The 439605-nt window shown below is 68.6% G+C and carries 488 protein-coding genes, 3 tRNA genes and 1 other RNA gene (2 of these 492 only partly in view); 238 read left to right on the top strand and 254 right to left on the bottom strand.

The genetic code is table 11. The features are described from left to right. Both LT972_RS11390 and LT972_RS11385 read left to right on the top strand, forming a co-directional pair. On the top strand, nt 1-1577 hold the 3' portion of the coding sequence (locus LT972_RS11390) for a hydroxysqualene dehydroxylase (RefSeq protein ID WP_269780530.1). Its footprint begins 49 nt before the window's first position; the window shows 1577 of its 1626 coding nt (coding positions 50-1626); its start codon lies off the left edge, out of view; the stop codon is at nt 1575-1577. Nucleotides 1578-1698: 121 nt separating this feature from the next. After that, complete coding sequence (locus LT972_RS11385) at nt 1699-2484, top strand: DUF7388 family protein (RefSeq protein ID WP_390226305.1); 786 nt, start codon at nt 1699-1701, stop codon at nt 2482-2484. Here the strand turns inward: LT972_RS11385 and LT972_RS11380 are convergent, their stop codons facing one another. Further along, nucleotides 2485-2658: a hypothetical protein gene (locus LT972_RS11380; protein WP_232570488.1), complete on the bottom strand. Its 174-nt coding sequence runs from the start codon at nt 2656-2658 to the stop codon at nt 2485-2487. It abuts the gene before it with no gap. Nucleotides 2659-2778: 120 nt separating this feature from the next. Here LT972_RS11380 and LT972_RS11375 point away from each other — a divergent pair, with 120 nt between their 5' ends. Further along, a complete protein-coding gene (locus LT972_RS11375) occupies nt 2779-3897 on the top strand; it encodes an NAD(P)/FAD-dependent oxidoreductase (RefSeq protein WP_232570486.1) in 1119 nt (372 codons plus the stop codon). On the opposite strand, the gene LT972_RS11370 is transcribed toward LT972_RS11375, so the two are convergent. Beyond that, complete coding sequence (locus LT972_RS11370) at nt 3898-4368, bottom strand: Hsp20/alpha crystallin family protein (RefSeq protein ID WP_232570484.1); 471 nt, start codon at nt 4366-4368, stop codon at nt 3898-3900. Further along, on the bottom strand, nt 4365-4523 hold the full coding sequence (locus LT972_RS11365; RefSeq protein WP_232570482.1) for a DUF7559 family protein: 159 nt from the start codon (nt 4521-4523) through the stop codon (nt 4365-4367). The genes LT972_RS11370 and LT972_RS11365 overlap by 4 nt, the downstream gene beginning before the upstream one ends. A gap of 120 nt (nt 4524-4643) precedes the next feature. On the opposite strand from LT972_RS11365, the gene LT972_RS11360 reads away from it, so the two are divergent. Continuing rightward, on the top strand, nt 4644-5852 hold the full coding sequence (locus LT972_RS11360) for a glycosyltransferase family 87 protein (protein WP_232570480.1): 1209 nt from the start codon (nt 4644-4646) through the stop codon (nt 5850-5852). Nucleotides 5853-5856: 4 nt separating this feature from the next. Here the strand turns inward: LT972_RS11360 and LT972_RS11355 are convergent, their stop codons facing one another. Then, a complete protein-coding gene (locus LT972_RS11355; RefSeq protein WP_232570478.1) occupies nt 5857-6513 on the bottom strand; it encodes a hypothetical protein in 657 nt (218 codons plus the stop codon). Nucleotides 6514-6648: 135 nt separating this feature from the next. On the opposite strand from LT972_RS11355, the gene LT972_RS11350 reads away from it, so the two are divergent. Continuing rightward, nucleotides 6649-8346, top strand: a complete 1698-nt coding sequence (locus tag LT972_RS11350; protein ID WP_232570476.1) for a radical SAM protein — start codon at nt 6649-6651, stop codon at nt 8344-8346. Between the two features lie 3 nt (nt 8347-8349). Here the strand turns inward: LT972_RS11350 and LT972_RS11345 are convergent, their stop codons facing one another. The 4 genes from LT972_RS11345 to LT972_RS11330 all read right to left on the bottom strand — a co-directional run bounded on the left by LT972_RS11345 (nt 8350) and on the right by LT972_RS11330 (nt 10886). Continuing rightward, nucleotides 8350-8760, bottom strand: a complete 411-nt coding sequence (locus tag LT972_RS11345) for a TRAM domain-containing protein (RefSeq protein WP_232570474.1) — start codon at nt 8758-8760, stop codon at nt 8350-8352. An 80-nt stretch (nt 8761-8840) separates the two neighbouring features. Beyond that, a complete protein-coding gene (locus LT972_RS11340; protein ID WP_232570472.1) occupies nt 8841-9545 on the bottom strand; it encodes a YkgJ family cysteine cluster protein in 705 nt (234 codons plus the stop codon). Nucleotides 9546-9815: 270 nt separating this feature from the next. Beyond that, complete coding sequence (locus LT972_RS11335; RefSeq protein ID WP_232570470.1) at nt 9816-10583, bottom strand: MBL fold metallo-hydrolase; 768 nt, start codon at nt 10581-10583, stop codon at nt 9816-9818. Between the two features lie 36 nt (nt 10584-10619). Further along, the gene (locus tag LT972_RS11330; protein ID WP_232570468.1) at nt 10620-10886 is read right to left on the bottom strand and encodes a MarR family transcriptional regulator; all 267 of its coding nucleotides are present in this window, start codon (nt 10884-10886) and stop codon (nt 10620-10622) included. 125 nt (nt 10887-11011) lie between these two features. Here LT972_RS11330 and LT972_RS11325 point away from each other — a divergent pair, with 125 nt between their 5' ends. Then, nucleotides 11012-11407 (top strand): PPOX class F420-dependent oxidoreductase, encoded by a 396-nt coding sequence (locus LT972_RS11325; RefSeq protein ID WP_232570466.1) that lies wholly within the window; start codon nt 11012-11014, stop codon nt 11405-11407. Here LT972_RS11325 and LT972_RS14890 read toward each other — a convergent pair whose 3' ends face one another. Next, the gene (locus LT972_RS14890; RefSeq protein WP_269780529.1) at nt 11408-11542 is read right to left on the bottom strand and encodes a hypothetical protein; all 135 of its coding nucleotides are present in this window, start codon (nt 11540-11542) and stop codon (nt 11408-11410) included. An 88-nt stretch (nt 11543-11630) separates the two neighbouring features. Between LT972_RS14890 and LT972_RS11320 the strand changes: the two genes are divergently transcribed. Both LT972_RS11320 and LT972_RS11315 read left to right on the top strand, forming a co-directional pair. Then, the gene (locus LT972_RS11320) at nt 11631-12335 is read left to right on the top strand and encodes a class I SAM-dependent methyltransferase (protein WP_232570464.1); all 705 of its coding nucleotides are present in this window, start codon (nt 11631-11633) and stop codon (nt 12333-12335) included. Between the two features lie 89 nt (nt 12336-12424). Then, nucleotides 12425-13345, top strand: a complete 921-nt coding sequence (locus LT972_RS11315) for a glycosyltransferase family 2 protein (RefSeq protein ID WP_232570462.1) — start codon at nt 12425-12427, stop codon at nt 13343-13345. A 17-nt stretch (nt 13346-13362) separates the two neighbouring features. Here LT972_RS11315 and LT972_RS11310 read toward each other — a convergent pair whose 3' ends face one another. Beyond that, nucleotides 13363-14181, bottom strand: coding sequence for an amidohydrolase family protein (locus tag LT972_RS11310; RefSeq protein ID WP_232570460.1), 819 nt, complete (start codon nt 14179-14181; stop codon nt 13363-13365). Between the two features lie 110 nt (nt 14182-14291). On the opposite strand from LT972_RS11310, the gene thsA reads away from it, so the two are divergent. Both thsA and LT972_RS11300 read left to right on the top strand, forming a co-directional pair. Continuing rightward, entirely contained in the window at nt 14292-15866 is a 1575-nt protein-coding gene (gene thsA / locus LT972_RS11305) for a thermosome subunit alpha (RefSeq protein WP_232570459.1), read from the top strand. Between the two features lie 60 nt (nt 15867-15926). Continuing rightward, nucleotides 15927-17273: an APC family permease gene (locus LT972_RS11300; protein ID WP_232570454.1), complete on the top strand. Its 1347-nt coding sequence runs from the start codon at nt 15927-15929 to the stop codon at nt 17271-17273. Here the strand turns inward: LT972_RS11300 and LT972_RS11295 are convergent. The 3 genes from LT972_RS11295 to LT972_RS11285 all read right to left on the bottom strand — a co-directional run bounded on the left by LT972_RS11295 (nt 17257) and on the right by LT972_RS11285 (nt 19287). Beyond that, on the bottom strand, nt 17257-17883 hold the full coding sequence (locus tag LT972_RS11295) for a trimeric intracellular cation channel family protein (RefSeq protein ID WP_232570452.1): 627 nt from the start codon (nt 17881-17883) through the stop codon (nt 17257-17259). The genes LT972_RS11300 and LT972_RS11295 overlap by 17 nt on opposite strands. 25 nt (nt 17884-17908) lie before the next feature. Continuing rightward, a complete protein-coding gene (locus tag LT972_RS11290) occupies nt 17909-18664 on the bottom strand; it encodes an SAM hydrolase/SAM-dependent halogenase family protein (RefSeq protein ID WP_232570450.1) in 756 nt (251 codons plus the stop codon). An 89-nt stretch (nt 18665-18753) separates the two neighbouring features. Then, nucleotides 18754-19287 carry a nicotinamide-nucleotide adenylyltransferase gene (locus LT972_RS11285; protein ID WP_232570448.1) on the bottom strand — a complete coding sequence of 178 codons (534 nt, stop codon included), beginning with the start codon at nt 19285-19287 and terminating at the stop codon, nt 18754-18756. Nucleotides 19288-19466: 179 nt separating this feature from the next. On the opposite strand from LT972_RS11285, the gene lonB reads away from it, so the two are divergent. The 3 genes from lonB (at nt 19467) to LT972_RS11270 (ending at nt 23610) form a co-directional block, all read left to right on the top strand. Then, nucleotides 19467-21542 (top strand): ATP-dependent protease LonB, encoded by a 2076-nt coding sequence (lonB, locus tag LT972_RS11280; RefSeq protein WP_232570446.1) that lies wholly within the window; start codon nt 19467-19469, stop codon nt 21540-21542. Nucleotides 21543-21666: 124 nt separating this feature from the next. Then, on the top strand, nt 21667-22899 hold the full coding sequence (locus LT972_RS11275; protein ID WP_232570445.1) for an MFS transporter: 1233 nt from the start codon (nt 21667-21669) through the stop codon (nt 22897-22899). A gap of 39 nt (nt 22900-22938) precedes the next feature. Then, a complete protein-coding gene (locus LT972_RS11270; RefSeq protein ID WP_232570443.1) occupies nt 22939-23610 on the top strand; it encodes a CPBP family intramembrane glutamic endopeptidase in 672 nt (223 codons plus the stop codon). Here LT972_RS11270 and LT972_RS11265 read toward each other — a convergent pair whose 3' ends face one another. Next, nucleotides 23611-24066 (bottom strand): MGMT family protein, encoded by a 456-nt coding sequence (locus LT972_RS11265; RefSeq protein ID WP_232570441.1) that lies wholly within the window; start codon nt 24064-24066, stop codon nt 23611-23613. An 84-nt stretch (nt 24067-24150) separates the two neighbouring features. Here LT972_RS11265 and trpC point away from each other — a divergent pair, with 84 nt between their 5' ends. From trpC to LT972_RS11245, 4 genes are read left to right on the top strand one after another with little or no spacing between them, the layout of a single operon-like run. Continuing rightward, entirely contained in the window at nt 24151-24915 is a 765-nt protein-coding gene (gene trpC, locus LT972_RS11260) for an indole-3-glycerol phosphate synthase (RefSeq protein WP_232570440.1), read from the top strand. Continuing rightward, on the top strand, nt 24912-26189 hold the full coding sequence (gene trpB, locus LT972_RS11255; protein ID WP_232570438.1) for a tryptophan synthase subunit beta: 1278 nt from the start codon (nt 24912-24914) through the stop codon (nt 26187-26189). The genes trpC and trpB overlap by 4 nt, the downstream gene beginning before the upstream one ends. After that, nucleotides 26186-27016: a tryptophan synthase subunit alpha gene (gene trpA, locus LT972_RS11250; protein ID WP_232570436.1), complete on the top strand. Its 831-nt coding sequence runs from the start codon at nt 26186-26188 to the stop codon at nt 27014-27016. The genes trpB and trpA overlap by 4 nt, the downstream gene beginning before the upstream one ends. Before the next feature lie 24 nt (nt 27017-27040). Further along, on the top strand, nt 27041-27838 hold the full coding sequence (locus LT972_RS11245; RefSeq protein ID WP_232570434.1) for a 2-amino-3,7-dideoxy-D-threo-hept-6-ulosonate synthase: 798 nt from the start codon (nt 27041-27043) through the stop codon (nt 27836-27838). Between the two features lie 30 nt (nt 27839-27868). On the opposite strand, the gene LT972_RS11240 is transcribed toward LT972_RS11245, so the two are convergent. Next, nucleotides 27869-28171 (bottom strand): hypothetical protein, encoded by a 303-nt coding sequence (locus LT972_RS11240; protein WP_232570433.1) that lies wholly within the window; start codon nt 28169-28171, stop codon nt 27869-27871. 139 nt (nt 28172-28310) lie between these two features. Between LT972_RS11240 and LT972_RS11235 the strand changes: the two genes are divergently transcribed. Then, nucleotides 28311-29477: a 3-dehydroquinate synthase II gene (locus tag LT972_RS11235; RefSeq protein WP_232570431.1), complete on the top strand. Its 1167-nt coding sequence runs from the start codon at nt 28311-28313 to the stop codon at nt 29475-29477. On the opposite strand, the gene LT972_RS11230 is transcribed toward LT972_RS11235, so the two are convergent. The 3 genes from LT972_RS11230 to LT972_RS11220 form a co-directional block, all read right to left on the bottom strand. Further along, nucleotides 29478-29933, bottom strand: a complete 456-nt coding sequence (locus LT972_RS11230; protein WP_232570429.1) for a zinc ribbon domain-containing protein — start codon at nt 29931-29933, stop codon at nt 29478-29480. 51 nt (nt 29934-29984) lie between these two features. Further along, nucleotides 29985-30716 (bottom strand): type I 3-dehydroquinate dehydratase, encoded by a 732-nt coding sequence (locus tag LT972_RS11225; RefSeq protein WP_232570427.1) that lies wholly within the window; start codon nt 30714-30716, stop codon nt 29985-29987. 456 nt (nt 30717-31172) lie between these two features. Then, the gene (locus LT972_RS11220) at nt 31173-32126 is read right to left on the bottom strand and encodes a transcription initiation factor IIB (RefSeq protein ID WP_232570425.1); all 954 of its coding nucleotides are present in this window, start codon (nt 32124-32126) and stop codon (nt 31173-31175) included. 139 nt (nt 32127-32265) lie between these two features. Between LT972_RS11220 and LT972_RS11215 the strand changes: the two genes are divergently transcribed. Continuing rightward, nucleotides 32266-32976: a helical backbone metal receptor gene (locus LT972_RS11215; RefSeq protein ID WP_232570424.1), complete on the top strand. Its 711-nt coding sequence runs from the start codon at nt 32266-32268 to the stop codon at nt 32974-32976. Between the two features lie 25 nt (nt 32977-33001). Next, on the top strand, nt 33002-33565 hold the full coding sequence (locus tag LT972_RS11210; RefSeq protein ID WP_232570422.1) for a DUF84 family protein: 564 nt from the start codon (nt 33002-33004) through the stop codon (nt 33563-33565). Here LT972_RS11210 and LT972_RS11205 read toward each other — a convergent pair. Next, complete coding sequence (locus LT972_RS11205; RefSeq protein ID WP_232570420.1) at nt 33547-33807, bottom strand: hypothetical protein; 261 nt, start codon at nt 33805-33807, stop codon at nt 33547-33549. The two genes, LT972_RS11210 and LT972_RS11205, sit on opposite strands and share 19 nt — an antisense overlap. A gap of 58 nt (nt 33808-33865) precedes the next feature. Further along, nucleotides 33866-35701, bottom strand: a complete 1836-nt coding sequence (locus tag LT972_RS11200) for a flippase-like domain-containing protein (protein WP_232570418.1) — start codon at nt 35699-35701, stop codon at nt 33866-33868. Between the two features lie 237 nt (nt 35702-35938). Here LT972_RS11200 and LT972_RS11195 point away from each other — a divergent pair, with 237 nt between their 5' ends. Then, the gene (locus tag LT972_RS11195) at nt 35939-36178 is read left to right on the top strand and encodes a DUF7123 family protein (protein ID WP_232570416.1); all 240 of its coding nucleotides are present in this window, start codon (nt 35939-35941) and stop codon (nt 36176-36178) included. A gap of 129 nt (nt 36179-36307) precedes the next feature. Here the strand turns inward: LT972_RS11195 and LT972_RS11190 are convergent, their stop codons facing one another. The 5 genes from LT972_RS11190 to pyk form a co-directional block, all read right to left on the bottom strand. Then, nucleotides 36308-36922, bottom strand: a complete 615-nt coding sequence (locus LT972_RS11190; RefSeq protein WP_232570415.1) for a winged helix-turn-helix transcriptional regulator — start codon at nt 36920-36922, stop codon at nt 36308-36310. 76 nt (nt 36923-36998) lie between these two features. Beyond that, on the bottom strand, nt 36999-38117 hold the full coding sequence (locus LT972_RS11185; protein ID WP_232570413.1) for an SPFH domain-containing protein: 1119 nt from the start codon (nt 38115-38117) through the stop codon (nt 36999-37001). A gap of 38 nt (nt 38118-38155) precedes the next feature. Continuing rightward, nucleotides 38156-38680 (bottom strand): NfeD family protein, encoded by a 525-nt coding sequence (locus LT972_RS11180; protein WP_232570411.1) that lies wholly within the window; start codon nt 38678-38680, stop codon nt 38156-38158. A gap of 32 nt (nt 38681-38712) precedes the next feature. Further along, nucleotides 38713-38907, bottom strand: coding sequence for a DUF7312 domain-containing protein (locus LT972_RS11175; RefSeq protein WP_232570409.1), 195 nt, complete (start codon nt 38905-38907; stop codon nt 38713-38715). 38 nt (nt 38908-38945) lie between these two features. Beyond that, nucleotides 38946-40679 carry a pyruvate kinase gene (pyk, locus tag LT972_RS11170; protein WP_232570407.1) on the bottom strand — a complete coding sequence of 578 codons (1734 nt, stop codon included), beginning with the start codon at nt 40677-40679 and terminating at the stop codon, nt 38946-38948. 105 nt (nt 40680-40784) lie between these two features. Here pyk and LT972_RS11165 point away from each other — a divergent pair, with 105 nt between their 5' ends. Further along, nucleotides 40785-41072 carry a GYD domain-containing protein gene (locus LT972_RS11165; RefSeq protein WP_232570406.1) on the top strand — a complete coding sequence of 96 codons (288 nt, stop codon included), beginning with the start codon at nt 40785-40787 and terminating at the stop codon, nt 41070-41072. A 305-nt stretch (nt 41073-41377) separates the two neighbouring features. Here LT972_RS11165 and metG read toward each other — a convergent pair whose 3' ends face one another. From metG to ppsA, 7 genes are all read right to left on the bottom strand, one after another. Further along, on the bottom strand, nt 41378-43429 hold the full coding sequence (gene metG / locus LT972_RS11160) for a methionine--tRNA ligase (protein WP_232570404.1): 2052 nt from the start codon (nt 43427-43429) through the stop codon (nt 41378-41380). 146 nt (nt 43430-43575) lie between these two features. Then, on the bottom strand, nt 43576-44259 hold the full coding sequence (locus LT972_RS11155; protein WP_232570395.1) for a LiaF transmembrane domain-containing protein: 684 nt from the start codon (nt 44257-44259) through the stop codon (nt 43576-43578). 65 nt (nt 44260-44324) lie between these two features. Further along, on the bottom strand, nt 44325-44897 hold the full coding sequence (locus LT972_RS11150) for a VTT domain-containing protein (protein ID WP_232570393.1): 573 nt from the start codon (nt 44895-44897) through the stop codon (nt 44325-44327). A gap of 61 nt (nt 44898-44958) precedes the next feature. After that, nucleotides 44959-46023, bottom strand: a complete 1065-nt coding sequence (mfnA, locus tag LT972_RS11145; RefSeq protein ID WP_232570391.1) for a tyrosine decarboxylase MfnA — start codon at nt 46021-46023, stop codon at nt 44959-44961. 51 nt (nt 46024-46074) lie between these two features. Next, on the bottom strand, nt 46075-47169 hold the full coding sequence (locus tag LT972_RS11140) for a hypothetical protein (protein WP_232570389.1): 1095 nt from the start codon (nt 47167-47169) through the stop codon (nt 46075-46077). A gap of 54 nt (nt 47170-47223) precedes the next feature. Further along, nucleotides 47224-48513 carry a M48 family metallopeptidase gene (locus LT972_RS11135; protein WP_232570388.1) on the bottom strand — a complete coding sequence of 430 codons (1290 nt, stop codon included), beginning with the start codon at nt 48511-48513 and terminating at the stop codon, nt 47224-47226. Between the two features lie 97 nt (nt 48514-48610). Then, nucleotides 48611-50866 carry a pyruvate, water dikinase gene (ppsA, locus tag LT972_RS11130; RefSeq protein WP_232570387.1) on the bottom strand — a complete coding sequence of 752 codons (2256 nt, stop codon included), beginning with the start codon at nt 50864-50866 and terminating at the stop codon, nt 48611-48613. A 132-nt stretch (nt 50867-50998) separates the two neighbouring features. On the opposite strand from ppsA, the gene LT972_RS11125 reads away from it, so the two are divergent. Further along, nucleotides 50999-51409, top strand: a complete 411-nt coding sequence (locus LT972_RS11125; RefSeq protein ID WP_232570385.1) for a hypothetical protein — start codon at nt 50999-51001, stop codon at nt 51407-51409. Here LT972_RS11125 and LT972_RS11120 read toward each other — a convergent pair. The 4 genes from LT972_RS11120 to LT972_RS11105 all read right to left on the bottom strand — a co-directional run bounded on the left by LT972_RS11120 (nt 51406) and on the right by LT972_RS11105 (nt 55000). Then, nucleotides 51406-52314, bottom strand: a complete 909-nt coding sequence (locus tag LT972_RS11120; protein WP_232570383.1) for a PhzF family phenazine biosynthesis protein — start codon at nt 52312-52314, stop codon at nt 51406-51408. The two genes, LT972_RS11125 and LT972_RS11120, sit on opposite strands and share 4 nt — an antisense overlap. Nucleotides 52315-52383: 69 nt before the next feature. After that, nucleotides 52384-52671 (bottom strand): amphi-Trp domain-containing protein, encoded by a 288-nt coding sequence (locus LT972_RS11115; RefSeq protein WP_232570381.1) that lies wholly within the window; start codon nt 52669-52671, stop codon nt 52384-52386. 53 nt (nt 52672-52724) lie between these two features. Beyond that, nucleotides 52725-53597 (bottom strand): universal stress protein, encoded by an 873-nt coding sequence (locus LT972_RS11110; protein ID WP_232570379.1) that lies wholly within the window; start codon nt 53595-53597, stop codon nt 52725-52727. Nucleotides 53598-53638: 41 nt separating this feature from the next. Further along, nucleotides 53639-55000 (bottom strand): alpha/beta hydrolase, encoded by a 1362-nt coding sequence (locus LT972_RS11105; RefSeq protein WP_232570377.1) that lies wholly within the window; start codon nt 54998-55000, stop codon nt 53639-53641. Nucleotides 55001-55105: 105 nt separating this feature from the next. On the opposite strand from LT972_RS11105, the gene LT972_RS11100 reads away from it, so the two are divergent. The 3 genes from LT972_RS11100 (at nt 55106) to LT972_RS11090 (ending at nt 57525) form a co-directional block, all read left to right on the top strand. Continuing rightward, nucleotides 55106-55807, top strand: a complete 702-nt coding sequence (locus LT972_RS11100; protein ID WP_232570375.1) for a phosphoribosyltransferase — start codon at nt 55106-55108, stop codon at nt 55805-55807. A 66-nt stretch (nt 55808-55873) separates the two neighbouring features. After that, entirely contained in the window at nt 55874-56728 is an 855-nt protein-coding gene (gene mtnP, locus LT972_RS11095) for an S-methyl-5'-thioadenosine phosphorylase (protein WP_232570373.1), read from the top strand. Nucleotides 56729-56814: 86 nt separating this feature from the next. Next, nucleotides 56815-57525: a DUF7504 family protein gene (locus tag LT972_RS11090; RefSeq protein ID WP_232570371.1), complete on the top strand. Its 711-nt coding sequence runs from the start codon at nt 56815-56817 to the stop codon at nt 57523-57525. Between the two features lie 62 nt (nt 57526-57587). Here LT972_RS11090 and LT972_RS11085 read toward each other — a convergent pair whose 3' ends face one another. From LT972_RS11085 to LT972_RS11075, 3 genes are read right to left on the bottom strand one after another with little or no spacing between them, the layout of a single operon-like run. Beyond that, nucleotides 57588-58676 (bottom strand): segregation and condensation protein A, encoded by a 1089-nt coding sequence (locus LT972_RS11085; protein ID WP_232570369.1) that lies wholly within the window; start codon nt 58674-58676, stop codon nt 57588-57590. Beyond that, nucleotides 58669-62241 (bottom strand): chromosome segregation protein SMC, encoded by a 3573-nt coding sequence (gene smc / locus LT972_RS11080; RefSeq protein ID WP_232570367.1) that lies wholly within the window; start codon nt 62239-62241, stop codon nt 58669-58671. Before smc ends, LT972_RS11085 begins: the two co-directional genes overlap by 8 nt. Before the next feature lie 18 nt (nt 62242-62259). Beyond that, complete coding sequence (locus LT972_RS11075; RefSeq protein ID WP_232570365.1) at nt 62260-62544, bottom strand: DUF7518 family protein; 285 nt, start codon at nt 62542-62544, stop codon at nt 62260-62262. A gap of 131 nt (nt 62545-62675) precedes the next feature. On the opposite strand from LT972_RS11075, the gene gatB reads away from it, so the two are divergent. Then, a complete protein-coding gene (gene gatB / locus LT972_RS11070; protein ID WP_232570363.1) occupies nt 62676-64154 on the top strand; it encodes an Asp-tRNA(Asn)/Glu-tRNA(Gln) amidotransferase subunit GatB in 1479 nt (492 codons plus the stop codon). A 71-nt stretch (nt 64155-64225) separates the two neighbouring features. Next, entirely contained in the window at nt 64226-64639 is a 414-nt protein-coding gene (locus LT972_RS11065) for a GNAT family N-acetyltransferase (protein WP_232570361.1), read from the top strand. 26 nt (nt 64640-64665) lie between these two features. On the opposite strand, the gene LT972_RS11060 is transcribed toward LT972_RS11065, so the two are convergent. After that, a complete protein-coding gene (locus tag LT972_RS11060; RefSeq protein WP_232570359.1) occupies nt 64666-65049 on the bottom strand; it encodes a hypothetical protein in 384 nt (127 codons plus the stop codon). A gap of 183 nt (nt 65050-65232) precedes the next feature. On the opposite strand from LT972_RS11060, the gene LT972_RS11055 reads away from it, so the two are divergent. Next, the gene (locus tag LT972_RS11055; protein ID WP_232570357.1) at nt 65233-67722 is read left to right on the top strand and encodes a DNA topoisomerase I; all 2490 of its coding nucleotides are present in this window, start codon (nt 65233-65235) and stop codon (nt 67720-67722) included. A gap of 1 nt (nt 67723) precedes the next feature. Here the strand turns inward: LT972_RS11055 and LT972_RS11050 are convergent, their stop codons facing one another. Next, complete coding sequence (locus tag LT972_RS11050) at nt 67724-67864, bottom strand: hypothetical protein (RefSeq protein WP_232570356.1); 141 nt, start codon at nt 67862-67864, stop codon at nt 67724-67726. Between the two features lie 288 nt (nt 67865-68152). Here LT972_RS11050 and nreA point away from each other — a divergent pair, with 288 nt between their 5' ends. The 3 genes from nreA to LT972_RS11035 are packed head-to-tail and all read left to right on the top strand — an operon-like array spanning nt 68153 to nt 70475. After that, nucleotides 68153-69418 (top strand): DNA repair protein NreA, encoded by a 1266-nt coding sequence (nreA, locus tag LT972_RS11045; protein WP_232570354.1) that lies wholly within the window; start codon nt 68153-68155, stop codon nt 69416-69418. Nucleotides 69419-69449: 31 nt separating this feature from the next. Then, the gene (locus LT972_RS11040) at nt 69450-69665 is read left to right on the top strand and encodes a hypothetical protein (RefSeq protein WP_232570352.1); all 216 of its coding nucleotides are present in this window, start codon (nt 69450-69452) and stop codon (nt 69663-69665) included. A 42-nt stretch (nt 69666-69707) separates the two neighbouring features. Beyond that, on the top strand, nt 69708-70475 hold the full coding sequence (locus LT972_RS11035) for a CPBP family intramembrane glutamic endopeptidase (protein WP_232570350.1): 768 nt from the start codon (nt 69708-69710) through the stop codon (nt 70473-70475). On the opposite strand, the gene LT972_RS11030 is transcribed toward LT972_RS11035, so the two are convergent. The 4 genes from LT972_RS11030 to LT972_RS11015 form a co-directional block, all read right to left on the bottom strand. Then, nucleotides 70472-70909 (bottom strand): DUF302 domain-containing protein, encoded by a 438-nt coding sequence (locus LT972_RS11030; protein ID WP_232570348.1) that lies wholly within the window; start codon nt 70907-70909, stop codon nt 70472-70474. The genes LT972_RS11035 and LT972_RS11030 overlap by 4 nt on opposite strands. Before the next feature lie 46 nt (nt 70910-70955). Next, complete coding sequence (locus tag LT972_RS11025; RefSeq protein ID WP_232570346.1) at nt 70956-72719, bottom strand: methyl-accepting chemotaxis protein; 1764 nt, start codon at nt 72717-72719, stop codon at nt 70956-70958. 75 nt (nt 72720-72794) lie between these two features. Further along, nucleotides 72795-73082, bottom strand: a complete 288-nt coding sequence (locus LT972_RS11020) for a DUF5789 family protein (RefSeq protein WP_232570339.1) — start codon at nt 73080-73082, stop codon at nt 72795-72797. A 69-nt stretch (nt 73083-73151) separates the two neighbouring features. After that, nucleotides 73152-74132 (bottom strand): DUF4352 domain-containing protein, encoded by a 981-nt coding sequence (locus LT972_RS11015; RefSeq protein WP_232570336.1) that lies wholly within the window; start codon nt 74130-74132, stop codon nt 73152-73154. Nucleotides 74133-74308: 176 nt separating this feature from the next. Between LT972_RS11015 and LT972_RS11010 the strand changes: the two genes are divergently transcribed. Continuing rightward, entirely contained in the window at nt 74309-75226 is a 918-nt protein-coding gene (locus tag LT972_RS11010; protein ID WP_232570335.1) for a DUF7139 domain-containing protein, read from the top strand. Here LT972_RS11010 and LT972_RS11005 read toward each other — a convergent pair. From LT972_RS11005 to LT972_RS10995, 3 genes are read right to left on the bottom strand one after another with little or no spacing between them, the layout of a single operon-like run. Continuing rightward, nucleotides 75223-75660 (bottom strand): Mut7-C RNAse domain-containing protein, encoded by a 438-nt coding sequence (locus LT972_RS11005; protein WP_232570333.1) that lies wholly within the window; start codon nt 75658-75660, stop codon nt 75223-75225. The two genes, LT972_RS11010 and LT972_RS11005, sit on opposite strands and share 4 nt — an antisense overlap. Beyond that, nucleotides 75660-77408, bottom strand: a complete 1749-nt coding sequence (gene polX, locus LT972_RS11000; RefSeq protein WP_232570331.1) for a DNA polymerase/3'-5' exonuclease PolX — start codon at nt 77406-77408, stop codon at nt 75660-75662. The genes LT972_RS11005 and polX overlap by 1 nt, the downstream gene beginning before the upstream one ends. After that, entirely contained in the window at nt 77405-77839 is a 435-nt protein-coding gene (locus tag LT972_RS10995) for a DUF5788 family protein (RefSeq protein ID WP_232570330.1), read from the bottom strand. Before LT972_RS10995 ends, polX begins: the two co-directional genes overlap by 4 nt. A 91-nt stretch (nt 77840-77930) precedes the next feature. Here LT972_RS10995 and LT972_RS10990 point away from each other — a divergent pair, with 91 nt between their 5' ends. The 3 genes from LT972_RS10990 to LT972_RS10980 all read left to right on the top strand — a co-directional run bounded on the left by LT972_RS10990 (nt 77931) and on the right by LT972_RS10980 (nt 80762). Further along, nucleotides 77931-78890, top strand: coding sequence for a rhomboid family intramembrane serine protease (locus LT972_RS10990; protein ID WP_232570329.1), 960 nt, complete (start codon nt 77931-77933; stop codon nt 78888-78890). Then, nucleotides 78891-79667, top strand: a complete 777-nt coding sequence (locus tag LT972_RS10985; protein ID WP_232570328.1) for an endonuclease V — start codon at nt 78891-78893, stop codon at nt 79665-79667. Nucleotides 79668-79943: 276 nt separating this feature from the next. Beyond that, nucleotides 79944-80762: an SDR family oxidoreductase gene (locus tag LT972_RS10980; protein ID WP_232570327.1), complete on the top strand. Its 819-nt coding sequence runs from the start codon at nt 79944-79946 to the stop codon at nt 80760-80762. On the opposite strand, the gene LT972_RS10975 is transcribed toward LT972_RS10980, so the two are convergent. Together LT972_RS10975 and LT972_RS10970 are read right to left on the bottom strand one after the other, a co-directional pair. Beyond that, nucleotides 80763-81791, bottom strand: a complete 1029-nt coding sequence (locus tag LT972_RS10975; RefSeq protein ID WP_232570326.1) for an ArsA family ATPase — start codon at nt 81789-81791, stop codon at nt 80763-80765. Nucleotides 81792-81834: 43 nt separating this feature from the next. Continuing rightward, nucleotides 81835-82935, bottom strand: coding sequence for a pyridoxal phosphate-dependent aminotransferase (locus tag LT972_RS10970; protein WP_232570325.1), 1101 nt, complete (start codon nt 82933-82935; stop codon nt 81835-81837). 95 nt (nt 82936-83030) lie between these two features. On the opposite strand from LT972_RS10970, the gene LT972_RS10965 reads away from it, so the two are divergent. The 3 genes from LT972_RS10965 (at nt 83031) to LT972_RS10955 (ending at nt 84485) form a co-directional block, all read left to right on the top strand. Then, nucleotides 83031-83378 carry a nuclear transport factor 2 family protein gene (locus LT972_RS10965; RefSeq protein ID WP_232570324.1) on the top strand — a complete coding sequence of 116 codons (348 nt, stop codon included), beginning with the start codon at nt 83031-83033 and terminating at the stop codon, nt 83376-83378. A gap of 86 nt (nt 83379-83464) precedes the next feature. Continuing rightward, entirely contained in the window at nt 83465-83980 is a 516-nt protein-coding gene (locus LT972_RS10960; protein WP_232570317.1) for a CinA family protein, read from the top strand. Nucleotides 83981-84002: 22 nt separating this feature from the next. Next, nucleotides 84003-84485, top strand: coding sequence for a metal-dependent hydrolase (locus LT972_RS10955; protein WP_232570315.1), 483 nt, complete (start codon nt 84003-84005; stop codon nt 84483-84485). Nucleotides 84486-84534: 49 nt separating this feature from the next. Here the strand turns inward: LT972_RS10955 and LT972_RS10950 are convergent, their stop codons facing one another. Then, entirely contained in the window at nt 84535-85290 is a 756-nt protein-coding gene (locus LT972_RS10950; RefSeq protein ID WP_232570313.1) for a PHP domain-containing protein, read from the bottom strand. Nucleotides 85291-85402: 112 nt separating this feature from the next. Here LT972_RS10950 and LT972_RS10945 point away from each other — a divergent pair, with 112 nt between their 5' ends. From LT972_RS10945 to LT972_RS10935, 3 genes are all read left to right on the top strand, one after another. Beyond that, nucleotides 85403-86563 carry an acyl-CoA dehydrogenase family protein gene (locus LT972_RS10945; RefSeq protein WP_390226307.1) on the top strand — a complete coding sequence of 387 codons (1161 nt, stop codon included), beginning with the start codon at nt 85403-85405 and terminating at the stop codon, nt 86561-86563. A gap of 260 nt (nt 86564-86823) precedes the next feature. After that, on the top strand, nt 86824-87165 hold the full coding sequence (locus tag LT972_RS10940) for a DUF7565 family protein (protein ID WP_232570311.1): 342 nt from the start codon (nt 86824-86826) through the stop codon (nt 87163-87165). Between the two features lie 66 nt (nt 87166-87231). Continuing rightward, nucleotides 87232-87969 (top strand): fumarylacetoacetate hydrolase family protein, encoded by a 738-nt coding sequence (locus tag LT972_RS10935; RefSeq protein WP_232570310.1) that lies wholly within the window; start codon nt 87232-87234, stop codon nt 87967-87969. Nucleotides 87970-88044: 75 nt separating this feature from the next. Here LT972_RS10935 and LT972_RS10930 read toward each other — a convergent pair whose 3' ends face one another. The 7 genes from LT972_RS10930 to LT972_RS10900 form a co-directional block, all read right to left on the bottom strand. Next, nucleotides 88045-88482, bottom strand: coding sequence for a transcription elongation factor Spt5 (locus LT972_RS10930; RefSeq protein ID WP_232570308.1), 438 nt, complete (start codon nt 88480-88482; stop codon nt 88045-88047). Nucleotide 88483: 1 nt separating this feature from the next. Next, the gene (locus tag LT972_RS10925; protein WP_232570306.1) at nt 88484-88657 is read right to left on the bottom strand and encodes a protein translocase SEC61 complex subunit gamma; all 174 of its coding nucleotides are present in this window, start codon (nt 88655-88657) and stop codon (nt 88484-88486) included. 63 nt (nt 88658-88720) lie between these two features. Further along, on the bottom strand, nt 88721-89314 hold the full coding sequence (locus tag LT972_RS10920) for a class I SAM-dependent methyltransferase (protein WP_232570305.1): 594 nt from the start codon (nt 89312-89314) through the stop codon (nt 88721-88723). Between the two features lie 55 nt (nt 89315-89369). Then, complete coding sequence (ftsZ, locus tag LT972_RS10915) at nt 89370-90530, bottom strand: cell division protein FtsZ (RefSeq protein ID WP_232570303.1); 1161 nt, start codon at nt 90528-90530, stop codon at nt 89370-89372. Nucleotides 90531-90557: 27 nt separating this feature from the next. Next, complete coding sequence (locus LT972_RS10910) at nt 90558-91916, bottom strand: D-aminoacyl-tRNA deacylase (RefSeq protein WP_232570301.1); 1359 nt, start codon at nt 91914-91916, stop codon at nt 90558-90560. A 37-nt stretch (nt 91917-91953) separates the two neighbouring features. Further along, nucleotides 91954-93306 carry a sodium:calcium antiporter gene (locus tag LT972_RS10905; RefSeq protein ID WP_232570299.1) on the bottom strand — a complete coding sequence of 451 codons (1353 nt, stop codon included), beginning with the start codon at nt 93304-93306 and terminating at the stop codon, nt 91954-91956. Between the two features lie 46 nt (nt 93307-93352). Further along, nucleotides 93353-94312, bottom strand: a complete 960-nt coding sequence (locus LT972_RS10900) for a calcium/sodium antiporter (RefSeq protein ID WP_232570297.1) — start codon at nt 94310-94312, stop codon at nt 93353-93355. Between the two features lie 79 nt (nt 94313-94391). Here LT972_RS10900 and LT972_RS10895 point away from each other — a divergent pair, with 79 nt between their 5' ends. The 6 genes from LT972_RS10895 (at nt 94392) to LT972_RS10870 (ending at nt 99145) form a co-directional block, all read left to right on the top strand. Next, complete coding sequence (locus LT972_RS10895; RefSeq protein WP_232570296.1) at nt 94392-95189, top strand: shikimate dehydrogenase; 798 nt, start codon at nt 94392-94394, stop codon at nt 95187-95189. 26 nt (nt 95190-95215) lie between these two features. Beyond that, on the top strand, nt 95216-95749 hold the full coding sequence (locus LT972_RS10890) for a helix-hairpin-helix domain-containing protein (protein ID WP_232570294.1): 534 nt from the start codon (nt 95216-95218) through the stop codon (nt 95747-95749). Nucleotides 95750-95764: 15 nt separating this feature from the next. Beyond that, entirely contained in the window at nt 95765-97240 is a 1476-nt protein-coding gene (gene pabB / locus LT972_RS10885; protein ID WP_232570292.1) for an aminodeoxychorismate synthase, component I, read from the top strand. Further along, nucleotides 97237-97809, top strand: a complete 573-nt coding sequence (locus LT972_RS10880) for an anthranilate synthase component II (RefSeq protein WP_232570291.1) — start codon at nt 97237-97239, stop codon at nt 97807-97809. The genes pabB and LT972_RS10880 overlap by 4 nt, the downstream gene beginning before the upstream one ends. Continuing rightward, entirely contained in the window at nt 97794-98648 is an 855-nt protein-coding gene (locus LT972_RS10875) for an aminotransferase class IV (protein WP_232570289.1), read from the top strand. The genes LT972_RS10880 and LT972_RS10875 overlap by 16 nt, the downstream gene beginning before the upstream one ends. A gap of 77 nt (nt 98649-98725) precedes the next feature. Next, nucleotides 98726-99145, top strand: coding sequence for a Rieske (2Fe-2S) protein (locus tag LT972_RS10870; protein WP_232570287.1), 420 nt, complete (start codon nt 98726-98728; stop codon nt 99143-99145). A gap of 13 nt (nt 99146-99158) precedes the next feature. On the opposite strand, the gene LT972_RS10865 is transcribed toward LT972_RS10870, so the two are convergent. Then, nucleotides 99159-99449: a transcriptional regulator gene (locus LT972_RS10865; RefSeq protein WP_232570285.1), complete on the bottom strand. Its 291-nt coding sequence runs from the start codon at nt 99447-99449 to the stop codon at nt 99159-99161. 59 nt (nt 99450-99508) lie between these two features. Between LT972_RS10865 and LT972_RS10860 the strand changes: the two genes are divergently transcribed. Continuing rightward, nucleotides 99509-100477 (top strand): sugar phosphate nucleotidyltransferase, encoded by a 969-nt coding sequence (locus LT972_RS10860; protein ID WP_232570283.1) that lies wholly within the window; start codon nt 99509-99511, stop codon nt 100475-100477. A gap of 226 nt (nt 100478-100703) precedes the next feature. Here the strand turns inward: LT972_RS10860 and LT972_RS10855 are convergent, their stop codons facing one another. From LT972_RS10855 to LT972_RS10845, 3 genes are all read right to left on the bottom strand, one after another. Then, nucleotides 100704-101426, bottom strand: a complete 723-nt coding sequence (locus tag LT972_RS10855; protein WP_232570281.1) for a diphthine--ammonia ligase — start codon at nt 101424-101426, stop codon at nt 100704-100706. A gap of 30 nt (nt 101427-101456) precedes the next feature. Further along, nucleotides 101457-102608 carry a DUF373 family protein gene (locus LT972_RS10850; protein WP_232570280.1) on the bottom strand — a complete coding sequence of 384 codons (1152 nt, stop codon included), beginning with the start codon at nt 102606-102608 and terminating at the stop codon, nt 101457-101459. Nucleotides 102609-102751: 143 nt separating this feature from the next. Then, entirely contained in the window at nt 102752-103654 is a 903-nt protein-coding gene (locus LT972_RS10845; protein ID WP_232570278.1) for a coiled-coil protein, read from the bottom strand. Nucleotides 103655-103957: 303 nt separating this feature from the next. Here LT972_RS10845 and LT972_RS10840 point away from each other — a divergent pair, with 303 nt between their 5' ends. Both LT972_RS10840 and LT972_RS10835 read left to right on the top strand, forming a co-directional pair. Next, nucleotides 103958-104371 (top strand): DUF371 domain-containing protein, encoded by a 414-nt coding sequence (locus LT972_RS10840; protein ID WP_232570276.1) that lies wholly within the window; start codon nt 103958-103960, stop codon nt 104369-104371. 31 nt (nt 104372-104402) lie between these two features. Further along, on the top strand, nt 104403-105206 hold the full coding sequence (locus LT972_RS10835) for an endonuclease III domain-containing protein (protein WP_232570274.1): 804 nt from the start codon (nt 104403-104405) through the stop codon (nt 105204-105206). Here the strand turns inward: LT972_RS10835 and LT972_RS10830 are convergent. The 3 genes from LT972_RS10830 to LT972_RS10820 form a co-directional block, all read right to left on the bottom strand. Then, nucleotides 105203-105568 carry a hypothetical protein gene (locus tag LT972_RS10830; protein WP_232570273.1) on the bottom strand — a complete coding sequence of 122 codons (366 nt, stop codon included), beginning with the start codon at nt 105566-105568 and terminating at the stop codon, nt 105203-105205. The genes LT972_RS10835 and LT972_RS10830 overlap by 4 nt on opposite strands. A gap of 62 nt (nt 105569-105630) precedes the next feature. Beyond that, on the bottom strand, nt 105631-106071 hold the full coding sequence (locus LT972_RS10825) for a DUF7332 family protein (RefSeq protein ID WP_232570271.1): 441 nt from the start codon (nt 106069-106071) through the stop codon (nt 105631-105633). A 67-nt stretch (nt 106072-106138) separates the two neighbouring features. Next, nucleotides 106139-108064: a beta-CASP ribonuclease aCPSF1 gene (locus tag LT972_RS10820; protein ID WP_232570269.1), complete on the bottom strand. Its 1926-nt coding sequence runs from the start codon at nt 108062-108064 to the stop codon at nt 106139-106141. A 265-nt stretch (nt 108065-108329) separates the two neighbouring features. Here LT972_RS10820 and LT972_RS10815 point away from each other — a divergent pair, with 265 nt between their 5' ends. Together LT972_RS10815 and LT972_RS10810 are read left to right on the top strand one after the other, a co-directional pair. Next, nucleotides 108330-108812: a hypothetical protein gene (locus LT972_RS10815; protein WP_232570267.1), complete on the top strand. Its 483-nt coding sequence runs from the start codon at nt 108330-108332 to the stop codon at nt 108810-108812. 58 nt (nt 108813-108870) lie between these two features. Beyond that, nucleotides 108871-109353, top strand: coding sequence for a cupin domain-containing protein (locus LT972_RS10810; RefSeq protein WP_232570265.1), 483 nt, complete (start codon nt 108871-108873; stop codon nt 109351-109353). 63 nt (nt 109354-109416) lie between these two features. On the opposite strand, the gene LT972_RS10805 is transcribed toward LT972_RS10810, so the two are convergent. Further along, nucleotides 109417-109569, bottom strand: a complete 153-nt coding sequence (locus LT972_RS10805; RefSeq protein ID WP_232570263.1) for a hypothetical protein — start codon at nt 109567-109569, stop codon at nt 109417-109419. 76 nt (nt 109570-109645) lie between these two features. Between LT972_RS10805 and LT972_RS10800 the strand changes: the two genes are divergently transcribed. Next, nucleotides 109646-110143, top strand: a complete 498-nt coding sequence (locus LT972_RS10800) for an 8-oxo-dGTP diphosphatase (protein WP_232570262.1) — start codon at nt 109646-109648, stop codon at nt 110141-110143. On the opposite strand, the gene LT972_RS10795 is transcribed toward LT972_RS10800, so the two are convergent. Next, nucleotides 110107-110688: a DUF5789 family protein gene (locus tag LT972_RS10795; protein ID WP_232570261.1), complete on the bottom strand. Its 582-nt coding sequence runs from the start codon at nt 110686-110688 to the stop codon at nt 110107-110109. The genes LT972_RS10800 and LT972_RS10795 overlap by 37 nt on opposite strands. A gap of 160 nt (nt 110689-110848) precedes the next feature. Between LT972_RS10795 and proS the strand changes: the two genes are divergently transcribed. The 6 genes from proS (at nt 110849) to LT972_RS10765 (ending at nt 120150) form a co-directional block, all read left to right on the top strand. Continuing rightward, nucleotides 110849-112354 (top strand): proline--tRNA ligase, encoded by a 1506-nt coding sequence (gene proS / locus LT972_RS10790; protein WP_232570259.1) that lies wholly within the window; start codon nt 110849-110851, stop codon nt 112352-112354. An 84-nt stretch (nt 112355-112438) separates the two neighbouring features. Next, a complete protein-coding gene (gene gltB / locus LT972_RS10785) occupies nt 112439-116902 on the top strand; it encodes a glutamate synthase large subunit (protein ID WP_232570258.1) in 4464 nt (1487 codons plus the stop codon). A gap of 68 nt (nt 116903-116970) precedes the next feature. Then, the gene (locus LT972_RS10780) at nt 116971-117471 is read left to right on the top strand and encodes a hypothetical protein (RefSeq protein WP_232570256.1); all 501 of its coding nucleotides are present in this window, start codon (nt 116971-116973) and stop codon (nt 117469-117471) included. 53 nt (nt 117472-117524) lie between these two features. Beyond that, nucleotides 117525-118514, top strand: a complete 990-nt coding sequence (locus LT972_RS10775) for an NAD-dependent epimerase/dehydratase family protein (protein WP_232570254.1) — start codon at nt 117525-117527, stop codon at nt 118512-118514. A gap of 75 nt (nt 118515-118589) precedes the next feature. Beyond that, on the top strand, nt 118590-119060 hold the full coding sequence (locus tag LT972_RS10770; protein WP_232570252.1) for a GNAT family N-acetyltransferase: 471 nt from the start codon (nt 118590-118592) through the stop codon (nt 119058-119060). A gap of 31 nt (nt 119061-119091) precedes the next feature. Then, nucleotides 119092-120150, top strand: coding sequence for an NAD(P)-dependent glycerol-1-phosphate dehydrogenase (locus LT972_RS10765; protein ID WP_232570251.1), 1059 nt, complete (start codon nt 119092-119094; stop codon nt 120148-120150). On the opposite strand, the gene LT972_RS10760 is transcribed toward LT972_RS10765, so the two are convergent. Genes LT972_RS10760 through LT972_RS10750 form a run of 3 tightly spaced genes read right to left on the bottom strand, consistent with a single transcriptional unit; the run spans nt 120143 to nt 124084 of the window. Continuing rightward, nucleotides 120143-121162, bottom strand: a complete 1020-nt coding sequence (locus LT972_RS10760) for a lysylphosphatidylglycerol synthase transmembrane domain-containing protein (RefSeq protein WP_232570249.1) — start codon at nt 121160-121162, stop codon at nt 120143-120145. The genes LT972_RS10765 and LT972_RS10760 overlap by 8 nt on opposite strands. A 21-nt stretch (nt 121163-121183) precedes the next feature. Further along, nucleotides 121184-122251 (bottom strand): M48 family metalloprotease, encoded by a 1068-nt coding sequence (locus tag LT972_RS10755; RefSeq protein ID WP_232570247.1) that lies wholly within the window; start codon nt 122249-122251, stop codon nt 121184-121186. A 39-nt stretch (nt 122252-122290) separates the two neighbouring features. After that, nucleotides 122291-124084 carry a S9 family peptidase gene (locus LT972_RS10750; protein ID WP_232570246.1) on the bottom strand — a complete coding sequence of 598 codons (1794 nt, stop codon included), beginning with the start codon at nt 124082-124084 and terminating at the stop codon, nt 122291-122293. 90 nt (nt 124085-124174) lie between these two features. Here LT972_RS10750 and LT972_RS10745 point away from each other — a divergent pair, with 90 nt between their 5' ends. The 3 genes from LT972_RS10745 to LT972_RS10735 all read left to right on the top strand — a co-directional run bounded on the left by LT972_RS10745 (nt 124175) and on the right by LT972_RS10735 (nt 126320). Beyond that, the gene (locus LT972_RS10745) at nt 124175-125125 is read left to right on the top strand and encodes an acetamidase/formamidase family protein (protein WP_232570244.1); all 951 of its coding nucleotides are present in this window, start codon (nt 124175-124177) and stop codon (nt 125123-125125) included. A gap of 72 nt (nt 125126-125197) precedes the next feature. Next, entirely contained in the window at nt 125198-125770 is a 573-nt protein-coding gene (locus tag LT972_RS10740; RefSeq protein WP_232570243.1) for a flavin reductase family protein, read from the top strand. Between the two features lie 226 nt (nt 125771-125996). After that, on the top strand, nt 125997-126320 hold the full coding sequence (locus LT972_RS10735; RefSeq protein ID WP_232570241.1) for a hypothetical protein: 324 nt from the start codon (nt 125997-125999) through the stop codon (nt 126318-126320). 99 nt (nt 126321-126419) lie between these two features. Here the strand turns inward: LT972_RS10735 and LT972_RS10730 are convergent, their stop codons facing one another. Beyond that, nucleotides 126420-127043 carry a rubrerythrin family protein gene (locus LT972_RS10730; protein WP_232570239.1) on the bottom strand — a complete coding sequence of 208 codons (624 nt, stop codon included), beginning with the start codon at nt 127041-127043 and terminating at the stop codon, nt 126420-126422. A 60-nt stretch (nt 127044-127103) separates the two neighbouring features. Here LT972_RS10730 and LT972_RS10725 point away from each other — a divergent pair, with 60 nt between their 5' ends. After that, nucleotides 127104-128228: an MBL fold metallo-hydrolase gene (locus LT972_RS10725; protein WP_232570237.1), complete on the top strand. Its 1125-nt coding sequence runs from the start codon at nt 127104-127106 to the stop codon at nt 128226-128228. Here the strand turns inward: LT972_RS10725 and LT972_RS10720 are convergent, their stop codons facing one another. After that, complete coding sequence (locus tag LT972_RS10720) at nt 128229-128558, bottom strand: 2Fe-2S iron-sulfur cluster-binding protein (RefSeq protein ID WP_232570236.1); 330 nt, start codon at nt 128556-128558, stop codon at nt 128229-128231. Between the two features lie 144 nt (nt 128559-128702). Between LT972_RS10720 and LT972_RS10715 the strand changes: the two genes are divergently transcribed. Further along, nucleotides 128703-130073: a geranylgeranyl reductase family protein gene (locus LT972_RS10715; RefSeq protein ID WP_232570234.1), complete on the top strand. Its 1371-nt coding sequence runs from the start codon at nt 128703-128705 to the stop codon at nt 130071-130073. Here LT972_RS10715 and LT972_RS10710 read toward each other — a convergent pair. Both LT972_RS10710 and LT972_RS10705 read right to left on the bottom strand, forming a co-directional pair. Further along, the gene (locus LT972_RS10710; protein WP_332839496.1) at nt 130070-130642 is read right to left on the bottom strand and encodes a plastocyanin/azurin family copper-binding protein; all 573 of its coding nucleotides are present in this window, start codon (nt 130640-130642) and stop codon (nt 130070-130072) included. The two genes, LT972_RS10715 and LT972_RS10710, sit on opposite strands and share 4 nt — an antisense overlap. 43 nt (nt 130643-130685) lie before the next feature. Continuing rightward, the gene (locus LT972_RS10705) at nt 130686-131957 is read right to left on the bottom strand and encodes an amidohydrolase (protein ID WP_232570232.1); all 1272 of its coding nucleotides are present in this window, start codon (nt 131955-131957) and stop codon (nt 130686-130688) included. A gap of 99 nt (nt 131958-132056) precedes the next feature. Here LT972_RS10705 and LT972_RS10700 point away from each other — a divergent pair, with 99 nt between their 5' ends. Further along, nucleotides 132057-133640: a Na+/H+ antiporter NhaC family protein gene (locus LT972_RS10700; RefSeq protein WP_232570230.1), complete on the top strand. Its 1584-nt coding sequence runs from the start codon at nt 132057-132059 to the stop codon at nt 133638-133640. Further along, entirely contained in the window at nt 133637-133903 is a 267-nt protein-coding gene (locus tag LT972_RS10695) for a DUF7513 family protein (RefSeq protein ID WP_232570228.1), read from the top strand. The genes LT972_RS10700 and LT972_RS10695 overlap by 4 nt, the downstream gene beginning before the upstream one ends. Before the next feature lie 43 nt (nt 133904-133946). Here LT972_RS10695 and LT972_RS10690 read toward each other — a convergent pair whose 3' ends face one another. Beyond that, nucleotides 133947-134279: an uS10/mL48 family ribosomal protein gene (locus LT972_RS10690; RefSeq protein ID WP_232570227.1), complete on the bottom strand. Its 333-nt coding sequence runs from the start codon at nt 134277-134279 to the stop codon at nt 133947-133949. 123 nt (nt 134280-134402) lie between these two features. Here LT972_RS10690 and LT972_RS10685 point away from each other — a divergent pair, with 123 nt between their 5' ends. Both LT972_RS10685 and LT972_RS10680 read left to right on the top strand, forming a co-directional pair. Continuing rightward, nucleotides 134403-134831, top strand: a complete 429-nt coding sequence (locus LT972_RS10685; protein WP_232570225.1) for a bis(5'-nucleosyl)-tetraphosphatase — start codon at nt 134403-134405, stop codon at nt 134829-134831. Nucleotides 134832-134909: 78 nt separating this feature from the next. Further along, entirely contained in the window at nt 134910-135920 is a 1011-nt protein-coding gene (locus tag LT972_RS10680; protein WP_232570224.1) for a DUF5787 family protein, read from the top strand. Here the strand turns inward: LT972_RS10680 and LT972_RS10675 are convergent, their stop codons facing one another. Continuing rightward, entirely contained in the window at nt 135921-136412 is a 492-nt protein-coding gene (locus LT972_RS10675; RefSeq protein ID WP_232570222.1) for a DUF5797 family protein, read from the bottom strand. It lies immediately after the preceding gene. 87 nt (nt 136413-136499) lie between these two features. Between LT972_RS10675 and LT972_RS10670 the strand changes: the two genes are divergently transcribed. Further along, nucleotides 136500-137270 carry an enoyl-CoA hydratase/isomerase family protein gene (locus tag LT972_RS10670; RefSeq protein WP_232570220.1) on the top strand — a complete coding sequence of 257 codons (771 nt, stop codon included), beginning with the start codon at nt 136500-136502 and terminating at the stop codon, nt 137268-137270. Here LT972_RS10670 and LT972_RS10665 read toward each other — a convergent pair whose 3' ends face one another. After that, nucleotides 137271-138536, bottom strand: a complete 1266-nt coding sequence (locus LT972_RS10665) for an MFS transporter (RefSeq protein ID WP_232570218.1) — start codon at nt 138534-138536, stop codon at nt 137271-137273. A gap of 94 nt (nt 138537-138630) precedes the next feature. Between LT972_RS10665 and LT972_RS10660 the strand changes: the two genes are divergently transcribed. Beyond that, nucleotides 138631-138888: a DUF5789 family protein gene (locus LT972_RS10660; RefSeq protein WP_232570216.1), complete on the top strand. Its 258-nt coding sequence runs from the start codon at nt 138631-138633 to the stop codon at nt 138886-138888. Between the two features lie 39 nt (nt 138889-138927). Further along, nucleotides 138928-139242, top strand: a complete 315-nt coding sequence (locus LT972_RS10655) for a transcription factor S (protein ID WP_232570215.1) — start codon at nt 138928-138930, stop codon at nt 139240-139242. A 280-nt stretch (nt 139243-139522) separates the two neighbouring features. Here LT972_RS10655 and LT972_RS10650 read toward each other — a convergent pair whose 3' ends face one another. From LT972_RS10650 to LT972_RS10640, 3 genes are all read right to left on the bottom strand, one after another. Next, nucleotides 139523-140242 carry a methyltransferase domain-containing protein gene (locus tag LT972_RS10650; RefSeq protein ID WP_390226308.1) on the bottom strand — a complete coding sequence of 240 codons (720 nt, stop codon included), beginning with the start codon at nt 140240-140242 and terminating at the stop codon, nt 139523-139525. Then, nucleotides 140239-140619: a nascent polypeptide-associated complex protein gene (locus tag LT972_RS10645; RefSeq protein WP_232570211.1), complete on the bottom strand. Its 381-nt coding sequence runs from the start codon at nt 140617-140619 to the stop codon at nt 140239-140241. Before LT972_RS10645 ends, LT972_RS10650 begins: the two co-directional genes overlap by 4 nt. Nucleotides 140620-140725: 106 nt before the next feature. Beyond that, nucleotides 140726-141199, bottom strand: a complete 474-nt coding sequence (locus LT972_RS10640; RefSeq protein WP_232570209.1) for a PUA domain-containing protein — start codon at nt 141197-141199, stop codon at nt 140726-140728. Nucleotides 141200-141303: 104 nt separating this feature from the next. Here LT972_RS10640 and LT972_RS10635 point away from each other — a divergent pair, with 104 nt between their 5' ends. Then, nucleotides 141304-141492 (top strand): hypothetical protein, encoded by a 189-nt coding sequence (locus LT972_RS10635; protein ID WP_232570207.1) that lies wholly within the window; start codon nt 141304-141306, stop codon nt 141490-141492. Here the strand turns inward: LT972_RS10635 and LT972_RS10630 are convergent. Then, the gene (locus LT972_RS10630; protein ID WP_232570205.1) at nt 141489-141986 is read right to left on the bottom strand and encodes a LabA-like NYN domain-containing protein; all 498 of its coding nucleotides are present in this window, start codon (nt 141984-141986) and stop codon (nt 141489-141491) included. The genes LT972_RS10635 and LT972_RS10630 overlap by 4 nt on opposite strands. 46 nt (nt 141987-142032) lie before the next feature. Next, nucleotides 142033-142674 (bottom strand): metallophosphoesterase family protein, encoded by a 642-nt coding sequence (locus LT972_RS10625; RefSeq protein ID WP_232570203.1) that lies wholly within the window; start codon nt 142672-142674, stop codon nt 142033-142035. Between the two features lie 286 nt (nt 142675-142960). Here LT972_RS10625 and dapA point away from each other — a divergent pair, with 286 nt between their 5' ends. From dapA to LT972_RS10590, 7 genes are read left to right on the top strand one after another with little or no spacing between them, the layout of a single operon-like run. After that, complete coding sequence (gene dapA, locus LT972_RS10620) at nt 142961-143866, top strand: 4-hydroxy-tetrahydrodipicolinate synthase (protein WP_232570202.1); 906 nt, start codon at nt 142961-142963, stop codon at nt 143864-143866. Further along, nucleotides 143863-144603 (top strand): 4-hydroxy-tetrahydrodipicolinate reductase, encoded by a 741-nt coding sequence (dapB, locus tag LT972_RS10615; RefSeq protein WP_232570200.1) that lies wholly within the window; start codon nt 143863-143865, stop codon nt 144601-144603. Before dapA ends, dapB begins: the two co-directional genes overlap by 4 nt. After that, nucleotides 144600-145433, top strand: coding sequence for a 2,3,4,5-tetrahydropyridine-2,6-dicarboxylate N-succinyltransferase (locus tag LT972_RS10610; protein ID WP_232570198.1), 834 nt, complete (start codon nt 144600-144602; stop codon nt 145431-145433). Before dapB ends, LT972_RS10610 begins: the two co-directional genes overlap by 4 nt. Beyond that, nucleotides 145430-146656: a diaminopimelate decarboxylase gene (gene lysA / locus LT972_RS10605; protein ID WP_232570197.1), complete on the top strand. Its 1227-nt coding sequence runs from the start codon at nt 145430-145432 to the stop codon at nt 146654-146656. The genes LT972_RS10610 and lysA overlap by 4 nt, the downstream gene beginning before the upstream one ends. Next, entirely contained in the window at nt 146653-147471 is an 819-nt protein-coding gene (gene dapF / locus LT972_RS10600) for a diaminopimelate epimerase (protein WP_232570195.1), read from the top strand. Before lysA ends, dapF begins: the two co-directional genes overlap by 4 nt. Further along, nucleotides 147464-148531, top strand: coding sequence for a M20/M25/M40 family metallo-hydrolase (locus tag LT972_RS10595; RefSeq protein ID WP_232570193.1), 1068 nt, complete (start codon nt 147464-147466; stop codon nt 148529-148531). The genes dapF and LT972_RS10595 overlap by 8 nt, the downstream gene beginning before the upstream one ends. Nucleotides 148532-148563: 32 nt before the next feature. Then, a complete protein-coding gene (locus LT972_RS10590) occupies nt 148564-149094 on the top strand; it encodes a VIT1/CCC1 transporter family protein (protein ID WP_232570191.1) in 531 nt (176 codons plus the stop codon). Here LT972_RS10590 and LT972_RS10585 read toward each other — a convergent pair. Genes LT972_RS10585 through purB form a run of 3 tightly spaced genes read right to left on the bottom strand, consistent with a single transcriptional unit; the run spans nt 149091 to nt 152182 of the window. Further along, a complete protein-coding gene (locus tag LT972_RS10585) occupies nt 149091-150527 on the bottom strand; it encodes an SLC13 family permease (RefSeq protein WP_232570189.1) in 1437 nt (478 codons plus the stop codon). The two genes, LT972_RS10590 and LT972_RS10585, sit on opposite strands and share 4 nt — an antisense overlap. A gap of 30 nt (nt 150528-150557) precedes the next feature. Next, the gene (locus tag LT972_RS10580; protein ID WP_232570187.1) at nt 150558-150761 is read right to left on the bottom strand and encodes a zinc ribbon domain-containing protein; all 204 of its coding nucleotides are present in this window, start codon (nt 150759-150761) and stop codon (nt 150558-150560) included. A gap of 44 nt (nt 150762-150805) precedes the next feature. After that, entirely contained in the window at nt 150806-152182 is a 1377-nt protein-coding gene (gene purB, locus LT972_RS10575; protein ID WP_232570178.1) for an adenylosuccinate lyase, read from the bottom strand. Nucleotides 152183-152351: 169 nt separating this feature from the next. Here purB and purH point away from each other — a divergent pair, with 169 nt between their 5' ends. Further along, nucleotides 152352-153962: a bifunctional phosphoribosylaminoimidazolecarboxamide formyltransferase/IMP cyclohydrolase gene (gene purH, locus LT972_RS10570; protein ID WP_232570177.1), complete on the top strand. Its 1611-nt coding sequence runs from the start codon at nt 152352-152354 to the stop codon at nt 153960-153962. Between the two features lie 269 nt (nt 153963-154231). Here the strand turns inward: purH and LT972_RS10565 are convergent, their stop codons facing one another. Next, nucleotides 154232-155065 (bottom strand): hypothetical protein, encoded by an 834-nt coding sequence (locus LT972_RS10565; RefSeq protein WP_232570175.1) that lies wholly within the window; start codon nt 155063-155065, stop codon nt 154232-154234. Between the two features lie 171 nt (nt 155066-155236). Here LT972_RS10565 and folP point away from each other — a divergent pair, with 171 nt between their 5' ends. Then, nucleotides 155237-157669: a dihydropteroate synthase gene (folP, locus tag LT972_RS10560; protein ID WP_232570173.1), complete on the top strand. Its 2433-nt coding sequence runs from the start codon at nt 155237-155239 to the stop codon at nt 157667-157669. Beyond that, the gene (locus LT972_RS10555; protein WP_232570171.1) at nt 157659-158276 is read left to right on the top strand and encodes a class I SAM-dependent methyltransferase; all 618 of its coding nucleotides are present in this window, start codon (nt 157659-157661) and stop codon (nt 158274-158276) included. Before folP ends, LT972_RS10555 begins: the two co-directional genes overlap by 11 nt. Here the strand turns inward: LT972_RS10555 and LT972_RS10550 are convergent, their stop codons facing one another. From LT972_RS10550 to LT972_RS10540, 3 genes are read right to left on the bottom strand one after another with little or no spacing between them, the layout of a single operon-like run. Further along, nucleotides 158277-159344, bottom strand: a complete 1068-nt coding sequence (locus LT972_RS10550) for a glycosyltransferase family 4 protein (RefSeq protein WP_232570169.1) — start codon at nt 159342-159344, stop codon at nt 158277-158279. A 60-nt stretch (nt 159345-159404) separates the two neighbouring features. Further along, nucleotides 159405-160643: a mandelate racemase/muconate lactonizing enzyme family protein gene (locus LT972_RS10545; RefSeq protein WP_232570168.1), complete on the bottom strand. Its 1239-nt coding sequence runs from the start codon at nt 160641-160643 to the stop codon at nt 159405-159407. A 37-nt stretch (nt 160644-160680) separates the two neighbouring features. Next, on the bottom strand, nt 160681-161595 hold the full coding sequence (locus tag LT972_RS10540) for a dihydrodipicolinate synthase family protein (protein ID WP_232570166.1): 915 nt from the start codon (nt 161593-161595) through the stop codon (nt 160681-160683). 102 nt (nt 161596-161697) lie between these two features. Between LT972_RS10540 and LT972_RS10535 the strand changes: the two genes are divergently transcribed. Continuing rightward, the gene (locus tag LT972_RS10535; RefSeq protein ID WP_232570164.1) at nt 161698-161964 is read left to right on the top strand and encodes a MoaD/ThiS family protein; all 267 of its coding nucleotides are present in this window, start codon (nt 161698-161700) and stop codon (nt 161962-161964) included. Nucleotides 161965-161980: 16 nt separating this feature from the next. Here LT972_RS10535 and LT972_RS10530 read toward each other — a convergent pair whose 3' ends face one another. Beyond that, nucleotides 161981-163186 (bottom strand): HAD family hydrolase, encoded by a 1206-nt coding sequence (locus tag LT972_RS10530; RefSeq protein ID WP_232570163.1) that lies wholly within the window; start codon nt 163184-163186, stop codon nt 161981-161983. A 148-nt stretch (nt 163187-163334) separates the two neighbouring features. Between LT972_RS10530 and LT972_RS10525 the strand changes: the two genes are divergently transcribed. From LT972_RS10525 to LT972_RS10515, 3 genes are read left to right on the top strand one after another with little or no spacing between them, the layout of a single operon-like run. Then, complete coding sequence (locus tag LT972_RS10525; protein WP_232570161.1) at nt 163335-164396, top strand: glucose 1-dehydrogenase; 1062 nt, start codon at nt 163335-163337, stop codon at nt 164394-164396. Next, nucleotides 164393-165028, top strand: coding sequence for a transcriptional regulator GfcR (gene gfcR, locus LT972_RS10520; RefSeq protein WP_232570159.1), 636 nt, complete (start codon nt 164393-164395; stop codon nt 165026-165028). The genes LT972_RS10525 and gfcR overlap by 4 nt, the downstream gene beginning before the upstream one ends. Nucleotides 165029-165067: 39 nt before the next feature. Further along, nucleotides 165068-165481 (top strand): glutaredoxin family protein, encoded by a 414-nt coding sequence (locus tag LT972_RS10515; RefSeq protein ID WP_232570157.1) that lies wholly within the window; start codon nt 165068-165070, stop codon nt 165479-165481. A gap of 239 nt (nt 165482-165720) precedes the next feature. Here LT972_RS10515 and phoU read toward each other — a convergent pair whose 3' ends face one another. The 5 genes from phoU to LT972_RS10490 all read right to left on the bottom strand — a co-directional run bounded on the left by phoU (nt 165721) and on the right by LT972_RS10490 (nt 170964). Next, the gene (phoU, locus tag LT972_RS10510; protein ID WP_232570155.1) at nt 165721-166401 is read right to left on the bottom strand and encodes a phosphate signaling complex protein PhoU; all 681 of its coding nucleotides are present in this window, start codon (nt 166399-166401) and stop codon (nt 165721-165723) included. 6 nt (nt 166402-166407) lie between these two features. Beyond that, nucleotides 166408-167268 (bottom strand): phosphate ABC transporter ATP-binding protein PstB, encoded by an 861-nt coding sequence (gene pstB, locus LT972_RS10505; protein ID WP_232570153.1) that lies wholly within the window; start codon nt 167266-167268, stop codon nt 166408-166410. Between the two features lie 2 nt (nt 167269-167270). Continuing rightward, the gene (pstA, locus tag LT972_RS10500) at nt 167271-168920 is read right to left on the bottom strand and encodes a phosphate ABC transporter permease PstA (protein ID WP_232570151.1); all 1650 of its coding nucleotides are present in this window, start codon (nt 168918-168920) and stop codon (nt 167271-167273) included. 19 nt (nt 168921-168939) lie between these two features. Beyond that, nucleotides 168940-169878: a phosphate ABC transporter permease subunit PstC gene (pstC, locus tag LT972_RS10495; protein ID WP_232570149.1), complete on the bottom strand. Its 939-nt coding sequence runs from the start codon at nt 169876-169878 to the stop codon at nt 168940-168942. Nucleotides 169879-169956: 78 nt separating this feature from the next. Beyond that, nucleotides 169957-170964 (bottom strand): PstS family phosphate ABC transporter substrate-binding protein, encoded by a 1008-nt coding sequence (locus LT972_RS10490; RefSeq protein WP_232570147.1) that lies wholly within the window; start codon nt 170962-170964, stop codon nt 169957-169959. Between the two features lie 226 nt (nt 170965-171190). Between LT972_RS10490 and LT972_RS10485 the strand changes: the two genes are divergently transcribed. Together LT972_RS10485 and LT972_RS10480 are read left to right on the top strand one after the other, a co-directional pair. After that, on the top strand, nt 171191-172195 hold the full coding sequence (locus tag LT972_RS10485; RefSeq protein WP_232570144.1) for a phosphate signaling complex PhoU family protein: 1005 nt from the start codon (nt 171191-171193) through the stop codon (nt 172193-172195). A 45-nt stretch (nt 172196-172240) separates the two neighbouring features. After that, nucleotides 172241-173212 (top strand): phosphoadenosine phosphosulfate reductase family protein, encoded by a 972-nt coding sequence (locus LT972_RS10480; protein ID WP_232570143.1) that lies wholly within the window; start codon nt 172241-172243, stop codon nt 173210-173212. Between the two features lie 253 nt (nt 173213-173465). Here LT972_RS10480 and LT972_RS10475 read toward each other — a convergent pair whose 3' ends face one another. The 9 genes from LT972_RS10475 to LT972_RS10435 form a co-directional block, all read right to left on the bottom strand. After that, nucleotides 173466-174293, bottom strand: coding sequence for an aldo/keto reductase (locus tag LT972_RS10475; protein ID WP_232570141.1), 828 nt, complete (start codon nt 174291-174293; stop codon nt 173466-173468). A 60-nt stretch (nt 174294-174353) separates the two neighbouring features. Then, nucleotides 174354-175586, bottom strand: coding sequence for a digeranylgeranylglycerophospholipid reductase (locus LT972_RS10470; protein ID WP_232570139.1), 1233 nt, complete (start codon nt 175584-175586; stop codon nt 174354-174356). 198 nt (nt 175587-175784) lie between these two features. Further along, nucleotides 175785-177467, bottom strand: coding sequence for a hypothetical protein (locus tag LT972_RS10465; RefSeq protein ID WP_232570138.1), 1683 nt, complete (start codon nt 177465-177467; stop codon nt 175785-175787). Continuing rightward, nucleotides 177439-178194, bottom strand: a complete 756-nt coding sequence (locus LT972_RS10460; protein WP_232570137.1) for an ABC transporter ATP-binding protein — start codon at nt 178192-178194, stop codon at nt 177439-177441. Before LT972_RS10460 ends, LT972_RS10465 begins: the two co-directional genes overlap by 29 nt. Beyond that, the gene (locus LT972_RS10455) at nt 178191-178442 is read right to left on the bottom strand and encodes a hypothetical protein (RefSeq protein WP_232570136.1); all 252 of its coding nucleotides are present in this window, start codon (nt 178440-178442) and stop codon (nt 178191-178193) included. Before LT972_RS10455 ends, LT972_RS10460 begins: the two co-directional genes overlap by 4 nt. Nucleotides 178443-178616: 174 nt before the next feature. Beyond that, nucleotides 178617-178826 (bottom strand): helix-turn-helix transcriptional regulator, encoded by a 210-nt coding sequence (locus LT972_RS10450; protein WP_232570135.1) that lies wholly within the window; start codon nt 178824-178826, stop codon nt 178617-178619. Next, the gene (locus tag LT972_RS10445) at nt 178823-179236 is read right to left on the bottom strand and encodes a DUF2178 domain-containing protein (RefSeq protein ID WP_232570134.1); all 414 of its coding nucleotides are present in this window, start codon (nt 179234-179236) and stop codon (nt 178823-178825) included. Before LT972_RS10445 ends, LT972_RS10450 begins: the two co-directional genes overlap by 4 nt. A gap of 238 nt (nt 179237-179474) precedes the next feature. Next, nucleotides 179475-180344 (bottom strand): 2-oxoacid:ferredoxin oxidoreductase subunit beta, encoded by an 870-nt coding sequence (locus LT972_RS10440; protein ID WP_232570133.1) that lies wholly within the window; start codon nt 180342-180344, stop codon nt 179475-179477. Continuing rightward, entirely contained in the window at nt 180341-182086 is a 1746-nt protein-coding gene (locus LT972_RS10435) for a 2-oxoacid:acceptor oxidoreductase subunit alpha (protein ID WP_232570132.1), read from the bottom strand. Before LT972_RS10435 ends, LT972_RS10440 begins: the two co-directional genes overlap by 4 nt. Nucleotides 182087-182315: 229 nt before the next feature. Between LT972_RS10435 and LT972_RS10430 the strand changes: the two genes are divergently transcribed. Continuing rightward, nucleotides 182316-182957 carry an FAD-dependent oxidoreductase gene (locus tag LT972_RS10430; protein WP_232570131.1) on the top strand — a complete coding sequence of 214 codons (642 nt, stop codon included), beginning with the start codon at nt 182316-182318 and terminating at the stop codon, nt 182955-182957. Between the two features lie 72 nt (nt 182958-183029). After that, entirely contained in the window at nt 183030-183548 is a 519-nt protein-coding gene (locus tag LT972_RS10425) for an NUDIX hydrolase (RefSeq protein ID WP_232570130.1), read from the top strand. Here the strand turns inward: LT972_RS10425 and mce are convergent. From mce to LT972_RS10390, 7 genes are all read right to left on the bottom strand, one after another. After that, nucleotides 183545-183934: a methylmalonyl-CoA epimerase gene (gene mce / locus LT972_RS10420; protein ID WP_232570129.1), complete on the bottom strand. Its 390-nt coding sequence runs from the start codon at nt 183932-183934 to the stop codon at nt 183545-183547. The genes LT972_RS10425 and mce overlap by 4 nt on opposite strands. 52 nt (nt 183935-183986) lie before the next feature. Further along, complete coding sequence (locus tag LT972_RS10415; protein WP_232570128.1) at nt 183987-184928, bottom strand: oxidoreductase; 942 nt, start codon at nt 184926-184928, stop codon at nt 183987-183989. A 61-nt stretch (nt 184929-184989) separates the two neighbouring features. After that, entirely contained in the window at nt 184990-186672 is a 1683-nt protein-coding gene (locus LT972_RS10410; RefSeq protein WP_232570127.1) for an acyl-CoA mutase large subunit family protein, read from the bottom strand. Between the two features lie 48 nt (nt 186673-186720). Then, complete coding sequence (locus LT972_RS10405) at nt 186721-187779, bottom strand: S66 family peptidase (protein ID WP_232570126.1); 1059 nt, start codon at nt 187777-187779, stop codon at nt 186721-186723. A gap of 53 nt (nt 187780-187832) precedes the next feature. Then, a complete protein-coding gene (locus LT972_RS10400) occupies nt 187833-188024 on the bottom strand; it encodes a hypothetical protein (RefSeq protein WP_232570125.1) in 192 nt (63 codons plus the stop codon). A gap of 51 nt (nt 188025-188075) precedes the next feature. After that, nucleotides 188076-188654 carry a GNAT family N-acetyltransferase gene (locus tag LT972_RS10395; RefSeq protein WP_232570124.1) on the bottom strand — a complete coding sequence of 193 codons (579 nt, stop codon included), beginning with the start codon at nt 188652-188654 and terminating at the stop codon, nt 188076-188078. Nucleotides 188655-188718: 64 nt separating this feature from the next. Next, nucleotides 188719-189906 (bottom strand): LolA family protein, encoded by a 1188-nt coding sequence (locus LT972_RS10390; RefSeq protein WP_232570123.1) that lies wholly within the window; start codon nt 189904-189906, stop codon nt 188719-188721. A gap of 104 nt (nt 189907-190010) precedes the next feature. On the opposite strand from LT972_RS10390, the gene LT972_RS10385 reads away from it, so the two are divergent. Further along, entirely contained in the window at nt 190011-191990 is a 1980-nt protein-coding gene (locus LT972_RS10385) for an AMP-binding protein (protein WP_232570122.1), read from the top strand. 7 nt (nt 191991-191997) lie between these two features. Here LT972_RS10385 and LT972_RS10380 read toward each other — a convergent pair whose 3' ends face one another. The 8 genes from LT972_RS10380 to dnaK all read right to left on the bottom strand — a co-directional run bounded on the left by LT972_RS10380 (nt 191998) and on the right by dnaK (nt 198667). Continuing rightward, a complete protein-coding gene (locus tag LT972_RS10380; RefSeq protein WP_232570121.1) occupies nt 191998-192369 on the bottom strand; it encodes an NUDIX hydrolase in 372 nt (123 codons plus the stop codon). A 34-nt stretch (nt 192370-192403) separates the two neighbouring features. Next, nucleotides 192404-192970: a GNAT family N-acetyltransferase gene (locus LT972_RS10375; protein ID WP_232570120.1), complete on the bottom strand. Its 567-nt coding sequence runs from the start codon at nt 192968-192970 to the stop codon at nt 192404-192406. A 1-nt stretch (nt 192971) separates the two neighbouring features. Beyond that, nucleotides 192972-193526: a GNAT family N-acetyltransferase gene (locus tag LT972_RS10370; RefSeq protein ID WP_232570119.1), complete on the bottom strand. Its 555-nt coding sequence runs from the start codon at nt 193524-193526 to the stop codon at nt 192972-192974. Beyond that, complete coding sequence (locus LT972_RS10365) at nt 193526-194092, bottom strand: GNAT family N-acetyltransferase (RefSeq protein ID WP_232570118.1); 567 nt, start codon at nt 194090-194092, stop codon at nt 193526-193528. Before LT972_RS10365 ends, LT972_RS10370 begins: the two co-directional genes overlap by 1 nt. Beyond that, entirely contained in the window at nt 194092-194634 is a 543-nt protein-coding gene (locus LT972_RS10360; RefSeq protein WP_232570117.1) for a GNAT family N-acetyltransferase, read from the bottom strand. The genes LT972_RS10365 and LT972_RS10360 overlap by 1 nt, the downstream gene beginning before the upstream one ends. A gap of 53 nt (nt 194635-194687) precedes the next feature. Then, nucleotides 194688-195374 (bottom strand): class I adenylate-forming enzyme family protein, encoded by a 687-nt coding sequence (locus LT972_RS10355; RefSeq protein WP_232570116.1) that lies wholly within the window; start codon nt 195372-195374, stop codon nt 194688-194690. Between the two features lie 215 nt (nt 195375-195589). After that, a complete protein-coding gene (gene dnaJ / locus LT972_RS10350) occupies nt 195590-196738 on the bottom strand; it encodes a molecular chaperone DnaJ (protein ID WP_232570115.1) in 1149 nt (382 codons plus the stop codon). Between the two features lie 27 nt (nt 196739-196765). Then, nucleotides 196766-198667, bottom strand: a complete 1902-nt coding sequence (gene dnaK / locus LT972_RS10345) for a molecular chaperone DnaK (RefSeq protein ID WP_232570114.1) — start codon at nt 198665-198667, stop codon at nt 196766-196768. Nucleotides 198668-198901: 234 nt separating this feature from the next. On the opposite strand from dnaK, the gene LT972_RS10340 reads away from it, so the two are divergent. After that, nucleotides 198902-199384: a plastocyanin/azurin family copper-binding protein gene (locus tag LT972_RS10340; protein WP_232570113.1), complete on the top strand. Its 483-nt coding sequence runs from the start codon at nt 198902-198904 to the stop codon at nt 199382-199384. A gap of 73 nt (nt 199385-199457) precedes the next feature. Further along, complete coding sequence (locus LT972_RS10335; protein ID WP_232570112.1) at nt 199458-200897, top strand: sulfite oxidase; 1440 nt, start codon at nt 199458-199460, stop codon at nt 200895-200897. 3 nt (nt 200898-200900) lie between these two features. Here the strand turns inward: LT972_RS10335 and LT972_RS10330 are convergent, their stop codons facing one another. Both LT972_RS10330 and LT972_RS10325 read right to left on the bottom strand, forming a co-directional pair. Further along, nucleotides 200901-201431, bottom strand: a complete 531-nt coding sequence (locus LT972_RS10330; protein ID WP_232570111.1) for an FKBP-type peptidyl-prolyl cis-trans isomerase — start codon at nt 201429-201431, stop codon at nt 200901-200903. Between the two features lie 71 nt (nt 201432-201502). Then, nucleotides 201503-202117: a nucleotide exchange factor GrpE gene (locus LT972_RS10325; protein WP_232570110.1), complete on the bottom strand. Its 615-nt coding sequence runs from the start codon at nt 202115-202117 to the stop codon at nt 201503-201505. A gap of 173 nt (nt 202118-202290) precedes the next feature. Between LT972_RS10325 and LT972_RS10320 the strand changes: the two genes are divergently transcribed. The 3 genes from LT972_RS10320 to LT972_RS10310 are packed head-to-tail and all read left to right on the top strand — an operon-like array spanning nt 202291 to nt 204056. Next, complete coding sequence (locus LT972_RS10320) at nt 202291-202464, top strand: hypothetical protein (protein ID WP_232570109.1); 174 nt, start codon at nt 202291-202293, stop codon at nt 202462-202464. Between the two features lie 42 nt (nt 202465-202506). Further along, a complete protein-coding gene (locus LT972_RS10315; protein ID WP_232570108.1) occupies nt 202507-202683 on the top strand; it encodes a hypothetical protein in 177 nt (58 codons plus the stop codon). Continuing rightward, nucleotides 202683-204056 carry a DEAD/DEAH box helicase gene (locus LT972_RS10310; RefSeq protein ID WP_390226309.1) on the top strand — a complete coding sequence of 458 codons (1374 nt, stop codon included), beginning with the start codon at nt 202683-202685 and terminating at the stop codon, nt 204054-204056. The genes LT972_RS10315 and LT972_RS10310 overlap by 1 nt, the downstream gene beginning before the upstream one ends. On the opposite strand, the gene LT972_RS10305 is transcribed toward LT972_RS10310, so the two are convergent. After that, nucleotides 204053-204400: a hypothetical protein gene (locus LT972_RS10305; protein ID WP_232570106.1), complete on the bottom strand. Its 348-nt coding sequence runs from the start codon at nt 204398-204400 to the stop codon at nt 204053-204055. The genes LT972_RS10310 and LT972_RS10305 overlap by 4 nt on opposite strands. Nucleotides 204401-204468: 68 nt before the next feature. Between LT972_RS10305 and LT972_RS10300 the strand changes: the two genes are divergently transcribed. Then, entirely contained in the window at nt 204469-205974 is a 1506-nt protein-coding gene (locus tag LT972_RS10300) for a DUF790 family protein (RefSeq protein ID WP_232570105.1), read from the top strand. Here the strand turns inward: LT972_RS10300 and LT972_RS10295 are convergent. Then, nucleotides 205971-206477: a DUF7122 family protein gene (locus LT972_RS10295; RefSeq protein ID WP_232570104.1), complete on the bottom strand. Its 507-nt coding sequence runs from the start codon at nt 206475-206477 to the stop codon at nt 205971-205973. The two genes, LT972_RS10300 and LT972_RS10295, sit on opposite strands and share 4 nt — an antisense overlap. Beyond that, nucleotides 206474-207385, bottom strand: a complete 912-nt coding sequence (locus LT972_RS10290) for an RsmB/NOP family class I SAM-dependent RNA methyltransferase (protein ID WP_232570103.1) — start codon at nt 207383-207385, stop codon at nt 206474-206476. The genes LT972_RS10295 and LT972_RS10290 overlap by 4 nt, the downstream gene beginning before the upstream one ends. A gap of 82 nt (nt 207386-207467) precedes the next feature. Here LT972_RS10290 and LT972_RS10285 point away from each other — a divergent pair, with 82 nt between their 5' ends. From LT972_RS10285 to LT972_RS10250, 8 genes are all read left to right on the top strand, one after another. Next, on the top strand, nt 207468-208214 hold the full coding sequence (locus LT972_RS10285) for a proteasome assembly chaperone family protein (protein WP_232570102.1): 747 nt from the start codon (nt 207468-207470) through the stop codon (nt 208212-208214). 393 nt (nt 208215-208607) lie between these two features. Continuing rightward, nucleotides 208608-208943: a DsrE family protein gene (locus LT972_RS10280; protein WP_232570101.1), complete on the top strand. Its 336-nt coding sequence runs from the start codon at nt 208608-208610 to the stop codon at nt 208941-208943. Nucleotides 208944-209028: 85 nt separating this feature from the next. Beyond that, nucleotides 209029-210150, top strand: a complete 1122-nt coding sequence (locus LT972_RS10275) for a pyridoxal phosphate-dependent aminotransferase (RefSeq protein ID WP_232570100.1) — start codon at nt 209029-209031, stop codon at nt 210148-210150. Nucleotides 210151-210195: 45 nt separating this feature from the next. Continuing rightward, nucleotides 210196-211452 carry a TIGR00341 family protein gene (locus tag LT972_RS10270; RefSeq protein ID WP_232570099.1) on the top strand — a complete coding sequence of 419 codons (1257 nt, stop codon included), beginning with the start codon at nt 210196-210198 and terminating at the stop codon, nt 211450-211452. Between the two features lie 32 nt (nt 211453-211484). Then, complete coding sequence (locus LT972_RS10265; protein WP_232570098.1) at nt 211485-212336, top strand: UbiA family prenyltransferase; 852 nt, start codon at nt 211485-211487, stop codon at nt 212334-212336. Nucleotides 212337-212367: 31 nt separating this feature from the next. Continuing rightward, the gene (locus LT972_RS10260; RefSeq protein WP_232570097.1) at nt 212368-212757 is read left to right on the top strand and encodes a hypothetical protein; all 390 of its coding nucleotides are present in this window, start codon (nt 212368-212370) and stop codon (nt 212755-212757) included. Between the two features lie 38 nt (nt 212758-212795). Further along, nucleotides 212796-213578, top strand: coding sequence for a class I SAM-dependent methyltransferase (locus LT972_RS10255; RefSeq protein WP_232570096.1), 783 nt, complete (start codon nt 212796-212798; stop codon nt 213576-213578). Nucleotides 213579-213632: 54 nt separating this feature from the next. Beyond that, entirely contained in the window at nt 213633-214178 is a 546-nt protein-coding gene (locus LT972_RS10250; RefSeq protein WP_232570095.1) for a RidA family protein, read from the top strand. Here LT972_RS10250 and LT972_RS10245 read toward each other — a convergent pair whose 3' ends face one another. Continuing rightward, nucleotides 214179-215360 (bottom strand): redox-regulated ATPase YchF, encoded by a 1182-nt coding sequence (locus tag LT972_RS10245; RefSeq protein WP_232570094.1) that lies wholly within the window; start codon nt 215358-215360, stop codon nt 214179-214181. A gap of 100 nt (nt 215361-215460) precedes the next feature. Here LT972_RS10245 and LT972_RS10240 point away from each other — a divergent pair, with 100 nt between their 5' ends. Then, entirely contained in the window at nt 215461-216519 is a 1059-nt protein-coding gene (locus LT972_RS10240) for a CNNM domain-containing protein (RefSeq protein WP_232570093.1), read from the top strand. Between the two features lie 9 nt (nt 216520-216528). Here LT972_RS10240 and LT972_RS10235 read toward each other — a convergent pair whose 3' ends face one another. Further along, nucleotides 216529-217395, bottom strand: a complete 867-nt coding sequence (locus LT972_RS10235; protein WP_232570092.1) for a polymer-forming cytoskeletal protein — start codon at nt 217393-217395, stop codon at nt 216529-216531. A gap of 75 nt (nt 217396-217470) precedes the next feature. Between LT972_RS10235 and LT972_RS10230 the strand changes: the two genes are divergently transcribed. The 3 genes from LT972_RS10230 (at nt 217471) to LT972_RS10220 (ending at nt 220962) form a co-directional block, all read left to right on the top strand. Next, nucleotides 217471-217668, top strand: coding sequence for a DUF5800 family protein (locus tag LT972_RS10230; protein WP_232570091.1), 198 nt, complete (start codon nt 217471-217473; stop codon nt 217666-217668). Between the two features lie 43 nt (nt 217669-217711). Next, a complete protein-coding gene (locus tag LT972_RS10225; RefSeq protein ID WP_232570090.1) occupies nt 217712-217849 on the top strand; it encodes a hypothetical protein in 138 nt (45 codons plus the stop codon). A 101-nt stretch (nt 217850-217950) separates the two neighbouring features. After that, nucleotides 217951-220962: an FAD-binding and (Fe-S)-binding domain-containing protein gene (locus LT972_RS10220; RefSeq protein WP_232570089.1), complete on the top strand. Its 3012-nt coding sequence runs from the start codon at nt 217951-217953 to the stop codon at nt 220960-220962. Here LT972_RS10220 and pan1 read toward each other — a convergent pair. Further along, nucleotides 220959-222176: a proteasome-activating nucleotidase Pan1 gene (gene pan1 / locus LT972_RS10215; protein WP_232570088.1), complete on the bottom strand. Its 1218-nt coding sequence runs from the start codon at nt 222174-222176 to the stop codon at nt 220959-220961. The two genes, LT972_RS10220 and pan1, sit on opposite strands and share 4 nt — an antisense overlap. A gap of 123 nt (nt 222177-222299) precedes the next feature. Between pan1 and LT972_RS10210 the strand changes: the two genes are divergently transcribed. The 3 genes from LT972_RS10210 to rad50 all read left to right on the top strand — a co-directional run bounded on the left by LT972_RS10210 (nt 222300) and on the right by rad50 (nt 226495). Further along, nucleotides 222300-222542 (top strand): MarR family transcriptional regulator, encoded by a 243-nt coding sequence (locus LT972_RS10210; protein ID WP_232570087.1) that lies wholly within the window; start codon nt 222300-222302, stop codon nt 222540-222542. Nucleotides 222543-222656: 114 nt separating this feature from the next. After that, a complete protein-coding gene (gene mre11 / locus LT972_RS10205) occupies nt 222657-223835 on the top strand; it encodes a DNA double-strand break repair protein Mre11 (RefSeq protein WP_232570086.1) in 1179 nt (392 codons plus the stop codon). Beyond that, nucleotides 223832-226495: a DNA double-strand break repair ATPase Rad50 gene (gene rad50 / locus LT972_RS10200; RefSeq protein WP_232570085.1), complete on the top strand. Its 2664-nt coding sequence runs from the start codon at nt 223832-223834 to the stop codon at nt 226493-226495. Before mre11 ends, rad50 begins: the two co-directional genes overlap by 4 nt. A gap of 1 nt (nt 226496) precedes the next feature. Here the strand turns inward: rad50 and LT972_RS10195 are convergent, their stop codons facing one another. From LT972_RS10195 to LT972_RS10185, 3 genes are read right to left on the bottom strand one after another with little or no spacing between them, the layout of a single operon-like run. Further along, nucleotides 226497-226919 carry a DUF7346 family protein gene (locus LT972_RS10195; RefSeq protein ID WP_232570084.1) on the bottom strand — a complete coding sequence of 141 codons (423 nt, stop codon included), beginning with the start codon at nt 226917-226919 and terminating at the stop codon, nt 226497-226499. 25 nt (nt 226920-226944) lie between these two features. Beyond that, complete coding sequence (locus LT972_RS10190) at nt 226945-227226, bottom strand: DUF7322 domain-containing protein (RefSeq protein WP_232570083.1); 282 nt, start codon at nt 227224-227226, stop codon at nt 226945-226947. A gap of 39 nt (nt 227227-227265) precedes the next feature. Continuing rightward, entirely contained in the window at nt 227266-227460 is a 195-nt protein-coding gene (locus LT972_RS10185; RefSeq protein WP_232570081.1) for a DUF7331 family protein, read from the bottom strand. A gap of 106 nt (nt 227461-227566) precedes the next feature. On the opposite strand from LT972_RS10185, the gene LT972_RS10180 reads away from it, so the two are divergent. From LT972_RS10180 to LT972_RS10145, 8 genes are all read left to right on the top strand, one after another. Further along, on the top strand, nt 227567-230278 hold the full coding sequence (locus LT972_RS10180; RefSeq protein ID WP_232570079.1) for a DNA-directed DNA polymerase: 2712 nt from the start codon (nt 227567-227569) through the stop codon (nt 230276-230278). 42 nt (nt 230279-230320) lie between these two features. After that, on the top strand, nt 230321-230911 hold the full coding sequence (locus LT972_RS10175; RefSeq protein WP_232570077.1) for a DJ-1/PfpI family protein: 591 nt from the start codon (nt 230321-230323) through the stop codon (nt 230909-230911). Between the two features lie 104 nt (nt 230912-231015). After that, nucleotides 231016-231924 carry an ABC transporter ATP-binding protein gene (locus LT972_RS10170; protein WP_232570075.1) on the top strand — a complete coding sequence of 303 codons (909 nt, stop codon included), beginning with the start codon at nt 231016-231018 and terminating at the stop codon, nt 231922-231924. Nucleotides 231925-231933: 9 nt separating this feature from the next. Next, nucleotides 231934-233361 carry a Fe-S cluster assembly protein SufB gene (gene sufB / locus LT972_RS10165; RefSeq protein WP_232570066.1) on the top strand — a complete coding sequence of 476 codons (1428 nt, stop codon included), beginning with the start codon at nt 231934-231936 and terminating at the stop codon, nt 233359-233361. 1 nt (nt 233362) lies between these two features. After that, nucleotides 233363-234577, top strand: a complete 1215-nt coding sequence (sufD, locus tag LT972_RS10160; protein ID WP_232570064.1) for a Fe-S cluster assembly protein SufD — start codon at nt 233363-233365, stop codon at nt 234575-234577. A gap of 89 nt (nt 234578-234666) precedes the next feature. Beyond that, nucleotides 234667-235161: a ferritin-like domain-containing protein gene (locus LT972_RS10155; protein WP_232570062.1), complete on the top strand. Its 495-nt coding sequence runs from the start codon at nt 234667-234669 to the stop codon at nt 235159-235161. Between the two features lie 76 nt (nt 235162-235237). Then, nucleotides 235238-235672 (top strand): metal-dependent transcriptional regulator, encoded by a 435-nt coding sequence (locus tag LT972_RS10150; protein WP_232570060.1) that lies wholly within the window; start codon nt 235238-235240, stop codon nt 235670-235672. Nucleotides 235673-235719: 47 nt separating this feature from the next. Beyond that, nucleotides 235720-235792 (top strand) — tRNA-Gln (locus tag LT972_RS10145). 82 nt (nt 235793-235874) lie between these two features. On the opposite strand, the gene LT972_RS10140 is transcribed toward LT972_RS10145, so the two are convergent. Beyond that, nucleotides 235875-236246, bottom strand: coding sequence for an SHOCT domain-containing protein (locus LT972_RS10140; RefSeq protein ID WP_232570058.1), 372 nt, complete (start codon nt 236244-236246; stop codon nt 235875-235877). Between the two features lie 117 nt (nt 236247-236363). Here LT972_RS10140 and LT972_RS10135 point away from each other — a divergent pair, with 117 nt between their 5' ends. Both LT972_RS10135 and LT972_RS10130 read left to right on the top strand, forming a co-directional pair. Further along, on the top strand, nt 236364-238229 hold the full coding sequence (locus tag LT972_RS10135; protein WP_232570056.1) for a hybrid sensor histidine kinase/response regulator: 1866 nt from the start codon (nt 236364-236366) through the stop codon (nt 238227-238229). Between the two features lie 34 nt (nt 238230-238263). After that, nucleotides 238264-238458 carry a cold-shock protein gene (locus tag LT972_RS10130; protein WP_232570054.1) on the top strand — a complete coding sequence of 65 codons (195 nt, stop codon included), beginning with the start codon at nt 238264-238266 and terminating at the stop codon, nt 238456-238458. A gap of 27 nt (nt 238459-238485) precedes the next feature. Here LT972_RS10130 and LT972_RS10125 read toward each other — a convergent pair whose 3' ends face one another. Then, nucleotides 238486-238641, bottom strand: a complete 156-nt coding sequence (locus LT972_RS10125) for a DUF7563 family protein (protein WP_232570052.1) — start codon at nt 238639-238641, stop codon at nt 238486-238488. Nucleotides 238642-238758: 117 nt separating this feature from the next. On the opposite strand from LT972_RS10125, the gene LT972_RS10120 reads away from it, so the two are divergent. Together LT972_RS10120 and LT972_RS10115 are read left to right on the top strand one after the other, a co-directional pair. Then, nucleotides 238759-239064, top strand: a complete 306-nt coding sequence (locus LT972_RS10120) for a hypothetical protein (protein ID WP_232570050.1) — start codon at nt 238759-238761, stop codon at nt 239062-239064. Between the two features lie 58 nt (nt 239065-239122). Beyond that, the gene (locus tag LT972_RS10115; RefSeq protein ID WP_232572608.1) at nt 239123-239782 is read left to right on the top strand and encodes an AIM24 family protein; all 660 of its coding nucleotides are present in this window, start codon (nt 239123-239125) and stop codon (nt 239780-239782) included. A gap of 27 nt (nt 239783-239809) precedes the next feature. On the opposite strand, the gene LT972_RS10110 is transcribed toward LT972_RS10115, so the two are convergent. After that, on the bottom strand, nt 239810-240523 hold the full coding sequence (locus LT972_RS10110; protein WP_232570049.1) for an alanyl-tRNA editing protein: 714 nt from the start codon (nt 240521-240523) through the stop codon (nt 239810-239812). 117 nt (nt 240524-240640) lie between these two features. Here LT972_RS10110 and LT972_RS10105 point away from each other — a divergent pair, with 117 nt between their 5' ends. Beyond that, on the top strand, nt 240641-241315 hold the full coding sequence (locus tag LT972_RS10105; protein WP_232570047.1) for an HD domain-containing protein: 675 nt from the start codon (nt 240641-240643) through the stop codon (nt 241313-241315). Here LT972_RS10105 and LT972_RS10100 read toward each other — a convergent pair. Genes LT972_RS10100 through LT972_RS10080 form a run of 5 tightly spaced genes read right to left on the bottom strand, consistent with a single transcriptional unit; the run spans nt 241312 to nt 244814 of the window. After that, on the bottom strand, nt 241312-241944 hold the full coding sequence (locus LT972_RS10100; protein WP_232570045.1) for a LysE family translocator: 633 nt from the start codon (nt 241942-241944) through the stop codon (nt 241312-241314). The genes LT972_RS10105 and LT972_RS10100 overlap by 4 nt on opposite strands. Nucleotides 241945-241981: 37 nt before the next feature. Next, complete coding sequence (locus LT972_RS10095) at nt 241982-242713, bottom strand: TMEM165/GDT1 family protein (RefSeq protein WP_232570043.1); 732 nt, start codon at nt 242711-242713, stop codon at nt 241982-241984. Next, nucleotides 242710-243387, bottom strand: a complete 678-nt coding sequence (locus LT972_RS10090; protein WP_232570042.1) for a metal-dependent transcriptional regulator — start codon at nt 243385-243387, stop codon at nt 242710-242712. The genes LT972_RS10095 and LT972_RS10090 overlap by 4 nt, the downstream gene beginning before the upstream one ends. 46 nt (nt 243388-243433) lie before the next feature. Next, the gene (locus LT972_RS10085) at nt 243434-243619 is read right to left on the bottom strand and encodes a hypothetical protein (RefSeq protein ID WP_232570040.1); all 186 of its coding nucleotides are present in this window, start codon (nt 243617-243619) and stop codon (nt 243434-243436) included. A gap of 1 nt (nt 243620) precedes the next feature. After that, entirely contained in the window at nt 243621-244814 is a 1194-nt protein-coding gene (locus tag LT972_RS10080) for a threonine synthase (RefSeq protein WP_232570039.1), read from the bottom strand. A 90-nt stretch (nt 244815-244904) separates the two neighbouring features. Here LT972_RS10080 and LT972_RS10075 point away from each other — a divergent pair, with 90 nt between their 5' ends. After that, nucleotides 244905-246167, top strand: coding sequence for an NAD(P)/FAD-dependent oxidoreductase (locus tag LT972_RS10075; protein ID WP_232570037.1), 1263 nt, complete (start codon nt 244905-244907; stop codon nt 246165-246167). Here LT972_RS10075 and LT972_RS10070 read toward each other — a convergent pair. Further along, nucleotides 246164-246859: a metallophosphoesterase gene (locus tag LT972_RS10070; protein WP_232570035.1), complete on the bottom strand. Its 696-nt coding sequence runs from the start codon at nt 246857-246859 to the stop codon at nt 246164-246166. The genes LT972_RS10075 and LT972_RS10070 overlap by 4 nt on opposite strands. Before the next feature lie 79 nt (nt 246860-246938). Between LT972_RS10070 and LT972_RS10065 the strand changes: the two genes are divergently transcribed. Next, nucleotides 246939-247721, top strand: coding sequence for a DUF7839 domain-containing protein (locus LT972_RS10065; protein ID WP_232570033.1), 783 nt, complete (start codon nt 246939-246941; stop codon nt 247719-247721). Here LT972_RS10065 and LT972_RS10060 read toward each other — a convergent pair. The 6 genes from LT972_RS10060 to LT972_RS10035 form a co-directional block, all read right to left on the bottom strand. Further along, nucleotides 247705-248307 (bottom strand): J domain-containing protein, encoded by a 603-nt coding sequence (locus LT972_RS10060; protein WP_232570031.1) that lies wholly within the window; start codon nt 248305-248307, stop codon nt 247705-247707. The two genes, LT972_RS10065 and LT972_RS10060, sit on opposite strands and share 17 nt — an antisense overlap. 62 nt (nt 248308-248369) lie before the next feature. Continuing rightward, nucleotides 248370-249125, bottom strand: a complete 756-nt coding sequence (locus tag LT972_RS10055) for a proteasome assembly chaperone family protein (RefSeq protein WP_232570029.1) — start codon at nt 249123-249125, stop codon at nt 248370-248372. A 4-nt stretch (nt 249126-249129) separates the two neighbouring features. Beyond that, the gene (locus tag LT972_RS10050; RefSeq protein WP_232570027.1) at nt 249130-249312 is read right to left on the bottom strand and encodes an RNA-protein complex protein Nop10; all 183 of its coding nucleotides are present in this window, start codon (nt 249310-249312) and stop codon (nt 249130-249132) included. Then, nucleotides 249309-250109 carry a translation initiation factor IF-2 subunit alpha gene (locus tag LT972_RS10045; RefSeq protein ID WP_232570025.1) on the bottom strand — a complete coding sequence of 267 codons (801 nt, stop codon included), beginning with the start codon at nt 250107-250109 and terminating at the stop codon, nt 249309-249311. The genes LT972_RS10050 and LT972_RS10045 overlap by 4 nt, the downstream gene beginning before the upstream one ends. Beyond that, nucleotides 250106-250279 carry a 30S ribosomal protein S27e gene (locus LT972_RS10040; RefSeq protein WP_232570024.1) on the bottom strand — a complete coding sequence of 58 codons (174 nt, stop codon included), beginning with the start codon at nt 250277-250279 and terminating at the stop codon, nt 250106-250108. Before LT972_RS10040 ends, LT972_RS10045 begins: the two co-directional genes overlap by 4 nt. Before the next feature lie 2 nt (nt 250280-250281). After that, a complete protein-coding gene (locus tag LT972_RS10035; RefSeq protein WP_232570023.1) occupies nt 250282-250563 on the bottom strand; it encodes a 50S ribosomal protein L44e in 282 nt (93 codons plus the stop codon). Nucleotides 250564-250683: 120 nt separating this feature from the next. Here LT972_RS10035 and LT972_RS10030 point away from each other — a divergent pair, with 120 nt between their 5' ends. Continuing rightward, nucleotides 250684-250950, top strand: a complete 267-nt coding sequence (locus tag LT972_RS10030; protein WP_232570022.1) for an HAH_0734 family protein — start codon at nt 250684-250686, stop codon at nt 250948-250950. Here LT972_RS10030 and LT972_RS10025 read toward each other — a convergent pair. From LT972_RS10025 to LT972_RS09950, 16 genes are all read right to left on the bottom strand, one after another. Beyond that, entirely contained in the window at nt 250947-253331 is a 2385-nt protein-coding gene (locus tag LT972_RS10025) for a DUF2298 domain-containing protein (RefSeq protein WP_232570021.1), read from the bottom strand. The genes LT972_RS10030 and LT972_RS10025 overlap by 4 nt on opposite strands. A 115-nt stretch (nt 253332-253446) precedes the next feature. Then, nucleotides 253447-254724: an RNA-guided endonuclease InsQ/TnpB family protein gene (locus tag LT972_RS10020; RefSeq protein ID WP_232570020.1), complete on the bottom strand. Its 1278-nt coding sequence runs from the start codon at nt 254722-254724 to the stop codon at nt 253447-253449. Between the two features lie 138 nt (nt 254725-254862). Further along, nucleotides 254863-254937, bottom strand: a tRNA-Met gene (locus LT972_RS10015). Between the two features lie 69 nt (nt 254938-255006). Next, the gene (locus LT972_RS10010; RefSeq protein ID WP_232570019.1) at nt 255007-255687 is read right to left on the bottom strand and encodes a type 1 glutamine amidotransferase domain-containing protein; all 681 of its coding nucleotides are present in this window, start codon (nt 255685-255687) and stop codon (nt 255007-255009) included. A 60-nt stretch (nt 255688-255747) separates the two neighbouring features. Then, complete coding sequence (gene hpt / locus LT972_RS10005; protein ID WP_232570018.1) at nt 255748-256314, bottom strand: hypoxanthine/guanine phosphoribosyltransferase; 567 nt, start codon at nt 256312-256314, stop codon at nt 255748-255750. A 72-nt stretch (nt 256315-256386) separates the two neighbouring features. Further along, the gene (locus LT972_RS10000; RefSeq protein WP_232570017.1) at nt 256387-258159 is read right to left on the bottom strand and encodes a Na(+)/H(+) antiporter subunit D; all 1773 of its coding nucleotides are present in this window, start codon (nt 258157-258159) and stop codon (nt 256387-256389) included. Then, nucleotides 258159-259820 carry a proton-conducting transporter transmembrane domain-containing protein gene (locus LT972_RS09995; RefSeq protein ID WP_232570015.1) on the bottom strand — a complete coding sequence of 554 codons (1662 nt, stop codon included), beginning with the start codon at nt 259818-259820 and terminating at the stop codon, nt 258159-258161. Before LT972_RS09995 ends, LT972_RS10000 begins: the two co-directional genes overlap by 1 nt. After that, the gene (locus tag LT972_RS09990; protein WP_232570013.1) at nt 259817-261334 is read right to left on the bottom strand and encodes a monovalent cation/H+ antiporter subunit D family protein; all 1518 of its coding nucleotides are present in this window, start codon (nt 261332-261334) and stop codon (nt 259817-259819) included. Before LT972_RS09990 ends, LT972_RS09995 begins: the two co-directional genes overlap by 4 nt. Beyond that, nucleotides 261327-261683 (bottom strand): cation:proton antiporter subunit C, encoded by a 357-nt coding sequence (locus tag LT972_RS09985; protein WP_232570011.1) that lies wholly within the window; start codon nt 261681-261683, stop codon nt 261327-261329. The genes LT972_RS09990 and LT972_RS09985 overlap by 8 nt, the downstream gene beginning before the upstream one ends. Beyond that, the gene (locus LT972_RS09980; RefSeq protein WP_269780528.1) at nt 261680-262171 is read right to left on the bottom strand and encodes an MnhB domain-containing protein; all 492 of its coding nucleotides are present in this window, start codon (nt 262169-262171) and stop codon (nt 261680-261682) included. Before LT972_RS09980 ends, LT972_RS09985 begins: the two co-directional genes overlap by 4 nt. Next, nucleotides 262168-262698 (bottom strand): DUF4040 domain-containing protein, encoded by a 531-nt coding sequence (locus LT972_RS09975; protein WP_232570009.1) that lies wholly within the window; start codon nt 262696-262698, stop codon nt 262168-262170. The genes LT972_RS09980 and LT972_RS09975 overlap by 4 nt, the downstream gene beginning before the upstream one ends. After that, nucleotides 262695-263015, bottom strand: coding sequence for a monovalent cation/H(+) antiporter subunit G (gene mnhG, locus LT972_RS09970; protein ID WP_232570008.1), 321 nt, complete (start codon nt 263013-263015; stop codon nt 262695-262697). The genes LT972_RS09975 and mnhG overlap by 4 nt, the downstream gene beginning before the upstream one ends. Next, complete coding sequence (locus tag LT972_RS09965) at nt 263012-263287, bottom strand: cation:proton antiporter (protein ID WP_232570006.1); 276 nt, start codon at nt 263285-263287, stop codon at nt 263012-263014. The genes mnhG and LT972_RS09965 overlap by 4 nt, the downstream gene beginning before the upstream one ends. Next, nucleotides 263284-264351, bottom strand: a complete 1068-nt coding sequence (locus LT972_RS09960; protein WP_232570004.1) for a monovalent cation/H+ antiporter subunit E — start codon at nt 264349-264351, stop codon at nt 263284-263286. The genes LT972_RS09965 and LT972_RS09960 overlap by 4 nt, the downstream gene beginning before the upstream one ends. A gap of 180 nt (nt 264352-264531) precedes the next feature. Next, entirely contained in the window at nt 264532-265683 is a 1152-nt protein-coding gene (gene coaBC, locus LT972_RS09955; protein WP_232570002.1) for a bifunctional phosphopantothenoylcysteine decarboxylase/phosphopantothenate--cysteine ligase CoaBC, read from the bottom strand. Nucleotides 265684-265747: 64 nt separating this feature from the next. Then, a complete protein-coding gene (locus LT972_RS09950; RefSeq protein ID WP_232570000.1) occupies nt 265748-266470 on the bottom strand; it encodes an NAD(P)/FAD-dependent oxidoreductase in 723 nt (240 codons plus the stop codon). A 100-nt stretch (nt 266471-266570) separates the two neighbouring features. Here LT972_RS09950 and LT972_RS09945 point away from each other — a divergent pair, with 100 nt between their 5' ends. After that, a complete protein-coding gene (locus LT972_RS09945) occupies nt 266571-267062 on the top strand; it encodes an SRPBCC family protein (RefSeq protein WP_232569999.1) in 492 nt (163 codons plus the stop codon). A gap of 2 nt (nt 267063-267064) precedes the next feature. On the opposite strand, the gene LT972_RS09940 is transcribed toward LT972_RS09945, so the two are convergent. Both LT972_RS09940 and LT972_RS09935 read right to left on the bottom strand, forming a co-directional pair. Further along, nucleotides 267065-267622 (bottom strand): plastocyanin/azurin family copper-binding protein, encoded by a 558-nt coding sequence (locus tag LT972_RS09940; RefSeq protein ID WP_232569998.1) that lies wholly within the window; start codon nt 267620-267622, stop codon nt 267065-267067. 76 nt (nt 267623-267698) lie between these two features. Next, nucleotides 267699-268751: a M42 family metallopeptidase gene (locus LT972_RS09935; RefSeq protein ID WP_232569996.1), complete on the bottom strand. Its 1053-nt coding sequence runs from the start codon at nt 268749-268751 to the stop codon at nt 267699-267701. A gap of 133 nt (nt 268752-268884) precedes the next feature. Between LT972_RS09935 and LT972_RS09930 the strand changes: the two genes are divergently transcribed. The 4 genes from LT972_RS09930 to LT972_RS09915 all read left to right on the top strand — a co-directional run bounded on the left by LT972_RS09930 (nt 268885) and on the right by LT972_RS09915 (nt 271782). Next, complete coding sequence (locus LT972_RS09930) at nt 268885-269142, top strand: MTH865 family protein (protein WP_232569994.1); 258 nt, start codon at nt 268885-268887, stop codon at nt 269140-269142. A gap of 64 nt (nt 269143-269206) precedes the next feature. After that, entirely contained in the window at nt 269207-270508 is a 1302-nt protein-coding gene (locus tag LT972_RS09925) for a M28 family peptidase (RefSeq protein ID WP_232569992.1), read from the top strand. Nucleotides 270509-270589: 81 nt separating this feature from the next. After that, nucleotides 270590-271297 carry an NAD(+)/NADH kinase gene (locus tag LT972_RS09920; RefSeq protein ID WP_232569990.1) on the top strand — a complete coding sequence of 236 codons (708 nt, stop codon included), beginning with the start codon at nt 270590-270592 and terminating at the stop codon, nt 271295-271297. 44 nt (nt 271298-271341) lie between these two features. Beyond that, nucleotides 271342-271782 carry a DUF7313 family protein gene (locus tag LT972_RS09915; RefSeq protein ID WP_232569988.1) on the top strand — a complete coding sequence of 147 codons (441 nt, stop codon included), beginning with the start codon at nt 271342-271344 and terminating at the stop codon, nt 271780-271782. A gap of 364 nt (nt 271783-272146) precedes the next feature. On the opposite strand, the gene LT972_RS09910 is transcribed toward LT972_RS09915, so the two are convergent. The 10 genes from LT972_RS09910 to LT972_RS09865 form a co-directional block, all read right to left on the bottom strand. Further along, a complete protein-coding gene (locus tag LT972_RS09910) occupies nt 272147-272407 on the bottom strand; it encodes a DUF7314 family protein (RefSeq protein ID WP_232569987.1) in 261 nt (86 codons plus the stop codon). Next, a complete protein-coding gene (locus LT972_RS09905; RefSeq protein ID WP_232569985.1) occupies nt 272400-272693 on the bottom strand; it encodes a DUF7315 family membrane protein in 294 nt (97 codons plus the stop codon). Before LT972_RS09905 ends, LT972_RS09910 begins: the two co-directional genes overlap by 8 nt. Nucleotides 272694-272791: 98 nt before the next feature. Next, entirely contained in the window at nt 272792-273556 is a 765-nt protein-coding gene (locus tag LT972_RS09900) for a cytochrome b family protein (protein WP_232569984.1), read from the bottom strand. Between the two features lie 2 nt (nt 273557-273558). Then, nucleotides 273559-274374: a cytochrome b gene (locus LT972_RS09895; protein ID WP_232569982.1), complete on the bottom strand. Its 816-nt coding sequence runs from the start codon at nt 274372-274374 to the stop codon at nt 273559-273561. 4 nt (nt 274375-274378) lie between these two features. Next, on the bottom strand, nt 274379-275221 hold the full coding sequence (locus tag LT972_RS09890; RefSeq protein ID WP_232569981.1) for a Rieske 2Fe-2S domain-containing protein: 843 nt from the start codon (nt 275219-275221) through the stop codon (nt 274379-274381). Between the two features lie 3 nt (nt 275222-275224). Next, nucleotides 275225-275611, bottom strand: a complete 387-nt coding sequence (locus tag LT972_RS09885) for a DUF7318 family protein (RefSeq protein WP_232569979.1) — start codon at nt 275609-275611, stop codon at nt 275225-275227. Next, nucleotides 275612-276280: a plastocyanin/azurin family copper-binding protein gene (locus LT972_RS09880; protein WP_232569977.1), complete on the bottom strand. Its 669-nt coding sequence runs from the start codon at nt 276278-276280 to the stop codon at nt 275612-275614. Nucleotides 276281-276385: 105 nt separating this feature from the next. Further along, complete coding sequence (locus tag LT972_RS09875) at nt 276386-277225, bottom strand: DUF7319 domain-containing protein (protein WP_232569975.1); 840 nt, start codon at nt 277223-277225, stop codon at nt 276386-276388. Between the two features lie 40 nt (nt 277226-277265). Beyond that, nucleotides 277266-277697, bottom strand: a complete 432-nt coding sequence (locus LT972_RS09870) for a hypothetical protein (RefSeq protein WP_232569972.1) — start codon at nt 277695-277697, stop codon at nt 277266-277268. Nucleotides 277698-277755: 58 nt separating this feature from the next. Then, on the bottom strand, nt 277756-278295 hold the full coding sequence (locus LT972_RS09865) for an NUDIX hydrolase (protein ID WP_232569970.1): 540 nt from the start codon (nt 278293-278295) through the stop codon (nt 277756-277758). Nucleotides 278296-278424: 129 nt separating this feature from the next. Between LT972_RS09865 and LT972_RS09860 the strand changes: the two genes are divergently transcribed. Then, entirely contained in the window at nt 278425-278913 is a 489-nt protein-coding gene (locus LT972_RS09860) for a DUF7321 family protein (protein WP_232569968.1), read from the top strand. On the opposite strand, the gene LT972_RS09855 is transcribed toward LT972_RS09860, so the two are convergent. Next, the gene (locus LT972_RS09855; RefSeq protein ID WP_232569966.1) at nt 278910-279584 is read right to left on the bottom strand and encodes an ArsR/SmtB family transcription factor; all 675 of its coding nucleotides are present in this window, start codon (nt 279582-279584) and stop codon (nt 278910-278912) included. The genes LT972_RS09860 and LT972_RS09855 overlap by 4 nt on opposite strands. A 136-nt stretch (nt 279585-279720) precedes the next feature. Continuing rightward, nucleotides 279721-280404, bottom strand: a complete 684-nt coding sequence (gene nth / locus LT972_RS09850; protein WP_232569960.1) for an endonuclease III — start codon at nt 280402-280404, stop codon at nt 279721-279723. Between the two features lie 243 nt (nt 280405-280647). Here nth and mvaD point away from each other — a divergent pair, with 243 nt between their 5' ends. Together mvaD and LT972_RS09840 are read left to right on the top strand one after the other, a co-directional pair. Further along, nucleotides 280648-281622 (top strand): phosphomevalonate decarboxylase MvaD, encoded by a 975-nt coding sequence (mvaD, locus tag LT972_RS09845; RefSeq protein WP_232569958.1) that lies wholly within the window; start codon nt 280648-280650, stop codon nt 281620-281622. Nucleotides 281623-281670: 48 nt separating this feature from the next. Next, entirely contained in the window at nt 281671-282825 is a 1155-nt protein-coding gene (locus LT972_RS09840) for an NAD(P)/FAD-dependent oxidoreductase (protein WP_232569948.1), read from the top strand. An 18-nt stretch (nt 282826-282843) separates the two neighbouring features. On the opposite strand, the gene LT972_RS09835 is transcribed toward LT972_RS09840, so the two are convergent. Further along, on the bottom strand, nt 282844-284235 hold the full coding sequence (locus LT972_RS09835; RefSeq protein ID WP_232569947.1) for a phosphoribosylamine--glycine ligase: 1392 nt from the start codon (nt 284233-284235) through the stop codon (nt 282844-282846). 123 nt (nt 284236-284358) lie between these two features. On the opposite strand from LT972_RS09835, the gene LT972_RS09830 reads away from it, so the two are divergent. From LT972_RS09830 to LT972_RS09815, 4 genes are all read left to right on the top strand, one after another. Beyond that, complete coding sequence (locus LT972_RS09830) at nt 284359-285678, top strand: ABC transporter substrate-binding protein (RefSeq protein ID WP_232569945.1); 1320 nt, start codon at nt 284359-284361, stop codon at nt 285676-285678. A 126-nt stretch (nt 285679-285804) separates the two neighbouring features. Continuing rightward, the gene (locus LT972_RS09825) at nt 285805-286449 is read left to right on the top strand and encodes a hypothetical protein (protein ID WP_232569943.1); all 645 of its coding nucleotides are present in this window, start codon (nt 285805-285807) and stop codon (nt 286447-286449) included. Continuing rightward, on the top strand, nt 286446-287405 hold the full coding sequence (locus LT972_RS09820) for a S49 family peptidase (RefSeq protein WP_232569941.1): 960 nt from the start codon (nt 286446-286448) through the stop codon (nt 287403-287405). Before LT972_RS09825 ends, LT972_RS09820 begins: the two co-directional genes overlap by 4 nt. Next, complete coding sequence (locus LT972_RS09815; protein ID WP_232569939.1) at nt 287402-288430, top strand: GldG family protein; 1029 nt, start codon at nt 287402-287404, stop codon at nt 288428-288430. Before LT972_RS09820 ends, LT972_RS09815 begins: the two co-directional genes overlap by 4 nt. Before the next feature lie 47 nt (nt 288431-288477). Here LT972_RS09815 and LT972_RS09810 read toward each other — a convergent pair whose 3' ends face one another. The 8 genes from LT972_RS09810 to LT972_RS09775 form a co-directional block, all read right to left on the bottom strand. Further along, nucleotides 288478-289227, bottom strand: a complete 750-nt coding sequence (locus LT972_RS09810; RefSeq protein ID WP_232569938.1) for an ABC transporter ATP-binding protein — start codon at nt 289225-289227, stop codon at nt 288478-288480. Beyond that, nucleotides 289224-290123 (bottom strand): ABC transporter ATP-binding protein, encoded by a 900-nt coding sequence (locus LT972_RS09805; RefSeq protein WP_232569936.1) that lies wholly within the window; start codon nt 290121-290123, stop codon nt 289224-289226. The genes LT972_RS09810 and LT972_RS09805 overlap by 4 nt, the downstream gene beginning before the upstream one ends. Then, nucleotides 290116-291462 carry a branched-chain amino acid ABC transporter permease gene (locus LT972_RS09800; protein WP_232569934.1) on the bottom strand — a complete coding sequence of 449 codons (1347 nt, stop codon included), beginning with the start codon at nt 291460-291462 and terminating at the stop codon, nt 290116-290118. Before LT972_RS09800 ends, LT972_RS09805 begins: the two co-directional genes overlap by 8 nt. Next, nucleotides 291459-292724 carry a branched-chain amino acid ABC transporter permease gene (locus tag LT972_RS09795; protein WP_232569933.1) on the bottom strand — a complete coding sequence of 422 codons (1266 nt, stop codon included), beginning with the start codon at nt 292722-292724 and terminating at the stop codon, nt 291459-291461. Before LT972_RS09795 ends, LT972_RS09800 begins: the two co-directional genes overlap by 4 nt. Nucleotides 292725-292848: 124 nt before the next feature. Continuing rightward, nucleotides 292849-293262 carry a DoxX family protein gene (locus tag LT972_RS09790; protein WP_232569931.1) on the bottom strand — a complete coding sequence of 138 codons (414 nt, stop codon included), beginning with the start codon at nt 293260-293262 and terminating at the stop codon, nt 292849-292851. A gap of 182 nt (nt 293263-293444) precedes the next feature. Further along, nucleotides 293445-294107 (bottom strand): alpha/beta hydrolase, encoded by a 663-nt coding sequence (locus LT972_RS09785; RefSeq protein WP_232569929.1) that lies wholly within the window; start codon nt 294105-294107, stop codon nt 293445-293447. Next, nucleotides 294100-295050, bottom strand: coding sequence for a VOC family protein (locus tag LT972_RS09780; protein WP_232569927.1), 951 nt, complete (start codon nt 295048-295050; stop codon nt 294100-294102). Before LT972_RS09780 ends, LT972_RS09785 begins: the two co-directional genes overlap by 8 nt. A 9-nt stretch (nt 295051-295059) precedes the next feature. Further along, the gene (locus LT972_RS09775; RefSeq protein ID WP_232569925.1) at nt 295060-295674 is read right to left on the bottom strand and encodes a VOC family protein; all 615 of its coding nucleotides are present in this window, start codon (nt 295672-295674) and stop codon (nt 295060-295062) included. Nucleotides 295675-295782: 108 nt separating this feature from the next. Here LT972_RS09775 and LT972_RS09770 point away from each other — a divergent pair, with 108 nt between their 5' ends. Both LT972_RS09770 and LT972_RS09765 read left to right on the top strand, forming a co-directional pair. Next, nucleotides 295783-296538, top strand: coding sequence for a DUF2797 domain-containing protein (locus LT972_RS09770; RefSeq protein WP_232569923.1), 756 nt, complete (start codon nt 295783-295785; stop codon nt 296536-296538). Between the two features lie 235 nt (nt 296539-296773). Next, on the top strand, nt 296774-297166 hold the full coding sequence (locus LT972_RS09765) for a hypothetical protein (RefSeq protein ID WP_232569922.1): 393 nt from the start codon (nt 296774-296776) through the stop codon (nt 297164-297166). Here LT972_RS09765 and LT972_RS09760 read toward each other — a convergent pair. Beyond that, nucleotides 297163-298269: a glycosyltransferase gene (locus tag LT972_RS09760; protein WP_232569920.1), complete on the bottom strand. Its 1107-nt coding sequence runs from the start codon at nt 298267-298269 to the stop codon at nt 297163-297165. The two genes, LT972_RS09765 and LT972_RS09760, sit on opposite strands and share 4 nt — an antisense overlap. Before the next feature lies 1 nt (nt 298270). After that, nucleotides 298271-299320, bottom strand: coding sequence for a glycosyltransferase family 4 protein (locus tag LT972_RS09755; RefSeq protein ID WP_232569918.1), 1050 nt, complete (start codon nt 299318-299320; stop codon nt 298271-298273). A gap of 71 nt (nt 299321-299391) precedes the next feature. On the opposite strand from LT972_RS09755, the gene LT972_RS09750 reads away from it, so the two are divergent. The 3 genes from LT972_RS09750 to LT972_RS09740 all read left to right on the top strand — a co-directional run bounded on the left by LT972_RS09750 (nt 299392) and on the right by LT972_RS09740 (nt 300845). Beyond that, complete coding sequence (locus LT972_RS09750; RefSeq protein WP_232569916.1) at nt 299392-299667, top strand: ribonuclease P protein component 4; 276 nt, start codon at nt 299392-299394, stop codon at nt 299665-299667. A 63-nt stretch (nt 299668-299730) separates the two neighbouring features. Further along, nucleotides 299731-299973, top strand: a complete 243-nt coding sequence (locus LT972_RS09745) for a YhbY family RNA-binding protein (RefSeq protein WP_232569914.1) — start codon at nt 299731-299733, stop codon at nt 299971-299973. Continuing rightward, on the top strand, nt 299973-300845 hold the full coding sequence (locus tag LT972_RS09740) for a mechanosensitive ion channel family protein (RefSeq protein ID WP_232569913.1): 873 nt from the start codon (nt 299973-299975) through the stop codon (nt 300843-300845). The genes LT972_RS09745 and LT972_RS09740 overlap by 1 nt, the downstream gene beginning before the upstream one ends. A gap of 1 nt (nt 300846) precedes the next feature. Here LT972_RS09740 and LT972_RS09735 read toward each other — a convergent pair whose 3' ends face one another. After that, nucleotides 300847-301296, bottom strand: a complete 450-nt coding sequence (locus LT972_RS09735) for a universal stress protein (RefSeq protein ID WP_232569911.1) — start codon at nt 301294-301296, stop codon at nt 300847-300849. Between the two features lie 199 nt (nt 301297-301495). After that, nucleotides 301496-301807: signal recognition particle sRNA (ffs, locus tag LT972_RS09730), an RNA gene on the bottom strand. Nucleotides 301808-301911: 104 nt separating this feature from the next. On the opposite strand from ffs, the gene LT972_RS09725 reads away from it, so the two are divergent. The 3 genes from LT972_RS09725 to LT972_RS09715 are packed head-to-tail and all read left to right on the top strand — an operon-like array spanning nt 301912 to nt 304240. After that, nucleotides 301912-302931 carry a nucleotidyl transferase family protein gene (locus LT972_RS09725; RefSeq protein ID WP_232569909.1) on the top strand — a complete coding sequence of 340 codons (1020 nt, stop codon included), beginning with the start codon at nt 301912-301914 and terminating at the stop codon, nt 302929-302931. Nucleotides 302932-302968: 37 nt separating this feature from the next. Beyond that, nucleotides 302969-303232 (top strand): DUF5798 family protein, encoded by a 264-nt coding sequence (locus LT972_RS09720; protein WP_232569907.1) that lies wholly within the window; start codon nt 302969-302971, stop codon nt 303230-303232. 27 nt (nt 303233-303259) lie between these two features. Beyond that, complete coding sequence (locus tag LT972_RS09715) at nt 303260-304240, top strand: PLP-dependent cysteine synthase family protein (protein ID WP_232569906.1); 981 nt, start codon at nt 303260-303262, stop codon at nt 304238-304240. Here LT972_RS09715 and LT972_RS09710 read toward each other — a convergent pair. The 3 genes from LT972_RS09710 to LT972_RS09700 all read right to left on the bottom strand — a co-directional run bounded on the left by LT972_RS09710 (nt 304237) and on the right by LT972_RS09700 (nt 306283). Beyond that, complete coding sequence (locus LT972_RS09710) at nt 304237-304647, bottom strand: CoA-binding protein (protein WP_232569905.1); 411 nt, start codon at nt 304645-304647, stop codon at nt 304237-304239. The genes LT972_RS09715 and LT972_RS09710 overlap by 4 nt on opposite strands. 31 nt (nt 304648-304678) lie before the next feature. Then, the gene (locus tag LT972_RS09705) at nt 304679-305326 is read right to left on the bottom strand and encodes an RAD55 family ATPase (RefSeq protein WP_232569904.1); all 648 of its coding nucleotides are present in this window, start codon (nt 305324-305326) and stop codon (nt 304679-304681) included. Between the two features lie 117 nt (nt 305327-305443). After that, on the bottom strand, nt 305444-306283 hold the full coding sequence (locus LT972_RS09700) for a geranylgeranylglycerol-phosphate geranylgeranyltransferase (protein WP_232569903.1): 840 nt from the start codon (nt 306281-306283) through the stop codon (nt 305444-305446). A 90-nt stretch (nt 306284-306373) separates the two neighbouring features. Between LT972_RS09700 and LT972_RS09695 the strand changes: the two genes are divergently transcribed. From LT972_RS09695 to LT972_RS09620, 16 genes are all read left to right on the top strand, one after another. Next, complete coding sequence (locus tag LT972_RS09695; protein ID WP_232569902.1) at nt 306374-308119, top strand: multicopper oxidase domain-containing protein; 1746 nt, start codon at nt 306374-306376, stop codon at nt 308117-308119. Further along, the gene (locus LT972_RS09690; RefSeq protein ID WP_232569901.1) at nt 308116-308403 is read left to right on the top strand and encodes a hypothetical protein; all 288 of its coding nucleotides are present in this window, start codon (nt 308116-308118) and stop codon (nt 308401-308403) included. Before LT972_RS09695 ends, LT972_RS09690 begins: the two co-directional genes overlap by 4 nt. Next, nucleotides 308400-309086 carry a cupredoxin domain-containing protein gene (locus tag LT972_RS09685; RefSeq protein ID WP_232569900.1) on the top strand — a complete coding sequence of 229 codons (687 nt, stop codon included), beginning with the start codon at nt 308400-308402 and terminating at the stop codon, nt 309084-309086. The genes LT972_RS09690 and LT972_RS09685 overlap by 4 nt, the downstream gene beginning before the upstream one ends. Before the next feature lie 51 nt (nt 309087-309137). Then, a tRNA-Arg gene (locus LT972_RS09680) sits at nt 309138-309212 on the top strand. Nucleotides 309213-309396: 184 nt separating this feature from the next. After that, nucleotides 309397-309609 carry a hypothetical protein gene (locus LT972_RS09675; RefSeq protein WP_232569899.1) on the top strand — a complete coding sequence of 71 codons (213 nt, stop codon included), beginning with the start codon at nt 309397-309399 and terminating at the stop codon, nt 309607-309609. Continuing rightward, nucleotides 309602-309877 carry a hypothetical protein gene (locus LT972_RS09670; protein WP_232569898.1) on the top strand — a complete coding sequence of 92 codons (276 nt, stop codon included), beginning with the start codon at nt 309602-309604 and terminating at the stop codon, nt 309875-309877. Before LT972_RS09675 ends, LT972_RS09670 begins: the two co-directional genes overlap by 8 nt. Continuing rightward, nucleotides 309874-310347, top strand: coding sequence for a hypothetical protein (locus LT972_RS09665; RefSeq protein ID WP_232569897.1), 474 nt, complete (start codon nt 309874-309876; stop codon nt 310345-310347). The genes LT972_RS09670 and LT972_RS09665 overlap by 4 nt, the downstream gene beginning before the upstream one ends. Further along, on the top strand, nt 310344-310616 hold the full coding sequence (locus LT972_RS09660; RefSeq protein ID WP_232569895.1) for a hypothetical protein: 273 nt from the start codon (nt 310344-310346) through the stop codon (nt 310614-310616). The genes LT972_RS09665 and LT972_RS09660 overlap by 4 nt, the downstream gene beginning before the upstream one ends. Then, nucleotides 310613-311860: a hypothetical protein gene (locus tag LT972_RS09655; protein WP_232569893.1), complete on the top strand. Its 1248-nt coding sequence runs from the start codon at nt 310613-310615 to the stop codon at nt 311858-311860. The genes LT972_RS09660 and LT972_RS09655 overlap by 4 nt, the downstream gene beginning before the upstream one ends. A 451-nt stretch (nt 311861-312311) precedes the next feature. Beyond that, a complete protein-coding gene (locus LT972_RS09650; protein WP_232569891.1) occupies nt 312312-312725 on the top strand; it encodes a hypothetical protein in 414 nt (137 codons plus the stop codon). 96 nt (nt 312726-312821) lie between these two features. Then, nucleotides 312822-314294, top strand: a complete 1473-nt coding sequence (locus tag LT972_RS09645; RefSeq protein WP_232569890.1) for a hypothetical protein — start codon at nt 312822-312824, stop codon at nt 314292-314294. 19 nt (nt 314295-314313) lie between these two features. Further along, entirely contained in the window at nt 314314-314850 is a 537-nt protein-coding gene (locus LT972_RS09640) for a hypothetical protein (RefSeq protein WP_232569888.1), read from the top strand. Continuing rightward, complete coding sequence (locus LT972_RS09635; RefSeq protein WP_232569886.1) at nt 314847-315674, top strand: hypothetical protein; 828 nt, start codon at nt 314847-314849, stop codon at nt 315672-315674. Before LT972_RS09640 ends, LT972_RS09635 begins: the two co-directional genes overlap by 4 nt. After that, nucleotides 315671-316855, top strand: a complete 1185-nt coding sequence (locus LT972_RS09630) for a hypothetical protein (protein ID WP_232569884.1) — start codon at nt 315671-315673, stop codon at nt 316853-316855. Before LT972_RS09635 ends, LT972_RS09630 begins: the two co-directional genes overlap by 4 nt. 187 nt (nt 316856-317042) lie before the next feature. Continuing rightward, nucleotides 317043-317423 carry a hypothetical protein gene (locus LT972_RS09625; RefSeq protein WP_232569883.1) on the top strand — a complete coding sequence of 127 codons (381 nt, stop codon included), beginning with the start codon at nt 317043-317045 and terminating at the stop codon, nt 317421-317423. 61 nt (nt 317424-317484) lie between these two features. Then, the gene (locus tag LT972_RS09620; RefSeq protein ID WP_232569881.1) at nt 317485-317886 is read left to right on the top strand and encodes a hypothetical protein; all 402 of its coding nucleotides are present in this window, start codon (nt 317485-317487) and stop codon (nt 317884-317886) included. Nucleotides 317887-317907: 21 nt separating this feature from the next. Here LT972_RS09620 and LT972_RS09615 read toward each other — a convergent pair whose 3' ends face one another. Then, complete coding sequence (locus LT972_RS09615) at nt 317908-318153, bottom strand: DUF7692 domain-containing protein (protein WP_232569879.1); 246 nt, start codon at nt 318151-318153, stop codon at nt 317908-317910. 267 nt (nt 318154-318420) lie between these two features. Between LT972_RS09615 and LT972_RS09610 the strand changes: the two genes are divergently transcribed. From LT972_RS09610 to LT972_RS09600, 3 genes are all read left to right on the top strand, one after another. Beyond that, nucleotides 318421-319659: a hypothetical protein gene (locus LT972_RS09610; RefSeq protein ID WP_232569878.1), complete on the top strand. Its 1239-nt coding sequence runs from the start codon at nt 318421-318423 to the stop codon at nt 319657-319659. A 130-nt stretch (nt 319660-319789) separates the two neighbouring features. Continuing rightward, nucleotides 319790-320467 carry a hypothetical protein gene (locus LT972_RS09605; protein WP_232569876.1) on the top strand — a complete coding sequence of 226 codons (678 nt, stop codon included), beginning with the start codon at nt 319790-319792 and terminating at the stop codon, nt 320465-320467. 127 nt (nt 320468-320594) lie between these two features. Continuing rightward, entirely contained in the window at nt 320595-320960 is a 366-nt protein-coding gene (locus LT972_RS09600) for a hypothetical protein (RefSeq protein WP_232569874.1), read from the top strand. Nucleotides 320961-321003: 43 nt separating this feature from the next. Here LT972_RS09600 and LT972_RS09595 read toward each other — a convergent pair whose 3' ends face one another. Together LT972_RS09595 and LT972_RS14955 are read right to left on the bottom strand one after the other, a co-directional pair. Beyond that, a complete protein-coding gene (locus LT972_RS09595) occupies nt 321004-321588 on the bottom strand; it encodes a coiled-coil domain-containing protein (RefSeq protein WP_232569872.1) in 585 nt (194 codons plus the stop codon). A gap of 95 nt (nt 321589-321683) precedes the next feature. Further along, complete coding sequence (locus tag LT972_RS14955) at nt 321684-321926, bottom strand: winged-helix domain-containing protein (RefSeq protein WP_456298742.1); 243 nt, start codon at nt 321924-321926, stop codon at nt 321684-321686. A 203-nt stretch (nt 321927-322129) separates the two neighbouring features. Here LT972_RS14955 and LT972_RS09585 point away from each other — a divergent pair, with 203 nt between their 5' ends. Then, on the top strand, nt 322130-322318 hold the full coding sequence (locus tag LT972_RS09585; protein ID WP_232569870.1) for a hypothetical protein: 189 nt from the start codon (nt 322130-322132) through the stop codon (nt 322316-322318). After that, nucleotides 322315-323352 carry a site-specific integrase gene (locus tag LT972_RS09580; protein ID WP_232569868.1) on the top strand — a complete coding sequence of 346 codons (1038 nt, stop codon included), beginning with the start codon at nt 322315-322317 and terminating at the stop codon, nt 323350-323352. The genes LT972_RS09585 and LT972_RS09580 overlap by 4 nt, the downstream gene beginning before the upstream one ends. A gap of 201 nt (nt 323353-323553) precedes the next feature. On the opposite strand, the gene trxA is transcribed toward LT972_RS09580, so the two are convergent. From trxA to LT972_RS09540, 8 genes are all read right to left on the bottom strand, one after another. Continuing rightward, the gene (gene trxA / locus LT972_RS09575) at nt 323554-323898 is read right to left on the bottom strand and encodes a thioredoxin (protein WP_232569866.1); all 345 of its coding nucleotides are present in this window, start codon (nt 323896-323898) and stop codon (nt 323554-323556) included. Between the two features lie 205 nt (nt 323899-324103). Beyond that, nucleotides 324104-324508 carry a helix-turn-helix domain-containing protein gene (locus LT972_RS09570; RefSeq protein ID WP_232569865.1) on the bottom strand — a complete coding sequence of 135 codons (405 nt, stop codon included), beginning with the start codon at nt 324506-324508 and terminating at the stop codon, nt 324104-324106. 88 nt (nt 324509-324596) lie between these two features. Further along, nucleotides 324597-325625 (bottom strand): sulfite exporter TauE/SafE family protein, encoded by a 1029-nt coding sequence (locus tag LT972_RS09565; protein WP_232569863.1) that lies wholly within the window; start codon nt 325623-325625, stop codon nt 324597-324599. Between the two features lie 2 nt (nt 325626-325627). Further along, nucleotides 325628-325777 carry a DUF7512 family protein gene (locus LT972_RS09560; RefSeq protein WP_232569861.1) on the bottom strand — a complete coding sequence of 50 codons (150 nt, stop codon included), beginning with the start codon at nt 325775-325777 and terminating at the stop codon, nt 325628-325630. Nucleotides 325778-326008: 231 nt separating this feature from the next. Beyond that, nucleotides 326009-327184 carry an inorganic phosphate transporter gene (locus tag LT972_RS09555; RefSeq protein WP_232569860.1) on the bottom strand — a complete coding sequence of 392 codons (1176 nt, stop codon included), beginning with the start codon at nt 327182-327184 and terminating at the stop codon, nt 326009-326011. 61 nt (nt 327185-327245) lie between these two features. Further along, nucleotides 327246-328439 (bottom strand): MBL fold metallo-hydrolase, encoded by a 1194-nt coding sequence (locus LT972_RS09550; protein ID WP_232569859.1) that lies wholly within the window; start codon nt 328437-328439, stop codon nt 327246-327248. A 229-nt stretch (nt 328440-328668) separates the two neighbouring features. Continuing rightward, the gene (locus LT972_RS09545) at nt 328669-329076 is read right to left on the bottom strand and encodes a hypothetical protein (protein WP_232569858.1); all 408 of its coding nucleotides are present in this window, start codon (nt 329074-329076) and stop codon (nt 328669-328671) included. Continuing rightward, complete coding sequence (locus LT972_RS09540; protein WP_232569857.1) at nt 329073-329480, bottom strand: hypothetical protein; 408 nt, start codon at nt 329478-329480, stop codon at nt 329073-329075. Before LT972_RS09540 ends, LT972_RS09545 begins: the two co-directional genes overlap by 4 nt. 209 nt (nt 329481-329689) lie before the next feature. Between LT972_RS09540 and LT972_RS09535 the strand changes: the two genes are divergently transcribed. The 3 genes from LT972_RS09535 to LT972_RS09525 all read left to right on the top strand — a co-directional run bounded on the left by LT972_RS09535 (nt 329690) and on the right by LT972_RS09525 (nt 331639). Beyond that, a complete protein-coding gene (locus tag LT972_RS09535; RefSeq protein WP_232569856.1) occupies nt 329690-330133 on the top strand; it encodes a DUF302 domain-containing protein in 444 nt (147 codons plus the stop codon). Between the two features lie 76 nt (nt 330134-330209). Then, a complete protein-coding gene (locus tag LT972_RS09530; protein ID WP_232569855.1) occupies nt 330210-331187 on the top strand; it encodes a lamin tail domain-containing protein in 978 nt (325 codons plus the stop codon). A gap of 68 nt (nt 331188-331255) precedes the next feature. Then, the gene (locus LT972_RS09525) at nt 331256-331639 is read left to right on the top strand and encodes a DUF7344 domain-containing protein (RefSeq protein ID WP_232569854.1); all 384 of its coding nucleotides are present in this window, start codon (nt 331256-331258) and stop codon (nt 331637-331639) included. A 48-nt stretch (nt 331640-331687) separates the two neighbouring features. Here LT972_RS09525 and LT972_RS09520 read toward each other — a convergent pair whose 3' ends face one another. Beyond that, on the bottom strand, nt 331688-332260 hold the full coding sequence (locus LT972_RS09520; protein ID WP_232569853.1) for a peroxidase-related enzyme: 573 nt from the start codon (nt 332258-332260) through the stop codon (nt 331688-331690). A 38-nt stretch (nt 332261-332298) separates the two neighbouring features. Further along, a complete protein-coding gene (locus tag LT972_RS09515) occupies nt 332299-333321 on the bottom strand; it encodes an NAD(P)/FAD-dependent oxidoreductase (RefSeq protein ID WP_232569852.1) in 1023 nt (340 codons plus the stop codon). Between the two features lie 96 nt (nt 333322-333417). Here LT972_RS09515 and LT972_RS09510 point away from each other — a divergent pair, with 96 nt between their 5' ends. Both LT972_RS09510 and LT972_RS09505 read left to right on the top strand, forming a co-directional pair. Next, a complete protein-coding gene (locus LT972_RS09510) occupies nt 333418-335199 on the top strand; it encodes an acyl-CoA carboxylase subunit beta (protein WP_232569851.1) in 1782 nt (593 codons plus the stop codon). Nucleotides 335200-335322: 123 nt separating this feature from the next. After that, entirely contained in the window at nt 335323-336528 is a 1206-nt protein-coding gene (locus tag LT972_RS09505; protein WP_232569850.1) for a DUF418 domain-containing protein, read from the top strand. A gap of 4 nt (nt 336529-336532) precedes the next feature. On the opposite strand, the gene LT972_RS09500 is transcribed toward LT972_RS09505, so the two are convergent. The 3 genes from LT972_RS09500 to LT972_RS09490 form a co-directional block, all read right to left on the bottom strand. After that, nucleotides 336533-336964 carry a DoxX family membrane protein gene (locus tag LT972_RS09500; protein WP_232569849.1) on the bottom strand — a complete coding sequence of 144 codons (432 nt, stop codon included), beginning with the start codon at nt 336962-336964 and terminating at the stop codon, nt 336533-336535. A 42-nt stretch (nt 336965-337006) separates the two neighbouring features. Further along, nucleotides 337007-338770 (bottom strand): M3 family oligoendopeptidase, encoded by a 1764-nt coding sequence (locus LT972_RS09495; RefSeq protein WP_232569847.1) that lies wholly within the window; start codon nt 338768-338770, stop codon nt 337007-337009. A gap of 141 nt (nt 338771-338911) precedes the next feature. Next, nucleotides 338912-339391, bottom strand: a complete 480-nt coding sequence (locus tag LT972_RS09490) for a MaoC family dehydratase (RefSeq protein WP_232569845.1) — start codon at nt 339389-339391, stop codon at nt 338912-338914. 278 nt (nt 339392-339669) lie between these two features. Here LT972_RS09490 and LT972_RS09485 point away from each other — a divergent pair, with 278 nt between their 5' ends. Further along, the gene (locus tag LT972_RS09485; RefSeq protein WP_232569843.1) at nt 339670-340515 is read left to right on the top strand and encodes an HpcH/HpaI aldolase/citrate lyase family protein; all 846 of its coding nucleotides are present in this window, start codon (nt 339670-339672) and stop codon (nt 340513-340515) included. Nucleotides 340516-340586: 71 nt separating this feature from the next. Beyond that, the gene (locus LT972_RS09480) at nt 340587-341840 is read left to right on the top strand and encodes a Glu/Leu/Phe/Val family dehydrogenase (protein WP_232569841.1); all 1254 of its coding nucleotides are present in this window, start codon (nt 340587-340589) and stop codon (nt 341838-341840) included. 1 nt (nt 341841) lies between these two features. Here the strand turns inward: LT972_RS09480 and LT972_RS09475 are convergent, their stop codons facing one another. The 4 genes from LT972_RS09475 to ribH are packed head-to-tail and all read right to left on the bottom strand — an operon-like array spanning nt 341842 to nt 345148. Beyond that, nucleotides 341842-342318 carry a cation:proton antiporter regulatory subunit gene (locus LT972_RS09475; protein WP_232569839.1) on the bottom strand — a complete coding sequence of 159 codons (477 nt, stop codon included), beginning with the start codon at nt 342316-342318 and terminating at the stop codon, nt 341842-341844. A 50-nt stretch (nt 342319-342368) separates the two neighbouring features. Beyond that, a complete protein-coding gene (locus tag LT972_RS09470; protein ID WP_232569837.1) occupies nt 342369-343562 on the bottom strand; it encodes a cation:proton antiporter in 1194 nt (397 codons plus the stop codon). Nucleotides 343563-343607: 45 nt separating this feature from the next. Next, nucleotides 343608-344750, bottom strand: coding sequence for a pyridoxal phosphate-dependent aminotransferase (locus LT972_RS09465; protein WP_232569835.1), 1143 nt, complete (start codon nt 344748-344750; stop codon nt 343608-343610). Further along, nucleotides 344747-345148, bottom strand: a complete 402-nt coding sequence (gene ribH / locus LT972_RS09460; protein ID WP_232569833.1) for a 6,7-dimethyl-8-ribityllumazine synthase — start codon at nt 345146-345148, stop codon at nt 344747-344749. The genes LT972_RS09465 and ribH overlap by 4 nt, the downstream gene beginning before the upstream one ends. A 117-nt stretch (nt 345149-345265) precedes the next feature. Here ribH and LT972_RS09455 point away from each other — a divergent pair, with 117 nt between their 5' ends. From LT972_RS09455 to LT972_RS09380, 16 genes are all read left to right on the top strand, one after another. Beyond that, nucleotides 345266-346981 carry a flippase activity-associated protein Agl23 gene (locus LT972_RS09455; RefSeq protein ID WP_232569831.1) on the top strand — a complete coding sequence of 572 codons (1716 nt, stop codon included), beginning with the start codon at nt 345266-345268 and terminating at the stop codon, nt 346979-346981. Between the two features lie 54 nt (nt 346982-347035). Further along, nucleotides 347036-348193: a 5-(carboxyamino)imidazole ribonucleotide synthase gene (locus LT972_RS09450; RefSeq protein WP_269780554.1), complete on the top strand. Its 1158-nt coding sequence runs from the start codon at nt 347036-347038 to the stop codon at nt 348191-348193. 32 nt (nt 348194-348225) lie between these two features. Then, nucleotides 348226-348855: a 5-(carboxyamino)imidazole ribonucleotide mutase gene (gene purE, locus LT972_RS09445; RefSeq protein WP_232569827.1), complete on the top strand. Its 630-nt coding sequence runs from the start codon at nt 348226-348228 to the stop codon at nt 348853-348855. A 133-nt stretch (nt 348856-348988) separates the two neighbouring features. Further along, nucleotides 348989-349402, top strand: a complete 414-nt coding sequence (locus LT972_RS09440; protein WP_232569825.1) for an NADH-quinone oxidoreductase subunit A — start codon at nt 348989-348991, stop codon at nt 349400-349402. Next, nucleotides 349392-350099: an NADH-quinone oxidoreductase subunit B gene (locus LT972_RS09435; protein ID WP_232569823.1), complete on the top strand. Its 708-nt coding sequence runs from the start codon at nt 349392-349394 to the stop codon at nt 350097-350099. Before LT972_RS09440 ends, LT972_RS09435 begins: the two co-directional genes overlap by 11 nt. Further along, complete coding sequence (locus LT972_RS09430) at nt 350096-351775, top strand: NADH-quinone oxidoreductase subunit D (protein WP_232569821.1); 1680 nt, start codon at nt 350096-350098, stop codon at nt 351773-351775. The genes LT972_RS09435 and LT972_RS09430 overlap by 4 nt, the downstream gene beginning before the upstream one ends. Continuing rightward, nucleotides 351776-352828, top strand: coding sequence for a complex I subunit 1/NuoH family protein (locus LT972_RS09425; protein ID WP_232569819.1), 1053 nt, complete (start codon nt 351776-351778; stop codon nt 352826-352828). Then, nucleotides 352825-353286, top strand: a complete 462-nt coding sequence (locus tag LT972_RS09420; protein WP_232569817.1) for a NuoI/complex I 23 kDa subunit family protein — start codon at nt 352825-352827, stop codon at nt 353284-353286. Before LT972_RS09425 ends, LT972_RS09420 begins: the two co-directional genes overlap by 4 nt. A gap of 59 nt (nt 353287-353345) precedes the next feature. Further along, on the top strand, nt 353346-353615 hold the full coding sequence (locus LT972_RS09415) for an NADH-quinone oxidoreductase subunit J (RefSeq protein ID WP_232569815.1): 270 nt from the start codon (nt 353346-353348) through the stop codon (nt 353613-353615). Continuing rightward, complete coding sequence (locus tag LT972_RS09410; protein WP_232569814.1) at nt 353612-353923, top strand: proton-conducting membrane transporter; 312 nt, start codon at nt 353612-353614, stop codon at nt 353921-353923. Before LT972_RS09415 ends, LT972_RS09410 begins: the two co-directional genes overlap by 4 nt. Next, complete coding sequence (gene nuoK, locus LT972_RS09405) at nt 353923-354228, top strand: NADH-quinone oxidoreductase subunit NuoK (protein ID WP_232569812.1); 306 nt, start codon at nt 353923-353925, stop codon at nt 354226-354228. The genes LT972_RS09410 and nuoK overlap by 1 nt, the downstream gene beginning before the upstream one ends. A gap of 1 nt (nt 354229) precedes the next feature. Continuing rightward, a complete protein-coding gene (gene nuoL, locus LT972_RS09400) occupies nt 354230-356305 on the top strand; it encodes an NADH-quinone oxidoreductase subunit L (RefSeq protein WP_232569810.1) in 2076 nt (691 codons plus the stop codon). Continuing rightward, nucleotides 356306-357859, top strand: a complete 1554-nt coding sequence (locus tag LT972_RS09395; RefSeq protein WP_232569808.1) for a complex I subunit 4 family protein — start codon at nt 356306-356308, stop codon at nt 357857-357859. After that, nucleotides 357856-359349, top strand: coding sequence for an NADH-quinone oxidoreductase subunit N (locus LT972_RS09390; protein ID WP_232569806.1), 1494 nt, complete (start codon nt 357856-357858; stop codon nt 359347-359349). The genes LT972_RS09395 and LT972_RS09390 overlap by 4 nt, the downstream gene beginning before the upstream one ends. A 59-nt stretch (nt 359350-359408) precedes the next feature. Further along, nucleotides 359409-360818 (top strand): DHH family phosphoesterase, encoded by a 1410-nt coding sequence (locus LT972_RS09385; protein ID WP_232569804.1) that lies wholly within the window; start codon nt 359409-359411, stop codon nt 360816-360818. A 32-nt stretch (nt 360819-360850) separates the two neighbouring features. After that, the gene (locus tag LT972_RS09380; RefSeq protein ID WP_232569802.1) at nt 360851-361672 is read left to right on the top strand and encodes a CBS pair associated ParBc domain-containing protein; all 822 of its coding nucleotides are present in this window, start codon (nt 360851-360853) and stop codon (nt 361670-361672) included. An 18-nt stretch (nt 361673-361690) separates the two neighbouring features. Here LT972_RS09380 and LT972_RS09375 read toward each other — a convergent pair whose 3' ends face one another. Further along, nucleotides 361691-362539: a winged helix-turn-helix domain-containing protein gene (locus LT972_RS09375; RefSeq protein ID WP_232569792.1), complete on the bottom strand. Its 849-nt coding sequence runs from the start codon at nt 362537-362539 to the stop codon at nt 361691-361693. A 133-nt stretch (nt 362540-362672) separates the two neighbouring features. Here LT972_RS09375 and LT972_RS09370 point away from each other — a divergent pair, with 133 nt between their 5' ends. From LT972_RS09370 to LT972_RS09360, 3 genes are all read left to right on the top strand, one after another. Next, nucleotides 362673-363692 carry an ABC transporter ATP-binding protein gene (locus LT972_RS09370; RefSeq protein ID WP_232569790.1) on the top strand — a complete coding sequence of 340 codons (1020 nt, stop codon included), beginning with the start codon at nt 362673-362675 and terminating at the stop codon, nt 363690-363692. Continuing rightward, on the top strand, nt 363689-364501 hold the full coding sequence (locus tag LT972_RS09365) for an ABC transporter permease (RefSeq protein WP_232569788.1): 813 nt from the start codon (nt 363689-363691) through the stop codon (nt 364499-364501). Before LT972_RS09370 ends, LT972_RS09365 begins: the two co-directional genes overlap by 4 nt. Before the next feature lie 78 nt (nt 364502-364579). Next, a complete protein-coding gene (locus LT972_RS09360; protein WP_232569779.1) occupies nt 364580-366283 on the top strand; it encodes an acyl-CoA mutase large subunit family protein in 1704 nt (567 codons plus the stop codon). Nucleotides 366284-366311: 28 nt separating this feature from the next. Here the strand turns inward: LT972_RS09360 and LT972_RS09355 are convergent, their stop codons facing one another. Beyond that, nucleotides 366312-366833 carry a hypothetical protein gene (locus LT972_RS09355; protein ID WP_232569777.1) on the bottom strand — a complete coding sequence of 174 codons (522 nt, stop codon included), beginning with the start codon at nt 366831-366833 and terminating at the stop codon, nt 366312-366314. A gap of 129 nt (nt 366834-366962) precedes the next feature. On the opposite strand from LT972_RS09355, the gene acs reads away from it, so the two are divergent. Beyond that, nucleotides 366963-368945, top strand: coding sequence for an acetate--CoA ligase (gene acs, locus LT972_RS09350; protein ID WP_232569775.1), 1983 nt, complete (start codon nt 366963-366965; stop codon nt 368943-368945). On the opposite strand, the gene LT972_RS09345 is transcribed toward acs, so the two are convergent. The 8 genes from LT972_RS09345 to LT972_RS09310 form a co-directional block, all read right to left on the bottom strand. Next, the gene (locus LT972_RS09345) at nt 368942-369196 is read right to left on the bottom strand and encodes a DUF7576 family protein (RefSeq protein ID WP_232569773.1); all 255 of its coding nucleotides are present in this window, start codon (nt 369194-369196) and stop codon (nt 368942-368944) included. The two genes, acs and LT972_RS09345, sit on opposite strands and share 4 nt — an antisense overlap. Before the next feature lie 76 nt (nt 369197-369272). Then, nucleotides 369273-370016 (bottom strand): GNAT family N-acetyltransferase, encoded by a 744-nt coding sequence (locus LT972_RS09340; RefSeq protein WP_232569771.1) that lies wholly within the window; start codon nt 370014-370016, stop codon nt 369273-369275. Between the two features lie 47 nt (nt 370017-370063). Further along, a complete protein-coding gene (locus tag LT972_RS09335) occupies nt 370064-370357 on the bottom strand; it encodes a DUF7520 family protein (RefSeq protein ID WP_232569769.1) in 294 nt (97 codons plus the stop codon). A 193-nt stretch (nt 370358-370550) separates the two neighbouring features. Next, the gene (gene ctaD, locus LT972_RS09330) at nt 370551-372290 is read right to left on the bottom strand and encodes a cytochrome c oxidase subunit I (protein ID WP_232569767.1); all 1740 of its coding nucleotides are present in this window, start codon (nt 372288-372290) and stop codon (nt 370551-370553) included. 126 nt (nt 372291-372416) lie between these two features. Then, on the bottom strand, nt 372417-372746 hold the full coding sequence (locus tag LT972_RS09325; RefSeq protein WP_232569765.1) for a DUF6684 family protein: 330 nt from the start codon (nt 372744-372746) through the stop codon (nt 372417-372419). Between the two features lie 41 nt (nt 372747-372787). Next, nucleotides 372788-373150: a DUF7541 family protein gene (locus LT972_RS09320; protein WP_232569764.1), complete on the bottom strand. Its 363-nt coding sequence runs from the start codon at nt 373148-373150 to the stop codon at nt 372788-372790. Nucleotides 373151-373193: 43 nt separating this feature from the next. Beyond that, on the bottom strand, nt 373194-373448 hold the full coding sequence (locus LT972_RS09315; protein WP_232569762.1) for a C2H2-type zinc finger protein: 255 nt from the start codon (nt 373446-373448) through the stop codon (nt 373194-373196). Next, entirely contained in the window at nt 373445-374827 is a 1383-nt protein-coding gene (locus tag LT972_RS09310) for a hypothetical protein (protein ID WP_232569760.1), read from the bottom strand. Before LT972_RS09310 ends, LT972_RS09315 begins: the two co-directional genes overlap by 4 nt. 99 nt (nt 374828-374926) lie before the next feature. On the opposite strand from LT972_RS09310, the gene LT972_RS09305 reads away from it, so the two are divergent. Both LT972_RS09305 and LT972_RS09300 read left to right on the top strand, forming a co-directional pair. Continuing rightward, nucleotides 374927-375784 (top strand): cytochrome c oxidase subunit 3, encoded by an 858-nt coding sequence (locus tag LT972_RS09305; RefSeq protein ID WP_232569759.1) that lies wholly within the window; start codon nt 374927-374929, stop codon nt 375782-375784. Nucleotides 375785-375821: 37 nt separating this feature from the next. Next, nucleotides 375822-376658: a biotin--[acetyl-CoA-carboxylase] ligase gene (locus LT972_RS09300; RefSeq protein ID WP_232569757.1), complete on the top strand. Its 837-nt coding sequence runs from the start codon at nt 375822-375824 to the stop codon at nt 376656-376658. Here the strand turns inward: LT972_RS09300 and coxB are convergent. Next, complete coding sequence (coxB, locus tag LT972_RS09295) at nt 376655-377416, bottom strand: cytochrome c oxidase subunit II (protein WP_232569755.1); 762 nt, start codon at nt 377414-377416, stop codon at nt 376655-376657. The genes LT972_RS09300 and coxB overlap by 4 nt on opposite strands. Nucleotides 377417-377574: 158 nt before the next feature. On the opposite strand from coxB, the gene cyoE reads away from it, so the two are divergent. The 4 genes from cyoE to LT972_RS09275 are packed head-to-tail and all read left to right on the top strand — an operon-like array spanning nt 377575 to nt 381265. Continuing rightward, nucleotides 377575-378900 carry a heme o synthase gene (cyoE, locus tag LT972_RS09290; RefSeq protein ID WP_232572666.1) on the top strand — a complete coding sequence of 442 codons (1326 nt, stop codon included), beginning with the start codon at nt 377575-377577 and terminating at the stop codon, nt 378898-378900. Between the two features lies 1 nt (nt 378901). Beyond that, complete coding sequence (locus LT972_RS09285; protein WP_232569753.1) at nt 378902-379552, top strand: DUF7546 family protein; 651 nt, start codon at nt 378902-378904, stop codon at nt 379550-379552. A 58-nt stretch (nt 379553-379610) separates the two neighbouring features. After that, nucleotides 379611-380525 carry an ABC transporter ATP-binding protein gene (locus LT972_RS09280; RefSeq protein ID WP_232569751.1) on the top strand — a complete coding sequence of 305 codons (915 nt, stop codon included), beginning with the start codon at nt 379611-379613 and terminating at the stop codon, nt 380523-380525. Continuing rightward, the gene (locus LT972_RS09275) at nt 380522-381265 is read left to right on the top strand and encodes an ABC transporter permease (protein ID WP_232569750.1); all 744 of its coding nucleotides are present in this window, start codon (nt 380522-380524) and stop codon (nt 381263-381265) included. Before LT972_RS09280 ends, LT972_RS09275 begins: the two co-directional genes overlap by 4 nt. A gap of 1 nt (nt 381266) precedes the next feature. On the opposite strand, the gene LT972_RS09270 is transcribed toward LT972_RS09275, so the two are convergent. Both LT972_RS09270 and LT972_RS09265 read right to left on the bottom strand, forming a co-directional pair. Next, nucleotides 381267-381725, bottom strand: coding sequence for a hypothetical protein (locus tag LT972_RS09270; protein WP_232569748.1), 459 nt, complete (start codon nt 381723-381725; stop codon nt 381267-381269). A gap of 46 nt (nt 381726-381771) precedes the next feature. Continuing rightward, nucleotides 381772-382380: a DUF420 domain-containing protein gene (locus tag LT972_RS09265; protein WP_232569746.1), complete on the bottom strand. Its 609-nt coding sequence runs from the start codon at nt 382378-382380 to the stop codon at nt 381772-381774. A 119-nt stretch (nt 382381-382499) separates the two neighbouring features. Here LT972_RS09265 and LT972_RS09260 point away from each other — a divergent pair, with 119 nt between their 5' ends. Genes LT972_RS09260 through LT972_RS09250 form a run of 3 tightly spaced genes read left to right on the top strand, consistent with a single transcriptional unit; the run spans nt 382500 to nt 384865 of the window. After that, entirely contained in the window at nt 382500-382916 is a 417-nt protein-coding gene (locus LT972_RS09260; protein ID WP_232569744.1) for a cobalamin B12-binding domain-containing protein, read from the top strand. Between the two features lies 1 nt (nt 382917). Beyond that, a complete protein-coding gene (meaB, locus tag LT972_RS09255; RefSeq protein ID WP_232569742.1) occupies nt 382918-383904 on the top strand; it encodes a methylmalonyl Co-A mutase-associated GTPase MeaB in 987 nt (328 codons plus the stop codon). Nucleotides 383905-383929: 25 nt separating this feature from the next. Then, the gene (locus tag LT972_RS09250) at nt 383930-384865 is read left to right on the top strand and encodes an alpha/beta fold hydrolase (protein WP_232569740.1); all 936 of its coding nucleotides are present in this window, start codon (nt 383930-383932) and stop codon (nt 384863-384865) included. On the opposite strand, the gene LT972_RS09245 is transcribed toward LT972_RS09250, so the two are convergent. Then, nucleotides 384842-385222, bottom strand: coding sequence for a Zn-ribbon domain-containing OB-fold protein (locus LT972_RS09245; RefSeq protein ID WP_232569738.1), 381 nt, complete (start codon nt 385220-385222; stop codon nt 384842-384844). The two genes, LT972_RS09250 and LT972_RS09245, sit on opposite strands and share 24 nt — an antisense overlap. Continuing rightward, the gene (locus LT972_RS09240) at nt 385219-386388 is read right to left on the bottom strand and encodes a thiolase domain-containing protein (protein ID WP_232569737.1); all 1170 of its coding nucleotides are present in this window, start codon (nt 386386-386388) and stop codon (nt 385219-385221) included. The genes LT972_RS09245 and LT972_RS09240 overlap by 4 nt, the downstream gene beginning before the upstream one ends. Before the next feature lie 160 nt (nt 386389-386548). Between LT972_RS09240 and LT972_RS09235 the strand changes: the two genes are divergently transcribed. Beyond that, on the top strand, nt 386549-388096 hold the full coding sequence (locus tag LT972_RS09235) for an LVIVD repeat-containing protein (protein WP_232569735.1): 1548 nt from the start codon (nt 386549-386551) through the stop codon (nt 388094-388096). Nucleotides 388097-388114: 18 nt separating this feature from the next. Here the strand turns inward: LT972_RS09235 and LT972_RS09230 are convergent, their stop codons facing one another. Beyond that, nucleotides 388115-388390, bottom strand: a complete 276-nt coding sequence (locus tag LT972_RS09230; RefSeq protein WP_232569733.1) for a DUF7111 family protein — start codon at nt 388388-388390, stop codon at nt 388115-388117. Nucleotides 388391-388592: 202 nt separating this feature from the next. On the opposite strand from LT972_RS09230, the gene LT972_RS09225 reads away from it, so the two are divergent. Continuing rightward, a complete protein-coding gene (locus LT972_RS09225) occupies nt 388593-389273 on the top strand; it encodes an AzlC family ABC transporter permease (RefSeq protein ID WP_232572665.1) in 681 nt (226 codons plus the stop codon). After that, entirely contained in the window at nt 389266-389580 is a 315-nt protein-coding gene (locus LT972_RS09220) for an AzlD family protein (RefSeq protein WP_232569731.1), read from the top strand. Before LT972_RS09225 ends, LT972_RS09220 begins: the two co-directional genes overlap by 8 nt. An 18-nt stretch (nt 389581-389598) precedes the next feature. Here the strand turns inward: LT972_RS09220 and LT972_RS09215 are convergent, their stop codons facing one another. Continuing rightward, nucleotides 389599-390741: an acyl-CoA dehydrogenase gene (locus LT972_RS09215; protein ID WP_232569729.1), complete on the bottom strand. Its 1143-nt coding sequence runs from the start codon at nt 390739-390741 to the stop codon at nt 389599-389601. A gap of 89 nt (nt 390742-390830) precedes the next feature. Between LT972_RS09215 and LT972_RS09210 the strand changes: the two genes are divergently transcribed. Then, on the top strand, nt 390831-391874 hold the full coding sequence (locus LT972_RS09210) for a phytoene/squalene synthase family protein (protein ID WP_232569727.1): 1044 nt from the start codon (nt 390831-390833) through the stop codon (nt 391872-391874). 190 nt (nt 391875-392064) lie between these two features. Then, nucleotides 392065-393438, top strand: coding sequence for a uracil-xanthine permease family protein (locus LT972_RS09205; RefSeq protein ID WP_232569726.1), 1374 nt, complete (start codon nt 392065-392067; stop codon nt 393436-393438). 301 nt (nt 393439-393739) lie between these two features. Here the strand turns inward: LT972_RS09205 and LT972_RS09200 are convergent, their stop codons facing one another. Further along, nucleotides 393740-394600: a 3-hydroxyacyl-CoA dehydrogenase family protein gene (locus LT972_RS09200; protein WP_232569724.1), complete on the bottom strand. Its 861-nt coding sequence runs from the start codon at nt 394598-394600 to the stop codon at nt 393740-393742. A gap of 85 nt (nt 394601-394685) precedes the next feature. On the opposite strand from LT972_RS09200, the gene LT972_RS09195 reads away from it, so the two are divergent. From LT972_RS09195 to LT972_RS09145, 11 genes are all read left to right on the top strand, one after another. After that, nucleotides 394686-395372, top strand: coding sequence for a DUF7409 domain-containing protein (locus LT972_RS09195; RefSeq protein WP_232569722.1), 687 nt, complete (start codon nt 394686-394688; stop codon nt 395370-395372). Nucleotides 395373-395455: 83 nt separating this feature from the next. Further along, entirely contained in the window at nt 395456-396247 is a 792-nt protein-coding gene (locus tag LT972_RS09190; protein WP_232569721.1) for a class I fructose-bisphosphate aldolase, read from the top strand. Further along, nucleotides 396247-397098 (top strand): class 1 fructose-bisphosphatase, encoded by an 852-nt coding sequence (locus LT972_RS09185; RefSeq protein WP_232569719.1) that lies wholly within the window; start codon nt 396247-396249, stop codon nt 397096-397098. Before LT972_RS09190 ends, LT972_RS09185 begins: the two co-directional genes overlap by 1 nt. A 29-nt stretch (nt 397099-397127) precedes the next feature. Further along, nucleotides 397128-397817 (top strand): SOS response-associated peptidase, encoded by a 690-nt coding sequence (locus LT972_RS09180; RefSeq protein ID WP_232569717.1) that lies wholly within the window; start codon nt 397128-397130, stop codon nt 397815-397817. Between the two features lie 50 nt (nt 397818-397867). Next, nucleotides 397868-399115: a type III ribulose-bisphosphate carboxylase gene (gene rbcL / locus LT972_RS09175; protein ID WP_232569715.1), complete on the top strand. Its 1248-nt coding sequence runs from the start codon at nt 397868-397870 to the stop codon at nt 399113-399115. Nucleotides 399116-399348: 233 nt separating this feature from the next. Beyond that, nucleotides 399349-400119, top strand: a complete 771-nt coding sequence (locus LT972_RS09170; protein WP_232569713.1) for a helix-turn-helix transcriptional regulator — start codon at nt 399349-399351, stop codon at nt 400117-400119. Between the two features lie 52 nt (nt 400120-400171). Then, on the top strand, nt 400172-401035 hold the full coding sequence (locus tag LT972_RS09165) for an ABC transporter ATP-binding protein (protein WP_232569711.1): 864 nt from the start codon (nt 400172-400174) through the stop codon (nt 401033-401035). Then, a complete protein-coding gene (locus LT972_RS09160; protein ID WP_232569710.1) occupies nt 401032-402801 on the top strand; it encodes an ABC transporter permease family protein in 1770 nt (589 codons plus the stop codon). Before LT972_RS09165 ends, LT972_RS09160 begins: the two co-directional genes overlap by 4 nt. Continuing rightward, nucleotides 402794-403822 (top strand): ABC transporter permease, encoded by a 1029-nt coding sequence (locus LT972_RS09155; protein ID WP_232569708.1) that lies wholly within the window; start codon nt 402794-402796, stop codon nt 403820-403822. The genes LT972_RS09160 and LT972_RS09155 overlap by 8 nt, the downstream gene beginning before the upstream one ends. 51 nt (nt 403823-403873) lie before the next feature. Next, nucleotides 403874-404851 (top strand): aldo/keto reductase, encoded by a 978-nt coding sequence (locus LT972_RS09150; RefSeq protein WP_232569706.1) that lies wholly within the window; start codon nt 403874-403876, stop codon nt 404849-404851. A 217-nt stretch (nt 404852-405068) separates the two neighbouring features. Continuing rightward, nucleotides 405069-405488 (top strand): GIY-YIG nuclease family protein, encoded by a 420-nt coding sequence (locus tag LT972_RS09145; protein ID WP_232569704.1) that lies wholly within the window; start codon nt 405069-405071, stop codon nt 405486-405488. Here the strand turns inward: LT972_RS09145 and LT972_RS09140 are convergent, their stop codons facing one another. Both LT972_RS09140 and LT972_RS09135 read right to left on the bottom strand, forming a co-directional pair. Then, nucleotides 405489-405836: a VOC family protein gene (locus LT972_RS09140; RefSeq protein WP_232569702.1), complete on the bottom strand. Its 348-nt coding sequence runs from the start codon at nt 405834-405836 to the stop codon at nt 405489-405491. Then, nucleotides 405833-406489, bottom strand: a complete 657-nt coding sequence (locus LT972_RS09135; protein ID WP_232569700.1) for an RAD55 family ATPase — start codon at nt 406487-406489, stop codon at nt 405833-405835. The genes LT972_RS09140 and LT972_RS09135 overlap by 4 nt, the downstream gene beginning before the upstream one ends. 123 nt (nt 406490-406612) lie before the next feature. Here LT972_RS09135 and LT972_RS09130 point away from each other — a divergent pair, with 123 nt between their 5' ends. Continuing rightward, a complete protein-coding gene (locus LT972_RS09130) occupies nt 406613-407206 on the top strand; it encodes a DUF998 domain-containing protein (protein ID WP_232569698.1) in 594 nt (197 codons plus the stop codon). Here the strand turns inward: LT972_RS09130 and LT972_RS09125 are convergent. Further along, nucleotides 407169-408812 carry a potassium channel family protein gene (locus tag LT972_RS09125; RefSeq protein WP_232569696.1) on the bottom strand — a complete coding sequence of 548 codons (1644 nt, stop codon included), beginning with the start codon at nt 408810-408812 and terminating at the stop codon, nt 407169-407171. The two genes, LT972_RS09130 and LT972_RS09125, sit on opposite strands and share 38 nt — an antisense overlap. Nucleotides 408813-408881: 69 nt before the next feature. On the opposite strand from LT972_RS09125, the gene LT972_RS09120 reads away from it, so the two are divergent. From LT972_RS09120 to LT972_RS09105, 4 genes are all read left to right on the top strand, one after another. After that, a complete protein-coding gene (locus tag LT972_RS09120; RefSeq protein ID WP_232569694.1) occupies nt 408882-409298 on the top strand; it encodes a DUF4149 domain-containing protein in 417 nt (138 codons plus the stop codon). Between the two features lie 108 nt (nt 409299-409406). Further along, nucleotides 409407-411989, top strand: coding sequence for a heavy metal translocating P-type ATPase (locus LT972_RS09115; protein WP_232569693.1), 2583 nt, complete (start codon nt 409407-409409; stop codon nt 411987-411989). 90 nt (nt 411990-412079) lie between these two features. Beyond that, on the top strand, nt 412080-412286 hold the full coding sequence (locus tag LT972_RS09110; protein ID WP_232569691.1) for a heavy-metal-associated domain-containing protein: 207 nt from the start codon (nt 412080-412082) through the stop codon (nt 412284-412286). A 104-nt stretch (nt 412287-412390) separates the two neighbouring features. Next, nucleotides 412391-412684 (top strand): MarR family transcriptional regulator, encoded by a 294-nt coding sequence (locus LT972_RS09105; protein WP_232569689.1) that lies wholly within the window; start codon nt 412391-412393, stop codon nt 412682-412684. Here the strand turns inward: LT972_RS09105 and LT972_RS09100 are convergent. After that, entirely contained in the window at nt 412681-413052 is a 372-nt protein-coding gene (locus LT972_RS09100; protein WP_232569687.1) for a winged helix-turn-helix transcriptional regulator, read from the bottom strand. The genes LT972_RS09105 and LT972_RS09100 overlap by 4 nt on opposite strands. Nucleotides 413053-413145: 93 nt before the next feature. Beyond that, complete coding sequence (locus LT972_RS09095; protein ID WP_232569685.1) at nt 413146-414651, bottom strand: cryptochrome/photolyase family protein; 1506 nt, start codon at nt 414649-414651, stop codon at nt 413146-413148. A gap of 74 nt (nt 414652-414725) precedes the next feature. On the opposite strand from LT972_RS09095, the gene LT972_RS09090 reads away from it, so the two are divergent. From LT972_RS09090 to LT972_RS09065, 6 genes are read left to right on the top strand one after another with little or no spacing between them, the layout of a single operon-like run. Next, the gene (locus LT972_RS09090) at nt 414726-415490 is read left to right on the top strand and encodes a hypothetical protein (protein WP_232569683.1); all 765 of its coding nucleotides are present in this window, start codon (nt 414726-414728) and stop codon (nt 415488-415490) included. A 25-nt stretch (nt 415491-415515) separates the two neighbouring features. Then, a complete protein-coding gene (locus tag LT972_RS09085; RefSeq protein ID WP_232569681.1) occupies nt 415516-416133 on the top strand; it encodes a uracil-DNA glycosylase family protein in 618 nt (205 codons plus the stop codon). A 31-nt stretch (nt 416134-416164) separates the two neighbouring features. Next, nucleotides 416165-417112 (top strand): MBL fold metallo-hydrolase, encoded by a 948-nt coding sequence (locus tag LT972_RS09080; protein WP_232569679.1) that lies wholly within the window; start codon nt 416165-416167, stop codon nt 417110-417112. Between the two features lie 48 nt (nt 417113-417160). Beyond that, a complete protein-coding gene (locus tag LT972_RS09075; RefSeq protein ID WP_232569677.1) occupies nt 417161-417730 on the top strand; it encodes a thioredoxin family protein in 570 nt (189 codons plus the stop codon). A gap of 42 nt (nt 417731-417772) precedes the next feature. Beyond that, on the top strand, nt 417773-418717 hold the full coding sequence (locus LT972_RS09070; RefSeq protein ID WP_390226331.1) for a mechanosensitive ion channel family protein: 945 nt from the start codon (nt 417773-417775) through the stop codon (nt 418715-418717). 40 nt (nt 418718-418757) lie between these two features. Next, the gene (locus LT972_RS09065) at nt 418758-419429 is read left to right on the top strand and encodes an O-methyltransferase (protein ID WP_232569674.1); all 672 of its coding nucleotides are present in this window, start codon (nt 418758-418760) and stop codon (nt 419427-419429) included. Nucleotides 419430-419443: 14 nt separating this feature from the next. Here LT972_RS09065 and LT972_RS09060 read toward each other — a convergent pair whose 3' ends face one another. From LT972_RS09060 to LT972_RS09030, 7 genes are all read right to left on the bottom strand, one after another. Further along, complete coding sequence (locus tag LT972_RS09060; RefSeq protein WP_232569672.1) at nt 419444-420175, bottom strand: PGF-CTERM sorting domain-containing protein; 732 nt, start codon at nt 420173-420175, stop codon at nt 419444-419446. A 134-nt stretch (nt 420176-420309) separates the two neighbouring features. After that, nucleotides 420310-420537 carry a DUF7543 family protein gene (locus LT972_RS09055; protein WP_232569670.1) on the bottom strand — a complete coding sequence of 76 codons (228 nt, stop codon included), beginning with the start codon at nt 420535-420537 and terminating at the stop codon, nt 420310-420312. 54 nt (nt 420538-420591) lie between these two features. Continuing rightward, on the bottom strand, nt 420592-420906 hold the full coding sequence (locus LT972_RS09050) for a nucleoside triphosphate pyrophosphohydrolase (RefSeq protein WP_232569668.1): 315 nt from the start codon (nt 420904-420906) through the stop codon (nt 420592-420594). Nucleotides 420907-420944: 38 nt separating this feature from the next. Further along, nucleotides 420945-421400 (bottom strand): thioredoxin-dependent thiol peroxidase, encoded by a 456-nt coding sequence (gene bcp / locus LT972_RS09045; RefSeq protein ID WP_232569666.1) that lies wholly within the window; start codon nt 421398-421400, stop codon nt 420945-420947. Between the two features lie 31 nt (nt 421401-421431). Further along, a complete protein-coding gene (locus tag LT972_RS09040; protein ID WP_232569664.1) occupies nt 421432-421749 on the bottom strand; it encodes an AzlD domain-containing protein in 318 nt (105 codons plus the stop codon). Next, complete coding sequence (locus LT972_RS09035) at nt 421746-422432, bottom strand: AzlC family ABC transporter permease (protein WP_232569662.1); 687 nt, start codon at nt 422430-422432, stop codon at nt 421746-421748. The genes LT972_RS09040 and LT972_RS09035 overlap by 4 nt, the downstream gene beginning before the upstream one ends. A gap of 73 nt (nt 422433-422505) precedes the next feature. Then, on the bottom strand, nt 422506-423879 hold the full coding sequence (locus tag LT972_RS09030) for an NAD(P)/FAD-dependent oxidoreductase (protein ID WP_232569661.1): 1374 nt from the start codon (nt 423877-423879) through the stop codon (nt 422506-422508). 326 nt (nt 423880-424205) lie between these two features. Here LT972_RS09030 and LT972_RS09025 point away from each other — a divergent pair, with 326 nt between their 5' ends. Continuing rightward, a complete protein-coding gene (locus LT972_RS09025; protein WP_232569659.1) occupies nt 424206-425495 on the top strand; it encodes an oxidoreductase in 1290 nt (429 codons plus the stop codon). Here LT972_RS09025 and LT972_RS09020 read toward each other — a convergent pair. Further along, nucleotides 425480-426142 (bottom strand): class I SAM-dependent methyltransferase, encoded by a 663-nt coding sequence (locus LT972_RS09020; RefSeq protein WP_232569657.1) that lies wholly within the window; start codon nt 426140-426142, stop codon nt 425480-425482. The two genes, LT972_RS09025 and LT972_RS09020, sit on opposite strands and share 16 nt — an antisense overlap. 80 nt (nt 426143-426222) lie before the next feature. Between LT972_RS09020 and LT972_RS09015 the strand changes: the two genes are divergently transcribed. Then, a complete protein-coding gene (locus LT972_RS09015; RefSeq protein WP_232569655.1) occupies nt 426223-426423 on the top strand; it encodes a hypothetical protein in 201 nt (66 codons plus the stop codon). On the opposite strand, the gene LT972_RS09010 is transcribed toward LT972_RS09015, so the two are convergent. From LT972_RS09010 to LT972_RS14880, 11 genes are all read right to left on the bottom strand, one after another. After that, complete coding sequence (locus tag LT972_RS09010; protein ID WP_232569653.1) at nt 426420-426731, bottom strand: hypothetical protein; 312 nt, start codon at nt 426729-426731, stop codon at nt 426420-426422. The genes LT972_RS09015 and LT972_RS09010 overlap by 4 nt on opposite strands. After that, a complete protein-coding gene (locus tag LT972_RS09005; RefSeq protein ID WP_232569652.1) occupies nt 426731-429100 on the bottom strand; it encodes a penicillin acylase family protein in 2370 nt (789 codons plus the stop codon). The genes LT972_RS09010 and LT972_RS09005 overlap by 1 nt, the downstream gene beginning before the upstream one ends. 67 nt (nt 429101-429167) lie before the next feature. Continuing rightward, a complete protein-coding gene (locus LT972_RS09000) occupies nt 429168-430139 on the bottom strand; it encodes a sialidase family protein (RefSeq protein ID WP_232569650.1) in 972 nt (323 codons plus the stop codon). Between the two features lie 142 nt (nt 430140-430281). After that, complete coding sequence (locus LT972_RS08995; RefSeq protein ID WP_232569648.1) at nt 430282-430917, bottom strand: class II aldolase/adducin family protein; 636 nt, start codon at nt 430915-430917, stop codon at nt 430282-430284. Next, on the bottom strand, nt 430917-431615 hold the full coding sequence (locus tag LT972_RS08990; RefSeq protein ID WP_232569646.1) for an HAD family hydrolase: 699 nt from the start codon (nt 431613-431615) through the stop codon (nt 430917-430919). The genes LT972_RS08995 and LT972_RS08990 overlap by 1 nt, the downstream gene beginning before the upstream one ends. 84 nt (nt 431616-431699) lie before the next feature. Further along, a complete protein-coding gene (locus LT972_RS08985; protein ID WP_232569644.1) occupies nt 431700-432899 on the bottom strand; it encodes a hypothetical protein in 1200 nt (399 codons plus the stop codon). A gap of 74 nt (nt 432900-432973) precedes the next feature. Then, on the bottom strand, nt 432974-434224 hold the full coding sequence (locus tag LT972_RS08980; protein ID WP_232569642.1) for a Glu/Leu/Phe/Val family dehydrogenase: 1251 nt from the start codon (nt 434222-434224) through the stop codon (nt 432974-432976). A 75-nt stretch (nt 434225-434299) separates the two neighbouring features. Beyond that, nucleotides 434300-435448: a helix-turn-helix transcriptional regulator gene (locus LT972_RS08975; protein WP_232569640.1), complete on the bottom strand. Its 1149-nt coding sequence runs from the start codon at nt 435446-435448 to the stop codon at nt 434300-434302. 34 nt (nt 435449-435482) lie between these two features. Next, nucleotides 435483-436286 (bottom strand): enoyl-CoA hydratase/isomerase family protein, encoded by an 804-nt coding sequence (locus LT972_RS08970; RefSeq protein WP_232569639.1) that lies wholly within the window; start codon nt 436284-436286, stop codon nt 435483-435485. Next, a complete protein-coding gene (locus LT972_RS08965) occupies nt 436283-437152 on the bottom strand; it encodes a 3-hydroxyacyl-CoA dehydrogenase family protein (RefSeq protein ID WP_232569637.1) in 870 nt (289 codons plus the stop codon). Before LT972_RS08965 ends, LT972_RS08970 begins: the two co-directional genes overlap by 4 nt. Before the next feature lie 46 nt (nt 437153-437198). Next, nucleotides 437199-437324 carry a hypothetical protein gene (locus tag LT972_RS14880; protein WP_269780527.1) on the bottom strand — a complete coding sequence of 42 codons (126 nt, stop codon included), beginning with the start codon at nt 437322-437324 and terminating at the stop codon, nt 437199-437201. 129 nt (nt 437325-437453) lie between these two features. Here LT972_RS14880 and LT972_RS08960 point away from each other — a divergent pair, with 129 nt between their 5' ends. Genes LT972_RS08960 through LT972_RS08950 form a run of 3 tightly spaced genes read left to right on the top strand, consistent with a single transcriptional unit; the run spans nt 437454 to nt 438436 of the window. Continuing rightward, a complete protein-coding gene (locus LT972_RS08960; protein WP_232569635.1) occupies nt 437454-437663 on the top strand; it encodes a hypothetical protein in 210 nt (69 codons plus the stop codon). Between the two features lie 54 nt (nt 437664-437717). After that, entirely contained in the window at nt 437718-437969 is a 252-nt protein-coding gene (locus LT972_RS08955; RefSeq protein ID WP_232569633.1) for a hypothetical protein, read from the top strand. Further along, on the top strand, nt 437966-438436 hold the full coding sequence (locus LT972_RS08950; protein WP_232569631.1) for a nucleic acid-binding protein: 471 nt from the start codon (nt 437966-437968) through the stop codon (nt 438434-438436). The genes LT972_RS08955 and LT972_RS08950 overlap by 4 nt, the downstream gene beginning before the upstream one ends. 20 nt (nt 438437-438456) lie before the next feature. Here the strand turns inward: LT972_RS08950 and LT972_RS08945 are convergent, their stop codons facing one another. Further along, nucleotides 438457-439605, bottom strand: the 3' portion of a protein-coding gene (locus LT972_RS08945; protein WP_232569629.1) for a 5'-deoxyadenosine deaminase. Its footprint extends 147 nt past the window's final position; the window shows 1149 of its 1296 coding nt (coding positions 148-1296); the start codon falls outside the window, past its right edge; its stop codon occupies nt 438457-438459.

Genomic DNA, 439605 nt, shown 5'->3' with positions numbered 1-439605 from the left:
TGACTGCCGCCCACGAACTCGCGGAGCGCGACTTCGACGTCACCGTCTACGAGGCCAACGACCGCGTCGGCGGGAAGGCCCGGAGCATCCCGGTGGCCGACGACGAGGACGGCTTGCTCGGCGAGCACGGCTTCCGTTTCTTCCCGGCGTACTACGAGAACGTCGTGGACACGATGGCGCGCATCCCGGACGGCGACCGCCGGGTCGCCGACCACCTCGTGCCCACCAGCGAGACCCTGATTGCGGGCGCGGACGGCGCGGGGTTCACGGCGTCCACGGAGCGCCCGTCGTCGCCGAAGGAGTGGCTGGACGCGCTTCGCCCCCAAATCGCGGGCGGCGAGGTGCCGCCGCGGGAGGTCGCGCACTTCCTGTCGCGGCTCGCGGTGCTGTTGACGTCCTGCGACGAGCGCCGCGAGACGGAGTTCGAACGCCAGTCGTGGTGGGAGTTCATCGACGCCGACGAGATGTCGCCGGCGTACCGCAAGCACCTCGCGCAGTCGACGCAGGCGCTCGTCGCGCTCCGCCCCGAGCAGGGGAGCGCACGCACCGTCGGCACCATCTACCTCCAGTTGCTGTTCGGGCAACTCGACCCGGAGAAGCCGGCCGAGCGCGTGCTCGACGGCCCGACGAGCGAGGTGTGGTTCGACCCGTGGGTCGACTACCTCGAAGCGCAGGGCGTGACCTTCGAACTCGACGCGCCGGTCACGGCCATCGAGAGCGACGGCCGCCGGGTCACGGGCGCGGTCGCCGACGGCGAGACGGTGACGGCGGACTACTACGTCGCCGCGCTCCCCATCGACGTGCTGCCGCGGGTCGTGACGCCGGAACTCCGGCGGGCCGCGCCGTCGCTCGCGCGTGCCGACCGCGTGCGGACGGCGTGGATGAACGGCGTCCAGTTCTACCTCGACCGGGACGTGCCAATCGTGAACGGGCACGCCGTCTACGTCGACTCGCCGTGGGCGATTACGTCCATCAGCCAGCGCCAGTTCTGGACCGACCACGACGTGGCGGCGCGCTCCGACGGCGACGTCGAGGGCGTGCTGTCGGTCATCGCGTCGGACTGGGAGACGCCCGGAATCCTGTACGGCAAGCCCGCCAAGGAGTGCACGCGCGAGGAAGTCGTCGAGGAGATTTGGGCGCAAGTCCAATCCCACCTCGGCGCGGACGCGCTCCCGGACGAGGCCCGCGTCGCGCACTTCCTCGACCCCGAACTCCGGGAGACCGAGGGGGGTCTCGCGAACGACTCGCCGCTCGTCATCAACACCGTCGACAGCCTCCGGAACCGCCCGGAGGCCGACACCGAGGCGCCGAACCTCGCGGTGGCCGGCGACTACGTGCGCGTCGACACCGACCTCGCGACGATGGAGGCCGCGAACGAGGCCGGCCGCCGGGCTGCGAACGCCGTCCTCGACGCCTCGCCCGGTCGCCACTCGCGCTGTCAGGTGTGGGGACTGGAGGAGCCGCGCGTGTTCGACCCGCTGAAGCGCCAGGACGCCCTGCGCTACCGCCTCGGCCTGCCGCACCCCGGCGAGGTCGGACACGACGCGTGGGAGGTCGTGCGGTCGCTCCGGCCGTAATCGGCGGTGCCGACACCCTTTTCCCGTCCGACGCGGTAACGGGGGTATGGTCGCAGAGACGATGGATCGAGTTCCGGCACTGTTCTAGAGTTACTCGTCTCGCGTCCGTGGGTGGTTCGTCGTGTTGAGAAGCGACAGCCACGCCGCGGCCGCGGGCGTCGACGCGGTGGCACTGAAACCCGCCGAGCACGACTGGCGGCGCATCGATGAGTTGGACGACGCGTTCGGGACGGTCACGATAGACTACGAGGGCCGCGAGCACCTCCCCGACTTCGACGCGCTCGCGGACCTCGCGAGCGACCGCGACGTGCGGCTGACGACGCCCGTTCGCGCGGACGGCTTCGACCCCCTCGGCGACGACTCGCTCGCCGCCGAGATTCCCGACTCCGTGGGGCGCGTGCTGGTCGCGGGCCACGGCGCGTACCTCTCGGAGGAGGAAGCCAGTCGCGCCATCGCGCCCCGACTCGGCGCCGCCGTCGACGCCGACGGCGACGCGTGGGTCGGCACCGAGGGCGTGGAGCGCGCGGCGCTCGCGACGGGCGCGGCGCAGTTCGAACTCCTCTCCCGGGGAACCGAGCGGGACGTGCGGTCGCTGCGCGCCGCCGGGTTCGACGGCGGCGTGGCCGTCTACGCGCCCACGGTGCTGACCGGCGACGAGAACGAGATACTGGACGCGGTGGGCGCGTACGCCGCCCGGCGAAAGCCCGTGGCGCGAGCGCTTCCCGACGGCGCCGAGACGGACGCGACGGCGTCGGGGCGCGCCCGCGAGGTGCTGTCGAAGGCGGTGCGGGACTTCGCGCTGGTCGGCGACGCATCGACGGTCAGCGAGCGCGTGAGCGCGCTCCGCGATGCGGGTGCGGACTACGTCGTCGCGTACCCCGCGGCAGGCCTCGACGGCTTCTGCTGACTACTCCTCGGTGACGAGGAACGTCTGGCCGCCGCGGCGCTCTAAGAACGCGTCGTCGCCGTGCGTGTCGGCGTAGGCGGCGACGCCCGCGGCGGTCATCTCGGACACCTCGATGCGGCGCCCGTCCCGGTCGGTCGTCGACTGCGTGCGGCGGTGTCTCCCTTGCAGTGCCATACTCGCTGGGAGACGCGGTATCCGCTTTAACGTCACCCGTGCGGAGTGAAAGTGAAACTGTCCGCTTGCGTGGACCTCGGCGTCCGCGAGAGTTATGCGGCCGCCCGCACACCGCCCGGTATGGACGACTCACTCGACGGCGCGGCCCGGTCGGTCGGCGTGGTCGGCGCCGGCGCGGTCGGTCTCACCGCGGCCTACGACCTCGCGGCGGCGGGCGCGGACGTGACGGTCTACGAGCGCGACACCGTGGCCGGCGGCGCGACGGGGCGGGCCGCGGGCATCCTCTACGACGCGTTCGCGGAGGACGTGGACGCCCGCGTCGCCGACCGCGCAATCGAGCGCTTCCGCGCGTTCGACGGCCGGGGCGAGTTCGAACTCCGGGACGCGCCCTACGTCTGGTTCGTCACCGAGCCGGGCGCGAAGGCCGACGCCATCCGCAAGCAGGTCGAGGGAATGACCCGGAACGGCCGGCGCGTCGAGCGAATCGACGGCGACGAACTCGCGGCGCGCTTCCCCGCGCTCCGCACCGACGACGTGGTCGAGGCCGCCGTCGCGGAGGACGCCGCCGTCGTGGACACGTCGGCGTACGCCGACCTGCTCGCGGACCTCGCTCGCGGCGAGGGCGCCGAGATTCGCACGGGCGTCGAGGCGTCAGTCTCGACCGACCCGCCGCGCGTGAACGGCGACGCCCACGACGCGGTGCTCGTCGCGGCCGGCGCGCACACCGAGCGCGTGCTCGCGGACGCCGGTTTCTCCGTCTCGCTGAAGCCGTACCGCGTGCAGGCGCTCACCGCCGACTCGCCGGGCGACGTGCCGACGTTCTACGACGCCACCGAGGGCTACTACGCCCGCCCGCACCCGACCGGTCTGCTCGCCGGCGACGGCACCGAGGAAGTGGAAGCCGACCCCGACGCCTACGACCGCGACGGCGACGACTGGTTCGTCTCCGACACGACGGCGCGCCTCGCCGACCGCCTGCCCGGCTACGACCCGGACGTGGAGCGCGCGTGGGCCGGCGTCTGCACCGCGACGCCCGACCGCGACCCCCTGCTCGGCGAACTGGACGGCGGGATTTACGTCGCCGCCGGCTGGCAGGGCCACGGCTTCATGCGGTCGCCGGCCACGGGGGAAGCCATTGCAGAACAGATACTCGGCGGCGAGGGGATTCCGGCGTTCGACCCGACGCGATTCACCGGCGACGAGGAGTTCGCCATCGTCGAAGGGATGGCCGTCGAGTAGTCACTCCTCGCGCTCTTCGGTCTCGATTTCCTCGTCCGCGTCGTCGCCCGCGTCGTCGCCGTCGCCCTCGGTCACGTCGATGCTCGTGCCGGTCGACTCGCGCTTCGGCAGGAACACGTACAGCGTGCCGTCGTCGTTCAGTTCGGCGCGCGCGTGCTCGGCGTCCACCACGGCGTCCTCGGGGAGTTCTGCGCGCCCGTCCAGCGACAGGCCGCGGCCCGGGAACAGCATCTCGTAGTTCTCTCTGAACTCCCGGAAGCGGTCGACGCGCACCGCCACCGCGTCGCCCTCGTAGTTCACCTGCACGTCGCTCGTCGTCGCGCCCGGCGCGTCGAAGACGACGAGGCACTCGTCCTCGCTCTCTAAGACGTCCACGGGGAGCGGGGACTCCTCCTGGAACCGGGACGCCGCCCGGCCCATCCGCCGGAACACCGCGCTCCCGACGGCTTCGGCGAACTCGCGGGCGGTCATAGTTCTATGGCCTCCAGGCTCTCGGTCTGCTCGCAGTACGGGCACGAGAAGTCGGCGACCCCCACCTCGTCGGGCATGTCGTACGTGTAGTGCATCTCGAACATGTCGAGTTCGCAGTCCTCCTCGGTGCAGCGGACTTCGAGCGTGGCGGGCATACCCGTCCGTTGGGCCGCCGCGGGCATAAACCGGCCGGCCGCGGTGAGGCCGGCCGCCGACGCGTCGCCGGCCCGCAACCGACCCGAAACGGGAAGTGTCACCGTGCGGTGCGTTCGGGCGTGTCACGGAACCGCCGTCCGCGCGCCGTCCTCGCCGTCGCCGCGCTCGCGGGCGTCCCGAGCACCGTCCTGTTCGCGCTCCGGAACCCCGGACAGGTCGGCTTCGCGACGGACGTCTACTACGCGGCGGCCCGGGCCGCGCTCGCCGGCCGCGACTTCTACGCCGTGAATCCGGTCGGCGACGCAACGTTCCAGTACCCGCCGGCCGTCGTCGCGGCGTTCTACCCACACGCCCTCCTCGGCGACCCGGCGCTCGCGCTCGCGCTCCAGACGCTCGTCAACCTCGCGGCGCTCGTGGGTCTCGCCGCCCTCGTCGTCCGCACCGCCGAACGCGGTACCGGGTCGCTCGCCCGCGTCGACCGCGCGCTCCTCGTTGCGTTCGTCTTTCTCGCCGGCCCCGTCGGCGTGAACCTCGTCATGGGGCAGGTGAACCCCGTGCTCGCGCTCGGCCTCGCGGGCGGCGCGGTCGCCCTCGAACGCGGCCGCGACCGCGCGAGCGGTGCGGCGCTCGGCGCGACGGCCGCGGTCAAACTGTTCCCCGCGCTCGTCGGCGTCTGGCTCTGCCGGCGGCGCGCGTGGCGCGCAATCGCCGCCGCCACCGCCACCGGCGTCGGCGCCATCCTCGCGGGCGTCCTCCTGTTCGGGCCCGGCGCGACGGAGACGTACGTCGCGGAGACGCTCTCGGGCGAACTGAGCGTCGCGTCGTTCCCCGACGGCCCCGACCCGACCGCGCCGTTCGTCACGGTGCGCCGCCAACTCACGTACCTCGCGCCGTCGCTCTCCGGAACGGCGCTCCTCGCCGCCGGTCTCGCCGTCGTCGCGCCAGTCTACGCCGGCGTCAATCGCGTCGTCGCCGACCCCGAGAGTCGCCTCGTCGCGCTGCAGGGCACGCTAACCGCCACGCTCCTCGTCTTCCCCCTCGAACCGTTCTACGTCGTCCTCGCCGTGTTCCCGCTCGCACCACTCCTCTACCGACTCGACCCTGGCACGCCCCGGACGCTCTTGCTGGCCGGCACCCTCCTCGTCTCCGTTCCGGTGCTCTACGAGTCGGTCGTCACGCTCACCGCGCCGCTTCCGGGCGGCATTTCGAGTGCAATCCGTGGTGTCTCTCGCGACGCGTTCGCGTTCGTGCTCCCGCCCACTATCGGGGCGTGGCTGGTGCTCGCCGGCTGTCTGCTCTACCAGCACCGGGCGGCGACAGAACCGTGACTCATCAGTCTCTCGCCGCGTCGGCCGTCCCCCAGCCGGCGCGTTCGAGTCCCGCCCACGCGACGACGGCGACGGTGAAGAACACGGTCACCGCGAACAACGGATTCGAGAGGACGCCCGCTGCGAGGAGTCCGACGGCCACGGCACTCGCGACGAACGTCGTCACCGAGCGAATCGGCAGCGCACCGTCGTACCGGAGGACCGCGGCGAGCAGCGCGCTCCCGCCGACGAGCAGCGTCGCGGCGAACGCGGGCACGCCGCCGAGCCAAGCGGCGGCCTGTTCGCCGGTCGCGGACACGACGTACGCCTCGCCGTCGTACCGAACGAGGTACCGTCCTTCGCCGTAGCTACCGGTGTCTCCGTACTCGAACTCCGGCGGCGTGGCCGCCCTGTCGGTCACGACCGCGGTGCCGTCGGCCCGCAACGCTTCGAGGAACACGTCCCGAGCGTCTGCCGAGAGGTCAGCGAACGCGAACACCACCCGCTCGTCGGTCTCGGTCGCCGCCGACTCCGCGCGCTCGACTTCGGCGGGAGACGCCGCGCTCACGGCGTGTTCGTACTCCGGTTGTGCCGCCTCGAACGCGGCCGTTCCGCCGACGTAGAACGCGGCCAAGCCGGCCACGGCGAGGAGGACGGCGAGCGCGCGACGGTCGACTGTCATCGTGTCAGCCTGATACTCGGAAGGGTAAGTGCCTTGCCGGGTTTCGTCGGCGGCGTCGCTGCGGTCGAAGCCCGGTTCGACAACGTGCATCTCCGTGTAGTCACGTTCTTACGCGTCCGCGCCCAACGCGTCCCTATGATTGACCCCGCGGAGTTGGACGTGACGCTCGTGGACGGCTACGTCGACGAGCCGGCGCACTTCGGGGTGCCGCCGTACATCTCCACGTACCCGCGGAACGCCGCCGGCGCGCTCGTGGACGCGGGCGTCGACCCCGCGAACGTCACGTACCACACCATCGACGAACTCCGCGAGGACAAGTCGAAGTGGTCGGACGTGGCGGACGCCGACCTGTTCGTGTACGTGGGCGGGATGACCGTCCCGGGGAAGTACGTCGGCGGGACGCCCGCCGAACCCGACGAAGTGAGGGAGATGGCGTGGGTCGCCGAGGGGACGAGCGTGATGGGCGGGCCCGTGCGCTTCGGCGTCGGCGAGGAGAACGCGGGCGCACAGGAGATGGAGCGCTCCGATTTGGACTTCGACTTCCTCGCGATGGCGGACATCGAGGCCGCGGCCTACGACCTCGTGAACAACGGGCTGGAGGGGTTCGAGGACCGCTACCGGGACAACGACGAACTCGACCGGTGGGCGGCGAAGGGCGCGTTCGTCGTCGAACAGCACCCGAACTACCCCGACTACCTCATCTGCGAGATGGAGACCTCGCGTGGCTGCGCGTACCGGTGTTCCTTCTGCACGGAACCGATGTACGGCGACCCCGCGTTCCGGTCCGCCGAGAGCGTGGTTCGGGAGGTCGGGAACCTCTACGACCACGGCGCGCGCCACTTCCGCCTCGGCCGGCAGGCCGACATCCTCGCGTTCGGCGGCGACGGCGAAGCCCCGAACCCGGACGCGATTCGGCGGCTCTACGGCGGCATCCGGGAGGTGGCGCCGGATTTGGAGACGCTCCACCTCGACAACATGAACCCGGTGACCATCGTGGACTACCCCGAGAAGTCCAAGGAGGCCATCCGGGTCATCGCGGAGCACAACACCGCGGGCGACACTGCCGCGTTCGGCCTCGAATCCGCCGACCCGCTCGTGCAGGAGGAGAACAACCTCCTCGTGACCGCCGAGGAGTGTCTCGAAGCGGTGCGCATCGTCAACGAGGTCGGCGGCTGGCGGCCCGGCGAGTCCCCCGCGGACGCGCCGTCGTGGGGGGGCGACACCCCCGACCGCCTCCCGAAACTCCTGCCCGGCATCAACCTCGTCCACGGCCTCACCGGGGAGCGCGAGGAGACCTTCGAGCACAACAAGCAGTTCCTCCAGAGCGTCCTGGACGAGGGGCTGATGCTCCGGCGCATCAACATCAGGCAGGTGATGGCCTTCGAGGGCACCGACATGGCGGAGACGGGCGCGGACCTCGCCAACGACCACAAGAAGCAGTTCAAGCAGTACAAACAGGAGGTCCGCGAGACCATCGACAATCCGATGCTGAACCGCGTCGTCCCGCCGGGAACGATTCTGGAGGACGTGACCCTGGAGTACCACCAGGACGGCAAGACGTTCGGCCGGCAGTTGGGGACGTACTCCCTGCTGGTGGGGATTCCGGGCGAGCGCGAACTCGGGCAGACCATCGACGTGGCCGTCACCGACCACGGCTACCGCTCCGTGACGGGTATCCCCCACCCGCTGGACGTGAACGACGCGACGATGGACGAACTCACCGCGATTCCCGGCATCGGGTCGAGCACGGCGGGCGACATCCTCGTCGGGCGGCCGCACGACTCGGCGCCCAGCGTCGAGGGCGTGAACCTCGGGAAGTTCACGCGCTCGTGAGAATCAGTACTCCTCGTCGATGATTTCGCCGACCGCGAAGTTCGACTTGACTTCCGTCACCTCTACTTTCACGCGCTCGCCGATTTCGGCGTCCGGCACGATGATGACGTAGCCGCGCTCGACGCGCGCGATGCCGTCGCCCTGCTTCCCGATGTCCTCGATTTCCACGTACCGAATCTCGCCCTCCTCGACGGGGGGCTGTGGCTCCGAGGACGACGTCTCGGTCGTCGATTGCGACGACGAGGACTGCGAGTCGTCGGCGTCCGACCGCGAGATGAGCGCGACCCGGTAGACGTCGCCGGGGTCGACCGAGCCGGTCTCGATTTCGCTCTTGGGCACTTCCACGACGTACTCGTCGTCTTTGACCGTCACTTCCGCGTTGAACAGACAGAGCAGCTTATCAGAGATTTCCAATGTCGAAAGCCTCCACCCGATTCGTTGCGGGCGTCTGACTTAATCGTTGTTACGGGGTCGCCGCGTACGAGTGGCCCGAATCACGGCTCGTAGACGGAGCCGTCCGGGCGCTTCGCGCCCTCCGAGTCGTGGACCACCGTCTCGCCTGCGTCGGGGTCGGCGGGCGCGTACTCGTCGCGCACGCCGATGGCCTCCTCCAGTTCCCGGACAGCGCGCTCTTTCAGCGCCGCCGCCAGGTCCTCGGCGTCCGCCCGCGAGATGTCACGCCCGAGCCCCTCGCACTCGTGGGCGCGCACCATCCCCGACTCGTCGACGGCCTCGCCCATCGGCTGGCTCGTCCCGCCGAGCGCGACGCTGAACGGGTACGTCTCGCAGATGAGGGGGCGGCTGTCGTGGACCGTGCACGCGCCCGTGCCGTCGTCGTCCTCCTCGTAGAACGTGCAGTCGCCACACGCGTTCGTCTGGAGCGCCCACTCGAAGGTCTCCCCCGACCCGTCCTCGTCTAAGCCGTAGGGCATCGGGCGCGCCACGTCTCGCCAGTCCCGCGAACTCTGTGAGGGGGACCTCGAAGCGACATCGTCGCTTCGGCGGTCGCGCTCGTCGTCCTCGCCTGCCACCTCCCGCACCTCGTCCGGGAACACGGTCGCCGTGTGCGGGTCGTCTTCCTCGCTCTTGCAGCACGCGCCACACCGCGTGCACTCGAAGCCGATGGTCTCGATGGCGTCCGCGAGGTCGCTCTCGTCGAGGGCGCGGGCGCGTTCGAGTTCGGCTTCGAGGTCTTGCACGGTCGTCGAAAGGAGACGGGAACGCAAAAGCCGTCCGTCTCGCTACCCCGTACTCTTCGAAAGCCCCCGCCCTCTCGGGTCGCGCGTCTCGCTGTGCTCCTCACTCGCTTCGCTCGCTGCGGTGCTTGCGTCGTCGTGCTTCCCCGAGAGGGCGGCCCCTTTCAGTCCCGGAACGACTCGCTTCGCTCGTCTTCCGCCCTCGCGGTCGCGACGCGACGGCTCGGTCCCGCCCGATACCGGGCGGTCAGTTCGGCGTAACAGGCCGGTATTTCAGTCCTCGACCGGATACGCGCGGGCGCCGTCCCACTCTACCTTCCCCTCCACGAGGAGTTTGTCGAGGTGCGCGCGCACCGTCTGCCCGGCGAGGTCGCGGACGCCCGCGAGGTCCTTGTCGTAGGCGTGGTCGAGGATGTCCGAAACGGTCGCACAGCCGTCTTCGACGGCGGCGAGGACGCGGCGGTCGCGGTCGCGGCGGTGGAAGTAGAGGTTGTACAGGCGTTCGCGGGGCGCGTCGACGGGCGGACCGTGGCCGGGGTGGAGGCGCTCGAAGTCGCGGACGGCGACGCGGCGGAGCGAACTCAGGTAGGCGCGCAGGTCGCCGTCCGTCGCGCCGACGAACACGCTGCCCGCGGCGAACACGAGGTCACCGACGACGGCCTCGCGTCCCTCGACGAACGCGACGTGGTCGGGGGCGTGGCCGGGCGTGTCCAGAACCGTGACGCCGGTGTCGCCAATCTCGTCGCCGGGGCGGAACGCGCGGTCGGGTTCGACGCCGGTCTCGCGCTCGAACCGGTCGGCGAACGCGGCGTGCGCCCAGACGGTCGCGTCAGTCTCGGTCGCGTACTCCGCGACGGCGCCGACGTGGTCCGGGTGGGCGTGCGTGACGGCGACGTGGTCGACGCTCCCGACGGCGGTGTCGAGTTCGGGTGTGCGACCCGCCGGGTCGACGAGCAGGGCGTCGTCGCGGCCGAGGACGTACGCGTTCGTCTCGCCGTGGGGAGCGCGGGTGTCGACGGGGACGGGAAAGCGGGCGGGCACGTCGCGGACGACGGACGGCGGCGAGAAAAAACCGCGTTACTCGGCGAGGAAGTACACTTGCTTGCGGGCGTCCTGGAAACTGTAGCGGGAGTCTACGAGTTCCTCGTCGTCGAGGCGGTTGAGCGCGTACCGGACGGTGCGGTCGGGGAGCAGGGACTCCTCGGCGAGTTCGCCCTGGGAGAGCGGCGAGTCGATTTCGAGGACCTTCGCGACGAGCTTCGCGCTCGGTGGGAGTTCGCTCAGGCGCTCTCTGAACTCGTCGTCGTCGATTGGCGATTGGCCGTTCTGCGCGGACAGGCTCATGCAACTCTGTCACATACTGGTGAAGGTAAAGGTTGTCTACCCCTGCGACTAAACACCTAAAACTGTATAAGGTCTAGATGCCCGGAACCCGGCGTTTTAGAGGGGTAGGCGTCCAAACAGGTCACATGGTCGCAATTCCTGCCGAGTACCACGACCTCTTCGAGAAGCGGTCGTTCCTGAGTTTCGGGACGCTCACTCCCGACGGGGCACCCCACGTCACGCCCGTCTGGGTGAGTTACGACGAGGACGCCGAACACATCCTCGTGAACACCGCGCGCGGCCGCCGGAAGGACAAGAACCTCCGAAACGACGGCCGCGTCGGCGGCTGCATCCTCGACCCCGACGACCCGTACCGGTACGTCGGCTTCCAGGGCGAAGTCGTCGAACTCACCACGGACGGCGCGGTCGAACACATCGACGAACTCGCACGCCGCTACATGGACGTTGACGAGTACCCGCACCACGGCGAGGAGGACGGCGAGCGCGTGCTCGTGCGCATCGAACCGACGCGCGTCTGGTAGTCACCGGGCGTGCTCGTTGTAGGTGCCGAGGTGACACCCGCAGTCCGGGCAGTGGACGTAGTGCATGCCCTGTCGCTCGTGTCTGACGAGGTCGCCGGCCTCGAACTCGCCGCCGCACCTGTTACACGTTGGCATACCACGAACTTGGACGCGGACGACCTAAGTCGTTCCGCGGTTTCCAGTACGGTTTTAACGGGCGACCAACGAAAAGAGGGTGAGAAGCGTGAAGGGACAGGAGTGGTATCAGGCCACCGAGGTCGCCGAGGAGTACGACGAGAAGCGATTCTCTCGCGGTGGCCGGCTCATCGACCGCCGGGAGAAGCAGGCGGTACTGGACGCAATCGGCCCGGTCGAGGACAAACGCGTCCTCGAAATCGCGTGCGGTACCGGCCGGTTCACCGTGATGCTCGCCGAGCGCGGCGCCGACATCACGGGACTGGACATCTCCGGACCGATGCTCCGGGAGGGACGCGAGAAGGCGCGACACGCCGGCGTCGACGACCACTTGGAGTTCATGCGCGGGGACGCCGCCCGCCTCCCGTTCCCGGACGACCACTTCGACACGGTGTTCGCGATGCGCTTTTTCCACCTCGCGGACACGCCGGCGAAGTTCCTCACGGAGATGGCCCGCGTCTCCAAGAACCAGGTGTTCTTCGACACGTTCAACCGCTTCAGCACGCGGTCGCTGTACAACTGGCTGCTCCCGATGGGGTCGCGGCTGTACGGCGCGAGCGAGGTCGAGGACCTCGTGGCGACCGCGGGCCTCGAACTCGCGGACGCCGAACACGACTTCGTGGTTCCGTACGGGTTCTACCGCAAGGTGCCTGACTGGGTGGCCGGCCCGTTCCGGCGCGCCGACACCGCCATCGGCGGGTCGCCGGTCGGCGACGCGCTCGCGTCGGTGTCCTACTGGGACGCGCGAGTGTGAGACGACCGGCGGACGGCGGTCTGACGCCGGCGTTTCCGGGCGTTCTCGAAGCCGAGACGTTTTTACCGACGGCTTGACTCGGACGGGGTATGGACCTCTCGGTGGTGGTGCCCACGCTCAACGGCCGCGACGCGCTCGCCGCGTCACTCGACGCGCTCGCGGCCCACGCGCCCGCCGCCGAGGTCGTCGTCGCGAACGGCCCGTCCGTCGACGGGACGTCCGGGATGGCGCGCACTCACGACGCCGTCGACGTCTTGCTGGAACTCTCCGAGCGAAATCTGAACGCCGCCCGGAACGCCGGCATCGCCGCGGCGACGGGCGACGCGGTGGCGTTCGTCGGGCAGGACACGTGCGTTCGACGGGCGTGGCTGGACGCGGTTCGTGACGCGCTCGCCGACGGCGCGGACGCCGTCACCGGCCCCGTTCACCGGAACGTCGAGGGCGGCGTGACGACGGAGGCCGAGGAGCGATGCGAGGTCGCCGGCCGCGAGGTGGTGTTCTTCGACGGCGGGAACGTCGCGTTTTCGCGGGACGCCCTCGACGCCCTCGACGGGTTCGACGAGTACCTCCAGACCGGGGCGGCGCGGGACGCCGCCCACCGACTCGCGGGGATGGGCTGCGAGGTCGCTTGGCAACCGGACGCCTGTGTCCTCCGCGAGGAGGCCGACGACATCGCACACCGCCTGCCAGAGGACTCCGAGGACTCGGCGTGGGGCTTGAAGTATCGGTCGCTGGCGTACCGCCTCGTGAAGAACTACGGGATGGGCGCGCGCATCGCGGCCCGCGTCGTCAGGCACGCGCTCGGCGACGCGCTGTCGGTCGGCGGCGACGTGGCTCGCGGCGACGCGAAACTCTCGGAGTGGGCGGCCGCCGGGCGCGCGGTCGTCCCGAACATCTGGCGCGGCAGCCAGGACGGGATGTCCGCCCGCGTCGCGGACCGAAGCGACCGCCGGAACCCGAACGGCGTCTCCTCGCGGATGGACCGCGCGATGGCGCGCTACGACAAGTAGTCCGTCGGTGGGTGTCGCTACTCCCGGTCGAGGCCGGGAATCACGCGGACCGGATTCTTCCCGAGCACTTTCGTCATCGCGTCCTCGGTCACGTCCAGGGTCAGAATCTCCATCACGGCGACGTTCGGGTGCGTCGCGGGCGTCCCGCTCCCGAACAGCACGCGGTCGGGGTGTTCGACGATGGCGCGCTCCAGCAGTTCGCGGTAGCGCACCGTCGCGGTGTCGAGGTAGAGGTCCTCGTGGCGGTCGAGCATCGAGACGGCTTCGTGCATCAACTCTCGGTCGAGCGGGTGGCCGCCGAAGTGCGCGTACACCACGGGGAACTCGCGGTCGAGCAGTTCGGTTTCGAGCGCGCTCGGCGGGAATCCACGGCCACCGTGGACGAGGACGGGGAGGCCGACGTCGTCGAGCACGTCGAGCACGTCGCGGTCCGGGATGCCGTCCCGCGTCGGGTCGAGTTTGAAGCCGTGGAAGCGGTCGTCGTACGCGTACTGTTCGATGTCCTCGGGGGAGGTCTGCCACTCCGCGCGGGACGACCGGAGGTTCCGGAGTTTCGACGTGGCGCTCTCGCCGGGGTCGCGGGGGCCGTCGATGCGCGCGAACGCGATGAACGGCCGCTCGACGGCCTGCCGGGCGACCGCGTTGTTCGCGCGCAGGTAGCCCTGCTCGCCCTTCTGCGGGCCGGGGAACACGACCGAGCGAACGATGCCGGACTGGTGCATCTCGCGTTCGAGGTCCTCCGCGTCGATGGTCCGTCCGCGCACGGGCCGCCCCGGTCCGGCGTGGAGGCGGACGTGGCAGTCCACGGCGCGGAACCCGTGTTCCAGTTCGAGCATGGGGGTAGGTCGCCGGCCTGCTATTTCGATGTGACGGTGCGCGTGACGACGGGTAGCACGCACCCCTAGAAAACTACATATAGAACCGCCAGCGTCTGAGACACCTGATTATGGCAGCAACTGCACCCCGAGGGGCGACCGGCCCCGTACTCGTGCTCGGTGAGGACTCGCGGCGCACCAGCGGCCGCGACGCGCAGACGTGGAACATCACCGCGGGGAAGGCTGTCGCCGAAGCGGTACGCACGACGCTCGGACCGCGGGGCATGGACAAGATGCTCGTCGACGCGTCCGGGAACGTCGTCGTGACGAACGACGGCGTCAGCATCCTCGAGGAGATGGACGTGGAGCATCCGGCCGCGACGATGCTCGTGGAGGTCGCGCGCACCCAGGAGGACGAAGTTGGCGACGGCACCACGACGGCGGCGGTGCTCGCCGGCCACCTGCTCGCGGGCGCCGAAGACCTACTGGAGAGCGACGTCCACCCGACCGCAATCGTGGAGGGGTACGCCGCCGCGCGCGACATCGCGCTGGACGCAGTCGCTGACGCCACCGTCGACGGCGAACTGGACGACGACCGCCTGCGTGCGGTCGCTCGCTCCAGCATGACCGGGAAGGGGACCGGCGACGTGAGCGCGGACGCGCTCGCCGACCTCGTGGTTCGCGCCGTCCGGCAGGTCCAGACCGAGGACGGCGTCCCCCGAGAGGACGTGCGCGTCCACACCCAGACCGGCGCGTCCTCGGGCGCGACCGACCTCGTGGACGGCGTCGTGCTGGACGCCGAACCGGTCCGCGAGTCGATGCCGCGGCGCGTCGAGGAGGCGAGCGTGCTCGTGTTCGACGCGAACCTCGGCGCCCGCGAGACGGAAGCCGACGTGGCCTACGAGGTGACGAGCGTCGACCAACTCACGGCCGCCGTGGACGCCCAGACCGCGGAACTGCGCGACCTCGCGGACGCCGTCGTGGCGACCGGCGCGGACGTGGTGTTCTGCTCGAAGGACGTGGACGACTCGGTCGCCGCGGCGCTCGCGAAGCGCGGCGTCCTCGTCTTCGACTCGCTGTCCGCCTCGGACACGAGAGCCGTCGTCTCGGCGACCGGCGCGAGTCTCGCACGCGACATCGCGGACGTGACCGACACCGACCTCGGGCACGCCGACGCGGTGCGCGTCGAGTCCTACGGGGACGACGCGCTCGCGTTCGTCGAGAACGCCGACGCCACGGCCGTGACGCTGTTCGCGCGCGGCGGAACCGAACACGTCGTCGCGGAACTCGAACGCGCGCTCGGCGACGCGACCGACGTGGTGGTCGCGGCGCTCGACGGCGACGGAATCGTTCCGGGCGCCGGCTGTGTCGAACTGCTCGCCGCCGACGCGGTGCACGACGGCGCCGCGAGCATCGACGGGCGCGCCCAACTCGCGGCCGAAGCGTTCGCGGACGCCCTCGACGTGCTCCCGCGCACGCTCGCCGCGAACGCCGGCCTCGACCCCATCGACGCGCTCGTCTCCCTGCGAGCGAAGAACGAGACCGGCCGCGCCGGCGTGCTCGTCGACGGCGAGACGGTGGAACTCGCGGACCCCGTCGAGGCGGGCGTCTTCGACCCCGCCGACGTGAAACGCGAAGCAATCGAAGCCGCCACCGAGGCCGCGACGATGATCGTCCGCATCGACGACATCATCGCCGCCGAATAGCCACGCTAGGGGCAGTCGGCCACAACCTTTAGCCGCGAATCTCTCGTTCCTGCCGACACGATGAGCGAACGCCTCGGCCTCACCGAGTGCGTCTCCATCGCGCTCGGCGGCATGATAGGCGGCGGCATCTACGCCGTGCTCGGCGTCGTCGCGAAGCTCACGACGGGCGCGACGTGGTTCGCGTTCGTGCTCGCCGGCGTCGTCGCGGCGTGCGCTGGCTACTCCTACAACCGCCTGAACGCGCTCGGCGACGACCGCGGGGGGTCGGTGTCGTTCGTCCAGCAGACCCTCGGCAACGAGACGCTCGCGGGGATGGTCGGCTGGACGCTGCTGTTCGGCTACGTCGGGTCGATGGCGATGTACGCCTACGCGTTCGCGGAGTTCGCCATCGGGTTCGGCGCGGTGCCGTCGGCGTACGCCGGCGTCCCGCTCCGGCCCGTCATCTCGGTTGGCGCCATCGCCTTGTTCGTCGGGCTGAATCTGCTCGGCGCGCGCTCCACGGGCACCGCCGAGAACGTCCTCGTCGCGGTGAAGGTCGGCATCCTCGTGGCGTTCGGCGCCTTCGGCCTCGTCTACGCCACGGGCCTCTCGGACACCGCGATGACGTACGGGTTCGGGCAGTTCACGTCGGTCAGCCCTCTCGTCGCGGCGGCCATCTCGTTCGTCGCGTTCCAGGGCTGGCAGTTGCTGTTCTACGACCAGGAGTCGATAGCCGACAACGTCGAGACCATCCGGAAGGCGGTCTACGTCTCGATTCCCGTCGCCGTCGCCATCTACGTGCTCGTCGCCGTGGTGACGGTGAACCTCGCGCCCGAGGCGCTCCAGAGCCACCCGCACGTCGCGCTCGGCGACGCGGCCTCGGAGATGCTGTCGGTGTTCGGCCTGTCGAGTCTCGGGTTCGCCGTCATCTCCGCGTCCGCGCTGTTCTCCACCGGGAGCGCCATCAACGCCACCCTGTTCTCGTCGGCGCACTTCGCGAAGCGCCTGATTCGCGGCGACCTGCTCCCGGACCGCTTCGGCGACGGCGACGCCGACGGCGTCCCCGAGAAGACGGTGCTCGCGCTCGGCGCCGCCACCGCCGCGTTCTCCGCCTACGGCAGTCTCGGCGCCATCACGTCGTTCGCGTCGCTCGCGTTCATCATCGTGTTCGGCGCGATGAGCTACCTCGCGTTCCGCCAGCGCGACCACGAGGACGTCAACCCCGTGTTGCCCGCGGTCGGCGCGCTCGGCGCGCTCGGGTTCGCGCCCCTGATGTTCCGGAATCTCTACCGCCGCGAACCGGAGACGTTCTGGATGGTCGTCGTGCTCGCGGTGTTCGTGGTCGCCGTGGAACTGCTGTACTTCGAGCGCGAGGCGATTCAACACCACCTCTCCGAGTTCGGGGACGGCGTCAACTCTCGGCTCTGAGCCGGACCGTCGGGAGCCGCCAGTTCCGGCGGAGCGCGACGACTCGGAGCGAGAGCGTGAGGGCGGCGCAGACGCCCGCGCCGACCGCCGTGCTCGCGCCGGCTTCGACCGCCAGCCAGAACGTCGCGCTGCCGGCCACCGCACAGGTCGCGTAGAAGTCCTCGGCGAGCACGAACGGGACGCGCTGGAGCAACACGTCCGAGACGAGGCCGCCGCCGACGCCCGTGACGGTACCGAGGACGACCACGCCGAACGGCGTCACGCCGGCGTCGTGGCCGACGAGCGCGCCGGTCGTGGCGAACGCCGCGAGGCCGATTGCGTCCGGGAGCATCACGACGGGGTGGTCGAGGAGGCGCGCGCCGACGCGCCGCGCGAGCAGGACGGCGACGGCGACGCCGAGGAGCGCGAACCCGACGTCCCACGTCGACTGCAGCATCGCGGGGACGCGCCCGACGAGCACGTCCCGGGTCGCGCCGCCGCCGAGCGCCGTCAGCACGCCGAGCACGGCGACGCCGAGCACGTCGAACTCGGCGTCGGCGGCCTTCAGCGACCCGACGATGGCGAACGCGACGAGGCCGACGGCGTTCATCGCCTCGAACGGCGTCACCATCCGCGCGTCACCCGACCGAGCGCCGTCACCATTCCAGTGCCACCCGACTCCGCGTCGCGACGCCGAACGCGTCGTCGCCGCGGCCGCGGTTCGCCGCGAGTTCGACGTTGCCGTGGCTGCCCACCGTCACGAGTCGCTGGCCGGCGTCGACGTTCGCGTAGGTGCGCTCGACGGGCGCTGGCTGGCCGTTCACCACGACGTCGCCGCCGAATCGGTCGTCGAGGACGCGCCCGGGGACGTTCGTGATGGCGTTCCCGAAGCCGTCCACGACGAGGACTTCGCCGACGACGGCGTCCCCCTCGAAGTCGGGCGTCGGGAACGAGACGGTCTCGTGGTCGCTGGTCGGCTCGTACCCAGCGTACTCGTGGAAGCGCTCGACGCCGCGCTCGTGGACGTCGGCGGCCGCCGGCGCGAACACGTCCCGGCCGTGGAACGTCGAACTCGCGGGGTCCTCGACCTCGATTTCGAACACCTCGACGTCCTCGTCGAGCGCCCGCGCCGCCGGCACCGCGACGCCGTTGTCCGGCGCGACGATGGCGTGTTTCCCCGCCCGCAGGACGACCGCGGCGCGGTCCGTGCCCACGCCGGGGTCCACGACGACGAGGTGGACCGCCGGCGGGAAGTACGGCAGCACTTCCCGGAGCCAGAACGCCGCCGCGCGCACGTCCTGTCGCGGGAAGTCGTGGGCGACGTCCACGAGGCGGGCGTCCGTCGACTGCAACGCCACTCCCTTCATCGCCGCGGGGTACGGCGACCCGAAGTCGGAACTCAGCGTTAGCATGCGTGGCCGTAGTGCGCTCCGACGTGAAAACTGCTCGGCGTCTACAGGCGGAGCGAGCCGAGTGCCTCGGGACGTGACCCCGAGGCGGCTCACTCGGGGTAGGCGTCGTCGCCGTTCGCGTCCGTGTCGCCGACGCGCTGGATGCGGTCGATGCCGCCGATTTCGTCGATGACGCCCGCGACGGCGTCCGGCACGAGGCTCTCCCAGTCGCCGCCGCGTTGCATCCGGCGGCGAATCTCGGTCCCCTCCAGTACGTCGCGTTCGAACATCGGGGACTGCCGGACGTCGACGCCGGCCTCGTTGAACAGCCGAATCACGAGGGGGTTGTTCGAGTACGCAACGTCGAAGTTCGGACTCATCGACTGCACGTGGCTCACCCAGACCGCGTTCCGGTCTAAGTCCTCGATGGGGACGGCGTACGTCACCAAATCGAAGTCCACGAGCGCCTTCGTTATCATCATGATGCGCTCGCCCGCCGTGAACGGGTTCCGCGTCGTGTGGGAGTCTCCGGCGCTCCCGATGCCGACGACCAGTTCGTCGACTTCGGTGGCGATCTGCTCGACGACGCGGTGGTGGCCGTTGTGGTACGGCTGGAAGCGGCCGATGTAGAACCCGCGAGTCATCCTCCCGTGGAGACACCGCGCCAGCCACCATAAGAATGGCGAGTCCGGGCCCATAGTCCCCGAGCGTCGAACCGCCGTTTCGGGCCTCGAAAGCGGAGAAAACGACCGACTCGCGGTTTCTACGAGGGAGAAAGTATATCAGTCGCCCACCCGTGTTTTCGACTGTCGAAACAACTTCTATGAGCAACGAATCGACGAAGGACACGCCCCTTCACGACGACCCCGACGGCGGCGAAGAGCCGTCAGATTCCGGGTCCGAGGACGGCTCGATGGCTGACGGCGTCGAGACCGTCGAAGACCTCGACGACCTCGGGAGCGAGGTCGGCGTCGAGGGTGACGTGGACATCAACGAGGAAATCGCCGAGGACGACCTGCTCGGCGGCCTCGAAATCGACGACACGTCGGACATCGAGGTCCCCGACCGACTAGTCGACCAAGTCATCGGGCAGGAGGAGGCCCGCGACATCATCATGCGGGCGGCGAAACAGCACCGCCACGTGATGATGATCGGTTCCCCGGGGACGGGGAAGTCGCTGCTCGCGAAGGCGATGAGCCACCTCCTCCCGAAGGAGAGTCTGCAGGACGTTCTCGTCTACCACAACCCGGACGACTCGAACGAACCGAAGGTCCGAACGGTGCCCGCCGGGAAGGGCGAGCAGATCGTCGACGCCCACCAGGAGGAAGCCCGCAAGCGCAACCAGATGCGGTCGTTCCTCATGTGGATCATCATCCTGCTCGTCGTGGGCTACGCGCTGTTGATCGCGAACAACGTCCTGCTCGGGATTCTCGCGGCCGGCGTCATCTACCTCGGGTTCCGGTACTCGAACCGGGGGAGCGACGCCATGGTGCCGAAACTCCTCATCAACAACGCCGACCGGCAGATTGCGCCCTTCGAGGACGCGACCGGCGCTCACGCCGGCGCGCTGCTCGGCGACGTCCGCCACGACCCGTTCCAGAGTGGCGGGATGGAGACGCCGAGTCACGACCGCGTGGAAGCCGGCGCCATCCAGAAGGCGCACAAGGGCGTGCTGTTCATCGACGAGATCAACACGCTCGACATCCGCAGCCAGCAGAAGCTGATGACGGCGATTCAGGAGGGGAAGTTCTCCATCACCGGGCAGTCCGAGCGCTCCTCGGGCGCGATGGTGCAGACCGAGCCCGTGCCGTGTGACTTCATCATGGTCGCGTCCGGGAACATGGACGCGATGGAGAACATGCACCCGGCGCTCCGTTCCCGCGTCCGCGGGTACGGGTACGAGGTGTACATGGACGACACCATCGAGGACACGCCGGAGATGCGCCGGAAGTACGCGCGCTTCGTCGCCCAGGAGGTCGAGAAGGACGGCCAGTTGCCGGACTTCGAGCCGGACGCCGTCCGCGAGATCATCCTCGAGGCCAAGCGCCGCGCCGGCCGCAAGGACCACCTGACGCTGGAACTGCGCGACCTCGGTGGCCTCGTCCGCGTCGCGGGCGACATCGCTCGGTCTCGCGGCCACGAGTACGCGAAGCGCGACGACGTGTTGCAGGCGAAAAAGCGCTCGCGGTCCATCGAACAGCAGTTCGCGGACGACTACATCGAGCGCCGGAAGGACTACGAGTTGAAGGTCTCGAACGGCGAGGCGGTCGGCCGCGTCAACGGGCTGGCCGTGATGGGCGGCGACTCCGGCATCATGCTCCCCGTGATGGCGGAGGTCACGCCCCGGCAGGGCGAGGGCGGCGAGGTCATCGCCACCGGCCAACTGAAGGAGAACGCGGAGGAGGCCGTGGACAACGTCTCCGCCATCATCAAGAAGTTCTCCGACGAGGACATCTCCCAGAAGGACATCCACGTGCAGTTCGTGCAGACCCAGGGCGTGGACGGCGACTCCGCCTCCATCACGGTGGCGACGGCCGTCATCTCCGCGCTGGAGAACGCGCCCATCTCCCAGAACCTCGCGATGACTGGGAGCCTATCGGTGCGCGGGGACGTGTTGCCCGTGGGCGGCGTCACGCACAAGATCGAGGCCGCGGCGAAGGCGGGCTGTGAGCGCGTCATCATCCCGGCCGCGAACGAACAGGACGTGATGATCGAGGACGAGTACCGGGAGCAGATCGAAATCATCCCGGTCTCGCACATCAGCGAGGTGCTCGACATCGCGCTGGTCGGCGAACCCGAGAAGGACTCGCTCGTCGACCGCCTGAAGTCCATCACGGGCAAGGCCTTCGAGGGGAAGGTCGACTCGGGCGCCACCGGCGGCAGTCCGAGTCCGCAGTAGCGGCCCTCGATTCTCTCGTTATTCGCGCCGGCCGAGCCACAGCGCTCCCGCGAAAACTGTATACTTTCCTACTAAAATTTACTCCCGGGAACGACCTTTACGGTGGCTCCTGTAGCCACACTCGATGGCAGCGAGTCGGCACGTCGTGTGGCGGTACTACGCCTACCTCGCCACCACCGCGTACGGCTTCTACCTCCCGGTCGGCCTGCTCTACCTCCAGTCGGAGTACGGGTGGGCGGTCGTCGGCCTGACGCAGGGCGTGTTCTCCTTCGCGCTCCTGCTCGCCGAGATTCCCACCGGCTACCTCGGTGACCGCGTCGGGCGGCGAGCCAGCCTCGCCGTCGGGAACGCCATCTCTGCGGGCGCGCTCGCCGTGTTCGTCTTCCTCGACTCGCCGACCGAGTACGTCCTCTTGTACGCCGTCTGGGCGTTCGGGTGGGCGTTCCGCTCGGGCACCGAGCAGGCGTGGCTGTACGAACTGCTCGCGGCCGAGGACGAGGACGACGAGTACGCGCGACTCAGCGGGCGCGGGAACACCGTCCGCCTGCTCACCTCCGCCGTGACGGCCGTCCTCGCGGGCGTGCTCGTGACGTACGGTTGGGGCGTCCCGCTGTTCGCGAACGCCGCGCTCTCCGCGGTCGGCATCCCGCTGGTGCTCGCGCTCCCCGCCGTCGGCGACGCCGAAACCGACGGCGACGACGCGCCCGACCCCGCTGACGCGTTCTCCGTCCGCGAAGCCCTCGACACCCTCCGACTGCAGGTCGCGCGCCCCGAGGTTCGGTGGCTCGTCGCGTACGTCGGCGTGTTCCACGTCCTGTTCGCGGTGACGCGGCCCTACGAGTCGCCCATCGCCGAGCAGGTCGGCGTCCCGGTGGCCGCGCTCGGCGTGCTGTTCGCGGCGTTCAAGGTCGTCTCCGCGGGCGCGTCCGCGAGCGCCGGGTGGATTCGGGACGCCGTCGGCACGCGGCGCGCGCTCGCGCTCCTGACGCCGGTCTACGGGCTGGCGTACGCCGCCGTCGCGTTCGTCCCCGTGCTCGTCGTGCCCGTGTTCTTCCTGAACCGGAGCGTCCAGCGCGTCGTCGGTCCGCTCCGCGACCAGTACCTCAACGACCGCCTCGCGGACGTCGGGCGGGCGACGGTGCTGTCGGGCGCGTCGATGGCGCTGTCCCTCGCGTCCGGCACCGCGAACCTGTTCAGCGGGCAGTTGGTCGCCGCGCTCGGGCCGTTCCGGTTCCTCGCGAGTGCGGGCGTCCTGCTCGCGGGCGCCGGCGGCCTGCTGTGGCTCGCGGTGTCGCCGGTGCGCGAGGAAGGCGCCGCGACGCCGGGCGCGAACGCCCCCGCCGCGGACGCGGACTGACCGCCAGTTTTCTGGTCGCGCGTCGCGTCCGTCCGCCAGATGGCGACCGATTGGACGGCGTTCGGCGCGTTCGCGGTGGTCGTGACGCTCGCGCTGGTGGCGCTTACCCGGCAGTCCGCGGCGATGCTCGCGGACGACGCGGCGCCAGACCTCTCCTCGACGGCGCTGCTCGCGAACACGACCGCGTCACAGGCGGTCGTCGGCGCCCTCCTGGTGGCCGTCGGGTGGGCGACCGGCGTCCCCGCGTCCGCTGTCAGCCCCGGCGTCTCCGTCGACGCGGTCGCCGTCGGCGTCGGTGCCGGCGTCGCGCTCGCCGCCGGGAACGAGGCGACGATGCGCGCGCTCGACGCCGCCGGCCTCTCCTACGACTCGTCGCTCCGGGACGCGCTCGCGCCCGACTCGCTCGCCGGGTGGGCGCTGTTGCTCGGCGTCGCGCTCCCGGCAGTCGCCGGGTTCGAGGAACTGCTCTTCCGCGGCGTGCTGGTGGGCGCGTTCGCCACCGGATTCGGCGTCGACCCGTGGCTCCTCGTCGTCCCCGCAAGCGTTGCGTTCGGCGCCGCACACACCGCACAGGGGTTCACGGGCGTCGTGGTGGCGTCGCTGCTCGGCCTGGCGCTCTGTGCCGTCTATCTCGGGACCGGGAGCCTACTCGCGCCCGTGGTCGCACACTACGTCGTGAACGCCGTCGAGTTCGTCGTCCACGGTCAGTAGTCAGGACTCGATTTCGCGGAGCCTGCGGGCGACGCGGTCGGGCGCGCCGCTGGGCGCGTTCCGGATGCGGTGGTCGGGAACGAGCAGCGGGACGGGGTTGGCAGCGAGCGCGTCCCGCACCAGTTGGCGGTCCTCCTCGCTGTCGGGGTCGGCGTCGGGTACCTTCCGGAGCAGGCGCTCGACGGAGATGCGTTCGCCGTGGGGGACGTTCCGGACGGCTTCGAGGACGGCGCGCTGGTCGGTGGGAACGGTGAGGCCGACGGTCACGTCGTCGAAGTGGTCCTCGCCGCCGGCGAGGTAGTCCGCGATGCGGTCGAACAGTTCGTGGTCGTCGTCGGCGTCCCCCGGAACTTCGGCGGGGAAGGAGACGCTGATGACGCGGTCGCCCGCGACGCCGAGTTGCACGTAGCAGTCCAGCGAGTCGAAGTACCGCGCGTAGATGCCGGCCGCGTCCATGCGTGGACTGTCGCGTCTCGCGGCCTTGTAGGTTCGGCGAACTGCACAAGTCTTATGTACAATCTAGTGCATCAATGAACAACGATGAACGAGACAGCGGACCTCGCGCCCGCGGTGCGGTCCATCCTCGACGCCGCCCGGGAGCGCGACGCCCCCGACCGACGCCTGTCGGTGTCCCCGCGCTCGCTGCCCGATGCGCTCGCGGCCGCCGACGCCGACGGCCGGGTACCGACAATAGCCGAGGTGAAACCGACGAGCCCCACGACCGACGGCGAGCGCCGCGACGACCCCGCCGCGCTCGCCCGCGAGATGGTCGAAGGCGGCGCCGCCGCAATCTCCGTGCTCACCGAACCCGAGCACTTCGGTGGCAGCCCCGACGCCCTGCGCGCCGTCCGCGACGCCGTCGACGTGCCCGTCCTCCGCAAGGACTTCCTGCTCCGCGAGGCCCAACTCGACGCCGTCGAGGCCGACGCCGTGTTGCTCATCGCGCGGTTCCTCGGCGACGACCTCGCGGGGATGCTCGCGGCCGCCCGCGACCGCGGCTTCGACGCGCTCGTGGAGGTCCACGACCGCGACGAACTCCAGCAGGCGCTCGACGCGGGCGCCGACCTCGTCGGCGTGAACAACCGCGACCTCGCCGAACTCGTGGTCGACCTCGAAACCTTCGAGACGGTGGCGCCCCACGCTCCGGACGACGTGACACTGATTGCCGAGAGCGGCGTGACGACGCCCGCCGACGCCCGCCGGATGCGCGAGGCCGGCGCCGACGGCTTGCTCGTCGGGAGCGCCATCATGGACGCCGAGGCCGGCGACGTGGAGTCGAACACGCGGAGGCTGGTGTCCGCATGAGCGAGTCCGACCGCCCCGGGAAGTTCGGCGACTACGGCGGCCAGTACGTCCCCGAGGTGCTGATGCCGGCCGTCGAGGAACTCGTGGACGCCTACGAGCGCTACGTGCTCGACAACGAGGACGGCTTCGTGGACGACTTCCGGTCGCGCATCCGCGAGTTCGGCGGCCGCCCGACGCCGCTCTCGCACGCGGACAACCTCAGCGAGCGCTACGGCTTCGACGTCTACCTCAAGCGTGAGGACTTGCTCCACGGCGGCGCGCACAAACTCAACAACGCGCTCGGACAGGTCCTGCTCGCGAAGTACATGGGCAAAGAGCGAATCGTCGCCGAAACCGGCGCCGGCCAGCACGGCACCGCGACGGCGATGGCGTGTGCGTACCTCGACATGCCCTGCGAGATTTACATGGGTCGAACCGACGTGAACCGCCAGCGCCCGAACGTCTTCCGGATGCGCCTCCACGACGCCGAGGTCAACCCCGTGGACGTGGGTTCGGGGACGCTCAAGGAGGCCATCAACGAGACGATGCGGGACTGGGCGACGAACGTCGAGGACACGCACTACGTCATCGGGAGCGTCGTCGGCCCGCACCCGTTCCCGGCGATGGTGCGTGACTTCCAGTCGGTCATCAGCGAGGAGGTCCGCGAGCAGTCCCGCGAGCGCCTCGGCGAACTCCCCGAGGCCGTGATTGCGTGCGCGGGCGGCGGGTCGAACACGATGGGTGCGTTCTCGGCGTTCGTCGGGAGCGCCGCGCTCGCCGGAGCGCCCGAGGGCACCCAGGACGCGGCGCCGGACGTCGACCTGCTCGCGGTCGAGGCGGGCGGCTCCAGTCTCGGCGTGGACGCCGACGAGGGGTACGCGCCGAACTCCGCCAGCCTCTCGACGGGCACGGAGGGCGTGCTCCACGGCGCGCGCACGAAACTCCTCCAGACGGGCGACGGCCAAATCGTCGAGTCCCACTCCGTCTCGGCGGGCCTCGACTACGCGGGCGTCGGCCCGGAACTCGCACACCTCGTGGACGAGGGTCGCGTCGAACCCGTGAACGTGGACGACGACGCCGCGCTCGAGGCGTTCCACCGGCTCTCCCGCGAGGAGGGCATCATCCCCGCGCTCGAATCGAGTCACGCCGTCGCGTACTTGGAACAGTACGACGGTGACGGCCCGGTCGTGGTGAACCTCTCGGGGCGCGGCGACAAGGACCTCGACACCGTCGTCGAGGAGTCGACGGCGCGCGACATCGACGGCGCGCCGACGATGGAGGTGTTCGAGGAGTGAGCCGGAGCGACCTCGCGGACGCGTTCACGGACGACTCGGCGCTCATCTCGTACGTCGCGGCGGGCGACCCGAGCGCCGACGCGACGAGAGAGTACGTCGAGGCGCTCGTCGAGGGCGGGAGCGACGTGATAGAACTCGGGCTCCCGTTCTCGGAACCGGTCGCCGAGGGCACCACCATCCAGAACGCCATCAAGCGCGCGCTGGACGCCGGCATGACGCCCGACGCCTACCTCGACCTCGTCCGGAGCCTCGACGTGGACGTGCCGGTCGTCTGCATGACGTACTACAACCTCATCTACCAGTACGGCACCGAGTCCGGCCCCGAGGAGTTCGTCGAAGCGGCGGCGGACGCGGGCATCTCCGGGTTCGTGGTGCCCGACCTCCCGGTCGACGAGTCCGGGCCGCTGTACGAGGCGTGCCGCGAGCACGGCCTCGACTTGGTGTTCATCGTCGCGCCGACGACCACCGAGGAGCGCCTCGACCGGATGCTCGACCGCACCACCGGATTCGTCTACGTGCAGGGCCGCCTCGGGACGACGGGCGCCCGGGACGAGATGAGCGACGACACGCCCGCGGCGCTCGACCGCCTCCGGGACGCCGACGTGCCGAAGGCCGTCGGGTTCGGCATCTCGTCGGGCGAGCAGGCCCGCGAGGTCGTCGCGAGCGGCGCCGACGGCGTCATCGTCGGGAGCGCATACGTCGACCTGATTGCCGAGGGCGTCGAGAACGACGACCCGACCGACGCCGTCGCGGAGCGCCTCCGCGACCTCGCCGCCGAACTGAAGGCGGGCGCGACGGCAAGTGTGCCGGAACCGGAACGCAAATAGCCGACCGTTTGCTACTCGTTGACAATGACAGACGCAGGGAAAGCGAGCCGACTCGACCGCATCGGCACAGACGGCCGATTCGTGACGATTCCGATGGACCACGGCATCACGCTCGGCGCCGTGGACGGCCTCGTAGACATCGAGGCCACCATCGACGCAGTGACCTCAGGGGGCGCCGACGCCGTCCTCACGCAGAAGGGCATCGCGCCCCGCGTCCACCCGAACAAGAACGACGCCGGCTACGTCGTCCACCTCAACGCCTCCACCACCATCGGCCCGGACGCCAACGACAAGCGCCTCACGGGCACCGTCGAGGAGGCCGTACGCGCCGGCGCCGACGCCGTCTCCTTCCACATCAACGTCGGGAGCGACCACGAGCCCGACCAAATCACGCAACTCGCGGAGGTCTGTGACGACGCCGAACGCCTCGGCATTCCCGTCCTCGCGATGGCCTACGCCCGCGGTCCGGGGGTCGACGAACACGACGCCGAGAATCTCGGGCACGCCGTCCGCCTCGCCGAGGAGGTCGGCGCGGACGTGGTGAAGACCGCGTACTCGGGGAGCCGAGAGAGCTTCGAGCGCGTCGTCGAGTCGACCGCCAAGCCGGTAATCATCGCCGGCGGGAATCCGGACGGCGACCGAGAGACCCTCCAGAACGTCCGGGACGCGATGGACGCCGGCGCCGCCGGCGTCTCGATGGGACGCACCGTCTTCCAGCACGACGACCCCGGCGCGATGGCCGCGGCTATCGCCGAAGTCGTCCACGAGGGCGCCGCGCCCGACGAAGCCCTCCGGGTCGCCGGCCTCCCGGTCGAAGCCTGAGCCCCCGGTCGAATCTCTCCTCGCAGTTCCTCAGATGTCCGCGTAGTCGACGCGCCACTCCGGCGGCAGGTCCGCGAGCGTCTCCCGCAGGTCCGCCGTCGCCAGTCCGAAGAACCGCTCCCGGCCGACCGCCGTCCGGAATCGCGCGATGACGGTGTTCGGCGTCGCCTCGAAGACGGTCGCCGAACAGCCACAATCGGCGCGTTCGAGGCGCGCGCACTCGGGCTTGCGTTCGGCGAGTTCGCTGCCGAGGTCCCAACTCAGCGACTGTGCGGCCGTCATCGGGAACGGGACGCGGTCCGCGAGAAAACTCCCTCCTTCGCGTGTCGCCATACCCCACGAGAGGCAGTCCCGCGTGAAAAACCGTGGCGTTCCGGAAGCCGACGCGCACCGGCGCGCGGGTCGACTTCCGGCCGCGCAAGAAGGCGGGGGTCCGGTACGTTCAAGGCCGCACCACGCCACCGTCTCTCCAATGACACGGTCCGTCTGGCTGAAGGCCGACGACGCGGTCGGCGACTGGGAGACGCGGAAGCGACGCATCACCGCCGGCCTCGAAGCCGGCGTCGACTGGGTGCTCGTCGACGAACGAGACGTGGCGCGCGTCCGCGAACTCGGCTCCGTGAACGTCGCCGCGTTCCGCGCCGACGACGTGGACGTCATCGACGAAGCAGACCCCGAGGCGGCCGCCGAACCGGACGCCTACGTCGTCGGCAAGAGCGGCGAGGGCGACGGCACGGTCGACCTGCCCTCGGACTTCTCCGGGAGCGCGGACCTCTCCGCACTCCGCCGCGACAACGCCGACGCGGGCTACGTCCGCATCCTCGACGAGGACTACGAGGCGTTCGCCGAAGCCGTCGCCGACGACGCCGAGTACACGCTCGTCGTCGGCGAGGACTGGACTATCATCCCGCTCGAGAACCTCATCGCGCGCATCGGCGACGAGACGACGCTCGTCGCGGGCGTCGAGTCCGCCGCCGAAGCCGACACCGCCTTCGACACGCTCGACATCGGCGCCGACGCCGTCCTGCTGGACAGCGACGACCCCGACGAGATTCGACGCACCGTCGACGTCCGGGACGCCGCCGAGCGCGAGCGCCTCGAGTTGGCGTGGGCGACGGTCACCGAAATCGAGGAGGCCGGGAGCGCCGACCGCGTCTGCGTCGACACCGGGAGCCTGATGGCCGACGACGAGGGGATGCTCGTCGGCTCGATGAGCCGCGGGCTGTTCTTCGTCCACGCCGAGACTGCCGAGTCGCCGTACGTCGCGGCACGCCCGTTCCGCGTGAACGCGGGCGCCGTCCACGCCTACGTCCGCACCCCGGACGGCGGCACGAAGTACCTCGCCGAACTCCAATCGGGCGACGAAGTGCAGGTCGTCGACCGCGACGGCCACACCCGGACCGCGGTGGTCGGGCGCGCGAAAATCGAGAAGCGGCCGATGTTCCGCGTCGAGGTCGAGACGGAGGCCGGCGACCGCATCGAGACGCTGCTGCAGAACGCGGAGACCATCAAAGTCGCCGGGCGCGACGGACGGACGGCCGTCACCGACCTCGAAGCCGGCGACGAGGTGCTCGTCTACCTCGAGGAGGGCGGCCGGCACTTCGGCGAGACCGTCGAGGAACGAATCATCGAGCAGTAACTAGTTCGACTCCGCGTCCGCCGGCTCGCCGTCGAGACGCTGCGTACACCACGGACAGAAGTCGAGGTCTTCGTCCAGTTCCTTCCCGCAGGACGGACACGTTTCGGCGGCCGGCTCGGGCGGCGACTCGCTCCCGCCGGCGTCACCAGTGGCCCCGCGTGCCGTCGACTCGGACTCGCGCACGGCGACGAGGTACGCGTCCGCGACGTTCAACAGCCGAATCGCCAGCAGGCTCAGCGTCACTTCGATGCCGAACGACTCGCTGGCCTCCAGTAACCCCTGTGCGCCCCGCGCGTTGAACGCCTCGTACGCGGACGTCGGGACGACCAGCGCCGCGGTGGCGATGGCGAGCACGAACCACGACAGCGCCCGCACCCACTTCCGCAAGTAGACGTGACCCAACCCCGGGTAGACGAACCCGAGAACGGCCGCAATGACTCCGCGTCGATTGACCACAGTGCCCGCAACTCCGCGCCCTGCACCCCTAAAACCACCGAACGGCGAACGCTACCGGAGGTCCGCGACGAGCCGCCGGAGCGTCGCCGCGTCGTACTGGCCGGGCGCTGTCGCGTCCTCGCTGTCCACGGGCGCGTACCCGATTCGCGACCCGTACAGCGGCGCGACCGGGCGCGTGTGCCGGCCCGCTTCGCCCATCGCCATCGTCGCCACCGTCATCCCCGCCGCGCTGTACTCGTGGGTCACCCGGAGCAAGTCCAGGGCGTCGCCGCGGTCCTCGGCGGTCACCGCGAGTTTCCCGACGTCGCCGAGCGAACAAGCCTCGCCGAGCGTGCTCGCCAACTCCGAGAGCGGCGGCGTCCCCTCGAAGTCGTGACTCGACACGATGGTGGTCGTATCTGCCGCCCGCGCCGCCGCCAGCACCTCCGCGCCGTTCCCGCGCTCGTCGACCGCCGCGTCGTCCTCGCCGCCACCGTCTCCGTCTACGTCGTTCTCGTCGCTCCCGACGAGCGACGCCAACTCCACGTCCACGGCCGCGACGCTCTCGGTCTGTGCTGCCTCCACGAGCGCGTTCACGCGCCCGCCCTCCTCGGCCTCCCCGCCCTCCCACGTCGGGCGGTTCGTCGCGATGACCGGCAGTTCCCCGTCGTAGTCGTCCAGCGCCGCCAGCGGGTCGTCCGCGAGGTCCATCCGGAACTCCACGGCGTCCGCGTGCTCTCGCGCTCGCTCCTCGTCGGCGAGGTCGCCGACGCTCGCAGCGAGCACGAACTCCTCGAAGTCCATGCACGGTCCTGTGACGCCCTAGCGCAATACGGTTTCGGAGTCGTGGACGGTCCTCGTTTTCTGATTGGTTCTCTCGGCCGGTGTACTTCGTGGGAATGACGACGCCTCGAAAGCCCCGAGGGTGTGGACTCGGTGCGCTCGCTGCGCGCTTCACTCGCTTCGCTCGTTCCAGTGCTTACGTCGCGCGCCTTCGTCCACACCCTCGCCCCTTTCGGAGTCCACCCCGTAGCCTGCCGGCTGACCAACCGGCATCGGGTGGACTGAAAGGGGCGGCGCGCTCGTGAGTCGAGACGACGCAAGCACCACAGCGACCGGAGGGAGCGAGGAGCGCAGCGAGTCACAGGCCACGAGCGCGCCGGGGCTTTCGAGGCGTCGTCCCCAGCGAACGCAGCAGTCGCTACGAAGCAGTCCCACCACACGAACCGAAAACGCGAAAAACGGCGGAATGAACCGAATCTAAACCGGAATCGTGTCCTCGGCTTCGAGGAGCTCGTGGTAGCGGTTCCGAATCGTGACTTCGGAGATGTCCGCGACCTCGGAGACCTTCGCCTGCGTGGTCTTCTCGTTGGTGAGGAGGGCGGCGGCGTAGACGGCGGCGGCGGCGAGGCCGACCGGCGACTTGCCGGAGTGGACGCCCTTGTTCTTCGCGGTCTTGAGGAGTTCGCGGGCGCGGTGGCTGGCCTCGTCCGAGAGGCCGAGGTCGGAGGCGAAGCGCGGGACGTAACTCTCGGGGTCGGCGGGCGCGACTTCGAGGCCGAGTTCGCGCACGACGTAGCGGTAGGTGCGCGCGATTTCGGCTTTCTCGACGCGGCTCACGTCGGCGATTTCGTCGAGGGAGCGCGGGACGCCGGCCTGTCGGGCGGCGGCGTACACGCAGGAGGTTGCGACGCCCTCGATGGAGCGGCCGGGCAGCAGGTCGTCTTCGAGCGCGCGGCGGTAGATGACCGAGGCCGTCTCGCGGACGTTGTCCGGCAGGCCCTGCGCGGAGGCCATCCGGTCGATTTCGCCGAGGGCCTGCTTGAGGTTGCGCTCCTTGGCGTCGCGGGTGCGGAAGCGCTCGTTCCACTTGCGGAGACGCTGCATCTTCTGGCGCTGGTTCGAGGACAGCGAGTTGCCGTAGGCGTCCTTGTCGCGCCAGTCGATGTTCGTGGACAGCCCCTTGTCGTGCATCGTGTTCGTCGTGGGTGCGCCGACGCGGGACTTCTGGTCTTTCTCCTTGGAGTCGAAGGCGCGCCACTCGGGCCCGCGGTCGATGCCGTCCTCCTCGACCACGAGGCCGCAGTCGGCACACACCGACTCGCCGTGCTCTTCGTCGTTGACGACGAGGCCGCCACACTCCGGGCAGCCGTCGGTCGTCTCCGTTTCGTCCGTGCGCTCCTGCTCTCGGGAACGCATGCGTGCGTCTGTCATTGGCGTAAGTCCCCCCGGAAAAACCGGATGAGTCGTAGCCAACTCATTTACCCAATTCGCACTTAAGAGTTCCGAAGCCGCCCGCTACCACGGACTTGTATCACGACACCTTTTGGCACTCCGCGACGAACTACCGGCGATGCGCGCCGTCTCGCTCGCCCCGAGCGCCACCGCCGCCGTCGCCGCGCTCGGCGCCACGGACCGACTCGTCGGCGTCACGAACCACTGCGATGCCGACGCGCCCGCGGTCGGCGGGTGGCTGAACCCCGACGACGACCGCGTCGCCGAACTCGACCCCGACGTCGTGCTGACGAGCGACGCCCTCCAGACCGAGATTCGGGACGACCTCCGCGACCGCGGATTCGCGGTCCACCACACCGCACCGGAGACGCTCGACGAGGTGCTCGACTCGTTCGCCGCAATCGGCGACGCCGTCGGGCTTGCCGAACGCGGCGAGCGACTGGAAGCCGAGAGCCGGGAGCGCGTGGCACGCGTCCGGGAGCGCGCGCCCGCCGACCGCCCGGTCGTCTACTGCGAGGAGTGGTCGGACCCGCCGATGGCCGCCGGGAACTGGGTGCCCGACGTGGTCGAAGCCGCGGGCGGCCGGTACCCGTTCCGCGACGCGGGCGAGCGCTCCGGCGAGGTGGACGCCGACGAGGTACGCGCCGCCGGCCCCGACCACGCCGTCGTCCACGTCTGCGGGAAAGGCGACAGCACGGACGCCGACCCCGCCGCGCGCTGGGGCCTCGATGCGACCGTACACGTCGTCGACGACAGCCTCCTGAATCAGCCGAGCCCCAGACTCCTCGACGGCCTCGAACGCCTCGCCGACCTGCTCCGGGACGCCTAAGGCCCGCCGGCGCCCCGCCTCGGGTATGCGCGTAGCAGTCGGCTCCGGCAACCCGGTGAAGCGAGACGCGGTCGCGGCGGCGCTCCCCGACGCGACGGTCGACGCCGTCCCCGTCGAGAGCGGCGTCAGCGAACAGCCGTGGGGCGACGACGAGACGGTCGAGGGCGCACGGAATCGCGCACGGCGAGCGCTCGGCGACGAGTACGACCTCGCGGTCGGACTCGAAGGGGGTGTTTGCGCGGTCGAGCGCCGCGAGACCGCGGGGAACGCGAGCGGTGAAACCGCGAGCAGCGAGCGCGGCGACAGCCTCTTTCTGGTGATGTGGGCGGCCGCGACGGACGGCGAGCGCACCGAAGTCGCGGCCGGGCCGCGGCTTCGACTCCCCGAGTCGGTCGCAAAGCGACTCCGGGACGGCGAGGAACTCGGGCCGGTGATGGACGACGTACTCGACACGTCGGGCGTCGCGGAGAACGAGGGCGCCGCCGGCGTGCTCACGGCCGGGATGACCGACCGCACCGAGGCGCTCCGAACCGCGGTCGCTGGCGCGCTCGGGCCGTTTCTGACCGACTACTACGAGACGAGCGCGTAGCCCGCGCCACCGAGGAAACACGCCAGCGCGAGCGTCGCCACGGCGACCCGAGGGAGCGCGGTGCCGTCGCCGGCGAACGTCTCGGACCGGCCGTCGAGGGCGAACAGGCCGCCCGCGACGAGCGACCCGACGCCGACGGCGACGGCCCACACCTCGACTGGGCCTGCTTGGAGGGCGCTGCGACCGAGCGAGAGGAGGCCGGCGAGCGCGAACAGCCCGCCAGCCGCGTCAGTTCGGTTCACGCGTTCTCGTACGCGCTCCACGGAAAAGGGGCCGGCGGGCGTTCGCAGCGCCTGCGAGTCAGTCCTCGACGGGCGCGGCGTCGGCGGAGATGTCGGTGTCGGAGCCGTCGACGGCTTCCGTCAGCGAGACGTTCAGCGACGTCATCGACACCGCTCCGCCCGCGACGGTGACGAGGTTCTTCACGATGTGGTCGACGATGGCGATGCCGACGGCGGTGCCGAAGGAGACGGGGAGGAGCGTCGAGACGATGGCCGCGAACGCCGCCTCGTAGATGCCGATGCCGCCCGGGGGCCCCGGAATCACCTTCGAGAGGTTGCCGACGCTCACCGCAAAGAAGCCGACGGCGAGCAGGCTGACGAGCGCCAAGTCCAACCCGAACGCGAGGAAGACGAGCAGCGCCGTCGCAACGTCGATAGTCCAGATGAGGACGCTGGACGCGCCCACTCGCGCGAACGCCGGGCCGTCGGCGGCGACGCGCTGGACGTCCGAGACGAAGCGCTCGAAGACGCTCGCGACGTACTCGGTGTAGGAGTCGTCGCTCGCCCAGTTCACGACGCTCCGGACGTAGTTCGAGTCCGAGCGCGCCGACCACACGATGGCGAGGACGGCCGCGATGGCGAGCGCGCCGACGCCCGACGCGACGACGACGGCCTGTTGGACCGCTGCGGACTCCTGCCCGCCGAGGCCCTGCCCGGACGCCGTCGCCGCGAGGTCGCTGAGGGTGCTCGGCGAGAACGCCGAGAGCGCCACGAGCACGCTCCCCGCGAGCACCGTGATGGTGAGCAGGTCGAAGACGCGCTCGACGGCGAGCGACGCGAACCCGGTGGTGTAGGGGACGCCGCGGCGCGCCTTCACGACGTACGCGCGGATGGCGTCGCCGGCGCGCGCCGGAATCACGAGATTCCCGGTCTGGCTGATGAACACCGCGCCGGTGAGGAAACCGACGCCCTCCCGGTACCCCAACTCGGCGAGGATGTCGCGGTACCGGAGCCCGCGCAGCGGCCACGACAGCACGTAGACGGCCGCGCCCGCCGCGACGAGCGCGGGGTCGGCGTTCGAGACGGCGTCCACGAACGCGTCCACGTCGATGTAGACGAACATCAGCGCGAACGCGACGACGGACAAAAGGGAGCCGACCACCATCCCCGTGCGGCGGTTCGCGTACGGGCTGACGGAGAACTCCCAGAAACACCGGAGAATCTGGCTCCCCATCCCGAACACGTCCCGGACGAGGTCGACCTTCGAGTCGCCCTTCGGCGTCCAGTCGACGGCGAACTCCTTGACGCGCAGGTCCTCGCGTTGGGCGCGCACCAGCATCTCCGTGTCCCAGAACCAGTGTTCGTCCTCGACGTCGTCGACGAGTTCGTCGAAGGCCTCGCGGCTGAACGCCTTGAAGCCGCACTGGTGGTCCCGCAGGTCGGACCCGAGGAGAGTTCGCACGGCGAAGTTGAACCCCTTCGAGGGGACGCCGCGTTTCGCCGGGCGGTCGGCCGCGTTCCCCGGCATCCAGCGCGACCCGGTGGCGAGGTCGTACTCGCCCGAGCGCACGCTCTCGACTAACTCTTCGAGGTGGGTCATGTCCGTCGCGAGGTCCGTGTCGAAATAGACGAGGGTGTCGCCTCTCGCGTCCCGGAACGCCGCGTTCAGCGCGCCGCCGCGCCCGAGTCGCTCGTCGCTGTGGAAGTGTCGCACGCGGTCGTCCTCGGCGGCGAGTCGGTCCGCGATTTCGGGCGTCTCGTCCTCGCACCCGTCCTCCGCGACGACCACCTCGAAACTCCCGGCGGGGAGGAACGCCGCGAGCGTGTCGAGGGTCGTCCGCACCGTCGTCTCGATGGTGTCGGCCTCGTTGTACGCGGGGAGGACGACACTCACCTCGACGGGCGAGTCGCTCATTGCCAGTAGAATCCGCCAGCGTTCGGTAAGTACCTTCTGTCTCGATACTGACGCGGGCCGAACCGACTCCGTGAGGCTGCGTTCCGTCTCGCTGGAAAGGGGCTGTTAACCACACCTACCAACCCCGGTCGCTGGCGGGCCGGACGACGACACGGAGAGCGAGAAAAACGCACGAAGGCGCGGCGTTTTACCGGACGTACCAAACCCCTCTTAGGGTGATAGCCCGTCCCTGTTAGTATGAGCGCGACCGCCGCGGCGAGCCAAGCACTGACCCCCAAGCAACACCGCATCCTCGACTACCTCCGCGAACACGCCGACGAACGCACCTACTTCAAGTCCCGCCTCATCGGCGACGAACTCGACCTCTCCGCGAAGGAAGTCGGCGCGAACATGCCCGCCATCGAGGACGGCGAGTTCGACGTGGACGTGGAACGGTGGGGGTACTCCTCGTCGACCACGTGGAAGGTCGTCGCCTGACGCCGGCCCCGTCATCCAGCCGTCGCCAGTCGCCGACCCACCGCTAGACGCTCTCCCGACGCTGCGCTCTCAGTATCTGTCCTCGCGGTCCGCTCGGACCGCGGCTACGTTCTCACTCGCCAGCGACGCCTACGGGTCGTAGGAGAAGAGGTCCGCCGCGTCGCCCGCGAACTCAACGGTCGCCGCGTCGAAGGAGTCCGCGTACCGCACGAGGAGCGTGATGAGCGTCTCCGGCTCGCGAATCGCGTAGCCGTCCGCCCGCGACAGCATCCCGGCTTCCTCCAGTTGCGCGGCGTACTTGCTCACGGTCGCCCGCGACACGCCGAGCGCGTCCGCGAGGTCGCCGCCCGACGCCTCGGGGTCGCGGAGCAGTTCCACGACCATCCCGCGGGGCGTGTCCCGCCGGAGGTAGCCCAGCGCCGCGCGCTCGAAGTCCGAGAACCGACCGGCGGGGTAGAACCGCTTGTAGTCGCCGTCGCGCTCGCTCTCCACGGCGCCGTCGTCCAGCAGGCGGCGGAGGTGGTGTTGGGTCTCCCCGGTGCCCAACTGGAGGTCGTCGCGGAGTTTCGAGAAGTGCGCGCCCGGCGTCGTCGAGAGGTAGCCCGTGATGGCGTCACGGACGTCGCTCCCGCCGGCGTCCTCGCCGCCGTCGTCGCCGTCGCTCGCGAGGCGCGTCAGGGGACTCGCCGCTCCCACCGCGGCGAACCGCCGGAGCGTCGACCGCTTGTCCTCGTCGATACCCATTCGAGACTCAGTACGACGGCCCAAGAGAAAAGCGTTCGGTACGCGCTCGCACGGCCGTCAGTTGGTTACCGAGCGGCTACGAGCCGTTGTCCTCTAACTCCTCGTCCATCTGCTCGATGACCTCGTCGGCCGACTGCATTCCGGGGTCCATCCCCTCCTTGACGGCCTCGGCTTGCTCTTCGAGTTTCGCCGGGTCGACGTCCGCCTCCTCGGAAATCTGGTTGAGGATGTCGTCGATGTTGTCGAGGCCGAGCAGCTCCCGGGTCTCCGGGTCGAAGTCGAGGCTGTCCAGCACCTCGCCGTCAGCCTTCACGTCGCTCCCGGAGAGGTGTTTGCCGTACCGCCCGAGCGTGCTCGACAACTCCTGCGGGAGGACGAACGTCGTGGACTCGCCCTGCCCGATGGACTCCAGGGTCTCCATCCCCTTCTCCACGATGGCGCGCTCGCCCATCGACTCCGCGGACTTCGCGCGCAGCACGGTCGAAATCGCGTCACCCTGCGCTTCCAGAATCTGGGACTGCTTGGCGCCCTGCGCCCGGATGATGTCGGACTGCTTGTCACCTTGGGCCTTCTCGATGGCGGACTGCCGTTCGCCCTGCGCCTCCAGAATCATCGCGCGGCGGCGGCGCTCCGCGCTGGTCTGTTGTTCCATCGCCTGCTGGACGTCCTGCGAGGGGTTGACCTCGCGGACCTCCACGCTCTCGACGCGAATCCCCCACTCGTCGGTGGGTTCGTCGAGTTCCTTCCGGATGCGGGCGTTTATCTCCTGGCGCTTGTTCAGCGTGTCGTCCAGTTCCATGTCGCCGAGCACCGCGCGCAGCGTCGTCTGCGCGAGATTCGACACCGCGGTCTTGTAGTCGTCCACTTCGAGGAACGCGCGCTTGGCGTCCCGCACGCGGATGTAGACGACGGCGTCGGCCGTCACCGGGGAGTTGTCCCGCGTGATGGCTTCCTGGCGCGGCACGTCGATGGTCTGCGTGCGCATGTCGAACGTGTACGTCCGCGACACGAACGGCGGCACGACGTTGATACCCGGTTCGAGGAGGCCTCGGTACTCGCCGAACACCGTGAGCGCCTTCTTCTCGTAGGCGTCCACAATCTTCACCGTCTGGTAGACGACGACGACGAGCAGGACCAATACGAGCAGACCGACGGCCGTGACGAGGGCGCCGCCGGTCGCGAGTGGCGTGAACATCGTTCAAATCTTCGGCGAGCGGACAATAAGTGTTGGCGTCAGGTCGCGTCCTCGGCGCCGCCCGGTTCGCGGTCGGCTTCCGCGTCGCCCGCCGCCGTGTCCTCGAGCGTCTCGACGGTGACGACGTTCCCGCCGCCGGGGTCCACGACCACGATGTCCGTCCCCTCCGGGATGACGCCGGACGTGCTGCGCGCGCCGTACGACGAGTCGAAGCCGCCGCCCTCCAGTTCGACGCGCCCGCTGCGCTGGGTGACCTCCTCGACGACGTAGCCGCGCTTCCCGCGCAGGTCACTCGAATCGAGGGACTGCCCGCGGCCCGTCCCCTCGTACAACTCGTAGTACCGGTAGAAGTACAGCACCACCATCCCCACGGCGAAGACGATGCCCGCCAGCACGAGCGGCGTCGCCTCCGACAGCAGGAACATCCCGATGAGTCCGGCGACGAACAGCGCGACGCCGAGGACGATGAAGTGCGCACCGGGCGCGAACGCCTCGACGATACACAGCGCTGTGCCGGCGACGACCAACACGAACGACAGCGACTGCCCGAACACCTCGGCCATACCCGGGGGTTAGGGTGGAACCGGGAAAACCGTTACCCGAACAGCAGGAGACCGAGCGCGACCACCATCGTCACCACGCCCAGCAGGAAAAACGCCGTGTTCTCCGCGCTCGGCGACCCCGGCTCTATCGGGTCGACGAGGGGTTCGGCGTCCTCGCCGACCTCGTCGACGCCGAACCGCCACTCGCCGCCGTCGCCGTCACCGTCGTCCGTCGCGTCCGCTGCCATGCCCCGAAGTTCGCCCGCGACGCCCAAAAGCCCGTGGGTCAGCGGTCGGCCGCGTACACCACGCCGCGCTCCCCGTCCACCGTCACGAACTCGCCGTCGGTGACCATCGAGAGGTCGGCGCCCCCGACCATCGGCACGTCGATCTCCCGCGCCACCATCGCCGCGTACCCCGTCATCCCGGAGTCCGCGGTGACGATGCCCGAAATCTTCGAGAGGTCGCCGTGGAACTCGCCGTCGAACGCCGCGTCCAACACCAGAATCGCGTTCTCCGGTACGTCAGAGAGGTCGCCGTCCGAGACGACCGTCGCCCGGCCCGTCGTCCGCCCGCCGACGACAGAGCGCCCGACCGCCAGCGTCTCCGCGGCGACGTGTACCTTCAGCGTGTTCGTCGTGCTCGCTCCCTCCAGGTCGGTCATCATCCCGACGAGCACGACCACCGTGTCGCCGCTGTCCACGACGCCCGAGTCGACGGCAGCCTGCACCGCGCGCTCGACGACGGTCGTCGCGTCGCCCTCCGCGACCTCCGCGTAGTCGGCGTGGACGCCCCAGTTCAACGCGAGTTGGCGACGCACGCGGTGGGAGGGCGTCGCGCAGACGACCGGCACTCGGGGCCGGAACTTCGCCGCCTTCCGCGCCGTGTAGCCGGACTCGGACGCCACTACGACCGCGCTCGCGTCGATGTCGCGAGCGAGGTAGCGTGCCGACCGCGCGAGCGCGTCCGTCTTCGCCTCGCCGTCGGCCTCCGGCACGCGCTGTTCCTGTAACTCCTCGTACTCGCCGCTGCCCTCGACCTCGCGCACGATGCGGTCCATCGTCTCCACGACCCGCGTCGGGTCGTCGCCGACCGCCGTCTCCGCGGACAGCATCACCGCGTCCGTGCCGTCGAGGACGGCGTTCGCGACGTCGGACGCCTCGGCCCGCGTCGGGCGGCGCGCGTGTACCATCGAGTCCAGCATCTCCGTCGCCGTGATGACGGGGACGCCCGCCTCGTGGCACCGCCGGATGATGCGCTTTTGAATCATCGGCACGTCCTCCATCGGGCACTCAACGCCGAGGTCGCCCCGCGCCACCATCACGCCGTTGGCGGCCTCGATGATGCCGTCGAGGTTCTCCACGGCGCCCGCGCGCTCTATCTTCGCGACGATGGGGATGTCCGCGCCGAACGACTCCAACACGCGCCCGACTTCGAGGACGTCCTCCCGGTCCCGCACGAAACTCGCGGCGACGTAGTCCACGTCCTTCTCCGCGGCGAGTTCGAGGTCGCGGCGGTCCTTCTCCGTGACCACGTCGAGGTCCAACTCCACGCCCGGAACGTTCACGCCCTTCCGACTCCCGAGGTCGCCGCCGGACTCGACGTGCGCGTAGACGGTGTCGCCCTCCACGCGCTCCACGACGGCCTCGATGCGGCCGTCGTCTAACAGCACGCGGTCGCCGGGCTCGGCCGCCGCGATGCTCGTCGACAGACCGACGCGCTCGGGCGTCGACGTGTCGCCCTCTGCGAACGCCACCTCGCTCCCGGTCTCCACGCGCACCGGCTCGTCGGTCTCGGCCGTCCGGACCTCCGGCCCCTGCGTGTCCAGCATCACCGCGACCGGCTTGTCGGTCTCCTCGTCGACCTCGCGGGCCGTATCCACGAGCGCCGCGCGGTCCTCGAGCGACCCGTGGCTGGCGTTGATTCGCGCCACCGTCATCCCCGCGTCCGCGAGCGCCCGCACCGACGCCTCGTCGTCGGTCGCCGGCCCGAGCGTGCAGACGATTTTCGCGTTCCTCATTGCCCCCGGCTACGACCGCACCCGGCAAAAACCCCCGCTCTTCACTCGAAACCGAGTACCAAAACAGCCACAGCGATTTTTACCGTGGCCCCGAAATTCGAATCTATGCCGACCTACGCCGCCTTCGCCAACGTCGAAACCGGCGAATTCCAGAACGCCCAAGAACTCGCGTCCATCTGGGGCGACCTCCGACAAGACCTCGAAACCCGGAACTGCGAACTCCGAGACGCCTACGTCCTCCTCGGCGAACGCGACGTCCTCCTCCTCTTCGACGCCGCCGACCGGCAAGCCGCCCTCGAAGCCTCCATCGCCGCCGAACGCTACGGCATCGAGATGCAGACCATGGAAGCCATGCACGTCGACGACCTCGGCGAAATCGTCGAAGAACTCTAGAACGCACTTTTTGCCGCGCTTGGGCGCGCTTTGCGCGCCCTGCGCTGGCAAAAACTTGCGGAAAAAGTCTCCGTCACCCCCATACGGGGGTTCCGTCGGCCAGCGCTCACGGCTTCGCCGTTCGCGCTGTGAATCGCGGCGCTCGGGACCTTCGGACCACTCGCGCCGCGAATGCTTGTCAGCCAGCCGCGTAGGTTCAAGTAGCAGACCGGGACCATCCCGGTGCGTGACCTGAGCAATCGGCCGGTGCGCGCGGACGCGGAACGGCGGCGTCGCGCACCGGAGCCGTCAGTCGCCTGCTCGCCCTACTTGACTTTCGTGCCGGGGACGCTGTCGCCGTGGGTCGTGAGGAGGTCGGCTTCCTCGCCCGCGGCGAGCACCATCCCGTTCGACTCGACGCCGAACAGTTCGGCCTCCTCCATGTTCGCGACAACGACGACCTTCGTGCCGGGGAGTTCGTCGAGGTCGTGGAGCTGCTTGATGCCGGCGACAATCTGCCGGACTTCGTGGCCGATGTCGACTTCGAGGCGTGCGAGGTCGTCCGCGCCCTCGATGCCCTCGGCGGACTCGATGCGGCCGACGCGCAGGTCGAGGGCTTGGAACTCCTCGAACCCGATGCGGTCGTCGGCGAGCGGTGCCAGTTCGACGTCGGATTCGTCGCTCACGTCCCCGTCGTCGTCCTCCTCGCTACTGGCGGCTTCGATTTTCCCCGCGAGCTTCTCGTCGAGTTCCGCGACCTGCTCGTCCTCGACCTTCTCGAAGAGTTCCGCGGGCTCGCCGAACTCCGCCGGCGGCTCCTGCAGGCAGTCCGCGACGGTGGCGTCCGCCGCGCTCCCCTCGGCGCCGATTTGCGCCCACACCTCGTCGGCCTTCTCCGGGAGGAACGGCTGGAGCAGCACCGCGACGGCCTTCACGAGTTGCACGCAGTCGCGGATGACCGGCGCCGCCTCGTCCTCGTCGAGCTTCCACGGCTCGTTGCGCTGGATGTACTCGTTCCCGAAGCGCGCGAGCGCGACGGCTCGCTCGCCCGCCCGCTTCAGGTCGTAGTCGTTCAGCGCGTCCTCGTAGTCGTCCATCGCCTGCGCGATTTCCGTCTCCACCTCGTCGCTCAGGCTGGCGTCCGGCGTGCCGCCGAAGTTCCGGTTCGCGAACAGCAGCGCCCGGTAGACGAAGTTCCCGACGACGTCCGCGAGTTCGCTGTTGACGCGCTCGGCGAACCGCTCCCACGTGAAGTTCACGTCGTGCTCGAACCCGCTCGCCGTCGCGAGGTAGTACCGGAGCAGGTCGGGGTGGAACCCCTCATCGAGGTACTCCTCGGCCCAGATGGCGCGGTTCTTCGACGTGGACAGCCCCTTCCCGTCGATGTTCACGAACCCGGTCGCACAGACCGCCCGCGGTTCGGCGTAGTCCGCGCCCTCCAGCATCGACGGCCAGTAGACCGTGTGGTGCTGGATGATGTCGCGGCCGATGACGTGGACGATTTCGCCGTCTCCCTCTTTCCAGACGGACTCCCAGTCGAAGTCGCCCGTGCGGTCGGTGTACTGCTTCGTCGCGGAGACGTACTCGATGGGGGCGTCGACCCAGACGTAGAGGACGAGGTCGTCGGCGCCCTCGCCGGGGTAGTCGATTCCCCAGTCCATGTCCCGCGTGATACAGAGGTCCTGGAGTTCGCCCTCGATCCACTCGCGGGGCTGATTCTGGGCGTTGCTCGTGCCTTCGAGGCGGTTGATGAACCCCTGCAGGTGCTCCTGGAAGTCCGCGAGGCGCAGGAACTTGTGGTCGCGCTTGCGGTACTCGGCGGGGTTCCCCGTGACCGTGGAGACGGGGTCCTCGATTTCGCCGGGTTCGAGGTGGCGCTGACAGCCCTCGTCGCACTCGTCGCCGCGCGCGTGCTCGCCGCAGTACGGACAGGTCCCCTCGACGTAGCGGTCGGGGAGCCACTGGTCGGCCTCGGGGTCGTACGCCACGTCGATTTCCTTCTCGTGGACGTGGCCGTTTTCCTCCCACGCGCGGACGAACGCCTTCGTCATCTCGGTGTTCGTCTCGTCGTGGGTGTGGCCGTACTGGTCGAAGTCGACGTTGAACTTCGGGAACGTCTCCTCGTACTGCTCGTGGTGTTCGAGCGCGAACTCCTCGGGGCTGACGCCGGCTTCCGCGGCGTTCACCGCGATGGGGGTGCCGTGCATGTCGCTCCCGCAGACGTAGGCGGCCTGCTGGCCGAGTTTGCGGAGGCCGCGCGTGAACGCGTCGGCGTTGACGTAGCCGCGCAGGTGGCCGATGTGGAGGTCGCCGTTGGCGTACGGCAGCCCACACGTGACCACCGCCGGGTCGTCGGTGGGGTAGTCTTCGTATGTCATACTCCCCCGTTCCGCCGGCGCGGGCCTAAAGCCCGCGGATTGTGTCGTGTCGTTCCGGTTCCCTGGCTGGTGGCTGCGTGTCGTGGCTCGCGGGAGAAACAGGGTGCCGGTCACGCCCGAGAATCGAGGGACTGGACGGACCGTCGTCAGCGTTCGACAGAGACGCCGCCGAACAGCGCGAGGCCGGTGACGACGAGGTCCACGTCGCCGTCGCCGCCGCTGGGCGGGCGTTTGTCCTCGCTGCCGCCGAAGAGGCTGAGCACGTCGAGGTCGACGGTCCAGTCCTCGGGCACCTGCACTTCGGCGCCGCCGAACGCGACGAGGCACTCGACGGTCGCGGGCGGGTTCGAGACGTCGGCGTCGCGGAGGTCGAGTTCCGCGCCGCCGAACATCGCGACGACGTTGCCTCCGCGGAACCCGCTCCCGGTGACGCGGCGCTGAGTGCCGCTGAACAGGCTGATGATGGAGACGTCGCCGGCGTCGCGGTCGCTGACGGAGACGCCGCGGGTGCGTCGGCTCCGACCGACGAGGTAGAGGACGCCGAACAGCACGACGAACAGCGGCCACCAGTCGCCGATCTGCTGGTCGGTGACGTAGCCGAGGTTCTTCGCTTGGAACGTGGCCGCGACCGCGATTACCATGACGGGGCCGGTGAGGTTCCGGAAGCGGCTGCGGACGAGCGCCCACGCGCCGAGCGCGACGAAGACGGCCGGGAGGAAGTCCCAGAGGTTCTCCGTGCTGGCGTAGTCCGTGGTCGACAACAACAGGAGGAGGCCGACGAGGATGATGAGGCCGCCGGTGACGAGGCGGTCCGAACGCAAGCGTGTCATACGTCCGGGATGAACGCCGGCTGGCATAACCGTTGTCCCGCGGCGCGCGGCGGTTCCGGAACGCCTCAGACGACGAGCACGACGCCTTCGATGACGGCGATGGTGACGACGAGGCGGCCGACGCTCCCGGCGAACGCGGCGGCCGCGAACTTCGCGTAGTTCTTCTCGATGACGGAGAACACGTAGATGGAGAGCGTGTCCGGGAAGCCGGGGACGGTGAGGCCCATCGCCATCCCGTAGTAGCCGTACTTGCGGACGAGCGCGACCATCTTGCTCTTGGACCACTCGACCGGGTCGAAGCCGAGGCGCCGGCACGCGCGCACGACGATGCCGGAGTGGCTCGCGCCGTGTCCGACGTACAGCGCGATGACGCTCCCGAGCGCTTTCCCGACGCCGCTCACGAGCACGACGAGCGCGACGACGGCGGGACCGGGGATGCCGAGACCGAGCGTCGCGCCCGCCGCGCAGACGTAGCCGGCGGGACACAACACGATTTCGCTGGGGAGCGGGAGCACGAACGCGATGAGAAACGAGTAGACGAAGATGACGAACAGGCCGCTCCAGCCGGTGGCTGCGCGGACCGCGTCCTCGAAGATGCCGATGTCGAGTGCGAGCGGGAGCACCGCTAGCGAGGTCACGTTCGAGAGGCGCGCGCGCTGACGGTTAATGCTATCGAAGGTTCGTCGCCGGTGCGAACAGTCATCTGCTGCGGTCGAGGTCCGCGAGGAACGAGTCGAGCATCTCGCGGGTGACGTGGGGCATGCAGACGACGCGGAGTTCGCCGCTGGCGGTGCGGGAGATGCGCCAGCCGTCGTCCCGCAGCGCCCGGAACTCGCGGTCGGGGAGTTCCGTGGCGACGAGCGGGAGCACGGGGTCGACCACGTCGTAACCCCGGTCGTCGAGTTCGCTCGCGAGGTAGTCGGCGTTCGCCTGCGAGGTCTCGTACTGGTCGCGGTAGCCGTCCCGCCAGAGTTCGTCGAGGGCGGCGTGCGCGCCGGCGACGCCGGCGCCCGACCGCGTGCCGCCGAGCGTCGGCTGGGTGTCGGATTCGAGGTACGGCGTGCGAATCGAGAGCGCGTCCAGCGTCTCCGGGTCGCGGGCGAGGAAGCCGCCGGCGGGCACGGGCGCCTGCCCCATCTTGTGCGGGTCGATGGTCATCGTGTCCACGGCGGCGTCAGCGAAGTCCCAGTCATGGTCCGTGAAAGGCAGGACGAAACCGCCCCACGCCGCGTCGACGTGGAGGTTCGCGCCCGCGTCTTCGGCCACGTCGCCGAGCGCGGGAATCGGGTCGACGCGCCCGAACTCAGTGGTTCCGGCGACGCCGACGACGACTGCCGTGTCGTCGTCCGCGAGGTCGGTGACGTGGTCGACGTCGGCGCGGTGGTCGTCGTCCAGTTCCGCGAGTCGGAGTTCCACGTCGAGGACGTCCGCGGCCTTCTGGAAGGAGAAGTGCGCGCTCTCGGGTGCGACGACGTTCGCGTCGTCGTCGGCGAGATTTCTGGCTGCGCGGACCGCTTGGATGTTCGCCTCGGTGCCGCCCGACCCGACGTAGCCGTGGGGGTCGTCCAGGCCGACCACGTCCCCGAGCATTGCCACGGCCTCGCGTTCGAGGTCCGAGACGGCCGGGTACGTCGCCGGGTCGCCGGGGTTGTCCGCGAGGAACCGCATCGCGGCGTCGCGGGCCGCCGGGTGCGGGTCCGTACACATCGAGGACAGCACGCGGTCGAACTCCTGTGGCGCCGGGCGTGTCTCCGCGCGCGTCATACAAACGAACCGAAGTTACGGGAGCGGTTTAGCGGTTCCGCTCTCGGCGCGTCACGCGGAGACGTTCACCTCGTCCGGGAACAGCGAATTGACCGCGTAGCCCTCCGGACTGAACACGTGAATGTGGTACTCGCCGCGCAGGCGCGGGGTGTCGTCGCCCGGTTCCGCGAACGAGACTCCGAGTTCGCCGTCGGCGGGGTCGGTGACGTAGAGGCGGTCGCCCTCCGCGACGGGCCGGTCGAGTGTCACTGTCTGCGTCTCGCCGTCGTGCGCGATTTCGACTGTCGAGCCCGCGGGGAGCGTCTCGCCGCGTTCGTGCCAGAGTTCGACGTACTGCGTGTGGCTGGTGACGACGAGGCTCGCGTCGGGGAGGGCGAGCGCAGCCTCTCGCCACGCTGGCTCGGGAATCGACTCCACGCCGACGTGGGTGAGTTCGTAACTCGCGGTCTGCGCCCACGACTTGTTCCCGTCCGAGAAGGTCGACTCCACCTCGAACTCGTGGATGCGGCCGTCGAGGTCGACGACGAGGCGCGCCCGATACGTGTCGTAGTTGCCGTCGAGTGCGCGGTCGGCTTCCAGCACCACGAGGGTCCGGCCGTCGGCGACGTACCGGTTCGTCACCTCGTAGTCGCCCGCCGAGAGTGCGCCGAGTCCGTGCCGCGTCCACGCTTCGCGGTCGGGTTCCGCCCCGAATCCGCCGTCGTTGTCGGTCACTCGGAACGTGACGGTGCCCTGGCCGTTCTCGGCGCGCGAGAGGTACCGGCCGGAGCTCTCGTTCCACCACGCGTCGAAGGTCGTGGCCTGCTCGTCGTACGTCGGGGTGGCGCCGAACCAGCGGTGAACCTCGACGCGACTCACGTTCCCGGCCGTCCTGCCTCGGTACGCCAGCGACTCGTTGCTGACGTACGGTTCGCCGTCGACGACGTCCCTGAAGTTCGTGGTCGTCTCCACGTCGAAGGCGTAGCCGGTGGTCTCCACGAGTTCGACGTGCGTGGAGACGAGTTCGCTGGCGTTCTGGAGGCCGGACTCGGTGACGCCCGGCGGATAGCCGTCGGCGGGCGCCGGTGCCTGTACGCCGTCGGTCGGTGCGACGCCGGCACAGCCGGCGGTGACGAGGAGGGCGGCGACTGCGAGGACCGTGCGCATACCGACACGTGACGGCGCTCCGACGGAAGAAAACTGTGGCGGCGTGGGGTGGCTTCAGACCGCGGCGTCCCCGGGTCCACCGGCCTCACTCTCCAACTCGGTTCCGTCGCCCTCGGTGAGATACCGGATGCGCTCTGGAACGGGCGGGTGCTGGTAGTGGAACGCCTCGTAGTAGGGGTGCGGGAAGGGGTTGCCGAGGTTCTCGCTCGTGAGGTCGGCGAGCGCGCCAGCGAGCGCGTCGCCGCCGCCCATCACGTCGACGGCGAACGCGTCGGCCTCGCGCTCGTTCGCGAGCCAGAGTTTGTTCTGAATCGGGGCCGTGAGCTGGCTGAGCGGCTGGAGCCAGAGCCCCGCGAGCAGGAGGCCGGCGGCGGCCCGCTCGGGCACCGCGAACATCTCGTAGAGCCACGCCGACTCCACGAGGAACTGCGCGAGGAAGAGCAGGATGCCGGCCTGGAGCGCGCTCGCGGCGACGTTCTGCCAGATGTGTCCCTTCTTCCAGTGCGCGAGTTCGTGAGCGAGCACGCTCTGGACTTCGGTCTCGTCCATCTGCTCGACGAGCGTGTCGAAGAGCACGACGCGCTTGGTGCGCCCGAACCCGGTGAAGAAGGCGTTCGAGTGCCCGGAGCGCGAACTCGCGTTCATCACGTACACCTGGTCGCAGGCGAATCCGGCGCGCTCGAAGACGTCCTCGACGGCGTCCCGCAGGTCGCTGTTCTCCACGGGGTCGAAGTCGTAGAACAGCGGCATCACCACCCGCGGCACGAGAATCTGGGTGGCGAGCAGGAACGCGACGACGACGCCGGTGGCGGCGAGCCACCACCAGTTCGGGAACGCCTCGACGGTGTAGAGGACGCCCGCGCCGAGGACGGCGACGAAGACGGCGGCGACAGCCGTGGAGACCATTTTGTCCCGAGCGAACAGCGCCGGGGACTGCTCGTTGAACCCGAACGCCTCCTCGACGGCGAACGTGTCGAACGCGTCGAAGGGCAGGCTCAGGAGTTGCATCCCGACTGTCGCGCCGACGAACAGCGCGACGCCCGCGAGCAGGTCGCTCCCGACGGTGTCGTAGACCGCGGCGACGCCGTCGCCGAACAGCCCCGAGTACAGCACGAGCAGGACGACGCCGAGCACCACGACGCTCTCCAGTTGGGAGGCGGCGGTGCCGAGGCGGTGGTAGTCCAGCAGTTCGTCGGGGTCGTCGACGCCGATTGTCTCCGCGAGCCAGTCAGCGCGCTCGCGAACCGCGCGCTCGGCGTACCGGACGTTCAGCGCCGCGAGAACCGCGAAGAACGCCGTCGTCCCGGCGACGAGCGCGAGGAAGACCGCGTGATAGACCAACATACCGCGACGATAGGTCGGGACTGCTGATACTTTTGGCGGTCGTGTGCTTTCCAGAGGACGAGCCGAAGAGAAATTCGAGGACGGAGAGCCGGCCGGATTACTCGCGAACGGAGTCCAGCACCAGGCGCTGCTCGACGCGCTTGACCTCGTGTTGGACGTCTCGCACCGCGTCGATGTTCGCGGAGATGGAGGAGATACCGGTCTCGACGAGGAAATCGACCATCTCGGGCTTGGAGCCGGCCTGCCCGCAGATGCTGGTCGCGACGTCGTGTTCGCGACACGCCTCGATGGTCTGCTCGATGAGATTCAGCACGGACGGGTGGAGTTCGTCGAACCGGTCGGCGACGTTGCCGTTGTTCCGGTCGACGGCGAGCGTGTACTGCGTGAGGTCGTTCGTGCCGAAACTCGCGAAGTCGATGCCCTCGGCGGCGAGTCCGTCGATGGAGAGCGCGGCAGCGGGCGTCTCTATCATCACGCCCCACGTGCGCTTCTCGGTGTCGATGCCGGCCTCGCTCATCAGTTCGCGGGCCCGCCGCACGTCGTCGGCGTCGTTGACGAGCGGGAACATCACTTCGACGTTGTCGTAGCCCATCTCGTACAGTTCGCGGAACGCCTCCAGTTCGTGCTTGAAGACGTCCGGGCGGTCGAGGCTGCGGCGGATGCCGCGGTAGCCGAGCATCGGGTTGTGCTCGTGGGGTTCGTCGTTTCCGCCTTCGAGTTGCCGGAACTCGTCGGTCGGCGCGTCCAGCGTGCGGACGCGGACGGGCCGTGGGTAGAACTCCTCGGCGACCCCCCGGATGCCGTCCACGAGTTCTTGGACGTAGGCGTCCTCGCCGTGGTCGGCGACGTAGCGCTCGGGGGTCTTGTTCGTGGAGAGAATCATGTGCTCCATGCGGAGCAGGCCGACGCCGTCGGCGCCCGTCGCGGCGGCGCGCTCGGCGGCCTCCGGGATGGAGACGTTGACCTTCACTTCGGTCGCGGTCATCGGCTTCACGGGCGTGGTGGGGCGTGCGTCCTCGACGGGGTCTTTCTCTTCGCTGCCCTCGACGCGGCCCTCGGTGACGACGCCGCGGTCGCCGTCGAGCGTGACGATTTGGTCGTCGTGGAGCGTGCTGGTGGCGTCGGTCGCGCCGACAACGGCGGGACAGCCGAGTTCGCGGGAGACGATAGCCGCGTGACTCGTCATGCCGCCCTCGTCGGTGACGATGCCGGCGGCGCGTTTCATCGCGGGCACCATGTCCGGCGTGGTCATCTCGGTGACGATGATGTCGCCCTCGCCGACCTTGTCGAGTTGGTCGAGTTGGGTGACGACGCGCGCCGCGCCGGACGCGACGCCCGGACTCGCACCGAGCCCGTTCACGAGCGCTTCGCCGTCGTTGCCGTTGTCTTCAGCCATGTCTTCGTCGTCCTCGTTGATGGTGGTGATTGGTCGCGACTGGAGCATGTAGACGTCGCCGTCGACCATCGCCCACTCGACGTCCTGTGGGCTGTCGTAGTGGTCCTCGACGCGTTCGCCGATGGCGACCAGCGCTTCGATTTCGTCGTCCGAGAGCACGCGCTGTTCGCGCTTCTCGTCGGGCACCGCGCGCTCGACGGTCTCCCCGGTGTCGGGGTCTTTGACGTGCATCAGCTTCTTGTCCGCGACGGTGACCTCCTCGACGGCACCGGCGTCACGGTCGACGACGTAGTTGTCGGGGGAGACCGAGCCGGAGACGACGGCTTCGCCGAGGCCCCACGCGGCCTCGATGATGGCCTCGTGGGCGCCCGTCGACGGGTGGCTCGTGAACATCACGCCGGACTTCTCGGCGTCGACCATGCGCTGGACGACGACCGCGATGTCGACGATGTCGTGGTCGAAGCCCTGTTCCTCGCGGTAGTAGATGGCGCGCTGCGTGAACAGGCTCGCCCAGCATCGCTTCACGCGGTCGATGAGGTCCTCGCGCGTGATGTTGAGGAACGTCTCCTGCTGGCCCGCGAAACTCGCGTCCGGGAGGTCCTCTGCGGTCGCGGACGACCGGACCGCGACGAACGCCTCGCCGTCGTCCAGTTCGTCGTACGAGGAGAGGATGTCGTCGCGAATCGACTCGGGGAGTTCGGTGTTCAGGATGAGGTCTTTGGCGCGCGCTTCGGCGTCGGCGAGCGCGGCCGAGTCCTCGGGGTCGACGTCGACGGCGGCGAACAGGTCGTCGTCGATGCCGGCTTCTTCGATGAACGAGCGGTACGTACCGGCGGTCACGACGAACCCCGGCGGGACGGGAAGCCCGGCGTCCGTGAGTTCGCCGAGCGATGCCCCTTTGCCGCCGACACTGTCGATGTCGTCGGCCCGTATGTCCTCCAGCCAGCGTACAGCCATGTGGCACGTAGATAGTCCGAGATAGCGCATAAGAAGATTGCGAACGGTACACGCCTCGAAACATCGCAACTCGGATTCGAGTAAGCCGATATCGTCGGAGGATTTTAGCCGCCGGCTTCCCTCGGGCCGCGCATGGACGCCAAACGCTCCGCAGTCCACGCAGGCAAGTACTTCGCCGTGACGACGCTGTTCGCGGTGGTCGGCCTCGGCATCGCCGCGGCGGGCGCGATGCTCGCCGAACCCGCCCTCGACACCGACTCGGTCGGCGCGTTCGTCTCGGCGGCGGCGCCCGGCATCGCCGTCGCCGTCGTCGGCATCGCAGTCTACCGATTCGGGAAGGCGTGGGCGCTGTACAAGACGCTCACCGCCGCCCACGAGGAGGCGCTCGCCGAGACGTTCGACACCCAGCGCGTGAAAAGTGACATCGTGAGCGTGCTCGACGACCGCCTCTCGGACATGCAGACGGACCTCCAGTCGGTCAACCGCGAACTCCGGAAACTCCGCGACGACGACGCCTTCGACTTCAGCGAAGCCGAGAACTAACCCTCCAGAATCTCGTCGTCTTCTCGCTTTGGCACCCGGAGTGTCCCGTCGAACGTCTCCACGGCGGTGCCGCCGACCGCCGGCGCGCCGCCGTCCGCCGCCCGGACGCGCACGCGGCCCGGACGGTCCACGAAGTGGCCCTGCTCGAACACCATCTCCGCCGCCATGTCGCCGCCGAACGCGTCGAAGTGCCAGAGGTACGCGCCCGCCGCGCCGCTGGCCGTCCCCGTCACGGGGTCCTCGTCGATGCCGGCGCCCGGCACCCACGCGCGCCCGTGAATCGTCGCGTCGCCGTCCAGCGCGTCGAAGGAGAACGCGTAGACGCCCGCCGCGCCCACCTCGTCGGCGAGCGCCTCGACCGCGTCGAAGTCCGGGTCGGCGTCCCCCAGGTCCGAGAGGTACGTGATTGGCGCCACGAGGAACGGCAGGCCGGTGTCAGCGACGGCAAGCGGCAGGTCGTCGCTCGCGCCGCGGAGCGCCGCCACGTCCGTCCCCGTCGCCTCGGCGACGCGCTCGTAGGAGACGTCCACCTCGCGAATCTCGGGGGCGTTCTGCGTCATCCACACCGTCCCGTCGTCCGCTATCTCGACGTCGAGCGTGCCGGCGTTCGTTTCGAGGGTGTGTTCGCCCGCGTCGATTGCGCCGTCCGCGAACAGGTGGGCGTGGCTCGCAATCGTCGCGTGCCCGCAGAGGTCGATTTCCGTCGTCGGCGTGAAGTACCGAATCCGGCGGTCGGCGTCCTCGCTCTCCCGGACGAACGCCGTCTCGCTGGCGCCCAGTTCGGCGGCGATGGCCTGCATCTGGTCGTCGGTCAGGTCGTCGGCGTCCGGCACGACGCCCGCCGCGTTCCCCGCACACGGCTCGTCGGTGAACGCGTCCACCAGCAGCGCCCGCGTCTCTGTCATGCGCCCCGATTGTCGGTCCTCCGTGTTGCGTGTTTTCCTCCGGTACCGACGCCCGTCGCGCGGCCGCGGTTACTCCCCCGCGGGTTCGACGTCGAGGCGCGCGGCCTCGGCGCTGTCGACGTCGCGCCACCAGACCAACTCGACCTCGATGCTCTGTTTCGCCCGCGCGTCGCCCTCGCTGTAGTCGGACTCGCCTTCCACCTTGAACGTCACCGGCTCGGTGGGGTCGAGGGTGACCTGTCGGTCGCCGACTGTCAACGAGACGTCGCCGTCAGCGTCGAGTTGGTCGGCGAGCGCTCGGAGGTGTCTCGCGGCCTCTGTGCGCGTCGTCTCGATTTCGGTTTCGAGTTCGCCCATGTCCGTTCAGTCGGCGGCCGGCCGCATAAGATGTCGGAAAAGTAACTACTCTGTCACTCGGTCTCGGGCGCCCGCACCGTCAACACGGGCACCGGCGAGGTGCGCACGAGGTACTCCGCGACGCTCCCGAGGACGTACCGGTCGAACCCGGTGCGGCCGTGCGTTCCGACGACCACCAGGTCCGCGTCGCGCTCGTCGACGAAGTCCAGAATCGCGCGGTGGACCGACGAACCGAACGCCACCTCGCGGGTCGCCGGGTCGACGCCCGCGCCGTTCGCGCGCGCCGCGGCGTCGTCGAGAATCACGTTCGCGCTCTGTTCGAGGGCGTCCACCGCGATGTCGCTTCGCACGTCGGCGCCGAGACTCGTCACGTTCACGACCGACAGCAAGTGGAGCGCCGCGTCCTCGGCGTCCGCCACCGCGACGCCCCGGTCGAGGGCGGCGTCCGCGCCGTCGCTCCCGTCGGTCGCCACCAGCACCGACTCGAACGGGTAGTCTGCGTCGCCGGCGTCCGGGCGGAGCGTCAACACCGGGACGTCCGAGCGCCTGACGACGCGCTCCGTCGTCGACCCGAGCAGGAACCGCTCGAGGCCGCGCCGCCCGCGCGTCGGCATCACCACCACGTCCACGCCGGCGTCCGTCGCGTAGTCGCAGATGGCGCTGTGCGGGGCGCCCGCCCGCACTTCCGCAGTCGCGTCGATGCCGCGTTCGCGCGCTTGCTCGGCCGCGTCCGCCACCACGCGCTCGGCGTTCGACTCCAGCGTCTCGACGACCTCGGCCTGCTGTTCGACCGCGCTGCGGGAGGTGTCCGCGACGCTCAACAGGTGCAGGGTCGCGTCGTGGGCGACCGCCACGTCCAGGACGAAGTCGAGTGCGGCGTCCGCGCCGTCGCTCCCGTCGGTGGGGAACAGTATCGCGTCGAACATACCTAGGGAGTCGTGACAGCGCTACAAAACGATTCGCCCTGTCACGCGGTCAGCCAGCCGGCGAGGTCCGCGATTACGGACTCGGCGACGTTCCCCGGGCGGAAGTACTCGCTCGGGTTCGGCTGGCCCTCCCCCGGCATGAACAGGTGGTTCAGGTCGTCGTACAGCCGCGTGCGGTCGTTCGACAGGGCCTCCTGCCACGCCGGGAAGTCCTCGGTCGGACTCACCTGATAGTCGCGGCCGCCCTGCAGGGCGTACACCGCGGCGTCCAGTTCGGTCGCGGCCGCCACGGGGTCGTAGCCGGCGACGTCCCGCCAGAACGACGCGCTCCACGCGAACCCGCCCTGTTCGTAGTTCCCCGCCGCGAGGCGGTCGGCCGTCGACTCGACGGCGTCGATTTGCGCGCGCTCCGCGTCGGTGACGCTCCCGTCGAGGTTCGCGAGGTACCGCACTTGGTCGGGGACGATTGCGTACAGCGGGCGCGAGGGCGCGGCGAGCAGGAACGCCGACGCGTCGCCGTCGAGTTCGGCGATTCGAGGCGCGGCGTACGCGCCGAGGCTGTGCCCGACGACCGCCGTCTCGCTCACGTCCGTCTCGGAACGAAGGCGCGAGAGCGCGGTGAGCGCGTCGTCGGTGACGAGCGCGCCAAAGCCGAGTTCGCTGGTCGCCGCGTCGCAGGCGTACGTGCGCTTGTCGTACCGCAGGGCGGCGACGCCCTCCGACGCCAGCCCCCACGCGAGGTCCTTCAGGGGCTTGTTCGGGCCGATGGTCTCGTCGCGGTCGTTCGGCCCGGAGCCGTGGACGAGGACGACGCCCACGTCGGCGCCGTCGGCGGGCGTCGTGAGCGTCGCGCCCAACTCGCAGGCCGGCGACGACAGCGCGAGGTCCGTCTCGGAGAACGCCGACTGGTCGGCGTACGCGGGCGGCGAGTACGCCGACTCCGGCGGCACGAACCGGAGACCGACGACGGAACCGCCGTCGAACGTCACCGGCACCGACAGCACGCCCGCCTCGAAGGTCGCGCGCACCACCAGCACGTCGTACCCCTGCGCGGTCGTGCGCTCGACGCCCGAAACCCCGGAGAACCGGCCGTACTCACCGGTCGTCTGCTCCCACGCCTGCCGGAGGCCGCTCACCGACAACTGCTCGCGCACGCTCGGCGCGAGCAGGCCGTGGGCCGTCTCGTAGTCGCCGTCCGCGAGCAGAGTGACGATGCGGACCGCGGTCTCGCGCTGGGCGTCCGGCGCGGTCGTCGTCTGGGTGGTCGTCGCCCGCTCGGTGGTGGTCGTCTGCTCCGTCGTCTCGGTCGTCGTGTCGCCGCCGTCGTTCGACGAACAGCCGGCGAGCGCGACGAGGCCGCCGGCGGCGAGTCGGAGGGCGTCGCGGCGAGTCGGGGGTCGCATGGCAGTGGCTACGCGGGCCAGCACAAGGAAACCCCGGTCGCGGTCCCGCGCCGCGAGAGCGCCTGTAAACCGTTAAGTGTCGACGCGCGCGACTCCCAACACGCAATGAGTGACCTCCCGGACGACTTCAAGTGTACTATCACCAACTGGGAGTACATCTACGGACTCTGCCGCGACGTGAGCGACCAGGTCAAGGCCGACGAGTTCGAGCCCGACGTGGTCGTCGCGCTCGCCCGCGGCGGCTGGTTCGCGGGCCGCTGTATGTGTGACTTCCTCGGTCTGAACGACCTCACCAGCCTGAAGATGGAACACTACGTCGGCACCGCCGAGAAATCAAACGAACCCGAAGTCCGGTATCCGATGCCGGAGGGTTCCGTCGAGGACAAGGACGTCCTCATCATCGACGACATCGCCGACACCGGCGGCTCCATCGAGCACGCCCACGAGTACGTCGCCGACCGGAACGCCAACGAGATTCGGACCGCGACGCTCCAACTCCTCCAGACGAGCGAGTTCGAACCCGACTTCGTCGGCGAACGCCTCGACCAGTGGGCGTGGGTCGTCTATCCGTGGAACTTCATCGAGGACATGGTGGACATCATTTCGGGCGTGATGGAGACGGACGGCGACGGCCCGTACACGAAAGAGGAACTGCGCCACCTGCTCGCCGACTACCACGACGTCGAACGCATCGAGATGGAGATAGCCCAACCCGACCGCCTCGACGAAGTCCTCGAGGAGATGGTGCGCCGCGACGTCCTCGTGAAAGCCGGGGACGCCGAGTGGAAGCTGCGCGTCGACGACTAGCGGCGGCCGACGAGGGCGCCGCGTCGTAGCGCATCGTTTAGGTGCGTCCGCCTCCACCTCCGGGGTATGATCGGCTTCATCGGCGGTTCCGGTATCTACGAGGCGCTCCCGCTGAACGACGTGCGCGAGGAAGAAGTGACGACGCCGTACGGTGACCCGAGCGCGCCCGTGACGGTCGGCGAGTTCGGCGACACCGGCACCGAGGTGGCGTTCCTGCCGCGACACGGCGAGGACCACCAGCGCTCCCCGACGAATCTCCCGTACAAGGCGAACATCTACGCGCTCAAGCAACTCGGCGTCGAGCGCATCCTCGCGTCGAACGCGGTGGGCAGCCTCAAGGAGGACCTGCCGCCCCAGACGCTGGTCGTTCCGGACCAGATTTTCGACCGCACGAAACACCGCGACTCGACGTTCTTCGGCGACGGCGTGGTCGTCCACCAGCCGTTCGCGGACCCGTACTGCCCGCACATGGTCGAGCACCTCCACGAGTCCGCCGAGGACGCCACCGACGCGGAAACGCAGGAGGGCGGCACCTACGTCTGCATCGAGGGGCCGCAGTACTCGACGCGCGCCGAGTCGGAGTTCTACAAGGCCCAGGGCTGGGACCTCGTCGGGATGACCGCCATCCCGGAGGCGAAACTCGCGCGCGAAGCCGAGATGTGTTACGCCACCGTCGCGGGCGTCACCGACTACGACGTCTGGAAGGAAGACAGCGAGGTCACGCTCGAAGAGGTCCTAGAGAACGCCGCCGCCAACGAGACCGCCATCAAGCGGACCGTCGAGCACGCCATCGAGACGCTGCCCGACGAGCGCGACTGCGACTGCGGGCACAGCCTCGAAGGCACCGTGAACACGCCGACCGAGGCCATCCCCGAGGAGACCCGCGAGCGAGTCGACGTCCTGCTCGGCGACTACCTCTGAACGTTTCTAGGACGCGCCACCGACCTAAGATTCGCGCCCGAGAGGCAAAAATGTAAATACCGTTGCCCCGTTGGTTACGGTAGACTATGGGTGGTCGTATCGACGCGGAGGCGTTCTCGAACGAACTCGCCGAGTTGAAACGCGGCGGCTGTAACGTCCTCGTGCGAAGCGACGCGCGCGGCCGCGACCCCGCCTGCGAGCGCCTGCTCGGCGCACCCGAACTCGACCGCCACCACGTCTTCCTGACGACAGCCTCCGACGTCGACACGGTCCTCGACCGACACCGCCCCCGCCGCACGGACGCCGGCTCGTTCGCCGTCGTGGACGCCACGCCCGACACGCGGAGCGTCGCGTCGGCCACGCCGTCGACAGCCGGCCCGACGCCCACGCCGTTCCAGACCGACGACGACTGGTACGAGGGCGTCGACTCCCTCACCGACTACGAGACGCTGTTCGACGCGACCGACCGCGCGCTCGACCGGGTCGCCGCGGGCGCCGACGGCCCCGGCGAAGTCCGCCTCTGCCTCGACGGCCTCGACCCGTTCCTCGACGCCGCCGGCGACGACGCCTCCGAGGAACGCCTCTTTCGCTTCCTCCACCTGCTCACGGGCGCCGTCCGCGACGTGAACGGGATGGGGCACGCACACGTCTCCGCGAACGTCGACGACGACGTGCTCGCGACGTTCGAACCGCTGTTCGACGCGACGCTCACCATCGAAGCGGCGGGCGCGGGCGCCGCTCGCCAGCGCTGGCGGCTCCACGACTCCGGCCGCGTCACTGACTGGTTCCAGTTCTAGTCGCTCGCATTTCCGCCTCGATTCTCGAAGCCTCGATACTCGCGCCGTCCGCGTCGCGAGCGTCAGTCGGCCGTCGCCGGTTCTTCGGTGGCCGCGGCGTCCGGGTCACACACCCAGAGGTCGCCGAACAGGTCGTCCTGTTCGAGCGTCACCGCGCCGCGGTGCGCGAGAAACAGCAACGCGAGGAACGTCTGGACGCGCGACGGGCCGGCGTCGGCCACCTCCTCGTAGAGGACTTCCGTGCGGCCCGCGCCGTACTGGTCGTCGAGCGCGCCCTCCACGTCCTCGATGGTCGCCTCGATGTCCTCCTCGTGGGCGGTGCCGAGGGCCTCGGCCTCGGTCGGTTCGTCGTCCATCCGCAGGTCGTCCCCCGAGTGGTAGTCCAGTTCCTGGACGCCCCGACGGAACCCCTGCGGCGAGTCGGAGGTGTCGTACTCGCGGGACTCCTTCCACCACGACCCGCGCTCGGCCTCCCGGAGGTCACGCACCAGTTCGTCCAGCGTCTCCGGGTTCCCGCGGGCGTGCTTGCGGTCGAGGCGGCGGTCCATCTCCGCCTCCAGCGCGTTCACCGGGTCGTAGGCGGGTGCGCCGCCCTCGGCGTCCGGCGGCGCCTCCCACGGCGGTCGGTCGTCGACTGCCTCCTCCTCGGGTTCGTCGTCGCCGTCGTCCAGCATCGCGTCGCTCTTCATCCGCAGCAGGACGCTCGCGTAGAACAGCGCCCGCCCCGACGTCCGCAGGTCCGCCTCGTCCATCGCTTCGAGGAACTTGTCCGTCACCGCCACGATGTCGATGTCCCACGGCTCTATCTCGCCGTCCTTCGCCAGTTGGACGAGCAGTTCGACCGGCTCCACCTCGTCGTCCTCGGGGTCCGGCTCCGGGTCGGCGGGCGCGTCCGCCAGCAGCGACTCGCCGTCTACAGCCCCGTTCTGCTTCGCGTCGCTCTCGCCCTCGCGCTCTTCTTTCCGCTCTTCGTGTCCGGTGATGTCCAGCGGTACGTCGCCGCCGTCCGCGCGCAGGCCGTCGTCTCGGTCCGCGTCGGCGGACTCGCTTCGCTCGTCCGCGCCGCCCTCACTGCCTCGCGGCTCACTGCGCTCGCCGCTCGGCTTTTCGGAGGGCTCCGTCGCCTCCGGCTCGGAGCCCTCCCTAATCATCTGCCGTCGCCCCCTGCGCCGACAGGTCGATGCCCGTCACGACGCTGCGGTTGTCCTCCTGCATCGTCACGCCGATGGCGCGCTCGGACCGGTCGAGCATCGCGGAGCGGTGGCTCACGACGACGAACTGCGCGTCGCCCGCGAGTTCGTCCACGAGTTCGCCGACGCGGTCCGCGTTCACCGCGTCGAGGAACGCGTCCACTTCGTCCAGCGCGTAGAACGGCGCGGGGTTGTGGCGCTGAATCGCGAAGATGAACGCGAGCGCGGTCAGGGACTTCTCCCCGCCGCTCATCGCGTCCAGTCGCTGCACCGGCTTGTCCGCCGGCTGGGCCTTCATCGTCAGGCCGCCCTCGAAGGGGTCCTCGGGGTCTTCGAGTTCGAGTTCACCGGTGCCAGCCGACAGCCGCGAGAAGATGCGCTGGAAGTGGTCGTTGATGGCGTCGAACGCCTCCATGAACGTCGCCTTCTTCTGCTCGTCGAAGCGCGCGATGCGGTCCTGAATCCCGTCGCGTTCCTCCACCAGCGTCTCCCGCTTGGCCTCGAGGTCGTCGAGTTCGGCCTCGACCTCGTCGTACTCGTCGATGGCGAGCATGTTCACCGGTTCGAGGGCCTCCATCCGGCGTTCGAGGCGCTGGACGTTCTCCTCGACCTCGTCGAGGTCGGGAATCTCCTCGGGGTCGTAGTCGCCGACCGCGTCGTCCAGCTCCTCGATTTCCTCCTCGAGGCGCGCCTCGGCCTTCCGCAGGCTCTCCAGTCGATTTTTCACCTGCTCGACCTCGCTTGCTTTCTCGTCGCGTGCCGACTTCGCCTCTCGTAGCGCTTCCTTGAGGTCCTCGCGCTCGCCTTTCAGTTCCGCGAGTTCTTCCTCCAGTTCCGCGACGGCCTCCTCTTTCGCTTCGAGGGTCTCGCGCTTGCCCTCGATTTGCTCCTCCAACTCGGAGATGCGTTCCTGCTGTTCGGCCTTCCGGTTCTGGGCCGCCTCGATGTCGTCGTGGAGGTCCTCCACGGCGTCCTCGGCGTACTCCTTCTCCAACTGGAGGCTGTTCAGGTCGCCGTCGAGGTCGTCCACGCGGTCCTCGAGGTCGCCGATGTCCGCTTCGATGTCCTCTTTCTCCGCGGTGAGGTCGGGAATCTTCGAGTCCGCGAGTTCGCTCTCCAGTTCCTCGATGTCCGCCTCGACGTCCGCGATGACCGCTTTCTGGTCGTCGATGTCGGCCTCGATGGCCTGCATCTTCTCGTCCACGTCCTCGCGCTCGCCCTGCAACTCCTCGATGCGCGCCTCCAGTTCGTCGATGCGCTCCTCGGCGCTCTCGCGCTCGTTCTCGGCCTGCTCGATGTCGTTTTGAATCGAGCGCACCTGGTCGGTCGCGTCCTGTCGCCGGTCCCGGGCGTCGTCGAGGCGCTCGTCGATTTCCCGGACGTCCTCTCGAATCGACTCGCGCTCGTCTTCGAGGCGCTGGATGCGCTCGGCGACGCGTTCGAGTTGCCCCTTGCCGGACTTCGAGAAGGAGTACCGCGACCCGGACCGCGACCCGCCCGTCATCGCGCCGGACTTCTCCACGAGTTCGCCCGACAGCGTGACGAGGCGGTAGTCGCCCATCAGGTCGCGGGCCGTCTCCATGTTCTCCACGACGAGCGTGTCCCCGAGGACGTACGAGAACACGGGCGCGTACTGCTCGTCGAAGTCCACGAGGTTGTACGCGAAGTCCACCACGCCCGGCATGCTCGGCGTGCTCGGGAGCGACCGGTGGCGCATCTTCGTGATGGGGAGGAAGGTGGCGCGGCCCGCGTTCCGCTGTTTCAGGTACTCGATGCAGCGCTGGCCCGTGCCGTCGTCGTCCACCACGACGTTCGCCAGCCGGCCGCCCGCCGCCGTCTCGCAGGCCGTCGCGTACTGCTCGCTGACGCCGCCCAGTTGGGCGACCGTGCCGTGGACGCCCTCCTTCCCGCTGTTCAGAATCGTCGACACCGCCTTCCCGTAGGAACTGTCGCCGGACTGGTCGGCCTGCGCTTCGAGCCGCGCGTACTCCTCCTGGGCCGCGGAGAGGTCGTCTTCGACGTCCGCGAGGTCGTCCTGTCGCTCGGACTTCTCCTGTTTCAGGTCCTCCACGACGTCGTTTATCTGCTCGCGGTTGCGCTTGGCCTTCACCAGTTCGTCCTGCAGGTCGTCCAGCGTCGCGTCGAGTTCGGGCAGTTTCTCGCGGGCGTCTTCGAGTTCGTCCTGCGCGTCGCTGATCTCGTTCGACCGCCGGTTGGCCTCGTCCAGCAGGCGGTCCTGCTCGCGCTGGAGGTCGTTGCGCTCGCTCTTGGCGTCCTCCAGTCGCTCCTTCTTCTCCGCGAGTTCGGCCTTGAGTTCGTCGAACTCGGTGTCGACGGACTCGATTTCCGCCTCCACGTCCGCGAGGTCGGCCTGCTTCTCCTGCACGTCGGCCTTCACGGACGCCTTCTCGACTTTCACGTCCCGGATGTCGTCTTCGAGGTCGTCGATTTGCTCCTGCTTGCGGTCGATTTCGACGAACGCCTGCCGGCGCTCGTTCTCGGCGTCCTGAATGCGCTCCTCGGCGCCCTCGACCTTGTCCTCCAGCCGCGAGATGTCGCCCTTTATCTCCTCCATCTCGCGCTTGATGGCCAACTGCTCGTCCTCGCCCTTCCGCTCGATTTCCGCGTTCAGGTCTTCGAGGTCCTCTTCGAGGCGCATCACCTTCCCGCGGCGCTCGTCGAGTTCCTCCTGGAGGTCGTCGAGTTCGGCCTCGCGCTCGGCGGCGTCCGCCCGGGTGGCGTCGAGGTCCTCGCGTTTCTCCTCCAGTTCGGCGGCCTTCGCGTAACTCTCGTACTCCTGTTTCTCGTCGCGCAGGCCCTTGTACTCGAGTGCCGTCTCGCGTTCGTCCGCGAGTTGGTCGAGGCGCTCGTGTTTCTCCTCGATTTTCAGGTCGGCCTCGCTGATGCGCTCCTCGACGACTTCCAGTTCGTCGAAGGCGTCGGCCTTCTTCGCGTCGAACTCCGCGACGCCCGCGATTTCGTCCACGATTTCGCGGCGCTCGCCCGCGGTCATGTTGATGATGCCGGTCACGTCGCCCTGCATCACGACGTTGTACCCCTCTGGGGCGACGCCAGCCTGCGCGAGCAAGTCCCGAATGTCCGAGAGGTTCACCGACCGGCCGTTCAGGTAGTAATAGGAGTAGTAGTTGTCCTCGGTTCGCTTGACGCGGCGCTTCACGGTGATTTTGTCCACGTCGCCGACGCTGTCGGAGCCGGCGGCCGTGGTGACCTGCGAGCGCGACAGCGTGCCGTCCTCGTTGTTCAAGACGACTTCGACGCTGGCCTCTCTCGGGCCGGCGGCTTCGCCTTCGCCGTCGTGGGAGGGGTTGTAGATGAGGTCCGTGAGTTTCTCCGCGCGCATTCCCGAGGTGCGAGCGAGGCCCAGCGAGAACAACACGGCGTCGATGATGTTGGACTTCCCGGAGCCGTTCGGCCCGCTGATTGTGGTGAAGTCCTCGTAGAAGGGAATCCTCGTCGTGCCGCCGAAGCTCTTGAAGTTCTCGAGGACGATTTCGTCGATGTACATGGGGAGACGGAGCCGACCTCAGGCGACGATGATGTCGTCGAGGCCGGATTCCTCGTTGTCCCCGTCGTCGCCGGCCTCGCCTTTAGTCGCTTCGTCTCCGTCGGCGTCGCCTTCGCCGGTGACGGGGGTTTCCTCGTGGGCGTCCCGGAGTTCCTCCGTGCTCGGCGTCTGGTCGAGTTCCGCCTCCAGCGTGCGGATGCGTTCGCTGGCGTCCACGAGTTCCTCGGTGAGGCCGCGCACCGTGGCTTCCAGTTCGCTGACTCGCTCCTCCAGTTCGTCCACGCGTTTCGCGTCGTCGGTCATGCACGTTCAACCGCGCTCGAAACGTAAAAGCGTAGGTCGGACGAGCGTCAGACAAATATCCGTTCTCTGGTAACTCTCGCGGGGTCGGGGCTTCGTTAGTCCTAAGCGCCCGCGCCGCGAATCGACCGGCAATGAGCGCGCAGGCCGCCACGCAGGACCTCGCGGCCGTCATCGGTCTGGAGGTCCACGTGCAACTGGAAACGGACACCAAAATCTTCTGTGGGTGTTCGACCGACACCGCGGACGCCGAACCGAACACGCACACCTGCCCCGTCTGTCTCGGACTCCCGGGGGCGCTCCCCGTGTTGAACGAGGGCGCCGTCGAGGCCGCCGTGAAACTCGGGAAAGCCATCGACGCGGACATCCCCGAGCGCACCCGGTTCCACCGGAAGAACTACTTCTACCCGGACCTCCCGAAGGGGTTCCAGATCACGCAGTACGACGCCCCGATTTGCCAGGACGGCGAACTCGACGTGGCGGTGGGCGACGACCGGCGCACTATCGGCATCGAGCGCGCGCACCTCGAGGAGGACCCCGGGAGCCTCCAGCACGTCGGCGGCAGCATCGACACCGCCGACTACACGCTCGTGAACTACAACCGCGCCGGCACGCCGCTGATGGAAATCGTCACCCGGCCGGACTTCCGGGACGCCGACGAGGTGCGGTCGTTCCTCGCGAAACTCACGGAAGTCCTCGAATATCTCGGCATCTTCGACGCGGAGCGCGACGGCAGCCTGCGCGTGGACGCGAACATCTCGATGATGGGCGCCGACGAACTCGCGGGCGGCGAGCCGAGCGACGACGCGCTCGAAGCCGCGAACCGTACCGAGGTGAAGAACATCTCCAGTCACAAGGCCGCGGAGAAGGCCCTCGCCTACGAGATTACGCGCCAGCGAAACCAGATTCAGCGCGGCCGCGAGGTCGAACAGGAGACCCGCCACTGGGACGAGGCCCGCGGCATCACGGTCTCGATGCGCTCGAAGGAGGAGGAGAAAGACTACCGGTACTTCCGCGAGGCCGACATCCCGCCCCTCGAAGTGTCGGACTGGAAGTCGGAGATTCCGATTCCGGAACTGCCGGACGCGCGCCGCGAGCGCTTCCGCGAGGAGTACGGCGTCGGCGCCGAGACCGCCTCCAAGCTGACGTCCCGGAAGGCGGTCGCCGACCTCTTCGAGGAGATGGCCGACGAGTACGACGCCGGCCTCGCGGCGACGTGGGTGGCGGACAACATCCTCGGAGAACTGAACTACCGCGACATGGACGTCGGCGAGGTCGAGGGCCGGTTCGGGGAGTTCGAGCGCCTCATCGAACTCGTCGCCGAGGACGAAATCACCGCGAAGAACGCCAAAGAGGTCGTGCTCCGCGGGATGCTCGACGACGGCGACGCACCGGACGACATCGTCGAGCGCGAGGACCTCGGGAAGACGACGGGCGGCGAGGTGCAGGCCGCCGTCGAGGAGGCCATCGAGGAGAACCCGGACGCCGTCGAGGACTATCACGCGGGCGAGGGCGGCGCGCTGAACTTCCTCGTCGGGCAGGTCATGCAGAAGACCGGCGGGAGCGCCGACCCCGGACAGGTCAACGAACTCCTTCGCGAGGAGCTGGAGTAAACCGCGTCTCCCGCTGTTCTGCGCCGCCCAGCACCGACACCGTTTTCCGCAGAGTCGTCCGTTCCGAGTCTGTGACCTACGAACTCCGCGAGGAACTGCCGACGGCCGAGCGCTTCCTCGAACTCCGCGAGGCGGCGGGGATGACGACACGGGACCGCGAGGGCGTCGAGCGCGGGCTGCCGAACTCGGTCTACGGCGCGACGGTGGTGGCGGCCGGAACCGACGAAACCGTCGGCATGGCGCGAATCGTCGGCGATGGCGGCTCGGTCTACCACGTCTGTGACATGGTCGTCCACCCGGACCACCAGGGACGCGGCCTCGGCTCACGGCTGATGGACGCGGTGATGGCGTACGTCGACGAGCACGCGCCGCCGAACTCGTACGTGAATCTGATGGCTGACGTGGACGGCTTCTACGAGCAGTGGGGCTTCGAGGCGACTCGGCCCGCGTCGAAGGGGATGTTCTACCGCGTCGACGGCGAGTAGTCGCTCGTCGTCGACGCGTCGGGCAGTCACTCCGCCGGGTAGCCGTCCGGCCCGAGGCCGAACGCGTCCGGGCGGAAGATGTAGCCGAGGCCGATGGCGGCGAGGCTGACGCCGCCCGCGCCGACGACCGCGAGGTAGAACAGGCCGCCGTCGCCGGGGCCGGTGCCGACCGCGGAGGCGACGATAGACGCCCCGAGGAGCACGTCGCCGAGGCCGAGCAGGCGGTGTGGGCCGTAGCGGTCGCGGGCGGGGTTCGGGGTGCCCGCGAGCACGAACAGCGCGCCGGCGGCGGTGAGCGCGGCCAACTGTGCGCCGAGCGCGACCGACGGCGGGTACGTGAGCGCGAGCGCGCCGACGCCGATGGCGACGAACGCGACGCCGAGCCAGCGGCCGAAGTCGTAGCGATTCACAGTCGACCTGTCGGCGGCCAGCGTGGTAAGTCCTCGTGCGTGCTCGCTCGCACGGCGGGCGCGTACGCCCCTCGCGAGCGCGCCTTGTCCCGTCGCCTGCTTGCGGTTTTCGCGGGCGAAATCTTTACACGCCGTTGTGGCCTACCGCAACCAACGACCACCCGAGCCGGGTGGAGGTACACCGTGGAACTCATCGTCACAGAGAAGAACAACGCCGCGCGACGCATCGCCGACATCCTCTCCGAGGGAGGGGCGTCGACCGATTCGGTCGCGGGCGTCAACGTCTACAAGTGGGGCGGCCGACGCTGCATCGGTCTCTCCGGGCACGTCGTCGGCGTGGACTTCCCGCCGGAGTACTCGGACTGGCGGGACGTCGAGCCGGCCGAACTCGTCCACGCCGACGTGGTGAAGGAACCGACACAGGAGGACATCGTGAACGCGCTCCAGCGCCTCGCTCGCGAGGCCGACGACGTGGTCATCGCGACCGACTACGACCGCGAGGGCGAACTCATCGGGAAGGAGGCCTACGAACTGGTGCGGGACGTGAACGAGGATGTCCCCGTCAAGCGCGTGCGCTTCTCCTCGATTACGGACAACGAGGTGCGGTCGGCGTTCGCGGACCCGGACGACATCGACTTCGACCTCGCGGCGGCGGGCGAGGCCCGACAGATAATCGACCTGATGTGGGGCGCCGCGCTGACGCGGTTCCTGTCGCTGTCCGCGCGGCAGATGGGCGAGGACTTCATCTCCGTGGGTCGCGTGCAGTCCCCGACCCTGAAACTCATCGTGGACAAGGAACGCGAAATCGAGGCGTTCGAGCCCGACGACTACTGGGAGCTGTTCGCGGACCTCACCAAGGACGACACCACGTTCGAGGCGCAGTACTTCTACGAGGACGAGGACGGCAACGAGGCCGAGCGCGTCTGGGACGAGGGCGACGCCGAGGCGGCGTTCGCGACGCTCCAGTCCGCGAGCGAGGCCATCGTGCAGTCGGTCTCCCGTCGCACCCGGAGCGACGACCCGCCCGCGCCGTTCAACACTACGCAGTTCATCCGCGCCGCGGGGTCGCTCGGCTACTCCGCGGGTCGCGCGATGAGCATCGCCGAGGACCTCTACACGGCGGGCTACATCACGTACCCGCGCACCGACAACACCGTCTACCCCGACGACTTGGACGAGCGCGAACTGCTCGCGGCGTTCGAGAACACGGTGTTCGGGGACGACGCGGAGTCCCTGCTCGACCACGACGATCTGACGCCGACGGAGGGCGACGAGGAGACGACCGACCACCCGCCGATTCACCCGACGACGGACTTCCCGAACCGGAACGACCTCTCCGAGGACGAGTGGGAGGTGTACGAACTCGTCGTGCGGCGGTTCTTCGCGACGCTCGCGGAGCCCGCCGTCTGGGAGCACTTGCGGGTCGTCGCGGACGCCGACGGCGAGTCCCTGAAGGCCAACGGCAAACGGCTCGTGGAGCGCGGCTACCACGCGGTCTATCCGTACTTCAACACGAGCGAGAACTACGTGCCGGACGTCGACGAGGGCGACGCGCTCGCGCTCGCCGACCCCCGGATGGAAGCCAAGCAGACCCAGCCCCCGCGGCGGTACGGGCAGAGCCGCCTCATCGAGACGATGGAGTCGATGGGCATCGGCACGAAGTCGACGCGCCACAACACCATCGAGAAGCTCTACGACCGCGGCTACATCGAGGACAATCCGCCGCGCCCGACGACGCTCGCGAAGGCCGTCGTGGAGGCCGCCGAGGAGTACGCGGACCTCGTCGTGAGCGAGGGGATGACGAGCGAACTGGAGGCCGACATGACCGCTATCGCCGAGGGCGAGAAGACCTTAGACGAGGTGACCGCGGAGTCCCGCGAGATTCTCGACCGCGTGTTCGACGAACTCACGGCCTCGCGCGGGGAAATCGGCGACCACCTCCGGAACTCCCTGAAGGCGGACAAGACGCTGGGGCCGTGTCCGGAGTGTGGCGACACGCTGCTCGTCCGGCGGTCCCGCACCGGGTCGTACTTCGTCGGGTGTGACGGCTACCCCGAGTGCCGGTTCACGCTCCCGCTGCCGTCGACGGGCGAACCGCTCGTGCTCGACGAGACCTGCGAGGAACACGACCTCCACGAGGTGAAGATGCTGGCGGGCCGGAACACGTTCGTCCACGGCTGTCCGCTGTGTGCGGCCGAGGAGGCCGACGAGTCCGAGGACCGCGTCATCGGTGCCTGTCCGGAGTGCGGCGAGGAACACGGCGGCGAACTCGCCATCAAGCAACTCCAGTCCGGGAGCCGGCTGGTCGGCTGTACGCGGTACCCGGATTGCGACTACTCGCTCCCGCTCCCGCGCCGCGGCGACATCGAGGTGACCGACGAGTACTGCGAGGAACACGACTTGCCGGAACTGCTCGTGTTCGACGGGGAGGACGACGACGACCCGTGGGAACTCGGCTGCCCCATCTGTAACTACGAGGAGTACCAGGAGCGCCAGCGACAGAAGGGCCTGGAAGTGCTGGACGGCATCGGCCCGAAGACGGCGGAGAAACTGGAGGACGCGGGCATCGAGGACGTCGGCGACCTCACCGAGGCGGACGCGGACGCGCTCGCCGAGGAGGTCTCGGGCGTGAGCGCCGACAGCGTCCGCGAGTGGCAGGCGAAGGCGGACTGACTCAGACTTCTCTGATTTCGACGCTCCCGCAGGCCGGACAGTTCGGGGGTTCGTAGTCGTAGGTCGCGGTGCAGAGGCCGCACTCGTATCGGACGGGCGTCGCGGACGCGAGCCGTCGGCGGAGCGATTCGACCACACTCATGTTAACAAGTACCACACGGGGGCGTAAATAGGTTGTCCGACAGACCACGGATTCGACTGGGTGGCTGCGGACACCCGCCGCAGTCGGCGAGTCTCATTTCGCGAGCCACTGCTCGCGGAGAATCCTGGGTCGCGGGGTGGCGACCCGGGTCGTTCCAACCACGGAACGGCCGACAGATGACGCGACCGCACGCACAGTACGTCGCGGGTCGTTACCGCCGTTTCGGCCGCGGCACCACGCACCGATTCCAACCGAGCGCTTAACCCCGCGTGGGTCGTACGTCGCGGCGTGCGACTCGACGACTACATCGAGGGACTGCGCCCCGACGAGGAAGCCGAACGCCGGCGCCTCGCCGACGAGAAGTCCTACGAGATTCTGGACTACGTCGACGAGGTGCAGTCCGGATTCGAGTCCGCCGTGCAGGGCGACACGCTCGTCGGCGCGACCGCGCCCTCGGTGTTCGTCGGTCGGTCCTCGTACCCGAACGTCTCCGCGGGCATCCTCTCGCCGATGGCTGGCGACGCCGACCCCGAGGAGTTCGCGACCAGCGGCGAGTGGTACGACCGCGGCCTCGACATCGACAACGTCCTCCAGTACCGCACCGGCCTGCTGAACTCCCGCCGGGCGGCGAACGTGAACGTCCACGACGTCTGGGACGGCTTCGTCGGCACCCAGCGCGAGGTGGCGATGGCCGACCGGCCCGTGGACGTGGAAATCGGACTGTCGAACACCCCGGAGTTCGACCGCGACCAGTACACGAACCCCGCGGCAAACGCGCCCTCCGGCCCGAACGCCAGCGCGGAGTCCGCCGACCTCACGGAGAACCCCCACGTCCCGCGGTACGTCGAGAAGACCCTCGAAGACGACGACTGGGCGGCGGAGGGCGCGATGACGTACCTCTACCGGCGCGGCCTCGACGTCTACGACATCAACCGCGTGCTGTCGGTGGGCGCGCTCGGGCAGTCCGAACACCGCCGCCTCGTCCCGACGCGGTGGTCGATTACGGCCGTCGACGACACCGTCGGCCAGTACCTCCGCGGCCAGATTCGGGACGCGCCGAGCGTCGACCGAGTGACGGTTCACGTCGAGGAGTACATGGGCAACCGCTACTGGGTGATTCTCGCGCCCGGCCGGTGGGAGTACGAACTCGTGGAGATGAAGGCGCCCGGCAGCATCTGGAACCCCGACCCGGCGGGCGACCTCTGGATGGCGTCCGCGAGCGAGGGCTACGAGGGCCGGACGGGGTACGTCGACGAGACGGCGGGCGCGTACTACGCCTCCCGCCTCGGCGTCCTCGAACACCTCGCGGACCGAGGACGACAGGCGAAGGCCCTCGTCCTCCGCGAGGTCAGCGACGACTACTGGGCGCCCGTCGGCGTCTGGCAGGTCCGCGAGAGCGTGCGCAACGCCTTCGACGGGACGCCCGGCGAGGCCGAGACCTTCCACGGCGCCGTCAGCGAAGTCGTCGACCACCTCCCCGTCTCGCTGGGCGCGCTCCGCCGGAAGTCCACGATGGTCGCGGGCGTCCAGAGCGACCTCTCAGAGTTCACGTAACCTTTTGGCCGCCCGTCACGTTCGTCGGACTGTGCTCCCTCCAGCCTTCGTCGGCGGCTTGCCCGGCGGCATGGAACTCGCAGTCATCTTCCTGATGGTGGTGTCGCTCGCGCTCCCGCTCCTCCTGCTCGTCGCCGTCGTCCGGTACCTCGACCGCGGGTCCTCGAACGACCTCGAAGAGCGCGTCGCGAACCTCGAAGGGCAGGTCGACGCGCTCCGCGAGGAACTCCGGCGCCGCGACGAGTAGCCGGCCCCTGCCTTTTTCGCCGCGCGCCCCGAACCCTCCCCCATGAGTTCGGTTCTCTCCAAGGGTTCCCGGTCGCGCGCCGTCCTCGCCGCGTTCGGTATCGCGTTGCTCGGGTTCGTCCTCGCGCTCCCCGCGGGGCTGGTCGTCGCGAACGCCTACGTCGCGCTCACCGGCAACGAACTCGGCGACGTCGCCGTCCTCGGCGTCTCCATGATCTCCCTCCAGGGCGTCGCGTTCCCGCTGGCGGCGTGGCTGTACATTCGCTACCGCGGACTCTCCTGGGAGTACGTCCCGTTCGACGTCCCCGACCTCTCGGACGCGAAGTACCTCTTCGGCGGGTGGATTCTCGCGTTCGTCGCCGCGAACGTCTTCGCCCAGATTCTCATCGCCGTGTTGTCCACCGAACCCGCGGCGAACACGGGCGCCACCACCGCGCTCCAGAACCCCGGCATCATCCCGTATCTCGCCGTCCTCCAGATTCTCCTCATCGGCCCCGGCGAGGAACTGCTGTTCCGGGGCGTCATCCAGAAGCGCCTCCGCGAGCAGTTCAGCGCGTGGCCCGCCATCCTGCTCGCGTCCGCGACGTTCGCACCCGCCCACATTCTCGCGCTCTCGGGCGGGCCGGTCGCCGCCGCAATCACCATCAGCGTGCTGTTCGTGCCGAGCGTCGTCTTCGGCTACGCCTACGAGAAGACACAGAACATCGCGGTGCCGGCGCTCGCACACGGCCTCTACAACGCGACGCTGTTCACGCTGATGTACATCGCGGTGACGTACGCCCCCGAGGAGGTCTCCTTCCTCGGCCTCTAGAGGTTCTCGAAGGCGTCGTCGACGAGTTCGCCGGTTTGGGCGACGATGTCGGCCATCTCGTCGTCGTCCGGCGCCATCCCGAGGAGGCGAGCGATGCGCATAATCGAGACGTGGTAGACGCGCTGGACGCCCGGTTCTTCTTCCCAGACGACGACGTTACACGGCATCAGCGCGCCGAGTTTGTCGTCCGTGGCGTCGAGGGCGCGGTCCGCCACCTCGGGGTTGCACGCGCCGAGCACGTAGTAGGGGTCGCGGCCCGCGTCCACCTTCTCGTTCAGCATCTCGGAGACGGAGAACTCCACGGGCACGCCGAAGCCGGCGTCCGCGAACGTCTCGCGGACGTACTCGATTGCGTCCTCGTGACTCATCTCCAGGGTGGCCTGTTTCTCGCCGTAGTCCTCGGGGTCGATGTCGCTGGGGTCTATCGGGAGCACAGTCGAACGTCCGCGTCCCACGGAGATAAAACTCGGTCCGGCGGCGTCACGCGCCCCAGTCGAACGCCGACTCGTCGCCGCCGTCGGTGACCGCCGCGCTCTCGGCGCCCGCGTCGGTATCGGGCGAGGGACGGTCGTCGGCCGCGTCCCGCACGCCGTCGTCGGCGTCCGCGGGCACGTCGAAGTCGTCGAGCAGGTCGGCGAGCGACGCCGTGCGCTCCGCGAGTTCGTCCATTCGGTCGGCCACCTCGTCGGTCGCCTCGGTCTGGTCCTCGGCGGCGTCCGCGACCGTCGCGGCCTCCGCGGCCGTCTCCTCGCTGACGCTCGCCACCTCGTCGACCATCCCGACCACGTCCGTCGTGGACTGGGCGCCCTGGTCGGTCGCCTCCGAAATCTCCTGTACCGCGGCGTTCACGTCGGCCACGTCGTCCACGATGGCCTCGAAGTCCCGGAGCACGTCCTCCGTGTTGTCTATCTTCCGCTCGACCTCGGCGTCCACGGACTCGATGGCCGTGTGGGCCTCGTCGGCCTTCTCGGTCACCGCGCCGACCAACTCGGAGATGTCGCCGGCCTGCTCGCTGGTCTCCTCCGCGAGGCTCTTGACCTCGTCGGCGACGACGGCGAACCCGTCGCCCTCGGCGCCCGTTCTGGCCGCCTCGATGGACGCGTTCAGCGCGAGCATGTTCGTCTCCTCGGCGATGTCCTCGATGATAGTCGTGATGCCGTCGATGCGGTCGACCTCCTCGGCGAGCGCCTCGACCGTCTGGGCGACGGCCTGACTCTGCTCGCGGAGCGCGCGCAGTTCCTCGATGGTCTCCTCGACCTGCTCGCGGCCCGCTTCCCCGCGGTCGGCCGCCGCCTGCGCGGTGTCGGCCACGTCGTCGGCGCTCGCGGCGATTTCCTCGACGGTCGCCGACAGCGTGTCCATCTCCGCCGCGATGTCGTTCAGGCGGTCGGTCTGCTGGCTCGCGCCCGCCGCGATTTCGTTCACCGACCCGCTCACCTCGACGCTGTGGGCGGCCACCTCGTCGACGCGGTCGTCGGTGCGCTCGGAGACCGCGAGCACGTCGTCGGCGAACGACTGGATGTCCGCGATGGTTGCGCCCAGCGTCTCCAGGAGGTCGTTGAAGTCCTCCACGACGGCGCGGTGGTCGGCGTCCACCGCCAGCGCGTTCGCGTCCACCGTCGCCGTCAGGTCGCCCGCCCGCGCCTGCTCGGTCGCCTCGGAGAGCGCGTCCACGAGGCGTTCGAGGTTCTCGGACTGGCGTTCGAGTTTCTGCTGTTGGGTTTCGAGTTCCTCCGTGTGGGATTCGAGGCTCTCGGCCATCGTCGCCATGCTCTCCCCGAACGCGCCCGGCACTCGGTCGTCGAGCGCCGGGTCGTCGAAGTCCTGGCGGGCGAGCGCGTCGGCCTGCCGGGACGCCAGCGCGAGGTTCCCCTGCATCTCGCGGAACGACGCGACGAGACTCGCCACCTCGTCGTCGCGCTCCGAGTCCGGGATGTCCGCGCGCTCGAACTCGCCGGCGGCGATGTCGCTGGCGGCGTCCTCTAACTCCACCAGCGGCTCCACGAAGTCCCGCTCGGCGACGAGGTACGTGTTGAAGAACGCGACGGCGGACAGCGCCAGCATCGCGCCGACCCCCACCACCTGCACGACGCCGGTGGTGAACACGGCGAGGGCCGCCATCGCGACGGCGCCGGCGAACTGGAGCCCGACGGCGGTCAGCATCTTCCCCTCGACGCTGCCGTCGGCGCCGACGAGCGAGATGGACCGCCACAGCCACGCTTCGTACGCGGTTCGGATGCTCATGGGCCTACCTCTGTGGCCGTGAGTAAAATGGTTGCCCCGCAGTTCCCAGCCGCCGGGAAGGCCGGTAACGTCGGCTTACTCGGTCTGGACCGGCCCGGTGCCGATGACCGCCTCCACGTCCTCCTCGAACTCGCGTCGCGTCTCGAAGTACGGGTTGTCCACGTCTTCGAGGACGTCCGCGAGTTGCTGTGGGCCGTCGGGCGTCCGAATCACCGCGTCGCCCTCCTTCCGAACGACCTCGCTCTTCTGGAGCGCCCACGTCAGTCGGGACGCGACGCGAGCGAGCGGCGCGCCCTCGACGGATTCGCCCTCGCCGAGTTCGACGGCGGGCCCCTCGTCTTCCTCGTCGGTCTCGTCAGCCATACGCCGGAGTTCGAGAGGCCGGGGATTCAACCTTTCGAAGCGTCGCGCGCCCGTCGCCGGCCGCTCGGGTCACGGCGACAGCGCCCAGAACGCCTTCTGGGGGTCGGTCGCGTCGTAGAAGTCGAACGCCCAGTACAGGCGCTCGTGGTCGGCGTCGACGAGGTACGCGAGTTCGCCGCGCCGCGTCTCGCCGGGGCCGACCGGCGACCCCTCGGCGAATCCGCGGTCGAGCGCCGCGGAGCCTTCGAGGTCCTGCGTGTACGCCAGCCCGGTCCCGGTCTTCAGCGCCATCTGGAGGAGCGTCGACACGGTCACCGCCTCGCTCGTGTCGTTGGTCACGGCCACGTCCGGAATCACGTACTCCGTGCCCGGCGTCGCTTCGGCGAACTGTCCGAGCGCCGTCTCCCGACGGACGCCGCGGACCGCGACCGAGAGACCGCCGTACGTCGTGCGGTCGCCGGGCTCGTAGACGGCCACGCGCAGGGACTGTTCGAGGTCGGCTATCGGGGACGCCTCGCTGTCGAGGTCGACGCGCACGCGGTCGAACCGGAACAGGTCGAACGCCGCGAAGTCGAACTGCAGGACGAGACCGGTCGCGTCCGCCGGCACCTCGTAGACGGTGTCGCCCCGCATCACCTCGCCGGGCGCGAGCGTCCCGCTACCGAGCGGGTGGTCGGTGCGCTCGTAGGACGCGTCGTAGACGTAGTCCTCGCTGTCCGCGACGCGCGTCTGCCAGCCGCCGCTGAAGTCCACGTAGCCGTCGCTCTCGTTGCGCACCGCGAGTCGCGCGACGACGAACTCGTTGCCCTCGCCGGCGTCGCTGAACTCGCCGAGCGAGTCGGTCCGACGCGTCCCTCTGACGACCATCGCGAGCCGGTCGTCCGCGACGACTTCGCCGACGACGGCACGCCTGTCCGTCCCGCGCTCCGTGGTCGTCGGCTGACGCAGCGACTCGGTGGCGTCCGAACAGCCGGCGAACGCCGCCGCCAGCGCCGCTGTCCCGGTCGCGCGCAGGAACCGCCGCCGCGTCGGAGTGCTCGGTTCGGTCATGCCGAAACGTACGGGAACTGACCGGATAGCGGTATTTGGACGGTCCGTGTGGACTGGCGGCGCGGTTGCTGTCGGTCGGTGCGAACGCGCGTACCGTTTGCCGCCACCCCGGTCGCGGTGCGACCCGGCGCCGTGTCTGACGTAGTGTTTTTACGCTGGACCGTCAAGGGGGTCACATGACCAGCCTCGGGGAGACCTACGACCGCCGCGCCGGCGAAGCGAGCCGGCGCCGCGTCTACCTCGGCACCGGACTGTTCGCCGCGGGGGCGCTCCTCGTGGTCGGCGGCATTCTCGCGGGCGCCACCGGCCTGCTCATCAACAACGGCTACGGGCCCTACGAGAGCCGCGAAATCGCGGGCATCCTCGCGGGACTCGGCGTCCCCGCGGTGTTCGTCGGCATCTTCTCCGTCCTCCCCGCGAACCGCGTCCAGCGCGCCGCCGCGGCGGTCGGGTCCGGCCTCGCGGTCCTCGGCGTGATGCTGTTCCGACGGACGTACCCACAGGACTGGTACACCGGCCCCGCCACCGGCGTCCCGTCGACGGCGACGCTCGTGTTCGTGGTCGTCTACTTTGCGGGCATCATCACGACGTTCTGGTGTCTGTTCACCGCCGTCGCGACGTTCAAGACGCGCAACGACCCCGGCGGCACGGTGACGATGACGGTGACCAAAGACGGCGAGACCCACACCGTCGAGGTGCCCGCCGACGAAGTCGAGAGCGCCCGCGAAGCCCTCTCCTCGGGCACGTTCGGCGGCGTCGGCGTGTTCGGCGGCGTCGAGGACCCGGAACAGGAGACGCGCGCGAACGCCTCCGAACCCGCGCCCGAACCGGACTCTCAGACCACGTCCCGGCAGTCGCCGCCGTCCTCGAAGCCCGCGGCGTCCGTCTCGGACGGCGGCGCGAGCACGCAGGACATCACGTCCCCGATGGACGACCAGCAGACGACGGAGGGGCCGGGGCCGGACAAGTACTGCGGGAACTGCGCGCACTTCGACTACCAGAACACCGGCGACGGCATGCAGCCCTACTGCGGCCTCTACGAGGAGGAGATGGACGACATGGAGGCCTGCGACTGGTGGGAGCAGAACGCCTAGACGTCCGCGACTCGCTTTTCCACGTCCTCCCAGTGACTTCCGCGCCAGAAACACTGCCCGCAGTCCCGACACCGCCACACCGGGCCGGCGTCGTCGGGCACGTACTCGGGTCGACTCGCGCTCTCGGGGAGCGCTTCGAGGGCGCCGTTGCACGCGCCACAGCGCGCGCCCGGCGTCGGGTCGAGTGACACGCCCGCGGCGGCGACTTCTCGAAGTTGCTCGTCTACGTCCTTCGACTCGACGAGAATGCTGTCTGGTGCGCGCTCGGCCAACTGCCGGTCCCGCGTGACCACGACCCTGCCCTCCGATTCGGCGAGCGCGAGCAGTTCGTCGTCGGCCTCGACGCCTCTGTCGAGCGCGTACGCGGTGTCGTGGCCGCACATCCGCAGGAGTCGCGCGAGACTCCCGCACATCGCGTCCGCGAGCAACCGCATCAGCCCAGGAACTCGCGCACGCCTACGGCGCTCCGCGCGTTCAGCACGTCCGCGGTCTCCGCCCACCCTCTGCGGGCGGTGTGGACGCCGTACTCGACGTTCGCGTACTCCGCGACGGAGTGCGCGTCGGTGTCGATTGCGATGGTGGCGCCCGCGTCGATTGCGGCCTGCACGGCGCTCCCCCAGAGGTCGAGGCGGTGGGGGTTGCTGTTCACTTCGAGCGCGGTGTCGGCGGCCGCCGCGGCCTCGCCGAGCGCCGCGGGGTCGAACTCCATCGCCGGGCGGTCGTTGATGAGTCGGCCCGACGGGTGGCCGAGCACGTCGACGTGCGGGTGTTCGACCGCGCGAATCAGGCGCTCGGTCTGGTCGCCGCCGTCGTCCCCGAGACCGCTGTGGGGGCTGGCGACCACCAAATCGAGGTCGGCGAGCACGTCGTCGCTCGCGTCCCCGACGTTCCCCTCGGCGTCGACGTTCGCCTCGACGCCGTGGAACACCTCGATCGCGGCGTCCTCGCGGACGGCCGCGATTTCCTCGGCCTGCTCGCGCAGGTCCTCGTCAGAGAGCCCCGAGTCCCCGAACACGCCCGGTCCCTCGCCGTGGTCGGAGATGCAGACGTAGTCGTGACCGAACTCCGCCGCGCCCGCCACCATCTCCTCGATTGACAGCGACCCGTCCGACCACTCCGTGTGCGTGTGGAGGTCGCCGCGAATCTCGTCCTCCTCGATTAGGTCGGGGAGCGTCCCCTCGATTGCGGCCTCGATTTCGCCGCGGTCCTCCCGAATCTCGGGGGGCATCCACGGCAGGCCGACCGTGTCGTAGACGTCCGCCTCGGTCTCGCTCGCGAGCAGGTCGCCGGCGCGCTGGTCGTCGTCGTCTTCGACGTCGGACACGTCGAAGACGCCGTACTCGTTGACCTTCTTGCCCTGCTCGATGGCGTGGTTCCGGAGTTTGACGTTGTGTTCTTTGCTCCCCGTGAAGTACTGGAGCGCCGCGCCGAACTCCGCGTCCACGACGACTCGGAGGTCCACGCGCATGTCGTTCAGGCGGACGCTCGTCTTCGTCTCGCCGGCGTCGATGACCTCGCCGACGCGCTCCCAGTCCGCGAGCGCCGCTCCGACCGCTTCGCCGTCGTCGCTCGCCGCGAGCACGTCCACGTCGCCGATTGTCGCGCGCCACCGCCGGAGCGACCCCGCCACGTCCGCGCGCTCTACGGCGTCGAGGCCGCGGAGGAAATCGAGCACGTCCTCGGCGACCGGACGGGCGTCACCGAGCAGTTCGCGTTCCTGTGCTTCCCGCGCGAAGTCGACGTGCGCGAGGATGTTCTGCTCGGTCTTCTCACCGAACCCCGAGACGTCTCGAATCTCGCCGGCCTCCGCCGCGGCTTCGAGGTCGTCTAGGGTCCGCACGCCGAGTGCGTCGTACAGTTTCTTGACCGTCTTCGGGCCGACGCCCTCCACCGCGGTCAGTTCGTCCATCTCCACGGGGAGTTTCTCGCGTTCGGCTTCCAGTTCCTCGATGTCGCCGGTCTCGACGTACTCCACTATCTTCGCCGCGATGCTCTCGCCCACGCGGTCGATTCGCTGGACGGCGTCGGCGCCTTCCGCCGCGAGGTCCTCTACGGCCTCCGGGTGTTCGCGGACGTTGTCCGCCGCGCGCCGGTACGTGCTCGGCTTGTACTCGACGCCCTGCGCTTCGAGCAGGTCGGCGTACGCCTCCAGGACGGACGCCACCTCGTCGTTCCGGCTCATCGCCGAATCCCCTCGTCGTCCTTGTGTCCCAGCGCCTCCTTCAAAAACGAGAACCACCGCTTCTGGTCGGCGCGCTCGGAGGCCTCCGCCTCGGCCTCTAGACTCGTCGTCCCCAGCGATTCGAGCGCGTTCAGCGCGCGGTCGAGTCCCACCAGCACTTCGACGATGTGTTCGCCCTCCTCGCGCGTGATGTCGCCCTCCTCCAAGCGCTCCCGGCGCTCCAAGCGCTCCCGGCGCAGCAGTTTCTTCATCTCGTCGACCTCGTCTCGCAGGTCTGCCGGCACCCGGTCGTGTCGCTTCACCTCGAACACGAACGACTGCAACTCGAAGGCCTCCCCCTGCACCTCGACTTCGTCGGGAATCGACGCCCCGACGGTCGCCCCCTCGCGGTCGACCCGTTCAAGGAGTTGCTTTCGCTCGTAGTCGCGCATACGCTACCTTCCGCGCACACCGGCAAAAGCCCCGCGGCCGTCGCCCCCGCGACCCAAAACAATAACCACGGTCCTCCCTAACGACGCGTCAATGGCGACGTGTGACAGGTGTGGCGAACCGGAGTCGATGCCATACCAGTGTCGGCTCTGCGGCGGGACTTACTGTTCGAAGCACCGACTCCCCGAGAACCACGAGTGTCCGGGGCTCGACGAGTGGGACGACCCGAGTGGCGTCTTCGACAGCGGGTTCGACGACAGTGTGGACAACCGCGGCGGCCAGTCCGGGAGCATCGCCGACCGCGTTCCCATCGACACCGGACCGGGCGGCGTCCTCGCGTACTTCCGCGGGAACCTCACCTTCACCTTCCTCGCGTTGATGTGGGTGACGTTCCTCTTCCAGTACCTCCTCGCGCCCGCGTTCGGCGTCGCAATCGGCTCCCAGACGTGGTACAACATCTTCACGCTGAACACGGCACACCCCGAGTACGCGTGGACGTGGCTCGTCTCCGTGTTCTCCCACGGCGGGTTCACGCACATCGTGTTCAACAGCATCGTGTTGTACTTCTTCGGCCCCGTCGTCGAGCAACGCATCGGGTCCCGGAAGTTCGCCGCGCTGTTCTTCGGCGCGGGCATCCTCGCGGGCCTCGCGCAGGTCGGCACCGCGCTCGCGATGAACCCCGACCTGCTCGGCGTCCCGCTCATCGGTCTCCAGGGCCAGTCCGCCGTCCTCGGCGCGAGCGGCGCCATCGCCGCGCTCCTCGGTGTCCTCACCGTGCTGAACCCGAACCTCCGCATCTACCTCTACTTCATCATCCCGATGCCGCTGTGGCTCGCCACCGCGCTGTTCGCAGCCTACTCGATTCTGGCGTCTACCGCGGGCAGTATCGGCTTCGGCGGCGTCGCGCAGATAGCCCACCTCGCCGGTCTCGGTCTCGGCCTGCTGTACGGTGCGAAACTCAAACGCGAGGGCAAGCGCGCCCCCCAGCAACTCCAGTTCGGCGGCGGGCCCGGCGGTCCCGGCGGGCCGGGCGGCCCGGGTCGCCGTCGATAGATGGAGGTCGTCCGCCCCGAGTTCCTCCCCGACCCCGGACGCTCCCGCGAGGAGATGGAAGCCCTCCAGCGCGAGATAGCCGGCGTCGCCTCGTTCGCCGACGACCTCGGTTTCGACCCGAGCGACGCCGCCCTCGACGCGACGCCCGACGAGCAGACCGGCCTCGACGCCGCGGACGCGCCCGTCATCGTCGGCGTCGACCAGGCGTTCCGCGACGACGAGTCCGTGAGCGCCGCGGTCGCCATCCGCGACGGTGCCGTCGTCGAAAGCGCCGAAGGTCGCGCACCGCTCGAAATCCCGTACATCCCCGGCTTGCTCGCGTTCCGCGAGGGCGGTGCCATCGTGGACGCGCTCGAATCCCTGTCGGTCGCCCCGGACGCGCTCGTCTTGGACGGGAGCGGCCGAATCCACTTTCGGCAGGCCGGCATCGCCACGCACGTCGGCGTCCTCTTCGACGTGCCCGCGGTCGGCGTCGCGAAGAACCTCCTCTGCGGGACGCCCCGCGAACCGCTCGCCGACCCGCTCCCCGCGGGCACCCGAGTCCCCATCGACGCCGACGACTCGATGGACGCGCCCGCCGGTACGGTCGTCGGGTACGCCTTCCAGTCCCGCCAGTACCCGAACCCAGAGAAACGCCACGTCAACCCGCTCTACGTGAGTTCCGGCCACCGCGCGAGCGCCGAGACCGCCGTCGACCTCGTGGCGGCGACCTGCGCGGGCTACAAACTCCCGGAGCCGACGCGCCTCGCCGACGCGTACGCGGACGAACTGAAGTGAGTCGGCGCTGATTCGACAATCGACTGGGCACAGCCACCCCGTCAGCCGACTGCTCGTCGCTAACTGGGCAGTTTGCGGCCTGGTGGATTGAAAGGGCGAGGGTGTCTGCGGGAACCCCCGCGAGGCAAGCACCGAACGAGCGTAGCGAGTGAAGAGCACAGCGAGCGGCGGGACCGCAGACACCCGAGGGCTTTCGGCTGCCGTCGCAGTGTCCGAACGCGAATCCTTCGACTCGACACCTCAAGCGTTACTTACCCGGAACGAGACACCCACTCCATGGAGAAAGTCGCACTCGTCACGGGGTGTTCGTCGGGCATCGGCGCCGCGACGGCGCGTTCGCTGCTCGCCGAGGAGTGGACGGTGGTCGCGACGGCCCGGGACACCGAGGACATCGCGGGGCTCGCGGAGGCGGGCTGTGAGACCGCCGAACTCGACGTGACGAAGCCGGCGCAGTGCCGGAACGTCGTGGACGAGACGGTCGCAGAACACGGGCGCCTCGACTGCTTGGTGAACAACGCGGGGTACGCCCAACTCGGGCCGCTGGAGGATATTCCGACCCGCGACCTCCACCGGCAGTTCGACGTGAACGTCTACGGCCCCCACCGCCTGATTCGCGCCGCCCTCCCCCACATGCGGGAGCGCGAGGACGGCACCATCGTGAACGTCTCCAGCGTCTCCGGGCGCGTCGCGACGCCGGGGATGGGCGCGTACAACGGCTCGAAGTTCGCCATCGAGGGGATGAGCGACGCGCTCCGCGGCGAAGTCTCGGAGTACGGCATCGACGTGGCGGTCGTGGAGCCCGGCCCGGTCGACACGTCGTTCCAGGAGCGCGCGGACGACGAGTTCGACGACCTCGACAAGAGCGGTGCGTACGAGCGCATCTACGAGTTCTTCTCGGACGCGAGCGCAGTCAACGGCCTCGGCGCGGTGTCTCCGGAGCGCGTCGCCGAAGTCATCACGGAGGCCGCGGTCAGCCCCGACCCGGCGCCCCGCTACCCGGTGGCGCGCGCCGGCCGATTCGGTGTACTCGCGCGATTCCTGCCGGACCGCTGGCTGGACGCCGGCTACCGGTTCGCGCTGAAGTTCGCGCGCTGACTAGTCGAGGCAAGCGGCGACCACGCGGAGCGGGCGCTCGCCCCGCACTTCCTCGGCGAGCAGGGGGACGCGTTTCACGTCGTGGCCCCGGAACAGGTCCTGTGCCTCGGCGAGCGCGCGCTGCTGGACGTCCCAGCGCCGCGCGCAGAACTCACACGACTCGTGGTTCGGCGCGACGAACGCGTCCGTCGGCACGTCGGCCACGTCCGCGAGCGGTTCCATCACGCGGTTCACGACGACGGTCCCGACCGGCACGCCGTACTCGTCGAGGCGCTCGACGAGTCGCTGGGACTCCATGACGCTCATCTCCTCGGGCACCAGAACGACGCGGAAGTCAGTTCTGGCGGGGTCGGTGAGCACGGCGCGCAGGCGCTCGACGCGCTCTTTCACGGCGTCCATGTCGCCGAGCGGTTGGTCGTCGTCCTCGCCCTGCCCGAACATCCCCTTCAGGCCGTCCATCATCCCGCCGAGGCGCTCGCGCATCTGCATCATCCGCCCCACCATCGAGTCCAAGACCTCGGGGAGTTCCAGCAGGCGGAGCGTGTGCCCGGTCGGCGCGGTGTCCACGACGACGCGGTCGAAGCGGTCGTCGTCCATGTACTCCAAGAGCAGTTGCATCGCGGCGGCCTCGTCGGCGCCGGGCATCATCGCGGCGTCGTCGCCGGATTCGCCCGCGGTGCCGCCGAGCAGGGCGTCCAGCCCGCCCGCGAAGCCGCCGTCCTGCCCGAACATCCCCGCCCGCGAGAGCGCGTCGTCGGGGTCGATTTCGACGCCCCACAGCGGCAACTCGGGGCGAATCTGCGCCGGCCGGGACGCGATTTCGGCGCCGAGCGTGTCCGACAGCGAGTGCGCGGGGTCCGTCGACACGACGAGCGTGTTCGTGCCCTCGTTCGCGGACGCGAGCGCCGTCGCCGCCGCCATCGTCGTCTTCCCGACGCCGCCCTTCCCGCCGTACAGCACGTACTCGGCGGTGCCCGTGGTCACGCCTGGGTCGAGCGAGTCGACCGCCTCGACCTCCAGTTCGTCCATACCGGGGGTGAGCGACCCAGCGGGGTCAATCCGTCGGTCGCTCTCAGGCGAAGTAGTCGGCGAGGCGGTCGGCCGCCTCCTCGACCCGCGGCGTCACGAGCGCGAACCTGAGCCAGTCGTCGCGCGCGCTCCCGAACCCGGCGCCGGGCATCCCCGCGACGCCCGCCTCGTCGATGAGTTCGTACGTGTTCTCCAGCGTCCCCGGGAAGTCGGGGAAGCGCGCCATCACGTAGAACGCGCCGTCCGGCGTCGTGTACTCGGCGCCCGCGTCGTCCAGCGCCGCCGTGAACGTCTCCACGCGCTCCCGGAGCAGTTCCCGGCTCTCCCGGTAGTAGTCGGCGTCCGTCTCGCGAAGCGCGTGCAGGACGGCGGCCTGCGCCGGCCGGCTGGAGGCGACGTTCGTCAGCATGTGTCGGGACTTCATCGGGTCGGCGTGTTCCTCGTCGGCGATGCAGTAGCCCACGCGGAACCCTGTGATGGCGAGGGATTTCGAGAACGAGTTGGTGACGATGCGGTTCGGCGAGTCGAACTGGAGCGCGCTCGCGAACTCGCCGGAGAAGTCGAAGTGGTCGTACACCTCGTCGCTGACGAGGATAGCGTCGTTCTCTTCGGCGATTGCGACGAACTCCCGCATCGCGTCCTCGCCGTACACCGCGCCGGTCGGATTGTTCGGCGTGTTCACGAGGATGCACGCGGTGTCCTCGCTCGCGGCCTCGCGCACGTCCTCGGGGTCGAGACTGCCGTCCGCGGCCGTCTCCACGAAGCGCTGAGTGCCGCCGAGCATCGTCGTCTTTCCCGGATAGTACGGATAGACCGGGTCGGTCATGACGACCTCGTCGCCGGCGTTGCGTTCGAGCGCGCGCCCCATCGCGAGGTAGTTCGCCTCGCCGCCGCCGTTGGTCACGATGACCTGCGACTCGTCGACCTGCCGGCGCGCCGCGATTTCCTCGCGGAGTTCCCGGAGCCCCTCGCTGGGCGGGTACTGGAACTCCCGGCCGCCCGTGTCGGCGTACTCGTGGAGGCCCTCGGCGACGGCGGGCGGCGACCCCCAGTCGGGGTTGCCCGAGACCATGTCCACGATGTCGCCGTCGGCGTGGGCCGCGTACTCCATCACGCGGAAGAACAGCGGTTCCTCGTACTCCATACCGGTTCGTCCGCGCCCCGGAACCTGTGTCTTTCGGGCGGCAGGCGTTGCCGGGACGCCCGGCTTGAACTGCAATCCTGCCGACAGACCGACGTGTGTCACTTCGAGAGCGCGTCCACGCGTACTACGACGCCGTGGACGACGGCCGCGTCGACGACCTGCTCGCGCTGTTCGCCGACGACGTGGTGTACGAACGCCCCGGCCAGTCGCCCATCGAGGGGAAGGCCGAACTCGCCGAATTCTACCGGGAGGACCGCCCGCTCACCGACGGCACGCACGAAATCGAGACGGTGGCCGTCGACGGCGACCGGGCGGCAGTCCGCGGAACCTTCGAGGGGAAGCAGGACGGCGACCCCGTGACCTTCGGGTTCGCGGACTTCCACACGTTCGAGGACGGCGACATCGCGGAACGACACACGTTCACCGACCGCGACGCCGTCTGACACCTGTCGCGGGCCAGCGCTCCCGGCCCGCCGACCGACCCTCCCTCGCCACCACCTTCAAGCCGACTGCCTCGGTAGCCGAGGGCATGCGCGAGCACGCCGCCGACCCGCCGATAGAGGAGACGCTCGGGGACGCGCTCCGGGAGGCCGGGCACACCATCGCCACCGCCGAGTCCTGCACGGGCGGGCTCATCGGCTCCCTGCTCACGGACGTCCCCGGCTCCTCGGACTACTTCGACCGGAGCCTCGTCACGTACACGTACGACGCGAAACTCGACTCCGGCGTCAGCCGCGAGGCCTTAGACGAACACGGCGCGGTGAGCGAACCGGTCGCCCGCGAGATGGCACAGGCCGCCCGCGACCGCGCCGGCGCGACGTGGGGCGTCGCCACCACCGGCATCGCCGGCCCGTCGGGCGGCACCGAGGAGAAGCCAGTCGGCACCGTCTACATCGGCGTCGCGTACGCCGGCGACTGGGGGACGGGCGAGTCCTACACGACCGTCGAGCGCCGCGAGTTCGACGGCGACCGCCTCGCAATCAAAGAACAGATAGCCCGCGGTGCGCTCCGTGCCGCGGCGTCGGAACTCGAAACGGTGAGGTAGCTTCGATGGCAGGGTCACAGTCATGAACAAGGGCGACCACGTCCTCAACGGAATTCTGCTCGGCATCGGCCTCGGTTACGTGCTCTATCCGGACGGCGACCTCCAGACGCTGGAGACCGTCGCCGCCGTCACCATCCCGGCCGTGCTCGGCGCGCTGTTCCCCGACGTCGACACCGACTTCGGGAAACACCGCAAGACGCTCCACAACCTCCCCGTGCTCGCCGTGCTGTACGCGTTCCCGTTCTACTTCGGGAACCTCCAGTGGGTGTGGGTCGGCGTCGCCAGCCACTACGTCCTCGACGTCGTCGGGAGCAAGCGCGGCATCGCCCTGTTCTACCCGCTCTGGGACGAGGAGTTCGGCCTACCCGTCGGCGTTACCACGTCCTCGAAGTACGCCACGCTCGCCACCGTCATCATCACCGTGCTCGAGCTCGCGGCCGTCGCGGCGGCGCTCTACGTCGCGCCCCAGTACGTCCCGACGGACGCGGTCAACACGCTCGTCTAGGCGGATATCGTCGGCGCGCTCGGAAAACGGACGCCGCCGACGCGCTCGCCTAGTAGACCGCGACGTCGTCGAACTTCCCGTCGTACGCGATGTGACGGGGGTGGGTCGGCTCCATCCCCGAGAGCAACAGTCGGTCGACTTTCTCCCACGTGTTCTCGTACGCGAGGTGGAGTTGCTCCGCGAGACAGCGAGCGCGGTGGCGGGCGCCGTTCCGGTGTTCGACGCGCCGAGAAACGCCGTCCTTGAGCGCGTCCACGAGGTCGCTCGCGGAGTCGATGGCGGCGTCGAAGGCCGTCCACACTTCGCCGACAGTCTCGGGGCGGTGGGCGTACGACGACCCGAACTCGGGGACGTCGTGTGCGCTCGCGAGCGAGGATGCGCGGCGGTTGTGGTGCGGGAGGTGTTTCGGGTTGTACGTCTCCACGGCGTCGACGCGGTCTCGCAGGCGCTCGACGTCCGTCGGCGTCAGGCTCACCGTGAGGAAGTCCGGGTGGGGAGCGAGCACGGCGGCGCCCTGCCGGTCGAGTTCGGTGAGCGCGCCGTCCAGGGTCACGAAGTCCGGGACGCCCGCTTCCAGGCCGACCGCGAGCACGTGCTTCCGGTCGCGGTACGACCCCGTGAACACCTCGCGACCGGGGACCACCAGCAGGTCGTCGTCGGAGAACTCGGCGGCCCGCTCCCGGATTTCGCCGAGTCGCGTGAAGTGTGGCGCGTACACCAACACCTCGACGCCTGCGTCCTTCGCCCGTCGCACGACCTCGTCGTCTAACACCTTCACGTGGAGGTCGACCCGTGTCGTCGGCACACGCCCCGATTCGGCCGGCCGGGATTAGCGGTTTACGGTTCGCAACGTAAACGCCGCGCCCGTGGCCGGGAGTTCTGAGGCGTTTTATTGCCGTGGCCGACCAAACCCGGATATGAGCCTGAATCTGCTCTCCGAGGACCTCGTTCCCGAGCGCGCCCGCGACGTGAAGCGGGACGCCCGAGAGTTCGCCGCCGAACACATCGCGCCGAACGCCGAGGAGTACTACCGCACCGGGGACTACCCACGGGAGATTCTGGAAGCCGGGATGGACGCCGGACTCGTCGCCCAAGACATCGGCGAGGAGTACGGCGGCCGCGGCCTCGATTTGACCCAGATTCTCGCCATCGCCGAGGAGTTCTACCGCGCTGACGCCGGTATCGCGCTCACGCTCCAACTCGCGAGTTTCGGCGCGGAGATGCTAGAGGAGTACGGCTCCGACGAGCAGAAGGAACGCTTCCTGCGCCCGGTCGCCGAGAACGACCAGATTACGGGGCTCGCCGTCTCCGAGCCGGAAGTCGGCTCCGACCTCGCGGGGATGCAGACGACCGCCGAGAAAGACGGCGACGAGTACGTCCTGAACGGCGAGAAGTACTGGATCGGTAACGGCGTCGAGGCGGACTGGCTGACGGTGTACGCGAAGACCGGCGACACTGACGACCGGTACATGAACTACTCGCTGTTCGCGGTGCCAACGGATACCGCGGGCTACGACGCCGAGCACATCCCCGAGAAGATGGGGATGCGCGCGTCCAAGCAGGCCCACGTCGTCTTCGACGACTGCCGTGTCCCCGAGGAGAACCTCATCGGGAGCGAGGGGGCCGGCTTCATGATGCTCGCGGACTTCTTCAACCACGGCCGCGTCGTCGTCGGCGGGCACGGCCTCGGTCTCGCCGCCGCCGCCCTCGAAGAGGCGTGGGACTTCGTCCACGACCGCGAGGAGTTCGGTCGCACGGTCTCGGACTTCCAGGCCGTCCAGCACGACCTCGCGGACATGCGCACGGAGTTCGAGGCGGCCCGCGCGCTGAACTACCGCGCCGCCGAGAAGGTCGAGTCCTACGACAACCCCGGCCTGTGGGCGGCGATGGCGAAGACGAAGTCCACGGAGGTCGCGATGGACAACGCCGAGCGCGGGATGCAGTTCCACGGCGGCCGCTCCGTGTTGACCGACCGCCGCATCGCCCGCGTCTACCGGGACGTCCGCATCCCGGTCATCTACGAGGGCGCCAACGAGATTCAGCGCAACCTGATTTATCGGCAGTCGGGGGAGCAGTAGCGACCCCGACGTCGAGAAGCCCTGCTTCTCGGCAGAGCGGCGAGCAGTAGCGAGCCAGACACCGAAATCTGGTTGAACGCGCGTCTCGGAGCCGGTACGGATGATTTCCGGCATAGTTAGTAGTGTGTTAACGCGGTTCGCGTGTCGGTTTCAACCCTGATACTTTGTCTGACGCTGGACTGACAATCGGCGGACGTGCGGGGTTCGGTGGTCCGTTCGCCGACACAAAGTTTATCTACGCGCTGGGGGTACACGCACCTATGTCCGGGTGGGAGTGTGCAATCGTCGGCTGTGGGTCGGCGTTCGGGACCGTTGAGGCGCTTCTCGCGCACCAGGTCGCCGACCACGACGACCACGACTGCGAAATCTGTGGCGAGACGGTGCCCGAGGGGTACTTCGCCATCAAGCACGGCCTCGAAGAACACACGCGCGCCCAGTACGTCCGCCACTACGACGGCGACTCCGGCGCCGTCCGCGAGCGCGAGCGCGTCCTCGAGGACGTCGCCGACGCGCTCGACCCCGCCGTGCTCGAAGACCTCCTGAGCGACGAGCGCGCCGACGCGCTCGACACCTCCGAGCCGGCACCCGCGACGACGAGCTGACGACGCGTTCGCGGCGTCCGCAAACTGTTTCGGCTCCCGCCCACCACGTTCTCTCACTCCAGTACGATGCGACTAGCGAGACTCCAGTCCACCGACGGCGCGGTCGTCACCGGCGAGTACGAGGCCGGCACCGTGACGGACCGCGAGGACGGCACCGAGTACGTTGTCGGCGAAGACGGTCGCCTGCTGCCGCCCGCCGACCCGTCGGCGGTCTACTGCGTCGGCCGGAACTACGCCGAGACGCTCGACCAGATGGACTACGACCGTCCCGACGAACCGGATTTCTTCATCAAGCCGCCGACGTCGGTGGTCGCGCACGACACCGAGATTCCGTACCCGCCGTTCACCGACGAACTGACGTACGCCGGCGAACTCGCGGCCGTCGTCGGCGAGCGCTGTCACGACGTCACCGAGCGCGAAGCCCCGGACGTTCTCCGGGGCTTCACCGTCCTGAACGACCTCGACGCGCTCGACCAGCCCGGACGCACCGCCCGGAAGGCCTTCGACGGCTCCGGGCCGCTCGGCCCGTGGATTGAGACCGACGTCGACGACCCCGACGATATCGATATGCACACGGACGTCGGCGGTGAGCGCCGACAGAAGGCCAACACCGAACTGATGCTGTTCGGCCCCTACGAAGTCGTCTCCTTCCTCTCCGAGCGGTTCACGCTCCGGCCGGGCGACGTAATCGCGTTCGGCAGCCCCGCGAACCCGGGGCTGGTCGAACCCGGCGAGACGGTCGAAATCACCTACGAGGGTGTCGGCACGCTCGAAAACACGATTGTCGAACCGAACAAGGAGTAATCGACGCGGGTGTTTCTTCGCTCAGCGCTCCTCGCTGGTCTCGTGAGCGTAGCGAACGAGACGTCGAAGAACGCGTTACCGTTCTTCCGAGTCCAGCACGCGAATCTGGTCGCCGCGAACCGTCACGGGAATCGGGACGGTCGCCTCGTACAGTTCGACGGTGACCTGGTCTTTGCCCTCGTCGATGCGCTGGACCTGCGCTTTCTCGCCCTTGAACGGGCCGGCGATGAGTTCCACGATGTCGCCCTCCGCGATGCCCTCGACGTCCGGTTTCGGGGAGAGGAAGTGCTCGACCTCCGAGATGGAGGACATGCCGGGGACGAGGCTGCGGGCGTGGGGAATCTCCTCCATGACGCGCGTGATGACGGCGTCGTCGTCCGCCTCGACCATCACGTAACTGGTGAGCGCGTCGGGCGCGAGCACCGCGTGAATCTCGTCCTCTTCGCGGTTCGCAATCATGCTCGCGACGGTCTGCTCCTGGCTCGCGGTGGTCTTCACAGCGTAGACGCCCATCTCAGATCACCGACGTGACGCCGTTCATCACGAGGAAGATCAGGAAGCCGATGAGGCCGATGAGGAAGATGCCTGCGGCGGCAATCTTCGCGATCTGGGAGAACTCCTCCCACGAGGGCGTGCTGGCCAGCCGTAGCACGCGGGTGTACGCTGAAAGCTCTAGGGGAACGTCCATGTTCGGGTGGACGCGGCGCTCGCTTTTTTATCTATTGATGCCGCGCCGAGGAATCGCCCGCACTCACGCCTCGAAGACGAGCGCGTAGTGGTGTGGCGGGAGTTCGACGCGCTCGGCCAGCGTCACGTCCGCGGCGTCGCGGACCGCCGCTTCGGTCTCGTCGGGGGAGAGCCGGAGGTCCGTCGGCGGGCCGCGCGGTTCGCCCATCGCGGCGGTCTCCTCGCGCGGTCGGTCGTGCCAGTTCACGACGACGAGTCGACCGCCGTCGGCGAGCGCGTCGACGGCCTCACGAACGAACTCCGTGCGGTCGTCGACGCCGTGGAACGTGTTCGCGACGAGGACGACGTCCACGCGCTCGGGGAGAAGCGACGCGAGGTCGCGGGCGTCGCCGCGAATCGGCTCGACGTTCCCGATGGCGTGCTGGTCGGCGAGGTGCGCGAGTTCGTCGAGCAGCGACGCGTCGCGGTCGACGGCGTAGACGGTGTTCGGGTCGGTGATGCGGGCCGCGGGGAGCGCGAAGTAGCCGTTCCCGGACGGGACTTCGGCGACCGCGTCGTCGGCGGTGACGCCGAGGTCACGAAGCGTCGCGCCGGGCGTCGGCCACAGGCGACTCCACCAGTCCCAGTCGGGCTGTGCGGTGTTCTGGAACGCGTCCATACTGGGTCTCGATGGGCCAGACAAAATAGCCGTGCGGTCGCAGTGGCGGAGGCCGCTACTCGACGTAGTCGATGTCCTCGATTTCGCTGTTGCCGCCGTCCGGCTCCGGCTCGGGTTCGGGGGCGTCGTTGCGGCCGTAAATCTGGGGTGAGTCGACGCCGGTGACGACGACCATCGTGCGCATCTCGCCCTCGATTTCCTCGTCGACGCTGGTTCCCCAGATGATGCGGGCGTCGGGGTCGATGCGGTCGTAGAGCTGTTCGACGACGCCCTCGGCCTCCTCGATGCTCATGTCCGGGCCGCCGGTGACGTTGACGAGCGCGGAGTTCGCGGAGGAGATGTCGACGTCGAGCAGCGGAGAGCGCAGCGCCGACTTCACGGAGTCGGCGGCTTTCGCGTCGGAGTCGGCTTCGCCGAGGCCGATCATGGCGACGCCGCCCTTCTCCATGACGGTGCGAACGTCGGCGAAGTCGAGGTTGACGAGGCCGGGCTTGGTGATGAGTTCCGTGATGCCCTTCACGGAGCGCATCAGCACTTCGTCGGAGACCTTGAACGCCTCGCGGACGGGGAGTTTGCCGACGGAGTCAAGCAGGCGGTCGTTCGGCACGACGATGACGGTGTCGGCGACGTCGCGGAGGCGTTCGAGGCCGGCTTCCGCGTTCGTGCGTCGGACCTCGCCCTCGGCGGTAAAGGGCGTGGTGACGATGGCGATGGTGAGCGCGCCGGCTTCGCGGGCGGCCTTCGCGACGACGGGGGCGGAGCCGGTGCCGGTGCCGCCGCCGAGACCGGCGGTGACGAACACCATGTCCGAGCCCTCGATGGAGTCCCGAATCTCGTCCTGGGATTCGAGGGCGGCCTCCTCGCCGACCTGCGGGAGGGAGCCGGCGCCCCGGCCCTGGGTCTTCTGTTGGCCCATCAGAATCTTCGTGTCGGCTTCGATTTCGACGAGGTGTTGGACGTCCGTGTTCGCGGCGACGAGGTCCGCGCCGTGGATGCCCTCTTCGGCCATGCGGTTGACCGTGTTCGAGCCGGCGCCGCCACAGCCGACCACCGTGATGCTCGTCTGGAGTTCCTGGAGGACGTCCTCGAGTTCGTCGTCCGTCATCGTCCCAGTCGGGACGTTGGCCGCCGACGAACCCGACTGGACGTCATCCGCCGAAGCCGAGTCGTCGCCCTCCTCGGCTTCGTCGATGGCGTCCTGCACAATCGAGTCCATTGTTGCCTAACGCGTAGCGTGTGAGGCTTAATTACCTTTCCCCTCCGCGTCGGACGGGCGTCGCACGCGCTCACGCGTCCGCTCGCGGCGGTCCACCGAAACCGTGATTCGTTCGGTTCTGGACACGTCAGTAGGGTCGACCTTCTCGCCGTTAACCGCGACCGACTCGCCGTTCGCGAGGCGACCGAACTTCGGTCCCTCGGGGACGCCGCGCTCGCTGGCGGCCGCCGGGTCGAACGCTTCTCGGACGGCTTCGAGGTCGCCGTTCTCCCGGGTCACGGCGTCGTAGTCCGCGGCGAGCAGGGCAGCGAGGCGGTCCACGAAGTCCTCGTAGGCGTCCTTGTCGGGGAACGCCGCGGGGCCGGCCAGCCGGTTCCCGTTCTCGTCGGTGGCGACGGCGAGCGCCGTCTGCAGGCCGGCCTCGACCGTCGCGTCCGGGTCGACGGCGTGGGCCGCGTCGAGCAGTTCCGGCGGGAGGTCGACGACGAGGTAGCCGCTGTCGTACGCTTCGGCGACGTCGCCGAACCGCAGGCCGTCGTCGACGGTCGCCACGTCGGCTTCGAGGTCATCGGCCAGCGAGAGCGGGACGCCGTCCGTCTCCCGCACCCACGTCTCACTGACGACGCGGTGGCCCAGATTCTCGATTTCGGCTTCGAGTGCGGGCTTGTCGCCGTCCACGACGGCCCGCGTGGCGTCGCTCGCCTCGAAGACGGCGGCCACCTGGTCGCGGTGCTCGCGGGGGTCGCCGAGGTCCGACAGACACCAGTCCGCGGCGACGTGCCCGAACCCCCAGTCCGTGTCTTCGAGGATGCGTGTCGGCCGGGGGGCATAGTGCCCGCCGCCGAACGCCACCAGCGACCGGTCGCCGGTGGCCGAGACGCCCTCCAAGTCGAGGACGGCGCGGGCGACGGCGCGGGCGCCCTCGGGGTCCTCCCACTCGGCCTCGTCGCTCCCGAGTTCCACGAACATCGACGGCGCGCCGACGCTCGTCGGGCCGTGGTGGGTACACTCCATCGCCACGTCGTAGCCGTCGGGCGCGTGCTCGCGCAGCGACCCCATCACCTCGCGGTGGGCGTTCGGGCACGCCGGCGCGACCGCTCGGTCGCTGCCGCCGTACTTCGCCGCGCCGAAGTTCCCCGTGAAATGCGCGCTCAACAGCGGGCCGGTGTCGCCGCTGTGCCGCGAGACGAACACCACGAACTCCGGGTCGTCGAACGCCGCGGCGACGTCGTCGAGGTGGAGGTGGAGGTCGTCGAACTCCCGCAACGCGAACCCGTCGGCCCGATACGCGTCCTCCCCGACCCGCTCGAACTCCCCGAGGTCGCGGACGTGGTCGCCGATGTGGACGGACGCTTCGTCGGCCCTGCTGACGACGATGCCAATCACGGGCGCCCCTAGGGAACCGCGAGTAAAACGCCTGCCGTTAGTCGTCTGCTTCCGCGGCGGGCGTCGAGGAGAACGCGGCGCTGGCGTTCCGGAGCGTGCGCTGGACGAGGCGCTGGAGCGAGTCTCTTCGGAGCCAGAACAGGACGGCGGCGAGCGCGAGGTAGACGGCGGTGTACGCGTACAGAATCTGGATGCTGAGTTCGGTCGCGCGAGCCTCGCTGGCGACGGTCTGGATGACGTAGTACTCGGCGACGACCTGGCTCACGAACAACACGAGGAGGGTGACGGCCTCGCGGAGGCTGATGTTGAAGTTCGCGAGGACGGCGAGCGCGAACGCGCTCTGGGCGGCCGTAATCCAGATTTCGGCGGTCTGCTTGTGGTCGAACGGGAGCGTGCCGACCTGACCCGCGGCGATGCTGTAGACGACGGCGAGCGTCCCGATGAGCAGCGTCCACTGGTTCAGCTTCGAGGAGATGAGGGCGTTGAATCCCGCCGTCGAGCGCGCTTTGTTCACGAGGTACGCGACGACGATGAGCTCCGGGCTCTCGGAGGCCAGCGGCGCAATCCACTGTATCATGAAGAACGCGGGGACGCCGAAGTCCTCGCCGAGCGTTTCGAGGCCGTGGGCGAACGGGTGGACGGCCGTGAAAATCATCGCGCCGGAGTACGCGAACAGCGCGAGGACGATGGGAATGCGGAGATTCCTCGCGCGCTCCTGGAGGTAGGCGGGGACGCCGACCTGTTCCTGTGGCGGTTCCACGTCGCCACGGATGACGATGCCGATGTACGCGACGTAGAGGCCGACGAGGAACACCGTGTCGAGGACGCCGATGCCGCCGTTCAGAGGGACGAAGAAGGCGAAGACGGTAGCGACCAGCAGGAACGTGATTTCGGTGCTGATGTTGCGGTCGAGTTGGACGCGACTCGCGAGGAGGCCGCCGCGTCGCTCGACGGCGGCGTCTTCCGAGGAGAGCGCGCGGTAGACGGTGAAGATGGCGATGCCGGACCACCCGAGGCCGATGAGGATGCGGTTCGCGCCCGTCATGTTCGCGACCGCGAGGTTCGCGGCTTCCACGCCGCGTTCGGTGCCGACGTTCGCGCCGGCGGTCCACGCGTACAGCGCGTCGACGGCGTACTCGGGGGCGACCGCGAGCACCGCGAGCACGGCGATGGCGAACGCCTGTGGCACGTCTTCTTCGGCGGTCTCGGCCGCCCACGCGAGCAGGAACGACGAGCCGAGCACCGCGACGCCGCTGACGGCGACCGTCGCCAGCGGGGGGAGGCCGAGCGCGTCGGGGCCGCCAGCGAACTCGACGCCGACCCACGGCGCGGTGAGGAGGAGGGCGAACGCGAGGGCGGCTAGCGGGTGTTTCAGCCGCTCGGATAGCATGCTTACACAGTCCGCTATCGCGAACCTAACCCTTGTGGTTCGGGGGTTACGAGGGCAGGAGGAAGTAGAGGAAGCCGACGTAGCCGCCGATGAGCGCGACGCCTTCGATTCGCGTGATGCGGTCGCCGAACGCCATCAGCCCGAGCGCGACAAACGTGAACCCCAACATCACGGGGAGTTCGAATCGCACGGTACTCGACTGCACGGAGATGGGGACGATGAGGGAGACGACGCCGATGACCGCGAGGACGTTGTAGATGTTGGAGCCGACGACGTTCCCGATGGAGAAGTCGGCCTCGTCGCGGAGCGCGCTCACGACCGAGGTGGCGAGTTCCGGGACGGAGGTGCCGAACGCGATGATGGTGAGCCCGATGAACAGCTGGCTGAAGCCGTACGATTCGAGGACGCCGCTGCCGCCGACGATGAGCGCTCGGGAGCCGGCGAGCAACAGGAGGACGCTCCCGAGGAGGACGCCGTACTCGCGCGGGCCGGCGTTCGTGTTGGCGTCGTCCATCTCGACGTCCTCGGGGAGTTTGACGTCGCCTTCCTGCTGGGACTGGTAGTAGAGGTAGCCGGTGAAGGCGGCGAGCATCGAGAGGAGGACGGCGCCGTCGAAGGCGGCGAGGCGACCGTCGAGTGCGAGCGCGACGAGCGCGACGGCGGCGGCGAGCATGAACGGGCCGTGCTGGCGGAGGATGTCCTTGTCGACCTCCATCGGGCGGAGGAACGCGGCCGTCCCGAGGACGAGGCCGATGTTGGTGATGTTGGAGCCGACGATGTTGCCGAGTGCGATGCTGTCGTCGGACGTGAGACCGCCGATGGAACTGACGAACAGTTCGGGTGCGGTGGTCGCGAACGCCACGACGGTGACGCCGACCGTCGCGGCCCGGACGCCGTGGGAGAGCGCGAGCGCGGACGCCGCGGAGACGAGGAGTTCCGCGCCGAGGTAGAGCAACACGATACCGGCGAGCAGTATCGCGCCGCTGACGAGTAGCGATTCGGCCATACCCACCGGAACCCACCTCTCGGCAAAAAGCGGTTCGGTGTCAGTACCAGTTATGAGAACCCCGCTACTGGGTGGTAGCATGGACGTGTTCGGGCTCGTCGGAAATCCGGTGGGGCACTCGCTGTCGCCGCCGATGCACGAGGCGGCCTACGACGAACTGGGGATGGACGCGCGGTACGTCACGTTCGAACCCGACCCCGACGCCCTCGGCGCCGCGATTCGGGGCGCCGAGGCGCTCGGAATCCGTGGACTGAACGTGACGATTCCGTTCAAGCAGGACGCGCTCGACCTCGTCGAGGCGGACGACCTCGCGGCGCGCGTCGGCGCGGTGAACACCGTCGACTTCTCGGGGGCGGCGCCGACCGGCCACAACACCGACGTGGCGGGCGTCCAGCGCGCGTTCGCCCACCACGACGTGACGCTCGCCGGAGAGACGGCAGTCGTGGTGGGCGCTGGTGGCGCCGGCCGCGCGGCGGCGTTCGCGCTCGCCGACAGCGACGCCGCCGTCCACGTCGCCAATCGCACCGTCGAAACGGCCGAGTCCCTCGCCGCCGACGTGGGCGGGACGGCCCACGGACTGGACGCGCTCTCGGACCTCGTGGCGGACGCCGACGTGGTGGTGAACGCGACGAGCGTCGGGATGGAAGAAGACGAGTCGCCGGTGCCGGCGGCCGCGCTCCACGCCGACCTCGCCGTCTTGGACGCGGTGTACGCGCCGCTGGAGACGCGTCTCCTGCGCGACGCCGCGGCCGCGGGCGCGACGACGGTGGACGGCGCGTGGATGCTCCTCTTCCAGGGCGTCGAGGCGTTCGAAATATGGACGGGCCGGGACGCGCCGGTTGACGCGATGAACCGCGCGCTCCGGGCACGGCTTTAAGTACGGGCAGTTGATATGGGCGGGTAATGGGACTGCTCTCGAAACTCAAGTCGCTGCTCGGCGTGGACTCCTCGGACGAGTCCGCGGGCAGCGGCGTGGACGTGACCGTGGAACGCGAACCCGACGCGGGTTCCGAGCGCGCGGTCAAGGAGTCGTCGGCCGAGACGGACGAACCCGCCGACGAGGACGCGGACGAGGACGCCGCGGCCGCCGGCACGGACGCCGCCGCCTCCACCGAGTCGCTCGTCGACGAGGACCACGCCGACGACCCGAGTCGCGCCGCCGAACCCGCCGAAGCCGCCGTCGTCGAGGACGAGGAGTCCGCGCCGGCCGGCGAACCCGACATCGAGGAGGCCGAACCGGAGACCGACGCCGACGACGGCGAGTCGGTCAGCGTCGTGAAGGGCATCGGGCCGGCGTACGCCGACCGCCTCGAAGACGCGGGCGTCGAGACCGTCGCGGACCTCGCCGCCGCGGACGTCGACGAACTCGCCGAGGCCATCGACCTCTCCCCGAAGCGCGTCGGTCGCTGGGTGGAGAACGCGCAGAACCGCGACTGATGACAGCCGCGAGGAATGTCTGACGGCGGGTCGGCGCTCGTCTCCGACCGCGCCTCGCTCCGAGCCGCCGCTGCCGACCGGGACGCCGACGCCCGCGTCGTCGTCGCGGTCCGCGAGTCCGTCGCCGACCCCTTCGACGCGTACCGGCGGGCGCGCGGCGACGGCCCCTCGTTCTACTGCGAGACCACCGGCGGGAGCGACGGCTGGGGGTACTTCGGCGTCGACCCCGAGGACTTCCTGACCGTCGGCCCCGACGACTCGGGCACGCTCGACGCGCTCGCCGACCGCATCGGCGCCGACCTCGTGCGCGGCGACTGCGACGTGCCACATCCGGGCGGCCTGTTCGGGTGGCTCTCCTACGACGTGGCCCGCGAACTGGAAGACCTGCCCGCGAACGCCGAGGACGACCGCCGCCTCCCGCGGATGCAGTTCGGCGTCTACCCGGCGGTCGCGGCGTGGCGCGAGCCATTCGAGACCGGCGACGACGCGTACTTCGTCGGGAGCGCGCGCCTCGACGGCGACTTCGACGCGGCGTTCGACGCGGCCCGCGACCGAGCGCTCGCGCTCGCCGACCGCACCGCGGACGGCGACCCCAGCGTCGGCGACCCGCCGACCGACGAACGCGCGCCTTTCGAGAGCGCGTGCGGGCAGGCCGCCTTCGAGGACCGCGTCCGCAGAATCAAGGAGTACGTTCGGGACGGCGACACGTTCCAGGCGAACGTCAGCCAGCGCCTCGAAGCGCCCGCGAGCGTCCACCCCGTCGAGGTGTTCGCCGCGCTCCGCGACGCCAACCCCGCGCCGTACTCCTCGCTCGTGGAGTTCCCGGGCGTCGACCTTGTCTCCGCCAGCCCGGAGCTCCTCCTCTCCCGGCGCGGCCGCGACCTCGTCACGGAGCCCATCGCTGGCACCCGGCCGCGGGGCGACACCGAGGCCGAGGACGAGGCGCTCGAAGCCGACCTGACGAGCGACGAGAAAGAGCGCGCCGAACACGCGATGCTCGTCGACCTCGAACGCAACGACCTCGGGAAGGTCGCCGAGTACGGCAGCGTCGAGGTCTCCGAGTATCGACGCGTCGACCGGTACAGCGAGGTGATGCACCTCGTCAGCGAGGTCCGCGGGCGCCTCCGCGAGGGCCGCGACCTCGCAGACGCCATCGGCGCCGTGTTTCCCGGTGGAACTATCACCGGCGCGCCCAAGCCCCGGACGATGGAGTTGATAGACGAGGTGGAGGCGACCCGACGCGGCCCCTACACGGGGAGCGTCGCCGCCGTCGGCTTCGACGGCGACGCCACCCTCAACATCGTCATCCGGACGCTCGTCCGGCACGCCGACGAGTACCACCTCCGCGTCGGTGCCGGCGTCGTCCACGACTCCGACCCCGCCGCCGAGTACGCCGAGACGCTGGACAAGGCCCGCGCGCTCGTGAACGCCATCGACGCGGCGCTCGACGACCGCGACGACGCGCTCACCGTCGAGGGGGACGAGGCGTGACCCGCGTCCTCGTCGTCGACAACTACGACTCCTTCGCGTACAACCTCGTCCAGTACCTCGGCGAGCACGCCGACGTGACCGTCCGCCGGAACGACGCAATCGACGCCGAGGGAATCCGCGAACTCGACCCGGACGGCGTCGTCGTCTCGCCCGGCCCCGGCACGCCCGACGACGCGGGCGTCTCCGTTCCGGTGTTCCGCGACCTCGACTACCCGACGCTCGGCGTCTGTCTCGGCCACCAGGCGCTCTGTGCCGCCAACGGCGCGACCGTCGAGCACGCGCCGTCGGTCGTCCACGGCAAGCCCTCGACGGTGCGCCACGACGGCCGCGGCGTCTTCTCGGGACTCCCCGACCGCGTGCAGACCGGTCGCTATCACTCGCTGTCAGTTCCGGAAGCCGACCTCCCGGACGACCTCGAACCGACCGCGTGGACCGACGACGGCGTCGTCATGGCGGTCCGGCACCGCGACCGCCCGCACGCCGGCGTCCAGTTCCACCCGGAGAGCATCCTCACACCGCACGGCAAACAGATGATTCGCAGCTTCCTCGATACATGCAGTACCACGTAAACGGCGACCTCGTGGACGAGTCGGACGCCACCGTGAGCGTCCGCGACCGCGGGTTCCAGTACGGCGACGCGGCGTTCGAGACACTCCGTGCGTACGGCGGGCAGACGTTCGCGTGGCCGGCGCACGCGAACCGCCTGAGCGCCACCTGTGACGCGCTCGGCATCGACCACGGGCTCTCGGACCGCGACCTCCGGAGTCGCGTCCACGAGACGCTCGCCGCCAACGACCTCGCGGACGCCTACGTCCGACTGTCGATTACGCGGGGCGTCCAGTCGGGCCGGCTCGCGCCCGACGACGACACCGACCCGTCGGTCGTCGTCGTGGTCGAACCGCTCCCGCGCGGCGGCGTCGACGGCGAACGCATCTGGGACGTCCCCGCGACGGCTCGCACGACCGACGTGCAGGCCGTCCCGGACACCTGCGTCCCGTCGGTCGCCAAGACCCACAACTACCTGCCGGGAGTCCTCGCGCGTATCGACGCCGGCGACGCCGACGAAGCCCTGCTCGTGGACGACGACGGCCACGTCACCGAGGGCACCACGAGCAACGTCTTCTTCGTCGACGACGGCGTCCTCCACACGCCGAGTCTCGACCTCGACGTCCTCCCCGGCATCACGCGCTGGGCGGTCCTCGAAATCGCCCGCGACGCCGGCATCCCCGTCGAGGAGGGACACTACGAACCCGAGGCGTTCTACGACGCCGACGAGGTGTTTTTCACGAACACCACGTGGGAGGTTCGACCGGTCGCGGAACTCGACGACGCCACCTACACCACGTGTCGGGTCGGCGCCGCGCTCGCCCGCCAGTTCGCGCGCGAAGTCGAGAAACGTCACTACTGACCGGCGTTCGTCGCCGCGTCTCGTCGCCGGTGTCGATTTCGGTGCGTTCAAAGCCGACGGGCCGGTACTCCGCGCCGATGGGAGCCGACCGAATCGCCGACGTCGACGACGTGCCCGCAGACGACAGTTTTCTATTCACAGTCGAGAACGGTGACGGCGACGAGAAGGAAGCGATTCTCGTCGAACTGTCAGACGGCGCAATCGTCGGCTGGCTGAACTACTGCATGCACTGGACTGACGTGAACCTCGACACCGGCGACGGCGCCGTCCGGGACGGCGAACTCGTCTGCCGGAAACACGCCGCCACCTTCGAGGCGGACTCGGGGGTCTGCACGCACGGCCCCTGCGAGGGCGCGCGCCTCGACCCCGTGGAAGTCGACGTGCGCGACGGTGTCGTTTACCTCGCCGACCCCGACTACGAGTTCGTGCGAACTGGCGTCGACGACGGCGACCCCGCCGACCTCTCCACGTCCCCCGGTTCTCGAATCGGATTCTGACGCTTCGACGGCCTCAGACCGCCTCCACGACGAACGCCGGCTCCTCGATGCCCTCGTGTTTGCACTCCGGGCACCGCGACGGCACGTTCACCGGGTCGTCGAAGTCCTCGAACCCACACGACTTGCACGCCGGCGGCCGCACCAACAGCGTCTCGTCGGTGCCGTCCAGCGACTCCGAGAGGTGTCGGACGTGCGTCAACGCTGTACCGCGGGCGACGCCGAACTCCTCGGCGAGCGCGCTCGGCGTCCGCGGCGTCTCACGGAGCGCGTCGAGGATTCGCTCGCGGGTCGTCTTGTCGTCCATACCTGTCACTCCGTCGCCGGATGAAAAAGGACTTATCGGACGCGGTGAACCGTCGAACCATGAAAGCCGTCGTCCTCGCCGGCGGGTACGCGACGCGACTGTGGCCCATCACGAAACATCGCCCGAAGATGTTTCTCCCCGTGGGCGACACCACCGTCATCGACCGCATCTTCGCCGAGCTGGAAGCCGATGACCGCATCGACGAGGTGTTCGTCTCCACGAACGAGCGGTTCGCCGACGACTTCCGCGACCACCTCGCGGACAGCGACTTCGAGAAACCCACGCTGACCGTCGAAGACACCACCGAAGAAGACGAGAAGTTCGGTGTCGTCGGCGCGCTCGCCCAGCTCGTCGACCGCGAGAACGTCGACGACGACCTCGTCGTCATCGCCGGCGACAACCTCATCTCCTTCGACATCTCCGACTTCGTCGACTTCTTCGAAGCCAAGGACACCCCGACCATCGCCGCCTACGACGTCGGGAGCTTCGAGCGCGCGAAGTCCTACGGCCTCGTCGACCTCGACGGCGACGAAGTCGTCGACTTCCAGGAGAAACCCGACGACCCCAAGAGCACGCTCGTCTCCATCGCCTGCTACGCCTTCCCCCGCGACACCGTCCCCGACCTCCAGACGTACCTCGACGAAGGCGAGAACCCCGACGAACCCGGCTGGTTCATCCAGTGGCTCCAATCCCGCCAATCGGTCCACGCCTACACCTTCGAAGGCGCGTGGTACGACATCGGCACCCCCGAATCCTATCTCGACGCCGTCGCGTGGACCCTCGACGGCGACAACGTCGTCAGCGACGACGCAACCGTCGAAAACACCACGCTCGGCGACAACGTCTACGTCATGGGGAACGCCGAACTCGTCAACTCCAGCGTCGACAACTCCATCATCTTCCCCGACGCCACCCTCCACGACTGCGACGTCCGCGACTCAATCATCGACGAACAGACCAAACTCGAAGACATCGACTTCTCCGGCGCGCTCATCGGCGCCCACACCACCATCGAGAACGGCCGCTAGAACCCACTTTTTGCTCTGTGTCGGGGTGCGCTGCGCGCACCCCGACTCGGCAAAAACTTGGTGAAAAAGCGGCGTCGGACCCCACTTCGGGAGTCCTCGCCGCCCGAGCGCTCCCGGTGGTCGCGCTCGGTGAACCACTTCGCTCGGGCTTTTCAAGCCGCTCGCTCGCGGATGCTCGCTGTCGGCTGACTAATCAGCTGATGCTCGCTGTCGGTAATTCAGTCTGCTACTCGCCGAGTCTCGCGTCCGTAATCTCGACGTGCCCGCGGTCGCCCTCCCAGACGGTGTCGTAGTCGAGTTCTATCGGGCGGGCCATGTGCGGGCCGTCGGTGACGAGCGTCTCGAACTCGCCGCCCTCGCCGAGGATGTGGACGCCGTACTCGTCGTTGAGCGCTTCGAGTTCGCGGAGCGCGTCGCGGTCGAGCGTGCGCCCGAGCCACGACTCGTCGAGGCCGTAGGCGGCGACCTGAATGATTCGGATTTCGAAGCCGGCGTCGAGCATCTCGTCGGCGAGTTCGCGGGGGTCGCGCTGCCAGAGCGGCGCGAACACCTCGCAGTCGAGGCGGTCGCACATCGCCTCGATGCGGTTCGTCTGGAACTCGCTCTCCACCGCGCCGGCGGTGACGCCCGCGAGGCCGCCGTCGAGGTCGCCGGCGAGCGAGTCGAGTGCGGCCTCCATCGGTTCGAGTTCGGTGTCGCCCTGTGCGCTCGCGTCCGTCGCGGACTCGGCGTCGAAGTCGCCGGGTTCCACGTCCACGAGCGGAATCCCGACGCTCTCGGCCGCGAGTTCCGCCAGCCGGGTCGCCGGCACGTGGTACATGTAGGAGTCGCCCTCGGGGTGGACGGTGAGCAGTCGACCCACGTCCAAGCCCTCCTCGATGGCGCGGTAGAGCGCCCACGAGGAGTCCTTCCCGCCGGAGAACAGGCTCACCCACTGACCGTCGTTCATGCGTTGGTTTGGCGACTGGCGTTGAAAGCCCTACTGCTGTTCGGGCGCGCGCTCCACGTCGTCGAACTCCACGCCGCTGAAGTACGTCGCCACGCGGATGCCGACGACGCTCACGAGCACGCCGAGGACGACGAACGCCGCGAGGCGCTGTTCGGGCGTGAGCGCGAACCCGTCGACGGAGATGGCGCCGAACTCCATCGCCGGCACCTCGATGGCGGAGACGAGTCCGGCGCGCTCCACGAAGTACGCCGAAAACCCGCGCACGACGAGACCGACCGCGAGCACGCCGAACGGCAGATTCAAGAACGACGTCCGGACCTCCTCGCGCTGGATGAGTTCGTCGAACAGCCGGCCGGCGCTCGCCGCGAGCGCGCCGAGTGTCACCCACGGCACGCTGTAGTACGTGAACGCCATCGCAGACAGCAGCGTCACGGTCTCGATGTCGAGGTCCGAGACGCCGAGCGCGCCCGCGAACATGCCGACGAGCGCGAGGCCGACCGCGACGACGTACGTCACGATGGACACCCGCCCGGAGTACAGCGCGTTCCGCGCCTGGCCAGGGAGCGCCGCGAGGTAGTCGTCCACGCCGATGCCCTTGTACAGCAAGAACAGCCCGATGACAGTGGTGATGCTCGCGGCGGCGACGGCGAGACTCCCGGTCAGCATCATCAACGCCGGGAACACCAGCAGGACGATGCCGACCGGCACGAGCACGGTCTGCCGGAGTTCCTCGTCGGCGAGGAACTGCTTCAGGAGGTAGTACGTCGATTCGAGGTCGCGGGCCTGCCGCACGACCACGCGGTCGACGGCGTCCACCTGGAGGCGACTCTCCACGATGGGGACGACGCGCTCGTCCTCGGCGCTGTCGATGACGACGACCGCCGAGTCCGGTTCGTAGCGGTCGATGAGGTCGTCCAGTTGCTCGGCCAGCGAGCGGTCCGCGCTCACGCTGTCACCGCTCCCGGACACCGCCGCGACGACGGCGTCGTCGTCCTCGTCCCGCAGGTCACGGGTGACCCGCAGGGCTTCGAGCAGGCAGTTCACGCTGGAGTCCTCGGGGTCCGCGACCCCCATCTCGGTGACGAGGGACTGCACGGCCTCCCACCCCGCGACGGGCGTCCGAATCCCCGTCTTCCCGGGGATGTCGCCCGTCCGGTCGACACAGACTACCAGCGTACGCATCTACTCCGAACCGTCACGCCGCCGGGATAAAAACCCCGCGCTGGGTGTGACGAGCGCCGCCGCAGCCCCGGACCTGCTTCGCGCTCCACGCGGCGAGTGCCGCGGCTACGCGACCGGAAAACGGAGAGAAAATCGCGTCGAGATTACAGGTGACCGGACTTCTGGAGCTTCCGGAGGTCCTCGGTGTCGAGGGTCTCGCCCTCCTTGAACCGCTCGTAGATTTCCTCGGCTTCCTCGCGGGCTTCCTCCTGCTCTTTGGCGCGCTCGTCCTTGCGCTCTTCTTCTTCCTGCTTGTCGAGTTCGCGCAGGCGCTTCTGGACGCGCACGAAGGCCTCGTGGTGGGCGTCGGCGGCTTCCTGGGCCTCCACGAACTTCTCGTGCATCTCGTCGGCCTCGTCGCGGATGTCGTCGGCCTCGCGGTAGGCCTCGATCATCTGGTTGTGGTGTTCCTGGGCCTTGTCCGCGAGCTCCGTCACCTTCTCGTGGTGCTCGGACGCTTCCGCGCGGACCTCCTCGGCTTCCTCGACGAGCTCTTCGAGGTTACCGGAGTCCTCGAGGGTCTCCTTTCGCTCCTGGTACTCTTCGCGCTTGTCCTCGATCTTCTCGATGAGTTCGCGCTCCTCCTCGGTGGAGAGGACCTCGGTCTGCTGTTTGAACTCGAGTTGCTCGATTTCCTCTTTGAGTTCTTCGAGGTCCTTGCCCTCGTCGAGTTCGAGGTCCTGTTTGCGGTCCTCGACCTCGTCGAAGAGCTCGTTGGCTTCCGCGTTCAGCTCGTTGCGGATCTCCTTGTGCTCTTGGACGCGCTCGTTGAGCTCGTCGCGCTGCTCGCGGTGTTCCTGGGCCTCGTCGACCTTCTCGCGCGTCTTCGCGTTGAGGTCGTCTCGGTCGGAGGCTCGGGTGCTCGCGAGCTGGTTCAGCTCGTTCCGTCGGTCGCGGAACTGGCCCGCGTTCTTGATGAGCTGCCCCTTGGATTTCTCCTGGAGTTCTTCGTCAGTAATGAGTTCGTCTGCGGTCGATACTTCGATGGTTTGTTCTTCCTCAGCCATTGTTCAAACCTCTATGCCATACTGCTGGAGCACACCGCACAGCCGCCGCTCGGCGTGTGACACGGTCCGGTCGGAAGGAGAGCATCCTGTCATTCTCTCTCGGGCTGTGCGGTGAACGCTCGCAGCGTTCTGGTGACAGGTAGTAAGCCGTGACACCACTTAAAATTTCCGTATGGTAAAACCCTGCAAACAGTTGGTAGGCCGTCTCACGGGCGTGGGAACGCATCCCACTCTCGGCGGGGGAGCACATAAACCGGGGCCGGGAACGCCGGGCACAAGTGCGCCCGTCGCCTCTCCGCGAACATGGACGAAGTCGTGCGGGCTCGCGGCCACGAACACGTCGCCGGCGAGCACGCCAGCACGCTCGAACTGACGACCGACGACTACCTCACGCCCGCGGGCGACTGCATCCTCGGCATCGAGGCCGACCGCGCGCCCGCCGACTTCGAGGACGCGTTCGCTGACGCCTGCCGAGACGCCGACGCCACCGTCACGCTCGTCCTCGAAGCCGACGGTCACCGGGACGAAATCACGGGCCGCGGCCATCCCGACCTCGAACTCACGAACGAACGCAGCATGGTCGCCCGCACGAGCACGTACGTCGACGACCGCACCATCTTCGTGGACGCGGACAAGGCCGCCGGCGACGTGGACCGCGACCTCGTCGCCGCGCTCGCCGACGGCGCCGACCTCACGGCGACCCTCCGCGTCGAGTAGGCTTTTTGCGGTTCGTCACCGAGTTCGGGGCATGGACGACGAGCCCGCCGAGAACATCTCCGGCGGCGACGCCGGTGGCGGCCGGTTCACCGCCTTCGACGGCGAGGACGCGGACACGCGCGCCGCCGCCGTCGTCGCCGAACTCGGCGATTTGTACTGGGAGAAGACGTACGGTGGTCGGGACGCCTTCGAGTGTCTCGTGCGCACCGTCCTCAGCCAGAACACGAGCGACGTGGCGAGCCAGCCGGCTCACGACGCGCTGATGGAGCGATACGACGCTCCCGACGGCGACCTCGCCGAAGCGCTCGCCGACGCCCACCGGGACGAACTCGCGGAGACCATCTCGTCGGCCGGCCTCTACAACCAGAAGTCGGAGACGCTGATTCGGCTGGCGGACCGAATCTGCGGGGAGTACGGGGGCGAGGACGCGTTCGACGCGTTCGTCGCAGAGGGCGACCCGGAAGAAGTGCGTGGCGCGCTCCTCCACATGAAGGGCGTCGGCCCGAAAACCGCCGACTGCGTGCTGTTGTTCGCGGGCGGACGCGGCGGCGTGTTTCCCGTGGACACGCACGTCCACCGCATCGCGCGCCGGATGGGGTTGGCGCCGCCGGACGCCGACCACGAGGCCGTGCGCGAGGCGCTCGAAGCCGACGTGCCCGCCGAGGCGTGTGGCTTCGGGCACACGGCGATGATTCAGTTCGGGCGGGACTACTGCACGGCCCGGAAGCCCGCGTGTCTGGACGGACCGGAGGCGTGTCCGCTGTACGACTACTGCGACCGCGTCGGCGTGGACGAACTCGCGGAGTCGGTCGTCGACCCGGCGGACGCCGCCTAGAGGTACCCGCGACAGGCGTCGGCGAACGAGCACAGCGGGACGTCGGCGTCGGAGTCGACGCTCACGAACAGGCCGGTGTAGTCCGAGGCGAGGAAGTGGAAGGCGGTGAGGTCGTCGAACCGGTACATCGAACACCGGAGCGACCCGGCGTCGAAGAGGTCTTCGAGGTGTTCCCGGCCGACCTCCTGTAGGACGAGGTCGGCGTGGATGTCCTCGGCGAGGCGTTCGAGACGGGTTTCGAGGCCGTCCCGCTCGTAGAACACGTCGTAGCCGGTCTGGTCGTACTCGGCGACACACCGGAGCGCGTCGCCGGCGGTCTCCCGGACGTCCGCGACCAGCGCGTCTCGCTGCTCCCCCTCCATGTCGTGGTACAACACATCCCACAGTGTAAAGTACTGCGGCCCCTCGTCGGGCTGTTGCCGGTCTACGCGGGCAGCGTCGGCGGCGGGAGGTCGCCGGAAATCGTGGTGTTGTCCCGGTACGAGAAGTCGTCGCCCTCGTTGACGCCCGTCGAGAGGAACGGCAGATTCAGCTCCCAGTCGGCGGTCACGGAGAATCGCGCGAACGGGTTCGAGAGGAACTCCGAGAGCGGGCCGACGCCCGCGAACTGCAACTGGATGTCGATGACGATTACCTTCGTGTCCATCGCGGTGCCGACCGCGCTGAAGCCGAAGTCGCCCGCGTCGCCGAGGTTCGTGAACAGGTCGAGGTGAACCCAGAACGTGATGTGGGGGCTGTCGCCGCCGATGTCGAACCGGTGGCCGCCGTCGCCCTCGACGGGCGGGCCGGCGGCCGCCGCGCCAACGAGGGACGTGAACACGAGCAGTCCCGCGAACAGGACAGCGAGCAGGCGGGCGAAACGCACGCGCTGTCGTTCTCGTAGCGAGCGTATAGAACTGTCGCCGAGTCTGACCGAGTGACGAACGCGAACCTTACAGGAACCGGAACGTCTCGAGGTTCTTCGGCGCGAACGTCCGCATGTTGAACTCGTGGTAGAGCGCCGACGAGAGGTCCTGCGTGGAGGACTCGTCGCCGTGGACGCACAGCACCTTCTCGGGGCGGGGGTTCATCGTGCGCACGAAGTCTTCGAGGCCCTGCCGGTCGGCGTGCCCGGAGAAGCCGTCGACGGTCTCGACGTCCATGTTCAGCGAGAGGCGCTCGGTGCGCCCGTTCCCGCGGGAGTCGGGCATCGGAATCTCGTCCCAGCCGGACTGGATGCGGCGTCCGAGGGTTCCCTGCGCCTGATAGCCGACGAACGTCATCGTGGAGTCCGGGTCCGGGCCGATGTGTTCGAGCCACGACATGATGGGGCCGCCGGAGACCATGCCGGAGGTGGAGAGGATGATACACTGGTCGCCGTCCGCGACCTCCTGGCGCTCCTCCTCGCCGCCGTCGATGTGGTTGAACTGCGGCGCGAGGAACGGGTTCTCGTCGTCGTGGAAGATGCGGTCCCGGAGGTCGTCGCGGAGGTACTCGGGGTACGTCGTGTGGATGGCCGTCGCCTCCCAAATCATGCCGTCGAGGTGGATGGGCATCTCGGGGATGTCGCCCTTCCGCATCGCCTCCTCGAGGACGAGCATCATCTCCTGGGAGCGACCGACCGCGAACGCCGGAATGAGGACCTTCCCGCCCTTCTCGTAGGTCTCGTTGATGACGCGTTTGAGTTTGCGCTCGGAGTCCTCCTGGTCGGTCTGGTAGTCGTTCCGGCCGCCGTACGTCGATTCGAGGACGAGCGTCTCGACGCGCGGGAAGTCGTTGACGGCGCCGTTGAACAGGCGCGTGTCCTTGTAGTGGATGTCGCCGGAGAACGCGACGTTGTAGAGGCCGTCGCCGATGTGGAAGTGGGAGACGGCCGACCCGAGGATGTGGCCGGCGTTGTGGAACGTGAGTTTCACGTCCGGCGCGATGTCCGTCACGTCGCCGTACTCCAGCGGGATGCAGTGCTTGATGGCTTCCCGCACCATCTCGGACTCGTACGGGGGCGCGCGGCCCTCCTTCGCGGCGACGTCGAGGTAGTCCAGCGTGAGCAGGCCCATCAGGTCGCGGGTCGGCTCGGTGCAGTAGATGGGGCCGTCGTAGCCGTACTTGAACAGGAGCGGGATGAACGCGGAGTGGTCGAGGTGGGCGTGTGTGAGCACGACGGCGTCGATGGTGTTCGCGCCGCCGGCGAGCGCCTCCTGCACCTGGAGGTAGGGGACTTCGTCCTCGCTGCCGGGCTTGTCCCCGCAGTCGATGAGGATGCGCGTCTCGGGCGTGGAGAGGATGAAACTCGCGCGCCCGACTTCGCGACAGCAGCCCAGCGTGGTGATGCGGACGTACTCGTCGTCCTGCATCTCCTCGCGGTGAATCTGGCGACCGACCTTCTCTAGGATGTCGCGGCGCTCGTCGCGTTCCTGCTTGAGGAAGTTCCGGACGTTCGAGACAGTCGAGGATTCGATGGGGGGCGTGCGAACGACCTCCGGCGTCCAGCCGGCGGCCTCCGTAATCTCTCGGAGCGTGGAGCCGTGGCGGCCGATGACCATGCCGGGCTTCTCGGCCTCGATGACGACTTCGCCGGTGTCCTCGTGGAAGTCGAGGTTGGTGACGCCGGCGTCCTCCGGGATGACGTCCATGATTTTCTCGCGGGCGCGCTTCGGACTGGACAACACGTCCGGGTCCGGGCGCACCGTGATGCGCTTCCGGAGTTGGCTTGCGAGCCGTCGGATGAGGTCGCCGTCCTGCGCGAACTGCTTGGGGTCCCGAGTGTAGACGACGAGTTCGGGGCCCTCGTATTTCACGTCGGTAACAGAGATGTCCGGCGGGATTTCGTTCGCAATCTGCTCCTGTAACTCCTCGAGTTGCTGGTCTACAGTACTCATGGTCGTGGGGTGTGTACTCGCAGGTCCGCGTCTCCGTGGCCACTGGCACCTCTCACCGGCCGGCGGTCGCCGGCTGACGAGCGGTTCGAAAAACGTGGTGTTCGTGCCCACAGTGTCGTCATACCAGTAGGGAGAGCGGCAGTCCCGGCCGGATGGCGGCCGGGCCGCGGGGATGAGTACACGAGAACCCGCTTACGCGGAAGTATGCGACTCGCGTTATAAAAGCCTTCGCAAAGTTGGTAGTCGTGCGCACGCCAGCCTCTGTATGGAACTGACGCCAGCCACCGTCGTCCGCGAACACGAGTGGGTGCGCGAGCGCGCCGACACCGTCGTCCCGTTGGTCAACGCCACGCGGGACTCGCTCGGCGACGCCTTCGACACGGACGTCGCGCACGTCACCGAGGCGCAGTACCGCGACGTCGTCGACGACGTGTTCGCGGACGGGGACCGCGCCGTGAACGTCGCCGCGCTCGTCGGCCTGCTCCGAGATATCGACGTCGATGGCGACTACCCCGGCTTCGTCGTGGACGAACTGCTCGGCCGCGAACTCGCCGCGATGCTCGCCGGCGGCCAGCCCCGTCGTCTGCTCGCCGAGGCGACGTTCCACTTCGCAGACGTCACCACGCACGGAGACGGACCGGCGGGCCGCGACGACCTCGACGCCGCGCTCGCGGCCGGCGTCCAGACCCGACTGCCGGGCTGGGAGTGGACGGAATCGGCCAGCCCGTTCTCGGTTCCGAGGGACTGACGGCGCGACGGTCGGGCGCGGGGAACAGACCTATGGCGCCGGCGTCCGCGCGGCCCGTATGGAGAAAGTCACCGTCGACGACGTTGAGAACCGACCGAACCCTCTCGGCGTGCACGGCGTCCGCCTCCCGATTTCGCGGGCGCTCGGCACCGAGGACGTGGCGCTCGTGGAGTACGAACTCGAACCCGGCGAGCAGTTCTCGGGCGGCCTCCACACCCACCACGACCAGGAGGAGATTTTCTACGTGCTCGACGGCACCGCGACCTTCGAGGTGGGCGAGGACCGCGAGGAGGTCACCGTCGACGAGGGACAGGTGATTCGGTTCCCGCCGGGCGAGTTCCAGAACGGCCACAACCACTCCGACGACGTGGTTCGCGCCGTCGCGGTCGGTGCGCCGGGTGCGCGCCACAACTGGGCGGACATCGAGTCCCTGGCGCCGTGTCCGGAGTGTGGCGAGGAGACGAGCCACTCGGTCCGGAAACCGAACGAGGACGGCGTGATGCAACTGGTCTGCAACGACTGCGGCAACGAGATGTTCTGACGGCGCTGTCGCTGTCGGGCGTGGCGGCTCGAAAAAGTGTGGACGTTTCGGCGCGGGTGGGCGTTAACTGGAGGTTTCTTCGCCGAACTCGATGTCTTCCTCTACGGGTTCGGGCGGCTCGTCTGTGGCCTCGAGGGTGCGCTCGACTTCGTGTTCGCGCAGTTGTTCGCGTTTCTTCTGGCCTTTCCGCTCGCGGCCACGCTTCGTGTCACCCATACCGTGGGGCATGCTCCCACGCCACTTAGTTCTCTCGCCGATAGCGTTATCTGCCGGGCCTGCGCACCACCCCCGAATGCGCGAAGCCACGCTCTGCTACCCCGTGGTCGACGACGAAGTCCTCCTCATCGAGAAGCGCCGCGGCGTCGGCGCCGGCAACGTCAACGGCCCCGGCGGGAAACTCGAACCCGGCGAGACGCCCCGCGAGTGCGTCGTGCGCGAGGTTAGGGAAGAGGTCGCCGTGCGCGTCGACCCCGAGAAGATGGGCGAACTCCACTTCACGTTCGGGGACGACCCGTTCATGTTCGTCCACGTCTTCCGGGCTGACGACCCCACCGGCGACCCCGAGCCCTCCGAGGAGGCCGACCCGTTCTGGTGTCCCGTCGACGACATTCCCTACGACCGGATGTGGGAGGACGACCGCTACTGGGTGCCCCACCTGCTGGAGGGCACGCAGTTCCGCGGCGACGCCGTCTTCGACGAGGACGGCGACGAACTGCTGGAGTGGGACCTAGAAACCGACGTGGAACTCGACGGTCACGCGCCCAGCCACGAGTCGTTCCGGACCTCGTAGCCGTTGGCGCGACAGAAGGCCACGGCTTGCTTCCGGACGCGACGGGACTCCGGGAGTTTCCCGTTCGCGTCGAGGGAGTCGAGAATCCAAGCGGTCACTACCGCGATGCCCTCGTCTTCGTCGTCCTCGCTGAGCGATTCGAGGGACTGGAGTGTCCGCTCGAAGGCCTCCTCTTTCGCGCGGAACTGCGCGCGGCGTCCCGCCTCGTCGCTCGCCGCTCGGATGCGGCGGAGCGCCGCGGCGACAGTCGGCCGACCGATTTGCTGTCTCGCGTCGGCCGCCGAGTCGAAGCGGTCACGACCGGACCGCTCGACGACTTCCGCGACGGGTATCTGTTCGTCCGCGACGGCCACCTCGTGGTCGCCCACCGCCGCGACCACCGCGTCGGTCGTCGCGGGGTAGTCGAGTTCGTCGAGTTCGTTCGCGAGTGCCCTCGGCGGCTCCGTCTCGTGCCAGCGGTCGAGTTCCTCGCGGAGCGCGCGCTCCCGCTGTCGCCGCTCCTCGGCTCTCGCCTGATTCTCTCTGCCCTCTTTCGTGTCGCCCATACTCGGCTTCGACGCGAGCCAGCCGGATACCTCTCCGTCTCCGGAACCGACAGGAATGCAGTCGAGAGCTGGCCGGCTTGCGGCACGCTGTTGACGCGACCCGACGCGCCCGGCGGACGCTTCACGGGATTTAAGAGCGCGTCGGGCGGTTGTACTGCTAATGAGCGACGACGAACAGGAACTCGGCATCACCGAGTCCAAGGAGCACAACCCCGGCGAGTGGTACGCCGAGGTCGTGCAGAAGGCGGAACTCGCGGACTACGCGCCGATGGGCGGGTTCATCGTGACGCGACCGCGGGGGTACGCGCTCTGGGAGGCGATTCAGGACAACCTCGACGCGTGGTTCAAGCAGACCGGCGTGGACAACGCGTACTTCCCGATGTTCATCCCCGAGTCCTACCTCGAACGGGAGAAGGACATCGTGGAGGGGTTCGACCCCGAGGTGGCGTGGGTGACCCAGGGCGGCCACGACGAACTCGAAGAGCGCCTCGCCGTGCGCCCGACTTCCGAGTCCATTATCGCGCCGTACATGGCTCAGTGGGTGCGCTCGCACCGCGACCTCCCGCTTCGACTGAACCAGTGGAACTCCGTGGTTCGGTGGGAGGCCACCGAGACGAAGCCGTTCTTCCGCACGAAGGAGTTCCTCTGGCAGGAGGGCCACACGGCCCACGCGACCGACGAGGGCGCGTGGGCGGAGACCACGATGCGCCTCGACCAGTACCAGCGCCTCTACGAGGACGTGCTGGGCATCCCGGTGCTCCGGGGGCGGAAGCCCGACCACGACAAGTTCCCGGGCGCGGACACGACGACGACCGTCGAGGCGCTGATGCCCGACGGGAAGTCCGTGCAGGGTGGCACCAGCCACCACCTCGGGCAGTCCTTCGCCGACGCGTTCGACATCACGTTCAGCGACGAGGACGAGGACGAGAAGACGGCGTACACGACGTCGTGGGGGCTGTCGTGGCGTTCGATTGGCGCGCTCATCATGTCTCACAGCGACGACCAGGGGCTCGTGTTGCCGCCGACCGTGGCGCCCAAGCAGGTCGTCATCGTCCCCATCTGGCAGGAGGACACGAAAGACGAGGTACTCCAGTACAGCAGCGAACTCGCCGCGGAACTGGAGGCCTCGGGCGTGCGCGTCCACCTCGACGACCGGGACGAGAAGAATCCCGGCTTCAAGTTCAACGAGTGGGAGTTGAAGGGCGTCCCCGTTCGCCTCGAAGTCGGCCCGAACGAGGTCGAGGACGAGGAGGTCACCGTGGCCCACCGGCCGGACGGCGAGAACGCCGTCGAGTCTCGTGAGGACATCACGGCGGCCATCTTCGAGCACATGGACGCGGTGTACGACAAACTGTTCGACCGCGCGGCCGAGCGCCTCGACGAGAACGTCCGCGAGGCCGACTCCCGGAACGAGATGCTGGGCACCATCGGCCAGCACGGCGGCTACGTGAAGGCGCCGTGGTGTGGCGACGAGGACTGCGAGGCGGAGGTCAAAGAGCAGATTCACGCGGAGATCGTGATGGTGCCGCTGGGCGAGGAGTCGGCGGCGCGCGCGGCCTCCGAGTTCGAGGGCGACCGCGTCCCCGAACCCGACCACGAGGGGAAAGACTGCGCTGTCTGCGGCGACGACGCCGAGCAGACGGCGTACTTCGCGAAGTCTTACTAGTCCCTTAGTTTCCCTTATTGCCGTACTGATTTCGGGTACTCATTCAGGAGTAGCGTTATACGCGACTGTGCCACCGGTTGGCACATGCACCAGTCTGACGCCTCGAACGACCAGTTGCTCGCCGACCCCGGCGACGCGCGCGCGAACTGCGGGGTAGGGGTGGTCGTCGACCTCGACGGCGGCGCGTCCCACGGCGTTCTCGCGGACGCACTCACCGTCCTCGACAACCTCGAACACCGCGGCACGACCGGCGCCGAGGAGAACACCGGCGACGGCGCGGGCGCGCTCATCCAGACCCCCCACGACTTCCTCGCCGACGAGTTCGGCGGCCTCCCCGAGACGTACGCGGTCGGGTCGCTGTTCCTGCCCCGAGACGCCGACGAACGCGACGCCGCGAAAGCCGCCTTCGCGGACGCGCTGGCTGACCACGGCCTCGCGGTCGATGACTGGCGCGCGGTGCCGACGAACAACGACGACCTCGGCGCGACCGCCGTCGAGTCGGAACCGCACGTCGCGCAGTGCGTCGTCCGACCGGCCGGCTGCGACGACTTCGAGAAGGCGCTGTACGTCGGTCGGCAGGCCGCCGAGGAAGCCGTCGACCACGACCGGTTCTACGTCTGCTCGCTGGACTCGGACACGCTCGTCTACAAGGGCCTGCTGAAGGGGACGCAGGTCACCGACTACTACCCGGACCTCACCGACGAGCGCGTCGAGACGGGCTTCGCGCTCGTCCACGCTCGCTTCTCCACGAACACGCTCGGCGCGTGGCACCTCGCCCACCCCTACCGCACCATTATCCACAACGGCGAGTTCAACACCATCCGGGGGAACGTGAACTGGATGCGCGCCCGCGAGGCCGACCTCGACGCGGCGGGCTTCACCGACGACGAACTGGAGACCGTCCTGCCGGTCATCGACGACCCCGAGCAGTCCGACACCGCGAGCGTGGACAATTCGCTCGAACTCCTGATGCAGTCCGGGCGCTCGCTCCCCCACGCGCTCCGGATGCTCGTGCCCGAGGCGTGGCGGGACAACGACGACCTGAGCGACGCCCGGCGTGCGTTCTACGACTACCACGCGAGCCTCGTCGAACCGTGGGACGGGCCGGCGCTCGTCGTCGGGACGGACGGCGACCGCGTGGGCGGCGTCCTCGACCGGAACGGCCTGCGTCCCTGTCGGTACGAGGTGCGGGGGGACGACACGCTCGTGATGGCCTCCGAGCAGGGCGCGCTCGAATCCGACGCGAGCGAGGTGACCGAGCGCGGCCGTCTGAAGCCCGGTCAACTCTTCCTCGCGGAACCGGGCGAGGGCGTGCTGTCGGACGCCGAGGCGTTCGAGGATATCACCGACGAGCGCTACGCCGAGTGGCTCGCGAGAGAGCAGATTCGGCCCGACGCCGCGAGCGACCCGCTCCCCCGAGACCCCGTGAGTGACCTGCGGGACGCGCAGGCGCTGTTCGGCTACACGCGCGACGAACTCGACGAACTCGTCGAACCGATGGTCGCCGACGGCAAGGACCCCGTCGGGTCGATGGGCGACGACGCGCCTCTCGCCGGCATCTCGGAGTTCAATCACCCGCTGGCGTCGTACTTCCGCCAACTGTTCGCGCAGGTGACGAACCCCCCACTCGACTACCGCCGGGAGGACTGCGTGACGAGTCTGGAGACCCGTCTCGGCCGCCAGCGCAACCTCCTCGGCGAGACGCCCGAACACGCGCGACAGGCCGTCCTCGACAGCCCCGTGCTGGCCGACGCCGACCTCGCGGAACTCCGGGACACCGGCCTCGCCTCGGCGACCGTCGACCTCGCGTTCTCGCCCGACGCGGACCTCGAAACCGCCGTCGAGCGCGTCCAGCGCGAGGCCGCCGAGGCGGTGGCGGACGGCGCGGAACTGCTCGTCCTCTCGGACCGCGAGGCCGGCGCGGACGCGCTCCCGGTGCCCTCTCTGCTCGCGACGGGCGCCGTCCACCACCACCTCGTGCGCGAGGGCCTGCGGGCGCGCGTCGGCATCGTCGTCGAGGCGGGCGACGTGCGCACCGTCCACCAACTCGCGGCGACGGTCGGCTACGGCGCCGGCGCGGTGAACCCCTACCTCGCGGTGCAGTCCGCGCGCGACCTCGCGGACGAGGCGGGCGCGGCCGGCGGTGCGGACGCCGTCGAGGCCTACCTCGGCGCGCTCGAAGACGGCCTGCTGAAGGTGATGTCGAAGATGGGCATCTCCACGGTCGCGTCCTACCAGGGCGCCCAAATCTTCGAGGCGGTGGGGCTGGACTCGTCGGTCGTGGACCGCTTCTTCGCGGGGACGCCGAACCGCACCGAGGGCGTCGGTCTGCCGGGGCTCGAAGCCGACCTGCGGGAGCGCCACGCGGCGGCGTTCGGCGCGGACGCGGGCGACGACCTCGAACGCACCGGGGAGTTCGCGAACCGCACGTCGGGGCGCTTCCACCAGTGGAACCCCGGCACCGTCCACAGCCTCCAGGAGGCCGTCGAAGGAGGCGACTACGACGCCTTCCGGGAGTACGCCGCGCAAGTGAACGACCAGAGCGAGCAACTCCAGACGCTCCGCGGCCTGCTCGACATCGACACCGAGGACCGCGAGTCCGTGCCCGTCGAGGAAGTCGAACCGCCGGAGGACATCGTTCAGCGCTTCTCGACGGCGGCGATGAGTCTCGGGAGCATCAGCCCGGAGGCCCACGAGACGAACGCCGAGGCCGCGAACGCGCTCGGCGCGCGGGCGAACACGGGCGAGGGCGGCGAGCCGCCCGAGCGCTTCGGCACGGACCGCGAGTGCGCCATCAAGCAGGTGGCGTCGGGGCGTTTCGGCGTCACGTCGGCGTACCTCGGCGCGGCCGACGACCTCCAAATCAAGATGGCACAGGGGTCGAAGCCCGGCGAGGGCGGCCACCTCCCGGGGTCGAAGGTCAACGAGATGATAGCGGACGTGCGGTGTTCGACGCCGGGCGTCGGCCTCATCAGCCCGCCGCCCCAGCACGACATCTACAGCATCGAGGACCTGAAGCAACTCATCGCGGACCTACGCGCCGCGAACCCGGACGCCCGCGTCCACGTGAAACTCGTCTCGGAGGCGGGCATCGGCACCGTCGCGGCGGGCTGTGCGAAGGCGGGCGCGGACTGCATCCACATCTCCGGGCACTCCGGCGGCACCGGCGCGAGCCCGAAGACGAGCATCAAGCACGCGGGCCTGCCGTGGGAACTCGGCCTCGCGGAGGCGAACCAACTGCTCCGCGAGACGGGCCTGCGCTCGCGCGTGACGCTCCGGGTGGACGGCGGTCTGAAGACGGGCCGGGACGTGGCCGTCGGCGCGCTGCTCGGCGCCGAGGAGTTCGCGTTCGGCACCGCGTCGCTGGTCTCCGCGGGCTGCGTGATGGCGCGCATCTGCCAGACGAACAACTGTCCCGTCGGCGTCGCGACCCAGGACGAGGAGATGCGGGAGCGCTACCGCGGCACGCCACAGCGCGTCGCGAACTACCTCGGGTTCGTCGCGCGGGAACTCCGCGAACTCGTCGCCGAACTCGGCTACACCAGCGTGGACGAGATGGTGGGCCGCGTCGAACACCTCTCCCAACCCGACTCCGACCACCCGAAGGGGCGGCACGTCGACCTCTCCCGGGTGCTCGCGGAGCCCTCGGGCGACGACCGGATTCGCACCCGCGGGCAGGACGCCCCGGACGTGGGCCTCGACGAGAGCATCGTCGAGGTGGCCGGTGACGCGCTCGCGGGCGACGGCGAGGCAACGCTCGCCCGCGACATCTCCACGAGCGACCGGTCCGTGGGCGCGCGCCTCTCGTACGAAATCAGCCGGCGGCACGGCGGCGACGGCCTCTCGGAGGACAGCGTCCACGTCTCGCTGTCGGGGAGCGCCGGGCAGTCCTTCGGCGCGTTCCTCGCACCGGGCGCCACGCTCTCGCTGACGGGCGCCGCCAACGACTACGTCGGGAAGGGGCTCTCGGGCGGGACGGTCGCCGTCAGAACGCCCGCGGACGCGGGCTTCGAACCGACCGAGAACACGCTCGTCGGGAACGTCGCTCTCTACGGCGCGACGGACGGCGAGTGCTACGTCAACGGCGTCGCTGGCGAGCGCTTCGCGGTGCGGAACTCCGGCGCGAACGCCGTCGTGGAGGGCGTCGGCGACCACGGCTGCGAGTACATGACCGGCGGCATCGTCGTCGTGCTCGGCGACGTGGGCCGGAACTTCGCCGCGGGGATGTCCGGCGGTGTGGCGTACGTCCACGACCCCGGCGGCAACTTCGAGGACGACTGCAACACGGGGATGGTGCGCGTCTCCCGCGACCTCTCGGCGCGCGACGAGTCGGCCGTCCGGCGCCTCGTGGAGAACCACGCCGCGCGCACCGACAGCGACCGCGCGGCCGAACTGCTCGCGGACTGGGAGGCCGCCGTCTCCGAGTTCGCCGTCGTGATGCCCGAGGCCTACCGGGACGCCATCGACGAGCGCCCGGAGGCAGACGCGCGCCGGTCGCTCCCCGAGAGCGCCGCCGAGGAGTCGCCGGTCGTCGGGAGCGCTGACTGACACCGGCCGCTAAAATACCGATTTGAGTCCCGGTAAGTGCTTTGTGCCCCCACGTACTATCGGTATTCGTGTCTCCGTCGTCCCACCGACGCGGCTTCCTCGCCGTCGTCGGGACCGGACTGGCGGCGCTCACCGGCGCCGCCGCTCGCCCCTCGGATTGCGCCACTATCACCGGTTCCGCGAGCGCCGACTGCGGCGAGTCGCTGTCCCTCGACGGCCCGGAGTCGGTCCCGCCGGGTCGGTCGAACGCGCGGTTCGCCGTGACCAACGACGGCGACGAGCGCGTCGACGTGCGCACCGGCCACTGGGCGGTGTACCGCCGAGAGGGCGGCTGGGAGCGCGTCGCCGCGAACGCCGCCAGCGGGACGGTGTCGCTCGCGCCCGGAGAGCAGACGGCGTGGGTGTTGTTGCTCGGCGGCGACGGCAGCGGTTCGATGACGACGGTGGCGACGACGACGCGGTACGTCGGCCCGGTGTCCCTCCAGCCCGGGTCATACGCGTTCGTCGTCGAGGCGGAGCGCGGCGGCAGTTCGGTGACGGCGGCGGCGCGCTTCGACGTCACCGAGTAGGCCGGGTCGCCGGAATGACCACCGTTTTCCGCCGTCCAGTCCACTCGTCTCGCATGGACACGGCGCTCGTCGTCGGCGGCACGCGGTTCATCGGCCGCCACCTCGTGACGGAACTGCTCGACCACGACTACCGCGTGACGACGTTCACGCGCGGCAACCACGACGACCCGTTCGCGGAGGACGACCGGGTGAGCCACGTGGAGGGCGACCGCACCGACCCGAAGGCGCTCCTGGACGCGAAACGCGAGGCCGACCCGGACGCCGTCTTCGACTGCGTGGCGTACCAGCCGCGGGACGTGGACGCCGCGACCGACGTGTTCGCGAACGTCGACGCCTACGTCTACGTCTCCAGCGGCGCGTCCTACGGCGCCGAGGACGTGCCCAAGCGCGAGGGTGCGACGAAACTGGAGTCGTGTTCGGCCGAGGAGGCGACCGACGACTCGCCGGCGACGTACGGCGCGCGGAAGGCGGCCGGCGACCGCATCGTCTTCGAGGCGGCCGAGCGGGGCGTGAACGCGATGGCCGTCCGCCCGCCGGTCGTCTACGGCCCCCACGACTACACGGACCGGATGGCGTACTGGGTCGAGCGCGTCGCCGAGCACGACGAAATCGTGGTGCCGGGCGACGGCACGAACCTCTGGCAGCGCGTCTACGTCGAGGACGTGGCCCGCGGCCTCCGCCTCGTCGCCGAGGAGGGGACGCCGGGCGAGGCGTACAACGTCGGCGACCGGAACGCCGTCACGCTCGACCGGATGCTCGACCTGATTGCGGACGCGCTCGGCACCACCGTCGAGCGCGAGTACACGAGTCCGCGCGAACTCTCCATCGTCGACCTCGACCCCTCTGATTTCCCGCTGTACCGCGAGCATCCCCACCTGCTGGACACGACGAAGGTCGCCGAACTCGGCTACGAGTCGACGCCGCTCGCCGAGGCGATGGAGCGAACCGTCGACGCCCACCGCGAGCACGACCGCACCGCCGCCGACGACGCCCCCGACAGGGAGACCGAGGAGCGACTGCTGGACGTGCTGGGGACGGTCTAGGGCGCGCGTTCGACGGCGAAGCGACCGACTACTTTTCCGGCGACTGCGCGAACTCCCGGCGAGGCGACGCCCACGATGGAGATTCGGGAAGCGACTCGCGCCGACGAACCCGCCGTGACCACCGACCTGCTCGTGCCGGGATTCCGGGACTCCGCCGCGAAGGCGCCCGACTACAACGAACTCGACGAGGTCGGCGTGTCCGAGGCGGGCCTCGACCGCTGGCTCGACTGCGACGACCGCGTCGCGTTCGTCGCGGAGCGCGACGACGAACTCGTCGGCTACATCGCGGGCGTCAGGTCCGAGAGCCCCGACATCTACGCCCGCGGCGCCCGGACGCACGTCGACGGCCTCTACGTCGTCGAGGAACACCGACGGGAGGGCGTGGCGTCCGCGCTGTTCGACCGCATCGCCGACTGGGCGCGCGCGGAGGGCTGTGAGTTCCTCGGCGTCAGCGCGCACGTCGACAACGACGCCGCCGTGGAGATGTACGACGACGCCTTCGAGCGGACGTACGTGAGTTACCGGCGGCGACTCGGCGACGAGTAGACTTTTACTCGCCGCCCGGCGACGTTCCCCCATGTTCGAGAAGTCGAAGTGGATCAGCCTCCCGCGGAACGTCGTGTTGGGCCACGACGTCCTGTCTCAGACGCGGGAGGTCGTCGCGGACACCCACTTGACGGGGACGCCGCTCGTGGTGACGAGCGCGACGCCGAAGGCGGTCGCGGCCGACCGCATCGTCGCGCAGTTCGAGGACGCGGGCGACGACCCGGCGCTCGTGGTCGTCGACGAGGCGTCCTTCGACGCCGTCGAGGACGTGCTGGCGACGGCTCGCGAGGTGGACGCCGACTTCCTCGTGGGCGTCGGCGGCGGGAAGCCAATCGACATCGCGAAGATGGCGAGCGACCACCTCGGGTCGGCGTTCGTGAGCGTGCCGACGGCGGCGAGCCACGACGGCATCGTCTCCGGACGCGGGTCCGTTCCCGAGGGCGACACCAGACACTCAGTCGCCGCGGCGCCGCCCGTCGCCGTCGTCGCGGACACCGAAATCATCGCGGACGCGCCGTGGGACCTCACGACTGCTGGCTGCGCGGACATCATCTCGAACTACACCGCGGTGAAGGACTGGCGGCTCGCGAACCGCCTCCAGAACGTCCCGTACAGCGAGTACGCGGGCGCGCTCAGCCAGATGACCGCGGAGATGCTCGTGGACAACGCGGACTCCATCAAGCCCGAACTGGAGGAGTCGGCGTGGGTCGTCGTGAAGGCCCTCGTCTCCTCCGGCGTCGCGATGTCCATCGCCGGCTCCTCGCGCCCGGCGTCCGGGAGCGAACACCTCTTCAGCCACCAACTCGACCGCATCGCGCCCGGGAAGGCGCTCCACGGCCACCAGGTCGGCGTCGGCTCCATCCTCGCGGAGTACCTCCACTCCGGCGAGCAGGGCGAGTGGCGCGCCGTCAAGCAGGCCCTCGAGAGCCTGGACGCGCCGACGACGGCGGACGAACTCGGCGTCACGGAGGACGAGGTTCTCGAGGCGCTCACGTCCGCCCACGAGATTCGCGACCGCTACACGATTCTGGGGAGCGGCATCAGCGAACCGGCGGCCCGCGAGGTCGCGCGCACCACGGGCGTCATCTGACGGCCTCGTCGAGCGTCCACAGCGCGAGGCCGCCGACGACGATGCGCACGCAGTACGTCGCCACCCTGAACAGCACGACCGCCGACGCCAGCACGCCGAGCGGGTGGCCCGTGAAGAACGCGACCAGGCCGCCGATGGCGGCGTCCAGCGGCCCGATGCCGCCGGGGACGGGGACGGCGAGCACGAACCCGGCTAGCGGAATGGTGAGGAGCGCGACGTACAGCGGCGACGACAGCCCGACGGCTTCCAGACAGAAGTAGAGCGCGAGCGGCCCGAGTACCCACGAGACGTGCGCGGCGACGACGGCGAGCGCGAGTCTGCGGCGGTCACGCCCCAGCCGGGAGACCGACGCGAAGAAGTGGTCGATGCCGTCGCGCACGCGCTCCGGGTCCAGTCGGCTCGCGAGTCCCGGGACGACGTGGCCGAGCGTGCGGTTCGCCAGCGCCGACGCCCACACGACGAACGCGGCGACGCTGTCGCGGCGCGCCGACAGCAGGGTGCCGGCGGCGAGCGTCAGGCCGAGCAGTCCCGCGAACGCCGCGACGACCACCGGGACGGCGCCGACGTTTCCGCCGGCCGCGGCGAGCCCGACGACGCCGACGGTGGCGACGACGGCGGACGCCACCATGTTCAGGAACTCCCAACTGGCCATGGCGGCGACGCACTCGCTGATGTCTCTGTTCTCGCGGCGGCTGACGGTGTACGCGACGAACGCGCCGCCGCCGACGTTCCCGACGGGGACGACGTTCCGCACGAACATCGACGCGAGCCCGGCGCGCCGGGCGACCCACGCGCCGGAACTCAGTGGCGGCACGTCGAGGAGGACGCGCATCCCCTCGCTCGCGACGACCATCCCGACGAGGGAGACGGCGACGGCGGGCGCGAACGCGGCGAGGTCGGCGGCCCGGAGGTTCCGGACGACGCGCTCCCAGCCGACGCCGTAGAGGAGCGCGGCGGCGACGGCGCCCGCGACGACGAACCGGAACGCGACGGTGCGGCGGTCGGCGTCCACACCTCGAACTCGCCGGACCGGTCAAAAACGGTTGTGGTCGCGCAGGCGCGAGAGCCGGTCGGCGACGGCGGGGTGCAGCGACACGAGGCCGACGAGCGGCGGGCGGTCGGTGGGAAGCAGGCCGCGGTCGGCGAGCGTGGCGAGCGCGCGCTCCATCGACGCCGCGCCGACGCGGTCGGCGGCGTACGCGTCGGCGTCGTACTCGGTCCAGCGCACCGCCGGCCCGACGAGCAACAGGAGACCGACGGAGGCGGCGGTTGCCGGGAGGAGCGCGTCGAACACGCCGCTCGCCGTGAGGAACAGCGGCGCGAGCGCGAGCCCGGTGGCGAGGAATCGCGCGAGGACGTGGTGGCGGCGGTGGTGGCCGGCTTCGTGCGCGAGCACGGCGGCGACGGCGGCGTCGTCGAGCGTCTCGAACAGCGCGTCCGTGACGAACACGTACCGGAGGCCGGGGACGACGCCGGCGGCGACGGCGTTCGCGACGGGGTTGCGGTCGGTGGCGACGACGCGCACCCGGAGGTCTCGCGCGCACTCCGGGACGACGGCGCGTTCGGCGGGCGTCGGACGGCGAACCGCACCGAGCGCGGCGGCCGCGACGGGGAGACCGGCGACGACGGCGAGCGCGGCGCCGGCGACGACCGGGAGGCCGCTGACGCCGGCGGGGGCGGCGAGCCACGCCGCGACGACGACGAACGCGGGGACGGTGAGGAGGCCGGCGACGACGACGTAGCGCCGGACGACACTCGGGTAGTCCGGCTCGCGACCGGCGACGGTCGCCCACGCCGGCCGGGAGCCGAGGTGGACCGAGAGCGCGGGGAGGACGCCGCCGACGGCGACGGTGCCGGCGAGCGCGACGAGCAAGCCGGCGGTGTCGGGGCCGGGGACGGCGGCGACGACGGCGTCGTCGAGAAGCGAGTCGGTGGCGAGCGCGATGCCGCCGAGGCCCGCCGCGACCTGCAGGAGCCGGTTCGCGCGCCGCAGTCGCGTCGCCGCGGTGACGCGGTCGGCGCCGCGGACGGCGGCCGCGGTGACGGCGCGACTCGCGAGGTACGCGAGCAGGGGGGCGACGAGGAGGGCGACCGCGTGCATCAGGACACGGTTCGCGGGCCTGCCACTAAGCCGCGGCGGTCAGACGTGCTCGTCGAGGAACTCGACGACTTTCGTGTACGCTTCGATGCGGTTCTCGCGCTTCACGAAGCCGTGGCCTTCGTCCTCGAAAATCAGTTTCTCGACGGGGACGTGCTCGCTCGCCACCTCCGCAATCTGTTCGGCTTCGCCGACGGGGACGCGGGGGTCGTTCGCGCCGTGGAGCACGAGCAGGGGTGCGCGAATCCGGTCGGCGTTGTTGATGGGGCTGATGGATTCGAGGAACTCGCGGTCCTCGGCGAGGCTGCCGTACTCGGCCTCGCGGTGCTCGCGCCGCCAGTCGCCCGTGTTCTCGAGGAACGTGACGAAGTTCGCGATGCCGACGATGTCGACGCCGGCGGCCCACGCGTCGGGGTACTCGGTGAGCGACGCGAGCGTCATGAAACCGCCGTAGGAGCCGCCGTACGCGACGATGCGGTCGGGGTCGACGTCGTCGCGGGCGGTGAGCCAGTCGACGCCCGCCTTCCCGTCTTTCACCGAGTCCATCCGGTTGCGGACGTTGTCGAGGTTCATGTACGCCTTCCCGTAGCCCGAGGAGCCGCGGACGTTCGGCTCGAAGACGGCGTAGCCGTTGTCCACGAAGTACTGGCGGAGGCTGTGGAACCACGGCCGGCGCTGGGCCTCTGGGCCGCCGTGGAAGTCAACGACCACTGGGTGCGGGCCGTCGCCGTCGGGGAGCGTGAGGAACGCGGGAATCTCGCGGCCGTCGAACGTCTCGTAGTGGACGAGTTCGGGGTCCCGGAACGTCTCCCGAGGGATGCCGGCCGTCGAGGCGTCCGTCCAGCGCTCGCTCGCGCCCGACGCGACGTCCACGACGTGGACGTTGGTGTTGTCCGTGGCGGCCGAAATCGCGACCGCCATCTCGTCGCCGTCGGGGCCCCACGATAGCCCGAAGACGACGCCGTCCGGAATCTCGGGCGCGGGGTACTCGTCGAGGGTCGCGCCGTCGGTGTCGGCGACGGTGAGTTCGCTGTAGCCGTCGGCGTTCCGGACGTACGCGAGGCGGCCCGAGTCGTGGTGGGTGGTGACGGCTTCGATGGACCAGTCGCCGCCGTCCGCGACGCGCTCGATGTCGCCCGTCTCGGGGTCGAGCAGGCCGAGGTATCGCGTGTCGGACTCGTGGTCGGTGGCGACGTAGACGCCGTCGCCGTCGGGCGCCCACGCGACCGACGAGAACCGCGTGTCTGCCTCGAACGGCGTGGCGTGCGTGACGTCGCCGGATTCGAGGTCGAGGACGTACACGTCCTGACTGAAGTTCGAGTGGCTGTCGTGGAGGAGGAGGCGGTCGTCGCTCGGGCTCCAGCCCGCGGCCGACACGCGGTCGAAGCGGTCGCCCTCCAGTACGAGGTCGGCGTCCTCGCCGGTCTCCTCGCGGCCCTGGACGTACACGTCGAAGGTCGCCTGACTCCGGCGGTTGGCGACGTACGCGAACCGGTCGCCGCCGTGACTCCACCCGCCGAAGTTGTGTTTCGCGTCCGGGAAGTCGGTGAGTTCGACGTCCTCGCTCCCGTCGCCCGAGAGCAAGTGGAGTTGGTGGAACTCGTCGCCGCCGGCGTCTTTCCCGTAGACGAGTTCGTCCCGCGTCGGCGAGAACGACGCCCACGCGACGCGCTCGTCGTGGAACGTCAACTGCTCGGGCCACGCCCCCGGTTCGTCGAGTCGCCACACCTGATTCGACCCGGTGGTGTCGAGGAGGAACGCCACCGACCCGTCCGGGCCGACCGTCGGCCCGCCCGCGCTGCGGATATTGAGGTACCGCTCGATGTCGTAGGCCATGCCGGGAGTCGGGCGGGACCGGGAATAGCCGTTCGGGTCGCGGAACCGCGGGACCGGTTTTATTTCCTCCGGCGTGGTACGTGAGGACACATGCCAGACGCCGATTACGAACTGAGCGACGACGACGCGAACGTCCACCACGTCTGGGACAACTCCCTCGACCCCGCGGTCACCGTCGAACCCGGCGACGTGGTGCGCTTCGAGTGCCGGGACGCCGTGGACGGACAGGTCGGCCCCGACTCCACCGCCGAGGACTTCGGAAACGTCAGCTTCGACCCCGTCCACCCCCTCACCGGCCCCGTCTACGTGGAGGGCGCCGAACCCGGCGACGTGCTCGAAGTCGAACTGCTCGACCTCGAACACAGGGGCTGGGGGTACACCGGCTTCATGCCCGGCGACATGGGCCTCGGCCTGCTCCCCGAGGACTTCGAGGACCCCGGCTACCACGCGTGGAACATCGAGGACGGCGTCTGCGAGTTCGTCGACGGCATCGAGGTGCCCGCCGACCCGTTCCCCGGCACCATCGGGAACGCGCCCGCCGAACCCGGCGAACACGACACGCTCCCGCCCCGCGACGTGGGCGGGAACATGGACGTGAAACACCTCACGGGGGGCGCGACCGTCTACCTCCCAGTCGAGTGCGAGGGCGCGCTGTTCTCCACGGGCGACTGCCACGCCGCGCAGGGCGACGGCGAGGTCTGCGTGACGGGCGTCGAGGCGCCGATGTTCGTCACCGCGCGCTTCGACGTGCGGACGGACAAGGACATCGAGCAACCGGAGTTCGAGTCCGACCACCCGTACACGCCCACGGGCGCGGACGAGCCGATGTACGGCACCACCGGTATCGCGCCCGACCTGATGGACGCCACGAAGGAGGCCGTCCGCCACATGATTTCCCACCTCCACGAGGAGCGCGGGCTCACGCGCGGCGAGGCGTACATCCTCTGCTCGGCGGCCGTCGACCTCAAGGTCAGCGAGGTGGTCGACGCGCCGAACTGGACGGTGACGGCGTACCTCCCGGAGAGCATCTTCCCGAACTGAGCGCCCACCGGCCCTCGTGGCGGCGCGTGCCGCCACCGAAACCACCACGGGCGTCCCGCGCCACCGACGCGTATGGAACTCGACCCCGCCGAAACCGGGATGTACCGGACGCTCTCGGGCGCGATGGTGCCCCGCCCAATCGCGTGGGTGTCCTCGGTGAGCGAGGACGGCCACGACAACCTCGCGCCGTTCAGTTTCTCGACGGTCGCCGCCATCGACCCGCCGACGCTGCTGTTCGCGCCGACCGACCTCGAGAAGGACACGCCCCGGAACGTCCGCGAGACCGGCGAGTTCGTCGTGAACGTCGTCACCGAGGACGTGGTCGAGGCGATGAACGAGACGAGCGCGACCTGCCCACCCGACGTGAGCGAGTTCGACCACGCAGGCGTCGAGCGCGCCGACTCCCGGAAAATCGACGCGCCGCGCGTCGCGGAGTCCCCGGTGAACTTCGAGTGCCGCCTCGCGGACACCGTCGAAGTCGGCTCGTCGGTGCTCGTTCTCGGGGAAGTCGTCTGGGTCCACGCCGACGACGACGTGACCACGGACGGCAAACTCGACACGAACAAACTCGACGCCGTCGGGCGGATGGCGGGCAGCGAGTACGCCTACACGCGCGAGCGGTTCTCGCTGGAGCGCCCGGACTGACCGTAGCCGAAACGGATTCTCTGTTCGAGGTTCGGCGCGGAACCGTCACTCGATACGAGGGTGGATAATTGCAGAGATAGAAATCAAGCATAAAGACTTTCGTCTGTCGTGCAAACCTCAGAACATGTCCCGAAAGCCATCCCGTCGCCAATTCCTCGGTGTTGCGGCGGCCGGACTCGTCGGCGTGACTGGCTGTAGTCAGTTTCAATCATCTTCGAAGCCAGAGTTGAAAACCATCATCGACGCCTCGATTAGCAACTGGTATCCCGAACCTCGCGAACTCTCAATTTCGTTCGAGCGCGACGGCGACCTCGTCTACTGGCGTCAATTCGACGTCGAAGCGAACGGCGCAAACGACAACGGATTGGGTTCGACTGACCTTCCAGTCGACGAACTGTCAGACGAGCCGAGCGTGTGGACGGTCAACGCGTTGAACGTGGATTCCGGGAATTATAGAACCGCTACGCTCTCGGACGACCGCGCCACCGAACTCCGTCTCGAAGTATCAATCGAAGACGACGACCAAATCGCATTCTTCACGGCTCCCTAAAACCGAACCGTCGCCTCTCCGACTCGAAACCCAATTCGACGAGCCCCGGTGCTGTCTCTGTGCGTCGTCACCCGTCGGTGGCGGTCGATGGCTCCCGTCTCAACACACCGACTTCGCGTCCACGCCCATCGACTCCAGCGCGTCGACGTACTCCTCGTAGGCCGCGTCGATGGCCCCGAGGGCCGCGGCCTCGGCGCGCTCCCAGTCCGATTCGCTCTCGCAGACCCTATCGAGCAACTCGATTGCGCGTTCGGTGTCCTCGGACGTGTCGGCCTTCAACTCTCGGAACAGGTCGGCGCGCGGTTCGTCGGCGTCGTTCACGAAGTAGCCGACGAACTGCGTGAGCGTGCGCTCGGCGACGAGGCCGCGGCCGACGGTCGCGCCGGCCCGCGAAATCGGGTCGGTCTGCTCGCGGAGGAAGTCGTGGACTGCGCCCGGTTCGGCGGCCACGTCCTCGCCGAGTTCGTCCCGGACGCGCTCGTAGTGCTCGCGCTCGGTCGCCGCCCAGTCCTCGAAGGCGTCCGCCGCGTCCCCGTCGCTGTCCCCGGCCCAGCCGGCGAACACCTCGCTGGCGGCGGCCTCGCTCGCGGCGGCGCGTTCGAGGACGGTGTCCGTCGAGAGGTCGGCGCCGGTCACGGCGACGAGGCGCTTCGAGGAGCCGAGGCGGTCGAGTTCGGTCTGTTTCGCGGCTTCGGCGGCGGCCCGGAAGTCGGCGGCGTCCATACTCCCGACTTGGGCGTCCCCGGACGTGAGTTTTTGCCACGGGAGCGCGTACACCCGACTATGGGTTCTCCGTCCGTCACCCCCCGCGAACTGTACGACCGAGCGCGCTCGGGCGGCGCGAGCGTCCTCGACATCAGGGACCGCGACGAGTTCGAGGCGTGGCACGTCGACGGCCCCGGCGTCACCGCCGAACACGTCCCCTACATGGAGTTCGTGTCCGCGGGCGTCGCCGGCGACCCCGCCGACCTCGTGCCCGACGCGCTCGCCGAGCCCATCGTCGTGGTCTGTGCCGTCGGGCGGTCCAGCGACGAGGTCGCCGGCGACCTCCGCGAGGCCGGTGTCGACGCCGTGAACCTCGAAGGTGGCATGGATGCGTGGGGCGACCTCGTCGTCGCCCGCGACCTCGGGAACGGCGTCGTGCAGTACGAGCGCCCGTCGAGTGGCTGTCTCTCCTATCTCCTCGCGGACGGCGGCGAGGCCGCCGTAATCGACCCACTCGCGGCCGCCGCAAACCGCTACGAGGCCGACGCCGCGGAGCGCGGACTGTCAATCGAGTACGCCGTCGACACGCACGTCCACGCCGACCACCTCAGCGGCGTGCGCGCGCTCGCCGACGCGACCGGCGCCGAGCGCGTGCTACCCGCGGGCGCGACCGACCGCGGCCTCGCGTACGACGCGACGCTCGCCGGCGACGGCGACAGCCTCGCGGTCGGGGGCCGAGAACTCGCGGTCGAACACGCGCCCGGCCACACCACCGAACTGGTCGTGCTCGACTGGGGCGACGACCTGCTGACGGCGGACTGCCTGTTCCTCGACAGCGTCGGGCGCCCGGACCTCGAAGACGAGGACCGCGCCCGCGCCCTCGCGGGCCGCCAGCACGACACGCTCCGGGACGTCGTGCTCTCGCACGACGACGACACCCGCGTCCTCCCGGGTCACGTCGACGCCTCGACGGAACCGGGGGAGGTCGGGTTCGCCGCGTCGCTCGGAGACGTGCGCGAGCGAATCGACCTCCTGGAACTCGACCGCGAGGCGTTCGTCGAGCGCGTCACCACCGACCTGCCGCCGCGGCCCGCGAACTTCGAAACTATCGTCGCGACGAACCTCGGCGAGCGCGAACTGGACGAGGCGGCCCTGGAACTGGAACGCGGCCCGAACAACTGCGCGGTGTCGGCAGCGAAGTAATCAGTCGTCGTCGGCGGCGGCGTCCGCGGCGGTCGCGGCGTCCTGCTCGATGCTCGGCGGGTACTTCCCGCGGTCCAACACGAGGTCGGACTGCGGGCGCGCCATGCACGTCAGCGCGTACTCATCGGCCTCCTCGTCGGTGAGGCCGCGGGCCGCCGGCTGCACCACGTCGCCGTCCTCTATCTTCGCGGAGCACGCGAGACACATCCCGACGCGACAGGAGTACTCCTGGGCGATGCCCTCCCGCAGGCAGGCCTTCAGGATGGTCTCCGTGTCGGAGACCTGAATCTCCTCGCCGGTCCCGACGAACTCCACGGTGTAGTCGGTCATGTGCTCGGAGTAGACGGACCCGGGGGATAATTCTTGCCGAAGCCGCGTCCCGGCCGTCCCGTCGTTTCGATGGCGACAGGACCGGGGGAGTGAGCCGGAGACCGTGTGACAAGAGTTTTCTCGGAGCGCCGACGAAACCGGTGTATGACTACCCACGAGTACGACGTCGTGGTCGTCGGGGCCGGCACCTCGGGCTGTTACACGGCCGCGACGGTCTCGAACGCGGGGTACGACGTCGCCGTCGTCGAGCGAAAGTCCGCCGAGGAGGCGGGGCACATCGCGTGTGGGGACGCGCTGAAGGGCGCGGACTCCTTCCCGGAGGCGATTCCGAAGTCGAAACTCGAACCGGCGTTCACGAACACGGGAGTCGACCACGGGCGCTTCGAGATTCCCCAGGAGGACACCGTCCTCGACATCCCGGTGCCGGGCGAACTCGCGGTCATCGACCGCTGGGAGTACGGTCGCTGTGTCATCGACGGCGCCGACGAGGCGGGCGCTGACTTCCACTACGACGTGGTCGTCCAGGACGTGCTCCAGGACCGCTCGGGCACCGTGACCGGCGTGAAGGGGACGCGGCGCGGCGACGCCGTCCAGTTCGACGCCGACATCGTCGTGGACGCCGCGGGCGCGCTCTCCGTGTTGCAGGACAAGGTCGACGTGGCCGACGCCACGTTCGACACGAACGTCTCGTACTCGCAGTTCTGCTCGGCGTACCGCGAAATCGTGGAAGTCCCGGAGCCGGTGGAGTGGGACGACGCGCTCGTGTTCAAGCCGACCGAGCGCGCCGCGGGCTACCTCTGGTACTTCCCGCGCACCGACACCGAAATCAACGCCGGCCTCGGCTTCCAGATGAACGAGGAGCCGATGCAACTCGTGGACGACCTGAAACGGGACCTGCGTCGACGTCCCGAGTTCGAGGGCGCGGAAGTGAAGGACAAACTCGGCGCGGCGCTCCCGACCCGGCGCCCCTACGACTCCGCGACCGCACCCGGGTTCCTCGCGGTGGGTGACGCCGCCGGCCACGTCAACCCGACGACTGGCGGCGGCATCGCGGGCGCGGCGTACGCCGGGAAGTACGCCGGCGAGCAGGCCATCGAGGCCCTGGAAGCCGGCGACGTCTCCGAGGCGATGCTCTGGGAGTACAACGAGCGCGTGATGGACCACTTCGGCGCGCGGTACGCCGGCCTCGACGTGTACAACATCCTCTCGACGGCCGTCGACGTGGACGACCTGATGGGGCTGCTCGCGGCGCTCCCCGGCCAGAAACTCGCCGAAGCGCTGTACGCCGGGAGCACGGACTTCAGCCTCCGCCTGAAGGTCGTGACGGCCCTGAAGTCCTACGGCTACTGGGGCGAAATCTGGAACTTCTACAAGACGAAACAGCAGGCCGACCGCCTCATCGACCACTACGGCGACTACCCGAGTTCGCCGGAGGGAATGGCCGCCTGGCAGTCCCGGCGCGACGACATCATGGACGACGTGTACGCCGTCACCGGCGCGGACGCGAAGTACTAGTTCTCCTCCCCGTACTCGCCGCCGTACTTCAGGACGGCCCACGCGAACGCGAGGACGGCCACGAGCCCCGTGACGAGGTAGATGGCGATGTCCCGCGAGCGATTCGTGAGGATGGAGACGAACCCCTCCTGTGCGGGCGGGTCCGTCGTCACCTCGACGGTGCCGAGCATCCCGACGGACTCGTGGGGGATACAGAAGTACTCGTAGGTCCCCTCCACTTCGAAGGTGTGCCGGTAGTTCTCCTCGCCGGCGATGTCGCCGCGGTCCGGGTAGCCCCGCCGGGCCGCCGCTTCCTCGTCGAAGCCGCCGGACGCGAAGAACTCGGCCGCGTCGGGAATCTCGTCCTCGTAGGCGGTGACCGAGTGGCCGACGGCGCCGACGTTCTGCCAGATGACCGTGGTGCCCGGTTCGACGAATATCTCGTCGGGGTTGAACACCAGCGAGTCGGTCATGTTCACGCGCTGCGTCTGGCCTTCCTGCTGTGCGTCAGCCGGTTCCGTCGCGGCGGCGACGCCGGCAACACCGCCGAGTGTGGCGAGGAAGCCGCGGCGAGTGACCTGCGAACCCATGGAAACGTGTAGGTCGACCGACTAGAAGGTGGTTGTTACCAGATTACGGCCGGTCGGTGGCCACGGACCGGATCGCGCCCGAGAGCGCGTCGACGGCCGGCCACAGCGACCCCTCGTCCACGTCGAACGTCGACGTGTGGTGGCCGCCGGGGTGGTCGGTGCCGACGCAGACGTAACACGCCAGGCCGCCGGTCTGCTGGACGCGTTGCATCAGGTAGGTGGCGTCCTCGCTCCCGCCCAGCGAGTCGCGCTCGACGACCGAATCCACGTCCGGGTGGCCGCCGGCCTCGGCGGCGAACGCGTCCACGAGCGCCTGATCGCTCTCCGCGCTCGGCGCCTCGCCCTCCGTGGAGAGTTCGACCTCGCACTCGTGCATGTCCGCCGCCGAGTGCAGGACGCGCTCGGCCTTCCTCTTCATGTAGTGCATCAGGTCGGTGGTCTCGCCCCGGACCTCGCCCTCCACGAACGCCTCCTCGGGGACGATGTTCGTCGCGGTGCCGCCGCCCGCGCGCCCGGCGTTCACGCGCGTCGCGCCGCCGTCGTGGCGCGGAATCGCGTAGAGGTTCTGAATCGCCGTCGCCATCGCCTGCACCGCGTTCCGCCCTTCCTCGGGGTGGGCGCCGGCGTGGGCGGGTTCGCCCTCGAACTCCGCGAGCAGGTGGCTCACCGCGAGGAAGCCGTCGACGCCCGCGACCACCTCGCCGCTCGGGTGGTCGAGACCGAGGTGAACCGCGTACAGGTAGTCCACGTCGTCGAGGTGGCCGCTCTCCGCGATGGCCTTCCCGCCGCCGACGCGCTCCTCGGCGGGCTGGAAGACGACCTTCAGCGTCCCCTCGAAGTCGCTGTCCGCTACGGCTTCGAGGACGCCGACGCCGATGGTGGCGTGGCCGTCGTGCCCGCAGGCGTGCATGTACCCCTCGTGTTCGGAGCGAAAGCCCTCGCTGGCGGGGTGGTGGTCGCCGCTCTCGGACTCGGTGATGTGGAGTGCGTCGATGTCCACGCGCAGGCCGACCGTCGGGCCGTCGCCGCGTTCGAGAGTGGCGATTGCGCCCGTGTGTCCGCCCGCCATCCGGTCGACCAACTCGGCGTCGGCGCCGTCCTCGACTGCGCGCTCCTGCCACTCCGCGAGCGTGTCGCCGTCGGGCACCGCCATCCGGCTCTCGGCGTCCACGACCTCGGGGCCGACGAGGAGGTCGTCGACGCCGACCCGGCGGCACGCCTCGGCGATTCGGGCCGTCGTGTAGAACTCACACCACGCCGGCTCCGGGTGTCGGTGGAGGTCTCTGCGCAGCGAGACCAGCGAATCTCTGTCCATGCTCGGAGAGGCGGTGCCGGCGACCATAAAGGTGTCAGAACGTGCCACGGCGCGGCAAGATATTTGTAAGCCGACCGTTGTTGCATGGTACGTGGTATCATGAGTGGTGACGACGAGTACGAAGACGACCTCTCGGAGGAGCTCGCGGACGCCGAAGCCGCGGCCGCCGGCGAGGGGCCGCGCATCGACTTCTACGGCGGCGAAGCGATGAGCGCGTTCCCCCTGGTCTTCTTCGTCATATGGGCAATCGTACAGAGTGGCATCCTCAGAATCGGCGACACCACCGGCCTCGTCGCCGGGATGCTCGTCGGCCTCATCCTCGGACTCTTCTTCGTGAAGGGCTCCTGGAAGGGGTACGCGAACACCATCTTCGAGGGCATGACCCGGCGCGTCGCCGCCACCGCCGTCGTGGCGTGGCTGTGGGCCGGCATGTTCGCGGAGACCATCCAGGTCGGCGGGTTCGTCTCCGGCCTCGTGTGGGCCGCCGACGCGGCCGGCGTCGGCGCCGGCCTCTTCCCCGCGATTACGTTCATCCTCGCGGGGCTGCTCGCCACCGGTATCGGCACCGGCTACGGCACGACCGTCGCGTTCACCGCGCTGTTCTTCCCGGCGGGCGTCCTGCTCGGCGCGAACCCCGTGGTGCTGTTCGGCGCCATCCTCTCCGGCGCCGTCTTCGGTGACAACCTCGCGCCCGTCAGCGACACCACCATCGTCAGCGCGGTCACGCAGGACGCCGACATCGGCGGCGTCGTCGCGTCGCGGTTCAAGTACGCCATCGTCGCCGCCGTCCTCGCGTTCGCCGGCTACATCGTCGCGGGGACGTCGACGAACGGCGTCGACGTCGCGGGAGACGCGGGCGACCTGCTCGTCGCGAGCGCCGACCCCGCCGGTCTCCTCCACCTCGTCTCGATGTTCGTCGTCATCGGCACCGCGGTCGCCGGGCGGCACATCGTCGAAGCCATCTCGTGGGGCATCGTCGTCGCGTTCGTCTTCAACGTCGCGACCGGCCTCGCCCCCATCTCCGAGATGGTCGTCTTCCGGGCGGACGAGACGCTCGGCATCGCCCAGGACTTCGCGTTCCTGCCGTTCGTCGAACTCGTCGACACCACGCAGGAGGGCGTGAGCACGGGCGTCGGCGGGAGCCTCTACGCGGGCGCACAGGGCTTCTTCCCGCTCATCGTGCTCGTGTTGCTCATCGTCGCGGCCGCCCAAATCATGATTCGCGGCGGCGGCTTCCGCGCGATTCAGGACTGGCTGCTGGACTCCGTCGCGACGACGGTGCGCCGCGCGGAGGCGACGATGGTGCTCGGCACCGCGTTCGTCAACTCCATGATCACCATCAACACCGCCGCGGAAATCGCCATCGCGCCGTACATCGCGCGCCTCGGCGAACGGTTCAACATCAACGGCTACCGGCGCGCGAACATCCTCGACGCGAACACCAGCGCGCTCGGCTACATCTTCCCGTGGTCGGGCGGCGTGCTCGTCGGCTACTCGGTGATTCAGGGCTTGCCCGACCAGTACGACTGGTTCAGCCAGTCGATGGTGGTCAACCCCGTGGAGGTCGTGCCGTACGTCTTCCACGGCTGGTTCCTCGTGGGCATCTTCGTGGTCGCGGCGCTCACCGGGTTCGGGCTGGAGTACACCAGTGACCGCGAGTCCGAGGAGGTGGCTCGCCTATGAGCCTCCTGAAGAAGTACACGAAGGGCTGGTCGTTCCGCACGAACAAGCCCGGTTTCGACGAGGGCGACGAACTCTCGGTGTTCGTCACGGGCACCGAGGACGGCGTCGCTATCGCGCGCATCGGCGACTCGAAACTGCGCCTGCCCGACGCCCCTGAGGACCTCGTGGACAAGCGCGTGCGCCTCCGCGTCACCGCGTTCGACGAGAACGACCACACCGGGGAAGCCGAGTACCTGGAGACGGTCGGCGAGAGCGCGTTCTAGACGCGCCGCTACGCCGTTTTTCGACGGAGAGAGAACGGAGAGATTACGCGGAGCCCAGCGGCTTGACCTGTTCGAGTTCGGCTTCGACGTGGACGCTCGACGGGAAGTCTCGCTCCATGATGGAGCGCGCGAGGTCGTCGTGGCCGTGGAGTTCGATGCGGCGACGGTAGACGGTGTAATGCCAGTCGCCGGTCTTCTCGGAGCGGTCGCCGCCGAGTTTCGCGTACAGCGGGACGTTGATTTCGCTCGGTGCGTCGGAGTGGGGGCCTTTCATCTCGGCGCCCTTGCGACGGCACGTCTCCTTGATGTCGGAGACGACGCCGTCGAGCGCCGCTCGGTCCCCGCTCTTGAGGGATAGTTTCGTGACGAAGGTCATGGCTGGGGGGTGCTGATACGCTATGATGTGTTCCACCGTGAAAAAGCGTGTGCTTGCCCGCCGAGCGTGCGCCCGTCCACCACTCCGACATTCTCTTAACCGACGCCCGGTTATGTACGGGTAATGACGGTCGAAGCGACCAGCGCCGGAGCGATTCTGTTCCGCGACACGCGGGACCGGCGCGAATACCTCCTCCTGAAGAGCCGGCCCGGGGACTGGGAGTTCCCGAAGGGCGGCGTGGAGGGGGACGAAGAGCTCCAACAGACGGCAATCAGAGAGGTACAGGAGGAGGCCGGCATCGAGGATTTCCGCCTCATCGACGGCTTCCGCGACGACTACGACTACGTGTTCGAGGCGAACGGCGACCGCATCCACAAGACGGTCCACCTGTTCATCGCGAGGTCTTTCGAGGCGAGCGCGGAGTTGTCCAACGAGCACTCGGACCTCCAGTGGCGGGACTACGAGCAAGCCATCAACACCATCACGCAGGACGGGCCCCGCGACATCCTCCGGGACGCCCACGACTTCCTCGACGAGGAAATCGAAGCCTGACCCGCCTCTCGGCGGGGGTCGCCGCCGAGCGACCGCCACAGCGAAAGACGTAGGGCGCTGCCCTCGGGACTGTTTCTCGTGGCCGACTCCGAGTTCGGATTCGAGTTGCGGGTGTGCGCGTGGGCGGAGCAGTGGCCGCCCGACGGCGACGCGGCGAGTTTCGTCGCGCGCCAACTCGGCACCCGGAACCGGCGCTGGGACACGCTCGTAATCGAAGTCGACCCCGACGCCCTCCGGCGGCGCGCGGACTTCGGCGCGGAGCGCCTCGATTCCGACCTCCTGCACGTCGTCCGGCACGCACCCGACGACTGGCAGTTCTACCGGGACGCCCTCCCGCACCCGGGCTACCCGTGGCGGTACGTCCGCGAGGCCGTCCACCGGGCGAGCGACCGTGACGTGGTCGAGACCAGGAGAGACGGGAACAAGATTCAACTCCGCCGGAAGTGGGCGTACCCCGACTGGGTCGAGCGCATCGTCGCCATCGAGAACAAGCCGGACTTGGACGCGTCGGCGGCGGACGCGCTCGCGGACCAACTCGAACGCGACGTGGCGCTCGGCCTCGCCGACGAGGTGTGGCTGGCGACCGAGAGCGACGGCGACGGCGTGGAGCGCGCGCTTCTCACCGAGATGCCCGTCGAGGCCGGGATTCTCGCGTTCGACGGCGGCGAGGCGTCCGTCGAGTGGCACCCGCGGACGCTCGCCGCGGAGGCGGCGGGGACGCGAATCACCGAGCGCCCGTCCGGCGGCGAGTACGACCAGTCGGCGGCGCGCTTCGAGTACGTGGACGCCGACTGGAAACGCGAGAAGCGCCTCGAAATCGCCGAACGCGCCTACGAGCGCGGCTGGCGGTCGTACCTCGACACGATGCGCCCGGACTGCCGGCACTTCGACGTGGAACGCGGCGAACACGGCTACCTCCCGCGCTGTCGGGCGAAGAACCGCGAACAGACGGCCGCCGAGTGCTCCGGGTCGTGTCCCGAGTACGAGCCGGAGCCGCCGGCGTGGCGACAGAAGGAGTGGCCCATCGAGGGCGGGCCGGGCGCGGCGATTCGGCGCGTGCTAGACGCCCGGCGGTCGCGCGAGCGCTGACTACTCGTCGTCGGTGTCGACGTTCACGTCCTCGCGGGGCACCGCGAGTTTGTACGTCGGGACGGTGCGGTGTTCGACCTCCACGACGCCCTTGCGCTTGAGCGTCTGGAGCGCGCGCCGCACGTCCCCGGATTCGAGGTCGGCGGCGTCCGAGTATTCGTCCCGGACGGCGTGGAGCACGGAGACGACGCTCTCGGCGCGCTCGTCGGGCCCGGCGAGGACCGCGAACACCTTCCGCTCGGTGTCGGACATGTGGACGGCGGGCGCCTCGCCGTCCTCGGGCGCTTCGCCGACGAGTGCGGCGGCCTCCGTCGTCGCGCGAATCATGCTGTTCTCGTCCCGGTAGTAGTAGTCCCGCAGGGTGTCCTCGAGGTACTGGTGGACGTCGCTCCCGCTTTCCATGCCCCAGCGGTCCTGCAGGTCGCTGTTTTTCGTCGGCTGGAGTTCCACCACGTCCGCCAGCCGCTCGCGGTCCTCCTCGGAGAGGGTCATACCAGTTCGTTCAGCGGGACGGTATTTCGGGTTTGCGAAGGCACCGTACCCGGGGGCCTTATGCCGCCGGTCGCCGTGCCCTCGCACATGGCAGACACCGTTCGACTGGACGTGACCGACGGCGTCGCGACCGTGACCATCGACCGCCCGGACGCGCTGAACGCGCTGAACGTGGACACGCTCGGAGCGCTCCGGGACGCGCTCGCGGAGGCCGAGGACGCCGACGCGCGCGCGCTCGTCCTGACGGGCGCCGGCGAGAAGGCGTTCATCGCGGGCGCCGACATCGCCGCGATGTCGGAGATGGATACCGCCGAAGCCCAGGCGTACGCCGACCTCGGGCACGACGTGGCCAACGCCATCGAACAGTTCCCGGCTCCCGCCATCGCGGCCATCAACGGCTACGCGTTCGGCGGCGGGATGGAGATGGCGCTCGCCTGCGACCTCCGCGTCGCCTCCGAGCGCGCGCTCCTCGGCCAGACCGAAATCGACCTCGGCATCATCCCCGGGTGGGGCGCGACCCAGCGCCTCCCGCGCCTCGTGGACGACGAGACGGCGCGCCGCCTCGTCTTCTTCGGCGACCGCCTCGACGCGACCGACGCCCACGAGGAGGGACTCGTCGGCGAGGTCGTCGCACACGACGAACTCGACGACCACGTCCAGGACCTCGCTGCCGAACTCGCGGCGCAGCCGGCGACCGCGATGCGCGCCGCGAAGGAGGCCCTGAATCAGAGCCACGAGACCACGCTCGCGGGCGGCCTGGCCTTCGAGCGCCGGACGTGGGCGGGGCTGTTCGGGAGCCACGACCAGCGCGAGGGGATGCGAGCGTTCGTCGAGGACCGCGACCCGGACTTCGAGTAGTCAGTCGCCGGGCGTCGGCCGCAGCGGCGCCGCGTTCTCGACGGTCTCCCGCACCTGCGTGTAGACGACGACCAGCGCGAGCGCCGCGAGCGCGCTGCCGACGGCGAACGGCACGGCGAACCCGTACCGAACGAGGAACCCGGAGGCGAGCGGGCCGATGGCGGTGCCGAGGCCGAACCCCATCGTGAGCACGGAGAGCGTGCTGCCGGACTCACCCTCGCGGGCGAGGTCGCCGGCGACCGCGAGCGACGGCGCGAACACGGCGGCGACGGCGACGCCCTGCACGAACCGCGCGAGCGTCATCGTCAGCGGCGTGGGCGCGTACCCCTGCGCGAGCGTCGACGGCACGAGCAACACGAACCCGGCGACGATGAACGGGCGGCGGCCGTACGTGTCGCTGGCGTTCCCGACCGGCACCTGCAGGAGGACGTTCGCGAGCGTCACCGCGCCGAACTGCAGGCCGAACAGCACGGAGGACTGCTGGAGGCGTTCGTTGATGGTGGCCTCCAGCGTCGCGAACATCGCGATGCAGATGCCCATGCAGACGGTGGCGACGCCGAGCGCGAACACGGGGTCGAGCAGGCCGCGGTCGCCGCGCACGGCGACAGAGAGGTCGTCGGCCGCGTCGGCGGCCTGCCTGTCGGGTTCGTCGACGAGCACTTCGACGAGCGCGAAACTGGTGAGCGCGCCGACGACGGCGACGGCGAACGCGGCGTCGAACCCGAACTGCGTGAGGACGACCCCGGCGACGATGGGGCCGAACCCGAACCCGATGAGGCGGAACGTGTTGAACACGCCGAAGTTGCTGCCGCGGGTGTCGGTGGTGCCGAGTTCGTTCACGAGCGCGACGGTCGCGGGGACGGTGAGCGCCGCGCCGATGCCCTGGAGCGCGCGCAACACCAACACGAGCCGGTAGTCGGAGACGACCGAGTAGGCCGCCGAGGCGACGGCGAGCAGGACGAGGCCGCCGAGGATGAACGGCTTGCGGACGCCCGCGCGGTCGGAGAGCCGGCCGGTGAACGGCTGGAGGAAGCTGTTCAGGAAGCCGAACATGGAGAGCACGAGCCCGACGAGCAGCGCGGGCGTGACCGTCAGCAGGTCGACGCCGGCGACGGCGAGCGGGCCGGTGAACGACTCGACGGCGACCCGGCCCTCCGCGCCGATGTAGGCGGGGAGGACGACGATGAGAAAGGAGTTCCCGAGCGCGTCGGCCATCCGCGCCATCGCGAGCGCGAGCACGCGGCGGTCGGTGTCGAGGATGCCCATCGCCCGGACGGACGGCGGCCCGCGGCTTGACGGTTCTGGGCGCGGCGGAACCGTCCGGGAAACAGTTAGGGACGTCGGCGTGGTACGTCTCGGCATGACACGCGAGGTCAAACTGAACGAGCTCGCCGCCGAACTCGACGCGCTGAGTTACCCGGCGACCCACGCGGACGCCAGCACCGAACTGTCGGACGTCGTCCTCCTGTACGCGGACGGCGAGGAGCGATTCGTCGACGTCCTCGACCGGTCGAACGAGGACGTCTTCGTGAGCCGCGACGACCTCGAATCCGAAGTGTTCTCTCTGCTCCCCACGGAGGCCGTCGGCGAACCCGGCCAGTCCGAGGGAGAGGGGTGAAACAGGGCGTTTAACTGCCGCGGCGAGCAACTGCAGGGCATGGAATTCTGCGACGAGTGCGGTTCGATGATGAAGGCCGAAGACGAACTCTGGGTCTGCGGGAGTTGCGGGAACAAACAGCCGAAAGACCCCGACGCCTCCTACGTCGTCACCGAAGGCCAGGAAGACACCGAAATCGTCGACGTGAGCGACGCCCAGGACAAGGGCCTCCCGACCACGGAAGTCGTCTGCCCGAAGTGCGAGAACGACGAAGCCCACTGGTACATGCAACAGATTCGGTCCGCCGACGAGTCCGAGACGCGGTTCTTCATCTGCACGGAGTGCGAACACCGCTGGCGCGAAGACGACAACTAAGACGTACCTTTTTCCGCCTCGGGTGTCCTCGCTCCCGCTGGTCGCTGCGGGCACCTCTCGGCGCAAAAATCTACGCTAAAAAATACCTGCCTCCGCGGGGCTCCGCCCCGCTCCGGCAGTGAACCGCTCGCTCCGCTCGCGGATGCTCCCTCATAACTGCACACTCGCCGCGAACGTTCAAATACGAGCACGCGACCAACCGCACCCGTGAACTGACACGGAGTGGGACGGTCACAGCAGCGAGGCGGCGAGCCGTCCCCCGGAAGTAACCGCCGGACAGCTACGGCTTCCGCGCGAACAGCAGGTAGCCGGTGTGCCCGACGCCCGCCGTCGACGGCCTGCTGCCGCGGTCGTCGAAGTCCATCTCGCGCTGGATGGTCTCCATCGACTCGACGTTCGCGAGGCCGGCGTCGCGGGCGGCCTGCGCGGCGTCGCGGGCGTTCTCCACGAACGGCGAGTACACCGCGACGTAGCCGCCGGAGACGAGCAGGTCGTCGGCGCGCGCGACCACGTCCGGAGCGTCCTGCGTGTCCAGCGTCAGCAGGTCGAACTCGCCGAGGGAGTCGAGGTCCTCGGTCACGTCGCCCGCCCGGACCTCGACGCTGTCCGCGACTTCCGCGAGTTCCATGTTCTCGCGTGCGACCTCGGCGAACTCCGACTTCTGCTCGTAGGTCACCACGCTCGCGCCGAGGCGGCCGAGGTACGCCGCGAGCACGCCCGTCCCCGTTCCGGCGTCGAGCACGCGGTCCTCGCGACACGCGCCCGTGTGGCCGACGATGAGCCCGATGTCCTTGGGCATCATCGGCGCGCCGGTGCGCTCGAAGTGGTTGAACAGGTCCGGGCCGCGGAGTTTCCGCACCGTGAACGGCTCCCCGAGGTGCGTCTCCACGACCTGCCCGGGTTCGGGGTCCTCGGGCGCCTCCACGACGCCGAGGTCGGTGTGTAACTCCTCTCCGGGGGCGACGAGGAACTCGCGGTCGCCCCGAACGAGCAACATCACTCCAGTCGCTCGATGGCCGCCGCGAGGTCGCCGTCGGTGTCCGCCAGCGCCTCCCGCGCTTCGTCCTCGCTCGCGCCCGTGCGCTGGGCCACGATTTCCACGTCGCCCTCGGGAATCCCGCCGTCATCGCTCTCGCTCTCCTCGCCGCCCTCGACGGCCGCCGCCGCGCTCTCGCGCTCGCTCGGCTCGCCGATAATCTGGTAGGTCTCCTGCCCGCGGGCGTCCATCTTCGTGACGTCCGGGTCGGAGAACACCAGTTCGGTGCCGTCGCCCTGCTTGATGACGACCTCCGTGGCGTCGAGTTCGTCGACGTCGATGCCCATCTGTTCCATCATCTGCTTCATCTTCCGCGGATTCATGCCGCCGCCTCCAAACATACGCGAACGCTCGCGGTGCGACAAGAAAAGGATGGCGAACCCGAGCAGCGCGACCGGACGCGAGGGGCGCTATGTGGGCGTTACTCGGCTTCGACGGTGTTCTGCATTATTCGGCTTCGACGCCGTCCCGCACCATCACCGCCATCCCCGTATCGAAGTCGCGCATCGCCTGCGCGTCGAGTTCGGCGCGCCCGACGGCGAGGAGATGGCCGTCCTCGTGGACGATTGCGACCTCGTCACCGGCGCGGACGTCGGCGTCCACGTCCTGTACGAACTTCGCGAAGACGTTCTTGCCGTCGCGCACGAACGGTTCGCTGTCGTCGCCGACGACGACGCGAGCGCTCGGGTAGTCGAGGCCGTCGGCGAGACGCTGGCCGCCTGCGGTGCCGAGGGTCAGGCGGCCGTCGAGGCCCACGGAGACGAGGCGTTCGCCGTCGCCGCGAGCGACCTGCTGTGGGCGTCCGGTGCTCGAGCGCTGGATTCGGAAGTCGGCGTCCTCGGGGAACAGCGCCGCGCTCGCTCCGGCGCCGAACTGGTAGTCGGCGACCGTTCGGAGCGCCGCGAGGTCCGCGTCCTGCATGCCTCGCCGTCGGCAGTCAGCGCGTAAAGCCGCTTCGGGTCGGCGAAGTGGACGGTCGTGGGAAAGTGGATGCGCTTATGTGACCCCAGGTGTAACGGCCGTCCATGAACGACACGACGAAAATCGGCGTAGCGGGCGTCCTGCTCGTGGTGAGCTCGGCGCTGCTGTTCTTCTCGGGGCTGGACCCGACGGCGACGACGACGCTGCTCGGCATCGCGGGCGTCGCGACGACCGGGCTGGCGGTCGGCTCGCTCCTGATGGGGAGTACGGGCACCGACGGCCGGATGGTTTAGAGCAGGAACGTCTCTTCTCGGTCGCTGAGGTCGACAAACGAGTCCGCGGCTTCGATGAGTTCGTCGGCCGCGGACGCGCCGAACGCCATCACTTCCACGCGTACGCCCTCGTGGCGGAGGTGGTGACAGAGCCGGGAGAAGTCGCCGTCGCCCGTGCAGAGTACGACCGTATCGACGTGGTCGGCGAGCGCGACGGCGTCGAGACTCATCCCGACGTCCCAGTCGGCCTTCTTCGACCCGTCGCCGAACGTCTTGATGTCCTTTATCTTCGTCTCGAAGCCGATGTCGTGGAGCGCGTCGAAGAACGTGTCCTCGTCTTCTGCCTGCGCGCGGATGACGTACGCGATGGCGCGCGTGAGTTCGCGGCCCTGGACGGCCTTCTCGAGGAGCGACGAGTAGTCGATGTTCTGGGAGTAGACGCTCTGGGCGGAGTGATAGAGATTCTGCGCGTCGGCGAGAACCGCGACGCGTTGCCCGGCGTGAATCGGCGGCATACCTCGGTGTCCGGGTTCACCCGTAATGAAAGTACGCGCCCCGCCGTCAGGCCGACGGCGTGTCGCGTCGCGTGACCGCGAGCGTCTCGGGGTCGAGTTCGTAGTACGACTTCCACGTTGGTTCGAGGCCGACGACGCGCGTGTCGCCGTACGTGCTCTCGGCGTGTTCGTGGTGGTGGCCGACCAGACAGAGGTCCGGGTCGAGGGCGTCCAGAATCTCGTCGATGTACTGGCAGCCGACCTCGTACTCCTCGGTGACGGGGAGGCCGTGAGGGGCTTCGTGCGCGAGGAACACGTCCACGTCCGAGAGCGCTTTCGCGCGTTCGACGTCGTCGCGCACGAAGTGCCGCCGCCGGTCGCCGTGGAGCATCGCGCGCGGCTTCTCGAACTGGGTCGGCGCGTAGTTCCCCGAGAGGCCCGCGACCCGAAGTCCCTGGACGTCTTCGACGGTGCTGTGGAGGAGCGTCGCGTTGGCCACGTCGTCGCTCCGGACGCGACCGTGTCGGAGCGCGTCGATGACGTCGAAGTCCTCGTTGTTCCCGCCGATGAAGTAGGTCGGGTACGGGAGGTCGTAGTACATCAGGTCTCCGGCTTGGAGCGCCACGTCGGCGTCCGCGGCGCGGTACGCGGCGAAGAGGGCGCGGCGTCGGTCGGGCGTCGTGGCGTGGGCGTCGCCGAGGACCAGCATTCACCAGTAGTCGGGTCAGAGACGCCAAAAAACCCCCGATGGCGGGACGGCGAACGCGGCTCCGGCAGACGTTGTCCGCGGCGACAGGCCTTTACTGGTGGCCGCCACAGAAAGGAGTATGACTGGCGCTCCCGCCGACGCGACAGCGGTCTCCGGGAGTGCCACCTCCTTCTTCGGGAAACGCAAACGCCGTACACCCACTCGATAGACTCGCCGCGGGCGTAGCGCCCCCGTGCCGGGTTCTCGTGGCAGGCACTGTTCGCCGACCAGCGTTTCCCGACACACCATGCAACTCAGTACACCAATCGACGGCGTCTACCCCGCGATGACGACGCCGCTGACAGCCGACGGCAGTATCGATTTCGACCGACTCCGCGACGACGCGCGCCGCCTCGTGGACCGCGGCGTGGACGGCCTCGTCCCCGTGGGGACGACCGGCGAGAGCGCGACGCTCACCCACGACGAACACGTCGAGGTCGTCGAAGCGGTCGCCGACGCGGCCGGCGACGACGTGCCGATTATCGCCGGCGCGGGCAGCAACTCCACCCACGAGGCGGTCGGCCTCGCGGCGCGCTCCGTGGACGCCGGCGCGGACGCCCTGCTCCTCATCTCTCCGTACTACAACAAGCCCGAGCCCGCGGGGATGGAGGCTCACTACCGGGAGATTGCCGACCGCGTCGACGCGCCCCAAATCGTCTACAACGTGCCGTCGCGGACCGGGCGCAACATCGCCGTGGACACCGCCGTCTCGCTCGCCAGCCACGAGAACGTCGTGGGATACAAGGCCGCGAGCGGCGACGTGGGCCGCGTCAGCGAGGTAATCGAGCGCACCCGCGACGAGGAGTTTTCGGTGCTCTCGGGCGACGACGGCCTGACGCTCCCGATTCTCTCGGTCGGCGGCCGGGGCGCAATCAGCGTCACCGCGAACGTCGAACCCGAGCGCGTGAGCGACCTCGTGTGGGCGGCTCTGGAGGGAGACGACGAGACAGCCCGCGAGCGCCACCACGAACTCGCGGACCTGAACCGCGCGCTGTTCGCGGAGACGAACCCGATTCCGGTGAAGGCCGCACAGGAACTCAGCGGGCAGGGGCCCGCGAACTATCGGTCGCCGCTGTCGGACGCGACCGACGCGACCCGCGAGCGACTGGAGCGCGCGCTGGACGCGCTCCCGGAACGCGAGGTGACCGCATGAGAGTCGCCGTCACCGGCGCCGACGGACGGATGGGTCGAACCGTCCGTTCGGTCGCCGCGGAGCGCGGCGACGAAATCGCGTTCGCGACGACCCGAGCCGAGGACGAGTTCGCCGACGCGAGCGACTTCGAGAGCCTCCTCTCGGAACACGAACCCGACGCAGTCGTGGACTTCACCGCGCCCGAGGCGAGCGTCGAGTACGCCGCGGCCTGCGCAGACGCCGGCGTCCCAATCGTCGTCGGCACCACTGGGTTCGCCGACGACCAGCGCGTCTCGCTGCGGGCGGCCGGCGAGGAGACGCCCGTCATGCTCGGCGCGAACTTCTCACGGGGCGTGCAGGCCCTGCTCGACGCCGTCGAGGCCGCCGTCGGAGCGCTCCCCGAGTACGACGTGGAGGTCACCGAGACCCACCACAGCGGGAAGCGCGACGCCCCGAGCGGCACCGCGAATCTCGTCCTCGAACGAATCGACGAGACGCGTGGCGACTCGGAGCGCGTCCACGGACGCGTCGGCGACCAGCCCCGAGAAGAGGGCGAAATCGGCGTCCACGCGCGGCGAGCCGGAAGTGTCACGGGCGAGCACGAGGCCCTGCTCGCGGGGAACGGCGAAGTCCTCGAACTGACCCACCGTGCGGGCTCGCGGGACGTGTTCGCGGCGGGCGCGCTGGACGCGGCGGGGTGGCTCGCCGACCAGCCCGCCGGCTTCTACCGGTTCTCGGAGGTGTCGGCGGCAGTATGACCCTCGAACGCGAGATTCGCGACCTGTGGGCGCGCCACGAGGCGGGCGACCTGTCGGCCGACACCGCGACGGCGGGCGACGCCGACAGCCTCGACGCGTTCCTCGACGCGCTCGAAGCCGGCGAGATTCGGGCCGCAGAGAAGCGGGACGGCGACTGGGAGGCCGTCGAGTGGGTGAAGCGCGGCGTCCTCCTGAACTTCGCGCTCCGCGAGACGGAGCGCCGCGAGTACGGCGACGTGGCGTACCACGACGTGCTCCCGCTCCGGGACACCGCCGACCTGCTCGAACGCGGCACGCGGAACACGCCCGACGGCACGACCCTCCGGCGCGGGTCGCACCTCGGCGACGACTGCATCGTGATGTCGCCCGCGTTCGTGAACGTCGGCGCCTACGTCGGGGACGGCACGCTCGTGGACTCCTGTGACACCGTCGGCTCCTGTGCGCAAATCGGCGCGGACGTGAAACTCGGCGCGAACACCCTGATTGGCGGCGTCCTCGAACCCGTGGAGGACGCGCCCGTCGTCGTGGAAGACGGCGTGTCGCTGGGTGCCGGCTGCCGGGTCACGTCGGGGTTCGTCGTCGGCGAGAACTCGGTCGTCGGCGAGAACACCCTCCTGACGCCCCGAATTCCGGTCTACGACCTCGTCGAGGAGGAAATTCTGTACGGCGAACTGCCGCCGGAGCGCCGCGCCTTCACCCGATTCGTGGAGTCCTCGGTGGGCGACCACGACCTGTTCGACGGCGGCGCGTACAAGCCCGCGGTGGTGGCGATGGACCTCGAAGCCGAGACGCTCGACGCCACCCAGCGCGAGGAGGTACTGCGGTCGTGACCCGGAACCCCGCGGTTCGTCGGCTGGCGGACTGGTCGCCCGGCGACCTGCGGGACCTCGCCGCGGAGTACGGCACGCCGCTGTACGTCCAGGACCTCGACCGCGTGCGGGAGAACTACGAGCGCGTCGCGGCGGCGTTCCCCGACGCCCGCATCCACTACGCCGTGAAGGCCAACGCCGGGCGAGCCGTCCTCCGGGCGCTCCGCGAGGCGGGCGCCGGCGCGGAGTGCGCGTCTGCCGGCGAGGTGTACCGCGCGCTCGACGCCGGCTTCGAACCGAGCGAGATTCACTACACGGCGGTCAATCCGCCGGCCCGCGACCTCGACTACGTGCTCGACGCGGCGCCCGACGCGACGTTCGTGGTCGGCGCGCGCGACACCGTCGACCGACTCGCCGAGCGCGGATTCGCGGGACGACTCGCCGTCCGTGTCCACCCGGGCGTCGGTGCCGGCCACAGCGAGGCCGTGGCGACCGGCGCGGATGCGAAGTTCGGCGTCCCCCACGACGAGGCCGCGGCCGTCATCGGGGACGCCGTAGACCGGGGGTTCGACGTGGTCGGCGTCCACGCCCACGTCGGAAGCGGGATGCTCACCGACGACGACGTGGCCGCCCACCGCGAAGTCGTCGAACGCCTCGCCGCGGTCGCACGGAACGCGCCCGCGGACCTAGAGTTCGTGGACGCCGGCGGCGGGTTCGGCGTCCCCTACCGCCCCGACGAGGAACCGCTCGACCTCGGTTCGGTCGCCGACGCCACCCGGACCGCGCTGGCCGACGTGGACGCCGACCTCGTGCTCGAACCGGGACGCTACTTCGTGGCCGACGCGGGCGTCCTGCTGACCGAAGTGAACACGGTGAAGCCGACCGACGGCGCGACGCTCGCGGGCGTCGACGCTGGCATGACGACGCTCCTCCGGCCCGCACTCTACGGCGCCCACCACGAGGTCCGGTCGCTCGCGCCGGACGCCGCCGACCGCGACACCGACGCGGTGGACGTGGTGGGCCCAATCTGCGAGAGCACCGACGTGCTCGCCGAAGACCGACGCCTCCCCGCGCCCGAACGCGGCGACCTGCTCGCCGTCGGGAACGCGGGCGCGTACGGCGTCGAGATGTCCTTCCAGTACAACTCCCGACAGCGACCGGCGGTCGTCGCACTCGACGGCGGCGAGGACTCTCTCGCCCGCGAGCGCGACGGCTTCGACTCCCTGACTGCACCAGAACGATGATTCCCTACGACCGATACCACGGCACCGGCAACGACTTCGCAATCGTCGACGCGACCAACCACGTCCCCGACCGCGGCGCGTTCGCGCAGGCCGTCTGCGCGCGCCTCGGCGTGGACGGCGTGCTCTTCCTCGCGCTCGAAACGCGGTACACGCCGCCCCGCGCGGTGATGACACTCGTCCAGCCCGACGGCTCGACGGCGGACATGTGCGGGAACGGCGCGCGCTGTGCCGCCCGCTGGGTCGCCGAGCAGACCGGCGCCGACGCCGTGATGCTGGACACGCAGGCGGGCACGCGGCGCGCCGACGTGGACGGCGAGACGGTGACCGTGGAGATGGGCGCTCCCGAATTCGACCCCGGCGCCGTCCCGGTCGTCAGCGACGACCCGATGGAGCGCGACGAACTCGCGGGCTACGAGGTGACGGCCGTGAACACGGGCGTCCCGCACGCGGTCGTCTTCGTCGACGACGTCGACGACGTGGACATCGACGCCGACGCCCCCGACATCCGCCACCACGAGGCGTTCCCAGACGGCGCGAACGTCACGTTCGCGTCGCCCGACGGCGAGGACGGCTTCCGCCAGCGCACGTTCGAGCGCGGCGTCGAGGGGGAGACCCAGTCCTGTGGCACGGGCGCCGTCGCCATCGCCGCCGTCGCGCACCGCGAGGGACGCTGCGGCGAGCAGGTGTCAGTACGGCCGCCGGGCGGCGAACTCCACGTCGACCTGTCCGGGGGACGCGCGACGCTCCGCGGCCCGACCGAACACGAGGGCGAGGGCGAAGCCGAAGCGGAGCCCGTCCGACGCGTCGATGCCTGAGTTCGACCCCCTCGCGTTCCACGAGCGCGCCGTCCGCACGCCCTCCCACGAGGACGTGACCGAGATGCGCGCGTTGCTCGTCGACACCCTGCGCGAGCACGGCCACCCGCCCGAGGTGGACGACGCCGGCAACGTCCTCGCGTCCCGGGGCGAGGGGCGACCGCACGTCGTCCTGAACACGCACATCGACACCGTGCCGCCACACGTCGAGTACTCGCGGGACGGCGACGTGGTTCGGGGGCGGGGGGCGTGCGACGCGAAGGGGCCGCTGGCCGCGCTCCTCGCGGCGTTCCTCGCGGTCGAACCCACTGAGGGCCGAGTGACGCTCGCGATTACGCCGGACGAGGAGACCGAGTCGGCGGGCGCGGCGGCGCTCTCCCTCGACGCGGACGCCTACGTCGTCGGCGAGCCCACCGACCTCGCGGCGTGTACGAGCGCCCGCGGCCGCTTCCAGGCGACCGTCTCGCTGTCCGGCGTCGGGGCGCACGCCGCCGACCCCACCTCGGGCGTGAACGCCGTCGCCGCCGCTGAGCAGGCGCTCGCCGCGATTCGCGGGTTCGACGCCGAGCACGGGCCCGAACGCCACCCGGAACTCGGGCCGCCGACGCTCACGCCGACGCGGATTCGGGGCGGGGACGCCGCGAACCGCGTGCCCGACGACTGCGACATCGTCGTCGACCGGCGAACCGTTCCGCCCGAGACGCAGGCGTCGTTCTTCGCGGCCTTCGAGAGCCACGTCCGCGACGCGGTGCCCGCCGACGTGGGCGTCGAGGTGACCCCCGTCGAGCGCGACACGCCGTTCCTCGAAGCGTTCGACACGCCCGACGACGCGGACGTCGTGCGCGCGCTCCGCGACGCCGGCGCGGGCGACTCCCGACCGTTCGGCGCTGCGACCGAGGCGTCTTACTTCGCCGAAGACGCGCCGACGGTCGTCTTCGGGCCGGGCGTATTGGCCGACGACGAGGGGCCGGTCGCGCACGCCCAACGCGAGTACGTGCGCCGGTCGGACGTGGAACGCGCCGCGGAAATCGCGACCGACGCGCTCGACTCGCTGGTGTAGGTTTTTCTCGCTCGCGGGCGACAGTTCGTGGTATGTTGACAGAGGCCATCGACGGGCGCCGGCCGAGCGGCGAGTACCTCGCCGAGGTCGTCTACGGCGCGAACGACGGCATCGTGACGACGTTCGCGGTTGTCGCGGGCGCGGCGGGCGCGGTGCTGGAACCCCGCGTCGTCGTCATCCTCGGCGTCGCGAACCTCTTCGCGGACGGCTTCTCGATGGGGATGAGCAACTACCTCTCGCGGCGCTCGGAACTCGACTACCAGCGCGCCGAGGGCGAAGCCGGCGACGACGGCGGGAAGCCGCCGGCGGTCACCGCGTTCGTGACGTTCCTCGCGTTCGTCGTCGCCGGGTGGACGCCCCTGCTGCCGTACGTCCTCGGGATGGCGGCGTCGTTCCCGGTTTCGGTGGCGGCGGCGGGCGTCGCGTTCTTCGTCGTGGGTGCGGGCCGGAGTCTCGTCACCGAGCGCCGGTGGTGGTTCGCGGGCGTCGAGATGTTCGTCGTCGGGATGCTCGCGGCGGGCGTCGCGTTCGCCGTCGGCGAACTCCTGCGCGGCGTCGCCTAGAGCAGGAGGGGCGCGACGACGATGACGAGCAGGGACGCCGCGATTCCCATCAGCACGTCGAGGGCGACGCCGGCGCGCAGCATCTGGGAGCGCGTGACCGCCCCGGTGCCGTACGCGATTGCGTTCGGGGGCGTGGCGACGGGGAGCGCGAAGCCGAAACTCGCAGCGACGGCACACGCCACCGCGAGCGTGACGCCGGTGCCCTCGGCGCGCCCGAGTTCGACGAGGACGGGCGCGAGGATGGCGGCCGTCGCGGTGTTCGACGCGAGTTCGGAGAGCAGGACGGTGAGCGCGACGACGGCGGCGACGGCGGCGAGAATCGGCGCGCTGACCACGGGGTCGAGCAGGGTGCGCGCGAGCCACGTCGTCGCGCCGGTGTCGGTGAGCGCGTCCGCGAGCGAGAGGCCGCCGCCGAACAACAGCAGGGTCGGCCAGTCGATGCCGCGCACGTCGTCCTCGTCTATCGCGCCGGCGAGCACGAGCGCGACGACGCCGAGGACGCCGACGACGGCGAAGGACAGCACCCCGTCCGCCGCGCCGCCGCCGAACAGGCGCGCGTGGACGCTCGCGGGCAGCCACCGGAACAAAAAGTCGAGGCCGCCGACCACCCAGAGCGTCGCGGTGGCGAGGAACACCGCGCCGACCCGGCGTTGCATCCCGGTGAGCGGGTCGAAGTCGGCGAGCAGGTCGGGGGCGTCGTCGACCGTGCGCTCGCCGGTCTCGGGCGGGTAGAGACGGAGCAACACCACCCAGACGATGGGGAGGGAGGCGACGACGACGGGGACGCCGACGGTCATCCAGTCGAGGAACGACACCTCGACGCCCAAGCCCTGTTCTATCTGGGTGGCGACGATGGCGTTCGCGGGCGTGCCGACGAGCGTCCCGATGCCGCCGACGCTCGCGCCGTACGCGGTGCCCAGGAGCGCGGCGACGTGGAGGTTCGAGTCCGCGGGTGCGTCCGGCCGGACGGCGCGCACGACCCCCGCCGCGACGGGCATCAGCATCGCCGCCGTCGCGGTGTTCGAGACGACCATCGAGAGCGCGGCGGCGGCCACCATCAGGCCGAGGACGAGGCGGCGCGGCGCGGTGCCGACGGCGGCGACGAGGCGGAGCGCCACCCGGCGGTCGAGGCCGACCGACTGGAGCGCCGCGGCCAGCAGAAAGGTGGCGAGGAAGAGCGCGACGACGGGGTCGGCGAACCCCGAGAACGCCGGGTCGACGCGGGGGTAGACGCCGAGGGCCACCAGCCAGACGGGGACGAGGAGCGCGGTAATCGAGAGCGGGAGCGCGCCCGTCACCCAGCAGACGGCGGCGAACCACCCGGTCGCGAGCGCGCCGACGCCCGCCGGCGTCAGTCCCTCCGGGGTCGGCGCGGCGACGACGGCGGCGGCGCCGACGGTGGCGAGCGCGAGCGCGGGGGTGCGCCGAGTCACACCGGGAAAACGGTCCGCGACCCGATAACTCTAGCCGAAGAAGATGTCCGCGAGGTCGGCGCCCCGCGAGTCCACGTCCGCGTACAGTTCGGTGTACCCGCAGGAGGTGCAGGTCACCGTCTGGAAGTTGTTCGTCTGGATGTCGAACATCTTGGAGAGCCCCGAGCCGGTCGTGGAGATGCTCCCCACGTCCACCTCGTCGTGACCACATTTCGGGCAGCCTTCGTCCTGCATGGTCGGACGTGCGGCGCGGTCCGGTAAAAGCCTTCAGGGGACGGTCAGGCGTCCCGCGCGATGTCGGCGCCGAGGCCGGTGTAGGACTCGGGCGTGAGCGCGAGCAGTTCGTCGCGCACGTCCTCGGGGAGGTCCATCGACGCGAACAGTTCGTGGAAGTCCTCCAGCGAGACGCGTTCGCCCCGCGTGAGGGCTTTCACGCGCTCGTAGGCGTCGTCGTGGCCCTCGCGCCGGAGAATCGTCTGGACGGCTTCGCCGATGATTTCGGGGTTCGCGCGCAGGTCCTCGCGCATCACGGCCTCGTTGGGCACGACCTTCCCGAGACCGTCGCCGAGTTTCGTGTACGCGAGCAGGCAGTACGCCAGTGCGCCGCCGATGTTGCGCTTGACCGTCGAGTCCGAGAGGTCCCGCTGGAGGCGACTCGTGGTGAGGTACTCCGAGAGGAACTCCAAGTCCGCGTTCGCCTTCGAGAGGTTGCCCTCGCTGTTCTCGAAGTCGATGGGGTTGACCTTGTGGGGCATCGTCGACGACCCGGTCTCGGTCTTCGCGGCGTCCTGCCCGAGGTAGCGCTGGGAGACGTACAGCCACACGTCCAGGGAGAGGTCTCGGCAGACGTTGTTCGCGCCGCGGAGCGCGTCGAACAGCGCCGCGAGGTCGTCACAGGGGTTGACCTGCGTCGTCGGTTCGACGTACTCCAGTTCGAGGGACTGCACGAACTCCTCGGAGAACGTGCGCCAGTCCACGTCCGGGAAGGCGGCGTGGTGGGCGGCCCACGTGCCCGACGCGCCCGCGAGCTTCCCGGAGAGCGACTCGGCGGCGTCCTCGACGCGAGCGATGGCGCGCCCGAGGCGGGCGGCGTAGACGGCCATCTCCTTCCCGAACGTCGTCGGCGTCGCGGGCTGGCCGTGGGTGCGCGCGAGCATCGGCAGGTCGGCGTAGTCGTGGGCGAACTCCACGAGTTCGTCGCGGCGCGCGCGCAGTTCCGGCACGAGCACGTCCGTGACGGCGGGCTTGGCGAGCAGGCGGTGCGCGAGGTTGTTCACGTCCTCGCTCGTCAGGCCGAAGTGAATCCACGAGTGCGCGCGCTCCGGCGCGGCCTCCCGCACGAAGTACTCGACGGCCTTTACGTCGTGGTTGGTGGCGTCGTAACCGCGGGCGCCCTCGGTCTCGATGCGCTTCACGAGGTCGGCGTCGTCGGCCTCGAAGGCCTCGTAGGCGGCCCGCAGACGCTCGGTCTCGTCGTCGGTGAGTTCCAGCGGGACGGTGTCGAGGTCGGCGAGCGCGAGCAGGTACTCCACTTCGACCTGCACGCGAGCGCGCATCAGCGCGGCTTCGCTCGCGTACGCGGCCAGCGGAGAGGTTCGACCGGCGTACCGGCCGTCGAGGGGCGTGACGGCGTATAGCGGGCTCTCGTCGGTCATGGGGACGAGTGGCGGCGCTCGGGGCAAAAGCCTGCCGGTCGATTCGGGCCACGCTCGTGCATACAAAGTGCGATAGAATCGGCAAGTGCGCGGGTTTCTATACTCGTTCGTGTATACCCACCGGTTCGGAACCGCAACCACTTTGCGGGTCGCGGTCCGTCTTCGAAACATGACTCGCATCGCTGGGCTCGCCAGCAACCGCGGCCGGAACCTCCTGCACGTGGACGACCTCGAACCGGGCGGCGCCGACCTCGCCGTCGTGCTGTCGAACCACGCCGATGCGCCCGTCCTCGACGCCGCCGAGGACCGCGACATTCCCACGGAGGTCGTCGAGCAGGGCGAGGACGAGAGCCGCCGCGACCACGAGAAGCGCGTCGTCGAGGCGCTCGCGGACTACGACGTGGACTTCGTCTGCCTCGACGGCTACATGCGCGTGCTCTCCGAGACGTTCCTCGACTCGGTGCCGCTCACGCTGAACGTCCACCCGAGTCTCCTCCCCGCGTTCCCGGGGATGGACGCCCACGAGCAAGTCCTCGACGCGAACGTCTCCGTCACGGGCTGTACCGTCCACGTCGTCACGGACGCCGTCGGCGACGACGGCGCGGTTCGCGACGAGGACGTGGACGCCGGCCCCATCGTGACACAGGAGCCGGTGCCCGTGTACGCCGACGACGACCGGGCCGACCTGAAAGAGCGCGTGCTGTACGACGCCGAGTTCGAGGCGTACCCGCGCGCGATTCGGTGGTTCGCGAACGGCGACCTCGACGCGAGCGCGGACGGCGTCACCGTCGACGCCGACGACGGCGGCGACTTCCCGGCGCGCCGCCTCGCGAGCGCCGACCGCGCGGACTCGCTCCGGTACGGCGAGAACCCCCATCAGGACGCCGCCGTCTACCGCGACGACACCTGCGAGGAGGCGAGCGTCGTCCACGCCGACCAACTGAACGAGGGCGCGAAGGCGCTCTCGTACAACAACTACAACGACGCCGACGCCGCGCTGAACCTCGTCAAGGAGTTCGACGACCCGGCGGCCGCCGTCATCAAGCACACCAACCCCGCGGGCTGTGCGACCGCCGACACGCTCGCCGACGCGTACTCGGACGCGCTCGCCACCGACGCCAAGTCCGCGTTCGGCGGCATCGTCGCGCTGAACCGAGTCTGCGACGCGGAGACGGCCGAGCGCGTCGCGGACTCGTTCAAGGAAGTCGTCGTCGCGCCCGGCTACACGGACGCCGCGCTCGACGCGCTCCGCGAGAAGTCGAACCTGCGCATCCTGTCTGTCGGTGAACTCGGCGAACCGACCGAACTCCAGACCGAGAAGGCGCTCGTCGGCGGGCGCCTCGTGCAGGAACGGGACCTCTGGGCGCCGAGCACCGAGGACTTCGAAGTCGTCACCGAGCGCGACCCGACCGAGGAGGAAATCGAGACCATGCTGTTCGCGTGGCGCGTCCTCAAGCACGTGAAGTCCAACGGCATCCTGTTCGCGGACGGCACCGAAACCGTGGGTCTCGGCGTCGGGCAGGTCTCTCGCGTGGACGCCGTGGAAATCGCGGCGACGAAGGCCGAACGCGACGCCGAGGGGAAGGACGCCGACGGCGCCGTGATGGCCTCGGACGCCTTCTTCCCGTTCCCGGACGCCGTCGAGGAGGCCGCCGACGCCGGCGTCGAGGCAATCGTCCAGCCCGGCGGGTCGAAGAACGACGACAAGGTCATTGACGCCGCCGACGAGCACGGGATGGCGATGGTGTTCACCGGGCATCGGTGCTTTAGACACGACTGAGCGAAGTGAAGGAGTGCCGGAAGCTCGCGGCGCGAGCGTGTGAGCGACGCGGTGCTTTAGACACGACTGAGCGCCAGCGAAGGAGAGTCTAAAGGCCGCGAGGCGTCTGTCGAGGGCGTAGGAATCGAAGTGGAGGCCGGAGCGCAGAAGTGAATGACAGCGTCTTTGGCCGTCGCGTCAGCGGGTGGTCGGGCGCGCTCCACTCGGTGTGAGTGTTCGTAGTATCAAATAAACGCGGTAAGGACAAACGGCCGTTTGAGGTATCCGGGCTACTCGAAGGCGATGGTGCGCGTCGCGGCGTCGGCGCCCCAGTCGAGTTCCATCTCGAACTCGCTGGCGTCGCCGGCGGCGGGCGCGGTGGCGTCGACGGTGACTGTCTTCTCGGTGCCGGCGGCGATATCGAAGGAGGTGCGCGTGGGTGCGCCCGCGGTGCCGAGGACTTTCGTGACGAACGTCATGGCGTCGCCGGCGTTGTCGACGGTGACGTCGACGGAGAAACTCCCCTCGCTCGCGACGGCGTCGGGCGCGGCGACGTCGGTGACGCTGTACTCGACGTCCTGCGTGATGGTTTCGACGTCGCGCGCGGAGAACTCCCAGGTCGCCGTGGTGTCGCCGGTGTCGAGGTCGACCGAGGCGGTGTACGGCGTCACGTCGTTCGGGACGGGGTACGCGGCGGTGAACTGGTTGAAGCCGCCGCCGAGCGGGAAGACCGGGCTGTCGTACGTCTGGTCGTTGACGGTGAGCGTGACGTTCTCGCCGACGAACGTCTCGTAGTCGTCGATGGCGTCGACCTGGAACGTGACGAGCGTGTACCGGGTGGTGTTCCCGGAGTGGACGGTGCGGCCGCTGCCGTCGGCGGAGACGACGAACGCGGTCGAGTCCGCGTTCTCGACGGACAGCGCGCGGTCGCCGGAGAGGCTGACCTCGTCGCCGAACGCCAGCGGGCCGTCGTCCGTGGTCGTCGTGTCGGTCGATTCGGTGGTGTCGGTCGGTTCGTCGGTCGTGGTGGAGGACTCGTCGCCGTCGTCCTGTCCGCCCATGCAGCCCGCGAGCGCGAGCGGCACGGACGCGGAGACGGACGCGAGGAACCGTCGTCGGTCCATACCCCCTCGTAGAACGACCTCGGTAGAAGTGGGTTCGGATGAGTAAAACAGCCGTTTGACGGTTCGTGATGCCGTGTGCCAGGTTCTCGTGGTTCGTGGCGGCGGCGCGCTCGACGGCCCCCCGGCACCGCGTCCGACAGCCTAATGCGGGCCGCTACGCTCGGTTCGACTATGCGATACGACGAGGCGGCGAACTTCCTCCTCGACCTCCGTCGGTACCGCCCGAAGCCCGGGACGGACTCGACGGCGGACCTCCTGTCGGCGCTCGGCGACCCCCACGAGGGCCCGACGTACGTGCAGGTCGCGGGGTCGAACGGGAAGGGCAGCACCGCCCGGCTGACGGCGTCCGCGCTCCGCGAGGCGGGGTTGGACGTGGGGCTGTACACGTCCCCGCACTTCGACGACGTGCGCGAGCGCGTCACCGTGAACGACCGGCAGATGTCGAAGGCGGCGCTGACGGAGTTCGTAGAGGCCGTGCGACCGCGCGTGAACGAGCGCGCGGCGAACGGGGACGCGCCGACGTTCTTCGAGGTCGTGACCGCGATGGCGCTCTGGCAGTTCGGGCGCGAGGACGTGGACGTGGCCGTCCTCGAAGTCGGCATCGGCGGGAAACTCGACGCGACGAGCGTCGTGGACCCGGCGGCGAGCGCGGTCACGTCGGTCACCCTCGAACACACGGGCGTGCTCGGCGACACGATTGCCGAAATCGCCCGAGACAAGGCTCACGTCGCGCCCGCTGACGCGCCGCTCGTGACGGCGACGACGGGCGAGGCGCTGGACGCGGTTCGCGAGCAGGCCGGCGACGTGCTGACTGTCGGCGCGGACGGCGACGTGCGCGTGGCCTACGAGGGCCGCACGAACCACACCGAGGCCGCCGTCTCGCTCGCCGGCGCGGACTGGTCGGTGGACGCGAAGATTCCGCTGCTCGGCTCGTATCAGGCCGAGAACGCGGGCGTCGCGGCGGCGCTCGCGCGACAGGTCGCGGACGTGGACGAGGCCACGCTCGCTCGCGGCTTCCGGAAGGCGTACTGGCCGGGGCGCTTCGAGGTGATGGGCGCCGACCCGGTGACCGTACTCGACGGCGCGCACAACACCGGCGCGTGCGAGGCGCTCGCCGAGACCATCGGCGAGTTCGACTACGACCGATTGCTCTGCGTGTTCGGCGCGATGCACGACAAGGACCACCGCGGGATGGCGGCGGCGCTCCCGACGCCGGACCGCGCGTGGGTCTGCGAACCCGACTCCGAGCGCTCCGAGGACGCCGACGTGCTGGCGACGGTGTTCGAGGACGCCGGCGCGGACGACACCACGGTCAAGCGCTCCGTCGAGGCGGCCGTCGAAGCGGCGCTGGACGCCGCCGACGAGGACGACTTCGTGCTCGTCACGGGGTCGCTGTTCACGGTCGCGGAGGCCCGCGCGCGCTGGACGCGAACGAACGTCACGAAGCAGGTGCGGGACATCGAGGAGGCCCGCGAGACGCTGGAGGGCGCGCACGTCACGCCGCCCGGCGTCTGGCGGATGCGCGGGAAGGGCGTCCACCGCGTCGTGCAGACGCGCGTCCAGAAGCGCCAAGCGCAGTACCTCAAAGAAGAGATGCTGAGCCTCGGTGGCGAGTGCTCGTTGTCGGGACTGAACTCCCAGCCGCGGGGGACGCTGGACGCCGTGTTGATGGGGACGCTCGCGCAGTTCAAGCGCCTCTGCGAGAAACTCGACGGCCAGCCCTACGGCCTCTCCGTGTTCGCGGACGACCTGCGCGAGACGCTGGGCATCCAGACCGACCCGGAGACCCACGGCTACCCGTGGGAGGACGGCACCGCCGTGATGGGCATCCTGAACGTCACGCCGGACAGTTTCCACGACGGCGGCGAGTACGAGGCAGTCGAGGACGCCGTCGCGCGCGCCGAGGCGATGGTCGATGCGGGCGCGGACGTCATCGACGTGGGCGGGGAGTCCACGCGTCCCGGCGCCGACCCCGTCTCCGTCGCGGACGAAATCGATCGCGTCGTCCCCGTGATAGAGCGCATCGCGGACCTCGACGCGCTCGTCTCCGTGGACACCCGGAAGGCCGAAGTCGGGCGGCGCGCGCTCGAAGCCGGCGCCGACATCCTCAACGACGTGACGGGGCTCGAAGACCCCGAGATGCGGTTCGTCGCCGCCGAACACGGCGCGCCGCTGGTCGTGATGCACTCCATCGACGCCCCGGTGGACCCGAGCACCGAGACCCACTACGACGACGTGGTCGGCGACGTGCTCGCCGAACTCACCGAGCGCGTCCTGCTCGCCGAGAAAGCCGGCCTGCCCCGGGAGAAAATCATCGTCGACCCCGGCCTCGGCTTCGGGAAGGACGCGGGCGAGAGTTTCGAACTCCTCGACCGCACCGACGAGTTCCACGCGCTCGGCTGTCCGGTTCTGATCGGCCACAGTCACAAGTCGATGTTCGACGCCGTGGACCGCTACCCGGACGACGGCGGGTACGCGACGGCCGCGGCGTCCGCCATCGCCGCCGACCGCGGCGCCGATATCGTGCGCGTCCACGACGTCGCGGAGAACGCCGCGGCGGTGCGCGTCGCCGAACGCACGCGAGAGGGCGACCGTGACGACTGACGACACCAACCTCAGAACGGCGGTGCGCCGGGGTTACGACGCGCTCGCCGCCGACTACGACGCCGTCCGCGACGACAGCGAACTTCCGGACACGCTCGTCGACGCGCTCGCGTCGGTCCCCGAGGGAAGCCGCCTGCTCGACGCCGGCTGCGGCGGCGGCCGCGGCGTGCTCGGGCCACTCGGCGACCGCTTCGACGCGGTCGGCCTCGACGTGTCCCGCGCGCAACTCGACCTCGCGGCCGAGCGCGCGCCCGACGCCGCGCTCGCGCAGGGCGACATGTCACGGCTCCCGTACGCCGACGACACGTTCGACGCCGTGACCGCGCTCCACTCGATTATCCACGTGCCGACCGACGAACACGCCGCCGTCTACCGGGAGTTCCGGCGCGTCCTCCGGGACGGCGGCGTCGCGGTCGTGGCGGCCGGCACCGAGAACTGGGAGGGCGAGAACGACGACTGGCTGGACAGCGGCGCGACGATGCGCTGGAGCATCCTCGGAGAGGAAGAGACGGAGGCGGCGCTCGCGGACGCGGGCTTCGAGGTAGTGGAAAGCGAACTCGTGGAGAGCGACGCGGGCGGGACGTGGCGGTACTACTGGCTCGCGTAGTCAGAGCAAGCCCGCGTCGTCCTGAGCGTCCCGGTAGGCGTCGAGGTAGTCCTCCACGAACCGGTCGTGGTCGTACTCCGCGAACGACTCGTCGACGGCCTTCCGTTCGAGGTCGCCCGCCGCAATCAGACACTCCACGATTTCCTCGTCGTTGGTCGCGCGGAAGCCCCGCTCGTAGGTCTCCACGAGTTCGTGGGCGCTCGACTCGGCGTGGTACTCTACGATGCCGACACAGCCGCAGGCCAGCGCCCGCAGCAGGTCGAGCGCGAACGACGTCTTCTCGGCGGTGTGGACGTAGACGTGCGCGTTCTTGAAAATCTCCACGCGCTCCTCGACCGAGCAGTCGCCGACGAACTCGATGCGGTCGTCGATGCGCAGGTCGCGGGCCTGCCGCTCGTACCCCTCGCGCTCGGGGCCGTCGCCGACGATGGTGCAGTTCCAGTCGTACTCGCGGAACTCCGCGAGCGCGAGGAACAGCGACTCGATGTTCGCGTCCCCGTCGAGGCGGCGGCTCGCGACGATGTCAGCGCCCTCGCCCGGCACCGCGCGCCGAATCTGGTCCATGTCGATGCCCGTCGGCACGACTCGCACGTCCTCGCCGTTCCCGCCGCACTCCCGCACGCTCGTCTTCACGGTGCGGGACGGCGCCACGACCGAACTCGGCTTCCGGGCGGCGTACCGGTACGCCCGCCCCCGGAGGCCGTCGCTCGCGTCGTGTGGGTCGTACCAGTCACAGACCACGGGCGCCCCCGCCAGCAGCCCACCCCAGCGAGCGCCGTACACGTGTCCGGGCGTCCGACTCGTCGCGTGAACCACGTCGGGTTCGAGGCGGCGCACGAGCGCGGCCGCCTTCGGCGAGAACCACCGCTGGCCGCGCTCCTCGGTGACCGCGTGATAGGTCACGTCCTCGTACTCGAAGGTGTCTGGTTGGCCCTCCCACCACTGCGCACAGCAGACGTGAACGTCGTGCCCTCGCTCCGCGAGCAAGTCAGCGAGCAACTGCAAGCGAGCCACGTCGTCGCCGTCGGCGTGGTGGGCGGTCGTCTCCGAGACGAACGCCACGCGCATACACGCCGCCACGCAACACGCCACTAAAAACCGTTCTGTTCGTGGACGCCAGCGTGCGCGCTACGCTTCGTCGAAGAGCGTTTCACCGTCGACCATGTGCGCCTCGACGGCGTCCATGTCCAGCGTTACGCCGAGGCCCGGCTTCTCGGGAATCTCGATGTAGCCGTCCTCGATGACGTCCTCCTCCACGAGGTCCGACCACCAGTCGAGTTCGTAGGAGTGGTACTCGACCGCCAGCGAGTTCGGGATGGCCGCGCCGACCTGCGCGCTCGCCATCGTCGCCACCGGACTGGAGACGTTGTGCATCGCCACCGGGACGTAGTACTGGTTCGCCACGTCCGCGACCTTCCGGGTCTCCCGCATCCCGCCGACTTTCGGGAGGTCGGGCGCGACGATGTCGACGGCCTGATTCTCGATGAGCCGGCGCTCCTCGGTCACGCGGTAGCGGTTCTCACCCACCGCGATGGGCGTCGTCGTGGACTTCGTGACCTCCTCCTGTACCTCCAGATTCTCCGGGGGCACGGGGTCTTCGAGCCACCACACGTCGTACTCCTCGATTTCGCTGGCGAGGCGCTTGGCCGACCCGCCGGAGAACGTCCAGTGACAGTCGAAGGCGACGTCCGCCCGGTCCTTCACGCGCTCGGTGACCTGCTCGACGATTTCGGCCTTGTGGCGAATCTCGCCCGGGCGCAGGTGGCGGTTCGCGCGGTCCTTCTCCAGGCCGGAGGGCACGTCGAGGTCGAACTTGAGCGCGTCGTACCCCAGTTCCTCGACCACGCGCTCGGCCTCGTCCGCGCAGGCCTCGGGGTCGGCCTCTTCTTCGGTGTGGCAGTCGCAGTAGACGCGCACCTCGTCGCGGTACTTCCCGCCGAGCAACTGGTAGGCGGGGACGCCCAGCACCTTCCCGGCGAGGTCGTGGAGCGCGACCTCGATGCCCGAAATCGCGGTGACGGTGACGCCCTCGACGGAGCCCTCGCCGCTCATCTTCTGGACGAGGTGCTCGAACAGGCGGTCGATGTCGAGGGGGTTCTCGCCGACGACGAACGGCTTCATGCGCTCGATGAGTTCGGGGACGCCGGCGCCCCAGTAGGCTTCGCCGGTGCCGACGACGCCCGCGTCGGTGTAGACGCGCACGAGCGTCCACGGGAAGTTCCCGTCGACCATCGTGGTCTGGACGTCGGTGATTTCGAGGTCACGTGGCGCGGGTCGCGCGCCGTCCGCGCCCATCGTCTCGGCGGAGAGCTCCCGCATCGTGTACTCCGCGTTCGGGTCGTGGAGGTCGGTGTAGTCCTTGGTCATGGCTGGATGTTCACTCGGCTCGGTGTAAATCTATGGTTTAGAGGAGGTCGAGGTCGGCGAGGTCGGCTTCGAGGGCGGCGCGGTCCTCGGCGTCCATCCCGCGGAGCGGCGACCGGAGCGGTCCCGCGTAGAACCCTCGGAGGTCGAGGGCCGTCTTCACGCCCGCCATATACGGCCCGCGTTTGAGCGCCGAGCGCACATCGTAGACGGTGCTCTGGATGTCCTTCGCGCGGGCCACGTCGCCGTCGTCGTAGGCCTCGTAGAGGTCGACGACGAGCTCCGGGAACGCGTTGGCGACGGCCGACACCATCCCCGAGCAGCCGAGGTCGAGGCCCGGCGCGAGCAGCGAGTCCGACCCCGCGAGAAACGTCAACTCGGGGTGGGCGTCGATGGCCTGCCCGAGCCACGGCACGTCCTTCGAGGAGTCCTTCAGGCCTACCAGGTTCTCGATTTCGGCGAGGGCGTCCAGCGCGTCGAGCGAGAGTTCGTTCCCGGTCTTCGACGGGATGTGGTAGACGTACACCGGAAGGTCGACGGCCGCACAGACGCGCTCGTAGTGCCGGACCGCGGCCTCGCGGTCGAGGGGGTAGTAGTACGGCGTGACGACGACGACGCCGTCCGCGCCGACGGACTCGGCGTGCTCGGCGTGCGCGACGGTCTGTCTGGTCGAGGGCGCGCCGACGCCCGCGATGACCGGCACGTCGCCGCCGACTTCCCCGACGACCGCTTCGACGACGCGGTCGCGCTCGTCGCCCGAGAGCAGGGGGAACTCGCCGTTCGTCCCGAGCGGGAAGACGCCGTGGGCGCCGCGGTCGACGACGAACCGAGCGTGGTCGGCGGTGGTCTCGACGTCGAGCGATTCGTCCTCGTGGAACGCCGTGACGGTCGGCGGGACGACGCCGTGGACGCCGAGCGGGTCGTCGTCGCCGGGTGCGGGCGCGTTCGCTGGCATGCGAGAGCCCTCGCCCGCCGCGAGCATAAGCCCACGGGATTCGTCCAAGTGGTCTTTCGAATGTGAGTAAACTTTTTACGCACGGCAGAGAGAAGGAGTGACATGGACGTCGAGGTGAAGTTGACTGGAACGCTCGCCGCCCGCACCGGCACGCACCGCGCTCGGGTGGGCGTCCCCGAGGACGCGACCGTCGCGGACGTCGTGAACGCGCTCGCCGCAGAGTTCGGCCCGCAGGTCCGCGCGGGCGTCCTCGAAGGCTCCCGACTCCGCACGGACACAGTCGTCGTGCGCGAGTCCCCGGACGGAGAGCCGCTATCCGCGACGAGTACCGTCCACGCCGGCGACACGGTTCGCTTCCGCCTCGCCTGAACGCGACGCGCTTCGATTATTCTGCGAGCAGATTCAGCGCCCACGCCGTTCTGAGAATCTCGTCGGCAGCGCCCCTGTCGAAGACCAGTTCGTCCGTCTGCTGGACGTGTTCGAGCACGCGCTCGGAGGCGTGCTCGGGCGCCGCCGCGATGCCCGCGCCCTCCCCGTGGACCCACTCCATCACGCGCAGGTCGCTCTTCGAGTCGCCCATCACGAGCGCGAACGGGTCGGCCACGCCCAGCACGTCGAAGGCGGCTTCAACGCCCACGACCTTGTTCAGTTCGCGGGACGCGATTTCGGCGGCGTCGGCCTCGTAGTACGCCACGTCGATGCGGTCCAGCACGTCTCGGAGGTCGTCGGGCACGTCGGCGTCCGGCGTCTCCCCGGCGGCTTCGAGCACGCCCGCGATTTCCGGGTCGGCGTCGGCGTAGTACGCCCGCACCGCTTGCTCGGGGGCGTCCAGACAGTCGGCGAGTAGGTCGAGTTCGTAGACGAGCGCCTCGTCGATGAGTTCGCGGGCGCGCTCGCTGCCCGTCTCGAAGTTCGGCTTCAGCGTGACGTTGAACTCGTTGCCCTGCAGGTGACAGCCCCGGCGCACCGTCTCGGGGGCGTCCGGCAGGACCTTCGACCGGAGGTCGTCGAACACGCCGCGCACGTCCTCCCCGAGGTCCTCGTACAGCAGTTGTTTCGTGTCCGGGCCGTGGCCGGGCGTGAACACGCCCGTGCCCGCCTCGTAGACGATGGACACGTCCCCGGAGTGGACGAGTTCGTCGCCGAGCCCCTGGCTCAAGAAGCCCTTGACGTTCTCTAAGGTCTGGCCAGTGCAGATGACGATGGGGACGCCGGCCTCGTGGAACTCCGTGAGCAGGTGGAGGGTCTCGCGGGGAATCTCGTTGTCCGTGCCGCCCGCCGACCGCAGCGTCTCGTCGACGTCCAACACGAGGACGTTCACGCCGCGCTCGTACTTCGCGTGGAGGTCGAGCGCGGCGAACGCCTGGTCGCGGGTGGCGCGCGCCGCGACGTCGGCGAACGCGGGTTCGTCCGGGAACGACGACCGAATCTCGTCCTTGCGGTCGTCGAGTTCGTCGCTCGCGGACTCCCAGTAGTCGAGGGCGACCCGGGAGTCCACCGGGGGAAAGAGGTCCACGAAGTCCTGGTAGGCCCGGAGCGTGTCGGCGTCGAAGTCGTCGTAGAGCGCGTAGAGCCGGTCGTACCGCTGCATACGTCGTAGTGGCGCGGCGGCTACTTGAATCGTGTGTGGGGTGGCCGGGAGAACCGGATGGACACGTGGGACACGCTGGCCACCGCCGGGTTGGAAACTTACTCGATACAGAATAAATCTTTTGCCAGTGTGGGTTCCACAGAGAGGTATGGACGCAATCGTCGTCACGCGCGACGACCCGACGCCGCGGGTCGTCGACCGACCGCGACCAGACCCCGGGCCCGGCGAGGCCCTCGTTCGCACCCTCCGCGTCGGCGTGGACGGCACCGACCACGAGGTCATCGCGGGCGGCCACGGCGGCTTCCCCGACGGCGCCGACTCGATGGTACTCGGCCACGAGGCCGTCGGCGTCGTCGAAGACCCGAACGACACCGACCTCGAACGCGGACAGGTCGTCGTGCCGACGGTTCGCAGACCGAAGGACGGCCACACCGACTACTTCGAGCGCGGCGAACCCGACATGGCGCCGCCCGGCGAGTACGTCGAGCGCGGCATCGACGGCGCGGACGGTTTCATGGCCGAGTACTTCACGAGCCCCGCCGACTGCCTCGTCCCGCTCCCCGACGACCTCGCCGAACTGGGCTTCCTCGTGGAACCCATCAGTATCACCGAGAAGGCAATCGAACTCGCCGAGGCCTCGCGGTCCACGTTCGACTGGCGACCCGAGTCTGCGCTCGTCCTCGGGAACGGCAGCCTCGGCCTGCTCACGCTCGCGATGCTCGACGACTACGAGCGCACGTACTGTCTGGGTCGCCGCGACCGGCCCGACCCCACAATCGACGTCATCGAGGAACTCGGCGCGACGTACGTCGATTCTCGGGAGACGCCGGTCGCCGAGATTCCCGGCGTCCACGAACCGATGGACTTCGTCTACGAGGCCACCGGCTACGCGAAACACGCCTTCGACACCGTCCACGCGCTCGCGCCGAACGGCGTCGGCGCGCTCCTCGGCGTCCCCGAGGCCGGCTGGGAGTTCGAAGTCGCGGGCAGCGACATCCACCGCGAACTCGTGTTGGAGAACAAGGCGCTCGTCGGCAGCGTCAACTCCGGCGTCGACCACTTCGAGGCGGCCATCGACACGCTCGCCGGCCTCCCCGACTGGCTGACCGACGGCGTGGTGACGGGCGTCCACGGCCTCGACGACTTCGAGGCAGCGTTCCGCGACGACGAAACGACCATCAAGACGGCGGTGCAATTCGACTCACAATGAAGAACGTAGACGACCTCATCGACAGCGCGGCGGACCTCGCCGCCCGCGGCCTCTCGCGGGGCGAAATCGCGGACGAACTCAACGTCTCCCGTGAGACCGCGAGTTGGCTCGTCGAGCGCGCCGGCACCACCGCCACCAGCACCGACGACGAACCCGAGGGCGGCCCGCAGGACGTCCACGTCGACTGGAGCAACATCGGCGAAGCCGGTGCCCGACTCTCCGCCGTCGGCGTCGCGCTCGCGGACGCGCTCCGCGACCACAGCCACGACGTCGACCTCATCGTCGGCGTCGAGAAGGCCGGCGTTCCGCTCGCCACCGCCGTCTCGAACGAACTGAAGACCGACCTCGCGACGTACACGCCCGCCAAACACCAGTGGGAGGAAGGCGACATGGAGGACCTCGGCGGCAGTTTCTCCCGGAACTTCGCGCAGGTCGAGGGCCGGGACTGCTTCGTCGTAGACGACACCGTCACCTCCGGCACCACGATGCACGAGGCCGTCGACGCGGTCCGCGACAGCGGCGGCGAACCGGTCGCCTGTGGCGTCCTCGTCGACAAACAGGGGCTCGGCGACGTGGACGACGTGCCCGTCGAGTCGCTGTTGCAGGTCATCCGCGTCGGCGCCGACGACTGACGACGCAAGGCATTTCCTCGCGGTCGCCCTACGAGACGTATGGCCTTCGACCCCCTCGACTCCTCGATGGACCAGGAGGCAGTCGACGACATCGTCGCCACCGCCATCGAGAACAACGAGGTCGTCCTCTTCATGAAGGGCACCCCCCAGATGCCCCAGTGCGGGTTCTCCCAGCGCGCCATCGACCTCGTCACCCAGCACCGCCCGGACGTCCACACCGTCGACGTGCTCCAGAGCATCGACGAGTTCCGGAACGCCCTCGACGACCACAGCGGCTGGGAGACCATCCCCCAGACGTTCGTCCACGGCGAGTTCGTCGGCGGGAGCGACGTGCTCGGCGAACTCGACGAACGCGGCGAACTCGCGGACGAACTCGACGCCGAGAACGCGCCCGACCCCGAGGAAGTCGAGACCGAGTCGGCCGACGACGACGGCGTGCAGTCCCCCTTCTAGCGGTCGTTTCTTTCCGGTGACGAAGCCGGAACCACGTCGTAGAGCGTAGCATACGCGCGGCTTCGCCGCGCGTTTCGCCGCTCGCCTCCGGCGAGCGGCCTTTTTTGGCGTCCTGTCGAGCGAAGCGAGACAGGGCTCGGGAGAGCGCTGCTCTCCCGGCGTAGATTTTTTGCGGGAGTGGTTCCCGCAGGCCGCGCCGCGAGGCGCGGCCGAGGAAACCCGAGCGCAAAAAAGGTACGTTAGTAGATGAGAGAGTCGTCTTTCTCGACCATGTAGACGGTGCGCGCGGAGATGTTGACGGCGTGGTCGCCGATGCGTTCGAGGTCGCGGACGGTGAGCAGGAGGCGGGAGACGTCCTGCATGATGGCTTCGACTTCGGCTTCGTCGGCGTCGGCGTCGACTTCCTTCTCGATGAGGTCGCGCATGACCGTGTCGGAGGCCTGCCGGCAGCGGTCGTCGAGGTCGTCGTCGCGCTCGGCGACGGCGAAGCAGGCGTCGATGTCTTCCTCGGCGTACGCGTCCATGGCGTCCTCGACCATCTCGATGGTGGTGTTGCCGATGGCCTGCACGTCGACCTCGGGGGACATGTCGCGGTCGGCGTCGAGCGTGTACTCCGCGAGGTTCACCGCGAGGTCGGCGATGCGTTCGAGGTCGGTGATGATTTTGAACGACGACGCGATGAGGCGGAGGTCGCCCGCGACCGGCTGCTGGAGCGCGAGCAGGTCGATGCAGTCCTCTTCGAGGTCGAGGTACAGTTGGTTGATTTCGTCGTCACCGTCGATGACGTCCCACGCGGTGTCGTGGTCTTTCTGTTCCATCGACTCCAGCGCGAGGCGGAGTCGGTCCGTGACGACCTCGCTCATGTAGAGGACGTCGTCCTGGAGGGTCTCGAGTTTCTCTTGGTAGCTCTCTCGTGCCATAGTTGGTTACCCGAACTTCCCGGTGATGTAATCTTCGACGCGGTCGCTCTCGGGGTTCTCGAAGATTTTCTCCGTGTCGTCGAACTCGACGAGGCGACCGCCGGTGAGGAACACCGCCGTCTTGTCGGAGATGCGAGCGGCCTGTTGCATGTTGTGCGTGACGATGACGACCGTGTACTCCTCGCGGAGGTCGTCGATGAGGTCCTCGATCTGGCTGGTGGCGACCGGGTCGAGCGCGCTCGCCGGCTCGTCCATCAGGATGACGTCGGGGTCGACGGCGATGGCGCGCGCGATACAGAGGCGCTGTTGCTGGCCGCCGGAGAGGTCGAGCCCGCTCTCGTCGAGTCGGCCCTCGACTTCGTCCCAGAGCGCGGCGTTCTTCAGCGCCTGTTCGACCTTCTCGTCTAAGTTCTCGGTGCGGCCCTGGACGCGCAGGCCGTACGCGACGTTCTCGTAGATGCTCTTCGGGAACGGGTTGGGCTGCTGGAACACCATCCCGATGCGGCGGCGCAGCGCAACCGGGTCGACGTCGTCGTCGTAGACGTTCTTCCCCTCGAAGAGGAGGTCGCCCTCGACGCGCGCGACGTCGATGAGGTCGTTCATCCGGTTGATACACCGGAGGAACGTCGACTTCCCACACCCCGAGGGACCGATCATCGCGGTGACGCGGTTCTCGGGAATTTCGATGTCGACGCTGTCGAGTGCTTGCTCCTCGCCGTAGAACACGTCGAGGTCGCGGGCTTCGACGAGCGTCGTCTCGGGGCCCGCGGTGTCGGTGCTGTCGTCGTCGACCACGGCGCCGGGCTGGGGCGACACGAGCGCGTCGTCCTCGTCGGCGTCGGTGGTGTTCATCTCGTTCTGTGACATTGTCAGTTACGCTGGTATTTGTTCCGAATGACGATTGCGGCGGCGTTCATCGCGAGCAGGACCACGAGCAGGGTGACGACGCCCGCGGCGAGGACGCCGTACCGGAACTCCGCGGCCGGCTTCGTCGACCACGCGAACACCTGCCGGGGCATCGCGCTCGTCGTCTCGAAGAAGCCGCCGGGCGCACGGAAGATGGCGGCCGCGACCCCGATCATCAGCAGCGGTGCGGTCTCGCCGATGGCGCGCCCGAACGCGAGAATCGAACCGGTGAGGATGCCGGGCAGCGCCTCGGGCAGGACGACGTTCCGGACGGTCTGCCACTTCGTCGCGCCCATGCCGTAGGACGCCTGCCGGAGCGAGTCCGGCACGGCGCGAATCGCCTCCTGCGAGGAGATGATGACGATGGGGAGGACGAGCAGGCCGACCGCGAGGCCGCCGAGCACGACGATGCCGGGTTGCATCCCGAGCGTGTTCACGAACACGCCGAGCGCGAGCAGGCCGTAGACGACCGACGGGACGCCCGCGAGGTTCCCGATGTTCACCTCGATGAGTTTCACGACCGCCCCGAGGGCTCCCTCGTGGGTGGCGTACTCTTCGAGGTAGATTGCGGCGGCGACGCCGAGCGGCGCGACGCCGACGATGATGACCAGCATGATCATCACGGACCCGACGATGGCGGGGTAGAAGCCGGCTTGCTCGGGGAATCGAGACGGCAGGCCGGTGAGGAACTGCCAGTCGAGCCACGAGTTCGGGCCGGCGTAGTCGAGAGCGCGGACGGCGAACGCGCCGGCGAGCACGCCGCCGTACAGGACGACCGGGAACGCCAGCGCGCTCCGGTGTTCGTCGAGTCGGAAGAACGACTCGGCGTACAGGAGCGTCGGCACGAACACGGGGAGCGCGAGCACGACGAGGTTCCACGACGGGACGCCGACGGTCGGTGCGAGCGCGACCGCACCGGCGGCCACCGCGACGACGACGCCGGCGGCGGCGAGGCCAGCGCGCGAACTCTCGTGGCGCTCGCGGACGAAGTTACCCGCGTACGCCGCGGCCGGAACGACCAGCGTGAGCACGGCGATTGCGATGTCCGATGGGAGCACCGGGAGGTAGTAGTTGGCGAGTTCGGCGAGGCTCATCACCTCGAAGCCGCGTCCGGTGTAGGGGACGCCGACGACGCCCGCGAGGAACGCGAGCGCCGTGACGACGTTGCGTTCGCCGCTCGCTTCCCGGCGGAAGCGGCGGTGTGCGTAGAAGACCGCGGCGGTCGCCGCCAGCCCGATTGCGACGCCGAACCACGTCAAAAGCGAGTAGACCTGCACGAACACGAGCACGAGTCCCGCGCCGAGGATGAGGCCGAACAGCGGAATCGCCCCGAGGACGACGCCGTTCCAGCCGGCGACGCGGTCGTTCAGCCAGTAGTAACCGAGCAGGCCGGTGGTCGGCGCGACCAGCGTCAGGAAGAACGTCAGGTGCCAGCCGGCGTCCGCCGACAGCGGGCGAATCGCGTCGAGGAACACCTTCACGAGGAAGACGCCGACGAGCGCGAGACCGAACAGGGACGCGCCGAGACAGACAAACCGGAAGACTCGGCTCCGGAACTGGCTGACGCCCTCGCCCTCGCCGTACCACGACGACTGACCGGATTCGGTCGCCATCAGTGCGTCACCTCCGCGTTCATTGGTACTCCTCCCTGTACCGCGACGCCACCCAGTTGCTGAGCAGATTCATGACGAACGTGACGACGAACAGCGTGAGACCGATTGCGAACAGCGACTTGTACGCGACGGTGCCGCCCGCGATTTCGCTGCCGACGAGTTCGACCATCGCGACGGTCATCGTCTCGCCGGACTTGAACACGACCGCCTCGAGGTTTCCGGGGGTCGGCATCCGCGCGCGCATCCCCATCGCGACGGCGACGATCATCGTCTCGCCGATGGCCCGCGAGAGCGCGAGGATGTACGACGAGAAGATGCCGGAGACCGCACCCGGAATGACGACGCCGGTCGACACCTCGTACTTGGTCGCGCCGAGGCCGTAGGCGCCCTGCCGGAGCGAGTCCGGCACGGAACTCATCGCGTCCTCGCTGAGACTCGACACCATCGGGATGATCATCACGCCGACCATGATGGAGGCGCTGAGCGTGGAGAACGCGCCGACCGGGAGGCCGACCCAGTCGAGGAACGGCGTGAGGTAGACGAGCGCGAAGTAGCCGTAGACGACCGTCGGGATGCCCGCGAGGATTTCGAGGCCGGGCTTGAGAACCGAGCGCACGCGGTCGCTCGCGTACTCGCTCAGGTAGACGGCGGCCGCCGTCCCGACGGGAATCGCGATGAGCGCCGAGATGACGGTGACGATGAGCGTCCCGGCCAACAGCGGCAGGACGCCGTACGTCTCCTCGATGCTCGGACTCCACGTCGTCGACAGGAAGAACTCCGTCAGCGGGACGCTGCGGAAGAAACTCAGCGCGTCGAACAGCAGCGTCAGGACGATGCCGACGGTGACGAGTACGGACAGCGCCGCACACGCGAACAGCGTCCACTTGATGGACTGCTCTTTCGCGGAGCGGGCGCGAGCGCCGCCGGCGAAGTCCGGTGTGGTCGATTCCTCACTCATTGCTCGGACACCCGCGGGCGAACCGTAAATGTCCGCCGTTTCGTGAGTAGTGCGGCACAGTACATAGTCGTGTGCCGGTTACTGCACGTCCTCGATTGCGGCGTCGAGCGTGTCGAGGTTCTCGTCGCGCTGGGACTCGCTCTCCGGTACGTAGCCGATTTCCTTCACGAGGTCGGTCTCGGCCTGCTCGATGTAGAAGCGTACGAACTCGCTGACGGTCTGGTTGGCCAGCGACTCCTTCGCGACGTAGATGTACAGCGGGCGCGCGAGCGGGTAACTCCCGTCCTTGGCGTTGTCGAGGCTCGGCGCGGTACAGGTGTCGCTCTCGGAGCGCTTGACTTCGACGGCCTTCACGCGGTCGGAACTCTCCTGGTAGTACGCGTACCCGAAGTAGCCGATGGCGTGCTTGGACTCCTCGATGCCCTGCACGATGACGTTGTCCTTCTCGGTGGCCTCGTAGTCGCTGCGGTGGCCGCGCTCCTCGCCGACGACGTTCGACGTGAACCAGTCGAACGTGCCGGAGGTGGAGGCGGGACCGTAGAGGTCGATCTGTTTGTCGGGCCACTCCGAGCGCACGTCACTCCAGCGCTGGGCGCCGTCCGACCCCCAGATTTGGGTGAGTTCGTCGAAGGTCAGACAGTCGACCCAGTCGGCGTCGTTGTTCACCGCGACGGTGAGCGCGTCGCCCGCGATCTGGAACTTGATCGGTTCGATGTCGTTGCTGGAACACTGCTCGATTTCCGTCTCCTTGATTTCGCGGGACGCGTCGTTGATGTCCGCGTTCCCGGTGCAGAAGTGGTTCTTGAAGCCACCGCCGGTCCCGGTGGAGTCGACCGAGACGTTCGCCTTGGAGTGTGCCTTCTGGAACTCCTCGGCCATCGCGAGCGACACGGGGTAGACCGTCGAACTCCCCTTGATGGTGACAGAGCCCGTGAGTTCGCTCTCCGTAGTCGTCTCGTCGTCGTTCGACCCGCCGCCGGTAGAGCGCGTGCAGCCGGCGATTGCGGCCGCGCCGACGCTACTGAGACCGCCCAATAGTTTCCGCCGAGAGAGACTGGAACGACGTTGGGGTGACTGGTCTGCCATCACCGTAAGAACCGCTCCATTTCAATAAATACCCTACTATTACCAGTAAATAGGCCTATATAGAGTTATGCTGGAAACCTGTATCATGCCCAGAGCAGCGCGCTACGGCGCACGAAATTGGCGGAGAATTTACTCTCCACAGCCCCTCAAAACTCCGAATCGACTGTCAACATAGCGTGTATATATCTATGGCTGGATTTATGGTGGTGGGCGCAAACTGCCGGGTATGGAACGCAGGAAGGTCCAAGTTACGGGCGGTTCCACGTTCACGGTCTCGATTCCGAAAGACTGGGCGCGAGACCACGACGTGGCGGCCGGCGACGAGGTCGGCTTCCACCCCGACAGCGGGTCGCTTCTGTTGACGCCCGTGGCCGACGCCGAAACCGAGGAGGGGACACTCGACGTCTCCGGGATGGCCGGCGACGAACTCATGCGCGCCGTCATGACGATGTACGTCAGCGGCTTCGACGTGCTCGCGCTCGAAGGCGACCGCATCACGGCCGACCAGCGCCGCGTCATCCGGAACGCCACGCAGGGCCTCGTCGGCCTCGAAGTCCTCGAGGAGACCGGCGACCGCGTCGTCATCCAGGACCTCCTGGACTCCTCGGAGCTCTCCATCCACAACGCCGTCCGGCGCATGCACCTCATCTCCGTCTCCATGCTCGGTGACGCACTGGAGGCGCTGCGGGACCGCGACCCCGACATCGCGCGCGACGTCACCGAACGCGACGACGACGTCGACCGCCTCTGGTACGTCGTCTCCCGCATCTTCCGCGGCGCGCTTCGCTCCCCGAAGATAGCACAGGAGATCGGCGTCAGCCGCGAGACGGCCTTCGACTACCATTCCAGCGCCCGGCAACTCGAACGCGTCGCCGACCACGCAGCGAAAATCAGCAACGTCACGCGAGACCTAGAGAGCGACGTCCCGGCGGAGGTCGTCGACGCGCTCGCGGAACTCCAGTCCGACGCCGCCGACATCATCGAGACGGCGATGGAGGCGCTGTTCGCGGAGGACGCCGACGAAGCCACGCGACTCGCGAACGCCGCGCGCGCGGACGTCCGCGCCATCGACGAACACACGCGGACCATCGACGACCTGCTCCACGACCTCGACCCCCACCAGGCACAGCACCTCGGCCTCGTCGTCGACTCGCTGTCCCGGAGCGCCGACTACGGCGGCAACATCGCCGAGACGGCTCTCCAGAAGGCCGCTCCGACGCCGGGCCCGTGAGCCGATAACCACAGGCCTATAAGTAATCGTACCGACCGCCGAGGTATGAGCGAGGAGTTCCCCGACTACCTCGACGTCGACTACAGCGCGGGCGAAGGCGAGTCCCCCGAGGACTACCCGACGCTCCAGGACAAACTCGAGAAAGCAATCGAGGTCACCCGCAAGGGCCTCGAAGAGTACGAGAACCCCGCCATCATGTGGACCGGTGGCAAGGACTCGACGCTCACGCTCTACTTTGTCAAAGAGGTCGCCGAGAAGTTCGACCTCGAAGTCCCGCCCGCCATCTTCATCGACCACTACCAGCACTTCGACGACCTGCACGACTTCGTCGACAAGTGGGCCGAGGAGTGGGACCTCGACGTCGTCTACGCACAGAACACGGATATCGGCGAGTACGTCGACGAAAACGGCCTCGAACCCGGCGACGACATCCCCATCGAGGACCTCAACGAGCAGAACCAGCACCACGTCCGGGACCTCCTCGAGTACGAGGAGGACACGTTCCCGTTCCTGCTGGACACCTACGTCGGCAACCACCTCCTGAAGACCGTCGCGCTCAACAACGCGCTCGAAGAGCACGACGTCGACGGCATCCTCTCGGGCATCCGCTGGGACGAACAGGAAGCCCGCGCCGACGAGACGTTCTTCAGTCCGCGCCACGACCCCGACGTCTACCCCCCCCACGACCGCATCCAGCCCATCGTCCAGTTCGACGAAGCCGCGGTCTGGGACGCCTTCTGGTACTACGTCGTCCCCGAGACCGTCGAGGACTTCCCGGACGACGGCTACGTCCCGCAGTCCTTCGACGACCTCCCGAACGACCTCACGCACGAGGACATCCCGGTCTCCCCGAAGTACTTCAAGGGCTTCCGGAGCCTCGGCAGCGAAGTCTCCACCGACAAAGCCAGCGAGGAGCCGGCGTGGCTCCAGGACCTCGAGAACACGACCGAGCGCGCGGGCCGCGCCCAGGACAAAGAAGACCTGATGGAGCGCCTGCGCGACCTCGGCTACATGTAAACGGACTGTTTTCGCGCTCGGATTTCCTCGGTTGCGCCTGACGGCGCACCCTGCGGGAACCACTTCTGCTCACGGCACGCAGCGCCGTTCGCACAGCCAGCGGTACTTTCGGCCCCGCTCGGCCGGCAGCATTCCGAAAAGCCTGCTCATCACTTCGCTCGCGCGTCGACGCTGCTCCGCGAAATCACGGTCGAGCGTGCCGATTCCGAGTGAGACCGCCCGGAGAAGCGCACCACCGCGGTTCGCTACGCCGTCAGTTCCACGGGCCGAAGTCCGGGTCGACCTGTCGTTCCGTCCGGTCGATGGCGTCGATTTTCGCGACGTCCTCGTCGTCGAGTTCGAGGTCGAGACTCGCCCAGTTGTCCGCGATGTGGGCCTCGCTGGTCGCCTTCGGGATGGCAGTGACGCCCTTCTCTCGGACCCACGCGAGACTGACCTGTGCCTCGCTCGCGTCGTGTTTCTCGGCGACGTCCTGAATCTCGGGCACGTCGAACACCTTCCCGCGGGCGAGCGGCGAGTACGCGACCAGTTCGATGTCTTCGTTCCCGGCGTACTCGCGGAGTTCCGTCTGCTGGAGGAGCGGGTGGAACTCCACCTGGTTCGCGAACGGGAGTTCCCCGAGCACGTCGCGGGCCTCGTCGAGGTGGCGCGGCTCGAAGTTGCTCACGCCGATGCGCTTGATTGCGCCCTCGCTTTTGAGTTCGGCGAACGCCGGCAGCGTCTCCTCGGCCTGGTACTCGTTGGCCGGCCAGTGGACGTACAGCAGGTCGACGTAGTCGACGCCGAGGCGGTCGAGGCTGTCGGCCGTCGAGGAGTGGACGTCGGCGGGCGCGAGGTTGTCAGTCCACACTTTCGTCGCGAGGAACACGTCCTCGCGGTCCACGTCGGCGTCCGCGAGGCCACGCCCCACGGCGTCCTCGTTCCGGTACGCCTGTGCGGTGTCGACGTGCCGGTAGCCCATGTCGACGGCCGTCCGCACGCTCTCGGCGCACTGGTCGGCGTCCTCGTTCTGCCACGTGCCGAGGCCGAACATCGGCATGCCGTCGGCGAGCGGTGTGCGTCGCTGGGAGTCCTGTGACATACCCGTCCAGAAGCACGGGACGCGGTTAGGGGTTTGGGCTCCGGCGAGCGGGCGTCGCGGTCACTCCGCGAGGCGCTGTTTCGCGAACCGCGCGAGCAACGGCAGGTCGCTCGCGTGGAACAGCTTGGCGAGCGCGCGCCGACTTCCCGCGTTCGCGGCCTCCAACACGTCCTCGCCCGCGTCGTTCAGGTCCGCCATCAGTCGGTCGTAGCGGTCGTTCGACGCGAGGTAGAGCAGTTGTGTCATCGTCAGCCGGGTGCGCATGTTCGGCGCGACGCGCTCGTGCCAGAGGTTGTCGTAAATCGACATGTTCGCGGCGGACGTGTCGCGCTCGCTCCCCATCAGACAGCGGTCCGCGGTGATGGCGGCGACCCGACCGGACTCCATGCACTTCTGGATGCCTTCTCCCCACAGCGGGTCGACCGTCGGCACGGTGTCGCCGATGGCCATGAAGTTGTCCGTGCTGAGGCCGGTCGGCATCTGGATGTGCGCGGAGCCGCGGTGTTGCTTGCCGTCGAGTTTTTCGGCGTTCTGGAGGCGGGGGTCTCGCTCCATCCAGTAGTCGAGGTAGCCGTCGATGCTCATGCCCTCCTTGCCGTACTGCTGGTAGCTCTCGTTCTGGATGTAACAGAGGCCGACCTTCGCGGTGTCCTCGCCGGTGTGGAAGATCCACGAGTAGCCGCCGGGCGCGAGGTCGTGGTCGAGGCGCAGCATCATCGCGTCGTGGAGGTCCGCGTAGCCGTCGTGGGCCACGTCCACGCCCTCCATCTCCCACTCGATGCCGATGGCCTGATTGTGGCGTTTCAGGTCAGTCACGCCGAGTTTCTTCGCGAGCGGCGCGGCGGGACCGCTGGCGTCGACGACGATGTCGGCGTACACCTCCTCGTCGCCGGCGTACTGCACGCCGACGATTTCGCCGCCCTCCGTGATGGGGTTGTTCGCGCGGGCCTCGAAGCGGTACGTCGCGCCGGCGTCCCGGCCCTCCTCGACGAGCCAGTTCTTGAAGTCCGCGAACTCGAGGACGGCGCCCGGCTGGTGCTGGACGAAGTACTCGTTCGGGGATTCGAGGACGACGTCGTCGGTGTACTGCATCACCACGTCGTCGGGAATCCCGAACGCGCCCATCGCGGACGCGAACGTCCCGGCGGTGGACTTGTTCGACTGTCGAGGGAAGTCGCCCTCGGGTTCGGCTTCGAGGACGACAACGTCGTACCCTCGCTCTGCGAGGTCTCGCGCGCACTGTGCTCCTGCCGGGCCGGCGCCGGCGACGACGACGTCGTGGTGGTCAGACATAGCAGATTGGCTCGTGGATGTGGCTCGCGCGCGGCGTCCGGGCCGCGTGGTCGGTCGCGGTGGCCGACGGACGAGCGCCGCGTCGACTGCGGGCGGCGGGAACGAGGTCGGCCGTAGCCATGGTTACTCCATGCAAGTCGGGTCGGAGATAAAAAACACGCGGGAACGTTCGTGACGCCCGCGAGAGGGCGGAATCCGTCACGCGAGCCGGTAGCCGCCGAGTCGTCGCTGGGCGAGGCGGTACGCCGCCGGCGTCGCCGCGGCGACGACGAGGAGCACGCCCCACGCGACCGGACGGACGATGGCCGGCGCGACGGACCACCCGAAGGGGAGCGCGCGCGACACGAGCACGGCGGCGAGGTCTCGCGCGAGGCCGTTCGCGACGACGGCGAACGACGCGACGGTCAGCGTCAGTGACGCGGAGAACGCGCCGTACGCGACCTTGCTCGGCGGGACGGCCTCGCGGGAGCCGGAGAAGCCGACCGCCTCGAACCGAGGGAAGAGGCTCCCGACGCCCGCCGCGAGCACGCAGGCGACGACCGTGGCGCCGAGCGCGCCGGCGACGACGCCCGCGAGTTCGAGGGCGGTGTAGCCTGCGGCGGCGCCGAGCGCCGCGGCGGCGACCGTCGTGACCGGCGCAGCGACCAGCGTCGCGGCGAGTACGTACCCGTGGACGACTTGCCTGCCGGTCGCCCGCGACGCCAGCAGCGTCGGGAGGCCGGCGCCCTGGTCGCCGAGCGGATTCAGCGGCAGGGTCGCGCCGGCCGCCCACGCGCCGTACCAGACGACCACCCACGGCACGTACCACGGGACGGTGCCGGATTCGAGCACGAACTCTGCCAGCGGGAACACCGCAATCAGCGGGAACGCGACGAATACGAGCTGGAGGGGCGCCCGATACAGTCGGAGAAGCGCGGTGCTGGCGACGCCGCGTGTCGCCTGACTGCGCGCGAGCGCGCCGAGCACGCGGTCGACGGCGTGGTCCGGTGGCCGAACCGGGTCGTCGGCGTCGTCGGTCGGCTGCGCGCGGTCCGTCGTCCACGCGAACCGGGCCGCGGGAACCGTGAGCCCCGCCCCGACCGCTGTGGCGCCGACGCCGACGGCCACCGCGCCCACAGCACCGGACAGGCTGGCGCCGGCGCCCGCCGTCGTCGACAGCGAGAGCGCGCCGAGCCAGCCGAGCGGCGGCGCTCGCAGCGCGGGCCGGAGCGCGGCCACCACGTCGGTGAACTCGCCCGTCGCCATCACGCCGAAGTACGCGACGACGAGCGCGCCACCGAGGAGCGGTTTCAGTCGCGTGAGCAGGGAAGATCGGCGGACCAGCGTCTTGGCGGCCAGTCCGACCGGATAGCCGACGGCGGTCGCCGAGAGGATAGTCACGACGAGCGCGGTCGCGGCGCCGGCGAACGGCGCGACCGTGCCGGCGGCGAGTGCGAGGCCCGCGTAACACGGGACGACGGGGACGGCCACCATCGGCCCGAACTTCGCGGCGGCGCTGACGAGTTTCCCGCCGGCGAGGTCCGACGCCGGCCGCAGCGTGAGGTAGTGGCCGTCGTTGTCGAGGTCGCCGTTGGTCGAGAACGCGTCGAAGGCCAGCATCGCCGTGGAGAACAGCCAGACGACGCTCCACGCGGTCGCGGCGCCGCCGTCGAGGAACCACGCCGACCCGCCGCTTGCGAGCGCGGCGCCGGCGTCGTGGCCGATGTCGAACGCGAACAGCGCGATGACAGCGAAGCCAAGCGCGGACAGCGCGCCGTACAGGAGCCAGAAGTCCTGCCCGAGCGCCCACCGCACGCCGCGTTTCACGTCGACGCGAGCGAGTTCGACGGCCACGCGCGGGTCGGGGAGCGCCTCACGCGTCCGGGAGCGGCGCGTCGTCATCCGCGGTCACCTCCATGAAGGCGGCTTCGAGGTCGCTCCCGCCCGAGCGAGCGGTCGCTTTCAGTTCGTCGGGCGCGCCCTCGGCGACGAGGCGGCCGTCGTCGATGACGCCGACGGTGTCCGCGAGTTCGTCGACGACAGGGAGGATGTGCGTGGAGAGGAAGACCGTCGTGTCGCCAGCCGCGAGGTCGGCGACGGTGTCGCGGACGGTGCGGGCGGCCCGCGGGTCCAGTCCCGACGTCGGTTCGTCCAGCAGGACGACCTCGGGGTCGTGGAGCATCGCGCCGACGACGCCGACTTTCTTCGTCATCCCGGTGGAGTACGACGAGATGCGGCGGTCGGCGTCGCCGAGCAGGTCGAACCGGTCGAGGAGTTCCTCGATGCGAGCGTCGGCGTCGCCGTCGGACAGCCCCTGCAGGCGGGCGACGTGGCGCAACTGCTCCCAGCCGGTGAGTTCGTCGAAGACCGGCGGGTCGGCGGGCAGGTAGCCGATGCGGTCGACGAGTCGCCGGCGGTCGGTCGTCGGGACGCCCGCCACTTCGGCGGTGCCGGCGGTCGGTTCGGTGAGCGAGCACAGCAGCCGCATCGTCGTCGTCTTCCCGGCGCCGTTGGGCCCGAGGAACCCGTAGACGGAGCCGCGTGGAATCGATAGCGAGAGGTCGTCGACCGCCACCTCGTCGCCGTAGCGTTTCGTGAGGCCGTCACTGCGAATGGCGGGTCCGGTCATCGCGACCTCCCCTCGAGAGCGACGGCCAGCCACAGCAGTCCGTACAGGAGCGCGAGCGTCACCGGGAACAGTGCGAGAGCCCGGTGGAACTCCGAGAGCGGGAGCGCTTCGGCGACTTCGTGGGAGAGCGCGACGGCGAGCGCGCCGACGAACAGCGCGCTCCACGACGATACGTCCGACATCAGGGAACCGATTCGGGCGTCTATCGGGTTCGTCGTTCGCGCGTCGGCGTTACACTCGGTCGTCATCGGTCTCCTCCGTGAGTCGCCGGCGGTTCGCGGAATCGCTCGCGTGGTCGGGAGAGGCTCGGGTCATGGTCGAGTGTCGAGCGCACTGGTGGTAAAGTACGCTTTACAGTAAAGCGTGCTTTACACTCTCACCTAAATCTGTCGGTGAGTCGAAATCCGGGGGAAATCGGTGCTTCAGGCGTCTTCGACGTCGAAATCCGGGTCGAAGAGGTCCTCGATGCGGCAGTCGAAGTGCCGTGCGAGTTTGAACGCCAACTCGATGGACGGGTCGTAGCGGTCGCGCTCGATGGCGTTGATGGTCTGACGGGTGACGCCGACCGCGGCCGCGAGGTCGGCCTGACTCAGCCCGGCGTCGTCGCGGCGTTCGCGCACGCTGTTTTTCATCGGTACTTGAGGACGGTGTAGACGGCGCCCCACAGCACGAACAGGGCGAAGTACCCGAGGTAGAGGTTCCAGACGAGTTCGGGAACCTCGACGGTTGCCATCTCGCCGATTACGACCAGCGACGTGAACGAGAGCACGCCGATGACGCCGACGACGCCGATTGTCGCGTGACTCGCCCGGCGTTCGAGGGCCGCGTCCCGCTCGTCGAACAGCGTCACCGACGTCCCCTTCCAGATGCCGAAAAACGAGAGGATGCCCGCCCAGTAGACGGCGAGTCCCGCCAGCGGATAGCCGAGTTCGTCCCCGGCGATGAAGCCGGCGACGCCGACGAGTATCGAGGCGTACATCAGTCGCCGGTAGCGCCGAATCTTCGCCAGTCGGTCCGTGCCGTCCACGTTCGTATCTGTCATACTCTCTGTCTCCTCGCGAACCAATCGTAAAACGTCCTTTCCACCCGCGGGACTTCTACCTTTGCACTCGGCGAGCGGAGCGGCTGACCGGTACGAAGCATCGGTGCGCAGAGCGCGCCGTTCACCGCGCCTCCGGCGCGGGCGGCGAGGACCCACGTAGGAGGTCCGACGCCGCTTTTTCCGCAAGTTTTTGCCGCGGGGCGCGCGCGCAGCGCGCACCCCACAGCGCAAAAAGTGCCTAGTAGAACTCGCGGACGAGGTCGGTGGCGCCGTCGGGTGCGCCGTCCGGAATCTCGGCCATGTTCTCGGTGACGCCGTGGGCTTCGTGGTACGGGACGGAGTTTTCGTCCTGGTAGAGCACGCCCATGTACTCCTTGTCGGCGTTGAGGATGGCGTCTTTCGCCTGGTCGTAGTCGTGGCGGTCGTAGTCGTCCTCCTCGGAGAGGTCGACGAGGCTGTCGCGGAAGTAGTCGTACGTGTCCACGTCGTTGAACGTCACGCACGGGCTGAACGTGTTCACGAGGCTGAAGCCGTCGTGTTCGACGGCTTCCTTGACGATTTCCGTGTGGCGCATCGCGTCCGAGGAGAAACTCTGAGCGATGAACGAGCCGCCGGCAGCCATCGCGAGCGCGAGCGGGTTCACGGGCGGCTGCTTCGGGCCTTCCGGCGTGGTGGACGTCTCGAAGTCCGGTCGGCTGGTCGGCGAGGCCTGCCCCTTGGTGAGGCCGTAGATGCGGTTGTCCATGACGACGTACGTCACGTCGACGTTCCGGCGGACGGCGTGGATGAAGTGGCCCGCGCCGATGGAGTAGCCGTCGCCGTCGCCGCCCGCGACCATCACTTCGAGGTCGGGGTTCGCGAGTTTGACGCCGGTGCCCACCGGGAGCGCGCGGCCGTGGACGCCGTGGAGCGCGTACGACCGCATGTACGTGCCAATCTTCCCGGAGCAACCGATACCCGCGACGACGAACGTGTCGTCCGGCGAGTTACCGGTCTCCGCGAGCGCTTTCATCATGCCGTTCATGGTGCCGAAGTCGCCGCAACCCGGACACCACGTCGGCTGCTTGTCGGACTTGAAGTCGGTGAATCGGACGTTCTCTGAGCTCATGCTAGGGCCTCCTTGATGTCGGCGGCGAGTTCGTCCGCCTTGAAGTCGACGCCGTCGTACTTGTTCACGCGCTCGACGCGTTCGAGCACGTCGTGTTCGACGACGTCGGCGAACTGTCCCGTGGCGTTGGCTTCGACGACGAGCACCTCGTCGGCGGCCTGCACGTCCTCGGTGAGGTCGGGACGCGGGAAGATGTACGGCACGGAGATGACGCGCACGTCGATGTCGTCCTCGTCGAGGTAGTCGAGGGCTTCGACGAGTGTCCCCTCGTTGGACCCCCACGAGATGACGAGGTTGTCGGCGTCGGCGTCACCGAACTCGCGGTAGTCGAAGTCCTCCTGTTCGCGAGCGGTGTCGACCTTGCGGTAGCGCTTGTCGACCTGTTCGACGCGCACGTCCGTGTCCTCGGTGCGGCGCCCGAGTTCGTCGTGTTCCAGACCCGTACTCATGTGGACGCCGCCCTCGGTGCCCGGCAGCGCGCGCGGACTGACGCCGTCGGCGGTGACGGCGTGGGGCTTGAACTGGTCTTTTTCGTTCTGCCAGGCGGAAATCTCGTCCTCGTCGACGACCTTCCCGCGGTCGATTTCGACCTCGTCCATGTCGAACTCGTCCGGTTCGTACGTGCGCTCGGTGACCGCCATCGAGAGGTCGGCGGTGAGGTAGACCGGAATCTGGTACTTCTCGGCGAGGTTGAACGCCTCGACGGTCTTGTGGAAACACTCGGAGACGGAGGTCGGTGCGAGCACGAATCGCGGAATCTCGCCGTGACCGCCGTACAGCATCATGTTCAGGTCGCCCTGCTCCTGTTTCGTCGGCATCCCCGTGGAGGGACCCGAGCGCATCACGTTCGTGATGACCAGCGGCGTCTCGCTGGTGGCGACGAGGCCGAACGTCTCGGCCATCAGGTCGATGCCCGGACCGGACGTCGCGGTCATCGCGCGAGCGCCGGCGCGGGCGGCGCCGAGCGCGAGGTTGATGGCGGAGAGTTCGTCCTCGGCCTGAACGACGTGCCCGCCGAACTGGTCGATGCGACCGGTGAGGTACTCCATCACGTCCGTCGCGGGCGTGATGGGGTAACCGGCGTAGAATCGGCAGCCGGCGGCGATGGCGCCCATGCCGATGGCTTCGTCGCCGTTCAGCAGGACGTAGTCCTCGTCCGTGGTCTCCAGTTCGTAGGAGAACTCCACGTCGTCGAACTCGTCGGCGACGTACTCGGCGCCGAGGCGCGCGGCTTCCTTGTTGTTCTCGACGATCTTCTCGCCCTTGTCGCCGAAGCGCTTCTCGAGGGACTCGTCGAGGTTCTCGATGGGGAAGTCGGCGACCTCGCAGACGGCGCCGAGCGCGACGATGTTCCGCATGATGGCGCCGCCGGCGTCCTCGGCGAGTGCCTTCAGCGGGACGTCGAGCCCCGTGGTGTCGTCGGGCGCTTCGAAGTCCGAGAACTCCGTGCGGTCGCCGTCGTAGATGATGACGGAGTCCTCGTGGAGTTCGTCGATGTTCTCGTCGACAGTGCGCTCGGTGAGCGCGATGAGGATGTCGAGGCGGTCGACCACGCTCGCCACCTGGTCGACGGACGTTCGGACCTTGTAGGCCGTGTAGCCACCTCGGATGCGGGACGCGAAGTCCTTCGAGGTGAACACGTGCCGGCCGGCGCGCGAGAGCGCCTGCGCGAAGATTTTGCCGGTCGAAGCGATTCCATCGCCGGCTTCGCCGCCGATGGCCCAGTTCAGGTCGTCGTGCATGTGACTCGGGGTAGCCGGGCCGCCAGCAAAAAGGCTTCTGAAGGCGTACCTCGCGCGAAAACCGACCGAACGGACGCACTCGGTGGTACAACTGGACGTGCGTCTACCAGTACCACGCACCGGCAAACGCGCGGTTGGTGCGCCGGTCCGAGGCGTGAACCCCGGAAGTTGTGCTCGGCGCTCGTCCGGGAAGCGAACCGATTAGGTGCGTGCGGGGCCACGCCGCGGTATGGACGAGACAGCCGTCGCCGTGCGGTCGGTTCGGGACGTCGGCCCGGACACCGTCGCGGTGACCTTCGAGACGCCCGCGGGATTCGTCGCCGAACCGGGACAGTTCGTGCGAGTGCTCGCCGAGTTCGAGGGCGAGGAGGAGGGACGCTACTACACGCTGTCGTCGCCGGACGTCGCGGAGACGTTCGAGGTGACGGTCGGCGTCGACCCCGAGGGGACACTCGGGCCGTGGCTCGCGGACCGAGAACCCGGCGACGAGGTCCGCATCGAGGGGCCGTTCGGCGACGACTACTACGAGGGCGAGGACAGCGTCGTGTTGCTCGCGGGCGGCCCCGGCGTCGGGCCCGCCATCGCTATCGCGGAGCGCGCCCACGACGCGGGCGCCGACGTCACGCTCGTCTACCAGGACGACGAACCCGTCCACGAGGACCGCCTCGCGGCGCTCGCGGACACGGGCGTGACCGTGGTCGTCGTCGCGGCCGACCTCGCCGACGCCGTCGCGTCGGTCGCCGGTCGCACCGACGGCGTCCCGTTCGTCTACGGGTTCGCGGGGTTCTGCGAGGACGCGCTGGACGCGCTGACCGCCACCGGCTTCGACACCGAGGCGGCGAAAGTCGAGAGTTTCGGCCCGGCGCCGTAGCCGGCACGTTCGGCGTCGAGTGAGTGCGGAACGGCCACATGAACTAAAACGATGCCCGAAGACACTGACCGTGTGTCCGCTGCAGGAATCGACGACCCCGTCGGTCGGCAACTCGCGGGCCTCGAACGGGAGTACGGCTCTTTCGACGTCCACACCGAGGAGACGGTCGTCCCGCGTGCGGCGTTCACGGACTGCCTGCGCGCGTCGGAGGCCGGGAATCTCGGCGGCGCTCGGGTGCTCGTCGAGCGCGACGGGAGCGTGTTGCTCGTGCGCTACGAGCACTCGCCGGCGGTCTGGGACCTCCCCGGCGGGTCGACCGAGCGCGGCGAACGCCTCCGTGAGACCGCGCTCGCTCGCGTCGAGGCCGACGCGGGGGTGCTCGCCTCGCTCTCGGACGTGGTTCGCGTCGTCAAACAGCGATTCGCGCTCGTGGAGGGCGGCGACGGCGTCACGGGACTCTGGGTGTTCTTCGAGGGCGAGGCCGACGACGACGCCCTCGAACCCGGCGACGACGTGGCCGAAGCCGCGTGGTTCGACGCCGCCGACCTCCCGGACGCCGTCGCGCCCGAGGTCGCCGACCTGCTGGGTTAGTGTTCGACGAACTCGATTAGCGCCCCGCCCGTGTCTTTCGGGTGGAGAAAGGCGACGTCGTGGCCCCACGCGCCGTCTCGCGGTTCGTCGTCGACGAGTTCGACGCCGGCGTCCCGCGCCGTCGCGAGCGCCGCCTCGATGTCGTCGGTGGCGAGCGCCGTGTGGTGGATGCCGCCGCCGTTCTTGTCGAGATACCGGCCGATTGTCGTGCCGTCCTCGACGGGTTCGAGCAACTCGAAGTAGCCATCTCTCTCCAGTTCGAGGAACACGACGCGCAGGCCGTCGAACGTCTCCTCGTGGGCGACCGGCGCGTCGAACAGTTCGGTGTACAGTTCGGCGAGTCCGGCGGCGTCCTCGGTGGCGACGCCGACGTGGTCTACGTGCATACGCGAGGCGAGGCGGTCGCCGGCCATCAAGCCTGCGGCGCGCGCTCGCCGACTACTCGGGGGCGGGCAGGTCGACGGCGACGCCGGTCAGGTCCTCGGAGACGCTCCAGAGGCGGCGCGCGGTGTCCTCGTCGCGGGACCGGTCGCTCGAATTCTGTTCGGCGGGGTGGCCGCGCATGTTCAGGAGGCCGCCCGGCCCGACGTACTCGCCGCCGTCGATGCTTGGGTCGGTCGCGGCGTAGAGGAGCGGCCACGCGCCGCGCTCGGCGCTCTGTGCGAGCACGGCGTTCGCGGCCTTCATCGCGAGCAGGCGGAGCCGCGACCCCTCGGCCTCGGGGCCGCGGCGCTGGAGGTTCGTGTCCGCGTAGCCGGGGTGGCAGGCGACGCTCGCGACGCTCGCGCCCGCGGCGCGCAGGCGGCGGTCGAGTTCGTACGCGAACAGCACGTTCGCGAGTTTCGACTGCGCGTACGCCTCCCACTTGTCGTAGTCGGCCTCGTGTTGGAGGTCCTCGAAGTCTATTCGGCCGCGCTCGTGGACGCCGCTGGACTGCGTGACGACCCGGGTTCGGCCCTTCGTCCCCCGGAGCGCGCCGAGCAGGCGGCCGGTGAGCGCGAAGTGCCCGAGGTGGTTCACGCCGAACTGCGTCTCGAAGCCGTCCGCTGTCTCCGAGCGCGGAATCGCCATCACGCCCGCGTTGTTGCAGAGGACGTGGAGCGAGTCGTACTCGGCGTCGTACCAGTCGGCGAACGCGCGCACCGAGTCGAGGTCCGCGAGGTCGAGTTCGCGCACCGTCAGCGACGCACCCGGGTACTCGTCGGCGATGGCGTCCCGCGCGTCCTCGCCGCGGTCGGTGCTCCGGCACGCCATCACGACGTGTGCGCCCCGCGCCGCCAGCGCCGCCGTCGCCTCGAAGCCGACGCCGCTGTTCGCGCCCGTCACCACGACGTTCCGGCCCGCCTGCGACGGCATCGCCGTCGGAGTCCAGTCACTCATGGCGCGTGCTTTGCGGGCCAGTGACAAAGTAGGGTCGTCTCGGTCCGCGTCGCCGCGGCCGTCAGACCGCCGCGCCGGGTTCGTGCTCGCCGAACACGTCCCGGAGCGCGTTACAGATTTCGCCGACGCTCGCGTACGCCTTCACCGCGTCCACGATGTACGGCATCACGTTCTCGTCGCCCTCGGCGGCCTCCTTCAGGTCGGCGAGCGCGGCCTCGACCGCTTCGTCGTCGCGGTCGCCCTTCACGTCGTCCAGGCTCTCGATTTGCCGGCGCTCGTCCTCCTCGCTGACCTCCTCGATGTCGGTCTCGGGGTCGTCGTCGACCTCGAACTCGTTGACGCCGACGATGACGCGCTCTTTCTCCTCGATCTCGCGCTGGCGCTCGAACGCCACGTCCTGAATCTGGCGCTGTACCCACTGGTCCTCGACTGCCTGGCGCATCCCGCCGCGGTCCTCGGCCTCGCCGAGAATCTCGCGCGCTTCCTCCTCGATGTCGTCGGTGAGAGACTCGATGTAGTAGGAGCCGGCGAGCGGGTCGATGGTGTCGGCGGCGCCCGACTCGTGGGCGAGAATCTGCTGGGTGCGAAGCGCCGTCCGCACCGAGTCCTCGGTCGGAATCGAGAGCGCCTCGTCTTTCCCGTTCGTGTGGAGGCTCTGCGTGCCGCCGAGCACCGCGGCGAGCGCCTGGTACGCGACGCGGACGATGTTGTTGTCGATCTGCTGGGCGGTCAGGGTGGAGCCGGCGGTCTGCGTGTGGAACTTCAACTGCTTCGATTTCGGGTTCTCGGCGTCGAAGCGCTCCTCCATGATGGCGGCCCACATCCGGCGCGCGGCGCGGAACTTCGCGACCTCTTCGAGGATGTTGTTGTGGGCGTTGAAGAAGAAGGACAACTGGGGCGCGAACTCGTCGACGTCCAGTCCGGCGTCGAGCGCCGTTTCGACGTACTCGATGCCGTCGCCGAGCGTGAACGCGACCTCCTGAGCCGCGGTCGCGCCCGCCTCGCGGATGTGGTAGCCCGAAATCGAGATGGTGTTGAACTTCGGCGTCTCGTCGGCGCAGAACTCGAAGATGTCCGTGATGACGCGCATCGACGGCTCCGGCGGGAAGATGTAGGTGTTGCGCGCGATGTACTCCTTCAGGATGTCGTTCTGGATGGTGCCCCGGAGTTCCTCGCGGTCGACGCCCTGCTTGTCGCCGACCGCGATGTACATCGCGAGCAGGACCGACGCGGGCGCGTTGATGGTCATCGACGTGCTCACTTCGTCCAGCGGGATGCCGTCGAAGACGGTCTCCATGTCCGCGAGCGTGTCGATGGCGACGCCGGACTTCCCGACTTCGCCCTGGGCCATCGTCGCGTCGGAGTCGTACCCCATCTGGGTCGGCAGGTCGAACGCCATCGAGAGACCGGTCTGCCCCTCGTCGAGCAGGTAGTGGAAGCGCTCGTTGGTCTCCGCGGCGGTGCCCATCCCGGCGTACTGGCGCATCGTCCACAGCCGACCGCGGTACATCGTCGGGTAGACGCCCCGGGTGTAGGGCTCCTCGCCGGGGAACCCGAGGTCCTCGTCGTAGTCGGTGTCGGCCACGTCCTCGGGCGTGTACAGGGGGTCGACGGTCTGCCCGCCGGTGTCCGTGGTGAACTCCTCCTTGCGCTCCCCGAACCGGTCGAGCGTGGGGCCGAGCGTGTCCTCCTCCCACTCCTCGCGGCCCTCGCGTATCGCCGCGAGGTCGTCCTCGTCGTACATGCGTGAACGCAGGCGGTTCACCGTCTTAATGGTTGTACGTTCCGGCGACTACCGCACGACGACGCGCTCGGCCTCGGGGTCGACGGTCGCCTCGCGCCCTATCGGGAGCGGCGCAATCGGGTTCGTGTGCCCCCAGTCCAGCCCCATCACGACGGGGGCGTCGGGGTTGTATCGCTCGACCTGCTCGGCGACCGCGTCGTAGACCGCCTCACGGTACGCGTCGCGGTCACCGCGGGGCGGGTCGGCGACGTGGCTCCGCGTGGGCGGTCGGCCGAGGAGAACGGCGCCGAAGCGCTCTAACAGGCCGCGTTCGCCCATCGCCATCAGGCTCCCGCCGACGTCACCGGGGAGCGGGACGTACTCGGAGGTCTCTACGCAGAGAATCTGGCCGTCCAGTCGCGCGGGGTCGGGGAGGTAGCGGTCGCTGGCGAGATGCCAGTCTACGATGGACAGACAGCCGCCCCAGAGCCGCCCCGTCGCGGACTCGTCGCCGCCCGCCCACCGCCAGCCGGGGTTCGGTTCGTACTCGGGTCGCTCGCCCATCAGACTCGGGTCGGTCCACCAGCGACTCGGCTCGTCGGTCCACGCCTCGCTCGGTTCGAGTTCGCCGAGCGTCTCCTCGAAGAACGCCCGCCGGCAGTAGCGCTCGGTGTACTCGGGGACGCCGCCCGGCGTCGCGATTTCGTTCAGCAACTGCGCGCCGTTGTAGGAGACGACGCCCTCGCGCCAGAGGTAGAGGCCCACGTTCGAGTTGTCGCTCATGCCGTAGAACCGCGTCGCGTGCTCGCGGAGCACGTCGCCGTCGAGGTGTTTCAGCACGCGCAGTTGGTCGGCGCCGCCGATGGTCGCGAACACCCCCGAAATCTCGGGGTCGCGGAACGCCGCGTGGAGGTCGGCGGCTCGCGCCCGCGGGTGGTCGGCGAGGAAGTCGTTGCCCTGTCGCGCCGTCGGGTACACGACGGGTTCGAGGTCGAAGGTGTCGCGGAGGCGGTCGAGGGCCAGTTCGAGGAGGTGGCGGGCGTCCTGTGCGCCGCCGGATGAGGGCGCGAGGACGGCGACGCTGTCGCCGGGTTCCATCGCTGGCGGCGTGACGAACTCACTGGGCATACTGGGGTGACCGGGTCCGGGCGGCAAAAGCGTTCAGTGTGCGTGGGACGTCTTCACGCAGTCAGCGCTCGGAGTACGCCGCCGGCCGAGAGCGCGAAGCCGGTGACGACGGCGAGGAAGCTGCTGCCGCCGAACAGTCCGACGAGAGTCAACTGGATGCCGGACAGGACGAACGCGATGCCGGTCAGGGCGGGCCGCAGGTCGCTAGTCGGACTCGCGGCGTCGACTGGAGGGGCGTCGCTCATGTGTGGTCGGACTCCGGAGTGCGAAAAATGCGTGGCGGTATCGACCGGCTATCAGCCGCCGGTGTCGTACTTGTACGTCGCCGTGTCCGGGTCGATGCCGAAGTCCTCGGCGGACTCCTCGTCGCCGTCGTCCTCGTCGTCCGCGAACCGCCGGCGGAGCCGGTCCGGCATCTCGAAGTCGGCGAACGAGAGGTACAGCGACTCGGCCTCGGGCTGGTACTCGCGGACCGCGGCGAGGCGCTCCGGGAGCGGCGCCGGCAGGTCGCTCTCGTCGACGCGCTCGAACCCGAACTGCGTCAGGTAGTCGCCCTCGTCGGTGAGCGCGTACGCGCCGTCGATGCCCTGTGCGCCCGCCTCCTCCACGAGGTGTTCGAGGAGGTGGGCGCCGACGCCGCGACCGCGCCAGTCCTCGCGCACGCCGATGTTCGTGAACTCGCAGACGCGCTCGTCGTCCGCCGTCGCGTCGCCCGAGTGAACCCGGAACCGCGCGAACCCGGCGCGCTCGCGGGTGTCCTCGTCGACGGCGAGGACGTAGTCCCGCGAGCGGAACGCCGGGTCCTCGAACCCGAACTCGTCGAGGCGGTCTAGCAACCACACCTCCTCGTGTTTCTTCGCGTCGCGGGCGTACATCACACCCAGACGTTGGACGGCCCTCGGAAAAGCGTTTGCGGGGCGACGAGTGGAACCGCTGACATCACTCGCAGGCGACCGACTTCGCGACGCTCACGAGCACGTCCACCGGGACGCCCTGCCCGCGGACCGTGTACCGGTAGTCGCCGCAGTTCCACGACACCGACGTCGTGGAACCGACCGACACCGCGGCCTCCGTCTCGCCGAGTGACACCGTGCGGTCGCCGCGCGCCGGGAACGTCCGACTGTACTTCGCGACCGACAGGCTCCCGGTCTCGCTGACGTACTGCACGCCGACGCCCGACACCTCGCCGTTCGTCTTCGACGCGTACGCCAGCCGGAACGACACCGGGACGTCCGGCCGGGGAACCGCGAGGTCGGTCGCCTCGCGCAAGCGGTCGACTGTCGCGTACGTCGTCTGCTCGGGGGTGTCGAGCGTCTCGACGGTGGCGTTCGCGGGCGCGTCGAACGCGAACGCGTCGTCGCCGAGTCCGGGGTCGAACGTGACGTTCTCGTAGGTCGTCGTCACCGACGCCGACTCGCCGCCGTCGGCCCACTCGGTGCGCTGTTTCAGCGGGAAGAAGTGTTCCGCGTCCACCCAGAGCGTCTGCTCGAAGTCGCTCGCCGCGCCCGCCGCTTCGCTTACGCGCAGAACGTACGCTTCGCGGCCGTCCACGGTCGCGGTGCCGTCGAACGAAATGCGGAGGTGGCCCGCGTCGGTGGCCGTCGGCGTCGGGCCGTCGTCCGTCCGCGGCACGACCGGGAGCGGGGAGACGCTCGCGGTGGTCGACGCCGAACCGTCGGGCGCGGTGACGTTCAGTCGCTCGAACAGCGCCTCGATGCGGTCGCCGGGCGTTCGCGGGTCGACCGGCCCGGACAGTCCGAATCGCGCCACGGCGTTGGCGTCCCGGTCGTAGAGCGCGAGCGCGGAACCGTTGGCCACCACCAGTTCGTACCGTCGGTCGGTGGCCGCCTCGACCGCGATGTGCCGGTACTGGGTGCCGGGCCGGAGGCGGACCTCGGCGACCGTCCGGTGTGTCTCGCCGCCGCGCTCGACGACCGTGGTGCGGGTCGCCTGCAGGCCGTCGACGTCGTCGTACGCCTCGCTCGCGTCGAGCCCGATGGGGTCGGGCGTCGGCGCCCCCGGCGACCCGAACGCCAGCACGCCGCCGACGGCCGCCGACGCCGCGAGCGCGACGGCGAGCGCTACGGCGACCAGCGGGGACCGCGTCGACGCTCCGTCCGCGCGCATACACGTTCGAGTCCGCGTGACAGTCTCTTAGTGGTTGTGAACTGGCGGGGTCGCCGGCCCGAAACTGCGAAACTACTTTCACCCGAAGGAAAGTGTTGCCACACATGGATTCGCTCGACGAGGTGGACGAAATCGTCCACGAGCCGACCCAGGAGTTCGTCGAGTCCACGAACGTCTGGCAGTTCATGCAGGCCCACGACGTCGCGGACTACGACGAACTCATCGAGCGCACGACCACCGACCTCGACTGGTTCTGGGGCGAACTCCCGGACTACCTCGGGTTGGAGTTCCACGAGCGGTGGGACGCCGTGCGCGACGAGACGGACGGCCCGCAGTTCACGCAGTGGTACCCGGGCGCGAAACTGAACGTCGCGCACAACACGCTCGACCGGCACGCGCGCGTGAATTCGGGGACGCGCAACCACGTCGCGTGCATCTGGGAGGGCGAGGGCGGCGAGGTCCGCCAGCAGACCTACCACGACCTCCACCGGCAGGCGAACAAGGTGGCCAACGCCCTGACCGACCGCGGCATCGGCGAGGGCGACACGGTCGGTCTCTACATGCCGATGGTGCCGGAGGTCCAGAGCATCCTCTACGGCATCTTCAAGGTCGGCGCCATCGCGGTCCCCATCTTCTCCGGGTTCGGCGTGGACGCCACCGCCACGCGCATCGAGGACTCGGAGTGTTCGGTGCTGTTCACCGGGGACGGCTTCTACCGGCGCGGCGACGAGATTACGCTGAAGGAGACCGCCGACGAGGCCATCGAGCAGGCCGGCCACGTCGAACACACCATCGTCTACGACCGCCTCGGCATCGCGGACAGCGAGGACAAGACCCTGCGGTGGACGCGCCGCGACGAGTGGTGGGACGAGACGGTCGCCGAACAGGACGACGAGTTCGAGACGCGCGTGATGGACGCCAGCGACCCCTGTATGCTCCTGTACTCGTCGGGAACCACGGGGAAGCCGAAGGGCATCGTCCACACGCACGGCGGCGCGCTCGTCCAGCCCGCCAAGGAGATTCACTTCGGGTTCGACCAGAAGCCCGGCGACCGCTTCTTCTGGGTGTCGGACATCGGGTGGATGATGGGGCCGTGGACGCTCATCGGGAACCACGCGTTCGGCGGCACCATCGTGATGTACGAGGGCGCGCCGGACTACCCCGAACCCGACCGCTTCTGGGAGATGATAGACCGCCACGGCGTCACCCAGTTCGGCATCTCGCCGACCGCGATTCGCGCGCTCCGCAAGTACGGCGACGACTACGTGGAGGGCCACGACCTCTCCACGTTGCGCCTGCTCGGGTCGACAGGCGAACCGTGGGACCCCGAGTCCTGGCAGTGGTTCTACGAGGAAATCGGTGGCGGCGACACGCCCATCATCAACATCTCCGGCGGGACCGAGGTGTTCGGCTGTTTCCTGATGCCGATGCCGATTCAGGGACTCAAGCCCTGCACGCTCGGCGGTCCCGGCCTCGGGATGGACATCGACATCGTGGACGAGGACGGCGCGAGCATCGCGGACGAGCACGAACGGGGCTACCTCGTCGCGCGGTCCTCGAACCCCGCGATGACAAAGAGCCTCTGGAGCGGCGACGAGCGATATCTCGAGGAGTACTGGTCGCGCTTCGAGGACGTGTGGAACCACGGCGACTGGGCCCAGAAGGACACCGACGGCTTCTGGTTCCTGCACGGGCGCGCCGACGACGCCATCAACGTCGCCGGGCGCAAAGTCGGTCCCGCCGAGGTGGAGGGCGCGCTCATCGACCACGCGGACGTGAATCAGGCCGCCGCGGTCGGCGTCCCCGACGACACCACGGGCGAGGCCGTCGTCGCGTACGTGATTCTCGAAGACGGCGTCGAGGTCGCGGACGCGCTCCGCGAGGAACTCCGCGAGCACGTCGGCGAGGAACTCGGCAAGCCGTTCCGCCCGCGGGAAATCCTGTTCGTCGACGAGTTCCCGAAGACCCAGTCCGGGAAAATCATCCGGCGCGCCATCGAGGGCGCGTACACGGGCGAGGACATCGGCGACCTCTCCAGCATCGAGAACCCGGACGCGCTCGCGAAACTCAAGGAAGCCCGCTAGAAATTTCTTAGAGGTCCCCGAGCAACCCCTCGGGCCGCAGTTTCTCGCCGTACTTTCGGAAGTCGTCGACGTGGAGCCAACACACCCGCGCCGTCTCGCCGGACTCGGGGTCGTAGACGGTGAACCCCTCCTCGGCGTACACCCACGTCGCGTCCGCGTCCGCCTCGAAGACGCGCACGCCGTCGTACGTGCCGAGCGGCGAGAGGCCGTTCAAACCGACGCCGAGCACGTCCGAGAACTCCTGCTCGACGGCGCCCTCGGGCGACTCTCCGTCGCCGACTCGCCGACCGAGCGGCCGGAACGCGCGCTCGCCGTCGAAGACCTCCTCGACCAACAACTCCTCGTCGCGACGCACGACACAGCGCGCGGTACCCGTCATGGAACCGACCGGACCACAGCCACGCAAAAAAGCGTTATTCTTCGGCCCACTCGCGGCGCAACAGACCGTACTCCACGAAGTCCCGGTACGCGCCGTCCACGAACTCCGCCTCGCGGTGTCGGTACTCCTGCGTGAACCCCAGCGATTCGAGGACGCCGCGGGACGCGTCGTTGAACGCGAACGCGCCGGCGCCGACGCCGTGGACCGACGACGTGCGGAACGCGAGGTCGACGAGCAGGGACGCCGACTCGCGACCGTAGCCCTCGCCGTGGTACTCGGGGAGCAGCCAGTACGCGAGGTGCGCGCGCTCGGTGTCCACGTCGTAGGCGTGTACGAGGCCGATTCGCGTCGTGTCGTCCTCGTCCGGGTGACCCTCTGGGGCGTCCTCGTCGTCCAGACAGACGACGTACGCGAGGCGGTCGCTCCCCTCGTCGTACTGCTCCACGAGGCTCTCCGCCTCGGCGCCGCTGAAGTGAGTGGGCATCCCCAACGGGTACCGGAGGCGGGGGTCGGTCGCCGCGCGCTGGCGGAACTCGGCGTCCTCGCGCTCGACCGTGCGGAACGTCACGCGCTCGCCGCGCGCCACGACCGGCCCCGGCATCTCAGCCCTCCCACTCCCGCCGGAGCAGGTCGTACTGGACGGTGTCACGGTAGTCGCCGTCGATGAACCGGGACTCGCGGCGGCGCGCCACCTCCTCGAACCCCAGCGATTCGAGGAGGCCCCGGGACGCCTCGTTGAAGTCGTAGGCGCCCGCGGTGATGCCGTGGACGGCGAAGTTCCGGAACACGTAGCCGATGCCGGTCTCCGCCATGTCGCGGCCGTAGCCCTCGCCGTGGAACTCGGGGAGCAGCCAGTACGCCAGCCACGCCCGGTCACCGTCGACGTTCCGGGCGGAGAAACACCCGATGGGCGTCGTCTCCTCGGGGTGACCGGGCGCTCGGTCGTCATCGACGCACGCGACGAACACCGCGTTGCCGTCGCCCTCCGCCCAGTGTTCGAGTCCCTCCTCCTGCTCGGCGAGCGACCGGTGGTGGAGGGCGCCGTACGAGTACCGGATGCGGGGGTCGGCGCTCGACCGCTGGACGAGCGGCGCGTCCTCAGATTCGACGGTACGGAACACGACGTCGTCGCCCTCGGTGACGAGTGTCCCCGGCATCAGTCCTCGCTCCACTCCTCGCGGAGCAGTCCGTACTCGGTCACGTCCCGGTACTCGCCCTCGACGAACTGGACCTCGCGGCCGTACCCCTCCTCGACGAAGCCAGCGCCCTCGACGACGGACGCCGCGTAGTCGTCGCCGCCAACGACGGTCGCGCCGACGCTGTGGGCGTCGTACGTGCGGAACAGGGAATCCAACACCAGTTCGAGTGCGGCCGCACCGACGCCGTCCTCCCGGCGCTCGGGCGGAATCCAGAACGCCAGCGACGGCCGGTCGCGGTCGACGTGGTGGCCGTAGACGAACGCCACGCGCGTCGTCTCGTCGTCGTCGGGGTGGTCGTAGTCCGCGCTGTCGTCGTCCCGACACACCATGTAGCCGACGTTGTCGCCGTCCTCGACCTGCTCCTCGATGAGTTCCTCGACCTCGGACTCGGTTTTCGCGGTGCTCTCGTGGAAGCCGAGGCGAGCGAACGGGTCCGCGAACAGTCGCTGGACGAACGCCGCGTCCTCGCGCTCGACGGTGCGCAACACGAGGTCGTCGCCGACCTCGACGATTGGTCCCGGCATCAGTTGTCCTCCCACTCCTCGCGGAGCAGTCCGTACCACACCACGTCGACGTACTCGCCGTCGCGGAACCGGGCGTCTCGAAGCGTCCCCTCGTGGGTGAATCCGAGATTCTCCAACACGCCGACAGACCCCTCGTTCGGCGCGAACGCCTGGGCCTGCAGGCCTCTGATCTCGTGTGCCGAGAACGCGTAGTCGACGAGCAGTTCGACGGCCTCGGTACCGTAGCCGTTCCCGTGGTACTCCGGGAGCACCCAGTACGAGATTTCGGGGCGCGTGTGGTGGAGGTCCATCAGCGACACCTTCCCGACGGGCGTCGGGCCGTCGCCCTCGCCGTCGACGCAGACGAGCAGGCTGACGTTCAGAGGGTCGTCCTCGTACTGCGCGACGTGGGATTCGGCCTCTGACTCGTTCTCGGGTTGGCTCAGTCCGAGCGACACGCCCACGTCGGGGTGGTTGTGCCCCCGTTGGACGAACTCGGCGTCCTCGTGTTCGACCGTGCAGAGGGTGACACGGTCGCCACGACGGAAGACTGTTCCGGGCATACCTCTCCCGTCTCAATCCCCCCGTAAATTGGTTCCGCGAGAATGGTTCGCACTCACTCAGGGGCCGCGTCGTCCGGCAGAATCGCGCGCTCCTCGGGGGCGTCTCCGGTCGTCACCGCGACGGTACCGGTCTCCCCGTCCGACGGCAACAGCACCGACGCACCGGCGACCAGCGGCGCGACGACGCCCGCCGCAACCGTTCCCGGATGCGAGAGCGGCGCGCGCACCGCGACGACGTCCTCGCCGTCTAACTCCGCCGCGACCGACTCGGCGGCCGCCACCAGTTCGCCGTGTGTCACGCCCGGCAGGACTCCGGTCGCCGCGGTCACGTCGGGCTCCGGGAACGCGGGGTTCTCGCTCCACACGTCGCGCTCGAAGTGCATCCACGACGGGTCCGCGGGCGGCGACCCCCAGCCGACGCGCTGGCCGCCCGGCGGCAGGTCGTACTCGCCGAGGCGCTCGGTCGGCCCCGCGAGCACGCGGCTCTCGACCACGCGGTCCGGGCCGAACCGAACCGTCGACCCGAGCAGCGCCGCGCCGAAGAACGCGTGGATGGCCTGCGGCGCGGCGACGTCCAGAATCGCCACGCCCGCGTCCTCCCGCACGCCCCGGTGTCGGAGCGCGTTCCCCGTCTTGTAGATGCGAGAGCGCGTCTCCCGCGCGTCGTGTACTCGCCCCGCGCGAACCGCCGGGCGGTCCGGGTCGTCCAACGAACCGACAACGTCAGCGAGCGTCTCCATACCCGACGCTCGGGCCGCCGCGGACTAACGCCTTTCCGTGTTGAGATACGACCGGCTGTCCGGCTGATAACTGAGCATCCGCGAGCGCCGCGAGGCGGCGAAGCCGCCTCGGAACGCGCGAGCGGTTCACTCCGCGAACGTAGTGAGCGGAGGCTTTTTCCCCAAGTTTTTGCAAGCGAGGCGCGCGCAGCGCGCCTCGCATAGCAAAAAGTGGGCTAGAGTGAGTTCTTCAGTTTCTCGAAGAAGCCCTGTTCGACGTCGATTTCCTCGCCGCCGGCTTCCGCGAAGGCTTCGAGGGCTTCGCGTTGTTCGTCGTTGAGGGAGTCGGGGGTGACGACTTGGACGGTGACGTAGAGGTCGCCGTCGCCGCGGCGGCGCAGGCGGGGCATGCCCTTGCCTTGGAGGCGGAAGGTTTCGCCGCTCTGAGTGCCGGCGTCCAGGTCGAAGGTGGCGCCGCCGTCGAGGGTCGGGACTTCGATTTCGTCGCCGAAGACGGCTTGCGGGAAGGAGACGGCGTGGCGGTGAACGAGGTCGTCGCCGTCGCGCTCGAAGTCGGGGTGGGATTCGACCTCGACTTCGACGAGCAGGTCGCCGTTGCGCGCGCCCTTGTCGCCGGGCGCGCCCTCGCCGTCCATGCGGAGCGTCTGCCCGGAGCGGATGCCGGCGGGCACGTCGACGGTGAGCGTCGCCTGCTCGCGGGTCTGGCCCTGCCCGCTGCAGGTCGAACACGTCTCTGAGTGGAGTTCGCCGTCGCCGCCGCAGCGCGAACACTCCTGTCGCTGCTGGACGCGGCCGAGCGGCGTCTGTCGGACCTGCGTGACGTGGCCTTGGCCGTCACACTGCGGGCACGTGCGCACGTCGGCGTCCTCGGGGTAGCCCGCGCCGTCGCAGTCGGGACAGCGCTCGGGGCGGCGCACGGTCACCTGTTTGGTGACGCCGTCGTAGGCCTCCTGTAGGTCGATGGAAAGGCGCGTGCGGAGGTCGCGGCCCTGTTGGGGGCCGCCACCGCCGCGGCCGCCACCGCCGAAGAACTGGTCGAAGATGTCGCCCATGCCGCCGGCGCCCGCGCCGCCACCGAAGGGGTTGCCGCCCATCCCGCCGCGGCCGCCACCGCCGCCGCCGCCCGCGCCGCGCTTCTCGGCCTCGGTGAACCGTTCGTGGCCGAGTTGGTCGTAGCGCTGGCGCTTCTCGTCGTCCGTGAGGACGTCCTTGGCCTTCTGAATCTGCTTGAACTTCTCCTCGGCGTCGGGGTCGTCGCTCACGTCGGGGTGGTACTCCGACACCTTCTCACGGTACGCCTCGAGTATCTCGTCCTCGCTGGCGTCCCGCCCGACGCCGAGAACGTCGTAGAAGTCGTCGCTCATCTGTGCAGACAGAGTAGGGGGAGCCGGTTAGTTCTCTTCGTCTTCGTCAACGTCTTCGAAGTCGGCGTCGACGAAGTCCTCGCCGTCGCCGTCGGCGCCCGCGGCGCCGCCCATGCCACCGGCACCGCCCATGCCGCCCATGCCGCCAGCACCGCCAGCGCCGCCGGCCGCGCCGGCCTGCGCTTCCTGTTGCTGGTAGGCCTGCTTGCCGATTTCCTGGAGCGTCTCGCTCAGGCTCTCGGTCGCGGCTTCGAGTTCGTCGGCGTCGGCGTCCTCGTCGTCGAGGACTTCCTCGACGTTCTCGATTTCGTCGTGAACGTCGGCTTCGAGGTCGTCGTCGACGAGTTCCTCGTTCTCGTCGAGGAGGTTCTCCGCGCGCTGGATGGCCGTCTCGGCCTCGTTGCGCGCTTCGATGCGCTCGCGGCGCTCCTCGTCTTCCTCGGCGTGGGCCTCGGCCTCTTCTTGCATCTCCTCGATCTGGTCGTCGCTGAGGCCCGCGCCGCCCTCGATGGTGATGGACTCGGCGTTGCCGGAGCCCTTGTCCTCGGCTTCGACGTTCACGATGCCGTCGGCGTCGATTTCGAAGGACACCTCGATTTCGGGGGTGCCGGCGGGCGCCGGCGGGATGCCCGAGAGGTGGAAGTCGCCGAGGAACTCGTTCTCGTCGGCGATTTCGCGCTCGCCCTGGAAGACGCGAATCTGGACGCTCGTCTGGTTGTCAGCCGCCGTGGTGAACACCTTCGAGGCGGTGGTCGGGATGGCGGTGTTCTTCTCGATGAGGCGCTCGAAGAGACCGCCTTTCACTTCGATACCGAGCGAGAGCGGCGTCACGTCCACGAGCACGATGTCGTCGACTTCACCGGAGAGGACGCCGCCCTGCACGGCCGCGCCGAGCGCGACGGCTTCGTCGGGGTTGACGTTCTTCTTCGGTTCCTGCCCGACCAGTTCCTCGACTTTCTCTTGGACCTGGGGCATCCGGGTGGACCCGCCGACGAGGATGACCTCGTCGATGTCGCCCTTGTCGAGGCCGGCGTCTTCGAGGGCCTGCTCCGTCGGGCCGACCGTGCGCTCGATGAGGTCCTCGGTGAGGTTCTCGAACGTGGCGCGCGTGACGTCCTGTTCGAGGTGGACCGGGCCGGAGTCGGTCGCGGTGACGAACGGCAGATTGACCGTCGTCTCCTTCCGCGAGGAGAGTTCGATTTTCGCCTCCTCGGCGGCGTCTTTGAGACGCTGGAGGGCCTGCCGGTCGTCGCGCAGGTCGATGCCGTGGTTGTTCTCGAACTCGTCGGCGAGGTGGTCGATGAGGGCTTCGTCCCAGTCGTCGCCGCCGAGGTCGTTGTCGCCGTTCGTCGCGACGACCTCGTAGACGCCCGCGCCGAGGTCGAGGATGGAGACGTCGAACGTCCCGCCGCCGAGGTCGTAGACGAGGACCGTCTGGTCGCTGTCCTCGTCGAGGCCGTACGCCATCGACGCGGCGGTCGGCTCGTTGACGATGCGTTCGACCTCGAAGCCGGCGATTTCGCCGGCGTCCTTGGTCGCCTGCCGCTGGCGGTCGTTGAAGTAGGCCGGAACGGTAATCACGGCCTTCTCGACGTCGTGGCCGAGGTACTCCTCGGCGTCGCGCTTTATCTTCTGGAGAATCATCGCCGAGACCTGCTCGGGCGTGTACTCCTCGCCGTCGAGTTCGACCGCGTAGTCCTCCTCGCCCATGTGGCGCTTGATGGACTCGACGGTCTCGTCGGGGTTCTGCACGGCCTGATTCTTCGCGGGTTTGCCGATGAGTCGCTCGCCCTCGTCGAACGCGACGACCGACGGGGTGGTGCGGTCGCCTTCGCCGTTCACGATGATTTCGGGGTCGCCGCCCTCCATCACCGCGAACGCGCTGTTCGTGGTGCCGAGGTCGATGCCCAGAATCTTCTCACTCGCCATGTTACCCGATTGTAAGCGGCGTTTGGCGTTTAAACCTTGCTAGTGTGACGGTGTACCACGAGCAGGCGTCGGGCCGCAGTCTTGCGGTTTCCGGTATCTCGCCAGATTCGGGTCGTGTAATTTATGATGAACCGGTGGTCAGTCGCCGCGCAGTCGTGTGGTGTTGCCGGGTGCGTACCGTCTGGTCGCCGTCTGGAAACCACGCTTATCCTGTCACGACGTGAACTGGAATCTATGCAGGACAGACGAGCGTTCCTCCGGCGGTGTGGCGTCGCGGCGGTCGCAGTCGCGAGCGCGGGCTGTATCGAAGCCCCGGCGGGCGGCGGTGGGGGCGACGGAACGACCACCGCGACGACGACCACCGCGACGACGACGGCCACGACGACCGAAGCCGGAAACGTCGTGGACGTGGACGCCGGGCCCGAGGGACGCCTCCGGTTCGACCCCGAGGACGTGGACATCGCGCTCGGAGACACGGTCCGGTGGACGTTCCGCAGTCCCGGCCACAACGTCACCAGTCTCCCCGGCGCGTCCGAGAAATGCCGGAACCCGGAGGGCGCGGAGCCGTTCGCCTCCTACGAGGGGGACGCGCACTTCTCTATCAACGACGTCGGCGAGGTGTTCGAGCACACCTTCGAGGTGGCCGGCGAGTACGTCTACGTCTGTGCGCCCCACGCCGGTCAGGGGATGGTCGGCACGGTCACGGTATCTGGTTAGTACCTCGCGGCCTCCGGCCAACCACGTCGGAAGAACGCACTACTGTCGCCTGCGCGAACTGTTCACACGTATCATGACAGAGCGCGATGCCAGCGACAGACCGACCGGCGACCGAGCACGCGACCGCTACCTGAAGCGTCGGCGCTTCCTGGCCGCGACCGGCGCGACCGGCGTCGCGCTCCTCGCCGGCTGTCAGGGGGGCGACGGCGGGCAGGACACCACGACCACCGAGACGACAGGCACGACCGAAGCGACCACCACTGAGACAACGGAGACAACCGAAACCACCACCGAACCCGAGGGACCGTCGCTCGCCGAGAAGTATCCGGGGTTGCGCATCCTCTCGCCGGAGCCCGAGAACGCCGAGGCCGCGGCCCGCGAGACGTACACCGACTTCGTCACGCCCGTCGAGGAGTTCTACATCCGGAACCACTACGTCTCCCCCGAGATAGAGGAGAGCGAGTGGTCGATATCCCTCACCGGGATGGTCGACGAGGAAGTCGACGTGTCGATGCAGGAACTCAAGGAGGAGTTCCCCACGGAGACCGTCTTCCACACGATGCAGTGCTCGGGGAACGGCCGGTCGTACTTCGAGCCACAGGTCGGCGGGAACCAGTGGACGTTCGGCGCCGTCGGCAACGCCGAGTGGACGGGCACGCCACTCTCCGCAGTCCTCGAAGCCTACGGCGCGGACACAGCCGACGACATGTGGGTGTCCGTGATGGGCGGCGACGCGCCGGACGGCGAGGACATCTTCACGCGCTCCATCCCGATGTCGAAGGTGATGGACGACTGCATGCTCGCCTACGAGATGAACGGCCGCCCGCTCCCGAAGGAACACGGCTTCCCGGTGCGCATCCTCGTCCCCGGGTGGTTCGGCAACAACAACGTGAAGTGGGTGAATCGGCTGCACGTGATGGACATGATGGTGTACGGGGACGAGTGGGAGACCGACGAACAGCGCCTCTACACCCACTGGCAGCAGTACTCCTACCGCATCATCCCGGAGGAGGACGACGAGGCCGAGCAGTACCAGTCCATCGACATCTACGACACGTACGACCAGATGCAGGCGACCGACCAGATTCGGAACGCCTACCTCTACGACCAACTCGTGAAGTCGCTCATCGGCTTCCCCGGCGAGGACTCGACCGTCTCGCCGCGCCGCGACGGCACCATCGAGGTGGTCGGCGCCGCGTGGGCGGGCGACGAGACGGTCGAGACCGTCGAGGTGTCGGCGGACGGCGGCGAGACGTGGAACGAGGCGGAGTTCCTCCAGCCGGCGCTCGGCGAGTACACGTGGCGGCTGTTCCGGTACGTCTGGGAGCCCGAACCCGGTGACTACACGCTCGTCTCGCGAGCCACGGACGCCCGCGGCCGCAGCCAGCCGGCCACTGTCTCCGCGCCCGAAGACCAACTCCGCGGCATCCAGAACGACCAGTTCCCGTGGAATCAGGACGGCTACGCGAACAACGCCTACATGCCTCACGCCGTGAACGTCACCGTCGAGTGACGGTCACGCTTCGGTCTCGTCGCCCCCGCTCGCCTCCTCGCCGCCACCCACTCCGTCGTTTTCGTCCGGGTTCACGTCGAGCAGTCGCACCTCGAAACTGAGCCGCTCGTCCGCGAGTTCGTGGTTGAAGTCGATTTCGACGCGCTCCTCGCCCACGTCGGTAATCCAGCCGGTCTGCCCGTCCTCGCTCGCGACCAGTTCGCCCTCGGCCGCGTCGGTGTCGCTGCGCGCTTCGAGGTCCTCGCGCGGGACCGACACCACGCGCTCGTCACTCCGCGCCCCGAACACGTCGCCCGCGTCCACCTCGATTTCTCGGGTCTCGCCCGCGTCCATCTGCCGCACCGCGTCCTCGATGGGCGCCAGAACTTCGCCAGCGCCGACCTCGAACACGAGCGGTTCGTAGTCGCGTCGGCCGTAGTACGCGTCCTCGGCGAGCGCTACGTCCACGTCCGTCGTGTCGACCACCGCGCCCGCGTCCTCGCCGGCGAGGCGCGCGACGTAGTGGACGACCGCCCGGTCGCCTGTGGAGACCATGCCCGACAGTTCGACGCCGCCGCCCAACCCAGTTGCCGCCACGTGGTGGCCAGATGCCGACAGAAAAGCCGCTACTCGTCGTCGCTGACCGTGACCTGCGCCGTCCGCAGGACCTTGTCCGCCATCTCGTAGCCCGGCCGGTAGACGTCCTCGACGGTGCCCGCCGGCTGGTCGCTGTCGACGCGCATCATCACCTCGTGGCGCTGGGCGTCCACGTCCGCGCCCGGCTCCGGGCGAATCTCCTCGACGCCCTCCGATTCGAGCACGCGGTCGAACTCCTTGCGCGTCAGTTCCACGCCCTCCCGGAGCGCCTCGACGTCGTCGCTGTCCTCGTCGAGCGCGCGCCCGAGGTTGTCCCGCACGTCCAGTAAGCGCTCCACGAGGTCCTCCGTGGCGCGCTCCCGAATCTGGTCCTGTTTGCGCTTCGCGCGCTGCTTGTAGTTCTGGAAGTCGGCCTGCTTCGTCTGGAGGCGCTCGGTCAGGTCGTCGACCTCCTCGCGGGCGTCCGAAAGCTCGGCTTCCAGTTCCGCGACGCGCGATTCGAGGTCTGCCACGTCGCTGGCGAGGTCGTCGCCCGCTTGCTCGCGCACGCGGTCCGCGAGCGCCTGCTCGGACTCCGCCGGTGCCTGCGCGTCCGCGTCGGCGTCCTCGGCCGCCTCCGCGGCTCCCTCGGCGTCGTTGCTCATACGCGAGAGAAACGCCCGCTCGGGTATACGGATTTCGGGACGCCCCGCGTCTCCCGTCCGCCCGTCTCGCCCTCGACGACCGCTCGGGCGGCGTGACACCTCACGAACCGGTAAATTACTGCCAGTTGTCGGGTGGCGAAAAGGCTACGTGGGCGGCCGAGAGTGCCACCCGCATGCACGGGTTCACGGGCGGGGGTCTCGCGCTCGGATTCGGCTGTGGCGTCTCGCTCGGCGCGGTGCTCGGCGCCGCCAACGACAGCCTCGCGTACCTGCTCCCGGTCGCACTCGGCGTCGGCCTCACGCTCGGCGTCGCCGCGAACGTCCTCGCCGACGAACTGGAGTTCTGAGCCGGGGCAACGGCTATCCCCGCGGCTCGCGTCTCCCTAACCGTGGCCGACGACTTCACGCTCACGCAGTTCGGCGTCGTCACCGGTCTCGTGCTCGGCTTCGGCGTCGCGCTCGTGACCTACCTCACGGCCGCCGATTTGGCGCTCGCACTCGCGCTCGGGTTCGGACTCGGCGCCGCGTTCGCCGTCGTGCTCAGCGCCGCGCAGGCAGACGACTAATGTCGGCCCGGCGCGTACCGCGGGCCGTGACGGTTCGCCTCGCGTTCGAGGACGGCACGCTGCGCGTCGACACCGAGGACCGCGACCTGCTGGACGCGCTCCCCGGCGTCGCCTACGACGAGCGCACGGAGACGGGGCGCGCGCCGGCGATGCGGTACGCCGCGGTCGTAGACGCGCTCCGCCACCGCGGCATCGAGTTCGACGACGACGCGCTCGCCGCGGAGCGACTCGACGTGACGTCGACCTACGAGCTGCGAGACTACCAGCGCGACGCCCTCGACGCGTGGCAGACCAACGACCGGCGGGGGGTACTCGAACTCCCCACCGGCTCCGGGAAGACGGTCATCGGCCTGAAGGCCATCGAGGCGGTCGGCGAGACGGCGCTCGTCGTCGTCCCCACAATCGACTTGCTGACGCAGTGGCGACGCGAACTCGCCCGCGAGTTCGACTGCGAACTCGGCCAGCTCGGCGGCGGCGAGCAGACCGTCGGCGAGATTACGGTGGCGACCTACGACTCCGCGTACCTGCGCGCCGACGACCTCGGCGACCGCTTCGGCCTCGTCGTCTTCGACGAGGTCCACCACCTCGGCGGCGAGGGGTTCCGCGACACCGCCCGACTGCTCGCCGCGCCCGCGCGCCTCGGCCTCACCGCGACGTTCGAGCGCCCCGACGGCGCCCACGAGACAATCGCCGACCTCGTCGGCGACGCGGTCTACCGGCTCTCAGCGGACGACCTCGCGGGCGACCACCTCGCGGACTACGACGTGAAGCGAATCGAGGTCCCCCTGACCGCCGAGGAACGCGAGGCCTACGAGGACGCACAGGGGACGTTCACCGACTACCTCCAGCAGTCGAACATCCAGTTCCGCTCCGGGAGCGACTACCAGGAACTCGTCAAGCGCTCGGGCACCGACCCGCGAGCGCGGGCGGCCCTGCTCGCGAAACAGCGCGCCCGCCGCATCGTCCGCGAGAGCGACGCCAAGGTCGCGGAACTCACGGAGATTCTGGACCGCCACCGGGGCGACCGCGTCATCGTGTTCACCGCGTCGACGGACCTCGTCTACCGGCTCTCCGAGCGCTTCTTGCTCCCCGCCATCACCCACGAGACTGGCGCGAGCGAGCGCCGCGACGTCCTCTCGAAGTTCCGTGACGGCACGTACTCGCGGGTCGTCACCGCGAACGTCCTCGACGAGGGCGTCGACGTGCCGGACGCGAACGTCGCCGTGGTGTTCGCGGGCAGCGGGAGCGAGCGAGAGTTCACCCAGCGCCTCGGGCGCATCCTCCGCCCGAAAGCCGACGGGGAGCGCGCGCTCCTCTACGAACTCGTGAGCGCGGACACCGCCGAAGAACGAGTCGCGGACCGCCGGCGCTAGTCCTCGGTGAGGTCGACGTTCGGCGTGAAGTCCGACACGTTCGCGAACGCCACGTCGTACGTGATGCGGAACGTCGTCGTGGAGTGCGGGCCGAGGTCGACTTGCCTGACCTTCGTGGACGCGTTCCCGTTGAGTTCGCTGTTCACGTAGACGGTGCCCGACGCCTCGCGGTCGCTGGGGTTCGAGATGGTGGCGTCGAAGTAGAGGTGGCCGTCCTCGGTCTCTCCGAAGTCCGTACTCGACACTTGGAGGACGTTCTCGTCGCCGCCGCGGCGCAGACAGCCCGCGAGCGCGAACGCCGCGCCCGCGGCCGCCGTCCGCCCGAGCAGGGTCCGCCGCTTCATACCTCCGAGTCCCGGCCTGCGGGCAAGTATCTTCTGTCTTTTTGTGCGCCCGGCGCCTACCCGGCGCCGTGCTGACGAAAGACCTCCTCCGCGTGTCTCGCGCGGGCGGCGGCTACCACCCGCAGTTCGCCGACGCGACCGACGAGGCGCTCGCCGGGCGCGTCCTCGGGACGTTCCAGGGGCACGTCGGGGAGGAACGCGGCGCGCTCCGGGACGCCCTCTCGGCCCTCGAAACCGACGCCGACGACTTCAAACTCGTCCGGGGATTCGCGCACCTCGTGGAGCGCGACGCCGAGTTCGCCGTCGAGTCTGCGGTCGACCCGCGGAGCGCGCGCCGCGCCGCCTTCGACGCCGGCGAGGACGTCGGCGTCGTCACCGGAGCCGAGCGCGACGAGGCGCTCGCGCTCGCGGCCGACCGGTTCCCCGGCGACCCGACGCCCGACGACATCGCGGCCTCGCTGTACGCCGACCGGGAGACCCGCGAGATGCTGGAGCGCGTCGCGCCGCGCTGGAACCCCGCGTCGCTGGTCGCGCAGTACAACCTCTCGCTCGCGCAGACCGCGCTGTTCGACGCGACCGAGATGCGCGTGCGGTCGTCGGACCCGCGCTCGCTCGTCTCGGCGGTCAAGCGCCTCGGCCTGCTCTACGAGGTCGTTCCGGTCGCGGACGGCCGCGAGGTCGTGCTGACGGGGCCAGACGCGTTATTCCGGAACACGCGCCGGTACGGCACGCGGTTCGCGCGCGTCCTCCGCGCCGTCGCCGACCAACCCGAGTGGCGCGTCGAAGCCACGGTGGACGACCGCGGCACCGAGCGCCTCCTGACGCTCGACGACGGCGACCTCTCGGTGCCGGACGCCGACCCCGTCACGGACGTGTCCTTCGACAGCGGCGTCGAGCGCGAGTTCGCGGCGCGCTTCGGGTCGCTCTCGCTGGACTGGTCGCTCGTCCGGGAACCCGACGTGCTGGACGCCGGCGACCGCCTGATGGTGCCGGACTTCGCGTTCGAGTACGACTACGGCGACGCCCGCGTCTACTTCGAGATTATGGGCTTCTGGACGCCCGAGTACGTCGAGAAGAAACTCGAACAACTCGACGCCACCGACGAGACGCTGCTCGTCGCCGTCGACGCCAGCCTCGGCGTCGGCGAGGAAATCGAGGCGCGCGACCACCGCGTCGTGGAGTACTCGGGGTCGGTGCGCGTCAAGGACGTGGTGAACGCCCTCTCGGACCTCGAAGCCGACCTCGTCGCCGCGAATGCCGACGCGCTCCCCGACGAACTCGCCCCGGACGACGACGCGATTTCCATCGCGGCTCTCGCCGAGCGCCACGGCGTGAGCGCCGACGCCATCGAATCGAAGTCGTTCCCCGACCACGAGCGCCTCGGGCGCACCCTCGTCCGTCCCGCCGTCTTGGACGACATCGCCGCCGACCTCGAAGCCGGACTCTCGAAGGACGACGCCGAGGCTGTCGTCTCTGAGTACGGCATCGACGACCCGAGCGCCGTGTTCTCCCGGCTCGGCTACCGCGTCGAGTGGGAGGGACTGAGCGGCGGGACGCTCCGCGAGAAGGACTAGACCACGTCCCGCTGGTGGCCCTTCGGCATCATCGACTTCAGGGTGCCGTGGGTGAACAGGCCGACGCCGATTGGTTCGACGCCGGCCGCGAGTTCGTGGGCGACGATCAGGTAGCCCCAGTCGCCGTCCCAGTCGAGGTCGATGTCCTCGCCCATGGTGAATCGCTTCGCGCGCTCGTCGTCGAGTTCGAGGACGTTCTTCGTCGCCTCGCCCCCGAACCGCTGGACGGCGTCGGTCGTCGGCTTCCAGTGCTCTTGTCGCGTGCGCAGGAGTTTCAGGCCGAGTGCCTCCACCGGCACCGGGCCGTCGAGGTCGTACGGGAGCGCCCACACCTTCCCCTTGCCCTTCTCCCAGAGCGTGTACTCCGCGAACGCGTCCTCGGGGACGCCGAAGCGCTGGACCCACCAGTCGACGACGGCTTTCCGGCTCGGCCGCCCCTCCACGTCGCGCTCGCTGCCCGTCTCCGGCAGTCGGTCGAACTGCGTGCCGTCGTTTTCTCTCATGCCGTCACCTCCAGTTTCGCCGCGAAGAACCCGCCCGTGTCGTTGTGGTGCGGGTAGTACCGCCGCGTCTTCGTCAGGCTCTCGTCGTACGATTCGCCGCTCCACTCGGTCAGCCCCGGCACCGAATCGAGGCCGGTGTCGAATTCCACCAGTTCGCAGTCGCCCGCGTCGAGGACGGAATCCACGACGGCCTCGTTCTCCTCGGGCGCGAACGTACACGTCGAGTAGACGACGGCGCCGCCCTCGCGAGTGAGTTCGACGGCGCGCTCGAGGATGTCCGACTGGAGCCGGCCGAGATTTTCGCTGGCCTCGGCTCCGGCACCCTCCAGCGCGTCCGGATTCTTCCGAATCGTCCCCTCGCACGTGCAGGGCGCGTCCACCAGCGCGCTGTCGAACGCCTCCACGTTCGGGAACGCGTCCAGCGTCGCCCGGCGCGCGTCCGTGTTCGTCACCGCCGCACAGGTCACGCCGAGCCGGTCGCAGTTCCCGCGGAGCGCCGACAGCCGCCCGAGGTTGTCGTCGTTCGCCACGACCAGCCCGTCGTCCTCGATTTCAGCCGCCAACTGGGCCGTCTTCCCGCCGGGCGCGGCACACGCGTCCCACACCACCGACCCCGGCTCCGGGTCGAGGACGGCCGGCGGCACGCAGGACACCTCCTCTTGTCCGTGAATCCAGCCGTGTACGTACGGCCACGTGTTCCCCGGCTTCCCCGTGTCCACTTCCAGTACGCCCGGATGCCAGTCCCGCTGCTCCACTTCGACCCCGGCGTCTTCGAGCGCCGCCACCGCGCGGTCCGGCGACGCCTCGATGGGGTTCACGCGGACCGTCGTCGGCAGCGGGCGCTCGCAGGCGTCGAGGAACGCGTTGAACTCCTCGATTATCGGCTCGTACCGCGAGAGCGCGTCCATTGACACCGGGTAGGCGGGACGCCGGTTTGTGGGTTGCGCTCCCGCCCCCGGCTTTAAGCGACGGCCGCGCGAAACCGCGACCATGGCTCGCGTCCGCGTCAAAACCGAGTTCGACCTCGACTCGCCCACCCTCGTCGAAGGCCTCCCGGGCGTCGGCCTCGTCGGGAAAATCGCCACCGACCACCTCGTCGACACCTTCGACATGGAGTACGTCGCCAGCGTCGACTGCGACGGCGTCCCCCGCGTCGCCGTCTACGACGGCGGCGACCACGACGTGCTCGCGCCCGTCCGCATCTACGCCGACGAATCCCGGAACCTCCTCGCGCTCCAGAGCGACGTCCCCGTCTCCCGCGGGAACGGCACCGAGTTCTCGGACTGCATCACCGGCTGGCTCGAAGACCGCGACGTCACCCCGCTCTACCTCAGCGGCCTCCCCGCCCAAGACCTCGAAGCCGGCGACCTCCCCGACGTCTTCGGCATCGCCACCGGCGACGCCGGCACCCGCCTCGAAGACGCCGGCATCGACGCCCCGCCCGAGCGCGGCGTCGTCGGCGGCCCCACCGGCGCGCTCGTCAACCGCGCCAGCGAGAACGACCTCGACGCCATCGGCCTCGTCGTCGAATCCGACCCACAGTTCCCCGACCCCGCCGGCGCCAAACGCCTCCTCGACCACGCCATCGAACCGCTCGCCGGCATCGACGTCCCCACCGACGACCTCGTCGACCGCGCCGAAGACATCCGCGACCAGAAAGAACGCCTCGCCCAACGCATGCAGGAAGCCAGCGAAGAAGAGTCGACGCAAGCCCGCCCCATGCGGATGTTCCAGTAGGCGCTTTTACTCTGCGTTCGGCGCGCTTCGCGCGCCTCACTCGGTAAAACCGACACCAAAAGCACTCCTCGCTCCCGTTGTCTGCGGGCGACCCACGAGTCGCCCGCAGGCCTGAGGGACGGCAAAGCCGTCCCTCTCTGGTCGCTCGTCGGCCTGCGCTCACGGCTTCGCCGCTCACGGGTCACTCCGTTCCCCCGTTCGCGCATTCCGAGGCGGCTCCGCCGCCTCGCGCCGCTCGCGCAGTGAACCGCTTCGCTCGGGCTTTTCAAGCCGCTCGCTCGCGGATGCTTGCTATCGGTTGTTTGGGTGGTGTCGATATCGGTTGATCAATCGGCCACGAACTGTGAGAAATCTGGAAACCGCGCTTTTCGGGCCGGAAGTCGTCGTTTTCGTATGCAGGTCGTCTTCCATCACGCGCGCCGCGAGGAGGCCGAGCACGTGCTCGCGAACGTCGAGAATCTGCTCGGCGACGACACTGTCGCCGTCGAGGACGTGGCGGTGGTGGCGAACGCCGACGGCGTGCGCACGCTCACGGCGCGCTCCGAGCACGCGATTCGCGTGCGGACACTCCGCGAGGACGACGGGGTGCGGTTTGCCGCGTGCCGGAACTCCCTGCGCTCGCGGGACATCGAGGCGTCCGCGCTCGCCGACGGCGTCGAAACCGTTCCGGCGGGCGTCGGCGAACTCGCGCGACTGCAGGACGACGGGTATGGGTACGTGAAAGATTGACTGCGGTGTTGCTCGCGTCGGCGAGCGATTGACCGACCACCCCACACCGCCAAGAGTTATCAGGGCCCGCGTCCCCCGTGGTGGTATGACGGAGTTCTCCGAGCGCGTAGAGCAGGTCTCCATCAGCGGCATCCGGGAAGTGTTCGAGGCGGCGGGCGAGGACGCCATCAACCTCGGCCTCGGTCAGCCCGACTTCCCGACGCCCGAGCACGCCCGGCAGGCCGCCGTGGACGCCATCGAAGCCGGGAAGGCCGACGGCTACACGTCCAATCGCGGGACGCCCGGCCTCGTGGACGCCATCGTGGACAAGCACGCTCGGGACCAGGGCGTCGAGGTCGCGCCCGAGGGCGTCATCGCCACCGCGGGCGGGAGCGAGGCGCTCCACCTCGCGCTCGAAGCCCACGTCGACCCCGGCGAGGAAGTCTTGTTCCCGGACCCCGGGTTCGTCTCCTACGACGCGCTCACTCGCATCGCGGGCGGCGAGCCGGTCGGTCTCCCCCTGCGCGACGACCTCACCCTCGACCCCGCGACGGTCGAGGAGCGCATCACCGACGACACCGCGGCGTTCGTCGTGAACTCTCCCGCGAACCCGACTGGCGCGGTCCAATCGACCGAGGACATGCGGGAGTTCGCGCGCATCGCGGACGAACACGACGTGCTCTGCATCTCGGACGAAGTGTACGAGCACATCGTCTTCGAGGGCGAGCACCGCTCGCCGATGGAGTTCGCGGAGACGGACAACGTCGTCGTCGTGAACGCGTGCTCGAAGACGTACTCGATGACGGGGTGGCGACTCGGCTGGGTCGCCGCGAGCGAGCGCCGCGCCGAGCGCATGCTGCGCGTCCACCAGTACGTCCAGGCCTGCGCCAGCGCGCCAGCGCAGTACGCGGCCGAGGCCGCGCTCTCCGGCCCGCAGGACGTGGTCGACGAGATGGTGGCGTCCTTCGAGGAGCGCCGCGACGTGCTCTTAGACGGCCTCGAAGACATGGGGCTGGACGTGCCGACGCCGCAGGGCGCGTTCTACGCGATGCCGAAGGTGCCCGAAGGCTGGGTGGACGCGGTCATCGACGAGGGCGTGGTCGTGGTGCCCGGGTCGGCGTTCGGTGACCACGGCGAGGGGTACGCGCGCATCTCCTACGCCACCGACATGGCGCAACTGGAGGAAGCAATCGAGGCGATGCGCGCCGCGACGAACGCCGTCCGGTAGCGTAAGTACCGACTAACTGTTTTCGCTCGCGCCGAAGCGACTCGGGTGCGTCTCGTCCAGTTCGCGCTCCCAGCCGACAGCCGCGAGTCCGTGCTCGCCGTCCTCGACGACGAGGGCGTCGACTACGTGCTCGTGGACGGCGCCGACGACACGCTCGTCGAATTTCCGCTCCCCGCACAGGCCGTCGAGCCCGTCCTCTCGGAGTTGCGGGACGCCGGCCTCGACGACCGCTACGTCGTCGTCGCGAGCGCCGAGAGCGCCGTCACCGAGCGCTTCGACGACCTCGAAGCACGGTACGTCGAGGGGAGCGAGGCCGACGAGTCCATCGACCCCGACGAACTCGCGGCGACCGCCCGCGACATGACGCCGAACGCCGCGACCTACTACTCGATGACGGTGCTGTCGGCGGTCGTCGCGCTCGCCGGCCTGCTGCTGGACTCGCCCGCGCTGGTCGTCGGGTCGATGGTCATCGCGCCGCAGGTCGGCTCCGCGCTCACCGCCGCCGTCGGCGTCGTGCTCGCCGACCGCGGGATGATTCGCTCGGGCCTCCGCGCGCAGGTCGTCGGCCTCACCGTCGCGGTGGCGGGCGCCGCCGCGGTCGGGTGGCTCGTACAGGCGGCGTCGTTCGTCCCCGGCGCCCTCGACGTGACCACGGTCACGCAAATCAGTCAGCGCATCTCGCCGGGCGCGCTCTCGCTCGTCGTCGGCCTCGCCGCCGGCGCCGCCGGGTCGCTCGGCCTCGCCACCGCGCTCCCCGTCTCGCTGGTCGGCGTGATGATTGCCGCCGCGCTCATCCCCGCGGCCGCCGCCGTCGGCGTCGGCATCGCGTGGGGCCTCCCGGTGGTCGCGGCGGGCGCCGCCCTCCTGCTCGCGTCGAACTTCGCCGCCATCAACGTCGTCTCGCCCGCGGTCCTCTGGACACTCGGCTACCGGCCCGCCGACTGGGGGGACGCGCCGTGGCGGCGGTACGCCCGCGTCGGCGCCGTCGTGCTCGTGCTCGGCGCGGCGTTCGCCGGCGCGGCCGCACTCACCGCCGACCAGATGGCGTTCGAACGAGACGCGAACCGCGCCGTCGCCGACACGCTCGACGCCGACGAGTACGACGACCTGACGCTCGTCGGCGTGCGCTCGACGGTTCCGGTCGCGGGCGGCGACTACGGCGTCACCGTCGTCGTGGAGCGCCCGGACGACCGCTCGTACCCCGAACTGGCGGGCCGGATTCGGGGCGCGCTCGCGGACCGGACCGGGCGATTAGTGCCCGTCGAAGTGCAGTTCGTGGACCGCGACCGCGTGCCGCCCTGACAGTTATGCCCGCATAGACCCATGGTAACAGTATGCACGTCTCGCGGCACGGCGAGGGCGCGCGCGCCGACCTCGCCGCGCTGGCATCGCAGGTCCACCCCGTGTTCATGCTCCCGCCGCTCGCCGCGTCCGCGTTCGGCGCGGTGCTCGCCGGCGAATTCCGCCTCGGCGTCGCCGCCGTCCACCTCACCGCGATGTTCGCGGCCGTCTACACCGCCCACGTCAAGGACGGCTACGTCGACTTCCACCTGCGCGGCGAGGACGACGACCATCCGATGACCGAACCGGGGTGTCGGCGCGCCATCCTCGCGTCGACGCTCGCGTTCTTCGCCTGCACCGCGGTGCTCTGGTGGCTCGTCGGCCCGGGCGCCGCCGCGCTCGCGCTCCCGGCGTGGCTCATCGCGTACCACCACGCCCCCCAACTCGACACGAACCCCGTCACCACGACGACGGGCTACCCCCTCGGCATCGCAATCTCACTGCTCGGCGGCTACTACGTCCAGGTCGGCGCGCTCGCGGTTCGCCCGCTCGCGTTCGCCGTCGTCCTGCTCGTCCTGCTCGCCGGCGTCAAGGTAATCGACGACGCCCAGGACTACGACTACGACCGCTCCATCGACAAGCGAACCGTCGCCGTCGTGCTCGGCAAGCCGGCCGCACGCCGGTTCGCGTTCGGCCTGATGGCGACGGCGATGGCCGGCGTCGTCGCGTTCGCCGCGGCGTCGGTGTTCCCGCCCAGCGCCGTCGCCGCCGTCGGGGCCTTCGGCGTCGTCGCCGCGTTCGCAGCGCGCGCCGACTCCACGATAGCCACGATGCTGCTCGTTCGCGGCTGTTACGTCTTCCTCGCCGTGCTCGTCGCCGCCGTCTGGTTCCGGCCACTGGCCTAACACTTATCCCCGCCCGCGATTCGATGCGGACATGGACAGACTCGCAGTGCTCGGCGGCACCGCCGCCGGTGCGACGGCGATTACCGTCGCAATCGTGCGATTCGGGACGCCCGAAGCCGTGCTCGGCGCGCTCCTCGTCACCGGCGTCCTGACCGGTTCGGTCAGCCGGCGGTTCCAGTCGGAGTTCCTCGACGCGTTCGCCGCCGGCGCGCTCGCGTGGGCGGTCGCGGTGACCGTCGTCGCGTTCGGATTCGACGGAATGGCCGCCGCCAACGAGTTCTCGCGGAGCATCCTCAACGTCGGCCTCCTGATGTACCTCGCCGCCGTCGCGTTCTCGCCGCTGCCGGGCCTGTGTGCCGCCGCCGGTGGCGGCGTCGGCGCGCGCGTCCAGTACGCAGTCCGCGACCGCCTCGACGCGTAGCCGGTGGCCTCAAGGCCGCCGAGTGCTACGCCTTCGGTATGTCCGACTGGCTGGACGACGACGTCCTCGCCGAGCAGTACGCGGACGCGTCGAACCTCGCCGCCCGCCACGTGTTACACGCGCGCTTCTCGACGGCCGACACCGACCGCTACGAGTGGCTGTTCGACCAGTTCGACCTCCCCGAGGACGCCGCCGTGCTCTCGCTGGGCGCCGGCCACGGCGCGCTCTGGGCGACCGACCCCGAGCGCGTCCCCGACGGCTGGGACGTCACCGTCACCGACGCCTACCAGGGGATGGTGATGGACGCCATGGAGGCGCTCGGCGAACTCGACCGGGAGTTCCACTTCGACGTGGTCGACGCCCGCGACGTGCCCTACCCCGACGACTCATTCGACGCCGTCACCGCCCACCACGTCCTCTCGCACCTCGACGACGCCGACCGCCAGACCGCGCTCGCCGAGATTCGCCGCGTCCTGAAGCCCGGCGGGAAACTGTACGCCTCGGCGACCGGCGCCGACCACCTCGCCGAACTGTACGACGCCGCGAGCGCGTTCGGGGACGCGCCCGACCGCTCGGCGTTCTCGCTGTCGAACGGCGCCGACCAACTCCGCGAGCAGTTCGAGGACGTGGAGCGCCGCGACTTCGAGGACGCGCTCGTCGTGGACGCGCCCGCCCCACTGGTCGCGTACGTCGTCTCGCTCCCGGGTTTCGACCCCGCCGACGGCCGCGACCTGGAGGCGGCGTTCCGCGACCGGATGGCCGACGGGTCACTCGAGCTCACCGTCGACGCGGGCGTCTTCGTCGCCACCCACGAACCCTGAGGCGGGTTCGACGCGCCCAAGGCTTATTCGGCGCGTCGGCGTACGTCGCGGTCCATGGACAAGACCCTGCTCGGGCCGGGCTCGGCCGACCTCGCGGAGAGCGACCTCGACCACCTGACGTACTCCGTCGCGGTCGCCACCGAACACGAGACGCACGTCGACGTGAAGTTCTCGGGCGTCGCGTGGCCCGAGGGCGGCCTCGAACACCAGGTCCGCACCGTCCTCGACTTCGTGGAGCGCGCGCTCGGTGACGTGGGCGGGACGCTCGACGACGTGGTGATGCTCCGGTGGTTCGTACTCGACGACCACCTCTCCCGGGAGACGCAGGCCCGCATCAACGACGTGCGGGCGGAGTTCTTCGACCCCGAGCACTACCCGGCGAGCACGATGGTCGGCGTGTCGAGTCTGCTCGACGACGAGATGCGATTCGAACTCGAAGTCGAAGCCGAAGTTCCCCACGACGACTGGACGACCACCGCGTTCGTCGGCGACGAACACGAGGAGGTGCCGGGGGAGACGGTGCGGGACCTGTTCGGGGACGGCGAACAAGCGGCTCCCGGCGACGGGGACGGGGACGGCAGCGAGCAGGCCGAGAACTGACTACTTCGCGGTCGAGACGATTTTCACGACGTCGCCCTCTTCGAGTTCGTACCCCTCGCCGACCTCGCGGTTCGTCTTGGCGTTGACCGCGTGGAGGTAGCCGTCGCCGATGTCGGAGTGGACGGCGTACGCCAGGTCGACGGGCGTCGACCCGGATTCGAGGAGGAACGCGTCGGGCAGGACGTTGCCCTTCGCGTCGGTCCACTTCGACTGGTCCTGCACGGGGTACGCGGTCACCATGTCGAGCAGGTCGTAGACGGCGTAATCGAGGGCCTGCTGGACGCCCGTGCCGCCGTACTCCGCCATCGTCTCGCGGAGCGCGTCGAGGGTCTCGCGTTGCTCGTCGCTGACCTCGCCCGTAATCGCGAAGTCGTCGTCGCCCGGGTCGTAGTCGATAAAGCCCGCGTCGGCGCCCCGGCGGAGCGCGAGTTCGCCCTGCGCCGTCGCCGGAATCACGGGCTTGTCGAGGTCGAGCAGGCGCTCGACGTTCTCCTCGGGGGCCACGTCTATCTTGTTCGCGACGACGACGATGGGTTTCGTGCGCTGGCGGACGCCGCGGGCGAGCGCCTCGCGGTCCTCGTCGGTCCACTGGATCGGGTCCTCCGGGTAGTCGAACTCCCGGAGGACGGCGGCCACGTCGTACTCGGACGCGCCGAACCCCGTCATCAGGTCCGTGACGGCCTCCTCGAGGTCGAAGCCGGGCGAGCGCGACTGGCGCTCGACGGACTCCCAGTTGTCCGCCACGATGCCCGCCAGCCAGAGGTCCATCTCCTCCTCCACGAAGTCGATGTCCTCCACGGGGTCGTGGCTCCCGACTTCGACGGGTTCCCCCTCCTCGTTCGTCGCGCCGGAGGCGTCCACGACGTTCACGATGACGTCCGCGTTCGACAGTTCGTCGAGGAACTGATTCCCGAGGCCCCGTCCCTCGTGGGCGCCCGGAACGAGTCCCGCCACGTCCAGCAGTTCCACGGGGACGTAGCGCTTCCCGTCGCGGCAGTGTTCGTGCCCGCAGCGCTCGTCGCGCGTGAGACACGGGCACTCGGTTCGGACGTGGGTCACGCCGCGGTTCGCGTCGATGGTGGTGAACGGGTAGTTCGCCACGTCCACCTCCGACCGCGTCGCCGCCGTGTAGAACGTCGACTTCCCGGCGTTCGGCTTCCCGGCGAGCGCGATAGAGAGCATACCGTCAGATTCCGTCAGCGCGGGAAAGCGTCTTTCGGTTGGGAAACGCCCGCACCCCGGCCAAAAGAATCATCCGGGTGTTCTGGCAATCCACCGGGTGATGAACGATTTGGAAGTCGCCCTGCGTCTCGTCGCTGGTGTCGGACTGATACTGGCGAACGGCTTCTTCGTGGCCATCGAGTTCGCGCTCACTCGCGCGAGACAGTTCACCGAAGACGAGTTCGTGGACGGGAACTCGCGCCTCGAACGCGCGTGGGAGATGACGAACGACCTCGAACTCTACCTGACCACCTGTCAGGTCGGGATTACGGCGTCAAGCATCGCGGTCGGTATCGTCGCCGAGCCCGCGCTCGCGGCCATCTTCGAGCCGCTGTTCGCCGGCACGACGCTGGCGACGGTGGGCGCCGGCGCGCTCATCGCGTACTTCATCATCAACCTCGTCCACCTCACGCACGGCGAACAGACGCCGACGTACCTCGGCGTCGAGCGCTCCCGGTGGGTGTGCAAGTGGGGCGCCGCTCCGCTGTACTGGTTCTACGTCCTCATCTCGCCGCTCATCAAGCTCGGTGACGCGGTCGCCAAGTGGACGCTGAAACTGTTCGGCGTCGAGATGACGGGCGCGTGGCTCGAAACCGAAGAGGACGTCATCGAGTCCCGCGCCGAACTCCGGAATCGCCTCCACAGCGTCCTCGGGCAGGGGGAACTCTCCGAGGAGCGCCGCGAGGAAGTCCTCGGCGCGCTCGACATCGGCCGCATTCCGGTCGAGGACATCGCCGTCGACCCCGCGGACGTCGTCGCGCTCTCCACCGACGACGACCTCGAGACGAACCTCGAACGGATGTCGACGACGCCCCACGTCCGCTACCCGCTCGTCGGTGAGTCGATGGCCGACTTCCGAGGCATCGTCTACCTCCCGGAGGTGTTCCGCGACCTCGACGACCTCCGGGACGGCACCGCCACGCTCGCCGACATCGCGCACTCCCCGATGACCATCGAGGCCGGCACGTCCGTCAGCGAAGCCATCGACCGCTTCCAGGCCGAACGACAGGAACTCGCGTTCGTCACCGACGGCGACGACGTCCTCGGCCTCGTCACCGTCACCGACGCGCTGGAAGCCATCGCTGGCGAGGTCGAAGACCCGATAGACGACGAGAACTGACGCGCTTTCTCACTCCTGTTCGCGGTCCGCCCGCGATTGCAGGTGCATCTCGCCGCGCGCCCGGATGACGCCGTCGACGTCGGCGTCCGGGTGGACGTAGACGTCGTCGCCCGAGACGTCGCCGAGCACGACGGCGTCGGCCTCGACGCGAACGTCGCCGTCCCGCGTCGTCACGTCGCCGTGAATCTTCGTGCCGGACCCGACGCTCACGTCGTCCTGAGCGCGCAGACTCCCGAACACGTTGTCGTTCGCGCCGACCTCGATTTCGGTGGCGCGGATGTTGCCGTGGAGGCGGCAGTCGCTCCCGATGCGGGCGGGCGTGGAGACGCGCCACGCGTCGTCCGAGACGCTCGCGGAGCGCGGAATCGTCAGCGGTTGGGCGTCCCCGTCGGTCGCGAGTTCGTCCACCAACTCTTGGGCTTCGTCCTCCTCGCCGAGATGCAGGAGGTGGGTGAGGTACATCACGAAGAACGTGATGGTGGGCATCGGGTTCCGAATGACAATCCAACCGGAGGCCTCGAAGCCCTCCTCGATGTCCACGTCGTCGCCGATGTCGAGGTCGCCGCCGACCACGAGGCGGCCCGTGATGTGGGCGCGCTCCCCGAGGTAGGCGTCCTGTTCGACGAGGACGTTGCCGTCGACGTCACACCACATGTCGAGGCGGCAGTCGCCCTCGGCCTCGATGTCGCCGTCGAAGGAGACGCGTTCGCCGGCGACGACGCTCCGGCCGCGAACCCCGAGTTCCACGGTGGACTGGCCGCCGACGAGCACGTCGCCGTCCGTCACCAGGTCGTGTTCCCGGACCGTCGTCCCGTCCGGTATCACGAGTTCCTCGATTGGGTTCGCGCCCAGCACATCCCGTCCCACTCCTCCCATCGCAATAAACCCCGCGAGACCGTCGGACGACCGTCAGACGGCGGACTTTTGTCGGCTGGACGGCTACGCCGCACCATGACTACGCTCTCCTTCGAGGAAGACGGCGTGGACGTCGTCTACGAGGGAACCGAGTTCCGGATGGAGAAGGCGCTCATCGAGGACGCCACCCAGAAGGACTACCACGACGTCACCGACCACGAGGTCCTCCAGTTGGTCGAACCGAACCCGACGCTCTCCGGGGAACCCCGGCGCATCGGCGACATCGTCTCCTGACCACCATGGCAACGTTTACGTCCGACGACGCCGAGGTCGAACCATGACCTCGCCCGTCGACCAGTTCCGGCACGACTCGTGGGTCGCGGCGCTCGGGACGTTCGTCAGCTACGGCCTCGTGCTCGTAGTCATGACCGCTCTCCTGTTCCTCGTGCCCTACGGCCTGTTCCGGTTCCTGTAACCCGGAACGGGCGTCGAGGCCGCCGTTTTGCGCTGTCGCGGTCTGTTCTCACCCGTAGTTTGCGAGACATTAACAATCAGTAGCGCGTACGTCCACCGACCGTGGCGACCGACCAAACCGACCGCGTTCCGGGTGCCGCGAGCCGCGCCGCACGCGGGGACGCCCACGCCGACGCCGCGGCGTACGCCGACCTCGCCGCCGACCTCCGCGAGGCCGTGGACGGCGACGTGCGATTCGACGAGTACGCCCGCGTCCTCTACGCGACCGACGGCAGCATCTACGGCGCGAAACCGGCGGGCGTCGTCGTTCCCCGCGACGTCGAGGACGTGCAGGCGGCGGTGCGCGTCGCCGCCGACCACGACGCGCCGGTGCTCCCGCGGGGCGCCGGCTCCTCGCTCGCCGGGCAGACCGTCGGCCCCGGCTGCGTCGTATTGGACGCGAGCAAGCACTTGAACGACGTTCTCGACGTGGACCCCGAGGCGAAGCAGGCGACCGTCAGGCCCGGCGTCGTGCAGGACGATTTGGACGCCCACCTCGCGCAGCACGGCCTCAAGTTCGCACCCGACCCCGCGTCCGCGAACCGCGCCACGATTGGCGGCGGCATCGGCAACAACTCCACGGGCGCCCACTCCGTCCGGTACGGCATCACGGACGCCTACACCGACTCGCTGCGCGTCGTGCTCGCGGACGGCACGCTGTTCCACGCCCGCGAGGTCGTCCTCGACTCCCCGGAGTGGGACGCCCTCGTCGCGAAGGACGACCGGGAGGCCCACATCTACCGCGAGATTCGCCGACTCGTCGAGGAGAACGCCGACGAAATCGACGCGCGCTACCCCGAACTCAAGCGCTGCGTTTCGGGGTACAACCTCCACAAGGCCGTCTACGAGACCGCGGACGGCGAGACGGCGCTAAACCCCGCGAAACTGCTCGTCGGCGCGGAGGGCACGCTCGGCGTCGTCGTCGAAGCCACCCTCGACTTGGTCTCGGTGCCCGACGAGACGGCACTCGGCGTCTACTGCTTCCGGGACCTCGTGGACGCCGTCGCCGCCGTCCCGCGCGCCCTCGAACTGGACCCGAGCGCCGTCGAACTGATGGACGACGAAGTGTTCGCGCTCGCCGCCGACGCCCCCGAGTACGCCGCGTACGCAGAACCGATTCCCGACGACTGCGAAGCCGCGCTGATGTTGGAGTTCGACGACGAACGCCACGCCGACCTGCGGGAGGCAGTCGGCGGCGCGACCCGCGAGTTCGTCGCGGAGGGCGCTGCGTTCGACGCGCTAGAGGCGTTCGACCCGGACGAGCAGGCCGACCTCTGGAAACTCCGGAAGGCCGCCATCCCCCTCCTGATGAGTCTGGAGGGCGACGCCAAACCCTACCCGTTCATCGAGGACGCGTCGGTGCCGCCCGAGGAACTCGCGGAGTACGTCCAGTCGTTCGAGTCGATTCTCGCCGACCACGACACCTCCGCGGCGTACTTCGCGCACGCCGGCGTCGGCACGCTCCACGTCCGCCCGATTCTGAACCTCAAGGACGGACAGGGCGTCGAGACGATGCGCGCCATCGCCGACGACGTGACGGACCTCGTGTTGGAACACGGCGGCGCGTTCTCCGGCGAACACGGCGACGGCCTCGCGCGGACGTCGTTCAATCCGAAGATGTACGGCCCGGACCTCTGGGCCGCGTTCAAAGACCTCAAGTCGGCGTTCGACCCGGACTGGCGGCTGAATCCGGGGAAGGTCGTCTACCGCGACGAGGGCGACGTGGCCGACCCGAGCGACCTCCGCGAGGGCGAACCCGCCGACGTGCGCGAGTTCCTCCGGTACGGCGCGGCCTACGAGACGGTCGAACCCCAGACCGAACTCGACTTCGCCGACGACGGCGGCTTCGCGCACCTCGTCGAACTCTGCAACGGCTGTGGCACCTGCCGGCAGACCGACTCCGACGTGATGTGTCCGACCTACCGCGCGACCCGCGACGAAATCGAGACCACTCGGGGGCGCGCGAACCTCCTGCGGGCCGCCATCGCCGGCGACCTCCCCGAGAACGAACTGTACACCGAGCGCTTCCAGTCCGAGGTACTCGACCTCTGCGTGGGGTGCAAGGGCTGTGCGAGCGACTGCCCGACCGGCGTCGACCTGGCGAAACTCAAGTCCGAGGTGAAACACCAGTACCACGAGCGCGAGGGCGCGCCTCTCCGCGACCGCCTGTTCGCGGACGTCCACCGGCTGTCGGCGTGGGGGAGCCGGCTCGCACCGGTCTCGAACTGGCTCCCCGAGGTGCCGGGCGCACGCTGGCTCGCCGCCCGAACGCTCGGCGTCGCGCCCGAACGCGACCTCCCGACGTTCCGTCGCACGACGTTCACCGACTGGGCCGAAGCGCGGGAGCCGAGCGTCCCGGACGACCCCGCCGACCGCGTCGTCCTCGTTCCCGACACGTTCACGGAGTTCACCGACCCCGCCCCGGGGAAGGCGGCAGTCGAGGTCCTCGAAGCCGCCGGCGTGCGCGTCGAAATTGCGGACGCCCGACCCACGGGCCGGCCCGCGTACTCGCTGGGGTTCCTCGACCGCGCCCGCGACCGCGCCGCCGCGACCGTGGACGCGCTCGCGCCCCACGTCCGCGACGGCTGGACGCCCGTGTTCGTGGAGCCGGCCGACGCCTCGGTCGTCCGCGACGAGTACCGCGACCTGCTCGACGGCCCGGACGTGGCCCTCGTCTCGGAGGCCGCCCGGGGAATCACGGAGTACCTCGACCGCGAGCGCGCGGACGAACGCCTCGACTTCGGCGACGTGGACGAGTCGCTGACCCACCACGGCCACTGCAATCAGACCGCGCTCGGCACCGACCACCACGCGGTCGGCGTGTTGCGCCGCGCCGGCTACGACGTCGACCCCGTGGACGCGACGTGCTGCGGGATGGCCGGGAGTTTCGGCTACGAGCGCGAACACTACGCGCTCTCGCAGGCAATCGGTGACCGACTGTTCGAGAAAATCGGCACATCAAGCGGCGACAGCGTGGTCGCCTCGGGGACGTCCTGTCGGACGCAACTCCGAGACCGCGAGGACGGATTCCGGGCGGTCCACCCGGTGGAGAAAGTGGCCGAGGCGCTCGCTTAGGCGAACGTCCGGGACGGCTCCGCAGACGCCGCGTCGGCGTCCTGTTCGAGTTTCTCGCGGGCGTTCTCGAAGTCCTGCATCGTGATCTGCTCGCGGTCGTCGCGGATGGCGAACATCCCGGCTTCCGTACAGATTGCCTTCACGTCCGCGCCGGAGAGGTCGTCCGTGTCCGCGGCCAGTTTCGCGTAGTCCACGTCGTCGGCGACGTTCATGCTGCGCGTGTGGATGCGGAAAATCTTCTCGCGGCCGGTGACGTCCGGGTTCGGGACCTCGATGAGGCGGTCGAAGCGGCCCGGCCGGAGGATGGCGCGGTCGAGCATGTCGAAGCGGTTGGTGGCCGCGATGATGCGAATCTCGCCGCGCTCGTCGAAGCCGTCCATCTCCGAGAGCAACTGCATCATCGTGCGCTGAACCTCGGCGTCACCCGACGTCTTCGAGTCCGTGCGCTTGGACGCGATGGCGTCGATTTCGTCGATGAAGACGACGGCGGGCTCGTGGTCGCGGGCGACCTGGAACAGGTCCCGGACGAGTTTCGCGCCCTCGCCGATGAACTTGTGGACGAGTTCGGAGCCGGCCATCTTGATGAAGGTGGCGTCGGTCTGGTTCGCGACCGCCTTCGCCATCAGCGTCTTCCCGGTGCCCGGCGGCCCGTGGAGCAACACGCCGCTCGGCGGGTCGATGCCGACGGTCTCGAACAGTTCGGGGTCCTTCATCGGGAGCTCGACCGTCTCGCGCACCTCGCGGAGTTGGTCGTCGAGGCCGCCGACGTCCTCGTAGCCGACGTCGGGGGACTCCTCGACTTCCATCACGCGAGCGCGGACGTCGGCCTCGTCGTCGAGTCGGCGAACGATAGAGAGTGAGTTGTTGACGGCGACGCGAGCGCCGGGTTCGAGGTCCTCGCGGAGTTCGTCGGTGACCTCGGTGAGCGCCTCCTGGTTGTTGCCGTGCTGTTTGATGACGGCGCCCTCGTCGTTGAGTTCCTGGACGGTGGCGACGAACAGCGGCGACTGCTTGAGTTTCTTGTTCTCGTGGGAGAGGCGTTCGAGTTTCTGCTGGTACTTGTTGTTCTCCGCGTTGGCGTCGAGCAGGCGGTCCCGCATCTCCTCGTTCTCGTCTTCGAGCGAGGAGAGCCGGTCCTCGAGCGCCTCGATTTTCTCCTGCTGGGAGGCGCTCTCGTCGTATGGAAGCTCGACGTCCTCAACGGTCTCGGTCATCACGAGTCGGTAAGGCGCTGGTTCATAAGAGGCTTCGGGTGGTCGCACCCGGCACCCCGTGAATTACTAGTGTGCATTTTCAATAGCGAAACCATTATCTAAGTGCATCCAGAACGAGTGTGTATGAGCGCCACCGCAATCGACGCCGACACGGTCGAAGCGCTGGAGGACCTGCCGCCCAGCGCGAAACTCGTCGCGAAGGTACTGGAGTACAACGACACCCTCACGCAGAGCGAACTCGCCGAGGAGACGCTGCTGCCCGCCCGCACCGTCCGGTACGCGCTCACCCGACTCGAGGAGCGCAACGTCGTCGAGTCCCGGTTCTCGTTCTCGGACGCCCGCAAGCGCCTCTACACGCTCGCCTGACCGCTCGACGCCCTCCGCGACCCCAACCAGACTGTCCCATCCCGCCGCCCGTCTGGTCCTCCACCCGACAAGCGCCGAACCTTTATCCGGCGTAGCGCTACACTCTCACAGCAAATGGCACGCGTCATCCACACGGGGGACACCCACCTCGGGTACCGCCAGTACCACTCCCCCGAGCGGCGCGAGGACTTCCTCGACGCCTTCCGCAGCGTCGTCGACGACGCCGTCGACGAGGACGTGGACGCGGTCGTCCACGCCGGCGACCTCTACCACGACCGCCGCCCCGGCCTCCGGGACATCCTCGGTACCATCTCCGTCCTGCGACCGCTACGGGACGCCGACATCCCCTTCCTCGCCATCGTCGGGAACCACGAGGGCACGCGGGACGCCCAGTGGCTCGACCTCTTCGAGACGCTCGGGCTCGCCGAACGCCTCGACAGTTCCGGGCGGGAAGTCGGCGACACCGTCTTCTACGGCCTCGACTACGTCCCCGAGTCCAAGCGCCCGGACCTCGACTACCAGTTCGAGGCCCGCGACGCCGAACACGCCGCGCTCGTCTCCCACGGCCTGTTCACGCCGTTCGCGCACGCCAACTGGGACCTCGACGAGGTGCTCCGCGAGTCGAACGTCGACTTCGACGCCGTCCTGCTCGGCGACAACCACGCCGCCGGCCAGAAGCGAATCGAGGACACGTGGGTGACGTACTGCGGGTCGACCGAACGCGCGAGCGCCAGCGAGCGCGACCCCCGCGGCTACAACATCGTGGAGTTCGCCGAGGACGTCGGCATCTCGCGGAAGGGACTGGACACCCGCGAGTTCGTGTTCGTGGACGTCGAACTCGGGCCGGAAGACGGCACCGCGTACGTCCGCGAGCGCGTTCGAGAGCGCGACGTGGCGGACGCCGTGGTCGTCGTCACGGTGGAGGGCGACGGCGAGAACGTCACGCCCGCCGACGTGGAGCGCTTCGGCGACGAGCAGGGCGCGCTCCTCACCCGGGTCAACGACCGCCGCGAAGTGGAGACTGACACCGAGGTGGAGGTGTCCTTCGCCGACCCCGACGACGCCGTCCGTGAGCGCGTCCGCGACATGGGACTCGGGGAGGCGAGTCTCGACATCGACGAGACGGTGCGGGACCTCGACCTCGCGGACTCGAACGTCCGGGAGCGCGTGAAACAGCGCGTCGAGGACGTGCTGGAGGACGGCGACGCTGACGGCGAGGACGACATCGAAACCGAGGCGGACGACGAGACGGACGACGGCGCCCGAACCGCCACCATGGAGGAGTTCCGATGAGGTTCACGCGCGTCTCCCTCCGGAACTTCAAGTGCTACGAGGACGCTGACGTGCCCCTCGACCCCGGCGTCACCGTCATCCACGGCCTCAACGGGAGCGGAAAGTCGAGTCTGCTGGAGGCGTGTTTCTTCGCGCTGTACGGCGCGACGGCGCTCGACAAGAACCTCGACGAAATCGTCACCATCGGCGCCGAGGAGGCCGAAATCGACCTCTGGTTCGAGCACGCGGGCGGCGAGTACCACGTCCACCGGCGCGTCCGGAACACCGGCGAGCGCGCGTCCACGCCCGACTGCACGCTGGAGACTCCCTCGGGGAGCATCGACGGCGTACAGGACGTGGAAGCCCACGTCGCCGACCTCCTGCGGATGGACGCCGAGGCGTTCGTGAACTGCGCGTACGTCCGGCAGGGCGAAGTGAACAAACTCATCAACGCCTCTCCGAGCACGCGCCAGGACATGCTCGACGACCTGCTCCAGTTGGGGAAACTGGAGGACTACCGCCAGCGCGCCGGGGACGCCCGCCTCGGCGTCGAGGACGTGAAAAGCAACGTCGCGGGGAAACTCGACCAACTGGACGAGCAAATCGAGGCCAAGGAGGCCGAGGACCCCCACGAGGCGCTCGCCGCGCTCGAATCCGAACTCGCCGACCGAACCGACCAAATCGAGAACTACGAGGAGCAACGCGACAGCGCCCGCGAGACGCTGAACGACGCCGAGGACGTGCTGGAGCGCTACGAGGAGAAACGCGAGGAACTCGCCGACGTGACCGAGAAAATCGCCGACGTCCGGGAGTCGATCGCGGAGACCGAGAGCGAGCGCGACGACCTCGGCGACGAGGCGACCGAGCACCGCGAGCGCGCCGACGAACTCGCGGACGAGGCCGACGACCTGCTCGCGGAGACCGACCTCGACGACGCCGACCCGGGGGCGGTCGACGCGCGACGCGGGGAACTCGCCGAGGAGCGCGAGCAGGTTCAGGCCGACATCTCCGAGGTGGCGCCCGAGGTGTCGAAACTCAAGACGGAGGCCGACAACGCTGACGAGCGCGCCGCCGACCTCGAAGAACGCGCCGAGTCGCTCCGCGAGGACGCCGACGCCCTCACCAGCGAGGCCGAGGACGCCGAGAGCGAGCGCGAGACCGCTGTCGAGCGCATCGCGGAACTGGACGAGGAAATCGAGGCCGCGAAGGCCGACTTCGGGGACGCGCCCGTCGAGTTCGGCGACGCCGAATCGTTCCTCGCCGACGCGAAAGAAGCGCGCGAGGACCTTCGCGAGGAACGCGAGGAGATTGCCGCCGACCTGCAGTCGGCGAGGGACCGCGTCGCGGAGGCCGAGGAACTGCTGGACGCAGGCAAGTGCCCGGAGTGCGGGCAGCCGGTCGACGGGTCGCCCCACGTCGACGGCGTCGAGGAGTACCGGGAGCGCGTCGACGACCTGAAGAGCGAACTCGCCGACGCGGAGGACGACCGCTCGGACGCGACCGAGCGCGTGGAGCGCGCCGAAGCGCTCGTGGAGCGCGAACGCGAGGTCGCGGACCTCGAACGCGACCGCGAACTCGCCGTCGAGAAGCGCGACGAGCAGGCCGAGGCGGCCGCGGAGGCCCGCGAGCAGGCCGACGCGAAGCGCGAGGAAGCGCACGAACTGGAAGCCGAGGCCGAGGACGCCCGGAACGAAGCCGAGGCGAAACGCGAGGAGGCCGAGGCGAAACGCGGGGAACTCGCGGACCTGAACACGCGGGCCGAGGACCTGAAGGAGCGCGTCGAGCGACTCGGCGACCTCGCGGACGTGCTCGACGAGGTGGCCGACCACCGCGAGGAGGTCGAGCGACTCGCCGAGAAGCGCGCGTCGCTCGCCGAGCAAAACGAGGAGCGCCGCGACCGACTCTCGGACCTGCGGGAGCGCAAGCAGTCACTCGAAGCCGACTTCGACGAGGACCGCATCGAGCAGGCCGAGGCGGACAAGGAGCGCGCCGCGGACTACCTCGAACAGGTCGAACCGAAACTCGAATCGCTGCGCGAGGAGCGCGACGAACTGCAGGCGAAGGTCGGCGCCGCCGAGAACGCAATCGAGGAATTGGAGGCCCTGCGAGACCAGCGCGAGCGCGTCGCCGCGCGCTTCGAGGAACTGGACGAGATTCACGGCGAAGTCTCCGAGTTGGAGGCGATGTACGGCGACCTGCGCGCGGAGCTCCGCCAGCAGAACGTGACGAAACTCGAACGCCTCCTGAACGAGACCTTCGAGTTGGTCTACCAGAACGACTCCTACGCGCGCATCGAACTTTCGGGCGAGTACGAGCTCACCGTCTACCAGAAGGACGGCGAACCGCTGGAACCCGAGCAACTCTCGGGCGGTGAGCGCGCGCTGTTCAACCTCAGCCTGCGGTGTGCAATCTACCGCCTGCTCGCAGAGGGCATCGACGGCGAGGCGCCACTCCCGCCGCTCATCCTCGACGAGCCGACCGTGTTCCTCGACTCTGGGCACGTCTCCCAGTTGGTGGAACTGGTGGAGTCGATGCGCCGGATGGGCGTCGAGCAAATCGTCGTGGTGAGCCACGACGACGAACTCGTGGACGCCGCCGACGACGTGGTTCGCGTGATGAAAGACGCCACGTCGAACCGGTCGCGCGTGGTGCGCGACGAGTCGGAACTGCTAGCGGACTGATTCAGTCGCGGAGTCTGTGGATTCCCCGCTCGCCGGTCTCGGTGAGTTCGTAGCCGCGCTCGCCACCGACCGTCGTCTCCGCGACGAGGCCCGCCGCCCGCAGTTCGGTGAGCGCGCCGAGGAAGTCGCTCTCGCAGGCGTCGTAACTCCCGAGCATCTCGCGGGCGGCCAGCGGCCCGCGGTCCGCGAGGTCGACGAGGACGCCGAGATGCCAGTCGTCGTGGCACGCTCCCAGGACGGTACGCACCGCCTCGGGGACGGCGGTGGCGAGCGCGCCGAGCGGTGATTCGCCGCCCGCGGGTTCGAGGTCGTCGTTCGGGCGGTGTTCGGTGTCGCCGGTCGCGGGGTCGCGGACGAGACTGCTGTCGCTGCTTTCCTTCAGGAGAACGTACAGCGTGCCGTCGTCGTCGCGGACCGTGCGCATGGGTAGTTGTGGGTCGAAGCGGGAGTCAGTCGTCTCGGGTGTAGACGCGGTACTTGTAGTAGCCGTAGACGAAGAGGACGACGCCGGCGGCGAAGAGGCTACCGCCGGTCTGGAGGTCGCCTTCGAAGCCGGCGAGCATCGCGCCGATGCTCGCCGCGCCGAGCGCGAAGTTGAACACGAGGACGAGCCACCAGAACTTCCGCTGGAGCTCGGGGCTGGCGTCCGACTCGTCGGGGACGTCGATGGACGGCGCGAGCTCCTGCTCGGCCTCGGACTCCTCGTCGGCGAACGGTACGTCGTCGAGCACACCCGAAACTGCGTGGTGTGGGAGGAAAGCGTTACTGGTTCAGAGGGCGTCGCCCAGCGCGACGGCGTTCGTCGCTTTGAGCCACGCGAGCGGATTCTGGGCGTCGTAGAATACGACCCCGTCCTCTGTGTCGTAGGACTCCACGCTCTCTCGGGCCTCGTCACCCTCGGGCAGCTGTGGGACGTCGTTCTGGCGATGCCGGTCGCCCGCTGCGTGGTCGCTCACGTCTGTCACCTCGAACTTTGGTAAGGAGTAACATGGTATAAGCCTTCTCCCCGTGACTGAATTCGCCGGGGCGGGACGGGCTACTTTTTAGGTCGGACGCCCGAACTACGTCCCAATGGGAAACACGGACCTCTCCGAGTTCATGCACGAGGGTGGCGGGGAGTCGGGTGACGACGCGCCCGACGAGGACACCCGTCGTGCGGAGGCCGAAGTCGTCGCTGGGGACGCCGACCCCGTGGTGAACGAAATCGTGGACGCCGAAGCGGACGCGCTCCCGGACGCGGACGGCGACGTGGAACTGATGGTGACGCAGGTCGACTACACCGTCGAGGGCTCCGGCGACCGCGAACGCCCCGTCCTCCACGTGTTCGGACGCACCGAGGACAACGACGCCGAACACGTCCGCGTCCACGGCTTCCGCCCGTACTTCTACGCGCCGACCGAGAACCTCAACGAGGACGCGCTCACCGACGACGTCATCACGGGCACCGAGGAGGGCTACGAGTCGATTCGGGGCGAGGAACTGACGAAGATTTACGGCCGGACGCCGCGGGACGTCGGGAACATCCGCGACCGGTTCGACCACTACGAGGCCGACATCCTGTTCCCGAACCGCCTGCTCATCGACAAGGACGTCACCAGCGGCGTGCGCGTCCCCGACCGGCGCGCCGACGACGGCGCGCTGTACGTCCACCACGACGAAATCGAGGCCTGTGACGTGGCCGCCGACCTGCGCGTGAACACGTTCGACATCGAGGTCGACGACCGCAACGGCTTCCCGGAGGAGGGCGAGGAGACGGTGGTCTGTCTCACGAGCCACGACTCCTATCGCGACGAGTACGTCGCGTGGCTGTACGAGGCGCCCGACGCGACCACCGACAGCCCCGAGGACCTCTCGAACCACGACCTCCTGGACGAGGACGCCGACGTGGACGTGCGCGTCTTCGACAGCGAGGAAGCGATGCACGATGCGTTCGTCTCGTACATCGAGGAGACCGACCCGGACGTGCTGACGGGCTGGAACTTCGACGACTTCGACGCGCCGTACTACATCGACCGCCTCGACGAACTCGACCCGCGGACCGACTACGACCTCGACTCCGACCGCCTCTCCCGCGTCGAGGAAGTGTGGACCTCCGGCTGGGGCGGCCCGAACGTGAAGGGGCGGGTCGTCTTCGACCTGCTGTACGCCTACCAGCGCACGAAGTACTCCGAACTCGACTCCTACCGACTGGACGCGGTCGGCGAGCAGGAACTCGACGTCGGGAAGGAGCGCTACGCGGGCGACATCGGCGACCTCTGGGAGGACGACCCCGAGCGCTTACTGGAGTACAACCTCCGGGACGTGGAACTCTGCGTCGAAATCGACCGGAAGCAGTCCATCGTGGCGTTCTGGGACGAGGCGCGCAAACTCGTCGGCTGTAAACTGGAGGACGCCACCACGCCCGGCGACGCGGTGGACATGTACGTCCTGCACAAGGCGTTCGGGAACTTCGTGCTGCCGTCGAAGGGCCAACAGGAGGCCGAAGAGTTCGAGGGCGGCGCCGTCTTCGACCCCATCACGGGCGTCAAGGAGAACGTCTCCGTGCTCGACCTGAAGAGCCTCTACCCGATGTCGATGGTGACCATCAACGCGTCGCCGGAGACGAAAGTCGACCCCGAGGAGTACGACGGCGAGACCTACCACACGCCGACGGGCGTCCACTTCCGCAAGGAGCCGGACGGCATCATCCGGGAGATGGTCGACGAACTCCTCACCGAGCGCGAGGACAAGAAGGAACTCCGCGACGACAACGAACCTGGCACCGAGGACTACGAGCGCTACGACCGCCAGCAGGCCGCCGTGAAGGTCATCATGAACAGCCTCTACGGCGTGTTCGGCTGGGACCGGTTCCGGCTGTACGACCGCGCGATGAGCGCGGGCGTCACCTCCACGAACCGCGAGGTCATCGACTTCACCGAGCAGGCCGCCAACGACGTCGGCTACGAGGTGGCGTACGGCGACACCGACTCCGTGATGCTCGAACTCGGCCCGGACCTCTCGAAGGAGGCGGCAATCGAGGAGTCCTTCGACATCGAGGACCACATCAACGAGGCCTACGACGAGTTCGCCCGCGACCGACTGAACGCCGACGAGCACCGCTTCCAGATCGAGTTCGAGAAACTCTACCGGCGATTCTTCCAGGCGGGGAAGAAGAAGCGCTACGCCGGCCACATCGTCTGGAAGGAGGGCAAGCACGTCGACGACGTGGACATCACGGGCTTCGAGTACCAGCGCTCGGACATCGCGCCCATCACGAAGGAAGTTCAGAAGGAGGTCATCGACCTCGTGGTACGAGAGGGCGACGTGGACGCCGTCGAGGAGTACGTCCACGACGTCATCGAGGACTTCCGCGAGGGCGACGTGAGCCTCGACGACATCGGCATCCCGGGCGGCATCGGGAAGCGTTTGGACAACTACGACACGGACACGGCGCAGGTCCGGGGCGCGAAGTACGCGAACCTCCTGTTGGGGACGAACTTCGACCGCGGGTCGAAGCCAAAGCGCGTCTACCTCCAGAAAGTCCACCCGGACTTCTTCCGGCGGGTGGAGGGCGAGAACCCGGACATCCGGGAGGACGACCTGTACGTGGAGTTCAAGACCGACCACGACGTCATCTGTTACGACTACGCCGACCAGATTCCCGAGGAGTTCGAGGTGGACTACGACGTGATGTTGGACAAGACGCTGAAGGGCCCCATCGAGCGCATCCTCGAAGCCCTCGACGTGTCCTGGGACGAGGTCAAGAGCGGGCAGACCCAGACCGGCCTCGGCAGTTTCATGTAACCTGCATCAACGGTTAAGCCGTGCGAGCGCCTACCACACGGTATGGGCGCGAAACTCCTGATGATAGTCGGCGACTTCGGCGAGGACTACGAGATAATGGTACCGTTCCAGGCGCTCCAGGCCGTCGGCCACGAGGTCGACGCGGTGTGCCCCGAGAAGGAGGCCGGTGACACGGTGAAGACCGCGATTCACGACTTCCGCGGCGACCAGACGTACTTAGAGGAGCGCGGCCACGACTTCGAACTGACGGCGGCGATGAGCGACGTGGACCCGACCGAGTACGACGGCCTCGTAGTGCCGGGCGGCCGGGCGCCGGAGTACCTCCGGACCCACGAGGCGGTCATCGACGCCGTCCAGCACTTCTTCGAGGCGGAGAAGCCGGTGGCGACGCTCTGTCACGGCCCCCAGATTCTGGCGGCGGCGGGCGTCCTCGACGGCTACGAGATGACCTCGTATCCGGCCGTCCAGCCGGAGGTCGAGGCCGCCGGCTGCACGTGGGTAGACGAGGTGACGACCGACCGGAATCTCGTGACCGCACAGGCGTGGCCGGACCACCCAGAGTGGATTTCGCAGTTCCTCGACGTGCTCGGGACGGAGATAGAACACGGCGGCGCGGTCGCCGCCGACGACTAACCGGTTCGCGATTAACTAACTCGTTTTTCGGTTTCGGAAAACAGTTGCTGGGGAATGCGTAACCGTTATGGGGCGCACGCGCGTTGTCTAGGACGACCTAATCGATGGCTACGCTCGAACTCAAGAACGTACACGCGGAAGTCGCAGAGGAAGGCGAGAAGATTCTCGAGGGCGTCGACCTCGAGATTCCCTCGGGCGAGATTCACGCCCTGATGGGGCCGAACGGCTCCGGGAAGTCCACGACCGCCAAGATCGTCGCCGGCCACCCGGCCTACGACGTCACCGAGGGTGAGGTACTCCTCCACCTCGAAGACGGCGACTTCGAGGACGTCGACGCGGTTCCGGAAGACGAACGCACGTGGAACCTCCTCGAACTGGAACCGAACGAGCGCGCCGCGCTCGGCATCTACCTCGGCTTCCAGTACCCGGCCGAGATCGAGGGCGTCACCCTCGTGAACTTCCTCCGCACCGCGCTCAACGCGAAACTCGAAGAGCGCGAGGAACTCCTCTTCGGCGAGGACGACGAGGACGAGGAAGAAGAGGACGCGGGCTACGACACCTCCCCGATGGAGGGGCCCGCCGACGAGGGCGAAATCGGCGTCGCGGAGTTCCAGGAGATTCTCTCCGAGAAGATGGAACTCCTCGACATGGACGAGAAGTTCGCCAACCGCTATCTCAACGCCGGCTTCTCCGGCGGCGAGAAGAAACAGAACGAGGTCCTCCAGGCCGCCATCCTCGAGCCGAGCATCGCCGTGCTCGACGAGATCGACTCCGGTCTGGACATCGACCGCCTGCAGGACGTCTCGAAGGGCATCAACGCCCTCCGCGACGAGCAGGGCACCGGCATCCTCCAGATCACCCACTACCAGCGCATCCTCGACTACGTCGAACCCGACCGCATCCACGTCATGCTGGACGGGGAAGTCGTCATGGAGGGCGACGCCGAGCTCGCAGAGAAGCTCGAAGACAAGGGGTACGACTGGGTCCGAGAGCAGGTCTACGAGACCGCGTAAATCACCACCATGAGTTCAGACGAACACCTACAAGAGACCGACACCGAGGCGCGCTTCGAGTTCAAGAAGGAGGAGAACTCCGCCTTCGAGTCGGGCAAGGGCCTCAACGAGGAGACGATTCGACTCATCTCCGAGGACAAGGACGAGCCCGACTGGATGCTAGAGCGGCGCCTCCGCGCGCTGAAACAGTACCAGAAGATGCCGATGCCGACGGACTGGCCGGGCCAACCCGACCTGTCCGAACTCGACGTCGAGGAGATCGTCCCGTACATCCGCCCCGACGTGGACAAGCGGGAAGGCGTCGACGACTGGGACGAACTCCCGGACGACATCAAGGACACGTTCGAACAACTGGGCATCCCGGAGGCCGAGCGGAACGCGCTCTCCGGCGTCGGCGCCCAGTACGAGTCCGAAGTCGTCTACCAGAACATGCAGGAGCGCTGGGAGGAGAAGGGCGTCGTCTTCTGCAACATGGACGAGGCCGTTCAGGAGTACCCCGAACTGGTCAAGGAACACTTCATGACGAAGTGCGTCCCCGCCAGCGACAACAAGTTCGCGGCGCTCCACGGCGCCGTCTGGTCGGGCGGTTCGTTCGTCTACGTCCCCGAGGACGTGACGGTGAACATGCCCGTGCAGGCGTACTTCCGGATGAACTCGGAGGGGATGGGCCAGTTCGAGCACACGCTCATCATCGCCGAGCCCGGTAGCGAAGTCCACTACATCGAGGGCTGTTCCGCGCCGAAGTACGGCACGCACAACCTCCACTCCGGCGGCGTCGAGGTCTTCGTGAAGGAGGACGCGCACGTGCAGTACTCGACCGTGCAGAACTGGTCGAAGAACACGTTCAACCTCAACACGAAACGCGCCATCGTCGAGGAGAACGGCACGATGGAGTGGGTTTCGGGCTCCATGGGGTCGAAGGCGACGATGCTGTACCCGTCCTCGATTCTGAAGGGCCGCGGCGCGACGGACAACCACATCACCATCGCGTTCGCGGGCGAGGGCCAGGACATCGACACCGGCGCGAAGGTCTACCACAACGCGCCGGACACGAAGTCCACCATCGAGTCCAAGTCCATCGCGAAGGACGGCGGCCGCACGAACTACCGCGGCCTCGTCCACATCGCGGACGGCGCTGAGGACTCCTCCACGTCGGTGGAGTGTGACGCGCTGATGTTCGACAACGAGTCCACCAGCGACACCATGCCGTACATGGAGATCAACGAGTCGAAGGTGGACGTCGCCCACGAGGCGACCGTCGGCAAGATCGGCGACGAGGACGTCTTCTACCTCCAGTCCCGCGGGCTGGACGACGACGACGCCAAGCAGATGATCGTCGCCGGCTTCATCGAACCAATCACGGAGGAACTGCCCATCGAGTACGCGGTGGAACTCAACCGCCTCATCGAACTCGAGATGGAGGGGAGCCTCGGATAACATGAGTACGCAGTTACACAACGACATCTCCGAAGAGACGGTGCGACAGTTGGCCGAGGAGCGAGACGAACCCGAGTGGCTCCTCGAGACGCGACTGGACGCACTCGACGCGCTGGACGACCTCGACTACCCGAGCGTCATCGAGACGCCGGGCCGGAAGTGGACGAACCTCGAGGACCTCGATTTCGAGGCGCTGGTCGACCCGCTCGAGCAGACCGAGGACAAAGACCAGGTCGGTCCCGAGGACGTGCGCGTGGAGGCGTTCCACGACGCCCTGCAGGACGACGACCTCGCGGAACTGGTCGAGGACCGGTTCGGGAGCATCGTCGACCCGCAGCAGAACCGCCTGACGGCGCTGTCGACCGCGCTGTTCACCACCGGCACCGTGATTCACGTGCCCGAGGCCGTCGACGCCGAGGACGTGAAGATTCGGACGTCGATGAACTCCCGGTCGCTGTTCAACTACACGCTCGTCGTCACCGAGAAGAACGCCTCCGTGACGATTCTGGAGCGACAGGACACGGGTGACGACGTCGAAGGCGAGCGCTACTACTCCGGCATCGTCGAGGTCGACGCGGGCGAGAACTCGTACGTCCAGTACGGGAGCCTGCAGGACTTCGACCAGCAGACGTACAACTACACGCTGAAGCGCGGCGACGCCGACACGTACAGCACGGTCCACTGGGTCGAGGGGAACCTCGGCAGCCGACTGACGAAGACCGGCGTCTCCACGGAACTCAACGGCGACTCCAGCGAGACGAAAATCGTCGGCGCGTTCTTCGGCCACGACGACCAGCACTTCGACCTCGACGCGAAGGTCTGGCACCGCGCCGAACACACGACCGCCGACCTCGTGACGCGGGGCGTCATCGACGACGAGGCCCGCAGCGTCTACGAGGGCGTTCAGGACGTGGGGCGTGGCGCGTGGGACACGTCGTCCTACCAGCGTGAGAACACGCTGATGCTGAGCGACGAGAGCGAGGCCGACGCCTCCCCGAAGCTCATCATCAACAACCACGACACCGAAGCGAGCCACTCCGCGACCGTCGGTCAGATCGACCAGGAGGACCTGTTCTACATGCGCGGTCGCGCGCTTCCCGAGCAGACGGCGACGAACATGCTCGTCGAGGGCTTCTTCGTCCCGGTGCTCGAGGAGATCGAGGTCGACGAACTCCGCGAGGACCTCGAAGAGCGCATCCACGAGCGCCTCCACTGAGGCGTTCGGACCGGGAGGGAACGGTTTAAGTCCGCCTCTCCCCGATACTGGAACAAGATGCGTGGAGTATCGCCGGCGAGGTGGCTCGCGTGAGTTCGGTCGCGGCGCGCGTCGACTCCGACGAGCAGCTCGCGCGCCTCCTCCAGATCGGCGTCGTTCTAGAGGAGGTCGTGGAGGCGCGCGCACACCGGCACTACCAGTCGCTCCCGGAGGACGAGCGCGACGACGACATCGAGGCGTTGCTCTCGGACGCGAGCGACGAGTCCGCCGAGCACCGGCGGCGACTCGAATCGCTTATCGACGAACTCGACGCCGAGAGCGTCGCCTTCGAGGAGGTGAAGGGACTCGTCGAGCAGTCCTACGGCGCGACCGGACCGGAGGACTTCGACGGCGTGCTCTACGACCAGTTGCACGGCGAGGAGACGGCGTACAAATTCTACGCCGACCTCATCGAGGCCGTGGAGGCGAGCGAGGCGTCGTTCGGCGTCGACCGCGACGCCGTCCTCGAGACGCTCCGCGAGATTCGCGAAGCGGAGGCGGGCGGCGTGGAGGCAGTCGCGAAACTGATGGAGGACCGCGCATGAACGCAGACACACACACGACTCGATTGGGCGGCGAGACGGTAGTCGACGGCCACGCCGGCGCTCGGAGGTGTTCGGCGTGAACACCGCGGACCAGTACCTGAAGACCATCTTCCTCGTGGAGCAACTGAACGACGGGCCGGCCGCCACCGGCGAACTCGCGGACCGCCTCGGCGTCAGTCCCGCGAGCGTCAACGAGATGGTGGGGAAACTCGAGGAGCGCGGCCTCGTCTCCCACGAGAAGTACAAGGGCGCGACCGTCACCGACGCCGGTGAGACGCGCGCCCGGGACGCGCTCCAGACGTACTGCATCCTCGAGCGCTTCCTCGCGAACGTCCTCGACGTCGAGGACTTCCGGGAGGAAGCCCGGCAACTCGAACCGGTCATCGACGAGACGGTCGCCGACCGCCTCGACATGATTATCGACCGCGAACCGCAGTGTCCAGACTGTTTCGACGCGGAAGCCGACGCCTGCGGTCTGCTCGTCGAGGAGCGCGTGGAAGCCGACGACTGACTGCGGACCGCATTACTCAAGTGCGGGAGTGCTGTACGAGTGGTTGCAGTCCCGTGGTGTAGTGGCCAATCATATGGGCCTTTGGAGCCTATGACGGCGGTTCGAATCCGCCCGGGACTACTACTTCCGGTAGAAGGCGCGAAAACTGCTTTTTAGCGCATTTGGACGGATCGGAGTACCTCTCAATCTGTTCGCTGTCCGTTCACCGGTCGCGTTCGAGGCGTTCGCGGCGTTCTTCGTACTCGTCGTCGGTGAGGTCGCCGCGCGCGTAGGCGGCGCGCAGTTCTTCGAGCGCGGGGTCGGTGTCGTCGTCGCTGGTGACGGCGCGGTAGAGGAGGTAGGCGCCGCCGAGGAGCGCGACGAAGAACAGGAGACGCATCGCGAACGCGAGGAGGACGACCCAGCCCGCGGTGCCGGCGCCCCACGCGCCGTCCATCATCGGGCCGTATCCCCACGTGCCGTCCATGTGGCCTGCTCCCATCGCGCCGAAGCCGACGAAGACGAGGGGGAGCGCGACGAACAGGGCGAGTGCGAGGACGACGAGCGCGGCGAGTCGTCGGTCTGTCGATGCCATCGTGGCTGAGTATTCGCGTTCGATTGGCAAGTGAGTGGGGGTGGGCCGGGTCGGTGTGCTGTCGCCTGTCGCGTGTGTAACGTCAACACTGTTAAGGCAGGAGCATAATCCGGGGGCATGGACGAGTCGATTCGGGTGCTCCACGTCGACGACGAACCGGGGTTCGCGGAGTTGACGGCGGAGTTCCTCGAAGAAGCGGACGAGCGCATCGAGGTACTCACGGCGTCCCGGGCGAGCGAGGGCTTGGAGCGGTTGGGCGAGGAGCGCGTCGACTGTGTCGTCTCGGACTTCGAGATGCCGGGGATGGACGGCATCGAGTTCTTGGAGGCGGTGCGCGAGGAGTATCCGGCGTTGCCGTTCATCCTCTTCACGGGCCGCGGCAGCGAGGAGGTCGCGAGCGACGCGATTTCGGCGGGAGCGACCGACTATCTCCAGAAGGAGGGCGGGACCGACCAGTACACGATACTGGCGAATCGGGTGTTGAACTACGCGGACACGGCGGCGGCGAAGAGTCAACGCGAGCGCCAACTGGACGCCATCGAGGCGGCCCAGGAGGGCATCAGCATCCTCGACGAGGACGGGGAGTTCACGTACGTGAACGAGGCGTACGCGGACCTCTACGGGTACGACAGCGAGAAGATGCTGGGGATGCACTGGTCGGCGCTCTACCCGGAGGACGAACTGTCGTTCGCGCGCGAGGAGATTCTGTCGACGGCCGAGGAGGAGGGCGGCTGGCACGGGTCGTCGACGGGGGTGCGCGCGGACGGGTCGACGTTCGTGGAGGACCACACGGTGTCGACGACCGAGCGCGGCGAGTTGGTGTGTACGGTGCGGGACGTCACGGAGCGCAAGGAGCGCGGGCGAGCGCTGGCGGCGCTCCACGAGGCGGCGACGGATTTGGAGGCGGCGGAGACGGAAGACGAGGTGTACGACGTGTTGCTGGAGGCGGCCGAGGGAATCCTGGATTTCGACCTCGTGGCGGTCGACGTGGTGGCCGACGACGCGCTCGTGCAGACGGCGTGGACGCTGGATTTGGACACGGAGGGGTACTACGAGGAGACGCCCCTGGACGAGGACACGCTGGCGACGCGGTCGTACCACCGACAGGAGACCATCGTGGTCGACGACCTCTCGGGCCACGAGGTGACGCCGGCGGATCCCGAGTATCGGTCGGTGTTGACCGTGCCGATGGACGAACTGGGGACGTTTCAGGCGGTGTCGCGGGCGACGGGCGCGTTCGACGAGGCGGACCGCGAGTTGACGGAGTTGCTGGTGGGACACGCACGGGAGGCGTTGACGCGCTTGGAGCGCGAGCGCGAACTCCGGCAGCGAACGGAGGCCCTGGAGCGACAGAACGACCGACTGGAGGAGTTCGCGACCATCGTCTCCCACGACCTGCGGTCGCCGCTGAGCGTGGCCGAGGGCCGATTGGAGCTGGTTCGGGAGCGGTACGACGACCCGCACCTCGACGAGTTGTCGAGCGCGCTCGACCGGATGTCGACGCTCATCACGGACACGTTGACACTCGCCCGGCAGGGACAACTGGTGACGGCGCCCGACACGCTGTCGATAGCCGAGGTGGCGAGCCGGTGCTGGGGGCGTGCGCCGACGGCGGACGCGACACTCGACGTGGAGGACGCGACGGTTCGAGCGGACGCCGACCGACTCCAGCAGGTGTTCGAGAACTTGTTCCGGAACGCCGTGGAACACGGCGGCGACGACGTGGCGGTGTCCGTCGGCCTCCTCGATGGCGGTGAGGGGTTCTTCGTCGCCGACGACGGTCCCGGCGTCCCCGAGGCCGAGCGCGGCGAGGTGTTCGAGCGCGGGTACACGACCAGCGAGGACGGCACCGGATTCGGGCTCGCCATCGTGGCGGAAATCGTGGACGCCCACGGCTGGGACGTGTCGCTCGCGGAGAGCGAGGGCGGCGGTGCGAGATTCGAGATTCGGGACGTCGGCGTGGTCGGCAGAGAGACTAAGTAGGTCCGTGGTGAGTGTTCACACGGAGTTCCCGATTATGGCAACCGGTACGGTCGACTTCTTCAACGAGCAGAAGGGTTACGGCTTCATCGAGACCGACGACGCGGACGAGGACGTGTTCTTCCACATGGAAGACGTCGGCGGCCCAGACTTAGAGGAGGGTCAGGAGGTGGAGTTCGACATCGAGGACGCGGACAAGGGACCGCGAGCGACGAACGTCACGCGCCTGTAGCGTGGCGTTCGCGCGGTTCGTCGGACGTTACGACCGCGTGGCGCGAGCCTCGCGTACGTCGCCGCCGTCCCGCACCATGTCGGGGCACTCGGGGCAGACGCGCGGGCGCTCGACGCCCGGAGGTGTGAAGACGCGTGCGTAGTCCTGAGTCACGAACGACCCGCAGTTCTTGCATTCTACCATGTCGTTTCGACGCAACGACGGACCTGTATATATGCTTTGTGTGGATTATCGCGGAGTGAATAAAACGCACACGGCGGGGAACGAACCACATAACCGTCGCGGCCGCCTCGCGGCGGTATGGACGGGACACTGGACTCGCTCCCGGACCGGCCGCTCCGCGAGCGGGAGGTCACGGGGCTCAACCACGCCGACGCCTTCGAACTGGTCGTGCCCGTGAACCGCGAGGAGGCCGTCGAGGCGGACACGCAGGAACCGGTCGTCGTCACCGAACAACTGATTCTCGGCACCGACGGCTGGGTGAAGGGACTGGTGTACGACGACGGCTGGCAGGTCGTCGAGTCGGTCGCCATCGACGACCCGGACGAGGAGCGATTCGACGCGATGCGCGAGTGCGAATCCGCAGTCGCTGAATACGGGCAGTAAGTTCTTCTCGCGTCGCCCCGATTACCCGATGGAGTCGCCCTGAGTGGCCTCCACTACCATGAACGTCGAGCAGTTCAAGACGGCCAACGCGCCGACAGAGAGCGACGCACCGTTCCAACTAGAGAACAGTTACACCCTCGACGTCGCCGTCGAGGGCTCGCTGATGGCGAAAGCCGGGTCGATGATAGCCCACACCGGCGACCTCTCGTTCACGGGGAAGTCGTCGGCGGAAGGCGGCATCCGCGGGTTCCTGAAGGAGGCCGCCACCGGCGAGGGGACGCCCGTGATGGCCGTCGAAGGGGAGGGCCACGTCTACCTCGCCGACCGCGGGAAGAAGATTCAAGTCCTCGAACTCGGCGCCGGCGACGCCATCACCGTCAACGGCGAGGACGTGCTCGCGTTCGAGGACGACCTCGCCTACGAGATTCGGACCATCGACAGCCTCGCCGGGTCGTTCGCCGGCGGCTTCACGAACGTCTACATCGAGGGGCCGGGGTACGTCGCGATTACGACCCACGGCGACCCGCTCGTCGTCGAACCGCCGGTCGCCACCGACCCGAGCGCGACCGTGGCGTGGAGCGGTACGTCGCCGGACGTGCAAGTGAACCGCAGCCTCTCGGACATGGTTGGTCAGGAGTCCGGCGAGCGCTTCCAGATGAACTTCGAGGGCGAGGGCTTCGTCGTCGTCCAGCCCTACGAGGAACACGGCGGCGCGTAACGCTCACTTCGTTCCCCGTCTCGCGGCTCACTCGTCGAGTTCGAAGCGCACGCGCTCTTCGCCTGCTCCCGCCGTCTCGCGTCCCGTAATCGAGAACAAGCCGACCTCGCCCGTGTTCGAGACGTGCGTGCCGGCACACGCCGTGCGGTCGACGTCGCCGCCGCCGATATCGACGATGCGGACCTCCGTAATCGAGTCCGGGAGCAGGTCGAGTCGCGTGCGTTCCGGGTCGAGTTCGGCCTCCGCCGTCTCCCGGTCGAGCGTGTACCACTCGACCGCGTGGTCGGCGTCCACGAGGCCGTTCACCGCTCGCTCTATCGCGTCGAGGTCGGCGTCGTCGAAGCGCTCGTGCTCGCAGTCGAGGCGCGCGCGGTCCGCGTACAACTGGTTCCCCGTCGTCGGCGCGTCGAACTCGTCGAGCAGGACCGCCGACAGCAGGTGTTGGGCGGTGTGGTAGCGGCTGTGAGCGCGCCGCCGGTCGGCGTCCAGTTCGCCTACGACTTCGGTCCCGGCCGCCGGCGGGTCGCCCGCGACCTCGTGGTAGATTGTGTCCCGCTTCTGGACGTCGGTGACGCGCCACTCGTCGCCGTCGGCGCGCAGAACGCCCGTGTCGCTGGGTTGGCCGCCGCCCTCGGGGTAGAAGTGAGTCCCGTCGAGGACGACGCGGTCGCCCGCGACGCGTTCTACCGTCGCGTCGAAGGTCGTCACGCCGCTGTCGTCGAGGTAGCGCGCGTCGGTCACACCCGGGACGTGGCGGCCAGCCGTATTAACCACGTGGTCTGCAAAAGGCCTAAGAGCGAAACTAACCTTCGTCTAGGCAATGATAGACGTACTACGCCACGCAACGGAGGTGAGACGGTGGGCGTCGAGATAAAGGAATCGCCGGTCTCCGACTCGGAGTTCGAGGAGATGGCCGCTTTCGTCCGTGACTACCTCGAAGCCAGCGTCGAGAACGAGGAGGACGGCGGCCGCATGCGGTGGTACCCGTGGCACTCCGCGGAGTACCGCTTCAACCACATCCAGAACGTCGTCGACCTCGGCGAGCGCATCGCTCGCGAGGAGGGCGCCGACGTCGACGTGGTCCGGGTCGCGGCGCTATTCCACGACATCGCGAAACTCGAAGCCGACCAGGAGGAACACGCCGAGGAGGGCGCGCGCATCGCCGAGAAGTACCTCGAAACCCACGGCGACTTCCCCGAGTCGTTCGTCGACCAGGTGTCTCGCGCCGCCGCGAAACACTCCTACCAGGGCGACCTCTCGGACCTCTCGCTGGAGACGCGGTGTCTCATCGAGGCCGACCTGCTGGACAAGGCGGGCGCGAACGGCGCGGCGCTGATGCTCCTGCGGATGGGGTACGAGGCGCGCACGCACGTCGACGCGGCGGAGATGGTCGGGCGCGTGCTCGACCGGAGCACCGACGCCGCGGCGCGCGTCGAGAGCCACACCGCCGAGTCCATCGCCCACGAACGCCTCAAGCGCGTGCGGTGGCTCAAGGAGTGGCTGGAGAGCGAAGTCCCCGGGATGCGGGACTAGAGGCCGACGGCCGTCCGCAGGAACGACACGCCGAACAGCGCCAGCACGACCGCGCTGGCGTACGCGACGCCTTTTCCGAGCGCGTCCACGCGCTCGCCGGCGGCCCGGAGCGCCGCCGGGAAACTCGTAATCCACAGCAGGATGCCCGCGAAGAACCCCGCAATCGTGAGCCCGCCGTTCGCCGCCGACAGTTCGAGGCCGAACGCCGAAATCTCGCTCGGATTGAGCAGGCCGACGCCGGCGGTCAGCCACCACGTCACCTGATAGGGGTTGGCGAGCGCGAGCGCGAACGCCTTCCGGAAGCCCCTGCCGTCGGCGGCCTCGGCGTCGGAGAACGAGCCGGCGTCCTGTATCGCGCCGTACGCGTAGTACAACATCAGCACGCCGCCGACGCCGACCATCGCGGTGCGCACCGTCGGCGCGTCCTCGATGAACGCGACGACGCCCGCGAGCGCGAGCACGAAGAACACCGCGTCCGCCGTCATCGCGCCGAGGCCGGCGGCGAACCCGGACTTCCAGCCGCGGGCGACGCTCTCCTCGGCGATGACGGCGTTCATCGGCCCGGGCGGCGCGGCCAGCGAGAGGCCGAGAACCACGCCCGCGGCGGCGGAGACGGCGGCGTCGAACACACCCGGATTCGGCAGGCCGCCGACTAAAGCGCGCCGGTCACGGCAGAACGGTCGCGTGCGCGAGCGCTCCGATTGCGGCCTCGAGCGCCCACGCCGCGGCCGCGACGAGTTCCTCCCAGACGGAGACACCGAACGCCACCGAGAGCGCGGTGTCGAACGCGAAGAAGAAAAAGAGCGCCGCCGACCCGAGGTGCGCGCGCCGCGCGTCGAACGCGCCGGCGAACCGACTGAAGAACATCGCGTTCAGGATGCTGACGGGGATGATGGCGGCCATCTCGCCGACCCAGATGGCGGGCGTGGCGCCGTAGTCGGCGGCGAGCCCGATGGTGATTATCTGGGTCTTGTCGCCGAACTCACCGAAGAACATCATCGCGAAGATGGGGACGAAGCCGCCGAGGTAGTTCGGGAGGCGGCCGAACCACGAGGAGTCGCCGAAGCGTCCGTCGAGCGCGAGGACGCCGCCGTCGCTGGTCATCGGACCGTCGGCGTCCGCGGCGGGCATCGAGCGCAACAACAGCACGCCGAACGCGACGAACAACACCGCGGTGGCGACGTCGAGGTAGACGCCGGGAATCGCGCGCTTGAGCGCGGAGCCGACGGCGATTTCGACGGCGGTCCAGATGGCGAACGCGCTGCCGGCGGCGGCGACCACGACTTTCGGGTCGTACTCGGTGCTGAGGCCGGCGATGATGAACTGGACCTTCTCGCCGGGGAGCACGGCGAGTTGGGCGGCGAACGCGACGCCGGCGATTTCGAGGAACGTGCTCACGCTTCTCCGACGGCGGACTCGGTCGGTTTCACGCGCAGCGACGTGGCGACGCGCTCGGGGAGATGGACGAGTTCGTCGTCGATGCGCACGACGAACATGCCGATGGGCGCGCGCTCGACGAGTTCCATCTCGGTGCCGGGTTCGACGCCGGCGTCCGCGAGGTACCGGAGTTCCTCCTCGTCGCGGTCGCTGACGCGCGCGACGACGACGCGGTCGCCCTCGGCGTGGTTCGCGAGGACGTCGGTGTCGGTCTCCTCGGGCGGTTCGAGGTCCTCGCCGGGGATGGGGTCGCCGTGGGGGTCGACCGCGGGGTCGCCGAGTTTCTGTGCGAGGCGTGCCTCGAACTCCTCGGAGATGTGGTGTTCGAGGGCGTCGGCCTCGTCGTGGACTTCGTCCCACTCGTAGTCGAGGTGGTCGGCGAGAAAGGCCTCGAGCAGGCGGTGGTGGCGAAGCACCTCGATGGCGACGGTTTCGCCTTCGGCGGTGAGTTCCACGCCCTTGTACTTCTCGCGCTCGACGAGACCGCGGTCCTCGAGTTTCTCCACCATGCTCGTGACCGTCGGCGGCGTCACGTCGAGGTAGTCGGCGATGGCGGAGGTGCGGACCGGCGGGCCGTGCTCTCGCTGGAGCGCGTAGATGGCCTTCAGGTAGTCCTCCATCACGTCGGAGAGCATCTGGATGCCGTGATTTGACTCGTCTAAAACTTAGGTTTGCCGGACGCTACTCCGAACGGTTCCGCCGCGAGACGGCGTACGTACCGACGGCGACGCCGACCGCGATGGGGACCGCTCGGCCCGCTGCAGTCGTCACGGCGTCCCCGAGTGCCACGCCGAGCGCCGTCGCCACCGCGAGCGCTATCGCGGCGACGACCGCGGTGTACGGGAGCGGGTCCGTGAGGTCGACCACTCTAGATGCCCTTGCTCATCAGGTGGGAGCGAATCACGTCGGCGTCCTTGTTCGCCGACCCCGTGTTCAGGAGGACGACGGTGTCGTCCTCGCCGAACTCGCCCTGCTCGGAGAGCTCCCACGCGCCCGACGCGGCCGCCGCGCAGGTCGCGCCCATCTCGACGCCCTCGCGTTTGGCGACGACGGCCGCCGCTTCGAGGATGTCGTCGTCGCTCGTGGCGACGGCGCCGCCGTCGGACTCCCGGAGCGCGTCCAGAATCATCGGGCTGGCGCCCGGGTCCGGAATCTCGATGCCGCCACAGATGGTGTCCGGCGCGTCCCACGGCTCGTGGACGTCCCGGCCCTCCTCGAAGGCGCGCACGACCGGCGCACAGCCCTCGGCCTGCGCGGCGTACATCGCGGGCAGTTCGTCCGTCAGACCGAGGTCGCGGAACTCCTCGGCTGCCTTGTGCATCCCGACGAGGCCGACGCCGCCGCCGGTCGGGTAGACCACCGCGTCGGGCACCTCCCAGTCCAACTGTTCGACGGTCTCGTACAGCATCGTCTTCTTGCCCTCGTGGCGGTACGGCGTGACGAACGTCTTCACCGAGTACCAGTCGTCGTGTTCGTCCATCGCGTCCGCGTACGCCGCGCCGGCGTCCCCGATGCGGCCCTCGACGATGTTCATGTCGCCGCCGTGGACGTTCACCATCGCCTTGTTCGTGAACCCGGCGCGGGACGGCAGGAAGACGTGGGAGTGGAGGTCCGCCCGGCCGGCGTACGCGGCGGCGGCCTGCCCCGCGTTCCCGGCGGAGTTCAGCGCCACCTCCTCGGCGCCGTGCTGGACCGCCGCCGTCACCGCGACGGTCTGCCCGCGGTCCTTGAACGTCCCCGTCGGGTTCCGGCCCTCGTCTTTGATGTACACCTCGCCGACGCCCATCTCGTCAGCGAGTTTCGGGCACTCCACGAGCGGCGTCCCGCCCTCGTTCATCGACACCGCCGAGTCGCGGGTGAACGGGAGCAGTTCCTCGTAGCGCCACATCGAGTCGAAGCGCCGCGATTCGAACGTCTCACGGGTCACGTCGAGTGCGTCGTAGTCGTAGGTCGGGTCGAGGATGCCGTCGCAGTCCGGACACCGGTGCGTCGCCTCGTCCGGGTCGAACGTCTCCTCGCAGTCCACGCACCGAAGCCCCTCGAAGGCCGGCGTCGTCTCCATGCCCGAGCCTTCGCGGGCGGGGAGAAAAGCCCTGTCCCTTCCGGACTCGAACCCTGCAGGTTCTTGCCGGTGCCGCCTGAAACCACGCTCATGACCGACTCCGAAGTCGTCGTCGCGGGCGGCGGACTGGCCGGACTGGTGGCGGCGTCCCGACTCGCCGAGGCGGGCCGCGAGGTGACGCTGTTCGAGCGCGAACCCGAGGTCGGCGGGCGCGTGCGCTCGACGCGCGCCGACGGCTTCACGTTCGACCGCGGGTTCCAGGTGCTGTTCACGGCGTACCCGGCGGCCAAGCGGGAACTCGACTACGACGACCTCGACCTGCGCGCGTTCTCCCCGGGCGCGGTCATCTGCCGCGGCGACCAACGTTCGACGCTCGGCGACCCGTTCCGCGACCTCGGCGCGCTCGTCCCGTCGGTGCTCAACCGCGAAGTGACCACCGCGGACAAACTCCGGACGCTCCGCCTCTCCACCGAACTCCGCAAAACGTCCGTCGAGGACATCTTCGCCGCCGAGGACGCCACCATCGAGGAGTCGCTGGCCGCCCGCGGCTTCTCCCGGAAATACGTCGACCGGTTCGTGCGCCCGTTCTACGGCGGCATCACGCTCGACCGCAGTCTCGGCACGTCGAAGCGAGTCTTCGAGTTCACGTTCAAGATGCTCTCCGAGGGGAAGACCGTCGTGCCCGCCGACGGGATGGGCGCCATCACCGAACAGTTGGCCGACCGCGCCGAGCGCGCGGGCGTCACCATCGAGACGGGGACGCCGGTCGAAGCCGTCCGCGCCGACGAGCCCGCAGTCGAGATTCCCGGCGAGACGGTCGACGCGGACGCCGTGGTGGTCGCCGCCGACCCGAAGTCGAGTCGCGACCTGACGGGCGTGGACGCGATTCCGACAGAGGCGAAGGGCTGTGTCACCCAGCACTTCGCGGTGCCCGAGGGCCACCCAGTCGCGGACAGCGACCGCATCCACCTGAACGCCGGCGGCGACGTGCCGAACACCGTCGCCGCGATGTCCGGCGTCGCCGACGAGTACGCGCCCGACGGCAGCGCGCTCGTCGCCGCGACCACCGTCGGCCGCCGCGACGAGTCCGACGGTGACCTCGAAACCCGGACGCGGGACGCGCTCTCGTCGTGGTTCCCGGCGGCGTCGCTGGGCGACTTCCAGTTGCTCCGCACCGACCGCATCGACTTCGCGCAGTTCGCGCAACCGCCGGGCGTCCACGAGACGCTCCCGGACGTCCGCGATCCCGACGGCGCGGTGTATCTCGCCGGCGACTACACCGAGAACTCTTCGATCAACGGCGCGCTGGAGAGCGGCGCGAACGCGGCGAAGGCGGTCGACGACGACCTCTAGAGCAGACCGCGTAGGTCACCGAGCGCCGGGAAGCCCAGCGCCTCGCCGCCGCTCACGACGATGGGCCGGTAGCCGGTCGGGTCCGAGAGGAGCGGCGACACCGCCGCGCCCTCGGTCAGTCGATTCACCAGCGTCCCCGGAGCGAGGCGCGTGAACGCCGGCAACACGAGCGCGTCGCCGCCCCCGCACTGGTTCGGGCCGTAGAGGAAACACGGGTGGCGCTGCCCCTCGATTTCGACCGCCGGGTGCTGGTGGCCGACGACGTACCGAGACGCCTCGACCGGCGGCTCCTCGTGGCCGTGACACACCACGGTTCCGTCCGCGAGTTCGACGTACGTCTCGGCGTCCACGCCGACGGCATCCAACATCGTATCGTGGTTCCCGCGCACCACGCGGTACGTCGCGCCCGCGCGCTCGGCGGCCGCCGCGAGCGCCTCGACCGTCTCCGTGGTGCCCTCGGGCACGCTCCCGTGGACGTGCAGGAGGTCGCCCGCCACCACCACCGTTCCGGGAGCGAACTCCTCGAGGAGGGCGTCGACGCGCTCCACGACGTCCGCGCGCTCCCCGAGGGGCAGCGAGACGTCCGACGCCGCGTCCCGTCCGGCGTGTACGTCCGCCAACACGAGCGCGTCCGCGTCCGGCAGGTACGCGGCGCGCTCGCCGAACTCGGCCCACGACGGCGTGTCGCTCACGGGCCACCGTGTGGTTTCCGGGTGGTTAGGTGCGGCGGTCCACCGATGCGGTTTTGGCGGCGGCGCCCGACGCCCCCGTATGGTCGACGTCCTCGCGGACAAGCGCACGGCGACGCGCTTCCGCATCCTCGTGGAGATAGCCGACCGACAGCCCGCCGTGAGTCAGGGCGAAGTGGCGAACGCCGTCGGCGTCACGAGCCAAGCGGTCTCCGAGTACATCCGCGAACTCGTCGAGGACGGCCTCGTCACGAAAGAGGGACGGTCCCGGTACCGCGTCACCAAGGAGGGCGTGGACTGGCTCCTGCGAACTTCGGCTGACGTCCGCCGGTACGCCGACCGCGTCTCCGAGGACGTCCTCGGTGCGGTCCAGGAGGACGCCGCAATCGCGCTCGGCGCCGTCGAATCCGGGGACACGGTCACGCTCTCGATGCGCGGCGGCCTCCTGCACGCCGCGCCCGGCGACGACGGCCCCGCGACGGGCGTCGCCACCACCGACGCCGACGAGGGCGAGGAGGTCGGCGTCACGGGCTTCGAGGGCATCATCGACCTCGACCCCGGTGAGGTCACGGTCTACCAGATTCCGTCCGTGCGCTCGGGCGGCAGCGACGCCGTCGACGCCGACCGTCTCCGGGACGCGGTCGCGGATGCGGACCTCGTGCTCGCGGCGGGCGTCGAAGCCGTCGTCGCGCTCCGACAGGCCGACACCGAACCCGACACCGCGTTCGCCGCCGGCGAAGTCGCCGCCGAAGCCGCGAGCAGGGGCCAGCGCGTCGTCGTCGTCGCCGTCGCCGACGCCATCGGGCGCGTCACCGACCCGCTCCGGGACGGCACCGCGAACTACCGCGTCACCGACCTGACGTAGCCGCCTGCCGCGCCGCCGCGTACGCCTCCCGCACGCGCTCGAACGTCTCCCGGTCGCCGCCGCGGTCCGGATGCACCTCCTTCACGCGCTCCCGGTACGCCGCCTTCAGTTCCGACTCGCTCGCCGACCGCGATACGCCCAGCGTCTCGAACGCGTCGCTCACGCGTTCCTCTTCGTCTCGTTCCGCCTCGGGTTCGTCGAACAGTTCCGCCGGGTCCGGCGTCTCGAAGGGCAGGCGACCGCCGAGGTGCGCGCCCGGCATCTCGTGTTCCGCGAGCACGGCGTCCGTCTCGGCGTTCCGAATGCGGAAGTAGTCCGGCGCGTCGAACGTGATGGCGACGTCCCGCCGGGGCAGGTAGAAAGCGACGTGCGTCCCCGCGACGAAGTGGTCCTCCGCGAACGGCTCCTCGATGGCCCGCAGGTACGCGCGAATCTCGCGCCGGCGCTTCCACTCCCCGGAGCGCTCCTCGGCGGGCGTCACGGGCTCGGTCGGGAACAGTCGCTCGCCGAGCACGAACATCGCGGCGACCACTACGGTCACTACGCCCGTGATGGCCAGTCCCCACGCCAGCCACGCCGGTAGCACGCCCTAGAGTTGGTGTCGTCGATAGAAGAATCGTTCGCCGCCCTACGCCGACTGGGCCGCCGTCACCCGATGTACCGCAGGTCCTCGTCGCCGCCGGGGCTCGCGCCCTCCTCCATCTCGCGGAGGCGACCGACGACCTCCTCCATCTCGTCCGCGCGGTCGTCTAAGGCCTCCTCGTCCACCTCGAAGCCGAGCATGGATTCGAGGACGGCGAGCACGACCTTCGCCGCCTTCGGGTCCACGAGGTAGCCCGACGTCTCCCCCATCAGGCACGCCGCGTCGAACCCGCGCTTCCCGCCGAGCCCGAGCAGGAGCCCGCTCGAACCGACGATGCCGCCAGCCGGCTCCTCGCTCCGGAACTCCACGCCCGCGTCTTCGAGGTCCGCCTTCATGTCGGCGTCCGAGACGGCGCCGACCACGTCGTGTTCCTCCACGAGTTCGCCCGTCGGTACGCCGCCGAGGGCGTACACCTCGCTCGCGTCGAACTCCTCGGCGACGTCGAGGAACGCCTCGCAGACGCGGTAGTGCCCGACGTTGTCCTGTGCCTGGTGGTCGCCGGTCAACACGACGAGGTCGCGGCCCTCGGTCTCGACCGCGTACACCTCGGCGGACGCGAGTTCCGCGACGCTGTCGTCGCTCACGGTGACCTGCGGCGGGAAGTGCTCGCTGTGGATGCGACAGACGAGTTCGCTGTCCGTCTCCTCCACGACGTGTTCGGCCACCAACTTCCCCACGTGGCCGACGCCCGGCAGCCCCTCCACGAACACGGGGTCGTCGAGGTCCGGCTCGGCGACCCACGAGATGTCGATTTCGTCCATATCCCTACGGGCGGGTGCGCTCCTTAAGAGAGCGTCGGTAGCGCCCATTCGGGTCCTCGGGGTCGAACGGCGCCGGCGCGCTGTTCGCGGCGTCAGCGCCACACTCGGGACAGGTATCAGAAAGCGTGTACACCGGGCGGTCGTGGCGCTCGCGCCACGCCGAACACACCCGGATGTCGGATTTCATTCCTCTTCGTGCTGGCGCTCCCGGTGGAAGTTACCCTCCCCGCCGAGGTCGCCGATCTTCACGACGGCGCGCTCGCCAGCCGCCTCGAGTTCGGACTCCGCCGTCTTGTAGTTCGGCGCCTGCACGCGCACCCGGTACTCGGGCGCGCCGACGTACGTCACGTCGAGTTCGGCCTCGTCGGGGACTTCGCCGTTCCCCTCGGCGGCCTTCAGCGCCTCCTTCACGTCGTCCACGCCGTCCGAATCCGGGGACGTGAGCGTCACGTACCCCGTGACCGTGACGTACGGCACGGAGACGTTCTCGCGGGCGGTCTCGACGATGGCGTCCTGCTCGTCGTCGTCGAGGTCGGTGCCTTCGAGGGCCTCGTAGCCGTGAATCGCGGCCTGCTCGAACCCCTCGTAGAGGCTCCCGAACGAACCGAGCAGTTCGTTCGCGATGCGGCGGAACTGGTCGTCGTCCATGTCCTCGCCGAACGCGAGCGTGAGCCACTTGTCGGCCTTCTGCTCGTTCTTCCAGTCCTGAATCTTGTCGGAGCGCTGGTGGTCGTTGACGTCCTTCAGCGAGAGGTCGATCTGCTGGGCGGACTCGTCGACGTCCAGCACCTTCGCCACGACCGTCTGGTCCTCGTTGACGTGGTCGCGGACGTTCTTGATCCAGCCGCTGGCCACCTCGCTGACGTGTACGAGGCCGCGTTTGTCCTCGTACTCTTCGAGGTCGACGAACACGCCGAAGTCCTCGATGTCGTCGACCTTCCCGACGACGAGTTCGCCCTGCTCGGGCCAGCCGACGTACTTCATCTCGCCTCGACGGTCTCGACGACCTCACCGAGGAGGTCGGCCTCGCCGCCGGTCGGACGCGCGAGCGTCGTCCCGCAGACGGCACAGGCGACCTCCGTAGAGGCCTTCCCGAAGACGGTCTGTTCGTTCTCGCAATCCGGACACTCGACTTTGTAGAATCCTCCAGCCATTGTTACTCCTGGAACACCAGTCGACCGGTACGCCATCCCTCTCGGAGGTGGGCCTTCCCACACTCGCCACAGCGGTACTTCAGATCCGTCTTCTTCGTCGGCTTGTTGCCGACCGGGACCTTCGAGAAGCGACCGTGGTTCCCGATGGTGCCGTTCGCGCGCTTCGTGCGGCGAGCGTCCCACTTCATCCCGGACGAGCGGCCCGAGCGGACCTTCTCGACCTCGATCTGGTTGTGTTCCTCACAGTGCGGGCAGTAGCTGTTGAAACGTCGTGGCATCTCCATAGGCGGAATCAGCTCTGTTACCCCTCGCTATGACTCGGTTGTTTAAAATCCGTTTGGTTCGGGGGCGGCGGTCGGGGTGCCTTCGAAGCGTTTAATCCGCCATGCTCCGAACCCGCGAGTATGGAACGCCTCATCATCCACGGCGACCCCGGCGTCCGCCGTGACGCCGTCGTCGAGTACGACGGCGAGGAGAAGGTCCTGTTTCAGGTGACGCGGAACGGCGACTGGCACGGACCGGACGAGGTCCAGCTCTGGTGTATCATGGGCGACGCGGACGAACGCGAGGACTACGAGCGGCGGAACTTCGTCCCGCACTTCCTCGACGTCACGACCGCCGACGCCGACGAGTTCGACGTGAAAAAGCGCGCCGGCGACCTCGCGGTCTAGTTCCTCGTCTCCACCAGTTCCGTCTCGTTCACGGCGTAGACGGTGACTTCCTCGTTCCGGTAGGCCGGCGCGATGCCGGGTTCGTCGGCCATCTCCGCGACGTCCCAGCGCTCGCGTTCGAGCGGGCCGACCCAGACGTACTCGACGTCGTGTTTCCGCAGAAGCACCGCCCGGGAGACGGGGTCCTCTGTCTCGTAGAGGATGTCGAGGTCGCTGACGCGCGTCCAGTACGCCTCGTCGCCCCGGTAGATTGTCTCCTGAATCCAGCCCGCGACCGTCGGGATGCCGGTGAGACTCGACGCCGGGTTCTGCCACGTGTACGGTTCGAGGCCGGGCGCCGACGTGATGTGCGGCTGGCCGGGTTTGTCGTTCAGCCACTCGATGGCGTCGGCCTGCGCCGGGTACCTGTCGTGGGCGTCCTCGAAGCCGTCCAGCGACGCGTCGTCCATCGACCCGAAGTGATTGGAGAGCGCCAGCCCGCCGTACACCGACGCCGACACGACGAGCACGACGACGAACGCGGTGCCCGCGGCCGACCGGAGGCGGTCCGCGCTCGGTCGGCGCGCCGCCAGCGACGCGAGCGCGACGCCGCCGGGAATCGACCACAGCGCCCACACCTGCGCGTACACCTTGAAAATCGTGTTGAACCGCCCGCTGAGCGCGTTGTCCACGAGGTACGCGAACTCCACGAGAATCACGAGGCCCGCGCCAGCGACCACGAGCACGCCCTCGTAGCCGACCGTCCGCCGGCGTCGCAGGAGCCACGCGGCGCCGAGTATCGGGCCGGCGAGCGCCACCGCGACCATGTCCAGTCCGACGCCCGCGACCGTCAGGTCGAAGGACGCGCCGAACGCCACCGCCGCGACGGCCGCGAGGCCCGCAATCGCCCAGTCCCGCCAGTCGCGCGCGACCCGAGCGACGAGATAGGCCGCGAACGCCGCGAGGAACAGCCCGTGGACGAGCAGGAACGACCCGAGCCGCGTGGGGTCGGGGAGGAACGCCGGATGGCGGCTGGACGCGCCGACGAGCAGGACGTTCCACACGAACGGCCACACCGCCGCGGCCGCCAGCACCGCCACCAGTCCCGCGACGACGACGCCCACCACGACGCGCTGCACTTCGTCCGCGACGGCGAGCGACCGGTCGGCGTACCGGTCGACCACCGGGAACAGCGACGCGGGCCGTGCGTCAGCGAGCGCGACCGACAGCGCGGTCACGCCGAGAACCGTCGGAAAACTCCACGTGTTCACGGTCAGCATCGTCCCTGCGAGCACGGGCAACACGCCGAACACGAGCGCGCGCCGCCGCCACCGCTCGCCCTCGGGCGTCCGGTAGTACGCCAGCCCGGCGCCGACCACGAGGAACAGCACGGCGACGCTCATCATGTGCCCGTGCAGGTCGCCGTTCAGGTACGCGAACAGCGGGAACTCGTTGATGCCGTTCTCCACCACGCGGCTCGCGTGCCACATGTCGAACGTCTCCGGCGTCGTCGTCGGGTCGCGGTTCGGCTGAATCCCCGCCGCCGCCACGGCGTCCCGGACGACCGGAACCTTCGCCGCGAGCAGTCGCACGGGCGTCACGAGGTTGCTCGCGAACCCGAACGCGAACGCCCCGAGCACGCCCGCTCGCACGCGCCGCGACTGCGTCACCGCCGCGAACGCGAACGCCGCCGGCACAATCGCCACCCACCACGACACGCCGAGTGCCACCAGCGCCGCCGCGAACGCGACGCCCGCGACGCTCAGCGCCGTCGACTGCCGCACCGGCTCGTCGTCGCCGCTTCGCGCGCTCGCAATCGTGCTCGCCAGTCCGTACGCGCCCGTCACCGCCATCGCGTAGAAGCCTGCGAGCGCCGGACTGTACGCGTACCGGCCCTCGGTCCCGGTCAACAGCGCGCCGACGGCCGCCATCAGGTGGCCGCCGTAGTAGTAAATCAGGCGCTCGCCCGCGAACCACATGTCCTGTGGCGGCAGGCGGTCCGCGCGCAGGAGACTCTGCAGAATCCCGAAGTCGAGGAACTTCTCGCCGCCGCCCGGATACACGCCCTGGTCGGCGGCCTGGAGCGCCAGCAGGAACGCGAACGCCACCGAGAACACCGCCACGACCTCGCCGTACGCGCGCCTGTCGACCTCCACACCGCCGCGCGCGAGCCACGCCGACGCCGCCAACACGGCGAGCGCCACGCCGACCACGACCCACGTCCCGAACGCGTACTGCCCCACCCACAGCGTCGGCACCGTCACCAACACCAGCGCCGCCGGCATCGCCAGCGACGCCCCGCGGTCCGGCGCGTCCGGCAACACCCGCGACGCGAACGGCAACCCCACCACCAGCAGGACCTGGTAGAGCAGCCACCACCGAACGACGACACCGTACTCCATCGCCAGAACCGTGCGGACGCGTCGCTAAACGCTTTCGGGTTCGTGACCGAATTCTGCGTCGTCGGGTTTGCAGGAGAAGTAGCGGGAGGTGAACGGGACTATGCCTTCCCGTGGCTTACTCAAACACTCCCACGACTCCATCGGTCTGGTCGCCTCTACCGGCGTCGTGGGTCACGGACGGGGCGTCCACGGCCCCCGATGCCCGCCGTCGCACCTTCCGTACCTGTGGGAGGTTGTTGAGAGCGGGCACATTCCAATTGAGAGCTCGTACTCCTCGTTTCGCGACGTTCAGCGCGGCGTTACGGTCCGCGTGGTCCTGGTGGCCACAGGCTCGACAGCGGAACCGATTCTTTCGCCTGTTCGAGCACGTGGTGTGTTCGCAGTCAGTGACTGCGCACATTTGACTCGTGTACTCGGGGTCGATTCGCATTGTCGGGATGCCACTGAACGACGCTTTGTACGTGGTGTAGGACTGCAGCGCGCCGAATGGGATGCGGTGTATTCGTTGGTTCATTCGAGCGCCGAGGTCGAGCCCTTCGCGGATGTCTTTGAGGTCTTCAAAGACGATACAGGGTGACTCGAACTGATTCGCAAACTCGGAAATGAAATTCGAGAGTTTGTGGAGACGGTCTCGCACGAACCGTTTCTCTTTCTGTTCCAGCGATTCGAACTGACTCGTCTTTCCGGCCTTCTGAATTCGTTTTCTGATCGTTAGGTATCGATGCCGCTCGGATTTGACCTCCGGGTACTCGACGACTAGTGTCTCCTCCACCCCGTCGTCCGACAGAGCCGCCAGAGCGACGTTATCCTCGTTTACGTCGACCCCGATTATCGTCTCGGACTGCTCCGGGCGTCGAACAGCTGCGTCCGTTTTCGTCACGGTGACGTGGAGTTCGGGGTCTCCGCGTCGGAAGAGCGCTTCTGCCGTTCCGATTTCCCACCCCGAACCGCACAGTGCAGACTTCAGGAGGTCGAGATGAACATCGCTGCCACGCAGTACGCCACGGACTGGATTGTACGGTTTGGTGCTAATTCGGAAGGCGACTTCACCGTCGTCGAGAGTCAGGTCGTATCCCTCGGTGTAGTTCGCTCTGATTGGATAGGGGTCTGACTTGGTGTGACTGGGGAGGCATACATCCGCCTGACTCCGTCCGTTTTCGACCGCATCGAGCGCCTTGTTGACGATACGCTGGGTCGTGTTGCGAACCAAATCGACTTCGTCAGCGACGGTCGGCGCAATGTTCGCCGACTCAACCCCTTCCTTCGCCAGTCGGACTGTCTCGTTGTACGCTCGACGCGATTCTCTGGCTGCGAAGCGCAAATCTGCCTCGTCGCCGCTCTGAATCTCCAACTGAAAGTCTAGTGTCTTCACGAGATCGACGTTTCTCCCCATCAGCCCACAGTCCCACGAAATGACGAACTGACTTCAGGTTTTGTGATGTTCGGTGCTCGCCTCAGGAAGCACGACCTTTCGACACGGCTACGCGGTGAGAAGCAACGCCGAATGCGTCAATTTCAGAAACCAGCAGGATAGCGGGAGGTAGATTTGAACTACCGATCTCCGGGTTATGAGCCCGGCGGAATCTCCTGGCTATCCCATCCCGCTACCCCATCGTAACCCGCTGCGTCAGTTAAGGGTTCTGATTCGGACGCCGTGTGGGAGTTCTCCACCCGACTACGCGTCGAGTTCGTCGAGGAGCGTGCGCGCGGCCGCTGCGGACGACTCCGGGCCGCGAGCCGTGACGAGGTCGCCGTCGACGGTGACGCTCGTGTCGCTGTCGAGTTCCGCGTCCCAGTCGCCGCCCGCCGCGACGACTTCGTCCTCGACCCAGTACGGGAGTTTGCGGCCGTCCGGCATCACGCCGTCGCCGTCGACGATGCCGTCCTCCCACTCGTTCGGGAAGCCCGTGACGGCGCGGCCATCGACGAGGTGGCCGCCGTCGTCGTTCCGCGTCCACGCGAGAATCCCGACGGCGTGACAGACGACCAGCGCCTTCTCGCTGTCGCCCGCGACCGCGTTCCGGAGGAGGCGGCGCGCGTCCCGGTCCTGGTTCACGTCCCACGCGGTGCCGTGGCCGCCGGGGAAGACGACCGCGTCGTAGTCCGCGGCTTCGACGCGCGCCGTCGCCGTCGGGTCGTTCAGGCGGTCGTCGTTCTCGTGGACGTCGCGCACCCACTCGGCGGTGTCCTCACCGACCTCCTCGGGGTCGGCGGACTGCTCGTCGAGGACCGGCGGGTCGCCGCTCGGCGTCGCCACGGTGATGTCGAACCCCTCGCTGTCGAGTGTCGTCAGCGGTTCGACGCACTCCTCGCCCCAGTAGCCGTGCTCGCTCACGACGAATAACGCGGAAGACATGACTGCTCAGACGTACGCGCCCCGCACAGAAAAGTCGCGGACCGTCCGCGAGTTCGACCGCTACCCGTCGCCGTGTTCGTCGACGATGACGACGTCGCCGTCCTCGACGTCGACGTTGATGAGCGTCTTGACGTCCGTGCCGGAGTCGTCGAGTTCGTTCGGCCCGGCCTTCTTGATGACGGCGACGACGTCCGCGACGTCGGCGCCGATGTGTTCGAGCGCGTCCGTGATGGCGCGCAGGGTGCCGCCCGTCGAGAGCACGTCGTCGAGGACGAGCACGCGGTCGCCCTCGTCGACGTCGTTGATGTACATCTCGTTCTCCGAGTAGCCGGTCTGCTGGCTGAGCGCGACCTCGCCGGGGAGGCCGTACTCGCGTTTCCGGATGACGACCAGCGGGATGTCGGTCATCAGGGAGACCGCGGTGGAGATGTGGATGCCCATGGCTGCGGGCGTGACAATCTTGTCTACGTCCTCCAGTTCCGCCTTCCGGATGATGCGGATGACGATTTCGCGGAGGAGTTCGGGTTCCAACATCGGGACCCCGTCGCTGATGGGGTGGACGAAGTAGTGGTAGCCGTCCTTCTCGATGATGGGGGCGTCGAGCAGCGACTGCTTGAGCCGATCCATGCTGGATGTACTTGCGCCGCGAATAAAAGGTGACGGAACGAGACGCGCGCCGAGAACCACGAGCGCCGCCGGTCAGAGGACGGTGACGGCGAGCGCGACGGTGAGCATCACGACGACGAGCAGGATGCTCGCGCTGGTGTCGGCGCGAAGCGACACGCGGTCGCGACCGACGACGCTGCCCGCCGTGGCAGCCGGCGACCGCACGACGCCGGCCGCGGACTTCGCGGCGGCGACGACGACGCGGTCGACCGCGGCGTACAGTTCAGTGACGGCGACCACGAGGTAGCGGGTCGCGTAGAACGACAGCGGGTTGTACGCGTTGTCCACGTCCGGCACGCGACCGAGCCCCGAAAGCGGCTTCTTCACGAGCGCGAAGCCGACGAGGCCGAGGACCGCCAGCGCGACGCCCTCGACGACGTGTGGCACGGTGTACGTGTGGTAGGCGTGGGCGACGACCGACTTCGAGGTCACGTCGAACGGCAGGAGCGCGAACAGCGCGGTGTCGAAGACGCCGTAGAACACGCAGAGCGCGGCGACGGCGACCATCGCGACGGACTGCCCGCGGTTCGCGTCCTTCACGGAGCCGTCGTAGGTGCCGTGGAAGAACGCGTAGTAGCCGAACTTGATGAAGGACATGAACGTCCCGACGCCCCCGATGAGCAACAGCAATTCGAGCGTGTAGAAGTCGCCGACGACGACCGGCCCCTTCTCGAAGGCGTAGTGGCTCGCGGAGATGACGATGCCCTTGCTCACGAACCCGTTGAAGCCCGGGAAGCCCGCAATCGAGAGCGCCGCGACGGAGAACGCGCCCGCCGTCAGCGGCATCTCGGACGCGAGGCCGCCGAGTTTCTTCAGGCTCTCCTCGCCGGTCCGGTAGACGACGACGCCGGCGGCCATGAACAGCAGGCCCTTGTAGAGGATGTGGTTGAAGACGTGGGCGAACGCGCCGGCTTGCGCGAGCGCGCCGCCGATGCCGACGCCCGCGACCATGTAGCCGACCTGCGACTGGATGTGGTAGGAGAGCAGGCGGCGCATGTCGTTCTGGAACAGCGCCATCGTCGCGCCGAACACGGCCATCAGACCGCCCATGTACGCGACTGCGACGCTGCCGTCGGGGAACGCGCGGTACATGCCGTAGACGCCGGTCTTCGTGGTGAACACGCAGAGGAAGACGCTGGCGGCGACGTGCGGCCGCGGGTAGGTGTCGGGGAGCCACGCGTGCAGGCCGATGAACCCGACGTTGACGCCGATGCCGATGCCGGCGAGAATCGGCGCGACGGAGCCCGCGAGGCCCGCGGTCTCGGGGCCGCCGGGCACCGAGCCGAACAGGAACGTCCCCGTCTCGACGAAGTGCCAGATGACCGCGCCCAACAGGAGCGTGCCGCCGATGCCGTGCAGGACCGCGTACCGGAAGCCCGCGCGGACGGCGCGGCCGCCGTAGTGCCAGACGAGCAGCGTGCTGGTGACGGCCATCAGCTCCCAGAAGAAGATGAGCGACAGCCAGTCGCCGGCGAAGACGGCGCCGAGGCTGGTGCCGACGTAGCCGAGCGCGAACGCCGTCTGGACGTTCTCGGCGTCGCTGGCGTACGAGTACAGCACGCCGACGGCGCCGATGAACCCGAAGATGAGCCCCATCAGCACCGAGAACGAGTCGACGTTGAACAGCACGGCGTCGAACCCGAACAGCTTCGTCTGGAGGTAGACGCCCTCGTCGACGAGCCAGACGTACGGCACGACGGCTGCCGTCGCGAGCACGCCGAGCGCGTGCCCGGCCTTCCGGCCGAGGAACGGCAGCAGGGCGGCCGCGAGCAGGACGGGGACGAACGGCGGGACGACGCCGTCCATCACGCCACCACCCCCATCATCGCGGCGTTCGCGACGACTTCGCGCACGATTCGCAGGAACACCGCGGCGTCCGGCACGACGCCGAGTACGAGCGACCCGGCGGCCGCGAACAGAATCGGACCGACGACGAACCACGAGCCCTCGGCGCCGTTCGGCGCGCGGCGCTCGAACGGGCCGCCGCCGTGGTGGTCGTGCCCGCCGTCGGTGGCGTGGCCGTCGTCAGTCGCGTGCCCGCCGTCGGTCCGCGCTTCACGCCCGAAGTAGCCGCCGAGGGGTGCCTCGACGATGGGTTTCTCGTCGGACGCCTCGCTCGTCTCGAAGAACGCGGTGTAGACGACCGGCCAGAAGTACGCGATGTTCAACACGCCAGACAGCAGGAGTGCGGCGGTGAACGCGAGGTTGCCGGCGGAGACGGTGCCGATGAGCAGGAAGTACTTCGAGACGAACCCGGCGACGAGCGGGATGCCCGCCATGCCGGCGGCGGCGACGGCGAACGCCGTCATGGTCAGCGGCATGCGTCTGCCGATGCCGGCCATGTCGGAGATGTCGTCGGTGTGCGTCTCGACGTGGAGCGCGCCCGCACAGAAGAACAGGGTGAGTTTCATGAACGCGTGGGCGGGGATATGCAGGAGGCCGCCGATGAGCGCCCACTTCGTCGCCTCCGAGGGCGCGGCGGCCGCGCCGACGGCGAGCCCCAACACGATGTAGGACAGCTGGCTCACCGTGGAGAACGCGAGGCGGCGCTTGAGGTTGTCCTGTCTGAGCGCGATGACCGACGCGACGACCAGCGTGGCCGCCGCGACGACGGCGAGGAGCGTGCCGACGCCGAGGTCCGCGACGAGGTCGACGCCGAACACGTCGAGCAGGACGCGCGCGATGCCGAACACGCCGGACTTGACGACGGCGACGGCGTGCAGCAGTCCGGAGACGGGCGTCGGCGCGACCATCGCGTCGGGCAGCCACGAGTGCATCGGCATCAGCGCCGCCTTCACGCCGAACCCGGCCGCCAGCAGCGCGAACGCGGCGCGGGCGAGCGTCGGGTCGGAGTTCGCGAGCGCGGCGATGCCGCCCGGCGTAAACGCCGTCGTGCCGGCGAGGTGGACGACGAGCAGCGTCCCGCCGAGCACGGCGACGCCGCCGCCGAACGTGTACGCGAGGTACTTGCGGCCGGCGGCGCGCGCCTCCTCGGTTTCGTCGTGGGCGACCAGCGGGTAGGTCGCCACCGTCAGCAGTTCGTAGAACAGGTAGAGGACGACGAGGTTCGACGCGAACGCGACGCCCACGGCCGACGAAACGCTGCCGGCGAACGCCGCGAAGTACCGCGTCTGACTGTGCTCGTCGAGGCCGCGCATGTAGCCGATGCTGTAGAAACTCGTGACCAGCCAAAGCGTGCTCGCGAGCAGCGCGAACAGCAGCCCGAGCGCGTCCGCCCGCAGCGTGAAGTCGATGTACGGAACGAACGGGCCGAGGTCGGTGACGTAGACGTCGCCGGCGAGGACGCGGGGGACCATGCTCGCGACGACGCCGAGTCCGAGGACGGCGGCGAGCAGGGTCCAGCCCTCGCGGACGTTCGGTCGGCGGTGTGACGCCAGAATCGGGACGACGGCGACTGCCGACACGAGCACCGCAGCGAGTGGCCGGAGTGAGGTGATTTCGGTCATGATAGGAGTGCTTCGATGGTCGGTTGCATGAGGTCTCCGTACTGGAACACGGCGAACCCGAGAGTGACGGCGAGCACGGCCGCCGCGACGACCGCGGCGTACATGCCCAGCGACGCCTCGACGGGTTCGGCGGCGTCTTCGTCGCCGCCGTCGGCGACGGCGCTCGCGGTCTCGCGTTCGGTCTCGGCGTCGAGGTCAGTCGACGGTTCGCGGAAGAACATCCGCTCGACGAGGCGCGCGAAGTACGCCAGCGTCAACACCGTGCTCGCGACGATGACGGCGAGCAGCGCCCACGAACCGGATTCGGCGGCGCCGACGGCGACGTACCACTTGCCGGCGAAGCCGACGGTCGGCGGCACGCCCACCATCGCGACGGCGAGCACACCGAAGACGCCGGCGCCGACCGGCGAGCGCTTCACGAGTCCCGCGTAGTCGTCGACGGTCGTCGCGCCGGTCTCCGTGTCGACGAGACCCGCGGTCAGGAACAGGCCGCCTTTCATGACGGCGTGGCCGACGAGGTGGACGGCGGCGCCAGTCAGCGCCGTGACGTTCCCGATGGAGATGGCGGCGACGACGAGGCCGAACTGCGAGACCGACGAGTACGCCAGCATGCGCTTGACGCGCGTCTGCGAGACGGCGAGCAGGCTGCCGACGACGATGCTTATCGTCGCGCCGGCGACGAGGAGCGAGGTCGCGAGCGGGTTCGCGTCGAGGAAGCCCGCGCCGAACACCGTGTAGACGACGCGCAACAGCGCGTACGCCGCGACGGTGGAGACGAGCGCGGAGATGAGGCCGCTGACGGAGTCCGGCGCGCCCGCGTAGGCGTCGGGCTGCCAGGTGTGCAGCGGGAACACGGCGACCTTGATGAACAGGCCGACGACCATGAGCGCGAACGCCGCCTGCGTCAGCGTCGCGTCGTAGCCGTTCGCCGCGAGTTTCGCGGCGAGGTCGCCCATGTTCAGCGTGCCGGTGCCGATGTACGCGTACCCGATGCCGAGCAGGAACAGCGACGCGCCGACGGTGCCGACGAGCAGGTACTTGAGCGCGGCGACGGCGGACTCGCCGCGGTCGCCGCTGGCGACGAGCGCGTACGCCGCCAGCCCCGTGATTTCGAGGAACACGTACATGTTGAACAGGTCGCCCGTGATGCTCATGCCCGTCAGGCCGGCGACCAACAGCAGGAACACCGCGTAGAACGGGTTCGAGCGCGGGCCGGCGCGACGCGAGTACGCGAGCACGCCCAGCGACACCGCACCGATGAGGACGAGCATCGTCGCGGACAGCCCGTCGACGACGAGTTCGATGCCGTACGGCACTTCGAACCCGCCGACGACGTACTCGATGCGGCCGTCCGCGAACGCGCGCTCCGCGAGCGACGCCGCGGCGGCGAGGTAAGCGACGGTCGCGGCGACCGCCACGTGCCACCCGCTGCGCGACTGCACGAGGGACGCGAGGAACGCGACGAGCGACCCGAGGATGGGGACGGCGACGACGAGCGCGGCGAGGTCACTCACTGCCACGCACCTCCTGGAGGGTGTCCTCGCTGAGCGTCCCGTACTCCGCGTAGATGCGGACGATCATCCCGAGGGCCACCGCCGTCAGCGCGACGCCGACGACGATGGCGGTGAGGATGAGCACGTGCGGGAGCGGACTGACGTGCGGTTCGCTCATCGTCAGTATCGGCGGATTCCCGCCTTCGACGTACGCCGACGCGATGAAGAACAGGAAGATTCCGGTCTGGAAGATGTTCATACCGATGACTTTCTTCACGAGATTCTGGGACGCTATCATCACGTACGACCCGATGCCGAGCAGCAGGAACGTCGCGACGTAGTAGTCCCGTGTTGCGAGCAGGTCTATCATTCGCTGTCACCTCCGTTTTTCCCGGCGTCGATGGCGAACAACAGTCCGGTGATGGTGCTGGCGACGATGACGCCGATGAACAGTTCGACCGCTTCGATGCCGTACTTGACCGCGTGGTGGATGCCGAGTTCCGTCTCGATGACGCGGTACTCGAGGAAACCGCCGCCGAGCGCGACGGTGCTCACGCCGACGGCGAGGAACGCCGCGACGCCGAGCGAGACGAGGGCGACGAGTTTCGACTCACCGACCCACTCCCGGAGCGGGTCGATGCCGAACGCGATGCCGAGCATCACCATCACGGTGGCGACGATGACGCCGCCCTGGAAGCCGCCGCCGGCGGAGTCCGCGCCGTGGAACATCACGAACAGGCCGAACGTGAACACGAACGGCGAGACGACGCGCACCGTCGCCATGATGATGGGGCTCTCCACGTAGTCCCGGAGGTCGCCGGCGGCGTCCGGCGTCTCGTCGGGGGGCGTTTCGCTCACGCGAACACCTCCTTCTTGAGCACGACGAGCAGTCCGACGCCCGCCGAGTAGACGACGACGGCCTCGCCGAGGGTGTCGAACCCGCGGTACGCGGCGAGGACGGCGGTGACGGCGTTCTTCACTTCCGTCTCGGTGTACGCGTTCTCGAGGTAGTAGTTCGTCACCTCGGACGTGATGACTGCGGTGTCCGGACTCCCGATTTCGGGGAGCGAGCCGAGCGTCGTCAGCAGGACGGCAACGAGCAGGACGGACACCGAGAGCGCCGGGACGTCGAGGCGTTCGAACACGCGCTCGCCCGACGGCCGCACCGTCTTCGCGATGGTCAACAGGAACAACACGGTGGTGACGCCGGCGCCGACCGCGGCCTCCGTGAGGCCGACGTCGGGCGCCTGCAACACAACCCAGACCACCGCGATGCCGAGGCTGTACGTCGCGAACGCGATGATGGCGGCGAGCACGTCCCGCAACACCGCGGTCACGAGCGCCGCGCCGAGGACGAACAACAACAGCGGGAGTTCGATGTTCATTCGGCATCACCCTCGTCGTCCGCGGTCCACGGTTCGATGCCTTGGTCTGCCGCGGCGCGCGCGATGGCGTGGGCCGCGGTCGGGTTCGTGATGAACATGAACAGGACGAGCAACACCGCCTTCACGGTGGGGATGTCGGCGCCGAACGTCACGCCGACGGCCGCCAGCGTCAGCCCGGCGCCGAGCGTGTCACTCTTCGACGCGCCGTGAGCGCGCGTGTAGACGTCCGGCAGTCGCAGGATGCCGACGGCGGCGACGAACGTGAAGAACACGCCGCCGCCCACCAGCACGACGACCGCAATCTCTCGGGGCGTCACAGCACACCACCTCGTTCGACGGTGAACTTCGAGATGGCGATGCTCATCACGAAGTTCAACAGCGCGTACACGATGGCGATGTCGAGCGCGCCGGGGTTGCCGGTCGCCGCCGCCACCAGCGCGATGATGACGACGATGTTCGTCCCGATGGCGTTCACCGCGATGACGCGGTCCTGCATCGTCGGGCCGCGGACGACCCGGTAGAGGACGACTGCCGACAGCACGATGAACGCGCCCGCGCCGCCGAGCAGCACGTCGGTGACGAGACTCACGCGTTCTCACCCTCGGATGCGTCGACTGGCGTCTCCGTCACCGACTCGTCGTCGGTCTGGGCGCCGCGCTCGCGCGGGGTCGCGATGCGCATCCCGCGCCGGCCGTAGAACACGAACCGGACCGCGCGTTCGAGGGCGCCGTCCAGGAGGTCCTCGCGGGCCCCCGGCGTGAGGCTGTGGACCGTGAAGTGACGCTGTGTCACGTCGACCGTGAGCGTCCCCGGCGTGAGCGTGATGCTGTTCGCGAGCGTCGTCGCGGGGAGTTCCGACCACACCGCGGCGTCGAACTCGACGACCTTCGGGTCGATGGGGAGACGGGGATGGAGGACGACGCGCGCAATCTGGACGTTCGCTACCACGATTTCCCAGAGGAGGTAGGGGACGTACAGCGCCATGCGACCGAACCAGCCGCCGAGCCGCGAGAGGTCGACTTCGCCGCGGGTCGTGATGCGCCACAGCAGCGAGGCGACGATGCCTGCGCTGATGGCGCCGGTCGCGAGGTCGAACGCGGACAGCGTCCCGCCGACGAGGAGGTAGAACGCGTACGTCGAACAGAACAACACCACGAACTGCCCGAGACCGGCGGGGCGCGTCAGCGGACTCCGGCGCGTCGGGCGCTCGACGGGCGCCATCTCCACCGTCAGCCCGGCGGATTCGAGTTCGCGTTCGAGCGGCGGGAGCAGCGGCGCCATTCCGAGCGGGTTGTACTCCGGGTCGAGGACGACCGTCTCGGCGCCCTGTCGAACCGCGTAGTCCGCGAGGACGCTCGCGTAGTCGCCGGGGTTGAAGAGGTACTCGGCGCCGCCGACGACCGCCGTCTCGACGCGCACGTCGTCGGCGTCGTCGCCGAGGTCTTCTTCCACCCAGACGGTGATTCGGTCGAGGAGTTCGTCGGCGTCCGACGCCGCTCGGTCGCCTTCGCTGCCGTCGCGCCGCTCCGAGAGCGGGTAGACGAAGTACAGCGTCGGTGTGCCTTCCGCGTCCCTGACGCGGTCGGCGACGTGCGCGACCGTCTGCCGGAGCGTCACCGAGTCGTCGACCGGCACGACGATGTCGCCGCCCATCAGGTCACCTCCGGTCGTTCGGGCCGCCGAACCGACGGCGGCCGCGCTGCTATGGTCATTTTCGTGTTCGGCGAGTGGGTGCGGCGTATGATGATACCTTCGGTTTCACGCAAGGTCGCCGGTGTGCGCGAACCGGCCGAGCGCCGTTCGCGCCCGCGGAATCGGTCGTTTTTGTTGCCCCTAGAGGGTCGCCGCGAGTTTGTCGGCCACTCGGAGGCCGAGGCCCTGCTTGTCGCCGGCGTACTCCGCGGTGTCCTCGGCCGTGACGACGAGCGCGCGCGTCTCGTCTGCGCCCATCACGCTCGCGTCGTTCGCCACCACGAACGAGAGGCCGGCGCGCTCTAGAATCTCGCGGGCCGCGGCGACCATCGCGTCGTCGTCGCCCGACGTCTCGGCCTTGAAGCCGACAATCGGGAGGTCCGGGAACTCGGCGCGCACCTCGTCGATGAGTTTCGGCGCCGTCTCCAAATCGAGCGTGAGGTCCTGCCCGGACCGAATCTTCTCCTCGCTCGGCTCGACGGTGTAGTCGCTGATTGCGGCGACGGACACGAGCGCGTCGGCGCCCTCGCAGGCGTCGAGGGTGGCCGCGAGCATCTCCGCCGCCGTCTCCACGCGCACCGTGTCGGCGTACGGCACCGGTTCGCCGTCGTGAACCAGCGTCACGTCGGCGCCGCGGACGTACGCGCCCGCCGCGACCGCGCGGCCCGTCCGACCGGACGACCGGTTCGTGAGCACGCGCACCGGGTCGATCGGCTCGCTCGTCGCGCCCGACGTGACGACGACGCGCTCGCCGTCGAGTGGCCGGTCGCCCGCCGCGCGCGCCGCCGCGAGCACGATGGCCTCCTCGGTCGCAATCTTCGCCTTCCCCTCCTCGACGCGCGGGTCGACGAAGTCGACGCCCCACGACTCCACGCGTTCGATGGCGTCCAAGACGCCGGGGTGGTCGTACATCGGTTCGTGCATCGCGGGCGCGACCACCACGGGCACGCCAGCGCCGAGCGCCGTCGTCGCACACGTCGTCACGGGCGTGTCGTCGATGGCCGCGGCGACCTTCCCGACGGTGTTCGCGGTCGCCGGCGCGACGAGGAACACGTCCGCCCACCCCTCGGTCCCGCACAGTTCGACGTGCTCGACGTCGCCCGTGATTTCGGTGACGACGGGGTTGTCGGTCGCGAACTCCACCGCCCACGGGTGGACGATGCTCTGTGCGCTCTCGGTCATCACCGCTCGCACGTTCGCGCCGCGCCGGCGGAGTTCGTGGGCCAACTCCACGACCTTCACCGCCGCGATGCTGCCCGAGACGCCGAGCGCGACGTTCACTCCGGAGAGCATTCACCGGGCATTCGCACCCCGGCGTATAAAAGCAGTCGCTGCGAGTCCGTCGGTCGGGTCGCGCTCAGTCGTCGTCGCCGTCGACGCTCGGGTGCTGGGTCGGCGGGTCGGCCGGCGACAGCGCTTCGAGGCGTTCGAGGCTCTCGCGCTCGCGCTCCCGGCGCTCGCGTTCCTCGATTTCCTCGCAGCCCGGCGGCACCTCGCGGCCGCGCCCCGAGAAGTAGCCGTCGGGCGCCACCCAGTCGTGGTAGTACGGCTCGTCGCTGTCCTCCACGACGGTCAGCCCCGTCGTCGCGCCGTGGCCCGCCGCGACGACCGCCTGGTGGTACTGCCTCGCGATGCGCCCCGCGGCGTACAGGCCCTCGACGCCGGTGCGCCCGAACTCGTCGACGTCCAGCATCGTCTTCGACCCGCGGTCGATTCGCTCGACGTCGAAGCCGTCGAGGTAGGAGACGTCCGGCCACGACGCCGCAACCACGAAGTCCGCGTCGAACGCGCCCGACTCGGCGGTCTCCACGCGGAATCCCTCGTCGGCGGATTCGACGCGCTCGACGAACGCTTCCTCGAAGTCGGCGCCCGCGCGCTCGGCCTGCTCGCGGGTCGCGTCGAGGAACGTCCGCGCGTTCACGCCCGCCGGGAACCCCGGCACGTTCTCTAGGTGCGCGTTCCGCGCGAGAATCGGTTCGTCGGCGTCGAAGACGGTCGTTTCGAGGCCCGCACGGGCGGTGTACGTGGCGGCCGTCAGGCCCGCCGGCCCGCCGCCCACGATGGCGACTCGCTGTGTCATGGCTCGGAGTTGGAATCGAGGGGATACAAGCCTCGCGGTCGATCGCCGCGCTCGCCGCCGCCGACGGCATGCCTTTCTTCCAGCGCGCCCAACTCGGGGCGTGGACACCGTCGAAGTCAGCACCGACGTTCGCGTGCCGCCCGCCGAAGCGTACGCGTTCCTCCTCGACTTCCCGGGGTACGCGGACTACTCCGAGTACCTCCGGTCGGTCCGCCAGCGCGGCGACGGCGGCGCCGGCACCGAGTACGACCTGACGTTCGCGTGGTGGAAACTCCAGCACACGGTCCGCTCCCGGGTCACCGACACCGACGAACCCAACGAGATTTCGTGGCGCGTGCTCGGCGACCTGCGCGCGAGCGGGAAGTGGCTCGTCGAAGAAACGGACGAGGGGTCGCGCGTGACGCTCGTCGTCACCTACGACGCAGACAGCGCGAGCGGCGTCCTCGACCTGCCAGCGCTCGTCTCGCTGGACTGGGTGGTAGAGCGCGTCGTCGGATTGGTCGTGGACGAGGGACGACGAGTCGTCGAACGCGTCGTCGCGGACCTAGAAGGGAAACGCCGGCCGGTCGAACTGACCGTCGAGACCAAGTAGCGCTACTCGTCGCCTTCGCTGTAGTCGCCGCCGTAGCGCATGAAGAAGTACGTCATGCCGAGCACCGAGGTCATCGAACCGACCGCCGCGACCGCGGCCGTCTTCGCCGAGTCGCCGAGAATCGACTGGTATCCCTCGTTGGACGGCGGGTTGTTCGTGACGACGACGGTGCCCTCCATGCCGAGGCTGGCGTGCGGGTCACAGACGTACTTGTATTCGCCGGTCGGCCCGTCGAACGTGTACTCGTACTCCTTCGGCGGCCCCGTGATTTCGGTGTTCACGCTCCACTCCGCGTCGCTCGGCACGTCCGTCGCGTGAACGTTGTGACCGGGGCCCCGCCAGACCCACTTGACGGTCTGACCGGGCTTGACGTACACCGTCTCCGGCGTGAACTTGTTCCCGTTGGCACCGACCTCGACGACCTTCGGACCGCTCGAACCGCCACCTTCGCCCTCCTGTGCGGCGGCGGTTCCGGTCAGCGCCGCGCCCGCGGCGGCCGCGGTCGCGCCCGTCCGGAGGAACCTGCGGCGTGACACCGGTTCGTCAGCATCCGAGTTCATGGCCGAGGCTAAGGAACGACGGCTACTGAATACTTTGGTTTGCGCGCTACCGCGAGAACGCGGCGTCGCGCCCGCGTCAGAGCGTGTAGCCCTCGGTCCCGTCGAGACTCATCACGAACGCCGCGGTGAGGTCGACGACCTGGTCGACGTCGTGGGCGTGGGCGGCCTCGGTCGGCGTGTGGAGGTAACGCGTCGGCGTCGAAATGGCGCCCACCGGGGTCGCGCCGTGCGTGCGCTGGAACGCGCCGGTGTCGGTGCCGCCGGCGGTCAACACTTCGCGCTGGTAGTCGATGTGCTGATTCTCCGCCACGTCGACGAGGTCGTCGGTGACCTTCGGGTTCGGGAGGACGACGCCGTCCTTGAACTTGATGGCGGCGCCCTCGCCGAGTTCCGTCACGTAGTCCTCCTCGTAGACGAACTGCGGGATGTCGTTCGCGACGGTGGTGTCCAAGTTGAGGACGAGGTCCGGGTCGATGTCGAAGCCGACGGCTTCCGCGCCGCGCAGGCCGACCTCCTCCTGGGTGGTCGCGACCCAGTGGACGGTGACGCGGGGAACCGTCCGACTCGCCGCCTTCAACAGCGCGTAGACGCTCACGCGGTTGTCGATTGCCTTCCCCGTCACGAGGTCGCCGACCGGTTCGAGGGACTGCGAGAGCGTCACGCGGTCGCCGACGTTCACCACGTCCTCGACCTCGTCGGCTGGCAGGCCGACGTCGATGAACACGTCCCGAACGTCGTCTTTGTCCCGCATGTAGGGGTTGTCGTCGGTGTGTGGCGGCGGCGACCCGATGACGCCCGGCAGGTCGCCCTCGTCGGTGTGGACGGTCGCGCGCTCGGCGCGCAGAATGCGGGGGTCCCAGCCGCCCAGCGGGTCGACCTGCACGAACCCGTCGTCGTGGATGTGGCGCACCACGAACCCGATTTCGTCCATGTGGGCCGCGACCAACACCTCGAACTCGGGGTTCTGGCTCCCCTCGACGGTCGCCGCAAGGTTGCCCATCGCGTCGGTTCGAATCTCGTCCACTTCGTCCTCGACGGAGTCACGGACGATGTCGCGGATGCGGTCCTCGTGGCCGGGTGCGCCGCTGGTCTCGGACAGTTCGCCCAGTAGTTCGAGGTCTACTGCCATACGCGAACGGGTGGACGCGCTCGGCTTAAAATCTCGCGTCTCGGCCGTCCGCCGGCGCGACCCCGAAGAAACTCCCGTCCGAGTGTCGAGGGTTCCAGAACCCTTTTGGAAGCCCCCTGTCCACGTTCCCCACATGGCAGACGTCGAATCCGAACTCCGAGACGAACTGAAAGAAGCGTTCTCCGGCGCCGACTTCCCCGTGAAAAACCAGATGGGGCTCGTCCCCGCGCTCCCGAACGGCCCGTCGACGACGTTCGAGGCCGGCGGCCAGTCCTGGACCGCGATGGAACTCGCGACGAAACTCTCCAGTCGCGCCAGCTTCCCGTACGACGACGTCGACTCCCTCGTGGACGACGTCATCGCGGGCCTCAAGGACGAAGGCGAACTGTAACGCGAACCCACCGCGGGCTTCTCCTTCCGTAACGACTTACGTACTGGTCGGTGTCCGTCCAGCCATGACCGACTGGATCGGCGACCTGTTCACCAGCGACACCGGCTGGACCCACCTCGAAACGCTCGTGGACGTGCGCAACCGCATGGCGGGCAGCGACGGCGAACGTGAGGCCGCGGAAGCCACTCGCGACGCGCTCGCCGAATACACCGGGGACGCGTGGCTCGACGAGTTCGACATTCAGGGCTGGGAACGCGGCGACAGCGGCGTCGAGACGCCGGACGGCGTCGAGGACTGCATCGCGCTCCCGCGCAGCCCCAGCGAGGACGCCACCGGCGAACTCGTCGACCTCGGCTACGGCCTCCCGTCGGACTTCGAGGAGACCGACGTCGAGGGGAAACTCGTGCTCGTCGCGTCGGACGTGCCGGACTGGTACGACCGCTACCTCCACCGACGCGAGAAGTACTACCACGCCGTCGAGCAGGGCGCGGCCGGCTTCCTCTACGAGAACCACGTCGAGGGCTGTCTCCCGCCGACCGGGAGCGTCGGCACGAGCGACGACCCCATCGGCGAGATTCCCGCCGTCGGCGTCTCCAGCGAGGTCGGGTCGCGGCTCTCCCGGCGCTACGACGGCGACGAACTCACCGTCTCCGTGACCGCCGACGTCCACGACGCGACGAGTCAGAACGTCCACGCCACGCTCGGCCCGGACACCGACGAGGAACTGCTCGTCACCAGCCACGTCGACGCCCACGACATCGCGGAGGGCGCGATGGACAACGGCGCCGGCACCGCGATGGTCGTCGAAGTCGCTCGCGCGCTCGCCGACCGCGCCGACGAACTCGACACCAAGGTCCACTTCGTCTGCTTCGGCGCCGAAGAGGTCGGCCTCGTCGGGTCCGCCTACGACGCCGAACGCCGCGCCCGCGACCAGATTCGCGCCGTGCTGAACTTCGACGGCGTCACGCGCGGGCGCACCCTGAAGTTCTACGCCCACGGCTTCGACGCGCTCGGCGACGCCGCCCGCGACCTCGGCGACGACTTCGACCACCCGGTCTCGGTCACGCCCGAGATGGGTCCCCACTCCGACCACTGGGAGTACGTCAAGTACGGCGTCCCCGGCTACCACGTCGCCAGCGAGACCGGCGGCTCCGGCCGCGGGTGGGGGCACACGTACGCGGACACGCTCGACAAACTCGAAGTGCGGGACTTCCGCGAGCAAGCAATCCTCCTCACCGCGCTCGCCGTCCGCCTCGCGAGCGACGACTTCGCCGTCGCGCACGCCAGCGAAGCCGACGTCGCCAGCGCGCTCGAAGCCGAGGACCTCGCGGAAGGCATGAAGATTACCGGCGACTGGCCGTACTGACTGCCGCGGCCCGCAGGCTTTTTGCGAGTGCCCCACCGCTTTTCGACCGATGAACGAGACGGCTCTCGGGTGGTCGCGTCGATGACGCGCGTCGGTCTGCTCGGCGCGGCCGCCGCCGACGCCGCGGACGCGGTACGGGACGCGGGCGGCACACCACTCGTCGACGACACAGCGGACGCCGACGTCCTCGCGGCGCTCGACGAGGACGCGCTCTTGGACGCCGCGTTCGACGCCACGGCACCGATTCTCCCCGTCGGCGTCGGCCGCGAGTACGGCGGCGTCGCCGACACCGACCGCGCCGCCGCGCTCGCCGCGCTCGCCGCCGGCGACTACGACGTGACCGAGCGCCCGACGCTGTCCGTGACGACCGAATCCGTCGACGCGCGCGCGCTCGCCGACGCGACGCTCGTCGCCAGCGAGACCGGCGACATCTCGGAGTTCGGCGTGCGAAGCGACGGCCGCGAACTCGACGACGTGCGCGCCGACGGCGTCGTCGCCGCCACCCCCGTCGGCAGTCGCGGGTACGCCGCGGACGCGGACGGCCCCGTCGTCAACTCCGACGTCGACGCCGTCGCCGTCGTCCCGATAGCGCCATTCCGTATCGAACGCACCAACTGGGTCGTCTCGCCGCCCGCGTCGCTCACGGTCGTCCGCGACGAGGCCGCGGTCGACCTCTACGTCGACGGCCGCCGCCGAGGCGCACTCGCCCCCCACGACCCCGTCACCCTCGACTGGGGCGACCCCGTGTCGGTCGCCACCGTCTCCCGGTCCGGCCACCGCGCCGACTGAGCGATTGGAAAAGACATAATACCGCGACACACCGACCAACGCACATGGCAGACCCATCGGTCACGCTCTTCGGGCCCCTCGACACGCTGCTCGCGCCGTACATCGAGTGGGCGCTCCTGGCAATCGTCCTGCTGAACTTCGTCAGCCGGCGTGTCGCACACGGCGCCCACAAGCGGCAGGCCGAAGACGGCGCCGACGCGCTCTCCCGGCACCCCTTCCACGTGTTCACGCTCTGGGGGATGGTGTTGTTGAGTTTCTACTACCTCACGCTCCACCACCACGCCGGCATGGTGTTGTCCACACTCGTTCTCGGGACGTTCATCACGGACATCTTCGAGTTCGAAGCCCGGAAAGTCGAAGCGCGGGAAGGACACGGCATCGAGCGCCCCAAGGGCGCGCTGCTCGCGACGACCGTCACGTTCCTCTACGTCGCCTTCCTCAGCCTGTTCTTCGTCATTCAGCCGTACTGGACGCAGGTCATCTGAGGCGTCGACGCCCGCGGTCGCGACCCCCCTTTCTCGGCAGCTCGTTTTCCGCCGGCGAGTGACGAATCCCGACTCGCGAGTATCGCGCGCTTCCCCAAAGCGTCGAGTGTGGCCACGCGGCGCGTGGACCGATTCGAGTCCGCTGTGCCGACCAGACCGTCGCTCAGTCGAAGCCGCCGCCGACCGCGACGCGACCACTGGTCGCGTGCGAGCCACGAGAAACGACCACGGGACTCGCTCCACGGCCAGCGACGCACCGAGTCCGTGAGCCGGTTCACTCCCAAACGAACATCGATTAGTTCTCGCGGCGCCCGGACGGCTGCGACGCTGCTCGACGAGCGAAACCGGGAGAGAAAGACGGCCGTTATTCGCCGCTGAACTGCGCGTACACTTCGCGGCCGAGCGGCACGCCGACCCAGAACAGAATCGCGCCGAAGATGGCGAGCCAGAACATCGACTCCAGCAGCAACACGGCGATCTGGTCGTACATCGTGAGGTTGTCGGGAATCGCGCCGTAGAGCTGTGCGCCGCTGAAACTCGGCGTGCGATACCAGCCCGCGAGTACCATCCAGATGAGGCCCGCGCCCGTGAGCAAGCCGAGGCCCTTTGCGAACTCGTCAGCCATTATCTGAGGTTTCGTCGTCGCTGTCTTTATCCTTTGCCATTCCGTCAGCCCGGAACCGCGACGCGAACGCGTACACGACCCCCCCGGCGGCGATGAGCGCGACGCCGACCACGACGAGTGGCACGCTCACCTCGCTCGCGGCCGCCCGCCCGGAGTTCGTCGCCACGTCCAGCGACACGAACCCCAGCACGACGGTCACGACCGCGAACAGCGTCGAGAACACCGTCACGGACTTGTAGAGGCGGTCGGGCACGACGACGTCGCGACCGCGCGTGTCGTCTCCCATCGCCTAAGACGACGGCTGGACGGTACTTTACTGCGGCGGAAACACGGCCGAGAACGAGCGAGACAGGAAGAAACGAGACGAAACGGAGCGGAACCGGCTTACTTCGGCGGCCGGAGCTTGTAGTACCGGCGGTTGAGGTCGTACATGTACCCCTCCCGCATCGTCTTGAGCATCGCGTACGCCATCGCGCCCGCAATCGGCGGGACGAGGAACGTCAGGTCGAACAGCAGGTGCGGGTCAATCGGCGTGAGGTTCTTGATGGACAGCGCGCTGATGAACATCGCGAACACGATGCCCATCACGCCCACGGCGCCCCAGAACGGCTGTTCGACGGGGCGGCGCGCGCTTCCCTTGTTCAAGAACGGCACGATGGCGATGATGCCGACGATGACGACGTTGGCGAGCACGCCGTACGTCCGGTCGGCGAGCAACTTCTCGCCGCCGATGATGGCGAGCTCGGGGTTCAGCGGGCCGAGCTTCAGCAGGCCGAACGACCAGTAGAGATACCAGTCGGGCAGGATGATACTCGGCGTCTGACTCGGGTTCGCCGGCGCGCCGAGGTGCGGCGGGAGCGTCGACGCCAGGAAGAAAATCATCCCGACGAAGAAGCTTGTGAGCGCGAGGTTCCGGATGAGCTCGTGGGGCCACACCGGGAACGCGAGGACGTCGCGTTCGACGTAGTCGGACTGCTCGCGGAGGTCCTGGTCCTCGCGGCGGGAGCGCTCGAAGTACTCGTACGTCAGCCGGGAGAGCCCCGTCGTGCGCTCCTTGCGCTCGCGCCACGTCGGGGTCTCGTCGTCTGGCGGGACGATGCCCGTACCGTCGGTGCGGGCCTCGTCCTCGGTGGATTCGTTGTCTGACATTGTTAGTGGGGTTCAGCGATGCCCTGCATCCACACAAGCCCGAGGTGGATGGCGATGACCGCCGTCACCACGAACGGGAGCAGGAACACGTGCAGGATGTACATTCGTTGGAGCGTCGCCTGTCCGAGCGAGAAGCCGCCGAACATCAACTGGGCGACCCACTCGCCGATGAGGGGAATCGAGAGGCTCATCTCGACGCCGATCTGGCCCGCCCAGAACGCCAACTGGTCCCACGGCAGCAGGTAGCCCGTGTACCCGAACACCATCGTGAGGCTGAGCAGGATGATGCCGATGATCCAGTTGACCTCGCGGGGTTCCTTGTACGCGCCCGTGAAGTAGACGCGGAGCATGTGCAGGAACACGGCGGCGGTCATCACCTGCGCGGCCCACCGGTGGACCGATCGGAGCATGAACCCGAAGTTCAACTCCGTCATGATGGACGCCACGCTGCTGTACGCGACGGTCGCCCCTTCGATGCTGGACGCCGCGGCGGCGGCGTTCGACGGCGAGTAGTAGAAGCCGAGCAGCGCTCCCGATATCGCCGCGACGAGGTAGGCGAGCGTCGAGAAGAACCCGAGCGAGTACAGCGGATACCAGTACCAGAACTTGTTGTCGAGGTTGTACTGTTCCGTGTGGCTCTTCGGCATCTGGAGGTTGACGCGATAGTAGAGGCTCTCCAGGAGCTCTAGGTAGTCGACGATGCGGATGCGTTTGTCCAGCCAGACCAGCACCGTGAGGAACGTCGACTCTATCGGCGTCAGGTCCTTCTCTTCGATCCAACTCTCGTGGTCGTGTTCGTCTTTTCGTTCGACACTCATGCTATCACTGCTCCGGCCGCGGGAACGCGACGAAACTCCGGTTCACGATGCTGAACGGGTCGTAGATGGACTGGTGGCACGGACAGTAGATCTTGTTGTCCGCGGTCTGGTAGCCAGACGACCGGAAGCCCGGCACGCAACAGAAGTGCGTACACTTGTTCAGAACGGCCATCATGCCGTCCTGCGTCGCGGCTTCGAGCCACTGGAGTGCCGCGTCGTCGCCGTCGCCGCTCTGAATCTTCTCTTCGAGTCGCTGACTCCGGATGAGCTGGATGGGAATCGCGTTCTCGACGTCCTGGGAGCGCCACGACGCCATCCCGCCTTTCCCGACGTCTGCGTCGCCGACGCCGTTGCCGGGTTCCCAGCTCTGGTAGTCCTCGAAGTCCGCGATGTTGACGCGACCGGAGGTCGGCTGCCAGTCGTAGGAACTCGGACCGCCCGTGTACCGGAAGTAGTTGTCGCCCTCGTAACTCGGACTGAGGCCCGCGTACTCCTGGACGCCGCAGTACTGGAACCAGTCGACTTCGTACGTGGCGCCGCCGAGTTCCATGCGGGCGACTTCGACCGTCTCGCCCTGCCGTTCGACTTCCTGAATATCGGGGTAGACGCCGCGGATGAAGCCCTCGTCGTCGATCTCGATGGGGACCATCGGCATCGCGCGCGGAGCGGGACCGGCGGTGTTCTCCACGCCGAAGTAGGTGGTCTGCCCACCGCCCTGCCCCGTCCGGTTCGTGATCGTGTCGACGGCGGCGACGCCGCCGGCACCGACGCCGGCCATAGCGGCACTGCCGACGACGCCTTTCACGAAGCGACGGCGCCCCGAATCTTCTGGGTACTTGTCACTCATTGGTTACTTCTTGTAGTAGGGGTAGACTGCTTTCTTGAACTGTTCGACCGTGTCACCGAACGTGTCGACGCCGTCAACCTCGTCCTCGCGGACGTAGAGGTCCTCCCACTTCCGGCGGCGCTTCTTGACGATCATCACGTCCGGCAGGAACTCCTTCCGGTACAGCAACAGGATGAACGAGAGGTCGATGAAGATGGCCGCCAGCAGGAACCCGAGGTACATGTTCCCGACTGGGTCCGTGCCGAGGCCCGAGATGAGCCCCCACGCGAACAGTGCGACCAACACGACTTCGATGAGCGTCAGCAGGACGATTGCAATCGTCGCTGCCGTGCTCTCGCGCGCTGGCTCGTACCGGTGGATGTCGCCGTAGTTGGAACCTTTCGAGGACATTTATTCCTTGTTGGGGGCGCTAGCGTGCTGTGATTCGCCGTACTTCAGGACGAAGAACGAGTACACGAGCGTCACGATCATCATGAGGATGGTCGCGATGCCCACGAAGTGCGCCTGGAACGGCACGCCCATCTCGTGGGGGTGGAGTTCCGCTTCGCCGCCCTCGCCACCGGGCGCCTGCCCGGTCTCGTTGACGACGACGGTGCCCTCCATGCCGACGCTGGCGTGCGGGTCACAGACGTAGTTGTACTCGCCGGTCGGCCCGTCGAACGTGTACTCGTACTCGAAGGGTGCAGACGTGATTTCCGTCTGGACGTCCCAGTCGGCGCCCTCGGGAACGCTTTGCGCGTGGACGTTGTGCCCGACCGAGCCCTTCCAGACCCACTTGACGGTGTCGCCCGGCTTCACGTACACCGTCTCCGGGGCGAACACGTTCTGACCGTTCGGACCGACTTCGACGGTCTTCGTCTGGGCTGTGCCGCCACCGCCGCCACCGGAGGTAGTCGTCTCGTTGCCCGTCGTGCCGTTGCCGGAGGTGGTGGTCGTGTTGTTACCTTCCTCCTGCAGGGCGGCGGACGCGGACGTCGACGACTGCGCACCGGCCGCTCCGATGGCCGCGGCACCGCCGGCCGAACCGGTCGCAATCTTCAGAAAGTCCCGCCTCTTCATACATTCAGGAATCAGGATGGCTCCCGCATAAACCCACCGATGGGAGCGCGGCGAGATACCTCACGTATTCGGGTTCTACGTGCCGTTGTGCGGCGTTTCGCGGGGTTACTCTTCGCCGTCGGTCTCGGGGACGAACTCGGGTCGTTCGCCGTCGCCGAGGCCCGCTGCTCGCAGTCGCTCCCGGAACTCCTCGGACCGGAAACGGTCCGAGAGACGGGCGTTCGCGACGATCAACAGCATGAAAACGCCGAACAGCGCGAACCCGAGCCCGGCGACGGCCGCGATGACCGCGGAGTTGCCGAGCGGGTGGAGTTGCAGCGTCGTCCCGGCCACCGTGCAACTGCGCGCGGTCGACCCGGCGACCTGCGGGCACGTCCGCACGAGCGGGTCGTACGTGAACGGCGACAGGAACAGCAGGACGCCGGCGACAATCTGCGCGAGGCCGACGTACTGGAGGAGCGTCGCGCCGATGCCGCTGCTCCCGTCGGGGACCTCCTGCGGGTCGGGGAGCCCCGCGTGTTCGGGCGCGTTCGGCACGTCGTAGTCGTCCATCGAACAGAGCGCGACCGTCGGCTTCACGTCCCGCAGGACGGTGCCGCGGCCTTCGACGGTGCCGTCGCCGTAGACGACGGCGTACCCCTCGTCGGAGTACGCGAGGACGACCGGTTCGCCCTCGATGCTGTCGCGCTCGACGACGGCGAACACGTCACGGGTGGCGACGCGATGGCGGAGGTCGTTTTCCACGCGGTCGAGCAGTTCGTCGCCCGTAATCCACGTGTCCGGGTCGAACGCGGCCTCCCACTCCTCGACGGACATCTCCGACATCTCCCGCGGCCCGAACTCCTCGAAGTCGTACTCCTCGTCGACGCGCTCCGCGAGGTCGTCGGGCGCCGCCCCCTCGTCCGGCGCGGGCGACTCGCCCTCGCCGGCGCTGGAGTCAGTCATCACCTCGAAGTTGCGCGCGGAGCGGGTAAACGCTTCCGACCTACACCATCGCCGACGAGACGCGGGTGTCGTTCTCGTCCACGACGACCTCGTAGTACTCGTAATCTTCGACGGTCGCGTTGAACACGACTTCGCCGCCGCGTTCCACGACGACCGGGACGCCGTGTCCGCGGTCGTGAATCTCGCGCGTGAGCGAGAGCCGGTCGCCCTCCTCGACGACGTACGTCTCGGTGTCGCCGTCCGGTGCGAGCGTGACCGTGACGTTACCCGCGCCGTAGGACGCGCGAACGGAGAGGTGGCGGTCGATGTGCGAGGTGCCGACCGCGGTGTGCGGTTCGGTCGTGGCGTCGGTCGTGCCGGTCGTCTCGACCGTCGTCTCGTCGACGGTAGTCGTGGTGTCGCTCCCGCCGAGGCCCGTACAGCCCGCGACGGCGACGAGGAGGGCGACCGCGACCACTCGTTTCGGGGACATGAACGGAACTGCACGCGCCCTCGGTAAACCTCTTGTGTGCGGTCCGACGCGCCGGTCGTCACTCGCCGAACGCGAGTTCGATGCGGTCGAGGTCGGAGTCTCGGATGCGGTCGGGGTTCGCGCGCAGTTCGGCGACCGGCGCGAAGTACGCGTCGCCGTCCTCGAACTCCGGTTCGAGGTCGCCGTCGACGCGCGAGCGCTCCACCGCGTACGTCAGCAGGTAGAACGCGACGTCCGGGTGTTCGGAGTGTACCACGGTGAGGAACTCGAGGTCTTCGGGGTCGGCTGTGAGGCCGGTCTCCTCCTCGAGTTCTCGGACGACCGACTCGCGGGGTCGCTCTGCGGGCTTGGCGTGCCCGCCGGGGAGGCTCAGGACGCCCTCGTGTTGCGGGATGGGTTCGTCCAGCACGAGCACCGAGTCGTCGTCGCGGACGACGACGTGGCCACCGGGAATCGGGCACTGGGAGAACAGGACGTCGCAGTCCGGACACCACGGGTGGGTTCGGCCCTCGTACTCCCGAGCGTCGACGGCGGCGCCACAGCGGTGACAGTAGTCGGGTTCGACCGCGACGGAGTCGATGGCGTCGAACGAGGCCATGTCGTAGAGTACCTAGACACGGTCGAAAAACGTTGCTACGTAACGGTTGTACACGTGACGCCGTCCGCCCGATTCGGTCGGGCGCGCCCGAGTCGAACCCGTTTTGTCGCCTCGCTCGAACACTCCGACATGGTCGAGGACGTGGTCGTCGCGAGCGTCGCCGCGGCGATGGTCACCGCGAGTTTCCCGCTCTACCTCTACGGAGCGTGGATTATCATCGAGGCGGAGCCGGTGACGTGGGGCGACCTGCGCCACCACCTCTCGTACATCTTCGCGGGCCTCGCGCTCACGACCGTCCCCGTCCTCTTCTGGATGCTCCCGCGGCTGTTCGACCAACTCGGCGGGTTCGCCGTCATGCACGCCTTCTTCGGGGTGCAGGCGTACGCCTTCCTCGCGTTCGCGCTCACCGGTATCGTCCCCATCCTGCGCGCGAAACGCGAGTACAACCTCTACCACGAACCGGACCGAGACGTGGACCTCGACGAGATACACGAGAACATGGGCGCGTGGCGCCTCCGCCTCCGCGCAGGCGTCATCGGCTACGTCGTCTGCTGGCTCGCCGCGTGGGTGCTCGGCGTGATTCGATTCGTCCTGAAGTACCCCTCGCTCCCGGTTTAGCGGTCCCGGTACCAGACGTACGTGAGCGCGAGCGTCAACACGAGCAGGCCCCCCGCGAAGAACACGAGGCCCGGCGGAATACCCTGTGCCGCGGCGTCCGCGACGGTCGCCGTCGTCTCGACTTGTTCCTGCCCCATCACGCCGACCTGGCTCTCCGCCGTCGTGACCGTCTCGTCAGCGGCGTCCCCGCCCGATATCGCGTACTGCGAATCGTCGCCGCCGCCCGCGCCCGACTGCCCGAACAGGCGCTGGACGACGACGCTCGCGATACCGAGCACGCCGAACGCGCCGAGGATGCGGAGCAGTCGGTCCTTCAGCGACGGCTTCGACGCTTCGTCGGACGCGAACACGACGAGCGACTCGCTCGCGGGCGCGTACACCTTCATCTCACGACCCTGCTCGGAGTACCACGTGTCCGCGACCTCCACGAGACCGGCGTCCACGAGTTTCTCGATGTGGTAACTCGCGTTCTGGAGCGACGTGTCGACGGTGTCGGCGACGCTGGACGCGGTGTCGGGCTCCTCGTAGAGCGCCGCGAGAATCTCGCGCGCGGTCCGGGAGGACAGCGCTTCGAACACCTCGTCGGCGGCCTCCTCCCGAATGCCGACGACGTTTGACCCGTCCCCTCGCTCCGCGGTGGAGCGCCCGGGTATGAGACGATTCGCTGGCATCTACGCGAACGTACACGTTCCACCTTCAAAGCATCTCTCAAAACTAAAACCCCGATTTGAGCCCGTGCAAACGGGGCACAAATCACGGCTTATCGCCGCCGCAGTCCCGCGGTTTCCCGCATCGAGTTCGCCGGGGCTACCACTCGCTGCCGTCCGCGAGGTCGACGTCGTGGTCTTCCTTGGAGGACGGACAGATATCTTCGAGCACGCAGTCCCCGCAGTCGGGGTTGCGCGCCGTGCAGGTGTCCCGGCCGTGGCTGATGAGCCAGTGCGTGTAGTGCTTCCAGTGCTCGCGGGGGACGACCGGCATCAGGTCCTCCTCGATGGCTTCCGGACGTTCCTCCTCGGTGATGCCGAGGCGCCGCGAGATGCGCTGAACGTGCGTGTCGACGACGATGCCTTCGGTGATGTCGTGGCCGTGCTGGAGGACGACGTTCGCGGTCTTCCGGCCGACGCCCGAGAGGTCCGTGAGTTCGCTCATCGTGTCCGGCACCTCGCCGTCGTGTTCCTCGACGATGGCGGTGGCGGCGCTCTTGATGTAGCCGGCCTTACTGTTGTAGTACGTGATGGAGTTCAGGTCCTCCGCGAGTTCCTCCTCGTCGGCGTTCGCGTAGTCCTCGGCCGTCTCGTACTTCTCGAAGAGGTGGGCCGTCTCCTTGTTCACGCGCTCGTCGGTACACTGCGCGGAGAGGATGACCGCAATCAGGAGTTCGAGGCGGTTCGAGAAGTTCAGGGAGATTTCGGGCTCCGGGTACTCCTCGCTGAGTCGGTCGATGACCGCCTCGACTTGCGCCTCCCGCGTCTCCAGCATCGTTCCCATACGCGGCCCTCGGACGGCCGCGCCTTCGCTGTAACGGAAGCGGGCGAACGTTCAAATACCAGTCCGGCACCATCTGCCGCCGTGACCTGACCGTCGCGGTGGGGCGTCAGCGGGAGCGCGACACGCCGTCTCACCGGAAGCGAGTGTCGCCTGTCAGCCCACAACCACTGCGAGTCGGCCACCAGCCGTCGCTGCTGGCCGGCTTCCGGGACGTTTATGCGCGCGACAATCCGGCTACGAGGTATGAAAGCGACCGCGCGAGCGCACCCGATTCAGGGCCTGGTGAAGTACCACGGGATGCGCGACGAGGAACTCCGCCTCCCGTACCACGACTCCATCAGCGTCTGCACCGCGCCGAGCAACACCACGACGACCGTCGAGTTCGACCCGGACCGCGACGAGGACATCTACCGCGTGGACGGCGAGGAAGTCGACGGCCGCGGCGCCGAGCGCATCCAGATGGTCCTCGACGAGGTGCGCCGTCGCGCCGGCTTCGACCACCGCGCGCGCCTCGTCAGCGAGAGCAACTTCCCGACGAACATCGGCCTCGGCTCCTCCTCTTCCGGGTTCGCGGCGGCCGCGCTCGCCGCCGTCGAGGCCGCGGGCCTCGACCTGACGCTCCCCGAGGTGTCGACCATCGCGCGCCGCGGGTCGTCGTCGGCGGCGCGCGCCGTCACCGGCGGCTTCTCGGACCTCTACGCGGGCCTCAACGACGAGGACTGCCGGAGCGAGCGCCTCCCAGTGGACGACGAGATGGCCGACGACCTCCGCATCGTCATCGGTAAAGTGCCGGCGTACAAGGAGACCGAGGCCGCCCACGAGGAGGCCGCGGACAGCCACATGTTCGAGGCGCGGCTGGCGCACATCCACGACCAGCTCGCGGAGATGAAAGACGCGCTCCGCGAGGGCGACTTCGACCGCGCGTTCGAGACGGCCGAACACGACTCGCTGTCGCTCGCGGCGACGACGATGACGGGACCCGCCGGCTGGGTGTACTGGAAGCCGGACACCATCGAAATCTTCGACGCGGTGCGCGACCTGCGCGAGGACGGCGTGCCCGCGTACTTCTCGACGGACACCGGCGCGACAGTCTACGTGAACACGCGCGCCGAACACGCCGACGAGGTCGAGGCGACCATCGCGGACTGCGGCGTCGACACCGAGGTCTGGGAGGTCGGCGGACCCGCCCACCTCGTGGACGACGAAGCGCTCTTCTGAGCCGCCGGTAGGCGTACGGTTTTCCGGGCGGCGCCCGTATTCGAGGCCATGCGAGTCGCCGTACTCGGCGCGGGCTACGCGGGCGTGGTGTTGGCCGACCGACTGGAGCGCCGCCTTCCCTCCGACGTGGACCTCGTGGTCGTGGACGACACCGGCAGCCACCTCGTCCAGCACGAACTCCACCGCGCGGTCCGCAGGCCGAGCTTCGAGGACGACATCGTCGTGTCCCTTGACGACATCTTCGACCGGGCGCGCGTGAGACACGCGACCGTCGCGTCTGTCGACCGCGACCGACGCGTCGTCGAGTTCGCGGACGGCGAGGAGATGGCGTACGACGTGGCGGCGGTCTGTCTCGGTGCCGAGACGGCGTACTACGACCTGCCGGGCGTCGAGGAACACTCGATTCCGCTCAAGCGACTGCCCGACGCACGCCGCATCCGCGAGTCGTTTCTCGACACCGTCCGCGCCGGCGGCGGCACCGTCGTGGTCGGTGGCGCCGGGCTCTCGGGCGTGCAGGTCGCGGGCGAACTCGCGGCGTTCGCACGCGAGGAACACGCCGACGACGACGTTGACGTCGTCCTCGTCGAGCAGATGGACGACGTGGCGCCGTCGTTTCCGGCGAAGTTCCAGGACGCCGTGCGCGAGGAACTGGACGCCGAGGGCGTGGACGTCAGGACGGGCGTGACCGTCGAGCAGGCCACCGAGGAAGCAGTCGAAACCGAGAGCGGAGTGATTCCCTACGAGACGTTCGTGTGGACGGGCGGCATCCGCGGTCCGGACGCGCTCGCGGGGGAGCGCGCCGACGTGCGCGCAGACCTCACGCTGGACGACCACACGGTCGCTGTCGGCGACGTCGCGCGCGTGGTGGACGCCGAGGGCGCGGCGGTGCCGGCGAGCGCGGCGGCCGCCGTCCGCGAGGCGAAGGTGGCGGCGCGGAACGTCGAGCGCCTCGTCGACGACCAGCGCGACGTGGACGACGGCTTCCGGCCGCGACTGGAGCGGTACACGTTCGACTCGCCGGGGTGGCTGGTGAGCGTCGGCGACGGCGCCGTCGCGCAGGTCGGCCCGAGCGTGTTCCGCGGGCGCGCCGCGAAAGCCGTGAAGACGGGCGTCGGCGCGAGTTATCTCGCCGCCGCGGGCGACATCCGGAACGCCGTCGGCCTCGTCAGAGAGGAGTTCGATTTCGAGCGCCACGGCGACTGACTGCTCGGTGGTCCCGCCTCAGGCCGGCCCGAGGTAGCCCCACGCGTGCAGACGGTCGCCGTCGCCCGCCACCCACCGGTCGCCGATGTCGTCCCGGTAGTAGAGATTCGGGATGCGAACGTCGCTGACGCGCTCGTAGGCCTGCCGTTGTGCCTCCTGCATCGTCTCTCCCATCCCGGTGACGACGAGTGGCATCCCGGACTCGCCGGCGGCCCGCCACTGGCCGCGTTCGCGCGCTCGCGGGTCGCAGGGCTCCCCGCTCGCCGTTCTCGTGTCGCGCAGCGACACGCACTTCGCGTCCTCGATGTGGACGCCGTCGGGCGGCGTCGTCCCGCCGTCGCCGCCGTCGCTGTCGAACACGATGGCGGCGTTCCGCGAGTTCTCGTCGTACGTCTTCGGATCGTCGAACGGGAACGGTGGCAGGACGACGCGCACGCCCACCTGGTAGCCGTCGTGGACCTCGAAGTCGGGGTCGTTCCCGTGCGCGAGGTCGTGGAAGAACGCGCCGACGGAGGACTCGATGCTCTCGGTTTGGAGCGTTATCGTCGGGTAGCCGAAGCGCGGCGTGAACTCCAGTGGGTGGACGCCGGTGTCGTTGACGATGCAGTTCAGGTCGATGCTCCCGACGTACCCCTCGTCGGCGAGCCACTCCTCCAGCGGGCCGAGCGTGCGCTCGAACAGTTCGTTCCGGCGCGCCCAGAACGCGCTCGTCCCCATCTCGCCCGTCGAGGGACCGATGTTCCCGGGGAACAGGCGCTTGTGTTCGAAGTTGAAGTTCACCGGCTCGGCGAACCGCTCGCCGTCGAAGAACCCACAGATTGCGACCTCGACGCCCTCGACCTTGCGCTGGAGCTGGAACCCCTCCATCCGGTGGCCCCACGCCTTCTCGTACGCTCGGAGCACGTCCACCACGTCGCTGCCGTCGTCTTCCTCGCCGACGTAGACGAGTCGCTTGACGTTCTGCACTTCGCCGAGCGGTTTCACGACGTACGGCCCGGGGTGCTCTTCTACGTGCCGGATGCCGGCCTCGAAGTCCGTGAACTCCTCGTGGTCGATGGTGTTCACGCCGTTGGCCTCCAGTATCTCCATCGCGTACCCGCGGTCTTCCTCCAGTCGGTCGGTGTTCGGGGTGCCACCGACGACGGCCTTCCCCTGCTCGCGGAGTTCCTCGGCGAGCGCGCCCGTGCCAACGTCGTCGCCGACCCAGATGTCGTCGAAGACGACGACGTCCGCCCAGTCGACCTCTGCCTCCCAGTTGTCGGTCTTCGGCACGAAGCCGTCCCCGATCTCGCGGTCGCTCTCGGCCTCGACGTAGTACTTCACGTCGTGGCCCTCCTCGTGGACTTGCCGCGCGACGTCCGCGATGAGCGCGGCGTCCGCCGACACGAACAGGAACTGTTTGGTTTCCATACAGTTCCTACGCGGACGCTCCTCAAAAGCCTGCGTGCCGCCGGCACGCCGCCGCGACGCAGGTACGTGCCAAAGCGTGTCACAGGCGGAACGACTTTATATGATTCCACTCTACGTCGTGGTATGTCACAACGAATCAACCGGCGTGACGTCATTCGCGGAGTCGGCGCAGCGAGCGTCGTCGGCCTCGCTGGCTGTACCGGTGGCGGTGGGGGAGACGGTGACGAGACGACTACGACATCCGGCGGCGGCGGTGGTGGTGGCGACGACACGACGACCACGACGTCCGGCGGCGGCGGTGGGAGTACCGCCCGAACGCTCAAGCAGGGCATCCTGCTGCCGACGACCGGTGGCCTCGCGGACCTCGGCGTCCCCATCAAGAACGGCGCCGAACTGCCCCGCATCGTCCTCGAAGGCGAGACGGACTTCGAACTCGACTTCAACATCCAGGACACGCAGACCGACGCGAACGCGGCACAGTCCGCCGCGCAGTCGCTGCGCAACGGCGGCTATCCCGCGGTCACGGGTGCGGCGTCCTCGGAAGTCACCATGGCGGTGGCCGAGAACGTCTTCATCCCCTCGGGGATGGTCGGCTGTTCCCCGGCGAGCACGTCGCCCGCCATCACCGACCTGAACGACAACGGCCTCATCTACCGGACGCCGCCGACTGACGCCCTGCAGGGAGAAGTCCTCGCGCAGGTCGCGACCGAGCGCCTCGGCGCGTCCACGGCCGCGACGATGTACGTGAACAACTCCTACGGGCAGTTGCTCTCCGAGAGTTTCGCGTCCGCGTTCCAGGACCTCGACGGGCAGGTCTACCAGCAGGTGTCCTTCCAGAAGGCCCAGTCCTCGTACACCTCGCGGCTCTCGCAGGCGTTCAACGACAACCCCGACGTCATCGTCGTCGTCGGCTACCCCGAGTCCGGCAAGCAGCTGTTCCGGAACTTCTACTCGGACTTCGACACCGACGTGCCGGTGCTCGTGACCGACGGCCTGCGCTCCGCGAGTCTCCCGAGCGACGTGGGGAACCCGATGGAGAACGTCACCGGGACCGCGCCGCTGGCGGCCGGTCCGGGCCGCGAGTTCTTCGACGAGCAGTTCCAGGCCGAGTTCGGCAGCGAACCCGGCGTGTTCACCGCGCAGGCGTTCGACGCCACCGCGGTCTGCCTGCTCGCGAACGCCGCGGCCGGCGAGAACAACGGCCAGGCCATCGCCCAGCAGATGCAGGCGGTGGCGAACCCCGGCGGCGAGGAAGTGCTGCCGGACACGCTCGCCGAGGGCCTCCAGATGGCCGCCGAAGGCACGGAAATTCAGTACAAGGGCGCGTCCAGCGCGGTCGACTTCGACACGAACGGCGACCTGAAGGCCGCGACCTACGAGTACTTCGGCTTCGAGGCCGGCGGCGGCATCCGCACCATCGACGAGCTCGCGTTCTCCGCCTGAGGTCACGACTCACCGCTTTTCTTTCGACGCGCACCGGCGCCGTAGCGGATGCGCCGTCGGTTCTCTCGCCGTGCGAACGCCCGTCTCGTGTTTTACCCCGAGAGGTTCTCCGTTCGAACGGACAGCATGTTCACGACACGAAATCGGGGCGCGGCGGTCGCCGCCGCCCTCGTCGTCGTGTCTCTGACCGCGGGCTGTATCGGCGGGCTCAACGGGGGCGCCGTCGACGCGGACGCGGTCGGAGACCGAGTGGAGCAGCGATACGCCGCCCTGGACGGCTACAGCGCGACGGTCACCCGCACCGTCGAGGTCGGCGACAGAACGACAGTACAGCGCGCGCAGGTCGCGGTCGACCGCGGCGACGCGCGCCGCGTCACGTACCGCTCCGGGCCGCGGGCGGGCGAGACCGCCGTCGGGCCGGCCGACGCCGGACCGGTGTTCGACGCCGGCGTGACCGGCGGTCAGCCCGCGACGGCCGCGGGCTACGGCGCGCTCGCGGAAGCGCTCGTCCGGACGAGTGACGTCTCCGTCGAGCGCGTCACCACCTACGACGGCCACCGGACGGCCGTCGTGACGTTCACGCCGACGGCGAACGACAGCGCACGCGACGTGACGCGAACGGTGTGGGTCGACCTCGACCGGCGCGTTCCCCTCCGAGTCACCACGTCGTGGACGACCGCCGACGGTCGCGAGGTCGACGTGACCGTCGCCTACGACGACGTGACGCTGTTCGACAGCGAGCGGGCGGCGAGCGCGGAGGTGGCGGCGTGAGCCGAGCGAGCGCGCGCGGGACGGCTCGAACGGTGACGCTCGTGTTCGCGGTCGTCGGCGTGGTCGCGGGCGCGGCGCTCGCGCCCCAGGCGCTGAGTTACGCTCAGCAGTCCGACGGGAAGGTGGCGGTCGTGGAACTCCACGGCACCATCACCGGCGACTCCGCCAGCGCCGTCGTGCAGAACCTCCGCGAGGCGCGACAGAACGCCTCGATAGAGGCCGTCGTGCTCGACGTGAACAGTCCGGGCGGGACGGCGTCCGCGAGCGAGCAACTCTACCTCGCGGTGAAACGCACCGCGGGCGAGATGCCCGTCGTGACGAGCGTCACCGGCACCGCCGCGTCGGGGTCGTACTACGCGTCGGCGCCGACCGACCACATCTTCGTCACGCCCGCGTCCGTCGTCGGGAGCGTCGGCGTGCGCGCCACCCTCCCGTCGCAGGGCGTGCCGCCCGGCGAAGTCGTCACCGGCCCCGACAAGGGCAGCGGGTCGACGCCCGACGAGGTCCGCCAGCGCGTCGAGACGCTCCGGCGCGCGTTCGTCGGCTCGGTGATGGCCGAGCGCGGCGACGAACTCGAACTCAGCCGCGAGGAGGTCTCGCACGCGAAGGTGTACGCGGGCGCTCGCGGCGTGAACAACGGGCTCGCCGACGAAATCGGCGGCATCGACGCCGCCATCTCGACGGCAGCCGAGGACGCCGGCCTGAACGACTACGACGTGGTGCGGATGGAGTCGCCACAGGTCTCGTTGCTCTCCCAACTCGGGCTGGAGGCCGACGGTGACGTGCCGTCCCCGAGCACCGAGCAGGTGTTCGAGTACCGGGGCGTCGACACGGTGCAGTACCTGATGCTCCACGGCGCCATCGAGACCGACAGCGCCGAACGGACCGACGCGACTGACGCCGACCGAGCGACCGCGAGCCAGTCCGCCGTCGCGGCTCCGGAGGTGGTGGCGTGAACGCGAGCGACCTCGCGCGCGGCGTCGGCGCGCTCGTCGTCGCCGCGGCCGTCGTGCTCGCCGGCGCGTACGGCGCGGGCCTCGCGCTCTCCTCGCCGACGAACGCCGCGCCGGCGCCCGACGCGCCGGCCTACGACACGAGCGAACTCGTCGCCGACCCCGTCGACGACAGCGGGAGCGTCACCGCGCCGAGCGCGGACGAATCGAAGACCGTCGTCGTGGACACGAGCCACGGCAACGCAATCGGCGAGAACAGCCTCCAGCCGCTCGTCGACGCGCTCGTCGCGGCGGGCCACGACGTCCGGTTCTTCTCCGGGTCGTCCGGTAGCACCGGCTTCGGCTCGCAGTCCGGCCCGACGTTCAACAGCACGCTCGACGACGCCGACGCGCTCGTCGTCGCGAGCCCCGCCAGCGCGTACTCCGCGGGCGACGTGACTCGCGTTCGCGAGTTCGCCGACGCGGGCGGCCGCGTGCTGCTCGCGGCGGACCCGCCGAGCACCGCGAGCACGTCCACCACCGTCTCCGTCCCCGGCCTCACGACGGGGTCGTCGGCGTCAGCGAGCGGGCAGCCCGCGAACCTCGCCGCCGAGTTCGGCGTCGCCTTCGGCTCGGGCTACCTCTACGACATGAGCGAGAACGCGAACAACTTCCAGCGCGTCTACGCCTCGGGCGACGGCCGCCTCGCTGACGGCGTCGACCGCGCCGTCTTCCAGGCGGCGACGCCGCTGACGACGGGCGACGCCGCGACGCCCGTGCTCACCGCCGAGGTGTCGAACTCCGCCACGCGGGACGCAGGCACGTACGTCGTCGCGGCGCGCAACGGCGGCGTCCTCGCGGTCGGCGACACCGACTTCCTGACGCCGGACGCCGCGAGCGCTGCGGACACCGACGCGTTCGCGAGCAACGTCGCGGCGTTCCTCGTCACCGGTGAGAAGACGAGCGCCGGTGGTGCGGGCGGTTCCACCGGCAACAGTTCGACGGTCGGCGGCAGCGCTGGGTCGTCCAGCGTCACCGTCGAAGCGTAATCGCGACCCGCCGGGGGTCGCCACCGAAAAGACAGTTCTTTCGCGCGCTATCCGCCGAGGAACTCCTGTCTGACCTCGTCGTCGGCCAGCAGCGCGTCGCCGGCGTCCATGTAACTGTTCTGGCCCTGCACGAGGACGTAGCCGCGGTCACAGCGCCGGAGCGCCTCCTTGGCGTTCTGTTCGACCATCAGAATCGACGTGCCGTCGTCGTTGATGCGGTCGATGCGGTCGAACATCTCGTCGACGAGGTCGGGCGCGAGGCCCGCCGAGGGCTCGTCGAGCATCAGGAGGTCGGGTTCGAGCATCAGCGCGCGCCCCATCGCGAGCATCTGCTGTTGGCCGCCCGACAGCGACCCCGCTTTCTGGGTCTTGCGCTCCTCCAGAATCGGGAACCGGTCGTAGACCGCCTGCAGGCGGTCCTCGGGCACGTCGTCGAGGATGTACGCGCCCATCTCGAGGTTCTCCTTCACGGAGAGCCCGGCGAACACGTTCTCGTTTTGGGGGACGTAGCCGATGCCCTCGTGGATGATCTGCTCGGGGTTGCGCTCCTGAATCTCCTCGCCGCCGAACGTCACCGTGCCGCCCATGTACGTCGTCAGCCCGAACACGGACTTCATGACGGTCGACTTCCCGGCGCCGTTCGGCCCGACGATGGTGACGTACTCGCCGTCGCGCACGTCGAGGTCGACGTCCGTCAGGACCTGCAGGTCGCCGTAGCCCGCATCGAGGTCGCGCACCGCGAGGATGCCCGACTCGCCGTCCGGGAGGCTGGCCTCCCGGGACGCCTGCTGGCTCATACCTCACCTCCGAGGTAGGCCTCGATGACCTCCTCGTTTTCCTTGATGGCTTCCGGCGGCCCCTCGTCGAGGACGCGGCCCTGGTGCATGACGATGACGTGTTCGCAGTTCTCCATGATGAGGTCCATGTCGTGTTCCACGAGCAGGAACGTCAGCCCCTCCTGCTCGCGGAGGTCGTGGATGCGGTCGAGTAGTTTCTCCTCCAGTGTCGGGTTCACGCCCGCGAACGGCTCGTCGAGCAGCATCATGTCGGGTTCGGTCATCAGCGCGCGAGCGAGTTCGAGGAGTTTGCGCTGGCCGCCCGAGAGGTTGCCCGCGTACTCGTCGGCGAGGTGGTCGATTTCGAAGAACTCCAGGGTCTCCCACGCCTCCTCGCGGAGGTCGGTCTCCTGTTCGACCACGTCGCTCCGGAGGCCGGGGACGACCGACCGCGTGATGGACTCGCCGCGCTGGCCGCCCGGCGCGAGCATCATGTTCTCGAGGACGGTCATCTCGTCGAGTTCGCGCGCTATCTGGAACGTCCGCACCAGCCCGCGGTTCGCGATGGCGTGCGGGCGAGCGCCCGTGATGTCCTCGCCCCGGAACTGGACGGTGCCGTCGGTCGGCTCGTGGACGCCCGTGATGCAGTTGAACGTCGTCGACTTCCCGGCGCCGTTCGGGCCGATGAGGCCGGTCAGCGACCCCTCCTCGACCTCGAACGTCGCGCCGTCGACGGCGGTGATGCCGCCGAACTCCTTCCGGAGGCCGGAGACGCGCAGCGGGACGCCGCGTGGCACCTCCTTGGCCTGCTCCTCGACAGGGGAGTCGTCGGCCTCCGGTTCGATGTCTTCGGGGTCGGGCGCGTCGACGTCGTCGGGCAGGTCAGCGTCGGCGGGCCCGTCGCCGGCGTCACTCATCGGTCTCACCTCCGTCGGCCGCGGCAGCGCCGCGCGCGCCGCCGGGGCGCGTGCTCTCGTCGAGTTTGACCGCGGCGGCCGTCTCCTTGCGCGCGCCGAGTAAGCCCTCGGGCCGGCGTTGGACGAGTATCACCAACAACACGCCCATGAAGATGAACCGGAGTGTGTCGATGTTCGCCAGCAGGAAGCCCGCGAGCGGGTCGAAGTTCCCGCTCGCGACCGGCGCCAGCGCCTCGATGAGATTCGCGGGGTCCGCCGACACCTGGAAGTTCTGGCGGATGATGGCGACGATGCGCGGCGGCGCCTCGAACAGGAGGCTGGCGAACAGCGCGCCGCCCAGGATGGAGCCGGTGTTCGACCCGGAGCCGCCGATGATGAGCGCGATGAAGATGTAGAACGTCAACTCGGGCCGGAAGTTCGTCGGGTTCACCGACGCGCGCGGCCCCATCGCGTACCAGACGATGCCCGCCAGCCCCATCAGGCCGCAGCCGAGGGCGAACGCCCGCACCTTGAAGTTCTGGGTGTCCTTCCCGAGCGAGCGCGCCGCCACCTCGTCCTCGCGGATGGCCTTCAGCACGCGCCCGAACGGCGACTTCCCGGTGCGCTCCAACAGGAGGTACACCGCCAGCAGCAACACCAGCACGCCGACGGTGTAGACGATGTTCAGCATCGTGAGCCGCTGGATGCCGTAGTCGCTCCCGAGCGAGAACAGGAAACTCCCGACGCCCGTCGGCTCCGAGAAGATGTTCCCCGGCTGGCTCAACAACAGCGTCCGCACGGGGTTCGTCGGGAGGTTGTCGAAGCCGCTCGCGCCGCCCGTGTACTTCGAGAACGCGGGGGCGTTGTACGTGATGCGGATGATTTCGGAGATGGCGACCGTGACGATGGCGAGGTAGTCGGCTTTCAGCCGGAGCGCCGGCAGCGACGCCACGAGGCCGACTATCGTCGCTGCGAGGACGCCGCCGACGACGCCGACGATGAGCGGGAGACCGTGGCCCGCCGGGTCACCGGTTGGCGACCCCGAGAGCATCGCGACGGTGTACGCGCCGACGGCCATGAAGCCCGCGATGCCGATGTTGAACAGGCCCGCGTACCCCCACTGGATGTTCAACGCGAGCACGGCGAGCGCGTACACCGCCGAGAGGAAGGTGACGCGCCGAATCAGGGAGACGATGAACCCCGTCTGGTAGTTCAGTTGGTCGCCGAAGAACCAGAACAGCGCCCAGATGCTCGCGAACATCGCGAACACCTTCACGGCGTCGTACGCGAACACGCGTTCGAGCGCGTGCCGGACCGATGCGACTGGGTCGCCGGTGTCGGAGTTGTCGTCGTTCGTCATGCGGTTTTCACCCCGCCGAAGATGCCGGACGGACGGAACAGGAGGATGAGAATCATCAGCGCGAACGCGGTCGGGCGCGCGAACGCCGCGAGGTCGCCCTGTAGCCAGACGAGGGAGACGCGGCTCGCGAGGCCGATGACGAGGCCGCCGGCGATGGCGCCGTAGATGGAGCCGATGCCGCCCATGATGACCGCGGCGAAGATGAGCAGGAGGAGCCGCCACCCGCTCGTGAACCCGAGGCCGCTCTGGGAGAGCACGTAGAGGAAGCCGGCGGCCCCCGTGAGGCCGGCGCCGAGCATCCACGTGGTGCGGATGACGCGCTCGGTGGGGATGCCGGTGACGCGCGCGAGGTCGCGGTTGTCGGCCATCGCGCGCATCGCCTTCCCGAGTTTCGTCTGCTGGAGGAGGAGGTGCATCCCGAGCATCAACGCGACGGCGACGACCACGAGGGTTATCTCGTGGAGGTCGATGATGATGGCGGCCTTCGGCGTCGCGAGGATGAAGTCGGGGAGCACGTCCGCGAGCACCTGCGCGAGGTCGAAGGACGGGAGTTTCTCGGTCGAGGTGACGATGCGACGGCTGTTCCCGAACACGAGCGCGATGAGGTACCGGAGGCCGAACGCGACGCCGACCGACGCGATGAGCAGGGAGATGCCGTCGGCGCCCCGCATCGGTTTGTAGACGACGCGGTCGAGTGCGAGCGCGACGAGCAGCGTGAACCCGACGGCGACGACGAGGCCGAGCACGATGGCAATCGGCGAGAGCCACATGTTCGCGCCGGCGTCGCCGGGCGGCGTGCGCAAGAGCACGAGGTTCACGAGGTTCGCGGACTCGAGGCTGTTCCGACCGAGGCCGGTGACGACGTGGAGCGCGCTCTCCAGAATCTTGGTGGCGCCGCCGACGCCCGCGACGATGTAGGCGACCGCCCACCCGGAGAACGCGCCCGCGGTGAGGTAGTCGCCGTGCGCGAAGTTCGCGAAGTTGAGGATGCTGTACGTGAGCGAGAGGCCGATGCTCGCGAGGCCGATGACGAGCCCGATGAGGAGGCCGTTCCAGACGTAGCCGAGGACGGCCAGGAACGGTAACTCACCGCCGAACGGACCGAGCGAGACGAATCCGAGGCGGAGCGGGCCGAGTGAGACGCCCGCGAGCTTCGCGAGTAGGTCGAGGAAGAGGAGGACGGCGAACGCGGTGACGAGCGCGCCCCCGACGCTGCCACGCGCGAACCGTACGCCCCGTTCGACTGCGTTGTTTGTGTCCATGTGTAACTGTCTCGTGGGACCGTGGGACACGGAGGAATAAATAAACCTCGCCCCGACTCGCAGATTTTGCTACGAAACGAAGGGGAACGACGACGGTGGTGTCTGCGATTCGACCCGAAAACAATCAGAACGCCGACAGTCCGGCGCTGTACGCCCACGTCGAGGACGCAATCGCCGCGAACGCGAGTGCGCCGCCGGCGAGCGCGACGTTCTTCAGGAAACTCGTCATCTCGTCTTGCTGTTGGTCCTCGGGCACCGCCCAGAAGTCGTGCATCGTCACGGCGGACGCGAGCAGGAACGCGGCGAGCGCGACCGCGCCCACCGCGGGGAACGCGCCCGTGACGACGGCGAGGCCGCCGAGCACGAGGACCGCGCCCGACGCGAGCACCGAGAGTTTCGGCGCCGGTAGGCCCTTGTGTTGGGCGTAGCCGGTCATCTGCTCTGTCTGCATGAAGTGGTTGACGCCCATGAACGCGAGCACGCCCCCGAACAGCACGCGCGCCGCGAGCAACGCGACGTCTTCGAGACCCGTCGCCATCAGGCGCTCACCTCGCTGGCGGCGAACTGGGTTGTACGCGACGCGTCCGAACTAACTGTGGCTTCGATAGTCGATTTCACAACGTTACTTGGTTCGGTACGGAACCTACTTGTACGTTCGGCGACGGCGGAGTTACCCGGTTACACGCGCGTCCCCGGCCGTCTCGCGCCGCCGCACACCGCTCACACCTCGCCGTCGAGAAGGGCGTCCAGCATCCCGCCGACCGCCTCGAACTCGTCGTCCGCGACGGCGTGTCCGACGCCGTCGGCGACGCGTTCGGTCACGTCCCCGCCGAGTTCTCGGAAGACGGCGGCCGTCTCGGCGATGCGCTCGGCGTCCACGCGCTCATCGTCACCGCCAACGCCGAGGAATACGGGCGTTCCGTCCAGCGCCCCGGCAAAGTCCCGCGTCTCCCCGACCGGCCCGAGCAGGCCACCGCGGAGCGCCGCGACGCCGCCGAATCGCTGGGGATTTCGCGCGACGTACTCGCTGGCGACACAGGCGCCCTGCGAGAACCCGAACAGGAGCACGCGTTCGGGCGGCACGCCCCACTCTCGAATCTCGGCGAGCGTCCTGTCGACCGCCGCGAGCGCCGACGAGACGTGCGGTTCGTTGCGCTCGACTGGCTCGCCGGCGCCGTGCGGGAACCACCGGCTCCGGGACGCCTGCGGCGCGACCACGGCGACCCCGTGTCGGTACAGCGGTTCGACGAGATTCACCACGCCCTGCGCGGTCGCGCCGCGTCCGTGGAGCGCGAGCACGACGGCGTCCGCGGCCGCCGCCGGTGCGCCCGCCGACACCACCGGCTGGTCGGCGTGCGGGTCCGGGCCCTCGCCGTCAGTCATCGTCGGGCGCCGGGCGTTCGAGGCCTTCCAACTGGCTCTCTATCAGGTCGCGGTCCGCCTCGAAGCGGTCGGGGAGCGCGAGCGACTCCCCGAGGTCGGCCACGTCCTCGCCGCGCGTCAATCCCGGTTTCTCGGTCGCCAACTCGAAGAGGATGCCGCCGGCGTCCCGGACGTACAGCGAATGGAAGAAGTACCGGTCGCGCACCCGGGACACGTCGTAGTCGCGCTCCCGGAGGAGGCTGTGCCACTCGTACAGTTCCTCGACGCTCGCGACGCGCACGGCGACGTGCTGAATCGAGCCCGTGCCCTCGCGCCCGAACCCTGTCGAGGCGTCGAGCACATCGACGACCGTCGCTCGGTCACCGCCCGCGCGGTACCGAATCCGCGCCTCGTCGTCGGATTGCTCCTCGCCCACTAACTCGAAGCCGAGCGTGTCCAGCAGCGCGCCGGTCGCGTAGGGGTTCGTCGGGAGCACCGAGACGCCGTGAATCCCGCGAATCGCGTGGCGCTCGGGCACGCCGTCGCCAGTCCACGGTTCGACCGGCGAGTCCGTCGCGACGAGTTCGACGCGCGTGCCGTCGGGGTCCTCGAAGCGCAGGACCGCATCGCCGAAGCGCTCGGCCTCCTCGGTGTCGACACCCCGCGATTCGAGGCGGTCGGCCCAGTAGGCGAGTGACTCCGGCGGCACGGCGAACGCCATCGCCGAAATCTGTGGTCTGCCAACTCTGCCCGGCGGTTCGTTCGGGTACGGGAACGACGTGAACACGGTCCCCGGCTCTCCGGTCCCGTTCCCGTAAAACAGGTGGTACCGGAGCATGTCCTCCTGATTCACGGTGCGCTTGACGAGGCGCAGGCCGAGCACGCCCGCGTAGAAGTCGAGGTTGCGCTGGGCGTCCGCCGCGAGGCCGGTGACGTGGTGGATGCCGGGCGTGTCGGTGAGCATCGCGTCGGTTCAGACTCCGGCGCCCGTCGCGGCGTTCGGCAGGTCTGCGGGCTCTGCCTCGATGCCGAGTTCCTCCAGTGCGGCCTCCATGTGCTCGTCTTTCGCGTAGTCCGCGCCGTCCTCCTCGCGGATGCGCTGGGCGGTCGCCAACACCTCGCCGCGCCGGTCGTCCGGGATGTCGTACTTGTCCGCCGCCAACTCGATGATGAGGCCGTTGTTGTCCTGCGTGTACAGCGAGAAGAAGATGCCCCGGTCGAAGACGTTGTAGTGGTGGCCCGCCGCTTCGAGAGAGTCCATCACCGTCTCGAACTCCTCCGGGTCGATGGAGAAGGCGAGGTGGTGGACGCCGCCGACCGCGGTACGGAGGCGGCCGCGATTCGAGTCGCGGTCGTCGCTCACGAACACGGTGAGGATGCGGCCGTCCCCGGTGTCGAAAAAGAGGTGGGTCTGTGAGGGGTCGTCGAGGTTCGGCTGTCGCATCACCAGCGGCATTCCGAGCAGGTCGCGGTAGAACTCGATGGTGTCCTCGGCGTTGCTCCCCCACACCGTGATGTGGTCGGTGCCGGTCGTGCGGAACGGGCTGTCGGGCGCGTCGGCGCTCGTGGGAATCGAATCGTCTGCCATACTCTCGGCTACGCCGGCCGCGGGGATAAGCGCTCTCGGGCGTCCGCGCCACCCGGTGACGCGCACGTCATCGGGGGAGATTTACCGGGGACGGTCCTACCTCGTGGCGTGCAAATCGTCGGGTACGACACGGCGCCGGGCGACGGTCCCGCCGCGCTCAAGGTCGCGGACGCGGGCGAGGTCGAGCGCGTGTCGCTCGTCGCCGGCGAACGCCTCGCGTACACGCTCGAATCGCGGCACTGCGCCGGCGACCCGTGGGGCGACGGCCACGAGTCCTGCCCGAACCCGAGCGCGCCGTACTGCGACGACCACACGTCGACGTGGCCCTGTGCGCGCTGTGTCGGGAACTGCACGATGCCCCGCGACTCGTGTCACGAGGAACACGCCGTCTACCTCGCGGCGTTCGCCCCCGACGTGTTCAAGGTCGGCGTCACGCGGAGTTGGCGCCTCGACGAACGACTCCGCGAACAGGGCGCCGACCGCGCGGCGCACGTCCGAACCGTCGAGGACGGCCGGCGCGCGCGACGCATCGAGGCCGGCATTGCGGAGGACATTCCGGACCGCGTGCGCGTCCCGACGAAGGTTCGCGGACTCGGCGAATCGGTCGACGGCGCGGCGTGGAACGACTTGCTCGCGGACTTCGACCCCATCGAGACGTTCGCCTTCGACTACGGCGCCGACCTCGACGCGCGCCCCGTCGCCGAGACGATGGCGACCGGCACCGTCGTCGGGACGAAGGGTCGCGTCCTCCTCCTCGAACGCGGCGGCACGACGTACGCCGTCGACATGCGCGACCTCGTCGGTTACGACGCGACCGAGGGAGCGAGCGAGCGCGACGTGCAGTCGAGTCTCGGGGCGTTCTGAGCGGTCACGTGGTGCCTGCTGATTGGATTACTGGCATCGGGTGGACTGAAAGGGGCCGCTCGCTGGCGTTCGCGTGGTCGTCTCGGTGGCCGCTATCGCGAACGGAGTGAGCGATATGCCAGCGAGCGACCGCCAGCGAGCGGGGGCTTTCGAGGACGCCGAAACGGTATCACGAGCAGGAGTGGACCGAACCGGGAAGCAGGCTTTTTTCAGTGCGGACGGCGAACTCGGGGGTATGGCAGACGACGAACCCCAGAACGACGCCGACGCGGAGAACGGCGAGGAGGAAGAGAAGTCGTTCCGAGAGCGCGTCAAAGAGATTCGCGAGGAGCGCGCGCAGGAACGCGAAGAGGGCGAGGGCGCCGACCCCCGCGAGCGCATGGAGGAGATGGGCGGCGGCCCCGGCGGCATGGGCGGCGGTGGCGGCGGCGGAAACCCGTTCGCGCAGATGATGGGCGGCATGATGGGCGGCGGTGGCGGCCCGCCGGGCATGGGCGGCGGTCCCGGCCGCGAGGAGTCCGGCGGTGGGTCCAGCGAGAAGGTCGAGCGCGAACTCGAACAGCTCCGGAAGGAACTGGAGCGCACGAACAACAAACTCGACCGCATCGCGAACGCGCTCGAAGACTAGAGAAGCGACCGGTAGCGTTCGACCAGGTTGTCGATTGCGCGCCCGACGCTGATGTCGTCGCGGCGCGCGATGCAGTTCTCGCCGAGACGTCCCTTCTCGTCCAGCGTCCGCCGTATCGCGCGCCGGAAGCCCGGAAGGTTCCCGGGTTCGTAGTGGTAGCCGGTCTCGCCGTCGAGAATCGTCTCAGAGAGCGCGCCGGCGTTCACGCCCGCGACCGGCGTGCCGCAGGCGTTGGCTTCCAGGGCGACCAACCCCTCGGTCTCGACGGGGCTCGGGAACGCGAACGCGTCCAGGGCCGAGTAGAACGCCGGCAGGTCGTCGCGGTCGAGGAACCCGAGGAAGCGCGCGTCCACGTCGCGGCGCTCGGCCTCGGCTTCGAGGTCGTCGCGAGCGGGACCGTCGCCGCCGAACGCCACCGTCACGTCCAACTCCTCGGCCGCCGCGAGCACGTCCGAGAGGCGCTTCTCGTAGCCGTGGCGTCCCGTGTAGCCGACGAGCGGGCGGTCCGTCGGGAGGTCGTGGCGCTCCCGGAACGCCGCGCCGTCGACGGGCCGGAAGCGCTCGGTGTCGACGCCGTTCGGGAGCGGTTCGACGGGCGTCTCCACGCCGAGGTCGCGGACGTCCTCTTTGGTCCGCTCGCTCGGCGTCAACACGAGGTCCGCGCGGTCGAGGAACCACCGCTCCCAGCGCTCGCTCGCGCGCCGCACCGCGCCCGTCACCGCGTCCGGGCCGACGTAGGTCGCGTACTCCGCGGTCGGCGTGTGGTACGTCGCGACCAGCGGCACGTCGTTTTGCTCCGCGAGCCGCCAGCCCGCGAGGCCGAGCGCGAACGGCGTGTGCGCGTGAACGACGTCGGCGTCCCGGACTTCGTCGGGCGCGCTCGGAATCGCCATCCGGTAGCCGTCGTAGAACGGGAACGGCAGACTCGACACCGGGTGTTCGGTCTCGTCGGGTTCGTGGTCCGAGCGCGGGTAGACGACCGGCATCGACCCGCCCCGGGCCTGGTACTCCTCGTGCCACGTCGAGACGGTGTACGTGACGCCGTTGACGGTCGGCAGGTAGGAGTCCGTGAACGCCGCGACGGTCGGCAAGTCCTCGGTCACGCTACGCCTCCACGAGTTCGCGGTACGTCTCCTCCAGTCGCTCGCCGACGCGCTCGAGGCTGTGCTCTTCGGCCGTCTCGCGGGCGTTCTCGCCGAGACGCTCGCGCAACTCGGGGTCGTCCGCGAGGCGTTCGAGTGCGGCCTCGAACTCCTCGAACGTCTCGCACATCAGGCAGTCCTCGCCGTCCTCGAAGAACTCCCGGAACACGTCGATGTCCCGGAGGACGACGGGCTTCCCGCAGGCCATCGCTTCGAGCACGGCGATGCCCTGGTTCTCGACTTTCGCGGGGAACAGGTAGACGTCGCCCGCGCCGAACGCCGCGCGCTTGTCCTCCATGAACCCCGTGAACGTCACGTTCTCCGGCGGATTGTTCACCCACTTCCGCGTCGCTTTCCCGGCCTGTGGCCCCTCGTCGTAGGGGCCGAACCACGCGAAGTCGTAGTCGGTGGCCTTCGCGAGTTCGCAGAACGTCGTCAGCCCCTTCCGCTCGAACACCTCGCCGACGGCGTACACCACCATCCCGTCGAGGTCGAAGCGCTCCCGGGTGTCCTCGCGGAACTCCTCGTAGCCCGCCATGCTCTCCGTGTCCACGCCGTTCGACATCGGGCGAATCGGCGCGTCCACGGGGTAGGATTCGAGGACGCCCTTCGTGTACTCGCTCGGGCAGAGCACGAGGTCGGCCTGCGAGTAGAACCACCGGAGGTACGGTTCGAGCGCCGGCGCAATCTGGGTCGACCCCCGGAACGACTCGGCGAAGTCCTCCTTCGTGAAGTGCGCGTGCAACACGAGCGGGATGTCGTTGCGCTTCGCGTGCTGTGCGACGGCGATACTCCCGGGCCCCACGAGGTTGCAGTGGGCCACGTCGTACGACTCGAAGTACCCCTCGCCGGCGAACAGCGTGCCCAGCGACTGCACTGGGTTGCCGGCACGCCACGGCGACTCCACCACCTCGATGTCCGTCGTCGCGAGGGCCTTGCGCTGCTGTCGGGTCGCGGTGACCATCCCCCCGCGGACGTGTTCCTCGAGTTCGAGGTAGTTCAACGCGCGCATTGTCGGGGCAAGCCGGCGATTGCCGATAACCCTACCGGAACTGTCTTGTGCGAGACCGCCCGAGCGCCGGTATGTCCATCGCGGCGGAGCGAATCGACCGCCTGCACGCGCTCGCCCGGGAGGCAGCGCGCGCCGGCGACGACGACCGCGCCCGCGAGTACGTCCGCCGAGCCCGCCGGCTCGCGGAACGCCACCGCCTCCAGTTGCCCCGCGAGTTCCGGCGGTTCACCTGCGACGCCTGCGACACCTACCTCGTGCCCGGTCGGAACGCCCGCGTCCGCACCCGGGACGGCCACGTCGTCGTCACCTGTGACTGCGGCCACCACGAGCGGTACCCCTACGAGTAGCCGTCGCGGCGCTCGCCGCGGGCAACAAGTTTCAAAGCGTCCGCGCCTGTAGGACGGGTAGGAATGTCTGAGGACTTAGCGAAGCAGGCTCACGAGGCCGACGTGACCGTCTGGGTGGGGAAGGCCGGCGTCGAGTCGGTCGTCGACGAACTCGCCGACCAACTGGACGACCGGGACGTGGTGAAGGTGAAGTTCCTTCGGTCGGCGCGCGGCAGCGACGAGACCGAAGACCTCGCCGCCGACCTCGCCGACCGCGTCGGCGCGAACGTCGTGGACGTGCGAGGTAACACGGCGGTGTTCAACTGATGCCGGTCGAGCCGCTGCCGTTCGTGCAGGACGTCGCGCCCGAGTACGCCGTCGCCATCACGCAACTCATCTACTTCGTGGCGTCGTTCCTCGCGGTGTACCTCATCGGTCGCGTCGTGGTGCGGCCGCTGTTCGACCGCGTGCTCAAGCGCCGCAACCTCGACACGCACGCCCGCAAACCCCTCCAGAAGGTGGTGAACATCGCCATCGTCTTCGTCGCCATCGCGGTGGCGTTCGGGTTCGCGGAGTACGGGAATTTCCTGACGAGTCTCGCGACCATCGCGGCGGCCGCGACGCTCGCTATCGGCTTCGCGATGCAGGACGTCATCGCGAACTTCGTCTCCGGCGTGTTCATCTACACGGACGAGCCGTTCCGCATCGGCGACTGGATCGAGTGGGACGACAACGCGGGCATCGTGGAGGACATCAGCCTCCGCGTCACGCGCGTCCGCACGTTCGACAACGAACTGCTGACGGTGCCGAACTCGGTGCTGACCGGCGGCGTCATCAAGAACCCCGTGGCGAAAGACCGCCTCCGACTGCAGTTCCTGTTCGGCATCGGCTACGACGACGACATCGACAAGGCGACCGACATCATCGTCGAGGAGGCCGAGAAGATAGACGGCATCCTCGACGACCCCGGCGTCTCGGTGCGCCTCACCGAACTCGGGAACTCCTACGTCGGCCTCAAGTCGCGGTTCTGGATTTCGGACCCGTCGCGCTCGGACTACGTGAAGATTCGCGCCGACTACGTGCAGGCCGTCAAGGAGCGCTTCGACGAGGAGGGCATCGACATCCCGTACCCGACGCGCACCCTCGAGGGCGAAATCGAGGTCGCGGGCTCGCCGGGCGCTGAGCACCTCGACGAGTAACCTACTCTTCGACTTCGGTTTTCACGACCGTCGCGGGCCGTTCGGTTAGCCGCAGCACGCGGTCGGTGACGCTCCCGAGCAGCGACCGGTACTCCGCGGGCCGGCGCTTTGTCCCGAGGACGACGAGGTCGGCGTCCACGTCGTCCGCGTACGCGACGATGGTCTCCGGCGGTTCGCCGTACCGCATCGCGGTCGCGACGTCGACGCCCGCGCGTTCGGCGCGGTCGCGGAGCGCGTCGAGTGTCTCCTCGCCCAGTTCTTCGAGGCCGTGTTCGGGGCCCTCGGCGCCGTCGACGTACTCGTCGCCGCTGTACGCGGTGTAGACGGACTCGTCGACGACGAACAGCGCGTGCAGGGTGGCGCCGTGTTCCGCCGCGAGTTCGATGGCGTGGGTTTCGGCGTCCTCGGAGGCGGTGCCGCCGTTCGTGGCGAGCAGGATGCTGTCGTACATACCTCGACTTACTACGCGACTGCCAATAAACGCGGGCGTCGTTCTCGCGGTGCGGGACTACGAGTCGCTCACAGCGCGCGCAGCGCGCTGGCCGACGAGCGACTAACACGGCTCTTAGAGCCGCGGCTGGAGGGAGGAGTGCGTTTTGCCGAACGGGCGGCGCTACGCGCCGCTCGTGCAGCGCAAAAGTGCGTATGAATGGTGGACAGCCGGGGTGGCCCGGCGTTCCCGGTCGGGTAGTCCCGGTCGCCTCCTCCACCCCGCGACCCTTCGAGCGACGGACGTTCGGTGGTCCGCTGCTCACTTCCGTGCCTGACGGGTTGGCACCGACGAACCGCGACGGCGACGCCCTTGCAGGCGCGCGCCGCGGACCGCCGTCCCCGAAGGACGAGGCTTCCATGTCGGCTTCCGGGGCCCGAGCGGGGCTGCCGCACTGGCCCGGTGTTCGGCCCCCGCTGATGACTATCTCGCGGGCAGGGGGCGGAGCCAAACCGCCCGGCCTAGTCCACTTTCACGTAGCCGGGTGGTTCTTAAGGGCCTTTCGGGTCGCGGCGTTCGTTGCTTGCTAACGTGGAGCGCGTTAACACTTTCATCGGCGCCAGGAAACCGCTGCACATGGCCGACTTGGCCGACCACTACGCGGCGATTCGCGAGGAGTTCGATTACGACCGCACCGACGTCGCTGTCGGCGACCTCTCCGCTGGGCTGGTGGACCGGGCGTTCGCCGCGACGACCGACGCCGACGCGGTCGCCAGCGCGGGCGACGACACGCTGTTCGTGGCGAGCGCGGGACTCACGGGGACGCCACACGTCGGCACCGTCGCGCAGATGTTCGCCGTCGAGCGCCTCCACGACGCGGGCTTCGACACCCAGTTCCTGCTCGCGGACTACGAGAAGTACGCCGGCAGCGGCCGCGACCTCGACGTGGTCCGGGGGCTCGCCGACGACTATCGCGAGTTTCTGGACGGCGTCGGGTACGAGGGCGGCGTGCGAACGCAGTACGACGACCGGGACGTGATGCACACGGCGTTCCGCCTCGCGCCGTACTTCGAGTTCGAGGACGGCGTCGACTTCGACCGGGACCCGAACGACTGGGAGGCGAAACTGCGCGACGCCTACGACACCCACCAGGTCGAACACGACGACGCGTCGGGAAGCACCGAGTTCGGCGGGCGGATGGCCGCGTTGCTCTGCCTCGCGGACTTCCTCCACCCGACGCTCGCCGACGGCTACGACCAGACCGTCTTCGTACTCGGCATCGACGAACACCCGCTCTACCTGTTCAACGAGCACTACGCCGCGAAGACGCCGTTCGACCCCGCGTTCGACTGCCTGTTCACGCGCATGGTGCCCGGACTCGACGGCTACCCGAAGATGTCCAAGACGATTCCGGGGTCCGGCATCACGATGGATATGGCGCCAGACCGAGTCCGGCGTCTCGTCCACGAGGCCGACGACGGCGCGCCGCCCGCGGCGTCTGCCGTCTACCGGATGATGACGCTCGTCTCCGACTACGACGCCGACCGCCTCACAGACCTCGAAGCGGCGTGTCGGGAGGGCGGCGAGGCGTGGGACGCCGCTCGCGCCGAGTACGCCGACTACCTCGCCGGCCTCGCGAGCGAGTGGCCGGCGTAGGGAAACTGTCAACCTCTCGCGGCCGCTACGACCCTCCATGGGATTCGGTTCGACCGCGAAGAAACTCCAGAAAGTCACCGACTACGCCGAGAAGCTCTACGAGCGATTCGAGAAACTCCGCGAGGAGGTCGAGGAGGTCGAGCAGACCGTCGAGGACACGAACGCGACGGTCGCCGACCTCGAACGCGAACTCGCCGAACAGCGCGCGATTCTCGACGAACTCGCCGAGGAACGCGGCGTCGACGTCGAGGAAGCCGTCGCCAGCGTCGACGTCGGCGAGGAGTCGGATGGCAACGACTAAAGAACGCAGGCAAGAATTACCGCGCAGATGACCACCCACCGGAGGCCGCTGGACTCGGTACTCGACACGGTCGGGGAGACGCCGCTCGTGCGCGTGCAGGCCGCGCCCGACGACGTGCCGGTGTACGCGAAACTGGAGTCGTTCAACCCCGGCGCGAGCGTGAAAGACCGCATCGGGAAGTACATGCTCGAAGCGATGCTCGAATCGGGAGAACTCCCCGAGGGCGGCACCGTCATCGAGCCGACCGCCGGCAACACCGGCATCGGGTTCGCGGTCGCCGCCGGCCAGCTCGGCGTCGACGCCGTCTTCGTCGTGCCCGAGCGCTTCAGCGTCGAGAAACAGCAACTCATGCGCGCGCTCGGCGCCGACGTAATCAACACGCCCACGGAGGATGGGATGGGCGGCGCCATCGACCGCGCGCACGGACTCGCCGAGGAACTCGACGACGCCGTCGTCCCCCAGCAGTTCTCGAACCCCCTGAACGCCGAGGCGCACTACGAGACCACCGGCCCCGAAATCGGCGACGCGCTCGACGACGAGGTCGGCGCACTCGTCGCCGGGTGTGGCACCGCCGGCACCCTGATGGGAACCGGGCGCTACCTCCGCGAGCAGGTGCCCGACCTCCACGTCACCGCCGTCGAACCCACGGGGTCGCTGTACGCCACGACGAAGGGGCGGGACGTCGCGGAGGCCGAGTACAAGACCGAGGGCATCGGCACCCACGACCCCGCCACGAACGAACTGTTCGACCCCGAGTTCGTCGACGACGTGACCCAGATTCCCGACGAGGACACGCACGCCGAGATGCAACGGCTCGCCCGCGAGGAAGGCCAGTTGGTCGCGTCCAGTTCCGCCGCGAACAGCCTCGCCGCGCTCGACGTCGCCGAGCGCGCCGCCGCCGGCGACATCGACCTGCCCCACGACTGCGTCGTCACCGTCTTCCCGGACTCCAGCGAGCGCTACCTCTCGAAGGGCGTCTACGGCGACTACGAGGAGTGGGAGGGCTAGGCCTTCAGTCGCTGGTGCTCGACTTTCATGCACTTGTCCTGAACGACGCGTAGCCCCGCGTCCTCGGCATTCTTCGCGGCGTCGTCGTCCCGGATACCCAACTGCGTCCACACGACTTTCACGTCGTCGCGCTCGATTGCGGCGTCCACGATGCCCGCCACCTCGTCGCTCGGTCGGAACACGTCCACGATGTCGATTTCCTCCTCGACGTCCGCGAGCGAGTCGTAGGCCGCCCGGCCGAAGATTTCCTCGGCGAACGGGTTCACGGGAATCACGTCGTAGCCGTGGTCGCGGAGGTACTTCGGAATCTCGTGGGCCTCCTTCCCCGGCGTGTTCGAACAGCCGACGACCGCAATCGTCTCGTAGTCCAGAATCTCGGCGAGTTCCTCGTCGGATTCGACTGGCATAGCCGGACGTACGCCCGGCGCGGCGAAAAGTCTACAGGCTCCGCCAGTCGTCGCCGCCACTGAGACCCTGCAGGCGCGCCTCGAAGCCGCCGTCGTCGGCCTCGCGGACGGTGACGATGCCGTCGAACAACTGTTTGAGCGTGCTGACGGTCTGCTCGTCGTGCGCGCTCGCGTCGATGACGAACACGCCGAGGGCGTCCGCTGACTGCACGCGCCCCGTGAACACGTGCATGAACCGGAAGACGGTCTGGAGGTCCGAGTACATCAGCAGCGTCGACAGCGAGTGCAGGAGGATGCGGTTGCGCTTGACGCCGCGTTGCTGGTAGAGCGCGCGCAGGAGTTCCGAGAGTTCGATACCGATGCCGGTGAGGTCGACCGGCGAGGACGCGTACCGAATCAGCTCGGACTCCGAGGCCGACCCCATGCCCTGCTGTTTGGTGACGCAGTCGACGACGCCGACGGTCGGTTCGACGTCTCCGACGAGTTCCGCGAAGTCCTCGACGACGCGGTCGGCGTTGTCCTTCGTCGTGACGAATATAGACCCCTCTCCGTTGCGAGCGCCCTCGGCGAGAATCTGGAAGCCCAGCTCGCGCTTGCCGCTCATCGGCGGCCCCTCGACGAGTACGTTCGTGCCCGCGTCGACCTCGACGTCCGAGAACGCGCCCCCAAGTTCGTACATCGCTACGGTTCGCCTCCGGACGGCAACTGGGGGTGACGTGGACCCGGGTGTAACTCCCCCACGCTCATCTGCTCTGATGATATGCCGATTCAGTTATATTCCTTTTGATTGCGAAGGTCACGCGGCGGCCACGCGCCCCACGACGAACGCGAACGCGGCGGCGAACATCCCCAGTTTGAGGAGGCGCTGTCCGGCACTCGGGTCGTCGAAACTCCGGTACGCGGCCGCGAGCATCACGGCGTCGGCGGGCGCGACGGCGACGAGATACCAGACGCCGAACGTCCCGAGCAGATAGGGCACGGGACTCGCCGCGACGGCGACGACGAGCATCGCCGCACCGAGCAGGAGCGCGCGGCGCTCGCCGATGGCGATGGGGAGGGTGTTCAGTCCCTCCTCGCGGTCGCCCTCGATGTCCTCGACGTCCTTCACTATCTCTCGCGTGAGCGTCGAGAGCGCGGCGAGCGCGGCGAGTACGCCGCCCGCCAGCGGGTCGCCGACTGCCGCCGCGCCGAACAGGAACGTCGAGCCGCCGAGGTACGCGACGAGCGCGTTCCCGGCGCCCGGCAGGCCCTTGAAGTACTGCGTGTACGTCACGAGGCCGACGAGGTTCACGGCGGCGATGCCGAGCGCGAGCGGCGGCAGCAGCGCGGCGAGGACGACGGCGCCGAGGAAGAGGACGACGCTGAACGCGAGCGCGCCGCGGGGCGACACCGCGCCGCGGGGAATCGCGCGCTCGGGGTTGTTGATGCGGTCGACCTCGCGGTCGAAGTAGTCGTTGATTGCCATGCCGGCGGCCGTCGCGAACCACGTCGCGCCGACCGCGGCGGCCGTCGCGGCCTGCTGGTCGAACGCGCCGCCCGCGACGAACGCGCCGATGAACGTGAGCACGCCGGCGGCGACGGTGTTCGCCGGGCGCGTCAGTTCGAGGAGCCCCTTCGCGGTGGCCGCGACGTTCATGGCCTGCGGTAGGTCGGGCGCTCGGCATAAAGGAGGCGATACGCGAGAACGAGCGAAACCGACTTCCCGTCTCGCGGCAACGTTCGGACGATGTCCGCCCGTGCCCGCCGCGCCCTCCTCGTCGCGTTCGCGGTCGTCGCCAGCGCGAGCGTCGGCGGCGTCGCGTCCGCCGGTCCGGCCAGTGAGACCGGCGCTCCGACCGCGGTCGAATCCACAGCGTCTGCGTCCGCGCCGTCTCCGCAGACCGCGAAGCCGTCCGCGTCGGCCGCGAACGCCGGGGCAGTCCAGCAGGAAAACGAGTCGGTGTGTTCGTTCGACCACCCGTCGTGGCGCGCGCCCCAACTGCTCGCCGGCGTCCGCATTCAGGCCGAGCAGGCGTGTCGCCCGGACGACCCGAACGTCGTCGCGGCGAGCGTGCTCGGCACGAACAACGTCCCCGACGAGGTGCTCAAGCGCTCCGGGCTCTCCCGTGACGCCGTCGTGAAGGGCAACGACACCGACGGCGACGGCGACCCGGACGTGATTCACATCACGCTCGAGGTGATGGGAATCAACGAGCACAACGCCGCGCTCAACCGGGAAATCGCGCCCGGCGTGTCGCCCGCGTTCTGGGTGTTCGCGCCGAAGACCCGCGGGATGGTGACCGACGGGTCGACCGCCGCGCGACTCGTCCGGATGCCGAGTCCGCCGATTCGCGTCGAGGAAGGCGACCGGGTGAAAATCACCGTCGAGAACACCCACTACGCGCCGCACACGCTCCACCTCCACGGCGTCACCCACGAGTACGAGGTCAACGGGAGCGGGAACGACGGCGTCCCGCAGACCAGCGAAGACCCGATTCTGCCCGGTGAGGAGCGAACCTACGAGTTCACGCCCGAACGCCCCGGCACGAACTTCTATCACTGCCACGTCGCGCCGAGCGTCCACGTCAAGATGGGGCTGTCGGGGATGCTCGTCGTCACGGAGAACCGCTCGGACAACCGCGTCCAGACGTTCAACGTCGGCGGCGGGAAGGTCCGCCACCCCTCCGAGGCGATGACCGAGAAACACGACGCTGTCTACGACCTCCAGTATCAGGGCGTCGACGAGGAACTCCACGAGATTCCCAAGCGCTACGACGACACCCGGGAGATCGCCGAGGCGACGAACCGCGAGTACGACGCGACGAACGCGTCGATGGACTACTTCCTGTTGAACGGCCGGTCGTTCCCGTACACGCTCCGCGAGTCCGTCGTCGCCGTCGAACCGAACGCGTCGTACCGCCTGCGCGTGCTGAACGCCGGGAGTCGCACGCTCTCCCTGCACACGCACGGCCACAAGTTCTCCGTCGAAGCGCTCGACGGCGTCAGCGTCCCCGAGGGCACCGAGCGCACGCGGGACGTGGTCGGCCTCACGGCCGCCCAGCGCGCCGACATCGTGTTGAACACGACGACCGACGGCCGCAACTCGTTCGGCGAGGGCGTCTGGCTGATGCACGACCACCGCGAACCCGCAGTGACCACCGACGGCATCGGCCCGGGCGGCACCGTGACGACCATCGCGTACGACAGTTACCTCCGGTCGAACGGCATCCCCGAGATGAACGCGAACCTCTCCCGGTACTTCGACCCCGCGTACTACGACGGCGAGGTGCCGGCCTGGGGGCACCTCGACGCCGACCTGTACGGCGACTCGCCCGAGGACGCGGCGAGCGCGAACGCCTCGGACGCCGACCAGCCGGTGAGCCGAGTCGGCGGCGACTCCGGCGTTCCGGACCTCGTGCTCCTCGTCGGGAGCATCCTCGGCGGGGCGCTCCTCGTCGGCGCGGGCGTCGCGCTCGGGAGGTGGGCGGAGTGAATCGCTTGCCCGGCGTCGCGCGGTCGCTCCTCGTCGCCGCGCTCGCCGTCTCGCTCGCGCTCGCGGGGAGCGCAACCGCGGGCGACGGCCCGAACCTCGCACACCCCGCGCCCGACGACGACACAACGACGACCGACGACCCCGGCGCCGCCACCTCGTCCGGGTCGCCGACCCGCGTTGCGGTCGACGACGGCGTCTCGGACGCAGTCATCGTCGGCGGCGGCTTCCTCGCCGGCGGCCTGCTCGTCGGCTTCGGCGTCACGCTCGGGAGGTGGCTGCGATGACGCTCCGCCACGCCGGTGCCGCCGTCGCCGTCCTCGTCCTCGCGCTCGCCTCGGTTGTCGGGGCCACCGCGCTCACGGACGCCAGCGTCGCGTCCGGCGACAGCAGCGGATTCGCCCATCCGACGCCCGACGGCGACGCAACCCCCGAGACCACGCTCGTCGAGAACGGCAGCGTGGTCAACGCCAACACCGACACCGCGCCCGGCGGCTGCGCCGAAATCCGGGGCGAACGCCACGTCACCATCCACGCCGGCAGCGAGTACGCCGACCCCGGCGAAGCCTTCGGCTACGACGTCGACACGCTCACCGCGTCCCCCTGCACGCGCCTCGTCGTCACGCTCGTCAACCACGACGACGTCCGCCATCAGTGGATGGCCCACGGCCTCCCGTCCGACACCTACCCGATGGGGATGTTCACCATCGAAGTCGCCGACCGCGGCCGCGTCACCGGCACGTTCGTCACGCCCGCCCAGTCCGGCGAGTACCAGGGTCACTGCTCGCTTCCCCAGCACGAACAGAAGGGGATGCGCCTCCCGCTCGTAATCACCGACGGCCCCGGCGACGCGACGACTCAATCCACGACGACCGAATCCGGCGGAACGTCTCTCCCCGTCCCCGGATTCGGCGCCCTCGCCGCGCTCGCAGCGCTCGCCGCCGCGGCGCTGCTCGCCGTCCGCGACTGACGCCGCCGAACCACGACGTTTAAAACTACCCTCCGTGTACGAAGTGGTACAGGGCGCTTAGCTCAGCTTGGACAGAGCACTTGGCTTCGGACCAAGATGCCGCGGGTTCAAATCCTGCAGCGCCCACTCGCTTTTCACCCGAACGGCGTCCTACTCAGAAGCGGCTTCTATGCGTCTGTACCGCCCACAAATACGGAAATATCCGTTTTCTGCAACCCCCGTCTGAACCGGATACCAACACGAACCGTGTCGCGGCCTCTCGCCGTCTCCGAGTAACGCGCGCCAACTCGGTTCTCACGGGGTGGTCGGCGTGAGCCGCTACCTCCGAGTCGCGGTCTACACGCGGAGCCGCGAGCGCGTCCACCTCGAAATCTGTCCGGCCTGTGGCTACGACTTCGACCGCGACGAGGACCGCCACCACCACATCGCGGACCACGCGCCCGAGGACTTCGGTCTGTCACCGCTCGGTGAGACCGCACCCGACCACGACGAACCGCTGTTCGCGGGTGGTGTCGGTGACTGAAGCCACCGAACTGCCGACCGTCTCCGGCCACGCCCGCGAACGGTTCCTGTTCCGGTCGGACGCGGCGGGCCGCACCGTGGAGACGGCGTGGCACGAGGGCCACGAGATTCCGGGCCGCGATTGGCTTCGCGGCGAGGAGGCGCGCTACGACCCGGCGAGTCGGTGCGTGCTCGTCGTTCGTGACGGCAAGATTCGGACGGCGATCTACGCGCCCGACGCGAAGCACGCGATTCGTCGCGCCATCCGGCACGCGGGGTGGTGGCCGTGAGCCGCGCCCGCACATCGAAGGCGGCGGGCGAGGCGATCGAGGCCGAAGTCATCCAGCAGGTGCCGGCGCTCCGGCACGTGGGCGACAACACCGCCGAGTGGCACGACGCCCGCGTTGACGGCCTGCTCGAACCGAGCGACCGGCTCCCGTTCGTGGGCGTCGTCGTGCTTGAACGCGACACGCCGGTGGAGATCAAGGCCGCCCAGCGCCGCCTCAACTCAGGCGACCGTGGGCGGTACTTCATCCGCCAGCGCCAGCACGAGCGACTTGTCCGCGAGGGTGCGTCCTACCTGTTCGCGGTCTACCAACCGCGTACCGAGCACGTGCTCGCGATGCTTGTGGTACCCGCGTCTGTCGTCGACGGTCTGCTTCCCGACGGGTGGACGAGCGTCGACGGCGACCGCGCCGAGGCCGGCTACCGGCAACTCGCGTGGAGCAACCTCTTCGACCCGACGGAGGTGGAAGGATGACGGCGGCCAGCGACTACTACGCAGGCCTCGAGGGCGCCGAGAGCGACCGCACGCGCGAGGCGAAGGCCATCGTCTGGTACGACCAAGAGACGCCGCTGTACGTCTGCGAGGCGTGCCACGAGCACGCGCTTCCGCTCCGGTTCGCGGGCGACGTGTTCGACGCCAGCGACTACGAGGAGCGCCGTGCCGCCGCGTACAGCCGACTCATCGAGGACGGCGTAGCCTGCGACGTGTGCGGCGGCTGTCTTCCCGAGAAGGTGGCGCCATGAGCGCGGGCGACTCCGAGCGCGCGCCGTTCCGGACTGACAAGTCCGGCATCGCGTACGGGAGCGACGACGGAACGCGGCAGGCGAACCCGTCGAAAGCCATCAACATCTTCGAGCGAACGAACGGCGACGGCGACCGATTCACCGACACACTCCCGCCGCTCCCGATCCCGGGACACGGCACCCGTGACGCGGAGTGTGGCGACGACGTGCCCCGGTTCTGCGCGGACTGCGGCCACGTCTCGCACGTCGGTTCGACGTGCTACTCGTGGGAGTGCCCGCGTTGCTGGAAGGGTGCCGACCGCCGTCGTGCGAAGGCCGTCGTCTCGAAGCTGGAAGCCCTCCGCCGCGCGAAGGAGTCGAAGCGACCGGGGTGGAACGGCTGGAAGTTCCACCACCTCGTGTTGTCGCCGCCAGATGGGTTCGCGGTGGACTCCGAGGACGCGCTCGGTCGCACCGTCGATCTCATCAAGGAGGTGCTGAGTGAGCTCGGCGTAGACACCGGCGCGTGGTTCTACCACCCGTGGCGGGGCGTCGATGGCGACGACCGTGGTTTCTGGAAGCACTTGCTTCCGGACGGCGAGAGTCAGGAGTGGGCGGAGACGCGCGAGGAGTTGTCCTACTCGCCGCACTTCCACGTCGTCGCGCTCTCGAAGAACGTGGACGGTGGTCACGTCACGCGCGCCGTAGAGGACGCGACCGGGTGGCTCATCGAGCGGATCACGAAGGGCGACGACTCGAACGTGAGCATCTACGACCTCCACGACCTTGCTCGCGTCGTGACCTACTGCCTGTCCCACACCGGCGTCGATGACGGGAGTAACCAGTACGGGTACTGGGGCGAGGTTCACAACTTCGTGGCCGAGCCGCACATCGAACGCGAAGCCGATGCCGCCGTGCGCTCGGTCGGCGTGAACACGCTCGGTCTGCCGTACGACTCGGTGGCGTGTACGCTCGAACGGGACAAGCTCGTGACCGAGACCGTCGAAGTGCCGGCGGAGAAGGTGAACCTCGGCGCGGCCCACGGTGACGGTGCGCCGCCGGGCGACGACGTGGTGGAGATCGAGGAGGAACACGAGGTACGCGAGAACTGCGACGGACGGCTGCTCGACATCAAGAACGCACCGGCGTTCCTGACTGACGACGACTGGATGGCTGACGCCGAGCACGCCGACGATCTCCGCGAGACGTGGGCGGCGTGGCGGGAGCGCGTCGACGAGGAACCCGAGGAGCGCCCGCCGGACTGACGGCGCTCCACCGGTCGGGTTCGCTCGGTGGGTAGTGGCGACACTCTCTTTTTCGTCGCCTATAATCAATTTCCGAATGTTTTAGACGCGTATCGAACCTGTTGGCGACGACTGGTGTTTGCAATTCGGGCGTCTCGATGGCGGAGAGTCGCGGTCAGACCACCGAGAGTGAGAGGGTTCTCGCATGAGACTATCTGTCCGTCGTCACCACCGCCTCCGTCGTCGCCGGCGTGCTCGCCGACTTCCCGACGGTGGTCGCGGCGCGGGGCGGTCGCGGTGCGGTAGGGGGCGTAGCCCCCGTATTTTTCGCGCGAGCGTTCAGCGAGCGCGAATCTTATACTTACCCTGCCCTCCGCGCGCCCCCGGGGCGCGCCGGCGGTCTACCCACTCTGTACCCCTCCAAGACCTGATAAATGGGTAAAGTGTGCTGTCCCGGAATCCCGACGCGCGCATGGCAACAAGCGATGTTCTCAGCCTCCACACGAAGGGAGGTTTCGACATGCAGGACGTGCTCGGCGCGCCGTTTTTCGGCCTCGCCGCGGTCGTCCTCACCGGCATCGGCTCGTTCACCATCCTCGGCGTCAGCTTCAACGAAACGCTGTTTTCGGGAAGTGGTGCCAGCATCAGCATCGCGCTCGTCACCGCCGCGCTCCTGCTTGTCCTCTCGTGGGCGACCAACCGCGCGGGGGATGGCTGGGACGACCTTGACGAGGTGGAGTCTGTCGCCGTCGGCGGCGGCACCGTCCTCCTGCTCGGCATGGCGTTCATGCCGTTCATCCAAGACCTCGTGCTCGGCTCCGACATCGTCGGGCTGGTCGCGTTCGTCCTCCTGAGTAGCGCGTACACCGTCGTCTCCTGGTACTGAGGGACAACGCATGCAGAAACTCACTACTCGGGACGTGGCGATGCACGCGCTCGGCGCGCTCGCCACCCTCGTCGGCGTCCTCGTCGGGGTGGTGGTGTGAACCGCCACCTCCGCGCCGCGCTCGCGCTCGTCGCTGGCGTCGTGCTCGTCACCAGTTCGGTCATGGTCGGTGTCGGGCCGGTTCCACAGTCGGCGTCGCCCGTCGAAGACGCGAGCGCCCAAGCGTGGCTGGAAAAGTGCAAGGCTGGCCCGGTGTTCATCCACACGCTTGCATGGACGAACATGTGTCCAGATTCCTCTAAAGCGCTTGAGGAGGCTGATGCGAACGAGACGCTTAGCGCGATCTACTCAAGTGCGAGTCAGCAGGCTCAGAACAACGACGTTGCGCTCACGTCGATGGGGAACTACCTCGAGGACACCCAGAGCATCGCGTTGATGCATGGGAAGAACGAGTTCGTCCGTTACATCAACGGCGGGAAAACTGAGGCTGAGGCGAAGATTGCAGCACAGGAGGCGATTCAGGAGTATTACGCTACCAAGCAGCGACAGCTTATTTCGCAGTGGAATACTGCCGCTGAAGTGGCTATTACTGCTAACGCCCGTGCCGTCAACACCTCGTCTGTGGCTAACGACACCGTTTACGCCCATGACACGGCTGGTGCCGGGCGATTCCGGTACAAAGGCGATACTCACGGTAACTATACTCTCGCGAACAATGAGACGGTAGAGGTTACTCAACTGCGTGTACAGCAAGACCTCTGCTGTGGCAAGCCGATTCACAACGTTGACCCGGTAAGCGACGGCGAAAACTCCTATCACGTCCGGGCGTCTGCGCCTGATGCCGTCTCCGAGAGTTACGTTACGCTGGTCAAACCTGGGCGGTTCCACAATCAATGGGAGAATATTTTGGATCAGAAAGGGGCGGCCAGCGCCCGTATGAGTACCTACGCGAACGCTGCGTGGGAAGCCTACCAAAATGGGGACATATCTACAGAGGATATGGTCGACCCCTACATGGGAATGCGTCAGTACAGCCCTGAAGGCGATTATGGCGCATACACGCAGCGTTCGCTCGCTGCGATGGGGTTGAGTGGTCCGTACAACCTCTCGAACGTCGGCCACATGAACGTCACCTATCAGAACACGACGTACTCGGGTGTGCTGATGTCCGATGGCACGCCGCCGGGTGGGTATCAGGTCGGCTCGACGTACAACGCCAGCGAGATCAACGGCTCGCAGTTCGTCGCGCTCCGGCAGGGCGGCACCGTCAAGCTCGAAGGACAGTTCACGCTCTCTGCGGTGACGCGACCGGACGGCACGGAGGTCGCAGACAACGAGACGGTGGAGTACCGAGAGGTAGAGTACAACGTCTCGAACGCCTCCGAGTTCGTCGCCATGCAAGAACAACTACGCGAGTTGCAGGCGCAGATCAACGCGCGCCAGCAACGCCTCCGCAACTCGGGTGGCGGTGGCTTCCTGAGCGGTGGACTCAACCTCGGGCTCGGCCTCGGCATCGGGCTGCCTGTGCTCCTGATCGCGGGTGGCGCGCTCCTGCTCGCGAACAACTAACCCCCTATTCACCGATTTTATGACGCGATACAGTACGCTGTGCGTAGTCGTCGTGCTCGTCGTTGCTGGCGGAGCGCCGGCGGTGACGGCCCAACCCGGCGACAGCCCACAGCCCACGACCCAACAGAACAGCACCCAACAGGGCGAACAAGTTGATTCGGACTTGCGGCTCGTTTCCTCGGCGTACAACGGGAAGGGGACGGCGACGCTGGTCTTCGAGACGGACACGACGAAAGCGGTGACGCTGTCGGACGCGGGCGGGTTCATCGACGGCGGCACAATCAATCGGCGGACGCTGATCCTCGACGGCGCCGGCACCCACACCGTCACCTTCGACGTAACCGAATCTTCACGCGGCTACGTCGGCGTATCGATCGCCACCCAAGAGGTGCTGTACGCGGAAGTGATCCGGTCGCCAACCCCTTCGCCGTTCGCGGGCGCATCCGGCACGACCGGCTGGCTCGGCGGCGCCAGCATCGTCCTCATCTCGTTCGTGGGAGCGGGCATCTGGGTGGTGTACAACGAGGGCGGTGAACCGACGGAGGCCTCGCCATGAGTGACCTGTCGGCGACGTTCGGGGACTGGCGCGACCGCACGACCTACCTGCTCGCGGAAGCCCAACTACTCGTCGCGGCCGTCCTCGTCGCCTCTGGCCTCGTGTTGTGGTACTTCGATCCGGGCATCCCTGTCCTCCCGCCGTGGGTCGGAGACTTGCTCGTCGGCTGGCTCGTGCTGGCGCCGCCCTCGACGCTCGCCGGGCTGCGGTTCGCGCACTGGCTCCGTACCCGCAACTGGGTGGAGGTTCACCACGTGAATCGCGTCGACGACGTGGTGAAGACGTACTTCGTCCCGCCGGAAGTCTGGGACGCCAAGCGCGTCGACGGTCCGGCGCCGTATCGCGTCAACGACGGGGACGCGGTGGCCGTCCGTGAGTTCGACTGGGCGCCCGAATACGGTGAGAACGGCCAACTCACGGTGTCGGGAGTGTTCCTCTCGGAGTTGGAAGACGTGAAACTCTACACGAGTCGGAAGCACGCCGAACGCTCCTACGAAGAACTCGTGGACTCACACCTCTCGCTGGCGTACTTGCGGGATTCGATTAGCGACCTCGCCGCCAGCCTGCAGACGCGGTTGATCAACGAGATGGCGTACGCTCGCGAGCACGGCGAACACCTCGACAAAGCGGCGGTCCAAGAGGTGACCGACGAATTCCGCGAGCAAGCCGAGAGCGTGACCGAAGCCGAAGTGACCGACCTCTCACCCGAGGACCTGCCGGACTGGACGGCTGACGCCCTGCCCGAGGGGCGTCCCGAGGACGTGGGGATGGAGACGGACGCGCAGAGTCAACCGGCGGCGACTGACGGAGGCACCCCGCGATGAGTGGTGACGACGGCGGCGGTGACGACCTGTACACGCCAGCGCAGTTCCGCGAGCACCAGGACGGCCACGGCGACCGCGACGCCGAAGCCCACACGCATACCGGGCTGACGCGGGACGAACGCCTCTCTCGGTTCCTCTCGGTGGTGGAGGCGGAGTACGACCCGACGGTCCTCTCGGACGAAAAGCAGGCGAAGATGCCGGGGCGGGCCGAGCAGACCACTCTCCACGAGCGCACGCGGCGGATGGAGGCGACCGAGACGGCCCGGCGCGCGCTCGACGGCGGCGACATGCAGACACTCAAGCACCTCACGGGAGACACCGGCCAGCGTGCCGACGTGTCCGGCCTGAAGGCGATCAAGACGCTGGAATCGTTCCTGACGGGGCCGGCGCCGATGTTCTACGAGTGGGCCGAACCCGGCACCGGGAAGAGCAACTTCGCGCTGCTCCTTGGGCAGCTCTGGAAGCGCGAGCATCCGAGTGGGCTCGTCGCGTCGAACGTCCGGACGCTCCGGGAGACCGACGAGTGGACGGACGCGGAGGGTTGCAGGCAGGACGGGTGGCTGTCGAACTTCGAGCAGTTGGAGGCGTGGATGGAGCAGGACGGCGACCCGATGCACAACGACCAGACACCGAAACTGTTCATCTTCGACGAGGCCTCATCGAGCGCCGGCGGTTCGGGTAGTTCGGGGTATCAGACGAAGACGAAGATGGGGCCGATGGCGTACAAAATCCGGAAGTACGGCGGCTCTCTCATCGTGATTGGTCACGACGGGAAGGACGTACACCCGCTGATTCGGGAGATGGGCGTCTGTGTCCACAAGGAGGCGCTGAAGCGAGCAACGTTCTACGAGGACGTGAAGAATCGGCGGGGCGTCGAGCCGATTGCGTCGGTCGACGGGATTCCAGAGACGGACTGGCGGTACGACGACAAGGAGGCGACGACGTGGAGTTGGTCGGACGGCGACGACGAGGATGGGGAGACGGCGCCGGCGGACGTGGCGCGGCGGTCGGCGATCGCGACAGTCGTGCTCGCGAAGGAGGCCGAGCCAGAGAAACCAAACCGCGAGATTGCGGAATTCGTGCCGTACAGCACCGAATGGGTGCGTCAGCGCTGGAACGAGTACGAGCAGGATGGAAAGCACCGCGAGGTGGTTGGCGAGGTGACTGACCTAACTGCATGACGGCGACGGGTCCCGGACAAACCAACCACAACCAACCCCCCGGCGTACTCACTATGTTGGCCCATCGCGTCGGGACTCGCGCCGAGGGCGCTCGCCCCGATGGGCGCGGCGTTCAGGCGGGCCGGAGGAGTGTATATATAAAGCGCGCGTCGGGCGCGAGACGCGTTGCCTCGTGGGGGTCAGAATAATGGGGCGCTCGCAGAAAGCGAACAAGTACGGGACGGCGGTCGAATACCAGATGGCTTCAGAGTACGGCCTCGACCTCGCCCGCGCCTCCTGGAAGGACGCCGACGGTCCCGACGGCGAGCCGCACGAGATCAAGGCGGCGATGCACGAGCACGCCGACGGACAGCCGGGGACGTTCAAACTCTATCGGGAGTACCACGAGAAACTACAGCGCGAGGATGGATACTACGTGTTCGCCGCGTACCGGATTCGCGGGCGGGGTGTCGAAGTGCTCGCCCACGACCGCCGGCACGCGTCTCGATTGCCGACGCTCCGGTGGCACGGTGGTGGTGATCACCGTGGGACCGAGCAGGCGAAGGTGGCGATTAGCGACGTAGTGTAGATTATCAATCGCTGCAGTGAGTGGGAAATATTATCCGAGTCAGCGGGTAGAAGAAAATAGGATGCCCTCAGAGTCGCTTAGTACGGCAATCCCGCTGTTTCAAGCGTCACTCGTCGCACTAACGGTCTGGTTGGGTGTGGCCCGATGGATTCTGGACCGAGACGAGGAGCCGACAACTGCCGAGTTGGGGCTCGTCACTGCTGGAACAACCCTGCTTTGGTGGATGCTGATGAGCTTCTCGGCAGCAATTATGCGGAATTCATCGAGCAACGCGATTATCACGGGTCTGGCGGCGGCTAATGCCCTCATTCTGTTAATCACCGCGGCCGTCATTGCTCTGATGCGAGCGCAATCACAGGATAGCGGATGGCGTGACTTCGCCGTACAGGGGTTAATTGCGATCTCGGTGGTTGCAGCTACCGTTGTGATTGAGGTAGTTATGCGAGCGACAGTTGGTGGATAAGGCCAGATTTTGCTGAAGAGGCTACCCGGTATCGAGGCCAGTCTCAACCTCGTATGAGAGTCGAAATCGACTGGTGCTCAGTATCTCGGCGAGTTCGGGCGTCATGTCGGGGTGCTCCAGCGCCTCCTCTTTCGCGCGGCGGTCCTGTCGAGCGTGCTCGCAGGCGGCGAGGACGGCGGCGGTTTTCGTGTTCTCGTCGAGCGCGTCCATCGCGGCCTCGATGGTGTCTCGTCGGTGGGCGTAGTCGCCGTCGGTGCGGATTCGCATACCTGATTCGTTCACACGACCGGGCAAAACCCATTGAATTTGGCTCACTCGCGGGGGTGATTCGCGGGGAAATCGCCTCGATCTCCCTGGCGACCCGGCCCGAGACGAGCTGACGGTCACGACGAGCGGGCGAATCTGCACACGACCTCGCGCGTCTCGTGTGCATATCTCGGAAACGAATTCTCAGCGCGCAAAACCCCGAGTCAATATAGAGGGGTAGTCGAAACGCAAAAGCTGATTACCAAAAGAGGACTAATAGGGTGCAAAATGGGGACCGACGAAGGATACCCCGAATTTGCAGAGTTGTATTATGAAAGAGATTTACCGATAACTAAGCGAGATCTGCAGGATGGAGAGGGGAGGGTCTGGTTCAGGGACGGAGATTCAACAATCAAAGTTTCAGGCAGTGGGTGGGAATTTATCGCAGCACTCCAAAGTTTGGTTCCAACCATTCGGGATGGTGTTGCGCAATTTATTGATGTGCGAGATACCCCCGCGAAGAATCCGAGGACTCGTGAGCAAAATATGCGGTACTTTCGGTCTGAATATGATGATCCGGTCCAGAGGGCTACTGAAAGGCTCCAAGAAGGAAACGGCGATGCTCCTGAAGAATTTGATGCGAAGGAGGCGTTAAATGCGTCTCTCGAACTTGATCTGGACAATGAAAACCTCATCAAGCTAATAGAGAATTATGCGGAAATTATCGCTATTAAGACATCGGATGCGAATAGACTCAATGCTCCGTACAGGAGATACAAAGACGAGGCGAGTTACGATTCAGAAAGGTTTGAGAGAGTATTTGAAACTGCAGTCGACCTGTTGCAAGAGAAGTATTTGTCAGGATCTCCTCTGACTCGGTTTGAAGAATGGGAAGAAAAGCGGAAAACAGACCTTCTTGAGCTTGGAAATAAAGTTCTAAATTTCAGAGAACGGAAAGAGGCTGAATGGGAGGGACTAAAATCACGAGACTCCCCTTCAGACGAGAACGCAATTATTCACTTTTGGGACACTAACTCAGATTCAGTAGATATTGGGGAAATTGAGGGAGGTCTTGGGATTGAGCGCATTATTGAACAATACGCATATTTGTTTGAACTTGCACGAGAGCCACTACATGATCTAACACTTGCTCTTGACTCGCCCGCTCCGAATAATGCGAGTGATACAACCTCTGTGTTGAAGTCCCTCGATACTAGCAGAGGAGAAAATTTCACAAAGTTAATTGAACCACAGCTTAGGCATGGGTCTTCTCATGCTAGTATTGAAACTGATGATTCAGAAGGACTTGTGCGTATCTACGATGGTCGTGGACGAGACCGAAACCTGATTAAGAAGATGTCATACTATCGAGTTCCAGTTGAGTATTATCGCCTGTCTGATTTGGTGGCTGGTTTACTGTTTGCAATATCTAGAGTAAATAACCGGATTGCTCTCCGGTACATGTCGTCGAAAGAATTCAGATATTGGATAGCGGATAATATCCCTCCTGAGGGGTTACGAACTTAACGGGTGAAGAGTCAACGAGGTTGAAGTCAATGGAACTTCTTCTGACTCGTCATTGCTCATTTCAGTTCATTTGGACATATCCCGTTGCAGAGATAAATAAAGATGTTAGTAGAGTAGTTATGGGAGTTGTATGGGAGATAAATCCGACCCCTCGGTGGAAACTCTTGAACTTGAGCACGAGGAGTTACGAGAGTTGTATAATCACTATACGAATGCCAGTCAGGAGGTTGGGAAAAGAAATCGGCAAATGGGGCGAATCACGCTCCTGCTCTTTGCTGGTCTCTCATCAGTTTTATTCGCTGTAAAAGACGCGATAGTTGATTTGGTCAAGCACCCACAACCTATTGTGAAATCGGGCAATCTGATTATTTCATCACCGATAACGATCGCTGTTACTGCGATTCTTCTCATACTGGGGCTGTTCGGGTTTCTATCAAAATCGGCTCGGAGTTCGAATGTCTCGCCGGAACTTATCCCAGAAGACGCGTCTTCATTCGAAAGTAAGGAAGAGTATCTTAACAGCCGAAATAATGCCTATCGAGAGTATCTGATTAAGAGTTCAGAGAATCTTGATGATTTGAGGACTGTCGAGAGTATTGATATCCTACTCATTTGTCTTGGGATGATTTTGAGTGTGATAATATCATTTGCTGCCACGAGTGGGGAACCCATTAGCATATACTTGTTAGTCGCTATCGCAATTGGATACTTTTTCGTGGTTCTCCGAGCACTCGGTGAACTTGAGTCAGAACTACAGTCGCAAAAACAGTATCTCATGAAGATAATCAACCGCTTAGGTTCTAACTGATCTTTGCCCTCAAAGATAGAGCGGCCTTGATTTTCAGGAATTAAGTCGGGCCTATCACTTTCACTTTCACTTTCACTCCGCGGACGGCTCGCCTTTACACAACGTGCCTACGCACCGGAATTGATGCATGGTGGAAGCAAACCAGACCGCCACTGGATTGAGCCGCCTCGTGACGTTCGAGACGAGCGAACGCGAACAGTTACTCATCAGAGCAGGATTCAGCGAAGTCGAGAACCGAGTCCTCTACCAAGGAGACGTGACCGGACGGTACGCTGTTGTCCCGGTCGACGAACTCGTGGGCGACGAGGATCGCGGCGACGACGTGCTCGGCTTCGACGCGGAGCCGCAGGTCGAGGAGATGCAGATTATCGGCGACGCGGCCCACGTCGGAGCCGACGGAAGCGAACACGTCGCGTTGTATCGCGGTGGGGAGCAGGTCGCAGAATTCGACTCGAAGGGGGCGTACGGACTGCTCTGGATTCCGTACGAGTAGGTGGCTTGAAACCCGATTGAATGGTTTCCTCCTTTCGTTAGAATCAGCGTCGGTTGTTTCTCTTCATTTTCTTCACTTTTCTCTCTAACTCAGACACACGCCCAGACAGACCCCTTCCGCTTATCGCCCCCATTCCAACGGTCTCCTCTAAGTCAGAAATTCGGTCTTCAAGTGAGGGTCTAGCTGTACTTCCTTGAGAGTCAGAGATGAACGAGAATACATCCTCTTTGGTCTGCTCGATTTCTCTCCCTGTTTTCTCTATTTCTCTCCTCGTCTCTTCGACTTCGTTCCGTGTAGATTCTATCTCTTCTTTTGTGTCCGCAACCTCCTTCTGGTTCTGCTCGACCTCTCTCCGAGTTTCTTTGATATCGCTTGCAGTCGTCTTGATCTCGTCTCTTGCATCGCTCACCCTCGCTTCAATTTCAGACATCTCAACATAGACTGTTGCAACGACAAACCACTCGACCAGAGCACCGGAAAGAAAAGGGATCACCCACAGTACGTCTCCTTTCTGCCGAATAAAGGAACTCACCAGTAGTAGCAATGCACCTAATATGAGAACACCAGTCTTGAATGCTAAGCTACGCTCAAGAAAATAATTCGGGAGGAGATCTTGAATCTCAACCATGATAGGCCAAACTCGATAACCGACACGGCAAGAGATTTGGGGATATTCCGTCCGAGATTACGAATTAGTGGTTTATAACTCGAGGAATTAGCTTCTCACTCTGGTTCCGGCGTGTCTCGCAGGTCTGCCTGACCGGCGAGATACCGCTGGCCCTCGTTCGTGATTTGATAGAGTCCCCGGCCGACACGTTCGACAAGTCCGGCATCCATCAATTTCGAGAGTCGTCGTTGGACGGTTTTTCGATGATAGTCGTAAGGCCCTTCGTCAGTCATCGAACTGGGGGTAGAACGGCCTTCAGACTCCAAGAACTCCAGAATCCGGTCGTCAGTTGCCTGCATCCACTCGGCCGGGAGACGATACGCCATACTTCAACTGCGGCCCGGGCACCCAAATGAGTTGGTCTAAGTATCAATTGGATAGTCGGAGTCAATTCGATAATTGACTAGGTGCGCATTCGACAAATGACTCAGAGAATCTATTTGTAGACGGAGTATATCTGTATGTTCCAAGCGGTGCGCGATTCCACCGCTGGGGAGTGAGAATGAGCGAAACCGAACACCAGAATGACACCGACGAACCGACCTCGGAGGAGTCGGAGACGAACGACTTCCTCTACGTCTGTGCGGACTGCTCGAACGTCACGTACAGCCGGATGCCGGAGTGCCCGGCCTGCGAGAGTACCAAGGAGAAGCTGACGCTCGCGGTCGTCAACGAGGAGGGCGAGCGATGAGCGACCTCGACCCGCTGCCGCCGGAGGACGCGGTTGACCTCTACCTCGACGCGCGCCGCGACGACGCGGCGAAGTGGACGGTCACGAGCCACAAGTACCGGCTTCGTCCGTTCGTGGAGTGGTGCCGGGAGGCGGGCATCGAGAACCTGAACGAGGTGAACGGACGCGACCTCTACGAGTACCGCGTCTGGCGCCGTGAGGGCGGGTACAGTAACGCGAACGTGGAGGAGCTTGCGCCGGCCACGCTGGAGTCGGCGCTGCAGACGCTGAAGCGATTCCTGAAGTTCGCGGCGGACATCGAGGCAGTGCCCGAGGACCTCTACACGAAGGTGCCGATTCCCGACCTCTCGAAGACCGACGAGGTGTCGGACAGCAAAATCCCGCCCGAGCGAATCCCGCCGATTCTCGACTACCTCGACCGCTACGAGTACGCGAGTCGGGACCACGTCGTCGTGCTCGTGCTCTGGCACACCGGCGCGCGACTCGGTGGCGTGCGCTCGCTCGACCTCCGTGACCTCGACCTCGACAGCAACTCGCCCGCCATCGAGTTCCACCACCGGCCCGACACGGACACGCCGCTGAAGAACGACGAAGCGAGCGAGCGCCACAACCGAATCAACGCGGGCGTGGCGCAGGTCTTGGAGGACTTCATCGAGGGGCCGCGCCGCGAGATAACCGACGACTACGGTCGTCGCCCACTCGTGACGACGACGCAGGGGCGGGCGTGTCGCGGGACGATTCGGGAGACGGTCTACAAGTGGACGCGCCCCTGCTTCGTCGGCGAGGGGTGCCCACACGGACGGGAGATCGAGGAGTGCGAGGCGACGGCGTTCAAGAAGTCCACGAAGTGCCCGAGTTCGCGGAGTCCCCACGACTTCCGGAAGGCGCGCGTCACGAAGTACCGGAACGACGGCGTCGCTCGGGAAATCGTGTCCGACCGACTGAACGCGTCCGAGGACGTGCTGGACAAGCACTACGACCGCGCGTCGAAGCGCCGGCGCGCCGAACGCCGCTGGGATGCTATTGACCGATGATTCAGAGTACCAACGCCACGGCTCAGACCAGTCCGCGCACCGCGCTGAAATCAGCCGCTATGATGAAGCAAAACTCCGCGCCCTCTGCTTATTTCCACGTTCCTGCAGCGCCCATCATTCTGCGAGAATCTTCGTGGTGAGTGAAGCCTGTGTCGGGGGCTTCGAGTCGTCCCGCGGCGCCGGTGCCGTTCGGTGGGCGTTCTATTCGCTGTAGCGCTCGACGAGCGTCCGGAGTTGGGATTCGTTCTGGACGCCGACGAGTTCCTCGGCCTGTTCGCCGTCGGCGAACAGGACGAGCGTCGGCACGCCGCGGACGCCGTAGGCGGCCGCGAGTTGTTGGTTGGCGTCGACGTCGACTTTCGCGACGGCGGCGTCCGTTTCGGCGGCGATGGTTTCGACGGTCGGTTCGAGCATCTGGCAGGGGCCACACCAGTCGGCGTAGAAGTCCGCGAGGACGACGTCGTTGTTCGCGACGTACTCGTCCAGTTCGGGTTGGCCGTCGATGGCGGTCGGTTCGTTGGGCGTGGTGGCGGGTTCGGTCGTCATCATCACCGACTACGCGCCACCAGCAGTTAACAGTTGTGGATGTATTATACAAGACCGGTTCGCGAGGGCAGCGACTGGCGAAACGTGGTGGAGCTGACCGGGGCAATCGGCGGAGTCAGTGATTACGGGTTCGAGAAACGGAACTACTGTACGCGGTAGCGAGACGGCGTACGTTCGGTCCGCGGCGTCGACTACGGCTCGGCGCTCAGCTCTCGACGGACTGGGTCGCGACGTCGTTTTGCTCGTACTTCGTCTCGAACTCCTGGATGAGTTGCCCCATCTTGGCGTACCAGTCGTTGAGGAGGCGCTGCATGTTGTCGGCGATGCTCGCGGGGTCCGTCGGCCGGTAGACGTGGTAGTAGCCGCCCTGGTCGTAGTTGACCTGCTCTTTCTGGATGAAGCCGGCCTGCAGCAGGCGCTGGACCGCGCGGTACGCCGTCGAGCGTTCGCGGTCGACGGCTTCCGCAATTTCGTCGACGGTCAGCGGTTCGTCGGTGTTGATGAGCGCCTGAAACACGTCCTTGTCGAGTTGCTTGAGGCCGTGGAAACACTCCAGTAGCCCCTCGCAGACCATGTCGCGCTGGAGTTGCTCGGCCATCGAGTCGGGCATTAGTAATCACGTGGACATTCGCGCTCCGCCGTTAAAAGACTTGTGTACGGATTGCACAATCGTACCCACTGAGCGGCGTGAGGGCCGGTCAGTCGGCGGTACTCGTCGTGGTGGAGCCGGTGTCCGAGCGGAGTTCGCGGAGCGAACTGACGACGACGGCGCCGGCGACGAGCGTCGCGGCGCCGAGGATGACGAGCAGCGAGACCGTCTGGAAGACCGGCATCTCGAGGTAGGAACCGACCTCGCGGATGGCGACCGCCAGCGACCCGAGGAGCAACATCACGCCGAAGTACACCTTGATGTCGTCCTCGTCGACGATGCTCGTCGCTGCGGCACCGAGGCGCGCTCCGAGCGCGCTCCCCGCGAGCAGCGGCGCGACGATGGAGAGGTTGACCGCGCCGTCCATCGCGTACAGGAAGCTGCCGATGCCGCCGGAGAACACAATCTCGAAGAGGTCAGTGCCGACCGCAATCGGGACCGGGACGCCGATGAGGTAGAACAGCGCGGGCATGCGGATGAAGCCGCCGCCGACGCCGAGGAACCCCGACAGCAGTCCGGTGACGAACGCGACGCCGAGGATGAGCCACAGCGACACGCTGACGCCGCCGCGGAGGCTCATCATCGGGGGAATCCGGTAGGACTGGATGGTCTTGGCGATATCGGGGATGTCGTCGGCGTCCACTTCGCCGTCGGCGTCGTGGTCGATGCCGCCGTCGTTGCCCTTGACGGCGTTGTAGGTGACGAAGGCCCCGATGGCGCCGAGCAGGCCGACGTAGATGATGCTCACGACGGTGTCGGCGATGCCCATGTCCTGCATCCAGTGGAGGCCGATTTTCCCGACTTCGATGCCGGCGGTCGTCCCCGCGATCATGAGGACGCCGAGTTTGTAGTCGACCTGCCCGAGGTCGCGGTGTTTGAGTGTCGCGATGACGGACGTGGCGAACACGAACGCGAGCCCGGACGCGACGGCGACGTCCGTCTCGTAGCCCATCACCATTAGCGCGGGCGTCACGAGGAACGACCCGCCCATCCCGAAGAACCCGAACAGAATGCCGATGAGGACGCCGAAGCCGGTGAACAGCGCGAGCAGCGAGACTGCCACGCCGAACAGTTCCATCGTCATTCTCCACCGAGTAGGTCCATCAGTTTCGGTCCGAGTAGGCGTTCGAGGGCGCCATACCCGACGTACAGGATGATCGCTTCGACTAGCACGACACCGACGACGAGTAACGCCCCGTCGATGCCGGTCGCGTTCTCAAGCCCGAACATCGTCCAACACCTGGAACTGTATTGTGTGGTTCATGGTATTCTGCGCACTTCCGTCTAGCCCGGTGCCTGACTTAACGGTTTTGGGTCTAGCGCACAATTCTATCTGCAACAGTACGCTGTACGTTACAGCGAACGAACGGCGCCGCGAACGGGCAGTACTCCGGTCGAGAACCGACAGAAAACGACACACTGCGCCTCGGTCGGACCGACGTTGGATGCCCCGGGGCGCTCTCACAGCGCGGCCATCGCCACGCCGTACCCGAGGACGAACGCCAGCGCGAACGAACCGGCCCACGCGCCGACGGTCACCAGAATCTTCCGCGTACTCACCGCGTCCCGGCCGCCGACGGCCGCTCCGCTCCCGATGATGGCGCTGACGACGATTTCGTTGAACGAGACGGGGACGCCCAGCAAAACGGCGGTCTGCGCGATGAGAAACGACGGCACCAGCGCAGCGATGGAGCGCCGCGGCCCCAGACTGGAGTAGTCCTGTGCCAGAGACTTGATCATCCGTGGGGCTCCCGTCCACGACCCCACGAGTATCCCGGCGCCACCGCCGACGAGGACGGCCGTCACCGGCACCACGTCGACGGTGTCCAAAAGCGGGAGTAGCGGCCCCACCGCGAGGCCGACCTGGCTCCCGCCGGCGGAGAACGCGACGAGCGACCCGAGCGCGAGCAACACCCGCCGGAGCCCGCCGGACGGGTCGCGGCGCACGTCCCACGAGACGAGCCCCCCGACCGCGAGCGCGAGCACCGCCGTCGACGACACGGCGACCGAGAGTCCGGTCACCGGCAGCTGGCGCTGGATGACCCCGACCAGCGACCCGGCGGCGCCGCCGGGGCCGAGGTACGCGAACTGCACGTTCGCGAGGACGGCGCCGACGAGCCCGGCGAGGGACGCGACGCTGTACCGCTCTGGGACGTCCTCGCGCGGGAGGACGCTCGCGATGCCGTACGCGAGTCCGCCGCCGACGAACGGCGTCGCGACCCAGACGGCGCCGATCTCCGCGTACTTCCCCCACGCGGGCGAGCCACCGAGCGCCAGGCCGACGCCGACGACGGAGCCGGTGACGGTGAACGCCGTCGCTATCGGGTAGCCGGTCGTGATGCCGATTGCCATCAGCCCCGCGCCGATGGCCAACACGACGATGACGCCGGTTACGGGGAGGCTGACGCCGTCGACGAGGCCACGACCGACGGCTTCGGAGACGTTCGAACCCTGGACGACCGCGCCGGCGAACCCGAAGATGCCGACGACGAACGCCGCTCGCATCGTGGAGACGGCGTTCGCACCGACCGCGGGCGCAAACGGCGTCGCGCCGCTCGACCCGGCGCCGATGACCCACGACATGAACAGGCTCGCGAGCCCGGCGACCAGGAAGAGCGCGATTACTGAAGCTTCCATCTGATGTGTGTGCGGTGGTCAGTCCCGACTAGCGCCGGTGTCCGTCCGGCGCGCTGCCGGGTCAGTCACCCGCGAGGGACTCTTGGCTCGCTGCGCAGTTGTTCGGCCCGAGTTCGAGCGTGAACGCTTCGTCGTCGTCGACGGCGTTCTGCCCGAGGTTCGTCGCGATGATGTCCTCGTAGTTCGCGGGCCGCGGCGGCATGTCCGCGAGGACGAGTTCGACGAAGTCGTCTTCGTCCATCGTGAGCGCGTCCATCTCCTCGACGAGGTCGCCGACGGGCGCGGTGTACGTGCCGTCCGCGGCCGGTTCGGCGGCGTCGCTGAAGTGAGCGCCGCCGACGAGCGTGTCGTCGGGCAGCGAGACGACGCGCTCCTGGAGGGACTCGTAGAGCATCCGGGCGGCGTCGGGCGCGCCGTCGTCGCCCTCTTCGAGGTCCGGGCGGGCGACGCTCTCGATGAACAGGCCGTCGCCGGTCGCGAGCAGGCTGTCGCCGACGAGGTACGACGTCATGCCCGTGGTGTGGCCGGGCGTGTACACCGCTTCGATGGTCGCGTCGCCGACCGCGAAGGTGTCGCCGTCGGCGGCGGTCGTCAGTTCGTCCGCGTACGTGACGCCGCGGTCGACGGCCGCTTCGGGGACGACGCCCTCGACGCCTTCGTCGTCGAGCGCGCGGACGCCGGAGATGTGGTCGGCGTGGATGTGGGTGTCGAGCGCGTACTGCAGGTCGACGCCGAGGTCGTCGGCGTCCGCGAGGTAGCGGTCGGTGAACGCGCGAAGCGGGTCGACGATGGCGGCTTCGCCGTCGTCGTAGAGGAGGTAGCCGAGGCAGCCCGAGGACGGGCGCTGGTACTGGAGGAGCGTGCCGGCGCCGTCGTAGTCGGTGACTTCGACGGCCTCGTAGATGCGCGCCCAGCCGTTCATCCCGTCTTCGAGGTGGTTGACGTCGTAGCCGCGGTCGGCGAGCGTCCCCGCGACGAACTCGCTGGCGCCGCCCTTCGCGCACAGGACGGTGACTTCGCGGTCGTCGGGAATCTGTGCGAGTACGTCCTCGTCGATGTCGTCCTCGAGGAACTCGAAGTAGGGGACGTTGATTGACGTGACGTTCTCGCCGTCGATGCGCCACTCGTCGTAGTCAGACTCCATTCGCGCGTCGAGCAGCGTGACGGATTCGCCCGCGTCGATGCGGTCTTTCAGCGTCTCCGGTTCGACGGTCTCGACGTCTGCGTCCGGCGTCGGGAAGTCTTCGGGGTTCATGCGTACACCCCCTTCTACCGTGCGGCCACACAAAAGGGTTTGCATAGTAGTTCAATCTCTACGCAATACTATTGGTGGGGGACTGAAGTATGGTGTTCGGAGACGGTCTAAAAGGTGCTTTCGAGCGTTCAACAGCCAGAGGGACGAGAACAGTAGTTCTAATCGCGCACAAGAAACGTGGCGCGCGTGCCCGTCGTCGCCCCGGTGCCACGCGGGCGAATTCGGCCGGTCAACAGCGCGTACAGCGTCGCCGTTGGTAGTACAGCAGGGCGGCGAACAGGCCGACGCTCGCCACGCCGAGCAGCGGGCGCAGCGGGTCGAAGTACGTCATCAGCGCCGACGACCCGAACAGCGCCAGTAGCGCGACGTTACAGACCGGGCAGCCGAACGCGAGGACGCCGCCGACGAGGCCGCCGACGGCGAACTGGTCGCCCACGGGGTCGTCGTTCAGCGACCGCTGGTAGACGAACGCGCCCGCGAACGCGGCGGTCGCGGCGAGGAACAGGTAGTCCGCGGGCGTGCGTGAGACCATCCGGACGTAGACCGGGTTCGGAATCAGCCCCGTGACGACGCCGAACAGGACGAAGGCGCCGACGGCGACGCCGACGCTCTTCGCAACTCGCGTCGCGGGACTCACGGGAGACACTCCTCTACGGTGTCGAGGACGTCGTAGACGCCGGGTGAACGGTCGCGGCGCACCGCGGCGACCACGCCCGCCGTCTCGGAGAAGGGAACGACGAACGTCACCACCGAGCCGTAGACTCGGACCGTCGCGTGCAGCGGCTGGTCGTGGTACTCCTCGTACGCGGTGTGGCCGAGGGACTCCAACTGGATGTTCTCGAGGATGTCCCGAATCGCCGCCGGTTCGTACGCCGCCGAGAGCGCGTCGTCCCGGTAGACGACGGACGGGTCGCCGTCTTCGAACGACCCGACGCCGACAACGGCGTCCCCGTACGCGTCGCGCAGTCCGTCCGCGATGCCGTCTGCGAGTTCTTCGGACGTCCGTCCGTCGAGCGTGTCGACGTCGACCAGTCCCGTCATCGTCGGTGCGTTCGCCGCCGACCGACTTAGTTGTTGTGCAAGATAGATGCAATACTGCTTTCTCGTCCGCCGCGTCCAGTGGCGGGCCGGGTCGAGCGCCTCCCCGAACCGAAAACGCAATCCCTGTCCGGTCGCGGCCGCCCGCCGACCGAGTGAGCCGCCGGATGCGAAAATAGTTTGCTCCGTAAACCCAATACTCCACACGAACGATGCTCCCGATTGACCCGAGCGACATCGACCCCGAGGACTACGGCGAGGCCCAGACCACCCTGGAGATGGACCACGAGGACGCAATCGAGCACGTCCGCGACGTGTTCACCGACGCGGGATTCGGTATTCCCGTCGAATTCTCCCCGTCCGAGATGCTGAACGAGAAGGTGGACGCGGGCCGCGACCCCTACTACGTGCTCGGCGCGTGTAATCCCGAAGTCGCAGACCGCGCGCTCGACGCCACGGACGACAAACTCGGCGCGCTGATGCCGTGTAACGTCGTCGTCTGGGAAGAAGAGCCCGGCGTCCAGCGCGTCTACCACGTCTCGATTATGCGCATCGCCCGCCTCCTCGGCCTCCCGGCCGACGACGACGAGATGGCCGACATCGTCGCCCAAACCGGCGAACTCGTCGACGAAGCCTTCGCGAACCTCGGCGAGTGACGCGGTTGACCGCGGGCACCGCCCGCGGCGCGCGGCGAGCCACACGTTCAAGGCGGCGTCGCGCCTTCGTTAGCGTATGAGCGGCTATTCTCGGCGCGCAGTGCTCGCGTCCGCGGCGGCGCTCGGCGCGTCGCTCGCCGGCTGTACGACGGGACGCGACCCCGACAGCACGCCGACCGCGGAGCCGGCGTCCACGACCCCGGAGGCGACGGCGACGCCGTCGGGCGAGCGCACCTCGTGGACCGTTTCCGTGTTGCGCGTCGTGGACGGCGACACCGTCGACGTGGAGTTCGCGAACGGCGTGCAGGACACGATTCGGCTCCTCGGCGTGGACACGCCGGAGACGCGCGCCGGCGACACGAACCCGAGCGAGTGGCCGGGGATTCCCGAGTCGGAGGCGGGCCACCGCCACCTCGCGGCGTGGGGCGAGCGCGCGAAGCAGTTCGCCGTCGAGCAGTTGGGCGGCCGCGACATCTACGTCGAGGCCGACCCGGTGGCCGACCGGCGCGGCGGGTTCGGGCGCTTGCTCGCGTACGTCTCCCAGTCGCCGGACGACCCGGTGTCGTTCAACCGCAAACTCCTGGACGAGGGGTACGCGCGACTCTACGACACGGCGTTCTCGCGGCGCGACGAGTTCGCGGCGGCGGAGGCGGCGGCCCGTGAGGCCGGTCGCGGCGTCTGGACCTTCGACGAGGACGCGACGACGACGCAGGTGGGGTCGGGCGCGCTCCGCATCGCGACGGTCAACGCCGACGCCGAGGGCGACGACCGCACGAACCTGAACGGCGAGTACGTCGTCTTGGAGAACGCGACCGACCGACCCCTCGAACTGGGCGGGTGGACGCTCTCGGACGCGGCGGACCACGAGTACGTGTTCCCCGCCGGGTTCGAACTCGACGCCGGCGCGACGGTGACGGTGTACACGGGGAGCGGCCGGAACTCGGCGACGGAACTCTACTGGGGCGCGGATTCGCCGGTGTGGAACAACAGCGGCGACACGGTCTCGGTTCGGTCCGCCGCCGGCGACCTCGTGGCCGAGTACGCGTACGACTGATGGGGTGGCCCCAAACATGGTTTTCATCCTACACAACGGTTTTGTATAGGCACGCCGACAACAACCGTATGCCGCAATCCGTGGTCGGCAAGCCGGCCGCCGACAACTGGGACCAGGTGTTCGACGCGCTCTCCGCGGAGCCCCGCCGACAGATCGTCGTGTCGCTGCGGGACGCCGCGCCCGACGACGCCCTCGAACTGCCCGACGCGGCCGTCACTGCCCGGCCGCCCGCCGACCGCGACCGCTTCGCCACGAGCCTCTATCACCGCCACCTCCCCGCGCTCGCGACCCCCGAGTACGTCGAGTGGGAGCGAGACCGCGGACTGGTGCGACGCGGCCCGAACTTCGATCAGGTCGCGGCCGTCTTCAGAGCCGTGTACGCCGACGCGAGCGCGCTCCCGGCGGCGCTCGTTGATGGCTGTCGCGGCCTCGAACGGCGGCGCGGCGACTGACTCGCATCCCGAGCGCGCTCGGTCACGAACACCCCCGCGAGAGCGGCGTTACTCGCCGCGGCCGAGCGTGTAGAACTCGTCGTTCGGGCGCATGTCAGCGAGCGTCGCCATCCGATTCGAGAGGTTGAAAAAGGCCGCCACGGAGCCGATATCCCAGACCGCCTCCTGCGAGAATCCGGCGTCGTACAGCGCCTGCACGTCGTCCTCCGTGACTTCGGCGGGGGACTCGGTGAGTTTCACGGCGAAGTCGAGCATCGCGCGGTGCTCCTCGGACACGTCTGCCACGCGGTGGTTCGTCGCGAGTTGGTCGGCGAGTTTCGGCGCCTCGGCGTAGATGCGGGTGAGCGCGCCGTGGGCGACCACGCAGTAGAGGCAGTCGTTCGCGCCGGAGACCGCCACCACAATCATCTCGACTTCCTCGCGGGCGAGGGGCGTGTCCTCGACGAGCGCGTCGTAGTAGTCGAAGAACGGCCGGAAGTGACTCGGCTTGTACGCGTACGCCGCGAACACGTTCGGCGTGAAGCCGGCGCGCTCGGTCTCGTCCTCGATTCGCTCGCGCAGGTCGTCCGGGAGGTCCGACTCGTCGGGGACGGGGAACCGTCGCATCGCGTCGTCGTTCATGGCTCAATCCGGGGCGGCCGCCACCAAAGCAGTTGTCCCTACCGGAGTCGGTCGCCCGCCGCCAGTCCGGATTCGAGCGCGCGGTGGACGCGCCCCTCGCCGACCACCCAGTCGCCAGCGACGTGCAGGCCGGCGTTCGCGAGCGCGGCCACCGGTTCGCGGTCGACTGCCGCCTCGGGGAGCGCGTACCGCCAGCCCTGCGTGTCCGTCCAGTCCGGGTCGCGCAGGCGGTCGTCGCCCACCAGTTCGGCGGCGAGTTCGGCCGCCGCCTCGGTCTGCTCGCTGGCTGGGTCGTCGTAGTGCTCCCTGGACCAGTCGGGCGCCATCTGCACGACCAGCAGACTCTCGCCGTCCGGAACGTGCCCGGGTTTGCACGCCTCGCGGGAGAGCCACCCCACGTCGTGGGCGTCGTCGGTGTTCACGAGCGCGTACCACTCCCGGTCGAGTTCGAAGGTGTAGTGGAGGACGGCGGTGACGACACTCCGGTACGGAACCGCCGCGACGGCGTCGCGAGCGTCGGCGAGTCGGTCGCCGCCCCAGTCGGTCGCGCCGAGCAGGTCGGCGGTCTGGGGCGCTGGCGGCGTGAGGAGCACGTCCGCGAACGGGCCGTACGTCTCGCCGTCGGCGTCCGTCAGCGTCCACCGGCCGCCCTCGCGGGCGAGCGACTCGATTCGCGTCTCCCGGTGGACCGCGGCGTCGGCTTCCGCGAACAGGCGCTTCGCGAGTTGGGTGATGCCCGCCTCCCACGTCCACTTCGGCCCGTCGCCGTCCCTGCCGGGCGCGACTGCGCCGTCGCCGTCGAACGTCCACACCGGCTCCGCGATGTCGTGGCGCCCCTCGCTCCCGAGTTCGTCGAGCAAGCCCTGAACCGGGCCGTCGCCGGGCTTCACGTAGTTCGCGCCGTGGTCGTACCGACAGCCGTGTTTCCGGCGCGTCGCCGCGCGCCCGCAGACGCCGCGGGACTTCTCGAAGACGGTCACGTCGCGGTCCGCGTCGCGGAGCCGGTAGGCGGCCGCCGCGCCCGCCGCGCCCGCGCCGACGACTGCCAGCGGTTCGGTCATACCGCCGCTTCGGTCGCGCGTGGCTTATTCGTCGCCCCTCCGGCAACCCGCCCGAAAGAGAAAGAGGTTTGCGGGAGCCACAAGCAGGCAAAAATTATGAAGGTACGCATCGGCGGCGGCGCGACCGAGTCCGAAGCGGAAGCGGTCGCGGCGGCGCTCGCCGAACACGTCCGGGACGACGTGGAGGTGTACCTCGGTGACGCCGACGAACCGGCGGCGACCGCCGAGGCGCCCGAGGAACCGACCGACGCGGACGCCGAGGAAGCGTTCGACGACCTCGGCCCGACCGAGCGAGAGGAGCGCCTCCGCGAGGAAATCGCGGACATCCTCGACGGCGGCCCCGAGAAGTACAAGGAACGCCTCAGCGAGCAGGACAAACTGTTCGTCCGGGACCGCCTCGACCTCTGGTTCGGCGAGGAGGACGGCGACGGCGACGGCGACCTCCTGTTCGAGGACGGGAAGTTCGCGAACTTCGACTCGTGGCACCCCGACAGCCCCGAGGTCGAGGAGGCCGACGAGGGCAACCGCCTGCCCGCGGACGGCCTCATCACGGGCGCCGCCGACTTCGACGGCCGCGACCTCCACTTCATGGCCAACGACTTCACCGTGAAGGCGGGGTCGATGGCCGAGCGCGGCGTCGAGAAGTTCCTGCGGATGCAACAGCGCGCGCTCAAGACCGGGAAGCCCGTGCTCTACCTGATGGACTCCTCCGGGGGTCGCATCGACCAGCAGACCGGCTTCTTCGCGAACCGCGAGGGCATCGGGAAGTACTACTTCAACCACAGCCGGCTCTCCGGGCGCGTCCCCCAGATTTGCGTGCTGTACGGGCCGTGTATCGCGGGCGCCGCGTACACGCCGGTGTTCGCGGACTTCACCGTGATGGTCGAGGGGATGTCCGCGATGGCCATCGCGTCTCCGCGGATGGTGAAGATGGTCACCGGCGAGGAAATCGAGATGCAGGACCTCGGCGGCGCCCACGTCCACGCCGAGGAATCCGGGAGCGCCGACCTCGTGGCGAAAGACGAGGAACACGCCCGCGAACTCGTCGCGGACCTCGTCCAGTACCTCCCGGACAACAGCGACGAGAAGCCGCCGAGTCAGCCCGCGAAAGACCCCGCGAAGCCCACTTCGGGCATCGACGGCCTGATTCCGGAAGCCCCGAACCGCGCGTACGACATGCACGACCTCATCGACCGCGTGGTCGACCGGGACTCCTTCTTCGAACTCCAGCCCGAGTACGGGAAGGAAATCATCACGGGGTACGCGCGAATCGACGGCCGCACGGTCGGCATCGTCGCGAACCAGCCCGCCGAGCGCGCCGGCGCCATCTTCCCGGACGCCGCCGAGAAGGCCGCGGAGTTCGTCTGGAAGTCCGACGCGTACAACATCCCGCTGCTCTACCTCTGTGACACGCCCGGCTTCATGGCGGGCAGTCAGGTCGAGAAGGACGCGATTCTGGAGAAGGGCAAGAAGATGATTTACGCCACCAGCGAGGCCACCGTCCCGAAGCAGTCGGTCGTCCTCCGGAAGGCGTACGGCGCCGGCATCTACGCGATGTCCGGCCCCGCCTACGACCCCGAATCCGTCATCGCGCTCCCCTCCGGCGAAATCGGCATCATGGGCCCGGAAGCCGCCATCAACGCGGTCTACGCGAACAAACTCAACGCCATCGACGACCCCGAGGAGCGCAAACAGCGCGAGCAGGAACTCCGCGAGGAGTACCGCGAGGACATCGACGTCCACCGGATGGCGAGCGAGACGGTCATCGACGAAATCGTCCCGCCGTCGGAACTCCGCACCGAACTCGCGAACCGCTTTGCGTTCTACGAGGACGTGGAGAAAGACCGGCCGTCGAAGAAACACGGCACCATCCTGTAATCGGCGCGCCGCCCCGACCGCAAACCGTCGTACGCAACACCTTTGTGCCGGCCCGACTACCGTCCGGTAGCCGATGGAGGGAGTCGAGCGACGGGACCGAGTGGCGGACCGAACCGGGAGACAGTGACCGACGACGCGGCACCGACGCCGCCGTCCGAGCGAATCGTCGGCCTGGACGCGCTCCGCGGGTTCGCGCTCCTCGGCATCCTCGTCATCAACATCCGCCTGTTCTCGATGCCGGAAGCCGTCCTGTTGAACCCGACCGTGTACGGCGACTTCTCCGGGGCGAACTACTGGGCGTGGTTCGCCGGGTACGTGTTCGCCGAGCGGAAGTTCCTCACCCTGTTCACGATGCTGTTCGGCGCGAGCGTGCTGTTGTTCACGCGGAAGTTCGACGACCAACTGACCACGCTGCGCCTGCATTACCGGCGCTCCCTGTGGCTGGTCGTGTTCGGCCTCGCGCACGCGTACCTGCTGTGGTACGGCGACATCCTCGTCTCGTACGGCGTCACCGCGCTGTTCGTCGTGTTCGCGCGCGACGAGTCCGCGAAATTCCTCGCCACCGTCGGTGCCGTGCTGTTCGTCGTGCCGTCGCTGCTCGAATTGCTCACGGCGACGTCCGGCGACGTGTCGTCGTTCGTTCCGGCGTGGCGCCCCGCCGAGTCCGCGCTGCAGGCGGAAGTGGCGACGTACCGCGGCGGCTGGCTGGCCCAGATGGACCACCGCGCGGCGTCGGCGTGGAGCCGACAGACGACGAGTTACCTCGCCGCGACCGGGTGGCGGACCGCCGGCGCGATGTTCGTCGGGATGTCGCTGTTCAAGACCGGCGTCCTGACGAACGAGCGGTCGGCGCGGTTCTACCGCCTGCTGGTCGCGGTCGGCGGCGTCGTCGGCGTCGCCACGATGGTCGCGGGCGCCGCGTACGTCGAGTCGAGTGGCTGGTCGCCGACCGCGGGGCTGTACTGGCAGCAGTTCATCTACTTCGGCGCGTTCCCGATGGCGGGCGCGTACATCGGTGCCGTCATGCTGTTGTCGCGGCGGCGGCCCGGCGGGCGCGTCACGCACGGGCTGGCCGCCATCGGGCGGACCGCGTTCAGCAACTACATCCTCCAGTCGGTGCTCGCGACGACCATCTTCTACGGCCACGGCCTCGGCCTGTTCGGGCGCGTCTCCCGCGTGGAAGCGCTCGGTGTCGTCGCCGCCATCTGGGCGTTCCAAATCGCGGTGTCGGTGGCGTGGCTCCGCCGGTACCGGTACGGACCCCTGGAGTGGCTGTGGCGAACCCTGACGTACGGCGAGCGCCAGCCGATTCGCCGAACCGACCGGTAGCCGCTCAGTTCTCGCCGAGCGCGTCCACGAGCACCGCGAGCGCCAGCCCCGTCAGCCCCACGTCCCGCGCGACCACGTCCCCGAACGCGCCGGTGTCGACCCAGACGACGGTCAGGTACGCGGTGGTCGCCGCGAGCGAGACGGCCGCGACGAGCGCCGCGACCCACGCCCAGCGGTCGGCGAGCAGGAGTGCGGCGAACCCGAGTTCGAGGTAGCCGTTGACGAGCATGAACGCTCGGGGCGAGACGACGAGCCACGGCGCCAGCCAGTCGGCGACGTAGACCGTCCAGCCGGCCGGGTTCAGCAGTTTGTGCGCACCCGCCGCGACGAGCATCAGGCCGAGCCCCCAGCGCGCGATTGTCGCCGGCTCGGGCGCGGTTTCGGCCGCGGCGCTCGCGCGGGTGCGGACGGCGGCGGCACGCGCTCGGACGTCCATGCATGCATCGAGGAAGCGCGCTCGGAAAACTGCTGGCGTCCGCTACCAAGTGGAGTCAGCGAACGCGTCGACGTAGTCGTCGAACCGCGAGACTGCGCGGGAGACGGCGCTCTCGCTCGCGGCGTCGACCCCGAGGTCGGCGAGCAGTTCGACCGCCGGCGCCGACGTGCCGGCTTCGAGGAACGCGACGTAGTCGGTCGGGTCGGTTTTCCCACCGAGGCCGTCAGCCACCGCGAGCGCGCCCGCCGTCCCGAGAATGTAGGGGTAGTGGTGGTAGAGCGGGACGCCGTAGAGGCCGGTCGTCCACCCGGCGCGGAGGCCGTCGGTCTGCGCGACCACGGGGTCGAACTCGGCGAACAGGTCGCCGTACGTCTCGTCCAGCCAGTCCGCCGTGAGACGGTCGCCGGCCGCGACGCGCTCGTGGAGGTGGTGGGTGAACGCCGACCAGCGCGCCGAGTAGAAGAGGTTCGCGCCGACGCTCCGCATCGCCCGCGTCGCGACGGCGGCGCGCTCGTCGCCCGTCGTCGCGTCGAGGAGTTGGTCGACGAGCAGCACCTCGTGGAGTTTGCTCGGGAGTTCCGCGGTCGGCCCGGGGATGCCCGAGGTGACGTGTGGCTGGGCGTCGTCCGCGAACGACGAGTGGACGGCGTGTCCGAGTTCGTGCGCGAGCAGGAACAGGTGGCCGAGCGACCCGTCCCAGCGCGCGAGCACGAACGGCCCGGCGCCGGGCGCGTGCGTCGCGTAGCCCGCGCCCCGCTCGGTCTTTCCGGCGTGGTCGAAGGCGTCGACGCGACGCTCGCCGAAGACGACTTCGAGCCGAGCCCGGTACGCCTCGCCGAGCGGCGAGACGGCGTCCAGAATCAGGTCGCGCGCCTCGTCGAAGTCGTACCGGGGCGCGTCGCCGTCGACTGGCGCGGCCTGCAAGTCCCACGGCCGGAGCGTCTCGACCCCCAGCGCCTCCCGGCGGAGCCGCTGGAGGCGGTGCTTGGGGTCGAGGTTCGCGCGCACGCCGGCGACGAGCGCGTCGTACGTGTCGGTCGGCAGGCGGCCCTGCGGCCGGCACGCGACGTACGGGTCGTCGCCAGCGAGCGCCGCGTCGAGCGCGCTGTCGTAGCCCCTCGCGTCGGCGAGGCGGACGTTCCGGCGCGCCATCGTGTCGAGGTTCGCGGCGAGTGTCGCGCGCCGGTCGCGGAACGCCTCTCTGACCGCCTCGAACGCGCGTCGTCGGACGTCGCGGTCGCCCTCGCTCTGGATTCGGGAGCGCTCGCTCCTCGTCAGGACGACGGCCTCGCCGTCGACCTCGATTTCCGGCGGGTCGAAGTCCCGGTCGACGAGCGCGCGGTGGACGCGCTTCGGGGCGTCGAGCACGTCGTCGAGCGCGGCGAGCAGGTCGCTGGCCGCCGGGTCGAGCGCGCGGTCGGCGCGGCGCTCGATGTCCGCGACGTAGCGGGAGAATCGGCTCGGTACGGCGCCGCGGTAGTCGGCCTCGCGGACGCGGCGCTCCACGTCGTCGCGAACGCGCATCACGTCGCCGTGCAAGCGTTCGGCGCGGTCGCGGTCGGCTGCTCGGTCGTCGTCGCCGGTCGCCACGTCGGCGCGCAGACTGGCGTACGTGCGGAGGCGGTGGTCGCGGGCGGACAGCGCCTCGAAGTCGGCGAGCACGTCGCCGACCGGGCGGTCCGTGTCGAACGTCTCTATCGACTCGGCGAGTGCGTCGGCGGCGTCGGCCCAGTCCTCGCGGCCGTCGAAGATGCGGGTCAGGTCGAAGCGGTGCGTCTCGGGGACGTCGTCGCGTGAATCGTACATCGGTGACTAGCGGGTGTCGGTCGGCGGGCGGCGCTGGCGGACTGCGACGACGCTAGCTGAGCACAGTTCGTCGTCACCGCGAACTGACAAAAGTGTACCGCGGGCGTGCCAGTCGTCGGCACGACGCGAGTCGCCTCCGCGCTACTCGGCGGCGTGCTCGCGCTTGAGCGAGAGGACGGTGCGTTCGAACTCGCAGACCAGCGGCGAATCGCCGCCCTCGTTCTCGCGGTTCACGGCGAACACCTCGACGCGCATCGTGACGACGCCGCGCTCGCCGTCGCTCGTCTCGCGCTTGTCGGTGACGGTGGACTGCACCCGGATGGTGTCTCCGTGGAAGACCGGGTTCGGGTGCTCCACGTCGTCGTACGAGAGGTTCGCGACGATGGTGCCGTCCGTCGTCTCGGGGATGGTGATGCCGACGGCGAGGCTCATCGTGTAGAGTCCGTTGACGAGGCGCTCCCCGAACTGCGTCTCGGACGCGAACTCCGCGTCGAGGTGCAGCGGCTGTTGGTTCATCGTCATGTCGCAGAACTGCTGGTTGTCCGACTCCGAGACGGTGCGTCGCCGGTCGTGCTCGATTGTCTCCCCCTCCTCGAACTCCTCGTAGTACAGGCCGGGCATACTCGGGACGTTTCTCGCCTCCGGCAAAACGACTCCGGAAGTTCGTCTCGTTTCTCGGTGTCAGTGGCGACGACTCCAACAGTTGGTAGGCCGCTTCGAAAGCCCCGACGCGGTGGACTCGGTGCGCTCGCTGTGCGCCTCGGTCGCGTCGCTCCCTCGGTGCTTGCGTCGCGCGCCGGGGCTTTCTAAACAGCGTCGGCGGCGAGTCGATAGCCACCGAATCCGCGTCCTCAACACAGTCCGGAAACCTACAAGGCACGCGGTTCACTCGTTCCGGTATGGTCAGACGAAGCGTGCTGTTCTCGCCGGGCGACCAGCCCGAGTTGATGCGGAAGGCGCCCGGCGCGGGCGCCGACGTGGTGGTGTTCGACCTCGAAGACGCAGTCGCGCCGGGGCAGAAAGACGAGGCGCGGGCGGCGGTCCGGGGCGTGCTCGACGACGCCGAGTTCGACCCGGACTGCGAGGTGTGCGTGCGCGTCAACCCCGTCGGGTCGGGCGCGGGCGACGACGTGGAAGCCGTCCTCTCGGATGGCGGATTCGACGCGGTGATGCTCCCGAAGACGGGCGACGCGGACGACGTGGCGACGCTCGGTCGCCTGCTGGACGAACACGACGCCGAGGCGCCGGTGCTCGCGCTCGTGGAGTCGGCGGCGGGCGTGCTGAACGCTCAATCCATCGCCGCCGAGGAACCGACCGACGCGCTCGTGTTCGGCGCCGAGGACCTCTCTGCGGACATCGGCGCGACGCGCACCGACGAGGGAACCGAGGTTCTACACGCGCGCGAACACGTCGTGCTCGCGGCGAGCGCGGCGGACGTCGACGCCATCGACACCGTCTACACGGACATCGAGGACACCGACGGTCTCGCCGCTGAGACGCGGTTCGCGGCGGGCCTCGGGTTCGACGGGAAGATGGCGATTCACCCCGCGCAGGTCGCGCCCATCAACGACGCGTACACGCCCGACCCCGAGCAGGTGGAGTGGGCAGAGCGCGTCCTCGAAGCCAAGCGAGCGGCCGACGAGGAAGGGAGAGGCGTGTTCCGCGTGGACGGCGAGATGATAGACGCGCCGCTGATTGCGCAGGCCGAGCGAATCGTGGCGCGCGCGAACGCGGCCGACCGCTAATCCGCCGTCAATCGCGTATCATCCCCGTCAATCCGCCACGCTTAACCCGACACCCGGAATCGAGACAAATGATGACACAGTCCAATCCGTTCGAGAACCTGCAGGAGCAACTCGACGACGCAGGCGAGTATCTCGACGTGCGGGACGACGTCCTCCGGCGCCTCAAACACCCCGAGCGCGTGCTGGAGACCACCCTGTCCGTGGAGATGGACGACGGCACCATCGAGACGTTCACGGCGTTCCGCTCGCAGTTCAACGGCGACCGCGGCCCGTACAAGGGCGGCATCCGCTACCACCCGGGCGTCACCCGCGACGAGGTGAAGGCGCTCTCCGGCTGGATGGTGTACAAGACCGCCGTCGTCGACATCCCGTACGGCGGCGGGAAGGGCGGCATCGTCATCGACCCGAGCGACTACTCCGAGGACGAACTCGAACGCATCACGCGAGCGTTCGCGAAGGAACTCCGCCCGCTCATCGGCGAGGACAAGGACGTGCCCGCGCCGGACGTGAACACCGGCCAGCGGGAGATGAACTGGATCAAAGACACCTACGAGAAACTCGAGAACACCACCGCGCCCGGCGTCATCACGGGGAAGGCCCTGGAGAACGGCGGGAGCGAGGGCCGCGTCGAGGCGACCGGTCGCTCCACGATGTTCGCCGCCCGCGAGGTGTTCGACTACCTCGACCGCGACATCGAGGGCGCGAGCGTCGCCGTACAGGGGTACGGGAACGCCGGCTCCATCGCCGCCTACCTCATCGAGGACCTCGGCGCGAACGTCGTCGCCGTCTCCGACTCCTCGGGCGCCATCTACAACGAGGACGGCCTCGACGCCCGAGACGTCAAGGAGTACAAGGCCGAATCCGGGAGCGTCACCGGCTACGACGGCGCAACCGAGGAGATGACCAACGAGGACCTCCTGACCCTCGACGTCGACCTCCTCGTCCCCGCCGCGCTCGAGAACGCCATCGACGGCGACCTCGCGCACGACGTGGACGCTGACGTGGTCGTGGAGGCCGCCAACGGCCCGCTCACGCCGGACGCCGACGACGTGCTCACGGAGCGCGGCATCACCGTCGTACCGGACATTCTCGCGAACGCGGGCGGCGTCACCGTCTCGTACTTCGAGTGGGTGCAGAACCGCCAGCGCTTCCAGTGGACCGAACAACGCGTCAACGAGGAACTCGAAGCCGTCATCACGGACGCCTTCGACGCGATGACCGACGCTTTCGAGGACACCGGCGCGCCGAACCTCCGCACCGCCGCGTACGTCGTCGCCGTCCAGCGCGTCGTCGACGCCTACGAGGGCAGCGGCAGCTGGCCGTGACCTAACCCAGCAACTCTTCGAGCGCGTTCTGTTCTGCTCTCGTCCCAACCGTCACGAGGAGGTCGCCGTCCGCCACCTCGAACTCGGGGTCGGGGTTCGCAATCGTCTCGTCGCCGCGCTGGACGGCGATGACCGAGACGCCTGTCTCCGCTCGCACGTTCATCTCCGCGAGCGTCCGCCCGGCGAACGACGACCCGTCCTCGACCTCCCACCACTCGATGATGGCGTCCCCGAGCGGGACCGTGAGCGACCCGACGTCCACGGACTCGAAGTACGCGCCCTCGAGGATGGAGCCGAGTTTGTTCGCTTGGTCGCTGGAGAGGTCGAGGAGTTTCTCGCTGTCGGCGTCCGGGTCCGGCCGCCGGAACACCTCGCATCGCCTGTCGTGGTGGACGACGACCACGACGCGCTCGCCGCCGCCGATGTCCATCTCGAACTTCCGACCGACGCCCGGAATGTCGGTCTCGTAGACGGTCATGGTCGGACTTCCGGCGGCCGGAGCAAAAGCCTACCGTCGGTCCGGCGTGACTACCCGGTGGCCGGGAGGTACCGCTCGACCGCCCCCGAGTACTGCATCAACACGGTGCCGAGGACGCTCATCACGAGCACGTAACCGACTGCGAACGCGTACACGTCGTTCGCGAGCGCGACGGGAATGGTGGTGCCGGCGGCCGCCGTCGCGGCGGCGGCGATGATGAGCGAGAACTCGCCGCGGGTCACGAGCGCGAGCCCGACGCGCAGCGACCGCCGGTCGGTGAGCCCGTACGCCTGACCGCCGTAGTAGCCGCTCACGACCTTCGCGGGCGCGGAAACGGCGACCGCGACGGCGAGGACGTCGAGGACGCCGACCACCGCGGCCGGGTCGGTGAGGAGGCCGATCCAGAAGAAGAAGACGGCCGCGAACGTGTCTTTCACGGGTGTCAGGCGCTCCTCGACGACGTGCGCGAACTCCGTCGTGCCGAGCGCGGTGCCGACGAAGAACGCGGCGACCGCTTCGCTGACGCCGACCGCGAGTGCCGCGCCGGCGACGAGGACCGTCAGGCCGACCACGCGCAAAACGAAGTACTCCGCGGAGTTCGTGTCCAACAGCCTGGCGAGCGCCGGTTCGCCGACGGCGACGAGCACGCCGAGGACGGCGAGGAAGCCGACGGCGACGCCGACAGTCGGCGCGGCTTCCGCCAGCGTGCCGCCGCCGAGGACGACCGCCGAGACGACGGCGAGGTACACCGCGATGACGAGGTCCTCGAAGACGAGCGTCCCGAGGACGGGCCCGCTCTCCGGGTTCGCAATCCACCCGAGGTCGAGTAGCGTCTTCGTGATGACGGCGCTCGACGAGATGTAGACGATGCCGGCGACGAGTACGCCGGCGCGCAGCGACCCGAACAGCGCCCACCCGAGCGCGAGCCCGACGGCGAAGTTCACGGCGAAGTCCGCGACACCCGCTCGGAGGAGACTCGACCGCTCGCGCACCAACCGCCCGAGGTCGAACTCCAGGCCGAGGAACAACAGCAAGAAGACGATGCCGAGTTCCGCGCCGACGGCGACGAACTCGCTCTCGTGGACGTACGGGAGTCCGGCGCCGCCCGCGACGTACTCGTTGACGGCGATGCCGGCGACGATGTAGAGCGGAATCGGTGAGACGCCCGCTCTGTCGGCGAGCACGCCCACGGCTGCCACCGCCGCGAACATCACGCCCGCCTGCAAGAGGAGTGTCTCGGCCATCGTCTTTCCTCTCCGCGGGCAGCGACTTAAGCGGTCGTGTCCCGGCTACAGGTAGCCGGCGTCTGCGAGTCGCTCGACGGCTTCTTCGAGTCGCTCGGTGCTCGCCGCGTACGAGAGGCGCGCGTACCCCGGCGCGCCGAACGCCGACCCCGGAACGGTCGCGACGTGCGCGTCCTTCAGCGCGTCCTGGCACCACTGTTGGTCATCTTCTGTTACGGGGAGCATCAGGTAGAATGCGCCGTCCGGCGTGGTCACGTCCTTCCCGTGTTCGGCGAACAACTCGACGAGGCGGTCGCGGCGGGCCTCGAACGCCTCGACCATCTCCGCGACGGACTCGTCGGTGTTCTCCAGCGCCTCGACGCCCGCGCGCTGGACGAAGTTCGTCGCCGACGACACGGAGTGCGACTGCACCTTCCCCGCCTGCGAGACGACTTCCTCCGGCGCCGCGAGGTAGCCGAGTCGCCACCCGGTCATCGCGTACGCCTTCGAGAAGCCGTTGATGGTGACCGTGCGCTCGAACATCCCGTCCAACGCCGCGAGGCTGACGTGCTCGCGGCCGTAGTTGATGTGCTGGTAGATTTCGTCGGAGACGACGGTCAGGTCGTGTTCGACCGCGAGGTCGCGGACGCCCTCCATCGCCTCGCGGGAGTACACCGCGCCCGTCGGGTTGCTCGGGGAGTTCACCACGAGCAACGCGGTGTCGTCCGAGACTGCCTCGGCGAGGTCGTCGAGCGCCGGTTCCAGTTGGAAGTCGTGGGCCGCGAGGTCGACACGCGAGAGTTCGCCGCCGGCGAGTTTCGCCATCGCCTCGTAGGACACCCACGCCGGGTCCAAGAGGACGACCTCGTCGCCGTCGTCCACGAGCGTCTGGAACGTCTCGTAGAGGGCCTGCTTCGCGCCCGGCGTCACGATGACGTTCCCGGCGTCGTAGTCGAGGCCGTCGTCGCGGAGCTTCGACGCGATTGCCTCCCGGAGTTCCGGCACGCCGTTCGACGGCGCGTACCCCGTGTGGCCGGCGTCCATCGCGTCCTTCCCGGCCTGCTTGATGTTCTCGGGCGTGTCGAAATCCGGTTCGCCCACCGAGAGGTCGACGACGTCCACGCCGTCCGCTTCCAGTTCGCTCGCGAGGTTGCTCACCGCGAGGGTCGCACTCGGTTCGACGCTGGTGACTCTGTCCGTGAATCTCATAGTTCCTCCACGAGGGCTATCGCGCCCTCGACCGCGTCCGCTCCCTTGTCCACGCGCTCCCGTGCTTCGGCCCCGGACATTCCCGGCCCCAACACGCCGTACGTCACCGGCGTGTCCCGGTCGAGGCTCACGTCCGTGAGTTTCTGTGCCGCCGCGTTCGCGATGACCTGGTCGTGGTCCGTGTCGCCGGTGACGATTGCGCCGACGACGGCGACCGCGTCGACTTCGTCTCGTCGCGCGAGTCGGTCCGCCGCCAGCGGCGCGTCGTACGCCCCTGGCACGTGTACCGTCTCCACCACGTCAGCGTCCGCGTCGGCGGCCGCGTCGCGCGCCGCGGACTCCATCTGTTCGGTGACGCTGCGGTTGAACTCCGCAACGACCAGCCCGAGACCTACCATACTCGGACGGTGGCCCGGCCCGGACAAAGACCTACCGCTACCAGGCAACGCTGGCCAAACGCAGCGCCGTTCACACGGAAAACTTGTATGCACCCGGGTCCGTTGGGCGAACAACGCATGGTCTCTGCCCGGTCAGGACGCCGCCGTGCCGTCGTCGCCGTCGCCGCCGCCACCCTCCTCGCGCTCGCCCTCCGCTTTGCGTTCCTCGGCGAACGCGTCTTCCACTGGGACGAGGCCCGGGTCGGCTACTGGATTCTCCAGTACCAGGCCTCCGGCGAGTACGCCTACCGCGCCATCGTCCACGGTCCGTTCGTCTTCCACGTCAACGAGTTCCTGTTCGGTCTGTTCGGCACCTCGGACTTCGTCGCGCGCGCCGTCGTCGCCGCCGTCGGCGGCCTCTTCCCGCTCTCTGCGCTCCTCTTTCGCACGCGCCTCGACGACGTGGAGGTCGCCGCGCTCGCCGGCCTGCTCGCGCTGAACCCGCTGCTCGTCTACTACTCGCGGTTCATGCGCAGCGACGTGCTCGTCGCCGCGTTCGCCGTCACCGCACTCGGCCTCGTCGTGCGCGCGATGGACACCCGGAAGGGCGGCTACCTCGTCGCCGCCGGCGCGTTCCTCGCGCTCGCGTTCGCCTCCAAGGAGAACGCGCTCGTCTACGTCGGAATGTTCGCCGGCGCGACCGCGCTGCTGTTCGACGCGCGCCTGTTCACCGCCCGAACGCGGGGCGAGTCCTGGGAGTCCGCCGCCCACGACCAACTCCGGTGGGCGGCCCGCGGCCTGCTCGCGTGGCGGCGCGCGCTCGCCGGCGCCGCACTCGCCTTCCTCGCGGTCACCGTCCTCTTCTACGCGCCCCGGCCCGCGTTCTACGACGCGTTCGGCGACCCGTCGCTGATTCCGGGCGTGCTCGCCGACGCGACGTGGGGCGCGTGGCAGGAGTTCTGGGGGACGTGGGGCGTCGGCGGCGTCAGCCGCGAGCAGAGTTACGTCGCGTTCCTCGAACACGCCGTCCGCACCCTCGGCGCCACGTCGCTGATGCTGTCGGCGGCCGCCGTCGTCGGCTTCCTCGCGGAGCGCTACGTCGCCGACGACCCCCGGGATTTGGTGCTGTTCGCGGGCTACTGGGGCGTCGCGAGCGTCGTCGTCTACCCCGTCATCACCGACATCTCCGGGCACTGGTCGGTCACGCACGCGGTCGTCCCGCTCGCGATTCCCGCGGCGGTCGGCTTCCGCCTCGTCGTGGACCGCGGGCGGCGCGCGCTCCAGTCCGACGACCGCGTCGGCGTCGGGCTCGCCGCGCTCGTGTTGCTCGCCGCCGTCGCCCAGATGGGCGTCGTCACCGCCGAAACGTCGTACATCATGCCACAGGACGACGACAACACGCTCGTCCAGTACGGCCAGCCGGCGAGTGACATGCGGGAGACGCTGGACGCCGTCGAGTCCGTCGCCGAATCCCACGACGACGGCACGGACGTGTTGTTCTTCGGCGACCACTTCCACGTGTACGGCGACTACGACAAGACCGAACCGAGCGGCGTCGCGGACACGAACTGGTTCAACCGCCTGCCGCTCCCGTGGTATCTCGAACGCGCGGGCGCGGTCACCGACTCGACGGTGTCGGTGTCCGACCTCACGAACTGCGAGCGCTCGGTGACCGACCGCGAGTTCGAGTCGTGTCGCGCGCCGGTTGTCATCGCTCGCGCGGGACACTACGGCGACCTGAACCCGGTTCTCTCCGAGCGCGGCTACGAGAGTTGGACGTACGAACTCACGTCCCGGAACACAATCTTCGTCGTCTGGGTCGACACCGACGCCGCGGGATATCCGAGTTCGTGAACACTACCCGGGTGCGTTCGACAATTCTTATGCAGGAGTAGGCGCAAGTCATCGCTGATGACGGTGCCCGTACCCGGCGCGACAGTCGGCGTCGTCGGCGGCGGCCAACTCGGTCGCATGCTCGCCGAGGCCGCCAGCCCGCTCGGCGTCGACGTGGTCGCGCTCGACCCGACGCCCGACTGCCCGGCCGTCCCGCCGGCCACAGCACAGGTCACAGCCGCGTTCGACGACGCCGAGGGCGTCCGCGAACTCGCAGAGCGCGCGGACGTGCTCACGTACGAAATCGAACTCGCGGACCCCGACCTCCTCGAATCCGTTGCCGCCGATGCCGACGTGGAAGTCCACCCGACCCCGGACACCCTGCGCACGATTCAGGACAAACTCGTGCAGAACCGCGCGCTCGAAGACGCCGGCGTTCCCGTCCCCGACTTCACCGCCGTGGACGACGCCGACGACCTCGAAGCCGCGTTCGACGACCTCGGGTCGCCGCTGATGGTGAAAGCGCGCACCGGCGGCTACGACGGCCGCGGCAACGCGCCCGTCGAGTCGGTCGCGGAAGCGAGAGAAGCCTTCGACGGCCTCGACGGCCTCGTCGCCGAGGAACTCGTGGACTTCGAGCGCGAACTCTCGGTCATTGCGGTGCGGGGCGACGGCGAGACGGCGACGTTCCCCGTCGCCGAGAACGTCCACGAGGACGAGATTCTCCGCGAGTCCGTCGTCCCGGCGCGCACCAGCGAGGACGTCCGAGAACACGCGACCGCTGTCGCCCGCGACGTCCTCGGTGCGCTCGACGGTCGCGGCGTGTTCGGAATCGAGTTGTTCGAGCGCGAGACCGACGACGGCACCGAGATTCTCGTCAACGAAATCGCGCCCCGGCCCCACAACTCCGGGCACTACACAATCGAGGGCTGTCACACCTCCCAGTTCGAGCAGTTCGCGCGCGCAGTCTGTGGCCTCCCGCTCGGCGCGACCGGGCTCCGCGGCCCCGCCGTGATGGCGAACATTCTCGGCGACCCGGACGCCGAAAAACGACCCGCAGACCTCGCGGGCGCCCCCGACGCGCTCGCGAAGCCCGGCGTCTCCCTGCACTGGTACGGGAAACGCGAGGTTCGTCCGCTCCGCAAGATGGGTCACGTCACCGCCGTCGGCGCTGACCGCGAGACGCTCCTCGACCGCGCTCGAGCCGCCCGCGACGCGACTGGCTTCGAGTAACCCGCGCCTACCGCAACAATCTACTCACACCAATGACGACTGTCACCGACCTCGTCGACCTGTTCGAATCGGAAGCCGACCGCGACCGCCCCAGCGAGGAGACACCCGACGTGGGCATCGTGATGGGGAGCGACTCCGACCTCGACGTGATGATGGGAACCGAGGACGAGAAGGGCGCCTACGACGCGCTCACCGACCTCGGCTTCGCCGAAGTCACGGACTACGACGACGCCCCCGTGGGCTACTCCTTCGAGACGTGGGTCGTCTCCGCCCACCGCACTCCCGACCTGATGTACGCGTACGCCGAGACGGCCGCCGACCGCGGCCTCGACGTGATTATCGCGGGGGCCGGCGGGAAGTCCGCCGACCTCCCGAACATGACCGCGTCGCTCGCGTACCCCATCCCCGTCGTCGGGGTTCCCGTCCAGGAGAAGTCCGTCGACTCGGTCATCGGCATGCCGACCGGCGCACCCATCACCGCCGTCGACGCCGGGAAGTCCTACAACGCCGGCCTGTCGGCGGTCCAGATGCTCGCCACGGACGACGACGAACTCGCCCGTCGACTCCGAGACCTGCACGCCGACCAGTCCGCCGGCGTCGCCGACGTCTCCCGCGAACTCCACGAGCGCGGCACCCCCGAATTTCGCGCCTCGCGAGACTGACTGACAACTCCCGTCGGCGCCAATCCGCGAGGCGGCCTGAAACTCCCGAAAACGCGCCCCTCGGGGCGTAAAGGCATAAATCAACGTTTATGGGCGTGCGGTTCGAACCCCCGCACGTCACGGAGATAATCCTATGAATCCATGGATCGCCATCGGTATGCTGGCGCTCGTAGGCGTGCTCATCCCAGTCGGGATGATGACCGTCTCGGCACTCCTGCGACCCAGCGTACCTGAACAAGGGAAACGAGCCACGTATGAGAGTGGTGAGATACCGACGGGGAACGCGCGCCTCCAGTTCAACATCCAGTACTACATGGTGGCGCTGCTGTTCGTCGTCTTCGACATCGAAACCGTTCTCATCTTCCCGTGGACCGTCATCTACCGCGACGCCCTGCAACTGCCCGGCGTCGGCCTGACCGAGGTACTCGCCCCGATGCTCGTCTTCATCGGCGTCCTCGTCGTCGGCCTCGCATGGGCGTGGCGCAAAGGCGTCGTCCAGTGGGTGCGCTCACCACGGCACGAACGGAGGAAACCAAATGAGCAGTGACCAGCCACGCGACAGTATCAAGGGGACCAGCGACCCGCTGACCGCCACGCGCGAAGACCGCATGGGCGAAGGCGTCGACAGCCGGTTCAACTCGAAACTCCGGGAGGCGTTCGGCTCCACGCCGTTCATCCTCACGAAGTTCGACAAGTTCATGAACTGGGTGCGCGGGTCGAGTATGTTCATGCTGCAGTTCGGTATCGCCTGCTGCAGCATCGAGATGATGCACACGTACGCGGTGAAACACGACCTCGACCGATTCGGGTCCGGGGTTCCGCGTGCGTCGCCGCGGCAAGCCGACGTGATGATCGTCCCGGGGACGATCGTCTCGAAGTTCGCGCCGCGCATGAAGCGCGTCTACGACCAGATGCCGGAGCCGAAGTTCGTCGTCAACATGGGGAACTGTTCGACGTCCGGCGGCCCCTTCCAGGAGGGGTACAACGTCGTGAAGGGCGCCGAGGAGGTCATCCCCGTGGACATCCACGTTCCGGGTTGCCCGCCGCGCCCCGAGGCGCTCGTCTACGGCGTCGCCAAACTCCAGGAGCGCGTCGCCAACGGCGAGTCCTCGCCGGTGACGGTGAAGCCGTACGAACTCGAGCAGTTCGGCGACCTCGAACGCGACGAGATGGTAGAGAAGATGGCCGAGGACATCGACGAGGAGACCCTCGTCATGCGCTACAACTGGGCTGATTCGCCATGAGCACGCAGAAGGAATCCGACGCCGGCGCGGACGCCCCCGCGACGACGGGCGGCCTCGACGGCGACGACATCGAAGCGCTGCTCGGCGAGCACGTCCTCGACCGCGAGGAGCACAACAACGCTCCCGCGTTCGTCGTGCGCGCCGACGCGGTCCAGGACGTCCTCAGCACGCTCAAAGAGGAGGCCGGCTTCGACCACCTCTCCTGTGTCACCGCCGAGGAACACGAGGACCGCTTCGAGAGCATCTACCACCTCAAGCAGTACGACGACCCGACCGAGGAGGTCAGCGTCGTCGTGCCGACCAGCCGCGAGGAACCGGTCAGCCAGACCGCTGAGCCCGTGTTCCGCGCGGCCGACTGGCACGAACGCGAAGCCTACGACCTCGTCGGCGTGAACTACGAGGGGCACCCGAACCACGAACGAATCCTGCTCCCCGACACGTGGCAGGGCCACCCGCTGGGGCTCGACTACAACCAGGACAAACCCCAGATTGTCACGTTCGAGGAGAACAAGAACCCACTCGAAGGACACCAGCGCGGCGCGGAGGACTCGGACACGATGTACCTCAACGTCGGTCCCCACCACCCCGCCACGCACGGCGTCCTCCACGTCGAGACGGTCCTCGACGGCGAACAGATTGCGGACGTCAGCCCCGACATCGGCTACCTCCACCGCTGCGAGGAGCAGATGGCCCAGAAGGGCACGTACCGCTACCAGATTATGCCGTACCCCGACCGCTGGGACTACGGCCCCGGCGGCATCATCAACGAGTGGGCGTACGCCCGCGCGGCCGAGGACCTCGCGGACATCGAGGTCCCCGAGTACGCACAGGTCATCCGCACGATGGGCTCGGAGATGTGCCGCATCGCGTGTCACATGCTCGCGCTCGGGACGTTCTGTCTCGACATCTACGGCGACTTCACGGCAATCTTCATGTACGCCATGCGCGACCGCGAGGAAGTCCAGAACCTCCTGGAGGACCTCACGGGCCAGCGCATGATGTTCAACTACCTCCGCCTCGGCGGCGTCGTCTGGGACATCCCCGAGCCCCGCGAGGAGTACTTCGAGAAGGTCCGTGACTTCCTCGACGGCCTCCCGGGCAAACTCGACGAGTACAACGACCTCATCACGGACAACGAGGTCTTCCAGTCCCGGACCGTCGACACCGGCTACCTCGACCCCGAGGTTGCCAAGGACTACGGCGTCACCGGTCCGGTCGCGCGAGCGTCCGGCGTCGACTACGACATCCGTCGCGACGACCCCTACGGCTACTACGACGAACTCGACTGGGACGTCGTCACCGAGGACGGCGGCGACAACTACGCCCGCCTCCTCGTCCGCATGCGCGAAGTCGAGCAGTCCGCGCGCATCATCGAGCAGTGCGTCGACCTGCTCGAGGACTGGCCCGAAGAGGACCGCGAGATTCAGGCCAACGTCCCCCGCACCCTCAAGCCCGACGCGGGCACGGAGACCTACAAGACCGTCGAGGGCGCGAAGGGCGAACTCGGCATCTACATCCGCGCCGACGGCACCGAGAAACCCGGCCGCTTCAAGATCAAGAGCCCGGCGTTCTGTAACCTCGCCGCGCTCCAGGAGATGGCGACCGGCGAGTACATCCCGGACCTCATCGCCACGCTCGGCAGCCTCGACGTGATTCTCGGGGAGGTGGACCGATAGATGGCGACGCCGACGCCACTCCCCGACACCATCGCCGACCTGCTCGGCCTCACCGGGTTCCTCGGTGAAGCCGTCGCGATGTTCATCGCGGCGTTCCTCATCGGGAACATCATGCTCGCCAACGCAGGCGTCGCCGGTCCGTGGGCGAAACGCAAGATCACGGCGGCGTTCACCGACCGCATCGCGGTCAACCGCATCGGGCCGTTCGGACTGCTCATCATTCCCGCGTCCGCAGTCCAACTGATGGCGAAAGAACTCATCATCCCCGAGGAGGTCGACCGTCCGGCGTACGACCTCGCGCCGGTCGTGCTGGCGTTCTCGGCCCTGCTCGGATTCGCCGTCATCCCGATGGGTAACGGCATCCACCTCGCGGACCCGGAGAGCGGCCTCGTGTTCGTCTTCGCCGTCGCATCGATTGCGAGCCTCGGGCTCCTGATGGGCGGGTACGGGTCGAACAACAAGTTCAGTCTGCTCGGCGGCCTGCGCGCCGTCGCACAGAACGTCGCTTACGAGATTCCGCTCGTCGTCACCGCGGCGTCCGTCGTGTTGTTCACGGGCACGCTCCAGATGAGCGGTATCGTCGCGGCGCAGACGGAGACGCTCGTGACCATCGCGGGTATCCGCATCCCCGCGTGGTTCGCGTTCGTGAACCCGTTCGCGTTCGTGCTGTTCATGGTGGCGAACCTCGCGGAAGTCGGGCGTAACCCGTTCGACACGCCCGAAGCGCCGACCGAGATTGTCGCCGGGTACATGACCGAGTACTCGAGTATCTACTTCGTCCTGTTCTACATGGGCGAGTTCATCCACATCTTCCTCGGCGGCGCCATCGTGACGACGCTGTTCCTCGGTGGACCCGCGGGGCCGGTGTTGCCCGGCTTCGTCTGGTTCATCATCAAGATCTGGTCGGTGTTCCTGTTCACGCAGTGGTGTCGCTCCGCGATGCCCCGCGTGCGCATCGACCAACTCATCGAGATTGGCTGGAAGGGCATGCTCGTCCTCTCCTTCGTCAATCTCGTACTCACTGCTGCGATTCTCGGGGTGACCGGACTATGATAGGCCTCCTGAAGTCGATGGCAACGACGATGAAACACGCGCTCAGCGGGGAGACGTTCACCGTCGAGTACCCCGAAGAAGCGCCGGAAGTCAGTCCGCGCTTCCGCGGCGTCCACAAGTTCAGCCAGGAGCGTTGCATCTGGTGTCGACAGTGCGAGAACGTCTGTCCGAACGACACCATCCAGATCGTGACGGACAAGCAGCGCAACGGCGAGCAGTACAACCTCCACGTCGGCCAGTGCATCTACTGCCGGCTCTGCGAGGAGGTCTGCCCCGTGGACGCCATCCTGCTCACCCAGAACTTCGAGTTCACTGGGGACACGAAACACGACCTCGTGTTCAACAAAGAGCAGTTGAAGAACGTACCGTGGTACAACGACATCGACCCGCTCGCGTCTCGCGAACCCGACCGCGGTGCGTGGATCGGCGAGGGCGAAGGCGAGGTTGACTACCAGTAAGACTCGCGCCCGTCTCGAAACCTACAAAGGGCGTATTTGCGAACCACAAGGTGACTGAAATGGTATACGAAACACTCGCGTTCGGGCTGTTCGCGCTACTGACCGTGGCGTGTAGCCTCGGCGCTATACTGGTGCGGGACGTGTGGCACTCCGCGCTTTTGCTCGGCGGCTCGCTGTTGAGCTTCGCCGTGCACTACGTGATGCTACAGGCGGAGTTCGTCGCCGCGGTGCAGATTCTCGTCTACGTCGGCGGCGTCCTCATCCTCATCACGTTCGCGGTGATGCTCACACGTCAAGACAGACGTACAGAGGAGGTGACTAACGCATGACGACGCGTCCGGAACTTCGAAACCCGTCGACGTTCGTTCCCGGCATCCTCGCCGTGGCGTTGTTCGGCGTGTTCGCGGCCGTGTTCCTCGGTGCCGGATTCGGGGACCCGGTCGGTTTCGGTGACGCGAACATCACGGCGTCCATCGGCTACGCGCTCATCGGCCTGCTGGACGCCGCCGGCGACAGCGTTGTCGCCAGCGAGGGGTTCCTCGCCTCGTTCATCATCGTCGCGTTGCTGCTGGACGCCGCACTCGAGGGTGCGGTGTTGCTCGCGAAGCGGGACGACCAGGGAGGTGACGGCGAATAATGGCGGTCGCCGTCGAGTACTACCTCCTGTTGTCCGCGGCCGTGTTCTGCACGGGCGTCTTCGGCGTGCTCACGCGCGAGAACGCACTGATGTTCCTCATCAGCGTCGAGTTGATGCTGAACGCCGCGAACATCAACTTCGTCGCGTTCTCGCACTTCTACGGCAACCTCACCGGGCAGGTGTTCAGCCTGTTCGTGATGGGGTTGGCCGCCGCCGAAGTCGCCGTCGGCCTCGGCATCATCCTCGTGTTGTACCGGAACTTCGACGACATCGACGTGCGGAACGCAACGACGATGAGGTGGTAAGATGGTAGGTGCATTCGACTTCGCGCCCGCGATTCCGTTGCTGCCGTTCGCGTCGTTCCTCATCGCCCTGCTCGTGGGGTACTTCGCCCCGCGGCTGCTGCCGAAGGGCGGCGCGATTCCCGGCGTCGTAGCGACCGCTGGCTCACTCCTGCTGTCGGCGTGGATGTTCTTCACGGTGAGTCAGGGAGACTACTACACCGAGTCCCTCTACACGTGGGTCGTCGGTGACGGCACGTTCAGCCTCCACTTCGGCCTCCTCGTCGACCCGCTGTCGGCGATGATGCTCGTCGTGGTGTCGCTGGTCGCGTTCCTCGTCCACGTGTTCAGCCTCGGCTACATGAACGACGAGGACGAGTCGGGCCTCCCCCGGTACTACGCCGGCCTCGGCCTGTTCACGTTCTCGATGCTGTCGTTCGTCGTCGCGGACAACCTCCTGATGGCGTTCATGTTCTTCGAACTGGTGGGGCTGTGTTCCTACCTGCTCATCGGGTTCTGGTTCCGCGAACAGGGGCCGCCCTCCGCCGCGAAGAAGGCGTTCCTCGTCACCCGCTTCGGTGACTACTTCTTCCTCATCGGCGTGGTCGGCATCTTCGCGACGTTCGGCACGTCGCGGTTCGTCGCCGGCGGCGGCGTCGAGAGCTTCCCGCACATGGCCGAGCAGGCGCTGCTCGCCGTGAGCGGTGAGGGCACGATGCCGACCGAGGTCGCGTCGTTCCTCGACGTCGTCGGGTTCGACGCCCAGACGTGGTTCGCGATTCTCGGCCTGCTCGTGCTCGGCGGCGTCATCGGGAAGTCCGCGCAGTTCCCGCTACACACGTGGCTCCCCGACGCGATGGAGGGTCCGACGCCCGTCTCCGCGCTGATTCACGCGGCGACGATGGTCGCGGCAGGCGTCTACCTCGTCGCGCGCATGTACGGGTTCTACTCCCTGCTCCCGACCGTCCTCGCGCTCATCGCGCTGGTCGGCGGGTTCACCGCGCTGTTCGCGGCGTCCATGGGCGTCGTGAAAGACGAGATCAAGCAGGTGCTCGCGTACTCCACCATCAGCCAGTACGGCTACATCATGCTCGGACTGGGTGCGGGTGGCTACATCGCGGCGTCGTTCCACCTGCTCACGCACGCAATCTTCAAGGCGCTCCTGTTCCTCGGCGCCGGTTCGGTCATCATCGCGATGCACCACAACGAGGACATGTGGGACATGGGCGGCCTCAAGGAGCGGATGCCGGTGACGTACTACACGTTCCTCTCCGGGTCGCTCGCGCTCGCCGGCATCGTGCCGTTCGCGGGCTTCTGGTCGAAAGACGAGATTCTCTACGAGACGCTCATCTACGGCGCCGGCGAGAGCCCGATTCTGCTCGCCGCGTACGCGATGGGTCTGCTCGCCGTGTTCTTCACGGGCTTCTACACGTTCCGGATGGTGTTCCTCACCTTCCACGGCGAACCCCGCAGCGACACCGCCGAGAACCCCCACGGCGTGCGCTGGAACGTGAAGTTCCCGCTGGTCGTGCTCGGCGTGCTCGCCGCGACGGTCGGCCTCGTGAACATGACGCCCGTCGCGAAGGTCACGGGCGCGCACATCGAGTTCCTCAAGGAGTGGCTCACCATCGGCGAGATGAGTGAGTTCTCCGCGCTCGGTTACGACCACTACCACCACCTGCTCCACGACTTCTCCGGCTACACGGCGGCGGACATCGGTCCGCTCGTCCCGGCCGCGGTGTCGCTGGCGCTCGCGCTGTCGGGCGCCGGCCTCGCGTGGATGCTGTACAACAAGCCCGCGCCCGAGGAGCACACGGAGAAACTCGGTTCGGTGAAGACGGTACTGTACAACAACTACTACCAGGACGAGTACCAGGTGTGGCTCGCCGAGGGCCTCACGCTCCCCGTCGCGCGCGCCGCCGACACCTTCGACCAGGGTGTCATCGACGGCGTCGTCAACGGCGTCAGTAGCGTGAGCCTGTTCAGCGGCAGCCGCCTCAAGCGCATTCAGGACGGCGTGGTGACTCACTACGCCGCCATGCTGACGCTGGGACTGATCGCGTTGCTGGTAGCCTTCGGCCTGCTCGGGGGGTGGTTCTGAATGATGATCGAAGCACTCATCGCGGTGACGCTTATCTCGGCCGTCGCAGTGATGCTCGCGCCCGACGAGATCGCGGGCAAACTCGCGTTCGGCCTCAGTCTGCTCCCCGTCGCGGGGAGCCTCTGGATGTTCGCGCAGTTCGACGCGGTCGGCAACGCGCTCTTCGAGAGCGGGAGCCTCGCGTTCGAGACGACGGCGAAGTGGATCACGGTCGGTCCGTACACGCTGAACTGGCACGTCGGCGTGGACGGCATCAGCATGCCGCTGGTCGTGCTCTCGACGGTGCTCACGTCGCTCGCCATCATGAGCGCGTGGACGCCCATCAAGGAGCGCCAGAGCCAGTTCTACGGCCTGATGCTGTTCATGGAGGCGAGCCTGCTGGGCGTGTTCACGTCCCTGGACTTCTTCGTGTGGTTCGTCTTCTGGGAGTTCGTCCTCGTGCCGATGTACTTCCTCATCGGCGTGTGGGGCGGCCCGCGCCGGAAGTACGCCGCGATCAAGTTCTTCGTCTACACGAACGTCGCCTCGCTGGTGATGTTCATCGGGTTCATGGCGCTCGTGTTCGCCCTGCCCGTGCAGACGATGGACCTGCCGGCCATCGCGGAAGCGCTCCGCGCCGGTGAGTTCCAGACGACGTACGGCCTCGGCGCCGAGACCCTGAAGGTCGTCGCGTTCTTCGCGATGTTCCTCGGGTTCGCGGTGAAGGTGCCGACGGTGCCCCTGCACACGTGGCTGCCGGACGCCCACGTTGAGGCGCCGACGCCGGCGTCCGTGATGCTGGCGGGCGTCCTCCTGAAGATGGGGACGTACGCCCTGCTCCGGTTCAACTTCACGATGCTGCCGGGCGTCGCGAGCGACTACGCGGTGTTCATCGCCGCGCTCGCCGTGGTGTCCGTCATCTACGGCGCAATGCTCGCGCTCGCCCAGCAGGACCTCAAGCGCATCGTCGCGTACTCCTCCGTGTCCTCGATGGGGTACGTGATTCTCGGGCTCGTCGCGTACAACACGTACGGGCTCGGCGGCGCGACGTTCCAGATGGTCGCCCACGGCCTCATCTCGGGGCTGATGTTCATGTGCGTCGGCGTCATCTACAACACGGCGCACACGCGCATGGTCGGCGACCTCTCCGGTATCGCGGACCGGATGCCCGTCACCGCGGCGGTGTTCGTCGCCGCCGCGTTCGGCTACATGGGCCTCCCGCTGATGGCCGGGTTCGCCGGGGAACTGTTCATCTTCCTCGGCGGGTTCCAGGCGACGTTCGCGTACGCCCAACTGTTCACGGCGCTGGCGATGTTCGGCATCGTCATCGTCGCGGGCTACCTGCTGTTCGCGATGCAGCGCGTGCTGTTCGGGCCGTTCCGCGCGGACACGGACTACGACATCGTGCCCGCGTCGGCCCACGACACCGTGCCCATCGTCGTGCTCGTCCTGCTGGTCATCCTGCTCGGCACCGTGCCGGACCTGTTCTACGGGATGATTCAGGACGCCGTCAACCCGATGGTGGAGTCGATGCCGTCTGCAATCGCCGCGCCGTTCGGAGGTGAGTTCCTGTGACCGAACTCTCGCCGCTGACGCCCCAGTTGATTCTGGGCCTGACCGCGCTCCTCGTGTTGGGCGTGGACGCAATCGCACCGAAGAGCAAGAAGAACGCGCTGCTGGCGTCCATCACGACCATCGGCAGCGCGCTGACGGCCGGCGTCGCCGCGTGGTTCCTCGCGAAGGCGGCGACGGTGGACTACGAGTACCGGTTCGTCCAGTTCGACGGCGCGCTCGTCGTCGACGAACTGAGCCTGTTCTTCGCGTTCGTCGTCGGTAGCGTCACGACCCTCGTCGCGGTCGCGAGCTACGACTACGTCGCGGAGGAGGACAACGTGCCGGGCTACTACTCGCTCGTGTTGCTCGCCGCGACCGGCATGTCGCTGATGGCGTCGGCCAACAGCCTCGTGACGGTGTTCGTGAGCCTCGAACTCGCGAGCCTCCCGTCGTACGCGCTGGTCGCGTTCCTGAAGAAGAACCGGGGCAGCGTCGAGGGCGGCTTGAAGTACTTCCTCGTCGGTGCGCTGTCCTCCGCGGTGATGGCGTACGGTATCAGCCTCGTGTACGCCGCCACCGGGACGATGCTCCTGCAGGGCGTCGCCGAGACGGTCGCGGGCACGGAGTTCGCCGGCGTGCTCGGCCTCGGTATCGTGATGCTCGTCGGCGGGTTCGCGTTCAAGACTGCTTCCGTGCCGTTCCACTTCTGGGCGCCGGAGGCCTACGAGGGCGCGCCCGCGCCGATTTCGGCGTTCATCTCGTCGGCGTCGAAGGCCGCCGGGTTCGCGGTGGCGTTCCGCGTGCTCACGACCGCGTTCCCGCTGGAGGTCGTGGCGAACACGGTCGTCGACTGGTCGCTGCTGTTCGCGGTGCTCGCCGTCGTCACGATGACGCTCGGTAACTTCGCCGCGGCGACTCAGGACAACGTCAAGCGGATGCTCGCGTACTCCAGTGTGGGGCACGCGGGCTACGTGCTCATCGGCCTCGCCGCGCTCCAGAGCGGCGCGGGCGCGGAGAACTCCTTCGTGCTCGGCGCGTCGATGATGCACCTGCTCGTCTACGGCTTCATGAACACGGGCGCGTTCCTGTTCGTCGCGCTCGCCGAGTACTGGGGCGTCGGACGGACGTTCGAGGACTACAACGGCCTCGCGAAGCGCGCCCCCGTGGCGTCTGTCGCGATGACCGTGTTCATGTTCAGCCTCGCCGGCCTGCCGGTCGGCGGCGGCTTCCTCTCGAAGTACCTGCTGTTCGCTGGTGCCGTGCAGTCCGGGTTCGCGTGGCTCGCGGCCGTCGCGGCCATCAACAGCGCGTTGTCGCTGTTCTACTACTCCCGGGTCGTGAAGGCGCTCTGGATCGAGGAGCCTGACGGCGACCTCGACCTGCGTGGCACGCCGACCGGCCTGTACGCGGCGGTCGTCGCCGCTGCCGTGGCGACGGTCGTGTTGCTGGTCGCGTTCGACCCCGTCGCGCAGACCGCGATTCACGCCGCTGGCGCGCTGTTCGGCGCCTGACGCCGGCGCGCCCCCACAGCGGTACCTTTTAGCGGTCGCAGTCGATACCGCTACACCGAATGGTTTCTCGGCTCGTGTTGGGCTGTGGGACGACGGGCCACGCTCTCGTCGAGACGCTCTCGGAGTGGCGTGGCGAGCTGTTCGTCCTCGACGGCGACGAGAGCCGAGTGGAGTCGCTGCGAAACGAGAAGGTCGCCGCCGAAGTCAGGGACGTCACGGACCCGGACGCGATTCGGCACGTCGAACAGGACGTCGACGTGGTGGTGGTGGCGACCGACGCCGCGGACACGAATCGGCTCGCGGCCGAGGCCGCCCGCGAGGTGTACCCGGACGCCGAGTTGGTGGCGTACCTGGGGTTCGACGCGACCGACGTCGACCGGCGGGAACTCGACGCGCTCGCGGACCGCGTGGTGGACCCCGGCGAGGCGATTCTCGACCGCGTCGAGGAGTTGACGGCCTCTGGGGCGTCCGAGCGATTGCAGGCGCTCCGCGAGACGCTGAACGGCATCGACGGGACACTCGGCGTGTTCATGCACGACAACCCCGACCCGGACGCCATCGCTGCGGCCGTGGGCCTCCAGCGCATCGCGGAGGATGCGGGCGTCCCGACGGAGGCGTGTTACTTCGGGGATATCTCCCACCAGGAGAACCGCGCGTTCGTGAACCTCCTCGAACTGCAGGTGCGCAACGTCAGCCCGGAGGACGACCTGGACTTCGACGCGGTGGCGCTCGTCGACCACTCGGCGCCCGGCGTGAACGACCAACTCGACCCGGAGACCGAGATATCCATCGTCGTCGACCACCACCCGCCGAAGGGCGACGTGGACGCGGACTTCGTGGACATCCGCGAGGACGTCGGCGCGTCCAGTACGATTCTCGTGGAGTACGTGCGCGGCTACGGCCTCGACCTCGGGACGGCGGTGGCGACCGGGTTGCTGTACGGGATTCGCGTGGACACGAAGGACTTCGCGCGCGAAATCACGACCGACGACTTCGAGGCGGGGGCGTGGCTGCTGCCGCGGGCCGACATCGACATCCTAGAGCGCATCGAGAGCCCGTCGATGAGCGCGGACACGTTCGACACCATCGCGCGCGCCATCCGCAACCGGGAACTCGACGGGTCGATTCTGGCGTCCTGCGTCGGCGCCATCGCGGACCGGGACACGCTCGCGCAGGCCGCCGACCGCCTGCTCGCGATGCGCGGCGTGACGGTGACGTTCGTGTACGGGTACGCCGACGGCACTATCTACGTCTCCGCGCGCTCCCGCGGGAAGGAAGTGGACCTCGGTGAGGTGTTGCGGTCGGCGTTCGGTGACATCGGCTCCGCGGGCGGGCACGCCGACATGGCGGGCGCCCAACTCCCTCTCGGCCTGTTCGACGACGTGGGCGAAGAGGCGGAGGCGACGCTGACGGAGATGGTCGAGGACGTGGTCGCGACGCGTTTCTTCGACGCGATTCGCGGGGAGTGAGTTTTTGACGGTCGCCGCCCTACGTGGGGGCGATGGACGAGGCGCTGGAACACAACGGGGACAAGCCGGTCGTGGGGGACTACATGACTCGGGACGTGGCGACGGTGTCGCCGGACGACACCGTGCGGGACGTGGCACAACGTATCGCGGAGAGCGAACACAACGGCTTCCCGGTGTGTGACGGCCGCCGCGTCGAGGGGTTCGTGTCGGCCCGCGACCTCCTGCTCTCCGACCCCGGGGAACTCGTGTTCAAGGTGATGAGCGACGACCTCGTGGTCGCACACCCCGAGATGGACGTCAACGACGCGGCCCGCGTCATCCTGCGGTCGGGCATCCAGAAACTCCCGGTGGTCGACGACGCGGGGAACCTCGTCGGCATCATCTCGAACTCCGACGTCATCCGCTCGCAGATAGAGCGCGCGACCCCGGAGAAGGTCGGGAAACTCAAGCGCACGCTGGAGACGATTCACGGCGTCGAGGCGAGCGAGGAGCGCCGCACGGTCGACCTCGCAGACCTGGTGCCGACCCAGGGAAAGGTGTACGCGGACGAACTGGAGGGGCGGAGTTACGAACTCGAACACGGCCTCGCGGAGCCGCTGGTCGTCATCGACAACGGCGGGAACGGCGACGGCGAGAACGGCGACCTGCTGCTCGCCGACGGCCACCATCGCGTGATGGCGGCCGAGCGCTCGGGCGTCGAGGAGATGGACGCGTACGTCATCGTGCTCGGGAAGCGCGTGGACCTCGGGATGGCGCGCACCGCGAACAAGGAGGGGTTGGAGTCCATCGAGGACATCAACGTCGTGGACTACGCGCGCCACCCGCTCGTGGAGACCGTCGAACGCCTCCAGTAGTCCGCGCGTCGCCGGCACTCAGACTTCTCGTACGTCGAGGTCGTCGTCGATGCGGAGCGTCACCGCGTCGCCGCCGACCGAGACGGTCAGTTCGACTTCTACCGGGTCTTCGACGACGATTTTGGCGTCCTCGCGCGCGCCGACGAACTCGAAGTCGGTGAGAAAGCGGTCGCGGACGTCGACGCCGTGGTCGTAGAACAGGGCGACGACGGCGGGGTGTCGGAGCGCCGCGACGCCGACCGGGAGTCGGGTCGACATCCAGCAGTTCTCGCAGTCCAACTCGACGTTCAGGTGGGCGGCCTCCCCGCGCTCTATCGGGCCCGTGACTACGCGCCCGGAGCACATCGGGCAGACGCCGTCGACGAGCGCTTCCACGTCGCGCTGGATGTCGCCGACGACGAACGCCACGATGTCCTCGATGGTGGCGTCGGCCGCCGCGGCGGGCGGAACCGCGGTCTGCACCGTCGTCGCGTTCGCTTCGCTCTCGCACTCGACGGTGACGGTTTGGTCCTCGTAGGTCGCCGTGAGCGGGTCGCCACACGACGGGCAGTCGTAGTCGATGGTTCCCGAGCGCGCTTCGAGGTCGTTCGTGTACGTCCCGGCTTCCACGGAGCCGATTGCTTTCAGTCCGACCGCCGTCGGCACGTAGCCGTCCTCGCGTTTGACGACGAACCGGTCGCGGAGTTTCCCGAGGTGGTAGTTGAAGCGGCCGGCGTCGTCGAACCCGGTCGCGCGCCGGAGTTCCGAGAACTCGACGGGGTTGCCCTCAATCGCGTGGACGCGGTCGGCGAGTTCGCAGAGGATGGCGACCCGCGAGGGGTCCGAGAGCACGTCGAAGGCGTCTGCGGCGGCGTCGGCGTCGGTCATGTTCGGGACTCGCTCCCCGACCGGCAAAAACCCCACTCCAGTCAGAACGCTTAGAGAACGTTCGTTCTGGAAGCGGAGAAACAGAACGTTCATTCTGGAAACCATTATGCCCACCCGAGCGCTGGATGTGTCCATGAGTCAGGCGACACAGCGAGAACGACCGCCCGACGAGTCGGCCCCCGAGAGCGAGACGGTGCTCGCAGTGGACGACCTCCGGAAGACGTACGGCGACGGCGAGGACGCGGTACAGGCCGTCGACGGCGTCTCCTTCGAGGTGAACCGCGGCGAAGTCGTCGGCGTGCTCGGTCCGAACGGCGCCGGGAAGACGACCACCATCAAGTCCGTCCTCGGTCTCGTCGTTCCCTCCTCGGGCACCGTCGAGATAGCCGGCGTGGACGCCCACGAGAACCCCCGCGGCGTTTACAAGCACGTCGGCGCGATGCTGGAGGGCGCGCGGAACACCTACTGGAAACTCACCGTCCGCGAGAACCTCGAGTTCTTCGCCGCGCTCGGCGGCAACGACCCGGAGGCCGCCCGCGCCCGGCACGACAAACTCCTCGACCGATTCAACCTCGCCGAGAAGGCGGACGAAGCGGTCAACGAACTCTCCCGCGGCCAGAAACAGAAGGTGTCGCTGGCGGCGACGCTCGCGCGCGGCACGGACGTCGTGTTCCTCGACGAACCGACGCTCGGGCTCGACGTGGAGGCGTCCGTGGAACTCCGGCGAGAACTCCGACGGCTCGCCGACGAGGAGTCCATCACGGTCGTCCTCTCCAGTCACGACATGGACGTGGTCGAGCAGGTCTGTGACCGGGTGGTCATCCTCTCTGACGGCGAAGTCATCGCCGACGACGCCGTCGAGGACCTCGTCGGCGTCTTCGAGACGCAGGCCTACCAACTGGAAGTCGAGGGCGCGGTCTCCGAGCGGGCGCGCGACCGACTCGAACGCGCGTTCATCGTGGAGAACTGGGAGGCCCTCGCCGACCGCACGCGCTTCGAGGTGACACTCGCCGACGACCACACGCTCTACGGGGTCCTCGACGTCCTCCGAGACGCCGACTGCACGCTGCTCGATGTGGACGGCCTCGAACCCGATTTGGAGGACGTGTTCCTCGACGTGACCGGCCGCGCCCCCGGAGGTGACGGGGAATGAGCGCCGCCGCGCCCGCCGGCGACATCGACACCGGCGCCCGTGGCTACCTGCGGTTCTGTCGCGCGTCCCTGCGCAAGCGCGTCCTCCTGATGATTCGGTACCCGGTGAACTTCTTCTCCCAGATTGCGACGATGTTCATCCTCTTCGCCGGCGTGTTCCTCGGCGGCCGGGCCATCGCGCCCGCCGCCATCTCGGACACCATCGGCGGCATCATCGTCGGCTATCTGCTGTGGTCGCTGTCGATGAGCGCGTTCTCCGGGCTCTCCTGGAACGTCACCCGCGAGTCCCAGTGGGGCACCCTCGAACAGTTGTTCATGTCGCCGTTCGGGTTCGGGCCGGTGATGCTCGCGAAGACCGTCGTGAACGTCCTCGTCTCGTTTTTCACCGGGGCGCTCGTGTTGCTGTTCATGATGACGCTCACCGGGACGTGGCTCGCGGTCAACCCGCTCACGCTGCTTCCCCTCGGCGTGCTCGCCGTCGCGCCCGCGCTCGGCGTCGGGTTCGCGCTCGGCGGCCTCGCGATTCGGTTCAAGCGCGTCGAGAACCTCTTCCAGATAATGCAGTTCGTGTTCGTCGCGCTCATCGCGGCGCCCGTCGACCAGTACCCGCTGTTGAAGTGGGTGCCCCTCGCACAGGGCAGCCAACTGCTCCAGGCCGCGATGAGAGACGGCGTCGCGCTCTGGGAGTTCCCCGCCGGCGAACTCGGCGTGCTCGTCGCCACCGCCGTCGGCTACCTCGCGCTCGGGTACGCCGCGTTCTACTACTGCCAGCGGTGGGCGCGCCGCGAGGGCGTCATGGGCCACTACTGACGCGTTCGCCCGGCCGCTTCCGGGTCGCGCCAATTTTGCCTCGAAACCTCTATCAGGCTTCCACCAGACCTTACAGGCATGTACGACGAGGACGACCTCGCTGACATCCGCGAGGCGCGCGAGGACTGGGAGGAGGAGACACTCGACCCGGTACTCGACGCCTACGGCGAGCGAAAGGACCGGTTCGCGACGGTCTCGAACATGGAGGTGGGTCGACTCTACACGCCCGAGGACGTGGCCGACACCGACTACGACGAGGACCTCGGGTTCCCCGGCGAGTTCCCGTACACTCGGGGCGTCTACCCGACCGGCTACCGCGGCCGGACGTGGACGATGCGCCAGTTCGCGGGCTTCGGCACCGCCGAGGAGACCAACGAGCGCTTCCACTACCTCATCGACGAGGGCCAGACCGGGCTGTCGACGGCCTTCGACATGCCGTCGCTGATGGGACTCGACTCCGACGACCCGATGAGCCTCGGAGAAGTCGGGAAGGAGGGCGTCGCCGTGGACACGCTCCGCGACATGGAAATTCTGTTCGACGGCATCGACCTCGACGAGGTCTCGACCTCCTTCACCATCAACCCCAGCGCGCCGGTCATCTACGCGATGTACCTCGCGCTCGCCGACCAGCAGGGCGTCCCCCGCGAGGAGATTCGAGGCACCCTCCAGAACGACATGCTCAAGGAGTTCATCGCGCAGAAGGAGTGGGTGACGCCGCCCGAGTCCTCGCTCGACCTCGTCACCGACGTGGTGGAGTACTGCGCCGGGGAGACGCCGAAGTTCCACCCCATCTCGATTTCGGGCTACCACATCCGGGAGGCCGGGTCGACCGCGGTCCAGGAACTCGCGTTCACGCTCGCGGACGGCTTCGCGTACGTCGAGGACGCGATGGAGCGCGGCCTCGACGTCGACGAGTTCGCGCCGACGCTGAGTTTCTTCTTCAACTCCCACAACTCCATCTTCGAGGAGGTGGCGAAGTTCCGCGCCGCCCGCCGCATCTACGCCCGCGTGATGGACGAGTGGTACGACGCCGAGGCCGACGCGTCGAAGGAACTCAAGTTCCACACGCAGACCGCCGGACAGAGCCTGACCGCCCAGCAGCCCAAGAACAACATCGCTCGCGTCACCCTACAGGCGCTGGCGGCCGTCCTCGGCGGCTCTCAGAGCATCCACACGAACTCCTTCGACGAGGCACTCGCGCTCCCAAGCGAGGAGGCCGTGCGGGTCGCGCTCCGCACCCAGCAGATTATCGCCGAGGAGTCCGGCGCCGCCGACATCGTCGACCCGCTCGGCGGCAGTTTCGCCGTCGAGTCCCTCACCGACGAGGTCGAGGAGGAGGCGATGGCGTACATCGAGGAGATCAAGGAGATGGGCGACGGTTCCGTCCGCGACGGCGTCCTCACGGGCATCGAGGAGGGGTACTTCCACCGCGAGATTCAGGAGTCCGCCTACGAGTACCAGTCCCGCGTGGACGACGGCGAGGAGACGGTCGTCGGCGTCAACGAGTACGAGATAGAGGAGGACACCAGCCCCGACCTGCTCCACGTCGACGAGGACGAGACGCGGGAGCGCCAGCTCTCCCGCCTCGCATCCGTCAAGGAAGACCGCGACGACAGCGAGGTGGAGGCGACCCTCGACGCGCTCCGCGACGCCATCCACGCCGACGAGAACACGATTCCGTACATCGTGGACGCGGTGAAGGCGTACGCCACGATGGGCGAAATCATGCAGGTGTTCGAGGACGAGTTCGGGAGTTACCAGGAGACCGCCGCGGTCGCCTGACCGTCGAACGCAGTTTTTCTCCGCGCCGTCACCGCGAGAGGTAGCCGCCGATACCGCCGAACACGACGGGGTAGAGCACGCCCATGAAGATCACGGAGTCCCCGAGTTTCGGCGAGGCGTTCCCCTCGGTGAAGACGAACGTCCCGACGACGGCGAGCACGAGGTAGCCGACGGCGACGAGCGCGCCGGCTTTCGCGCCGTCCATCGGTTCGCTCCCGACCGACTGGCCGGCGCGCGTGTTCGCGAAGGTGTAGCCGGCGAACGCGAGCACGATTGGCGGCACCGCCCAGAGGATTTCGAGCGCGCTCTCCTGGGACGTGGCCGCCTGGAGGAAGTTCAGGCTCAGCATCGACGTGCCGATATCGACGTTGTGCGCGCCGTAGAACGTCGCACCGATGCCGAAGACGTCGAAGTCGAAGCCGTCGACGAAGATGGCCAGCACGACGACGGTCACCGCGAGACCGGCGACGTACGCGCCGACTGCGTACTTCGAGGCGGCGATCGCGTGGTCGGTGTCGAGCGACGAACTGGTCCTGGTTCGTTGTGCCATGAGTCGGTCTCACACCACCACTTGAAGAACGTTCCGGTGAAACGACACGTGGCGGCACGCCGCCCGTCGACGCGGGCCGTCTGGTCGCGCCACTAACCCTTATTGGTATGGTAACCCATATCTCGAACGATGTCCGAAGACCCAGAACTCGAAGCCCGCCTCGCGGAACAGGACTCCTTCGAACCGCCCGAATCGTTCGTCGAGCAGGCGAACGTCTCGGACCCCGAGATTTACGAGGAGTTCGAGGAGAACTGGCCGGGGGCGTGGGAGCGCGCCGCCGACCTGCTGGACTGGAAGACCGAGTACGACGAGGTGCTAGACGACTCGAATCCGCCGTTCTACGAGTGGTTCACCGGCGGCGAACTCAACGCGAGTTACAACTGCGTCGACCGCCACCTCGACGAGCGCGGCGACGAAGTCGCCATCGAGTGGGTGGGCGAACCGACAGACGAGGCGAACCGAACGTACACGTATCGAGACCTCTACGACGAGGTCAACGAGTTCGCGGCGGCGCTGCGGGCGTTGGGCGTCGAGGAGGACGACGTGGTGACGATGTACCTCCCGATGATTCCCGAACTCCCGATTGCGATGTTGGCGTGTGCGCGCATCGGTGCGCCTCACTCCGTGGTGTTCGCGGGGTTCTCCGCGGACGCGCTCGCGACGCGCATGAACGCCGCCGACTCCGACTATCTCGTGACCTGTGACGGCTACTACCGGCGCGGCGACCCCCTCGACCACCTCGGGAAAGCGAACGAGGGCCTCGACGGCGTCGGACACGACACCGAGACCGTCGTGGTGGACCGCCTCGGCGACGACGGCTTCGGGCACGGCCTCGGCGACGACCAGTACGACTACGACGACCTCGTCGCCGAGCAGTCCGGCACCGCCGTCGAGCCGGTGACGCGGGACGCCGAGGACATGCTGTTTTTGATGTACACCTCGGGGACGACCGGGGAGCCCAAGGGCGTCAAGCACACGACCGGCGGCTACCTCTCGTACGTCGCGTGGACGAGCCAGGCGGTCCTGGACGTGAAACCCGAGGACACGTACTTCTGCCCCGCCGACATCGGCTGGATTACCGGTCACTCCTACATCGTGTATGGCCCGCTCGCGCTCGGCACGACGACGATGATGTACGAGGGGACGCCCGACTACCCGGAGCGCGACCGGATGTGGGAAATCGTCGAGGAGTACGAGGCCGACCAGTTCTACACCGCCCCGACCGCCATCCGGGCGTTCATGAAGTGGGGCTCGGAGTACCCCGAGGGACACGACCTCTCTTCGCTGCGCCTGCTCGGGACCGTCGGCGAGCCAATCAATCCGCGTGCGTGGAAGTGGTACTACAAGCACGTCGGCAACGAGGACTGTCCCATCGTAGACACGTGGTGGCAGACCGAGACCGGCGGCATGATGGTGACGGGGCTGCCGGGAATCTCCACGATGAAACCGGGGTCGGCAGGCCGCCCGCTCCCGGGTATCGACGCGCGCGTCGTCGACGCCGCCGGCGAGGAGGTCGACGCGGGGAAAGCCGGCTACTTGACGGTGAACAAGCCGTGGCCGGGGATGTTGCGCACGCTGTACAACAACGACGAGCGGTTCGTCTCCGAGTACTGGACTGAGTACTCGGACACCGACTCCGACGACCCGTCGGACTGGGTGTACTTCCCGGAGGACGGGGCGAAGATAGACGACGACGGCTACATCACCGTGCTCGGGCGCGTGGACGACGTCATCAACGTCTCCGGGCACCGCCTCGGCACGATGGAAATCGAGTCCGCCATCGTCGGCGTCGAGGGCGTCGCCGAAGCCGCCGTCGTCGGCGGCGCACACGAGGTGAAAGGGGAGGCCGTCTACGCCTACGTCATCCTCGAAGACGGCTACGAGGGCGACGACGAGATGGAGGCCGCCATCGTCGAGGGGGTGGAGGACGCAATCGGCCCCATCGCGCGCCCCGAGTCCGTCGTGTTCACGCCGGAACTCCCGAAGACTCGCTCCGGCAAAATCATGCGCCGTCTCCTCGAAGACATCGCCAACGACGAGGGACTCGGCGACACCTCCACGCTCCGCAACCCCGAAATCGTCGAGGACATCCGGGAGAGCGTCCAGGACTAGGTGGCGTCGCCGTTCAGCCACTCGCCGACGCAGGCCGCGTCACAGAAATAGTGGCGTTCGCCCGCGTCGGCGTTCCCGCGCGTGAGCGTGACGAGGACGTGGCGGTCCGCGAGTTCGAACTCTTCCCCGCAGTTCGGGCAGTCGTCCCGCGACTCGCGCTTCGGCGACCACCGGCGGTGGTGCGTGACGTGTTCCACGGTGGCCGACGCGTCGGTCGCCGGACTCGCGCCCTCGTACTCCGTCAGGTCCATACCGTCGAATCGGTCCGAACCACCAAATTCGTTACTACGAATTGGTATTTTCGAGGGGCGTCGTCTCCCGAGGCCTCTACAGGTACGCCGAGTCCCACCGCGTCGCCCGGCGCTTGTTCCCGCAGTTCGCACACTCCACGCGCCCCATCGAATCCATCGACGTGTCCACGGACTCGCAGTTCGCGCAGTAGAACCCGAACCGGTCGTTCCGGTCCTCGGTGCGGTACGCCGAGTAAAACGGCGCCTTCGAGCCGCGCTCGCGCTCGTCGAACGCCACGTACAGCGTCCCCTCCGCGGTCTCCCGCGGTTCGATTAGGGTGGGGTCCTCGCTCTCGGGAAGTTTCACGTAGAGGTTCTCCGTGTGGTCGCTGCCGGCCACCGACAGCGTCCGCGCGCCCGTCCGCACGTAACCGTGGTCCTGGTAGAACTCGTTGCCCGACTGGTTCGCCGCGATGACCCGCCCCTCGATTCGGTTCGCGCCCCGCTCCAGCAACTCGGCTTCGGTGCGCTCCAGCAACTCCACGCCCAACCCCCGTTCCCGGTGGTCGGGGTGGACGTGCAGCCACTCGATGGCCGCCGCCGCGTCCCCGTCGAGTTCGCTCTCCGAGAACGCGACCACGTCGCCGTCGTCCGCCGCGACGAGGAACTGGACGCTCTCGTCGTCGAGCCGGTCGGCGAGACGGCCGTTCCGGTACCACTCGTCGACGGCCTCGGCCACGACGTCCTCGCCGAGCGCGTCGGCGTACGTCGCCTCGAGGGAGGCACTGGCTACTCGACGAATCCCCTCGGCGTCCGCGCTGGTCGCTTCTCGAACGTCCATACCACCACCGACGGCGCCCGCCCACTAATACCTACCCGCGGCGACACCTACTGTGCGACGCGCTCGCTGTTCGACACGTACACGATGGCCGCCAGCGCCACGCCGAGCATGGTGCCGACCATCACGACGCCGAACAGCGCGAGATTCAGCGGCGTCAACTCGAAGGTCACCGGGCCGAACGTCCCGTACTGCGGCGCGGGCCCCTCGGCGAGTGGCCCGGTCGGCCCGCCGCTTCCGTACACGATGACACCCAGGAAGTACCCGAAGATGCCCGCGACGGCCACCGCACCCGCGTACATCCAGAGGACGACGCGCCGTCCACCTCGCTCGCGTTCGTTCACACTCGCCCGTAGGCGACCGAGTGAGTAGCCTTTTGCGGTGTCGCGCGCAACTCAACGGTATGGAAGACAAAGAAGTACTGCTCCTGTTGCTCGGCGGCCTCGCGGTACTGATGTTCGTCACCGGCTTCGTGCTCGTCCTCGCACCGTCGCTGTCGTAGCCGAACGAAACACCGAGAGAAGAGTCGCTACCGCGTCAGTCCGCGGACTGCGGGTCGGCGTCCTCGTCGTCGCCGCCGTCCGGAACCGGCTTCTTGCGCTTCGCTTCGAACCACGTCCACTCCTTGGTCTTCTGTCCGTGGTTCTCGAGGTCCCACGGGTCCGCGGAGTCGACTTTCGTCCCCTCCTTCCAGGAGACGACCATGTTCCACAGCCAGAACAGGGTGCTGATGCCGATGAGGAACGCTCCGAACGTCGCAATCTGGTGGGCGTCCACGAACCGCGGCAGGTACGTCGCGTACCGGCGCGGCATGCCGCCGTAGCCGAGCCACAGCATCGCGAGGAACGTCAGGTTCGACCCGACGAGCGCCAGCCAGAAGTGAGCGTGCGCGAGGCGCTTCTGGTACATCCGGCCCGTGAACATCGGGAACCAGTAGTAGGTCCCCGCGAACAGCGCGAAGCCGATGGCGCCGTACACGATGAAGTGGAAGTGACCGACGACGTAGTAGGTGTCGTGGAGGATGAGGTCGACGGGAATCGCCGCGAGGAAGATGCCCGTGACGCCGCCGATGATGAAGTTCTGGACGAACCCGATGCAGAACAGCATCGGCGCGGTGAGGCGGAGCCGACCGTTCCACATCGTCGTAATCCAGTTGAACACCTTCACCGCGGACGGAATCGCGATGGCGAGTGACACCGCCATGAAGCTAGCCCGCAGGCGCGGGTCGATGCCCGTGGTGAACATGTGGTGAGCCCACACGCCGAAACTCAGCACCCCGATTGCGAGCGTGGAGTAGACGACGAATTTGAATCCGAACAGTTTCCGGCCGGAGAACTTCGGCAGGATGAGACTGACCAGCCCCATCGGCGGGAGCACCAGGATGTACACTTCGGGGTGGCCGAAGAACCAGAACAGGTGCTGCCAGAGGATGGGGTCGCCGCCAGCGACCGTGAAGAACGTCGTGCCGAAGTTCCGGTCGAGGAGCAACATGATGAGCGCGCTGCCGAGCAGCGGGAACGCGAACAGGATGAGCCCCGACTGCGTGAGCATCGTCCACGAGAAGATGTCGAGTTGCGGCCACCCGATGTCGTCGCCGCGCTCCGTGAAGATGGTCGCGATGAAGTTAATCGCGCCCATCGTCGCCGAGACCCCCGTGAGATGGAGCCCGAGCAACATCATGTCGATTGCGGGGCTCGGCATCTGGATGGACAGCGGCGTGTACATCGTCCACGACGTCGCCGCGGGGTTGACGCCCAGCGGCTGGAGGAAGAAGCCAGCCCAGATGAGCAGCGCGCCCGGCGGCAGCAGCCAGAACGCGATGGCGTTGATGCGCGGGAACGCCATGTCGTCCGCGCCGATCAAAAGCGGGATGAAGTAGTTACCGAACGCCGCGATCATCGGCGTCCCGAACAGGAACAGCATCGTGATGCCGTGGCTGGTCAGGAAGCCGTTGTAGAGGTTCGGGCTGATGAGGTTCACGCCCGGTGCGACGAGTTCGATGCGCATGATGAGGACGGCGAGGCCGCCCCACGCGAACGCGATCGTGCCGTAGAGTCCGTAGAGGATGCCGATGTCCTTGTGGTCGACCGTGGTGAACCACCGAATGAGACCGCCCGGTTTCTCTTCGTGCCCGTAGTCGGTGCGCTCCCCGAGCGCACCGCCGACGTCGCTGAGGGGAGTGTAGGACCGCCAGTCCTCTAAGCGCGCGAGGAAAGCGGCCACACCGACGAGGAGTATCCCCATCAGGACGGTAAGCACCAGTGATGACGAGGCCATGCCGAACAGTCAGTACCGGACCGTAAAGAAAGCTTAGGATTGGTCGCGGCGAGGAGAGAACGGGAACCGCGTGACAGAACGACGACCAGAGTGTGTCGCTGACAGGTCCGTCCGCGCGCCGTTCGGTTACGACTCGTCGTCCGCGTCGTCGGCGTCTGTCGTCTCGGCGTCCGCGTCGTCGGTCTCTTCAGCCGCCTCGTGTTCCTCGATGCCGGCGTGCCACGGCTCGACCTCTTCGCCGGTCTCGATGCGCGTGGCGGCGACGTACGTGAGCACGGCGAGGCCGATGAGAATCCACGCGACGAGGACGAACTGGAGGACGCGCTCCAGCGTGAAGCCGCCGGCCCACGGGTTCAACGCGACGAACACCACGATGAAGAACGCCATGATGACCAGCGGAATCACGTTGACCGAGATGTCGAGGAGCGTGTCCTTCGTGAATATTCTGGAACTCATTGTCGGGAGTAGGTCGGGGCGAACAAATATAGGTTGAGGATTCAGAGCCGTTCGGTCTCGTAGAGGAACGCCGCGAGCGACCCGGCCGCGACCACGACTGCGCTCCCGAGGAGCGCGAGACCGCGGGCGTCGGCCGCCGTCCACCCGTACAGCGCGCCGCCGGCCGCGCCGAACAGGACGGCGACGACGAGCGCGGGTTTCCAGAGCGTGCGCGAGAAGTCCGACTCCCGGAGGATGCCGACGACGCTCACGGCGAACAACAACAGTCCGCCGACGGCGACGGGGAGGAGTCCGTCGAACACGATGCCGATTTCGGAGATGACGATGCCGAGCACGACGGGAATCGGCCACGGACTGGCGCGAGTGTACTGGTCGCTCAACCCCGCTTCCTGTTGTTCGGCCATACGGGGACGTTCGGCGCGCCGCGTTAGAAACCCATCGCTTCCGTCACAGCGTGACGAGCGCGTAGAGGATGAGGAACCCGAAGTAGAGGACGACGAGCGCGGCGAGCGCGCGGATGCGGAACGACCGGAGGTCGGTCTCCTCGTCGCGGTAGGCGTCCTCGTAGGCGTCGCGTTCGTCGTCGTCGATGCGGTCGTAGTGTTCGAGGCCGCGGTGGAGGTCGCGGAGGCGTTCGTCGGGGAACGCGTCGCCGCAGTACGAACACCGCGGAGCGTCCTCGGGTGGCGTCTGTCGTGTCATAGGAACGGTGGGGTGACGCTGGGTTGGCCGATTATCCAGAGGCTGGTCATCGTGTAGAACACCATCGCGGCGGTCAGCGGGTACTGACTCCGAATGGCCTGCAGGCGACCGGGGAACTGGTCGTAGGCGGTGCCGTGGGCGACCCAGATGGCGAGCAGGTGGCCGAGCAGGACGGCGGCGACGCCGACGCCGGACACCCAACTCGGGAGGACGAGCGTGCGCGCGACGGGCGGGTCGAGGGGCGCGAGGACCGCGCCGACAAGCGACGGCGACAGCGAGAGGAAGTAGACGAGGTAGTGCGCGAGGTGGTAGCCGGCGGCGATGGCGAGCAGCGACGGCGCGAACCGGACCGCGAGCGTCTCCGGGTCGTCGTACGTCGGCGCGGTCTCGCAGGCCTTCCGGGCGGCCCACCAGTAGACGCGGTGGAACACGACGAAGCCGCCGGCGAGCGCCGCGGGGTAGAGGACGGGCGCGGGGACGCCGAGCGAGACGAGTTCTCGCGCGAACGACGCCCACGCGGGCGTGCCGACGAGGCCGTCGTAGGTCGTCCCCCAGAGGACGGCGACGACGAACGCGACGCCGCCGCGAGTCGTCACCACGCGCTCGCTGAGACGGGTCGCGGGCAACCGGAGGCGGATGCCGTCGTCGGTTCGCTGAATCGGTGCGACCGCGCCGTACATCCGGAACAGGCGCGCGAGCGGGTCGACGCGCTCGAACCACGCGCCGTGCCCGACGACGGCCACGCCGGCGACGGCGACCGCGAGGTAGCCGACCGCGGCCGCGGCGAGCAGTCGCGGCTCCTCGGCGAGCGGACTGACGATTTCGACCCAGACGAGCGCGAGGAGGAGCGCCGCGCTCGCCCACGCGCCGCGCTCGGTCGATACGCCCGCCGTGTGTCCGGACAGCCGCGCTCGCGCCCACTCGACGGGCCGCGAGAGCGTGCGGAACGGGTCGACCGCGGGCCACGCGTTCCCGACGAGGTACGTCGCCATCACGAACCCGGCCCACCAGCCGACCCAGACGACCATCACGGCGGCGTTCCGGAGTTCGTCCGTCGGCCCGACGAAGCCGGTGCCGAGGACGAGCGCGAACCCGCCGACGCCGACGACGCGACCGGCCCACGCGAGCGCTCGCCGCGGGACGGGAATCGCTCGCCGCCACTCGTGGACGGCGGCGACGAACGCGCGGTCGGTGACGAAACTCGCGAGCAGGAACGACGCGCCGACGACCGCGCCGCCGGTCGAGAGGAACAGCCACGTCGGCACCGCGAGTTCCTGCTGGGTGGCGTTGCGGAGACTCCCCCCGTGTGCGAGCGCGACCCCGCACACGAGCGACAGTCCGACGACGACACCGGCGACGCGCGCCCCGCGACGGTACATGCGCGGCGCTTGGTCGCGGTCGCCCCTGAGGATTCCGGTCCGGCGTCGGGCCCGACGCGGTTGGATGGGTTTTTAGTGCTCGCCACGCAAGCCGCTGGTATGAGCGTAGCGGACGATTCGACGGAGGACCACGGGCACCACCTACCGGCCGTGGAAGACTGGCCGAAGGGCTTCGGCGAGGCCAGCTGGTGGCCATTCATCACCGCGCTCGGCGCCGCCGGCTTCTACCTCGGCGCCGCGCTGTACGTACTCGGGCGCGGGCAGAACGCGCTCGTCGGGCCGATGGTCGGACCGGGCGTGTTCGTGGCCAGCACGTTCGCCTTCCTCACGGGGCTCTACGGCTGGGTCTACCACGCGTTCGTGAAGGCGTACTGGAGCAAGGACGCCGGACACAACAGCGCGCTCCGGTGGGGGATGATGCTGTTCCTCGGCACGGAAATCGCGACGTTCGGCGCCGGGTTCGTCTACTACTTCTTCATCCGCGCGGGGAGCCAGTGGACGACCGCCGTCGAGGCCGTCCCCGATGGCTTCCTCGGCGCGCTCGTCATCGGGAACACCGCCATCCTCGTGGTGTCGAGTTTCACGCTGCACTTCGCGCACGTCGCGCTCCGGAAGGGCAACCGGAGTCGCTTCCTCGCGTTGCTCGTGTCCACGCTCGTCCTCGGCGTGGTGTTCATCGCCGGCCAGATTTACGAGTACTACGAGTTCATCGTCCACGAGGGCCTCACGTTCTCCGGCGGGATGTTCGAGAGCGCGTTCTTCGGGCTGACCGGGCTGCACGGCCTCCACGTCACGCTCGGCGCCGTTCTCATCGGTATCATCACCGTGCGCGCGTTCCAGGGTCAGTACTCGGCCGAGCGCCACACCTCGGTGAGCACCGTCTCGATGTACTGGCACTTCGTCGACGCCGTCTGGATCTTCCTCGTCGTCGTGCTGTACGCCGGCGCGGTCGTGTAACGCGGGCTTTTTTCTCGGTCGCCGCGAACGTCGCGGCATGCCAATCGACCCCGACGAGTTGCGCGAGCGCGTCGACGCGCCGCTCGTCCACCGGGAGTCGTGTCCGAGCACGAACGACGTCGCGCGAGCCGAAGGCAGAGACGGCGCGGCTCACGGGACGTTCGTCGTCGCCGACGAGCAGACCGCGGGCCGCGGTCGCACCGGGAACGTCTGGGCGTCTCCGCCGGGCGGCGTCTGGTCGAGTACGCTCGTTCGGCCGGCGTTCGACGCGCGCCACGTCGGCCGTCTCACGTTCGCCGGCGGCCTCGCCGCCGCGGAGACCGCCGAGGCGTTCGGCGCCGACGCCCGCCTAAAGTGGCCCAACGACGTGGTCGTCGAGTCGGACGGCGAGCGCGCGAAACTCTGTGGCGTCCTCACGGAGGCCGTCGTCGACGAGGTGCCGATTGCGGGCAAGCCCGTCGACGACGTGCTCCCTGGTACCGACCCGGCCGACGCCGACCTCTCCTTTGCGGTGCTCGGCGTCGGCGTGAACGCGAACCCCGCGCCCGACGACCTCGACGTCGACCGGCCGGTGACGACGCTACGGAACGAGGTCGGCGACGTGGACGAGACCGAGGTCGCGGCGACGCTCCACGACCGCCTCCTGGACTGGTCGTCGCGCGTCGAGTCCGACGCCGGCTTCGAGGCGGCGGTCGACGCGTGGCGCGACCGGAGCGCGACGCTCGGCGAGCGCGTGCGCGTCCAGCGCCGGAACGGCGACGACGTGATCGGTGACGCCGTGGCGGTCACGGACCGCGGCGCGCTCGTCGTCGATACCGGCGGCTCGCGAGTGGAAGTGACGGAAGGAGAGTGTGCGCGACTGCGGCGCGCTTAGACGGAGACGTTCTCGGGGTCCTCGACCCACTCCTCGTACTTCTCTTCCTCGACGACCTCGATGGTGCCGAGCATCTCGGAGTGGCCCTGCCCGCAGAACTCAGCGCAGTAGAGCTGGTAGGTGCCCTTCTCGGTGACTTCGGTGATGAGGTAGTTCGTCTGGCCCGGCACTGCGTCGGCCTTCAGGCCGATTTCGGGCGCGTGGAACGCGTGGATCACGTCCTCGGAGTGCGTCCGTATCACGAGTTTGGTGTCCTCGGGTATCACCATCGGTTGATTCCCGACGTCGACGCCGCTGACAGCCGGCCCGGAGCTGGTCGTGAGGTTCTCCTCGGGGTACTCGTACTTCCAGTACCACTGCACGCCGACGGTGTCCACGACGACGGTGTCGTCCTCGGCGATGGCCTCCTGAGCGTCTGCCTGCGTGGCGGTGACGGCGGTCTGACCCATCACGCCGTAGGCGGCGACACCGACGAACAGCAACACGACGGCGGTGGCGACGGTCCACGTGATCTCCAGTCGGCGGTTCTCCTTGGTGGGTTTCGCCTCGTCCGCGTTCCGGAACTTCCAGACCGTGTAGACGAGGATGCCCTCGACCAACAGGGTGATTGGGAGCGCGGCCGCGAGCATCATCGAATTCAGGTCGCGGATGAGTTCCTCGGTCACCGACTGGTACTGCGCAGCGGCGACCGGGTCCACGAAGGCGACGAGGAACCCGACGGCGGCGACGAGAACGGGAGCGAGCCGCTTGCCTCTCATACTGTTCGCAGGTTGGGAGTGGTTCCATAAATAGGTGCTGAATCCCCGCGTCCGCGAGTCGGACAGGCTAAGTGTACCCGGTCGTAATCCCCGGACGAGAGACGCACGTGACTCGACACTCACCAGACCGGTTCACCGCCGTGCTCGCCGCGGCCGCGATGGGCGTCTACACCCTGCTCGTCGTCGGCGCGACGACGGCGCTGACCGGCGCGGCGGACGCGTGTCGCTCGTGGCCCGCGTGTGGCGGGCGCTGGTACGCCCTGGACTCCACGTCGCTCGCCATCGTCTGGGGCCACCGCACCGCCGCTGTCGTCACCGGGCTGCTCGTGGTCGCCGCCACCGTCATGGCGTGGCGGCGCGGCGAATCCACGCGGGTTCGGGGCGCCGTGAGCGCGGCGTTCCTGCTGTACCCGGTGCAGGTCGGGGTCGGCGCGCTCACCGCGACCACCGGGTCGTCGGCGGCGCTCGCCGGCGCGCACCTCGCGCTCGGCGTCGCCATCTTCGCGTCGCTCGTGCTCGCGCTCGCGTGGACGCTGGAAACCCAGACGGGCGACCTGCCGTCCAAGGAGTGGGAGGGCGCGGCTCGCGGCGACGACGAACCCGCGACCCAGCCGGGCACCGGCCCGCTCGCGACGGCGTACGCGTACTTCCGCCTGATGAAGCCGCGGTTGATGTGGCTGCTCTGTCTGGTCGCGTCGGCGGGCATGGCGCTCGCCGCCGGGAGCGACCTCCAGACCGGGACGGTGCTCGCGACGCTCGGCGGCGGCGTGCTCGCCATCGGTGCGTCCGGGACGTTCAACCACGTCCTCGAACGCGAGAAGGACAAGAAGATGCAGCGCACGAACGACCGCCCGGTCGTCACCGACCGCATCCCGATTCGGAACGCAGTCGCGTTCGGGGTCGCGCTCGCGGTGGCGTCGCTGGCGGCGTTCTACGCGGTGAACGCGCTCACCGCCTTCCTCGGGCTGACCGCCATCGTGTTCTACTCCGTGATTTACACGCTCGTGTTGAAGCCGAACACGCGACAGAGCACGGTCATCGGCGGCGCGGCGGGCGCCCTGCCTGCGCTCATCGGGTGGGCGGCGGTCACCGGGAACGTGGGCGTCGCGGGCATCGCGCTCGCGACGGTCATCTTCCTGTGGACGCCCGCGCACTTCTACAACCTCGCGCTCGCGTACAAGGACGACTACGAGCGCGGCGGCTTCCCGCTGATGCCCGTCGTGAAAGGCGAGGCGACGACGCGCAAGCACATCCTCTACTACCTCGGCGCGACGCTCGTCTCCGCCGTGGCGCTCGCCGCGCTCACCGGTCTCGGCGCGCTGTTCGCGGGGACCACCGTCGCGCTGGGCGCGGTGTTCCTCTACTTCGCGGTGCGCCTCCACCGGGAGCGCGACCGCGCCGCCGCGATGCGGTCGTTCCACGCGTCGAACGCCTACCTCGGCTGTCTGCTCGTCGCCGTCGTCCTCGACGCGATGGTGGTCTGAAATGAGTGTGAACGTGTCCGCCGACGGACTGGCGCCCTCGAGCAAGACGCTGTTGTACGGCGCGCTCCTGTTGAACGGCGAACTCGCGCTCGTGTTGTTCTACTTCTCGGTGTCGAGTTCCACGCCCGCCGACCTCGCGTTCCTCGCGTACCCCTTCGTGTGGATAAACGCCGCCATCTGGGGGGTTTCTCGGGTGGACCTCCCGGACGCGCCGGCGAAGCGCAAGTGGGGGGCGTTCGCGGTCGGTGCGGCGTACTTCCTGTTGCTCGGCGGCGTCGGCGGCCTCTACATGCTCCACGGCGCCGGGCTCGGCGCGCGAATCGCGTGGCTCTCTCCCGGCTGGGGGCCGGCGCTCGTCTACAGCGGGACCGGCCTGACGGTGAGCCTGCTCCCGTTCAAGGTAATCGGCTACGGGGCGCTCGCGTACCTCGTCGTCGCGACGATACTCGATGCCACCCGGTCCGGCGTCGCGGGCTTGCTCGGTCTGTTCGCGTGCGTGAGTTGTACGTGGCCGGTCGCTGCGACGCTGCTCACGGGCGCGTTCGGGAGTGCGTCGGCGCTCGCCTCGGTCGCCACGAACCAGCCGTACGCGCTCTCGACGGCCATCTACGTCTCCTCGGTCGTCCTGCTGGCGTGGCGCCCGACGCGGTAGGGTCCGCGGGCGCGCCGAAGTCGCAGTCCTTTATTCGACTCGCCACCCAGCCAGAGACATGGATTCGGTACTCGTCGCCGACGGCGTCGCGAAGTCGTACGGCGACACCGCCGCGCTCGCGGGCGTCTCGCTGGCCGTCGACGCGGGCGAGGTGTTCGCGCTCGTCGGGCCGAACGGCGCGGGGAAGACGACGCTCGTGCGCTGTCTCACCGGCACCGCGACCCCCGACGCGGGCGACGTGTCGCTGCTCGGGGCGGACCCGCGGGCGGCGCGCAAGCAGCGCGTCGGCCTGCTCCCGCAGGACTTCTCGCCGCCCGACCGGCTGACCGCGAGCGAACTCGTCGCGTACTACGCGGGCCTCTACGACGACGCCCGCGACCCGGACGCCGTGCTCCGCGAGGTCGGCCTCGACCCGGACTCGGAGACGTGGTACGGCGACCTCTCGGGCGGCGAGAAGCGCCGCGCCTGCGTCGCCGCGGCGCTCGTGAACGACCCGGACGTGCTGTTCCTCGACGAACCGACGACCGCCGTCGACCCGGCGGGGCGGCGCGCGCTCTGGTCGCTGTTCGAGGACCTCGCGGACGCCGGCACCACCATCCTCCTCACCACCCACGACATGGCCGAGGCCGAACGGCTCGCGGACCGCGTCGCCCTGCTCGCTGACGGCGCGGTGGCGGCGACCGGTACGCCGAGCGAACTCGTCGCCGACCACGCCGGCGACCCCCGACTCGTCGTCGACACCGACGCCGATTCGGCCGACTTCGGCGACCCCGGCGGCTCCGGTTTCGCGCCCGAACGCACCGAGGAGGGGCTCGTGTTCCGGGACGTGTCGCCCGAGGACATCGGCGACGTGGTCGCCGCGCTCGACGACGCCGGCGTCCCCTTCGAGGCGCTGTCGTGGCGCGAACCGACGCTTGAGGACGCGTACCTCGCGCTCGCCGGTGCCGCCGAGCGCGCGGAGGTGACGCGATGAGCCGCGCGAAGCGCGTGCTCGCGGAAGCCACCGCGACCTACCGGACGTTCCTCCGGCGGCGCACCGCGGTGTTCTTCACGTTCTTCTTCCCCGTGTTGCTCATCGTCATCTTCGCCGGGCTCGTGCGCACGCAGTCCGGGAGCGGCGGCCTGTTCTCGGAGCCGACCGGCTACTACGTCCCCGGCTACCTCGCGACGGTCGTGTTGTTCACGCCGCTGTCGCGGGTCGGCAGCACGGTCGCGCGCCACCGCGAGGGTAACCGCTTCGAGAAACTCTCGACGACACCGCTCACGCGCGCCGAGTGGCTCGCCGCGCACTCGCTCGTGAACGTCGCGCTCATCGCCGCGGCGTGTTTCGTCCTGCTCGTCGCGCTCCTGCTCACGGGCGCGCAGTTCACGCTCTCGCCGTGGCTCGCCGTGCTCGTGCCCGTCGCGTCCGTGCTGTTCTGTGGCATCGGGGCGGTGCTGGGGAGTCTCGCGGACGGACAGGACGGCGCCATCGCCGCGAGCAACGGCGTCGCGCTCCCCCTCTTGTTCCTCTCGGAGACGTTCGTCCAACCGGACCTGTTCCCTGCGTGGTTCCGGCCGCTACTGGATTTCTCCCCGCTCGTCTACTTCTCGCGGGGCGTGCGCGCCGCCACCTACTCGGGTGGCGACGTGACGACGAACGTCGCGGTTGTCGTCGCGCTCGCGGTCGTCGCGTTCGGCGTCGGCGCCGCGCTCATTCCGTGGACGGAGTGACTCACTCCGCGACGAGTTCGCCGACGCGGTCCGAGACGGCGAGCAGGACGGTCGCGACGAAGAAGACCAGCGCGAGCACGCCGACCGATAGCGCGCCCGTGAACATGACCGCGCGGAGTTGGCTGCCGGCGCCGACGACGGTGTAGGCGCCCGCGAAACAGCACGCGACGGCGACGCTGACGGCGGTCGCGCGTGTCGTCGCGGTTCTGACGCGGACGACGCGCGGGGACGTCACGTTCGTCGGCGTCGTGGCGTCCGGGGACGCGAGCGACGTGTCGTTCGTGAAGTCGTCGGTGGCGGCGTCGCCCGCGACGAACGTCGTCCCCCAGCAGTTCTCGCAGGGCGGGTCGGGGTCGCGCTGGCGCTTCCCGCAGTCCTTACAGCGCCACGTCTCCGCGTCGTCGGGCGTCTCCGAGTCGGTGGGTGTCGCCGGACCGTCCGGCGCGTCTGCCGTGCCCATCGGTACTACGTGCGTGTACCGGGCTTTTGAATCTACCCGACTGGCGTCACCGCACCGTCCACGTGTAGACGTGGTTGAGCATGAAGTACGTGACCACGCCGAGGAACAGCGACAGCGCCCACGACGTGACGGCGATGCGGCCGTACTTCGCGTGACTCGTCTCCCGGAGTTCCTCCGGGGTGTGGGTCAGCCCGAGAATCACGGCGTACAACACGACGGGAACGGCGACGACGGAGAGGAAGATGTGGACGCCGAGCATCAGGAGGTAGAGCAGTTCGACGGTCCCCGCGTACTGACCGAGGAACATCCCCTCCTCGATGACGATGGACTTCTCGAAGCCGCCGCCGACCTTCCAGAGGTAGAGCACGAGGAACGCGCAGATGAGCCCGAACGCGGTGAGCATCGCAACGCGGTGTTTCCGAACCTCGCCCCGCTTGATGAACGCGGCGCCCGCGAGCAGACTGGTGAGCGCGAGCGTGTTCACGACGGCGATGGCGTCCGAGAACAGCAGTACGGTTTCCCGGGAGAGGTCGGGGAACAGGGGGATGAGTCCTTCGAAGGCGCCGATGACGAGCGCGTACCCGATGACCGAGAGGACGGCGGTGAGGCGGCGGGGGTTCGCTCTCGCGTAGCCGGAGAGGTCGGCGGATGCCATACCCGGCGTTTGGGAGGCCGGGGTCTACCCGCTTTCGCTTCAACCTCAGTTGTTGTAGTACAACCGAGGCGTGGCCCGAGTCCGTTAGAGTGAAACCCTCATCCGGCGAAATCCGGGACATGAGTCAGGACGCTCAACGGAACATCCGGTGTCTCGTGGCCAAGGTCGGCCTCGACGGCCACGACCGCGGCGCACACGTCATCACGCGGGCGTTCCGCGACGCCGGCTTCGAGGTCATCTACTCCGGGCTCCACAAGGCCCCCGAGGAAATCGTGCAGGCGACGGTCCAGGAGGACGTCGACGTACTCGGCATCTCCATCCTCTCGGGCGCCCACAACACGCTCGTCCCGAAGATTATCGAGGGCCTAGAGGAGTACGACGCGTTCGACGACACCCTCCTCATCGTCGGCGGCATCATCCCCGAGGAGGACCGCCCCGGCCTCGAGGAGGAAGGCGTCGACGCCGTCTTCGGCCCGGGCACGCCGATGGAGGAGACCATCGAGTTCGTCCGGGAGAACGTGAAGCGACGTGACTGAGATGGCGACCACCGACGAGCCCGAACTCGTCCGAGAGTTGCTCGCGGGCAAGCACCGGGCGCTCGCTCGCGCCATCACGAAGATAGAGAACCGGACGCCCGGCTACCGCGACGTGGTGTCGGCGCTCTACCCGCACACGGGCGACGCCGACGTCATCGGCATCACCGGCAGCCCCGGCTCCGGGAAGTCGACGCTGGTGGACAAGATGGCGAAGACGTACCGCGACCGCGGGCTGACCGTCGGCGTCATCGCCGTCGACCCGTCCTCGCCGTTCACGGGCGGCGCGGTGCTCGGCGACCGCATCCGGATGTCCTCGACGGCGACGGACATGGACGTGTTCTTCCGGTCGATGTCCGCTCGCGGCAGCCTCGGCGGGCTCTCGACGGCGACCGCGGACGCGGTGAAAGCCCTCGACGCGTTCGGGAAGGACAAGATAATCATCGAGACGGTCGGCGCCGGGCAAAACGAGGTCGACGTGGTGAAGACCGCGGACACCGTCGCGGTGCTCGTGCCGCCGTCTTCCGGCGACGACGTCCAGATGCTGAAGGCGGGCATCCTCGAAATCGGGGACGTGTTCGTCGTGAACAAGGCCGACCTCGCGGGCGCGAACCAGACCGTCACCGAACTCCGGAACATGCTCGACCTCCGGGAGGGCGAGGAGGGCGACTGGGAGCCGGAAATCGCCGAAACCGTCGCGAAGGACGGCGACGGCGTCGACGAACTGCTCGACGTGTTCCAGTCCCACGCGGACTGGCTCGACGACTCCGGGCGCCGCGCGGAGAAGCGCCACACCAGGTACGCCGAGGAACTCCGGAACCTCCTCCGGGAGGACGCCAGCGAACTCCTCGAAGCCGAAATCGAGGCGCGGGGCGGCATCGACGACCTCGTCGCGCGCATCGACGCCGGCGAGACGACGCCGTACGAACTCGCGGACGACATCGTCGCGCCCGTCGCGGACGCGCTCGGCCGCGACCGTCACAACGGCTAAACGACTGGCGGTCCTCGATTCTCGCATGCGACTTCGCAGACTACTCGCCGGAGCCGTGGGTGGCCTCGCCGTGACCGAACTGGCCAACCGCGCCCTGCGCGCCCGCGCCGGCACCCTCCAGCCGGCGCTCGGCGGCGACCAGCGCACGCACCGGTGGCGCGGCTTCGACGTGGCGTACGCCGAGGCTGGCGACCCGGACGCCCCTGACGTGGTCCTCCTGCACGGCGTCCACGCGGCCGGGTCCAGCCGCGAGTTCGCGGACGTGTTCGACGCGCTCGCCGAGGACTACCACGTGCTCGCCCCCGACCTCCCCGGATTCGGGCGCACTGACCGGCCCGCCGTGGCGTACACGTCGAACCTCTACGAGGGGTTCGTCGCGGACTTCCTCTCCGAGGTGGCCGACGATCCGGTCGTCGTCGCGTCCTCGCTCACCGGGTCGTGGGCCGCGATGGCCGCGAACGACGCCGACGTGTCGGGGCTCGTCTTGGTCTGCCCGACCGCCGACACCGGCGCGCGCCGCCCGTGGGTGCGCCGCCTCGTCCGGACGCCGGTCGTCGGCTCGGGGCTGTTCAACGCGCTCACGAGCAAGCCCGCGCTCCGGAAGTTCGACGAGCGCGACGGCTACTACCGCGCCGACCGCGTCACCGACGACCTCGTGGACTACCAGTGGCGGACCGCCCACCAGTCCGGCGCGCGGTTCGCGCCCGCGTCGTTCGCCGGCGGCTTCCTCGACCCTCAAGTGGACCTCGCGGACGAACTCGCCGCCGTCGACTGCCCGGTGACGCTCGTCTGGGGTCGCGAAGCGAAGATTACGCCGCTCTCCGAGGGCCGTCGGCTCGCCGAGGAAGTGGACGCGCGGCTGGTCGTCCTAGACGACACGAGTCTCCTCCCGCACGCGGAACAGCCCGAGTCGTTTCTCGAAGCGGTGCGCGAGGAACTACCGCAACTCGAACGCCACTAACCGGTCGCCCTCCGTCGCCGTCTCGGTGACGGTCGGCGCGACCGTCGACCCGATTTCCACGTCCTCGGGGTCGGCGAGCACCTGCCCCGTGACTCGCACCGGCCCGAAGTCCACGACGGCGACGACGTACGGCGCGTCGTCGGCGAACGACGGCGTCGGCACGTGAATCTCGGTGCAGGACTCGACGGTCCCGGTCTCGGGGAGCGGTTCCTCCGAGAGGTCGCGGCTCGCGCAGTGCGGGCACGCGCGCCGCGGCGGCAGGCTGCCGTGGCCCTCGTCGCATTCCACGTAGTAGCCCTCGCCGTCTGCGAGCGCGTCCACGAAGTCGTCGTAGCCGGCGTCGCGAACGTCGCTCATGCTTCCACCTCCTCTAAGACGTGGACGACTGCACTCGCCACGGTCCCACCGGCGTTGTGCGCGACGGCCGTGGTCGCGTCGGGGACGTGCTCGCTGTTCACGTGGTCGCCGCGCAGGAGTTTCGTCAACTCCGCGACCTGGCTCGTGCCCGTCGCGCCGACCGGGTGGCCCTTCGCCTTCAGGCCGCCCGAGAGATTCACCGGGAGGTCGCCGTCGCTCGTGGTGACGCCCCGCCGGGCGGCGTCGACGCCCTCGCCGGTCTCGAAGAAGCCCAGCGACTCGGTCGCCAGCACCTCCGCGATGGTGAAACAGTCGTGGACCTCCGCGAGGTCAACGTCGTCCGCGCTCACGCCGGCGTCCTCGTACGCCTCCTCCGCGGCGTCGGTCGCGGCCGGGGACGTGGCGACGTCCTCGCGGTCGTGGAGCGCCATCTTGTCGCCGCCCTGCCCGGTGCCCGTGACCGCCACGGGCGCGTCGAGGTCCTCGGACTCCGCGTACGCCTCGCCGACGAGGACGACCGCACTCGCGCCGTCCGTGACGGGACACGCGTCGTAGAGGTGGAGCGGCGACGCGACCGGCGGCGACTCCATCGCGTCCTCGACGGTAATCTCCTTTTGGTACTGCGCGTGGTCGTTCCCGAGCGCGTTCGCGTGGTTCTTCACCGCGACGTGCGCGAGGTCCTCGCGGGAGCCGCCGAACTGCTCGAAGTACGCCGACGCCATCAGCGCGTACGCCCCCGGGAACGTCATCCCCGCGCGCACCTCGTAGAGGTCGTCGGCCGCGATGGCCAGCGCCTCCGTCGACTCGGCGGTCTCGAGGTTGTTCATGCGCTCGGCGCCGCCGACGACGGCCACGTCGACTTCGCCGTTGCGCACGTCCCGGACGGCCTGCCGGAGCGCCACGCCGCTGGACGCACACGCGCTCTCGTACCGCGTGGCGGGCGCGTCCACGCCGAGCGCCTCGGCGGCCAGCGGGCCCTGGTGGCCCTGGTGCTCGCTGAGTTCGCCCATGAAGTTCCCGTAGTACACCGACTCGACGTCGCCGGCCGCCACGTCGGCGTCGTCGAGCGCGGACAGCCCTGCCTCCGCGAACAGGTCGCGGCTCGTTCGCTCTGGGTGGTGACCGAAGTGGGTCAAGCCGACCCCGGCCACGCGGACGTTCGTCATACTACACGATTGTCCGAGAGGGTTCAAAAGGTGTGCGGAACCGGGGGCGATGCGACACTAACTTTCATGTACGTGAACGTATCACATTCACGGGTATGCCCTCCACCACCGCTCGCACCGGACGGACAGTCGCACCGCCCGCCAACCCTGACTCGTGACGATGCGTCGACGCGCCTTCCTCGGTGCGCTCGCCGCCGGCACCGCCGGCACGACGCTCCCCGGCTTCGGCGCCGGCGCGTCCGCGACCACTGCCGACCCGCCGCGAATCGACCCCGCGTTCGTCGTCAACGCGCCCGGTACCGAGGAGATACTCCCCGGCGCAGACGGCCGGTACGTGTACGGCGCGGCCGGCGATCGGCTCCTCGTCGTCGACTTCGACACCCTCGACGAACCGTCGGTCGTCGCCGAGGTCGAACCCACGTTGGACAGCGACGCGATGGGCGGCGTGGGCGACCTCGTCCGCGACGGCGACCGCGTCGCAGTCGTCGGGCCGACCGGCCTCGCCGACGGTGATCCGCCGTCCGGAGCCGCCGTGTTCGACGTGAGCACCCCGACAAGTCCCGAGCAGGTCGTCGAACTCCAGACTGACCACAGCATCCACAACGCCGCCTTCGGCGACGGTGTCCTCTACATCACCGCGAACCTCCGCGAGCACTCGCCGATGGTCGCGTACGACCTCGCCGGCGACGAACCGACCGAGGTGTCGACGTGGTCGGTCGTCGACGCGAACGATGACTGGGCGGCCGTCCCGAGCACGCTCCACCAGACCCACGACGTCACGGTCCGCGACGGCTACGCGTACGTCTCGAACTGGGACGCCGGGACGTGGCTCGTGGACGTCTCGGACCCGGCAAACCCCAGCGCCGTGTCCCAAGTCGGCGGCGTCGACCCCGAAGCCTACGAGTCGCTGAGCAGGGACGAGGCGTTCGCCCGCCTCCGAACCGTCCCAGGGAACGCCCACAACATCGCGCTCTCCGACGACGGGTCACTGCTCGCGGTCGGCCGCGAGTCGTTCGGCGACGGGAGCGGCGACGACTACAGCGGCCCCGGCGGCATCGAACTGTACGACATCGGCGACAAGTCCAGTCCCGAGCGGACGAGCGCGCTCCGACCGCCCGTCGTCACGAACGGGGACGGCGAGAAGAGCGTCTCGACGGCGCACAACTGCCACTTCCGCGGTGACCGCCTGTACGCGGCGTGGTACGAGAGCGGCGTCCGCGTCTACGATGCGAGCGACCCCACCGCCCCGGAGACCCTCGGCGCGTGGGCGTCACCGAGAACTACGTCGTTCTGGACGGCGGTCCCCCTCGACGAGGGGTTCGTCGCGTCCAGTTACTACGACCCGTCTGCGCCCGAGAGCGCGCGGCGGGACGGCGAGAACGCGAGCATCTACGCGTTCCCCGAACCCGACGCGAGCGACGCCGTGGCCGCGACCACTTACGAGGTGAACGCGACCGGCGTCCCCGAGCAGGTGCCGCTGTTCGACTTCTCGCGTGTCGAGACGACCACGACAACCACCGACACCGCCGCGAACACGACTGCCGCCACGACGACCGAAGCGACCACGGAGGTCACGCCGGCCGACCCCCCGCCGACGACCACCGAGTCGACGGACGAGTCCTCGGGCGGTTCGACGCCCGGATTCGGCGTCGGCGCCGCCGTCGCTGGCACCGCACTCGCGGCGCTCCACCGACTCCGCGACGACTGACGGGGCGCCGGCCGCCTCCTACATCCCCATGTCGGCTGCCGCGTCGGGTACCGGTAGGTCGTTCGGCGCGACGCCGAGCAGTTCCGCCGCGTGGTCGAGCGCCATGTCGAAGCCGTAGTACCGCTCCAGTTCGTCGCCGTCGGCCGTCGGGCGCACCTTCAACATCGCGTACCCCTCGACGTTCTGGGCGACCGCGGCGGTCCCGCCCGGCCCCGAGAACTCGAGGACGCGCTCGGTCTCCGTCTCGTAGTACCGGGCAGTGACGCCGTCGGCCTCCGCGGTCTCCTCGGTCATCGCCGGAGGTTCGACCGGCGCCGGCAAAAACACGGCGACTGGCGGCCCGCTCCCGGCCGATTCTGCCACCGCTCCGAATCGTTTTCACGGCCGGAGCCCTCGGTCGATTCGATGCGAGCAGCCGAACGGAGGGCCAGCGGTGGCTGACGTCGACCAGAGGGGCGACCGGCCAGACGCGACTGGGGACGGCAACGGCGAGCAAATGACGTTCACACTCGCGGGATTCCGGGAGGGGTTCGTCGCCGGTGCCCCGGTCGCGCTCGGCGTCGCCGGCTACGGCGTCGTCTTCGGCGTCGTCGCCGCGGGCGCCGGACTGAGCGTCGCCGAGGCCGCGCTGATGAGCGCGGCCGTGCTCGCCGGCGCCGCCCAACTCGTCGCCGTCGAACTCTGGGCCGACCCGATTCCGGTGGTCGCAGTCGTCACCACGACCGCCATCGTGAACCTCCGGTACGTCCTGATGGGCGCGGCGCTCCGGCCGTGGTTCGAGGACCTCACGGCCGGCCAGGCGTACACGAGCCTGTTCTTCTTCGCGGACGAGAACTGGGCGCTCACCGTCGCCAAACTCCGCGAGGGCAGCACCCGCGGCGCGTTCCTGCTCGGGAGCGGCGTCGTGCTCTGGCTGCTGTGGGTCGCTTCGACGGTCGTCGGCGTGACCGCGGGCGACCTCGTCGGCGACCCCGCGCAGTACGGCCTCGATTTCGTCGTCACCGCGCTGTTCCTCACGCTCGCCGCCGGCTTCTGGGAAGGCCGCGAGTCGCTCCGGCCCTGGCTCGCGGCCGCGGCCGTCGCGCTCGCACTCGACGCCCTCGCCCCAGGCCAGTGGTACATCATGGGCGGCGCGCTCGCCGGCGCGGCCGTGGAGGTGCTGACTCACGATGACTGACGCGCTCGCACTCGACCCGGCCGTCGTCGCCGTGGTTCTCGCGATGGCCGTCGCCACTTACGGCACGAAGAGCGTCGGCTACTGGGTCGTCGGCCAGGTCGACCTCTCGGACCGCGTCGAGGCCGGCATCGACGTGCTCCCCGGTGCCGTCGTCGTCGCCTTCGTCGCGCCCGCGCTCGCCCGCGGCGGCCCGCCGGAGTGGGCCGCCGCCGCCGCCACGCTCGCCGCCGCCCGGAAGACGGGGAACCTGTTGCTGTCCCTCGCCGTCGGCGTCGGCACGGTCCTCGCGTTCAGAACCGCACTGTGAGAAGGTGAACTGACCGCGTTACTTCATCAGCCGGCGCGCGATCGTATTCCGGAGCACCTCGCTGGTGCCCTCGTAGATTTCGTTGAGTTTCGAGTCGCGGTAGTACCGCTCCACGTCGAAGTCCTTCGTGTAGCCGTAGCCGCCGTGAATCTGGATGCCCTCGTTCGTGACCTCCCGGCTGATTTCGGAGGCGTACAGTTTCGCCTGCGCGGCGTCTTTGATGAAGTCCTCACCGCGCATCTTCTTGTCAGCGGCCTTGTGCATCAGCAACTCGGCGGACTGAATCTTCGTGTCCATGTCCGCGAGCTTGTGCTGGATGGTCTGGAACTCCGAGATGGGCTGTTCGAACTGCTCGCGGTCTTGAGCGTACTCCAGGGAATCCTCGAGGGCGGCGCGCGCGAGGCCGATGGAGCGCGCGGCGATGGTGATGCGCCCGCCGTTGAGGGTTTCGAGCGCGTGCGTGAAGCCGTCGCCCTCCTCGCCGAGCAGGCGGCTCTCCGGGATGCGCATGTCGTCGAACCGGAGTTCCGCGGTCGGACAGCCCTTGTCGCCGAGTTTGTCCTCGGTGCCCTCGACGTAGAAGCCGTCGTCTTCCTCGGGTCGCACGACGAACGAGGAGATGCCGCGGTGGCCGCCGTCGGGGTCGGTCTTCGCGAACAGCGTCACCGTGTTCGCGACGCTCCCGTTCGAAATCCAGAGTTTGTCGCCGTTGACGACGTACTCGTCGCCGTCCTTCTCCGCGGTCGTCTCCATCGACGGCACGTCGGAGCCGGCGCCCGCCTCGGAGAGCGCGAACGCGCCGACGTCGTCGCCGCGGTTCATCGGCGCGAGGAACTCGGTCTTCTGCTCGTCGTTCCCGTACGCGTTCAGCATGTTCCCCGCGAGGCTCGTGTGGGCCGCGACGACGGTGCCGAGGCCGCCGCTTCCGCGCGCAATCTCCTCGAGCGCGATGGCGTAGGAGTGGTAGTCGAGGCCCGCGCCGTCGTACTCCTCGGGGAACGGCATCCCCATCAGGCCGAGTTCGCTCATCTCCTCGACGAGGTCCCACGGGAACTCGTCGTCCGCGTCGATTTCGGAGGCGCGCGGTTTCACCTCTTCGTCGACGAACTCCGCGACCATGTCGCGAATCTGCTGTTGCTCGGCGGTGAGGCTGAAGTCCATGCTTGAACCTCGCCGCGTCCGTCCTTTACTTTTCTCATCGACGCACGCCCAATCCCTTTTTGCACTCCGCCCCTAAGGGGCAGAGAGTGATGGACAGAGGGCAGTCCTCGAGGACCGGCGCAGCGGAGCGCGCTTGGTGTCACGAGGCCGTACAGGACGTGTCGCGCACGTTCGCGTTGACGATAGAGGCACTGGAAGAACCGATGGCGTCCCGCATCTGCGTCGGCTACCTCCTCTGCCGGGTCGCGGACACCGTCGAGGACTCGACCTCGATTCCGCCGCGGGAGCAGGCGTCGCTGCTACGGACGTACGACGCCGTTCTCGACCCAGAGAGCGGGGTAACTCCCGCGGAGTTCCGCGCGGAGATAGCCGACTACGTCCCCGAGGACCCGGACGCGGACTGGACGGTCGTCGCGGAGACGCCGCGCGTGTTCCGCGCGTTCGACAGCCTCGACCCCGACGCGAGAGAAGCGATTCGACCGACCGTCCGCGAGATGGCGACCGGGATGGCGTCGTTCGTGGAGCGCTACGAGGACGCCGGCGGTCTCCGCATCCAGTCGCCGGACGAACTCGAGGAGTACTGCTGGTACGTCGCGGGCACCGTCGGCGAACTCGTCACGGAACTGCTCGCGGGCGACGCGACCACCGACGAGGCCGAGGCGATGCGGGAGAACGCGCGGTCGTTCGCGCTCCTCCTCCAACTCGTGAACGTCGCGAAAGACGTGCGCCCGGACTACCGCGAGGAGAACAACGTCTACCTCCCGGCCACGTGGCTCGACGAACACGACCTCGACCCCGAGGAGGTCGCCGAGCCGTCGAACGCCTCCCGCGTCGGGTCGGTCGTCGAGCGCGTGACCGACCGCGCCCGCGGCTACGTCGACGGCGCACAGCGCTGGCTGGAAGTGATGCCGACCTCCAGCGGGAACACGCTCGCCGCGTGGACGGTGCCGTTCCTGCTCGCCGTCGGCACGATGCGCGAACTCCGCGACCGCCCCGGCGACGTGGTCGCGGACGGCGACGTGAAGGTGTCCCGCGAGGAGGTCGCGGCCGTCCTCGAGCGCGTCTACGGCGACTTCGACCGCGCCGCCATCGGGACGCTGCGCGAGCGCATCGCCACCAGCCAGCTCTCCTGAGCGCGCGACTCGCGCAGCACCTGCCCCTGTCCGCGGTTTTCGCCGGTTCGAAAACCACTCCCAGCGACAGCCACTGCACAACGGCGACCACCCACCAAGATATACACGAACGTGGTTATTATCTAGTTCTGTTTCGGATATAGTAGCACGTTTCCGCAACTTACTAAGTCGAGGCTCTCACAGCGAGCACATGGCGACAGACTCCTCGGAGGGAAGCGGGCCGTCATCGGGCCCGAGAATCGCGTACGGCATCGAAGAGCAACCGCCGCTCCCGAAAGCGACGCTTCTCGGCGTTCAACACGTTCTTGCGATGTTCCTCGGGAACGTCGCGCCCGCAATCATCATCGCCGGCGCGCTCGGCGCGCTCTCCGGCCAGACTGCCTACCTCGTGCAGGTCGCGCTCGTCGTCGCCGGCGCCGCCACCATCGTCCAAGCCTACCCCATCGGCCCCGTCGGCGCGCGCCTCCCCATCGTCATGGGCACCAGTTTCCCGTTCGTCGGCGCCATCATCGGCATCGGGAACACCTACGGTCTCGCCGCCGTCTTCGGCGCCTGCCTCGTCGGCGCGCTCGTCGAATCCACCATCGGCTTCTCCTTCGGCCGCGTCAAGCAGTTCTTCCCGCCGCTCGTCAACGGCATCGTCGTGATGCTCATCGGCCTCACGCTCATCCCCGTCGGCATGGACTACCTCGCCGGCGGCGCCGGCGCCGCCGACTACGGCGCCATCGAGAACCTCGCGCTCGGCGGCCTCGTGCTCGCGGTCACGCTCGCCCTCAACCAACTGTTCGACGGCTTCCTCCGCATCGCCAGCGTCTTCGTCGGCATCGTCGCCGGCTACCTCGCCGCCATCCCCCTCGGCATGGTCGACTTCTCGGCCGTCCAGTCCGCCGGCTGGCTCGCGCTCCCCGAACTCCTCCCGTACGGCGTCGCCTTCGAACCCGGCGCCATCGTCACCGTCACCTTCCTCTACGTCACCACGGCCATGGAGACCATCGGCGACATCTCCGGCACCACCAGCGCCGTCGGCCGCGACGCGACCGAAGACGAACTCAAGGGCGGCCTGATTGCTGACGGCGTTATGAGCGCCGTCGGCTCGCTCGTCGGCGCGTTCCCCAACACCTCCTTCTCCCAGAACGTCGGCCTCGTCAACCTCACCGGCGTCGCCAGTCGTCACGTCGTCGCCATCGGCGGCGCGTTCCTCCTCGTCCTCGGCTTCGTCCCCAAGGTCGGCGCCGTCGTCTCCGCCATGCCCGCGCCCGTCCTCGGCGGCGGCGCGCTCCTCGTCTTCTCCATGATTTTCTCCAGTGGCGTCCGCATCATCTACGACGACGTCGCCCTCACCCACCGCAACATGACCATCGTCGCGACTTCCATCGGTCTCGGCCTCGCTGTCAAACTCCGCCCCGAAGCCCTCGCCCAACTCCCGCAGGACGCCCAACTGTTCTTCGGCTCCGGCCTCATCACCGGCGGCTTCGCCGCCCTCATCCTCAACGTCGTTCTCCCCGAAGACGCGCCCCTCAGCGACCGCACGGCCGCAGACACCACCGTCTCCGCCGACGACTAATTCGCACTTTTTGCGCTGCACGAGGCGCGGCGTGGCCGCGCCTCGTTCGGCAAAAACTTGCGGAAAAAGCGGCGTCGGACCCCACTTCGGGGGTCCTCGCCGCCTGCGCTCGCTCCGCTCGCGCAGTGAATCGCGGCGCTCGGGACCTTCGGACCACTCGCGCCGCGAATGCTAGCCGGACGGCGCGCGTAGATTCAAATAGCAAGCCGGGACCATCCCGGCGCGTGACCTGAGCAATCGACCGGTGTGCGCACCCGGAACGGCGGCGTCGCACGCCGGAGTCGTCAGTCGCCTGCTCGCCCTAGTCGTACTCGTAGAAGCCCTTGCCCGTCTTCTTCCCGAGGTCGCCGGCGTCGACCTTGCGCTTGAGGAGGTACGCGGGCTTGTAGCGGTCGCCGAGTTCCTCGTGGAGCGTCTGGCTCGCGTCCAGACAGATGTCGAGGCCGATGTGGTCGGCGAGTTCGAGGGGTCCCATCGGGACGTTCGTGCCGAGTTTCATCCCCTTGTCCATGTCCTCCTTCGAGGCGACGCCCTCGTCGTACGCGCGGATGCCCTCGTTGATCCACGGCATCAGCACGCGGTTGGTCACGAACCCGGGCTTGTCGTCGGACTCCCACGTCTCCTTCTCCAGTTCCTCGGCGAACGCGTGCGCGAACGCCACGACCTCGTCGTCGGTCTTCTCGCCGCGGACGACTTCGACGCCCGTCATGATGGGGACGGGGTTCATGAAGTGGAGGCCGACGACCTCGTCGGCGCGGTCGGTCGCCGACGCGATGGTCGTAATCGAGAGCGTCGACGTGTTCGTCGCGAGCGCCACGTCCTCGGGGAGTTCGTCGTCGAGGTCCGCGAAGATGTCCTGCTTGATGTCCATGTTCTCGACGGCCGCCTCCACGACGAAGTCACAGGACGCGAGGTCCGAGAGTTCCGTCGTGCCCTCGATGCGGTCGAGGACGTCGTCTTTCTCGCCCTCGGTGAGTTTGTCCTTCGAGACGAACCGGTCGAGGGAGTCCTCGATGCTGTCGAACCCGCGCTCGACGTACTCGGTCTCGATGTCCCGCATCACGACGTCGTAGCCGTTCGTCGCGGCGACCTGCGCGATGCCGGCGCCCATCGTGCCGGCGCCGACGACGCCGACGGTGTCGATGTCTTCGAGTGCTCGCATAGTCGTGAGGTGCAACGGGCGCGCACCTAAGCGTTCGGAAACGTGGAAACACTCAAGCCCCTCCGGTGGCTTCCATCCGGCAACCGTGCCACCGGAGGACCCCCGCGAGGAGTTACTCGACTTGCGCTGTGTCGGCCCGGCGACGGCCGACGTGCTGGCGGCCGCCGACGTGGACGCGGCCGCCGTCGAGTCGAAGGCCGTCTCGCACGCCGACCTCGTGGAGGCCGGCGTCAATCCGGGGGTGGCTGCGCGCATCCGCCGCGAGCACTCCCTCCAGTGGTCGTTCGAGGGCGGGCAGGACTTAGACCGGCGCGCCGAGCAGGTCCGAGGCCTCCACGACGAGGAACGCGAGTGGGTCGCCGCGAGCTACGGCGCCGACGACGCGGAGGCCGACGGGAGCGGCGGCGCTGCGGCCGAAGAGGCCGCGTGGCAGGACCGCGACCCGTCCGGCGGCGGCTCCGAGGCCGAGACGGATACCGCCGAACGCGACGAGGCGGCGTGGCGCGACCGTTCGTGGCCGAACGGCGACGACAGCGACGAGGCGGCGAGCGACGAGCGCGAGTGGCGCGAACAGTCGACGCCGACGCCCATCACCGCGCTGGACGGCGTCGACGAGGAGGCAGCCGAGCTGTTGTCGCGGGCCGGCGTCACGTCGGTCCGCAGTCTCGCGACGGCGCACGTCGAACACGTCGCGGACTCGCTGGAGGTTCCGGCCGAGCGCGTGGCGGCGTGGAAGGACGCCGCGAGGAGCGCGGAGCAGTTCACTCGGTAGAGAGTTAACTTCCGGATATCGGGCGCGTGGCGCCCGCTCGCGGACAGTTAGACACTTATACGTCCTCGCCGCACGTTGAGTTGATGCGCCCCTTCGAGGACTCTCCGATTTCGCGCGACGGGAAAGTACTGATTCTCGCGTACGACCACGGGCTCGAACACGGTCCCGTGGACTTCGAGGACGTGCCGGAGACGATGAACCCCGAGACCGTCTGGGAGACCGCGACCCACGACGCGGTGTCCGCCCTCGCGGTCCAGAAGGGCATCGCGGAGGCGTACTACCCGTCCTACGAGGACGACGTCAACCTCCTGGCGAAGCTCAACGGCACGTCGAACCTCTGGATGGGCGAACCGGACTCCGCCGTGAACTGGTCTGTCGACTACGCGGCGGAGGTCGGCGCGGACGCCGTCGGCTTCACGATGTACGGCGGGTCGAACAAGGAAGTCGAGATGGCCGAGGAGTTCCGGAAGGCCCAGGAGGCCGCTCGGAAACACGACCTGCCCGTGGTGATGTGGTCGTACCCGCGCGGACAGGGACTGAAAAACGACAAGAAGCCCGACACCATCGCGTACGCGGCGCGGCAGGCGCTGGAACTCGGCGCGGACGTCGCGAAGGTGAAGTACCCCGGTAGTTCCGAGAAGATGGAGTTCGCCGTGGACATGGCGGGCCCGACGCAGGTCGTGATGTCCGGCGGGTCGAAGACGAGCGACCGCGACTTCCTCTCGACCGTGAAGGGCGCCATCGACGCCGGCGCCGTGGGGCTGGCGGTCGGGCGGAACGTCTGGCAGCGCGAGAACCCGACCCAGTTCCTCGACGCGCTGGAGGCCGTCATCTACGAGGAGACGAGCGTCGAGGAGGCGCTGTCCCGAATCTGATGTCGGGGCCGGTGGAGCGCGTCTTCGACGCCGCCGCGGACGCGGCGCCGGAGATTCGCGGCGGCCTGCCGGAGCGCCGCGCGAAGGCGGAGTCGGAGAACGAGAGCGGCGAGGTCCAACTGGAGGCGGACGTGTGGGCCGACGACCTGCTGTTCGACCGCATCGCGGACATCGAGGGCGTGAACTGGTACGCGAGCGAGGAACGCGAGGACGTGTTGACTGTCGGGGACGCCGACGACGGGTACGCCGTCGCGCTCGACCCGCTCGACGGCTCCTCGAACGTCAAGTCGAACAATCCCTGCGGGACCGTCGTCGGCGTCTACGACCAGCCCCTGCCGGCGCCCGGCAGCAGCCTCGTCGCCGCCGGGTTCGTGCTGTACGGCCCGACGACGACGATGGTGGTGGCGCGTGACGGCGAGGCGACCGAGTACCTCGTGGAGGCCGACGGCCGCACCGACCTCGGGCCCGTGGAACTCCCCGAGGAGCCGACGGTGTACGGGTTCGGCGGGCGCGTGCCCGATTGGACCGAGGCGTTCGAGGCGTTCGTGCGCGACGTGGAGGACGACCTGAAGCTCCGGTACGGCGGCGCGATGATCGCCGACGTGAACCAGGTGCTGGTGTACGGCGGCGCCTTCGGCTATCCGGGTCTGCGGTCGGCGCCCGAGGGGAAACTGCGCGCGCACTTCGAGTCGATGCCGGTGGCGTACGTCGTGGAGTGCGCGGGCGGCGCGTCGAGCGACGGTTCGGGGTCTCTCCTCGACCTCGACCCCGACAGCGTCCACGAGCGCACGCCGACGTTCGTCGGTCACCGCTCGGTGATGGACGACCTCGAAGCCGCGCTATCGGACTGACTTTGAGGTAGCGGCCCCTTTTTCGGAGCATGTGTGGCCGGTACGCGCTGTTCACCGAACCCGACGACCTCGCGGCGGCGTTCGACCTGACCGAGGCGACGTACGAGCCGACGTACAACGCCGCGCCGAGCGAGGAGTTGCCGGTAATTCTCGACGAGTCGCCCGAGCGCGTGGCCTCGGCGCGCTGGGGGCTGGTGCCGTCGTGGTCCGACGGGCCGCGGGAGAGCCCCGACCCCATCAACGCCCGTGCGGAGACGCTCACCGAGAAGCGCCACTTCCGGGAGGCGTACCGCGAGCGCCGGTGTCTCGTGCCCGTCGACGGCTTCTACGAGTGGGGCGCGGACGGCGGCGGGAAGACGCCGCACTTCGTGTCGCGGGCGGACGGCGAGCCGTTCCTGCTCGCGGGCCTCTGGGAGACGTGGACGCCCGAGCAGAAACAGACCGGTCTCGGCGAGTTCGGGTCGGGCGGACCGAGTCGCCAGGCCGACACGGTGCGCTCCTTTACCGTCGTCACCACCGAGCCGAACGACTTCTTGACGGACTACCACCACCGGATGGCGGTGATACTGGACCGCGAGGCCGGCCAGCGGTGGCTGACCGCTGACGACCCACAGGGGTTACTCGAACCCCGAGACGCCGAACTGCAGGCGTGGCCGGTCTCCGAGGCCGTGAACGACCCGTCGAACGACCGACCGGGGCTCGTGGAGTCGGTCTCGTAATCTGGGAGACGGGCGAACACACTTGGTGACAGCCCGCGAACCAGTCTGGTATGACTGGCATCGAGTACGCGGACTTCGTGGACACCGGCTACCGGCCGACAGACACCGACCTCGTCTGCGAGTTCGTGCTGGAACCGGGCGAGGGAATGGACATGATGGACGCCGCGGGCCGCGTCGCCTCGGAGAGTTCGAACGGCACGTGGGCGGCGCTGAACGTCTCCGACCGCGTCACCGAACTCAGCGCGACGGCGTTCGACGTGGGCGACGGCCGCATCGCCGTGGCGTACCCCGGTGCCCTCTTCGAGGGCGGGAACATGCCACAGGTGCTGTCCTGCATCGCGGGCAACATTATGGGGATGAAGGCCGTCGAGTCGATTCGGCTCGCGGACTGCGAGTGGCCCGAGGAACTGGCCACGTCGTTTCCCGGCCCGCAGTTCGGGTCGCGCGTGAAGACCGAGATTCTCGACGCCGAGGGGCGGCCCGCGACCGCGACGGTCCCGAAGCCGAAGGTCGGCCTCTCCACCGAGGAGCACGCGCAGGTCGGCTACGACGCGTGGGTGGGCGGCGTCGACCTGCTGAAAGACGACGAGAACCTGACGGACCAGTCGTTCAACCGCTTCGACGAGCGCGTCAAGCGGTCCTTCGAGATGCGTGACCGCGCGGAAGACGAGACGGGCGACCGCAAAGACTACCTCGTGAACATAACGGCGGAGACGGAGACGATGCTCGACCGCCTCGAACTCGTCGCCGAGCAGGGCGGCGGGTTCGTGATGGTGGACGTGGTGACGTGTGGCTGGTCGTCGGTGCAGACGGTCCGCGAGCACGCCGAGAAACACGGGCTCGCGATTCACGCCCACCGCGCGATGCACGCGGCGTTCGACCGGCTGGAACACCACGGCGTGTCGATGCGCGTGCTCGCGCAGGTCGCCCGGCTCTGTGGCGTCGACCACATCCACACCGGGACCGCGGGCCTCGGGAAACTGGAGAACGAGGACACGGTCGGCATCAACGACTGGCTCAAGTCCGACCTCTACGGGACGACCGACGTGTTGCCGTGTGCGTCGGGCGGCCTCCACCCGGGCATCGTCGAGCCGCTGTTGGACGCCATCGGGACGGACGTGATAGTGCAGGCGGGCGGCGGCATCCACGGCCACCCGGACGGGACGGCGGCAGGCGCTCGCGCGTTCCGGCAGGCCATCGACGCGTACCAGGCGGGCGTCCCGGCCGCCGAGTACGCCGAGGACCACGCGGAACTGGCGGCGGCGCTCGACAAGTGGGGAACCGACACGCCGCGCTGACGAGTCGAGGACGGTAGAATGCGCACTCGGCCGCTCCGCGGGCCGCCGGCGGGCGCCGGCGGCGCGGAGGGTGTCAGAGGCACAGCCGGTGTATCCACACCAGCACGCGACTGTTTCCACGCAGACTCCTTTACGTTACTCGTTGGCGCACTCTCCGAAACTTACGGTATGGTATTTAAGTTTTTCGTGCCTTTATGCCACATTTTTTGTATCAGCGTTCGTATGAAGCACCAGTGACCAGTCCGCCGTCGGACACCCTCGACCTCGTCGTTCGCCGCGCCGACCTGCTCGGCGAACTCCGAGACGGCCCCCGCACGAAACCCGAGTTAGTGGCGGGACTCGCCGTCTCCCGGTCGACGGTCGACCGCGCGGTCCGGACTCTCGAATCACGCGGCCTCGTCGAACGCCGCGGCGGCGTCTCGCTGACGCTCCGCGGGCGTCTCGCGCTCGAAAGTCACGAGACGTTCGCTGACAGCGTGAGCGCGCTCCGCGACGCCGAGTCGGCCCTCGAACCGCTCCCGGCAGCAGCCACCATCGCCCCGGAGCTGTTGGCCGGCGCGACCGTCGAGAACCCCGACCGGGACGCGCCACAGCGCGCGACCACGTCGTTCCTCGCGGAAGTCGAGCGGGCGGAGGCGATCCGCGGCTTCCCGTCCGCGGTCCTCCCGCCGACCGTCGACGTGTTCCACGAGCGAATCGTCGACCACGGCGCCACGGTCGACCTCACGGTCCCCGAGAGCGTCCTCGACGAACTCCTCGCGTCCCACAGCGACCGCGTCCACGAGGCGCTCGACAGTGGACGGTTCACGCTCCGCGAAGCCACCACCGAACTGTCGTACAGCCTTCTGCTGGTCGAACAGCCCGCGCGCACCGTCGCAACCGCGCTCGTCTACGGCGACCACGGCCTCGCCGCCGTCGTGAAAAACGACACCGAGGACGCGGTCGCGTGGACCGAGGACGTCTACGCGGACCTGCGCGAGGACGCGAACCCGCTGCCGACGTAGCGCCGCCTGCCGTCTCCCCACGCCTTATGCCCCCGGCGCGTGACGACCCCGTATGATTTCGGTCAGGGGGCTGGCGAAGCGCTACGGCGACGTGACCGCCGTCGACGGCGTCAGTTTCGAGGTGGGCGCCGGCGAGGTGTTCGGCCTCGTCGGGCCGAACGGCGCCGGGAAGACGTCGACGCTGAAGATGCTGTGTGGCCTCGTCGACCCGAGCGAGGGCGACATCACCGTCAACGGCTACGACGCCGGCGAGACGGAGATGCGGCGCTCGCTGGGCTTCCTCCCGGAGGAGTCCCCGCTCTACGACGAGATGAGCCCGCGCTCGTACCTGCGCTTCTTCGCGGACCTCTACGACGTCGACCGCGAGACCGCCGACGAGCGCATCGAGGCGGCGCTCGACCGCCTCGACCTCGACGCCCGCGACCGCCCGGTGGGGGACTTCTCGAAGGGGATGAAGCGGAAGGTCGCCATCGCGCGCTCGCTCGTGAACGACCCGGACGTGCTCGTCTACGACGAACCCGCGAGCGGCCTCGACCCCATCACGACGAACACCGTCGTGGAGTTCACGCGCGAACTCGCCGCGGACGGGAAGACGGTCGTGTTCAGCGCCCACGACCTCCACCACGTCGAGAGCGTCTGCGACCGCGTCGCCATCATGCGCGACGGCGAAATCGCCGCCACCGGCACGCTCGCCGACATCCGCGCCGAACACGGACGCGTGGAGTACCGCGTGTTCACGGACGTCTCGGTGGACGGCACCGAGCCGGCGGGCGACCGGTACGTCACCACCGTCGCGTCGATGGACGCCGTCGAGGACCTTCGCGAGGCGGCCCGCGACGCGGGCGGCGAGGTCGTCGACATCCGCACCGACGAGTCGACGCTCGAAGACGTGTTCCTCGACGTGGCCGGCGCATGAACGCGCGCAACGTCCTCCGCATCGCGCGCTGGGAGACCACCCGGAGCGCGGGCGACGTGGACCGGAAGACCGCGGTGGCGTTCGTCGCCGTGCTCGTCGCGCTCGCGGCGCTCGTCCCCGCCCTGCTCGCGGTCGGCCCGACGCCCGGCGAGGGCATCTACCGCGTCGGCGTGAGCGACGACAGCGACTACCGACCCGTCGTGGAGCGCGACCCCGCGCTCGCCGCCGTCGAACCGAGCCAGGGCGCCGTCGCCGACGGCCGCGTCGACGTCCAAATCACGGACCGCGGCGTCGTCTTCCGTGACTCCGAGAAGAGCCGCGCGGCGCTCGCGGCGCTCCGCTCCGCGACCGTCTCCTACAACGACCACGTGATGCGGTCCGAACCGAACCAGTCCGCCGCGTTCCCCGTCGTCGTCTCGCTGGAGTACGTCGAGCAGTCCATCTCCGTCGCCGGAACGGCGGACTCGGCCCAACAGACCGAGGACCCGGACGGCGCGGGCGGTGGTGGCGCGGGCGACGGCGGAGCCGGTGGAAGTGACGGCTCCGGGCAGGCCGGCACCGGGAGCGACGGCCTGCCGGCCGGGTCGGGCGGCGGCATCGGCGGCCTGCTCGGGCAGAGCCAGTCCGGCACGCCGTCGTCGCTGTCGCCGCCGTTCCCGCTGCGGTCGCTCGTGTTCGCGTTCGCGTTCCTGCTCCCGCTGAACGTCGTGATTCAGGCGTACGGCTCCAGCGTGCTCGCCGAGCGCATCAACCGCCGGGGCGAACCGATGCTCGTCGCGCCCGTCTCGCGGGGCGACATCGTCGCCGGGAAGACGCTCCCGTACTTCGCCGGCGCGCTCGCGCTCATCTCCGTCATCGCCGTCGCCGTCGGCGCCGGCCCGCTCGCCGTCGCCGCCATCGCGCCGCTCGCCGCGCTGTTCCTCGCGTCGACGTTCCTCGGCGCGATGCTCGCGCGCTCCTACAAGGAACTCACGTTCGTCACCGTCACTGTCAGCGTCACGCTCACCGCGTACGCGTTCGTCCCCGCGGTGTTCGCGGAAGTCCACCCTATCGCCGCCATCTCGCCGCTCACCGTCGTCGTCGACTCCATCACTGGCGGCGGGACGACGGCGGGCGCGTTCGCGCTGTCGACGCTCCCGCCCGCGCTCGCCGCGACGGTGCTGTTCGGCCTCGGCACGGGCGTCTACCGCGAGGAGGACATGTTCACCCAGCTCCCGATTCCGTCGAAGTTCCTCGACGCGCTCGCCGCGCCCCTCGACTCGGCGCGCCGGGCGGGCGTCTGGACGGCGCTGTTCATCCCGTTCGTCCTCGTAGCCGAACTGTTCGCCGTCGCCGTGCTGTTCGTCGCGCCCGTCGAACTCTCGGTGCCGCTGTTGCTCGGCGTCGTCGCCGTCGTCGAGGAGATAGCCAAGAGTATCCACGTCTTCGCCGGGTTCGAGCGCGGGAAGTTCTCGCGGACGGCGAGGACGGCGCTGGTCGCGGGCGCGGCGTCGGGCGTCGGTTTCTTCCTCGCCGAGAAACTGCTGCTCGTCACCCAACTGGTCGGCCTGCCCGGCATCGAGGTCGCCCAAGCCGCGTTCTCCCCGGCGGCCGTCGGGCTCCCGCCCGGCGTGCTGTTGGTCGCTCCGTTGGCCCTGCACGTCGTCACGGCCGCCATCTCGGCGCTCGGCGCGATGCGCTCCCGGCTCGCCTACGTCGGCGCGCTCGCCGTCGCCGTGCTCGTCCACGTCGCCTACAACCTCGCGGTGGTGGTCTCCCTTGCGTAGACTCGCCCTCGCGAAGCGCACGCTCGGGTCGCTGCGCTCCGAGAAGACCATCGTGCTCGCGCTCGCCATCCAGTTGTTCATCGCGGCGTTCTCCTCGTTCCTCGTCGTCGGCCTCGTCTCGCTGTACGACCCCGGCTCCGCGGGCGGCGCGTACGTCGTCGACGTCGGCGTCTCCGGCAACGCCACGGACGACGTGGCGCCCGTCGTCGCGGCCGGCGACTCGCGGCGCGTCGCCACCTACGACTCGCAGGCCGCCGCGCTCGCCGACTTCCAGAACGGGTCGATAGACGCCGTGATGCACAGCACGGAACAGCCGGGAGGGCGGGTGCTAGTCGCCGCGACTGCGCCCGAGGGGTCGTTCCGCACGACCCTCGTGGTGTCCGAACTCAAGGACGCGCTCTCGGAGTTGGAGCGCCAGCGCCGGAGCGAACTGTCGTCGTCGCTCACGCGCCACCCCCTCGACCTGCCCCCCGAGCGCTCGGCCAACCCGTACTTCTCCTTTACCTACACCGTCTTGCTCCCGCTGCTGGCGTTCCTCCCGGCGTTCATCTCCGGGAGCGTGATGGCGGACACGCTCGCCGAGGAACTGGAGCGAGGGACGCTCGAACTGCTCCGCGTCGCGCCGCTCTCGCTTCCCGAAATCGTCGACGGGAAGGCCCTCGCGTTGGTCGCCATCGCCCCCGCGCAGGTCGCGCTCTGGCTCGCGCTCCTCGCGTACAACGGCACTCCCGTCTCGAATCCCGTCCCGTTGCTCGCGCTCGTCACCGGCGTCGCCGCCGTCCTCGTCGCCGGCGGCGCGGCACTCGCGCTCGGCATCGGCGCGCGCCGGGAAGCCCAACTGCTGTACTCGTTCGTCGCGCTCGGCGCGTTCGGCGCGGCGAGCCTGCTCCCCCAGAGCCTCCAGAACGTCGTCGCACGCCTCGCCGTCGGCAGTCCCACCCGACTGACGTGGCTCACGGTCGGCGCCGTGCTCGTCGCCGCGGCGGCGGGGTACGCGGTCTTGCGCCGGACGACCGCCTGACAGACTGCCGGCGGGCGAACGACTTTGGTCTGCGGTTCCGACAGCCCGGACATGGAGTACACGACGCTCGGCGACACGGGGATGGAGGTCTCGAAAATCTGTCTGGGCTGCATGAGCTTCGGGTCGCCGGACTGGCGCCCGTGGGTCTTAGACGAAGAGGAGTCCCGCCCCGTCATCGAGCGCGCCATCGAACTCGGTGTGAACTTCTTCGACACCGCGAACATGTACTCGGACGGCGAGTCAGAGCGCGTGCTCGGGAACGTCCTCGCGGACTACGACCGCGACGAGTTCGTCGTCGCGACGAAGGGCTACTTCCAGATGGACGAGGACGACCCGAACTCGGGCGGCCTCTCACGGAAGGCAATCGAGCAGGAACTGTCGAACTCGCTGGACCGCCTCGGGATGGAGACAATCGACCTCTACCAGACCCACCGGTGGGACTACGACACGCCCATCGAGCAGACGCTCGCCGCGCTCGACGACGCGGTGCGGCGCGGACAGGTGCGGTACGTCGGCGCGTCCTCCCAGTGGGCCCACCAGTTCGCGGACGCGCTCGGCGCCAGCGACGCGCTCGGCTACGAGCGCTTCGTGACGATGCAGAACCACTACAATCTCGTCTACCGCGAGGAGGAACGCGAGATGCTCCCGCTCTGCCAGAAGGAGGGCGTGGGCGTGCTGCCGTGGTCGCCGCTCGCGCGCGGCTACCTCACCCGGCCCCACGAGGACGTCGACGCCACCGAGCGCGGGAGCACCGAGGAACACCTCTACGAGCACCCCTACCGGGAGGGCGGCGGCCCCGAAATCAACGAGCGCGTGCAGGAACTCGCCGCCGAGAAGGGCGTGAAGATGGCCCAAATATCGCTCGCGTGGCTGTTCCACAAGGACTGGGTGGACGCCCCCATCGTCGGCACGACGAGCGTCGAACACCTCGAAGACGCCGTCGAAGCGCTCGACATCGACCTCTCGGCGTCGGACATCGCGTACCTCGAAGAGCCCTACGAGCCGGTTCGCGTCTCCGGCCACGAGTAGGCCGCCCGAAAGCATACTACGGTTCGACACGACTGGCCGAGCATGAAAATGGGGTTGGAGTGGGCGCTGATACTCGTCGTCTCCGTCGGAATCACGCTGTACGCGCTGTACACGTTCTACAACCTCTCGAACTTCCTCGGCGACTACCTGCGGTCCTGATAGAACTGGCGAGGCCGGGACCGCAAGACCGAATCCGCCTCCGCCGTCACAGTCACGCATGGAACCGGGCACGTACACGCTCCTCGTTTCTCTCCCCGAGGCCGCCACAATCGAGTTCGGCGCGGCAGGCCCCCGCGACCTCGAACCCGGCTGGTACGCGTACACCGGCTCCGCGTTCGGCGCGGGCGGCCTGAAACGCGTGACGCGCCACCGCGAACTCGCGGCGGGCGAGCGCGACGCCCGGCACTGGCACGCCGACTACCTGCTCGGACACGACGGGAGCGCACTCGAAGCCGTCTACGTCACCGAACGCGAGGACGCGGAGTGCGAGACGGCGCGGGCTCTGAGCGACGCCGCGAGTGCGGTCTCGGGGCTCGGCGCGTCCGACTGCGACTGCCCGAGTCACCTCGCGTTCGCGTCGGAGCGAACGCTCCTCGAATCTTCCCTCGTGGCCCGTCACGACCGCGCGCTGGACTGACTACTCGGGGAGGTCGTGGAGGAACGTCTGGAACTCCAGCGTTCGCCCCTCGGGGTCCTCGCCGAAGAACTGGTAGATGTCGTACTGCTCGTTTTCGCGGGGGTCGTCGGTCGCCACGTCGTCGAGGCGCTCGCGGGCCGCGTCGACCTCCTCGCGAGTGTCGTAGTACAGCGTGACGATGCCCTCGGTCTCGGACTCGTCGCCGTCGCAGAACCCGAGTTTCAGGTCGTCGTGGCGGAGAATCGTACAGCCGTCCTGGTCGACCCACGTCTCGAAGCCGAGTCGCTCGCGGTAGAAGTCGACGACCGCCTCGCGCTCGGCGGTGCGAAAGAAGACGATGCCGCTCACGACAGCGCCACCCAGCCGGTCGGCGAAGCCGTGACGCCGCGGACGCGCGCCTCACGGTCGCCGTCGTCGGTCAAGCGGAGTTCCAGGACGCCGTCGAACAGTTGACTGATGGTGTTGATGGTCTGGTCGTCGTGGCTCTCCGGGTCGACGGAGAACACGCCGAGCCAGTTCTGTGACTGAATCTGGCTCGTGAACACGTGCAGGAACCGGAACAGCCGCTGGAGGTCGACGTACATCAGGAGCGGGGACAGCGAGTCGAACCCGACGCGCAGCCCCGAGACGCCGGCGTCACCGGCGTTCTGCGCGACCTCCGAGAACTCGATGCCCATGCCGGTGAGGTCGCTGGGCGAGGACACGTACCGCACGCGGTCGCCGCCCGTCGCGCTCCCGCTCTGGGAACTCACGCAGTCGACGAGGCGGAGGAACCGACTCTCGCCCCCGAGGACGTCCTCGTACTCCTCGGCGACTTCGGTCGCCGGGTCGCGGGACGTGACGACGACCGAGCCCTCGCTGTCGGCCTCGCCGCGAGCGAGCAACTCGAGCAGAACGCGTCGCTTTCCGGACATCGGCGGCCCGCTCAACAGGAGGTTCGTCCCCGGGTCGAGCTCCGTCACGAGCGAATCCGGCAACACTCCGTCGACGTTGTAGGTCATCTTTGAAACTGTCTGAACTGCGCGAACCCGTCCTTCCTCGTGATTCCGAACCGGAGACACATAAGTGTGGGCGGGATGTCCACAGCCCGAACCGTTATACTGAGTGGCTTCGACGCCCTCGACGTGACCGACTCGTCAGTTCCCCGACTGGCCCGGAACGCCGGCGTCGCGGCCGTCGCCGTGTCGTTCGCGGGTATCCTCGCCGCCGTCGCCACCGACCCCGCGTTCTCGTGGACCGGGAGCGCGCTCTCCGACCTCGGGGTCGCCGGCGACGAGACCGCCCTCCTGTTCAACTACGGTCTGCTCGCCGGCGGCGCGCTCGGCGTGCCGTTCGCGGCGTGGTACTGGACCGCCGCCGAGACGCGCGCCGGCCGCCTCGCCGCCGGAACGTTCGCGGTCGCGTCGGTCTGCATGGCGGGCGTCGGCGCGTTCCCGAGCGATACCGACCTCCACGCGCCCGTCGCCATCGGTTTCTACGTACTGGGAACCGTGGCGCTCGCGCTGGACGCCAGCGACGCGGTGCTCGTCGGCGACGCGCGTCGCGCGCTCGTCTGGCTGTGGGTCGCGCTCGCCCACCTCCTGTTCTGGTTCGCGTGGCTCGGACTGATGGCGGGCACGGGAATCGACGGTATCGCGATTCCGGAGACGGCGGGCGCGCTCGCGGTCGGCGCGTGGGTCGTCACGACGACTCGCCGAACGCGCCGGCGGCCTCGTTGAACGCCGCGATGTCCTCGTCCGCGCCCGCGACGACGAGCGCGTCCGTCGGTTGGATGCGGAAGTCGGCGTCGAGTTCCGAGACGACCGTGCCGTCGCGCTCCACCGCGATGACGGTGACGCCGGTGCGGTGTCGGATGTCCGCTTCCGCGAGCGTCTGTCCCTCGAAGTTCGGGGCCTGCGTCCGCACGATGTCTATCTGCTTGTCGAGGGCCATCACGTCCTCGCCGAGAATCGACTGCGCGAGCATCCGGCCCGCGACAGTCGACAGCGAGAGCACGTAGTCGGCGCCCGCCGCGTACAGCTTCGGCACGCTCTCCGTGTCGTTCGCGCGACAGATTATCTCGACGTCCTCGCTCGCTTCGCGCGCGACGAGCGTCGAGAACACGGTCGCCGTGTCGTCGCCGAGCGCGAGGATGAGCGCGCTCGCGTCCCCGATGCCCGCCTGCGAGAGCGTCCCCTCCTCGGTCACGTCTCCGACCACGTCGACGCCCGGGAGGTCCCGTTCGTCCACGACGGTCGTGTCGATGTCCTCGCTGTCGAGCACTTCCCGCACCGCCGTCCCGACTTCGCCGTACCCCGCGACGATGACGCGTTCCGTCCGCCGACTCCGGCCCTCGGCGAGCGTAATCCGTTTCAGCGACTCCAGTTGGGCTTCCCGGCCCGCCACCAGGAGGATGGTGTTCCGGTCGAGCGCGCGGTCCGGGTCCGGCGACCCGACGAACTCCCCGGCGAACCACGCGCCGATGACGTTCACGCCCGTGCGCTCCCGGATGCCCGAGGATTCGAGGCTCACGCCCTCGATTTCGCTGTCGTGTTGAATCGGCATCTCCACGATTTCGAAGTCCTCGCCGACCTCCACGGCGTCTCCGAGCTGGGGCGTGACCGCGGCGGTGACCTTCTGGGCGAGACTCCGCCCGAGAATCTGTCGGGGGCTGAGCACGCGGTCGGCGCCCGCGTACCGGAGGTAGTCCGCCAGCGACGGGTCTTCCACGAAACAGACCGTCTGCACGCCGGGCGCGAGTTCGTCGACGGTGAGCGCGATGGTGGCGTTCAGTTCGTCGTTCTCGTCCAGCACCACGGCGCGCGCGTCGGCGACGTCGGCGCGTTCGAGCGTCTGCGTCGACTCCGGGTCGCCGTGTACCACGGGGTGGCCGTCCTCGTGGAGCGCGAGCGCGTCGTCCCGGTCGGCGTCGACGATGACGTAGTCGACGCCCTGCGCGTCGAACTCGGACGCGAGCGTCTTGCCGCGCTCGCCGAACCCACAGATGACGACGTGGTCCTCGAGGTCGACGGCCGTCGGCGGTTCGATTTCGAGGCGTTCCTCGACCCACGGAACCACGAACATCGGGAGTGTGAGGAACAACAGGAACACGCCCGTGACCTGCATCAGGTCGACGAACAGCAACATGACGGTGGTCTCCCACTCCGCGAACTCGCCGTACCCCGTGGTGGTCAGCGTCTCGATGACGAAGTGAAACGACTGCACGTAACTCACGTGGTACCCCTCGAAGGCCGCCATCCCGAACTTGTAGAGGACCGTGAACGTCAGCGCGACGGCGACGAGGAGAACGACGTAGGCGATTCCACGCCGCTGCTGTCGATTCATCGTCTCTGGGTATCTGTGCGTCGAACATAAACCCCGAACGTTGAGGGCGTGGCGTGCCAACGCTCGGACGTGACAGTCGTCGACTTCGCCGTGGACCTCGCACTCGGCGCGTGGCTGGGGAGTGTCGTGTTCTTCTCGTTCGTCGCCGCGCCCGCGCTGTTCGACGAACTCGGGAAAGACCGCGCCGGTGACGCCGTGAACGTCGTGTTCCCGAGGTACTACGCGTTCGGCCTCGGCGCCGGCCTCCTCGCGCTCGCGTCGTGGGCCGTCGGCACCCTCGCGCTCGACGCGCCGGAACCGCCGCTGGTCGCCGTCGGTGCGGTGGTCGCCGCGGTCGGCGCGAACGCGTACGCCCGCTTCGTCCTGATTCCGAAGATGGAGGCCGCCGGGTCCGACGCGTTCGCCCGATACCACAAGCAGTCTATCGTTCTGAATCTCGTCGCGCTCGTCGGCGTCGGCGTCGCACTCGGCGCCACCAACCTCTGACCGACCGCCCGATTCCCCGACTCGGCTTCGGTTTCGAAAGTTCGGCCCCGATGTAGCCGAACAGACGAAGGGAGAAACCGCTTGAAAGAGTAGCCCGTACACTACTCCATGACCCAGCGTACTGTCCACGTCGACGTCGGCGGGATGACGTGTGCGAACTGCGCGTCAACGGTGAGCGACGCCGTGCGCGCGGTCGACGGCGTCACCGACGCGGACGTGAACTTCGCGACGGACGGCGGCACAGTCACGTACGACGCCGACGAGGCGACGCTCGGCGAGATATTCGACGCCATCGAGGACGCGGGCTACGACCCCGTCACCGGCGAACTGTCCATCTCGGTGCAGGGGATGACGTGTGCGAACTGCGCGTCCACCATCGAGGACGCGCTCGCGGACGTGCCGGGCGTCGTCGACGCCACCGCGAACTACGCCACCGACGACGTCCGCGTCACGTACAATCCCGGCGACTTCGACCGCGAGGACGCCTACGCCGCCATCGAGGACGCGGGCTACGACCCGGTCCGGGAGTCCGGCGACGCGGGCGCCGACCGCGACGCGGCAGACGCCGCCAGGAACGAGGAACTCCATCGCCAGCGCCGCCTCACGCTGTTCGGCGCCGCGCTCTCCGCGCCGCTCGTGTTCTTCATCGCGGAGAAGTTCCTGCTCGGCGGGAGCGTGCTCCCCGAGACGCTGTCGCTGTTCGGCACTGAGGTGGCGTTCGGGTGGGTGCAGTTCGCGCTCGCGACGCCCGTCTACCTCGTGCTCGGGAAGGAGTTCCTCGTGAACTCCTACAAGGCGCTCGTGAGGAACCGGACGGCGAACATGGACGTGCTCATCGCGCTCGGCTCCACGACGGCGTACGTCTACTCTGTCGTCGCGCTCCTCGAACTCCTCCCGAAGGCGGGGCTCTACTTCGACACCGCCGCGCTCATCCTCGTGTTCATCACGCTCGGGAACTACCTCGAAGCGCGCTCGAAGAGCCAGGCCGGCGACGCGCTCCGCGAACTCCTCGAAATGGAGGCGGACACCGCCCGCGTCGTCCGCGAGGACGGCACCGAGGAGGAGATTCCCCTCGCCGACGTGGCCGTGGGCGACCGCCTGAAGGTCAAGCCCGGCGAGCAGATTCCCACGGACGGCGTGGTCGTCGAGGGCGAGTCCGCGGTCGACGAGTCGATGGTCACCGGCGAGTCCGTCCCCGTCTCGAAGGAGTCCGGCGACGAGGTGGTCGGCTCCACTATCAACGAGAACGGCGTGCTCGTCGTCGAGGCGACGAAGGTCGGCGAGGACACCGCCATCCAGCAGATCGTCCAGACCGTCGAGGAAGCACAGTCCCGCCAGCCCGACATCCAGAACCTCGCCGACCGCATCTCAGCGTACTTCGTGCCCGCGGTCATCGCGAACGCGGCGTTCTGGGCGGTCGTCTGGTACGCCTTCCCCGGCGCGCTCGCTGACGTGGTGAACGCGCTCCCGGTGTGGGGGCTGGTCGGCGGCGGACCCGCCGCCGTCGGCGCCTTCGAGTTCGCAATCGTGGTGTTCGCGTCCGCCGTCCTCATCGCGTGTCCCTGCGCGCTCGGCCTCGCGACGCCCGCCGCGACGATGGTCGGGACGAGCATCGGCGCGAAAAACGGCGTCCTCTTCGAGGGCGGCGACGTGCTCGAACGCGTCAGGGACGTGGACAGCGTCGTCTTCGACAAGACGGGGACGCTCACCGAGGGCGAGATGGAACTCACCGACGTCGTGGTCGTGAACGGCGCGCGCGCCGACGGCGGCGAAACCGCGGACGGCGGCGTCGTCGAGCGGGAAATCGACGAGTCGTTCGTCCTCCGGGTCGCCGCGAGCGCCGAGCGCAACAGCGAACACCCGCTCGCGGACGCCATCGTCGCGGGCGCCGAGGAGCGCGGCGTCGACCTCGCTGACACCGAGGACTTCGAGAACGTCCCCGGGCACGGCGTGCGAGCGACCGTCGACGGCGAAACCGTGCTCGTCGGCAATCGGAAACTCCTCGAAGACGAAGGCGTCGACCCGTCGCCAGCCGAGGACGACCTCGAACGCCTCGAACGCGAGGGGAAGACCGCGATGCTCGTCGCGTACGGCGGTCGCGTCGTCGGCGTCGTCGCGGACGCCGACACCGTCAAAGAGAGCGCCGCGAGCGCCGTCACCGCGCTCCGCGAGCGCGGCCTCGACGTCCACATGATTACGGGCGACAACGAGCGCACCGCGCGCGCCGTCGCCGAGGAGGTCGGCGTCGACCCGGCTAACGTCCGCGCGGGCGTTCTCCCCGACGAGAAGGCCGACGCCGTCGACGCGATTCAGGCCGACGGCTCGAAGGCGATGATGGTGGGGGACGGCGTGAACGACGCGCCCGCGCTCGCCGCCGCGTTCGTCGGCGTCGCCATCGGCTCCGGCACCGACGTCGCCATCGAGGCGGCGGACGTGACGCTGATGCGCGACGACCCCGAGGACGTCCTGAAGGCCATCCGCGTCAGTGAGGGGACACTCGCGAAGATAAAGCAGAACCTCTTCTGGGCGCTCGGCTACAACACCGCGATGATTCCGCTGGCGTCGCTGGGCCTGCTTCAGCCGGTGCTCGCCGCCGTCGCGATGGCGATTTCGAGCGTGAGCGTGCTGACGAACAGCCTCCTGTTCAGGAGATACACGCCCGACGAGGACTACCGCCTCCTGGGCCGATAGTCCGGTAGCCACGCCGACCGGCTCGATTTTCTCGGCTCGGTTCGCGGAGCCACAAGACCCTAACCACTCCTTCGTCTATCCCCGGTCGTCATGTCGCGGACACTCTCCGTAGACGGCATGGGCTGTGACGGCTGCGAGGACATCGTGGAGAACGCCTTGAACGGCGTGGACGGGGTGACGGACGCCGAGGCCGACCACGAGGCGGGGGCGGCGACCGTGGAGGGCGACGCCGACCGGGAGGACCTCCTGCGGAGCGTCGAACTCGCGGGCTACGAGGCCGCGGTAGACGGCGCGTAACTCCGACTCGACGCCCCGACGCCCGGAGGTGGTTACCCGACGGTAACCGGCTCACACCACCGTTACCGAGCGCTAAAGGGGATGGAGCACCCAGTACCGAGTAGATGACCGCGACCGACGAACTCGTTCAGGACCTGCCGCCGAGTGCGAAACTCGTGTTGAAGGTGCTGGAATACAACGGTGGACTGACCCAGAAACAGATCGTCGAGAACTCGCGGCTGTCCCAGCGCACCGTGCGGGACGCGCTCGACCGCTTGCAGGAGGCCGACGTGGTCGAGAAGGATATCTACATCCCGGACGCCCGACAGAACCTCTACCGGCTCTCCATCGAGGACGAATCGGAGGCAGAGACCGACGAACAAGAGCAGGCGGCGGAAGCGGAAGTCGTCCTCGACTAGACGACCGACGACGCTTTCTCTTCGACGGGGTCTAAGTGCTGTTCGCCCCACTCGGCGAGCGACATCACGACCGGTTCGAGTGATTCGCCGAGGTCGGTGAGCGCGTACTCGACGCGCACGGGCTTCTCGCTGACGATGGTGCGGGAGACGATGCGCTTCTCCTCGAGGTCGTCGAGGCTCTCCGAGAGCACCTTGCTGGAGATGCCGTCGACTTCCTCCTGGAGGGCGTTGAAGCCGAGTGCGCCCTCGCTGAGGAGGCGGTGGATGATGACCGGGTGCCACTTCTTCCCGACGAGCGAGGCGGTCGCGGTAATCGAACACCAGCCCTCCCCGGGGCACCAGGCGGGCAGCCGCTCGGTGTCTTCCATGCCCCCGGATTGGGACGCGCCGAAGTTAAGGCTACCTCACGACAGTTACTTACGTGCACGTAATCGGGTGCTCGCCGGTCGCCCGAGGCGGCGTCACAGGTCGCCCGAGGCGGCAGCGTCCCGCACGGCCCTCGCGCGCTTCCGAATCGCGGCGAGGTCGCCGGCGTCGCGCTTGTCGTCCAGATGCGAGTAGACGAGGCCCATCCGGTGGTTCGAGCGCAGGCGGTCCTCGTGTTCCGCGAGGAAGTCCCAGTAGAGGCTGTTGAACGGGCAGGCGCGCTCTCCCGTCGTCGCGTCGGGGTCGTACCGACAGCCCCCGCAGTGGTCGCTCATCCGGTTCACGTAGTTCGCCGAGGACGCGTACGGCTTCGAGGTGAACGCGTCCGTGCCGAACGCGCCCATACCGACGACGTTCGGCGTGACGACCCAGTGGTAGGCGTCCACGAACCCGCCGTAGAACCACTCGTTGAGCGCCTGCGGCGTGGCGCCGTACGTCAGCGCGAAGTTCGAGAGGAGCATCAGGCGCTCGATGTGGTGGGCGTACCCGCGGTCGTAGACGTGGCCGACCGACGACGATAGGCACGCCATCTCGGTGGCGTCGGGGTCCCAGTAGAGCGGGGGAAGGTCGCGCTCGGCGCCGAGTTGGTTCGCGCTCGCCAGTCCGGGCATCTCGCGGTCGTAGACGTGGCGCATGAACTCCCGCCAGCCGAGGACTTGCCGGACGAACCCCTCGACGGAGTGCAGGGGCACGCCGTCGCGCTCGCGGTACGCGGCAATCGCGCGCTCGACCACTTCGTCCGGGTCGAGCAAGCCGATGTTCAGCGCCGAGGAGAGCAGACTGTGGTCGAGGTGCCAGTCGTCGGCGAGGAGTGCGTCCTGATACGGGCCGAAGTCCGGGAGCCGATTCTCGACGAAGTCGTCGAGCGCGCGCTCCGCCTGCGCCCGCGTCACGGGCCAATTGAACCCCTGGAGGTCGCCCCACGTTTCCACGTCCTCGCGAACCCACTCCTGCACGTCGGCGAGGTGGTCGCCGTACTCGAACGCGGGAAGCGGCGGCGACTCGTAGTCGTCGGGCGGCGTCTCGCGGTTCCGGTCGTCGTAGTTCCACTCGCCGCCCTCCGGGTCGTCGCCGTCCATCAGGTAGCCGGTCTCCCGGCGCACCGCCCGGTAGAACGTCTCGTGTTCAAACGGCGGGTCGCCCAGCCAGCCGTCGAACTGCTCGCGCGTCGTCAGGAAGTTCCGATTTCGGACGACGCGCAGGCTCCCGCCCCGAGATTCTACGAGGTCGCGGAGGCGGTCGGCGGCGCCGTGCGCGGGCGGGCGCTGGACGACTAATTCGTCGCCCGGGTGTGTGTCGAAGTACGCGTCTAACCCCTCGCCGAACGTCTCGCAGCGCTCGTAGACGACGTCCACGCCGTCCGCGCGGAGTTCGTCCCGCAGACGGCGCATCGCGGTGAACACGAGCGCGAGCTTCTGCGGGTGGTAGCGCCGACGCTCGGCGAACGCCCGCGCCTCCACCAGCAGGACGCGGTCGGGGTCGTCCGCGAGCGGGCCGCGCCGCCGCGACAACTGGTCGCCGAGCACCCAGACGGTGGTCATGTCCCTTCCCACGGCCGCCGGGCCGATAGGCGTGTGGGCACGCATAAGTCGCCGCCGGTCGTCGTGCCGACACGATGCCCTCCACGCTCTCCCGCGCCGGCCGCATCGCCGGGCGCGTCGCCCCGCTCGCCGTCGTTCCGTTCGCGCTGTCGCTGCTCGCGTTCGAGAAGGTGACCGCCGTGGCGAGCACGCACGGCACGTCTATCAGCGTGAAGTTCGCGCTTCCGGCAGACGTCGCGACGCTCTGGACGCTCGTCGACCCGCCGACGCAGGGCGTCGCGGTTCACTCGCCCGTCCCGCTGCTCTTCGTGCCCGTCTTCCTCGCCGTCGAGGCCGCGGTCGTCGCGGGCTATCTCGGGTCGATTCGGGACGCCTACCGCGACCGACGGCCGGACTTCGTCGGCGCGGCGGGCGACTACTGGCTGTCGATTCTCGGCGTCCGGGTCGCGCAGTTCTTGCTGTTCGTCGGCCTCGCTCTCGCGGCCGTCGGCGGCGGCGTTGTGGGCGTGCTATTCCTGATTCCCTTGATTTTCTTGCTGGGGTACCTCCTGTGGGCGGCGCCCTACCTCGTGGTACTCCGGGACGCCGACGCCCTGACCGCGCTCTCGGCGAGCGCGAACCTCGGGGCGAAGGGCGGGCGCTACCTCGCGTTCTCCGTCGGCTACGCCGTCGTCGCCGCGGGCGGGTCGCTCGTCGTGTCGCCGCTCGTCACGTCGTCGGGGCTGACCGGCGTGCTCGTCGGCGCGGCGCTCGTCGCGTACCCGTCGCTTGTCGGGAGCGCGGCCGCAACCGTCGTCGTGGACGAGGTGGCGGCTGCGGTGGAATCTCGCGGCGCTTAAGGCCTGCCGGCGGCTACCCGACAGCGTGCAGAACGTCACGGACCGAACGAGCAACCCCTTCGACATGCAGCCACCGTGTGAGTCGTTCGTCCCGGGGTACGGCGACGCGAACGCGGACTTCCACGTCGTCGGCGACCACCCCGGAATCCACGGCGGCGCGGACACCGGCGTCCCGTTCACGGGCACGCTCGCTGGCGACCGCCTTCGCGACGCGCTCGCCGCCGCCGGCCTGCTCGACGCCGACGGCGAGCCGGTCGACACCTTCCTCTCCTACCTCCACATGTGCGTGCCCGACGGCGCGCCGACGCAGGCCGACTACACCGAACTCGAACCGTTCTTCGACGCGGAACTGCGCGCCATCACCGCCCACGTCCTCCTGCCGGTCGGGGAGCGCGCGACCCGCCACGTCCTCGCGAACTACACCGCCATCCACCCCGACGAGGTTGACCTGACCGAGGCGCACGCGACGGAACTCCGCGGGAGCGGGTGGCTCGTCGTGCCCGCCCTCGACCCCGCGGAGTGGACCGACAGCGAGGAATCGCGGTACGTCGCCGCGCTCCGAGACCTCCGAGAGACCGACTACCACCGCGAGGCGGACCTCGGTCGGTTCCTCGTCGGGCCGGAGCCGTACACGGTCAGATAGTCATTTATTCGCCCGCCGACTACCGGGTGGCGTGTACCACATCCAGTTGACGAACGCCGCCTTCGAGGGGCGGAACAGCGTCTACCTCCTCGGGGCGGACGACGCCGGCGCGCCGACGACGCTCGTCGACACGGGCATCGCGACGCCCGACGTGGACGCGGAACTGCGGGACGCCCTCGCCGACCACGGTGTGGCGTTCGCCGACGTCGACGCCGTCCTCCTGACGCACTGGCACCACGACCACGCCGGTCTCGCGGGGGCGATTCAGGCCGAGAGCGACGCCACCGTCTACGTCCACGAGGCCGACGCGCCGATGATTCGGCAGGCCGACGGCGCGATGGCGGAGATGGCAGACACCCAACGGGAGTACCTCGATGACTGGGGGATGCCCGCCGACAAGCAACGGGAACTCCTCGATTTCATGGACGGCCACGACGGCCTGCGCGGACAGGACGCCGACGTGACCGAAGTCGCCGACGGCGAAACCGTCCCGCTCGGCCCCTACGAGGCCGAAGTCGTCCATCTCCCCGGGCACGCCGCCGGCCTCGTCGCGTACGTCGTGGAACGCGACGGCCGCCGCGAGGCGTTCGTCGGCGACGCCGTCCTCCCGAAGTACACGCCGAACGTCGGCGGCGCGGACGTGCGCGTCGAGCGCCCGCTCCAGCAGTACCTCGACAGCCTCGAACGCGTCGAATCGCTGGACTTGGACCGCGCGTGGCCCGGCCACCGCGGCCCAATCTTCGCCTCCAGCGAGCGCGCCCGCGACATCGCCGCCCACCACGACGAGCGCACCGAGCGCGTGCGCCGCGTCGTCGCCGAACAGGGCCCGGTGTCCGCGTGGGAAGTCAGCGCCGAACTGTTCGGGTCGCTCTCCACCATCCACATCCTCCACGGCCCCGGTGAGGCGTACGCCCACCTCGACCACCTCGTCCGCGAGGGCGACCTCGAACGCACCGACAACGGCTACGTCGTCGCCTGACCCGCCGGAACCCAACCGTTTTCCTCGCGCCGACCCCTACCTGCGGGTATGGTCGAGATGGAATCCGACGCGGAACTCGAAGCCGGTGACCTCGCGCCCGACTTCGACCTCCGCGGCACCGACGGCGACACGTACAGCCTCGCCGACTTCGCCGAGCACGACGCGGTTCTGCTCGTGTTCACGTGCAACCACTGCCCGTACGCGAAGGCGAAATTCGACACGCTGAACGACATCGCGGCGGACTACGACGACGTCGCGGTCGTCGGCGTGAACCCGAACGACGCCGACGAGTACCCCGACGACTCCTTCGAGCGCATGCGGGAACTCGTCGACGACGGCACCATCCAGTACGACGCCTACCTCCGCGACGAGTCACAGGACGCCGCCCGCGCGTACGGTGCGACCTGCACCCCGGACCCGTTCCTCCTGCGGAACGCCGGCGACGGCTTCGAAGTGGCGTGGCACGGTCGCCTCGACGACGCGCTCAACCCCGACGACGAACCGACCCGCGAGGGCGGCGACATGCGCGACGCCATCGACAGCGTGCTCGCCGGCGAGGACGTCGCGAAGGGCTTTCTGCCGTCCCGCGGCTGCTCCATCAAGTGGACCGACGCCTGACGCCGGTAGGCCTTTGACCGTCCGTCGTCTCGGTCCGGCGTGATTCGTCGCGCGACCGGCTACGTTCTCGGTGCGCTCGCGTGCGGCGCGCTCGCCGCGCTCGTCCCGACCGACCTCTCTGCCCTCTTCGGGACGACCTACCCGGTGGCCGTCGTCGCCAGTCGCGGCTTCACCGCGCTCGCCGTCGCGTTCGCGGTGGCCGCCGCCTACCACGTCGTCACGTCGCTCGTGTTGACCGACGAGATGGACGCCGGACGCCGGTACCGCGTGGAGTCCGTGCTCCGGCTCGCGGCCCTAATCGTCGCGGGCGTCGGCGTCCTCGGCGTCGCCACCGACCGCTGGATTCCCGCGCTCGTCTCCCTGGGCGTGGCGGGCGTCGCCGTCTCGTTCGCGCTCCAGCAACCCCTCCTGAGCCTCGTCGGCTGGGTGTACATCGTCACAGAACAGCCCTACGCCGCCGGCGACCGGGTGCAAATCGAGGACGCGAAGGGCGACGTCGCGGAAATCGACTACCTCGTCACGACGCTCTGGGAGGTCGACGGCGACCTCGTCACGTCCCACCAGCCCTCCGGCAGACACGTCACGGTGCCAAACAGCGTCGTGCTGACGAGCACGGTCGTGAACTACAGCCGCCGCGAGTTCCCGTTCGTCTGGAACGAACTCCCCGTACAGGTCGCCTACGAGACGGACCTCGAGTTCGCGCGCCAGCGCCTCCGTGAGATAACCGAGGACTACCTCGGCGACGAGATGCGCCGCGGCGTCGAGGCGTACCGCGACGAACGCGCGGAGACGCCACTCGACACCTCTGTCGAGGACGCGCCGACCGTGAACGTCCACCAGCGCGAGTCGTGGGTGGAACTGCGGGTCCGATACCTCGTCGACCCGACCGGGATGCAGGACGCCCAGAACGACCTCTACGAGCGCGTCCTCGACGACTTCGGCGACCACCCGGAGCGCGTCAAGTTCCCGGTCGGCCGGATGCGCTGACGCCGCAATCGATAAGCCCCGCCGCGCCGACACGTCGGCCATGAGTCTGGTGCTCGACGACGCCGTCGAGTCGTTCCTCGCCGCGGCGAACCCCGACCCGTCGCCGCTCCTCGACGAGATGGCCGCCCACGGCGACGCCCGCGACTTCCCGACGGTCGGCCCGGACGCCGGCCAGTTCCTGCGGTTCGTCGCGACCGTCGCCCGCGCCGACCGAATCTTCGAGTTCGGCTCCGGGTTCGGCTACTCCGCGGCGTGGTTCCTCGGCGCGCTCCCCGACGACGGCGAAATCGTCCTCACCGACTACGACAGCGAGAATCTCGCCGAGGCCCGCGAGTTCCTCGCTCGGGTCGACGGCGACACCGAGATTCACTACGAGGCCGGCGACGCCTTCGACGCGTTCGAGTCCCACGACGGCCCGTTCGACGTCGTCTTCCTCGACCACGACAAGGAGCGCTACGCCGAGGCGTTCGACCGCGTCGTCGCCGACCTCGCGCCGGGCGGCGTCGTCGTCGCGGACAACATGATGGCCGGACCGGTCGAGACCGAGGACGTGACCGCGGCGCTCGCCGGCGACGACCCCGCGAACGACGCCACGGCGGGCGTCGCCGAGTACGTAGAGCGCGTCCGCGACCACCCCGACTTCGAGACGTCGTTCGTCCCGCTTGGAGAAGGGCTCGCGGTCAGCACGCGAAAACGAACGGCAGGAGAGTAGACGCGTCGAACTCGCTATTCGCGGACCGCCAGCAGCGCCGCGCCGACCAGCGCAATCAGCGCGACGGCCACGCCGAACCCGGGCACGCTACCGCCGGACTCGCCGCTCCCGTCGTCGCCGTCGCCACCGGCGCTCTCGGTCGTGCTGTCGCTCTCGTCGCTGTCCGTCGTGGTGTCGCTGTCGCCGCCGTCGCTCGTGGTTTGTGTCCCGCCGTCGCCGTCAGCCGACGTGACGCTGTACACCGCCTGCGCGTCACCGCCGCTGGACTGCGGATTCAGGTCGAGGGGGACCGTGTACTCGCCGGCCTCCTCGGGGTTCTGGACGCCCGAGTACGTCACGACGACCTCGTCGCCGGCGTTCAGTTCGTAACTCCCGCCGAACTTCACCGTGAGCGTCTCGCCGTTGTTCGACGTCTGCACCGAACTCAGGTCGTCCGAGACGTTCACGTCGATTGCGTCGTCGTTCGCGTCGGCGTCCCGGTCGATGCCGACCGTCTCGACGTCGGCGCTACCGACCTCGCTCGCGTCGGCGTCGCTCGCCGAGTAGTCGACCGTCAGCCCGTTCCACGACCCGGCGGAGGCGTTCCCGACCGTCACCGTGACGGTGTGCGTGGACGTCTCGCCGGCCGCGTCGGGGCTCGCCAGGAGCGAGCCGTTGGAGGCGGCCGTCGCGGCGCCGAACGCGCCGGCGCCGACAACCGTCAGTGCGACCAGTGCCGCCAGCGTCCGTCGCAGTGTGTCGTTCATCGCGTTCCGGTTCCCAGCGGCGTCTCGGGGAAGTGCTTTCGGGCCGAGAACACCGGCCAGAAGCCCTACAAGTGGCGTTCGCTACTTCGAGGAATCGGGCCGCTCGCGCGCTCTCCGGGCGCGTCGAATCGCTGTCAGGACTCCGCCGTGGCGCGCTCCCGGAACCGCTCGACGCGCGAGAGCGCGGCGTCCTCGCTGCCGACGGTGACGCGCTCGTAGGCCGACCCCTCGTCGGCCTGTTCGAGTCGGTCGTAGGTCACCGCCCAGTCGCCGCGCGCGGTCTGTCGCATCCGAACCACGGCGTAGCCGTCCTCTCGCTCCCACTCGCGGCCGTCCCGGCGCTCCACTTCCGCCCAGTTCATGCACCCCGGTTCGACCGAGCAGTTGTTAACCTCGGCGCATCCGGCGCGACGTACCTACTCCTCGACGCGCTCCAGCACGACGCCCTCCGCGAACCCGCCGCGCTCCTCTTTTTTCGTCTCGCGCGCGTCGTCGAGGCGGTCCCGGTCCACGTCCCGCGCGACGCAGATGGCGTCGAGCACGTCGAGGACGTCGCCCAGTTCGGCGACCCGGCGGTTCTCCGCGTACTCCTCGGCTTCCTCGACGAGTTTCTCGGCGAGGCGGTCGCGGTACTCGTCGCCCGTCGCGCGGTGTGTCACGGGCGTCTCGTCGTCCGCCCGAATCTTCGCGGGGATGTCGTCGCGCACGAGTTTGTCGTACTCTCGGGTCACGACCCGAGCGTCACCGGCGGGGTAGAAGAGCGTGTCGCCTACGCGACGGCGGCGAGCACTTCGTCGGCGTGCTCCTCGGGGTCGACGCCCTCGAAGACCGCGACCACGTCGCCGTCGGGGCCGACGACGAACGTGTTCCGGAACGTCACCTCCAGCAGGTCGCCCGCGATTTCGCGCTCGCCGTAGGAGTCGTAGGCCGTCGCCACCTCGCCGCCGGCGTCGCTCAACAGGTCGAAGGGCAGGTCGTACTTCGACTTGAACGCCGCGAGGTCCTCGACCGAGTCGTCGCTCACGCCGAGGACGGTGACTCCGTGCTCCTCGTAGTCCGACCAGCGGTCGCGGAAACTGCACGCCTCGGTCGTACAGCCCGGGGTGTCCGCCCGCGGGTAGAAGTAGACGACGACGTACTCGTCGTCGTAGTCCGAGAGCGCCACCGGTTCGCCGTCCTGATTCGGGAGTTCGAAGTCGGGCGCGTCGTCGCCTTCGCTGAGCATACCCGCCCTTTCTCGTCGCCCCCCGAAGCCGTTACGGTACCAGCGAGAGCGCGTACAGCGCGCTCATCCCGACGACGACGGTGACGAGCATGTCCTCCGTGTACCACGCCGCGACGGCCGCGACGAGGCCCGCGAGCAGGCGGTGGTTCGACAGCGAGATGGCGAGCGCCTCGCCGTCGAGGACGAGTTCGGGGACGACGAGCGCCGCGAGCACCGCGGGCGGCACGAACGCGAGCGTGCGCTTCACGCGCGGCGGCACCTCGTCCAGCCGACCGAACAGCGTGACGAAGGACACGCGGAGCGCGTACGTCCCGACGGCCGCGCCGAGGACGACCAGCCAGAGTCTCACGCCGCCACCTCCGTGAAGTCGACGAGCGCCGCGGCGACGATGCCACACAGCGCCGCGACGACGATGCCGAGGTTCATCGGAAGTCCGGCGCCGACGACGGCGGCGAACCCGCCGACGGCCGCCGCGACGCTCGTCGCCTCGTCCGTGATGGACGGGACGAGCAGGGCGAGGAAGAGCAGCGGGACGGCGAAGTCCAACTGCAGCCCGTCGGGCATCCGGTCGCCGAACACCACGCCCGCCGCCGTCCCGCCGACGTACGCGACGTAGATGGCGGCGACCTCCCCGAGGTAGAACGCCATCCGGTCGGTGGATTCGTCGCGCTCGTACTCGGTCACGGCGATGGCGAACGTCGTATCGACGATGAACTGACTGCAGAACAGCCGCCACTTCTCCGTGAACTCCCGGAAGTACGGCGCGATGGCCGCCGAGTACATCACGTACCGCAGATTCACCACGACGGCGGTGAGCGCGACGACGGCCAGCGGCGCGCCCTCGTTGAACAACTCGATGGCCGCCAACTGCGACGCTCCGCCGAAGATGAGTCCCGACATCGCGACGGCCTGTATGTCCGTAAAGCCCGCCTGCACGGCGGCTGCACCCGCGACGAACCCGAACGGGATGTTCGCGGGCAGCGTCGGTACGGCCGCCCACACCCCCGAGACGAAGTCCGCGCGGTCGCTCATAGACTACGGTGTAGACGCCGAGACGGGGAAGAAGGTTCGCGTTCCGGCAGTCACGCGAGCGCGACGACTCGACTCAGAACGAGTACTCCGACTCCCGAATCTGGGCGTACTTCCCCTTCCGGTAGCGGAACTTCGCGCGCTTGTACTGGGAGTAGAGTTTCAGGCCGCCGGCCGCCGACCGCGCGTTCGACTTCGAGAGTATCTTCCCGCTGTCGCTGGATTCGAGCATCTGTCGCGTGACGCGAATGGTCTTGTCCCACTGGTCGGGGTCGAAGTCGCCGACCACGTCGGCCATCGCGACGTTCCGGCGAATCTCCGTGCCGATGGCGTCGTGCCACGCGTCGTTGTACTCGCCGAGGCGGCCTTCGGCGGCGAGTTTCCCGGCGAGTTTGCCGGTCCGGTGGGCGACGTGGTCGCCGCCCTCGTGGAACGCTGATGTGGTGCCCATCGCGCCGCCCGCGACGGCGATGCCCGCGCCCGTCGGTGACTCGATGGGGCGCGTCGACGAAATCGGGTACGTCTCCGTGCCTTTCGACTTCCCGTGGTCTTCCGCCAGCGGGAAGTCCGCCTCGACGTCGTACTCGTCGCCGTAGAGGTCCTCCAGCAGGCGTCGCACGTACTCCTTCCCGGAGGGAATCTGCTCGTCGTCCTCGCGGAGCAGGCGCCACTCCGACGCGTCGAAGTCGTCGACGTCCATCCCGATGGGCATCGTGAGACCGACGCGCGCGACGTTGTTCCGGTTCGGGAACACCCACGGGTACGCCGTCTCGCCCGGCATCCACCCCCACCAGAACTTCAGCGAGCGCTCGTCGAACAGTTCCTCGGGGAACCGCCGGTACTCCTGGTACGCGATGTGGTTCGCGGTCGGGGGCGAGAGCAGTTCGCTGGCCTTCTTCCCGTCCGGAAGGAGCGGGTCGAGGACGCGCATCGTCACCTGTCGCTGCGGGCCGTCCGCGAGAATCAGGTACTCGGCCGTCACCTCGTCGCCGTCCCCGAGCGTCAGGGTGTGCTCGTGCCCGTCAGAGAGGTCGGTATCGACCGACTTCACCGAGGTGCCGGCCTCGTAGCGAGCCCCTGCCTCCTCGGCGCGGTCGCGGAGCCAGTCGTCGAACTTCGCGCGGTGGAACGTGAACCCGAAGTGGTCGTAGTCGGCGTCGATGCCCGTCCGACCGACCGCCACCGACTCGCTCGGGCCGATGAACTCCGCGTCGTCGAGTTCGTGTTCGACCACGTCCTCGGGGATGTCCGCGAAGTCGAGGTCCGCGACGTCCAGCCAGTAGTCGAGGAACCCGGCGGCGTCCGTCGAGTCCGGGCCGAGTCGTTCGCGGTCCGCTCGCGGCACGCCCTTCTCGTAGACGACCGCGTCCGCACCTCGCTCGGCGGCCGCGCGAGCGGCGGCCGACCCGGCCGGCCCGCCGCCCACGATGGCCACGTCTACGTCAGTCATAGTACGTCCGTCACCGCGCGTTCCTTAAAGTGCTTCGAGTTTTTGTGTCGTGTCGGTGTTCGTCAGTCGGGGACTCCTCGGCAGACTCGATATGCGATTTCTCCCCGAAATTCCCGGTGCGGTCGTGGCCTGCGACTCGCTGCGCTCCACGCTCGTTCACTCCCTCACTCGCCGTGGTGCTTGTGCCATTTCGGCTCACGACCGCACCGCCCCTTTCGAATTCCCGTCAAGTACCGGTTGGTCGGCGAGCGCGGTTGCTGTCCGGCGGGTCCATCGGTGTTCGGTCCGACACCACGCTCAAGCACCCCGGCGACGTGGTTCGGGTCGTGACGCGCCTCGACGACCCCGTGGACGTGGGCGGCCTCGAACTCCGGAACCGCCTCTACCGCGCGCCCCTCTTGGAGTGTGCGGGGACGGACGCCGACACCGCGGACGCGCTCCGCCGCGACCTCGAACCCGCGGCGGCGTCGGGCGCCGGCCTCGTCTGTCAGGGCGCGACCATCGTGCGCGGCGAGGGCGGGTGTGCTGCGCCGAACATGACCCGGGTCCACGACGACGCCTTCGTGCAGGCGCTGGCGCCCGTCCCGGCGGCAATCGAGGAGCGGGGCGGGCGCGTGTTCGCCCAACTGGAACACGGCGGCCTGCGCTCGATGGAGGTGTGGCACGCCGAGTACCGCGAGGAGCATCCGGGGGTCGAACAGTTAGCCGTCTCCCGGCCGCCGCTCCCGATGCGGCTCGCCGACCGTGCGGGCTTCCTCGACCTCTCCCCCCGCGTGCTCTCCACCGACGAGGTGTACGACCTCGCCGCGGACTTCGGACGCGCCGCCGAGCGCCTCGCCGACGCCGGCTACCACGGCCTCCACGTCGCCGGCGCGAACATGGGCGTCGTCCAGCAGTTCCTCTCGCCGTTCTACAACCGCCGCGACGACGAGTTCGCGGACGGCTTCCGGTTCCTCGAACTCCTCCACGACGAGATTCGCTCTCGCACCGACCTCCCGTTGATTACGAAGATTCCGGCCGAGACGCGCGCGCCGCCCGGCATCCGTCGCCACCTCTCGGCCGACGACTGCGTCGACCTCTGCGAGCGCGCCGCCGACGCGGGGTTCGACGCGGTCGTGCCCGTCTCTGGGAGCGTGTTCTGGGACATGCACATCGTCCGCGGCGAGTACCCGGAGCGCGCGTGGCGCGACGGCCAGTTCCAGTCCGGGTACGCCGCCGCGTTCGGGAGCCGGTGGCGCGCGAAACTCGTCTCGCTCGCGAACCGCGTGCAGGCCCGCCGCGCGACCTTCGAACCGGCGTGGAACGCCGACCTCTGCCGGCGAGTCCGCGAGCGCGTCGACGTGCCCGTACTGTTGGAGGGCGGCGTCCGCGAGCGCGAGCGCATCGACCGCCTGCTCGGTGACGCCTGCGACCTCGTCGGGATGGGGCGGCCGTTCTACGCCGAACCCCGCCTCCCGGCGCGACTGCTCGACGACCACGGAAGCGTTGCCGTCTGCGAGAACTGCAACAACTGCACCGTGCCCCAGGCGACCGGCGCGCCCGGCGTCTGTCGCACGCCGTCGGTGCTCGCGGAGCGCGGTCGCCTCGAACGCGAGGACGCCTACGAGCGGGAGTGACCGGCGAACACGCGCACGAACCCGGCGACGCGCCGCTCGTCGACAGTCAGGCCGCCGTTCTCGGCCAGCGCGTCGCGGGCGGCGTCGATGCGCTCGTCGAGCGTGCGTGACGGCTCACCTCCGCCACCGCCACCGGGCGCGCCCGCCGCGACCAGTCTGTCGAAAATCCGGTTCAGCACGCCCGCCGCCTCGCGGTCCGTCCTGCCGGCTTCGAGGACAGCGATGCGGCCGCCCGGTAGCACGCTCTCGCGCCACGCCCGAACGCCCGCCGCGGGGTCGTCGAGCATCCCGACGACGAACGTGCCGAGAATCGCGTCCGCGTCGTCGACGGGCGGTCGCGCGGCGTCTCCGAGCGCGAGGTGGACGTTCTCCCAGCCGGCGCGTTCGACGCGCGTCCCGGCCTCGGCGAGCATCCCCGGCGTCAGGTCGACGCCGACGACGGTCCCCTCCGGGCCGACGGCGTCCCGGAGGTGGGGGAGGTTCGCGCCCGTGCCACAGCCGAGGTCGACGACGGTGTCGCCGCGCTCCAATTCGAGCGCGTCCACGGCGCGCCGACGCAGGTCGCCGAGTCCCGGGAGGAACCGACAGAGCCAGTCATAGGCGCGCGCCCACCGGCCGTAGAACTGCTGGGTGTCCGCGACACTCACGGCCGGGCGTTCGCGCCGAGTCGGCAAAAGCGGTCGGGGAGACCCGAAGTCATAAGTCCAGTGACACGCCACGTTCGGGCATGGACCGCGTGCGTCTCGGGTACGACCTCGTCAGGGCGTACGTCTACGCGCTCGTTCTCGCCGCCGTGCTCACGGCGCTCTGGTTCGTCGCGCCCCGCGTCGCCGCCGCGCCCGACGTCGCGAGCGTCTGGTTCGCCGTCGCCGGCTTCGGCGCGCTCGTCGTCCTCGTCTTCGCGCTCACGCAGTACGGTCGGAACTAACTGCTCGCGGCGTCCGTCGCGCCGTACGCTAGCGACCCGAGTAGGCCGAGCGCAATCGGGATGCCGACGCTCGCGTACAACAGCAGGCCGCCGTCCCAGTACGCCGCGAGTCGGCCCGCGTCCCAGAGCACGGCGATAAACGCCAGCCACGCGAGCACGCCGAACCCGACGCCCGACGCCAGCGCCTTCGGCCACGACCGGGACAGCAGGCCGACCGCGATACCGCCGACGAGCAGGCCGAGCCAGTGGACCCACGCGAGCGCGAGCGACGCGACGACGGCACCGGCCGCGAGGAGCACGCGCCGCATCACGCACCACCCCCGAAGTCGACGCTCGGACCGTCGAACTCCCTGTCGAACGCGAAGTAATCGCCGTCCGCCCACGCCCGGAGTTGGTCGTGGTACTGGCCGCTGAACGGGTCGCCGTCGTTCCCGCCCGGCAACACGACGGCGGCGTCGCCGGCCATCGGCACGACCATCCGCCAACTGCTCCCAACGGCGGCGTCGCGGCGGTAGTTGTTCACCGTCGCCGGGGAGCCGTCGGTCGGCATTCGGGGATAGTTCAGGAAGGACTGGTCGAAGGGGTGGTCGAGCGAGACGACGTTGTAGTCGCCGTACGTCTCCCAGCCCTCCTCGCCGATTCGCTCGCTCGCGGCGTCGAGAGCCGACTGCATCGCCGCCGTCGCGCTCTCCGGGGTGTCGTCGCGGTCGAACCACGCGCTGTCGTCGGCGAGGTGGACGGTCACCCAGTCGGTCGGCCAGTAGCCGTCGTCGAACCCGAGCGCGTCGAAGGCGTCCGCGTAGAGCGCCTCGCGGTACGCGTCGACGAACGCCGCGAACGCGAGCGCCGGTTCGCTGTCCGCGACCATTCGGTAGTCCCAGTCCGCGAGCGCGTCGAACGGCGCGCCCGCCGAATCTACATCGGCCGCTTCGAGTATTCGGGGGACGAGCCGTCTGGCGCGCGTGTCGAGCGCGTCCAACTGGAGGTCCCGCATCGACTCCGGGGTCACGGCGCCGTCGGCCGTCTGCGCGTCGAGCAGTTCGTAGATGCGCTCGCCGCGGAACGGCGTGCTGTACGACTCCGCGAGGTAGTACTCCGGGTCGTCGACGATGCGCTGGTTCGCGGTGGCGACGTACCCGGGATTCACCGCGCCCGGCTTGTCTTCGAAGGGGACGAAGCCGTCCCACGACGACTCGCCGTAGGGCGTGTACCCCGGCCACTCGCCCTCGCCCGCGGAGCCGTCGAACACCCGCCACCCCTCGACGCGCTCGCCGTCCGTGTACCGCACCGGAATCCGTCCCGTCACCTTGTAGTACGTGTTGCCCTCGCGGTCCGCGTAGACGACACACTGCGTCGGCAGGTCGAAGTCCCGGGTCGCCTCCCGGAAGTCCTCGAGCCCGTCGCTGTGGGCGTACGCGTGGATGGCGTCGGTCGTCGCCGTCGCCGAGAGGCCGGTCCACGCCACGCCGACGCGCCGGTCCTCTCGTTCGACCATCGGACCGTGGACGGTCTTGCGCTTCGTGACCGTCACGTCCTCGCCGTCCGCCACCTCGATGGTGTGGTCCTCGGTCCGGAAGTCCCGCCACTCGCCCTCGTACCGGTACTGGTCGCCGTCCACCTCGTACGCGTAGCAGTCCAGCACGTCCGCGCCGGCGTTCGTGAACCCCCACGCCCCGGCGTCGTTCTCCCCGATGATGACGAACGGGACGCCGGGGAACGTCACCCCCCGAACCCAGCCGTCCCCCCAGTCGAGGTGTTGCTGGTACCAGACCGGCGGCGCGAGCAGGGAGAGGTGCGGGTCGTTCGCCACTATCGGCTCGCCGCTCTCCGTGTGCTCGCCGCCCACCACCCAACTGTTCGACCCGACGCCGTCGGGCGCCTCGAAGGCTGACAGCCAGTCGGTCAGGTCGCCGTCCGGCACCGCCGCGTCGGCGCCTGTGCTCGGCGTGCCCCGACCCGCCACGCGCCCGCCGTCCTCGTCGCGCAGAATCGGGCTGTCGTGGTCGTAGCGCCGCGGGAACAACTCCTCGTAGTTCTCGCCCAACTGGTCGCGGAGCCGGGCGCGCCGGAGCGTCTCGAAACTCCCGGTGAGCGTCCACGAAATCTGGAGCTGGAGCACCAGCGTGTCGGCGGGCGTCCACGGCGCTGGCTCGTAGTCCAGCAGTTCGAACTCCGGTGGCAGGGCCTGGTCCTCACGGGCCGCGTTCACGCCCTCGGTGTACGCCTCCAGAATCCCCGCCACCTCGGGGTTCCGCGACTGGAGCGCGTCCCAGTTCGCGTCGGCGGCGCGCGCGAAGTCCATCTGCACGCGGAACCGGTCGGACTCCAGCGCGCGCTCCCCCACGACGGCGGACAGTTGCCCGCGCATCAGGCGACGCTGGAGGTCCATCTGGAACAGCCGGTCGGTACCGTGCGCGTAGCCGACGGCGTAGTAGAGCGCCTGCTCGTCGTCGGCCGTCACCTCGGGCACGCGGTGGCCGTCGTACTGCACCGTCGCCGCGCCGTAGTCGCTGTCCACGCTCCCCGGCGCGCTGTCGGTGGTCGCCTCCCACACGTCACCGGACAGCGGCGCGAACCGGTCGAGATACGACGCCGCCGGAGAGAAGAACCCGCCCGCCGCCGCGCCGCCGACGACGGCGGCGACGAGCCCGCGGCGTGCGGTGTCGATGTCGTCCATGCGTCCCGAGTGTCGGCGGACGGACCATAACTGTGCAGGTCGGTTCGCAGTCCCGGCCCTCGGTCGGTCAGGCCTCGAACTGCGCGAGCGGGATGCATCGGCCGTGGACCGACTCGGACGCCGGAACCGACCCGACCGCACGCCAACCGTCGTCCTCGCGTCGGAGGAGCGTCCCGCGGTTCGTCGCCGCGACGGGGTCACCGTCGTACTCGCACCAGCCGACCGCCACCTCGTCGGGTGTCGGCGAGTCCACCGCATCGACCGCCTCGCCGTCCCGCGAGACGAACAGCGCGTGATTCCGGTCGTCCAGCCACGACGACGGCGGCGTCGGCGACCCGCCCGCGAACGCGACGCCGTCCCGGAGGAGCGACTCCCGGAAGTACGTCTGCGCGCCGTCGTCGAGGCGCGTCCAGTTCCGGCCCGCGTCGGTCGCCCGGTAGAGGCCGCTTCCGGTCGCCGCCACCATCGCGTCCCTCTCGCCGAGCGCGACGTGGTGTACGTCGTCGGTGTGTGGCGCGTCGAACCCCTCGATTCGGCGGTCGGCCCACGTCTCGCCGCCGTCCTCGCTGACGTAGACGCCGCCGACCTCGACGGCCGCGACGACGCGCTCGGCGTCCTCTGGGTGAACGAGCACGTCTCGGACCTGCGCGACGTTCTCGTGGCGGTCGATGCCCCAGTCGTCGCGCTCGCCGAGCGCGCGGAACGCGTCGAGTTCGCGCCACGCGGGGTCGGCGGGGCCGTCGGCCGCGTCTGCGACGTAGATTCGTGCGGGCCGCGTGCCGGCGTAGAGCCGGCTGCCGTCGGGGCTCGCGCCGACGGCGTACACTTCCGCTTCGGGCACGCCGAGGTCCGTCCACGACTCGCCGTCTCGGGTGTGGTAGAGGCCGGTCGTCGTCGCCGCGAACGCGCCCGGAACGCTGTCGAACGTCCGCACGCGCATCGCCTGCCCGGAGTCCAGCGCTCGCTGGGCGCGCGCCGCCGTGGCGTCTGCGACGCCCTCGGTCCGATGTACGCCGTCGTCGCTCCCGATTAGTAGCATACCGTCGGCGTGGACGGCAGGCCACTAAAGCGCTCCCGGAACCGCGTTTTTGTATAGCAACTGGTGGTTTAGGGGCGAGCGGCGAGCGCGGCGCTGGCGGCCGTCGCGAACTGCACCGACGCGAAACGCAGCGAAAACGGGGTCAGTCCTCGCTCTGCCCGTAGGACTCGAACTTCGCCTCGACGGTCGCCAACTGCTCGTCGCTCAGGCGGTTCGGTTCGCCGTGCTGGCGCGCCCGCAAGTAGACCTTGCAGAGTTCCTCGACGTGAACCGTGTTCTCGACGGCCGTCGGCAGGTCCTCGCCGACGACGACGAGGCCGTGGTTCGCGAGGATACAGGCCTTCGAGTCCGCGGCGTCCATCTCCTCGACGACGAGTTCGGCGAGGTCGTCGGTGCCGTAGGGCTCGTAGCCCGCGACCGGCACCTTCCGCCCGACGGCGGTAATCATGTAGTGAATCGGCGGGAGTTCCTCGCCGAGCACCGCGAGCGTGGACGCCCACGGTGAGTGCGTGTGGACGATGGCGCCCGCGTCGAGCCGGCGGTAGATGCCGGTGTGCATCGGCACCTCGCTCGTCGGGTCCATCTCCCCGGCGACCACGTCGCCGTCCATGTCGACGACGGGCACGTCGCTCGCGTCGAACCCGTCGTAGGGCACGCCGGTCGGCGTCGCCGCGAACCGCTCGCCGCGGCGCACGCTCAGGTTCCCGGTGCGGCCCGGAGTCAGGTCACTCAACGACGGTGCGTGGTCGACGACGGCGACGCGTTCGCGTGCGAGCATTACAGTACCACCTCTCTTACGTTCGCGAACTCCTGAATCTGGTGGTCCGGGCGCTCCCGCCCCTCCAGCCCGTCGGCGTCGTTGTTGAACAGCACCGTCGTCAGGCCGAGCGCGTTCCCGCCTTCGACGTCCGCCGACACGGAGTCCCCGACCATCGCGACCTCGCTCGGTCGCACGTTCAGTTGCGCCATCGGGAGCGTGAACATCACGCTACTCGGCTTCTCGCGGCCCGTCTCCTCGCTGGTCAACACGAGGTCTAGGTGTTCCTCGATGCCGAGGTGTTCTATCTTCTTCATCTGGATGCGCGTCGTGAGATTCGTCACTATCGCCACGTCCAGCCCCGCGTCCTGCAGGGTTTCGAGGGTCTCGATGACGCCGTCGAACAGTTCCATCTCGTCGACGTACGCGTCCCAGTACGCTTCCCCGAGCGCGAGGGCGTGCCGCGCGCTGTGCGTCCCGGTCTGAATCTGGATGGCGCGCTTGAAGTAGAGGAACCGCTCGTGGGCCGACGCCGTCCCCGCGAGTTCGCGTTTGACCTCGCGACGGGCCTCCATGTAGAGGTCCTCGAAGTCCTCGCGACTGGAGTCGTAACCGAGTTCGACGGCCTCCTCCCAGGCCGCCTGCTTGCCCGCCTCGTTGCACTCCGGATACGAGTAGAGCGTGTCGTCGAGGTCGAAGAACACCGCTTCGTAGGTCATGGCCCGAATTCCGTCGCCTGCGCTGTTAATTTCTCGGTCCTCGAACTGGAGTCTCGAATCGGTGCGCGTGGCGCGCGGTCTCGCTCACACGCCCTTCGGACTGATACCCGTCGCCAGTCGGTAGTAAATGCTCCCGAGGCCGCCAGTGAGTCCCGCGTTCCCGAAGGTGTATTCGCCGCGGGTCGGGTCGTCGTGGAGCGCGAACGACGACGCGGCCCCGTCGGCGCCGGCAGTCACGTAGACGGCCTCGCCGGGTTCGAGGGGCGCGTCGGTCGTGACGGTTCCCTTCACGTCTCCCCGGCCCGGTGTAGCGCTGAGGGCTCGGCTTTCCCCGCCGGTGATGGCGAACGACGTGTTCGCGGGGACGGCCGCGCCGCCCGTGTTCCGAATCTCGATTGCCTGCCCGTCCTCGACTATCGACAGCGAGAGTCGCGGCACGTCGGCCATCCACGACGGCGGCCCGCTCCACTCCACGTCGGTATCGAGGGTCATCGACGCATCGAGGCGTCGTTCCGTGTCCTCGCCAGTCTGCTGGACGACGGTGGCGTCGACGTCGTAGATGACGCCGGCGGGCGTGACGAGCACTGTCCCGTTCGTGATGTGGCCCGTCTCCAGTGAGTCCGCGTCGGTGGTGAGTTCGACGAGCGTTCTGTCGCCGCGCTCGACGGTGCCGTTGACGCTGTAGCTCCCACCGTGAAGCAAGGGGTGGACGTGGTCCTCTACCCCGCCGAACGTCTCGTAACCGGTCCACGCATCGACGTTGGCAGTGGTGTTCTGGTAGACGAGGTGGTGCGTCTCGTTGTCCACGGGCACCCGGGCGAAACCGTGCGATTGCGTCCCGTAGAACTCGGTCCAGACTCGCTCGCCGTCGTGCGTTTCCTCGGCGGTGCTGTAGAAGGGGACCCGTTCCGGGCCGTGTGTCAGCGTGTGGGCGCTGACGCCGTCGTCTCCCGAGGATTCGAGTCTGAGCGCCATCGACGTGTTCGTCGTCGCGGCGAAGTGCGCGCCGAGGAGGGTGGACGCGTTCACGAGCGTGCCGTTGTCCGCGACGCCCGGCGGATACTGGCCCACCGAAGCGTTCGGCGACCACGTTCCGGGCTGGGTCGTCGTCGCGGAACTGGTCGTGGCAGTAGCCTCGGTCGTATCTGTCGGCGCGGCGGCGTCAGTCGTCGGTCCGGTCGTCGTGGCGGTGCTGGCGGGGTTCGCCCCGCCGCTACAGCCGGCAGTGACGAGGAGGAGGGCGACGCCGACGGCGACCGCCGCGCGTCGTGTCGGGGAGTTCACGTGATGATTCGACCACGCCGCGACGTAAAAACAATGTGACCGCTACGCCGCCCAGTTCGCCGCCGCAGGCCTCGTTACGGGAACAGCCCGCGGTACTCGTGTGCAGACGCCGTGCGTTCGAGCGCGATGGTGTACGCCGCGGTGCGCAGCGTCGGAATCGACTTCTCCTCGTAGGCGGTGAGCATCTCGTCGAAGGACGTCGTCAGGCGCTCTTCGAGGTCGCGGTTGACCTCCTCGACCTCCCAGGAGTACTGCTGGCTGTTCTGCACCCACTCGAGGTACGAGACGATGACGCCGCCCGCGTTCGCGAGGATGTCCGGTACGACCGGCACGCCGCGCTCTTCGAGGACGTTCGCCGCGTCGAACGTCGTCGGGCCGTTGGCGGCCTCCACGACCACGTCGGCTTCGAGGCGCTCGGCGACGTCGACGGTGATGACGTCCTCGATGGCCGCCGGAATCAGGGCGTCCACGTCGAGCGTGAGCAGGTCGTCGTTCGTGATGGCCTCCGCGTCGTAGCCTTCGAGGCGGCCGTCGTTGCCCGCGACGTAGTCGAGCACCGCGTCGATGTCGAGGCCGTCCGGGTCGTAGATGGCGCCCGTCACGTCGGAGACGGCGACGACGTTCGCGCCGCGCTCGTCGAGCAGTTGGGCAGTGACGCTCCCGACGTTCCCGAAGCCCTGAATCGCCACGTCGGCGTTCTCGACGTCCGTGTCGAAGTACTCGAAGGTCTCCTCGGTGATGATGGCGACGCCGCGACCGGTCGCCTCGACGCGGCCGTCGGTCCCGCCGATTTCCGGCGGTTTCCCGGTGACGACCTCGGGAACGGCGTACCCCTGGTACATCGAGTACGTGTCCATGATCCACGCCATCGTGCGCGGGTTCGTGTTCATGTCCGGCGCGGGGATGTCGATCTCCGGGCCGATCATCCGACGGATGCCCTCGGTGTACCGGCGGGTGAGTTGTTCGATTTCGGCGTCGGAGAGCTCCTTCGGGTTACAGATGATGCCGCCCTTCGCGCCGCCGAACGGCAGGTCGACGAGCGCGGTCTTCCACGTCATCCAGCCCGCGAGCGCGGAGACCTCCTCCTGGGAGACGTTCGGGTGGTAGCGGATGCCGCCCTTGAACGGACCGCGCGCGCTGTCGAACTGACACCGGTACGCTTCGAACACTTCGACGCTCCCGTCGTCCATCCGGACCGGGAGGCTCACGGTGAGCGTGCGCTCCGGGGACTGCAGTCGTGTGAAGATGCCGTCGTCGATGTCGACGTACTCCCGCGCCTGCTCCATCTGCGCGAGCATGTTGTCGAGTGGCCCACTCTCGGTCATGTTCGGGCAGAACTTGCCGCGCCTATAAGGATATGCCGCATCGCGGCCGCCGTGCCACCGACCCACACGACGACGCTACTCGTCGAGGTCGTCGGCGTCCGGCAGTTTCAGGACGTTCTCGCGGCCGATGCGGAACGATTCGAGTTGGTCGTCCTCGCGCATCTGCTTGACCACCTGGCTCGTCTTCGCCTCCGTCCACCCGAGTTCCTCGACGACGGCCTGCTGTTTCGCGCGCCCGCCCTGGGATTCGAGGAAGCGCTCGACGCGCTCCTCGTTGCTCAACAACTCCGCCGGCGGTTCGTTCTGCTCGCTCTCCGAGGGCTCGCCGGCGTCCTCGTCGCCGTCGTCGGCCGCCGCGGCCGCCGCGCCGCCGCCTCCGGTGTCGCCGGGCGTGGGAACCGGGCCGTCGCCCTCGTCGCGGCCGTTCCGCGACCAGTAGAGCCACCCGCCGCCCGCGACAGCGAGCACGACGAGCAAGCCGCCGGCGAGCGTCGCCAGCGACGGGGCGCCGCCGGAGTTCGCGTCGCTCGGCCCGCCCTCGGTGTCCGTCAGGTCGACCGTGTTGTCCTCAGTCGTCGTCTCCTCGTCGCTCGGCGCGACCACGACACTCGGCTGCCCGGCGCCGAACTCCAGTGGCCCCGACCAGACCACGGCGTCTTCCCGCGGTCGCTCGCCCTCGGGGTCGATTTCGGCCGCCTCGTAGCCGTCAGGCCACGACACGGTCAGCGACGTCTCGTTGTCGAGGTAGAAACCCTCGAGGGCGTCGCCCGCCGCGACGGTGTCGCCCTCCACGGCGGCGAAACTCCCCCACTCGAAACTGTACGTCACGACGCCCAGCGAGTCCTCGTTCAGGCTGTTGACGCGCGTCGACACGGAGACGTTCCCCACGGACATGTTCCGACCCGTGGCGCTCTCGGCGGACGCCACCGTCTCCGTGATTCGACTGCGGAACCGGTCGACGTACGTCGACGTGTTCGCCTGCACGTCGTCCTGTAACTCCTCGAAGGCCGCCGTCTCGTTCTCGTTCGTCAGCCGCATCCGGTACGTGAACTGCCAGTCAGCGTCGCCGTCGGCCTGTAACGCCGCCGACAGCGACACGGAGTCCGGGTCGAACTCCTCGGGCATCCCGATGGCCTCGTCCGGCGTGGTCGCCGCCGCGGCGGGCGCGACGACGGACGCCACGACGAGCAAGCCGACGATACAGCACGCCACCCTGCGGTGCATAGTTTCCCTGCGAGGGCGACGTTTGAAAGGGTTGTTATCGGCCCTGCCACTCCGGGTCGCGGTCCTCGAAGAACGCGTCGATGCCCTCGTCTTTGTCCGCGGTGGCGAACAGTTGCGCGAACAACTCTGCCTCGTAGTCGATGCCCGATTCGAGGTCCATCCGCGAGGCCGCCTTCACGGCGTCCTTCCCGTATTCGAGCGCGAGCGGGCTGTTGTCGGCCATCGACGCCGCGAGGTCGTACACCTCGTCGTCGAAGTCGTCGCCGTACACGTCCTCCACGAGCCCGATGTCTCGCGCCTCCTCGGCGCCGACGAGGTCGCCGGAGAGCACCAGTTTCATCGCCTGGCCCTCGCCGACGACCCGGGGGAGGCGCTGGGTCGCGCCGCCGCCCGGGATGATGCCGAGGTTGATTTCGGGGCTCCCGAGTTTCGCGCGCTCGTGGCAGACGCGCACGTCGCAGGCGAGCGCGAGTTCGAGGCCGCCGCCGAGCGCGTGCCCGTTCAAGCGCGCAATCACGGGCTGGCGCAGGTCTTCGACGACCTCGTAGACGCGGGGGCGTTCGCTCGCGCGGCGCTGCTCGACGGCGTTGCGCTCGCGGAGTTCGCCCACGTCCGCGCCCGCGACGAACGCGCCGGCGTCCTCGCTTCCCGTCAGCACGACGACGCGCGCGTCGCTGTCGTCGATTGCGGCGCAGACAGACTTCAGTTCCTCGCGCAACTGTGCGTTCAGCGCGTTGCGCGCGTCCGGCCGGTCGATGGTGACGGTAGTGACGTGCTCGGGGTCGTCCTCCGTGACTTCGACGAATTCGCAGTCCGCGGCGGTGTCGGCGACGGTCATTCGGACACCCCGACGATTTCGCCGTCCTCCCAGACGTAGAACCCCTCGCCGGTCTTCTTCCCGAGCTTGCCCGCGCGCACCTTGCGCTTGAGAATCTGGGGCGGGCGGAAGCGCTCACCGAGCTCCTCGCGGAGGTGTTCGAGGATGTCCAGTCGCACGTCGAGTCCGACCACGTCCCCGAGTTCGATTGGCCCCATCGGGTGGTTGTAGCCGAGTTCCATCGACGCGTCCACGTCCCGGGGGCTGGCGACGCCCTCCTCGACCATCCGCATCGCCTCGACGCCGAGCGCGACGCCGAGTCGGGAGGACGCGAACCCAGGCGAATCCTGGACCTCCACCGCGGTCTTCTCGATGCCTTCGACGTACTCGCTCGCGAACTCGCGGGTCGCGTCGCTCGTCTGCTCGGCGACCACCACCTCGACGAGCGCCATGATGTGGACGGGGTTGAAGAAGTGCAGGCCGACGAACTGGCCGGGTCGCTCCAAGGCCGCCGCGATTTCCGTCACCGGCAGACTCGACGTGTTCGACGCCAGCACGGCGTCCGCTGGCGCGACGCCTTCGGCCTCTCCGAGCACGTTCTGCTTGAGTTCCACGTCCTCCGGGACAGCCTCTACGACGAGGTCGGCGTCCCCCGCGGCCGTGGCGAGGTCGGTCGTCCCCTCGATGCGCGCGAGCGTCGCCGCCATCTCGTCGTCGGTGACTTTGTCGCGCTCCACGCCGCCCGCGAGGTTCGACTCGATGGCGTCGAGGCCGTCCTGTACGATGTCGTCGTCCACGTCTCGGAGCGCCACGTCGTGGCCCGCCATCGCGGAGACCTGCGCGATGCCGTGGCCCATCGTGCCAGCGCCGAGTACTGCGACTCGCATACCACGGCGTTGCCCGCCGGCCGTGAAAAAGGTAGAGGCGCCGCGCTCACGCCACGTCGCCGAGCGGTTCGCCGCAGGTCGGACACGCCGTCGCTGTCTCTGCGCCCGCCACCTCCTCGGTATCGCCCGTCCAACCGCAGACGGGACACATCACTGGCTCGGAGTCTGACATCCGATTGAGGGTCGTGTCGCCAGCCCCGAAAGCGTGGTGCCGGTTCGCTCACCCGCGACCGCCGACTCCGGCCCCGAACCCACCACGCCAGCGCGGGATTCAAGGGCACAGTCGCCCTCTCGTCGGGCAATGACCGACGACCCCGCGACCGCGGACTCACGGTTCTCCCCCCAGCGCGTCCTCGACGGCGTGCGCGTCCGCCTGATTCCGCGCCTGGAGGAAAGCGACCGCGCGAGCGACGAGTTCGCCGCGCTTCTCGAAGAACTCCTGCGCGCCGACCGCGACCCGGACCGCGCGAACGACCGGCTCGACGACTGGACGAAGAAGCGAAAGCGGTAGTCGGACCGTGGGGACGGACACGAATTTAAGAGTGGTGAGGACCAACCCGGAGGTATGGCTGCGGACATCTCCGACCGCGTGCGGGAGATTGCGGAGGCGAGAGACCTCCCCGAGTCCGAGGTCTTCGAGCGCGCTCTCGAACAGGGCCTAGACCGCCTCTGGGAGGACCTCGTTCTCGCGCGTTACTTCGACGGCGAACTCGACCGCGAGGCCGCGGTAGAACGCGTCGGCCGGACGAAAGTCGAGCGAGCCGAACGCGAGCGCGAAGCCGTCGAGGCGGACGTCGACTGGGGCTTGGACGCGTGACGACGGCGGCCGTTTCGGACGCGGGGCCGCTCATTCACCTCGCGGAAATCGAATCGCTCGAACTCTTCGACGCGTTCGACACGCTTCTCGTCCCCGAAACCGTGTACGAGGAAGTCGAGGCCGGTGGGCTACCGGACGGACTGTCGGCCGTCGCCGACGAACTCGTGACTGTCGATAACGATGCCACCGAGGTCGTCGACGAACTCGACGCCGGAGAGCGCGCCGCACTCGCGGCCGCTATCGAACACGAGACTGTCCTCTTGACAGACGATCTCGCCGCCCGCGAAGCGGCGTCCGACGCGGGCGTAGATGTCCACGGCTCTATTGGTGTCATCGCCCTCGGGTACGGTCGTGGACTGCTCGGCCGAGACGAGGCGGCGGCCCGGATGCGTGCGCTCCAGCGGGAGACGAGCTTGTTCGTGACTGAGGCCGTAGTAGAACGCGGGATTCGATTGCTGGACGAGTAGCGTTCGCCCAGTGCGGGTAGTCAGAACCGCGCCGCGAACTCGCTGGCGCGCTCCCGAATCGCGGCGGCGTCCATGCGCTCGTGGTCGCCGTCGCGGTAGAGCACGTCGCCGTCGACCATCGTGAGCGTCACATCGTCGCCGTGCGCCGCGAACACGAGGTGGGAGTACGGGTCGTGCATCGGCGTGGAGCGAGCGTTCTCGGTGGTGAGGCCGACGAGGTCGGCCTTCCAGCCTTCGCGAATCTTCCCGACGTTCTCGAAGCCCGCGGCCTCGGCGCCGTTCCGGGTCGCCATCTCGAAGACGGTGCGGGCGGGGAGGGCGGTCGGGTCGAGGTCCGACACCTTCCCGAGGAGGCTGGCCTGCCGCATCTCGGTGAACGCGTCGAGCGTGTTGTTGCAGGGCGGGCCGTCGTTCCCCAGCGCGACGTTGATGCCGCGGTCGAGGTAGTCCTCGATGGGCGCGACGCCCGACGCGAGTTTCATGTTCGAAGACGGGCAGTGCGTGACGTGCGTCCCGGTCTCCGCGAGCAGTTCGCGTTCCGTCTCGTCGGTCCACACGCAGTGCGCGAGCACCACGTCCTCGCCGGTCAGGCCGACCTCGTCCAGCCAGTGGACGTTGCGCTTTCCCGTCTCCTCCTCGACGGTCTCGATTTCGCCCTTGTTCTCGCTGGCGTGCGTGTGGATGCGGACGCCGTACTCGTCGGCCAGTTCGCGACAGCCCCGGAGACACTCCTCGGTGCAGGAGACGGCGAACCGGGGCGTGACGGCGTACCGGATGCGACCGTCGCGGGCGCCGTCCCACTCCCGAATCAGGGCCTCGGTCTCGTCGAGCGCGGCGTCCGTCTCCTCCAGTAAGCCCTCCGGCGAGTCCTTGTCCATCAGGACCTTCCCCATCCGGGCGCGTACGCCGCTGTCCGCGGCCGCCGCGAACGCCTCGCCGGCGTGCGCCACGGAGAGGTGGTCGACGACGGTGGTCGTCCCCGACTCCACGAATTCGAGGTACGCGAGGTCGGCGGCCGCTCGCATCTCGTCGGCGTCCATCGAGGCCTCCATCGGGAGCACGTGGTCGAACAGCCAGTCCAGCAACTCCTCGTCGTCCGCGATGCCGCGCCCGAGGCTCTGCACGGAGTGGACGTGGCCGCCCACGAGCCCCGGCGCGAGCACGTCCAC

This window comes from Halobacterium litoreum, assembly GCF_021233415.1.
GTDB classification, from domain to species: domain Archaea; phylum Halobacteriota; class Halobacteria; order Halobacteriales; family Halobacteriaceae; genus Halobacterium; species Halobacterium litoreum.
Note: the sequence above shows the minus strand (reverse complement) of the source record. Positions and strands in the feature narration are given on the sequence as shown.

Bases quoted from the DNA above. Each gene is read 5' to 3' on its own strand.
- LT972_RS09365 (WP_232569788.1), top strand. From the start codon at position 363,689: ATGAGCGCCGCCGCGCCCGCCGGCGACATCGACACCGGCGCCCGTGGC.
- LT972_RS09880 (WP_232569977.1), bottom strand. From the start codon at position 276,280: ATGAAGAGGCGGGACTTTCTGAAGATTGCGACCGGTTCGGCCGGCGGT.
- LT972_RS09510 (WP_232569851.1), top strand. From the start codon at position 333,418: ATGAAGGTACGCATCGGCGGCGGCGCGACCGAGTCCGAAGCGGAAGCG.
- trpB (WP_232570438.1), top strand. From the start codon at position 24,912: ATGAGCGAGTCCGACCGCCCCGGGAAGTTCGGCGACTACGGCGGCCAG.
- LT972_RS09750 (WP_232569916.1), top strand. From the start codon at position 299,392: ATGTCCATCGCGGCGGAGCGAATCGACCGCCTGCACGCGCTCGCCCGG.
- LT972_RS09700 (WP_232569903.1), bottom strand. From the start codon at position 306,283: ATGAACGTCGCGGCCACCGCGAAGGGGCTCCTCGAACTGACGCGCCCG.
- LT972_RS09015 (WP_232569655.1), top strand. From the start codon at position 426,223: ATGGACCGCGTGCGTCTCGGGTACGACCTCGTCAGGGCGTACGTCTAC.
- LT972_RS11270 (WP_232570443.1), top strand. From the start codon at position 22,939: ATGGCGACCGATTGGACGGCGTTCGGCGCGTTCGCGGTGGTCGTGACG.
- LT972_RS09855 (WP_232569966.1), bottom strand. From the start codon at position 279,584: ATGCCAGCGAATCGTCTCATACCCGGGCGCTCCACCGCGGAGCGAGGG.
- LT972_RS09315 (WP_232569762.1), bottom strand. From the start codon at position 373,448: ATGACACGACAGACGCCACCCGAGGACGCTCCGCGGTGTTCGTACTGC.
- LT972_RS09910 (WP_232569987.1), bottom strand. From the start codon at position 272,407: ATGGCTGACGAGTTCGCAAAGGGCCTCGGCTTGCTCACGGGCGCGGGC.
- LT972_RS09810 (WP_232569938.1), bottom strand. From the start codon at position 289,227: ATGAGCCAGCAGGCGTCCCGGGAGGCCAGCCTCCCGGACGGCGAGTCG.
- LT972_RS09230 (WP_232569733.1), bottom strand. From the start codon at position 388,390: ATGACCGAGGAGACCGCGGAGGCCGACGGCGTCACTGCCCGGTACTAC.
- LT972_RS11315 (WP_232570462.1), top strand. From the start codon at position 12,425: ATGGACCTCTCGGTGGTGGTGCCCACGCTCAACGGCCGCGACGCGCTC.
- LT972_RS10140 (WP_232570058.1), bottom strand. From the start codon at position 236,246: ATGGCATCGACAGACCGACGACTCGCCGCGCTCGTCGTCCTCGCACTC.
- LT972_RS09010 (WP_232569653.1), bottom strand. From the start codon at position 426,731: ATGCGGCGCGTGCTCCTCGCGGCCGGTGCCGTCGTCGCGTCGCTCGCG.
- LT972_RS09650 (WP_232569891.1), top strand. From the start codon at position 312,312: ATGGCAACAAGCGATGTTCTCAGCCTCCACACGAAGGGAGGTTTCGAC.
- LT972_RS10310 (WP_390226309.1), top strand. From the start codon at position 202,683: ATGTCGGCCCGGCGCGTACCGCGGGCCGTGACGGTTCGCCTCGCGTTC.
- LT972_RS10565 (WP_232570175.1), bottom strand. From the start codon at position 155,065: ATGGACCGACGACGGTTCCTCGCGTCCGTCTCCGCGTCCGTGCCGCTC.
- LT972_RS09115 (WP_232569693.1), top strand. From the start codon at position 409,407: ATGACCCAGCGTACTGTCCACGTCGACGTCGGCGGGATGACGTGTGCG.
- LT972_RS10255 (WP_232570096.1), top strand. From the start codon at position 212,796: ATGTCCGACTGGCTGGACGACGACGTCCTCGCCGAGCAGTACGCGGAC.
- LT972_RS10635 (WP_232570207.1), top strand. From the start codon at position 141,304: ATGAACGACACGACGAAAATCGGCGTAGCGGGCGTCCTGCTCGTGGTG.
- ctaD (WP_232569767.1), bottom strand. From the start codon at position 372,290: ATGGCCTCGTCATCACTGGTGCTTACCGTCCTGATGGGGATACTCCTC.
- hpt (WP_232570018.1), bottom strand. From the start codon at position 256,314: ATGGATCGGCTCAAGCAGTCGCTGCTCGACGCCCCCATCATCGAGAAG.
- LT972_RS10660 (WP_232570216.1), top strand. From the start codon at position 138,631: ATGACACGCGAGGTCAAACTGAACGAGCTCGCCGCCGAACTCGACGCG.
- LT972_RS09500 (WP_232569849.1), bottom strand. From the start codon at position 336,964: ATGGACGTCCGAGCGCGTGCCGCCGCCGTCCGCACCCGCGCGAGCGCC.
- LT972_RS09240 (WP_232569737.1), bottom strand. From the start codon at position 386,388: ATGACGAACGTCCGCGTGGCCGGGGTCGGCTTGACCCACTTCGGTCAC.
- LT972_RS10385 (WP_232570122.1), top strand. From the start codon at position 190,011: ATGGATTCGCTCGACGAGGTGGACGAAATCGTCCACGAGCCGACCCAG.
- LT972_RS11200 (WP_232570418.1), bottom strand. From the start codon at position 35,701: ATGAGCGACTCGCCCGTCGAGGTGAGTGTCGTCCTCCCCGCGTACAAC.
- trpC (WP_232570440.1), top strand. From the start codon at position 24,151: ATGAACGAGACAGCGGACCTCGCGCCCGCGGTGCGGTCCATCCTCGAC.
- LT972_RS11275 (WP_232570445.1), top strand. From the start codon at position 21,667: ATGGCAGCGAGTCGGCACGTCGTGTGGCGGTACTACGCCTACCTCGCC.
- LT972_RS10625 (WP_232570203.1), bottom strand. From the start codon at position 142,674: ATGCTGGTCCTCGGCGACGCCCACGCCACGACGCCCGACCGACGCCGC.
- LT972_RS08955 (WP_232569633.1), top strand. From the start codon at position 437,718: ATGGCTGCGGACATCTCCGACCGCGTGCGGGAGATTGCGGAGGCGAGA.
- LT972_RS11190 (WP_232570415.1), bottom strand. From the start codon at position 36,922: ATGGGTATCGACGAGGACAAGCGGTCGACGCTCCGGCGGTTCGCCGCG.
- LT972_RS09325 (WP_232569765.1), bottom strand. From the start codon at position 372,746: ATGAGTTCCAGAATATTCACGAAGGACACGCTCCTCGACATCTCGGTC.
- LT972_RS11050 (WP_232570356.1), bottom strand. From the start codon at position 67,864: ATGAGTGTGGTCGAATCGCTCCGCCGACGGCTCGCGTCCGCGACGCCC.
- LT972_RS10360 (WP_232570117.1), bottom strand. From the start codon at position 194,634: ATGCCCGGAACAGTCTTCCGTCGTGGCGACCGTGTCACCCTCTGCACG.
- LT972_RS10305 (WP_232570106.1), bottom strand. From the start codon at position 204,400: ATGAAGCGGCGGACCCTGCTCGGGCGGACGGCGGCCGCGGGCGCGGCG.
- LT972_RS10590 (WP_232570191.1), top strand. From the start codon at position 148,564: ATGTTGACAGAGGCCATCGACGGGCGCCGGCCGAGCGGCGAGTACCTC.
- LT972_RS10195 (WP_232570084.1), bottom strand. From the start codon at position 226,919: ATGCGCACGGTCCGCGACGACGACGGCACGCTGTACGTTCTCCTGAAG.
- LT972_RS11025 (WP_232570346.1), bottom strand. From the start codon at position 72,719: ATGAGCATCCGAACCGCGTACGAAGCGTGGCTGTGGCGGTCCATCTCG.
- LT972_RS09790 (WP_232569931.1), bottom strand. From the start codon at position 293,262: ATGGCGACGGGTCTCGAAGACGTCGCGTTGCTCGCGGCGCGCGTGCTG.
- LT972_RS09875 (WP_232569975.1), bottom strand. From the start codon at position 277,225: ATGACTGACTCCAGCGCCGGCGAGGGCGAGTCGCCCGCGCCGGACGAG.
- LT972_RS10460 (WP_232570137.1), bottom strand. From the start codon at position 178,194: ATGACCGGACCCGCCATTCGCAGTGACGGCCTCACGAAACGCTACGGC.
- LT972_RS11140 (WP_232570389.1), bottom strand. From the start codon at position 47,169: ATGCGCACGGTCCTCGCAGTCGCCGCCCTCCTCGTCACCGCCGGCTGT.
- LT972_RS10275 (WP_232570100.1), top strand. From the start codon at position 209,029: ATGACGGAGTTCTCCGAGCGCGTAGAGCAGGTCTCCATCAGCGGCATC.
- LT972_RS10335 (WP_232570112.1), top strand. From the start codon at position 199,458: ATGACAGAGCGCGATGCCAGCGACAGACCGACCGGCGACCGAGCACGC.
- LT972_RS09235 (WP_232569735.1), top strand. From the start codon at position 386,549: ATGCGTCGACGCGCCTTCCTCGGTGCGCTCGCCGCCGGCACCGCCGGC.
- LT972_RS10665 (WP_232570218.1), bottom strand. From the start codon at position 138,536: ATGGGCATCCTCGACACCGACCGCCGCGTGCTCGCGCTCGCGATGGCG.
- gltB (WP_232570258.1), top strand. From the start codon at position 112,439: ATGCACCAGTCTGACGCCTCGAACGACCAGTTGCTCGCCGACCCCGGC.
- cyoE (WP_232572666.1), top strand. From the start codon at position 377,575: ATGGGCGTCTACACCCTGCTCGTCGTCGGCGCGACGACGGCGCTGACC.
- LT972_RS10540 (WP_232570166.1), bottom strand. From the start codon at position 161,595: ATGCCAGCGAACGCGCCCGCACCCGGCGACGACGACCCGCTCGGCGTC.
- LT972_RS09625 (WP_232569883.1), top strand. From the start codon at position 317,043: ATGGGGCGCTCGCAGAAAGCGAACAAGTACGGGACGGCGGTCGAATAC.
- LT972_RS11020 (WP_232570339.1), bottom strand. From the start codon at position 73,082: ATGGCTGACGAGACCGACGAGGAAGACGAGGGGCCCGCCGTCGAACTC.
- LT972_RS09795 (WP_232569933.1), bottom strand. From the start codon at position 292,724: ATGGACACAAACAACGCAGTCGAACGGGGCGTACGGTTCGCGCGTGGC.
- LT972_RS10010 (WP_232570019.1), bottom strand. From the start codon at position 255,687: ATGTCTTCCGCGTTATTCGTCGTGAGCGAGCACGGCTACTGGGGCGAG.
- rbcL (WP_232569715.1), top strand. From the start codon at position 397,868: ATGACTGGCATCGAGTACGCGGACTTCGTGGACACCGGCTACCGGCCG.
- LT972_RS09840 (WP_232569948.1), top strand. From the start codon at position 281,671: ATGCGAGTCGCCGTACTCGGCGCGGGCTACGCGGGCGTGGTGTTGGCC.
- LT972_RS10225 (WP_232570090.1), top strand. From the start codon at position 217,712: ATGACCTCGCCCGTCGACCAGTTCCGGCACGACTCGTGGGTCGCGGCG.
- LT972_RS10020 (WP_232570020.1), bottom strand. From the start codon at position 254,724: ATGGGGAGAAACGTCGATCTCGTGAAGACACTAGACTTTCAGTTGGAG.
- LT972_RS09420 (WP_232569817.1), top strand. From the start codon at position 352,825: ATGATAGGCCTCCTGAAGTCGATGGCAACGACGATGAAACACGCGCTC.
- LT972_RS09035 (WP_232569662.1), bottom strand. From the start codon at position 422,432: ATGAGCGACCGCGCGGACTTCGTCTCGGGGGTGTGGGCGGCCGTACCG.
- LT972_RS11115 (WP_232570381.1), bottom strand. From the start codon at position 52,671: ATGGGCGAACTCGAAACCGAAATCGAGACGACGCGCACAGAGGCCGCG.
- LT972_RS09310 (WP_232569760.1), bottom strand. From the start codon at position 374,827: ATGTACCGTCGCGGGGCGCGCGTCGCCGGTGTCGTCGTCGGACTGTCG.
- lonB (WP_232570446.1), top strand. From the start codon at position 19,467: ATGAGCAACGAATCGACGAAGGACACGCCCCTTCACGACGACCCCGAC.
- LT972_RS09270 (WP_232569748.1), bottom strand. From the start codon at position 381,725: ATGGGCACGGCAGACGCGCCGGACGGTCCGGCGACACCCACCGACTCG.
- LT972_RS11240 (WP_232570433.1), bottom strand. From the start codon at position 28,171: ATGGCGACACGCGAAGGAGGGAGTTTTCTCGCGGACCGCGTCCCGTTC.
- LT972_RS11135 (WP_232570388.1), bottom strand. From the start codon at position 48,513: ATGTTGGTCTATCACGCGGTCTTCCTCGCGCTCGTCGCCGGGACGACG.
- LT972_RS10170 (WP_232570075.1), top strand. From the start codon at position 231,016: ATGGCTACGCTCGAACTCAAGAACGTACACGCGGAAGTCGCAGAGGAA.
- LT972_RS10175 (WP_232570077.1), top strand. From the start codon at position 230,321: ATGGGCGCGAAACTCCTGATGATAGTCGGCGACTTCGGCGAGGACTAC.
- LT972_RS08990 (WP_232569646.1), bottom strand. From the start codon at position 431,615: ATGACCTACGAAGCGGTGTTCTTCGACCTCGACGACACGCTCTACTCG.
- LT972_RS08995 (WP_232569648.1), bottom strand. From the start codon at position 430,917: ATGCTCGCACGCGAACGCGTCGCCGTCGTCGACCACGCACCGTCGTTG.
- LT972_RS09030 (WP_232569661.1), bottom strand. From the start codon at position 423,879: ATGACTGACGTAGACGTGGCCATCGTGGGCGGCGGGCCGGCCGGGTCG.
- LT972_RS09540 (WP_232569857.1), bottom strand. From the start codon at position 329,480: ATGACGGGACTGGTCGACGTCGACACGCTCGACGGACGGACGTCCGAA.
- LT972_RS11090 (WP_232570371.1), top strand. From the start codon at position 56,815: ATGGGTGGTCGTATCGACGCGGAGGCGTTCTCGAACGAACTCGCCGAG.
- LT972_RS09935 (WP_232569996.1), bottom strand. From the start codon at position 268,751: ATGGCAGTAGACCTCGAACTACTGGGCGAACTGTCCGAGACCAGCGGC.
- LT972_RS10990 (WP_232570329.1), top strand. From the start codon at position 77,931: ATGGCGACGTGTGACAGGTGTGGCGAACCGGAGTCGATGCCATACCAG.
- LT972_RS10450 (WP_232570135.1), bottom strand. From the start codon at position 178,826: ATGAAAAACAGCGTGCGCGAACGCCGCGACGACGCCGGGCTGAGTCAG.
- LT972_RS09915 (WP_232569988.1), top strand. From the start codon at position 271,342: ATGGCAGACCCATCGGTCACGCTCTTCGGGCCCCTCGACACGCTGCTC.
- LT972_RS10835 (WP_232570274.1), top strand. From the start codon at position 104,403: ATGGACGACGAGCCCGCCGAGAACATCTCCGGCGGCGACGCCGGTGGC.
- LT972_RS09205 (WP_232569726.1), top strand. From the start codon at position 392,065: ATGGCGACAGACTCCTCGGAGGGAAGCGGGCCGTCATCGGGCCCGAGA.
- LT972_RS09265 (WP_232569746.1), bottom strand. From the start codon at position 382,380: ATGGCATCCGCCGACCTCTCCGGCTACGCGAGAGCGAACCCCCGCCGC.
- LT972_RS09165 (WP_232569711.1), top strand. From the start codon at position 400,172: ATGATTTCGGTCAGGGGGCTGGCGAAGCGCTACGGCGACGTGACCGCC.
- LT972_RS10715 (WP_232570234.1), top strand. From the start codon at position 128,703: ATGACTACCCACGAGTACGACGTCGTGGTCGTCGGGGCCGGCACCTCG.
- LT972_RS10370 (WP_232570119.1), bottom strand. From the start codon at position 193,526: ATGCCGGGGACACTCGTCACCGAGGGCGACGACGTCGTGTTCCGTACC.
- LT972_RS10525 (WP_232570161.1), top strand. From the start codon at position 163,335: ATGGACGCAATCGTCGTCACGCGCGACGACCCGACGCCGCGGGTCGTC.
- LT972_RS10245 (WP_232570094.1), bottom strand. From the start codon at position 215,360: ATGCTCTCTATCGCGCTCGCCGGGAAGCCGAACGCCGGGAAGTCGACG.
- LT972_RS10795 (WP_232570261.1), bottom strand. From the start codon at position 110,688: ATGGGCGACACGAAAGAGGGCAGAGAGAATCAGGCGAGAGCCGAGGAG.
- LT972_RS14880 (WP_269780527.1), bottom strand. From the start codon at position 437,324: ATGTCAGACTCCGAGCCAGTGATGTGTCCCGTCTGCGGTTGGACGGGC.
- LT972_RS09060 (WP_232569672.1), bottom strand. From the start codon at position 420,175: ATGAACGACACACTGCGACGGACGCTGGCGGCACTGGTCGCACTGACG.
- LT972_RS09600 (WP_232569874.1), top strand. From the start codon at position 320,595: ATGGTGGAAGCAAACCAGACCGCCACTGGATTGAGCCGCCTCGTGACG.
- LT972_RS09800 (WP_232569934.1), bottom strand. From the start codon at position 291,462: ATGACGAACGACGACAACTCCGACACCGGCGACCCAGTCGCATCGGTC.
- LT972_RS11165 (WP_232570406.1), top strand. From the start codon at position 40,785: ATGCCGACCTACGCCGCCTTCGCCAACGTCGAAACCGGCGAATTCCAG.
- LT972_RS09200 (WP_232569724.1), bottom strand. From the start codon at position 394,600: ATGCGAGCACTCGAAGACATCGACACCGTCGGCGTCGTCGGCGCCGGC.
- LT972_RS11175 (WP_232570409.1), bottom strand. From the start codon at position 38,907: ATGGCAGCGGACGCGACGGACGACGGTGACGGCGACGGCGGCGAGTGG.
- LT972_RS10080 (WP_232570039.1), bottom strand. From the start codon at position 244,814: ATGGAGACGACGCCGGCCTTCGAGGGGCTTCGGTGCGTGGACTGCGAG.
- mtnP (WP_232570373.1), top strand. From the start codon at position 55,874: ATGATCGGCTTCATCGGCGGTTCCGGTATCTACGAGGCGCTCCCGCTG.
- ribH (WP_232569833.1), bottom strand. From the start codon at position 345,148: ATGGTAGGTCTCGGGCTGGTCGTTGCGGAGTTCAACCGCAGCGTCACC.
- LT972_RS10090 (WP_232570042.1), bottom strand. From the start codon at position 243,387: ATGCTCTCCGACGTGATGGAGGACTACCTGAAGGCCATCTACGCGCTC.
- LT972_RS10595 (WP_232570193.1), top strand. From the start codon at position 147,464: ATGCCTGAGTTCGACCCCCTCGCGTTCCACGAGCGCGCCGTCCGCACG.
- LT972_RS10115 (WP_232572608.1), top strand. From the start codon at position 239,123: ATGAACGTCGAGCAGTTCAAGACGGCCAACGCGCCGACAGAGAGCGAC.
- LT972_RS11100 (WP_232570375.1), top strand. From the start codon at position 55,106: ATGAGTGACCTCCCGGACGACTTCAAGTGTACTATCACCAACTGGGAG.
- LT972_RS09360 (WP_232569779.1), top strand. From the start codon at position 364,580: ATGTACGACGAGGACGACCTCGCTGACATCCGCGAGGCGCGCGAGGAC.
- LT972_RS09930 (WP_232569994.1), top strand. From the start codon at position 268,885: ATGGCAGACGTCGAATCCGAACTCCGAGACGAACTGAAAGAAGCGTTC.
- gfcR (WP_232570159.1), top strand. From the start codon at position 164,393: ATGAAGAACGTAGACGACCTCATCGACAGCGCGGCGGACCTCGCCGCC.
- purH (WP_232570177.1), top strand. From the start codon at position 152,352: ATGACTCGCATCGCTGGGCTCGCCAGCAACCGCGGCCGGAACCTCCTG.
- LT972_RS09530 (WP_232569855.1), top strand. From the start codon at position 330,210: ATGAGCGGCTATTCTCGGCGCGCAGTGCTCGCGTCCGCGGCGGCGCTC.
- LT972_RS09340 (WP_232569771.1), bottom strand. From the start codon at position 370,016: ATGGACGTTCGAGAAGCGACCAGCGCGGACGCCGAGGGGATTCGTCGA.
- LT972_RS09925 (WP_232569992.1), top strand. From the start codon at position 269,207: ATGACCGACTGGATCGGCGACCTGTTCACCAGCGACACCGGCTGGACC.
- LT972_RS09715 (WP_232569906.1), top strand. From the start codon at position 303,260: ATGACCACCCACCGGAGGCCGCTGGACTCGGTACTCGACACGGTCGGG.
- LT972_RS11300 (WP_232570454.1), top strand. From the start codon at position 15,927: ATGAGCGAACGCCTCGGCCTCACCGAGTGCGTCTCCATCGCGCTCGGC.
- bcp (WP_232569666.1), bottom strand. From the start codon at position 421,400: ATGCTCAGCGAAGGCGACGACGCGCCCGACTTCGAACTCCCGAATCAG.
- LT972_RS11110 (WP_232570379.1), bottom strand. From the start codon at position 53,597: ATGTTCGACGCGATACTGTTCCCCACCGACGGGAGCGACGGCGCGGAC.
- LT972_RS10480 (WP_232570143.1), top strand. From the start codon at position 172,241: ATGAGCGAGGAGTTCCCCGACTACCTCGACGTCGACTACAGCGCGGGC.
- LT972_RS10640 (WP_232570209.1), bottom strand. From the start codon at position 141,199: ATGCAGGACGCGGACCTCGCGGCGCTCCGAACGGTCGCCGACTACCAG.
- LT972_RS09095 (WP_232569685.1), bottom strand. From the start codon at position 414,651: ATGACCACCGTCTGGGTGCTCGGCGACCAGTTGTCGCGGCGGCGCGGC.
- LT972_RS09610 (WP_232569878.1), top strand. From the start codon at position 318,421: ATGGGGACCGACGAAGGATACCCCGAATTTGCAGAGTTGTATTATGAA.
- LT972_RS10230 (WP_232570091.1), top strand. From the start codon at position 217,471: ATGACTACGCTCTCCTTCGAGGAAGACGGCGTGGACGTCGTCTACGAG.
- LT972_RS10690 (WP_232570227.1), bottom strand. From the start codon at position 134,279: ATGACCTTCGTCACGAAACTATCCCTCAAGAGCGGGGACCGAGCGGCG.
- LT972_RS10030 (WP_232570022.1), top strand. From the start codon at position 250,684: ATGGAACGCCTCATCATCCACGGCGACCCCGGCGTCCGCCGTGACGCC.
- LT972_RS09685 (WP_232569900.1), top strand. From the start codon at position 308,400: ATGACGCTCCGCCACGCCGGTGCCGCCGTCGCCGTCCTCGTCCTCGCG.
- LT972_RS10730 (WP_232570239.1), bottom strand. From the start codon at position 127,043: ATGGACGCCGCCGACTTCCGGGCCGCCGCCGAAGCCGCGAAACAGACC.
- LT972_RS10485 (WP_232570144.1), top strand. From the start codon at position 171,191: ATGGAACGCAGGAAGGTCCAAGTTACGGGCGGTTCCACGTTCACGGTC.
- gatB (WP_232570363.1), top strand. From the start codon at position 62,676: ATGAGCGCGCAGGCCGCCACGCAGGACCTCGCGGCCGTCATCGGTCTG.
- LT972_RS10210 (WP_232570087.1), top strand. From the start codon at position 222,300: ATGAGCGCCACCGCAATCGACGCCGACACGGTCGAAGCGCTGGAGGAC.
- LT972_RS09635 (WP_232569886.1), top strand. From the start codon at position 314,847: ATGAGTGACCTGTCGGCGACGTTCGGGGACTGGCGCGACCGCACGACC.
- LT972_RS09585 (WP_232569870.1), top strand. From the start codon at position 322,130: ATGAGCGAAACCGAACACCAGAATGACACCGACGAACCGACCTCGGAG.
- LT972_RS09245 (WP_232569738.1), bottom strand. From the start codon at position 385,222: ATGAGCGACGTTCGCGACGCCGGCTACGACGACTTCGTGGACGCGCTC.
- LT972_RS09960 (WP_232570004.1), bottom strand. From the start codon at position 264,351: ATGGGCGGCGACATCGTCGTGCCGGTCGACGACTCGGTGACGCTCCGG.
- LT972_RS11010 (WP_232570335.1), top strand. From the start codon at position 74,309: ATGACCAGCCTCGGGGAGACCTACGACCGCCGCGCCGGCGAAGCGAGC.
- LT972_RS09555 (WP_232569860.1), bottom strand. From the start codon at position 327,184: ATGGAAGCTTCAGTAATCGCGCTCTTCCTGGTCGCCGGGCTCGCGAGC.
- LT972_RS09835 (WP_232569947.1), bottom strand. From the start codon at position 284,235: ATGGAAACCAAACAGTTCCTGTTCGTGTCGGCGGACGCCGCGCTCATC.
- pstC (WP_232570149.1), bottom strand. From the start codon at position 169,878: ATGAGTGAGGAATCGACCACACCGGACTTCGCCGGCGGCGCTCGCGCC.
- LT972_RS11310 (WP_232570460.1), bottom strand. From the start codon at position 14,181: ATGCTCGAACTGGAACACGGGTTCCGCGCCGTGGACTGCCACGTCCGC.
- LT972_RS09135 (WP_232569700.1), bottom strand. From the start codon at position 406,489: ATGACCTACAACGTCGACGGAGTGTTGCCGGATTCGCTCGTGACGGAG.
- LT972_RS09620 (WP_232569881.1), top strand. From the start codon at position 317,485: ATGCCCTCAGAGTCGCTTAGTACGGCAATCCCGCTGTTTCAAGCGTCA.
- LT972_RS10870 (WP_232570287.1), top strand. From the start codon at position 98,726: ATGGGAGCCGACCGAATCGCCGACGTCGACGACGTGCCCGCAGACGAC.
- LT972_RS10025 (WP_232570021.1), bottom strand. From the start codon at position 253,331: ATGGAGTACGGTGTCGTCGTTCGGTGGTGGCTGCTCTACCAGGTCCTG.
- LT972_RS10120 (WP_232570050.1), top strand. From the start codon at position 238,759: ATGGACGGGACACTGGACTCGCTCCCGGACCGGCCGCTCCGCGAGCGG.
- LT972_RS10130 (WP_232570054.1), top strand. From the start codon at position 238,264: ATGGCAACCGGTACGGTCGACTTCTTCAACGAGCAGAAGGGTTACGGC.
- LT972_RS10405 (WP_232570126.1), bottom strand. From the start codon at position 187,779: ATGCCCAGTGAGTTCGTCACGCCGCCAGCGATGGAACCCGGCGACAGC.
- LT972_RS09985 (WP_232570011.1), bottom strand. From the start codon at position 261,683: ATGATAGACCTGCTCGCAACACGGGACTACTACGTCGCGACGTTCCTG.
- LT972_RS10630 (WP_232570205.1), bottom strand. From the start codon at position 141,986: ATGCCGCCGATTCACGCCGGGCAACGCGTCGCGGTTCTCGCCGACGCG.
- LT972_RS10410 (WP_232570127.1), bottom strand. From the start codon at position 186,672: ATGTACGACGAGGACGACCTCGCGGCGATACGCGAGGGCCGCGAGGAG.
- LT972_RS10645 (WP_232570211.1), bottom strand. From the start codon at position 140,619: ATGTTTGGAGGCGGCGGCATGAATCCGCGGAAGATGAAGCAGATGATG.
- LT972_RS09125 (WP_232569696.1), bottom strand. From the start codon at position 408,812: ATGAATCGACAGCAGCGGCGTGGAATCGCCTACGTCGTTCTCCTCGTC.
- LT972_RS09705 (WP_232569904.1), bottom strand. From the start codon at position 305,326: ATGTACGAACTTGGGGGCGCGTTCTCGGACGTCGAGGTCGACGCGGGC.
- LT972_RS09595 (WP_232569872.1), bottom strand. From the start codon at position 321,588: ATGGTTGAGATTCAAGATCTCCTCCCGAATTATTTTCTTGAGCGTAGC.
- LT972_RS10000 (WP_232570017.1), bottom strand. From the start codon at position 258,159: ATGGACGGCGTCGTCCCGCCGTTCGTCCCCGTCCTGCTCGCGGCCGCC.
- LT972_RS09005 (WP_232569652.1), bottom strand. From the start codon at position 429,100: ATGGACGACATCGACACCGCACGCCGCGGGCTCGTCGCCGCCGTCGTC.
- LT972_RS10290 (WP_232570103.1), bottom strand. From the start codon at position 207,385: ATGGACGCGCTCTCGCGGTACGAGCCGATAATCGAGGAGTTCAACGCG.
- LT972_RS10075 (WP_232570037.1), top strand. From the start codon at position 244,905: ATGACCGACTCCGAAGTCGTCGTCGCGGGCGGCGGACTGGCCGGACTG.
- folP (WP_232570173.1), top strand. From the start codon at position 155,237: ATGCGATACGACGAGGCGGCGAACTTCCTCCTCGACCTCCGTCGGTAC.
- LT972_RS10065 (WP_232570033.1), top strand. From the start codon at position 246,939: ATGGTCGACGTCCTCGCGGACAAGCGCACGGCGACGCGCTTCCGCATC.
- LT972_RS09190 (WP_232569721.1), top strand. From the start codon at position 395,456: ATGCGCCCCTTCGAGGACTCTCCGATTTCGCGCGACGGGAAAGTACTG.
- mvaD (WP_232569958.1), top strand. From the start codon at position 280,648: ATGAAAGCGACCGCGCGAGCGCACCCGATTCAGGGCCTGGTGAAGTAC.
- LT972_RS11125 (WP_232570385.1), top strand. From the start codon at position 50,999: ATGGACGCCAAACGCTCCGCAGTCCACGCAGGCAAGTACTTCGCCGTG.
- LT972_RS09425 (WP_232569819.1), top strand. From the start codon at position 351,776: ATGGCGACGCCGACGCCACTCCCCGACACCATCGCCGACCTGCTCGGC.
- LT972_RS09860 (WP_232569968.1), top strand. From the start codon at position 278,425: ATGGTCGAGGACGTGGTCGTCGCGAGCGTCGCCGCGGCGATGGTCACC.
- LT972_RS10180 (WP_232570079.1), top strand. From the start codon at position 227,567: ATGGGAAACACGGACCTCTCCGAGTTCATGCACGAGGGTGGCGGGGAG.
- LT972_RS11245 (WP_232570434.1), top strand. From the start codon at position 27,041: ATGACAGACGCAGGGAAAGCGAGCCGACTCGACCGCATCGGCACAGAC.
- LT972_RS10720 (WP_232570236.1), bottom strand. From the start codon at position 128,558: ATGACCGACTACACCGTGGAGTTCGTCGGGACCGGCGAGGAGATTCAG.
- LT972_RS10390 (WP_232570123.1), bottom strand. From the start codon at position 189,906: ATGCGCGCGGACGGAGCGTCGACGCGGTCCCCGCTGGTCGCCGTAGCG.
- LT972_RS10875 (WP_232570289.1), top strand. From the start codon at position 97,794: ATGCAGTACCACGTAAACGGCGACCTCGTGGACGAGTCGGACGCCACC.
- LT972_RS10700 (WP_232570230.1), top strand. From the start codon at position 132,057: ATGAGTGGTGACGACGAGTACGAAGACGACCTCTCGGAGGAGCTCGCG.
- LT972_RS10925 (WP_232570306.1), bottom strand. From the start codon at position 88,657: ATGGACGTTCCCCTAGAGCTTTCAGCGTACACCCGCGTGCTACGGCTG.
- sufB (WP_232570066.1), top strand. From the start codon at position 231,934: ATGAGTTCAGACGAACACCTACAAGAGACCGACACCGAGGCGCGCTTC.
- LT972_RS10515 (WP_232570157.1), top strand. From the start codon at position 165,068: ATGGCCTTCGACCCCCTCGACTCCTCGATGGACCAGGAGGCAGTCGAC.
- LT972_RS09180 (WP_232569717.1), top strand. From the start codon at position 397,128: ATGTGTGGCCGGTACGCGCTGTTCACCGAACCCGACGACCTCGCGGCG.
- ftsZ (WP_232570303.1), bottom strand. From the start codon at position 90,530: ATGGACTCGATTGTGCAGGACGCCATCGACGAAGCCGAGGAGGGCGAC.
- LT972_RS08980 (WP_232569642.1), bottom strand. From the start codon at position 434,224: ATGACCGAGAGTGGGCCACTCGACAACATGCTCGCGCAGATGGAGCAG.
- LT972_RS09345 (WP_232569773.1), bottom strand. From the start codon at position 369,196: ATGGACCTGACGGAGTACGAGGGCGCGAGTCCGGCGACCGACGCGTCG.
- polX (WP_232570331.1), bottom strand. From the start codon at position 77,408: ATGAGCCGGAACGACGAGGTGGCGTCCGTCCTGGAGGCGTACGCCGAC.
- LT972_RS09580 (WP_232569868.1), top strand. From the start codon at position 322,315: ATGAGCGACCTCGACCCGCTGCCGCCGGAGGACGCGGTTGACCTCTAC.
- LT972_RS10675 (WP_232570222.1), bottom strand. From the start codon at position 136,412: ATGACCCTCTCCGAGGAGGACCGCGAGCGGCTGGCGGACGTGGTGGAA.
- LT972_RS11375 (WP_232570486.1), top strand. From the start codon at position 2,779: ATGGACGACTCACTCGACGGCGCGGCCCGGTCGGTCGGCGTGGTCGGC.
- LT972_RS10035 (WP_232570023.1), bottom strand. From the start codon at position 250,563: ATGGAGATGCCACGACGTTTCAACAGCTACTGCCCGCACTGTGAGGAA.
- LT972_RS11015 (WP_232570336.1), bottom strand. From the start codon at position 74,132: ATGACCGAACCGAGCACTCCGACGCGGCGGCGGTTCCTGCGCGCGACC.
- LT972_RS09470 (WP_232569837.1), bottom strand. From the start codon at position 343,562: ATGGCCGAGACACTCCTCTTGCAGGCGGGCGTGATGTTCGCGGCGGTG.
- LT972_RS10985 (WP_232570328.1), top strand. From the start codon at position 78,891: ATGGAGGTCGTCCGCCCCGAGTTCCTCCCCGACCCCGGACGCTCCCGC.
- LT972_RS10530 (WP_232570163.1), bottom strand. From the start codon at position 163,186: ATGCAGCGGTACGACCGGCTCTACGCGCTCTACGACGACTTCGACGCC.
- coaBC (WP_232570002.1), bottom strand. From the start codon at position 265,683: ATGCTCTCCGGAGTGAACGTCGCGCTCGGCGTCTCGGGCAGCATCGCG.
- LT972_RS09515 (WP_232569852.1), bottom strand. From the start codon at position 333,321: ATGACCGAACCGCTGGCAGTCGTCGGCGCGGGCGCGGCGGGCGCGGCG.
- LT972_RS09885 (WP_232569979.1), bottom strand. From the start codon at position 275,611: ATGTCCTCGAAAGGTTCCAACTACGGCGACATCCACCGGTACGAGCCA.
- LT972_RS09440 (WP_232569825.1), top strand. From the start codon at position 348,989: ATGAATCCATGGATCGCCATCGGTATGCTGGCGCTCGTAGGCGTGCTC.
- LT972_RS11235 (WP_232570431.1), top strand. From the start codon at position 28,311: ATGACACGGTCCGTCTGGCTGAAGGCCGACGACGCGGTCGGCGACTGG.
- purB (WP_232570178.1), bottom strand. From the start codon at position 152,182: ATGACCGACGAGAGCCCGCTATACGCCGTCACGCCCCTCGACGGCCGG.
- LT972_RS09520 (WP_232569853.1), bottom strand. From the start codon at position 332,260: ATGAACGACGACGCGATGCGACGGTTCCCCGTCCCCGACGAGTCGGAC.
- LT972_RS10890 (WP_232570294.1), top strand. From the start codon at position 95,216: ATGGGACTGCTCTCGAAACTCAAGTCGCTGCTCGGCGTGGACTCCTCG.
- pstB (WP_232570153.1), bottom strand. From the start codon at position 167,268: ATGTCACAGAACGAGATGAACACCACCGACGCCGACGAGGACGACGCG.
- LT972_RS10805 (WP_232570263.1), bottom strand. From the start codon at position 109,569: ATGGGTGACACGAAGCGTGGCCGCGAGCGGAAAGGCCAGAAGAAACGC.
- LT972_RS09430 (WP_232569821.1), top strand. From the start codon at position 350,096: ATGAGCACGCAGAAGGAATCCGACGCCGGCGCGGACGCCCCCGCGACG.
- LT972_RS09655 (WP_232569893.1), top strand. From the start codon at position 310,613: ATGAGCGCGGGCGACTCCGAGCGCGCGCCGTTCCGGACTGACAAGTCC.
- LT972_RS10365 (WP_232570118.1), bottom strand. From the start codon at position 194,092: ATGCCGGGACCAATCGTCGAGGTCGGCGACGACCTCGTGTTGCGCACC.
- LT972_RS10355 (WP_232570116.1), bottom strand. From the start codon at position 195,374: ATGGAGACGCTCGCTGACGTTGTCGGTTCGTTGGACGACCCGGACCGC.
- LT972_RS09475 (WP_232569839.1), bottom strand. From the start codon at position 342,318: ATGACCGTCTACGAGACCGACATTCCGGGCGTCGGTCGGAAGTTCGAG.
- LT972_RS11370 (WP_232570484.1), bottom strand. From the start codon at position 4,368: ATGACCGCCCGCGAGTTCGCCGAAGCCGTCGGGAGCGCGGTGTTCCGG.
- LT972_RS10040 (WP_232570024.1), bottom strand. From the start codon at position 250,279: ATGGCTGGAGGATTCTACAAAGTCGAGTGTCCGGATTGCGAGAACGAA.
- LT972_RS10695 (WP_232570228.1), top strand. From the start codon at position 133,637: ATGAGCCTCCTGAAGAAGTACACGAAGGGCTGGTCGTTCCGCACGAAC.
- coxB (WP_232569755.1), bottom strand. From the start codon at position 377,416: ATGAGAGGCAAGCGGCTCGCTCCCGTTCTCGTCGCCGCCGTCGGGTTC.
- LT972_RS09185 (WP_232569719.1), top strand. From the start codon at position 396,247: ATGTCGGGGCCGGTGGAGCGCGTCTTCGACGCCGCCGCGGACGCGGCG.
- LT972_RS09380 (WP_232569802.1), top strand. From the start codon at position 360,851: ATGGACGAGGCGCTGGAACACAACGGGGACAAGCCGGTCGTGGGGGAC.
- LT972_RS10545 (WP_232570168.1), bottom strand. From the start codon at position 160,643: ATGACCAAGGACTACACCGACCTCCACGACCCGAACGCGGAGTACACG.
- LT972_RS10755 (WP_232570247.1), bottom strand. From the start codon at position 122,251: ATGCACGCGGTCGCCCTCCTCGTCGCCCCCCTGCTCGCGTACCTCGCG.
- LT972_RS09305 (WP_232569759.1), top strand. From the start codon at position 374,927: ATGAGCGTAGCGGACGATTCGACGGAGGACCACGGGCACCACCTACCG.
- LT972_RS11035 (WP_232570350.1), top strand. From the start codon at position 69,708: ATGAGTTCGGTTCTCTCCAAGGGTTCCCGGTCGCGCGCCGTCCTCGCC.
- ppsA (WP_232570387.1), bottom strand. From the start codon at position 50,866: ATGGCTGTACGCTGGCTGGAGGACATACGGGCCGACGACATCGACAGT.
- LT972_RS10320 (WP_232570109.1), top strand. From the start codon at position 202,291: ATGCACGGGTTCACGGGCGGGGGTCTCGCGCTCGGATTCGGCTGTGGC.
- LT972_RS10240 (WP_232570093.1), top strand. From the start codon at position 215,461: ATGAACGATTTGGAAGTCGCCCTGCGTCTCGTCGCTGGTGTCGGACTG.
- LT972_RS09320 (WP_232569764.1), bottom strand. From the start codon at position 373,150: ATGGCCGAACAACAGGAAGCGGGGTTGAGCGACCAGTACACTCGCGCC.
- LT972_RS09465 (WP_232569835.1), bottom strand. From the start codon at position 344,750: ATGAGATTCACGGACAGAGTCACCAGCGTCGAACCGAGTGCGACCCTC.
- LT972_RS09495 (WP_232569847.1), bottom strand. From the start codon at position 338,770: ATGTACGATTCACGCGACGACGTCCCCGAGACGCACCGCTTCGACCTG.
- LT972_RS09385 (WP_232569804.1), top strand. From the start codon at position 359,409: ATGGTTTCTCGGCTCGTGTTGGGCTGTGGGACGACGGGCCACGCTCTC.
- LT972_RS09395 (WP_232569808.1), top strand. From the start codon at position 356,306: ATGATGATCGAAGCACTCATCGCGGTGACGCTTATCTCGGCCGTCGCA.
- dapB (WP_232570200.1), top strand. From the start codon at position 143,863: ATGAGAGTCGCCGTCACCGGCGCCGACGGACGGATGGGTCGAACCGTC.
- LT972_RS09895 (WP_232569982.1), bottom strand. From the start codon at position 274,374: ATGAGTGTCGAACGAAAAGACGAACACGACCACGAGAGTTGGATCGAA.
- LT972_RS11085 (WP_232570369.1), bottom strand. From the start codon at position 58,676: ATGATTAGGGAGGGCTCCGAGCCGGAGGCGACGGAGCCCTCCGAAAAG.
- LT972_RS09415 (WP_232569815.1), top strand. From the start codon at position 353,346: ATGGTATACGAAACACTCGCGTTCGGGCTGTTCGCGCTACTGACCGTG.
- LT972_RS14890 (WP_269780529.1), bottom strand. From the start codon at position 11,542: ATGCCAACGTGTAACAGGTGCGGCGGCGAGTTCGAGGCCGGCGACCTC.
- LT972_RS09865 (WP_232569970.1), bottom strand. From the start codon at position 278,295: ATGGCCTCGTTCGACGCCATCGACTCCGTCGCGGTCGAACCCGACTAC.
- nuoL (WP_232569810.1), top strand. From the start codon at position 354,230: ATGGTAGGTGCATTCGACTTCGCGCCCGCGATTCCGTTGCTGCCGTTC.
- LT972_RS09725 (WP_232569909.1), top strand. From the start codon at position 301,912: ATGGCCGACTTGGCCGACCACTACGCGGCGATTCGCGAGGAGTTCGAT.
- LT972_RS10820 (WP_232570269.1), bottom strand. From the start codon at position 108,064: ATGAGTACTGTAGACCAGCAACTCGAGGAGTTACAGGAGCAGATTGCG.
- LT972_RS10440 (WP_232570133.1), bottom strand. From the start codon at position 180,344: ATGAGCTCAGAGAACGTCCGATTCACCGACTTCAAGTCCGACAAGCAG.
- LT972_RS10940 (WP_232570311.1), top strand. From the start codon at position 86,824: ATGTCCGGGTGGGAGTGTGCAATCGTCGGCTGTGGGTCGGCGTTCGGG.
- LT972_RS11285 (WP_232570448.1), bottom strand. From the start codon at position 19,287: ATGACTCGCGGGTTCTACATCGGCCGCTTCCAGCCGTACCACAACGGC.
- LT972_RS09280 (WP_232569751.1), top strand. From the start codon at position 379,611: ATGGATTCGGTACTCGTCGCCGACGGCGTCGCGAAGTCGTACGGCGAC.
- LT972_RS09000 (WP_232569650.1), bottom strand. From the start codon at position 430,139: ATGCTACTAATCGGGAGCGACGACGGCGTACATCGGACCGAGGGCGTC.
- LT972_RS09940 (WP_232569998.1), bottom strand. From the start codon at position 267,622: ATGAACTCGGATGCTGACGAACCGGTGTCACGCCGCAGGTTCCTCCGG.
- LT972_RS08965 (WP_232569637.1), bottom strand. From the start codon at position 437,152: ATGCGAGTCGCAGTACTCGGCGCTGGCACGATGGGCCACGGCATCGCG.
- phoU (WP_232570155.1), bottom strand. From the start codon at position 166,401: ATGGCACGAGAGAGCTACCAAGAGAAACTCGAGACCCTCCAGGACGAC.
- LT972_RS10325 (WP_232570110.1), bottom strand. From the start codon at position 202,117: ATGAGCAACGACGCCGAGGGAGCCGCGGAGGCGGCCGAGGACGCCGAC.
- LT972_RS09220 (WP_232569731.1), top strand. From the start codon at position 389,266: ATGACTGACGCGCTCGCACTCGACCCGGCCGTCGTCGCCGTGGTTCTC.
- LT972_RS09765 (WP_232569922.1), top strand. From the start codon at position 296,774: ATGGCAGACGACGAACCCCAGAACGACGCCGACGCGGAGAACGGCGAG.
- thsA (WP_232570459.1), top strand. From the start codon at position 14,292: ATGGCAGCAACTGCACCCCGAGGGGCGACCGGCCCCGTACTCGTGCTC.
- smc (WP_232570367.1), bottom strand. From the start codon at position 62,241: ATGTACATCGACGAAATCGTCCTCGAGAACTTCAAGAGCTTCGGCGGC.
- LT972_RS09260 (WP_232569744.1), top strand. From the start codon at position 382,500: ATGAGTCAGGACGCTCAACGGAACATCCGGTGTCTCGTGGCCAAGGTC.
- LT972_RS09550 (WP_232569859.1), bottom strand. From the start codon at position 328,439: ATGAACCCCGAAGACTTCCCGACGCCGGACGCAGACGTCGAGACCGTC.
- LT972_RS09560 (WP_232569861.1), bottom strand. From the start codon at position 325,777: ATGTTCGGGCTTGAGAACGCGACCGGCATCGACGGGGCGTTACTCGTC.
- LT972_RS10945 (WP_390226307.1), top strand. From the start codon at position 85,403: ATGAGCCTGAATCTGCTCTCCGAGGACCTCGTTCCCGAGCGCGCCCGC.
- LT972_RS10830 (WP_232570273.1), bottom strand. From the start codon at position 105,568: ATGGAGGGGGAGCAGCGAGACGCGCTGGTCGCGGACGTCCGGGAGACC.
- LT972_RS09215 (WP_232569729.1), bottom strand. From the start codon at position 390,741: ATGGACTTCAGCCTCACCGCCGAGCAACAGCAGATTCGCGACATGGTC.
- LT972_RS09720 (WP_232569907.1), top strand. From the start codon at position 302,969: ATGGGATTCGGTTCGACCGCGAAGAAACTCCAGAAAGTCACCGACTAC.
- rad50 (WP_232570085.1), top strand. From the start codon at position 223,832: ATGAGGTTCACGCGCGTCTCCCTCCGGAACTTCAAGTGCTACGAGGAC.
- LT972_RS10740 (WP_232570243.1), top strand. From the start codon at position 125,198: ATGGAACTCGACCCCGCCGAAACCGGGATGTACCGGACGCTCTCGGGC.
- trxA (WP_232569866.1), bottom strand. From the start codon at position 323,898: ATGACGACCGAACCCGCCACCACGCCCAACGAACCGACCGCCATCGAC.
- LT972_RS10260 (WP_232570097.1), top strand. From the start codon at position 212,368: ATGGACAGACTCGCAGTGCTCGGCGGCACCGCCGCCGGTGCGACGGCG.
- LT972_RS09785 (WP_232569929.1), bottom strand. From the start codon at position 294,107: ATGACTGACGGCGAGGGCCCGGACCCGCACGCCGACCAGCCGGTGGTG.
- LT972_RS10800 (WP_232570262.1), top strand. From the start codon at position 109,646: ATGCGCGAAGCCACGCTCTGCTACCCCGTGGTCGACGACGAAGTCCTC.
- LT972_RS09565 (WP_232569863.1), bottom strand. From the start codon at position 325,625: ATGGAACTGTTCGGCGTGGCAGTCTCGCTGCTCGCGCTGTTCACCGGC.
- LT972_RS11265 (WP_232570441.1), bottom strand. From the start codon at position 24,066: ATGGACGCGGCCGGCATCTACGCGCGGTACTTCGACTCGCTGGACTGC.
- LT972_RS09300 (WP_232569757.1), top strand. From the start codon at position 375,822: ATGCCAATCGACCCCGACGAGTTGCGCGAGCGCGTCGACGCGCCGCTC.
- LT972_RS10455 (WP_232570136.1), bottom strand. From the start codon at position 178,442: ATGACGACCGAGTGTAACGCCGACGCGCGAACGACGAACCCGATAGAC.
- LT972_RS10235 (WP_232570092.1), bottom strand. From the start codon at position 217,395: ATGGGAGGAGTGGGACGGGATGTGCTGGGCGCGAACCCAATCGAGGAA.
- metG (WP_232570404.1), bottom strand. From the start codon at position 43,429: ATGACATACGAAGACTACCCCACCGACGACCCGGCGGTGGTCACGTGT.
- LT972_RS10490 (WP_232570147.1), bottom strand. From the start codon at position 170,964: ATGGCAGACCAGTCACCCCAACGTCGTTCCAGTCTCTCTCGGCGGAAA.
- LT972_RS09435 (WP_232569823.1), top strand. From the start codon at position 349,392: ATGAGCAGTGACCAGCCACGCGACAGTATCAAGGGGACCAGCGACCCG.
- LT972_RS10465 (WP_232570138.1), bottom strand. From the start codon at position 177,467: ATGACGACGCGCCGCTCCCGGACGCGTGAGGCGCTCCCCGACCCGCGC.
- LT972_RS10895 (WP_232570296.1), top strand. From the start codon at position 94,392: ATGGACGTGTTCGGGCTCGTCGGAAATCCGGTGGGGCACTCGCTGTCG.
- LT972_RS08960 (WP_232569635.1), top strand. From the start codon at position 437,454: ATGACCGACGACCCCGCGACCGCGGACTCACGGTTCTCCCCCCAGCGC.
- LT972_RS09615 (WP_232569879.1), bottom strand. From the start codon at position 318,153: ATGCGAATCCGCACCGACGGCGACTACGCCCACCGACGAGACACCATC.
- LT972_RS10705 (WP_232570232.1), bottom strand. From the start codon at position 131,957: ATGGACAGAGATTCGCTGGTCTCGCTGCGCAGAGACCTCCACCGACAC.
- LT972_RS10475 (WP_232570141.1), bottom strand. From the start codon at position 174,293: ATGTCACAGGACTCCCAGCGACGCACACCGCTCGCCGACGGCATGCCG.
- LT972_RS10125 (WP_232570052.1), bottom strand. From the start codon at position 238,641: ATGGTAGAATGCAAGAACTGCGGGTCGTTCGTGACTCAGGACTACGCA.
- LT972_RS10430 (WP_232570131.1), top strand. From the start codon at position 182,316: ATGGACGAGACAGCCGTCGCCGTGCGGTCGGTTCGGGACGTCGGCCCG.
- LT972_RS09995 (WP_232570015.1), bottom strand. From the start codon at position 259,820: ATGACCGAAATCACCTCACTCCGGCCACTCGCTGCGGTGCTCGTGTCG.
- LT972_RS09480 (WP_232569841.1), top strand. From the start codon at position 340,587: ATGACACAGTCCAATCCGTTCGAGAACCTGCAGGAGCAACTCGACGAC.
- LT972_RS10655 (WP_232570215.1), top strand. From the start codon at position 138,928: ATGGAATTCTGCGACGAGTGCGGTTCGATGATGAAGGCCGAAGACGAA.
- LT972_RS10840 (WP_232570276.1), top strand. From the start codon at position 103,958: ATGGACGAAGTCGTGCGGGCTCGCGGCCACGAACACGTCGCCGGCGAG.
- LT972_RS10435 (WP_232570132.1), bottom strand. From the start codon at position 182,086: ATGCACGACGACCTGAACTGGGCCATCGGCGGCGAAGCCGGCGATGGA.
- dapF (WP_232570195.1), top strand. From the start codon at position 146,653: ATGATTCCCTACGACCGATACCACGGCACCGGCAACGACTTCGCAATC.
- LT972_RS10980 (WP_232570327.1), top strand. From the start codon at position 79,944: ATGGAGAAAGTCGCACTCGTCACGGGGTGTTCGTCGGGCATCGGCGCC.
- LT972_RS10445 (WP_232570134.1), bottom strand. From the start codon at position 179,236: ATGACAGATACGAACGTGGACGGCACGGACCGACTGGCGAAGATTCGG.
- LT972_RS11215 (WP_232570424.1), top strand. From the start codon at position 32,266: ATGCGCGCCGTCTCGCTCGCCCCGAGCGCCACCGCCGCCGTCGCCGCG.
- LT972_RS09710 (WP_232569905.1), bottom strand. From the start codon at position 304,647: ATGCCAGTCGAATCCGACGAGGAACTCGCCGAGATTCTGGACTACGAG.
- pabB (WP_232570292.1), top strand. From the start codon at position 95,765: ATGTCTGACGGCGGGTCGGCGCTCGTCTCCGACCGCGCCTCGCTCCGA.
- LT972_RS09890 (WP_232569981.1), bottom strand. From the start codon at position 275,221: ATGAGTGACAAGTACCCAGAAGATTCGGGGCGCCGTCGCTTCGTGAAA.
- LT972_RS09870 (WP_232569972.1), bottom strand. From the start codon at position 277,697: ATGTCCCCGAAACGAGTGGTCGCGGTCGCCCTCCTCGTCGCCGTCGCG.
- LT972_RS10285 (WP_232570102.1), top strand. From the start codon at position 207,468: ATGGCTCGCGTCCGCGTCAAAACCGAGTTCGACCTCGACTCGCCCACC.
- LT972_RS09355 (WP_232569777.1), bottom strand. From the start codon at position 366,833: ATGGCACAACGAACCAGGACCAGTTCGTCGCTCGACACCGACCACGCG.
- LT972_RS09775 (WP_232569925.1), bottom strand. From the start codon at position 295,674: ATGGCAGACGATTCGATTCCCACGAGCGCCGACGCGCCCGACAGCCCG.
- LT972_RS09745 (WP_232569914.1), top strand. From the start codon at position 299,731: ATGTCTGAGGACTTAGCGAAGCAGGCTCACGAGGCCGACGTGACCGTC.
- LT972_RS10770 (WP_232570252.1), top strand. From the start codon at position 118,590: ATGGAGATTCGGGAAGCGACTCGCGCCGACGAACCCGCCGTGACCACC.
- LT972_RS10280 (WP_232570101.1), top strand. From the start codon at position 208,608: ATGCAGGTCGTCTTCCATCACGCGCGCCGCGAGGAGGCCGAGCACGTG.
- LT972_RS11295 (WP_232570452.1), bottom strand. From the start codon at position 17,883: ATGGTGACGCCGTTCGAGGCGATGAACGCCGTCGGCCTCGTCGCGTTC.
- LT972_RS10810 (WP_232570265.1), top strand. From the start codon at position 108,871: ATGGAGAAAGTCACCGTCGACGACGTTGAGAACCGACCGAACCCTCTC.
- LT972_RS11330 (WP_232570468.1), bottom strand. From the start codon at position 10,886: ATGAGCCTGTCCGCGCAGAACGGCCAATCGCCAATCGACGACGACGAG.
- proS (WP_232570259.1), top strand. From the start codon at position 110,849: ATGAGCGACGACGAACAGGAACTCGGCATCACCGAGTCCAAGGAGCAC.
- LT972_RS10135 (WP_232570056.1), top strand. From the start codon at position 236,364: ATGGACGAGTCGATTCGGGTGCTCCACGTCGACGACGAACCGGGGTTC.
- LT972_RS10905 (WP_232570299.1), bottom strand. From the start codon at position 93,306: ATGCTATCCGAGCGGCTGAAACACCCGCTAGCCGCCCTCGCGTTCGCC.
- LT972_RS11365 (WP_232570482.1), bottom strand. From the start codon at position 4,523: ATGCCCGCCACGCTCGAAGTCCGCTGCACCGAGGAGGACTGCGAACTC.
- LT972_RS09740 (WP_232569913.1), top strand. From the start codon at position 299,973: ATGCCGGTCGAGCCGCTGCCGTTCGTGCAGGACGTCGCGCCCGAGTAC.
- nth (WP_232569960.1), bottom strand. From the start codon at position 280,404: ATGGGAACGATGCTGGAGACGCGGGAGGCGCAAGTCGAGGCGGTCATC.
- LT972_RS09630 (WP_232569884.1), top strand. From the start codon at position 315,671: ATGAGTGGTGACGACGGCGGCGGTGACGACCTGTACACGCCAGCGCAG.
- dapA (WP_232570202.1), top strand. From the start codon at position 142,961: ATGCAACTCAGTACACCAATCGACGGCGTCTACCCCGCGATGACGACG.
- LT972_RS09090 (WP_232569683.1), top strand. From the start codon at position 414,726: ATGCCCTCCACGCTCTCCCGCGCCGGCCGCATCGCCGGGCGCGTCGCC.
- LT972_RS10055 (WP_232570029.1), bottom strand. From the start codon at position 249,125: ATGGACGAAATCGACATCTCGTGGGTCGCCGAGCCGGACCTCGACGAC.
- LT972_RS09755 (WP_232569918.1), bottom strand. From the start codon at position 299,320: ATGCGCGCGTTGAACTACCTCGAACTCGAGGAACACGTCCGCGGGGGG.
- LT972_RS09225 (WP_232572665.1), top strand. From the start codon at position 388,593: ATGACGTTCACACTCGCGGGATTCCGGGAGGGGTTCGTCGCCGGTGCC.
- LT972_RS11185 (WP_232570413.1), bottom strand. From the start codon at position 38,117: ATGTTCACGCCACTCGCGACCGGCGGCGCCCTCGTCACGGCCGTCGGT.
- LT972_RS10970 (WP_232570325.1), bottom strand. From the start codon at position 82,935: ATGGAGTACGAGGAACCGCTGTTCTTCCGCGTGATGGAGTACGCGGCC.
- LT972_RS10535 (WP_232570164.1), top strand. From the start codon at position 161,698: ATGGACGTCGAGGTGAAGTTGACTGGAACGCTCGCCGCCCGCACCGGC.
- LT972_RS10470 (WP_232570139.1), bottom strand. From the start codon at position 175,586: ATGTCTGACCACCACGACGTCGTCGTCGCCGGCGCCGGCCCGGCAGGA.
- LT972_RS09570 (WP_232569865.1), bottom strand. From the start codon at position 324,508: ATGCCCGACTCGATGGCCGAGCAACTCCAGCGCGACATGGTCTGCGAG.
- LT972_RS09100 (WP_232569687.1), bottom strand. From the start codon at position 413,052: ATGGAAGACACCGAGCGGCTGCCCGCCTGGTGCCCCGGGGAGGGCTGG.
- LT972_RS10670 (WP_232570220.1), top strand. From the start codon at position 136,500: ATGGCAGACACCGTTCGACTGGACGTGACCGACGGCGTCGCGACCGTG.
- LT972_RS10845 (WP_232570278.1), bottom strand. From the start codon at position 103,654: ATGGCTGAGGAAGAACAAACCATCGAAGTATCGACCGCAGACGAACTC.
- LT972_RS09105 (WP_232569689.1), top strand. From the start codon at position 412,391: ATGACCGCGACCGACGAACTCGTTCAGGACCTGCCGCCGAGTGCGAAA.
- LT972_RS09370 (WP_232569790.1), top strand. From the start codon at position 362,673: ATGAGTCAGGCGACACAGCGAGAACGACCGCCCGACGAGTCGGCCCCC.
- LT972_RS11325 (WP_232570466.1), top strand. From the start codon at position 11,012: ATGGTCGCAATTCCTGCCGAGTACCACGACCTCTTCGAGAAGCGGTCG.
- LT972_RS10295 (WP_232570104.1), bottom strand. From the start codon at position 206,477: ATGAGAGAAAACGACGGCACGCAGTTCGACCGACTGCCGGAGACGGGC.
- LT972_RS10265 (WP_232570098.1), top strand. From the start codon at position 211,485: ATGCACGTCTCGCGGCACGGCGAGGGCGCGCGCGCCGACCTCGCCGCG.
- LT972_RS09735 (WP_232569911.1), bottom strand. From the start codon at position 301,296: ATGTACGACAGCATCCTGCTCGCCACGAACGGCGGCACCGCCTCCGAG.
- meaB (WP_232569742.1), top strand. From the start codon at position 382,918: ATGGCGACCACCGACGAGCCCGAACTCGTCCGAGAGTTGCTCGCGGGC.
- LT972_RS09485 (WP_232569843.1), top strand. From the start codon at position 339,670: ATGGTCAGACGAAGCGTGCTGTTCTCGCCGGGCGACCAGCCCGAGTTG.
- LT972_RS09065 (WP_232569674.1), top strand. From the start codon at position 418,758: ATGAGTCTGGTGCTCGACGACGCCGTCGAGTCGTTCCTCGCCGCGGCG.
- LT972_RS09905 (WP_232569985.1), bottom strand. From the start codon at position 272,693: ATGGGAGACGACACGCGCGGTCGCGACGTCGTCGTGCCCGACCGCCTC.
- LT972_RS11005 (WP_232570333.1), bottom strand. From the start codon at position 75,660: ATGCGGTTGCTCGCGGACGCGATGTGCGGGAGTCTCGCGCGACTCCTG.
- LT972_RS09830 (WP_232569945.1), top strand. From the start codon at position 284,359: ATGTCACAACGAATCAACCGGCGTGACGTCATTCGCGGAGTCGGCGCA.
- LT972_RS10250 (WP_232570095.1), top strand. From the start codon at position 213,633: ATGGACAAGACCCTGCTCGGGCCGGGCTCGGCCGACCTCGCGGAGAGC.
- LT972_RS08975 (WP_232569640.1), bottom strand. From the start codon at position 435,448: ATGCACCGCAGGGTGGCGTGCTGTATCGTCGGCTTGCTCGTCGTGGCG.
- LT972_RS09285 (WP_232569753.1), top strand. From the start codon at position 378,902: ATGAGTGTGAACGTGTCCGCCGACGGACTGGCGCCCTCGAGCAAGACG.
- dnaK (WP_232570114.1), bottom strand. From the start codon at position 198,667: ATGGCGAGTGAGAAGATTCTGGGCATCGACCTCGGCACCACGAACAGC.
- LT972_RS09375 (WP_232569792.1), bottom strand. From the start codon at position 362,539: ATGACCGACGCCGACGCCGCCGCAGACGCCTTCGACGTGCTCTCGGAC.
- LT972_RS10045 (WP_232570025.1), bottom strand. From the start codon at position 250,109: ATGAAGTACGTCGGCTGGCCCGAGCAGGGCGAACTCGTCGTCGGGAAG.
- LT972_RS11180 (WP_232570411.1), bottom strand. From the start codon at position 38,680: ATGGCCGAGGTGTTCGGGCAGTCGCTGTCGTTCGTGTTGGTCGTCGCC.
- LT972_RS09075 (WP_232569677.1), top strand. From the start codon at position 417,161: ATGGTCGAGATGGAATCCGACGCGGAACTCGAAGCCGGTGACCTCGCG.
- LT972_RS10580 (WP_232570187.1), bottom strand. From the start codon at position 150,761: ATGCAGGACGAAGGCTGCCCGAAATGTGGTCACGACGAGGTGGACGTG.
- LT972_RS10935 (WP_232570310.1), top strand. From the start codon at position 87,232: ATGCGACTAGCGAGACTCCAGTCCACCGACGGCGCGGTCGTCACCGGC.
- LT972_RS10375 (WP_232570120.1), bottom strand. From the start codon at position 192,970: ATGCCGGGGCCGGTCGTGGCGCGCGGCGAGCGCGTGACGTTCCGCACG.
- LT972_RS11220 (WP_232570425.1), bottom strand. From the start codon at position 32,126: ATGACAGACGCACGCATGCGTTCCCGAGAGCAGGAGCGCACGGACGAA.
- LT972_RS10850 (WP_232570280.1), bottom strand. From the start codon at position 102,608: ATGCGTACGCTGGTAGTCTGTGTCGACCGGACGGGCGACATCCCCGGG.
- mre11 (WP_232570086.1), top strand. From the start codon at position 222,657: ATGGCACGCGTCATCCACACGGGGGACACCCACCTCGGGTACCGCCAG.
- LT972_RS09490 (WP_232569845.1), bottom strand. From the start codon at position 339,391: ATGCCCGGCCTGTACTACGAGGAGTTCGAGGAGGGGGAGACAATCGAG.
- LT972_RS09250 (WP_232569740.1), top strand. From the start codon at position 383,930: ATGCGACTTCGCAGACTACTCGCCGGAGCCGTGGGTGGCCTCGCCGTG.
- LT972_RS11155 (WP_232570395.1), bottom strand. From the start codon at position 44,259: ATGACACGCTTGCGTTCGGACCGCCTCGTCACCGGCGGCCTCATCATC.
- LT972_RS10960 (WP_232570317.1), top strand. From the start codon at position 83,465: ATGCGCGAGCACGCCGCCGACCCGCCGATAGAGGAGACGCTCGGGGAC.
- LT972_RS10995 (WP_232570330.1), bottom strand. From the start codon at position 77,839: ATGCGCGACTACGAGCGAAAGCAACTCCTTGAACGGGTCGACCGCGAG.
- LT972_RS09695 (WP_232569902.1), top strand. From the start codon at position 306,374: ATGTCCGCCCGTGCCCGCCGCGCCCTCCTCGTCGCGTTCGCGGTCGTC.
- LT972_RS09900 (WP_232569984.1), bottom strand. From the start codon at position 273,556: ATGTCAGACAACGAATCCACCGAGGACGAGGCCCGCACCGACGGTACG.
- LT972_RS09525 (WP_232569854.1), top strand. From the start codon at position 331,256: ATGCCGCAATCCGTGGTCGGCAAGCCGGCCGCCGACAACTGGGACCAG.
- mfnA (WP_232570391.1), bottom strand. From the start codon at position 46,023: ATGACGCGCGCGGAGACACGCCCGGCGCCACAGGAGTTCGACCGCGTG.
- LT972_RS10775 (WP_232570254.1), top strand. From the start codon at position 117,525: ATGGACACGGCGCTCGTCGTCGGCGGCACGCGGTTCATCGGCCGCCAC.
- LT972_RS09605 (WP_232569876.1), top strand. From the start codon at position 319,790: ATGGGAGATAAATCCGACCCCTCGGTGGAAACTCTTGAACTTGAGCAC.
- LT972_RS10415 (WP_232570128.1), bottom strand. From the start codon at position 184,928: ATGAGTGACTGGACTCCGACGGCGATGCCGTCGCAGGCGGGCCGGAAC.
- LT972_RS11210 (WP_232570422.1), top strand. From the start codon at position 33,002: ATGCGCGTAGCAGTCGGCTCCGGCAACCCGGTGAAGCGAGACGCGGTC.
- LT972_RS11355 (WP_232570478.1), bottom strand. From the start codon at position 6,513: ATGACAGTCGACCGTCGCGCGCTCGCCGTCCTCCTCGCCGTGGCCGGC.
- pan1 (WP_232570088.1), bottom strand. From the start codon at position 222,176: ATGACCGAGACCGTTGAGGACGTCGAGCTTCCATACGACGAGAGCGCC.
- LT972_RS10900 (WP_232570297.1), bottom strand. From the start codon at position 94,312: ATGGCCGAATCGCTACTCGTCAGCGGCGCGATACTGCTCGCCGGTATC.
- LT972_RS09110 (WP_232569691.1), top strand. From the start codon at position 412,080: ATGTCGCGGACACTCTCCGTAGACGGCATGGGCTGTGACGGCTGCGAG.
- LT972_RS11350 (WP_232570476.1), top strand. From the start codon at position 6,649: ATGATTGACCCCGCGGAGTTGGACGTGACGCTCGTGGACGGCTACGTC.
- LT972_RS11290 (WP_232570450.1), bottom strand. From the start codon at position 18,664: ATGCTAACGCTGAGTTCCGACTTCGGGTCGCCGTACCCCGCGGCGATG.
- LT972_RS10550 (WP_232570169.1), bottom strand. From the start codon at position 159,344: ATGCGCGTGGCGTTCGTCTCGGAGACGACCGCCCACCACGCCGACGGC.
- LT972_RS09920 (WP_232569990.1), top strand. From the start codon at position 270,590: ATGACGCGCGTCGGTCTGCTCGGCGCGGCCGCCGCCGACGCCGCGGAC.
- LT972_RS10860 (WP_232570283.1), top strand. From the start codon at position 99,509: ATGAAAGCCGTCGTCCTCGCCGGCGGGTACGCGACGCGACTGTGGCCC.
- LT972_RS09950 (WP_232570000.1), bottom strand. From the start codon at position 266,470: ATGACACAGCGAGTCGCCATCGTGGGCGGCGGGCCGGCGGGCCTGACG.
- LT972_RS10330 (WP_232570111.1), bottom strand. From the start codon at position 201,431: ATGGTCTCCACAGGCGACCGGGCGGTCGTCCACTACGTCGCGCGCCTC.
- LT972_RS10855 (WP_232570281.1), bottom strand. From the start codon at position 101,426: ATGAACGACGGTCAGTGGGTGAGCCTGTTCTCCGGCGGGAAGGACTCC.
- LT972_RS09150 (WP_232569706.1), top strand. From the start codon at position 403,874: ATGGAGTACACGACGCTCGGCGACACGGGGATGGAGGTCTCGAAAATC.
- sufD (WP_232570064.1), top strand. From the start codon at position 233,363: ATGAGTACGCAGTTACACAACGACATCTCCGAAGAGACGGTGCGACAG.
- LT972_RS10750 (WP_232570246.1), bottom strand. From the start codon at position 124,084: ATGGCCTACGACATCGAGCGGTACCTCAATATCCGCAGCGCGGGCGGG.
- LT972_RS09805 (WP_232569936.1), bottom strand. From the start codon at position 290,123: ATGAGTGACGCCGGCGACGGGCCCGCCGACGCTGACCTGCCCGACGAC.
- LT972_RS10400 (WP_232570125.1), bottom strand. From the start codon at position 188,024: ATGAGCGACGCCCCTCCAGTCGACGCCGCGAGTCCGACTAGCGACCTG.
- LT972_RS10930 (WP_232570308.1), bottom strand. From the start codon at position 88,482: ATGGGCGTCTACGCTGTGAAGACCACCGCGAGCCAGGAGCAGACCGTC.
- LT972_RS09780 (WP_232569927.1), bottom strand. From the start codon at position 295,050: ATGCTCACCGACACGCCCGGCATCCACCACGTCACCGGCCTCGCGGCG.
- LT972_RS11075 (WP_232570365.1), bottom strand. From the start codon at position 62,544: ATGACCGACGACGCGAAACGCGTGGACGAACTGGAGGAGCGAGTCAGC.
- LT972_RS09275 (WP_232569750.1), top strand. From the start codon at position 380,522: ATGAGCCGCGCGAAGCGCGTGCTCGCGGAAGCCACCGCGACCTACCGG.
- LT972_RS10815 (WP_232570267.1), top strand. From the start codon at position 108,330: ATGGAACTGACGCCAGCCACCGTCGTCCGCGAACACGAGTGGGTGCGC.
- LT972_RS09410 (WP_232569814.1), top strand. From the start codon at position 353,612: ATGACGACGCGTCCGGAACTTCGAAACCCGTCGACGTTCGTTCCCGGC.
- LT972_RS09535 (WP_232569856.1), top strand. From the start codon at position 329,690: ATGCTCCCGATTGACCCGAGCGACATCGACCCCGAGGACTACGGCGAG.
- LT972_RS09055 (WP_232569670.1), bottom strand. From the start codon at position 420,537: ATGAACTGGGCGGAAGTGGAGCGCCGGGACGGCCGCGAGTGGGAGCGA.
- LT972_RS08970 (WP_232569639.1), bottom strand. From the start codon at position 436,286: ATGACCGTCGCCGACACCGCCGCGGACTGCGAATTCGTCGAAGTCACG.
- dnaJ (WP_232570115.1), bottom strand. From the start codon at position 196,738: ATGAGCGACGACTTCTACGACGTTCTCGGCGTCGGGCGGGACGCCAGC.
- LT972_RS11380 (WP_232570488.1), bottom strand. From the start codon at position 2,658: ATGGCACTGCAAGGGAGACACCGCCGCACGCAGTCGACGACCGACCGG.
- LT972_RS11195 (WP_232570416.1), top strand. From the start codon at position 35,939: ATGAGCGCGACCGCCGCGGCGAGCCAAGCACTGACCCCCAAGCAACAC.
- LT972_RS10725 (WP_232570237.1), top strand. From the start codon at position 127,104: ATGGGTTCTCCGTCCGTCACCCCCCGCGAACTGTACGACCGAGCGCGC.
- LT972_RS10955 (WP_232570315.1), top strand. From the start codon at position 84,003: ATGAACAAGGGCGACCACGTCCTCAACGGAATTCTGCTCGGCATCGGC.
- LT972_RS10710 (WP_332839496.1), bottom strand. From the start codon at position 130,642: ATGGGTTCGCAGGTCACTCGCCGCGGCTTCCTCGCCACACTCGGCGGT.
- LT972_RS10395 (WP_232570124.1), bottom strand. From the start codon at position 188,654: ATGTACGCCCGCGACGCGAAGAAACACGAGGAGGTGTGGTTGCTAGAC.
- LT972_RS09145 (WP_232569704.1), top strand. From the start codon at position 405,069: ATGGAACCGGGCACGTACACGCTCCTCGTTTCTCTCCCCGAGGCCGCC.
- LT972_RS09210 (WP_232569727.1), top strand. From the start codon at position 390,831: ATGGACAGAGGGCAGTCCTCGAGGACCGGCGCAGCGGAGCGCGCTTGG.
- LT972_RS11120 (WP_232570383.1), bottom strand. From the start codon at position 52,314: ATGACAGAGACGCGGGCGCTGCTGGTGGACGCGTTCACCGACGAGCCG.
- pstA (WP_232570151.1), bottom strand. From the start codon at position 168,920: ATGGCGACCGAATCCGGTCAGTCGTCGTGGTACGGCGAGGGCGAGGGC.
- LT972_RS09455 (WP_232569831.1), top strand. From the start codon at position 345,266: ATGGTCTCTGCCCGGTCAGGACGCCGCCGTGCCGTCGTCGCCGTCGCC.
- LT972_RS10975 (WP_232570326.1), bottom strand. From the start codon at position 81,791: ATGGACGAACTGGAGGTCGAGGCGGTCGACTCGCTCGACCCAGGCGTG.
- LT972_RS10340 (WP_232570113.1), top strand. From the start codon at position 198,902: ATGCAGGACAGACGAGCGTTCCTCCGGCGGTGTGGCGTCGCGGCGGTC.
- LT972_RS09160 (WP_232569710.1), top strand. From the start codon at position 401,032: ATGAACGCGCGCAACGTCCTCCGCATCGCGCGCTGGGAGACCACCCGG.
- LT972_RS10920 (WP_232570305.1), bottom strand. From the start codon at position 89,314: ATGGACGCGTTCCAGAACACCGCACAGCCCGACTGGGACTGGTGGAGT.
- LT972_RS10610 (WP_232570198.1), top strand. From the start codon at position 144,600: ATGACCCTCGAACGCGAGATTCGCGACCTGTGGGCGCGCCACGAGGCG.
- LT972_RS10380 (WP_232570121.1), bottom strand. From the start codon at position 192,369: ATGACGGGTACCGCGCGCTGTGTCGTGCGTCGCGACGAGGAGTTGTTG.
- nuoK (WP_232569812.1), top strand. From the start codon at position 353,923: ATGGCGGTCGCCGTCGAGTACTACCTCCTGTTGTCCGCGGCCGTGTTC.
- LT972_RS10050 (WP_232570027.1), bottom strand. From the start codon at position 249,312: ATGAAATCCGACATCCGGGTGTGTTCGGCGTGGCGCGAGCGCCACGAC.
- LT972_RS14955 (WP_456298742.1), bottom strand. From the start codon at position 321,926: ATGCAGGCAACTGACGACCGGATTCTGGAGTTCTTGGAGTCTGAAGGC.
- LT972_RS10745 (WP_232570244.1), top strand. From the start codon at position 124,175: ATGCCAGACGCCGATTACGAACTGAGCGACGACGACGCGAACGTCCAC.
- LT972_RS09825 (WP_232569943.1), top strand. From the start codon at position 285,805: ATGTTCACGACACGAAATCGGGGCGCGGCGGTCGCCGCCGCCCTCGTC.
- LT972_RS11225 (WP_232570427.1), bottom strand. From the start codon at position 30,716: ATGGACTTCGAGGAGTTCGTGCTCGCTGCGAGCGTCGGCGACCTCGCC.
- pyk (WP_232570407.1), bottom strand. From the start codon at position 40,679: ATGAGGAACGCGAAAATCGTCTGCACGCTCGGGCCGGCGACCGACGAC.
- LT972_RS09975 (WP_232570009.1), bottom strand. From the start codon at position 262,698: ATGAACATCGAACTCCCGCTGTTGTTGTTCGTCCTCGGCGCGGCGCTC.
- LT972_RS10865 (WP_232570285.1), bottom strand. From the start codon at position 99,449: ATGGACGACAAGACGACCCGCGAGCGAATCCTCGACGCGCTCCGTGAG.
- acs (WP_232569775.1), top strand. From the start codon at position 366,963: ATGTCCGAAGACCCAGAACTCGAAGCCCGCCTCGCGGAACAGGACTCC.
- LT972_RS09640 (WP_232569888.1), top strand. From the start codon at position 314,314: ATGACGCGATACAGTACGCTGTGCGTAGTCGTCGTGCTCGTCGTTGCT.
- LT972_RS09660 (WP_232569895.1), top strand. From the start codon at position 310,344: ATGACGGCGGCCAGCGACTACTACGCAGGCCTCGAGGGCGCCGAGAGC.
- mce (WP_232570129.1), bottom strand. From the start codon at position 183,934: ATGCACGTAGACCACGTCGGCGTCGCCACCGAGGACGCCGCCGGACTC.
- LT972_RS10685 (WP_232570225.1), top strand. From the start codon at position 134,403: ATGACGGTCGAAGCGACCAGCGCCGGAGCGATTCTGTTCCGCGACACG.
- LT972_RS10765 (WP_232570251.1), top strand. From the start codon at position 119,092: ATGTTCGAGAAGTCGAAGTGGATCAGCCTCCCGCGGAACGTCGTGTTG.
- purE (WP_232569827.1), top strand. From the start codon at position 348,226: ATGACGACTGTCACCGACCTCGTCGACCTGTTCGAATCGGAAGCCGAC.
- LT972_RS11105 (WP_232570377.1), bottom strand. From the start codon at position 55,000: ATGCGACCCCCGACTCGCCGCGACGCCCTCCGACTCGCCGCCGGCGGC.